Genomic DNA, 457,222 nt, shown 5'->3' with positions numbered 1-457,222 from the left:
ACGGTGTACAGCGTGGACCCGAGCGAGAAGACGTCGCTGGCCTCGGTGGGGTCCTGGCCGCGGGCGACCTCGGGGGAGAAGTACGCGGGCGTGCCGGTGATGACCCCGTTCGCGGTGTCCGCGGAGTCGCCCTTGGCCCGGGCGATACCGAAGTCGCTGATCTTGACGGTGCCGAGTTCCCGGCCGCGGTCGGCGACGAGGATGTTGCCCGGCTTGATGTCCCGGTGCACGATCCCGGCGGCGTGGGCGGCGGTGAGCGCGTCGGCCACCTGCGCGCCGATCTGGGCGACCTCGAGCGGGGGCAGGGTGTCGGCGATGTTCATCGCCTGGGCGAGGCTGCGGGACGGCAGGTATTCCATGACGAGCCAGGGCTCCCCGGCCTCGAGCGCCACGTCGTACATCGCGATGGAATGCCGGTGCGCGAGTTTGGCGGCGTTGCGGCCTTCCCGCATGGTGCGGTCGCGGACCCGGCGGGCCTCGTCGGGGTCGAGTCCGGCTGTCGTGGTGACCTGTTTGATGGCGACGTCGCGGTGCAGCAGGGTGTCCCGTGCGAGCCAGACCGCGCCCATTCCGCCGCCGCCCAGTTTGGACCGCAGGCGGTACCTTCCGGCCACCAGGTATTCGGGTCCGATGCCCCTTTCGCTCTGCTCCTGCTCCATCACGCGTTCAGGTTAGAGGATTGTGCGGACACGGGACGCGCGGCCGTCCTGACCTGGTCGTTCGGGGTCCACTTGACGGGCCTGCACGGACCCGCTTTACTGAGAACGGGTTCGAAAATACGTTCGAACAAAGCGTTTGTTCGAGCCGCGTCTTCCCCGTGGTTGCCGACCGCTGTTGGTGCCGAGTGTCAGGGGTGTCGAGTTGGTTGAAGTGGCCGGCGAGCCGGGGTTGCCGGTGCCGGGGGCTCCCGAGTTGTCCGGGCTGTCCCGGCAGGAGCGTCTGGACTACCTCCGGCGACGGATGGCCACCGTTCCCGCACGCGGGGAATCGGTGGCGAGCCGGGCCCCGGTGGAGGGCGGATTTCCTGCGACGGGCACGTCCGCGGCTCCCGATTCCCACGCCGCCGGGGTGCTTCCGGTTCCGGCCGCGCTGGCAGGCCTCCTTCCCCGGGGCGGGCTGGTGCGCGGTTCGGTGGTGTCGGTGTCGGGTGCCACCTCGCTCCTGCTGGGGTTGGTTGCGTCCGTGACCGCGGGCGGCGGTCACGTCGCGGTGATCGGGCATCCCCGGCTCGGGGTGCTGGCCGCGGTCGAGATGGGCGCGCAACTGGAACGGCTGGCCCTGATCCCGGACCCGGGCGCCGATCCGGTGGAGATCGCCGCGGTGCTGCTGGACGGAATGGACCTGGTGGTGCTCGGGCTGGGAGGGGCGTCGGTGGCGCCGTCCCGGGCGCGTGCGGTGGTGGCCCGCGCCCGGAGCAAGGGGGCGACCCTGGTCGTCACGGACGGGCACTGGGACGGCGCGGAGATGCGTCTGGAGGCGCGGGTGCACGGTTATGCCGGGCTGGGCAACGGATCTCAGGACCGGGGCTGCGGGCGATTGCGGTCCCTCAGCCTGGCAGTGTGCGCCCGGGGGCGGTCGTTCCAGCCGCGCACCACCCGGCTGGACGTGCGGTCGGCGCAGGGCCGGGTGGAATGGGTGAGTGCTCCGGAACCGATGGTGTCCTTCGGGAACGTCCCCTTCCCGGATCCGGTGGAGGTGGTGGGCCTGTGAGCCGGGTGCTGGCGTTGTGGTGCCCCGACTGGCCCGCGGTCGCGGCGGCCGCCGCCGCGGATCTCCCGCCCACCCATCCGGTGGCGGTGACGTCGGGCAACCGGGTGATCGCCTGCTCGGCACCGGCCCGCGCGGACGGGGTGCGGCGAGGTCTGCGCCGCCGCGAGTCCCAGGCCCGGTGCCCCCGGTTGCATGTGGTGGCAGCCGATCCCGACCGCGACGCGCGACTGTTCGAGCCGGTCGCCTCGGCCGTCGACGCGGTGGCACCCGGCGTCGAGGTGTTGCGGCCCGGTCTCGTGGTGCTGTCCGCTCGCGGCGTCGCCCGGTATTTCGGTTCGGAGGAGGCCGCCGCGGAACGGCTGGTGGACCAGGTGTCGGCGGTGGGGGTGGAATGTCAGGTCGGTATAGCTGATCAGCTGTCCACGGCCGTGATCGCCGCGCGCAGAGCAACTTTCGTGCCACCCGGCGAGGGGGCGGCCTTCCTGGCGCCGCTCCCGATGCGGGAACTTGCCGCGGAGCCGAGCCTCGCGGCGCCGCATCGCGGGGAGCTGGTCGATCTGCTGCACCGGCTCGGGTTGCGCACAATCGGTAGTTTCGCCGCGCTGTCGGCGGGCGACGTGGCGTCGCGGTTCGGAACCGATGCGGTGCTGGCGCATCGGGCCGCGCGCGGTGAGCCGGAGCGTCCCCCGTCGGGGCGGTCGCTGCCTCCGGACCTGGATGTCGAGGAACGGTGCGATCCCGTCATCGAACGGGTCGACGCCGCCGCCTTCGCGGGACGGGCGTTGGCGGAGAAGCTTCATCGCACGCTGTCGGACGCCGCGGTGGCCTGCACCCGGCTGTCGATCTCGGCGAGCACCGGCAACGGTGAACAACTGTCCCGGATCTGGAGGTGCGCGGAACCGCTGACCCCCGAGGCGACGGCGGACCGGGTGCGGTGGCAGCTGGACGGGTGGCTGACCGGGCGCAGCGAGAAGCGGCCCACCGCCGGTATCGCCGTCCTGCGGCTCGAACCGGTGGAGGTGGTGGCGGCAGGCGCCCTGCAGTTGGGGCTGTGGGGTGGGGTCGGCGACCAGGACGAACGGGCCCGGCGGGCCCTGGTGCGGGTGCAGGGCCTGCTCGGCGGGGAAGCCGTGCAGGTGGGGGTCCTCAGCGGTGGGCGGGGACCGGCGGAGCGCATCACGTTGCTGCCGTTGGGCGACGAGTTGATTCCTCGCAACGATCCGTCGGAGCCGTGGCCGGGCACGTTGCCGGAACCGGCGCCCGCCGCGGTGCTGACCGCGTATCCGGAGGTGTGGATGTCGGACGAGCGGGGTATCGCTGTGACGGTCACGGAACGTGGTGTGTTCAGCGCGCCTCCCGCGCGGCTGCGGTGGGGGAGCAGAGAGTGGGCGGTGTGCGGATGGGCCGGACCGTGGCCGGTGGACGAGCGGTGGTGGGACCCTCCGGCGGCGCGGACGGCGGCCAGGGCGCAGGTGCTGCTGGAGGAGTCGCGGGCGCTGCTGGTGATCTGCACGGCAGGCCGCTGGTCGGTGGAGGGAATCTACGAGTGACACCTCCATGAGTGACACAGGACGCGCGCAGGCATTGCTTGCGGACCGGCCGTCCGAAATGCTTTGCTGTGCAGAGGGTCGCGTGCCGGTGGCGGACAGCGTCAGGCATGGAGGCCGGCCACAGTCGCGTCGTCGGCTCGTGGCATATCCCGAAAGGGTCGAATGTGACCATTTCCTTTAACCACACCATCGTCGCCGCCAAGGACAAGCAGGAGTCGGCGACCTTCTTCACCACGCTGTTCGGGCTGCCGGACGCCGTGCCCGCCGGACATTTCCTGGCGGTCGCCCTCGACAACGGGGTGTCTCTCGACTTCGCGGAACCACCGATCGAATTCCAGCCGCAGCACTACGCGTTCCTCGTCGGGGAGGACGACTTCGACCGGATCTACGGCCTGATCGTCGAGTGGGGTCTCGACCACTGGGCGGATCCGCGGCAGACGCTGCCGGGCACCATCAACACCAACGACGGCGGCCGGGGCGTCTACTTCCTCGACCCGTCCGGACACTACCTGGAGATCATCACCCGCCCGTACGGGTCGGGCCGGTAGTCCGCGGCCGGGTTGCCGGTGCTCGCTAGTCTGGACTCTCGTGGAGACGAGCAGGACTACCCCGACGCGCACCGGCATCGAGATCGCCTACCGGGACAGCGGTGAGCCGTCGGTGGCGGGGTCGGCGGACGTCCCTCCCGTGCCGGTGGTGCTGGTGCACGGGATGGGCGGTGACGGCGGCACCTGGCACAGATTCGCCCGCGCACTCGTCGCCCGCGGGCGACGCGTTCTCGTCCCGGATCTGCGGGGGCACGGTCGCAGTGCCCGCGCCGCGTCGTACCAGTTCGAGGAGTTCGGCGCCGACGTGGTGGAGGTGTGCGACAACCTGGGGCTGACGAGGGTGGATCTCGTGGGGCACTCGCTCGGCGGTCATGCCGCGTCGCTCGCGGCGCAGGCCCGACCCGGACTGGTCCGCCGGCTGGTGATCGAGGAGGCCCCGCTCCCGTTGCGTCCCGGTGACCCGGAACAGGTGTTCGCGAACCGGCTGCCGTCGCTGCCGGAACTCTGGCACGCGACGACGAGCGTCATCCGGCATCCGCGGGCCGTGTTCGCCTTCGACCGGTCGATGACGGGCTCCGCGATCGAACAGTTCCGCCGCCCGGATCCGTTGTGGTGGGACCGATTGCCGGGCATCGAGGCCGACACGCTCATCCTGCGCGGTGGACCGGGCGGGATGGTCGACCCGCACAAGCTCGAGTCCGCGGTCGCGGCGATACCGAAGTGCCGGGTGGTGGTGTTTCCCGGCGGGCACAGCATTCACCGCGACCGGTACGGCGAGTTCGCGGCGCAGGTCCTGCCGTTTCTGATGCAGCCCCAGGCGAGCTGACAAAAAGTCCGAAAATGTAAACCGCAGCGGCCTCGACAGGACTAGCGTGGAAACGGAAAGAGGGGGCTCGGAACGAGGAAGAAGGACCCACGATGTCGACACTCACGCCCGGACGTCCCTACGCGCCCGGCAGGCAAGGGTTCAGCTCGCTCCGCGACGGGGGACTCAACTGGGACGCGTTCCCGTTGCGGCTGTTTACGAAGGGCAACGCCAAGTTCTGGAACCCCACGGACCTCGACTTCAGCCGGGACGCGGAGGACTGGGAGGGGCTGAACTCGGAGCAGCAGCGCAACTCCACGTATCTGGTCGCGCAGTTCATCGCCGGTGAGGAAGCGGTCACCGAGGACATCCAGCCGTTCATGAAGGCGATGGCCGCCGAGGGGCGTTTCGGCGACGAGATGTATCTGACGCAGTTCTGTTTCGAGGAGGCCAAGCACACCCAGGTGTTCCGGTTGTGGATGGATGCGGTGGGCCTGACCCGGGACCTGCACCCCTTCGTCGCCGAGAACCCGTTTTACCGGCAGTTGTTCTACGAGGAGTTGCCGGGATCGCTGAAGGTCCTCGAGACCGATCCCAGCCCGGCCAATCAGGTGCGGGCCAGCGTCACCTACAACCACGTCATCGAGGGCAGTCTCGCGCTCACCGGGTACTACGCGTGGCAGAAGGTGTGCACGACGCGCGGAATCCTGCCGGGAATGCAGGAACTCGTCCGCAGGATCGGCGACGACGAACGACGCCACATGGCGTGGGGGACGTTCACCTGCCGCAGGCACGTCGCCGCCGACGACGGCAACTGGGGCGTGGTCCAGGAGCGGATGGCGGAGTTGATGCCGTTGGCGCTGGGCATGATCGACTGGGTCAACAAGCAATTCGAGGTCCAGCCGTACGGGCTCGACGAACAGGAGTTCATCGCGTATGCCGCGGACCGGGCGCAGCGCAGGCTGGGGGCGATCGAATCCGCGCGCGGACGCCCGGTCGAGGAGATCGACCTGGACTACTCGCCCGAGGCGCTCGAGGAGAAGTTCGGCGAGGAGGACGCCAAGGCGATGTCCGAGGCCGCCGGCTGAGACACACTGCGCGGTGGCAATGGCAGGATCTGCTCATGGCGCTCACCGCACTCGACCGCAGACTCCTCGGCTGGTCCGCAGCATTCGTGATCTCGCAGGCGAACATCATCCGCCTGCTCGGTCCCGTGGCACCCCGGCTCGCCGAGATCCAGACGGCCCGCTCCGCCCGGGACTACACGGCGATCCTCGACGGAATGACCGACTCCGACACGGCGCGCTACCGCAGCCACTACTACCCGGACTTCGTCCACCCGCTGATCTACGCCGTCGCGCTGCGCACGGGCGCCCGGCGGTTGGCGGAACTGACCCCGCTGTCGCCGAGAACGCGGAGGGTGCTGGCGGCGGTGCCGGTGATCTCGGCGGCGGGCGACTACGCCGAGAACGTCGTCGGGCTATACCTGCTGTCCCACCGTGAGCACATCACCGACGCGACCGTGCGGGCCACCACCGCGGTCAGCGTCACCAAATGGGTGCTGGCGCTCGGTGCGCTCGGGTACCTGTCCCAGGGATTCGTGAGGGTCTGGGCGGGAAAGCTGTTCTCCCGCTAGATTCAGGCGCATGGGTGCTGCCGAGTTGAGCGTCGAGTACTTCACCGGCCAGGCCGAGTTCCGGGAGTGGCTCGCCGCCCATCACGCCTCCTCGCCCGGTATCTGGCTGAAGATGGCCAAGAAGGGATCGGCGCAGTCGTCGATCGACTACGACCGGGCTCTGGAGGTCGCGCTGTGCTACGGCTGGATCGACAGCCAGGTGCGCCGTGTCGACGACGACTTCTTCGTGCAGCGGTTCACCCCGCGGTCGTCGCGGAGTCCGTGGTCCAAGCGGAACCGCGAGTTCGCGGAGAAACTCGCCGAGGCCGGTCTCCTCGAGCCCGCGGGCGTGGCCGAAGTCGAGCGGGCCAGGGCGGACGGCCGCTGGGACCGCGCGTACGCAGGACAGAAGGCGGCGGAGATGCCGCAGGACTTCCCGGACGCCCTCGCGCGGAATCCCGAGGCCGAGGCCTTCTACGCGACACTCGACAGCCACAACCGGTACGCCGTCTACTACCGCCTGCAGGACGCCAAACGCCCGGAGACGCGTGCCCGCCGCATCGAGAAGTTCGTCCAGCAGCTGGCGGAGCGCAGGAAGTTCCACGACTGACCGATTTCCGCTACTGACACAATGGCAGCGTGCCTGACACGATCACCGCCACCTGCTCCGCGCTGTCCGCGACCGACGAACCCCTCGCGGGCACCGCTGCGCACGTCAGGGGCTGGGTGTGCCTGGAATTCCCCGGAGCGTGGGGCCGGGACGTGCTCGACGGCGCGGCGCTCGGCACGGACCTGGCCCGCGAACTCGACGCCCGCGCCGACGCCGCCGGGGTGCGGATCATGTTCATCCGGAGGCCTGGCCGCGGCACCGCGTCACCGGATCGGCGAACGGTGCTGCTGGCACAGTCGCACCCCACGCGGTCGTGGTGCGAGCGGCTCGAGATCGGCTACCCGGAGGACCTGTTCGACCTGGACCTCGGTCTGGTCGCGGGGCCCGCACCCGGTCTGGGCACGCCGGTGACGGACCCCGTCGCCCTGGTGTGCGCGCACGGGAAGAGAGATCAGTGCTGCGCCGTGCTCGGGCGGCCGGTCGCGGCCGGTCTGACCGCGGAGTTCGGCGACGCGGTGTGGGAGTGCTCGCACACGGGCGGGCATCGTTTCGCGCCGTCGCTGATCCTGCTGCCGACGGGCTACACGTACGGCCGGCTGTCGGTGCAGCAGAGCATCGACGCGGTCCGCGCCGCCGCCCGGGGCGAGGTGTACCGGACCGGGCTGCGCGGCCGCAGTTGCTGGGACACCCAGGGGCAGGTGGCGGAACTCGCCGTCCGCGATCTGGTGGACGCCACCGCCGACGAGCTGACGGTGGACGCGAATTCGGTTGTCACCCATCGCGACGGGCGTCGCTGGGTCGTCGACCTCGAGGAGTGGGAACTGCCGCCGCGGCCGGCGAGTTGCGGGGCGGCGCCGAAGCCGGTGCGGCCCGTCATTGCCACCGGAGTTCGCGCCCTCACCCCCTGAGGCGGTCACCAGTGGGTGCCGGGCACCAGCCTTCCGACCTTCCGGGCGGCGCGGCCGAGCACCGACGACGTGTGGTGCCGGGGTTCCGGCGTGCGCCGAGGGGCCGGCGTCGCGTCGTCCGTGCTCGTTCCCTTCGCGGCCGGTGAATCGGGGAACATGCGATACATCTGGTGCATCACGCGGTCCTTGACCGCCGGTGCGAAGACGTGGCCGAGTTCACCGAGCGTGCCGGTCGGGACGTCGATGCGTTTGGGGCGTTCGATCAGCGCACGAACGACCATGGCGGCCGCCTTCTCCGGGGACGTGATCGGCCCGATGTTGTACCGGCCGGTGGGCGCGATCATCGGCGTCTCGACCAGCGGCATGTGGATGGTGGTGAACGTGATTCCGTCCGAGAGGGTTTCGGATGCCGCGACGTCGGTGAATCCGTCGAGGGCCGATTTGCTGGCGACGTAGGCGGCGAACCGCGGGGTCGCGCCCTGGACCCCGGCGCTGCTGATGTTGACGATGTGGCCGAACCGCCGCTCGCGCATCTGGGGGAGGAAGGCGAGAACGAGTCGGACCGCGCCGAAGTAGTTGACGGCCATGGTCCGTTCGAAATCGTGGAACCGGTCCGTGGAGTGGTACAGCCCCCGGCGAATCGAACGACCCGCGTTGTTGACGAGCATGTCGACGTGATCGTGTTCGGCGAGAACGGCTTTGACGGTGTGTTCGACCGACTCGTCGTCGGTGATGTCGCAGGGGTAGCCGTAGGCCTCGCCGCCCGCCGCGCGGATCTCCGCGACGACGGCGTCGAGTTCCGCGGTGCGCCGGGCGAGCAGGATGACCTTCGCGCCCTTGCGGGCCGTCGCGATCGCGGAACTCCGGCCGATCCCGGACGACGCCCCGGTGATCACGACGTGCCTGCCCACGAGCGGTCCGGCGGGGTGGGGCCTGCGCGCCCGGTCGGGGTCGAGGTTCTCGCGCCAGTACGACCACAGCCTGCCGGCGTACGAGGCGAAAGGCGGCACCTCGATGCCGGTGCCGCGCAGCGCCTCCCGGGTGTCGCGGTCGTCGAACACCGTGGGCAGGGTCAGGTTCTCGACGAGCACCGGCGGGATGCCGAGTGCGCCGAGCACGGCCTTGCGGCCCGCGTCGAGGGCGGAGTCGGGGGTGGGGGTGAGGAACGGGCGGACGAGTTCGCCGGGCAGTCCGATCGCGGGGTGCGGTGCGCCTGCCGCCTCGGCGAGCGCGGCGTAGATCTCCCGGACCGGCTGGGGGCGCGGATTGACGAGGTGGAACGTCTGGCCGTCCCGTCCCGGCGCCGTCATCAGTTCCACGACGGCCGCAGCGATGTAGTCGACGGGCACGACGTTGGTCGCGCCGATCCGCGGGACGGCCACGGGCAGCGCGGCGGGGAGTTTCGCGAGCGCCGCGATGGCGGGGAAGAGATAGTACGGGCCGTCGATCTTGTCCATCTCGCCGGTGACCGAACTGCCGACCACCGCGGCGGGGCGGTAGATGCGTGTGCGCAGGCCCTCGGCGTCGCGGACCAGTTTCTCGGCCTCGAACTTGGTGCGGTGATACGGGGTGGGGAAGCTCTGGCCGAGATCGAAATCGGTTTCCCTGAACGGCCCCTCGTGATCTCCCGCGACGGCGATGGAGGAGACGTGGTGGAGAGTCGCATCCAGTTCCCGGGCAAGCGCGATGACAGAACGGGTGCCGTCGACGTTCGTGGCGGCCTGCTCGTCGCCGGCCGTGAGGTCGTAGATCGCGCCGAGGTGCAGGACGTGGTCGGCCGCGGGCGCGGACCCGAGTCCGAGGCCGGGCTCGGTCAGATCACCGATCAGCGGATGCACGCGTTCGCCGCCGGGCATGCTGTCGACGAGTGCCTCCAGTCGCGCGACGGACGCGCGCCGGACGAGGACGTGGATCTCGGCTGATGCATCGCGGTCGAGGATCAGGGGCAGCACGTGCCGACCCAGGAATCCGGTACCGCCGGCGACGAGGTAGGTGGCCATGCCCCGAACTTACTCCAAAGTAAGATGATGTACTAGTAGACCGTCGCCACTAAGTGTTGGGATATAGGTGGCGGAGTTTGATGCGGGCGTCGTCGGTGGTGAAGTGCCACTGGACCTGGCGTTGATCGGCGTTGGTCTGTCGTTGCCAGGCGGCGAGTTCGGCGCCCAGGGTCTCGAGGTCCTCGATGCGACGGTCCAGGCACTGGCGGGTCAGCACCGAGAGTTCGATCTCGGCAATGTTTAGCCACGAGCCGTGTTTGGGGGTGTGGTGGATCTCGAGTCGCTGCGCGAGCGCGAACGCCTCGGCCGGCTCGAAGGCCTCGTAGAGCGATCCGATGCCATGGGTATTGAGGTTGTCCATCACCAGCACCACTGTCTCCGCGTCCGGGTAGTCCACGCACAGAAGCTCTTTGACCTGCCGGGCCCAGTCGATCTTGGTGCGCCGGGGCTGGGCATCGACACGCCTCCAGCCGGCCAGGGGCTCGACCCAGCAGAAGATCGAGCAGGTCCCGTGCCGCACGTACTCCGAATCCTCTCGCCGGTCGCGGCCCGGGGCTGCAGGGATCGGGTCGCGAGCATGGGCCAGCAACTGGTAGGGCTTCTCGTCCATACACACCACCGGGCGTGAGGGATCGTGGGGGCGGGCGTAGACCGACAGAACATCTTCCATCCGGGCTGCGAACTCCGCGTTCGCTTTTGGTGGGATGGTCCAGCACTTCTTCAGGTGAGGACGAAGTTTCGTTTTTTTAAAATCCGGCCGATGGTCGAGTGGTCCAGGTCTGGGATGTCCTCGACCAGGGCGACGTGCTTCTCCAGCAATCGCAGCGACCACCGGGCATGACCCTCCGGCGGCGTCGAGCAAGCCAACGCAATCAACCTGGCCTCGACCTCCCCGGTGATCTGCGACGGCACCGGTGGCAGGTCACGCTGCTTGCGCCCGATCGTGGCCTCCACGTCCTGACCGGTTTCAGCGAACCGCTTGGCCACCAGCCGCACCGTCTCACCCGAGACCCCCAACCGTGCTGCGATCACCTTCTTCTCATCGACCGCCCCGACCGAGGTGTCCAGTGCCAGCAACACCCGGGCCCGCCGGATCATCGAGGCCGGATGCACCCCGGTGGTGGTCAACCGTTCCAAGAACTCACGATCAGCCGAGCTCAACGTCACCGGACGCTTCTTCTGCGAAGGCATTGACAACAGTCCTGACCGGCAGAGGGGAAGGGGAAGTCTGCCGCCACAACCTTGCAACGAAAACAGGCCGGAACTAAGCAGCGACACGCTACTAGTGGCCGAGACCCACCTTGGCGTGCACCTTCTTCATCCAGGCCGGAGCCCACCAGTTGGCCTCGCCCATCAGCTTCACCAGGGATGGAACGAGGAGCATCCGGACCACCGTCGCGTCGACGAGCAGCGCGACGATCATGCCCACGCCGAGGAACCGCATGATCGACAGACCGGAGATCGTGAACGCCCCGGTCACCACCACGAGCAGCAGCGCGGCGGCCGTCACGATCCGGCCGGTGCGCTCGGTGCCGAAACGCACCGCTTCCTCCGTCGTCGCGCCCGCCTCGTGCGCCTCGACCATGCGCGACAACAGGAACACCTCGTAGTCGGTGGACAGGCCGAAGACGACGGCGAGAATGAGGACCACGAACGTCGCCTCGAGCGGTGCCGGACTGACCCCGAGCAGGCCCGCGCCGTGTCCCAGCTCGAAGATCCAGGTGAGCACCCCGAACGTGGCGGCGAGACTCAGCCCCGCCATCGCGACCGCTTTGATCGGCAGCACCACCGAGCCGAACGCCAGGAACAGCAGGACCAGCGTCGAACCCACCATGATCGCGATCATGACCGGCATCCAGTGCACGATCGCCGCGTTGCCGTCGTCGACGGTCGCCTGGCCGCCGCCGACGAGCAGTTCGGTTCCCTCGGGGACGGAGATGGCGCGGAGACCGTCCACCGCCGCGCTCTGGTCGTCGGTGGTCACTCCCTCGGAGTAGACGGCCTGCACCGCCACCAGTTCGCCGTTGGACGCGACGACGGTGGCGGCGCCGATGCCCGGCACCTGGCCGGCGGCCTGGGCCACCGCGGCCCCGTCGGCGGCGGTCGGTGCGGTGCCGTCGGTGCCGCGGAGGATCAGGGTGGCGCCGTTCCCGGTGGTGGGAAATTCGGTGGTGAGGGTGTCGGTGGCGATACGGGCGGGATCGTTCTCGGGCAGCGCCGTATACGTGACCTCGCCGAGTGACGCAGTGAGCAGCGGCGCGGCCAGGACCATCAGACCCGCGACGATTCCGACCGCGATGGCGACCGGCCGACGCATCACCCAGGTGACGACGGAGCCCCAGAACTTGCGGGCGCGCACCTCACCGCGCTGCGCCGCGTCCTTGCGCCAGCTCAGCGCGTTGATGCGGTGACCGAGGATCGCGAGCAGCGCGGGCACCGCGGTGAGGGACAGCAGCGCCGCACTCGCGACCGCGGCCATCGCACCGAACCCGAGCGACTTGATCACGTCCTGCGGAAACACCAGCATCCCCGAGAACGCGCACACCAGAAGCAGACCGGAGAACAGCACGGTGCGACCCGCGGTCAGGACGGTGCGCCGGGTCGCCTCGGCCACGTCGGCGCCGGACTCCAGTTCCTCGCGGAAACGGCCGACGATGAACAGGCCGTAGTCGATCGCGAGCCCCAGGCCGAGCAGGGACGCCACATTGATCGCGAACGAACTGACATCGGTGAACAGGGTCAGCAGGCGCAGCGTCGCGAGGGCGCTGAAGATCGAGAGCAGCCCGACGAACACCGGAACGGCGGCGGCGACCAGTCCGCCGAAGATGAAGACCAGCAACACGAGAGTGATCGGCAGCGCGATCGCCTCGGCCAGCACCAGGTCCTGCTGCAGCCGGTTGTTGAACGCCACACCCACCACCGAGTTGCCCGCGAACTCGGTGTCGACGCCCTCCACCTCGAGCTTCGGCAGCAGATCGTTGAACGTGGCGGCGGTGATCCCGGCATCCGGGTCGACGGTGATCGCGGCCGACGCCTTGGTGCCGTCCTCCGACACCATCAGGTGCTTCCTCGTCGCGTCCGCCGTCCAGTACGACGTCACCGAATACGTCGGCACCTCGGCGGCGAACCGGTCGAGACTCGCGGTGATCTGGGGGCCGATGTCGTCGAGGGTCTTCCCGTCGGGTGCGGTGTAGATGGCGATGATGTCCGGCGTTTGCGGACCCAGATTGTCCTCGACGATTCGCGCCACCTCGGCGGATTCGCTACCGGGGTCGATGAATCCGCCGGAGCTGAGCTTCGCGAACACACCGGTGCCCCACACGCCGCTCACCACAACGGCGAACACGGCGAGGGTCAGGACCCACCATTTGCGTGAAACAACGGTCGAGGCCCAACGTGTCATGCGTCAACTCCGGGTGATCGGGGGCGGTCGGCTGCGACTGCCGACTGTAGTGCGGATCGAGGGATTGCCGGTGGGGGTGTGACGCTGGTCCCGGCAAATCGTGCATACTCGGCAGTGCACTTGCAGTCACACGCACGGGGGAAGCCGGTCCGAATCCGGCGCTGACCCGCAACGGTAGGCCACCAGAGCATTTCGGTGGCGAGCCCGATTACCCGGCGTGTGGTGTGCGACATCCTTTTCGTCGTGGTCTACGAAGCGGAGTCCCGCAGGCGCGCCTGCACGTGGGCGTCTGCCGGCTTCTCATTCGTGGCTCTGAGCCGCAATGAGGTTTACATGCACTGTCAGTTGTTCCGAAGTTCCGCTCTGGTCACGCTCGCCGTGGCCGCGCTGGTGGTCGCCGGATGTTCGCGCGGGGAGTCCGTGGGGCAGACCGCTTCCGCCGAATCCTTCGCCGAGCCGGTGTCCGTCACCAACTGCGCGCGAACGGAGACGTTCGACGCGCCGCCGCAGCGCATCGTCAGCATGAACGATCACGTCACCGAGGTGCTGATCGAGATGGGGGCCGGTGATCGCATCGTCGGCACGGGGTACGGCGACGCGACCCCGCTGCCGGAGTTCGCGGATGCCTTCGCGAAGATCCCGAAACTCGCGAAGGAATACCCGACCCGGGAACAGATCCTCGACCTCGACCCCGACCTGGTGGTCGGCGGCATGCGCAGCGCGTTCGACGAGAAGGAGGGACGATCGCGCGAATCCCTCGGCGAACAGGGCATCCCCACCTTCCTGTTCTCCGAGTACTGCGGGCAGGGCTTCCCCGACATCGGACTGCTGCGCAGCGACTACACGCAGCTCGGTGAGATCCTCGGCGTCCCGGACGAGGCAGTCGCCGTCAGCGACCGGGTGACGTCCGGGTTGCAGGCCGTGCGGGACGAGATCGCAGGCACCGCCCCGGTTCCGACGTTCTTCTACGATTCCGGCGAGGACGTTCCGCTGACGATCGGCGGTGTGGGTGTCGGCCATCTCATCGCGGACCACGCGGGTGCGGCCAACCTCTTCGCGGAGGGGGAGAAGCCGTATTCGAAGTCCACGTGGGAGATCATCGGTGAACGCGCCCCGGAGGCGATCGTCGTCCTCGACTACGGCACGACGAGCGCGCAGGCGAAGATCGACTTCCTGAAGTCGCACCCGATCATGTCGACGACGCCCGCCGTGAAAGCCGGCCGTTTCGTGGTGGTGCCGCTCGACGACTTCTTCGAGAGCCCGCGCCTGGTGCGGTCGGTGGAGACGATCGCGCGGGCGCTGCATCCGGACGCCGTCGGCGCGCGATGACCACGACCGCCGAACGTGCGGCGCCCCCGGCGCCTGTGTCGCACCCGGTCCGCGCCCGCCTCGGTTACGCGGGCCTGATGATGCTGCTCGCCCTGACGACCCTGTTCGTCCTCGGCCTCGCGGTGTCGTTCGGTTCGGTGCGCATCCCGGTCGGCGACGTCTGGGCGATCGTCGCGCACCGGGTGGCCCCGGGTGCGTTCGAGCCCTGGTGGTCGCAGGCCCGGGAATCGATCGTGCTGGACTCCCGGTTGCCGCGGGCGCTGACCGCCGCGGTCGTCGGGGCGGCGCTCGCCCTGGCAGGAGCCGTGGCGCAGGCGGTGACACGTAATCCGCTGGCCGATCCGTATCTGCTCGGCGTGTCCTCGGGTGCGGGTTTCGGCGTGGTGGTGGTGACGGTGCTCGGGCTCGGAGTGGGAGCGCTCGGCGTGTTCACGATTCCCGCCGCGGCGTTCCTGGGCGCCATGGTGCCGCTGTTCCTGTCACTGGCGATCGGCGGCCGGTATCCGCAGCCGACCGCGGTCATCCTCGTCGGTGTCGCGTCGGCGCAGGTGTTCTCCGCCCTCATCACCTTCTCGATCCTGGTCGTCGCCGACGAGCACCAACTGAGTTCGGTGATGCACTGGCTGGCGGGCGGTTTCGGCGACTCACGCTGGTCGACGGTGATTTTCCCGGCTCTCGCACTCGCGACGGTGGGGGCGGCGATGATGCTGAGCGCGAGCCGTGTCGACCTGCTGCAGGCGGGAGACGACGGCGCCGCCGCCCTGGGGATGAACGTGCGGCGCTTCCGCGTCGTGCAGTTGCTCGGGGTGTCGATGCTGGCAGGGGCGGCCGTGTCCGTCGCCGGCGGCATCGGCTTCATCGGCCTGCTCGTGCCGCACCTGGCCGGGTACGTCGTGGGTGCCCGCGCGGTCAGGCTGCTGCCCGTCGCCGCGTTCCTCGGCGCGATCGCGATGGTCGCGGCGGACACGGCCGCGAGGTCGGTCGCGCGGAGCATCGAGGTCCCGGTGGGCGTCGTCACCGCCCTGGTGGGAGCACCGATCTTCGTGTGGATGCTGTACCGGCAGTACGGGAGGGCCGAGTGACCGCGCTGAGCCTGCACCGGGTCCGCGCCGAACTCGGATCGCGGGAAGTGCTGCACGGCGTCGACCTCGCCGTCCGTCCCGGTGAGGTGCTGGCGCTGGTCGGGCCCAACGGTTCCGGGAAGACCACGGCGCTGCGCTGCTGCTACCGCGCGCTCACCCCGACCGCGGGCGCCGTCGTCGTCGACGGAACGGACAGCGCCGATCTGGGCAGACGAGAACTCGCCCGCACGATCGGCGCGAGCACCCAGGAACCGCGGGTGTCCGCGGGACTGACCGTGCGCGAATCCGTGTCGCTCGGACGCGTCCCGCACCGGGGCTGGTTCGAACGGGCGAACGGGGTCGACGGCGAAATCGTGGAGACGTGTATATGGCAGGTGGGGCTGGCCGAACTCGCCGGCCGCGACGTGCAGGCGCTGTCCGGTGGGGAACGCCAGCGGGTGTCGATCGCCCGGGCTCTCGCGCAGCAGCCGCGGGTCCTGCTGCTCGACGAACCCACCAACCACCTCGACCTGCGACATCAGCTGACGGTGATGAACCTGCTGCGCGACCGCGCGCGCGACGGTCTCGCGATCGTCGTGACCATGCACGACCTCCGGCTGGCCGTGGAGTACTGCGACACCCTGGCCGTGCTGCACGATGGACGGGTGATCAGCACCGGTCCGCCCGCCGACGTCCTGGACGACACCGTGCTCGGCGGGGTGTTCGGCATCCGCGCCGTCGTGCGGTCGAGTCCGCGGCTGACGATGGAGATCCTGGGGCTGGCCGATGGATGAGCAACTGCGGCGCGCGTACGAGCTGACCGCACGCCGCGTCCCGATGATCGCCGACCAGATCGCACACCCCGGCGCAGCCTCGTTCCCGGCCGTGCGCCTGACCGATCCCGGCTGGCTCGCGGACCGGGTCGCGGACACGGAGGCGCGGTGGGGCAGCGACGGTCCCCGGGTCAACGGCACCCTGTGGTGGTACTCGGCCAGCTCGACGCTGACCGGGATCCCGATCGCGACCGCGCTCGTCACGGGTGTCGCCGCCCACCCGGGGCTCGGCGACGCCGTGGCATTCCTCCGCGACGACGGGTACCTCGGGGGCATCACCGCGTCGTCGGGGCTGCCGGTCACCGAGGGGCTGTCCGAACTCGCGGCCGAGATGGCCGCGGCACTGACGCCGATCGTCGATGCGCTCGCCGCGGTGTCGGGGGTGCGGCACGCCGCGATGTGGGCGATCACCACGGATTCGATCGCCAACCGGGCCCTCGACGCGGGAACGGCGTGCGGCGACCGCGCCCGCGGCAGCATCTTCGCCCGGGGTCTGGTGGACGCACTTCGCCGCGCCGGTGTCGTGCTGCCGGACCCGCGGTTCGTCGACGTCCGGGCCGGGACGCTGTCGCGCCGGTTCACGCAACGGGCGTCGTGCTGCCTGATCTACGAGACCCCCGGCTCGGGCAAGTGCGTGAGCTGCCCGCGAAGGCCTGCCGAGGACCGTCTGAGAGGTCTGGCCGCGCTCGTGACGTGACCTGCGTTGACCGTCCCGTGAGGGTGATGGCACACTGACAGTGTTCGAACTCCCGTTCGAATGATGCGCCTTCCCCAGCGGCATCTTCTGTGATCTCGGCACGCACGTGCGCGGGTAGAAGAGGTGTAATCAGATGGGTTGGGGAAACGGTCCGCCGACGTGGTCCGAGATGGAACGCGTCCTGTCGGGCAGGCCGGGGCGGGTCGACCCGGAGTCGATGTATCCGGGCGACGGCGGCGACAGTCCCGCATGGTCGCGTAAACGGGGGGAGTACCGGGCGGGCCGTCAGGAGCGTTCCGGTTCCACCGTGCCGTACGCCGAACTGCACGCGCACTCGGCGTTCAGCTTCCTCGACGGCGCCTCCCCGCCGGAAGAGCTGGTGGAGGAGGCCGTCCGGCTCGGTCTCGAGGCCATCGCGCTCACCGACCACGACGGGTTCTACGGTGTGGTCCGGTTCGCCGAGGCGGCGAAGGAACTGAACATGCGCACCGTGTTCGGGTCCGAACTGACGTTGGACGACGCGCACCTGCTGGTGCTGGCGCGAGGCCAGGAGGGGTACCGGCGGCTCTCCCGGGAGATCGCGGCGGCGCATCTCGCGGGAGGGGAGAAGGGCAGGCTGCGCTACGACCTCGGCGGCCTCGCCGATGCCGCCGGCGGGCACTGGCAGATCCTGACCGGCTGCCGGAAGGGGCATGTGCGTCAGGCGCTGGCCGGTGGCGGCCCGGACGCCGCGGCCGTCCGGCTCCGGGACCTGATCGACCGATTCGGGGCCGACCGGGTCACGGTGGAGCTCACCCATCACGGCGTCGCGGAGGACGCTGAGCGCAACGCCTGCCTCGCCGAACTCGCACAGCAGCACGGACTTCGGGTGATCGCGTCCACGGCGGCACACTTCGCGGGACCGCCGCGAAGGAGACTGGCCATGGCGATGGCCGCCGTCCGGGCCCGGCAGAGTCTCGACGACGCGGCCGGGCACCTGGCGCCCGCCGGGGGAGCGCACCTGCGGTCCGGTGAGGAGATGGCGCACCTCTTCGCCGCGTACCCGGACGCCGTCCGCGGTGCGGCGGAGCTCGGCCTGGAGTGTGCGTTCGACCTGCGGCTCATCGCGCCGCAACTGCCCCCGTTCGACGTTCCCGACGGACACACCGAGGCCGGCTGGCTGCGCAGGCTCACGATGGACGGGGCCCGTCGCCGCTACGGCGCGCCTGCGGACCGGCCGGAGGCCTACCGGCAGATCGAGCACGAACTGGACATCATCACCGGGCTGAACTTCCCGGGTTACTTCCTGGTGGTCCACGACATCGTGTCGTTCTGCAAGAACAACGACATCCTCTGCCAGGGAAGGGGTTCGGCGGCCAACTCCGCCGTCTGCTACGCCATCGGCATCACCAACGTGGATCCCGTCCGCAACAAGCTGCTGTTCGAACGTTTCCTCTCACCCGAACGCGACGGCCCCCCGGACATCGACGTCGACATCGAATCCGACCGCCGGGAGGAGGCCATCCAGCACGTCTACACCAAGTATGGACGCCAGTACGCGGCGCAGGTGGCGAACGTCATCACATACCGCGGAAAGTCCTCGGTCCGGGACATGGCCCGGGCGCTGGGTTTCTCGCAGGGGCAGCAGGACGCGTGGAGCAAGCAGGTCAGCCGCTGGGGTGGGATCGGGAAGGAGGCCGGCACCGACATCCCGCCCGCCGTCCTCGAACTGGCCGCTCAGATCGAGGGGTTTCCGCGGCACCTCGGCATCCACTCGGGTGGCATGGTGATCTGCGACCGGCCGATCGCCGACGTGTGCCCGGTGGAGTGGGCGCGCATGGCGAACCGCAGTGTTCTGCAGTGGGACAAGGACGATTGCGCTGCGGTGGGTCTGGTGAAATTCGACATGCTGGGCCTCGGCATGCTCTCCGCGCTGCACTACATGATCGACCTCGTGGCCGAGCACAAGGGGATCGAGGTCGATCTGGCGCAGCTGGACCTCTCCGAGGAGGCCGTCTACGAGATGCTGCAGCGGGCAGACTCGGTGGGGGTGTTCCAGGTGGAGTCGCGGGCCCAGATGGCCACCCTGCCGAGGCTGAAACCGCGGAACTTCTACGACCTGGTGGTGGAGGTGGCGCTCATCCGCCCCGGCCCGATCCAGGGCGGATCGGTGCACCCGTACATCCGCCGCCGCAACAAGCTCGAACCGGTGACCTACGACCACCCGTCTCTGGAGAAGGCGCTGAAGCGGACGCTGGGTGTGCCGCTGTTCCAGGAACAGCTGATGCAGATGGCGGTCGACGTGGCGGGTTTCAGCCCGGCCGAGGCCGACCAGCTCCGCCGGGCCATGGGGTCCAAGCGGTCGCCCGAGAAGATGGAACGGCTGAGGGGGCGGCTCTACCAGGGCATGCGGGACCTGCACGGAATCGGCGAGGACGTCGCCGACCGGATCTACGAGAAGCTGTACGCTTTCGCGAATTTCGGTTTCCCCGAAAGTCATTCGCAGAGTTTCGCGGCCCTGGTGTTCTATTCGTCGTGGTTCAAGCTGCATCACCCGGCGGCGTTCTGCGCCGGTCTGCTGCGGGCGCAGCCGATGGGGTTCTACTCGCCGCAGTCGCTGGTGGCCGACGCCCGCAGGCACGGGGTGCGGGTGCACGGCGCGGACGTCAATGCGAGCCTCGCGCACGCCACCGTCGAGGCGGGCGGGACGGAGGTGCGGCTCGGGCTCGGGGAGGTGCGGCACATCGGGACCGCGCTGGCCGAGCGGATCGTCGAGTCCCGCGGCGACGGCGGGCCGTACACGTCCTTCCTCGACCTCACCGGCCGGGTGGAACTGAGCACGGCACAGGCCGAATCACTGGCCACCGCAGGTGCTCTCGACAGTTTCGGGTTGTCCCGGCGGGAGGCGCTGTGGGCGGCGGGCGCCGCGGCGGGAGAGCGTCGCGACCGGCTGCCGGGGATCGGGGCGTCCACCCGCGCGCCGACCCTGCCGGGGATGAGCGATCTCGAACTGGCCGCGGCGGACGTGTGGGCCACCGGGGTGTCACCGGACACGTATCCCACCGAGTTCCTGCGCCCGCAACTCGATGCGCTCGGGGTGATCCCGGCGGCGCACCTGCTCGACGTTCCCGACGGCGACCGGGTTCTGGTGGGTGGGGCGGTGACGCACCGGCAGCGCCCGGCGACGGCGGCGGGGGTCACGTTCATCAACCTCGAGGACGAGACCGGCATGGTCAACGTCGTCTGTTCGGTGGGGTTGTGGGCGAAGTACCGCAAACTCGCCAACACGGCACCCGCACTGCTGGTCCGCGGCAAGGTGCAGAACGCCGAAGGCGCGGTGACGGTGGTGGCGGATCGGTTGCAGCTGATGGATTTGCGGGTGTCCGCCAAATCCAGGGACTTCCGATGAGCCCCGCACCGCTAGCATCTGGTCATGAGGAGATACGTGTTGTCGGCGATCGTCGTGGCTACGCTGACGCTCGCGGGGTGTGGTGAGATCGACAGCGACTCCTCCCAGCAGACACCCGCCCCGTCGCCCGGGGACTCGAGCCAGATGGAAATCGGCGGGGCAGTGCAGGCGCCCGCGAAAGACCAGGCCCCCACCGACCGCCAGGAGATCATCACCGGTCAGGTCGCGCTCACCGCGGACGACCCGGTGGCCGTCGGCAGGCAGATCGTGGACAAGGTCGACGATCTGGGCGGGCGCGTCGACCAGCTCACCGAACAGCCGGGCTCCGACGACCAGGACGCCAGCAGTTCCCTGACCATCCGGGTGCCCGCCGACTCGCTCACCCGGACGTTGGACGATCTGCGGGAACTGGGCAAGGTCACCAGCGTCAGCGTCACGAAGAGCGACGTGACGATGCAGTCGCAGGATCTCGACGCCCGGATCAACGCATTGACGGCGTCCGTCACCCGTCTGCAGGGGCTCATCACGTCGGCCGCGAACACCGCGGATCTGATCGAGGCCGAGAAAGCGTTGTCGGAGCGGCAGGGCGAACTGGACAGCCTCACCGCCCAGAAGCGGACGCTGAGCGACCAGGTGGCACTGGCCACACTCATGGTCGACGTCACCTCCACCGATGTCGAGCCGCCCAGTCCCGGTCCGGACAACTTCTGGGAAGGCGTCGTCGCGGGCTGGAACGCCCTGCTGTCGGCGATCGCGGCCGGCGCCGTGGTCGTCGGGGCGCTGATTCCCTGGTTCGGTTTCGTGGCCGTCATCGCACTGGTCGTGTACGGCGCGTACCGTCTGCGCCGGATGTACAACAGGCCGCCCGGACCCCCGTCGGGACCGGCGCCGGAACGAGAAGAGGCGAAGACGCAATGATCGAAGTCGACCTGAATGCCCTGGACGGCGCGTTGGCGTCGGGTGCCCCCGTCATCGACGTGCGCGAGGCCGACGAATACGCCCAGGCCCGGGTTCCGGGAGTGACACTGATTCCGCTCAGCGAGTTCGTCGCGCGCGTGGACGAGATCCCGGAGGCCGACGTCGTCTACGTGATCTGCGCGGTCGGCGGCCGGAGCCTGCAGGCGGCGGAGTACCTGAATGCGCGGGGGATCAACGCCGTGTCGGTGGCGGGCGGGACGTCCGCGTGGATGCAGTCCGGACGCCCCGTCGAGTCGGGCGCCTGACACCCGAGTCACGGTTCGTGGTCAGCGCGCCGAGCTGAAGGCGTGGGCTGCGGAATCGTCCCGGGCGCCGCGCTCACCCAGTCGCCCGGCGGCGTGCCGCAGTGTGTGGACCGCGACGGTGCCCCAGATGACGACCAGCGCGCACCACAGGGTCACGCCTGCGCCGACGATCACGACGGAGTCCGTCGCCAGGCCGAGGGAGTTCGCTCCCAGCGCGCAGGTTCCGACGGGGAACGTGAAACTCCACCAGCTGGGGGTGAACGTCAACCCGCGGCGAAAGGCCCTGGCGGTCACGGTGACCACGGTCGCGAGGGCGAGGACGCCGAGCGCGCCGACGGTGGTCCCGTAGACGACGCCCACCGCGTGGAGCCAGGCGTGGCCGGACGCCGCGCCGAGCAGATTGATCGCCGCCACCGACTGCCCGATCACGCCGAGCGGAATCCAGAGCGTCGGCACGAGCGGGTTGGCGGGGAGCCCGTTGCTCAGCAGATGGCGGCCGACGACGACGGCGACGGTCACCGCGGCGCTCAGCGCCAGCGCGAACAGCGAGTAGCAGACCACCAGCATCGCGATCTGAGGTGCGCCCTCGGGAAGGTGTTTGACCAGTGCGGATCCGGAGGCGGCCGACACCATGGGCGGTACTACGGGCATGAGCCAGGACGGCACCGGTGTCACCTGGTGGGGCCGGGTCAGCCTGCGGGCCATGACGGCGTAGGTGACGAGCCCGATGCCGGTCCCGATCGTCCAGAGTGTGGCCGAGGCGGGGACGGCGACGTCGCCGAGAAGTGCGTGACCCGCGGATCCGGTGCCGGCGCCGACGGTCAGCACTGCCATCGACACGGCGCCGTAGAACGGGAACATCGTGTGGCTGCGCGCGTCGGCGAGTGCGTCGTCGCGGCGGCGGATCCAGTGCCGAACCAGTGCGGTCGTGAGCAGCACGAGCAGCGTCACGGCGATCAGCCAGAAGACCTCGGAGGCCGTCCGGACCACCGGAACGCCGGCCGGAAATGCGGCGGCGACGACTGCGAGGATGCCGGTGCCCATCACTGCTGCGAACCAATTCGGGGTCATACCCAGAGCTTGCCGTCGCATCGTCGTGGCCGGTAGAAGGCTTGTCGTTGAATGCCCACAAATCACGTTTGTGGGACTAGCCTTGGGTTGTGCCGCTGTCTCCCCGAGTACCCGAACTCAGTGCCCTCGACGTCCTGTTGTCCGTCGAGCGGCTCGGAAGCATGGGTGCGGCGGGGCGCGAGCACGGGCTCAGCCAGCAGGCCGTCAGCGCCCGGGTGCGGTCGGCCGAGCGCCAGTTCGGCATCAAGGTGTTCAGCCGCGGCGCCAGCGGGGTGCGGCCCACGTCGGAGGGTGCGCTCATCCTCGAATGGGCGAGTCACATCCTCGCCACGGCGGAGGAGCTGGCGTCGGGAGTCGCGGCGCTGCGAGGGGAACGGCAGGCCGGCCTGACGGTCGCGGCCAGCATGACGATCGCCGAGTATCTGGTTCCCGGGTGGACCGTCGCGATGCGGCGCAAGTACCCGAATGTGGTCACGAACGTCCGGCTGCTGAACTCGTCGGAGGTGACCGCCCGGGTGCTGTCGGGCGAGGCCGATCTCGGGTTCGTCGAGGGCCCGGACATTCCGGCGGGACTGCAGGTGCGGGAGATCGGCCGCGACCACCTGGTGGTCGTGGTGCCGCCGGGGCACGAATGGGTGCGCCGGTCGCCGATTCCGGTGTCCGAACTCGCCGCGACGCCGATGATCCAGCGGGAATCCGGGTCCGGAACACGCACAACCCTCGAGAATGCGGTCCCGCAGTGCGTCCCGCCGCTGCTGGAGCTGACGTCGTGCACGGCGGTGAAGGCGGCCGTCGTGGCGGGCAACGCTCCGGCGGTGCTGTCCTCGCTGGCGGTCGCCGCCGACCTGACGGACGGCAGGCTCGCCTCCGTCCAGGTGGAGGGGCTGACGCTGCCGCGGCGGTTGTCGGCCGTCTGGGACCCGGTGCGCGGGGTGCAGGGCGCGGCCCGCGACTTCCTCGACATCGCCCTCGGCGCGGGCGCCGCCGCGGGCGTCGGGGCCATGGCTGCCGGAGCTACAGCGCAGCCCCGCTGAATCCGTGCTGGCGCCACGCCTCGTACGTCACGAGGGCCGCGGCGTTGGACAGGTTCAGCGACCGCCGGCCGGGCAGCATCGGGATGCGGAGCCGCTCCGTCACGTGCGGATCGGCCAGCACCTCCGCCGACAGTCCGGTGGGCTCCGGACCGAACAGCAGGACGTCGCCTGGCCGGTAGGCGATGTCGGCGTACGACACGGTGGCGTGCGCGGTGAACGCGAACACCCGCGCCGGTTCCACCGCGGCCCAGGCCGCCTCCAGGTTCTCGTGCACGGTCACCGACGCCAGGTCGTGGTAGTCGAGCCCGGCCCGTTTGAGTTTCGGCTCGGACAGGTCGAACCCGAGTGGTCCCACGAGGTGCAGTTCGCAACCGGTGCCCGCCACCATGCGGATGGCGTTGCCGGTGTTGGGTGGGATTCGGGGTTGGTGGAACATCACTCGGAACACCCGCACAGCTTAGGGCCACACCGTGAGGCGGCATGATGGACGCATGGATCCGGTCGAAGAGGTGGTGGGTGAGGACTACGGCGACGCACGGCTCCCCGCGCAGAACTGGCAGCGGCGGCACTACACGAAATGCAACTTCCGTGACGCCGACCTGAGCGAACTCCGCACCGAGTCGGTGATCTTCACCGAATGCGATTTCACGGGCGCCGACCTCGCCGAGTCGCACCACGTGGGGACGGCGTTCCGCTCGTGCGCGTTCACCAGAACGACGCTGTGGCACAGCGAGTTCCGCAATTGCAGCTTCCTCGGTTCGGAGTTCGACAACTGCCGGCTGCGCCCGATGGTCTTCGACGAGTGCGACTTCACGCTCGTGTCGTTGGGCGGCGCGGACCTGCGCGGACTCGATTTCACGGACTGCCGGTTCCGGGAAGCCAACCTCGTCCGCACGGACCTCCGCCGGGCCGTGCTGCGCTCGGCGGACCTGTTCGGGGCCCGCACCGGCGGCGCGAAATTCGACGGCGCGGACCTGCGCGGGGCGCACGTCGACGCGAACCTGTGGACGGCGGCCTCACTGGACAAGGCGCAGATCGAACTCACCCAGGCCATCGCGTACGCGACGGCCAACGGGCTCGTGGTGGAACCTGCCTGACACTGGTTCGGCGAACCTGAGAGAATGGGGCACGTGACTGCAACGATCCTCGATGGCAAGGCGACCCGCGACGAGATTTTCGAAGACCTGAAGGTGCGGGTGAGCGCCCTGAAGGACAAGGGCATCACGCCCGGTCTCGGCACCGTTCTGGTGGGGGACGACCCGGGGTCGGCCGCTTACGTGCGCGGCAAGCACAACGACTGCGCGAAGGTCGGGATCACCTCGATCCGCCGCGACCTGCCCGCGGACATCACGCAGGAGAAGCTCGACGCCACCATCGACGAGCTCAACGCCAACCCCGACTGCACCGGGTACATCGTGCAGCTCCCGGTGCCGAAGCAGCTCGACGAGAACGCCGCGCTCGAGCGCATCGACCCCGACAAGGACGCCGACGGCCTGCACCCGGTCAACCTCGGCCGCCTGGTGCTGGGCAAGGAAGCGCCGCTGCCGTGCACGCCGCGCGGAATCCTGCACCTGCTGCGCCGCTACGAGGTCCCGATCGAGGGGGCGCACGTCGTCGTCGTCGGTCGCGGTGTCACCGTGGGCCGCCCGATCGGCCTGCTGTTCACCCGGCGCAGCGAGAACGCCACCGTCACCCTCTGCCACACCCGCACGCGGGACCTCGGAGCGGAGGTCCGGCGCGCCGACATCGTCATCGCGGCGGCGGGTGTTCCCGGGCTGGTGACGGCCGACATGGTCAAGCCCGGCGCCGCGGTACTCGACGTGGGCGTGAGCCGCACCGAGGACGGGCTGCGCGGCGACGTGGCGGCGGACGTCGCCGAGGTCGCCGGTTTCCTGTCCCCGAACCCCGGCGGGGTCGGACCGCTGACCCGCGCGTTCCTGCTGACCAACGTCGTGGAGCGGGCTGAGCGTGTCGCAGCGTCTCTCGGCTGAGATGGCCGACTGGGGGCAGTTCGCGAAGAAGAACCTGCCGATGCTGGCAGTCCTCGTCGTCATCGTCGTGGCCGTGGTGTTCGTGCTCGCGGACCGGTGGCGGCGGGGAGCGTTCGTGTTCGGTATCGCCACCCTGCTCGCGGCAGCGTTCCGGTTGACGATGCCGTCGGAGCGCGTCGGACTGCTCGCGGTGCGCAGCAAGGCCTTCGACGTGGGCGCACTCGTGGCCGTCGGCGGCGCGATTGTCTGGCTGGCCGTGTCGATCGACCCGCTCGGAACCGACTGACGGTCCGAGCGGGCGTCGCCCGGCGCGGGATCAGCGCCCGGCGCGTGCCAGTTGCATCGTTTCGGACAGCAGTTTCGCGACGGCGGCAGCCTCGGTGAGGAACCCGTCGTGGCCGTCCCGCGAGTTGAGTACCCGCAGGCCGTCGCAGGTGGGGATGTCCTCGGCCAGATCCTCCTGCAGGCGGATCGGGTACAGGCGGTCGGAGTCGACGCCGCCCACGATGACGGGTGCGGTGATCGCCCCCAGCGCCGCCGAGATACCCCCGCGGCCGCGGCCCACGTCGTGCCGGTTCATGGCCTCGGACAGCAGCACGTACGTGCCCGGGTCGAACCTGCCGACCAGCTTGTCGGCCTGGTGCTGGAGGTAGCTCTCGACGGAGTACCGCCCGCCGCGCCAGGGGTCCTCGCCGTCCTGCGGCGAGTTCGCGAACCGAGAGTCGAGTTCGCTCTCGGTGCGGTACGTGAGGTGCGCGATCCTGCGGGCGATGCGCAGTCCGGTCCGGGGGGTCCGGCCGGTGCCGTGGTAGTCGCCGCCCAGCCAGTCGGGGTCGCTGGTGATGGCCTCGATCTGCGTGGTCTGCGTGCCGATCTGATCCGCGGTCGCACGGGCGCCGACCGCGAGAACGAGCGCCGACGCAACCTGGTCCGGGTACGTCACGGCCCACTCGAGCGCGCGCATGCCGCCCATCGAACCACCGACCACGGACGCCAGCTTGTCGATCCCCAGAAGGTCGGTGAACTTCTTCTCGGCCGCGATCTGGTCGCGGATGGTGATCTCCGGGAAGCGGCTGCCCCACGGGCGCCCGTCCTCCGCGACCGAACCGGGACCGGTGGTGCCGCGGCAGCCACCGAGGACGTTGGTCGCGACGACGCACCACTCGTCGGTGTCGATCGGCGCACCCGGACCGACCATTCCGCTCCACCATCCGGGGGAGGGGTGCTCGTCGGTGACGGGGCCGGTGACGTGGGAGTCGCCGGTGAGGGCGTGCTCGACGAGCACCACGTTGTCACGGTTCGGGGACAGTTCGCCCCACCGCTGCACGGCGAGAGTCACGGACGGGATCACCGCGCCGTTCTCGAGTTCGAGCGATCCGATGTCGACGGTGCCGAGACGTCCGTCGGCCACGGGGAGGTTCTGCACTGCGCTCACGGTCAAGATGCCGCCGCCGTAATTCCGGACTCGATATCGGCGATGATGTCGTCGATCCCTTCGATGCCGACCGCCAGGCGGACCAGTCCGGGGGTGACGCCGCTGGCGGCCTGCTCCTCCGGGGTCAGCTGGGAGTGTGTGGTGGACGCCGGGTGGATCACCAGCGAGCGGACGTCACCGATGTTCGCGACGTGGCTGTGGAGGGTGAGTGCGTTGACGAACTTCTTGCCCGCGTCGATGCCGCCGGCGAGTTCGAACGTCACGATGGCACCCGCACCCCTCGGCGCGATCTGCTTCGCCCGGTCGTACCACGGTGACGACGGGAGCCCGGCGTATCCGACGGACACGATCTCCGGCCGTGCCTCCAGGTACTGGGCGACGGCGGTCGCATTGGACACGTGCCGTTCCATCCGCAGGCTCAGCGTCTCGAGGCCCTGCGCGATGAGGAACGCGTTGAACGGGGAGATCGCGGAACCGAGGTCGCGGAGCAACTGCACGCGGGCTTTGAGGGCGAACGCGGGCGGTCCGAGTTCGGAGTAGACGACGCCGTGGTAACTCGGGTCCGGGGTGGTGAAGCTGCTGTGCCGGCCCTGGGTCCAGTCGAACGTGCCGCCGTCGACGATGACGCCCGCGATGGCCGTGCCGTGACCGCCGAGGTACTTGGTGGCCGAGTGCACCACGATGTCCGCGCCGTGCTCGAGCGGGCGGATCAGGTAGGGGGTGGCCACGGTGTTGTCGACGATCAGCGGGAGTCCGTGCTGGTGTGCGACGCCGGAGATGCCGGGCAGGTCGAGCACGTCGTTGCGGGGATTGGAGATGGTCTCGCCGTAGAACGCCCTCGTGTTGTCCCGGATCGCGTTCTTCCACTGCTCGAGGTCGTCGGGGTCTTCGACGAACGAGACCTCGATGCCGAGCTTGGGCAGCGTGTAGTGGAAGAGGTTGTAGGTGCCGCCGTACAGGCGCGGGCTGGAGACGATGTGGTCGCCCGCCTCGGCGAGGTTCAGGATCGCGAACGTCTCGGCGGCCTGCCCGGACGACAGCATGAGGGCGGCGACGCCGCCTTCGAGGGCGGCGATGCGCTGCTCGACGGCGTCCTGGGTGGGGTTCATGATGCGGGTGTAGATGTTGCCGGGCTCGGCCAGACCGAACAGCGCGGCAGCGTGATCGGTGCTGTCGAACGTGTACGAGGTGGTCTGGTAGATCGGCAGCGCCCGCGCCTTGGTGGTCGCGTCGGACGTCTGCCCGGCGTGGATCTGCTTGGTCTCGAACGACCAGTTCTCGGTCATGTGCTGTCTACTCCAGTGGTCTGACGAGGCGCGGACGAGGAACTGGTTCGTTCGCGCACAGGGCTGTCTGGGGTCTATCTACGACAACAACAACGCATCATGAACCTCCGATGTCGGACCCGCGCTTGTCACCCGACTGTTGTATGAATCAGGGAACCAGGTCATCACCCGGGGCACCCCACCGCGGCGGAGGGTTGCCGGCCAGCTAGCCGGGGCTCGTTGCTGGCACTCATGACCTCTGTTGAATCTTAGCGGCTGCGGCGAAGCGACCGGAAACGGCACCGATCAGGCCCGCTGGCAGCGAAAAGTTACCAGCTGGTAGGGAGGGGGATTTCGCACCCACATCTTGCGCGCCCCGGGCATAGCAGTACGCTTGTCTTGTTTAAGTGCGGTCTCTCCAGCGGCCGCATCGACCGTCTACGTTTGACAAGCGAACCGTTCGCGGACCCACTCACGAAGTGCGCCCGCAACCGTGTAACCAGGGAATCTTCCTAGGAGGACGCGAAGCACCCATGTCCAAAATCAAGGTTGAGGGCACCGTCGTCGAACTCGACGGCGACGAGATGACACGCATCATCTGGCAGTTCATCAAAGACAAGCTGATCCATCCCTACCTGGATGTGAACCTGGAGTACTACGACCTCGGTATCGAGTACCGGGACGAGACCGACGACCAGGTCACCGTCGACGCGGCCAACGCCATCAAGAAGCACGGCGTCGGCGTCAAGTGCGCGACGATCACCCCGGACGAGGCACGCGTCGAGGAGTTCGGCCTCAAGAAGATGTGGCGGTCGCCCAACGGCACCATCCGCAACATCCTCGGTGGCACGATCTTCCGCGCGCCGATCATCATCTCCAACGTCCCGCGACTGGTTCCGGGCTGGACGAAGCCGATCATCATCGGCCGTCACGCCTTCGGCGACCAGTACCGCGCCACCGACTTCAAGGTCCCCGGCCCCGGCAAGGTGATGATCACCTACACGCCCGAGGACGGCAGCGAGCCGATCGAGCACGAACTGGTGAACTTCCCCGACGGCGGCGGCGTCGTCCAGGGTCAGTACAACTTCACCAAGTCCATCGAGGACTTCGCGCGCGCCTCGCTCAACTACGGCCTGCAGCAGAATTACCCGGTGTACCTGTCGACCAAGAACACCATCCTCAAGGCGTACGACGGCGCGTTCAAGGACATCTTCCAGCACGTCTACGAGACCGAGTTCAAGCCGGAATTCGACGCGGCAGGACTCACCTACGAGCACCGCCTCATCGACGACATGGTCGCGTCGGCGCTCAAGTGGGAGGGCGGCTACGTCTGGGCCTGCAAGAACTACGACGGCGACGTCCAGTCCGACACCGTCGCGCAGGGCTTCGGATCGCTCGGCCTCATGACCTCCGTGCTGCTGACCCCGGACGGAAAGACGTGTGAGGCCGAGGCCGCACACGGCACCGTGACGCGTCACTTCCGTCAGCACCAGCAGGGCAAGCCGACGTCCACCAACCCCATCGCGTCGATCTTCGCGTGGACCCGTGGACTCGAGCACCGCGGCAAGCTGGACAGCACCCCCGACGTCATCGGCTTCGCGCAGAAGCTCGAAGACGTGGTCATCAAGACCGTCGAGGGTGGCCAGATGACCAAGGACCTCGCGATGCTGGTCGGCGGCGACCAGGGCTACCTGACCACCGAGGAATTCCTCGGTGCACTGGACATCAACCTCCAGAAGGCCATCGCCGAGCAGTAGGCACCGACGCCGCAGCAGTACGAAACGGGACGCCCCTCGCCGGGGTCGTCCCGTTTCGCGTCTCCGGGGCCGGGTGAGTCATCTCACGGCCGCTCGCGGCGCGAAACGCGGAATCCGGGGAAGAGAATTCCGGTGTGGGTCGTTGCGCTACGAGGCGCCGTGCGCCGCGTAGTCGTATTGCTGCCTAGTCGAAAGTCCTGCTGTGAGCACTTCCACCCCGGTCCGCCCCGAGCACCTCGGTGTCATCGCGCAACATCCGTCCGTCCGCAAGCTCGCCATGATCGCGCTCGCGCTCGGCGGCTTCGGGATCGGCACCACCGAGTTCGTGGCGATGGGACTGCTTCCCGAGATGGCGTCGAGCCTCGGGATCACCGAGCCGACGGCCGGGCACGTCATCTCGGCGTACGCCCTGGGCGTGGTCGTGGGCGCGCCGCTCATCGCCGCGCTCACCGCGCGGGTGCCCCGCAAGACGCTGCTGATCGCGTTGATGGCGGCGTTCACGATCGGCAACGCCGCCACCGTGTTCGCACCGAACTACGGGGTGCTGATGGCCGCGCGGTTCGTCGCGGGCCTCCCGCACGGCGCCTACTTCGGCGTCGCGGCCCTGGTGGCGGCGCACCTCGCCGAGCGCGGCCAGCGCGCCAGGGCGGTCGCGCTCGTCATGATGGGACTGTCGGTGGCCAACGTCGTCGGTGTTCCCGCCGCCTCGTGGCTGGGCCAGGCCTTCGGCTGGCGTAGCGCCTTCGCCCTCGTCGCACTGATCGGTGTCGTGACGCTGGGCGCGATCTGGTCCTGGGTTCCCGCGCTCGCCGCGATGCGGATGACGAATCCGCTCACCGAACTCGGTGCCCTGCGCCGTGCGCAGGTGTGGATGACGCTGATCATCGGCATGGTCGGGTTCGGTGGCATGTTCGCCGTCTACACCTACATCAGCACGACCCTCACCGACGTCGCCGGGCTGTCGCGGTCGCTGGTGCCGCTGGCCCTGATGATCTACGGGCTGGGCATGGTCGCGGGCAATCTGATCGGCGGGGCGCTCGCCGACAGGGCGCTGATTCCCGGTCTGTTCGCCGCGATGACGGCGCTCGGGGTGGTGCTCGGCATCTTCGTGATGGCCTCGCACAACCCGTACACGGCGCTGCTGCTGGTGTTCTTTGTCGGCGCCGCGGGCGCGTCGATGGTTCCCGGCCTGCAGACCCGGCTGATGGACGTCGCCGCCGACGCCCAGACCCTCGCCGCGTCGCTCAACCACGCGGCCCTCAACATCGCGAACGCGTTCGGGGCGTGGATCGGTGGCGTCGTCATCGCCGCCGGCTACGGCTACACGGCACCCGCCGCGGTGGGTGCGCTGCTCGCCGTCGCGGGCCTCGTGGTCCTCACCGTGGCCGTCGCGATGGAACGCCGCAGCGCCCGTTCGTCTCGGTAGCCGCGCTGTCGTACGCGTCCGCTACGGTGCTTGCCGTGCCACACATCATCACCACCGTCAATGTCAACGGAGTCCGCGCGGCCGCCCGCAAGGGGCTCACCGAGTGGATGGAGCGCACGGAGGCCGACGTCGTCTGCCTGCAGGAGACGCGGGCGTCGGACGAGCAGCTCGCGGAGACCCTCGCGCCCGCCCTGGAGGGCGGATGGAACCTGGCGTCCGCGGAACCGTCGTCGAAGGGGCGCAACGGCGTCGCGATCCTGTCCCGGAAGCCGGCCGACGCCGTCCGCGTCGGCCACGGTGACGAGGAGTTCGCGGCCGCGGGCCGCTACATCGAGGCGGACTTCGACGACCTCACGGTGGCGAGTCTGTACCTGCCTTCGGGGGAGGCCCAGACAGCCCGGCAGGAGGAGAAGGAGCGGTTCATGGACTCCTTCGCCCGGTACCTCACCGCCACCGCCGAGGCCGCCGTCGCGGCAGGCAGGCACGTCGTGGTCTGCGGCGACTGGAACATCGCCCACACCGAACTCGACCTGAAGAACTGGAAGACGAACAAGAAGAGCTCCGGGTTCCTGCCCCACGAGCGGGAATGGATGTCCGCGCTGTTCGCCGAGGACGCGCACTGGTCCGACGTCGTGCGCCTGCTCGAACCGGACGTCGCCGGACCGTACTCGTGGTGGTCGTACCGCGGGAAGGCGTTCGACAACGACTCCGGCTGGCGCATCGACTACCAGATCGCCACCCGCGAACTGGCGGAGCGCGCCAAGCAGGCCGTCGTCGAGCGCGCCGAAACCTACGACCAGCGGTGGTCCGATCACGCGCCGGTCACCGTCCAGTACCGCTGACGGGCGGTATCTGATTCGTGTCGTCACGGCACACGTGAAAAGATCAATACTCATGTCGACCCCTGCAGCTCAGAAACCCACCGCGAAACCGCGGGTGCTCTCCGGCATCCAGCCCACCGCCGACTCGTTCCACCTCGGCAATTTCCTGGGTGCTCTGCAGCAGTGGGTGCCTCTGCAGGACGACTTCGACGCGTTCTACTTCATCCCCGACCTGCACGCGATCACGGTGGCGCAGGACCCGAAGGAACTCCGCCGCCGCACGAAGATCGCGGCGGCACAGTTGCTGGCGCTGGGCATCGACCCCGACCGCGCCACGCTGTTCGTCCAGAGCCAGGTCCCCGAGCACGCGCAGCTGGCGTGGGTTCTCAACTGCATCACCGGTTTCGGTGAGGCCAGTCGCATGACGCAGTTCAAGGACAAGTCGTCGAAGCAGGGCAGTGAGAACGCCAGCGTCGGGCTGTTCACGTATCCGGTGCTGATGGCCGCCGACATCCTGCTGTACCGCCCACAGCGGGTCCCCGTCGGCGAGGACCAGCGTCAGCACCTCGAACTGGCCCGCGACCTCGCTCAGCGGTTCAACACCCGGTTCGGGAAGGCGTTCGTCATTCCCGAGGCCCAGATCATCAAGGGCACCGCCAAGATCTTCGACCTGCAGGATCCGATGTCGAAGATGAGCAAGTCCGGTCCGAGCCCGGCCGGCCTGATCAACCTGCTCGACGACCCCAAGGTGTCGGCGAAGAAGATCAAGTCCGCCGTCACCGACAACGAGCGGGAGATCCGGTACGACCCGCAGGCCAAGCCCGGTGTGAGCAACCTGCTCACCATCCAGTCGGCGTTGTCCGGCACCCCCGTGGAGACGTTGGTCGCCGGGTACGAGGGCAAGGGCTACGGCGACCTGAAAACCGATACGGCCGACGTTCTCGCCGAATTCGTGACACCGTTGAAAGCGAAAGTGGAGGGGTACCTCTCGGACGAGGCGGAACTCGATCGTGTCATCGCGGCCGGTGCCCACCGGGCCCGTGAAGTGTCGTCGCAGACGTTGGCGGCCGTGTACGAGAAGGTAGGGTTCCTGACACCGAAGGGATAGCACTGTGGCTGACGAACCGAGTTTTCTCGACAAGCAGCGGGCAGCGCGCCCCTGGTTCGACCATCTGATGCGGGCCGCCCAGCGGTACCAGAATCAGAAGGGTGACTACTACGCGGCGGGTATCACGTATTTCAGTGTGCTCGCACTGATTCCGATCCTGATGGTCGCGTTCGCCATCGCCGGTTTCGTGCTCGCCGGGCAGCCGGAGTTGCTGCAGGAACTGCAGGACGGCATCACGAAGAACGTGCCCGGAAGTCTCGGTGACACGCTCAACACCATCATCGATTCGGCCATCGCGTCCCGCGCCAGCGTGGGTGTCCTCGGTCTGCTCGGCGCCGCCTACGCCGGTCTGGGATGGATGGCGAACCTGCGCGACGCGCTCACGGCGATGTGGGAGAGCCAGCGCGAAACGAAGGGATTCGTGCGCACCAAGCTCGGCGACGTGGGCGCTCTGCTCGGGCTGGGCCTGGCGATGATCGTCTCGATCGGATCGTCCGCGCTGAGCAGTGGTCCGGTGGCCCGCACGGTCGTCGAGGTGCTCAACCTCGACGAGGTGACCGGCGTCGACGCCGGACTGCGCGCACTGTCGACCGTGCTCTCGCTGGTCGCGACGTGGGCGGTGTTCGCCTGGGTGATCGCCCGACTGCCCCGGGAGCCCGTGACGTTCCGCAGTGCGATCAAGGCGGCCCTGCTCGCGGCCGTGGTGTTCGAGATCTTCAAGCAGGTCGGCGCCATCTATCTCACGGCGGTCACCGCGGGTCCGGCAGGCGTGGCGTTCGGCCCGATCATCGGTCTGCTCGTGTTCATCTACCTGACCTGCCGGATGCTGCTCTTCTCGACGGCGTGGGCCGCGACCACCAGGGCCAGCATGGCGCTCGCGTTCGTGCCGCCGCCGGATCCGGCCGTCATCACGCCGCGGATCGAGGTCCACGAGGGTCCGGGTGTGCGTGGGGGACTCGCCCTGGTCGGTGTGGGGGCCCTCGCCGCGCTCGGGTTGTCCGGACTGTTCACCCGCAACAAGCGCTGATCCGGGAGCGTCAGCGCCTGCGGGACAGCCGGCGTGCGCAGAGCACCAGCACGAGGACGACGGCCGCCCCGACGATCCCCACACCCGCCCGCAGGGCCAGCGTGTTGTCGGGATGGTCGGAACCCGAGGCGACGACGGAACTCGTGGCAGCGGCCGAATCCTGTTGCGGCGGTGCGGCGAGCACCGCGGACGAGCCGTCCTCGGCCGGGTACAGGTCCTCCAGCGAACCCACCCGGGCGTCGCGGTCGAGGGCGAAACCGTAGTCCAGCAGTCGCGCTGCCTGTTCCCACGGGCGGATCGGCTGCGCCTCGGCTCCCATCAGCGTCACCATCAGGCGGCGGCCGTCGTGGTCGGCGCCGCCGACGTACGTGTGGCGCGCATCGTCGGTGAATCCGGTCTTGCCGCCCAGCGCGCCCGGGTAGTTGTAGAGCAGTTGATTGTCGTTGGCGAGCGCGAACGGCGGCCGGTCCTGGTCTTCCGGGATCGCGGGATCCTTCGGGAAGCCCGGGAACTGAACGGTTTCCGTGGAGATCAGCTCCGCGAACGTCGGGTTCTTCATCGCGTTGTGGAAGATCAGCGCGAGGTCGTACGGCGAACTGCTCATGCCGGGACCGTCGAGTCCGGACGGGGTCGCGGTCCTCGTGTCGTGAGCGCCGAGGGTGTCGGCGAGACGGTTCATCTTCTCGACCGTCGCGGCGTCGCCGCCGAGTTGCCGGGCGAGGAGGTGGGCGGCGTCGTTCCCCGACGCCATGACGAGGCCCTGCATCAGCTGCCGGTTCGTGTACTGACCGTTCTTGCCGATCCCGACCGCGCTGCCCTCCACCGCGGCGTCCTCGGCGGTGGCGGTCACGGTCTTGTCGAGGTCCAGTTCGCCCAGCGCCACGAGCGCGAGCAGCATCTTGATGGTGCTGGCCGGGCGGTACCGGCCGTGCGGGTCCTTCGCCGCGAGCACGTCGCCGCTGTCGATGTCGGCCAGCACCCAGCCGGACGCCACGATGTCGGCGGGCAGCGCGGGGGCGCCGTCGGGGAGCGTCACCCCGCATTCGGCGAGCTTCGGCCCGCCCACCGGCTGGTCGGGCACGGACACGGCGGTCGGTGCCGGATCGCCGGGCTGCGGCACCTCGGACAGGTCGATCGCGGGGGCCGGGGCCGACCGGTGCGGGCAGTCGTCGGTGTTCGGGATGGTGAACGGCGCCGAGATGGGGGAGGAGGGGACCGGGGGCGGGATCGCCCCGGCAGCGCTCACCGAGAGTCCGGCCAGCAGGGTTCCGGACACGACCGCGGTACACACTCGACGCCACATCATCGAAGAGGCAGCGTATGCGACGACCGGTCGACTTCCGAAAACGGACACGTGTCGACACGCTTTCGTGACGTCGTTGCGACCGTTCCGGAAGAGTGACGCCGGATCAGAGGAAACCCATGCCCCGGACGGCGTCGCGTTCGGATTCGAGTTCGGCCACCGACGCGTCGATCCGTTTCCGCGAGAAGTCGTCGATCTCCAGCCCCTCCACGACCTGCCAGGCCCCGTCGACCGACCGGACCGGGAACGAGCTGACGAGCCCGTCCGGCACCCCGTAGGCGCCGGTGGAGGGCAGCGCCACGGACGTCCAGTCGCCGTCCGGGGTGCCGAGCACCCAGTCGTGCACGTGGTCGATCGCGGCGTTGGCGGCGGAGGCCGCGGACGATGCGCCGCGGGCCTCGATGATCGCGCTGCCCCGGTTCGCGACGGTGGGAATGAAGTCGCCGGTGAGCCATTCGCGGTCCGCGGCGAACTCGGCGCCGGACCGGTCCCCGACCCGCGCGTGGAAGATGTCGGGGTACTGGGTGCCGGAGTGGTTGCCCCAGATCGTGACGCGGCTGATGTCCTTCACCGCGGCGCCGGAGTGCCGTGCGAGCTGGGCGATCGCGCGGTTGTGGTCGAGCCGGGTCAGCGCCGTGAACCGCTCCGCGGGTACGTCGGGGGCGTTGTTCGCGGCGACGAGCGCGTTGGTGTTGGCCGGGTTGCCCACGACCAGCACCCGGACGCCTTCCGCGGCAACCTGATTGATCGCGCGACCCTGCACGGTGAAGATCTGCCCGTTCGCGGCCAGCAGGTCGCCGCGCTCCATCCCCTTGGACCGGGGACGCGATCCGATGAGCAGGGCCACGTCGGTGCCGTCGAAACCCCGCTTCGGGTCGTCGTGCACCTCGACGTCGCGAAGGAGAGGGAAGGCGCTGTCGTCGAGCTCCATCGCGGTGCCTTCGGCCGCGGACACGGCGGACGGAATTTCCAAGAGCCGCAGTCGAATCGGAGTGTCGGGGCCGAGCATCGCGCCCGCGGCGATCCGGAACAGCGCCGCGTAACCGATACTTCCTGCCGCTCCGGTGACCGTGACCACTGCGGGAGTGGGCGACTGCGTCATGTGTGAACCTCGCTGTTCGTCGGGAGCATCCGTTCTCGACACTAGCGCGGGGATCTCACCGTGGGACGGCTCGGACAGTGAGCTTGGACACGACGCAGGGCGCCCCCGGCCGAAGTGGCCGGGGGCGCCCTGGAACGTGCTGAGAAGACCTCGGGTCAGCGTGCGAAGAGCAGCGCGCGCTTGACTTCCTGGATCGCCTTCGTCACCTGGATGCCGCGGGGGCACGCGTCGGTGCAGTTGAACGTGGTCCGGCACCGCCAGACGCCGTCCTTGTCGTTGAGGATGTCGAGACGCTCCGACGCACCCTCGTCACGGCTGTCGAAGATGAAGCGGTGCGCGTTGACGATGGCGGCGGGACCGAAGTAGCTGCCGTCGCTCCAGTACACCGGGCACGACGTGGTGCAGCAGGCACACAGGATGCACTTGGTGGTGTCGTCGAAACGGGCCCGGTCGTGCTGCGACTGGATGCGCTCACGGGTGGGCTCGTTGCCGGTGGTGATGAGGAACGGCTTCACGGCGCGGAACGCGTCGAAGAACGGCTCCATGTCGACGACGAGGTCCTTCTCCACCGGCAGGCCCTTGATGGGCTCGACGGTGATCGTCACCGGCTTGCCGTCCTTGGGCAGCATGTCCTTCATGAGGAGCTTGCAGGCCAGACGGTTGACGCCGTTGATCCGCATCGCGTCCGAACCGCACACGCCGTGGGCGCAGCTGCGGCGGAACGTCAGCGTGCCGTCGAGGTAGCCCTTCACGTACAGAAGCAGGTTCAGCATGCGGTCCGTCGGCAGCGCCGGAACCTGGAAGCTGTCCCAGTGCTGACCCTCGCCGGATTCCGGGTTCATCCGCGCGATCTTGAGGGTGACCATGACGGCGCCCTCGGGAACGGGAGGGAGATCCGACTTGTTCTCGCTCTTGTCGACTGCAGGTGCGCTCATCAGTACTTACGCTCCATCGGCTCGTAGCGGGTCTGGACTACCGGCTTGTAGTCGAGACGGATGTCGGAGAGCAGGCCGTCGCCCTCCTTGTATGCCATCGTGTGCTTCATGTACTCGGCGTCGTTGCGGTCCGGGAAGTCCTCGCGGGCGTGGCCGCCGCGCGATTCCTTGCGGTTCAGCGCGCCGACGACGGTGACCTCCGCCATTTCGAGGAGGAAGCCGAGCTCGATGGCCTCGAGCAGGTCGCTGTTGTAGCGCTTGCCCTTGTCCTGCACCGTGATGTGGTTGTAGCGCTCCTTCAGTGCACGCACGTCCTTGAGTGCCTGGGTGAGGCGCTCTTCCGTGCGGAACACGGAGGCGTTGTTGTCCATCGACTGCTGCAGCTCGGTGCGGATGTCCGCGACCCGCTCGTGACCGTGGTCCGACAGGATGGTGGCCATCCACTCGTCGACCATCTTCTCGGGCGTCTCCGGCAGGGCGACGAACTCGCTGTTGTTGGCGTGCTCGGCGGCGGCGATGCCGGCGCGGCGTCCGAAGACGTTGATGTCGAGCAGCGAGTTGGTGCCGAGACGGTTCGCGCCGTGGACGGACACGCAGGCGCACTCGCCCGCGGCGTACAGGCCCTGGACGATCTCGTCGTTGTTGCGGAGGACCTCACCGTTGATCCTGGTGGGGATGCCGCCCATGACGTAGTGGCAGGTGGGGTACACCGGCACGGGTTCCTTGACCGGATCCACACCGAGATACGTGCGGGAGAACTCCATGATGTCGGGGAGCTTCTCGTCGAGGACTTCCTCGGGGATGTGGGTCACGTCGATGTAGACGTAATCCTTGTTCGGTCCCGCGCCGCGTCCCTCGAGGACCTCGAGAACCATCGACCGCGCGACGATGTCACGGGGTGCGAGGTCCTTGATGGTGGGGGCGTAGCGCTCCATGAACCGCTCGCCGTCGGCGTTGCGGAGGATGCCGCCCTCACCGCGCACGGCCTCGGAGATGAGGATGCCGAGCCCGGCCAGGCCTGTCGGATGGAACTGGTGGAACTCCATGTCCTCCAGCGGGAGGCCCTTGCGGAAGATGATGCCCATGCCGTCACCGGTGAGGGTGTGCGCGTTGGACGTCGTCTTGTACATGCGTCCCGAGCCGCCGGTGGCGAACACGATGGACTTCGCGTGGAAGACGTGGATCTCGCCGGTGGCCAGCTCGTAGGCGATGACGCCGGTGGCGACCGGGCCGTTCTCCGTCTCGGTGATCGCGATGTCGAGGGCGTAGAACTCGTTGAAGAACTCGACGTCGTGCTTGACGCAGTTCTGGTAGAGCGTCTGCAGGATCATGTGACCGGTGCGGTCCGCGGCATAACATGCGCGGCGCACGGGGGCCTTACCGTGATCGCGGGTGTGACCACCGAAACGACGCTGGTCGATCTTGCCCTCGGGCGTGCGGTTGAACGGCAGACCCATCTTCTCGAGGTCGAGCACCGCGTCGATGGCCTCCTTGGCCATGATCTCGACGGCGTCCTGGTCGGCGAGGTAGTCGCCGCCCTTGACCGTGTCGAAGGTGTGCCACTCCCAGTTGTCTTCCTCCACGTTCGCCAGCGCGGCGCACATGCCGCCCTGGGCCGCGCCGGTGTGGCTGCGGGTGGGGTAGAGCTTGGTCAGTACCGCGGTGCGGGCGCGGGGACCGGCCTCGATCGCTGCGCGCATGCCGGCGCCGCCGGCACCGACGATGACCACGTCATAACGGTGTTCCTGCATGAAGTCTGTGCTCCCCTAGCTCGCCGAGATATTGGGGTCGAAGGTGAAGATGACGTACGTGCCGAGGCCCATGATCAGGATCATCGAGAGAACGAGGATCGTGGTCAGCCAGAAGCGCGTGGAGTCCTTGCGGGAGTAGTCCGCGATGACCGTGCGGAGTCCGTTTCCGCCGTGCAGCTGGGCAAGCCACAGCATGGTGAGGTCCCAGAACTGCCAGAACGGGCTGGACCAGCGGCCTGCGACGAACGCGAAGTTGATGCGGTGCACACCGTCGTCGAGCATCAGCATGATGAAGAGGTGGCCGAGCACGAGGAAGATCAGTGCGAGACCGGAGAACCGCATGAACAGCCAGGCGTACAGCTCGAAGTTGTTCTTCGAGGTCCGGCGCGGAGAGCGCGGGTTGTCCAGGCTGGCGGGACGGTCGTAGGTCTTGCCGAGACTCTTGGCTTCTGTCGTCATGTCAGTGCCCCGCAAACATGTTGTAGAAGATGCGGCCTGCGCCCGGGATCATCACCAGGAACCAGATCGCGAGGATTACCCAGAGCATCAGGCGCTGGTACTGCGGTCCCTTGGACCAGAAGTCCACCAGCATCACCCGGACACCGTTCAGTGCGTGGTACAGCACCGCGGCGACGAGAGCGAGCTCCATGAGCCCGACGATCGGGTTCTTGTAGGTCTCGATGACACTGTCGTACGTGTCGGGATTCACCCGCACGAGCGCGGTGTCCAGCACGTGCACGAATAGGAAGAAGAACGTCATTACGCCTGTGATCCGGTGCAAAACCCAGGACCACATTCCGGGGTCGCCCCGGTAAAGCGACCGTGTGCGCTCCTTGGCCGGAGCGGCTTCAGTCGTAGTACTCATCGAGTGCTGTGCCTCCAACGTCATTGGTGGACGTGTCGAGTCTGCGCAGCGTTGCGGACATACCACAACTGGGGACCCGACGTGATCCTGAACCGACTTCTCTGAACTCTAAACCCAACAGAAACGCGGGAACTAATTCGAGTCGGGGTTCGTACCGCCCCTGCAAATGAACTTAGGTTTGCCTCTCCAATACGGATCGGGCCGTCCTGGGCGATTCTCTGCATCCATTCAGCCCACGTGATTGGATGGGTAACCATGGTCGAGATCGATTGGAAACTGTTGCGCGCCAACGCGCATGAGGTGATGGAGAGGGCCTACGCGCCCTACTCCGGGTTCGCGGTGGGATCGGCGGCGCTGGTGGACGATGGACGAATCGTCGTCGGATGCAATGTGGAAAATGTCTCATACGGTTTGGGGCTCTGCGCCGAATGCGTACTGGTCGGTAACTTGTTTGCGGGCGGCGGCGGGCGATTAATCGCCTTCACCTGCTGTGACGCGAGTGGCGACATACTCATGCCGTGCGGACGCTGCCGGCAGATTCTCTTCGAGCACGGCGGCCCCGGACTGCTCGTCGACCACCGGGCCGGCGTGCGCCCATTGGAACAGCTGCTGCCGGACGCTTTCGGTCCGGAGGAGAAGGGGAGAATCACCCATGCATGACGCGTCGTCGATCATCGCCGCCAAACGCGACGGCCGAGAACTGTCCGGTGCAGAGATCGACTGGGTGGTGGAGGCATTCACCCGAGGTGTCGTGGCCGACGAGCAGATGTCGGCTCTGGCGATGGCGATCTTCTTCCGCGGGATGACGCGCGAGGAGGTGAGTCGCTGGACCACGGCGATGATCTCGTCCGGTCACCGCCTCGACTTCACTCACCTCGGCCGCCCCACCGTGGACAAGCACTCGACGGGTGGTGTGGGCGACAAGATCACGCTCCCGCTCGCACCACTGGTCGCCGCGTGCGGCGCCGCGGTGCCGCAGCTGTCGGGGCGGGGGCTGGGCCACACCGGCGGAACCCTCGACAAGCTCGAGTCGATCCCGGGCTGGCGGGCCGACCTCGACACGTCGGAGATGGCCGAGATCCTGTCCGACCCCGAGGTCGGCGCCGTCGTGTGCGCGGCAAGCTCGGACCTGGCGCCGGCGGACCGGCGGTTGTACGCACTGCGGGACGTCACCGGGACGGTCGAGTCGATTCCCCTGATCGCCAGCTCGATCATGAGCAAGAAGATCGCCGAGGGCACCGGCGCACTGGTCCTCGACGTGAAGGTCGGTTCGGGCGCGTTCATGAAGAAGCTCGACGACGCACGCGAGCTGGCCCAGACGATGGTCGACCTCGGGAACGACGCCGGGGTGCGGACGATGGCATTGCTCACGGCGATGGACGCGCCCCTCGGTCACACCGCGGGCAATGCGCTGGAGGTGCGGGAATCGCTGGAGGTGCTCGCCGGGGGCGGCCCGTCCGACGTCGTGGAGCTGACCCTCGAGCTCGCCCGAGAAATGTTGAAGGCAGCCGGAATCGACGGCGTCGACCCGGCCGACAAGCTGCGGGACGGCTCCGCCATGGACCGCTGGCGGAGAATGATCGCCGCCCAGGGCGGCGACCCCTACGCCCCGCTGCCGACGGCCCGGCACACTGAGGTGCTGCTCTCCGAGTCCGACGGTGTGGTGTGCGGTCTCGACGCCATGGCCGTCGGGCTCGCCGCGTGGCGGCTCGGTGCGGGCCGCGCACGGCAGGGCGAGCCGGTGCAGGCCGGGGCCGGCATCGAACTGCACGCGAAGCCGGGGGAGACGGTGTCGGTGGGCACCCCGCTCGTCACGCTGCACACCGACACGCCCGAACGGTTCGCCGCCGCGAAAGCCGCACTTTCCGAAGCCTGGACCGTCGTGGCCGACGCGCCGCCGGTGACGACACCGCTCGTCATCGAGCGGATAGAGGATCCCTCACGCTAACGTCGTCCCATGACCGCACTGGATCTGTCGGCCCTGCGCCGAGCGCCGAAGGTGTTGCTGCACGACCATCTCGACGGAGGTCTCCGGCCCGAGACGGTTCTCGAACTCGCCCGCGACTGCGGCTACGACGCGCTGCCCGCCGACACCGCGCCCGCGCTCGCGAAGTGGTTCCGGGAGGCCGCGGACAGCGGGTCCCTCGAGCGGTACCTCGAGACGTTCGCCCACACCGTCGCCGTCATGCAGACACCTGCAGGGCTCGAACGCGTCGCCCGTGAATGCGCCGAGGACCTCGCCGCCGACGGCGTGGTCTACGCCGAGGTCCGGTTCGCCCCGGAGCAGCACCTCGAAGAGGGGCTGACCCTCGACGAGGTGGTGGAACAGGTCCTGCTCGGATTCGAGGCGGGGGAGTCCGCGGCGGAGGTGCGCGGCCAGAACATCCGGATCGGCGTCCTGCTCACCGCGATGCGGCACGCGGCGCGGTCCCGGGAGATCGCGGAACTGGCGATCCGGTTCCGGGACCGAGGCGTCGTCGGATTCGACATCGCAGGCGCCGAGGCTGGGAATCCGCCCAGCCGCCATCTCGACGCCTTCGAGTACATGCGGGGCAGCAATGCGCACTTCACCATTCACGCGGGTGAGGCGTTCGGCCTGCCGTCCATTCACGAGGCCATTGCGTTCTGCGGCACGGACCGCCTCGGCCACGGGGTCCGGATCACCGACGACATCACGATCGGCGACGACGGTGTCCCGGTGCTCGGCAAGCTCGCGAACTATGTGCGGGACAAGAGGATTCCCCTGGAGTTGTGTCCCAGCTCCAACGTTCAGACCGGGGCCGTGGACGCGCTCGAGAACCATCCGTTCGACCTGCTCGCCCGGCTGCGGTTCCGCGTCACGGTCAACACCGACAACCGGCTGATGAGCGACACCAGCATGAGTCAGGAGATGCTCCGCCTGGTCGAGACGTTCGGCTACGGCTGGACGGATCTCGAGCGCTACACCATCAACGCGATGAAGTCGGCGTTCATCCCGTTCGATCAGCGGCTGCAGCTGATCGACGAGGTGATCAAGCCGGGATTCGCCGTGCTGGTGGGCTGAGCGTCCCGTCGGCGGGCGCTCAGACCTTCCGCAGGCGGGCCTCGAATTCCCGCTCGAGCGTCCGCCACGCCTCGGCCTCGGCGTCGAAGGGCGCGCTCGGCGCCATCCGCGTCGGGTCCGGGTTGAGGACGAACGAGACGTACCAGCCCAGCGGGTCGGACGACGCGAGCGCGGTTTCCACCGAGTCGTCGTCGGCGAAATCGGCTGCATCGGTGAACAATTCGACGGCGAGGTCCAGCTGGTCCGCGTCGACGGACTCCGGGCCTGCGGCCAGGTCGTCGGCGAGTCCGGGCAGGACGTACACGTTCTCGTCGGTGACCTCGACCTCAAGCGACCCGTCGACCGCCGCCACCTGGATCTCCTCGTACGTGCTGACCTGAGCGAGGGCGTGCTCGTGGTTGTCGGCGAGGTACCGGGCCAGTGCCCGCTCGGACGTGAATACGAAGATCGCGCCGTCACGCCCGAGGAAGATCGCGTCGTCGTCGAGGTAGCACCGGAGCGTGAAGTACGTCTCCCCGGACGTGATGATCTTGACGGGGTCGACACCCACCGCACCCCAGAACGAGTCGTCTTCCTCCTCGTCGTCCTCGGTGTTCAGGTCGAGTGCGACGAACTCCTCGTCTTCCTCGGCCTCCTCGGCGACGTCGTCCACGTCGACGGTGTTCTCGTCGGCGGCCACCAGTTCGGCCTCGGCCACGGCTACAGCCTCGGCGTCCACCTCGGGGGTGGCGACGATGTTGTCGACGGCGTCGAGGACGTCATCCCAGCCCTTCGCGATCGCAGTCCCGATCTGCGCCCACAGTTCCTCGCCCTCGCGTCCCTCGAAAGCGCTGGCGCCTGCCGGGAGCGCACCGAGAATGGGATTCGCGCTGAAGAACTTGGTGACCGCGTCCAGTTCGCAGACCTCACCGATGTTGCGCACCATGTTGAGGGTGTCTTCGAGTTCGCTCACGACGACGGCGTCGGGGTCACTCGCCGCCAGCTCGGGCACACCGATCAGATCGAAGCAGAAGTTCTCGTCGGGCTCGAGTTCGGCGGCGGAGAGCCCGGACACCACGCCCCACGCGGGGTGCTCGACGAGGTCGTTGTCGGTATTGGTGCGGATGAAGGCAGCGAGTTCTGCCACTGATTCGAACCCGTAGAGGTCTTCCTCGTGACCAAGGAATGCTTCCCACTCGTCGTCGCCTTCACGCCACCGTGGTGCCCACAGTGTCACGAGGTCGCCGTCGGTGAGACCGAGTTCGATCGGGACGATGTCTCCAGCCATGGCGCGAAGCCTATCGACCCCGCGGCCAAAGTTATACCCGGGCTGTGTGCGGACCGTTTCCGACGCCCGTCGCCGCCGTGCCGCGGCGGCCGCGACCCGGAACGTTCGACCCGGTACGCCACGGTCCGCGACTTCGCCGGACAGTGAGGTCACACCCTCCCGAACCCGTCCTGCAGCGCCGCCAGGACCCGGGTCCGCTGTTCGGTGGCGAGCCGGGCCGCCTCCTGGGTGGTGCTCGTGATCATCGCCGCGAGAGTGCGGGCGTCAAGGCTCGCGATGGAATCGTCCATCCACAGACCGGTCAACGTGCCGTTCCCGTCGACCTCGGCCGTCACCTGATCGGACTCGCTCGACGCCCGCGCCGTGATCGACTGCAGCCCGGCGAGGGCCTCCTCGAGCAGGTTCACCTGTTCGGTGGCCCGGCCGACGATCGCATCCATGTCGTGTTCGCTCACAGTGGCCGCATCCAGCTCGTCGGGGTGGGTTCTTCCTCGTCCTCGATCGCCTGCGCGGCGGCGACGTCGGCGCGCGTGGGCAGCCCGAGCTTGTCGAGGATCTCGGCGGGCATGCCGTCACGGGCGAGTTCGTCGCGGCGGCGCGCGCCGGCCTCCATCGCCGAGCGCCGGCACAGGGTCAGGATCTCGTCCGCGAGCCGCTGGCCGCCGTAGCGGAGTTCGCGCGGATCGATGCGGAGTTCGAGCGGCAGACCCTGCTCGGTGGTCCGGACCGAGACGGTGCCGGAGCGATTGCTGACTGCGGCCGTGGTGCCGGCCGGGGGCGGGGTGGGGGGAAACATGATTCCTGTCATTCCGTGGGTCGGTAGAAGCCGTAGAAGCCCATGCCGCTGTTGCTGGTTCGGATCGGACCGACCTGCACGGGATCACCGGCCTAGACGAGCTGGCCGTTGCCGATCACCATCGCCACGTGGCCGTCCCACACGGCGAGGTCGCCGGGCATCAGGTCGCCCGGGTCGACGGCAGTGCCGACGTTCTGTTCCTGCGCCAGGCGCGGAAGACCCACGCCCGCTTCGCCGTAGGCCCACTGGGGCAGCCCGCTGCAGTCGAGGCCCTCGCCGGGCGACGTCCCGCCCCAGACGTACGGGACACCCTGCTGCGACAGCGCGTTGCGGACGGCGTCGGCCGCCTCCTTGCCTTGTTGGGGGCGACGGCGGTGCTGCCGTCGGGCAGGACCACCTCGACGCCCTCGCCGCCGTGGGCGGGATCCGAGGTGGACGGCGCCTGACCGGCTCCTCCCGATCTGCCCGTGAGGGAATCCGCCCGCGACCCGCCCGCCGCGCATCCGCCCGACGAGTGCGTGGCCGGGGCGGAGATGCTCGTCAGGCCCGACATCGGCGACGAACCCGAGGAACTCACGAACCCGGACGCCGCACGGCTGACCACGTCGGAGCCGCGGGTGCGACGGGGGCCGCGGAGGCGGGCGCCGTGCTCGCTGCGGTCGTGCTCGCGGGTGCGGTGGCGGCGGGCGCGGACGGGATGTCTTCGGCCGGTGTGAGGGTGACCATCTTCCCGGTCTGCTCGGCGAGTTCGGCCCGCACCTTCGCGACGACCGCGGTGGCCGGCCGAGGTGGTCGAGTGCCGCCGCGACGATCATCGCCTGACCGGGCGGGGTGACGAGGGCGGGTCCGGCCGCGACCGCGAGGGAGATGAACGACTGCAGGATCTCCTGCAACTGCAGCATTCCTGGCCGGACGATCTCGGAGGCCTCGGCGACGACGGCAGCCATGTCGTTGCCGCGATCGGAGACCGCGACCGTCGCACGCTGCGCCTCCTCGGTCTTCACGATCGCACCGGTGCCGCCCTTGCCCTGCCAGTCGCCGTAGATCGAGCTGATGCCTGTGCGCCCGGTGTCGTTCACCGCGTCGATGGCGATCGAGGACGCGCGCAGGGCGTCGGCGGGTCCGCCTGCGGGAAGGACTCCGCTGCCGAACGCGCCGAGCAGATCGAGGATCGGGCGGGTGAGGAGGTCGATGGGGATCACTGTCAGGCCTCCAGCCCGACCGCGTCCGCGGCGAGCGCGGCCGTGGTGGCCGCCTCGGTGCCCTCGTACGCGGCGGCATTCGCGAGCGCGGTCGCGCTGATTCCGCCGAGCACGCCGGACAGCTTCTCGATGGAGGCCAGGTGCGCGGCGTGCGCTGTCGCGAAGGCGGCGACGAAATCGCCGGCCGATCACCCCGAAGACCGGACCGAGCAGCAGCGGTCCCGCGGCGGCGGCCCCGAGACCCGCGGCCTGCATCTCCACGGACATGGTCGCGGCTATGGCCGCGAACTCGGCAATACTCGCGGTATCCGCCCTCAAGTCGTTCATCGTCATCCCCCCAGTCGGATTTGATCCGTGAGTCTTTCGGCGCAAACCCGGTCCTTCAGGTCCGGGATAGCCGATCTGGTTTGTCGGACTGTGTGGCTAGTGTCTGGGTTATGGCGGGGAGGGTGGTGAAGCGGGCGTTCAAGTTTCGTTTCTATCCGACTGCGGTGCAGGCGGAACAGCTTGCTCGGACGTTCGGGTGTACCCGGTATGTCTACAACCGGGCGTTGGCGGAGAGGTCGCGGGCGTGGTCGCAGGAGCAGCGACGGGTCACCTACAGCGACACCTCGAAGATGCTCACCGGGTGGAAGCGGGACGCGGAGACGGAGTGGTTGGCGGAGCCGTCGAAGGGGCCGTTGCAGGAGTCGCTGCGGCAGTTGCAGGGTGCGTTCGAGAGGTTCTGGCGCACGCAGGCCGGCTACCCGCAGTTCAAGAGGAAGGGGCAGTCGAAGGATTCGGCGACCTACTTCTCGAACTGCTTCAGCTACCGCGGCGGGCAGCTCCGGTTGGCCAAGCAGTCCGAACCCCTGGAGATCCGGTGGTCGAGGCCGCTACCGGAGGGGGTGACACCGTCGCAGGTGACGGTGTCGCGCAATGCTCGCGGTCAGTACCACATCTCGATCCTCGTCGAGGACACCATCAGCGAACTCGAGCCGACCGATCGGGTGGTCGGGCTCGATGCCGGGATCACCAGCCTCTACACACTCTCGACGGGGGAGAAGATCACCAACCCGCGCCACGAGCGCAGGGACCGTGAGCGGCTGGCGAAAGCGCAGCGGGTGCTGGCCAAGAAGGAGAAGGGGTCCCGGAACCGGGTCAAGGCTCGACTGAAGGTCGCGAAGATTCATGGTCGGATCGCCGATCGTCGCCGCGATTATCTGCACAAACTTTCCACTCGGCTGGTGCGCGAAAATCAAGTGATCGCCATCGAGGATCTGAGTGTGCGGAATATGGTGAAGAATCGGTCGTTGTCTCGGGCGATCTCGGATGCGGGGTGGTCCGAGTTCCGGTCGATGCTCGAGTACAAGGCCGCCTGGTACGGGCGCCGGGTGGTGGCGATCGACCGGTTCTGTCCGTCGTCGAAGACCTGCTCGGTGTGTGGGGAGATCGCGTCGACGATGCCGCTGGACGTGCGGGAGTGGACGTGCCGATGCGGCGCCGTCCACGACCGGGACGTGAACGCCGCTAAGAATATTTTGGCCGTCGGACTGACGGTGGCAGCCTGCGGAGACGGTGTGAGACCACCTCGCACATAACGTGTGGGGCGGCGACTGTCGGTGAAACAGGAACCTCGAGACGTGAGTCCCGAGGGGAATCTCGGTCGTTCACGGCCGAGAGGACGTCAAACCGGTCACCATATTGGACGCGGGGGGACACCGATCCGGTTCCACCCCCCGATTCGCCGAGAATTGCGCTCCTGCGAAATCTCGACGCGCGCCCCCTTATTCTTCGAGCATGAACACGCACGTCGTCGACCACCCGCTCGCAGCAGTCCTCCTGACCACGATGCGCGATGCGCGCAGCGACAATGCCACATTTCGTGCCGCCTTGCGAAGGCTGACGCACATGCTGGTGTACGAGGCGATGCGCGAGGCTCCGGTCGACACGTTCGACGTGGTCACCCCCATCGCGACCACCGACGGGGTGCGGCTCAGCCATCCGCCGCTACTCGTTCCTGTCCTGCGCGCCGGGCTGGGCATGGTCGAGCAGGCCAGCAGCCTGATCCCGCAGGCGCGAGTCGGTTTCGTCGGCATGGCCCGCGACGAAGATACGCATCTGCCGGTGCCGTATCTCGAGTCGCTCCCCGCGGACCTGTCCGGCATCCCGGTGTACGTCCTCGACCCCATGCTGGCCACCGGCGGTTCGATGGTGCACACGATCGACCTGCTCGTCGCCCGCGGCGCCACGGACGTCACCGCCGTGTGCGTCGTCGCGGCGCCCGAAGGGGTTGCCGCCCTCACGGCGTCCGGCCATCCCGTGCGACTCGTCACCGCGGCAGTCGACGAGGGACTGAACGGGGACGCGTTCATCGTGCCCGGCCTCGGCGACGCCGGTGACCGCCAGTTCGGGCCGCGCTGACGCCTCGGCTACAGGGCTTCGGCGAACTCGCGCAACAGGTTCAACCGCGTCGCGGCCGTCTCGCGCGCCGTGGGTAGCGCCGACCGATCCGGCACCGGGACGACCACCTCCAGGTAGCCCTTGAGCTTGGGTTCGGTCCCGGAGGGGCGCACGACCACCCGGACCGTCGACCCGGCGAGGACGACGGCGTCGGTCCGGGACTGCCCGCGCAGTTCCGCCAGATCGGTGGCCTCGACGGGCTCACCGGCCAGTTCGGCCGGCAGGTCCGCCCGCAGCCGGCGCATCATCGCGGTGATGTCGGCGAGGTCGGTGACGCGGCGCGACACCTGGTCTCCGGCGTGCAACCCGAATTCGAGCGCGTACTCGTCCAGCCGGTCGAGGAGTGTCGCCCCGTCCGCCCGCAGGGTGGCCGCGAGGTCGGCGGCCACCACCGCCGCGGAGATACCGTCCTTGTCGCGCACCGACTCCGGGTCGACGCAGTGACCGATCGCCTCCTCGTATGCGTACACGAGACCCTCGCCCGCCCGGACGAGCCACTTGAAGCCGGTGAGAGTCCGGGCGAAGCGGGCGCCGCGGGCCGCGGCGAGCTTCCCGAGGAGTGCCGACGAGACGATCGTCGTCGCGACGAGTGAATCCGCCGGGGCGGATGCGAGGACGTGGTCGCCGAGCAGGACCCCCGTCTCGTCTCCGCGGAGCATCCGCCAGCCGTCCGGCCCGCGTACACCGACCGCGCATCGGTCCGCGTCGGGGTCGAGGGCCAGCGCGAGGTCGGCGTCGACGTCTGCGGCGAGCGCGAGTACGGCGTCCGAGGCGCCCGGCTCCTCGGGATTGGGGAACTCGACGGTCGGGAAGTCCGGGTCGGGGTCGAACTGCGCGGCGACGGTGTGGACGTCGGTGAACCCGGCGGATTTCAGTGCGGCGAGCGCGGTCTCGCCGCCGACGCCGTGCATGGCGGTGAGCGCGATCCGCACGGATCGCGACCCGCCCCTCGGCAGGGACGCGACCCGGTCGACGTAACGGTCGAGGAGTTCCTCGGACGCCGGGGTCACCGGGATCCGGGGAACGAGATCCGCCCGCCCGATCCTTGTGATCGCCGCCTCGATCTCCCGGTCGGACGGCGAGATCAACTGGGCGCCGCCGTCGAGGTAGACCTTGTACCCGTTGTCGGCGGCGGGATTGTGGGAGGCGGTGATCTGCACGCCGGCGGCGGCCCGGAGGCGGCGGACCGCAAACGCGACGATCGGGGTGGGCAGGGGCCGGGGGAGGAGGACGACCGAGAATCCCGCGCCCGCCAGCACTTCCGCGGCGGCGACGGCGAACTTCTCCGATCCGTGCCGCGCGTCGCGCCCGACGACGACGGTGGAGCCGCCCAGGCAGCGATCTTTCAGCCATGCGCCCAGCCCGGCGGTCGTGCGAATCACGACGGCGAGGTTCATGCCGTTCGGGCCCGCCCGCACCGGCCCGCGCAGTCCTGCGGTCCCGAAACTCAGCGGCGCGGCGAAGCGGTCGGCGAGCTCGTCGGCGGACAGGTTCGCGAGTTCCGCCCGCGTGCCGGGGTCGGGGTCGGCGTCGATCCAGTCCGCGATCGGATCGTTCACAAGCGCTCCACCAGTTCTCGCAGGAGCCCGCCCATGCGATCGGCGGACGCCCGGCCGGCGGCGAGGACCTCCTCGTGGTTCAGGTGCTCGCCGGTGATGCCCGCCGCGAGGTTCGTCACCATCGAGATCCCGAGGACCCGGGCGCCGAGCGCCCGCGCTGCGATCGTCTCGTGGACCGTGGACATGCCGACGAGGTCGGCGCCGATCGTCCGCAGCATGCGGATCTCGGCCGGGGTCTCGTAGTGCGGGCCCGGCAGACCGGCGTAGACGCCTTCGCTGAGCGAACCGTCGATGTCGCGGGCGAGGGCCCGCAGTTCGGGGTCGTACGCGTCGACGAGGTCCACGAACTCGGCGCCCACGAGTGGTGACCGGGCCGTGAGGTTGAGGTGATCGCTGATCAGCACCGGCTGTCCGACGGTGAAGTCCTCGCGGATCCCGCCTGCGGCGTTCGTCAGGATGACGGTCGACGCCCCGGCGGCGATGGCCGTGCGCACCGGGTGGACGACGGACGACAGCGGATGGCCCTCGTAGGCGTGGGTGCGGCCGAGCAGGACGAGGATCCGTTTGCCGCCCACCTCCACGGAGCGGATCGTTCCGGCGTGTCCCGCGGCGGACGGCGGGGTGAACCCCGGGAGGTCGGCCATCGGGACGGTGCAGAGTGATTCGCCGAACCGGTCGGCGGCGGCATTCCACCCCGATCCGAGGACGACGGCGATCGAGTGTTCGGCGCAGTTCGTGTGCGCGGCGAGCGCGGCGGCCGCGGCGTCTGGCGTTCCCATGAGGCGATAGTCTTCCACTCATGCCCTATCTCGATCGCGACGGCGACGTATTCATCCTGTACCTCGGTACCGAGGGCGAGACGGACAACGAGAACCGCTTCCACCCGGATTGGATCGACGCCACCCACGCCGCGCTCGACGAGGTCGAAGCCCACGAGGGTCCCGCAGCGCTGGTGACGACCGCGACGGGCAAATTCTTCACGAACGGTCTGGACACCACGTGGATCTTTACCAACACGGACAAGCTCCCGGACTACCTCGACCGCGTGCACACGATCTACAGCCGCCTGCTCGCGTTCCCGATGGCCACCGTCGCCGCCGTCCGGGGGCACGCTTTCGGTGCCGGCGCAATGCTCGCCACGTCGCACGACTTCCGGGCGATGCGCGCCGACCGCGGCTTCTACTGCCTTCCCGAGGTGTCGCTGAACATGCCGTTCACCGTCGGGATGTCTGCGCTCCTGAACACGCGCCTGCCCAAGCAGACCGCGGTCGAGGCGATGACGACCGGTCGCCGCTACGGCGGTTCCGACGCGCTCGCCGCGGGCATCGTCGACCAGATCGAGGAGGGGGACGCCGTCCTCTCCGCCGCTGTGACACGGGCCGCCGCGCTCACCGCGACCCGCGGCGCCAACCTGGCCGGGATCAAGCGCGGAATCCATCACGACGCCCTCGCCGCGCTCGCCACGGCGACGGACAAGAGCAACTTCAGCTTCGGGTGAGAGAATGAGCACGTGAATGCGGATGTCGAGGCGGCGGTCAGGTCAATCGAGACCGATCTGATCGCGCTGTCCCATTCGATCCACAGCGAACCGGAACTCGCGTTCGAGGAGTTCCGGAGCGTCGCGAAGATCACCGAACTGCTCAAACGCAGCGGGTTCGACGTGCGCACGGGCATCGCGGACCTGCCGACGGCGTTCGACGCCACATTCGGCAGCGGCGACCTCGTCATCGGCATCTGCGCCGAATACGACGCGCTGCCGGAGATCGGGCACGCGTGCGGGCACAACATCATCGCGGCGTCCGCGGTCGGCGCCGGAGTCGCGCTCGCCACGGTGGCCGAACGGCTCGGGATCACGGTGCGGGTCATCGGGACGCCCGCGGAGGAGAGCGGCGGCGGGAAGATCGCCATGCTCGAGAAGGGTGTCTTCGACGGGGTCGCGGCCGCACTGATGGTGCATCCGGGTCCGATCGACATCACAGGAGCGACGTCGCTCGCGCTGGCCGACATCGCGGTCACGTTCAACGGCCGCGAAGCGCACGCCTCGGCGGCGCCGGAGTTCGGGCGCAACGCCGCCGACGCCGCGACCGTCGCCCAGGTCGGTATCGGCCTGCTGCGCCAACATCTCTCGCCGGGACAGCAGATCCACGGCATCGTCTCCGACGGCGGCACCGCGCCCAACATCGTTCCCGCCCGCTCCGAAATGCTGTACTACCTGCGCGCCGAGACGGCGTGGGCGCTGTCCGAGCTGACGGCCCGCGCGGAAGCGTGCTTCGCGGCCGGGGCACTCGCCACCGGGTGTACCCACGAGATCCGCACGGTGTCGCCCACGTACACGGAACTGACACCGGACCCCTGGCTGGTGGCGACGTACCGGGAGCAGATCCTCGACATGGGACGGACGCCGTTGCCGCTCGAATGGGAAGGTGTCCGCCCGCTGGGCAGCACCGACATGGGCAACGTCACCAACGTCCTGCCCGGAATTCACCCGATCATCGGCCTCGACTCGGGAGGTGCGGTGACGCATCAGCCGCAGTTCGCGGCGGCGTGCATCACCGAATCCGCCGACCTGGCCGTGATCGACGGAGCGATTGCCCTGGCTCGCACGGCGGTTCGCGCTGCGACGGACGACGAACAGCGGGTGCGGCTGTTGGAAGGAGTTGATCGCCGGTGAACGCGGCAGTCGACAAATGGATTCTCGCTCACACCGACGAACTGTCCCAGTGGCGGCGGCACATCCACGCCAATCCCGAACTCGCGCGACACGAGTACGCGACGACGGAATTCGTGGCGACCCGCCTGGCCGCGGCGGGACTGTCACCCGAACTGCTGCCCGGGGGAACGGGGCTCACGTGCGATCTCGGGCCGTCGGACGGTCCCCGCATCGCGTTGCGCGCCGACATGGACGCGCTCCCGCTCCAGGAACTCACCGGTGCCACGTACTCGTCGACGGTGCCGGGCGTGTCGCACGCGTGCGGGCACGACGCGCACACCACCATCCTGCTGGGAACCGGTCTCGCCCTCAGCGAGATCCCCGACCTGCCGGTGGGTGTCCGGCTCATCTTCCAGCCGGCCGAGGAGGTCATGCCGGGCGGTGCGCTGGAGGTCGTCGCGGCCGGACGGCTCGAGGGTGTGTCGCGGATCTTCGCCCTCCACTGCGATCCGCGGCTCGCGGCCGGGCGGGTCGGGGTGCGACTGGGCGCGATCACGTCCGCGGCCGACACGATCGAGGTCGTGCTCGACTCGCCGGGCGGCCACACGTCGCGTCCGCACCTGACCACCGACCTCGTGTTCGCACTGGGAACCGTCGTCACCGGACTGCCGGGCATGCTCAGCAGGCGGATCGACCCGCGGACCGGCACCGTCATGGTGTGGGGCGCCGTGAGCGCCGGCCGGGCCCCGAACGCCATCCCGCAGACCGGCATGATGACCGGCACCGTGCGGACCGGCGATCACGAGACGTGGGAGATGCTCGAGCCGCTGGTCCGGGAGATCGTCCACGGACTCCTGGCGCCCACCGGGGTGCGGTATCAGCTGAACTACCGCCGCGGCGTCCCGCCCGTCGTCAACGACGAGGTGTCGACGCGCATGTTCGAGGACGCGATCCGCACCGTCGGCCCGGACGCCCTCGCCGACACGCCGCAGTCGGGCGGCGGCGAGGACTTCTCCTGGTATCTCGAAGAGGTGCCCGGCGCGATGGCCCGGCTCGGCGTCTGGTCGGGCGTCGGCGAGCAACTCGACATCCACCAGCCCACGTTCGATCTGGACGAGCGGGCGCTCGGCGTCGGGGTGCGGGTGCTGTCGAGCCTGGTGCTGGGCTGAGGCGCAGCACCAGGCGGTTCTGCCGGGCGGTGCTATTCGGTGCCCGGTCCGACGTTGCGGCTGTTGCGGGTACGCAGGTCGCGCACGTAGTCGGCGGGGGCCCCGGCGATCTCCGCGGCGTCGGCCATCACCCCGAGGTAGCGGGCCGACGGCAGGCCGCCCTCGTACGCGTCGAGCACGTACAACCAGGCGAGTTCCGGTTCGCCGACGGTGTCCACGCGGACGCGGATCTTGCGGTGGATGCCGAGTTCGGAGCCCTCCCATCGGTCGAGGCTGACCTCGTCCTCCTCGGGGACGTCGTACAGCACGACGAACACCTTGGAATCGGGGTCCTCGACCACGGTGGCGAGTGCGCCCTCCCAGCCGATGTCCCCGCCACTGAACGTCAGTCGCCAGCCGTGCAGCCAGCCCGTCCCCGCCATCGGCGAATGAGGGCAGCGCTGCAACATCTGCTCGGGATGCATGTTGGACCCGTAGGCGGCATAGATCGACACGGCGGCAAGCCTAAACGGTGGCTAGTAATCTGTTGCATGCAGTGCACGACACGACGCGCTGCGATCGTAGGAAAAGCTGGCCGGAGACCCCGGTCGACAGGTGAATTGGAGGACAGATGACCCGAATCGTGATCATTGGTGGCGGGCCTGCCGGATACGAGGCAGCGTTGGTGGCCGCACAGCACGGCGCCTCCGTCTCCTTGATCGATTCGGACGGGGTGGGCGGCGCCTGCGTTCTGTTCGACTGCGTGCCGTCCAAGACCTTCATCGCCTCCACCGGAGTGCGCACCGACATGCGGCGCGCCACCGACCTGGGGATTGCGCTCGATCCCGAGCAGGCCACGGTCGCCCTGCCGAAGATCCACGCCCGTGTGAAGAGCCTCGCCCAGGCGCAGTCCTCCGACATCCGCACGCGGCTGCAGACCGTGGGTGTCGAACTGCTGTCGGGCACCGCCGAGCTCACCGACCAGCGGCTCGGCATGGCGTCGCATCAGGTGTGTGCGACCCTTGAGAACGGCGAGAAGAAGACGCTCGACGCCGACGTCGTCCTCATTGCCACAGGCGCGAGCCCCCGGGTGATCCCCGGGGCGGAGCCGGACGGCGAGCGGATCCTGACGTGGCGCGACCTCTACGACCTCGACGAGCTGCCCACGCACCTCGTCGTCGTCGGTTCCGGTGTGACCGGTGCCGAGTTCGTGTCCGCCTACACCGAGATGGGTGTCAAGGTCACCCTGGTGTCCAGCCGCGACCGCGTCCTGCCCGGTGAGGACGCCGACGCCGCCCTCGTTCTCGAGGACGTCCTCGCCGAACGCGGCGTCACCCTCGTCAAGCACGCCAGGGCCGACGCCGTCAAGCGCACCGAGGACGGCATCGTCGTCGTCCTCGCGGACGGCCGCACCGTCGAGGGCAGCCACGCCCTGATGACCGTCGGTTCGGTGCCCAACACGCAGGGCCTCGGGCTGGAGAAGGTCGGCATCGAGCTCGACAAGGGCGGATACCTGCGCGTGGACCGGGTGTCGCGGACGCCGGTGTCCGGGATCTACGCCGCGGGTGACTGCACCGGCCTGCTGCCGCTGGCGTCGGTCGCCGCCATGCAGGGCCGCATCGCGATGTACCACGCGCTCGGTGAGGGCGTCAGCCCCATCAAGCTGAAGACGGTGGCGTCGGCCGTGTTCACCCGCCCCGAGATCGCCACCGTCGGCGTCAGCCAGGCCGCGATCGACGACGGCGAGGTCCCGGCCCGCACCGTCATGCTCCCGCTCAACACCAACCCGCGCGCGAAGATGTCCGGGCTGCGCCGCGGTTTCGTGAAGATCTTCTGCCGTCCGGCCACCGGTGTGGTGATCGGCGGCGTGGTGGTGGCCCCCAACGGGTCGGAGCTGATCCTGCCCATCGCGATCGCCGTCCAGAACAACCTCACCGTCAATGATCTCGCCGCGACGTTCTCGGTGTACCCGTCGCTGACGGGGTCGATCACCGAGGCGGCTCGCCAGCTGATGCGGCACGACGACCTGGACTGATCCCGAAATGTGAGAATCGCATTTCACATAGTGGCTCCCGCGGTGAGATAGTCGAGGCACGGTCCGAAATCATCGGCCGTGCCTCGGCGCTCTCCCGCCCCGCAGACCCAGGACGGACAGGGTGTTCCTCACCTGATCTCCGCTTTGACGTGCCTCCTGGGAGTCGACATGCCGCAATCACTTGCCCGCCGCATGGAGGGGCTGCACAGCTCCGCCATCCGTGACCTTCTCACCCTCACCGCCCGGCCCGACGTGGTCAGTCTCGCGGGCGGGCTGCCGGATCCCGAATTCATTCCGCGGGAACGGATCCGGAAGGAAGCCGAACTCGCGCTCGCGGATCCGGCGTCCGTCCAGTACGGCGAGACCACCGGGCTGCGCAAGCTCCGCGACGTGCTCGCCGCCCGCGAGGGCGCGAAGATCGGCCGGCCGCTCGACGCCGCAGACGTCGTCGTCACGCACGGCTCGCAGCAGGCGCTGAGCCTGCTCGCACAGGTGCTGCTCGACCCCGGCGACGTCGTGATCGTCGAGGAACCCGCATACACCGGAGCGCTGCAGGTGTTCCGTGCCGCGGAGGCCGACGTCCGGTCCGTCCCACTCGACGCCGACGGCATCGACACCGCCGCCCTGCAGGGCATGCTCGAGACCGGACTGCGGCCCACGGTCGTCCACACGGTGAGCAATTTCCACAACCCGCGCGGCGTCGTCCTGGCGGCCGGTCGCCGGGAACACCTCGCCGCACTGGCCGATCGCTTCGGCTTCTGGGTGATCGAGGACGACCCGTACGGCGAACTCTTCTTCGACGGGCCGCCGCCCGCGCCCGTCGCGGCGCTGTCGGACCGGGTGATCCGGTTGTCGAGCGCCTCGAAGATCCTGGCACCCGCGCTGCGGGTCGGATGGCTGCACGGCGACCGGCGGGTGTGCGAGGCCGTCGAACTGCTCAAGCAGGGTGCGGACCTCTGCGGTTCGTCACTGACCCACCAGATCGCCGCCGGACTGCTGTCGGACGAGTCGTGGCTGGACCTGCACCTGGAGATGCTGCGCGCCCGCTACGGATCCCGGGCCCGGGCACTCGCCGACGGTGTCGCCTCGACGTTCGGCGACCGCGCCGGCGTATCCTCGGCCGTGGGCGGAATGTTCTGCTGGACCGAGTTCACAAGCGCCGACGTCGACACGGCGGCGCTGCTGCAGACCGCCGTCGAGCACGGCGTGGCCTTCGTCCCCGGATCGGCGTTCGGCGTCGCCGCGGAGCACCGGAGCGCTCTGCGGCTGTGCTTCGCGACCTGTTCGGAAGACGTGCTGACGGGTGCGGCGGCGAGGCTCGGCGACGCGTACGCCGATCACGCCCAGTCGTAGGTCCGCTCGACCGCCTTGTTCCACTCGGCGTACAGCCGGGTGCACTCGGCCTCGTCCATCCCGGGCTCCCAGGTCTTGTCGACGGCCCAGTTCGCGCGGATGTCGTCCTCGCTCTCCCAGAAGCCGACGGCCAGGCCCGCGGCGTACGCGGCGCCCAGCGCCGTCGTCTCGTTGACGACGGGCCGGATGACGGGCACCGCGAGGATGTCGGACTGGAACTGCATGAGCGTCTCGTTGACGACCATGCCGCCATCCACCTTGAGCGAGGCGAGTTCGACGCCCGAATCGGCGCGCATTGCCTCGATCACCTCACGGGTCTGATACGCGGTGGCCTCGAGGGCGGCCCTGGCGAGGTGGCCCTTGTTCACGAACCGGGTGAGCCCGACGATCGCCCCGCGGGCGTCGGGCCGCCAGCGGGGGGCGAACAACCCGGAGAACGCGGGCACGAAGTAGGCGCCGCCGTTGTCGTCGACGGACTTCGCCAGATCCTCGATGTCCTTGGCCGAACTGATGATTCCCAGGTTGTCGCGCAGCCACTGCACCAGCGAACCGGTGACGGCCACGGACCCCTCGAGCGCGTAGACGGCAGGTGCGTCGCCGATCTTGTAGCAGACGGTGGTGAGAAGGCCGTGCTTGCTGTGCACGGGTGTGGTTCCCGTGTTGAGCAGCAGGAAGTTCCCGGTCCCGTACGTGTTCTTCGCTTCGCCTTCGGACAGGCAGGCCTGCCCGAACGTCGCGGCCTGCTGATCGCCGAGGATCCCCGCGACGGGCACTCCCGGCAGCGTTCCCCGTTCGCGTCCGACGCCGTAGATCTCTGACGAGCTGCGGATCTCCGGCAGCATCGACATCGGGATGCCGAAATCGGCGCAGATCTCCGGATCCCAGTCGAGGGTCTCGAGATTCATCAACAGAGTGCGGGACGCGTTGGTGACATCCGTCACGTGGGTGCCCTCGGTGATGTGCCACAGAATCCAGCTGTCGATCGTGCCGAAGCAGAGCTCACCCGCCTCCGCCCTCTCGCGGGCGCCGTCGACGTTGTCGAGAATCCAGCGGACCTTCGGCCCCGAGAAATACGTGGACAGCGGTAGACCGGTGCGCTTCTGGTAGCGGCCCGGGCCCTCGTCGCCGCCGAGCTGCGTGCACAGCTCGTCGGTGCGCGTGTCCTGCCAGACGATGGCGTTGTACACGGGTTCTCCGGTGTTCCGGTCCCACACGACCGCCGTCTCGCGCTGATTGGTGATGCCGATCGCGGCGATGTCGCGTTTGGTGAGGTCGGCCTTCGCGAGCGCGGACGCCACCACCTCGCGGGTGTTGATCCACAGCTGCTGCGGGTCGTGCTCCACCCAGCCTGCGCGCGGAAAGAACTGCTCGTGTTCCTTCTGGGCGACGCTCACCACGGCGCCGTCGTGATCGAAGATCATGCAGCGGCTGGAGGTGGTGCCCTGGTCTATCGCGGCGATGTACTGAATCACACGCATGAAGCTACTAGCCTGGGCATGAATCCGTCGTCATCTCACAGGAGCCCGAGTTGAGTAGTCAGCCTGGTGTGCAGTTCCTCGGTCCCCGGCAGCGCGATGCCGCCTGGGACGAGCTGCAGACCGAACAGTTCGACGTCGTCGTGATCGGCGGTGGTGTGGTCGGTGCCGGTGCGGCCCTGGACGCGGCCACCCGCGGGCTGAAGGTGGCGTTGGTGGAGGCGCGCGACTACGCGTCCGGAACGTCGAGTCGCTCGTCGAAGATGTTCCACGGCGGGCTGCGCTATCTCGAGCAGCTCGAGTTCGGACTGGTCCGGGAGGCGCTCCGGGAGCGTGAGCTGTCGCTGACCACCCTCGCGCCGCACCTGGTGAAGCCGCTCAAGTTCCTGTTCCCGATCACCCACAGGCTGTGGGAGCGGCCCTACATGGCGGCAGGCATCTTCCTCTACGACCGGATGGGCGGCGCCAAATCGGTTCCACCGCAGAAGCATCTGACCCGCGCGGGTGCGCTGCGGATGGCGCCCGGGCTCAAGCGCAACTCGCTGTCCGGCGGCATCCAGTACTACGACACCGTCGTCGACGACGCCCGGCACACCATGACCGTCGCCCGCACCGCCGCCCACTACGGTGCGGTCGTGCGGACGTCGACGCAGGTGGTCGGTTTCCTGCGGGAGGCGGACCGGGTGTCCGGGGTGCGCATCCGGGACTGCGAGGACGGGCGCACCGCCGACGTGAAGGCGCACGTCGTCATCAACGCGACCGGGGTGTGGACCGACGAGATCCAGGCGCTGTCGCGGCAACGCGGCCGGTTCCGCGTCCGCGCGTCCAAGGGCGTCCACATCGTGGTGCCCCGCGACCGGATCGTCAGCGACGCCGCGATCATCCTCCGCACCGAGAAGTCGGTGCTGTTCGTCATCCCGTGGGGCAGTCACTGGATCATCGGCACCACCGACACGGACTGGAACCTCGACCTCGCGCATCCGGCGGCCACCAAGGCCGACATCGACTACATCCTCGGTCACGTCAACAAGGTGCTGGTGACGTCGCTGACCCACGACGACATCGACGGTGTCTATGCCGGTCTGCGTCCGCTGCTCGCCGGGGAGAGCGACGAGACGTCGAAGCTGTCGCGCGAGCACGCCGTCGCGCGCGTGGCACCGGGCCTCGTCGCCATCGCGGGCGGCAAGTACACCACCTACCGTGTGATGGCCGAGGACGCCGTGGATCTCGCGGCCGAGGACATTCCGGCGCGGATGGCGCCGTCCATCACCGAGAAGGTGCCGCTCGTGGGTGCGGACGGGTACTTCGCGCTGGTCAACCAGACCGTGCACCTCGGCCAGCTGTACGGGCTGCACCCGTATCGGGTGAAGCACCTGCTGGACCGTTACGGCTCGCTGATCGGCGAGGTGCTCGACCTGGCGTCCGAGAAGCCGGAACTTCTCCAGCCCCTCACCGACGCGCCCGCCTACCTGCAGGTCGAGGTCGTGTACGCGGCGGCGGCGGAGGGTGCGCTGCATCTCGACGACATCCTCGCCCGGCGCACCCGCATCGCGATCGAGTACTCGCATCGGGGTGTGAACTGCGCCGAGCAGGTGGCGCAACTGGTGGCTCCGGTCCTCGGCTGGGACGCCGACGACATCGACCGCGAGGTGAAGACGTACCAGGCGCGGGTGGAGGCGGAGGTGCAGTCGCAGGCGCAGCCGGACGACCTGTCCGCCGACGCGTTGCGGGCGGCAGCACCGGAATCGCGGGTCGAACTGCTCGAACCGCCGGTCAGTGTGTCAGAAATACCTTGATCACCACGACGGCCGCTGCGACGGCGGCGAGGCCGATCGCCGCCCAGTGGGTGCCGGACGTGACCTTCTCGCGGCGGAGATGGCTGATCACGTAACTGATCGACGCGATCCGGGTGATCATCACCAGCTCGGCGATCAACTGCGCCGTCCTCGGCTCGAGCCAGCCGATCAGCGCGGTGCACAGGATGATGCTGGGGACGATGGCCGACGTGAGGATGGGCAGGCTGTCGCGGAGTTCGCCGCTGCGTTCGGCTCGGGTGAGGGTGCGGTCGAGACGCAGTGTCTGGCCGACGGACTCGGCGAATATGTGCGCGAGGAAGGTGGACAGAGCGGCTCCGACGACGATCGCGATGCCGACGGTTTCCTGCGCCTTGGTGACGGGGATCAGCGCCGCGAGGACGAGGATGTTGCCGTAGATGTAGGCGCTGATGCGCCGGGCGACACGCTCGGTGTCGATCGGGGCGTCGGTTAGCTGCGCGGGGCGGTTGAAGAGCTTCGGAAGGTCCCACTCCATGGCCCCGAGCATTCCACGCGCACGCGGTCAGCGAGTGTGGACGAGCGATTTCGGTGCGTGTGCGGCGACGACCCCGGAGAGCGCCATGACGACGAGGGCTGAAACAGCGATGAATTCCATGTGATTCAGCGTCGTCCCGGAACCCGTGAGCAGTGTGGGCGTTGTCTGTGAGCTCGCTGGGAACTCAGTCTTTCGGGCTGTAGTGCTGGGGGTCGTCGCGCCGGTCGACCGGGGGAAGATTGCGCCGCGGGGTGTGGACGAGCGGCGCGTGCGTGGGGGCGCGTCCGGTCTCGCGGTCCCAGCCGGCGCGGGCACGCGGGTGGTACCGGTACCGCCAGGGGACGAGGCGGAAGACGGCGCTCACGGCGCGGCCGACGAGAGTGTGCAGGCGCTCGTCGCGTGTGGTCCAGCGGTAGCCGAGGAGGTCGCGGACCGATGGGTCGTACATGCCGACCGTCAGCCACACGAAGCCTTTCGCCACCGGGATGCGGAGGATCGCCCACACCGGGCCGGGCAGCCACGACAGGAACGGGGGAGCGCCGAGCCCGGACAGGTCGAGGACGTCGCGGGTGGCCTTGTTGTCCTCGAGCACGTTGCGGCACATGTGATCCCAGTACTCACAAAACGCCTCCCACGTCTCCGGGACGGGGCGCATGCTCATCCCGTACAGGCGGTACCACTGAATGTGCTCGGTGAAGAGGCGTCGCTTCTGGTCTTCGGTGAGGCCACCCATGAAATTGTCGCCGGTGAGGATGGTGCCCATGAAGAACGTGGCGTGCGCCCAGTAGAACGTGTCGGGGTCGAGGGCGTGGTACCTGCGGCCGTGTTTGTCGATTCCCTTGATGTTGTCGTGGTATCCCCGGACCTGCTCCGCGGTCTGCTGGGCGCGGTCGCCGTCGAAGACGACGCCGCCGATCGGGTACAGCGACCGGTAGAGCCGCTCCCACCGCTCGTCGAAGAAGCGGGAGTGTTCCTCGACGCCGGCGCCGAGACCGGGGTGCATGTTCTGCATCGACCCGGCCCACACGCCCTGCAGCATTCCGCGCCAGTCGCCGAAATACTTCCAGGTCAGCGAATCGGGGCCGAGGGGAACGGGAGCGGAGGCCGGGACGGGCGTACCGTCCGCGTTCAAGTGACTACGCACGTTGTCAGACTAGGATCTGACAACACGTGTAGTCAAGGATTGGGGCGAGAAGAGTGACGCTGGAGGACCGGCGGGAAGCACGTCGGAATTCGCTGCTGCGGGCGGGCGTCGCCCTGCTCGGTGCGGCGGACGGGCCCGCCGTGAACGTGCGCGCCGTCTGCCGTGCGGCATCGCTGACCGAACGGTACTTCTACGAGTCGTTCCGGGACCGGGACGAATTCGTGCGCGCGGTCTACACCGCGGTGGGAGACGAGGCGCAGGCCGCGCTCGTGGCGGCGGTGGCGTCCACCGAGACCGCACGCGAGCGCGCCGAGGCGGCCGTGGACGCGTTCGTGAAGCTGATGGTCGACGATCCCGCCATGGGCCGCGTCCTGCTGCTGGCGCCCTTGTCCGAACCCGCGCTGAGCAGGCGGGGCATCGACCTGATGCCCGGCTTCGTCGGACTCGTGCACGACCAGCTCTCCGCCGTCGACGACGAGGTGACGAAGCAACTCGTCGCCGTCGGAGTGGTGGGCGCCCTCACGACCCTGTTCATCGGATATCTCGACGGAACTGTTGCCGCGTCGCGCGAGCAATTCGTCGCGCATTGCGTCACTCTGGTGGTGGAGGCAAACAAGGCCGGCCACGAGTGAGGTGCGCATGCCGTTCCAGGTGTCCGTGGACGATCCGACTCGCCCGCAACCCGAACTCCGGGTACTCGACCGCAAGTTCTTCCAACTCGTCGGCGAATTCGTCTACGTCCACGGCGACACGGTGGTGACGGTGCCCGGCTGCGCCCCGATGCCGTGCCTGCTCCGCACGGATCTCGCGTCGATCCCCGCGCCGCTGCAGGGTCTGCTCACGCCGTACGGCCGGCAACTGCTTCCCGCGATCATGCACGACGACCTCTGCAAACGTGCGAGCGCGCTGGGGCAGGAGGGAAACACGCTGCGACGCCACGCGGACGAACTGTTCCGGCTCGCCCTGCTCGACGAAGGCGTCGGACCGTTCCGCAGCCGCATCTTCTGGGTCGGCGTCGAGGTCGGCCGGTTCTGGACGTTCACCGACGTCGTCCGGTTCCTGCTGATCACCCACCAGGTGCTCGGGATGCTGTGCTGGGTGGTGGGCGTGCCGTGGGCCGTGGCGACCTCGCATTTAGGCCTGGCCGCCCTCCTGCTCGCGGTGCCGGTGCTGCTATCGCTGTTGTGGCGCAGAGACTTTCCCGTCGCCCTGCTGGGCTGCATCCTGCTGCCCCTGATCGCGCCCACGTATCTGCTGACGATCGGCACAGCCGCGGTGCTGTGGGTGCCGGACGGTGCCGCCTGGCTGCTCGGCCGCAGGCGCACGCGCCGACCCCCGCCGCTCGGGCCGCCGACGACGGTCCTCCGCTAAACCACTTTTGGCGGTTGGCAGTACGTGCAGAAGAAGATCTCCTGGCGGCCGAGGTCGTGGCCTTCGATCACCGTCCCGCAGCGGCGGCACCGTTGTCCGGCCCGCCCGTACACCCACGGCCGGTGACGGATCGAGTTGTTCTTGTCGGCGTGAATCATGCGATGCGCGAGCGTGACCATTGCGGGCAGGTCGGTCACCTCGGCCGCCGGAGTGTACGGGTGGACGCCGCGGAGGAAGCAGACTTCGTTGCGGTACACGTTGCCGAGACCGGCCAGATTGCGTTGATCGGTGAGGGCGAGACCGATGGGCTGCTCGCCGGCCGCCCGCAGATTGCGGACCGCCGTGCCTGCATCCCAGTCCGGCCCCAGCAGGTCGGGGCCGAGGTGGCCGACCGCGGACTCCTCGTCGTCACGCTGGAGGATCTCGGTGATGCCCAGCGAGAACCCGACCGCCACCCGGTCCTCGGTGGCCAGCACGATGCGCGCCTGGTGCGCCGGACGCCGCCACCTCGAGTCCGGCGCGTAGATGTGCCACGCACCCTCCATCTTCAGGTGCGTGTGGATGGAGTGGTCGCCGACCCGGATGAGGAGGTGCTTTCCCCGGCTGACCACCTCGTCGACGAGCTGGCCGGACAGGTCGACGGTGGCGTACCGCGGGACCCGCACGTCGCACCGGGTCAGCACCTTGCCTTCGAGGGCGTCGCGCAGCGAGTTGGCGGTGCGCCAGACGGTGTCGCCTTCGGGCATGTCAGGCTCGCAACCGGAAACCGCGTGGAGTGGGCGAGAACCCGGCCTCGGTCAGGATCGGTGCGAAGTCGCTGCCGTGGATGGTGTCGCCGTCCACCTTCTCGACCACGATCCTGTCGATCCCACCGCGCTTGACGACCCCGGCGAGCGTGACGGCCGCGGTGCGGAGCACACCCGGGTCGTCGGTGAACGTGAGGACGGTGCGTCCGCCGCGTTCGACGAACAGGGTCAGCTCGCCCTCCACCAGCACCACCAGTCCGCCGGCCTTGCGTCCGGGCCGGTGCGCGGGCGCGTCGTCGCCGCGCCGCGGCCACGGCAGGGCCGCACCGTACGGGTTGGCGGGATCGCTGGCGGCGAGCGTCACGGCAGGCAGTGTGGTGTGCCTGCCCTCGAGCGAATCGCCGTAGCTCCGGAGCCGGTCCACCACGGGGGGAGTGGAGAACTGGGCACCGCCGAGCGACTCGACGAAGTGTCCCCGTCGGCAGCGGCCGTTGTCCTCGAACGTGCCCAGCACCTTGTACATCAGCGCGAAGCCGCCCGGAACGTTCTCGGTCATCACGGACCCGCGGGTCACCACCCCGTACCGCTCCAGCAGCAGTTCGGCGGTGGCGCTGGCCCGCAGCGTGGCATCGGATTCGGCGGCGGGCAGAATCGACCACCGTCCCCCGGCCGTGGGCGGTGCGGTGCGCACCGGGACCGTCAGACTGCGATACGCCCGGGCGCGCGGGGGACGTCGTGGCGACCGGTGGCTCGTGGTGGTCCTGGACGTGTCCGACAGCAGGGCGCGCACCGGAGCGAGGGTGTCGTTGCCGATGTGGCCCAGCCACACCAGATCCCACAAAGCGGTGGCCAGCGTGCTGTCGTCGGACATCTCGAGGGTGTCCGCAAGTTGCCGGAAGAAGAACGCGCCGCCGCCGGACAGCGTGTCGAGCACCCGGCGCTGCACGTCGGACAGGTCCGATTCCGCGGGCGTGGTCAGCGTGAGCGGTGCGGTGTCGGCGGGGTGGAGGCACACCCACCCGTCCTTCCCGGAGATGCTGCCCGCCCCCGACCACAACACCTCACCGGTGGACGTGAGTTCGTCGAGCATGGCGGGGGAGTAGTCGGCCACCCGCGACGGCAGGATCAGTGATTCGAGTGCCGACGCGGGAACCGGAACGCCGGCAAGCTGTTCCACGACGGTCGCGACGCCGTCGATACCGCGCAGTGTGCCCCCGACGTGCTGCCAGGCCGGGAGGAAGCGGCCGAGCGTCGCCGTGCTGACCGGCTCGACCTCCTGACGCGCCGCAGCCAGCGAGCGCCTGCGCAGACGTCGCAGGACCTCGGCATCGCACCATTCGCTGCCCGTCGCGCCGGGGCGGAACTCGCCCTCGACCACCCGCTTGCCCTGTGCGAGCCGCTGCAGGACGTCGCGGGCCACCGCCGAACCGAGACCGAAACGGGCCGCGGCGTCGGTGATCGTGAACGGGCCGTGGGTGCGGGCGTACCGGCTGATCAGATCGGCGAGCGGATCGTCGACGGGTTCGATGAACGCGGCGGGAACCCCGATGGGCAGCGGCACCCCGAGCCCGTCGCGCAGACGTGCCGCATCCTCGATGGCCGTCCACCATTCGCGACCGGCGAAGGACACGCTGAGCGCCCGCTTCGCACGCACGAGTTCGTCGAGCCAGGGGGCCGGATCGGCGGTCGACCGTGCGGCGACCTCGTCGGAGGTCAGCGGCCCCAGGAGACGCAGCAGGTCGGCGACGCCCTCGAGGTCCTTCGCCTTGCGGTCGGGGAGCAGTCGCTGGAGTTCGAGTTCGGCGCGGGCGATGACGTCGGCGTCGAGCAGTTCGCGCAGTTCCACCCGGCCGAGCAGTTCCGCCAGCAGCGTCGAGTCCAGGGACAGCGCAGCGGCCCGGCGTTCGGCGAGCGGGCTGTCGCCCTCGTACATGAACTCGCCGACGTAGTTGAACAGCAGGGCGCCGGCGAACGGTGACGGCGACTGCGTCTCCACCTCGACGATCCGGATCTGGCGACGCGCCAGCCGGCGGAGCAGGTCCTTCAGGGCCGGTAGGTCGTACACGTCCTGCAGGCACTCGCGGACGGTCTCGAGCAGGATCGGGAACGTCGGATACCGGCGGGCCACATCGAGCAACTGGGCGGACCGCTGCCGCTGCTGCCACAGCGGTGCGCGCTTTCCCGGGGTTCGTCGGGGCAGCAGCAGCGCCCGGGCCGCGCACTCACGGAACCGGGACGCGAACAGCGCCGACCCGCCGACCTGTTCGGTGACGATGTCCTCGATCTCGTCGGTGTCGAAGACGAAGAGGTCGGCGCCGGGCGGGGTGTCCTCGGTGTCGGGAAGGCGCACGATGATGCCGTCGTCGGACGCCGTCGCGTTCGAGTCGAGGCCGTAACGCTCGCTCAGCCGGGCACTCACGGCCAGCGCCCACGGAGCGTGAACGCGCTGGCCGTACGGCGAATGCAGGATCAGCCGCCAGTCGCCGAGTTCGTCGCGGAACCGTTCGACCACCAGGGTGCGGTCGGTGGGGACCTGCCCGGTGGCTGTCTTCTGCTCGGTGACGAGTTGCACGAGATTGTTCGTGGCGTTCTCGTCGAGCCCACCGGTCCGGCAGCGCTCCTGCACCTCGGTCTCGTGCCCGAGCGAGATCTCCCGCAGGAACTGTCCCAGCGCCTCGCCCAGCTCCGCAGGCCTGCCCAGACCGTCGCCGTGCCAGAACGGCAGCCGACCCGGCTGGCCGTAGGCGGGACTGACCAGCACCCGGTCGAACGTGATCTCCTCGATCCGCCAACTGGTGGCACCGAGCGCGAAGACGTCACCGACCCGCGACTCGTACACCATCTCCTCGTCGAGTTCGCCGACCCGGGACGCCTTCTCACCGACCATGTAGACGGTGAACAGACCGCGGTCGGGGATGGCGCCGCCCGACGTGACCGCCAGCCGCTGCGCGCCGGGGCGTCCGGTGAGCGTGTTGGCCTCGCGGTCCCAGACGAGGCGGGGCCGGAGTTCGGCGAACTCGTCGGACGGGTAGAGGCCCGCGAGAAGGTCGAGGGTGGACTCGTACGCCGAGCGCGGCAGCGTCGCGAAGGAACCGCTGCGCCGTACCGTCTCGAACCAGTCGTCCACGTCGAGCGGTTCGAGCGCGGTGGCCGCCACTGTGTGCTGGGCGAGGATGTCGAGCGGGTTGGCGGGAACGGCGAGCGCCTCGATCTTGCCGGTGACCATCCGCTCGACGGTGACGGCGCAGTGCACGAGATCGGTGCGGTGCTTCGGGAACACCACACCCCGGGAGATCTCCCCGACCTGGTGTCCGGCGCGGCCGACGCGCTGCAGACCGTTCGCCACGGACGGGGGCGCCTCCACCTGGATCACCAGATCGACGGCGCCCATGTCGATTCCGAGTTCGAGGCTGCTCGTCGCGACCACGCACCGCAGCCGCCCCGACTTCAGGTCGTCCTCGATCAGGGCCCGCTGGTCCTTGCTGACCGACCCGTGGTGGGCGCGGGCGAGCAGCGGGTCCGCACCGAAGTTGACCTCGGACGGGGTGCCGATCTGCGAGGCCGGTTTCGGGTTCTTGTCGACCGCTGTCCCGGCGCGTTCGGCGTAGATCTCGTTGAGTCGTGCGGTCAGGCGCTCGGCGAGCCGCCGCGAGTTCGCGAACACGATGGACGACCGGTGCGCCAGGACGAGATCGACGATCTGTTCCTCCACGTGCGGCCAGATCGACCCCGCCTGCGGGGTCGCCGAGGCCGAACCTTCGGCGGGCTCGGCGAGACCGAGTTCGGTCATGTCTTCCACCGGAACCTGCACGGTGAGGTCGAACGTCTTCGGCGACGGCGGTGCCACGATACGGATGGGCGCCGAGCCGGACAGGAACCGGCCCACCTCCTCGTGTGGCCGCACCGTCGCCGACAGCCCGATGCGCTGCGCCGGGGTGTCGAGAAGCCGGTCGAGGCGTTCGAGCGACAACGCCAGGTGCGCGCCGCGCTTCGTGCCGGCCACCGCGTGCACCTCGTCGACGATGACCGTGTCGACCTGCGTCAGCGTCTCGCGCGCGGCGGACGTCAGCATGAGGAACAGCGACTCGGGGGTGGTGATGAGGATGTCGGGCGGATTCTTGATCAGCGCGCGCCGGTCGCCGGCCGGTGTGTCGCCGGAGCGGACACCCACCGAGATCTCCGGCGGCGTGAGACCGAGCCGCTTGGCCGTCTGCGTTATCCCGACGAGCGGGGCCCGCAGGTTGCGCTCGACGTCGACACCGAGCGCCTTGAGCGGGGAGATGTAGAGGACCTTGGTCTTGCGGTCCTTCCCGTCCGTTGCGGCGAGTTGGTCGAGGGACCACAGGAACGCGGACAGCGTCTTGCCCGAACCGGTCGGGGCGACGACCAGCGTGTGCGCTCGGCTGGCGATCGACTCCCACGCACCGAGCTGCGCGGCCGTCGGCGCGGGAAACGCGCCGCCGAACCACTCGCGGGTGGCAGCGGTGAACCTGCCCAGGACGTCGGTCACCGTTCCATACTGCACCGGGGGTCCGACAGGCGGCGGGCACATGCTGTGCGGTCTCCCTGCGGTCCGCTGAATGTGTCGGTGGGGCACAGTATGATTCGAACATGAGTTCGACCGGGGGGCGGCAGATCAGGTGACGGAACACCTGACTGCGCTGGCTGCTGCCGTCACGGGATTGCTCGACGTGGACCTCACGGGTGTGTCGGATTCCGACGTGATGCTGACGATGCAGCAACTCGAGACTTCCCTCCGCCGCGCAGGCGCGGTCTCGCAGCGGCTGATCGTCGAGAGTGTCGAACACTCGCTGCCCGCGACGCTCGGCTACAACTCACCGAACAAGCTGCTGGTCGACGTGCTGCGCGTGTCGGCGTCGGACGCGTCGGCCCGGGTGTCGGCTGCCCGCAACCTCGGCGCCTGGCACACGCTGTCGGGCGACGACCTGCCGGCGGCACTTCCGGAAACGGCGGTCGCGCAACGCGACGGTGCCATCGGCTCCGATCACGCCCGGGCAGTCTCGAAGATCATGCGCAAGATCCCGCACGCCGTGTCGAACGCGGACGTCGCCGCAGCCGAAGCGATCCTGGCCGGGTGCGCGCGTGGCGGCACCCCGGAAGACGTCGAGAGTGCCGGTCACCGACTGCTCGCCTACCTCGATCCCGACGGTCGTCTCACGGACGATCGCGATCGGGCGGGCCGACGCGGCATCTCCCTCGGTCGTCAGGACACCGAACTGATGTCGAAGATCTCCGGCGAACTCGACCCCACCGCGCGCGCCCTCCTCGACCCGATCCTCGCGAAGTGGGCCCGCCCCGGCATGAACAATCCGGACGACCCGGAGTCACCACGCGGCGACGCCGAGGATCCGTCGATCGATCGTGAAGCGCTGGTCGCGGCGGCGGCGCGGGACACGCGCACCGCGGCGCAGCGGAACCATGACGCCCTGAGTGCGATGTTCAGGGTCGTGCTCGAATCTCGGATCCTGGGTCCGCACCGGGGTCTGCCCGTCACGGCGATCATCACCATGACGCTCGATCAACTCGAGAAGGCTGCGGGCGGAATGGCGACCACGGCGACGGGAGGTCTCCTTCCCCTCGACGACGCGCTGAAACTTGCTGAAAACGCCCACCCGGTGCTCGTCCTGTTCGACCATGACGGCAGGCCCCTGTATCTCGGACGGCTCCGACGGGTGGCCAGCGCGGACCAACGCCTCGCTCTCATTGCCGCCGAAGGTGGATGCACACGAGCGGGCTACGCGGGACGCACCGAATGGATACCGCCACCGCACATCGACCCGGAGGGGAAACCGCGAATCAATCACCGGCACCACACCGGTGAGCAGATCGATCGTGCTCGCCGGAGGCTCCGTGACCGGGTGCGCGCCGAGGACCGAGGGCCCTAGCCCAGGCCTGTGTTCACACCGTCGCGAGATCCGCGGCGGGTACTGCTGCCGGCGCGAACGACGGCAATGGCACCTCGACCGTCGACGGCTCGTGCTCGGACAGCGCCACATACGCGCCGACGGCGAGTAGCGCCACCGCAACGACGCGGATCATCCTGAACACGTTGTCTCGCTTCGGTCGAAGGGCGGTGCGCCACGGGTGGAGCCGTCAGACAGTAGACGACGGCACCGACAGGCACGCACGCGAAGCTCCGGCGACCGCGAACACGATGCCCGTGCACGGGATCCCGCCCGGCCAGGACCGTCAGAGGGGAGCGAGGCGGGCCCGGAGCAGGCAGAATTCGTTGCCTTCGGGATCGGCGAGGACGTGCCAGGGCTCTTCCCCGGTCTGGCCGATGTCGGCGGGGCGGGCGCCGAGTTTCAGGAGGCGTTCGAGTTCGGCGTCCTGATCGCGGTCGGTGGCGTTGACGTCGATGTGCAGCCGGGGTTTCCCGGGCTCCGGTACGTCGCGGCGGCTGAGGATGATCGTCGGCTGCGGGCCGCCGAACCCTTCGCGTGGCCCGATCTCGATGCTTCCGTCGCCCTCGCGGTCGAGCACCACGAAGTCCAGGACCTCGCACCAGAACCGGGCCAGCACCTCGGGGTCGCGGCAACCGAGCACGAGTTCACTGATGCGGCATGCCATGGACGAAACCCACTTTCAGCTTGGATCTGTCGGGATACGCGGAGCCACGCGCTAGTCGCGGCCGAGGCGCTGCAGCAACGCGGACTTGATCGCCGGACGTCCCGCTGCGACGAGTGTGAAGGTGGCTTCACGCATCAGTCGTTCCGCCGTATTTCCCACGAGCAGTGCGGAACTGCCCTTCGCGGTGACGAGGGCGGTGGCGGTACGGATGGCGAGTTCCGAAGCACGGGCGCGCGCTTCGGCGATCTCCGCCCGGCCTTCGAGTGCCGCGTTCAGGTCGAGACGTGCCCGGGCAGCCTGCTCCTCGAACGGGTCCGCGTCGACGCCGAGGGCTTCCAGTTCGCTGATCGCCCGCCGGGTGATTCCCATCGCCATGCATCCGTTGATCCACGACCCGAACAGTTGGCTCTTCGCGAAGTCCTCGGGGGAGACGACGGCGCTCACCAGATCCCGCGGTACGGCGAGCCCGTCGAATTTCAGCCGGACCGTGTTCGACCCCCGCGCCGCGATCAGCGGGAGTTCCTCGGCGGTGAGTCCGCGCAAAGGTTGTGCGGGAATGATGACGTGCACGATGGAGTCGTCGAATTCGTCGCGCGCCGATACCTGGAGCAGATCGACGATGCCCCAGCCGGTGACGAACGGCGACACCCCGTCGAGCACGTAGCCGTCGTCGACGCTGCGCGCCCACAGGGTGGGCGGGACGGGAATCGCTCCGGCCAGAGCGACGCCGGCCCGCACCGTGCCGTCGACGAGTCCGTCGAGGTACCGATCCTGCAGGGTCGTGTTCGGTGAACCGGCGAGACCGGCGACGACGCCGTGATGCTGCATCCACGTGAACGCCGTCGCGAGGCAACCGCCGCACAACGTCTCCATCACGTCGACCAGCACCGACGGCGTCACTCCCTCTTCGCCGGGTGCCGCGAGTCCGTAGAAGCCGTCGGCGGCGAGAGTCTCGAAGTGACTGTCGGGAATCTCGCCGTCGGCATCGACGCTGTCGGCCACCGGGAACAGCACGTTCTCGGCGATCTCACGCGCCATCTCGGTCCAGTTGCTCACGCCCCGAGAGTAGCCGGTCGACGCTGCCGATCAGGTGAACTCCACCCCCTGCGCGAGCGGGAGTCGATCGGAGTAGTTGACGGTGTTCGTCGCGCGGCGCATGTAGGCCTTCCACGCGTCGGATCCGGACTCGCGTCCGCCGCCCGTCTCCTTCTCGCCGCCGAACGCCCCGCCGATCTCCGCCCCCGACGTGCCGATGTTGACGTTCGCGATGCCGCAGTCGGAACCGTCTGCCGCCAGGAACCTCTCGGCCTCGCGCTGATCGGTGGTGAAGATCGACGACGAGAGTCCCTGGGGCACTTCGTTGTGCAACGCGATCGCCTGGTCGAAGTCTTCGTAGGTGAGCACGTAGAGGATCGGTGCGAACGTCTCCTCCTGCACCACCGACGTCTGCGCGGGCATCCGGACGAGGGCGGGCGAGACGTAGTAGGCGGAGTCGCTGCCACCGCTGCGTTCGCCACCGCAGACGACGGTCCCGCCGTCGGCGCGGGCCTTGTCCAACGCGGTCTGCATGGCGTCGAACGCGGAGCGGTTCACCAGCGGACCGACGAGGACGCCGTCGTCGAACGGGTTCCCGACCTTCAGCTGGCCGTACGCCGAAGAGATGCGCTCCACCAGTTCGTCGGCGACGGACGAGTGCACGATCAGCCGTCGCAGCGACGTGCAGCGTTGTCCCGCGGTGCCCGCGGCGGAGAACACGACGCCCCGCACGGTCAGATCGAGATCGGCGGACGGTGCCACCACCGCCGCATTGTTGCCGCCCAGTTCGAGCAGGCATTTACCGAAGCGCGCGGCGACGCGCGGTCCCACGGCGCGACCCATCCGCACCGAACCGGTGGCGCTGACCAACGCGACGCGTGCGTCGTCGACGAGCCGTTCGCCGACGTCCCCCGCACCCTGGATCAGGGCGTGGATCCCGGCGGGTGCACCGACGTCCCGGGCGGCGCGCGCCAGCAGGGCGTCGCACGCGATCGCCGTCAGCGGCGTCCGGTCCGACGGCTTCCACACCACCGTGTCACCGCAGACCAGCGCGACCGCGGTGTTCCACGACCACACGGCCACCGGGAAGTTGAACGCCGAGATCACCCCGACGACTCCCAGCGGATGCCACGTCTCCATCAGCCGATGTCCCGGACGTTCCGACGCCATCGTCTTGCCGTACAACTGGCGGGACAGTCCGACCGCGAATTCGCAGATGTCGATCATCTCCTGCACTTCGCCCTGCGCCTCGGACGGAATCTTGCCTGCCTCGAGGGTGACCAGTTCCGCCAGATCGGTCTTGTGTTCCGTCAGGAGCTGACCCAGACGGCGCACCACGGCGCCGCGCTGGGGGGCAGGGACGGAACGCCATTCGAGGAAGGCCTCGTGGGCCGCGGTGATCGCCCGGTCCACGTCCTCCGCGCTGCTCGCCGTCACCGTGCGCAGTTCGGTCCCGGTGATCGGTGTGCGCGCGACGAGCGGTCCCCCGCCGTCGGTGATCTCGGCACCGCACCTGATCAGTGCTTGCTCGGCGCGTCGGCACAACTCCTCGGGGGCGGGAAGGTTCACGATGCTGTCCTCTCTCGGGAATGGTCCTGCTGCTGTCGGTAGAGCATGAACGGGTCGTGCGCGGCCCGGCCGAGTGTCTCGGAGAGCCACGGTAGGTGGTCGGGGCCGGAGCCGACCGGCATCGGCGGGAAGTCCTCATAGAGGATCGGCTCCGCGCCGGTGCGGCGGTGCGTGAAGTACGCCAGCCCGCCGGCCTCCAGTTCCGCTTCCGTCTGCGGAATTTCGTCGTCGCCGTGGGCGGCGTACAGTTCCTGTCCTTCGGGTGTCAGTGCCATGCCACGTGATTCCGCCACGAGGACGCCGCCCGGTGTGCCGGCGGCGCCGAACGACACCCGCCGCACCAGGACGTCCGGGCCGCCCCGTGCGGGCCGAGGGCCGGTGCCGTCGATCCTTCTCAGGCCGTGCCGCGCCGACCGACGGCACAGGTCGTCGATGTCGAAGACTCGCGGTGCGAGGTGCACGACCCGCACGCCCGTGCGCCCACCGAGGCCGGCGGCGACGGGTGCGACGCGTTCGAGCGCGGAGAGCCAGGATCGGTCGGCCGCGGTGTCCGACGGTGCGAACGCCGTGACCGCGAGCGCGACGAACCGTTCCGCCGTCGGCGCGGTCAGCCCGCCCTCCTCGGTCGCGAGTGCGGCCAGGTGCAACAGCTCCGTGGGAAACACGCTGCGGGCGGCGAGGACATTCTCGAGGCGGTGCTGCAGATCACCGTCGAAGAACCGGCGATCGGCCGTGGTGAGCATCGACGTGAACATCCCGAACGGGTTGCGGGCCAGTTCGATCGGGTCGACGGGACGGAACCCCGTCGAGACGACGGGCGCCGGCTCGGGTGCGTCGCGCCGGTCGTAGCAGCCGACGGGGTGCATCCCGAAGCCCGAGAACAGGATGGCGGCCTGACGAAGCTCCGTGGGTCCGCCCAAGCGGATCGCGCCGTGGCGCTCCACGGTGATCCGGGCGAGGCCACCCCGGCGTTCGGCGCCGGCCGGGTTTCTCGCTGCGAAGTCCGCGTTGACCTCGTCGGCCACCTCGACCAGCGTGTCGTAGGCGGGCACCGTCCGGCCGTACGCCGCGCCCAGTGCGCGGGCGAAGCGGGCGCGGAGCTCCCACGTTTCAACCATGATGCACCTCCGCTGGGCTAGCCTGCGCTGGTGGTGGAATCTTTCCGTAGCGACGCACCCCATACTCCTCTCGACGACATCGATCGGGTACTGATGCAGGAGCTGGTGGCCGACGGCCGGGCGACCCTGGCGACACTCGCCGAGAAGGCCGGGCTGTCGATCTCCGCGGTGCAGTCGAGGGTACGCAGGCTCGAGGCCCGCAAAGTGATCCGCGGGTACACCGCGAAGATCGATCCGGATGCGCTCGGGCACGGTCTGTCCGCATTCGTCGCGATCACCCCTCTCGATCCGTCGCAGCCCGACGACGCGCCCGCCCGATTGCGGAACCTCCCCGCGATCGAGGCGTGCCACTCGGTCGCGGGGGAGGAGAGCTACGTGCTGCTGGTGCGCGTCGCCTCGCCGCGGGAGCTGGAACACCTGCTGCAGGAGATCCGCGCCACCGCCAACGTGCATACGCGCAGCACCATCATCTTGCAAACATTTTACGACAAGTGAGCCCCGTACCGGATATGTTGCCGAATCGTCGCCGGCAGACAGGAATTTTGACGTAATCTCTCGGTATGAGCACAGCGATTCGTTTTACCGGAGATGGGGGCGAGCTGCCGGCGAGCCAGGTGCACGACGTGCTGCGCGAGCGCATTCTGGTCGACGGGTTCGACCTGGTGCTCGACCTGGACCGCTCACGCGGCACGCATCTCGTCGACCTGCGGGACGGCACCAGCTATCTGGACATGTTCGGATTCTTCGCGTCATCGGCCCTCGGGATGAACCACCCCGCACTGGCGGACGACGACGCGTTTCGCCGGGAACTGGCGGCGGCGGCGATCAACAAACCGAGCAACTCCGACATCTACACCGTCCCGATGGCACGGTTCGTCGAGACGTTCGCCCGGGTGCTGGGCGATCCCGCACTACCGCACCTCTTCTTCATCGACGGTGGCGCGCTCGCCGTCGAGAACGCGCTGAAGGCGGCGTTCGACTGGAAGAGCAGGCTCAACGAGAGCCGGGGCCTCGACCCGGCACTCGGCACGAAGGTGCTCCATCTGACCGAGGCCTTCCACGGGCGCAGCGGATACACCATGTCGCTCACCAACACCGAGCCCGGCAAGGTGGCGCGGTACCCGAAGTTCGACTGGCCGCGTATCGACTCCCCGTACCTCGCGGACGGGCGGGACGTCGAGGAAGCCGAACGGCACGCACTGGATCAGGCGCGTCGCGCGTTCGCCGAGAACCCCTCGGACGTGGCCTGTTTCATCGCCGAGCCGATCCAGGGTGAGGGTGGAGACCACCACTTCCGCCCGGAATTCTTCCAGGCGATGGAGGCACTCTGCCGCGAGAACGACGCCCTCTTCGTCTTCGACGAGGTGCAGACCGGCTGCGGTCTCACCGGAACCGCCTGGGCGTACCAGCAACTGGGGGTGCACCCCGACGTCGTCGCGTTCGGCAAGAAGACCCAGGTCTGCGGAATCATGGCCGGCGGCAGGGTGGACGAGATCCCCGACAACGTGTTCGCCGTCAGCTCGCGGATCAACTCGACCTGGGGCGGCAACCTTACCGACATGGTGCGGTCCCGCCGGATCCTCGAGATCGTCGAGGAGGACAGGCTCGTCGACCGGGCCCGGATGACGGGGGCGCACCTTCTCGGACGGCTCCGGGAACTCGCGCGGGCGAACGCCGACGTGACCGAGCCGCGGGGGCGGGGCCTGATGTGCGCGATCACGCTTCCCACCCCGCAGCGGCGGGACCGGGTCGTCGCGGACCTGAGGGACCGGGAGCGGGTGCTGATCCTGCCCACCGGCAAGTGCGGGATCAGGTTCCGTCCACCGCTGACGGTGACGACCGCGGAACTCGACGCCGCCGTGGATGCACTGGCACGGGTGCTGGGCGGTACCGTCGACGCATGACGCCGATTCCGCTCACGTCCGTGCCCAATCTGCGAGACGTCGGCGGATACCGAACCGGGGACGGCGCGAAGGTGCGCACCGGTGTGTTCTACCGTTCGACCGATCTCAGCCGGGTCGCGGACGCGGACATGCCGCTGCTCGACGGCCTCGGGATCCGGACGGTGTACGACCTGCGGACCGCCGACGAGCGTGACGCGGCCCCCGACATACTCCCGAACGGGGCCCGCGCAGTCGCGTTGGACGTGCTCGCCGACAAGGGGATCCGCTCGATCCCCGCGCAGATGCTGCAGGTGATCGCCGACCCGATGATCGCCGAACGCGAACTCGGCGGTGGACGCGCCATCGAGTATTTCGAGGGCAGCTACCGCGATTTCGTCGCGATGCCCAGTGCGGTGTCCTCGTACCGGGAACTGTTCGGCGGTCTGGCGTCGAACGGCAACACGCCGGCCCTCGTACACTGCACCACGGGGAAGGACCGGACGGGGTGGGCCACGGCGGCGCTGCTGCTGCTCCTCGGGGTCGCCGAGGACGACGTGTTCCACGACTACCTGCTGACCAACGAACTCCTGCTGCCGGCGTTCGCGGGCGTGTTCGAGAAATTCGTCGACGCGGGTGGAGATCCGGCGCTGCTCGAGCCCGTGCTCGGGGTCCGCGAGCAGTATCTGCAGGTGTCGCTGGCCGTCATGCGCGAGCGTTACGGGACGGTCGAGCGGTACTTCTCCGACGGACTCGGCCTCGACGCGGGAGTTCAGACTCTGCTGCGGGAGCGCATGATCGCGGACTGAGCGGACAACCCGATCGCCACACCCACCATGTCCGCGCAGAGATCCCAGACCGAACCGTGCCTGCCGATCGGCAGCACGCCCTGCAGTATCTCGGTGATCACCGCGAACGCCGCGAGCCAGAGCACCGTGATCCGTGGCGTCAGAAGGGCATACCGGGAGGCGGCCGCCAGCGCCGCGAACAGCAGCGTGTGCACCACCTTGTCGGCATGTTCGGGACCCGACGGTGTCGCGGACGCGGGAGACAACAACATCACCAGCGCCAGCACGGTGAGGGCCGCCACCGGAACGGAACGCATGATCACCGCTGGACCGTGAACCCCAGTGCGCCCTCCGCAAACCGTTGCACCGCATCCGATCCGCTCGCGAGTGCGTCCTCGTGACCGGCCCGCGCCCACCCGGTGAGGGTCGCGGATTCACCGGACGGAGTGAGCCCCACCTCGGCGAGCAGTTCGCCGGTGTTCGGCTGGCAGATCGCCCACGAATAGTGCTCATCGCTCAGCCACTGCGCCGTGCGGCGGGCGATGTAGCCGGGTTCGGTAATTCCACCGTCCGCGAGCGCCGGACGGTCGTTGACGCGCTCGTCCTCGCGCAGTGCGCGCAGATACCAGCCGCCTGCATTGACCTCCACCGGTTCCATGTCAGCGGTCCCGGTCGCGGCGGCCGCGGCGACGATCTCGATCGTGCCGGTCGTCGCGGGTGCCGAACAGGATGGCGCCGGCGGCAGGGATCATCAGGAAGAACAGCCAGCTGTTGTCGACGGGGACGACGAAGAACAGCACGAGGGCGATGAGCGGGATCACCGACATCACGATGCGACGCCAGTTCTGGTCGTGGCCGGTGTCCGCTCCGTCCGCCTTGGCGGGCGCGGCGGCCGTGGTCGCGGGGAGGTCGGTGAACACTCGATCGAGTTCGCCGCGGGTGGTGGCATTCGTGACCGCGAGACTGCGCTCGTCGAACTCGGGGACCGTCAGACGGCCCGCGGCGAAGTGTTCGCTCAACGAGTTCAGGGCCTGCTCACGTTCGGCTGTGCCGATACGGATCTCGGGAACGTCAGACATGCGTACAGACTACTGTGAGTCCTTCTCGACCCCGGGGCCGAGAAGGACTCACGAGTGGTGCAGGCGCCTACTTGAGCTCGGCGAGGACGGTGCCCTGGGTGATGGCGGAGCCGGGTTCGACGGCGAGGCCGGTGACGGTGCCGGCCTTGTGGGCGTTGACGGGGTTTTCCATTTTCATGGCCTCGAGGACGGCGATGAGGTCGCCCTCTTCGACTTGCTGGCCTTCTTCGACGGCGACCTTGACGACGGTGCCCTGCATGGGGGCGGTGACGGCGTCACCGGAGGCGGCGCCGCCGTGGGCGCCGCCGCGGGTGCGGGCCTTGGGCTTCTTACGGGCCGCCCCGGCCGGGGCGCCGCCGGTGCCGAGGGTGAACTGGCCGGGCAGCGACACCTCGACGCGGCGGCCGCCGACCTCGACGACGACGTTCTGCCGGGGCAGGGTGTCCTCGTCGTCGAGCGGGGCTGCGCCGGTGAAGGGTTCGATCTGGTTGTCCCATTCGGTTTCGATCCACTTGGTGTAGACGTCGAATGAGGTGCCGTCGCCGATGAAGGCGGGGTCGGAGACGATGGCCCGGTGGAACGGGATGACGGTGGCGAGGCCTTCGACCTGGAATTCGGCGAGGGCGCGGCGGGCCCGGGCGAGGGCTTCGTCGCGGGTGGCGCCGGTGACGATCAGTTTGGCGAGCATGGAGTCGAACTGGCCGCCGATCACGGATCCGGTTTCGACGCCGGAGTCCATCCGGACGCCGGGGCCGGTGGGGGGCACGAACTTGGTGACCGGTCCGGGGGCGGGCAGGAAGCCGCGGCCGGCGTCCTCACCGTTGATGCGGAACTCGAAGGAGTGGCCGCGGGGGGTGGGGTCCTCGAGGATGTCGAGGGGGTCGCCGTTGGCGATCTTGAACTGTTGCAGCACCAGGTCGATACCGGCGGTTTCCTCGGTGACGGGGTGTTCGACCTGCAGGCGGGTGTTGACCTCGAGGAAGGAGACGGTGTCGCCCTGGACGAGGTATTCGACGGTGCCGGCGCCGTAGTAGCCGGCCTCCTTGCAGATGGCCTTGGCGGAGCTGTGGATGCGGTTGCGTTGGTCGTCGGTGAGGAACGGGGCGGGGGCCTCCTCGACGAGTTTCTGGAAGCGGCGCTGCAGGGAGCAGTCGCGGGTGCCGGCGACGATGACGTTGCCGTGCTGGTCGGCGATGACCTGCGCTTCGACGTGCCGGGCCTTGTCCAGATACTGTTCGACGAAGCATTCGCCGCGGCCGAACGCGGCGACGGCCTCGCGGGTGGCGGAGTCGAACAGTTCGGGGATTTCCTCGATGGTGTGCGCGACCTTCATGCCGCGGCCGCCGCCGCCGAAGGCGGCCTTGATGGCGACGGGGACGCCGTATTCCTTGGCGAAGGCGACGACCTCGTCGGCGTTTTTGACGGGGTCCTTGGTGCCGGCGGCCATCGGGGCCTTCGCCTTTTCGGCGATGTGGCGGGCGGTGACCTTGTCGCCGAGGTCGCGGATCGATTGCGGGGAGGGGCCGATCCAGATCAGGCCGGCGTCGATCACGGCCTGGGCGAAGTCGGCGTTTTCGGAGAGGAAGCCGTAGCCGGGGTGGATGGCGTCGGCGCCGGACTTGGCGGCGGCGTCCAAAATTTTGTCGAACACCAGGTAGGACTCGGCGGAGGTCTGTCCGCCGAGGGCGAAGGCTTCGTCGGCCAGGCGCACGAACGGGGCGTCGGCGTCGGGTTCGGCGTAGACGGCGACGCTGGCCAGGCCGGCATCGGCGGCGGCCCGGATCACCCGCACTGCGATCTCACCGCGGTTCGCGACGAGCACCTTCGTGATGTGCGCGCTGGCATGACTGGGCACTGAGCCTCCTGTGGTTCGCATGGTCTGTCTCCGCGGTGGTCCCCGGGGGTGTTCACCGGCGGTGGGTTACGGCATCACTTCGGAGTCTAGGCACCGAACCGATCGGTGTTGCCACCGGACCGAATATTGCCGTCAGGCCTGTCCGACGCTCCGCAACCCTACCGAAGGGTAGCTGGTTGAAACCTGTTCCAGTTGCCGGCGGAGGCTCCCGACCCACGTGTGGACGCTCGCGGCGGCGATGTCGTTGCCCGGATATCGGACCGCCAGATTGACGCCTCGGGGGGTGCGATTGATCCAGGCGTACACGTCGTGGGTGTACTGCCGGCTCCGCAGCGCCCGGGCGTTGCGCTCGTGCCAGCGGCCCGCTTCGGGCACGAACCGGACGTCCATGTAGGAGACGACGAAGCGCGGCCGGATGGGGATGTCGAGTTCCTTCTCGATCTGGTCGAACGGGACCACCGAGATCGGTTTCGTCCGGGCCACGCTGTCGGCGGCCTCGCGGGCGACGGCGGCGAAGTCGTCCGAGGTCACCTCGAAGTCGATCGGGCTCAGACCCACGAACCAGCCCAGTGCGGACGCCCACTGCGGGGAGTGCCGGGTATGGACCGGGGTGACCGTCCGAAAGCGGTCATCGCCCGCCACTTCCGCGCCGGCCAGGCCGAGGCACGCGAGCAGGCCGGGGAAGAACCCCACATCCGCCTCGCGGCACGCCGAGTTGAACGCCGCCGCCTGGTCGGCGTCGAGTATCCAGGCGGACAGGTTCTGCTGCGCATACGACGTGCGCGGGCCGACTTTCAGGGGGAACTCGGGGAGCCCCGGCCCCTCGAGTGCGGACCGCCACACGTCGAGCGCCTCACGCTTCACCTCGGCGTCGGTGGAGATCTCACGCTCCTCGCGGCCGAAGTCGATGTAGCTGCCGACGGGGAACAGGTTGGCTGTGCGACCGGACAGCGCCTGCTCGTACAGGGCGGTCAACTCGTGGGCGACGAGGACGATGGAGAACCCGTCGATGATCGAGTGATCCGCCGCGAAGAACACCGTGAACCGGTCGCGTTGCACGGTTTCCAGCGTCGCGAAGACGTACGACGGCCAACTGTGCGGCGAGGCGTACTCGTCGAACAGTTGCTGCAGGTGCGCGAAGTTGTCGCCCCCGGCGGCGTCGTAACCGTGGCTGACGACCCCCACGTGCAGCCCGCCCTGCGGCACGGTCCGCCGGCACACCCGCTCGGTCTCCGTGTCGAACATCGTGTGCGAGCGCAGCACCTCGTGACGATCGGTCCACTTCTCCAGTGCGGTCCGGAACGCGGTGACGTTCAGTGCGCCGTGGATCTCGAATGCGGTGCCCAGCCAGGATTCGCGACCCTCGGCATCGGCGCACCGGCGCAGATGCGCCTCGTGGATGTACGAAGCCGGACGGGGATCGTCCACCCACTCCGAGCGGGCGCACGGCAGCCATTCGGTGAGCGCACCCACCGGAACGGGGTAGTCGGCAAGTTCGGTGAATTCCATCGGTATGTGTTCAGACCCTGCCTAGCCGCGAAGATGCCGCTTGATTCGCGCGAGCATCGCCGACATGCCGCGCAGCCGCAGCGGACTGACGGCGTCGGCGAGCCCGAGCGCGGAGTAGAAATCGTCCGGAACGCCGAGGATGGTGACAGCACTGTGCCCATCCAGGCCCTGGTGGAGGATCGACGCGAAACCCCGCGTCGTCGGTGCCTCCGCGGGCGCGCTGAAGTGCAGTCGCACGTGCTCCGGATCGGAGTCGTCGACCGAAAGGAACAGCGGAGACTGGCACTCCGGCACCGGTTCCATCGCGTCCTGCTCGAGTTCGGCAGGCAGGGGCGCCAGTTCGCGGCTGAATTCCAGCAGCAACTGCAGCTTGTCCGAGCCGTCGACGGCGGCGAAGTCGTCGACGATCTCGGCAAGCGAATCGGGTAGTTCGGTCATGACGTTGCGCCGGGAACGTCTCCCGGCTCTTCACCCCTGACGATCGGAACGCGAACCATGTTGCCCCATTCCGTCCACGAACCGTCGTAGTTGCGGACATTGGGGTAACCGAGCAGGTGGGTGAGGACGAACCAGGTGTGACTGGAACGCTCACCGATCCGGCAGTACGCCACGATGTCGTCGTCGGCGGACACCCCGCCGTAGATCTCGTTCAGTTCACCGCGCGAACGGAAACGGCTGTCGGGTGCCGCGGCCTTGGCCCACGGAATGCTCTGCGCGCTCGGGATGTGGCCGCCGCGGAGGGCGCCCTCTTCCGGGTAGTCGGGCATGTGGGTGCGCTCGCCGGTGTACTCCTGCGGCGAACGGACGTCGATCAGCGGTCCCTTGCCGAGGTGATCGAGGACGTCGTCCTTGAACGCGCGGATCGGGGCGTCGTTGCGCTCGACCACCGGGTAGTCGGTGGGGGAGGTCTCGGGGACGTCGAACGCGGTGTCCCGGTTCTCGGCGATCCACGCGTCGCGGCCGCCGTCGAGGAGACGGACGTCCTCGTGTCCGAACAGCGTGAACACCCACAGGGCGTACGCCGCCCACCAGTTGCTCTTGTCGCCGTAGATCACGACGGTGTCGTCGCGGCTGATGCCCTTGCGGCTCATCAGCTCGGCGAACTGCTCCCCGTTGATGTAGTCACGCGTCACCGGATCGTTGAGGTCGAGGTGCCAGTCGACCTTGACGGCGCCGGGGATGTGACCGACGTCGTAGAGGAGCACATCCTCGTCCGATTCCACGACCTTGAGGCCGGGTGTGCCCAGATTCGCGGACAGCCACTCCGTCGACACGAGCCGACCGGGATTGGCGTACTCGGCGAAGGACTGGGTGGGATCTGGCGCTACGGGCACGGGTGGGCTCCTGGGGCAGATGCGACGGGGACGGATCAATTCTAGGCGGACGCCGGAAGTTCTTCCGACCGGCGTTCACACTTACCTTCCGCACAGGGTGAGGACGTGAGGGCGGGCGCGTAGATTCGCACCCGAACGGAGGCCCCATGCCCGACATCGCGACGCGCGCCGACCTGGAACTGCTGCTCCGGCACTTCTACGGCCGGGCATTCGCCGACCCGGTCCTCGAACCGGTATTCGAGACGCTCATGGTGATCGGCCTGGACGACCACCTGCCCGTCATGTGCGACTTCTGGGAGACGATCCTGCTGCGCACCGGCGTCTACCGCGGCAGCGTCGGTGCCGTGCACCGGGCGCTGCACGGCAGGCACGGATTCACCGACCGGCACTTCGACCGCTGGGTCGAGCTGTGGACGTCCAGCGTCGACGAGTTGTTCCTCGGCGACGTCGCGCAGCAGGCCAAGGTCGAGGCGGCCAGGATCGCAGTCGGGATGCGGCGACGGCTGTTCGAGCCCTCCGGTGGTCAGACGACCGGAGTGCCCTCCAGGTTCAGCTGACTGGTGAGCTCGGCGATGGGAGTGACACCGTTCTCGCAGACGTCGTGCATGATCTCCCGCAGCCGTACCAGGAACTCCGTGACCGCGCGCCGGGCCGTCGGCGTCTCGGGGAACCGCGACCGCAGCGCGAGACCCCGCTGGGTGCGTGAGATCCAGAACTGGGCATCGTCCGCGACCGTCACGTTGCTGATGTGATGGGCGTTCAGTTCGTCGTGGTCGTCGGTGCCCGGCAGCTTGCGGTAGTCGATGTAGGAGACCATGAACACATCGGTGCGGGTCCGGCGATATCCGTCACCGAGTGCCTCCCGCACCTGGGCCATCGTGACGCCCTTGAGCGTGAGCGCCGTGCGGAACGAGGCGTGGGTGTGCGCCAGCGAGGCTTGGAAGTCGCAGTCGGGGGTCAGTTCGACCGTCAGCGGCGCGCTCGTCGTGAGCCACCCGATCGCGTTGGCCCACTGCGGGTCCTGGCGGATGTGCAGCGGAAACTGCAACGGCATCCGGTCGGTGCCATCGATCGACTGCACGGCCAGGCCCATCGCGGTGAGCGTCCCCGTGAACAGGCTTCCCCCGGAGTCCAGGCAGATCTCCTCGAACCGGTCGGTGTCCGCGGCATCGAGGAGGGGACGCACGTCGGCGCCCTGCGGGGCGGGCCTACCGGCCTCGACACCCAGATCGAGCGGGAAACTGGGCGCGGTGCCGCCGCAGCGCTCGTAGAAGCGGGCCCATTCCCGCACCCGGGGGTCGCCGATCTCGGTGACCGGCGCCTCGGCCTCGAGTTCGCAGTACCGCAGGAAGCTCCCCGGATCACCGAGTTCCTCCGTCAGCTCCGCTTCGGTGAGTACACCCGAGCGGCCCAGCCCGATGATTCGCTGATAGATCTGCCGGAGTTCGCCCAGCGCGATGACGAGCGAATACCCGTCGACGAGCGTGTGATCGAACGCACTGACCACGGTGTAGTGCGAGTCGCGCTCGATGGTCGCGAACAGGTAGGCGGGGAACGTCAGCGGATCGCACGCCTCGGTGAACCGGTACCGCAGATGGTCGCGGAGCTCGTGCGGTGACGTCGTCACCGAGGACTCGGACGCGACGACGGTGATGTCGTCGGGGTCGAGATCCACCCGTGCCATCGCGTCCGGGCTCACGTCGAAGCCGGTCTGCAGCGTGTCGTGACGCCGGATGAAATGCACCAGCGCCTCCGCGAGCGCGTCCCGGTCGAGTCGGCCGGGGAGGTCGAAAGCCGCTGCCATCCAGACGCTTCGGCCGACACCGTGCGTGCGCGCGGTATCGAGATGGAACTGCTGGTTGTACGACGGCGGCACCGCCGAGGCCGACACTTCGCCCGGCGCGACGGACCATTCCGTCACCAAGCCGGGTTCGAGCATGTACCGGTCGATGGACGTGACGTGCACTACTCCGCCCCTGTGGCAGTCGCGGATTCCGCGGCCGCCGGCGCGAAGGGCGTCACCGTGTAATCGCCGTCGCGTGCCACGGTTTTCATGATGGTCGACAATCGTTCGGCATACGCCGTCACCGATCGGTGCGCCTCCTCGGTGTCCGGATGCGAGACGGCCATCCACGTGCCCTCGAAGACGCGATTGATCCAGATCGACGCGATCTGGGTGGCCTTGCCACCTACGATGCCGGTCGCGCGGGTCGACGTGAAATTCTCGGTCTGCGGCAACCGCCGGCCGTCGATGTACGACACGATCGGCGGCGGTGCGAGCGTGGTGTGCTGCGACGTCGCCTCGGGGCCGGCCTGAGCGAGCACGGTGTCGATCACCTGCTGCACGGACACCTCACCGAGAGCCTTGCCCGAACGGTAGGCGTCCTGCGCGCGCTGAGCGAGTCCCGTGAACGTCGTGGCATCCTCCAGGGCGAACCCGACCGGAATGAGGTTGATGAACCACCCCTGGGACCAGTAGAACTGCGGATCGTTGCGGGTGGTGAGGGGGGACAGCGCCATGTAGCGGTCGCGCCCGACCAACTCGTGTTCGGTGATGGCAAGGGCCGCGAACACGCCGCCGATGAAGTTGGAACCGTGGGCCTTGCACACGGCACCGAACCGCTCGCACTCGTCGGCGTCGGCGAGGTCGAACCGGCTGCCGATGGCCGGTTTGGGTTCGTCGGAGGCGCCGAGGTCGAGGGGAAAGCTCGGGAAGGTTCCGCCGTTGCGGGTGAGGTGGCCGATCCAGCCGTGGACCTCGGGGGAGGCGAGGGTCAGCGTCGCCGCCTTCTCCCGTTCCCGCCGGCTGTACTCCACGTAGCTTCCCGGGTCCGGCAGTTCGGGCTCCGCGCCGTCGAGTTCGGCCCGATAGAGGATCCGGGTCTCGGCAAACGTGAGGATCATCGACTGCATGTCGGTGTGCGCGTGATCGACGGCGTGGAACAGGGTGAAGCTGTCCTCGCTCCCGGGAACCCCGGTGTCGTAGTGCTCCACCACCCCGAACACGAATGCAGGCCAGGCCAACGCGCTCGTGTCGTTCGCGAAGCGCGCGGCGATGTGGTCGCGGACCTGTTCAGGGGTGGTGAGGGTCTCGCCCTCGTGTGCCGTGAGCGCGATGGAGTCGGCAGGCACGACGTGCCGTCGGACGGCGTTGGCGGTGTCCGTGGGGTCGGCGTCCGCGTTCTCGAACGAGAACCAGCTGTGCAGCGTGTCGTGCCGCAGGACGTAACGCTCCAGGGTGCGGGTCATCGCGGCGGTGTCGAGGCGGCCCGGAAAGTCGAAGGCGATGCCGATCCACGGGGACTGGGTCTCGCCGTTGTTCGCCGCCAGCCGGGCCCGCCGCAGATGCCGTTCCTGCATGGTGGTCGGCAGTGCCGGATCGACCGGCGCCCCGGCAGCCGCACGTGCACTCGCGTCCGTGACTTTCCACTCGACGACCCGCCCAGGCTCTGGCTTCCAGTGGGTGATCAAGTTCAAGTCCATCGAGCGGCTCCTGGTGTCGAATTCGAGTTGCGAGGTCGGTCGGGTGTGGCACGGACTTCTCGCAACAGGATGCGGCACCCAGTGCCTTACCGCGAGAGGTAACGAAGTATGAGACTGATTACAGGTCGGTCCCGGTCCAGTCAAGTGTCGGGCAAAAGGGTTCCACGCTGCAAGTTCTTCGCGTAGCATCCAGCAATCTTTGAACAACCTCACAGCTTTCTGTGAGGTTCGAGCCGCTAACCTGTCCGGATGCCTGTGACTCAGCGTGACGCACTTTACCGAGGCGAACTCGGTCGGTGGGTCCCGTGGCTGGGTCTGGCCACCAGTCTCGCCGCCGTCTTCATGCAACTCCTGGACGCGACCATCGTCAACGTCGCGCTTCCGAGCATCGCAGTCGATCTGGGCGCCTCGGTGTCGGCGCAGCTGCTGATGGTGAGCGTCTACACGCTGTCTTTCGCATGTTCCCTGATCACGGCGGCGCGACTGGGGGATCTGCTCGGCAGGCGACGGGTCTTCCTCACCGCGCTGGCCGTCTTCATCGTGGCCTCACTGCTCTGTGGACTGGCCCAGTCGCCGACCGCTCTCGTCGTGTCGCGGGCGTTGCAGGGCCTCGCGGCGGGGTCGATGTCGGCTCAGACGTTCGCCATCATCTCGGGGCTCTTCCCGAAACGCGCCCATCCGCGGGTGTTCGGGATCTACGGCGCGACCATCGGGCTCGCCACGATCTGCGGCCCGCTCGTCGGCGGACTTCTCATCCAGTGGGACCTCTTCGGCTGGGGCTGGCGGCTCATCTTCTTCGTCAACCTCCCGCTCGGTCTCGCCGCCCTGGTCCTCGGCTACTTCTACCTCGTCGACGCGAAGCCGGACGGTGTTCGCCAACTCGACCTGGGCGGCGCCGTGCTGTCGGCAGTCGGGCTGTTCCTCCTGATCTTTCCGCTCGCGGAAGGACGTGAACGCGGCTGGCCGACGTCGATCGTGGTGATGCTGCTGTGCTCGGTGCCGGTGCTGATCGCCTTCGTCGTCTACGAATGGCGGCTCGGGCGCCGCGGCGGCGACCCGGTCCTGCGCCTGGAGTTGTTCACCGACCGCGCGTTCTCGCTGGGCGCCGCCATCGCGTTCGTATTCTTCGGCACGCTCACGTCGCTGATCTTCACCATCTCTCTCACCCTGCAGTTCGGGTTCGGGTTCTCCCCGCTGCGGGCCGGGATGATGACGCTGCCGTGGGCGCTCGGCACCGGTCTCGCCGCGCTGGCCTCCGCCGCCGTCTACCGGCGCATCGGCAACCTCGTCCTGCCGTCGGGGATGGCGCTGTTCGCAGGCTCCCTCGTCGTGCTGGCAGCGCAACTGCAGCACGAGGGCACCGATCCGAGGTGGTCGGCGCTGGCCGGGCCCCTGTTCATCGGGGGAGCCGGGCTCGGATTGTTCGTAGCGCCGCTCCAGACGGCGATCCTCGCGACCGTGCGACCGCAGAACGCGGGCTCGGTGTCCGGGCTGCTGCCGACGGTTCAGCAGGTGGGCAGTTCGATCGGGCTCGCGGTGATCGGCGTGGTGTTCTTCAACCTCGTCGCGACGCAGTCGGCGGACGCGGTGCAGGCCGAGCGGCCGGCGCTGACCGCTCAGCTCGCCGAGGTCGGGGTGCCGCCGGGGCTGATCCCGCGCGCGGAGGAGACGTTCGTGCGGTGCGCGTCGGAACAGCTCGGGTCCACGTCCCCGATGAAGGTGCCCGACGAGTGCCGCTCACCGGTATCGGGAGGAACCCCGCTCGGTGCTGCCCAGCAGCAGATCGCCGACTCCGCGGTGGTCGCGGCGCGGGAATCGACCCGCAATGCGGCGGGTGAGGCGTTTCTGCAGGCGGAACGCCGCATCCTCTGGATCATCGCGGCGGTCGCCGCTGCCATCGGGGTGGCGTCGCTGACCCTGCCGCGCCGGAACCAGCCGGTCGACGACGGGTCAGTCGCCGCGGCCTGACGTCGCCCACAACTCGGCGACGCCGACCCCGACGTCCGCGAGCAACCTCCGGACGAGTGGCAGACCGATCCCGATCACGCTGGACGGGTCGCCCTCGATGCGGTCCACGAACCATCCGCCGAGGCTGTCGAGGGTGAACGCACCCGCGACCTGGAGTGGTTCCCCGGTCGCGAGGTAGGCCTCCAGATCGGCGTCCGGTGGGCTCGCGAAATGGACCACGGTGGCGCTGTGGTCGTGTGCGTCACCCACCACGGTGCCCTCGGTGATCCGCAGGACGCTGTGCCCGGTGAGCAGGGTCGCGCTACGGCCGGCCATCGACGACCAGCGCTCGCGCGCGACGTCGACGGTCCCGGGCTTGCCCTGCAGGGCGCCGTCGATCAGCAGCATGGAGTCGCATCCGACGATCACGGCATCCGAGATCCCGTCCCGTGCGAGAACGGGGAGGACGTCCTTTGCCTTGGCGCGGGCCAATTCGGTGACGACGTGCTCGGGGGCGGCGTCGGCACCGAGTGCCGCGATGAGGGCGTCCTCGTCGACCCCGGAGACTCGCACCACCGGTTCCACCCCGGCGCTGCGCAGCACGGCCAGCCGCGCCGGGGACGCCGAGGCGAGAACGAACGACGTCACGAGGCCCGGATCAACGCCGGTACGCCGACACGTTCGGGAACGCGTACGGCGAGAACGGGGCGACGCTCCGGTGCATCCGGGTGGGAGCACCCCAGGACTCGGGCGGGATACCCGAATCCGGATCACCGCTGCCTGCGGCGGCGGCCGCGGACAGCACCGCGACGAGCGCCGCGATCTCCTCGTCGGAGGGAGAACCGTTGACCACCTTCAGGAACGGCTCACGGGCCGCGTCGGCCGCTGCACTGTCGGCGGGGAGGTCGGTGACCGCGCCCTCCTCGAGCGTGGTGCCCGCTGCGGAACCGTTGACTGGCGACGTCGCGTCCGGGCTGGTCTCGGTGCGCACGTCGTCCTCGGTGATAGCAGTCACTCTGTCCAATGATTCGCCGACGCTCATAGCGGGATGTTCCCATGCTTCTTGGGCGGGAGGGTGACCATTTTGCGTTCGAGCAGGCGCAGGGCGGCCACGATCTGTCCGCGGGTGTGGGACGGGGGGATGACGGCGTCGACGTAGCCGCGTTCGGCGGCGACGTACGGGTTGACGAGGGTGTCCTCGTATTCCTGTTGCAGTTGCAGGCGCAGCGCGTCGACGTCGTCACCGTTCTTGGCGGCCTCGAGCAGGCGTTTGCGGTAGACGAACCCGACGGCGCCGGAGGCGCCCATCACGGCGATCTGGGCGGTGGGCCAGGCCAGGTTGACGTCGGCGCCCATGTGCTTGGAGCCCATCACGTCGTAGGCGCCGCCGTAGGCCTTGCGGGTGATGACGGTGATCTTGCCGACGGTGGCCTCGCCGTAGGCGTAGAGCAGTTTGGCGCCGCGGCGGATGATGCCGTTGTATTCCTGGTCGGTGCCGGGCAGGAAGCCGGGGACGTCGACGAGGGTGATGATCGGGACGTTGAACGCGTCGCAGGTGCGCACGAAGCGGGCGGCTTTTTCGGAGGCGTCGATGTCGAGGCAGCCGGCGAAGACGGTGGGCTGGTTGGCGACGATGCCGACGGAGCGGCCGTCGACGCGGCCGAAGCCGACGACGATGTTGCCGGCGCGTTCGGCCTGGACCTCGAGGAATTCGTCGTCGTCGAGGATGCGGCGGATGACCTCGTGCATGTCGTAGGGCTGGTTCGCCGAGTCCGGGATCAGGGTGTCGAGTTCGAGGTCCTCGGCGGTGAGGGAGTCCTCGATGGCGCCGGTGATCGGGTCGGTGGGCAGCATCCGGGGGGCGGCGGCCTGATTGTTCGACGGCAGGTAGGAGAGGAGGTCCTTGACGTAGTCGAGGGCGTCCTGTTCGCCGGAGGCGACGTAGTGGGCGACGCCGGACTTGACCATGTGGGTGTGCGCGCCGCCGAGGTCTTCCATGGTGACGTCTTCGCCGGTGACGGTCTTGATGACGTCGGGGCCGGTGACGAACATCTGGGAGGTTTGGTCGACCATGACGACGAAGTCGGTGAGGGCGGGGGAGTAGACGTGGCCGCCGGCGGCGGGGCCCATGATCAGGGAGATCTGGGGGATGACGCCGGAGGCCTGGACGTTGCGGTGGAAGATTTCGCCGTAGAGGCCGAGGGAGACGACGCCTTCCTGGATGCGGGCGCCGGCGCCTTCGTTGATGCCGATCAGGGGGCGCCCGGTTTTGAGGGCGAGGTCCATGACCTTGACGATTTTTTCGCCGTAGATTTCGCCGAGGGAGCCGCCGAACACGGTGGCGTCCTGGGAGAACACGCAGACGTCGCGGCCGTCGACGGTGCCGTAGCCGGTGACGACGCCGTCGCCGACGGGGCGGTTGTCGGCGAGGCCGAAGTTCACCGAGCGGTGGCGGGCGAGGGCGTCGAGTTCGACGAAGGAGCCCTCGTCGAGCAGGGCGGTGATGCGTTCGCGGGCGGTGAGCTTGCCCTTGGCGTGGACCTTGTCGACCGCGGCTTCACCGCTCGGGTGCTGCGCCTCGGCCTGACGATTACGCAGGTCGGCGAGCTTTCCCGCCGTCGTGTGAATATCGGGCGTACTCGCCGACTCCGCCGCGCTCGGCTCCTGAACAGTGGTCATGACAGGTCAGCTTAACGAGCGCCGGCGACCTTCTGCCAAGGGAGGTGGTCAGGCGGCGGGTTGCCCGGACCCGGCTACTGACCAGTACCTTTTCCTGCTGGTCCTAGGCTGTGGTGATGTGGACCGACCTGAACCGACCCCCTCTCAACGCCGACAATCTGCGGGCGGCACTCGTCCGCGGTGACGACGACAGCGACACCCGCACGTTCTGGTCTCGGCTCGACGTGGTGCAGGAGACCGGGTCCACCAATGCGGACCTTCTCGCGCGCGCCGCGTCGTCGGACTGCGACCGGCACGTGCTGCTCGCCGAATTCCAGGGCAGCGGCCGGGGCCGCCACTCCCGCGCCTGGGTGAGCCCGCCGCAGGCGCAGATCGCCGTCTCGGCGTTGCTGACGATGCCGGGGATGAGCCTCCAGGACATGGGGTGGCTGCCGCTGCTGACCGGCGTCGCCGTCGTGGACGCGCTGCGCGCCACCGCCAAGGTGCCCGCGGAACTGAAGTGGCCCAACGATGTGCTGATCGACGGACGCAAGGTCGCCGGGATCCTCGCCGAGGTGTCCGCCACGGCACCGGATCCCGCGGTCGTCGTGGGGATCGGACTCAACGTGAGCCTCACGAGAGACGAACTGCCCGTCGAGCACGCGACGTCGCTCGTCCTCGAGGGCGCCGAGGTCAGTGACCGCGACACCCTGGTGCGGGCGGTGCTGCGCGCCATCGCCGATCGCTGGCGGCAGTGGCACGACTCGAACTGGGACGTCACGGAACTCGCCGCGGCCTACCGTGAGCGCTGCGGCACGCTCGGCCAACGGGTGCGCGCCGAACTGCCCGGCGGGCGTGAACTGATCGGCATCGCAACGGACGTCGACGCGGAGGGCCGGGTCGTGATCGCCCCGGACGGACAGCCCGGCACGGTCGCCGTCGCCGCAGGTGACATCACACATTTACGCCCGGTGCGCACCGAGTAGTGCCACACTGTGGTACATGAGTACCTCAATTCCGGAGTCCTCCGTCACCGCAGCCCGGCGCACGTTGACCGGCCTCACGGTGGTGCTCGGTCTGCTCACCCTGGGCCTGGGCATCGCCGTGCTCGTGTGGCCGCACGTGACACTCACGGTGCTGGCCGTCCTGATCGCCATCCAGTTCTTCGGATTCGGGATCGTCCAGATCATCCGGGCGTTCGCCGACGTCGAGGCCAGTGGAGGCGCGCGCACCCTCGTGGGCGTATCCGGCGCCCTGGCAATACTTCTCGCGTTCCTCGTGCTGAGGAGCCCGCTCCAGACCGTCGTCATCATCGCGCTCGTCGTCGGTGCGTGGTGGGTGTTCCGGGGTGTCCTCGAAATCGTCGAGGGTGCCTCCGGGTCGGTCGCGAATCGCGGTCTGACCATCGTGCTCGGAGTGATCAGCGTGGTCGCCGGGGCCTTCGTGCTCCTGCAGCCCGAACTGTCGCTCGAGGTGTTCGTGATCGTGGTCGGAGTGTGGATGGTGCTGTACGGCATCATCATCGTGATCACCCCGATCGTGCTCAGCCGCATGAGGTAGAGGCACACTCGTCGCATGGGATATCCGGAGGACGCGCTCGCCGAGGACGAGGAACTACTGCTTCACCGCCATCCGCACTGGAAGATGTTGCTGCTCCCCGCCGTCACCTTTCTGCTGGCGACGGCGGTCGCGGGTTTCGCGTCGGGCTTCGCCGAGAACAAGCTGGACGGCTCCGCGCTGACCGTCGTGCTCGTCGTCGTCCTCGTGCTGTGGCTGGGACTCGTCGGATGGCGCTGCGTCGCGCCGTTTCTCAGCTGGAAGTTCACCCACTTCATCGTCACCGACCGACGCGTCCTCATCCGCCAGGGTGTGATGACGCACACGGGGATCGACATTCCGATGGGGCGCATCAGCAACGTGCAGTTCCGGCACGGCCTCCTCGACCGGATGCTCCGCACCGGAACGCTGGTCATCGTGTCGTCCTCCGACGACCCGCTGGAATTCGACGACATCCCCGACGTTCAGCGCGTCCACTCGCTGCTCTACCACCAGGTGTTCGACGCGATGGATCTCCACCGCGAACAGGAGCGGGAAGACCCGCGCGGTGACGCCGACACCGGCAAAGGCTGGTAACCGGTCACGGCCGTCTCCGCACCTCCGTACGCTGTGGAGGTGACTGCTGTATTGCTTGCCGAAGATGACGAAGCCATCGCCGCCCCGCTGTCGCGGGCACTGGGCCGGGAAGGGTACGACGTCACCATCGAGCAGACCGGCCCGGCAGCGCTGGAACAGGCGCTCGACGGGGCCTACGACCTGCTGATCCTGGACCTCGGACTCCCGGGGATGGACGGGCTCGAGGTGTGCAGGCAAGTGCGTGCCCACAGTTCGGAACTGGCGGTGCTCATGCTCACCGCGCGCACCGACGAGGTCGACTTCGTCGTCGGACTCGACGCCGGAGCCGACGACTACGTAGGGAAGCCGTTCCGGTTGGCGGAGTTGATGGCCCGGGTGCGTGCGCTGCTGCGCCGTCGCGGCGGCGGCGAGGATTCGGTCGTCGAGGTCGGGGGCATCCGGCTCGAGCCGGCGGCCCGCCGGGTGCTCGTGAACGGAACCGAGATCGCCCTCGCCAACAAGGAGTACGAGCTTCTGCGGGTGCTGCTCGAACACGCGGGACAGGTCGTGTCGCGCGACACGATCCTCGCGGAAGTGTGGGGCGACGTGGAACTGCGCGGCTCGAAGACCCTCGACATGCACATGTCGTGGCTTCGCCGGAAGATCGGTGACGAGGGCCCCGCCGCCGAACGTCGCATCGCGACGGTCCGCGGCGTCGGTTTCCGCATCAACACCGACTAGGCGGGCCAGTGCGCCGCAGAATTCTCCAGTCGATCCTCGCAGTCGTGATCCTGACGGCGCTGCTGCTCGGTGTGCCGCTGATCTACACGGCCTGGTTGTGGGTCGAGGACTTCAATCGGAGCGACCTGCAGGTCCGGCTGGATCGGATGGCGACGGAGATCATCACCCAGGAGGGCATCAACGGCGTCGTCGAGGGCGACCTCGACACGAACTCTCTGCGACTGCTGACGCCCGCCGGGGGCCGACTCGTCGTGGTGTACCCGACCACCGACGACGGCGCCGCGCGCGTCGACATCGGCGAATCGTCCGTGCCGTCGCCCCTGGTGGAGTCTCTCGCGATGGGCACGTCCGGTTCGCTCCGCCTCGAGGTGCCGTCCGACGAGATGCGCACCCAGCAACGCCAGGCCGTCGGTGCCGTCGCGCTGCTGGTACTCGTGTCCATCGCCGCAGGCACCGTCGTGGCCTACGTCACGGCGAAGCGGCTCGCCGATCCGCTACGGGACGTCGCGAACCGGGCGGCCCGGCTCGCGGAGGGCGACTTCCGGCCGGACGTGCGACGACACGGCATCCCCGAACTCGACCGCGTCTCCGACGTTCTCGACTCGGCGACCGTCGAGATCGCGGGACGGTTGCAGCGCGAACACGCACTCGTCGCCGACGTCTCCCACCAGCTCCGCAGCCGACTCACGGCCGTCCGCCTCCGGCTCGACGAGCTGTCCGTGCACCCGGATCCGGCCGTCGTCGTCGAGGCCGACGAGGCCATGGCGCAGGTGGACCGGCTGACCGTCGCGATCGACGAACTGGTCCGTTCCTCCCGCAGCAGCGGCACGGAGACCCAGGTGTCGGTCATCCGGGAACTCAGTGTGGTCATCGCGGACTGGAAACGGCCGTTCGAGGACGCCGACCGCGAGTTGCTGCTGCGCGGAGACACGAACGTGATGGCGTCGACCACCGGTTCCCGGCTCCGTGAGGCCGTGGCGGTCCTCGTCGACAACGCGCTCATGCACGGGTCGGGGACGTGCACCGTCTCGGTGCGGCTGATCCAGGGACAGAATCAGAGGGCGCCGGGCAAGGAACTGTCGCCGCGCGAGGCGATGGTGTGTGTGGAGGTGTCGGACGAGGGTGTCGGCGTCAGCAACGACCTCGCGCCGCACATCTTCGACCGCGGTTTCTCGGGGGCCGGTTCGACCGGTGTGGGCCTGGCGCTGGCCCGTGCGCTCATCGAAGCGGACGGCGGCCGGCTGGAACTTCAGCGGCGCCGGCCGGCCCTGTTCGCGATCTTCGTTCCCATCGCCCGGGAACACGTGCCGACGCGGGTCACCGGGACCCGGGAACCGCGCTGATACTCAGGGTTGGCCGATTTCTTCCTCGGCGGTCTCGTCGAGGAGGTCCGGATCGATGAGATGCACGTTCTCGTCGGGGAAGGCGAACCGGCGGAGGGCCCAGAAGCGGAACACCATCTGCAGCAGGTTTCCGATGATGTAGTTGAGCACGAAGTCGACGATCACCAGCGTGGTCAGGTTGTCCTGCGTCTCGCGGATGTCGAACACGTTGTTGGCGATCCACAGGGGCGCGGCGGCGAGGAGGACGCCGATTCCGCTGATCGTGAAGAACAGCAGGGCCTCGTGGTGGCGTTCCCGTCCGCCGCGGTTCTTGAACGACCATTCGCGGTTGAGAATGTAACTGAGGACCGTCGCGAGAATTCCGGACAGAACCTTGGCGACTACCGGCTTCTCTTCGAGGATCGTGAGGCTCAGCGAATAGAAGATCGCGAGGTCGAAGATCATGGTGGTGCCGCCCACAATCGCGAACTTGATCAGTTCGTGATGGCGCAACGCGAGAGCCCGGAAAGGCTGGGGAACGCGTGCAAGGACGCCGTCGACAAATGACACAACGGATGAGTTTACGAAAGCCGGACCGGATACCACCAATTGGCGGTGAGATCATCAGGAGAATCACAGAAACTGCCGACCGGCCACCTCGGCGGCGGAACCCGGCACAGGACGTGACAAACTAGTGACCCGTGACCGGCAACTCTGACTCCACACCGCGTCCCACGACACCCCGCGATCTGACCGCCGGGCAACCCGTCGTGACGATGATCGGTGGCGGCCAACTCGCGCGGATGACCCACCAGGCTGCAATCGCGCTCGGCCAGACACTGCGGGTGCTCTCCGGCACCGCCGACGAACCCGCAGCGCAGGTGAGCCCCGACGTCGTCCTCGGGAGCCACACCGACCTCGACGCGCTCCGCAGGGCCGCGGTCGGGTCGCACGCGCTGACCTTCGACCACGAGCACGTGCCCACCGAGCACCTCGACGTCCTGGTCGCCGAGGGTGTCAACGTGCAGCCGCCGCCGACGGCGCTGATCTACGCGCAGGACAAGCTCGCGATGCGCCGCAAGCTCGGCGAACTCGGCGCCCCGGTCCCGGCGTTCGCCGAGGTGACCTGGGCCGAGGACGTCGTGAAGTTCGGCGCCGAACACGGCTGGCCCGTCGTCATCAAAGCCGTCCGCGGCGGATACGACGGTCGCGGCGTGTGGATCACCGGCGATTCCGACGAGGCCGAGCGCATCGTCACCCAGCAACTCGACAAGGGTGTCTCCCTCCTGGTCGAGGAGAAGGTCGAGATGCGGCGTGAACTGTCCGCGATGGTGGCGCGGTCACCGTTCGGCCAGGGCGCCACGTGGCCGGTCGTGGAGACCGTGCAACGCCACGGACAGTGCGCCGTGGTCCTCGCCCCCGCCCCCGCGCTGCCCGACGCGGTCGCCGAGGCCGCCGAGGAACTGGCGCTCCGTATCGCGTCCGAACTCGGTGTCGTCGGCGCCATGGCCGTCGAACTGTTCGAGACCACCGACGGCACGCTCGTCGTCAACGAACTCGCGATGCGCCCGCACAACTCCGGCCACTGGACCATGGACGGCGCCCGCACCTCACAGTTCGAGCAGCATCTGCGCGCCGTCCTCGACTACCCGCTCGGCGACACCGCACCCCTCGCACCGATCACGGTGATGGCGAACGTGCTCGGCGCGCCGACCGCGCCCGAGATGAGCATGGACGAACGCGTCCACCACCTCTTCGCCCGGATGCCCGACGCGAAGATCCACCTGTACGGCAAGGGTGAACGTGAGGACCGGAAGATCGGGCACGTGAACATCGTCGGCGGACCCGGCTCGATCGACGACCCCGAGTACGTGGCACGGGTCCGTGAGCGCGCCGAACGCGCCGCGCACTGGCTCTCGCACGCTGAATGGACCGACGGATGGGATGAACACGGTGAGTGACACGGCAGCACGGCAGGGCGCACAGGTCGGGCTCATCATGGGCAGCGACTCCGACTGGCCCACCATGGAGGCCGCCGCCGAGGCGCTCGCCGAATTCGGGGTGCGCTTCGAGGTCGGTGTCGTCTCCGCACACCGCACACCGCAGCGCATGCTCGACTACGCGAAGGACGCCGCCGGCCGCGGCATCCAGGTGATCATCGCCGGCGCCGGTGGCGCCGCCCACCTGCCGGGCATGGTCGCGTCGGCCACCCCGCTGCCCGTCATCGGTGTGCCCGTCCCGCTGAAGTACCTCGACGGCATGGACTCGCTGCTCTCGATCGTGCAGATGCCGGCAGGCGTCCCCGTCGCGACGGTGTCCATCGGCGGCGCACGCAACGCCGGCCTGCTCGCCGTCCGCATCCTCGGTGCCGCCGACCCCGCCCTGCAGCAGCAGATGGTCGCATTCCAGGACGGGCTCGAGAAGATGGTCCTGGGCAAGGATCAGGCCCTCCGCGACAAGCTGCTGGGCTGACGTCGTACTCAGCCGCCACTGTTCGCTCTTTCAGGGCCGAAACAGCCCTCGGCGGGCAACGAGTGGCGGCTGAGTTCACTTCCGGCGCCGACTGCGACGCCGTCTACGCACGGCGGCGATGATCTCGTCGGCGATCGCATCGGGATGGGCCAGCACGTCGTAGGCCGCGAAGCGGAGCACCATCCACCCCTCCCGGACGAGCCAATTCTGACGCCGACGGTCGCCTCTGAACACGTCGGGCTCACTGTGGAATTCGCGGCCGTCGACCTCGACGACGATCCGCGCACGTTCGTCCACGAAATCACCCACGTACGGACCGATCGGCAGGTTGGGTGCGAGTGCGAATCCGCGAAGGCTGAGCTCGCGGCCGAGTACGCGCTCGGGTTCCGACGCCGCGCGGAGGGAAGCGTGTCGCAGGAGTCGCTGCGCCGCGGGCGTCCCATGCCGACCGCGGTGGGTGAGGTGAGGTCACGGAACTCGTCGGGATCGACGCTTCGACGACGGTCGGTTCGGGCAGCCACCCGTAGAGCCAGGCCGCTGTGCGGTGACTCAGCACCGCAGCCGACCGCCACGCGGACACCGCGGCACACCGGTCGTACATGTCGGGTTCGGCGAGGGAGTACACCGTGGGCAGCAGACGCTGGTAGCGGCCGCTCCGGCACCGGGAGGCGATGGTGCTACGCGGGATTCCCGCGTCGGTCAGTTCTTTCAGGGTTCGTATGTGTGCACTCATGATCGACAGCATGGGGTGGCGCATGTCACCTCTCCGGCGCGCGAACTGGGACTTCGGGTTCGCCTGTGGATGGGCACGAGGTTGTGGATGAACGCTGCCGCGAGCGCTTATCCTGCGCACATGAAACGTAGCCGCGGGGTGCCGATGATCCGGGCTTCGCGGGGGAATCCTCAGTCGGCGGCGATCACTCGGCTGGCGTTGGCGTATGCCCGGCTGTGGGGTGCGCGCATCACGTTCGACGCCGAGTTCGGCCTCTTCGTGTGCAGCGGCATGCGCGGTGGGTACGCGCGGGGCGGGACGACGATAGGCGGTGCGTTTCTCACCGGCCGGGAACCGGCGAGATCGCTCCTGCGACACGAAGCGGTCCACGCCGACCAGTGGGCGACGTACGGGTGGGCCTTCGCGCTGCGGTACCTGTTCGAGGAGTCGAGGCGCCGCGGCGCCCGGAACAGGTTCGAGATCGCCGCGGGCCTCGCGGACGGCGGCTACCGGGACAGCTGACGGGTGATCTTCTCGGTGTCCACGCGCCGCGCCTGAGCCGCGGTGTCGGCGTTGGCGACCTGCACCAGTGACGCGCCGGCCGCGAACACCGCCACCAGACCGTCGATCAGGGCGTCGGGGGAGTCCCACGCCTCGACGGACAGCACCCGGTCGGTGCCGGTGATCCCGTGCGACTCGGCGGACGCCAGGGCTGCGGCGAGAACGTCGTCGACGCTCTTGCCCGCCAGTGCGGGTCCGGCGACCGTCGGCCGGAACTGGTCGCCGTGAACGCGCACCGAGGTGGCGTAGTCGGTGATGCCGACGGGAAGGTCGGGAACGGGGCGGCCGAACGCGTCCAGCGACAGCGCCGCGACCTCCGGAACGTCCTCGACGTCGCCCAGGCGTGCAGCGGAGACGAGGGCGATCTCGGCGTCCGCATCGGGTTCGAGGACGACGTCGGCGCCGGCCCACCAGGCGCCGAGGAGGACCGCGGCGGTCTGCCAGTGTGCGGGCAGGAGCACCGCGACGCGGGCGCCGGGTTCGACGGCGAATTCGTCGCGCAGCAGGTTGGCGGTCTTGGCCGCCCAGTTGGCGAGGGTGAGGGCCGAGAGTTCGACCCGTTCGCCCGTCGCGTCGTCGTAGAACGTGACGCGCGGTCCGGCCGGGTCGTTCTTCAGGATGGGGTCGAGCAGGGCGTCGGTCAGCGTGCGGGACGCATGGTTCATGGACACAGTCCGTCTCTCGTTTTCTAGTTCACACAACGCGGGCCCGACGAGCCGGCATCGATGGGCGGGCCGGGCGGTGCCGGGGTGGGTGTCGTTCCTGCCGTGGAGACGGGTTCGAGGCCCGTCTCCGAGGACTCGGACGACGAGGTGGTGCTGATGGTCTCCGCGGACGTCGGCCCCTGGTAGTCACCGGCCAGCACCACCCGGACCGAGCCTTTCGGCAGGGTCGAATCGGTATCGGTGGGGAGCCCGCCGAGCGCGGCCGCGACCGCCTTGGCGCTGTCGTCGTCCGCGGAATGCGCGAAGACGGTGGTCTTGCTCACCGCTTTGCCCGTGTAGTTGCCGATCTCACCCTGTCCGTAGCCGAGTGATGTCAGGGCGTCGGCCACACCGTTCGCGAGGCCACCGACGTCGCTCGCGTTCGCGACGTCGACGGTGACGGTCGACGCGTCGATGTCGGGTGTCTCGGACTTGGTGGTGGTGTCCTCCGAGTCGGTGGGCTCCTCGCCGACGAGACCGGCCACGTACTTCTTCACGTCCTTCGGCTTGACCTCGACGATGGACTCGCCGTAGTCGGTCATGCCGTTGAGATCTGCGACCGGAATGGTCTCGAACTGCACCTTGCCGCCGGCGAGGTCCTGCAGCTGGGTGGCGAATTCGATGATGTCCCAGTCGTCGTCGAGCACGACCGAGCGCTGCACCGCGCCGCTGAGTTCGTTCAGCTTGCCCGGGTCGCTGAGAGTCTTCGCGGACAGCACCTTGCCGACGAGCGAGGCCATGAACACCTGCTGGCGCACGATGCGGTCGAGGTCGCCGCGGGGGAGGTCGTGGCGCTGGCGGACGAAGCTCAGTGCGTCCGCGCCCTTCAGCGTCTGCTCCCCGGCGGGGAAGTGGGCGCCGGACATGTCCTCGTCCACCGGTTCGTTGAGGCAGACGTCGACACCGCCGACCGCGTTGGTGAGGAGGACGAATCCGAGCAGCCCGACCTCGGCGTAGTGGTCGACGGTGATGCCGGTGAGGTCTGCCACCGAGTGGATGAGCGCCTCGCGGCCTGCCTTCGTCGACTCCTCCTCGGCCTCCTTGTCGGTGGCTCCGTCCTCGACGAGTTTCAGCCGCTCGGTTTCCTTGGTGGCGCCGTAGGCGGCGTTGATCTTCGACATGCCGATCCCCGGCACGTCGACGTACGAGTCGCGGGGGATCGAGATGGCGGTGGCGGAACTGCCGTCGTTCGGCACGCGGATGAGGACGATGGTGTCGGTGTTGGACGCCACCTCCTCGCCGGCCCGCAGCGAGTCGAGTTCCTCCTGGGACAGCGGGTTGCCGTGGGCGTCGGTGCGGCTGTCGGTGCCGACCATGAGGATGTCGACGGCGCCGTCGGCGCTTCCGCCGAGTCCGAGACCGCCCGCGGTTGCCAGATTGTTGCGCAGCGAGTCGATGCTCCGCCACGCGAATCCCGTGACGACGAGTGCGAGCACCGACAGCACCGCGACAGCGATGTGAATCGGCCGCCGAGCGGTGCTCGGGGGTGCGTCTGGTGCGGGTTGCTCGTGTGACACGGAAACCAGGCTACTGGTCGACGCGGCTGGAGCAGGGAGGCGTGGATCGGCGTGCCAGACTGGGCGCCGTGACGAACATCCTTGTGACCGGCGCCCGGGGACAGCTGGGTGGGCACCTTCTCCGACGAGCCGAGGCCTCCGGGATTCCGGCCCGGGGACTGGGCTCGGACGAGCTCGACATCACCGACCGCGACGCGGTGCTTGCGCAGATCGAAGCCGGTTCGGTGGTGATCAACTGCGCCGCGTACACCGCGGTGGACGCCGCGGAGTCGGACGAGGACACTGCGCGGGCGGTGAACGAGGACGGTCCTGCGAACCTGGCGGCGGCGTGCGCCCGGGTGGGTGCCCGGCTGATCCACGTCTCCACCGACTACGTGTTCGCCGGGGACGGCGACACGCCGTACGAGGTGGACGCCCCGACCGGTCCCGCGACGGTGTACGGACGCACCAAACTCGCCGGCGAGCGTGCCGTCCACGCTGCCCTTCCGTCCGCGCACGTCGTGCGCACCGCCTGGGTGTACAGCGGGGTGGGTTCCGACTTCGTCTCCACCATGCGCCGCCTCGAGCGTGAACGTGACACGGTCGACGTCGTGGACGATCAGGTGGGCTCGCCCACATTCGCCGGCGACCTGGCCGATGCGCTGCTCGAACTGGCCGGTCGCAGCGACATCGGAGCGCCGGTACTGCACGCCACCAACTCGGGCCGGGCAAGTTGGTTCGACCTCGCGCGGGCCGTGTTCGAGGAAGCAGGTGCGGACCCACAGCGCGTGCACCCGTGCACGAGTGCCCAGTTCGTGCGCCCCGCCCCGCGACCGGCGTTCTCGGTGCTGTCCGGCCGCGCGTGGGCCGACGCCGGGCTGACCCCGTTGCGGCCGTGGCGGGACGGGTTGCGCGCCGCTCTGCATGCCGCGGTGTGAGGGGGACCCTCTTTCAACGGCTACGCTTGCCCGCGTGAGTTCGAAGCTGGCCGTGGTGACGGTGACCTATTCGCCAGGTGAGCATCTGGAGCAATTCCTGGGCACTCTCGCCGAGGCGACGAAAGAAGATCCGCAGGTCGTGATGGCCGACAACGGATCGACGGACGGCGCCCCCGAGGCCGCGGACGCGGCGCACGAGCACGTGCGCCTGCTGCGCACCGGCGGGAACATCGGCTACGGCGGTGCCATCAACAGGGCTGTGGCGGAGATCGACGAGGACATCGAGTTCGTCGTCATCGCCAATCCGGATGTTCGCTGGGCGCCCGGATCGATCGACGTTCTCCTCGCGGCCGCCGAGCGCTGGCCGCGTGCGGGGGCGCTCGGACCTCTCGTTCTGGAACCCGACGGAAGCATCTACCCATCGGCGCGCCAGGTCCCCGACCTCGTGTCGGGAGCCGGGCATGCGGTGCTGGGCACGGTATGGCCGTCCAATCCGTGGACTGCCGGCTACCGCCAGGAGAACGAGACGGTCAGCGAGCGGTCCGTCGGCTGGTTGTCCGGTTCGTGCCTGCTGATGCGTCGCGTCGCCTTCGACTCGATCAACGGCTTCGATTCCCGCTACTTCATGTACATGGAGGACGTCGACCTCGGCGACCGCCTGGGCAAGGCCGGGTGGCTCAACGTGTACGTGCCCTCCGCCGAGGTCACCCACGCGAAGGGGCACGCCGCGGGCAAGCATCCGGAACTGATGCTGCCCGCTCACCATCAGAGCGCGTACCGGTTCCAGGCCGATCGTCATCCCCACTGGTGGCAGGCGCCACTGCGGTGGGCACTTCGGGGAGGATTGGCAGTGCGGTCGAAGATCGCCGTGGCTGCCGCAGTCCGGGAACGACGCAGAAACCAGAACGAGGGGGGAACGACTCATGGCAATTGAGAAGACGACCGATGCAGTTGTGCTGGTCGGCGGTCAGGGAACGAGGCTTCGCCCGCTGACCCTGTCGGCGCCCAAACCGATGCTGCCGACGGCGGGTCTGCCGTTCCTCCAGCATCTGCTGGCGCGGATCGGGGCGGCCGGGATCACGCACGTCGTGCTCGGCACGTCCTTCAAGGCGGAGGTCTTCGAGGAGTACTTCGGGGACGGTTCCAAGCTGGGGCTCGAGATCGACTACGTCACAGAGACCGAACCGCTCGGCACCGGTGGCGGCATCCGCAACGTTCTGCCGAAGCTGCGCGGCGACCACGCCATGGTCTTCAACGGCGACGTCCTCGGCGGCACCGATCTGGGGGCGATCCTCGACACCCACCGCAACCGGGACGCGGACGTCACCCTGCACCTCGTGCGGGTGGGGGATCCGCGGGCGTTCGGCTGCGTGCCAACCGACGCCGACGGCCGGGTCACCGCGTTCCTCGAGAAGACGCAGGACCCGCCGACCGACCAGATCAACGCCGGCTGCTACGTCTTCAAGCGCGAGATCATCGAACGGATCCCCGAGGGCCGTCCGGTGTCGGTGGAGCGTGAGGTGTTCCCGTCGCTGCTGGCCGAGGACGCCCGCGTCTACGGGCACGTCGACTCGTCGTACTGGCGCGACATGGGCACTCCCGAGGACTTCGTGCGCGGGTCCGCGGACCTGGTGCGCGGCATCGCTCCGTCGCCTGCGCTCGACGGGCCGCGCGGCGAATCGCTCGTCCACCCCGGGGCGGGTGTCGCGCCGGGCGCGCTGCTGATCGGCGGAACCGTTGTCGGCCGCGGCGCCGAGGTGGGTGCGGGCGCACGACTCGACGGCGCAGTGCTGTTCGACGGCGCCGTCGTCGAGGCCGGTGCGACCGTCGAACGGTCCATCATCGGTTTCGGCGCGCGCATCGGTCCGCGGGCCCTCGTGCGGGACGCGGTGATCGGTGACGGCGCAGACATCGGCGCCCGGTGCGAACTGCTGCGCGGGGCCCGGGTGTGGCCGGGCGTGACGCTGCCCGACGGCGGGGTGCGGTTCAGCACGGACGTGTGAGAGATGAAGCGCCCCTAGCGCAATCCGGCGAGGTGCACGAGGTGGTCGATCGTGGACTTCTCCGCGTTCGGCGGCAGTGCGTCCACCGGCCACCAGCGCAGATCCGTCGATTCGGAGCTTCGCACGATGTGGGCGCCTGCACGCGAGCGGACGAGGAACCGGAGATCCAGGTGCCGGGTGGGTTGTCCGAGTGAGCACGTGATCGGGTGGGTGTGCGCCGACAGCAGTTCGGGGTCGATCCGCAGGTCGGGAATCCCCGATTCCTCGCACGCCTCCCGCAGTGCGGCGTCGACGACGGTGTCGTCGGAAGGCTCACAGTGCCCACCCAATTGGATCCACCGGCCGACCCGGGGATGCAGGGTGAGCAGCACATGACACCCTCCCTCGTCCAGGACGAGGGAGGAGGCCGTGATGTGTCCGGGCGCGTACTCACGCAGGCACCCGAGCGGCGCGGAGGCGAGGAACGCAAGCATGGTGTGCCGCAACGATTCGTCGTTCTCGTCGAGCGTCTTCCAGCCCTCGAGCGCGGCGGTCGCGGTGCGGTGCAGTGATTCGGCGCTCATGGTGTGTGGGTCATTTCTCGATGAGGGCGTCGCCGGGGTCGGTGGGCCGGCGGGGTGTGAGTGGTTCGAGGGGGTAGCCGACGGCGATCGCGCCGAGCGGCTGCCAGTCGTCGGGCAGGTCGAGGACACCGCGCACGGTGTCCGGGGCGAAGATCGTCGAACCGATCCAGCAGCTGCCGATCCCCTTGGTCGCCAGCGACACCAGCAGCCCCTGCACGGCCGCACCGACCGCGACGGTGAACATCGTCGCCTCCGCCGCCCGCCGACGCGGATCCGGGTAGGGGTGCGCACCGTCGGGCACGCAGAACGGGACGATCACCTCCGGCGCGTCGAACAGGATGTTCCCCCGCGCCACCCGCGCCGCCACCGCCGCCCCGTCCATGCCGTCGGCGGTCAGGTCGGCCTGCCACCGCTCCCGCATCGCGGTCAGCAACTCCTCGCGCACCGTGCGGGTGCGGACCCACACGAACCGCACCGGCCGGGTGTGATGCGGCGCCGGGGCGGTCAACGCCTCTCCGATCGCCGCCCGCACCGCACCCGGGTCGACCGGATCGTCGGCGAACTCCCGGACCGAGCGGCGCAGCAGCACCGCCTCCGCCCGCCCCCGCTCCACCGACTCGGCGGTCCCGAGCCAGAACAGGTCCTCCTCACCGGCCCGGATCAGATCCCGCGCCCGCGACCCGTCGTCGGCCAGACCCAGACCGCGGACCACCGCGACCGGCACCCCACCGAGCTTGCCCTTCACCAGATCCCCGGCCGCGGCGATCTCGTCGGCCACCGCGACCTCCGTCACCATGAGTTCGTTGCCCTGCGAGTCCCGGGCCCCGGCGTACCCGTGCAGCACCGGTACCCCGGCCGCACCGATCGCGGCGTCGATCTGGCCGTTGCGCCATGCCCGGCCCATGGTGTCGGTGACCACCACCGCCACCGTGACACCGAGCGCCCCGGCGATCGCCTCCCGCAGCCCGCGGGCGCTGCCGTCCGGATCCTCCGGCAGCAATGCCAGTTCCGTACCCTCCACATTCGAGCCGTCGATACCGGACGCGGCCTGCACGATCCCCAACCGGTTCTCGGTGATCAACGTCCGGCCCCTGCGGGCGACCACCCGGACCGCTTCCTGCTCCACCAGCCGCCGGCGGGCTGCGTCCCGCTCCTCCGGATCGGCCGGGGACGGCACGATCCGGCCCTCCACCTTCGAGAACACCTTGCTCGTCACCACCAGCACGTCACCACCGCGCAGCCACGGCGCCGCCGCGACGATCGCGGCGGCCAGGTCGTCGCCGGGCCGGAACTCCGGCAACCCGGTCACCGGCAGGATCTCGATCGCACCGCCCGGCGCGTGATCCACCCGGGATGCACCGGTCGGTGCGGTCACAGGGTCACCCCGGCCACGTCCAGCGCCGCCCGCACCATCGCGGCGGTGGCGTCCGGGTCGGACATCAGCAACGGCACACTGGCCACGGCCACCCCGGGGACGTCGGCGGTGTCGGTGTCGTGGACCAGCCACCCGTCGAGGATCCCCGTGCCACTCCGCGCCCCGTACCAGCGCCCGATCGCCTCCGCGGAGGTTTCCACCCCGATCACGTCCAAACATTCGTCGGCCATGCCGCGCAACGGTTTCCCGCCGACGATCGGCGACACCCCGACCACCCGCGCGGTGGTGGTGCGCAGCGCCCCCCGGATCCCCGGCACCGCCAGGATCGCCCCGACGCTGACCACCGGATTCGACGGCGCCAGCAACACGATGTCGGCGCCCTCGATCGCCTCCAGCACCCCCGGCGCCGGGGACGCCTGCTCGGCGCCGATGTGCGCGAAGCTGTGCGTCGGGACCTGCGCGCGGTGCCGAACCCACCACTCCTGGAAGTGGATCGCCCGCTGCTCCCCGTCCTCCGGGTCGGTGATCACCACGTGAGTCTCACTCCGATCGTCGGTGACCGGCAGCAACGTCACCCCCGGCCGCCACCGGTTGCACAACGCCTCGGTGACCGCCGACAACGGATACCCCGTCCGCAGCATCTGGGAGCGGATCAGATGCGTCGCGATGTCCCGGTCGCCGAGCCCGAACCACTCCGGCTTCGCCCCGTACGCGGCGAGTTCCTCCTTCGCGTTCCAGGTTTCACCCGCATGCCCCCACCCCCGCACCGGGTCGATACCCCCGCCGAGGGTGTACATGCAGGTGTCCAGATCCGGGCAGATCCGCAACCCGTGCATCCACACATCGTCACCGACATTGACCACCGCCGTGATCCGATGCGACGAACCCCCACCATCCGGCGCATCAACACCGAGAAGCCGCCGCACCCCTTGCAGGAACCGGGCCCCACCGACCCCGCCAACCAATACAGTCACGTTCACGGTGCAAGCCTAGGCGGTGGCCGTCGGCGTCCGGTGGGCTGCTTCCCCAGGGCGATTGGAGAGCGCGAAATAGTAATCGACTTTTTGCCGTTAGCTTGACCGCGACACGCTGGGCGTGTCTAATCACAAATATGTCATTCCAACGTTGCGGACGTGGAATCACTTGCAGCGGGGATCAATTCGAACGGTTGTTCGAACGGGGTGGCAGGGGTGTTCGGTTCGGGGTACATGATCGATCAAAATTTTCTGCGCTATCACAGGTGAGGAGGCGGAACGATGCCCAATGAGCAGCTCGAGTCGGAGACTCGCTGGAGCACAGTAAGCGACGAACCGCAGACCAATTCCGAAGCAGGCGCAGCGGACGGCGTCTGTGTTCAAGAAGTCTGTGTGCAAGAAGACGGTGTGCAACAAATAAGTGTGCAAGAAAGCAGTGTGAAAGAAATTCCTGTGCCGGAACTCGTCGCGCAGGAAGTCGAGACGGCGGGCCCCCGCCCGGTATTGAGTCTGGTGACCGGTTTCGACGAATTGTTCGACACCATCGAGGATCAGTGGCAGGAACGTGCACTTTGCGCGCAGACCGACCCTGAGGCCTTCTTCCCCGAAAAGGGGGGCTCCACCCGAGAAGCGAAGCGCATCTGCCTCGGCTGCGAGGTGCGGGACGAATGCCTCGACTACGCACTGGCCAATGACGAGCGGTTCGGTATCTGGGGTGGTCTGTCGGAGCGTGAGCGCCGGCGGCTGAAGCGGGGGATCGTTTAGTCAGTCATCATCGCCCGGCAGATCCGGGTCGATGACCTCGGGTTCGACTCCGAGGTAGGTGCTCACCTGCTGTACGAGCACGTCGTGCACCAGGTCGGTGAGATCGTCCGGATCCTTGGCGCGCTGTTCCAGCGGTCGCCGGAACAGGACGACTCGCGCCCGCGTCGTGGATCCGTGCCGGTCGATGCCTGCCGGGATCAACCGGGACAGCGGCACGGGCCCGTCCGCCACGACCTCGGCGGGCCAGTTGACCGAATCCGGGTCGAGCGCATGAATCTTCGGGACTTCGTCGACAGCGATGTCCAACTTCGTGAGGCGTTCACGCCAGCGTGAGTCGATCGGCGCGAACGCCTCCAGAACCACCAGATCGAATTTCTCCGCGCGGCTGCGTCGCGCCGGCGCGTCCGGGGGGAACACGGACCCGCGGATCCCACGTCCCCGTCGGTCGACGGATCGGGTGGTGACGGGACGCCTGCGTCGTGCTCTGGACATGGAGTGGACATTACGACAGCCGGACACTGTCGGTGTGTCCGAGTAGGTGTCGGGCCTTCGTGGGGCTAGGCTTCTTAGCTGTGAGATCTCTGCGTCGATGCTGCCGCCCCGGGTGCAAGAACCCCGCTGTCGCGACGCTCACGTACGTCTACTCGGACTCCACCGCCGTCGTCGGCCCGCTCGCAACTGTCGACGAGCCGCACTCGTGGGATCTGTGCGAAACGCACGCGTCGAGGATCACCGCACCCAAGGGCTGGGAACTGGTTCGGTACGAGGGCGGATTTTCGTCGAGCACCCCGGACGAGGACGATCTGACCGCGCTGGCGGAGGCCGTGCGGGAGGCGGGCCTCGGCGATCGTGGGCGGTCCGAGCGGACCGTGTCCACCGAGGAGCGCGCCGAAACCGGCACCCAGCCCGGCCCGGCTCGTACCGGCCGGCGTGGCCACCTGCGGGTTCTTCCCGACCCTGCCAACTGACGTCCCAGCTCGTCCCGGGCCTGCGGTCCGCGGCGTGCCGTGCCCGCGACGGGCAGGCATTAGGCTTGCGCCAGCACTGGTGCTCGTAAAGGAGAAAACAGAAGTGGCGCGATCAGCCGAGTCCGTACATGCCGTGATCAAGGCTTACGACGTGCGGGGTGTCGTCGGTGAACAAATCGATGCCGCGTTCGTGCAGGACGTGGGTGGCGCGTTCGCACGACTCGTCCGTGCGGAGAGTGCCACGAAGGTCGTGATCGGTTACGACATGCGTGCGTCGTCCCCGGAACTCGCCCGCGCGTTCGCCGACGGTGTCACCGCCCAGGGTCTGGACGTCGTGCTCATCGGACTCGCGTCCACCGATCAGCTGTATTTCGCTTCGGGACTGTTCGACTGCCCGGGTGCGATGTTCACCGCGAGCCACAACCCGGCGAAGTACAACGGCATCAAGCTGTGCCGCGCGGGCGCGAAGCCGGTGGGGCAGGAGACGGGCCTCGCCGCGATCGCCGCGGAGGTCGTCGACGGGGTGCCCGCGTACGTCGGCGCCGCGGGTGAGGTGTCCGAGGAGGACGTGCTCGAGCAGTACGCGAGTTTCGTCCGCGGGCTGGTGAACCTGTCCGGCCTCCGGCCGCTGACGGTGGCCGTGGACGCGGGCAACGGCATGGGCGGGCACACCGTCCCCGCAGTGTTCGAGCCGATGCCGGTGAAGCTGCAGCCGCTGTACTTCGAACTCGACGGCACGTTCCCGAACCACGAGGCGAATCCGCTCGACCCGGCCAACCTGGTGGATCTGCAGCGGTACGTCCGGGAGACCGGTGCCGACATCGGTCTGGCTTTCGACGGTGACGCCGACCGCTGCTTCGTGGTCGACGAGCTCGGCAACCCGGTGTCGCCGTCCGCAGTGACGGCCCTGGTGGCCGAGCGTGAGCTGGCCAAGGAGCCGGGCGCAACCGTCATCCACAACCTCATCACCTCCCGCGCCGTGCCGGAACTGGTCACCGAACTGGGTGGACACCCGGTGCGCACCCGGGTCGGGCATTCGTTCATCAAGCAGCAGATGGCCGAGACGGGGGCGATCTTCGGTGGCGAGCACTCCGCTCACTACTACTTCCGCGATTTCTGGGGCGCCGACTCCGGCATGCTCGCCGGGTTGCACGTCCTCGCGGCACTGGGGGAGCAGGACCGTCCGCTGTCCGAACTGATGGCCAAGTACGAGCGGTACGCGGCGTCCGGAGAGATCAATTCGACGGTGTCGGACGCCGTCGAGCGGACCGACGCGGTGGTGGCGGCGTTCGCCGATCGCACCGCGGGTGTCGACCGGCTCGACGGTGTCACGGTCGAATTGCAGGGCGACGCGTGGTTCAACCTGCGCGCCTCCAACACCGAACCGCTGCTGCGACTCAACGTCGAAGCGCCCACGACGGCAGACGTAGATGCACTCGTTACCGAGATATTGGGCATCGTCCGAGCCTGACTGCCATAGTTGGAATAACAAGGTTCTGCTCGTGCTGCGAATGTGGCTTGCACTGATGAGGCTTGCACTGACGAAGAAAGGGGGTGCGGTGTCATGACAGCGCCGACGCCCCTGCTCGATCTGGACGACGGGGACGCACTGGTTTCCGCGGACACCGAGGGCGTACTCCGTTCCGCCGCAATGGGGGGTGCCCAGATCCGGGCCACCCGGTCCGCGGTCGAGGAAGGGGCTCTCGAACGACTGCAGGGGCTGCGTCCGCGCAGCGTGGTGGTGGTCACCGGCGCGGGGCGGGCCAGCCGCGGTGCCGGGATCCTGACGGCGGTCCTCGCCGAACGGATCGGATTCCCGCTGGTGCGCGCCACCCGGACCCCCGTCTGGGTGGGTCCGCTCGATGTGGTCGTGGTGGCCGGCGACGACGCAGGCGACCCCCGTCTCGTGCAGGCCGTCGACGCGGCGGTCCGGCGCGGCGCCGAAGTGGTGGTCGCAGCACCGGACGAGGGACCCTTGCAAGCGGCAGCGGCCGGACGCGTCGTCATGTTCGCGCCGCGGGTCCGGGCACTGACCCGGCACGGTCTGCTCCGGTACTTCGCGGTTCTGCTGGCCGTCCTGCGGGTGGTCGGTTCGGAACGCTGGGGCGACGAGGTCCCCGACCTCGAGCAACTCGCCGACGCGGTCGACGGTGAGGCGCTGCGCGACCGGCCGAACAGCGAGGTGTTCCACAACCCGGCGAAGTCTCTGGCCTCCCGCATGCAGGGACGCCGCATCGTGCTGACCGGTGATACGGAGAGCACGGTGGAGTTGGCCCGGCACGGCGCCGAGGCGCTGCTGCACGCCGGCCGCGTGGCGACGGCGTCGGAGCTTCCGGACGTGCTGAGCGCGGCGGGCACGTTCCGCGTCGACCAGGCGCTCTCCGCGCACGACTCGATCTTCCACGATCCCGAACTGGACGGTCCGCCGCCGGCGAGCCCGGTGCGCACGTTCGTGCTGTCGGCCGATGCCGACCGGATGCTCGTCGAACGCAGGATCGCGGTCCTGGGCGACGTCGACCTCGTCGTCGCGTCGTCCGACGAGGGGCAGGTCCCCTCGCAGCGCCCCGAATTGGAACAGGCGGCGGTTCTGGTCGGCAGGCTCGACATGACTGCCGCGTATCTACAGTTGATCGGCGGTATCTAGTGCACCGACTCGAAGGTGCGCTCCGGTCCTACGCGTGGGGATCGCGCACCGCCATCGCACAGCTGCGCGGACTTCCGGTTCCCACGGCCCATCCGGAGGCGGAACTGTGGCTGGGCGCGCACCCCGGTGATCCCGCCCGCGTCATCACCGACGAGGGGCCCCGGTCTCTTCTGGACCTGGTGCACGCGGAGCCCGAACGTCAGCTCGGGAAGCGCAGTGTCGAGACGTTCGGCGAGCGCCTCCCGTTCCTCCTGAAGTTGCTCGCGTCGGAGGAGCCGCTGTCGTTGCAGGCGCACCCGAGCGCCGAGCAGGCGTGGGAGGGCTTCGCCCGGGAGAACGAGGTGGGAATCCCCCTCGAGTCCTCCGTGCGCAACTACAAGGACGCCAGCCACAAACCCGAACTCGTCGTGGCCCTCAGCAGGTTCCACGCGCTCGCCGGTTTCCGGGACCCTCAGCGCACAGTCAAGCTGCTCGAGGCGATCGCCGTTCCGGAACTGCAGCCTTACGTGGGCCTGATTGCCGGCCAACCCGACTCGGACGGTCTCCGCGCGCTGTTCACCACGTGGATCACGTTGCCGCAGCCCGTGCTCGGTGCGCTGATGCCGAGGGTGCTCGACGGATGCGTCGACTATCTGTCGAACACCAAGGACGGTGAATTCGCGGCGGAGGTCCGCACTGCCCTCGAACTGAGCGAGGTGTACCCGGGGGATGCGGGTGTGCTCGCCGCGCTCCTGCTGAACCGGGTCACCCTCGAACCGGGGCAGGGTCTGTACCTCGACGCCGGCAACCTCCACGCCTACCTGCACGGGATGGCGGTCGAGATCATGGCCAACTCCGACAACGTGCTGCGCGGGGGACTGACGCCGAAGCACGTGGACGTACCGGAGTTGCTGCGTGTCCTCGATTTCGACACCGTCGACATTCCGATCCTGGAGGCTCGGGAGCGGCCAGGCGGGGGCGAATTCGTGTATTCGACGCCGGCGCCGGAATTCGTCCTCGCGCGGATCGATCTGTCACCGGCCGGCCCGGCGGAGCACCGGCTCGACTCGGATGGGCCGCACATTCTGTTGTGCACCTCGGGTTCGGTGGAGCTGCGGTGTGGATCCGACGGCCTCGAACTCTCCCAGGGAAACGCCGTCTGGATCGCGGCCGAGGACCCCGAAGTGGTGGTGACGGCGGGCACCGAGTGTGCCCAGTTGTTCAGTGCGAGGGTCGGCTCCCCGATCGCGCGTAGCCTGTGAGCCGCCCTGCGATCCGGGAAGGCCTCCGCGGCCCGTCGTCGTGAGGGTCGTGTGCGACCGAGAGGAGGAGTCAGTTGTCGGCTCATGGGGGAAAGAAGGCGATTCTCGCCGCGCTCGGTGCCAATGCCGGCATCGCGGTTGCCAAGTTCGCCGGCTTCCTGATCACCGGCTCGTCGTCCATGCTGGCGGAATCCGTGCACTCGGTGGCCGATACCTCCAATCAGGGCCTGCTCCTGCTCGGCCAGAGGAAGGCCGAACGCGCCGCCGACGATCTGCACCAGTTCGGCTACGGGCGCAGCCGCTACTTCTATTCGTTCGTCGTCGCGCTCGTGTTGTTCAGCCTCGGTTCGCTGTTCGCGATCTACGAGGGCATCCACAAGATCCAGCATCCCGAGGAACTGTCGTCGCCACTCGTGGCGGTGGTCATCCTGGTGATCGCCATCGCGCTCGAGGGGTTCAGCTTCCTCACCGCCATGCGGGAGTCGCGTCCGCTCAAGGGGCAGGCGAGCTGGTGGGGATTCATCCGCACGTCGCGCAGCCCGGAGCTACCCGTCGTGCTTCTCGAGGACACCGGCGCACTGGTCGGTCTCGTGCTCGCGCTCGGCGGTGTCGGTCTGACGATGCTCACCGGCGATCCGGTGTGGGACGGGGTCGGCACCCTCTGCATCGGCGCCTTGCTCGGCGTCATCGCGATCATCCTCATCGTCGAGATGCAGAGTCTGCTGATCGGTGAGGGCGCCACCGCCGACGAGGAGGCGAAGATTCTCGCCGCCCTCGCCGACGGCGAGCAGATCGAGCGCGTCATCCACTGCAAGACGCAGTACCTCGGGCCCGAGGAAATCCTCGTGGCGGCGAAAGTGGCGATGGCCCCCGGTTCGGACATCGGCACGATCGCCGAGGCCATCGACGAGGCCGAGGCGCGGGTGCGGCGCGCCGTCCCGGCGGCTCGCCGCATCTACATCGAACCCGACCTGTTCCGGGCAACCGAAGGCATAGGCTGAACGGCAACTTTCGATTGAGGAGGCTGATGTGGCCATCCAGGACAAAGGCAGCGGAGGACCGGATATCGGCGGCAGGCCGACCGGATTGTTCCGCACCAAGTCGATCGAGCAGTCGATCCGCGACACCGACGAACCGGAGACCAAACTCCGCAAGGATCTGACGGCGTGGGACCTGACTGTCTTCGGTGTCGCAGTCGTCATCGGTGCCGGCATCTTCACGCTCACCGCGCGCACCGCAGGCAACGTCGCGGGTCCCTCGGTGTCGGCGGCGTTCGTCATCGCCGCCATCGCGTGCGGCCTCGCCGCGCTCTGCTACGCGGAGTTCGCCTCGACCGTTCCGGTCGCGGGCAGCGCGTACACGTTCTCCTATGCGACGTTCGGTGAACTGGTCGCGTGGATCATCGGCTGGGACCTCATCCTCGAATTCGCGCTCGCCGCGTCGGTCGTGGCGAAGGGCTGGTCGCTCTATCTCGGTGAGGTGATCGGCAACCATTCGCCGATCGCGCAGATCGGTTCGGTCAAATTCGACTGGGGCGCGGTACTCATCGTCGCGATCATCACCGTCGTGCTGGCGACGGGCACCAAGCTGTCGTCGCGCGTCTCACTCGTGATCACCTCGATCAAGGTGGCCGTCGTCCTGGTCGTCGTGGTCGTCGGCGCGTTCTACATCGACCCCGACAACTACTCGCCGTACATTCCGCCGTCCGAGGCGGGCAGCACGGGCGAGGGTATCCATCAGTCCCTGTTCTCGTACGCCACGGGCGCGGGCGGCAGCACGTTCGGCTGGTACGGGCTGCTCGCGGCGGCCAGCCTCGTATTCTTCGCGTTCATCGGGTTCGACATCGTCGCCACCACCGCCGAGGAGACGAAGAATCCGCAGAAGGCGCTGCCCCGCGGAATCCTGGGCTCCCTGCTGATCGTGACGATCCTGTACGTGGCGGTGACGCTGGTGCTCACCGGCATGGTCGACTACCACGAATTGGCCGGGGACAGTTCCAATCTGGCCACCGCCTTCGGCATTCACGGGATCACGTGGGCGAAGAACCTGATCTCGTTCGGTGCACTGGCCGGCCTGACCACCGTGGTGATGGTCCTCATGCTCGGGCAGACCCGCGTGCTGTTCGCCATGTCCCGGGACGGGCTGATGCCGAGGCGGCTGGCGCCGACCGGCAAGCACGGCACCCCCGTTCGGATCACCGTGCTCGTCGGTGTCGTGGTGGCCGTGCTGGCGGGCGTCTTCCCGATCGGCACCCTCGAGGAGATGGTGAACATCGGAACGCTGTTCGCGTTCGTCCTCGTGTCGATCGGCGTGATCGTGCTGCGCCGCACCCGCCCGGACCTGCCCCGCGGATTCCGGGTCCCGTTCGTGCCGGTGGTGCCCATCCTCGCGGTTCTCGCCTGCGTGTGGCTGATGGTCAACCTGTCCGTCGAGACGTGGATCCGGTTCATCGTGTGGATGGTGCTCGGTGTGATCATCTATTTCGCCTACAGTCGCCGTCACTCGATGATGGAGCGGCGGAGCCGCGGCGAGGTCTGACACGCCGGAGGGTGTCCTGCTGGGGCGCAGGGGGTTTCGGTGCCTCGCGGTGGTGTGCCGCCGTAATTCGTTGGGACGACTCCCCGGACGAGCGGAGCCGACCGGATTACGGTGCGGCGAAAGCGGGGCACTAAGGTCGTCGCCATGACTTCGTCGCGTGTCCGGGTGCCCTATCAGGAGGCTGCGCGGCTGCTGCTGCGTCAGTCGGTGCTGGACGCGATGCGGGATCTCCTGTTCGAGAAGGACTGGTCCGACATCACGATGTCGGATGTCGCGGCCGGTGCCGGGGTGAGCAGGCAGACGCTCTACAACGAGTTCAAGTCCCGGCAGGGGCTGGCGGAGGCGTACGCCCTCCGGCTCGCCGACGAACTGGTCGACGCGGTCGACGAGGCGCTGGTGACGAACGTCGGGCAGGGCCGCGCCGCGCTGCTCGCCGGTTTCACCGCGTTCTTCGCGGCCAGCCTGTCCGACCCTCTGGTGCAGTCACTTCTGCGCGGCGAGACCAAGCCCGACCTGCTGCGGCTGATCACGACCGAGAGCGCCCCGATCATCGAGCGGGCGTCGACGCGGCTCGCCGAGGTGTTCCAGCGGGGCTGGGTGCGGGCGAACCCGTCGGACGCGGGGATCCTCAGCCGCGCCATCGTGCGTCTCGCTATGAGTTACATCTCGATGCCACCCGAATCCGAGGCCAACGTCGCCGAGGATCTGGGTGCTCTTCTGGGTCCTTTCGTGGACGAGGCGGTCGGCGGAGCCGATCGGGAGTGATCGCCCGGCCGCGCAGCGTCACGTGAGTGTGACCCCCGGGCCGCAGTACCGATAGCCTTGACCGAAACAGCAGTCAACCAGGAGAGGCAGATGACGACCTCAGTTTCAACCACGCCCGTGGCCGAGAGCCGTAACGGGATCGATTTCAAGGTGGCGGACCTTTCGCTCGCCGAGTTCGGCCGCAAGGAGATCCGGCTCGCCGAGCACGAGATGCCGGGACTGATGGCCCTCCGTCGCGAGTACGCAGAGGTGCTGCCGCTCAAGGGTGCTCGCATCTCCGGTTCGCTGCACATGACCATCCAGACGGCCGTGCTCATCGAGACGCTCACCGCGCTGGGCGCCGAGGTCCGCTGGGCCTCGTGCAACATCTTCTCGACGCAGGATCACGCCGCCGCCGCGATCGTCGTCGGCCCCCACGGCACACCGGAGGAGCCGCAGGGCACCCCGGTCTTCGCGTGGAAGGGCGAGACGCTCGAGGAGTACTGGTGGGCCGCCGAGCGGATGCTCACCTGGCCGGACGCCGACAAGCCGGCGAACATGATCCTCGACGACGGCGGCGACGCCACGATGCTCGTCCTCAAGGGCGCGCAGTTCGAGAAGGCGGGCGTCGTACCGCCCACCGACGACGACCAGGATTCCGACGAGTACAAGGTGTTCCTCGCCCTGCTGCGTCAGTCCCTCGAAGCAGACAAGACCAAGTGGACGAAGGTTGCGGAGTCGGTCCAGGGCGTCACCGAGGAGACCACGACCGGTGTCCTGCGTCTGTACCAGGTCGCTGCTGCCGGTGAACTCGTCTTCCCGGCCATCAACGTCAACGACTCGGTCACCAAGAGCAAGTTCGACAACAAGTACGGCACCCGCCACTCGCTGCTCGACGGCATCAACCGCGGCACCGACGTGCTGATCGGCGGCAAGGCCGCGCTCGTCTGCGGTTACGGCGACGTCGGCAAGGGTTGCGCAGAGGCGCTGCGCGGGCAGGGTGCCCGCGTCGCGGTCACCGAGGTCGACCCCATCAACGCCCTCCAGGCACTGATGGACGGCTTCGAGGTGAAGACGGTCGAGCAGGCCATCGGCTGGGCCGACATCATCATCACGTCCACGGGCAACAAGGACATCATCACGTTCGATCACATGAAGCAGATGAAGCACCAGGCCATCCTGGGCAACATCGGTCACTTCGACAACGAGATCGACATGGCCGGCCTCGAACGTTCCGGTGAGATCACCCGCATCAACATCAAGCCGCAGGTGGACGAGTTCCGGTTCAAGAACGGCCACTCGATCATCGTGCTGTCCGAGGGGCGCCTGCTGAACCTCGGCAACGCGACCGGCCACCCCTCGTTCGTGATGAGCAACAGCTTCTCCAACCAGGTGATCGCCCAGATCGAGCTGTGGACGAAGCCGGAAGAGTACGACAACGAGGTGTACCGCCTTCCGAAGCACCTCGACGAGAAGGTCGCGAAGATCCACGTCGAGGCCCTCGGTGGCACCCTCACCAAGCTCACCAAGGAGCAGGCGGAGTACATCGGCGTCGACGTCGAGGGCCCGTTCAAGCCCGAGCACTACCGGTACTAGAGGCCGCGGCGTCCCCCGGTCCGTCGCGTGCGGGCCGGGGGATAGCCTTTCTCCCCGTGGGAACACTGATTGCGCTGGAAGGCCTGGACGGCGCGGGCAAGCGAACACTCGTCGGAGCGGTCGTGGCCCGCCTCGCCGAACGGGGTCTGACGGTCGGCACCCTCGACTTTCCGCGGTACGGCCGGTCCGTGCACGCCGATCTGGCATCCGAGGCGCTCAAGGGCGCGCACGGGGACCTCGCCGACTCCGTGCACGCGATGGCCGTCATGTTCGCGCTGGACCGGTCCGGTGCCGTCGGCGAGCTGTCCGCGCTGCTCGCCGGCCACGACCTGGTAATCCTCGACCGCTATGTGGCGTCCAACGCCGCGTACGGCGCGGCCCGGTTGCACCAGGCGGCGGACGGGGAGTTCGTCGGCTGGGTGGCGAACCTCGAATTCGAGCGGCTGGGGCTGCCCCGACCCGACCTGCAGCTGTACCTGGATGTTCCCGTGGCGCTCGCCGCGCAACGCGCCCGTGGCCGCGAATCGGCGGATGCCAGCCGGTCGCTCGACGCCTACGAACGCGACCGTGGGCTGCAGGAACGCACCGGTGAGGTGTACCGCGAGCTGGCCGTGAAGGACTGGATTTCGCCGTGGTGGGTGCTCACCCCGGACACCGATCCGGTCACGCTCGCCGAAAACCTGGCACTCTTGAGTGACGACACGGCACGCCGTGACGAGAAAGAACACGGCACGCCGTAACGGCGAACGGGCTGTTACGGCCTCCGAAGATGCAACGATAGGGACATGAAGCCAAGGATTCTGGTTGTCGACGACGACACTGCGCTCGCGGAGATGCTCACGATCGTGCTCCGCGGCGAAGGATTCGATCCGTATGTGGTGGGGGACGGGACCCAGGCGCTCACCGCGGTCCGGGAGACACGCCCCGACCTGGTGCTGCTCGACCTGATGCTGCCCGGCATGAACGGCATCGACGTGTGCCGTGTCCTGCGGGCCGATTCCGGTGTTCCCATCGTGATGCTGACCGCGAAGACGGACACCGTCGACGTGGTCCTCGGATTGGAATCCGGCGCGGACGACTACATCATGAAGCCGTTCAAGCCCAAGGAGCTGGTGGCTCGGGTCCGCGCTCGGCTTCGCCGGACCGAGGACGAGCCGGCCGAGCTGCTCAGCATCGCCGACATCGTCATCGACGTCCCCGCCCACAAGGTGAGCCGGGGCGAAGAACTGATCTCCCTCACCCCCCTCGAGTTCGACCTGCTGGTGGCTCTGGCGCGCAAGCCGCGACAGGTGTTCACCCGTGAGGTGCTGCTCGAGCAGGTGTGGGGTTACCGACATGCGGCCGACACCCGACTGGTCAACGTGCACGTGCAGCGCCTGCGCGCCAAGGTCGAGACTGATCCCGAGAATCCCGAAGTGGTTTTGACGGTCAGGGGGGTCGGCTACAAGGCCGGACCGCCGTGACAGGTGTTTCCCGATGGCGGCGTCGTGTCAACCGACGCGTTTCGCCGATCCTTCGGTGGGGTCACTCACTGAGCAATACCCTCGCGCACACGTGGCGTCGTTCGCTGCAGCTGAGGGTCGTCGTCTCGACGTTGACGTTGTCGCTCATCGTCATCGTCGTGCTCGGCGTCGTGCTGACGAGTCAGATCACCGACCGTCTGCTCGAGACGAAGATCAACGCGGCCACCGAGGAGATGGACCGTGCCCGGAGCACGGTGGAGGGGCAGCTGGCAGGCGCGGACGACAGTAGTTCGCCCACCACGCAGCTCGACGGCGCCAGGGCCGCCCTGACGAACCGTGAACCCGACGCCGGGCAGGCGTCGGGTTCGGCGGGGACGTTCGACCCGGTGCTGATCGTGCCCGGTGACGGCCCCCGTGCGCCGACGTCGAGTGGTCCGGCGGACCAGATCCCGGAGTCGCTGCGGGCGTTCGTCCAGGCCGGTCAGGTGGCGTACCAGTTCGCCACCGTGAACGATCCGGAAGGCTATTCGGGGCCGGCGCTGATCGTCGGGAGCCCGACCGCGTCGGCGATCTCCACACTCGAGCTGTACCTCGTGTTCCCGCTGGCCAGTGAGGACCGCAGCCTGTCGCTGGTCCGCGGCACGCTGCTGGTGGGTGGCGCCGTGCTCGCCGTGCTGCTCGCGGCCATCGCGCTCCTCGTCGCCCGGCAGGTGGTCCTGCCCATCCGGTCGGCGTCACGGATCGCGGTGCGTTTCGCGGACGGCCGGTTGAAGGAACGGATGCCCGTGCGCGGCGAGGACGACATGGCCCGGCTGGCGATGTCGTTCAACGAGATGGCGGAGAGTCTGTCCAAGCAGATCACCCAGCTCGAGGAGTTCGGAAATCTCCAGAAGCGATTCACCTCCGACGTGAGTCACGAACTACGGACGCCGCTGACGACCGTGCGCATGGCGGCCGACCTCATTCACGACGGCAGCGACGATCTCGACCCCGTGCTGCGGCGGTCCTCGGAGTTGCTGGTCGCGGAACTGGACCGATTCGAGGGGCTGCTGGCCGACCTCCTCGAGATCAGCAGGCACGACGCCGGCGTCGCGGAACTGGCCGCCGAGCAACTCGACGTCCGGATGTGTGCGCGTGCGGCGATCTCGACCGTCCGCCACCTCGCGCGCGAGAGCGGGACCGAACTGATCGTGGACCTGCCCGATCAGGCGGTGATGGCCGAGGTGGATCCGCGTCGGGTGGAGCGCATCCTGCGGAACCTGCTGGCGAACGCGATCGATCACGGAGAAGGCAAGCCGGTGCTGCTGCGCGTGCGCGCCGACGACAGCGCTGCGGCGTTCATCGTGCGCGACCAGGGCGTGGGCCTGCGGCCGGGCGAGGAGAAGCTGGTGTTCAACAGGTTCTGGCGGTCCGATCCGTCGCGCGTGCGGCGGTCGGGCGGTACCGGCCTCGGACTCGCGATCAGCGTGGAGGACGCGAATCTCCACGACGGCAGGCTCGAGGCGTGGGGTGAACCCGGCCAGGGCGCCTGCTTCCGGTTGACGCTGCCCCGGGTGCGGGGACGCAAGGTCGTGTCGAGCCCGCTGCCGCTGAAACCGGGAACCGTGAAATACGTTCAAGGACAGCCGGTTCCGGGCGACGACACGTTGCCGGTGCGCAACGAGGCCCCGGAGGCGGCGGCCGACGAGTCCCGCACGATTCCCCAGCAACGTGAGCGTGCGCACGTCGGTGACCGGGACGGTGCGCACGTGCCGGAGTCGGACCTGTGACGCCCGGCCGGCGATCCGCCCTGCAGTCGCGGTCGGTGTGCGGTGCGATCGCCCTCGCGGTGCTCGTGACCGTCAGCGGGTGCGCGAGCCTCCCGGATTCGTCCACCCCGCAGGCGATCGGCACGATCAACCGTGACTCGCCGGGCTCGAGTGTCGCGGCCCCGGCGCCGGGACGCGAACCAGACCTGCTGCTGCGCGACTTCTTCAAGGCCAGCACCGATCCGACCGACCGGCACCTCGCGGCCCGCCAGTTCCTCACCCCCGGTGTGTCCGGCAGGTGGGACGACGCGGCCAGCGCCACGATCGTCGACAAGGTCGACGTGCTCCCGGAGACCCGGTCGGCCGACCAAGCGACGTACACGATCCGCGCCAACAAGGTGGGTCAGCTCGAGCCCGGTGGGCTGTACGTTGCGGAGGAGGGCAGTTTCGAGACGAAGATCAGTCTCGAGCTGCAGGGCGGCGAATGGCGGATCTCCGAACTCCCCGCAGGCGTGATCCTCGATCGGGCGCAGTTCCTGAACACGTACCAGCGCAAGTCGCTGTACTTCCTCGACCCGGCCGGGACGACGGTCGTGCCGGACCCGCGCTGGGTGTCGGGCGCCCAGGACCAGATGGCGTCGCAGCTGATCGGCCTGCTGATCGACGGGCCCAAGGCCGCGCTCGCCCCAGCCGTCCGCAACGAGCTCGGTGACGGGGTCTCGGTGCGCGGCCCGATCACGAAGGCCGACGGCCGCACCGCGCAGGTCGGGGTGGGGCTCGGCGGGATCCGGATCGACTTCGCCGGCGTGCCGCCGATGGACGCGCAGCAGAAGCAGCTGTTCGCGGCGCAGGTGATCTGGACGCTGGCCAACGCGGAGATCTCGGGCCCCTACGTGCTGCTCGCCGACGGCGAGCCGTTCGACGAGCGGTTCCCGAACGGGTGGACCACCGCCGACGTCGCGTCCATGAACCCGTTCGCGACGTCCAGCGCCACCGTCGGCCTGCACGCGCTGCGCGAGGGGTCGATGGTGAGCGTCACCGAGACCGGCGTCACCCCGGTGCCCGGGTACTTCGGTTCGGCCCGCAACATGCGGTCGCTCGCGCTGTCGCAGGACGGGAAACTGGTCGCCGCGGTCGCGGACACCGGGCGTCCCGCGCCGGAACCCGCGAGTTCGCTGATGGTCGGGGCGTACGAGGACGGTGCCGCATCGGTGCTCGAGGGTGGCGCGATCACCCGCCCCACGTGGGCGCCCGACAACTCGGCGATCTGGGCAGCGGTCAACGGCAACACGGTCATTCGGGTGTTGCGCGAGCCCGGCACCGGCCGGACGTCGGTGGTCAACGTCGACGCAGGCGCCGTCACCGCACTGGGCGCCACGATCACCGAGTTGCGCCTGTCCCGCGACGGGGTGCGTGCGGCACTGATCGTCGACGGCAAGGTCTATCTCGCCATCGTCACCCAGACGCCGGGTGGTCAGTACGCGTTGACGAATCCCCGTGCGGTCGCGATCGGGCTGGGCAGCCCGGCGCTGTCCCTGGACTGGAGCACGAGTGACACGATCGTCGTCGCGCGTGCGGCGTCGGACATCCCGGTGGTGCAGGTGGCCGTCGACGGTTCGCGGATGGACGCGCTGCCGAGTCGCAACCTGACCGCGCCGGTGGTGGCCGTGGACGCGTCGACGACCACGGAGTTCGTCGCCGACTCCCGGGCGGTGTTCCAGTTGAACAACAACGATCCGGCCGGCGACCGGTACTGGCGGGAGGTTCCCGGGTTGACGGGTGTGAAGGCGATCCCGGTCCTGCCGGGCTGAGGCCGCCGCTGCGGGCCGGCTGTCGGTGCGAACGCGGATACTGCCCGCATGCGCGCCCTGCCCGGTCTCCGCACCCTGCTCGACCTGATCCTGCCCGCCGAGTGCGGCGGGTGCGGGGTGCCGGGCACCCAGTGGTGTGCCCGCTGCGCCACGGAGTTGGCCGACGATCCCGTGCTGCTCCGGCCGCGGGTGGACCCCGGCGTCGGGGTGTGGGCGCTCGGGGCGTACTCGGGTGCCCGCCGCCGGGCCGTCATCGCCGCGAAGGAGCGTGGGCGGCGCGATCTCGCTGCGCCGCTCGGATCCGCCGTAGCGGGCGCTCTGAGCCGTCTGCAACAGTGGGGTGAACTCGACCCGCCGGACGTCGCCCCGGTGGTCCTCGTGCCGGCTCCGACGCGTCCGCGGGCGGCCCGTGCACGCGGCGGTGACCCCGTCACGCGGATCGCCGTCGCCGCGGTAGGGGACAGGCGCGTGTGTCCCGCGCTCGTGATGCGGCGCGCCGTGCGTGATTCGGTCGGACTGAACGCAGATCAACGTCGAGTAAACCTAGAGGGTGGCGTTCGGTTGACGCGCAGCGGCGCAGCATTCGCGCGACATCTCGAGTCGGAATCGCCGTCATTGCACAGGGTTTCGGTGGTTCTTCTGGACGACGTGTCGACCACCGGCGCGACCGCGACCGAGTCGGTTCGGGTGTTGTCGAGAGTGGGTATCCGGATCAGCGCGGTGGTCGTGGTGGCGGGTGTTGGATGAAATTCTGCCGAACAGTGGCACTCGCGCGCGTTACGTACTAGCGTCGCGGACACACCCGAAAACACAGGTAGGAGGTGGAACTTCGAACCTGGTGCCGGGCGGACCCCCTTCCGGCATTGCTCAAACTCGCCGCCGCCCATCAAGGGGCGGGGCCGTAATCGGGAGGTACGAGTGACGACCCCTTCGCAAGCCTCGGTTTTCGTCGACGACCGCACCACGGAAGCACAAGAGAAGACGGATACCCCCACCGCCGAGATCGTCGTCAAGGGACGCAACGTCGAGGTACCCGACCACTTCCGCGTGTACGTCTCCGAGAAGCTGTCGCGCCTCGAGCGCTTCGATCCCTCCATATTCCTGTTCGATGTCGAACTTCACCACGAACCCAATCGGCGCCAGAGGAAGAACTGCCAGCGCGTCGAGATCACTGCCCGAGGCAAGGGGCCGGTAGCCCGAGCCGAGGCATGCGCCGACAGTTTCTATGCAGCATTCGAGTCGGTGACCGCCAAGCTCGAGAGCAGGCTCCGCCGCACGAAGGATCGCAAGAAGGTCCATTACGGGGAAAAGACCCCGGTGTCGGTGGCGGAGGCCACCGCCGCACTCGCCGAGGACGACAGTCTCGGCATCAGTCCCGACATCTCCCTGGACGGTCAGGTGTCGGACGAGCACACACCGGGTCATGTCGTGCGTACCAAGGAACACAAGGCCACGCCGATGACCGTCGACGACGCTTTGTACGAGATGGAGCTGGTAGGACACGATTTCTTCCTGTTCCACGACAAGGAGTCGGACAAGGCGACCGTCGTCTACCGGCGGCACGCGTTCGACTACGGATTGATCCGTCTGGCGTGATGTACTCCCGTTCCGCCTGACGATCCGAGCGGTCGGTCTACTCGTCCGATCGCGGAAGCGCCTACCATGGAATCCGGCCGGGGTTCTCGGACCTCCGGCCGGATTTTGTGTGTCACCCATCCACTGCCGAAGATTGAGGACGAACAAGACTGTGCCGTCGCTGTCGCTATCGAAGCTGCTCCGTGTTGGTGAAGGTCGCATGGTCAAGCGGCTCAAGCACATCGCCGACCACGTTTCCTCGCTGTCGCCCGAGGTCGAAGACCTGACCGACGAGCAACTCCGCGCGAAGACCGAGGAGTTCCGCGCCCGCTACCGTGACGGCGAGACGCTCGACGAGCTGCTGCCCGAGGCGTTCGCGGTCGCCCGCGAGGCGTCCTGGCGGGTCATCGACCAGCGGCACTTCCACGTGCAGATCATGGGCGGCGCCGCCCTCCACTTCGGCAACATCGCCGAGATGAAGACGGGTGAGGGCAAGACCCTGACCTGCGTGTTGCCCGCATACCTCAACGCGATCGCCGGGGACGGCGTGCACGTGGTCACGGTCAACGACTACCTCGCCAAGCGCGACTCCGAATGGATGGGCCGCGTCCACCGCTTCCTCGGACTCGACACCAGCGTGATCCTGTCCGGCATGTCGCCCGCCGAGCGTCGCGCGGCCTATGCGGCGGACATCACGTACGGCACCAACAACGAGTTCGGGTTCGACTACCTGCGCGACAACATGACGCACTCCCTGGACGATCTCGTCCAGCGCGGTCACAGCTTCGCCGTGGTCGACGAGGTCGACTCCATCCTCATCGACGAGGCCCGGACCCCGCTCATCATCTCCGGCCCCGCCGACGCGTCGAGCAAGTGGTACGCGGAGTTCGCCCGCATCGCGCCGCTGCTCAAGCGTGACGTGCATTACGAGGTCGACATCCGCAAGCGCACCATCGGCGTCCACGAGGCCGGCGTCGAGCTCGTCGAGGACCAGCTCGGCATCGACAACCTGTACGAGGCCGCCAACTCGCCGCTCGTGAGCTACCTGAACAACGCCATCAAGGCCAAGGAACTGTACACGAAGGACAAGGACTACATCGTCCGCGACGGCGAAGTGATCATCGTCGACGAGTTCACCGGCCGCGTCCTCGTCGGCCGCCGGTACAACGAGGGCATGCACCAGGCGATCGAGGCCAAGGAGAAGGTCGAGATCAAGGCCGAGAACCAGACCCTCGCCACGATCACGCTGCAGAACTACTTCCGCCTGTACGACAAGCTGTCGGGCATGACGGGTACGGCCGAGACCGAGGCCGCAGAGCTGCACCAGATCTACAACCTCGGCGTCATCCCGATCCCCACCAACCGGCCGATGGTCCGCGTCGACAACGGCGACCTGATCTACAAGACGGAGGAAGCCAAGTTCGACGCCGTCGTCGACGACGTGGTGGAGCGGCACGAGAAGGGCCAGCCGGTCCTCATCGGCACCACCAGCGTCGAGCGGTCCGAGTACCTGTCGAAGCAGTTCACCAAGCGCGGGGTGGCACACAACGTCCTGAACGCGAAGTTCCACGAGCAGGAAGCCCAGATCATCGCCGAGGCCGGCCGGTCGGGCGCGGTCACGGTGGCCACCAACATGGCCGGTCGTGGTACCGACGTCGTGCTCGGCGGCAACCCCGACATCATCGCGGACATCGCGCTGCGCAAGCAGGGCCTCGACCCCGTCCACACCCCCGACGACTACGAGGCGGCGTGGGACGACGTCCTCGACCAGGTCAAGGCCGAGGTGAAGGCCGACGCCGACAAGGTCCGCGAGGCCGGCGGGCTGTACGTCCTCGGCACCGAGCGGCACGAGTCCCGGCGCATCGACAACCAGTTGCGCGGCCGGTCGGGTCGTCAGGGCGATCCGGGTGAGTCGCGGTTCTACCTGTCACTCGGCGACGAGTTGATGCGACGGTTCAACGGTGCGGCGCTCGAGTCGATCATGACCCGGCTCAATCTGCCCGACGACGTCCCGATCGAGGCGAAGATGGTCTCGAAGGCCATCAAGAGCGCTCAGACGCAGGTCGAGCAGCAGAACTTCGAGATCCGCAAGAACGTCCTCAAGTACGACGAGGTGATGAATCAGCAGCGCACGGTCATCTACAACGAGCGCCGTCAGATCCTCGAAGGCAAGGACATGGAGGGCCAGGTCGAGAAGATGATCACCGACGTGGTCACCGCCTACGTCGACGGCGCCACCGCGGAGGGCTATGTCGAGGACTGGGATCTCGAACAACTGTGGACGGCGCTCAAGACGCTGTACCCGATCGGTGTCGACTACAAGGAACTGGTCGGCGACGGCGACGACGAGACGAAGGACATCACCGCCGACGAGCTGCGCGAGACCCTGCTGAAGGACGCGCACGAGGCCTACGCACGGCGTGAGGCCGAGATCGACGGCGTCGCCGGTGAGGGATCGATGCGCGAACTCGAGCGCCGGGTCCTGCTGAGCGTCCTCGACCGGAAGTGGCGTGAGCACCTCTACGAGATGGACTACCTGAAGGAGGGCATCGGCCTGCGGGCGATGGCCCAGCGTGATCCGCTCGTCGAGTACCAGCGCGAAGGTTTCGACATGTTCGGTGGGATGCTCGAGGGCCTGAAGGAGGAGTCGGTCGGATTCCTGTTCAACCTCCAGGTCGAGGCGGCCGCCCCGCAGGCGGCGCAGGCCCCGGGTGTCAGCGTCACCGCGGCTTCCGCCGCGGCGACGGCGTCGGCTGCACCCGCTCCGGCGGCACCGCGACCGCTGCCCACCCAGGAGGCAGCGCAGCAGGCGCAGGGCACGGCGGCACCGTCGGCCCTCCGCGCGAAGGGACTGGACGACGGTGAGCCCCGCGGGCTCACGTATTCCGGGCCCGCCGAAGACGGCAACGCCCAGCTCAGCCGCCGCGGAGCGGCCGAATCGGACGATTCCGCCGACGCCGGAACCCGTCGCCAGCGGCGCGAGGCCGCGCGGTCGCAGTCGAAGGGCAAGAAGGCCCCGCGTACCAAGCGCAAGCGCTGACCGCAGCGGGGACGATCAGCCGATCACCAGCGAGGTGACGGTCCAGCCCGTGTCGGACTGTTGTTCGACACGGGCAGCGATCACGAAGATCCGTGGCCCCCGGCCGTACGTGCCGAAGGCCTCGAAGACGCAGGGCTCCACCGCGCGCAGATGCACGCGGACGAGCGCCGCCACACCGAGTCGCCGGGCAGGCGACTCCGCGAGCGCGAACGTGCGCACCACGTCGACGAGCGACGGCGCCACCAGCGGCCGCAGTTGCCGGACGTTGCGCCGCCGATCCAGCACTTCGAGAACGAGCCGGAACGCCTGCTCCGTGAACCGCTGAACGTCCGGCGACGGAATCGGCAGTGTTCCCGGGTGCCTCGCGGCGGTGCGCGGCGACGCCCCCGAGTGCGGCGACGACCGGTGTCTGCCGTGCCCGAGCGGGTGCCGCGCACCCGACTGCGCCGCCGAACCTCCCGGCAGGATCGGCGCGGCGTCGTCGCCGGCCGCCGGCTCGAAGCGCGGCACCCGTGACAGGAACGTGTAGGACTCACTCATTTCTTACCCCCCGGTTTCGGCATGAGACAGCCGTCGTAGCGGTCATAATCGCACGGATCCCGGCGTCGTGTCGCCGTACCGCGGAGCGGACTCGTGTCGCCGAACCGTGGAGCGGACCCTAGGGTGGGGACGTGCGGGGATTGATATTGGACTTCGGCGGAGTTCTCGCGGGTCCCGGTTCGGACACGGACGGCCTGTCGTCCGTCCTCGCCGGTGCCCGGACCCGTGGTGTGCGGACCGCGATCCTCAGCAACGATCCCGGCGGTCCCGGCGCGCAGTGGTTGCGGGAACTCGGCGATGGCCGGCTGGTCGATCAGGTCGTGCTGTCCGGGGATGTCGGTGTCGCCAAACCTGATCCGCGGATCTACCGGCTGACGGCCGGCGCGCTCGGTCTGGAGCCGGGCGACTGTATCTTCGTCGACGACCTGCCGGCCAACGTCCGGGGCGCAGTGGCTGTCGGGATGGTGGGCATCCACCACGTCGACGGCGCGGCCACGGCGGACGAGATAGCGATACTTCTCGAGGTGGATCGAGACGGGATGCAAGGGGGACAGGCGCCGACATGGTGACGAGACTGACTACGCAGGATGCATCGTTCTACTTCCTCGAGGCGAGCAGTACGCCGATGCACGTGGGATCGCTGGCGATCTTCCGGAAGCCGCGAAACGGGTTGTCCTACGAGGAATTACTGAGCCTGGTCGAGGAGCGGTTGAGCCTGGTGCCGCGCTACCGGCAAAAGGTGCGGGAGGTGGCGCTGGGACTGTCGCGGCCGGTGTGGGTGGACGACCAGGACTTCGACATCGAGTACCACGTCCGGCGGTCGGCGCTGCCGAAGCCCGGATCGGACGCCCAGTTGCACGACCTGGTCGCACGGCTCACGTCCCGGCCCCTCGACAACACGCGTCCCCTGTGGGAGATGTATCTGGTGGAGGGGTTGTCGAACAACCGCTTCGCGATCTTCACGAAGTCTCATTCCTCGCTGGTCGACGGCGAGACGGCGCTCGAGATCGGTCAGGTGATCCTGGACCCGGCGAAGACCCGGCGGCCGATGGCCGAGGAACTGTGGATGCCGAGCCCCGCCCCCAGTGAGTCCACCCTCATCGCGGGGGCGCTGGCGGAGATGGTGTCGAGGCCGGGCGAGGGTCTGGCCGCGCTGCGGATGACGTTGGGTGACATGGCGTCTGCGCTCGGCGAGACCGTGCGCACCGTCGGTAAGCTCGCCGCCGTGGTCCGCACCGCGACGCAGGTGGCGCCGTCGAGTCCGCTCAATGCGACGATCTCCCGCAATCGGCGGTTCGCGGTGGTCAAGACCGAACTGGGCGACTACCGGAAGATCCGCGCGCAGTACGGGTGCGAGGTCAACGACGTCATCCTCGCCGTCGTGTCGGGTGCGATGCGGTACTGGCTGCTGTCCCGCGGTGAACCGGTGGCCGAGTCGACCACGGTCCGGGCCATGGTCCCGATGTCCGTGTACGCGACGGATCCCGAGGCCGACGACGAGGCGTCCCGCCGCGGCGAGTGGGCGGACCCGCGGAGCATGGTGTCGTCCTTCCTCATCGACCTGCCGGTCGGGGAACCGAACGCGGTGGTGCGGCTGTCGCACGTGGCGCACGCCATGGAGGCGCACGCGAAGCAGAGTCAGCGGGTCACCGCGGAGACCCTGGTGCGGTTGTCGGGGTTCGCGCCCGCCACGCTGCACGCGATGAGTGCCCGTGTCGCGAGCAGCTTCTCGCAGCGCATGTTCAATCTGATGATCACCAATGCTCCGGGTCCGCAGATGTCGTTGTACGTCGGGGGAGCGCGGATGCTCGAGATGTACCCGGTGTCGCCCCTGCTGAAAAACCAGACTTTGAGCATCGGCCTCACGTCCTACGACGGCAACGTCTACTACGGTTTGAATGCAGACCGTGACGCCATGGCCGACGTGGACGTGGTGGCGGCGCTGCTGTACGAATCTCTCGAGGAGTTGTTGGATGCCAGCCGGTGAGAAGTCCGCGGTGCGAATGACGGGTGACGCATGACGAGGGTGTACGTTCCCGCGACGATCGAGATCCTGCAGCGGCTCGTCGCCGACCAGGAGTTCGATCCGATGAGCCGTACCGCCTTCGCCGTCACCGCCACGCTCCGCGAGGCGTACTCGTCGGGCGACGACGACGAACTGGCCGAGGTCGCGATGGCCGAGGCCGCCCGGGCGTCGCTGCGTCTGATCGCGGGCCGGGTGGGGGAGAGCGGGAGCGACGGGGTCCGCTTCCGCCGCGCCGTGGTCGCCGCGGACATCGACGACGTGACACCCCGTCCGGACCTCGACGACGCCGTCGTCCGGTTGCCCGGTCCGGTGACTATCGGCCGGGTCGCGTCGGTGCACGTGGACCTCGCGGAGGCCGAGCGCGACATCGAACGGGCCGTGTCGGCGATCGACGAGGCGGATCTCGGGGATCCGGACGCCGAGTTCGTTCTCGGTGACGCCGAGGATCACGTTCTGGCGTGGTACGCCACCCAGGAGCTTCCGTTCCTGCTCGAACTGCTCTGACCGGTGCGTCCTCTTACCTTGGGGTAACCTACGGTACCGTAACTTGAAAACCTACGGTAGCGTAGGTCGTGACGGAAAAGGTGGAGGTCGGATGGGTCTGAAGGATTGGATCGAGGCGCCCGCAGCAGCGGTCGTGCCCGCCAAGCGGTCCAAGCTCAATTGGTTGCGCGGTGCGGCGGCACGTCTGACGACGCCGTTGCTACCCGACGACTACCTGCACCTGGCCAACCCGCTGTGGTCCGCCCGCGAGCTGCGTGGACAGATCGTGGACGTGCGCGCGGAGACGGCGGACTCCGCCACGATCGTCATCAAGCCGGGCTGGGGATTCGACTTCGACTACGAGCCCGGCCAGTACATCGGCATCGGCCTGCACATCGACGGACGCTGGCACTGGCGTTCGTACTCCCTCACCTCGCCGCCGAACTGGGACGACAAGCGCATCTCCATCGCAGTCAAGGCGATGCCTGAGGGATTCCTGTCGAGTCACCTCGTCAACGGTGTGCCGTCCGGGACGATCGTCCGGCTCGCGACGCCCACGGGCAACTTCGCGTTGCCCGACCCGCCGCCGCAGCGCATCCTGTTCCTCACCGCGGGCAGTGGCATCACTCCCGTCATGGCGATGCTGCGCACGATGAACCGGCGCGGCCAGCTCCCCGACGTCTTCCACGTCCACTCGGCGCCCACCGACGCCGACGTGATGTTCGCCGACGAACTCACCCAGCTCCACGAGGAGCACGACGACTTCCGGTGCAAGATCCAGCTCACCCGCAGCCAGGGCAAGTTCGCGTTGTCCTCGCTCGACGAGGTGTGCCCGGACTGGCGCGAACGGCAGACGTGGGCCTGCGGGCCGCTGCCGATGCTCGACGAGATCGAGACGCTGTGGCGCGACGAGAACATCGAGGGCAAGCTGCACCTCGAGCGTTTCGCCGTCTCCCGCGCGGACACGTCCGGCGAGGGCGGAACGGTGACGTTCGCCAAGGCCGACAAGACCGTCACGATCGACGGTGCCACCACTCTCCTCGAGGCCGGTGAGCAGGTCGGGGCGCTCATGCCGTTCGGCTGCCGGATGGGGATCTGCCAGACCTGTGTCGTGCCGATCCTCGCCGGGCACGCTATCGACCTGAGGTCCGGCAAGCAGCATGCCGAAGGTGACCGAGTCCAGACTTGTATCTCGGCGGCGGCAGGGGACTGCACGCTCGACGCGTGAGCGTGAGCGTGTTGTTCACCTGACTCCGCTATTCTCGGACTCTCACCAGACGGAGGAGCACGGTGGCGATCACCGACATCAAAGAGTTCGCGCATCTGACCGAAGCGGACATCGAATCGCTCGGGCGTGAGTTGGATGCGATCCGGCTCGACGTGGAGGATTCGCGCGGCGTCCGCGACGCCCGATACATCCGCCGGGCCATCAGGGCGCAACGACTGCTGGAGCTCGGTGGCCGGCTCGCACTGTTCGGGAGCCGGTACCGGCCGGCCTGGCTGGCGGGCACCGCGATGCTCTCCCTCTCGAAGATCATCGAGAACATGGAACTCGGCCACAACGTGATGCACGGCCAGTGGGACTGGATGAACGATCCGGAGATCCACTCGATGTCGTGGGAGTGGGACCAGACCGGCCCGTCCGAGCACTGGAAGCGGGCCCACAACTACTCCCATCACACGTTCACCAACATCGTGGGAATGGATTCCGACGTCGGTTTCGGCATCCTCCGGATGACCCGCGACGAGGAGTGGCGGCCGATCAACCTGCTGCAGCCGTTCGCCAACATCGTCCTGGCCGCCACGTTCGAGTGGGGGATCGCGCTCCACGACCTCACGTTCGCGGCCGAGTTGGAGGGCGCGGAGAAGGGGCAGCTCAACTCGCAGGCCAACAAGGATTTCGCCCGCAAGATCTTCCGTCAGGTCGGCAAGGACTTCCTCCTGTTCCCGGTGCTCGCGGGACCGGCGTGGAAGTCGACGCTGACGGCGAACACCACCGCCAATCTCGTGCGGAACCTGTGGGCGTATGTGGTGATCTTCTGTGGGCACTTCCCGGACGGTGCCGAGAAGTTCACCGTGGACGAATACGAGAACGAGACCCGGCACGAGTGGTACCTCCGGCAGATGCTCGGCAGCGCCAACTTCGACTCCGGCAAGATCATGGGTTTCATGAGCGGGAATCTCAGCTACCAGATCGAGCATCATCTGTTCCCTGATCTGCCGAGCAACCGGTACCCGGAGATCGCCGTGAAAGTGCGGGCGCTGTGCGAGAAGTACGACCTCCCCTACACCACGGGGTCGCTCGCCAAGCAGTACCTGCTGGCCCTGCGCACGATCCACAAACTCGCCCTGCCCGACCGCTTCCTGCGCGCGACGGCGGACGACGCCCCCGAGACGTCCTCGGAACGGAAGTTCCGCGATGCTCGCGACGCGGGTGCCGCGATGGTCGAGACGCTGCGCACGGATCCCGTGACCGGACAGCGCCGGGGTCTGCTGTCGGCGCTGCGCGCCCACGCGGAGGCCAAGATCTCGCGCCGTCGTCGGTGATTTCACTCACACCTACACTCAAGTAACCTACGGTACCGTAACTTACGGTACGGTAGGTCATGTCAGCGCCTATCCGGTGTGAACTGTCGACCCAGCCAGGAGGAGGTCCCCCATGGCGATTGCAGATGTCAAGGAATACGCACATCTCACCGAAGCCGATGTCGAGGCGCTCGGGCGCGAGTTGGATGCGATCCGCCGCGATATCGAAGAATCTCGCGGGGAGCGCGACGCGCGCTACGTGCGGAACACCATCAGGTTGCAGCGTGGACTCGAGATCGGCGGCCGCGCAGTGCTGTTCGCGAGCAAGCGGCGCCCTGCCTGGCTGGCGGGCACGGCCTTGCTCTCCCTCTCGAAGATCATCGAGAACATGGAACTCGGCCACAACGTCATGCACGGCCAGTGGGACTGGATGAACGATCCGGAGATCCACTCCACCTCGTGGGAGTGGGACGTGACGGGACCGTCCGCTCACTGGAAGCAGACGCACAACTACATCCACCACAAGTACACCAACGTCCTCGGCATGGACGACGACGTCGGATACGGACTGCTGCGCGTCACACGTGACCAGCGGTGGAAGCCGTTCAATACCGGCAATCTCCTCTACAACACCCTGCTGGCGCTGTTCTTCGAGTACGGCATCGCGGCGCAGCACCTCGAACTCGGCAAGGTCGCCAAGGGGCGCGTACCGAGCGAGGAAACCCAGCGCAAGCTTCGCGAGGTCGGCGAGAAGATCGGCAAGCAGATCCTCAAGGACTACGTGATCCACCCCGCGGTCACCGGTCCCGCGTGGAAGAGCACGCTCACTGCCAATATCGCCGCGAACATGATCCGCAACGTGTGGACCAACGCGATCATCTTCTGCGGGCACTTCCCGGACGGCGCCGAGAAGTTCACGAAGGCCGACATCGACAACGAGACGCAGCCCGAGTGGTACCTGCGCCAGATGCTCGGTAGCGCGAACATCGACGGCGGCAGGCTGATGGACTTCATGTCCGGCAACCTGAGCTACCAGATCGAGCACCACCTGTTCCCCGACCTGCCGAGCAACCGCTACGCGGAGATCGCCGTCCGGGTGCGGGAGTTGTGCGAGAAGTACGACTTGCCGTACACCTCCGGCCCGTTCCTGGTGCAGTACGCGAAGTCGTGGCGCACCATCGCCAAGCTGTCGTTGCCGAACAAGTACCTCAAGGCGACCACGGACGACGCGCCGGAGACGGCGTCGGAGCGCAAGTTCGGTGGAAACACCACGGCGACAATCGATCCCGTGACCGGCCGCCGTCAGGGGTTGAGTTCCGCGATCAAGCGCACCCGCAAGCGTCGCGGTCTGCGCGCGCTGCTTTCCCGCTAGACAGTTCCGCCACGGCGCGGTTCGTCCCTCACCAGGCCTCGTTGGACGCGATGGCCGTGAGGAGGTGACGGACCGCGTCGACGCGTTTGGCGGCCTTGCCCTCGAGGTGGTCGAGCGCGCATTCGGGGTCCGCGGGCGGGCCGAGGTGGGTACACCCTCGCGGGCAGTCCTCGATGGCCGCGGCCAGATCGGAGAACGCGGCCACCACGTTCTCCGGGGAGATGTGGGCCAGTCCGAACGACCGGATGCCCGGGGTGTCGATCACCCAGCCGCCCGACGGGAGCGGCAGCGCGACCGATTGCGTGGACGTGTGCCGGCCCTTGCCCACGCCGGACACCACGCCGACGGCCCGGTCGGCGTCGGGCACGAGACGGTTGACGAGAGTCGACTTCCCGACCCCCGAATGCCCGATCAGCGCGGTGAGCCTGCCGGACAGCATGGACAGGACCTCGTCGACCGGATCGTCGCGGCCTGCCACGACCACGGGGACGTCGAGGTCGGCGAACGCGCTCGCGAACTCCTCGGGCGGCTCGAGGTCGCTCTTCGTCAGGCACACGATGGGGCTCAGCCCGCCCGCGTACGCGGCGACGAGCGCGCGTTCGACGAATCCCGTCCGCGGCGGCGGGTCGGCGAGCGCCACGACGATCAGCAACTGCTGCGCGTTGGCCACCACGATCCGCTCGTACGGGTCGGTGTCGTCGGCGGTGCGCCGCAGCACCGTGGCGCGCTCGGCCACCCGCACGATCCGCGCCAGGGTGTCGGGTTTGCCGGACAGATCGCCGACGACGCTCACCTCGTCGCCCACCACGATGGGGGTGCGGCCCAGTTCGCGGGCACGCATGGTGACAAGGGGACGCTCGGGGTCGCCGCCCAGAACGCAACCCCACCGGCCGCGGTCGACGGCGACGACCATCGCCGACTCGGCGGCGAGGTGCTCCGGCCGGGTTTTCGTGCGCGGGCGCGTTCCTCGGCCCGGGCGCACCCGGACGTCGGACTCGTCGTACTGCCTGCGACTCAGAAGCTCGCCTTCCGACCGGTGCCCGCAGCCGCGGACAGCATTGTGGCCCACAGGTTCTCGAAACCGGGCAGCGTCTTCGCCGTGGTGCCGATGTCCTCGATCTCGATGCCGTCGACCCGCAGCCCGACGATGGCTCCGGCCGTCGCCATCCGGTGGTCGGCGTAGGAACGCCACCTCCCGCCGTGCAGGTCGGCGGGCACGATCGTGAGGCCGTCCTCGGTCTCGGTGACGTTTCCGCCGAGCGAGTTGATCTCGTGCGCGAGCGCGGCCAGCCGGTCGGTCTCGTGTCCGCGCAGATGCGCGATGCCGCGCAGGCGGGACGGGCCGTCCGCGAGTGCCGCGAGCGCCGCGACGGTCGGGGTGAGTTCGCCGACGTCGTGCAGGTCGATGTCGATGCCGGTCAGCTGCTGGGGGCCGCGGACGGTGAGGTTCGCCCCGTCCCGCCGGACGTCGGCGCCCATCGCCAGCAGGATCTCGCGAATCGCGTCGCCGGGCTGCGTCGTCTCGGCAGGCCACAGCGGAACGGTCACCTCACCGCCGGTGACGGCGGCGGCGGCGAGGAAGGCGGTGGCATTCGACAGGTCGGGCTCGATCACCCGGTCGACGGCCCGCACCGGACCGGGGCTCACCCGCCACGTGTCGGCCTCCCCGCCCGTCGCCGGGGTGGAGACCTCGACACCCGACTCGCGCAGCATCTCGACCGTCATGTCGATGTGCGGCATCGACGGGACCGTCTTGCCGTCGTGATGAACCGTGACGCCCTCGTCGAACGCGGCGGCAGACAGCAGCAGCCCGGACACGAACTGCGAAGAACCGGACGCGTCGATCGTGACCCGGCCACCGCGCAGGGAGCCCGCGCCGCGGACGGTGAACGGCAGGGAGTCGCCGTCGATGTCCGCGCCGAGACCGCGCAGCGCGTTCAGGATCGTGTCGAGCGGGCGGGTACGCGCCTGCTCGTCGCCGTCGAAGTCGACCGTTCCCTCGGCGAGCGCGGCGACCGGCGGAAGGAACCGCATGACGGTGCCCGCCAGGCCGCAGTCGACCGCACCGCCCCGGAGGCGTCCGGGAGTGACCCGCAGCGTCGTGTCGGCGCCGGCCGTCTCGATGCCGATCCCCAGCGTCCGGAGTGCGTCGATCATGAGGTCGGTGTCCCGGCTGCGCAGTGCCCCGGTGAGGGTGGACGGAGCGTCCGCGAGTGCGGCGAGGATCAGCGCGCGATTGGTGATCGACTTCGATCCGGGGAGGGCGACCGTCGCGACGACGGGCGCTTCGGCACGGGGGGCGTTCCACAGGCTCAGGCTCACGGTCTCCATCTTCGCCTATCGGGCGGGTCGCCGGGCGGGGTGGGCGGCGTGTCGCGGGTGTCGGTGGTTCGTGCCACTCTGGTGGGCATGTGCGGCAGGTATGCGACCACTGCGAATCCGGCGACACTCGCGGCCGACCTCGACGCGATCAACGAGGCCGGCGAGGACGAGAGTCCGCCCGACTTCAACGTGGCGCCCACCACGCAGGTCCTCACGGTGGTCGACCGGCACGACGCCCGTCGGATCCGGCGGATGCGGTGGGGTCTCGTGCCGTCGTGGACGAAGGAGCTCGGCAAGGGCCCGGTGCTGTTCAACGCCCGGGCGGATTCGGTCGACAACAAGCCCGCCTTCCGGACCTCGTTCAAGTACAAGCGCTGCCTCGTGCCGATGGACGGCTGGTACGAGTGGCAGACCGAGACCGAGCCGGCGGCCGCCGGGAAGAAGGCGGGCAAGGCGAAGAAGATTCCGTACTACATGTCGCCGGAGGACGGCTCGCGCCTGTACATGGCCGGGCTGTGGTCGGTCTGGCACGATCCCGCGGTCGAGGAGTCGCCGCCCGTCCTGAGCTGCAGCATCATCACGGTCGACTCCGCCGCCCAGCTCGAGAACGTGCACGACCGGATGCCGCTCGTGATGCCCCGCGACCGCTGGGCCGCGTGGCTCGATCCCGAGCACCCCGCGTCCACGGACCTGCTCGAGGTGTCACCCGACGCCATCGCCGACATCACGGTCCGGCGGGTGTCCACGCTGGTGAACAGCGTGAAGAACAACGGTCCGGAACTCCTCGACCCCGACGCGGCCGGTCGCGACGACGCGCAGGTGGGGGAGCAGATCAGCCTGCTGTGACCGCCGCGGTGACAGCTCCGCTGAGCCGCACCAGATCGGCGGGTGCGAGTTCGATCTCGAGTCCGCGCCTGCCCGCGCTGCACAGCACCCGGTCCCAGTCGAGCGCCGACGCGTCGACGACCGTCGGAAGTGTTTTCCGCTGTCCGAGCGGGGAGATGCCGCCGAACACGTAACCGGTGGAGCGCTCGGCCTCGGTGCGGTCCGCCATCACGGCCTTGCCTGCGCCCAGCGCCGCGGCCGCCGCCTTCAGGGACAGTTTCTCCGGCACCGGCAGGACCGCCACCGCCAGCTTGCCCGTGTCGAGTTTGATCACGAGCGTCTTGAACACCTGGTGGGCGGTGACGCCGACCGTCTCGCCCAGCGCGTCGACGGCCTCCGAACCGTACGACTCCGCCCGCTCGTCGTGCGCGTAGCTGTGCACGGTGTGGTCGATGCGCTGTGTGACGAGCAACTTCGTCGCGGGAGTGGCAGTTCCGGCCATGGACGAACACTCTGCCACGCGGTGCGGGAACACCGCGGGCGGGAGTCGTGTTGGTACCTGCAGAAGACCCGTGCATCGAAGGGAGTGGTCCGTATCGTGATGTCCTCGGTAATCGAGCCCACGTCGCGTCTGCAGTTGGCGGTAACGTTGACGCCCACGGCGACCGAAGGGATCAGCGTGCAGGAACATGACCGTCCGACGGCAGAGAAGGCCGAGCCACAGGACGAGTTGATCGCGCGTTTCGAAAGGGATGCGCTCCCACTTCTGGATCAGCTGTACGGCGCTGCTCTGAGGATGACCCGGAACCCGGCGGACGCCGAGGACCTCGTGCAGGAAACGTACGTGAAGGCCTACACGGCGTTCCGGTCGTTCCGCGAGGGCACCAACCTCAAGGCGTGGCTGTACCGGATTCTCACGAACACGTACATCAACTCGTACCGCAAGAAGCAGCGGCAGCCCGCGCAGTACCCGACCGACGAGATCACCGACTGGCAGCTGGCGGCGACGGCGGAGCATTCGTCGACCGGGCTGCGGTCCGCCGAGGTCGAGGCACTGGACGCGCTCCCCGACGACGACATCAAGGAAGCCCTTCAGGCCCTGCCCGAGGAGTTCCGGATGGCCGTCTACTACGCCGATGTCGAGGGCTTTCCCTACAAGGAGATCGCCGAGATCATGGGCACCCCGATCGGGACCGTGATGTCGCGACTGCACCGCGGGCGCAAGCAGCTCCGGGGTCTGCTCGCCGACGTCGCACGCGAACGAGGATTCAACCGTGGCGGCACCGACGAGGTGGCCGGCGACAGTGTAGTGAGTGCGGAGCAGGAGGTTTCTCGGTGAGCGAGCAGGACGAATTCGAGCAGCTCGACTGCTCCGCCGTCATCGCGGACGTCTGGCTGATGCTGGACAGCGAATGCGACGAGGCCTCGCGGGCGCGGCTGCAGCGCCACCTCGACGAGTGCGGGTCGTGCCTCGAGGCGTACGGCATCGAGGAGAAGGTCAAGAGCCTCGTGAACCGCAAGTGCGGCGGTGAGCACGCACCGGAGAGCCTGCGTCAGAGGCTCTCCATCGAGTTGCGGCGGACGATCCTCATCACGAATACCGAACCCGAGTCGTAACCCGTCAGAACAGCGATCAGGGGCCGGAAAGCGTCGCTGCTTTCCGGCCCCTGGTGCGTTCTACGGCGCGTCAGGCGTTGGGACGCTTGCCGTGGTTTGCGGCGTTGCCCTTGCGACTGCGCTTCTTGCGACCACGCTTACCCATGAGTAGATCTCCCTTCTTTTCACCACAGTCTTCCACGTGTGGTTGGGTGTCCTTGCAACAGGGCTTTCTCGACACCCGGGAGTGAAGGATCACAATGGCAGAAGACGTGCGCGCCGAAATGGTTTCGACGGTGTATCAGGTTGTGGTGAGCGCGGGTGACGAGGTGAAGGAAGGCGACACCCTCGTCATCCTCGAGTCGATGAAGATGGAGATCCCTGTCATCGCCGAAGAGCCCGGCACGGTCACCTCCGTGGACGTCAAGGTCGGCGACGTGATCCAGCAGGGCGACCTGATCGCGGTCATCTCCTGAGCTGACTGACACACCCCACGATGTCGACCCTGAGCGATCTGCTCGCCGAACACACCGACCTGCCCGGCGAGGCCGTCGACCACCTCCAGCGCGTCGTCGGCGAATGGCAGTTGCTCGCCGACCTCTCCTTCGCGGACGTTCTGCTGTGGGTCGGAGCGGACTCCGCGGCCACCAATCCGACCGGCACCGTGATCTGCGTCGCGCACTGCAGGCCCACCACCGCGTCGACCGCATTCCCGGAGGACGTCGTCGGGACCGTCGTGTCGGAGTCGGAACACCCGCAGGTGCTGCAGGCGCTGCTGGAGGGCAACGTCGTGCGCCCCGAGGACGGCGGCGGGCACGCGGGTCTGCCGCCGCGCGGCGACGCGGTCCCGGTGCGGTGGAACGGCGAGGTGATCGCCGTCCTGAGCCGCGACACCAACCTGTCGCACCAGCGGGCGCAGAGCCCGCTCGAGGTCGCGTATCTCGACTGCGCCGAGGACCTGTGCCAGATGATCAGCGACGGCACGTTCCCGATCCGTGAGGCCCGCTCGGACACCAACTCGAGCCCCCGCGCCGGCGACGGCTTCATCCGCCTGGACACCGACGGCAGCGTGGTCTACGCGAGTCCGAACGCGCTGTCGGCGTACCACCGGATGGGTCTGAGCTCGGACCTGATCGGCCAGAACCTCGCCGCCACCACACGATCACTCGTGACGGATCCGTTCGAGTCGCAGGAGGTCGCCGGATACATCCGCGACACGATCGCCGACAAGCCGGGCCGCCGGATGGAGATCGAGGCCCGGGGAGCGACCGTCCTGCTGCGGGCCCTGGTACTCAAACCCGGCGGCAAGCGGGTCGGCGCCGCCGTCGTCGTGCGGGACGTCACGGAGGTGAAGAGGCGGGATCGTGCCCTGCTCAGCAAGGATGCGACGATCCGCGAGATCCATCACCGGGTGAAGAACAATCTGCAGACCGTGGCGGCGTTGCTGCGGTTGCAGGCCCGCCGCACCAACAACGAGGAGGCACGTCAGGCGCTCAGCGAATCGGTGCGCCGCGTCACGTCGATCGCCCTCGTGCACGACACGCTGTCGATGTCGGTGGACGAGGAGGTGAACCTCGACGAGGTCGTCGACCGGCTCGTGCCGATCCTGTCCGACGTGGCGACGGTGAGCACGCCGATCAAGGTCCGCCGGGAGGGCAGCTTCGGGGTGTTCTCCGCGGAGCGGGCCACACCGCTGGTGATGGTGCTGACCGAACTCGTGCAGAACGCGATCGAGCACGCCTTCGAACCGGGCGCCGCGGGCACCGTCACCATGAGGGCGGAACGGTCGGCGCGCTGGCTGGACGTCGTGATTCACGACAACGGCAGGGGACTGCCGCCCGGTTTCAGCCTCGAGCGGTCCGACCGGCTCGGTCTGCAGATCGTCCGGACCCTGGTGGCCGCCGAACTGAACGGTTCGCTGGGTCTGCACCCGGGGGCGGAGGGTGGAACGGATGCCGTGTTACGCGTACCGCTGGGCCGTCGTGGACCGCGGTACTGACCGGCGGGCAAGCAAAAGGCCCGGCACCATGTGGTGCCGGGCCCGTCTCCTTCTGAAGAATCAGACGGTGGTGCGTGCACGCGTCCGAGCGTTCCGGCGCTTGAGTGCGCGACGCTCGTCTTCGCTCATGCCGCCCCACACACCGGCGTCCTGGCCCGACTCGAGTGCCCACGAGAGGCATTCGGCGGTCACCGGGCAGCGGTTGCAGACAACCTTGGCATCAGCAATCTGCGCGAGAGCCGGACCGCTGTTGCCCACAGGGAAGAACAACTCGGGGTCTTCGTCGCGACAGATTGCCTTGTGGCGCCAGTCCATCCTTCTGCTCCTTAACTGGGTGCGTCGTGCACCGTTTCGTCTTCATGAGTTCATGTGTGCGTAGAGAATGTTTCCGCACTGTTGCTTGTGAATGCTTTCACGAACTGGCGGGATGTCAATAGAAAACCGCCGCACCGTGGGGGAGCTCACGTAGTTAGGCTGCCCTTTTGAGGCGCGCCGTCCTTTTTACCTCGCGCCGGCGCTTCCCGCTAGGTGAAAACGGGGATTCTCGAGAATTGCTCAGGGTCGCGGCGGCGCGACGACATCCAGCGCGTCGGGCACCGACACGAACTCCACCACGTTGCGAAGTCCGATGTAGTCGCCGTCCATCTGCAGTCCGATCGGCTCCGACGCGGAGATCCGCACGCACGGCACGTCGTCGACCCGGACGAGTTTCTTCGCCTTCGGGCGGGTGCCGGGGGTCAGCAGCTGGCGGGCCACCCGCAGAGTGGTGAGGATCGCGGTGGATCGCATCGCGAACACACCGAGGCCGGTGTCGTAGGTGGTGTCGGGATTGGTGTGGACTTCCCGCTTGTTCAGATACGTCCAGGGACTCGCGTTCGACACGAAGGCGTAATGAACGCCCTCGACCGGATCGCGATCGGGAACCTCGACGGTGAGGGTCGGCTCCGCGTACTTCGACCGGAAGAACACGCGCACCGCCGCGCGGACGTATTGCGCCGGTGTGGCGGGGCGCCCGTTCTTGCGGTGCATGTCGACCGCCTCACAGACCTGGGCGTCCCAGCCGACGCCCGCGTTGAACGTGAACCAGCGGTGGTCACAGTGGGCGAGCCCGATCCTGCGCCGCTGCCGGTGGGAGAGGAGATCGATGAGCTGGTTGGTGGCGTCCACCGGGTCGGGAGCGATGCCGAGCGAGCGGGCGAACACGTTCGCCGACCCGCCGGGGACGACGGCGATCGGGGGTATCGGCCCCACCGTCACCGCGCTCATCGACTTCGGGTCCGGGGTGCCGAGCAGCCCGTTGACCACCTCGTTCACGGTGCCGTCGCCGCCGTGAACGATGATCAGGCCCATCCCGTCGACGCAGGCCTGCTGCGCCAGTTCGGCGGCGTGGCCACGGTGCGTCGTGTGCGCGACCGTCAACCGCACCCGGCTCGACAGCGCGTGCGCGAGCAGGTCCCGCCCGGCCGGGGTCGTCGATGTGGCATTGGGGTTGACGATCAGCAGCGCGCGCACGGGGCCCAAGCCTAGCCGGGGCGGCACGTGTCACCGTCCGAGGCCGCCGGCGGCGGGGTGTTCTAGGCTGGCCGACGTGCCGAAGCCGTCTCTCAGCAAGTCCACGCCCACCACGGTCCGCGCGGCGGGCGCCCTGGTGTCGCTCGAGGGCGCGGTGGCGGTCGGTGTCGCCGTGGTGCTGGTGGTCCGGGGGCTGCTCGGGCACGACCAGAGCGTCAGCAGCGGATACGGCACCGCCGCCTGGTTCGCCATTCTCGGTGGCGCCGTGCTCGCGGCCGGGCTCGCCCTGATCTTCGGCAGGCGCTGGGGGCGGGCGATCGCGATCGTCGCCCAACTGCTGCTGCTTCCGGTGGCGTGGTCGCTGCTCACCGATTCCCACCAGCCGTTCTTCGGCGTGCTGCTCGGCGTCGTCGTGGTGGGAGCCCTCGGGTGCCTGTTCAGCAGCCCGACGTCGAAATGGATGGCCGCCGAGTACGGCCAGGAAGCCGGCGCCGACAACCCGTCCGAGCGCTAACTCACCTCGGACGCGAGGCGGCCGAGCGGATCCCCGGTGAGCCGGTACGTCGTCCACTCGTCCTGCGGTCGCGCGTCGAGGGACTCGTAGAACGCGATCGACGGCTTGTTCCAGTTGACCACCGACCACGACAGCCGCGTGTAGCCGTTGTCGACGCACTCCTTCGCGAGCGTGGCGAGCAGGGCTTTGCCGTGACCGGAACCGCGTTCGGACGGGCTGACGAACAGGTCTTCGAGATAGATGCCGTGCGTTCCGTCCCATGTGGAGAAGTTCCGGAACCACACCGCGATCCCGACGACCCGGTCGTCGTCGTTCGTCGCGACGTGGGCGAACGTGGACGGCTGCGGACCGAACAGGGCGTCGTCTATCTGGTCGGCGGTGACGGTGCACTCGTCCCGGGCCTTCTGGTATTCGGCCAGTTCGTAGATCATCGCGGTGATCGCGGAGACGTCCTCGGGTACTGCGCGTCTGATCATCGGGCACCTTCCGTCGTCACGTTGTGGCTGATCACCTGTTGCGCCCCGTGCTCGAAGCCGAGGACGGAGTACGCGCCCGGCGACATCGCGAACCGGCGCCCCTCGCTGACGGGAAGCTCCGCCCAGCGCGCGATGAGCGCGCGGGAGAAGTGGCCGTGCCCGACGAGGATCACGTCACGGTCGACCAGTTGGGAATGCGCGACGGACAGGACGAGGTCGCAGCGGGTGTGCACCTGCTCGGCCTGTTCGCCGCGCGGGCACGGGTGCGTCCACACTGTCCAGTCCGGCACCTGCTGCCGGATCTCGGGCGTCGTCATGCCCTCGTAGATCCCGTAGTCCCATTCGGCGAGCGCGTCCCAGGTGCGCTGGATCTTCAAACCCGCCAGTTCCGCCGTCTCCTGGGCGCGTTGCCGCGGGCTGACGATGACGAGGGGGTCGCGTAGCGCGAGGGCGTCCATCGCCGGGCCCACCTGCCGTGCCTGGGATTCACCCAGTTCGGTGAGGTGGACGTCGGTCCGGCCGGTGTGTTTACCCCAACGGGCCCATTCCGTTTCGCCGTGCCGGAGGAGGACGATCCGACGGCCGCGCGGCGAATCACTGGGTGGCATCCATCCATCATGTCAGTCAATCTGCGTGTATGGCTCGCCTCCGGCGACGAAGTAGGTAAGGATCGAGCCGTGACAACGGTTCTTGCAGTGGCAAATCAGAAGGGTGGGGTCGCGAAGACCACCACGGTCGCCTCACTCGGCGCAGCTCTCGTCGGGCTGGGCCAGAAGGTTCTGGTGGTGGATCTCGACCCGCAGGGGTGCCTGACCTTCTCCCTGGGGCACAACCCGGACCGCCTGGACGCCTCCGTCCACGAGGTGCTGACGGGTGACCTGGGGGCGCGCGAAGCGGTGATCGACACCGAGGACGGTGTCGCGCTCCTGCCCGCGACGATCGACCTCGCGGGCGCGGAAGCGTTGCTGCTCATGCGTCCCGGTCGTGAGTTCGCCCTCAAGCGCGCTCTGGCGCCGCTGCTGGACGACTACGACACGGTCATCATCGACTGTCCGCCGTCGCTCGGTGTGCTCACGCTCAACGGGCTCACGGCGGCGCAGTCGGTACTGGTTCCGCTGCAGTGCGAGACGCTCGCGCACCGCGGTGTGGGGCAGTTGCTGCGGACGGTCACCGAGGTGCAGCAGATCACCAACCCCGACCTGGTGCTGCTCGGTGCGCTGCCGACGCTGTACGACGCGCGCACCACCCACAGCCGGGACGTGCTGTCCGACGTGTCCGACCGCTACAACCTGCCGGTCCTCGCGCCGCCGATCCCGCGGACGGTGCGGTTCGCGGAGGCGACGGCGTCGGGTGCGACGGTCCTGGCGGGGCGCAAGAACAAGGGCGCCCAGGCGTACCGGGACCTGGCCGAGAACCTCGCCAAGCACTGGGCGGGATCCGAGCTCGCTACGTTCTCGCCTGGAAGTGGCGAGTAAGTTCCTCCGGCGTGGGATTCCACGCGGCGGGCCAATCCTGTTGGCGTAGCTGGGCATCCGTGCCCCCGTCGGCGAAGACGACGCTTCCGCAGAACAGTGTCGACCCCGGTCCGAGCAGGAATTCGACGAGCGCCGCGATCTCGTCCGGGCGTCCGCGCCTGCCGAGCGGCACCGGATAGAAGTCCAGGGCCTTGGCCAGTTCGGGGTCGAGGTCGTCCCCGCTGGTCATCGGCGTGTCGATCATGCCCGGGGCGATCGCGTTGAGCCGAATTCCGCTGCCGATCCATTCGGGCCGCACCGCTTCTCGCCGAACCCACCAGGCCAGCGCGAGCTTGGACGCCGGATACGCGGGAATGGCGGTCACCTCGTCGCCGATGCGCACCGCCTCCGCCTCGTCGCCTCGCAGGCACGCCGTCACCAGATTTTCGGGAACTCCGGGCTGGGTGGTGGTGCTGCTCGACGAGATCACCACCACCGAAGCGCCGTCCGCGCGCTCGAGGGCGGGCTTCAGGGCCGTCACGAGTTCCACGGCCCCGAAATAGTTGACGGCGATCAGCTTGCCGCCCGGGACGTGGGACAGCGATCCGAGTCCGGCGCAGCAGACGAGGCCGTCCACGACGCCGCCGCTCCTTTCGGTCACTGCGGCCGCCGCCGCGGCCCGGCCGCCGGGGGTCGACAGGTCGGCTGTCACGTCGGTGTGGCCGAGGTCGACGCCGATGACGGTGTGGCCGCCGGCCTCGAGGGTGTGGCGGCTCGCCGCCCCGATGCCCGAGGCCGCGCCGGTGATCACGTAGGTTGCCATGCCGTGAATTAGAACACGTTACACCGCGCAGCGGGTGGGGACTTCGGCCTCCGGTCCGTGCGCCGCGGAATCCGCGTCGGCGTAGTGGGCGCGCAGTCCCGTGACGCCGGGTGCCCGGTCCTCGCGCAGCACGAACCGTTCGTCGTAGTCGCCGCCGTTCTGTGAGCGGAAGGGCAACGGCGCGTCGGTGAACAGGCCGGACACGCGATCGATCACGCGGGCCGCGACGCCGGGGTAGTGCTCGGCGCGCAACCGGTCCGCGCTGTCGATCAGGACCGGGGGCAGCACGGACATCCCCGTGTACCAGAAGATTCCGTGGTGGATGGGGAACAGGACCTCGTCCATCTGGCCGTTGATTCCGCGCGGGCCTGCGCTGTCGGCGCTGCCGCCGAAACTGACGACGGTCATCGCCCGCTTGCCGGCGAGGGTCCCCTCGCCGTACCGCCGGGTGGAGCCGTCCTCGCGGCGCACCCCGTATCCGTAACCCTCGACGAACACCCGGTCGAACCAGCCCTTGAGGATCGCGGGCATGCCGTACCACCACAGCGGGAACTGCACGATCACCGCGTCGGCCCACCCGAGTTTGCGCTGTTCGGCGAGGATGTCGGGGGCCAGGGTGCCCTCGGTCAGTGCCTGCCCGGACCGCGCTCCCACCAGGAGGCGGCCGCTCGGATCGTGCGCGAAGTCGTCCGCGGTCACCACCGGATTCCATCGCATCTCGTACAGGTCGGAGGCCCGGATCTCGTGGCCGGCGCCGCGCAGTGCCGCGAGGGCATCACTGCGCAGTGCCGCATTCAGGGACTTCGGCTCGGGATGTGCCGACACCCAGAGGATCTTCATGGTCCACCTCTCGCTCGGTCGCCGTCGACCCTTCCGATCATGGATCGGCGTACGTCGCCGCACCAGTGGCCGGTGAGACACTATGTGAAATAATCGGGCCATGTCCGAATCGAGCGGCGAACGGCCCGCGCGCCGCCACCGCGTCGTCGTGTTCGTGCGCGACGGCCTGCTTCCCATTGAATTCGGAATCGTCCACCGACTGTTCGGCGAAGCGCGATCGCGGGACGGCGAACCGCTGTACGAGGTCCTCACGTGCGCCCTCGAGCCCGGCATCGTCCGGACCGACACCGACGTGACGCTGTCGGTCGAGCACGGCCCGGCGCTGCTCGGCACCGCCGACACGGTCGTGGTACCGGCGTCCGATCAGGATTACGAGCCGCCGGAGGACGGCGGACTGCCCCGCCACCTGGCGGACGCCTTCGCGCACATCCGGCCGGGCACCCGGGTGGCCTCGATCTGCACGGGATCGTTCGTTCTCGCCGCCGCCGGCCTGCTGGAGAACCGGCGAGCCACGACGCACTGGAAGTCGGCGGACGCGTTCCGGAGGCTCTACCCGGACGTGCACCTCGACCCCGGCGTGCTCTACACCCACGACGGCACCGTGCTCACCGCCGCCGGTGTCGCATCCGGAATCGATTTGTGCCTGTACATGATTCGTGTCGACCACGGTGCGTCGGTGGCCAACGAGGTGGCGCGGGGAACGGTCGTGCCGCCTCATCGCAGCGGCGGTCAGGCGCAGTTCGTCACCGCGCCCGTCCCGGAGGCCGACGGTGCGTCGACGTCGGGCGCGCGGGCACGGGCGCTGGCCCGCCTCGATCAGCCGCTGTCGCTGCGGGAACTGGCTGCGGGGGAGTCGATGAGCGTGCGCACGTTCACCCGTCGATTCCGCGCCGAGACGGGGATGTCGCCGACGCAGTGGATTCTCGAGCAGCGGATCACCCGCGCCCGTGAACTGCTGGAGAACACCGACCTGCCGGTCGACGACGTGGCCGGGGCCGCGGGATTCGGCACCGCGACCTCCTTGCGGCAACACCTCGCGCGCACCGTCGGCGTCTCACCCTCCGCGTACCGCGCCACCTTCCGCTGACGGGCGCACGGTGTGCCCATTCGTCCAAGAGCGGGGGAGCGTCCGGCGCTAACGTTCGGCGCATGACGGTCTCGGACACACCTCGCAACAACACGCTGACGATGCGGGCTCAGCCGCTCCTCGCCGTCGACGACGTCGAACGGGCAGGCGAGTGGTACCGGAAGGTCCTGAACGCACGCAGCGGTCACGGTGGGCAGGACTACGAGCAACTCCTCGTCGACGGGCACATGATCCTGCAACTGCACCGACTCGACGAAGGCCACCACCACGGCCCCCTCGGCGATCCGTCACTCGCGCGCGGAAACGGGGTGGCGATCTGGTTCGAGACGACCGACTTCGACGGCACCGTCGCGCGGGCGCGGGAGGCGGGAGTCGACGTGGTCACGGACGTGCACGTCAATCCTAATGCGGGACATCGCGAGATCTGGCTCCGCGATCTCGACGGCTACCTCGTGGTGTTCGCCGAACCCGCCTGAGCGGCGACCTCAGCGCAGCGCCACCACACCGTCACCGCGCTGTTCGAGCACGACGTCGCCGGCCACCGTCGTGGTGATCGGCCCGGTCGTGGTGTCCCGCGCGACCGGGATCGTGCGCAGCAACGCGCCGTTCGACAGATCGAGCACGGCGATCCCGGATTCCACCGGAACCAGCAGGTTTCCGGCCATCACGGCGCCGGGGCCGAGAGCGCCCGGGAAGGTCCAGCGGGGAACGAGATCGGACGCGCCGAACGAGACGACATCCGAACCGGTCCACCAGGTGACCACCGAACTGCTCGCGGACGTGACCGGATCAGGTCCGATCTTCAGGGCGAGCGCGTATTCGGACACGGCGTTGCCGGTGCCGTCGAACAGGCCGATCCGCGGTCCGGTCGTCCTGCCCGCGGGCAGGTAGACGGCCGTGGTCTCGCCCGACACCCCGAGGATGCGCGCACCCTCGACGCCGGCGTCGACACCCGCCAGGACGCTCGACCCGTACTCCTCGGGTTCCTGATTGTCCTTGGGCGAGGGGTTCATGACCGTCAGACGATCGGCCACCTCGCCGGGGCAGCGCTCGAGCACGGACAGCCTGCTGCTGCTCGAACCGGCGTCGATCAGCGTGCATCCGCTGCGGGGTTGCTTCTTGGGGTTCACCGGCGCGTCCACCCGCCCGTACTCGACGGTGCGCACGAGGTCGGAGCGCCACAGTTCGAGACGGCGGTCGCCGCGGGACGCGACATAGGTTCCGTCGGCCGTCAGCGTCACCGCGGGATCGGCGTCGCTGTTCCGCTGCGCCAGACGCTCACCGGTGCCGCCGTCGAGTTCGGTGACCTGAGAGCATCCGCGGTCGTCGCGGTACACGGCCACCACCTTCTCCCACGACGCCGTCACACCGCACAGGTCGAGATCACGCTCGTACCGCCACAGCTCGGCGCCCGACATCCGGTCCCGGCCCACGACGTCGCCGCCCTCGGCGGTGACGACAGCACCACCGACGACGAGGGGCGCTGTGGCGGAACTGACGGAGTCCCAGATCGGGCTCAGTGTTTCCGGGACCGTCAGGGCCGTGACGAGCGCAGGCGGCGGCTCGGCGGCGGTGACCGAGGTGGTGCCCCGGGCATCGCTGCGGAACCACACGACGGTGAGGGCGACCACGACCGCGACGGCGATTCCGGCGGCGACGACGAGATCGGCGCGTGAGCGCCGCTCAGGTGCGAGCACGGTGGTTGGTTACTCCGCGTTCGTCGCGGCGGCGCCGACCTTCGTGGTCCGGCGGCGACGGCGGCGGCGGGGCTTGGAATTCTCGCCGTCGGCGTCCGTGCTCGGAGCTGCCGATTCGGGTGCGGTCGGCTCCGGCGACTTGGGGCCCACCGAGTCCGCGGGACGGCCACCACGGGTGCGGCGACGGGTGCGGGTGCGTGCCGGACGCTCCGTGCGCTCGGCCTTCTCACCGTTGTCGGTGTCGGTGTTCTCGCGCCGCTCGGTGTCGGTGTTCTCGCTCTGTGCGGGCGCAGCCTTCTCGACCCGGGGGCGCTTGATCGTGCCGGTCGCCTCGGCCGGGATCGACAGTTCCTCGTACAGGTGCGGGGAGCTCGAGTACGTCTCGACCGGATCCGGGATACCGAGGCCGAGAGCCTTGTCGATGAGCTGCCAGCGGGGGATGTCGTCCCAGTCCACGAGCGTAACGGCGATGCCGGTACGCCCCGCGCGGCCGGTGCGGCCGATCCGGTGGACGTACGTCTTCTCGTCCTCCGGGCACTGGTAGTTGATGACGTGCGTGACGTCGTCGATGTCGATACCGCGGGCCGCGACGTCCGTCGCGACGAGCACGTCGATCTTGCCCGAGCGGAACGCCTTGAGTGCCTTCTCGCGGGCAATCTGGTTGAGGTCGCCGTGCACGGAACCGACGGCGAAACCGCGCTCGGCGAGTTCGTCGGACACCTTCTGCGCGGTCCGCTTGGTGCGGGTGAAGATCATCGTCGCGCCGCGGCCGTCGGCCTGCAGCACGCGGGCCACCATCTCCGCCTTGTCGAGCGCGTGAGCCCGGTAGATGTGCTGGCTCGTGCGGTCGTGGACCGCCGAGTCGTCGGCCTGCTCGGCGCGGATGTGCGTCGGCTGGGTGAGGAACGTGCGGGCGAGCGTGATGATCGGGCCCGGCATGGTCGCCGAGAACAGCATCGTCTGGCGCTTGTCCGGCACCATGTTCAGGATGCGCTCGATGTCGGGCAGGAAGCCGAGGTCGAGCATTTCGTCGGCCTCGTCGAGAACGAGCACCTCCACCTTGCCGAGGATCAGATGGCCCTGGTTGGCGAGGTCGAGCAGACGGCCGGGGGTGCCCACGACGACGTCGGCGCCCTTCTGGAGCGTCGCGATCTGGGTCTCGTACGGGCGGCCGCCGTAGATGGCGAGGACCTCGAGGGGCTTGTTCTTCTCGCCCTTCAGGTACTTCGCGGCGCCCTCGAGGTCCTTGGTGACCTGGATGCACAGCTCGCGGGTGGGGACGATGACCAGCGCGCGGGGAGTGCCGTCGAGCGCGGCCGTCCCGGTGGTGCCGGAGGAGATGCGGTGAAGCAGCGGGACGCCGAAACCGAATGTCTTGCCCATGCCCGTGCGGGCCTGACCGATCAGGTCGTCGCCGGCGAGGGCGAGGGGGAGCGTCAGCTCCTGGATGGCGAACGTGCGCTCGATGCCGATCTCGTCGAGAGAGCGGACGATCTCGTCACGCACTCCGAGTTCGGCGAAAGTGGGGGCGACGTGTGTGGAGTCGAGTTGCGCCGACAGCGTGGTCTCGGTGGCGTCGTCTTCATGGTCGACAGTGATCTTGCTCAGGGGTCTGGCCTTCCTCGTAGCTGCACGCACGCACGAGGTAAGGGCCAGGCCGCTGGTCGGCCCGATTTCCCAGTCGACGCTCGTCGATGTCCTCTTCCGAGTCGATCCTGCCTCTGCCTCAGCGCAGAAATCGAAGATTTCGGCGAGGCGCGGCTGGGACCGTCGATCAGGTGCGCGCACATTATCGGTGGGAACCGCCGATCGGATCGTGATCGATCATCACTCGAACAGCGTTCTCTGCGGAGACGAACGTGGTGACGAGCGGTTGCCCACGATCATTGTAGCCGGAGAACGCTCCACAACTGGTTACGCATGGCAAACATCACTGCTCGACGCATTAGGCTGTGGCGCCATGGAGCCCAACACCCCTGCATCCACTGATTCCACGATTCCCGCTGATCACCCCGGCGTCGGTGAACTCTTCGCGGTCCTCGCATACGGCGAGATCTCCGCGTTCTACCGGCTGTCCGAGGACGCGCAGATGGCGCGGACCCTGCAGGGCAAGGTGGCGCTCGCGAGCATGGCGGCCGCCGAGATGGGCCACTTCGAGATGCTCGAGAAGGCGCTGACCGCGCGCGGCTTCGACATCTTCGAGGCAATGGATCCGTTCGTCCGCGCCCTCGACAACTACCACGCGTCCACCACCCCCTCGACGTGGCTCGAGGCGCTGGTGAAGGCGTACGTCGGTGACGGGATCGCCGCGGACTTCTACCGCGAGATCGGGCACTCGCTGCCCGCCGAGGTGTCGCGCACCGTCGAGGAGGTGCTCTCGCAGACCGGCCACTCCGAGTTCGTCGTCCACGAGGTGCAGCAGGCGATCAAGGCCAGCAACCGCGACAAGGACCGCCTCATGCTGTGGGGCAGGCGACTGCTCGGCGAGGCCATTACCCAGGCGCAGTTCGTCCTGGCGCAGCGGGAGGCGCTGACCGAACTCGTCATCTCCGCGTCCGGCGACCTCAACGGCGTCGTCGCACTGTTCGACCGCATGCAGGAGATGCACGCCGAACGCATGGCCGTGCTGGGCCTGGTCTAGGCGGCGCCGGTTTGCCGGTGTTCGCTCAGGGCACAGCCCACAGACGCGCACCGGCGGCGGCCACTGCATTAGCCTGGCCAGGACAGCTGATGTTTCTCGGAGAGTTCGGAGGTTGACCGTGGAGGTCAAGATCGGTGTAATCGACAGCCCGCGTGAGCTCATCGTCAGCAGCGAGCAGACCCCGGACGAGGTCGAGACATTGGTCTCGGGCGCCCTCACCGGTGGCGACGGGATCTTGTCCCTGGAGGACGACAAGGGGCGTAAGTACCTCATTCAGTCCAGCAAGATCGCCTACGTGGAGATCGGCCCGTCCGATATCCGCAAGGTCGGATTCGCACCGACGAAGTGAACGCAGTCGGATTCGTTCCGACCACGTGAACACACGAGAAAGGGCCCGCAGTCGAATCGACTGTCGGGCCCTTTCTCGTCGGTGTCAGCGCTGTTCGGGATGCAGCGGTACGCGGGACAGACCGCCCCACGCGAGCGTGACCGTCGTGTCGACCGCTTCTTCCTTCGGGATCGGGCGCGCCGCCTCGAGCCAGTACCGCGCGGTGAACTGGCTGGCGCCGACGAGGCCGACGGCGAGGATGCGGGCCCGGTAGGGGTCGAGACCGGAGTCGTGGCTGACGAGGTCGAACACGGCGTCGACGCACGCCTCGGTGGCCTGCTCGACGCGGCTCTGCACCTGCGGCTCACCCATGAGGTCGGACTCGAACACGAGCCGGAAGCCCTGCGAGTCGTTGTCGACGAAGTCGAAGAACGCCTGCACCGCGGCGCGGACACGCTGCTTGTTGTCGGTGGTCGAGCGCAGCGCCTGCCGGACACCCGAGATCAGGCTGTCGACATAGCTCTGCAGCACGGCCACGTACAGCTCGAGCTTGCCGGGGAAGTGCTGGTAGAGGACGGGCTTGCTCACACCGGCGCACTCGGCGATCTCGTCCATACCGGCAGCGTGGTATCCGCGTGTGACGAAGACCTCGCTGGCTGCGGCGAGTAGCTGCAGTCGCCGGGCGTCGCGGGGGAGTCGCGTGCTGCGACGGGCCCCGGTGCCCTTTCCGGTGTTGGCATCGCGATCGGAGTTCGTCCGATCCGCGAGTTCAGTCATAGCGCTTCCAATCTGCACAAGTATTCCGCGTCACATTCTGTGTAACTGTGTGAACGATACCCGCGCGTAGTGAACCGTTCATGGTGGACTCGCAGGACTCGCCCGGTCAAGGATATTGCCTGTCCGGTAACTGGGATACCGCAGGGGTTCGGGGCACCTGGTGACCCGGGTAGCCGCGACGTTGCGGGCCGCATCCACGTGACACGCCGAATGACCTGCGGACGATGCACTGGGACGAGGCGGTGCCGGACTGTGAGATTCTGGGCTGCGTGACTGACCGAGGAGGACCGCGTGTTCGCGGCCGGGCTCCCCAGAGCTCCGAGGACGGGGAGCGACGATCGCGAAGCATCGACCAGCGTGACGTCGGTCCCCGCGCTTCGCAGTCGGCACCGCAGTCGCAGTCGCATCAACCGCTCCGCGCGCAATGGGACCCGACGAGCCGCGAGGTGGGCCGTCCCCGCAACCCGCGCCCCGAGCGGCAGGCCCGGAAGCAGAGCCGCATCGGCCGGTTCGTCTCCACCTACGGTTGGCGGGCGTACGCGATCCCGATCCTCCTGGTGGTCACCGTGCTCGTCGTGGTCGACGCGGTCCGGGACACCGGCGGCGGCGAGACGACGGCGGAGACCGATTCCCCCGGATTCGGCACTCTGTCCCGCGACACCGACGGTTCCAGCGTCATCGGGGTCCCGCCGGAGGCCGACGGAAACTTCGCCGCCGAACTTCCCTCGGGCGCGTTGCCCGAGGGTGGTCCGTTCACGGCGGTGGGCGCCGGCACCTGGCACGTGGTTCCCGGCAACGGGGCCAAGGTCGGGCAGGGCACCGAACGTGAATTCACGTACAGCGTCGAGATCGAGGACGGCGTCGACACGTCCGGATTCGGCGGCGACGAGTCGTTCGGCCGGATGGTCGACCAGACGCTGTCGAATCCGAAGAGCTGGACGAAGGACCCGCGGTTCGCCTTTCGCCGCGTCGACCAGGGGGATCCCGACTTCCGGGTGTCGCTGACGTCGCAGATGACCATTCGCGAGGCGTGTGGCTACGACATCCAGTTGGAAGTGTCCTGTTACAACCCGGGCATCGACCGCGTCGTCCTCAACGAGCCGCGCTGGGTGCGCGGCGCCATCGCGTTCCAGGGCGACATCGGGTCGTACCGGCAGTACCAGATCAACCACGAGGTCGGGCACGCCATCGGCTACCAGGACCACCAGCCGTGCGAGACCGAAGGCGGCCTCGCGCCGGTGATGATGCAGCAGACGTTCGGGACGGCCAACAACGACATCGCCCAGCTCGACCCCGAGGGCATCGTGCCGATGAACGGGCTGACCTGCCATTTCAATCCCTGGCCCTTCCCGCGGGCATGAGTCTGGACCGGTCCCGCGCGACTGCGGGCAGGAGGGGAAGAATGGACCCTGTCGGGGCGTTGAAGTCAATGCTGTCCGACACATCGGAAGCCGTCGCGCAATCGTCAGGAGTGGGCCGTGTCGCTTGACCGTTCTGTGAAGACCACCGAGGCGCTGCCGCCGCTGGTGGAACCGGACGCCGAACTTTCCCGCGACGAGGTGGCGCGGTACAGCAGGCACCTGATCATCCCCGACGTCGGCATGGCCGGCCAGAAGCGCCTGAAGAACGCGAAGGTCCTCGTCATCGGGGCGGGTGGCCTCGGCTCACCGGCCCTGCTGTACCTCGCGGCCGCGGGGGTCGGGACCCTCGGCATCGTCGAGTTCGACGAGGTCGACATGTCGAACCTGCAACGCCAGGTGATCCACGGACGCTCCGACGTGGGCCGTCCGAAGGGCGAGAGCGCGCGCGACTCGATCCGCGAGATCAACGACAACGTCGACGTCCGGTTGCACGAGTTCCGGCTCGAGCCCGACAACGCCGTCGAACTGTTCGAGCAGTACGACCTGATCCTCGACGGCACCGACAACTTCGCCACCCGGTATCTCGTCAACGACGCCGCCGTCCTCGCGCACAAGCCGTACGTGTGGGGCTCGATCTACCGCTTCGAAGGCCAGGCGTCCGTATTCTGGGAGGACGCGCCGAACGGCCGCGGACTCAACTACCGCGACCTGTACCCGGAGGCGCCGCCGCCGGGCATGGTGCCGTCCTGCGCCGAGGGCGGCGTGCTCGGTGTGCTCTGCGCGTCGATCGGCTCGATCATGGCCACCGAGGCGGTCAAGCTGATCACCGGCATCGGCGAATCGCTGCTCGGACGGCTGATGGTCTACGACGCGCTCGACATGACATACCGCACCATCGCGTTGCGCCGGGATCCGGCGCGGACTCCGGTCACCGAACTGATCGATTACGACGCGTTCTGCGGGGTGGTGTCCGACGAGGGGCAGGCCGCGGCGGCCGGTTCGACGATCACGGCCACGGAGCTGCGCGACCTCCTCGACTCCGGCAAGGAGATCGAACTCGTCGACGTGCGCGAGCCCGTCGAATGGGACATCGTCCACCTGCCCGGTGCGGTGCTGATCCCCAAGGACCGCATCCTGTCGGGGGAGGCGCTGTCGGAGCTTCCGCAGAACAAGCCGATCGTGCTGCACTGCAAGACCGGCGTCCGGTCGGCGGAGGCGCTGGCAGCGCTGAAGAAGGCCGGCTTCTCCGACGCCACCCATCTGCAGGGCGGCGTGATCGCGTGGGCGAAGCAGGTGGACACGAGCCTGCCCGTCTACTGACCACTGCCTGTCTGCCGGCCCGGTCGCGGCGTGATTGACGTCTTCGGGCCAGCGCGCCTTGCGCTGTCACCGGCCCACCCGGCGGTAGCGTTGAGTACGTGAGCACCGGCCAACCCCCTCAGCACGTGTGCTCCACGTTCGGCCTCCGGGAAGTCGAGCCCATCCCACTCGGTGCGGACTGGGACGGCGGGTGGCTCTGTGGAGACGTAGTCCTGTCAGCCGTCGCCGACCACGCGCGCGCCGCGTGGTCCGCCAAGGTCCGCGAGACGCTCGAGGTGGAAGGCGTGCGGCTCGCCCGTCCCGTGCGATCCACCGACGGCAGGTACGTGGTGTCCGGGTGGCGCGCCGACACGTTCATCGAGGGCACACCCGAACCGCGTCACGACGAGGTCGTGTCGATGTCGGGGCGACTGCACGCCGCCACCTCGCAACTCGACCGTCCCCGGTTCCTGGTGCAGCCCCCGGTCGCGCCGTGGGCGGAGGTCGACGTGTTCGTCGCGGCGGACCGGGCGGCCTGGGAGAAGATCCCGTTGCGCAGCGCGAAGGGCGCCGAACAGCTCGAGACCCCGTCGCCGGACGGTCGCAAGAGTCTCGAGCTGATCACCGGGCTGGCGACATTGCGCAAGCCCGTCACGTGTCCGGATCAGCTCGTCCACGGCGACCTGTTCGGCACCGTCCTGTTCGCCGGTGCGCTCGCGCCGGGGATCACCGACATCACGCCGTACTGGCGCCCCGCGTCCTGGGCGGCGGCCGTGGCGGTGGTGGACGCCATCTCCTGGGGCGGGGCCGACGAGGCCCTCATCGGACGGTGGGAAGACCTGCCCGAGTGGCCGCAGATGCTGCTGCGGGCGGTGCTGTTCCGGCTCGCCGTCCACGTGCTGCACCCGCGGTCGACCGCGGAGGCGTTCCCCGGACTCGCCCGTACCGCCGACGTGGTGCGCCTCCTGCTCTAGGTGGTGAGCAGCTCGGCGAACAGGTCGCGGGCGGCGGTGGTCGCCGCGGTCTCGTCGCCGTCGACGATCGCCTGGATCAGGTGCCGGTGCTCGTCGTGGAATCCCGCCCCCGTCGCGTGCACGTGCCGGTCGACGGTCTGGGCGATCGACGGCAGCAGCGAGTCGTAGAACTCGAGGTACACGGCGTTGTGGCTCGCCTCGACGATCGCGCGGTGCAGGGTGACGTCGGCCGCGACGGCGGCCTCGGTGTCGGACTCGGCCCAGCATCGGAACCGCTCGTCGAGCAGGCTCTGCAGTCGTGTGATGTCGTCCGGGGTGCGTCGCCGGGCGGCGAGCGCGGCGGCGGTGACGTCGAGCGCCTGCCGCAGTTCCGTGACGTCGCGCTCGTGCGCGCCTGCGAAGTATTTGCCGAGTGTGCCGCCGACATCCGAGGTGGCGACGACGTACGTGCCCGATCCCTGCCGCCGTTCCAGCAGCCCGGTGTGGACGAGGGCCTGCACTGCCTCACGGACGGTGTTGCGTCCCGTTCCGGTGAGTTCGGACAGCGCGGTCTCGGTGGGGATCTTCGCGCCCACCGCCCACCGGCCACTGCAGATCTCGTCGCGTAGCTGCTCGGTCACCTGTGAGATGAGACTCGAGCGACGTACGGGTTTTCCAAAGGTCATCCTGTCATCCTATGATTTCTCTCGTGACTCTTCTACGCGGCCGCCTCCTCGTCTTCTGCGCGATCGCCATGTCGGCTCTCGTCCTGAGGCTCGCGGTCACCTCGTTCACCCCGCTGGCCTCGCAGATCCGGGAGGACATCGGATTCTCGCCCACGGTGGTCGGAGTGTTCGGGATGGTACCCACGGCGATGTTCGCGCTGTTCGGCCTGGGAACGCCGCTCATCGCCAAGCGGTGGGGCCTGGAACGGACCGCGCTCGTGGCGATGGTGATGGCCGGAGTCGGCATGCTCACGAGAGCGCTGATGAGCGACACCTGGTCGTTGCTGGCGCTGTCGGCCCTCGCGCTGGCCGGCATGGGAATCGGCAACGTGGTGATTCCGCCGCTGGTCAAGCGCTACTTCTCCGACCGGTTGGCCGTGATGAGTTCGGTGTACATCGTCGGGGTGCAGATCGGCACCATCGTGCCCGCCTTCGTGGCCGTCCCGCTCGCCGAGGCGTTCGGCTGGCGGTTCTCGATCGGGGTCTGGGCGCTCCTCGGCTTCGCCGCGGCGCTCCCGTGGATCCTCCTGCTCACCCGCGAACGACGTCGCACCGTGGTCGTCGCGGCGGAACCGCCCGCGGGTGTGCAGGCCGAACGCCCGCACGGGAAGGCCTGGCGTTCGCCCGTCGGCTGGGGGATGGCCGGCATGTTCGGAATGACGTCGATGATCACGTACTCGATGTTCACCTGGATTCCCGACATCCTGTCCGACGCCGGGGCGAGCGAAGCGTTCGGCGGTGCCATGGTGGGACTGTTCTCGTTCATGGGTCTCGTCGCCGCGTTCGGCGCCCCCACGCTGTGCGCCCGCATGCGCAATCCGTTCCCGATCGTGATCGGATGCGCGGTCTGCTACCTGGTGGCCTTCAGTGGACTGCTGTTCGCTCCGATGAGCGCACCGATCCTGTGGATCGTGCTGCTGGGGCTCGGGCCGAGCACGTTCCCCATGTCGCTGACGCTCATCAATCTGCGCACGCGCAGCCACCTCGGCTCGGCGACGCTGTCCGGTTTCACCCAGGGTGTGGGCTACGCCGTCGCGTGCCTCGGACCGCTGCTGTTCGGGGTGTTCCACGACGCCTCCGGCGGATGGACCGTGTCGTTCGGATTCCTGACGTTCGGCGTGGTGATCCTCCTCATAGCGGCGTTCCAGGCGTGCAAGCCGCGCATGCTCGAGGACAGCTGGCACGTCGAAAAGGAGCCTGAGAACGCTCTTCGACACGTCTAGGAAACATGCAGGAAACCTCACATCGCCCCAGTTGAAAAGTGAGGATCAGTTGACGTTGCGGTCACCGACCGCAGCACCGCCGCAACACCGGTTTTCTACCTTTGGGTCTCCCACACAACGAGGAGGCCCGGGTGAAGAAGCACTACATCGAGCACTGGGACGCGGAAGACGTCGACGCCTGGGAGGCGGGCGGCAAGGACATCGCCAAGCGGAACCTGATCTGGTCGGTAGTCGCTGAGCACGTCGGCTTCTCCGTCTGGTCGATCTGGTCCGTCATGGTGCTGTTCATGCCGACCGACATCTACGGGATCGACGCGGCGGGCAAGTTCTTCCTCGTCGCCGTCCCCACTCTCGTCGGCTCGATCCTGCGGATCCCGTACACGGTCGCGACGGCCCGCTTCGGTGGCCGCAACTGGACCGTCTTCAGCGCCCTCGTCCTGTTCGTCCCGACACTGTTCACCCTCTACCTGATGATGAACCCGGGGGCGTCGTACACGACGTTCATCCTCGTCGCGGCACTCGCCGGCGTCGGCGGTGGAAACTTCGCGTCGTCGATGACCAACATCAACGCGTTCTACCCACAGCGGCTCAAGGGCTGGGCACTCGGTCTCAACGCGGGCGGCGGCAACATCGGTGTCCCGGTGATCCAGGTCGTCGGTCTGCTCGTGATCGCCACCGTGGGCAACACGGACCCCTGGATCGTGTGCGCCGTCTACCTGGTCTTCATCGCCGTCGCCGCGGTCGGCGCGGCCCTGTTCATGGACAACCTCGGCAACCAGAAGTCCGATCTCCGGGCGATGGCCAAGGCGCTGAAGTTCTCCGACTCGTGGGTCATCAGCTTCCTCTACATCGGCACGTTCGGATCGTTCATCGGATTCAGCTTCGCGTTCGGCCAGGTGCTGCAGATCAACTTCCTCGCCGGTGGCGCCACCCCCGCGGCGGCCGCCCTGCACGCCGCGCAGATCGCCTTCATCGGACCGCTGCTCGGCTCCATCGCCCGGCCGATGGGCGGCAAGCTCGCCGACCGCATCGGCGGCGGCAAGATCACGCTGTACACCTTCGTCGCCATGGCGCTCGCCGCCGCGGTGCTGGTGACCGCGGGCACCGTCGACGACGGCACGCCCGGCGCGGCCACGGCCGGAGTGCTGGTGGCGTTCGTGGTCGGCTTCATCACCCTGATCCTGCTGGCAGGCATCGGCAACGGCTCGGTCTACAAGATGATCCCGTCGATCTTCGAGGCCAAGGCGCAGGGGCTCGAAGGACTGAGCCGCGACGCCAAGGCGGCGTGGTCGCGGGCGATGTCCGGGGCCCTCATCGGCTTCGCCGGCGCCATCGGCGGCCTCGGCGGCGTCGGAATCAACCTGGTGCTCCGCGCGTCCTACGGCGGCACCGCGAAGTCGGCGACCATGGCGTTCTGGGTGTTCCTCGCCTTCTACCTTGCCTGCATCCTCGTCACCTGGTTCGTCTTCCTGCGCCGCCCGTCCGTCACTCGTGCGCTCACCGTCACCGACGGCGACGACGAAAAGGTGTCGGTCTCGGCGTGACCTCCCGCAGTACCGCATGAACTCGAGTAATTCAGCTAGAAGGAGCGACGGCATGAGCCGCAAGTCAGCAGTGGTCATCGGACACGGAATGGTCGGACATCGATTCGTCGAGGCGTTGCGTGCACGCGACGAGTCGGACGACTGGTCGGTGACGGTGCTCTGCGAGGAGCCCCTCCCCGCGTACGACCGGGTGGGACTGTCCTCCTACGTGGGGGCGTGGGACCCCAAGGAGCTTGCGCTCGCGGGTAACGACTACCCGGACGACGCGCTCGTCGACCTCCGGATCGGCCGCCGGGCCGCGACCATCGATCGGGAGGCCCGCAAGGTCACCACCGATTCGGGTGAGGTCGTCGGGTACGACGCTCTCGTGATGGCCACCGGTTCGTATCCGTTCGTGCCGCCGATCCCCGGCCACGACCGGCCGGAGTGCTTCGTCTACCGCACGCTCGCCGACCTGGACGGCATCCGGAAGCGTGCCGACGCGGCCGGGCCCGGCGCCGTCGGTGTCGTGGTCGGCGGTGGTCTGCTCGGACTCGAGGCCGCGAACGCCCTCAAATTGATGGGCATGACCCCGCACGTGGTCGAGTTCGCTCCCCGGCTGATGCCGCTGCAGGTCGACGAGGGCGGCGGCGCGCTGCTCGCCAACCTCGTCACCGACCTGGGTCTCACCGTCCACGCGGGTGTCGGCACCGCAGGCATCACCGAGGGCCCGGACGGGATCAGCGTCGAACTGTCCGACGGCTCGGTGATCGAGGCCGCGCTGCTGGTGTTCTCCGCGGGTGTGCGGCCGCAGGACCAGCTGGCCCGCGACGCGGGACTCGAGGTCGGTGAGCGCGGTGGGATCATCACCGACCTCGGGTGCCGCACGTCGGACGAGAACATCTACGCGGTCGGCGAGTGCGCCGCGGTGGAGGGCAGGTGCTACGGCCTCGTCGCTCCCGGGTACACCACCGCGGAGATCGTCGCGGACCGGTTGCTCGGCGGGGCGGCGGAGTTCCCCGGCGCCGACCTGTCCACCAAGCTCAAGCTGATGGGTGTGGACGTCGCCAGCTTCGGCGACGCCCACGCTCAGACCCCCGGCGCGCTGGAGGTGGTTCTCAGCGACGCCGCCAAGGGCACCTACGCCAAGCTCGTCGTGTCCGACGACGCGAAGACGCTGCTCGGCGGCATCCTCGTCGGTGACGCCTCCGCGTACGCGTCGCTGCGTCCCCTCGTCGGCCGCGAACTGCCCGGCGATCCGGCCTCGCTCATCTCGCCCGCGGGGGAGAAGCCCGGCGCCGGATCCCTGCCCGACGACGCCGAGGTGTGCTCCTGCAACGGTGTCACCAAGGGCGCGATCTGCGGGGCCATCGCCGACGGCGCCTGCGACATCGCGCAGGTCAAGAGCTGCACCAACGCCGGCACCACGTGCGGTGGCTGCCTGCCGACCATCAAGCAGCTGCTCGCGTCGTCCGGAGTGGTGATGTCGAAGGCGCTGTGCGAGCACTTCGAGCAGTCCCGTGCCGAGCTGTTCGAGATCGTGCAGGCCACCGACACGCGCACGTTCTCCGCGCTGATCTCGAAGTACGGAACGGGCTCGGGCTGCGACATCTGCAAGCCCGTCGTCGCGTCGATCCTGGCGTCCACCGACTCGGACCACATTCTGCACCGCAACCAGGCGGGACTGCAGGACACGAACGACCACTTCCTGGCCAACATCCAGAAGAACGGCACCTACTCGGTGGTGCCGCGGATGCCCGGCGGCGAATGCACGCCCGAACAGCTCATCGTCATCGGCGAGGTGGCCCGCGACTTCGGCCTCTACACGAAGGTCACCGGCGGTCAGCGCATCGACCTGTTCGGCGCCCGCGTCGAGCAGCTGCCCGCGATCTGGAAGCGCCTCGTCGACGCCGGCATGGAGTCGGGCCAGGCGTACGGCAAGTCGCTGCGCACCGTGAAGAGCTGCGTCGGATCCACCTGGTGCCGGTACGGCGTGCAGGACTCCGTGGGTATGGCGGTCGACCTGGAGAACCGGTATCGCGGCCTGCGGTCCCCGCACAAGATCAAGTTCGGTGTGTCGGGCTGTGCCCGTGAATGCGCCGAGGCGCGCGGCAAGGACGTCGGCGTCATCGCCACCGAGAACGGCTGGAACCTGTACGTCGGCGGCAACGGTGGCCAGTCCCCGAAGCACGCCCAGCTGCTCGCAGGCGGGCTCGACGACGAGACCCTGATCCGGTACATCGACCGGTACCTGATGTTCTACATCCGCACCGCGGACCGGCTCCAGCGCACCGCGCCGTGGGTCGAGTCCCTCGAAGGCGGGCTCGACCACCTCAAGGCCGTGGTGTGCGAGGACAGCCTGGGCATCGCCGCCGATCTCGAGGCGGCCATGGCCAAGCACGTTCTGGGATACAAGGACGAGTGGGCGGGTGTGCTCGAGGACCCGGAGAAGCTGTCGCGGTTCGTCTCGTTCGTCAACGCGCCCGACGAGGCCGATCCGACCGTCGCGTTCGACGACACGGGTGTCCGGAAGGTCCCGGTGTTGATGGGAATGCCGAAATTCGCAGCTTCTACATCGGAGTAATCCCCGCTTAACGCTGCGGAAACACCCACCACGAACTATGTATCCAAGCACGGATACACACCAGCCCGAAGGAGGACTGTGATGACCGTCGTCGACATGAACGTCCACAGTGCCAGTGGAACCAGGTTCGAAAGCGTCAAGTCAGGCCGTCTCGAATGGACGTCCGCGTGTCCGCTCAGCCAGCTGATCCCCGGTCTCGGGGTGGCGGTGCTGCTGCGGGGCGGAGAGCAGGTGGCACTGTTCCTTCTCGAGGACGGGTCCCTGCACGCCGTCGGCAACATCGACCCGTTCGGGCGCGCGGCCGTGATGTCCCGCGGCCTCGTGGGTGACCGGGCAGGAGAGCCCACCGTGGCGTCGCCCCTGCTCAAGCAGGTGTTCTCGCTGGTCGACGGTCGCTGCCTCGACGACGAGTCGGTGCGGCTGCCCGTGTACGACGTGCGGGTGTGGGCCGGCGTCGTCCAGGTCCACAGCACGCACGCGTGAACGACGCGGCGCCGCTGTGCGGGTTCACGATCGGGATCACGGCGTCCCGGCGTGCGGAAGAGTTCGCCACGCTGCTGACGCGGCGCGGTGCCACCGTGGTGCACGCTCCGGCCATCCGCATCATCCCGTTGGCCGACGACACGGAACTCGAGCGGGTCACGCGCCAGATCATCGACAACCCGCCGGAGATCGTCGTCGCGACCACCGGGATCGGTTTCCGCGGCTGGATGGAGGCGGCGGACGGCTGGGGTGAAGCGGAGGAGCTGGGCCGGGCCCTGGCCGCGAGCCGCCTGCTGGCCCGCGGACCCAAGGCGAAGGGCGCGATCCGGGCGGCGGACCTGCGGGAGGAGTGGTCGCCCGCGTCGGAGTCGTCGGCCGAAGTGCTCGATCACCTGCTCGGCGAGGGCGTCGAAGGCAAGCGCATCGCGGTCCAGTTGCACGGCGCCACCACGGAATGGGAGCCGGTCGCGGACTTCTGCGAGGTGCTGCGCTGCGCGGGCGCCGACGTGATCGCAGTCCCCGTCTACCGGTGGACGCCGCTCGAGGACCAGGCCCCGATGGACCGGATGATCGAACTGATCGCCTCCGGCGGTCTCGACGCGGTCAGCTTCACCAGCGCACCGGCGGTGGCCTCGCTGCTGACCCGCGCCAAGGAGACCGGAATGATCGAGATGGTGCTGCACTCGTTCCGGCACCGGGTTCTCGCGGCCTGCGTCGGACCGGTCACCGCCGGACCGCTCCGCGAACTCGAGGTCCCCACGACGATGCCGGCACGCTCGCGACTGGGTGCGCTCGCCCGGCACATCGCCGACGAGCTGCCGCGGCGGGCGAACAAGATCCACACCGCCGGACACGAGTTGAGCATCCGCGGCGGATGCGTCGTCGTCGACGGCGAGGTGCGCCAGCTGCCGCCCGCCGCGATGTCGCTGATGCGCACGCTCGGCGCCCGGCCCGGCCGGGTCGTCCCCCGGGACGAACTGCTCGCGGCACTGCCCGGCGGCGGCGGCGACACCCACGCCGTGGAGACGGCGGTGGCCAGACTGCGCGCGTCCCTGGGCGCACCGAAGGCAGTCCAGACGGTGGTCAAGCGCGGATACCGCCTCGCGCTCGATCCCGTCGACTGCGCCGATTCACGTGAGGAGGGACAGCAATGAACGAGACAGCACTGGTACTGGTGGCACACGGAACGCGGAGTCCCCGAGGCGTGGAAATGATCGCCGCGCTCGCCGACGCCGTCGCCGAGCAGGTCGGACCGACCCGGGTGTCCTTCGTGGATGTACTCGGGCCGTCACCCGCCGAGGTGCTCCGCGACATCACCGGGCCCGCCGTCGTGGTGCCGGCGTTCCTCGCGTCGGGCTACCACGTCCACACCGACGTTCCGCGGGAGGTCGCCGACAGCGGCCATCCCTCCGTGGCCGTGACCCGGGCGCTGGGACCGGACCCCGTTCTCGCGGACGTCCTGCTGCGGCGTCTCGTCGACGCGGGCTGGCGGCCCGGCGACGCGGTCGTGCTCGCCGCGGCAGGCTCGTCCGACCCGCGGGCGCTGCGCGACGTCCGGCGCGCCGCGGCGATGCTGTCGGAACTCGTCGCGTCGCGGGTCCGGATCGGCTACGTCGCGACCGCGCAGCCGCGCGTCCCGGACGTGGTCGAAGGATTGCGGGCCGGCGGCGAGAAGCGGGTGTTCGTCGCGTCGTACCTCCTGGCCCACGGACTGTTCCACGCCCGCCTCGCCGATGCCGGTGCGGACGGGGTGGCCGAGCCGCTCGGCGTCGATCCGGCGATCGTCGATCTCGTCGCGGACCGCTACCGCAGCGGAATCCCGGCCGCGGTCCGCGCGCTGTCGTACCAGCGCTGAACCGTCCGGTCAGCGCGGTAGGGGCACCAGCTCGGCGAGATCACCGTCGGCGGCCCCCGCCGGGACCAGCGCCAGCGCCTCGCGGTCGATCAGGCCCGCGAGATGCGCCGTCCGGATTCCGGGGTCCACGCGCCACGTGCCGTCCGGTTGCGGGACGGCGGGCAGGATGCGGGTGGCGTCGCCGCTGACCTCGGACGCATTCGCGATGCGCCCCAGCTGAATCGGTGCCGGGGTGCGACCGGTGAGCGCGGCTGCGATGAACGGAACCGTGGTCAGCAGTGTCACGACCGCGGCGTACGGGTTGCCGGGCAGCCCGAGGACCACCCGGCCGTCGGGCAGCAGGGCGGTCACCTGCGAACCGCCCGGGCGGCACCGCACCCTCCCCACCACGATCCGGGCGTCCGCACGGTCGAGCGCCGCACGCAGCTGGTCGGCCGCGCCGCCGCCGGTGGCCCCCACGATCACGATCAGGTCGGGCCGGCGGACTTCCCGGAACAGCTCATCGAAGCTGTCGGACGTGTCCCGCAGGTGCGTGTCGGCGACCGTGTGGATGCCGCACCACGAGAGGAACTGGGGGAGAACGGGTCCCAGTGCATCCCGGGTCTGCCCGTGGCGCAGCGGGCCGTCGCGCCGGATCTCGTCGCCCGTGACCACGACGTGCGCGCGGACCGGTCCGCGGACCCCGGCGGTGGTCACCTCCGCGCTCGCGGCCGCGGAGACGAGCGCGGGCGTGACGGCCGTTCCCTCCGCCGCGAGCCGGTACCCCTCGTGCCAGTCCTCACCGCGACGCCGCGCGTCGTCGCGCACGGGAACGCCGTGTCTGCGGGACAGTCGCGGCCCCTCGGAAGTGTCTGTCGTCACGGCGAATTCGTCCCGCACGACGGTGGAGGCGCCGCTGGGCAGATGTGCACCGGTCGCGATCCGCGCCGCCTCGCCCTCTGCCAGTTCGAGTTCCTCGTCGCTGCCGGCGTACCGGATGGCGTCGCGCAGCACCCACGGACCGTCGCCCGCGACGGCGTACCCGTCCATGGCGGACACCGCGATGCGCGGCAGGGCGTCGGCGGCGAGCAGCGGCTCGGCGAGCGTGGCGCCGAGCGACGTGCCGAGCGCCGCGGCGCGCGGTGGCAGTGGGGGGACCGCGGCCAGGATCGCGGTGCGGGCCTCGGCGATGGTGACCGGCGCCGCCGCGGACGTGCTCCGGGCCCGCTCGACGTCCTCCGGTGTGTCGCAGTCGGTGACGCCGCGGAAGAGCACCGTTCCGAACGATTCCGGAACGAGGGCCTTCATGGGCTGGTTCACGGCGGAGCCGAGCGCGCGGAGCCGGTCGGTGAGCGCGCCGACGCGCCACGCGGACAACAGGAACTGCAGGCGGCCCGACTCGTCGACCGCGAACACGGTGTCGGCGTCCTGCACGGCGGCGGCGAGGGCCTCGGCCATCGCCGGTTCCGCGAACGGCAGGTCCGACGCGAGCAGGATCACCCGGTCGGCCGGGTCGGCGTCGAGCACGGCCAGCCCGGCGGCCACCCCCGCGACCGGGCCTGCGCCCGGCGGCGTCTCCTGCGTCTGGAGCACCGTCGAATCGAGGTCGGCGCGGCGAGGTCCCACGACGACGATGCGCTCACAGTCGTCGACGGCGTCGAGGGCGGTGTCTAGCATCCGGCGTCCGCCGACCACTACGGCCGGTTTGTCGACGCCGCCCATCCGAGTGGCTCGTCCACCGGCGAGGACTATCGCGTGAACGGGCGCGGCAGAGTTCATTCCCTCATGCTGCCGCACTCCCTCAGTCGCTGTGCAGGTGGCTGCGCGGAGGGCCTGCCGGCCCGGACCGTCCGCCCTGCGCCGTGCTGACGCAGAGCCAGGCCACCGACGCCAGACTGAGGGCCGAGAGGATTCCAATTACCAACATGAATCGATTGTCGGCCGGAAGTGGACCGCGATTTCCAGTCCTCTGTGGAAAAGTGGCCTGTATGAGTAGCGAACCGGTCCGAACCGTCTCCGCGGCCGAGTTGGCGGTGCTGCTCGGTGCGGCGCCCGCCGGCGGGCAGCCCCTGTACCGCGGGCTCGCCGACGCCCTGCGCGAGAGGGTCGCCGACGGGTCCATGGCCGTCGGAGTCCGGCTGCCCGCCGAACGGGCCCTCGCGGAGGAACTCCGGCTCAGCCGGGTGACCGTCAGCGCCGCCTATCGCGAACTGCGAGAGGCCGGTTGGGCGTCGGCGCGGCACGGATCGGGGACATTCGTGGCGATGCCGTCGGGTCCGCCCGCCTGGGGAACCATGGTCGGGGCGCCGGTCGACGGCGTGATCGACCTCGTCAACGCCGCACCGGCGGCCGCTCCTGAACTCAAGGAGGCGTACCTCGACGCCGTCGACGAGTTGCCCCGCTTCATGCCCCAGCACGGCTACCACCCCGGCGGACTGACCACACTCCGGGCGGCGATAGCAGACCGCTACACGCGCCGCGGTCGCCCGACCATCGCGGACCAGATCCTCGTCACCGGGGGCGCGGGTGACGCCACCGAGGTGGTGTTCGAGGCACTGGTCGAGGCGGGCGACCGTGTCCTGATCGAGCACCCGACCTACCCCGGCGCGGTCGAATCCGTGCAGGCGGCCGGCGGCAGACCCGTTCCGGTGCCGATCGACGCGACCGACCCGGACGCGTTCGTCGCCGACGCGGACCGGGCCGCCCGGCAGAGTGCCCCCACGGTGGCGTACGTGATGCCGGACTTCTCCAATCCCTCGGGAGCCAGGGCAACTCCGGAGGGCAGACGGCGGCTGGCCGCGACCCTCGCCCGCCACGGAGTGGTGACTGTCGTGGACGAAGTGGCGGCGGACATCGTGCTGGACGGTCCGGACGACCTGGAGCCGTTCGGTGTCCCGGTCCCGGAATCGGCGACGGTGGCGATCGGCAGCCTCAGCAAGACCGTGTGGGGAGGTATCCGCATCGGCTGGGTGCGTGCGGAGGCTGCCCGCACCGCGCAGCTGGCCAAGATCATGGCCCGCAGGCAGCTGTCGGTCTCCGTGCTGGATCAGCTTGCGGCCGTGCGCCTGTTCGCCTGGCACGATCGACTGGTCGCGCAGCGCCGCCGCGACCTCCGGGTGCAGCGGGACGCGCTCGCGGCGGCGGTCGACGAGCGGTTGCCCGGGTGGAGTTACGTGCTGCCCGCCGGGGGACTGTCCCTGTGGTGCAGGCTGCCTGCCGATACGAGTTCGACGGACCTCGTCGCGGCCGCGCGGTCGCGGGGGCTGCTGCTGGCGCCGGGGCCGCGGTTCGGCACCGGCCATCTGTTCGACGACCATCAGCGGATGCCGTTCACACGGCCGGTGTCCGAACTGACCGCCGCCGTGAATGTCCTTGCCACGCTGGTCGTGTCCGCCGACGCCTCGATGTCCGTGACGCCGACGCTCGTCGTGTGACGCGCGGGTGTGTCACGGAAAAGTATCTGTAAATCGAAGTATCGGTCAGAGACCTGTTCGGTACCGGGAAAGGGGCGGATCTTTATCGACGCTCTGGCATAGTGATGCCGTCGACCCGTCGCTGAAATGTGGGGTATGTCATGGGCTCGTTGTTCCGCAGATCCTTCGGCACCGCCGTAGTCGACCCGGTCCTCGCCCTGACTGCCGCCCTCGTCGGCGCAGGAATTTCCGCGGCACAACCGCTGGTGCCGTTGCCGCCCTTGCCGACCCCGCCCGCTGCCGACGTGATCTTCCCGGTCGCCGACCCGGACCCCTTCTACATCCAGCCCACGGACATCGCCGACCACGCCCCGGGTGACGTGCTGAAGATCCGCCAGCTGCCGCCGTCGTACTACTTCCCCGGTAGTGCGATGTGGGAGTTGCTGTTCCGGACCACCGACTCCGAGGGCAGACCGATCGCGGCGAACACCACGTATGTGCTGCCCCCGAACCACGTCCCGGACGGCCCGCTGGTGTCGTACCAGCACATCATCAATTCACTGGGCAACAAGTGCAAGATCGTCACCGAGCTGTACACCACCGACCCCCTGCACCAGATCCGGGAGGCGGCAGGCCTCAACATCGCTCTCGCGCGCGGGTGGGCGGTGGCGCTGCCCGACCATCTGGGACCGCGGATGGCGTACGGCGCAGCCAAACTCGGCGGCCAGATCACGCTCGACGGCATCCGTGCCGTCCAGCGGGTCCCCGAACTGCAGGTACAGAACAGCAAGGTCGGACTGGGCGGGTACTCCGGTGGCGGCATGGCGACGGCATGGGCGGCGGCGCTGGCGCCGAGCTACGCCCCCGAACTGAACCTCGTCGGCGCCGCCGAGGGTGGAACCCCGATGAACCTGGTGAAGATGGCGGAGGCGCTGGGCACCAATCCGCACCCCGCGTTCGGTCTCGCGATGGCCGCCGCACTGGGTCTCGAACGCGAATACCCGGATCGCGTCGACGTCAGCGGCCAACTCAACGACGAGGGCCGCCGGATGAAGCAGATGATCGGCAACGGATGCACGAACGAGATCATGCTGTTCGGAATCGGGCACAGCGCTTCGGAAATGACCGACAACCAGAACTTCATGGACGACCCGGAAGCGTGGAAGGTGATGGAGGAGAACAGCCTGGAGCTGTACCCGGGCGTGCCCACCGTACCGATCTTCGAATGGCACAGTCCGACGGACGCGCTGATCCCTGTCGATTCGATCGACACCACCCTGCGGCGGTACTGCGACGCGGGCACCCCGGTGCAGACGCTGCTCACGCCGACACCCGACCATCTGTCGGCGGCGGCGCTGGGACTGCCCCAGGGGCTGGACTGGATGGACGCCCGGTTCCGCGGCGACCCCGCGCCGAGCACCTGCTGAGGCGGGTGGAACCGTCAGCCGGGCGGATCGAACCGGTACCGCGCCGCCGCGAGATCCACGCGGCCGTCCCGGATGGGCACGCCCTCGAGTTCGAGCTTCGCGATCTGCTTGTGCGCGAGGTGCGGCGCCGGCCGCCCCGAGGCGCCCAGCACGCGGTGCCAGGGGAGGTCGGCGGAGTCGGTGCGCATGATCCAGCCCACCGTCCGCGCACTGGACAGCCCGGCCGCCGCGGCGATGTCGCCGTAGGTGGCCACCCGGCCGGGCGGAATCGACGCGACCAGCGCGCGCACCGCCTCGACCTGTTCCTCCGTCGTCGCGACCATCAGAGAAGTGTGCGGATGAGCTCGGCCACCTCGTCGGGCCGGGCCTGCGGCACCATGTGATCGCAGTCGAGGTCGACGGCGGTGAGGTTGCCGCCCAGGTGGTCGACGAGGGCCTTGCGGAACGCGGGTGTGACGTACGGCGGCTGCACCTTCGACGCCTGCACGAGCACGGTCGGCAGATGCGCGGGCGGCAGGACCGCCTCGCGGGCCAGTTCGCCCCACGCCGTGACGACGGCGGGGGTGGACAGTCGCCAGTTGACCCGGCCGTTCTCGAGGGGCACCAGGTGTTCGGCGATCTCGTCCTCGAGGACGTCGCGGGCCACCTCGCCCCACGAGCCGTGCAGCTTGTCGGACCGGGCCTCCTCGACGTCGGTGTAGTCGGGGGAGGAGATGGTGAGATCGGCCACCGACTGCATCTGCGCGGGGTCGAGCCCGATCGCCGGGTCGAGCAGCACGAGGCCGCGGATCCGGTCGGGGACCGCGCGTGCCAGGTGCAGCGCCAGGGCGCAACCGAACGAGTGGCCCACCACCAGGACCGGTCCCCGGGCGTGCGCGTCGAGGGTGTCGACGAGGCTCGCGACGTGGGCCTCGAGGTTCCACGGCGGCGACCACGTCGAGCGGCCGTGCCCGAGCAGGTCGGGGGAGATCCACCGGGCGTCGGGCAGCTGGTCGGTGGCCAGCGCCTCCCACCGTCTGCCGTGGCCGGTGAGTCCGTGCAGGGCGAGGATCTCCGTGCCGTCCTCGGCGCCGAACAGGTACGTATTCAGTGCTGACACGTGACCCATGATGCCGGATCGGGCCGCCGCAGGAGATGTCGGACCGTTCTGGTGGAATGCTGCCCATGACGGAATCGGCGGTGCGCACCAGGACGTCGGCTCCCCGGGCCCGGCTCGTGCACCGCCCGAGCCCCGACCGCCCGGCCCGGGTGTGGGACGACTCCACGCAGCGGGTCCTCACCGCACCGCCCCTCGGCATGGGCTGGAATCCCTGGCAGGTGCTCGGCGGCCCGGGAACCGGCAAGACGTCGCTACTCGTCGACGTCGCGGTGGACCGGATCGCCGGCGGCGAGGACCCGGAGTCGGTGCTCGTCCTGACGCAGTCGAAGCGAGCGGCGGGCCGGGTGCGCGAAGAGGTGACCGCCGCCCTCATCGGCCACGACGAGCACCACGGGCCCCGGGCCACGCGCGAACCGCTCGTCCGCACCGTCCACTCCTACGCGTTCGCGGTGCTGCGGTTGCAGGCCGCCGCCCACGGCAATCCGCCGCCGCGCCTCATCACCGGCGCCGAGCAGGACGCCGTGCTCCGCGAGATGCTGCAGGGCGACATCGCGGACGGCGGCGAGATGTGGCCCGAACGGCTGCGTCCCGCACTGGCGCTGGGCGGCTTCGCCGTCGAACTGCGCGACCTCATGTTGCGCGCGAGCGAGCGGGGCCTCGGCCCGGAAGATCTGATCACGCTGGGCCGGCGGCACGACCGCTCCGAGTGGGTGGCGGCGGGCATGTTCGCCGCCCGGTACGAGCACGGCATGCTGCTGCGCGGAGCGGTGGGTGTCGAGGCCCCCGAGGCCACGGCGCCGGCGCTGGACGCGGCCGAACTCATCGGTGCGGCCCTCACCGCGTTCGCCACCGACCCGGACCTGCTGCGCGCGGAACGGGACCGGGTGCGGCACCTGCTCGTCGACGACGCCCAGCACCTCGATCCGCAGGCCGCGGAACTGGTCCGGCTCGTCGGCACCGGTACCCGCACCACGGTCGTGGCCGGCGACCCCGACCAGTCGATCTACGGGTTCCGCGGGGCCGACCCCACGTTCCTCGCCGACCTGGCCGACAAGGGCGATCCCCGGCAGGTGCTGTTACCGGTCAACTTCCGCAGTTCGGCGGAGGTCGCGACCACTGCGGCCCGGATCACGTCCCGCCTGCCGGGGCATCTGCCCCACCGGATCTGGACCCCGTCTCAGGACGGCGGCAGGACGTCGGTCCGGGTCCTGGGCACCGCGGCGAAGGAGGCGGCGCTGATCGCCGACACCCTGCGCCGCGCCCACCTCCTCGACGGGGTGCCGTGGTCGGAGATGGCGGTGATCGTGCGCTCGGTTCCGCGGGCGCTGGCTCCGCTCCGGCGGGCGCTGCTCGGTGCGGGTGTGCCGGTCACCACCGCGGCGTCCGAGTTGCCGCTGGCTCGTCAGCACGGGGTGTCGGGGCTGATGCTGGTGCTGCGGGCACTGTCGGGGCAGGAATTCACGGGCGAGGACGCGCTCGCCCTGCTCGCAGGCCCGGTCGGCGGCGCGGAACCCGTGGCGCTCCGGCGTCTTCGCCGGGGTCTGCGGCGCGCCGAGCTGGCCTCCGGCGGCGACCGTGACTCCGCGGAACTGCTCCGTCTCCTGCTGGTCGGCGAGACGGGCAGCACCCGCAGGGTCACGGCGAAGCTGACCGACGTCGAAGCGGCGTCCCTGAACCGGGTGCTGTCCGTGCTGCGCAAGGCGAGGGTTCCGCTCGAGCGGGGGCGCGGCATCGAGGACGTGCTGTGGGCGGCGTGGCAGGCCACCGGACTCGAACGTCGCTGGTCGGCGGCCTCCGCCCGCGGCGGTCCGATCGGGGCGCAGGCCGACCGCGACCTCGACGCCGTGGTCGCCCTGTTCGACGCCGCGGCGAGTTACGTCGACCGTCTCCCTCGCGCGCAGCTCGCCGGGTTCGTCGACTACCTGACCGGGCAGGCGATTCCCACCGCGCGCACCGTCTCCGTCGTTCCGGGCGACGCCGTGTCGGTGCTCAGCGCCCACTCGGCGGCCGGCCGGGAGTGGGACGTCGTCGCGGTCGCGGGTGTGCAGGAAGGGCTGTGGCCGAGCCTGCGGGCGCGCGGAAGCCTGCTCGGCACCGAGGCGCTGATCGACCTCACGGGCGGCGTGTCCGACGGCAGCGAGACCGCCGCCGACCGGATGTCGCGCACCGCACCGCTGCTGGCCGAGGAACGCAGGCTGTTCCTGGTGGCGTGCAGCCGGGCGAGGCGGAGTCTGCTGGTCACCGCGGTCGACTCGGCCAGCGGCGACGCCGATCTCGTCCACTCCCGTTTCGTCGACGAACTGCTCGCCGGAGAACAGGATTCGGACGCCGAAGAGGTGGTGGTTCCTGCGGAGGATCCGGCGACCCGGGTCCTGGCCCTGCCCGCCCTCGTCGCCGAATTGCGCAGCGTGGTCTGCGATCCGGACGTCGCCGAATCCGACCCCGCCCGCCAGGAACGCGCCGCTCGCCAACTCGCCCGGCTCGCCGAAGCCGGGGTGCGCGGCGCCCACCCGGACCAGTGGTACGGCACGGCCGAACCGAGCACCGGCGTGGCGTTGTGGAACGCGGAGGACGGACCGGTGTCGCTGTCGCCGTCCACCGTCGACCTGCTCAACACCTGCCCGTTGCGGTGGCTGCTCGAACGCCACGGCGGCCGGGACGGCGACAACACCCACGCCATCGCCGGAACGCTCGTGCACACGCTGGTGCAGGCGCTCGCAGGCCGCATCCCACCCGATCAGGTGGAACGTGCGCTCGAGAACGCCTGGGAGTCGATCGATCTCGGCTCCCAGTGGTACTCGCGGCGCGAACTCGACCGCACCCGGGACATGCTCGCCACGTTCACCGCCTGGCTCGGGAACACCCGGTCCGAACTCACCGAGGTCGGAGTCGAGGTGGCCGTCGACGGCGTCCTCGAGCCGCGGGAGGAGGGTTCCCCGCAAATCCGGCTGCGGGGGCGGATCGACCGGCTCGAACGCGACGCCGAGGGCAGGCCCGTGATCGTCGACGTGAAGACCGCCCGCTCACCCGTCACCAAGGACGACGCCCAGCAGCACGCCCAGCTGGCGGCGTACCAGGTGGCGGCGGCCACCGGTGCGATCGACGGGGAGCCGGCGTCGAAACCCGGTGGGGCGCGGCTGGTCTTCGTCGCCAAACCACACAAGAAGGAAGGCGCGACGCAGCGGGTGCAGGCACCGCTGTCGGAGGAGGACCTCGAGACGTGGCTCGCGGTCATCCATGCGGCGGCGGCCGCCACCAAGGGGCCGGAGTTCCTCGCCCGCGTCAACGACGGATGCAGGCACTGCCCGGTGCGGACGAGTTGTCCCGCGCACGACGAGGGACGGCAGGTGACGTCGGAATGACCATCCGAATCGACCCGGTGGAACTCGCGATCGGACTGGGGCAGCATCCGCCGACCCCGGAACAGGCCGCCGTCATCGCGGCCCCCCTCGGCCCGACCCTCGTCGTCGCGGGGGCAGGCGCGGGCAAGACCGAGACGATGGCCGCCCGCGTCGTGTGGCTGGTGGCCAACGGGGTCGTCGACCCCGAGGCGGTGCTGGGTCTGACGTTCACCCGCAAGGCGGCGCAGCAGCTGACCGCCCGGATCAGGAAACGCCTTGCCCGTCTGGCGGGTTCGGACCTGCTCCGCCGGGTCGACCCGAGCGGTGACCTCCGGTCGCGCATCCTCGCCGGCGAACCGGAGGTCAGCACGTATCACTCCTACGCCGGGCGACTGCTGTCCGAGCACGGGCTCCTGTTGCCCATCGAACCGTCGGCGACGCTGCTGTCGGAGACGGAACTGTGGCAGCTGGCGCACCGGGTGGTCAGCTCGTGGGACGGCGACCTCGACACCGATAGAAATCCGGCGTCCGTCACCGAGGCGGTCCTCGCGCTGGCCGGGCAGCTCGCCGAGCACCTCGTCGAACCGGACGACCTGCGGGAGGCGCACACCGAACTCGACAAGCTCGTCCACACCCTGCCCGCCGGACCGCGGCAGCGCGGTGGTCCCGGTAAGGAACTGCTCGACATCCTCGACACCCAGCACCGCCGGGTGGAACTCTTGCCGCTGGTGCAGCGGCTCGCGGACACCCTGCGACGGGAAGGCGCGCTCGACTTCGGCAGTCAGATGTCGCTGGCGGCACGCGTCGCCGCGGACCACCCCGAGGTCGGCCTCACCGAGCGCACCCGTTTCCGGGTGGTGCTGCTCGACGAGTACCAGGACACGGGACACGCGCAGCGGGTGCTGCTGTCGTCGCTGTTCGGCGGCGGACTCGACGGCGAACTTGCGCTGACCGCGGTGGGCGATCCCATGCAGTCGATCTACGGCTGGCGCGGTGCGTCGGCGGCCAACCTGCCCCGCTTCGCCACGGATTTCCCGCTGACGAACGGGGATCCGGCGCCGACGCTGGAACTGCTCACCAGCTGGCGCAACCCGCCGGAGGCCCTGGCGCTGGCCAACATGGCGTCGGCGTCCCTGCGGGAGCGGGGCGTGGCGGTCAGCATGCTGCGGGCGCGACCGCAGGCCGTACCCGGGGACGTGCGGCTGGCCCTCACCGGTGACGTCGTGCAGGAACGGGAATGGGTGGCCGACCGCATCGCCGAACAGTACGCGGACGCCGCGAACCGGGGCGAGGATCCGCCGACCGCCGCGGTGCTGATCCGCCGCAACGCCGACGCGGCACCGGTCGCGGAGGTGCTGCGGTCGCGGGGTCTGCCGGTCGAGGTGGTCGGTCTCGGCGGTCTGCTCCACACGCCCGAGGTGGCCGACGTCATCGCGATGCTCCGGGTCGTCGCCGACCCGATGGCGGGCAGTGCCGCCGTCCGGATGCTGACCGGCGCGAGATGGCAGATCGGGGCCGCCGACCTGACGGCGCTGTCGCGGCGAGCGTCCGAACTGGCCATCGGAACGGGCTACGGAACCACCGGCGCCGTCACGGATTCGGCCGCCCTCGCCGACGCCGTCGGCGAGGCGCTGCCCGGTGAACACGCGGAGCAGGCGGGGCTGGCGGACGCGCTGGCGGATCCCGGCCCCGCAGAACGCTATTCGCAGGTCGGCTACGCACGGATCACCGCGGTGGCGGCGGAGTTGGCGTCCCTGCGCGAGCGGATCGGGCAGCCGCTCACCGAACTGGTGGCGGAGGTCGAACGGGTGCTGGGGATCGGCATCGAAGCGCAGGCCCGGACGCGGCAGTCGGCGCGGGGGAGTGCGGGCCGGGAACATCTCGACGCCTTCGCCGACGTCGTCGCCGGTTACGCGAACCGCACGTCGGCCACCGTCACCGGACTGCTCGCCTTCCTGTCCGCCGCGGAATCGGTCGAAAAAGGCCTGGCGCCCGGCGAAGTCGAAGTGGACCCGCACCGCGTCCAGGTGCTGACCGTGCACTCCGCGAAGGGGCTGGAGTGGGAAGTGGTGGCGGTGCCGCACCTCACGGCCGGTGTCTTTCCGTCGCGGACCGCGTCCGGGTCCTGGCTCGGTGCGCTCGGCGAACTGCCGCCGTCGCTGCGCGGAGACCGGGAGCGGCCGGGTGAGTCGGCAGACGGTGTACCCGTCCTCGAACTCGAGAACCTGTACGACCGGAAAGACCTCGAGGAGGCCGTGAAGGCGCACAAGTCGGCGCTGGCGGCCCGCAGACTGGACGAGGACCGCCGGCTGTTCTACGTCGCCCTCACCCGCACCGAACGGGTGCTGTTCGCTTCGGGTCACCACTGGGCAGAATCGGGAACCGAGCCGAAGGGGCCGTCGGAGTTCCTCACCGAACTGCGCGACACGGTGACGGACGAGGAGTACGAGGGTATCGGGATCGTCGATCTCTGGGCGCCCACGCCCGAACCTGAGGAGCAGAACCCGCTGACCAGCACCCCCAAGTCGGCTGTGTGGCCGCGGGATCCGCTCGGTCTCCGCCGGGAGGCGGTCGAGCGTGGTGCGGCGCTGGTCGTCGCGGCACTGAAGAACGTCGGCAAGCAGGCGCCGGCGGACGAGGAGGACGACCACGAGAACTGGGCAGCCGACGTCGACGCCCTCCTCGCGGAGCGGGAAGCGCGTGCGAACGCTCGGACCGAGGTGGTGTTACCCGGCCAGCTGTCGGTGAGCCAGCTCGTCGAACTCGAGGCCGACCCGGACGCCCTGGCCGCCCGGCTGCGGCGGCCGCTGCCGTTCCCGCCGAATCCGCTCGCGCGGCGCGGCACCGCGTTCCACGCATGGGTGGAGCGCCGTTTCGGAGCCACCCGGCTGCTCGATCTCGACGAGCTGCCCGGTGCCGCCGACACGGGTGCGGGCCCGGACGCCGATCTCGCGACGTTGCAGGACGCGTTCCTGCGCTCGCCGTGGGCCGACCGCAACCCGACGGAGGTCGAGGTGCCGTTCGAGACCTCGGTGGCGGGGACCGTGCTGAGGGGCCGGATCGACGCGGTGTTCACCGACCCCGACGGCGGGTGGACGGTGATCGACTGGAAGACCGGCGCCGAACCGAGCGCGGCCAACGAGAAGGCCGTCGTGATGCAGCTCGCCGCGTACCGGCTGGCGTGGGCCGAACTGATGGACGTTCCGATCGAGCGGGTGCGCGCCGCATTCCATTACGTGCGGACCGGACGGACGATCGCGCCGGACCGCCTCCCCGGCGCCGACGCGCTCGCCCGACTCCTCAGTACCGTCGGCGCCGGCGAATCGGATCCCGCCGACGGAGGTCCCGAAGACGAGCTCAGGCGTGACGCCGAGCTTTGAGGGCCTCGGTGATCAACGGGATCTGCAGCGGAAGACGCAGCAGCGCACCGGTTTTCTGCACGGTCGTCGTCTTCGGGCTCTTCAGCCAGTCCACTGCCATGTTGATGTTGGCAGGGAAGACGGCGACGAACAGCAGTGCGGCGAGACCGCCACCGAGCCTGCGCGTGCGCGGCACGGCCAGCGCGGTGCCGATCGCGAGCTCGGCGACCCCGGACACGTAGGTGTAGGTGCGGGCGTCGCCCGGCAACTGTGTGGGCACCGTGGAATCGAAGAACTTCGGGGCGGCGAAGTGCATCGTGCCCGCGCCCAGCAGCAGCGCGGCGAGACGGAGTGCGGGCTTCTGGCTCGGTCGTGGTGTGACGCTCTCTCGTTGCATGACGCCAGCTTGCCCGAACCACCCGGTTCGCGACAACGAGGCTCCGACGTGTGTCCGGTGGGACAATCGGGGTTAGGCTGCCAGCCGATGTCGGAGTTCAGTGCAACGTGGAGACGAACATATGGCCGGTAGGCTGCGTGAGAGATTGAGCAGGTCGGACACCCTCACCGACCGGCCGGACTTCGCGTTGGTGGGTGTGCTGCGGATTCCGGAGTTGCAGACGAGTCCGGCGCGGGCGATTTACCGCCGGGTGGGGATCGCCCTGGCGGCGTTGGCGTTGGCGGTGCTCATCGTCTACATCGACCGGGCGGGCTATCGCGACGTGCAGGACAACGAACTGTCGTTGCTCGACTGCATCTACTACGCGACGGTGTCGTTGTCGACGACGGGATACGGCGACATCACGCCGTTCACACCGTCGGCGAGGCTCGTCAACGTCCTCCTGATCACGCCCCTTCGAATCTTCTTCCTCATCGTCCTGGTCGGTACTACTCTCTCCGCGCTCACGGCGAGCTCCCGGCAGGCGTTCAAAATTCAGCGTTGGAGGCAGCACGTGCGCAATCACACCGTGGTGATCGGCTACGGAACCAAGGGACGCACCGCGATCGACGCGATGCTCGGCGACGACGTTCCGCCGTCGGAGATCGTGGTGGTCGATACCGACCACGCCGTGCTCGACTCGGCGGCCAGCAAGGGCCTCGTCACGGTCCACGGGTCCGCCACCAAATCGGACGTGCTGAGGTTGGCGGGCGCGCAGAACGCGTCGGCGATCATCGTCGCCGCCAACCGCGACGACACCGCGGTGCTGGTGACGCTGACGGCGCGCGAGATCGCACCGAAGGCGAAGATCGTCGCCGCGATCCGCGAATCCGAGAACACGCATCTGCTCCGCCAGTCCGGCGCCGACTCGGTGGTCGTGTCCTCCGAGACCGCGGGCCGGCTCCTCGGCATCGCCACGAAGACGCCGAGCGTCGTCGAGATGATGGAGGACCTCCTGACTCCGGAGGCGGGTTTCGCGATCGCGGAACGTCCCGTGGAGCGGGACGAGATCGGCGGCTCTCCACGCCACCTCGCGGACATCGTGCTCGGTGTGGTGCGGGACGGCCGCTTGATCCGGGTCGGCTCGCCGGAGGTCGATTCGATCGAGGAGAACGACCGACTGCTGTACATCCGTCGGGTCGCCAACTGATCGGCAGTAGTGTCGACGGCGTGACTGTATTCCGGCTCAACGACACCCCGCTCCTGTCCCGCTCCGCCGTCGGGCGGGCCGAGGAATTGCGTTCGGACACGGACGCGCTGCGTGCGGGCTGGCGGGATGCGCTGCTGCTGCGCGTCAATCACCGCGGACAGGTGCGGGTGGGGGACGACGGTCTGGTGTTCGCGGAGGCCACCGAACTCGGCCCCGAACCGAAACCGGGGGCGGTGTTCCTCGGCATTCGCAAGGACCGGCACGTGTGGGCGGTGCGGGTGCAGGCGCTGACCGGCGAGCTGGCCGATCTCCGGATTCTGGGCGGCACGCTGGACGACGCCGACGCCGGTGTGCTCACCGGCGCCCTCGCGATGCTCAACTGGCACGACAGTGCCGGCTTCAGCGCGCTCGACGGCGCGGCGTCGGAACCGACGATGTCGGGATGGTCGCGGATCTCGACGAGCACCGGTCACGAGGAATTTCCCCGCACCGATCCGGCGGTCATCTGCCTCGTGCACGACGGCGGAGACCGTGTGCTCCTGGCCCGGCAGCCCACGTGGCCGCCGCGGCGGTTCTCGATCCTGGCCGGATTCGTCGAGGCCGGAGAATCCCTCGAGACGTGCGTCGTCCGCGAGATCAAGGAAGAGGTGGGCGTCGACGTCCGTGACGTGCGCTACCTCGGCAGCCAGCCGTGGCCGTTCCCCCGTTCGGTGATGATCGGGTTCGCGGCCGTCGGCGATCCCGACGCCCCGCTGACGTTCGCGGACGGCGAGATCGCCGAGGCCCGGTGGTTCACCCGGGACGAGGTGCGCACGGCACTCGAACTCGGCGACTGGGCGTCGGACACCGACGCCACGCTGCTGCTGCCGGGCTCGATATCCATCGCGCGTGGAATCATCGAGTCCTGGGCTGCGGCAGCGACGGAGTCCTAGACGCCGAGAAGCTGCTTGACCTGCGCCAACGACGGGTTGGTGGCGGTGCTGCCGTCGGCGAACTTGACGGTGGGCACGACGTGGTTGCCACCGTTGACGCTGCCGACGAACTCCGCCGACGCCGGATCGTCCTCGATGTCGATCTCCACGTAGCCGATGCCGGATTCGTCCAGCTGCGTCTTCAGGCGCCGGCAGTAGCCGCACCAGGTGGTGGAGTAGATGGTCAGGGCCGGGGTGTCGGTAGCAGTCACGGCGGATATAACACCACGAGCCCGCCGTGTGTTCCCACTGCGGTGTTCGTCCGCTTCGCGCCGTGTCGGTCGCCCCTGTCATGATGGACGCCATGTCAGCAGCCGGCGCAGCAGAGGTGACGACTACCGGTCTCGATCCCGAACAGTCCGCAGCGGTCCTCGCTCCCCGGGGGCCGGTGTGTGTGCTGGCCGGTGCCGGAACAGGCAAGACCCGGACCATCACCCGGCGGATCGCGCACCTCGTCGCCAGTGGGCACGTCGCCGCGGGGCAGGTGCTGGCGGTGACGTTCACGGCGCGCGCGGCAGGCGAGATGCGCGGGCGGCTGCGCAGCCTGGGCATCGGCGACGGGGGAGCGCAGGTCCAGGCACGTACGTTCCACGCGGCCGCGCTGCGGCAGCTGCGGTACTTCTGGCCGCAGGTGGTCGGCGACACGGAATGGCGGCTGCTGGACCGCAAGTTCGCGGTCGTGTCGTCCGCCGCCGGACGGGTCGGCCTGTCCACCAGCACGGAGAGCATCCGCGACCTGGCGAGTGAGATCGAGTGGGCCAAGGCCTCGCTGATCGCGCCGGAGGACTACCCGCGGGCGGTGGCGAAGTTGCGCCGGGAGGCGCCGGTCGACGCCGCCAAGGTCGCCGAGGTGTATCACGGCTACGAACAGCTCAAGGCGCGCGGCCAGGACGGGATGCTCCTCGATTTCGACGACCTCCTGCTCCACACGGCGGCGGCACTCGAAGAGCATTCGGCCGTCGCGGAGGAGTTCCGCGACCGCTACCGCTGCTTCGTCGTCGACGAATACCAGGACGTCACCCCGCTGCAGCAGCGTGTCCTCGACGCCTGGCTCGGCGAGCGGGACGACCTCACCGTCGTCGGCGACGCCAACCAGACCATCTACTCGTTCACCGGCGCCACCCCGAACTACCTGCTCGACTTCTCGCGCCGGTTCCCCGAGGCCACCGTCGTGCGCCTCGAGCGCGACTATCGCTCGACCCCCGAGGTCGTGTCGATGGCGAACCGGGTGATCGGAGCGGCGCGCGGCCGGATCGCGGGCACCCGTCTGCAACTGATCGGGCAGCGCGACTCCGGGCCGGAACCGAGTTTCGTCGAGTTCGACGACGAACCGGCCGAGGCCGCCGGGGTGGCCCGCACGATCAAGCGGCTCATCGCGTCCGGCACCCCGGCGGCGGAGATCGCGGTCCTGTACCGGATCAACGCCCAGTCCGAGGTGCACGAGCAGGCGCTGACGAAACTCGACATCCCGTACCAGGTGCGTGGCGGTGAGGGTTTCTTCACCCGCACCGAGGTGCGTCAGGCCGTTGCGGCGCTGCGCCAGGCCGCGGGCCGCGACGACCTGCCCGACGCGGTCGGCGCCGACCTCGTCACGCTCGTCCGCGCCGTCCTCGTTCCGCTGGGGCTGACGGACGCCGAACCGGCGGGTGCGCAGGCCCGCGAGCGCTGGGCCTCCCTGTCGGCGCTCGTCGCGCTCACCGAGGAACAGCTGACCCAGGATCCGGAGTTGACCCTCGACGCACTGTTGCGCGAGCTGAGTCTGCGGGCGGAGGCGCGGCACCCACCCGTCGTGCAGGGTGTGACCCTCGCGTCCCTGCACGCCGCGAAGGGTCTCGAATGGGACGCCGTGTTCCTCGTCGGCCTCACCGACGGAACACTGCCCATCCAGCACGTGCTCGGCGACTCCAACTCGGCACCCGACGACGCGGCCGTCGAGGAGGAACGCCGGTTGCTGTACGTCGGCGTCACCCGCGCCCGTGAGCACCTGCAGATGTCGTGGGCGCTGTCCCGGAACGAGGGCGGCCGCAAGTCGCGGCGCCGTTCGCGGTTCCTGCACGGGCTCATCCCCGAAGACTCACCGGCCTCGCGGATCGCGGCGCCCGTCAAGAGCAACAAGAAGCGTCCCCGGTGCCGGCTGTGCGGAAAACAGCTGATCGGGACGACCGCGACCATGCTCGGTCGCTGCGAGGGGTGCCCGTCGAACGTCGACGTGGAACTGCTCGAATCGCTGCGGTCGTGGCGGCTCGAGAAGTCGAGGGAGCTGAAGGTCCCGGCGTACGTGGTGTTCAGCGACAACACGTTGACGGCTCTCGCCGAGCAGCGCCCGCAGGACGATCGCGGACTCGTCGCGATCCCCGGGATCGGTGCGAAGAAGCTCGAGCAGTTCGGCGAAGACGTCCTCGGTGTGATCAAGGGAAGCGGTACTCGCTGAACGACTCCCGCACGAGGGTGAAGTAGCACGCATCACTGCAGGTCAAAAATAGGTTGTGCGGTTCTGGAGAATTGCCTACTGTGGTTTCAGTGCGCGGGGAGACCCGTGTGGTTCACATCGGATCGAGAAGAAATGGAGGTGGCAGTGAAATGACGAAGTTCCAAGCACATGAGACGGCAGTCGCTGCTGCCTCCGCGTTGTTCGGCATGAACGCGGCGGAACAGGCACCGGCGATCGTCTGGTCGGCAGCCCGTCGTCGTCCCGCAACAGCAGTCGAGTCCGTGTATCGGAGTTGTCGAGGAATTCCTCGATAGATCAACTCCCACCGTCTTTTCAAGGCCACGGACCCGCATCGCGGACCGTGGCCTTCGTAGTTCGAGCACCTTTCCCGCTCGCAGCCTCGGCTCTGGTTCGCATCCATTTCAACGAACCGAAGAGAATAACCGTCGCAATGAGAGCAGAGGAGAACGACGTGTCTACCGTGACATGCCGAGGGGTATCCGAAACCTCAACCGCCACAAGCGGATTTGTTCAGATCGCTACCGCACGTGGTGACCTGCCGTGCCGGGTCGACGACCCCGACCTGTGGTTTGCGGACTCTCCCACCGAGCTGGAGCAGGCGAAGGCGCTGTGCGCGTCCTGCCCGATCCGCTCCCGCTGCCTCGACGCCGCTCTCGATCGAGGTGAGCCGTGGGGCGTGTGGGGTGGGGAGATCTTCGACCAGGGTGTCGTGATCGCCCGCAAGCGTCCCCGTGGACGTCCCCGCAAGACGCCGGCTCTGGTGTGTGCGTAGCACCTGTGAGTACTTGTTAACCGCCCGCGGTTAACAAGTACTCACAGGTCGGGGGCCACGAACCCGGGGAGCCACCGGGTGAGGATCGCCATGTACGGCGCGTACGCGTCCAGTTGGGCGCAGATCCCCACCGAGCCGACGAGAACCCGGAAGATCATCAGATACTCGGCGGGCAGATTCAGTGCCCGGGCGGTCCGGAACTGCGCACTGTTGAAGTCGGTCGCGGAACCCGCCGCCTTCTGCAGCCAGGCGCGGGTGAAGTGGAACGATTCGGTGCGGATCGGATCGGTGACGGGACGCAGGTAGTCGGCGATCTCCTTGTCGGTCACCGTCCTGCCCGGCAGGACGAATCCGTTGGCGTGCAGCAACTCCGTCAGTTCGTCGAACTGCTCGTGGACTGCCAGCCGGACCATCGCCCCGAGCACCGGTGGGAGACCGTGCGGAAACGGTGCCGCGGCACCGAAATCGATGACCCCCAGGCGGCCGTCGCTGTGCAGCATGAAGTTACCCGGATGCGGGTCGCAGTGAAGCAGGCCGACGCGGGTGGGGGAGGCGAAGTGGAACTCCGCGAGCAGTGCGCCGGCAGTGTTGCGTTCCTCGGGGGTGCCGTCGGCGATGATGGCCGACAGCGGTTTCGCCGACATCCATTCGGTGACCACCACCTTGGGGGCGCTGGCGACGACGTGCGGAATCGCGAACTGCGGGTCCCCGTCGAACACCTTCGCGAAGCGGCGCTGATTGTTCGCCTCGATCCGGTAGTCGAGTTCTTCTTCGGTGCGGGCGGTGAATTCGTCGATGACCGGCCGCACGTCGACCCCGGGCATGACCGAAGCGAACAGACCCGCGAACCGTCCCAGTGTCTTCAGGTCGGCGCGCAGCGCTTCGTCGGCGCCGGGGTACTGAACCTTGACGGCCACGTCGCGGCCGTCGGCCCACACGGCGCGATGCACCTGGCCGATGCTGGCCGACGCGGTCGGGGTGTCGTCGAACGACTGGAACCGCTCCCGCCACTTGGTGCCCAGTTGCTGGTCGAGCATCCGGTGGACCGCCTTCGCGGGCAGCGGAGGTGCCTGCGCCTGCAGCTTGTTCAGCGATTCACGGTAGGGTTCCGCGAACTCCTCGGGGATTGCCGCCTCCATGACGCTGAGCGCCTGGCCCAGTTTCATGGCGCCGCCCTTGAGTTCGCCGAGGACGGCGAATAATTGCTCGGCGGCCTTCGCGCTCAGCTGGGCGTCGATCTCGTCCCTGTCGCCGCCGGTCAGCTTCCGGCCGAACCCCATCGCGGCACGCCCCGCGATCCCCAACGGGATGCTCGCGAGTTTCGCGGTGCGGGCAGAACTCCTGCGGGGGATGTCGGGCACCCCACCATCATGCATCATCACCGATGCCGGTTCGATTCGCCCACGGCGGGCGCCAGATACGTGCAGCTGCAACTCGCCTGCCTCGGCCAGCGCCGCGTCACCAGGCGGTGCGCCCCCAGATCGATCTCGAGCGTGGCGTCGAGACTGCTGGGCGGCGCGCCGCGCGGGGCGGACAGCACGGCCTCGAGTTGGCCGAGGGCGACTGCGGCCGTGGCCATGATCACGGCGGGACTCGCATGCCCGACCGTCCCCAGGAGCTGAGCGGACAGGTGCGGCCAGTCCTCGTCGTACGCGGCACGGAGGAGATCGGCGCACCGCAGGCAACTCGTGTGGCCCGGCAGCACGAGCGGACCGACCACACCGCGACCGTCCCGCAGCCGGACCTGCAGGTGCGGTATCCCGTTCTGGACCAGATCCGCAGCGAGGCGAGGGTCCGCCACCAGGTCGTCCGCGAGCACGACGCACAGGGCGTTCCACCGCCGGACATCGCCGTCGGCGGAGTAGCGGAACGAGCGGGAGACCCGGATGCCGCCGTCGGTGAGCCCGGTGGACACCGCATCCGACAGCGGTCCGCGCCCGTGTACGCGGATGGTGATCGTGTCCGCGACGGGGGAGGTGCCCGCGACGTCGATCAGACCGGCGCGGTCCAGATCGCCGAGCAGCTTCGACACGTCCGTGGGCGCCAGGCCGTATCCGACGGCCGTCCACAGGATGTGCGGCCGCGTGTTCTTGCCGTCGAGCAGTCGGACGACGGCGAGGAGTTGCTCGGTCCGGACTCCGGGCGGTGGGGAGAGGACGAGTGCGCGCTCGGGATCCCAGCCGAACTGCACCCGCCCGTCGGGGCGGACGAGCACGGCGATCCGAGGATCGAGGGTGACACCGACGGGGTGCGGGTGCGAGATGGTCACGCACCGAGGATTCCAGGCCACGACTGGTCGCCGGCCCGGAAAAGGCGAGTTGTCCACAGGTCGAAACGTGCTCCGACCTGCGGACTTCCCGCTACCGACACATTGGTGCGATCAGGGGGTCAGGACTCCGGCTCGTCGTCCTTACCGGACTTGCCGCGTTCGGCCTCCTCGGCCCGCTCGCGGGCCTCCGTCGCCTCCAGCTGCGCCATCGGATTGTCGAAGTCGCCGCCGTCGCCGCCCCCGAGTACCCGTTCGACGAACGCGTCCGGGCTGTCGAGGTCGGACGAGTCGGGCAGCAGGTCGGGGTGGGCCCACACGCCGTCACGGGCGTCGACGGTCGACTCGGACGTCAGGCGCGTCCACAGCTGCGCCGCCTCCCGGACCTTGCGGGGACGCAGTTCGAGTCCGACGAGTGTCGCGAACGTCTGCTCGGCGGGTCCGCCGGTCGCGCGCCTGCGGCGGAGCGTCTCGCTGAGTGCCGCGACGCCGGGGAGGCGGTCGTTCAACGCCGACGCGACGACGACCTCGACCCAGCCCTCGATGAGGGCGAGCAGTGTCTCGAGTCGCTCGAGGGCCTGCTTCTGCTCGGGTGTGGTCTGCGGTTCGAAGGCACCCTGCTGCAGGATGTTCTCGAGCTGCGACGGATCGGTCAGCGCGGACGGATCGAGCCCCTTCGCCATGTCCTCGATGGCGGAGAAGTCCATGGTGATGCCGCGGGCGTACTCCTCGACGGTGGCGAGGAGACGCTGACGCAGCCACGGGACGTGGCTGTACAGGCGCTGGTAGGCGGCCTCACGTGCGGCGAGGAAGACGAGGATCTCCCGGTCGGGCTGTTCGAGCCCCTTGCTGAACCGTTCCACCGCTGCGGGAAGCAATGCGCCCGTGCCCGCCGGACCGAGGGGGAGACCGATGTCGGTGGAGGTGAGGACCTCCTTCGACAGCTGGCCCAGCGCCTGGCCGAGCTGGGAGCCGAACGCGAGGCCACCCATCTGGCTCATCATGCCGAGCATCGGTCCTGCCATCTGCTGCGCCTCTTCGGGCAGCCCCTGCACCCACATGCCCGACACCTTCTCCGCCACCGGGTCGCACAACCGCTTCCAGGTGTCGAGGGTGTTGTCGAGCCAGTCGTTGGGCGTCCACGCGACGGTCTTCGACGCGCCCGCAGGCAGCGTCGTCGCGGCGTCCAGCCACAGTTCGGCGAGCCGCGAGGCGTCGGCGATCGCCTCGGAATTGCCCTGCGTGATCGGAGCGACGGACCCCATCTGCTGGCGGGCGAGCTTCTTCGCGACCTCGTAGTTGACCGGGCCGGTCTGCTCCCCGGACCCCATCGACGTGCCCATCCCGCTCAGCATCTGGCCGAACTGGGTGAGCATCTGGCCGAGGGCGGCCGGGTCGAAGCCCCCGGCGGGGAAACCACCCGCCCCGAAACCGAAGTCGCCGGAACCGCCCGCGTTCTTGTCGCGGTCGGGCCCGTTCTGATCCCCCGTGTTCTTGTCACGATCGGGATCGTCGTCGGGTTTGGAGAAGCCGAAGGGCGGATTGCTCATGACTCAACGGTACAAGGCGCATGGTTCGGTGGCTGCCGACCGCGTCACGCTGACGGCGAACACGCGGACGGCCGACAGCGGTGCCGGTGGTTCGCGCTCTACGCTGGTCCAGGTGAATCGACGGATCGTGACGCTTCTGGCTGCGCTGGCCCCGATCGTGGTACTCGGCATTCTCGGCACCGTGATCACGGTGCCGTTCGTGGCTCTCGGGCCGGGACCCACGTTCAACACCCTCGGCGAAGTGGGTGGTGAGCAGGTCGTCGCCATCGCGGGGACGGACGTGGACGACACCACCGGCCACCTCAACATGACGACGGTCGCCGTCCGCGACGACCTCAACGTGTTCGAAGCGTTCGGACTGTGGGCGAGTGGACGCCAGGGCATCGTGCCCCGCGAGGAGGTGTACCCGCCGGACAAGTCGAAGGACGAGGTCAAGCAGGAGAACGACGCCGACTTCCAGCAGTCGGAGGACAGCGCCGAACTCGCGGCGCTCCACTTCCTGGGCAAGCCGGTGGACCTGCGGATCGCCAAGGTCGGTGAGGACGGCCCCTCCCAGGGGCTGCTGCGCGAAGGCGACGTGCTGGTCAGTGTCGACGGAAAGCCGGTGTCGACTGTCGGCGGCGTGCAGGAGGCGGTGGCCGACGTGGCCCCGAACACCGAGGTGCCGATCGTGATCCGGCGTGACGGCGCCGAGACCACGGTGCGGGTGGTGCTCGGTGCCCGCCCGGACGACGAGGCCAAGGGCTACCTGGGGATCACGCCGGAGGAGGTCCCGGACGTCCCGTTCACGATCGACTTCAACCTCGCCGACGTGGGCGGCCCCTCGGCGGGACTCATGTTCACGCTCGCCGTGATCGACAAACTCAGCCCGGGCGAACTCAACGGCGGCAAGTTCGTCGCCGGCACCGGCACGATCGACTCCGACGGCGACGTCGGCCCCATCGGCGGCATCAAGTACAAGTTGATCGCCGCGTCCGAAGCGGGCGCCGAGACATTCCTCGTGCCGGCGAAGAACTGCGACGAGGCACGCCAGGGGGCACCCGACGGGCTCCGGCTGGTGAAGGTCGAGAACCTCGACGGGGCCGTTGACGCGCTCGAGGCCGTCAACGCCGGAGCCGACGCGCCGCACTGCTGACTGCGGCGCGGTCGGTCCTTCTCGACTGCGGAGCGGTCAGTCCTCTTCGGTCGCGTCGAGGGTGGCGTACAGCGCGCTGACGAGATTCGGCGCCAGGTCCTCGTAGGTGAGCAGTTCGATTCCGGCGTACGGGTCGGCGTCCTCGTCGGGGCGCAACTGCATCAGGCACAGCGACGGTCCGTCGCGCAGCACGGCGGCGATGAGCCGGGCGGCCCGGCGGTCGGGATGCGACTCGGCCGCGGCCCGTGCGGCGTCGTCGGCGGCGTCGCGGTCGGACAGGAGGGGGACGAGCGCGTCGTCGAGATCGGATTCCGCCTCGGGAGGCAGGACCACGATCTCCTGGACGAGGGCGCACCCGACCACGGACTCGGGCCAGCTGGTGGTGGCGAGGAATTCGTCGAGTGCGCGTGACCCGCCGTCGATGTCGCCGGGGAACGGATCCTGTTCCACCGGGGTCAATTCCGCACCGTCGGCGAGTTGGTCGAGCAGGCTCGGTTCGGCGGCCGCGAGGAGTTCGGTCGGGACGAGTGCGAACATCTGGGGCGGCTGATCCCACCCTCCGGCATCGACGAATTCGACCACCTCACGCACGCAGCGGGCGAGGGCGTCCGTCTCTCGGTTCACATTCTCTTCACTCACAGGACCCATCTTCGCACCCCCGGAACAGGACCGACGGCGGCAACTCTCGGTTGTTACGTAGAGTGGGACGAAACGGTCACGCCCTCGCTGTTCGGGGTGTGGACGACCGAACGGTGCAGTTGACCGCGGCGTGAGAACGTCGCCGAGTTCTTGGAGTGTGGCACGTGGGCATGCGGCCCCCCGCAGGTTTACCGTCGTTGTCCAAACGCAGTCGAGTGCTGCTGGTGCTGGCGCTTGTCGTCGCGGCCCTGCTGCTGGTGGGTCCTCGGCTGATCAGCACGTACACGGACTGGTTGTGGTTCGGTGAGGTCGGATTCCGTGGTGTCTTCACCACGGTCCTCGTCACCCGTCTGCTGCTCTTCCTCGTGGTGGGGGTGGTGGTCGGCGGAATCGTCTGGCTGGCACTGCTGCTCGCGTACCGTTCGCGGCCGGTGTTCGTCCCGGTGTCGGGTCCCAACGATCCGGTGGCGCGGTACCGCACCACGGTGATGACCCGGCTGCGTCTGTTCGGCCTCGCGATTCCGATCGCGGTGGGACTGCTCGCCGGCCTGATCGCCCAGTCCAGTTGGGTGACGGTGCAGTTGTTCGTCAACGGCGGCGCGTTCGGCGTCGCCGATCCCGAATTCGGCCTCGACGTCGGCTTCTACACGTTCGATCTGCCGTTCTACCGTTTCGTCCTCAATTGGCTGTTCGTGGCGGTGCTGCTGGCGTTCTTCGCGAGCCTGGTGACGCACTACATCTTCGGTGGGCTCAAGCTCGCGGGCCGGGGCGGCGCGCTGACCAATGCGGCGCGAGTCCAGTTGGCAGTGCTGGCGGGAACGTTCATTCTCCTCAAGGCCGTCGCGTACTGGTTCGACCGGTATTCCCTGCTGTCGAGCAGCCGCAAGGAGCCCACGTTCACCGGTGGTAGCTACACCGACATGAACGCGGTGCTGCAGGCGAAGCTGATCCTGCTGGCCATCGCGGTCATCTGCGCGGGCGCGTTCTTCGCGGCGATCTTCCTGCGCGATCTGCGGATTCCCGCAATGGCCACAGCCCTTCTCGTGCTCTCGTCGATCCTGGTCGGCGCGGTGTGGCCGCTCGTGGTGGAGCAGTTCTCGGTGCGCCCCAACGCCGCCGACAAGGAGAGCGCGTACATCGAGCGGAACATCGCCGCCACCCGGCAGGCGTACGGCATCACCGACGACAAGGTCGAGTACCAGGACTACCAGGGGTACGGGACGACGCCGCCGCGCGACGTGCCCGCCGACGTGACGACGATCGCGAACACGCGACTGCTCGACCCGAACATCCTGTCGCGGACGTTCACCCAGCAGCAGCAGCTGAAGAACTTCTACGGTTTCCCGCCGACGCTCGACATCGACCGGTACGACATCGACGGGGAGATGCGTGACTACATCGTCGCGGCCCGCGAGTTGTCGTCGAAGAGCCTGACGGGCAACCAGACGGACTGGATCAACAAGCACACCGTCTACACGCACGGCAACGGACTGGTCGCGGCCCCCGCGAACCGGGTGAACGCCGCCGCAGGCGAGTCCGCGGAGGAAGCCGCCAACAGCAACAGCGGTTACCCCGTCTACATGGTGAGCGACATCGCCTCACAGGCCGCGGGCAATCAGGTCATCCCGGTCGAGCAGCCGCGCATCTACTACGGCGAGGTCATCGCCGACACCGATGCCGACTACGCGATCGTCGGTGGTTCCCAGGGTTCGGATCCGCGGGAGTACGACACCGACACCTCGCGCTACACGTACACCGGTTCGGGTGGTGTGCCGATCGGCAACTGGTTCAACCGGCTGGCGTTCGCGGCGAAGTACACCGAACGCAACATATTGTTCTCCGGTGCCATCGGTTCTGATTCGAAGATCATCTACAACCGGGACCCCCGGGACCGGGTCACGCACGTCGCACCGTGGCTGACCGCGGACGGCGACTCCTACCCGGCCGTCGTCGACGGCAAGGTCGTGTGGATCGTGGACGCCTACACCACGCTGCAGGACTACCCGTACGCTCAGCGCAGTTCGCTCGACGGACTGGTGGAGGACAGCATCGACCAGAACACCGGCCGCCTGCTGCCCCGCAAGGAGGTGTCCTACATCCGCAACTCGGTGAAGGCCACCGTCGACGCGTACGACGGCACCGTGAAGCTCTACCAGGTGGACCAGAACGATCCCGTGCTCGACGCGTGGATGGGTGTGTTCCCCGACGCGGTTCAGCCTGCGGACTCGATTCCGGACGAACTGCGCGCGCACTTCCGTTATCCCGAGGACCTGTTCAAGGTGCAGCGCGAGATGCTCGCCAAGTACCACGTGGACGATCCGAAGGAGTTCTTCACCAACAACGCGTTCTGGTCGGTGCCGAGCGATCCCACGATCGACACGAGCGCGAACCAGCCGCCGTACTACGTGCTGGTCGGTGATCCCGAGACCGGGAAACCGTCGTTCAACCTGACCAGTGCGATGGTGGGTTACAGCCGCGAGTTCCTGTCCGCCTATCTGTCGGTGAAATCGGACCCGGAGAACTACGGCAAGTTCACGGTGCTCCAATTGCCGACGGACACCCAGACCCAGGGTCCGCAGCAGACGCAGAACTCGATGATCTCCGATCCGCGGGTGGCGTCGGAGAGAACGCTGCTCGAGAGATCGAACAAGATTCAGTACGGCAACCTGCTGACACTGCCGATCGCGAACGGCGGCATCTTGTACGTCGAACCGATGTACACGGAGCGAAGTTCGACGGGCCCGAACACGTCGACGTTCCCGCAGCTGTCCCGAGTGCTGGTGAGCTACCGCGAGCCGCCGCCGAGTAACAGTGTGCGCGTCGGGTACGCCCCGACTCTGGCACAGGCGCTCGACCAGGTGTTCGGTGCGGGAACGGGCTCGGTGGCCACGGCGCCCAGCGCCGAGGAGGGGACACCTCCGGAGACCGGCACGACGCCGCCCGTCGCCCAGGGTGCGGCCCCGGCAGCGCCCACCGCACCGGCGACTCCGCCGTCCGGCACGGACGTCTCGGCGGCTGTGGCGGAGCTGGATGCGTCGCTCGACGCGTTGACGTCGGCGCAGCGCAGCGGTGACTTCGCGGCGTACGGTGCGGCCCTCGCCCGGGTGCAGAAGGCGGTCGCCGCGTACGAGGCGATCCCGAAGTAGAGGCGTTTCACCGGGAGAGCGAACGAGGCCCTGTCATCCGAACCGGATGACAGGGCCTCGTCGTATACGAGCGGAAGATCAGCGCAGTGCGTCGACCAGCTGCGGGTTGGCGTTCACCAGCTGCTGGAACTGCTGTCCGTAGCCGTTCTGCTCGGCGACCTGACGCGCGGCGTCCAGTGCCTGCTGCGCGGCGGGCTGGACCGGAGCGGGCGCCTGGACCTGTGCCGGTGCCGCGGGGGCGGGCGCAGGGGTGGGCGCCGGAGCGGGCGCGGGGGCCTCGGCGACGGCGCCGCCACCGGTGGTCAGGTACTGACCGCACACCGGCCAGGCACCCTGGCCCTGCGTCGCGAGAACATTCTCGGCGACACGGACCTGCTCGGCCTTGCTGGCGTTCGACGCCGAGCCGCTGCCGCCGTTGGCCTCCCAGGTGCTCTGCGAGAACTGCAGGCCGCCGTAGTAGCCGTTTCCGGTGTTGATTCCCCAGTTGCCGCCGCTCTCGCACGCTGCGACGCCGTCCCAGTTGTGGGAGGCGGCGGAGGCGGTGCCGGTGCTCAGGCCGAGCGGAACGGCGACGACGGCTCCGGTGACGGCGATCCATCCGAGGGCACGCTTGCTGATGCTGTGATTGGTCATGCGGGGTCAATCCTCTCCGCGCTTGCTGGCGTGGCCGGCCTGCGGGCGACGACGTTCGCGTCGTCGCGCCGGGCTGCGATTCTGTGCCGCGTCCCTGCCCCTCGAAGGTTTCGGGGATTCCGAACCCGCGGGGCAGAGCTAGCAGCGGCGGGCCGGCTTTCGCCCGGTTGTTTCGGGCCGAGAGCGACCGTACGGGAGCTTCGCCCGCAGTTCACCTGGCGAAAATGGTGAACAGGTGTCCGGCGTCGAGGGCGAATTTTCCCTGTTTCCGCAGTTCAGAAGCGCTTGATATCGTTTCGGAGTCGATTCGTTATACCGTTGTTATGTGGCGGGGATCACTACTAATTTGTGCAGCGGCTCACGCGTAAATGGCGGGGAAACGGATCTCGGTGGTGTAGGCACGATGCCGTGCAATGCCCGAGCGCCCTGCGCGCAGTCGTGCTGCGCGCAGGGCGCTCGGGCAAGTGTGGGGTGCGGATCAGAGGTACTGTCCGCAGACCGGCCAGGCGCCGGGTCCCTGGGTCGCCAGGACGTTCTCGGCAACGCGAATCTGCTCCTCGCGCGAGGCGTTCGAAGGCGAGCCGGAGCCGCCGTTCGCGGCCCAGGTGCTGTCGGTGAACTGCAGGCCGCCCGAGAAGCCGTTTCCGGTGTCGGCGCCCCAGTTGCCGCTGCTCTCGCATGCTGCGACAGCGTCCCAGTCTCCGGAAGCGGCCGAAGCGGTGCCGGTGCTCAGGCCGAGCGGCACTCCGATGACTGCTCCGGTGAGTGCGACTGCGCCCATGGTCCGCTTGACGATGCTGGAATTGAACATGTGGTTGATTCCTCTCCGCGCCTGCCGACGAGGTGGTCGTGTGGATGACGGCTGGTGTGCCGACCCGCTGGTCGATCTGTCCTCGTCCTGCCCCTCGAGGTGTCGGGATTCCGGATCCCGCTGGGGCAGGTCGAGCTGCGGCGGGTCGGCGTTGCCCGTTGGTTTCGGGCTGGCAACGAACGTACGCGGCGATCACGGAATGGTCACGGGCCGATTTTCTGTGACGGGCGTCCAAATACTGGGATGAATGCACGGTGTTTTCGCAGGTCGACCCACTAGTTGCGGATTCCGAAAACGTTACAGATTTTCCCAAAAGTGTGACGCAGGTCATAACTTTTAGGTAACGGATGTGACTCGGGTGGTGCTGAAAGGTTGCTAGTCGGCCTCTTTCCGGGCGATTTGCAATCCGTTCGTTCGCTCGTGTAACTTTGTTCATGCAGCGCGGGGTGGAGCAGCTCGGTAGCTCGCTGGGCTCATAACCCAGAGGTCGCAGGTTCAAATCCTGTCCCCGCTACCACCGAAGAACCGGTGTCCTGGAATCCAGGGCACCGGTTCTTTTTTGTTTCCGTATTCAGTTCCGTGGCCGGCGACGGAGCGCCGGGTGGGGCGCAGGCCGGTGGATCATGTCGTCCGTGACGTCCATCTCGATCAGGACGCGGCGCAGCAACTTGCCCGTCGCGTTGCGGGGTAGTTCCTCGATGAAGATGATCTCGCGGGGCACCTTGTACCGCGCCAGGTTCGACTTGACGTGAGTCTTCATTTCCTCGGCGTCCTTCGCGGACCCGGGGGCGGGCACGACGAAAGCCCTGAGTCGATGGCCGAACTCGGAGTCCTCGACACCGATCACGGCGGCCTCGAGCACGTCCTCGCGGTCCGCGAGCAGGTTCTCGACCTCGAGCGGGTAGACGTTCTCGCCGCCGGAGACGATCATGTCGTCGTCGCGGCCGTCCACGAAGAGCAGGCCGTTGCGGTCGAAGTGCCCGACGTCGCCGGTCGACAGCAGGCCGTTGATGCGCTCCTTGTCGCGACCGTCGGTGTATCCGGAGAAGCTGAGACCGCTGGCGACGAAGATGCGTCCGACGGTCTCGGGTTCGGTGATCCGTCGACCCGACTCGTCGTACAGCTCCACGTGGCACGTGACGGGTGCCCGTCCCGCGGTACCCGGCGCCAGTTCGAGGTCGGCGGGTGTCGCGACGGTGGCGACGGCGACCTCGGTGGAGCCGTACAGGTTGTGGAGCACCGTGCCGAACGCGGCGGTGGTGCGCTTGCAGAGGTCGGGGGAGAGCGCGGACCCGGCCGCGAAGATGATCTTCAGGCTCGACGTGTCGTACTTCGCCAAGGTCTCCGGTCCGAGATCGATGATGCGCTGCAGCATGGTGGGAACGACGACCAGCGTGTCGCACCGGTGCTTCTCGACCAGGCGAATCGTGTTCTCCGGATCGAACTTCCGATGCATCACCACGGTCTGGCCCAGCGCCAGCGCGAGTGCGAACTGGGAGACTCCCGTCCCGTGGAAGGCGGGGGCCGCCATCATCATCGTCTGGCCGCGCCGCAGCGGAACCCGGTCGAGGAACTGTGCCGACGCGAGCGGCGACGTGTGTCCGCGGGGAGCGCCCTTCGGTGTGCCGGTGGTGCCACTGGTGAGGAGGACGAATCCACCGAGCGCGGACGGTGCGGGCAGCGAAGCGCGGTCTCGGCCCTCCATCGCGTCGTCGAGCGTGCGGACCCGGGACGTCGAATTTTCCTCCGCCCACGAACGATAGACGATCACCTCGTCCGGGAGGGCCTCGGCGACCTGGTGGAATTCGTCGTCGTACACGAACGCCTGCACCTGCTCGCGGGCGGCGACGTCGACGAGTTGCGGCCGGGCGAAACCGGTGTTCATCAGCACCAGCTTGGTGCCGTTCTTGGCGGCGGCGAGCATCGTGAGCACCAGGCCACGATGATTGCGGCACATGCATCCCATGACGGAGCCCGCAGTGATGCCGTCGGTCTGCCACGCACGCACCAGGGCGTTGGACTGTTCCTCGATGTCGGCGTAGGTGAGGGCGCCGCGCTCGTCGATGATGGCCACCGCATCCAGGCCCGCCTCGGCGTTCGCGTGGACGGGTCCTGCGAACGGGCCGTACTTCCGCACCGCCAGAATCGATCGGACACCCTGGTCGACGCGGGGAAACGGAACGAGGCCTGCGCGGTTCATCACCCGCACAGCTCCCACGGCGTCCGTCAGCTTGGTGAGAACGTGCTGCACTGACATGTCGAACCCTTCGGATAGGCGGGACCGTGTCACCAGTCAGGGTAGAGGACAGCGGCACCGGTGCCGGTCGTAACCGAAACTCACCGGAATGCCTCGCCCGGGTCCAGTTCGACTGCCCTCAGGCCGTCCGCGTCCGCGCGACGGACGAACTCGCGACCGGGGCCGTGGAACCGGCGAGGCCGGACCGCGTCCATTCCGATCGGCCACAGCGTGCCGAAGTGGATCGGGATCGACACCACGGCGGCCACGGACCTCGCCGCGGCGGCGGCCGATTCCGGATCCATGTGTCCCGGTCCGAGATTCGGCCCCCACCCTCCGACCGGCAGCAGCGCGACGTCGCAGCGCGGAACCCACTCCGCCATCGCGGGATCGAGGGCGGTGTCACCGGCGAAATACGTGGACGCCGCGCCGTCGACGACGTACCCCAGCGCCTGCGCCCGCTGTGGGCCACGGCGCCACCGTCTGCCGTCGTGCACGGCCGGCACCGCGCGCACCGTCACCGAACCGAGTCGCACGTCCTGCCCGGGCGACATCTCGATCAGCCGGTCGCCGAACACCCGCAGTCCCGCAAACGCGTCCACCGCGCCGCGGGGAACGACGATCGGAATGTCGTTCCCGATCAGGGCGAGCGAGGGCAGGTGGGTGTGGTCGGCGTGCAGATGGGACAGCAACACGGCGTCCGGCCGCACCGGGTCGGCCATCGGGTCTGGGCCGCGGCGACGCCGCAGGTGCGCCACCCGTGCCGTCAGCACCGGGTCCGTCAGGATCGTCGTCCCGCTGTCCGTGATCTCGACCGTCGCATGCCCCCGCCACCGGATGAGCACCCTTGCGTTCTCGGTCATGGCGGTCCCGTTCGCTCGTCGCGGTGACGCTGCTGCGATGAGTTCCGCCGCGCCACTCCCTGTCAGACCTTACGATCCCCCAAAAGGGAGGTCTGCGATGCGCTCTCTGGGCTCGGCGGCCAGGACGGTCACCGAATTTCTCGTGCTGTGGCTCGTCTCCGCCGTCGCACTGGTCCTGACCGACCTGATCCTGCCGGGGGTCCGGCTGCGTCCGACACCTGCGGGCGGCCCCTTCGACACCATCCCGGCAGCATTGTTCCTCGCCCTCGTGTACGGACTGCTGTCGGTCACCCTGTGGCCGTTGCTCGTGCGCGCGATGCTGTGGGTCGGTCCGGCGCTGCTGTTCCTGGGCGTGTTCGCCGGGAACTGGCTGATCATGGTGCTCGCCGTGCGGGTCGTACCGGTCGCCACCACGGAACGGGTCGCCGACGTGCTGGTGCTGGCCCTGGTGATGTCCGTCGTCGGTTCCGGTGTCGCCGGAGCCATCGCGGCCAGGCGCGACGACACGTACCGTTTGATGCTGGTGCGCCGCAACCGGTCCCGGCTACGACGTCGCGGCGGTGCGGACGCGGCGGCGGGGGAACCCGGACTGCTCTGCATCCAGATCGACGGCCTCGGCCACGCGGTGCTGCAACGCGCGATCCGCGACGGCGTCACGCCGCACCTCGCCGGGCTCGTGCACCGGGGCTCCCACGTCCTGACGTCCTGGCACACGGACTGGAGCAGTCAGACCGGTGCGAGCCAGCTCGGGATCCTGCACGGTGACAACCACAACGTGCCCGCGTTCCGGTGGTACGACAAGCCCCGCGGCACCGTCGCCGTCTTCAGCAATCCCGCCGACAACGCCGCCCGCGAACTCGAGCGCGCGCACCGGCCCGGTCTCCTCACCGGGGGCGCCAGCCGCGGCAACCTGGTCACCGGCGGCGCCGACGACAACGTCCTCGTGGTCAGCCGTATGCGAGGCGCCCGGATGGGGGGCAGGGCAACCGGATACGCCGACTACTTCGTCGACCCGGCGAGCGCCGTGCGCACCGCGGTTCGGCTCGTCGCCGAGGTGCTGCGGGAGAACGTGCAGGCGTACCGGCAACGCCGCGCCGACGTCACCCCGCGCGTCCGGCGGGGTGGGCTGTATCCGCTGGTCCGTGCGTTCACGACGGTCGTCGAGACGGACGTCGTCGTCGCCGCGGTCGTCGGTGATCTCATCGCGGGCCGCAGCCCCGTGTACGTCGACCTGGTCGGGTACGACGAGGTCGCCCACCATTCCGGTGTCGAACGCCCCGAGACGCGTAAGGTCCTGCGCACACTCGACGACGAGATCGGGATGATCGCCGCCGTCGCCGCCCAGGCGGGCAGGCCCTACCGCATCGTCGTGCTGTCGGATCACGGGCAGAGTCAGGGTTCCACGTTCCGCGACCGCTACGGCAAGGGCCTCGAGGACGTCGTGCTCGACGCCTGCCACGCCCCGGGTCGCCGTGAGGGCGACTCCGTCACGCTCGGCAGCCGAGGGCGCGGCGCCGAGGGCCTCGGCTATGCCGAGGCCAGCCTCCGGTCGGAAGCGACTCCCGACGTCGTCACCCCGGGCGAGAATCCGGTGGTACTCGCGTCGGGCAATCTCGGGCTGGTCAGCTTCCCGCAGGTGCCGGGCCGCGCCACCCGCGAATGGATCGACGCCCGTTACCCGGACCTGATTCCGGCGCTCGTCACACATCCCGGTATCGGGTTCGTGCTCGTGGCCCGCGACGACGACGGCTCGGTCGTGCTCGGATCTGCCGGCAGCGCCGACGTCGCCACCGGTGAGGTCGACGGCGTCGATCCGCTCGCCGATTTCGGGCCCGGCGCCCTCGACCGGGTCCGCCGCACGGACACGTTCGACAACGTCGCCGACCTGATGGTGGGCGGGCGGTACTGGCCGGACACCCTGGAGGTCGCCGCGTTCGAAGACCAGGTCGGATCGCACGGCGGGCTCGGTGGACCCCAGAACACGCCGTTCCTGCTGTATCCCGCGGACCTGCCCGCGCCACCGAACCCTCTGCAGGGCGCCGAAGCGGTGCACGAGGTTCTCGTCCGGTGGCGCGATCTCGCGTGAATCCCGTTCCCGGACGGCATGAGCCGTGCGCGGGTGCTACTTCAGCTCTGCCGACGACTTCCCGAGTAGACGGCGGGCCACGATCAGCTGCTGGATCTGCTGCGTGCCCTCGAAGATGTCGAGGATCTTCGAGTCGCGTGCCCATTTCTCGAGCAGCGGTCGCTCCGAGTATCCCCATGTGCCTGCGAGTTCGACGGCCTTGAGGGAGATGGCGGTTCCGGTGCGGCCGGCCTTCGCCTTCGACATCGACGCCTCGAGTGAGTTCGGCTTCTTGTTGTCCGCCATCCACGTTGCCCGCAGGGCGAGCAGGTAGGCGGCTTCCCAGTCGGCCTCGAGTTGCAGGAACTCGGCGGCGGCCGCGTGCTGGTTGTATGCGGGGGTGTCGTACGAGATCTCCACACCGGCGTCGGAGAGGATGCTGCGCAGTTCCTCGAGCGCGGCGCGGCCCAGGCCGACGGCCATGCCGGCGACGATCGGGCGGGTGTTGTCGAACGTCTGCATGACGCCGGCAAAGCCCTTCTCGACGTTGACCTCCGGCGTGCCGAGCAGGTTGTCCTTCGGGATCCGGCAGTCCTGCAGCAGCAGCACTGCGGTGTCCGACGCCTTGACGCCCAGCTTGTGCTCGAGGCGGGCGACGCTCAGGCCCGGGGCGTCGCGCGGGACGACGAACGACTTGATCGCGGCGCGGCCCTTGGTCTTGTCGACGGTGGCCCACACGACGATGTGGGTGGACCGCTCGCCGGCGGTGACGAAGATCTTCTCACCGTTGAGGACGTATTCGTCGCCGTCGAGGACCGCGGTGGTGGTGACGGCGGCGGAGTCGGAACCGAAACCGGGTTCGGTGATCGCCATCGACGCCCACACCTTGCCGAAACGCTCGAGCTGCTCGTCGGTGGCGACCGCCGCGATCGCCGAGTTGCCGAGACCCTGGTACGGGATCGCCAGTGTGAGGCCCACGTCGCCCCAGCAGGTTTCGATGACATTCATCAGCGAGGACATGTTGCCGCCGTTGACGTTCCCGATGACCTTCGGTTCGTCGCCGCGTCCGAGGGCGGCTCCCGCCGCCCCCTTACCGGAGTCGTTGAGGCCCTCCACCATGGCGGCCATGGTGTCGAGTTCCTTGGGGTAGGCGTGCTCCACGAGATCGTACTTGCGGGAGATCGGCCGGAAGATTTCTGCCGCAACCTGGTGCGCCTGGTTCGCGGAGGCTTTGAGCTTCTTGGGAAGTTCGAGGTTGATCATGACTGTTTCCTTAGTTCGAATCCGGCCGCTCAGATCAGGACGATGCCCTCGGCGACGCCGATGGCGCGCAGATCGCGGTACCAGCGCTCCACGGGATGTTCCTTGGTGTAACCGTGGCCACCGAGCAGCTGGACGCCGTCGAGACCGATCTGCATGCCCTTCTCGGACGCCAGCTTTCGGGCGAGGGCCGATTCGCGGGCGAACGAGAGCCCCTGCTCGGCGCGGGAGGCGCCGCGCAACGTGACCAGGCGCAGGCCGTCGAGTTCGATGCCGATGTTCGCAACCATGAACGCGACCGCCTGACGGTTGCTGATCGGCTCACCGAACGCGACCCGCTCGTTGACGTAGGGGATCACGTAGTCGAGAACGGCCTGTCCGGTGCCGACCGCGAGCGACGCCCAGCCGAGGCGGGCCAGCCGGATGGCGTCGGCGTATTCGGCCTTCCGCGCGTCGGCGTCGGCGGCGCCGAGCAGACCCGACTCGGGCACGGCGACATCGGTGAGGTTGAGCCGGCCGAGCCCCGCGGCGCGCAGGCCCATGCTCGGGTCCGACTCCACGACGAGTCCCTTGGTGTCGGCCTCGACGATGAAGAAGGAGGGCTTGCCGTCGAGTTCGGCCGCCACGATGAACAGTTCCGACGAGGCCGCGGCGGGAACGAGGCTCTTGACGCCGTTGAGCCTGTAGCCGCTGGGGGAGCGGACTGCCTTGGTCTGCAACGCGAATGGATCGAACAGTGCGCGGGGCTCGTTGACGACCACGGCCGCGTTCGGAACCTGCTCGCCCGTGAACGAGGGTAGGTAGGTCTTCTGCTGGGAGTCGGTGCCCCACTGGGTGAGGGCGACCGCGACGCCACTCGGCGCGAGAATCGGCAGCGCGAGCCCCATGTCGCCGTGGGCGAGAGCCTCGGCGACGAGGGAGTTGGTGACGGCCCCGCGCTCGCTGGCGGCCCCGTCGAGTTCCTCGGGAACGTTGATCAGGGTGATGCCGAGTTCGGCGGCGCGCTTCACGAGATCCGCCGGTGCGGCGGCGGCAGCGTCGGCATCGTGGCCTGCGGGCCGCAGGATCTCGGCGGCGAACTCGCGCACGGTCTCGACGATCATCTGCTGCTCGTCGCTCGGGGTCAGGTCGAAGTAGCCGGCCTTGGCGGTCGGGTTGTCGGGCAGGCGTTTCGGTGCGCCGCCGCCGGACACCTTCTGGAACCCGCGGGTCGCGGCGCCGAGCGTCTTGAAACCGGTCTTCGTGCCTTCGTAGGTCACCCGGTCGATCGTCTGGCGCAGGTTGTACTTCTCGGCCAGATCGGATCCGGTGATCTTGGTCAGCACGCGCATCGCGGCACCCATGGCGTCGCGCTTGACGGGATTCAGTCCGACGGCGGACGTGTCACGGGGGTTCCGCTTCGCTCTGCCGTTGGGGGCAACAGTGTCTTGCTTGCTCATGATCACCAGCTGTTTCTCGGTGTTCGGGCGTGGACACCAACTATCTTACTTAGCAGTAAGGTGGGTGTCTACTATCGAGTAAGTTCCGGTGCCCACGAGCTCCCCACCGCGTCGGGTTCGAGCCCGATTCTCGGGGGCGGGGGGTGCAGACAGCGGACATACGAAATCCGCCCTCCTCGGGAGCCGAGGAGGGCGGAGGCCTTGTCAGGACTGCTGCCTGTATTACTGCATCAGCGCAGTCGGGACAGCGCCTCGTCGTGCAGCAGAGTGTTGGTGGCCAGCGCACTGCCGCCGTGCGGGCCGTCGGCGCCGGCGAGATTGGTGAACCGGCCGCCGGCCTCGCGCACCAGGACGTCGAGGGGCGCGAGGTCCCACAACGACACCTCGGGCTCGGCGGCGATGTCGACGGCGCCCTCGGCGAGCAGACAGTAGGAGAAGAAGTCACCGAATCCGCGGACCCGCCACACGTCGTCGGTGAGGGAGAGGAACTGCGCGCGGATGCCGAGTTCCTTCCATCCGGACAGGCTCGAGAACGTGAGGCTGGCCGAACCGAGACGGTCGACGGCCGAGACGGCGATCCGAGTGGGCTCGGAGCCGTCGAACGTCGACCAGGCGCCGCGACCCGATGCCGCCCACCAGCGGCGCGCGAGTGCCGGGGCGCTCACGACGCCGACGGTGGGAACGCCGTCCTCGAGCAGCGCGATCAGCGTGGCCCAGATGGGGACGCCCCGCACGAAGTTCTTGGTGCCGTCGATCGGGTCGACCACCCACTGTCGACCCGAGAACTGCGCGTCGCCGCCGAACTCCTCACCGAGGACGGCGTCGGCGGGCCGCTCGGATTCCAGCGTCGCCCGGACCGCCCGTTCCACCGCCAGGTCCGCGTCCGTGACCGGGGTGAGGTCGGGTTTGTCGTCCACCGACAGGTCGAGTGCCCCGAAGCGGGCCCTCGTGATCGCATCCGCCTCGTCGGCGATTCGGAGGGCGAGCTGCAGGTCGGCGTCGAGGTCGGTCACGGTCGCACAGATTACTCGTACCGCGCGGTCGTACCGCGCCCGCGCGGACCTCAGTCGATCTTCACTTCGGCGAGCTTGCCGGTGGCGACGTCGAAGACGAACCCGCGGAGAGAGGTGGTCGCCGTGACGAAGGGACTGGCCTGGATGCGGCGCAGCGACTGCCGGACGTCCTCGTCGAGGTCGGAGAACGCCTCGGCTGACCAGGCCGGTTTGATCCCGACCTCGTCCTGAATGGACTTCTTGAAGTCGTCGTCGGTGAACGTGAGCATCCCGCAGTCCGTGTGGTGGATGAGGATGATCTCGGTGGTGCCGAGCAGTCGCTGGCTGATCGCGAGCGAGCGGATCTCGTCGTCCGTCACCACCCCGCCTGCGTTGCGGACGACGTGCGCCTCACCCTCCTGGAGACCGAGGATCCGGTAGACGTCCAGACGTGCGTCCATGCACGCGAGGACCGCGACGTGCTTGCTCGGGGGCAGGGGCAGCGGCCCGGTGAATCCGGCGGCGTACTCCTCGTTGTTCTTCAGGTACTGGTCGGTCACGGTCATCGTCGACTCCGTCCGGGATGGCGGCACAAACAAGTGCGTACCCGTGCATGCAACAAGGCACTTCCGGGGTCCGCAAGGCTTTCGCGCCACGTGATCGGAAGGGGTGACTTCGGCCGGAACGAAGGGGTGACAGGGCACCTGTCCGCACCCGGTAACCTTGGGAACCGTGCATCCCGACGTATCCGCAGACCTGAGCGAGCTCGACACCACCCTCCGCACCGTCGAATCGGTGCTGGACGTGGAGGAGTTGCGCCGCCGTATCGACGAGCTCGAACACCAGGCTGCCGATCCGGAGCTGTGGAACGACCAGGAGCACGCCCAGCAGGTCACCAGCCAGCTGTCGCACTCCCAGGCCGAACTGCGCCGCGTCGAGGAACTGCGCTCGCGGCTCGACGACATGCCGGTGCTCTACGAACTCGCCGAGGACGAGGGCGCGGAGGCCATCGCGGACGCCGACGCCGAGCGGCACAGCCTGCGCGAGGACATCGCGGCGATGGAAGTCAAGACGATGCTCTCGGGCGAATACGACGAGCGTGACGCGCTGGTCAACATCCGCTCCGGCGCCGGTGGCGTCGACGCCGCCGACTGGGCCGAGATGCTGATGCGCATGTACATCCGCTGGGCCGAGAAACACGGTTACGGCGTCGAGGTCTACGACACGTCCTACGCGGAAGAGGCCGGCATCAAGAGCGCGACGTTCGCGGTCAAGGCGCCGTACAGCTACGGAACCCTCTCCGTCGAGATGGGCACGCACCGGCTGGTCCGGATCAGCCCGTTCGACAACCAGGGCCGCCGCCAGACGTCGTTCGCCGAGGTTGAGGTCCTGCCCGTGGTCGAGACCACCGACCACATCGACGTCAACGAGAACGACGTCCGCGTCGACGTGTACCGCTCCTCGGGCCCCGGCGGGCAGTCGGTCAACACCACCGACTCCGCGGTCCGGTTGACGCACATCCCGACCGGCATCGTCGTGACGTGTCAGAACGAGAAGTCGCAGCTGCAGAACAAGGTGTCGGCGATGCGCGTCCTCCAGGCCAAGCTGCTCGAGGTCAAGCGCAAGGAGGAGCGCGCCGAAATGGACGCGCTCAAGGGCGACGGCGGCAGTTCCTGGGGCAACCAGATGCGGTCGTACGTGCTGCACCCGTACCAGATGGTCAAGGATCTGCGCACCGAGTACGAGGTCAACAACCCGTCGGCGGTGCTCGACGGTGACATCGACGGCTTCCTCGAATCCGGCATCCGGTGGCGGATGCGCGAGAGTCAGGCGTCCTGATCTCCATAGAACCGGCGGCGGCAGTGTTCGCTCCCACCCAGAACCTCCTCGACTGGCTCTCGTCGACGGGGCTGGCGGTGTCCCTCACCGTCCTCGGAGCGATCCTGATGGCGCGGTTCGTCAGTTGGGGCGGCGGCAAGGTGACCGACCGGATCGACAGCAACTACATGCAGGGCGACGCCCTCGTGCGGTCCGAGGCGACCAAGCACCGCCACTCGGTGGCGCAGGTGATCACCTGGGTGATCATCACCATCATCTACGTGATCGCGACGATGAAGGTCCTCGACCAGCTGAGCCTGCCGATCGGCAGCCTGGTGGCCCCGGCCACCGTGCTCGGTGCGGCGCTCGGTTTCGGCGCGCAGCGCGTCGTGCAGGACATCCTCGCCGGCTTCTTCATCATCACCGAACGCCAGTACGGATTCGGTGACACCGTGCAGCTCGCGGTGACGGGGTCGTCGGAGGACGCCGAGGGCGTGATCGAGGACGTCACCCTCCGGGTCACCCGGATGCGGAACTCGGACGGTGAGGTCATCACCGTGCCCAACGGCCAGATCGTGAAGGCGATCAACCTGTCCAAGGACTGGGCGCGCGCCGTGATCGACGTTCCCGTTCCGGCCACGTCGGACATCAACCGCGTCAACGAGGTGCTCCACCAGGTCGGCGTCGAGGCCTTCGCGGATCGCGGACTGAAGAAACTACTGCTCGACGAGCCGACGGTGATGGGAGTGGAGAGTCTGACGGTCGACGAGGTCAGCGTCCGCGTCGTGGCGCGGACCCTCCCGGGTAAGCAGTTCCAGGTCGGTCGCGCACTGCGCGTGCGCATCGCCACCGCGATGCGACGGCAGGGGATCACCGTCGAACCGGACCTTCAGACGGTCCGGGCAGCGGAGGGCGAGGGATGACCGACGAACCCCGGCGCGGACTGGACCGGATTCTGCACTCCTCGTTCCTTCCCGCCAAGATCCTCGGCGGCCGGGTGCGGACGTCGACGCTGGTGCTGTGCATCCTGTGGGTGGTGCTGTACACGCTGTACACGTACCTCAATCCCGCCGAAGAGGTGGTTCAGGGACCGGTCGCTCCGGCTGTCGTCCCCACCCGGGAGGCGCCGATCCAGGAGACCACGCCGCCGACGTCGGAGTTCGAGACGACGATCGAGTCGACGACGGAGACCGCCACGACCACCGAGTCGACACCCGAGCCGACGCCGGAGCAGACGGCGCCCACCGGGACCAGTCAGGTGACGTCGACGCCGACGCTGCCGTTCGGGATTCCCAATCCGTTCCCGCCTCTGCAGACCACCACGCCGCCGACCACGTCTTCCGTCCCGACGACGTCGGCGACACCGCAGACGGGGCGATGACGCGCGCGTCGCTCCATTTGGTCACTGTTCGATAACGTCTAGACTGGCTCCTCGTGATCAGCGTCGAGAATGTGTCGAAGTCGTACAAGACCTCCACGAGGCCCGCCCTGGACAAGGTGAGCGTCGAGGTGGACAAGGGCGAGTTCGTCTTCCTGATCGGCCCGTCGGGCTCGGGAAAGTCGACGTTCATGCGCCTGCTCCTCAAGGAGGAGTCGCCGACGTCGGGTGACATTCACATCGCGGATTTCCACGTCAACAAGCTGTCCGCCCGGCGTGTGCCGAAGCTGCGGCAGAGCATGGGCGTCGTCTTCCAGGACTTCCGGCTCCTGCAGAAGAAGACCGTGTCCGAGAACGTCGCGTTCGCGCTCGAGGTGATCGGGAAGCCGCGCGCGATGATCTCCCGGACCGTCCCCGAGGTGCTCGAGATGGTGGGGCTGTCCGGGAAGGCCGACCGGCTCCCCACCGAACTGTCCGGTGGTGAGCAGCAGCGCGTCGCCATCGCGCGGGCGTTCGTGAACCGGCCGCTGGTGCTGCTGTGCGACGAGCCCACCGGCAACCTCGACCCGGAGACCAGCCAGGACATCATGCTGCTGCTCGAACGGATCAACCGCACCGGAACGACGGTGGTGATGGCGACCCACGACCACCACATCGTCGACTCGATGCGTCGTCGCGTGGTGGAACTGGACCTCGGCAGAGTGGTGCGCGACGAGGCTCGGGGTGTGTACGGCGTGGGGCGTTAGCCGCCCTCCCTGCACTCCAAGCTTCAGTACTGTCCCCAAGTCTCCTACGAAGGACTCTGATTCCCCGATGCGTGCCAGTTTCATTTTCAGTGAGGTCCTGACCGGACTCCGCCGCAACGTCACCATGACCATCGCGATGATCCTCACCACCGCGATCTCCCTCGGCCTGTTCGGGAGCGGGTTGCTGGTGGTGCAGATGGCCGGCAAGACCCAGCAGATCTTCCTGGACCGCGTCGAGGTACAGATCTTCCTCACCGACGACATCTCCACGTCGGACCCGGGCTGCGAGGGGGAGATCTGCAAGTCGCTGCGCACGGAACTGGAGGACACGCCGTCGGTGGTGTCGGTGGAGTACCTCAACCGGGACGACGCGGTGAAGGACGCGACCGAGCGGGTGTTCAAGGATCAGCCCGAACTCGCCGCGCTCGTCAGCCCCGACAGCTTCCCCGCCTCGTTCAAGGTCAAGCTCAGCGACCCGGAGCGGTTCGGTGTCATCAACGAGAACTTCGGTACCCGCCCGGGCGTCGAGAGCGTCCTCAACCAGCGCGAACTGGTCGAGCGGCTCTTCAGCGTCCTCAACGGGGTGCGCAACGCCGCGTTCGCGATCGCGATCGTGCAGGCCGTGGCGGCAATTCTCCTGATCGCGAACATGGTTCAGATCGCGGCCTTCACCCGTCGCACCGAGGTCGGCATCATGCGGTTGGTCGGTGCCACCCGCTGGTACACACAGTTGCCGTTCCTACTCGAGGCGGTGGTCGCCGCGCTGGTCGGCGCCGTCCTGGCCATCGTCGGCCTGTTCACCGCGAAGAACATGTTCATCGACGACGTGCTCGCGGACGTGTACGAGGCCAACATCGTGGCCCGGATCTCCAACAGCGACGTGCTGTTCGTGTCGCCGGTGCTGGTGCTGGTGGGCGTCGGAATGGCGGCGGTCACCGCATACGTGACCCTGCGCTTGTACGTCCGCGAATAATCGGTTTGCCCCTTCTCCTATGCTGGAGGGTACGAACTGTTCACCTCGGACATCGCGGACTGAAAGGCCCGGAACGTGAAGGAAAAGGGCCGCAAGGTCATTGCGACCAACCGCAAGGCGCGTCACAACTACACCATTCTCGACGTCTACGAGGCGGGGATCGCCCTCGTCGGTACCGAGGTGAAGAGTCTGCGCGAGGGCAAGGCGTCGCTGGTCGACGCGTTCGCCACAGTCGACGACGGGGAGGTGTGGCTGCGCTCCCTGCACATCCCCGAGTACACGCAGGGCACGTGGACCAACCACTCGCCGCGCCGCACCCGGAAGCTGCTGCTGCACAAGCGGGAGATCGAGCACCTCGTCGGCAAGACCCGCGAGGGCAACCAGACTCTGGTTCCCCTGTCGATGTACTTCTCCGACGGCAAGGTCAAGGTGGAGCTCGCGCTCGCCAAGGGCAAGCAGGACTACGACAAGCGCCAGGACCTGGCCAGGCGGACCGCCGAGCGTGAGGTGACCCGCGAACTCGGACGCCGAGTCAAGGGCATGCGCTGACGTCCATCCTGCTCGCGCTCGTGGCCGCGATCGGCTACGGCGTGAGCGATTTCGTCGGCGGAGTCGCGTCCCGCAGGGTGGCGGCGCTGCGCGTCGTCATCGTGTCGTACCCGCTGTCCCTGCTGATCGTGCTCCTGATCGCCCCGTTCGCCGGCGGCACCCTCACCTCGTCCTCCCTCGTGTGGGGCGCGGTGGCGGGAGTGGCAGGCGGCGTGGCGGTCTGGTGGTTCTATCTCGCGTTGGCATCGGGACCGATGTCGGTGGTGTCGCCGCTGACGGCCGTGCTGGTCGCCGGTATTCCGGTGTTGATCGGGCTCGCGTTCGGCGAGCGGCCCGGGCCCGTCGCGTACATCGGGATCGCGGTGGCCCTCGTCGCCGTCGTCCTCGTCAGCCGGGAATCGCCCGACGAGACCGCGGGCGAGGTGGCAGGCGGCAGGGTGCTGCGCTTCACCCGCACAGTGGCGCTGCTCACCGTCGGATCCGGCATCGCGTTCGCGCTGTCCTTCGTCTCGCTGCACCAGATCGGCGAGGAGGGCGGAATGTGGGCGCTCGCCGTGTCCCGCGCCGCGGCGACCGCGGTGGTGTGGCTCGTCGCCCTGGCCGCCGGCCACTTCGTGCCACCCCACGGCGAACCCCTCAAACTCGCCGTGTACGTGAGTTTCCTCGACGTCCTGGCCAACGCGGCGATGATGTACGCGTTCCAGGGTGGCCTGCTGTCGCTCGTCAGCGTGATCGGGTCGCTGTACCCCGCGGCCACCGTGCTGCTGGCGATGGTGATGCTCGGTGAACGGGTGAGCAGAATGCAGCAGGCGGGGATGCTCCTCGCCCTCGCGGCCGTCGGAATGATCGCCGTGGCCAGCTGAAACACGCCCGTCGACACTCCCAGAGGAAACCGGGATGAAACCGGGCGGGGTTCGCGTTACACTAGGTGGCCCCGCGAGACTCGTGGGGCACGTACGGGGCTGAACGGTTTCGACTGCGTACGTTGAGGTAGGGGAAGCGTGTCGGTGCAGGCAAGAGACCACCGTAAGCGTCGCTGCAAACATATAAGCGCCGATTCCAATCAGCGCGACTACGCACTCGCTGCCTAAGTAGCGACTGCGTGTCTGTCAGTCCGGGTTCGCCCTCGGTCCGGGTACTGGCATCAGCTAGAGGGCTTTACCGTTCGACTCGGTCGCGGAGTCGAATGGGACAACCAACAGCGACTGGGATCGTCATCCTGGCTTGTTTGCGAGACTGGGAGATCCAAGTAGAGACATAGCAAACTGCACACGGAGAAGCCCTAGCTTTGCTGCGGAGGACCCGGGTTCAATTCCCGGCAGCTCCACCAAGGTCCGGGCCGGACACCACCAGGTGTCCGGCCCGGACCTTTTTGTGCGCACCGGAGTTCGACCATCCTGGCGGGCCGCCGTGACACGATGTGTGCCGTGTCCCTGACGAAACCGGTGGCCGTGGTCGCCCTGGGCGGTGCGCTCGGTGCGTCCGCGAGATTCCTCCTGTCCGAACTGTGGCCGGGCATCTGGACCGTCCTGCTGATCAACGTGATCGGGTCGCTGCTGCTCGGCTACCTCGCCGAGACGGTGGGACCGGACCGGTTGTGGCGGCTGTTCCTGGGAGTCGGCGTCCTCGGCGGTTTCACCACGTTCTCGACCTTCGCCGTCGACGCGGTGCGGGAGGACGTGGTGACCGCGAGCCTCTACGTCGTGGCCACCCTGATCCCCGCCCTGCTCGCGGCGCGGCTGGGGATGCTCGTCGGTCACCGCCACCGGCTGGGGCGGAAGGCGGCGACATGATCGTCCTCCTCGTCGCGGTCGGCGGCGCGCTCGGTGCGACGACGCGGTACCTCGCCGGCCGGTACGTCGACTCGTACCGCAGTTTCCCGGTCGCCACCTTCCTCGTGAACGTCGCCGGGTGCCTGATCCTCGGACTGCTGTCGGGGGCGTCGATGTCCGCGCAGGCGTTCGCGTTGCTGGGCACGGGCTTCTGCGGGGGACTGACCACGTACTCGACGTTCGCGGTGGAATCGGTGGGACTGCTGCGGATCCGGCTGGCGCTCACGTCCGTCGTCTACACGATCGCGAGTGTGACGGCCGGTCTGGCCGTCGCCTGGCTGGGATTCCGATTGACGTCTTGAGGGCAGACTCCGGCGCGAGGGTGCAGGATGGGTTGGAGCCGAGTTCGATCCCGAAACGTTTCCAGGAGGTCTCGTGGCGCACGACAGGGCGGGTCAGGTGGCACTGCCGGAGGATCTCGTAGACATCGCGCACCTGGTGACCGCGTACTACAGCGGCGTGCCCGACCCCGAGAACCCTGTGCAGCAGGTGCTGTTCGGGACGTCCGGCCACCGGGGGTCGAGCCTGGACACCGCGTTCAACGAGGCGCACATCCTCGCCACCACTCAGGCCATCGTCGAGTACCGGGCGTCCCAGGGCATCGACGGACCTCTGTTTCTCGGGCGCGACACCCACGCCCTGTCCGAGCCGGCGTGGACGTCGGCGCTCGAGGTGCTGGCCGCGAACGACGTGACGGTGCTGATCGATTCGCGGGACCGCTACACGCCGACTCCCGCGGTCAGCCACGCGATTCTCCGCTACAACCGCAGCGGCCCGGAGTCGAAGGCCGACGGCATCGTCGTGACGCCGTCGCACAACCCGCCCCGCGACGGCGGCTTCAAATACAACCCGCCGCACGGTGGCCCCGCCGGCTCCGAGGCGACGACGATCATCGCCGACCGGGCGAACGAGCTACTTCGGCGGGACCTCTCGGGCGTGCGGCGGATCCCGGCGGCCCGGGCGATCGCGCGGGCCGAGCGGTACGACTTCCTCCGCTTCTACATCGACGACCTACCGAGCGTTCTCGACCTCGACGCCATCCGCAGCGCCGGGGTGCGGATCGGCGCCGACCCGCTGGGCGGCGCGAGCGTCGACTACTGGGGTGCGATCGCCGACATCCACCGCCTCGACCTCGAGGTCGTCAACCCGCTCGTCGACGCCACGTGGCGGTTCATGACCCTCGACACCGACGGCAAGATCCGCATGGACTGCTCGTCGCCGAACGCCATGGCCTCGCTGATCGGAGCCCGGGACCGGTTCGACATCTCCACCGGCAACGACGCCGATGCGGACCGGCACGGAATCGTCACTCCCGATGCGGGACTGATGAATCCCAACCACTACCTCGCGGTCGCCATCGACTACCTGTTCTCGCACCGACAAGGGTGGAGCTCGGGTGTGAAGGTGGGCAAGACGCTGGTCAGTTCGTCGATGATCGACCGGGTGGTCGGAAGCCTCGGCCGTGAACTCCTCGAGGTCCCGGTGGGTTTCAAGTGGTTCGTCCCCGGGCTGCTCGAGGGTTCGCTCGGTTTCGGCGGCGAGGAGAGTGCGGGTGCGTCGTTCCTGCGCCACGACGGCGGGGTGTGGACCACGGACAAGGACGGGATCATCCTGGCCCTGCTGGCCTCGGAGATGACGGCGGTGACGGGAAAGACACCGTCGGTCCGGTACCGGGAACTGACCGAGCAGTTCGGCAGCCCCGCCTACGCCCGCATCGACGCCCCCGCCACCCGGGAGCAGAAGGCGGTGCTGGCGAAACTGTCGCCCGAACAGGTGTCGGCCACCGAACTGGCGGGGGAGCCGATCACCGCGACGCTGACGAGCGCCCCGGGCAACGGGGCGGCCCTCGGCGGGCTGAAGGTCACCACCGCATCGGCGTGGTTCGCGGCGCGGCCGTCGGGCACCGAGGACGTCTACAAGATCTATGCCGAATCGTTCCAGGGCCCGGATCATCTCGCGCAGGTGCAGGCGGCGGCCAAGGAACTGGTGGCCGACGTCCTGAAGTAGGTGTTCGGCGGGGTAGGTGCCGTCGCGGAAGCGGGGGCACCTACCATCGGATTCAACTATGAACACTCGCGCAGCCGGGCTGCCCGCCGGGCGCAGCCCGCGGCTCCCTTCGGAAATCTGGGTGCTGGTCTCGGCCAGCTTCGTCATCGCACTCGGATTCGGGATCGTCGCACCCGCTCTCCCGCAGTTCGCCCGCAGCTTCGACGTGAGCGTGACGGCGGCCACCGTCGTGATCTCGTCGTTCGCGTTCATGCGTCTGATCTTCGCCCCGGTGAGCGGCCGGCTCGTGCAGAAGCTGGGGGAGCGGCCCGTCTACATCACCGGGCTCCTGATCGTCGCGGCCTCGACCGCCGCCTGCGCGGTCGCGGGGGACTACTGGCAGTTGCTCGTCTTCCGCGCACTCGGGGGCATCGGCTCGACGATGTTCACGGTGTCGGCGATGGGCCTGGTGATCCGCATCGCACCGGTGGACAGCCGCGGCCGCGTGTCCGGGCTCTACGCGACCAGCTTCCTGATGGGATCGATCTCCGGACCCCTGGTCGGCGGGTTGCTCGTCGGATTCGGGCTCCGGGTTCCGTTCGTGATTTACGCGATCGCCCTCGTCGTCGCGGCCGCTGTCGTGTTCGTGAGCCTGCGGGGTTCGCACCTGACGGCACCCGACGCCACTGCCGCCGGTGCCACCATGACGCTGCGGGAAGCACTCGGGCAGCCCGTCTACCGGGCGGCGCTCGGCTCCAACTTCGCGTTCGGTGGTGTGATCTTCGGAGTGCGGGTGGCGATGGTGCCGCTGTTCGTCGTCGAGGCGCTGCACCGCGAAGCCGCCCTCGCCGGTATCGCCCTCACCGTGTTCGCCGTCGGCAATGCGCTCGTCCTCATCGTGTCCGGGCGGTTGTCGGACGTCTACGGCCGGAAGGTGTTCGTCCTGCTCGGACTGCTGGTGTGCGGCGCCAGCACCGTCGGAATGGGACTCAGCGAGAACCTGCTGGTGTTCCTGGTGCTGTCCGGCATCGCGGGCATCGGATCCGGAGTGATGAGCCCCGCGCAGCAGGCCGCGGTCGCCGACGTCGTGGGCGCGAAATCCCGCGGCGGCCCCGTGCTGGCCGCGTTCCAGATGGTCGCCGACGTCGGCGGGGTCCTCGGCCCGGTCGGCGCGGGTCTGCTCGCTCAGCACCTGTCGTACGCGGTCGCATTCGGGGTCACCGGAGGGGTCATGCTCCTCGCCGCCATCGGCTGGCTGCTGGTCCCGAACAAGCCGGCGCCCAAGGTGTCGGTCGAGGCGGTCTGACCGGCGTCTTCGGTACGCTCGTCCGGGTGTGGATCAAGGTCGTCTCCCTGCTCGCCCGGCTGTCACTCGCTGCCGTCTGGCTGGTCTCCGGCGCACTCAAGGTCGCCGACCCCGCCCAGACGATCATCGCGGTCCGGGCGTACCAGCTACTGCCCGAAGACCTCGTCCGGCCGGTCGCCAACACGCTGCCGTTCTTCGAGATCGCCCTCGGTCTGCTCCTGCTGATCGGGCTCGCCGTCCGCGCCACGGCCTCGGTGTCCGCGGTGCTCCTGCTCGTCCTCATCGGCGTGATCGTCTCGGTGTGGGCGCGCGGGCTGTCCATCGACTGCGGATGCTTCGGCGGCGGCGGTGCGGCCGACGTGAACGGCTGGGACTACACCAAGGAAATCCTCCGGGATGTGGGCTTCCTCGCACTGGCGGTGTGGCTGATCGTGTTCCCCCGTTCCCCGTCCGCGCTGGGGCTCCGCTCCCGCACCACTTTCTCAGTGACCCCTCAGCAGACGGTGGCAGAGTAAGCATTCGGTAAATCGATCCGACGTCGAAGGACTGCATCCACGTGAGCTCGAAGAACAAGTACAACCCGCAGCCGGAATCCAGCCGGTCCACCTACATTCTCGGTGGGCTCGCCGTACTGGTCATCGCCGTACTCGTCATCGGTGGTGTGATCTGGCAGAGCAACCGCAGCAAGCCGCGCAACGACGGTTACGGCGGGGTCCAGAACTCCGAGGTCCAGGTGGCGTTGCAGGGTGACGGCGTCGTGCTCCTCGGCCGGCCGGATGCGGCCACCACGGTCGACCTGTTCGAAGATCCCATGTGCCCGTACTGCGCCGAGCTCGAGAACAAGAACGGTCAGGAACTCGCGCAGTCCATCGACGACGGCAAGGTGGCCGTGCGCTACCACGTCCTGAACTTCCTCGACCGGCTCTCGGCCACCGGCGACTACTCCACCCGCGCCGTCGCCGCGTCCGAGTGCGTCGCCGAAACCGGTGACGCCGTGGCGTATTCGGCATTCCATGCGGCGTTGTTCTCGCCGGCGAACCAGCCGAAGGAGAACGGCAGCTCCGATCACACCAACGAGGAACTCGCGCAGATCGCCCGCGACGCCGGAGCATCCGACGCGGCCGCCGAGTGCATCACCACCGGGGCGAAGGTCGAGCAGGCCCGGGCGCACGCCGAGGCGGGCCGTCAGGCCCTCGCCGCGAGCGGTGCCACCGGCACGCCCGCCGTCGTCGAGGACGGCACCGTGATCGACGCGCTGTCCAACGAGAACTGGGTGTCGCAGCTGTAGGCGGCTCCGCCGCCCGTGCGTGGTTGACGAGTGTCTGGACTCGTTAACCACGCACGGGCACGAAGCGCCCCTGACCAGGCGATTTGTTGGCCCGGTCGGCAATGGTGTAACTTTCTTCGAGCACGGAGGAAGTCATTCCGAGTGCGGAGAACAACCGAATACGGGGCTATGGCGCAGCTGGTAGCGCACCACACTGGCAGTGTGGGGGTCAGGGGTTCGAGTCCCCTTAGCTCCACTTTCGAGAGAAGCCTCTCATCCGCAGACGATGCGGGTGGGGGGCTTTCCTCATTCATCCCTCTTGTCCCGGTGGGACACTGGCGTCATGACATTCACTGTGACGCATCGCTCATTCGACCAATTGGCGGAGTTCGCCGTCACCGACTTCGGCGACGACGACAGCTACAGCATCCACGAGTCCGGGGCGCTCGTCATCGTCCGCGCCGCGCGGGAGCTGATCTACGCCCCCGGGAGTTGGTTCCTGGTGGAGCGGGAGGACGGCCAGGAGGACGGTTCGCCCGGCAATTACATGTGACGCTTCGGGCAGCGATTCGCACATCTGTTCGACTGCCGGGTAGATTCGACGTGTGGCCGCCCGAACCGAGACCGCGCCGGGGTGCTGCCCGAACGGGCACCCGCTGGCCGCGAATACGTGCCTGGTGGGGTGGGAGGTGTGCGGGTGTGCGACGTCCAGCAACGGTGGGCACCGCACCCATTTCTGCCGGCGATGCGGCGCCACCGTTCGGACTCCGCCGTGCTGCGGCGGTTCCGACGACGGCCGGTGAGCGGACGGTTATCGGATCGGCTGCCTCGCGGCCGTGGGGTTGCCCCAGATCGTGTCGGACTCGTCCTGGAGCACGAGGGCGACCAGTCTCTCGGTGCCTGCGGTGAACGTGGACGCCGCGACGAGCACCCAGATCCAGTGGCCCTCCCGGTGCCGGATGCGCAGATGTGCTGTCGCGCTGGGGCTTTCCTGGCTCAGTACCCGGGCGAGCATGGTGCCCCACAGTGCGGCGTCGTCGGGGTGGAACAGTTGCTCGTGATCGAGGTCCGCGAATTCGTCGGCGTCGTAGCCGATCAGGGCCGCGCAGGCGGGGTTGCTGAACACGACGTTTCGTTCGCGGTCGTGAACGCTGATCGCGTGGGGAATGGATTCCATCAGCGCAGCGAATCCGTCGCTATCCAGTTGTCTCACGGTTCCCCCCTCGTGCTTTTCGATGGCGCCCACATGGTACGCCGCACCGTGCAGTTTCGTGCGGTGAAATAGTTAATTAATAGCAAACCTCGATCGCGAACGTGCTCCGCGGGGCTAGGGTGACGGGATGCGGTTCGTCACCATCGTCCAGGCCTCCGCGTTCGTCCCCGTGTGGTTGCGGGTCCTGCTGCTGATGGCCGCGGGAGCGAAAGTGTGGGGAGCCGGCATCTATTCGGGCTGCTATTTCGGCAGCAAGGACGTCACGATGGGGCTGGGGACCTTCGTCAACCGCGGCGTCCTGTTCGACGGCACCGCGCCCATCACGCTCGGCAGGCAGGTCGCCGTCGGGCACCGCGTCCAGTTCGTCACGAGCACCCACGAGATCGGTCCGAGCTCCGGCCGGGGCGGGCGCGTGGTCGACCGTCCGATCGTGATCGGCGACGGGTGCTGGATCGGCGCGGGCGCGATCATCCTTCCCGGAGTGACGGTGGGCGAAGGGTGCGTCGTGGGGGCGGGCGCCGTGGTCACCCGCGACTGCGAGCCGAACGGGCTCTACGCGGGGTCGCCCGCGCGCCGGGTTCGCGACCTCGACTCCGCCCCGTCCGTGCGCTGAGGGCCGGCCTGGCGTTCGACGGCGACCGCGCGGTTCACGCCGTCGAGAAACCGTGAAATGGTGGCTTTTTCGACCGCGTCGAAGTCGTCGAGGACGGCGGCCGTCCGGTGGATGAGCGGCCCGAAGAACGTCTGACCGAGATCGACGGCGCGGGGTGTGACCGCGAGCAACCACCTGCGGCGGTCGTCGGCGTCCCGGTCGCGGCGGATCAGGCCTGCCTTCTCCATGCGGTCGAGCAGGGCGGTGACCGAGGCGGAGTTGATGCCGAGCTGGCCTCCGAGCCATCCGGGTGTGGCGGCGAGGCCCGCCCGGTCGGCGTCGAGGATGCAGATCAGGGCGCGGAGATCGGTGGTGTGCAGTCCGTGCAGTTGCGCGAATTCGGCACCGAGCAGGTTCAGCTCCACTGCGAGTGCACGCAGCCGGTGCACTGTCTGTGCGCCTTCGTCCGGGTCCACGCTCCGCAATCTACTGCGACCTTTCCTTCGATTGTCTAGTATCTCGATTATCGAGATATTTCGAGGAGGATGCGATGACGGCAGTCGGCGACTTCGTCCGCGCCTACGACTCGCTGCTGGCCGACTGGCCGGTGGACGTCACACCCGTCGACGTTCCCACACCGTTCGGGTCCACCCGGGTGAACGTGTGCGGACCGGAGTCGGGGGCGCCGCTGCTGCTGCTTCCCGGCGGAGGGGCCACGTCGACCGTGTGGGTCGCCAACGTCGCGGCGCTCGCCCGCAGTCACCGGGTGCTCGCGGTGGACGTCATGGGCGATGTGGGGCGCAGTGCGAACGACGGTGCACCGCTGCGCACCGCCCCGGACCTGTTCGAGTGGCTGGACGCGGTGCTCGACCACCTCGGGGTGACGGCGCCGGCGGTGGTCGGCCATTCGTACGGTGCGATGATCGCGCTCGCCTACGCACTGCACGATTCCCGTCGCGTCGACCGTCTGGCGCTGCTCGACCCGACGTCCTGCTTTGCGGGCCTGAGCGCGCGGTACCTGCTCCACGCGGCGCCGGTGCTCATCCGGCCGACGGAGAGACGGCAGCGGAGGCTGATCCGCTGGGAGACGGCGGGTGCCGGAGTCGACCCGCGGTGGCTCGGCGTCACCGCGCTCGGGGCGGCCGTGTTCGGCCGCACCACGCTCGTCGTGCCGTCGCGTCCGACAGCCGACGCGCTGGCGGGCCTGACCGTCCCCACGACGGTGGTGCTGGCGGGTGGCAGCCGGGCGCACGACGCGGGCAGGGTCGCGGAGAACGTCGGGCGGCTGCTCCCGTCGGCCACGGTCACGACGATCCCCGGAGTCACCCACCACACGCTGCCGATGGCGCCCGCCGCCGACGTGGACGCGGCGATCCTCGCCGCGGTCGGCTGACGCGCGCCCGGGTGCCGGGCGTTAGGATGGGCGCCCGGTAGCTCGTCGAGGTCCCACGGAGGTCGCAGCGTTGGCGAAGAAGCGGATTCCCGTCGTCATCGTCGCCGGATTCCTCGGTTCGGGAAAAACCACCCTGCTCAACCATGTGCTGCGCAACAACCGCGGCGTCCGGGTCGGCGTCATCGTCAACGACTTCGGCGCCGTGAACATCGATTCGATGATGGTGGCCGGCCAGGTCGATTCCATGGTGTCGCTGAGCAACGGCTGCATGTGCTGCGCCGTGGACGTCAGTGACATGGACGAGATGCTGGACCGCCTCGCGCATCCCGCGTCGCAGATCGACGTGATCATCGTCGAGGCGAGCGGGCTTGCCGAGCCGCGCAACATGATTCGTCTCGTCCTCGGAAGCACCAACCCGCACGTGATGTACGGCGGTCTCGTCGTGATGGTCGACGGCGAGCAGTTCGAGGACATGTCCGAGCAGCACCCGGACCTCGGCAAGCACGTCACGCTCGCCGACCTCGTGATCCTCAACAAGACGGACCGCATCGACGACGACCGGCGCGCCGCCGTGCAGGCGATGGTCCGCGGCTACAACGACCGCGCGCCCGTCCTCACCACCGCGCACGGCCGGATCGAGCCCACCCTGCTGTTCGACCGGGAACCCGGGCGTGAACCGGCGCCGGGGGAGCAGCTCACCCTCGACCAGCTCCTGCTGGATCAGCACGACCACTGCGAAGGCCACGACCACCTGCATTCGTCGTACGAGGCAGTCGATTTCGCTTCGGACGAGCCGATCGATCCGCGGCGGCTCGTCGAGTTCCTCGAGAAGCGACCGGTCGGGATCTACCGGATCAAGGGATTCGTGCATTTCGCGGTGCCGGGGCAGTCCCGAAAGTTCGAGGTGCAGACCGTCGGGCCGCACATCAGATTCACGTCGACGCGCTGGGAGCCCGGCGAGGAGCGGGCGACCCAGCTGGTGCTCATCGGTGCCGACATCGAGGGCGAGCACGTGCGGACCCGGCTCGCGGGCTGCGTCGTGGCGGTGGGCGAAGATGCGGACCCCGGCGCGATGCTGGGTGTGCACCGCTATACCGTGACCGCGTGACCGAGTCTGCGTGTAGTCCCGATACGAATCCCGAGCCGGCGCTGTCGGTGTACGACGCGATCCGCCGCCGCCGCGACGTGCGGGCCGAGTTCACCGGGGAGCCGATCGCGGAGGAGGTTCTCGACCGCATCCTGGGCGCCGCGCACTGCGCGCCCAGCGTGGGCAACACCCAGCCGTGGGATTTCGTCGTCGTACGCGACACCGGCACGCTGACCACGTTCGCCGACCACGTGGCCGGCGCCCGCAGGCGGTTCGCGGAGTCGCTGCCCGAAGATCGCAAGAAGACGTTCGACCCCATCAAGATCGAAGGGATCTGCGAGAGCGGAATGGGGGTAGTCGTGACGTACGACCGGAGCCGCGGCGGCGAACACATCCTCGGCAGGCACACGGTCGACGACACGGGCCTGTTCTCCGCGGTGCTCGCGATCCAGAATCTGTGGCTCGCCGCGGCCGCCGAGAACGTGGGCGTCGGCTGGGTGTCGTTCTACGACGAGCCCTATCTCACCGAACTGCTGGGCATCCCCGAGCCGGTGCGTCCCATCGCGTGGCTGTGCGTGGGGAGGGTCGCCGAGTTCCAGCAGGTGCCGGACCTCGAGCGCTTCGGGTGGCGGGGGCGCCGGCCATTGGCCGACGCCGTCCACCTCGAGAAGTTCTAGCCCTGACGGCGGCGTGAACCGCCGGCGGACGCCGTGCGGGTTCCGCCGCCCGTGGAGGAGGCTGCGCGGGGGCGTCCGGCTCCACCCGAGCGGGAGCGACGTGCGCCGCCGCCCTGACCGTGTGCGCGGCCGCCCTGACCGGCTTGACCGCCGCGTCCGCCCTGGGCGCCGCCCGGCCGCTGATTGCGTCCGCCGCCGCCGTTCGACGCCGGTGCCGCCTTGGGGGCCGGCGCGACGTGCGGTGCGATGTCGCCGACCAGGTCGAGCACGTGTGCGGAGTCCGCGGTGCTGCGGACCGGGGTCACCTTGATCGCGGCCTTGCGCATGAGGACGGCCAGGTCCTTGCGCTGCTCGGGCAGCACGACCGTGACGACGTCGCCTGCGCTGCCCGCGCGTGCGGTGCGGCCGGAACGGTGCAGGTAGGCCTTGTGCTCGGCGGGCGGATCGACGTGGACGACCAACTGGACGTCGTCGACGTGCACGCCGCGCGCCGCGACGTCGGTGGCCACCAGCACGCGGGCCTCACCGGCGGAGAACGAGGCGAGGTTGCGGTCGCGGGCCGCCTGCGACAGGTTGCCGTGCAGGTCGACCGAGGGGATTCCCGCCTCGGTGAGCTGACGGGCCAGCTTGCGGGCCTGGTGCTTGGTGCGCATGAACAGGATGCGGCGTCCGGTGCCCGATGCAAGCCGCTCGACCAGCTTGCGCTTGGCCTCGACGCCGTCCACGTCGAACACGTGGTGCGTCATGGCCGCGACGGGCGAGTTCGCCTCGTCCACCGAGTGCAGCACCTCGTTCTTCAGGAACCGCTTCACGAGCTTGTCGACGCCGTTGTCCAGGGTGGCGGAGAACAGCAGTCGCTGCCCCTGCTGGGGGGTCGCAGTGAGGATGCGGGTGACGACGGGCAGGAAGCCGAGGTCGGCCATGTGATCGGCCTCGTCGAGCACGGTGATCTCGACGGCGTCGAGGCTCACGAACTTCTGCTTCATCAGGTCTTCGAGCCGTCCGGGGCACGCGACGACAATGTCGACGCCCGCCTTGAGGGCGCTCACCTGACGGTTTTGGGAGACACCACCGAAGATCGTGGTGACTCGCAGGTCGTACGCGGCGGCGAGGGGCTCGAGGGTTGCGGTGATCTGCGTGGCGAGCTCGCGGGTGGGGGCGAGGATCAGGCCCACCGGGCGGCCCGGCCGGCGCTTTCCGCCGGACAGTTCACCCGCGAGGCGGGACACCATCGGAATGGAGAATGCCAGCGTCTTGCCGCTGCCCGTCTTGCCGCGGCCGAGCACGTCCCGTCCCGACAGTGTGTCGGGGAGGGTGTCGACCTGGATGGGGAACGGGGAGGTGATCCCCTTGTCGGCGAGTGCTTTCACCAGCGGTTCGCGGACACCGAGCGCGGCGAACGTCGTGTCGGGGGTATTCGTGTCAGACAAGTGGTCAGGCCTTTCGAGCACAGGGTTGTGCCCGGAGGGCCGATACGGAAGGTCTCCGTCGGAGCTCGAGCACAGGTTGGCGGCGTTGCCGGTCGGCAAGCTTCTTCGCCGTAAGAAGAGCGGATGCGGTGGTGCACATCCAACAGGATTCGGGTGACCGAACTGAATGCGTTCTACGACGCTGGATGACCGTCGTGGTCATCTAGTGATGGCGAGTCTACCTGGTGACGGCCGGCCGGTCCGACCGAGGAGTCACAGACCGACCCATTCGGACGCCCCGTCGGCGAATTTCTGCCGCTTCCAGATGGGTACCTCGTGCTTGATGCGCTCCACCAGTTCGGCGCACGTGGTGAACGCCTCGGCGCGGTGGGGAGCGGCGACCGCGGCGACCACCGCGAGGTCGCCGACGGTGAGGGATCCGACCCGGTGGATGGCCGCCACGGGGAGTCCGGACGAGGCCGCGACCTCCTCGCAGACGGTGCGGAGGAAGCGTTCGGCGTCCGGGTGCGACTGGTATTCGAGTGCTGAGACCGATTGTCCGCCATCGTGATTGCGGACGACGCCGGTGAACACGACGATGGCGCCGTGTTCGGGCCCGGCCACGGCGGCGTCGACGACGGCGGGATCGAGCGGCTGATCCGAGATCTGGGCGAGAATGTCAGGCATCGTGCGCACCTCCACCTGCGACCTGAGCGAGAAGATGATCGACGATGGGGTCGAGGACGGACAATCCGTCCTTGACCCCGCCCGGCGAGCCGGGGAGATTCACCACGACTGTGCCGTTCGCCACACCGGCGAGTCCGCGGCTCAGCGAGGCGTGCGGGGTCACCTCCGTGCCGCGGTTCCGGATGGCGTCGGCCACGCCGGGCAGTTCGCGGTCGAGCACCGCGCGGGTGGCCTCCGGGGTCGCGTCCGTGGGGGAGACCCCGGTGCCGCCGGTGCTGATGATCAGTGCCGGGCTCCCGGACAGGGCGTCGGCGAGTCCGGCCGCGATGTCCGCGTCCGCGTAGACGAGCGGACCCCGGGTGGTGAAGCCACGTTCCTCGAGCCACGCGGCGATCACCGGGCCGGTCGTGTCTTCCCGCGTGCCCTTGGCCCCGCCGGTCGAGGCGACCAGTACGGCCGCGGATCGTGCTGTCACCGTGGGCGTTCCGGTGCTTGGCTGCTCGCGCGTCCAGTGCCCGCGTTTGCCGCCGTCCTTGGTGAGCAGCCGGACACCGTCCAGTGTCGCGGCGGGGTCGACGGCTTTCACCATGTCGTGCAACGTCAATCCGGCCACCGCCACGGCTGTGAGGGCCTCCATCTCGACGCCGGTCGGGCCCTTCGTCTTCGCGGTGGCCTCGATGGTGATCGCAGTGTCGGTGAACCCGAACTCCAGCTTCACCGACGACAGCGCGAGTTGATGGCAGAGCGGAATCAGCTCGGACGTCTTCTTTGCCCCGGAGATCCCGGCGATCCGGGCCGTCGCGAGAACATCGGCCTTGGGGAGGTCGTCGGCCCGGACCAGTTCGATCACCGCGGGGGTGGTGACCAATTGCCCGGCGGCCACCGCGGTTCGGGTCGTGTCCGCTTTCGCGCTCACGTCGACCATGCGCGCGCGGCCCTCGCTGTCGAGGTGCGTCAGGTCGCTCATAGGGGGATCACCTTCACGAGTTGGCCGGCGTCGAGCGCGGTGACGTCGGCGGGAACGTCGAGGAGGACGTCCGCCCACGCCATCGCGGCGACGAGATGGGAGCCGGGGCCGGAGACGAGTTCGACTCCGGCGTCGGTGCGGCGCGCCCGGAGGAACTGCCGCTTGCCGGGAATGGAGGTGACGGCCGCGGCGAGCGGCAGTTCCTCGGGTTCCGTCGGCGGGAGCCCGGCGGCGCGCCGGATCTCGGGACGTGCGAACACCTCGAAGGAGACGAGGGTGCTGACCGGGTTCCCCGGAAAGTTGAGGACGGGCGTGCCGTCGACGACGGCGGTGCCCTGCGGGCCGCCCGGTTGCATCGCGACGTGCCCGAAGTGCGCGCCGAGCGGTGAGAGCGTCTCCTTGACCACCTCGAAGTCGCCCATCGACACCCCGCCGGACGTGAGGACGAGGTCGGCGGTGGTGGTCGCCTCCGCGAGCAGGGTCCGGAATTCGGCCGGGTCGTCGCCGCTGCGCGCGATCGACACGACCTCGGCACCGTTGGCCCTGGCGCTGGACGCGAGGGCGATTCCGTTGGAGTCGTAGATCTCTCCGGGGTGCAGCGTCGTTCCGGCGTCCACCAGTTCGGCTCCCGTGGTGATCACGGCGATGCGCGGGCGCGGGCGCACGGGGACGCGCTGCAAGCCGACGGCGGCGAGGACGGCGATGTGCCGGGCGGCGAGCACACTGCCCGCGGGCAGCAGGAGCATGCCCTCCCGGACGTCGCTGCCGCGCTCGCGCACGAACTCACCGGCGGTGCGCGAGCGTTCGATGCGGACCTGTCCGTCCGCGGCCTCGGTGTCCTCGACCGGGACGATCGCGTCGGCGCCTTCGGGGATCGGCGCACCGGTCATGATCCGGTAGGCGGTCCCGGGAGTGTGGACGGTGGTGCCTGCCGGTCCCGCGGCGATCACGCCCCGGACCGGCAGCACCGCCGGGATGGACGTGACGGAGGCGGCGTCGACCGCGTATCCGTCCATCTGCGAATTCCGGAACAACGGCAGGTCGACGGGGGAGCGGACGTCGGCGGCCAGGGCGCGCCCGAGTGCCTCGCCCAGCGGGATCTCCTCGGGCGGGCGCCCGTGCAACGGCGCGAGGAGTTCGGCGACGTGCTGGGCGTGCTGCTCCACAGAGCGTGCGGTCACGATATTCCTCCGGCCATGATCACCAATCCTAGGCACCTCCCGGCGGAGTGACGCGCACCGCATCGGACAACGCTCACCCCCGCGCGGCATACTGGACAGATGCAGCGAAAGGCGACTCGATGACGACGGTGGAGATGGGGATCCCGACCGTCCGGTCGTCGGTCTCGCTCGACGGCAGACCGGACGTCGACCAGCTGGTCGACCGGTTCGGCCGCGTCGCGCGGGATCTGCGGGTGTCGATCACCGAGAAGTGTTCGCTGCGCTGCACGTACTGCATGCCCGAGGAGGGCCTGCCCGCCATTCCGGCGCAGAATCTCCTCACCGCAGACGAGATCGTCAGGCTCGTCGACATCGCCGTCCACCGGCTCGGTGTCCGCGAGGTCCGGTTCACCGGCGGCGAACCGCTGATGCGGGTGGATCTCGAGCGGATGATCGCCGGATGCGCCGAGCGGGTGCCGGGGATTCCGCTCGCGATGACCACCAACGCCGTCGGTCTCGAGCACCGCGCGGCCGGGCTCGCCCGCGCCGGGCTGACACGGGTCAACGTCTCCCTCGATTCGGTCGATCGTGAGCACTTCGCGAGACTGACCAGGCGCGACCGTCTGCCGTCGGTGATGGCCGGTATCCGCGCCGCCGCCCGAGCCGGACTGGCACCGATGAAGATCAATGCGGTGCTGATGCCCGAAACGCTCAGCGGAGCGGCCGATCTCCTGGAATGGTGCCTGCACGAGGGCGTCACGCTGCGGTTCATCGAGGAGATGCCGCTCGACGCCGATCACGAGTGGGCACGCGACAACATGGTCACCGCCGACCGGTTACTGGCCGTCCTCGGCGAACGGTTCACGCTCACCGAACACGGGAGGGAAGACCCGTCGGCGCCCGCCGAGGAGTGGCTCGTCGACGGCGGACCGGGCACGGTCGGAATCATCGCGTCCGTCACCCGGTCGTTCTGCTCCGACTGCGACCGCACCCGCCTCACCGCCGAGGGAACGGTACGTTCGTGCCTGTTCAGCGACCAGGAGGTCGATCTGCGGTCGGTGCTGCGGTCGGGTGCGGGCGACGAAGACCTGGCGCAGTTGTGGCGCGGCGCGATGTGGAACAAGTGGGCAGGCCACGGGATCAACGCGGCGGGCTTCGCCCCGCCGCAACGCAGCATGGGAGCAATCGGTGGTTGATGTGACAGGCATTTCGGTTCGGTACTTCGCGGCCGCCGCCGACGCAGCGGGCTGCACGAAGGAGACCCTCGACCTCCCGGCCACCGCGGATCTCGGCCAGGTGAAGGACCTTCTCCTCGCCAAGTACGGTCCCGACATGCAGCAGGTGCTCTCGGTCTCCGCCTTCCTGGTGGACTCCGAGTTGACCCGCGATCTGACGCGCACCGCCGGCGCCCAGGTGGACGTGTTGCCACCGTTCGCCGGCGGCTAGTCCGCTGTCCGCCGGGCCGTTCAGTGGATGGACTCGGCCAGCCACCGGTCGAAGGTGATCGTTCCGAACCGGTTGTCGGGCACCAGGTTCGATCCGTTCCGCAGGAACTGCCCCAGCGCGCCGGGAAGCGGCACGTTCACGACGAACCCGTGCGTCCCGGTGGCCTTCTTCCACGCCGTCGTCAGATCGCGGGCGGTGCGCACCTCCGGGCCGCCGATGGTGATCGTCCCCTTCGGCGCGTCGGTGGCCAGGGCGGCGTCGACCAGGGCGGTCGCCACGTCCCTCGTGTCGATGGTCTGAAAGCTCGTCTTCGAGAACGCCGGGATCAGCCCCGCCCGGCTCGCCGGCTTCGCGATCATGGGAATGAAGTCGTGGAACTGGGTTGCCCGCACGATCGCCGTCTCCATCGCGGCACTCTCGTAGACCCGCTCCTGGGTGCGCTTCGCCTGGTAATAGGCGAGTTCGGCCTGGTCGACGTTGACGATGGAGAGGAGGACGGCGCGTCCGACGCCCGCGCCGTCCGCGGTGGCGAGCAGGTTCTCGGCGCCCTTCTCCAGCACCGCCCGGGTGCCCTTGGTCTTGCCGTCGGTGGTGTCCACCACGACGTCGACACCGTCGAGCGCCTCGTCGAGGCCGTCGCCGGTGACGAGATCGCCGTGGAAATGCGCGATCTCGCTACCGGGCGCCCCGCCGTGCCGGGTCAGGACCCGGACGGAATGACCGCGGGCGAGGAACTCCTTGACCACCTGCCGGCCTGCAGTACCGGTACCGCCCGCGACCAGCGCCTGGACCACCGGGTCACCGCCACCACGTGTCGAGCGGGGTCACCGGGACCGTGCGCTTGTGCCGGGTGCTGCGGAACATCGCCTCGAGCTTCTCGGCCACGGCGTCCGGGACGTCCTTGCCCTCGAGGTAGTCGTCGATCTGCGCGTACGTCAGGCCCAGCGCCTCCTCGTCGGGAAGCGCGGGACGGTCGTCCTCGAGGTCGGCGGTGGGAACCTTCTTCCACGTGCTCTCGGGTGCGCCGAGTTCGCGGAGCAGCGCGGCACCCTGACGCTTGGACAACCCCGTCAGGGGAGTGACGTCCACGCCGCCGTCGCCGAACTTGGTGAAGAAACCGGTGATCGCCTCGGCGGCATGGTCGGTGCCGACGACGAGATACCCGAGCTGACCGGCGATCGAATACTGGATCACCATGCGCTCGCGGGCCTTGATGTTGCCGCGGACGAAGTCCCGGAGTTCGCCGCCGTCGCCGATGATGTCGCGCAGGGCATCGGAGGACTCCTTCGCGGTCGCGTCCGCGCCGGGCTTGACGTTGACGACCACCGACCGGTCGGGCTTGATGAAGTCGAGGGAGATCTGCGCGTCGGATTCGTCGGCCTGCGTGCCGTAGGGCAGCCGCACGGCCACGAACTCGGCGTCGTGGCCCTCCTCGCGCAGTTCGCTCGCCGCGAGCTGGGCGAGGCGCCCGGTGAGGGTGCTGTCCTGACCGCCGCTGATACCCAGGACGAAACCCTTGGCCGGGGTCGACAGCAGGTAGTCCTTCAGGAACTGAACACGTTTGCGGATCTCGCCGGCCGCGTCGATGGTGGGCCGGGCACCGAGTTCCTCGAGGATCTGCGCACGTAGATTCGCCATGACAGAACTCTAGCGAGTGCCCCTGACGGGCGCAGGGTACGGTTCCGCGCATGAGTAGATCGGACGTTCTGGTGGTCAGCGCGACCAAGGCGGAGGCGGTGCACGTCCCGTCCGAGTTCGAGGTCCTGATCACCGGGATCGGCAAGGTGAGCGCCGCCGTGGCCGTGGCGTCCGCGCTCGCCGACTACCCGCGAACCGGCAAACCGCTCGTCGTCAACATCGGCACCGCGGGGGCGCTCCACGAGCATCACAGCGGGCTGTTCACGCCGTCGACCGTCCTGAATCACGACATCAGCGGCGACGCCATCCGGGCGCTCGGGCACGACGTGGGCGATCTTCTGGCCCTGCCCGACGGCGACGGGTCCGTGCTCGCGACCGGAGATCTGTTCGTGTCCGACGCCGGCGTGCGCGACGAACTCGCCCGCAGAGCCGACCTCGTCGACATGGAGGGTTTCGCCGTCGCGTATGCCAGCGCCCGCGCCGGCGCCCGGTGCCGGCTCGTCAAGCACGTCAGCGACACGGCGGACGACTCGGCACTGGACTGGCCCGCCCGGATCGATGCGAGCGCCCGCGAACTCGGGCGCTGGCTCACCGCTCTCTAGCTCGCGCGTAGTTCCAGCCCGGTGCCGTCCGCGTTGACCACGCGCATCGAATCCGAATGGACGCTGTATCCCGTCTCCCCGGTCAGTGCCGCGAGGACGGCGCGCTCCACCTCCGTCTCGTCCGGCGGACACGCCATCCGGGTGGTGGCCCACGACCCGAACGTGATCGAACTCTGCTGCACGTCCGCGGTCCCGGTCATTCGGTTGCAGCCGGTGAAACCGGACGCCGAACCGTCGGCTGCGATCAGCAACTGCGGTGCGGTCCGCTCCAGCGCCGCTGTCGTGGTGACGGCGTCCGGGCTGATCAGCGCGGTCACCGTCCACGTGGTCCCGACGACGGGCCGGTCCGGCCGGGCGACCTTCTCGTCCGTGAGCGTCACCGAAGCGGTGGGCGTGGTGAGGGTGAGCGTGTCGCCGCCGAGGGTCCAGTTCGGTTGCGCGTCCAGCAGGGCCGCCACCCAGGCGTCGGCGCCTGCCGCCTCGCCGGGGCACGCCATCAGCGTCATGGCGAGCGGTCCCGTCACGATCTTCCCGTCGGACAGGTCGACGTCGGCGCTGCCCTGATTGCATCCGGCGTCGACGGACAGCCGCCCGGGGTCGGTGAACCCGAGCACGAGCGGCCCACCGCCGGGAATGGGGTCGCCCTCGACGGAGGTGGAGACGAACGTGCGGCCGGTCGGGTCGGGGGCCTCGGGCTGCGCATCCCCGCCGCAGGCGGTGAGCGAGGCGAACGTCAGGAGGCCGAGAACGGCGGCGGTGGTGCGCATTCCCCGAGGTTAGACAAAATGTCCGGATCCGGGATCAACATCGGGTAACGCGCCGGATCAGGTCCTCCCAGGCGTCGCCGAGCCGTTCGACGGACATCCCGAGGTCGCGCAGTTCGTGCAGTACGAGTGTGGCCTCCAGGGGGGCGAGCAGCGAACAGGCGAGCAGTTCGTGATCGCCTTGCACGCCGGCCGCGCGGAGGAGGGAGACGACATGGCGCACGGACACCGCCCGCGCGGGAGCGGCGAAACGGAACTCGAGAGAGTTCTCGGCCGCGCGCTGGACCTCGCCCTGCACTTCGACGATCGCGATGCGGGCGTGCCCGAAGGCGATCAGCCGGTCGATCGGGTCGGCGCCAGGCCCGAGGGGCGGCGGACCGAACATGAAGGACTGCTGGAGTTCTCGTTCGGTGTGGTCGAGGAGTGCGTGCATGAGTCCCGACCGGCTGCCGAACCGGCGGAACACTGTGCCCTTGCCCACACCGGCCTTGCAGGCGACGGCGTCCATCGTGACGGCGTCGACACCACGCTGGGCGACCAGCAGCGCGGCCGCATCGAGCAGAAGACGCCGGTTACGTGCGGCGTCTCCGCGTTCCGGGGGATCGACCCCGATCTGGGGCAGGAGGGGGGTCACACTCCGCATCCTACCGCGACGGGAACATAAGTGGACCGCGGTCCGTTTAGTTGCTATACATGTTCACGAGTCGCCCTACGCACCATCGAAGGATTATTGACATGTCACAGACCAACGTTCTCGTTCTCGTCGGCAGCCTCCGCGCCGCCTCGGTCAACCGTCAGCTCGCCGAGACCGCGGTCGCCGTGGCACCCGAGGGTGCCGAGGTGATCGTGTTCGACGGACTCGGTGAGGTCCCCTTCTACAACGAGGACATCGACGTCGCCGGTTCCATCCCCGCCGTCGAGGCGCTGCGCGACGCCGCAGGCCGCGCCGACGCCCTCCTGCTGCTCACGCCCGAGTACAACGGCACCATCCCGGCCGTCCTCAAGAACGCCATCGACTGGATCTCCCGGCCGTACGGCACCGGCGCCGTCAAGGACAAGCCCGTCGCCGTCATCAGCGCCTCGCCCAGCGGCAACGGCGCGCAGTGGGCGCACGAGGACACCCGCAAGGCCGTCCGCATCGCAGGCGGCAAGGTCCTCGAAGACGTCACCCTCGCCATCGGCGGCACCATCGACAAGTTCGGTGACCGGCACCCGCGCGAGAACGCCGAGGTCGCGCAGCAGGTCGCGGGCGTCGTCGCCAGCCTGGTCGACGCCACGAAGGAACTCGTCGACGCCTGACGATCCGTACGCGGAACGCCGTCGTCGTTACAGCCCGGTCCGATCCAGGGCTGCGTCGACGGCGTCCCGCACCGCGTCGAAGTCTTCACCGGCCGCCAGGGCATAGTCCCTGGCGGCTTCTATCTGTTCGCGCACCGTCTCGTACCGCGCGACCCACTCCTCTTTGTTGTCGCGCCAATAGCCGATGACGTCGTAGCGGTCCGCGGGCCAGCCCAGGTCGTGGCGCAACCAGCGTCGCACCATCCGCGACACCTTCGCCTCGCCCGCGAACCACACGTATCCCGGCGAATCCGGAAGCGGCCGGTCGCGGGCCGCTTCGGCCAGCAGGCTGTCCGCGGCTCCGTTGCCGCTTCCGTCCAGCCATGTCACGGTCAGCGCGGCGTCTGTCGTGAACTGCTGCCGGTCCGCCGGGGTGGTGACCTCCGCGATCACGTGCACCCGCGCCGAACCGGGTAGTTCCTCCAGGATCCGTCCGACGGCGGGCAGTGCCGTCATGTCGGCGACGAGAAGCTGCCATTCGGCGTCGGCGGGCGGCGCGTACCACCCCGAGGCGGTGGAGAACCCGAGCATCTCGCCGGGGCGCGCGCTCGCGGCCCAGTGCGCCGCGGTCCCGCCCGCATGGACGGCGAAGTCGATGTCCATCTCCAAGGCGTCCCGGTCCCAGCGGCGCACGGTGTAACTGCGCTTCTCCGCGCCGTCCGGCGGGAACGCGAGGAGCAGGCGCTCGTCGGGCGTCCCGCTGGATTCGAATCGACTCAGATCGCCGCCCGCGAGGGTGATCCGCTGCATGTTCGGCGTCACGCGCCTCGTGCGCGCTACGGGCGCCGACCAGACGAGGTCGTCCAGGGGGTCGTCGGACATTCGCTCACGGTACCGGGAGGGGGAGTCGGGGCCTGCAGTTACCGGCCGGCAAGCGTGGGAGCGGTCGCCGGGTACGACGCCCGGTGCGCCCGGCCGCGGCAGGAGGGAGAGGGGGTGGGGTGCGGCGGGGCCGGGTCCCGGAAGGACCGGCATCGTGCGGCGGAAGTGGTGTCCGGCCGGTCCGGACGGCGCTGTGCGGGAGCCCGCGCCGCCGATGCGGGCGTGTCCTCGGAGGTGACGTAAGCTCCCGGAGCCTCCAGTGCACGAGCGCGATGCGAGGGGTGTTCCGCGTCACGCCGAAAATGTGATGTGCGACACGCCGGAGCGAGCACCGAAATTTATGGTCCGCGGGATGACGACCAGGGAATTTCATCAATGTGACTCACAACATCTCGGGTTAAGTGTTTCTGTCGGCCACTAGGTGTAGTGTCTTGAGCACTGAGAGACCACAACGAGAACCGACTCGGTGAGCATCTCCATCGGGGGTCACCGCCATCTCGATCCGGGGAAGTCTCAGTGCGCTGAACACACACTTCGTCAGCTCCATTCGGCAGTGGAAAGAGGGACTTCATGAGCATCACCGTCTACACCAAGCCCGCTTGCGTTCAGTGCAATGCCACCTACCGGGCCCTCGACAAGGCGGGTATCGAATACTCCGTCGTCGACATCACCGAAGACCCCGAAGCCCGGGACTACGTCATGGCACTGGGATACCTGCAGGCGCCTGTGATCGTGGCCGGTGACGAGCACTGGTCGGGCTTCCGCCCCGACCGCATCAAGACCCTCTCGGCAAACGCTGCTTGAAGCGAAGCGATCGCACCGCCCGAGGCGGAGAACGAACCGATTCCCGGGCGGCAGTAAACGGTAGTACTAGTCCAGATGGTGGAAACCGATGACATCGCTGGTGTACTTCTCCAGCGCCTCGGAGAACACGCACCGATTCGTCCAGCGGCTCGGGCTGCCTGCGACGCGCATACCCATTCATGACCGCGAGGGCACCTTCGAGGTGCACGAACCCTACGTGCTGATCCTCCCGACCTACGGCGGGGGGACGACGGCCATGGGCCGCGACACCAGCTACGTCCCGAAGCCGGTCATCCGATTTCTCAACAACACACACAACAGGTCGCTGATCCGAGCAGTGATCGCGGCGGGAAACACCAATTTCGGTGAATCCTATTGCTTTGCAGGAAACATCATTTCTCAGAAATGCCACGTTCCCTACCTCTACCGCTTCGAACTCATGGGCACAGCCGAGGACGTCGAGCGGGTCAGGGCCGGTCTGGGTGAATTCTGGGATCACTTAGACGACGAGGAGCACGAGAAGTGGCGCCGACCATCACAGACACCATCGACGCGGGGAGCGTAGAGCGCGACGCGCGCGGTGGAGACTCGACGAACGGTCTCGATTACCACGCACTCAACGCGATGCTCAACCTGTACGGGCCCAACGGCGAGATCCAGTTCGACAAGGACGTCGCGGCGGCCCGGCAGTACTTCCTGCAGCACGTCAACCAGAACACCGTCTTCTTCCACAACCTCGACGAGAAGCTCGACTACCTCGTGGAGGAGAACTACTACGAGCCCGAGGTCCTCGACCAGTACTCGCGCGCGTTCGTGAAGTCGCTGATCGAGCACGCCTACTCGAAGAAGTTCCGCTTCCCGACGTTCCTGGGCGCGTTCAAGTACTACACCTCGTACACGCTGAAGACGTTCGACGGCAAGCGTTACCTGGAGCGGTTCGAGGACCGCGTCTGCATGGTCGCGCTCACGCTCGCCGCAGGCGACGAGGACCTGGCGATCAAGCTCGTCGACGAGATCATCGCCGGCCGGTTCCAGCCCGCCACCCCCACGTTCCTCAACTCCGGCAAGAAGCAGCGCGGCGAGCCCGTGTCCTGCTTCCTGCTGCGCATCGAGGACAACATGGAGTCGATCGGCCGCTCCATCAACTCGGCCCTGCAGCTGTCCAAGCGCGGCGGCGGAGTTGCGTTGCTGCTCAGCAACGTTCGTGAGCACGGTGCCCCGATCAAGAAGATCGAGAACCAGAGCTCCGGCGTGATCCCGATCATGAAGCTGCTCGAGGACTCCTTCTCGTACGCCAACCAGCTCGGTGCGCGTCAGGGCGCGGGCGCGGTGTACCTGCACGCGCACCACCCGGACATCTACCGCTTCCTCGACACCAAGCGCGAGAACGCGGACGAGAAGATCCGCATCAAGACGCTGTCGCTGGGCGTCGTGATCCCCGACATCACGTTCGAGCTGGCGAAGAAGAACGAGGACATGTACCTCTTCTCGCCGTACGACGTCGAGCGCATCTACGGTGTGCCGTTCGCGGACGTCAACGTCACCGAGAAGTACTACGAGATGGTCGACGACAAGCGGATCCGCAAGTCGAAGATCAAGGCACGCGAGTTCTTCCAGACCATCGCCGAGCTGCAGTTCGAGTCGGGCTACCCGTACATCATGTTCGAGGACACGGTGAACCGGGCCAACCCCATCGAGGGCAAGATCACCCACTCCAACCTGTGCTCGGAGATCCTGCAGGTCTCGACGCCGTCGCTGTTCAACGACGACCTCTCGTACAGCGAGGTCGGCAAGGACATCTCCTGCAACCTCGGGTCGCTGAACATCGCGAAGGCCATGGACTCGCCGGACTTCGCACGCACCATCGAGGTGTCGATCCGCGCTCTCACTGCGGTGTCCGACCAGACGCACATCTACTCGGTGCCGTCGATCGAGCAGGGCAACAACGACTCTCACGCCATCGGCCTCGGCCAGATGAACCTGCACGGGTACCTGGCGCGGGAGCGGATCTTCTACGGCTCCGAAGAGGGTGTCGATTTCACGAACATCTACTTCTACACCGTCGTGTTCCACGCGGTGCAGGCGTCCAACCGGATCGCAATCGAGCGGGGCACCCATTTCAAGGGCTTCCCGCAGTCCACGTACGCGTCGGGTGAGTACTTCGACAAGTACACCGACCAGGTGTGGGAACCGAAGACGGAGCGGGTGCGGCAGCTGTTCGCCGAGTCCGGTGTGCACATCCCGACGCAGGACGACTGGCGGGAGCTGAAGGCGTCCGTGCAGAAGCACGGCATCTACAACCAGAACCTGCAGGCCGTCCCGCCGACCGGGTCGATCTCGTACATCAACTACTCCACCAGTTCCATCCACCCGGTGGCGTCGAAGATCGAGATCCGCAAGGAAGGCAAGATCGGCCGCGTCTACTACCCGGCGCCGTACCTGACCAACGACAACCTGGAGTACTACCAGGATGCCTACGAGATCGGGTACGAGAAGATCGTCGACACCTACGCCGCCGCGACGCAGCACGTCGACCAGGGGCTGTCGCTGACGCTGTTCTTCAAGGACACCGCCACCACCCGCGACATCAACAAGGCGCAGATCTACGCGTGGCGCAAGGGCATCAAGACGCTGTACTACATCCGGCTGCGTCAGATGGCTCTGGAGGGTACCGAGGTGGAAAACTGCGTCTCCTGCATGCTGTAGGCGGCTCCGCCGCCCGTGAGTACTTGTTAACCGCCGGCGGTTAACAAGTACTCACAGCCGAACGAAGTGAGGAATCAATGGTCAAGCTGGTGAGTCGCGTATCCGCGATCAACTGGAACCGCGTCCAGGACGAGAAGGACGCCGAGGTGTGGGACCGTCTCGTCGGCAACTTCTGGCTGCCCGAAAAGGTGCCGGTGTCCAACGACATCCCGTCGTGGGGCACGCTCACGGCGCAGGAGAAGCAGCTCACGATGCGGGTGTTCACGGGGCTGACGCTCCTCGACACCATTCAGGGCACCGTGGGAGCCGTCAGCCTCATCCCCGACGCCATCACGCCGCACGAAGAGGCGGTGTACACCAACATCGCGTTCATGGAGTCGGTGCACGCGAAGAGCTACAGCTCGATCTTCTCGACGCTGTGCTCCACCCGCGACATCGACGACGCCTTCCGCTGGTCCGAGGAGAACCCGAACCTGCAGCGCAAGGCCGAGATCGTCATGGACTACTACCAGGGCGACGAACCGCTCAAGCGCAAGGTGGCGTCCACCCTGCTCGAGAGCTTCCTGTTCTACTCCGGCTTCTACCTGCCGATGTACTGGTCGTCGCGGGCGAAGCTCACCAACACCGCCGACCTCATCCGCCTCATCATCCGTGACGAGGCCGTGCACGGGTACTACATCGGCTACAAGTACCAGAAGGGTCTCGAGCAGCTCACCGAGGCCGAGCGCGACGACCTCAAGAACTACACGTTCGAGTTGCTCTTCGAGCTCTACGACAACGAGGTCGACTACACCCAGGACCTCTACGACGAGGTTGGCCTCACCGAGGACGTCAAGAAGTTCCTGCGGTACAACGCCAACAAGGCGCTGATGAACCTCGGCTACGAGGGTCTGTTCCCGAAGGACGAGACGGACGTCAACCCGGCGATCCTGTCGGCACTCTCGCCCAACGCCGACGAGAACCACGACTTCTTCTCCGGCTCGGGTAGCTCCTACGTCATCGGCAAGGCCGTCAACACCGAAGACGAAGACTGGGATTTCTAGAACGAACTTTTCGCGTCGCCCGATGTCACACCGGTTCGGTTCTGCTGCACCGGTGCGGCATCGGGCGAATTGCGTTCAGCGGCGGAACCACGCCTCCGGGACGTCCTGCACTGCCTTGTCGAGGCGCAGCCGCGACGACGAGGTGAGGTCGTCCGGCAGCGAGTCGGGGGAGAACCAGGCCACGTCGTGGTTCTCGTCGTCCGACACGGCGGCCTCGCCGCCGACGTACCGGGCGAGGAAACACACGTCGAGATACTGCGCGACGTCCCCGTTGGGGTAGGTGACCGGGTCGGTGACGTCGACGCTCGTGATCCGGACCAGTTCGGCGTCGACACCGGTTTCCTCGCGGATCTCCCGGAGCGCCGCCGGTCCCGGTTCCTCCCCGGGTTCGAGGATGCCGGACACGACCGCCCACTTGCCGTTGTCGACGCGCCGGGTCAGCAGCACCCGCCCGTCGTCGTCACGCACCACGACGCTCACCCCGGACAGCCACAGCGGTGCGGTGCCGACGTGGCCGCGCAGGGCGGTGACGAACTCGGGCACGGGCATCGAGCCTCCTAGCCGACGTAGCCGTTCAGCGTGTTCCGCAGGTCGGTGAGCATTGCGCGCGCGGCGACGACGCCGTTTCCGCCCCACACGTCACCCTCGACGGCGAAGACCCGTTTGTCGCGGGCGGCCTCGAGGTCTTCCCAGGCCTCCCCGGACATGACGTCCTCCGCGTGCGCGGTGCCGTCCTTGCCGTCCAGAACGGCGTAGATGAGGTCGCCCTCGGCCTGGTCGATGTCGGCTTCGGAGATCGGTTCGGTGACGACGCCGTCGAGGTTCTGATAGGCGGGCCGCCGCACCCCGGCGTCGGTGAGGACCTGGCCCGCGAACGTGGCCGGACCCTCGACCTCCATGCTGTCGGCGTCGAAACGCACGACGGACGCCTGTGTCTGCGCGGCATCGATGTCGATGCCGAGTTGCTTCGCGTCCTGCTGGTACTGCTCGAGTGCCGCGGTCGCTGCGTCGGCCCGGCCCATCGCGTTGCCGGCGAGGAGGAACTGCGCTTTCCAGTACACGGGGTCGGAGCCGACGAACACGGTGGGCGCGATGGGGGAGAGCGCGCCGTACAGCTGGTCGGACGCCGGACTCGATCCGAGGATCAGGTCCGGGTCCGCCTGCGCGATCCTGTTCACGTCCGGGGCGTCCACGGATCCGACGCTCGGAATCTCGGAGACGCCGGTGCCGAGGTAGCCGGGCTGCGGCGACTCGCCGTCGAGGGTTGCCGCGCCGACCACGTTCTCCCACAGGCCGAGGGCGCACACCGCGTCCAGCGCGGCGCTGTCGAGGACCACGATCCGCTGCGGATCGGACGGGACGTCGCTCTCGCCCTTCGTGTGGACCACCCGGTGCGTCGAGCCGGCCGCGAGTGCGGCGTCGACCGGGGCCCGCTCGGCGCAGGCCGTCGTGGTGTCCCGCTCGATGCCGACCACGCCGGCTCCGGCGATCTGCGTGGTGGTCCGGACGATGGACGCTGCGGGATCGTCGTCGGACGGTTGAGAGCAGCCGGCCAGCGCGAGCGCGGCGACGGCAGCGACCAGACCGGTGGACGCGCGGCGGGCGGAAAACCTACGAGGGGACAATTCGGCGACTTCCTGTGTGTGCGGGCGCGTTCAGGTTAGCCGCTGTGCTTGTCCACCCCGAACGTGTCCGACAGGTCGTCGAGGATCAGGTGCGCGCCCTGGACGCTGACCGGCGTCATCCAGCGGGCGTCGTCGACGTCGACCTTGCGTCCCTTCAGCGTCTGCCACAGCGGGCTCTCCAGGAACGGCTTCGCCGCTTCGGCGCTCTTGCCTGCCGGGTCCTGCCAGGTGCTGACGATGATGACGTCGGCCTCCGCCTCACTGATCAGTTCGGGGCTGACGGCCTGCATGATGTTGTCCGGGTCGGCCGGATCGGGGCCCTGGCTCTGCGGACGTGCCAGCCCGGCGTCCGCGAGGACGATCCCACTGAACGAGGTGGTGCGGTAGAGGCGTGCCGTCGGCTCGCCGGCGAACCGGACGACCGAGATCACCGGATTCGACGCCGTGCCGTTGATCTCCGCGCCGACCGAGGCGGCCCGCTCCTCGTAGGCACCGATCTTCTGCTCCGCGAGTTCTTCCTTGCCGAGCGCCTTTCCGACGAGCCGGATGTTGTCCTTCCACGTGGGCCCGGTCGTCTCGGTGAAGATGGTCGGCGCGATCGCCGACAGTTGCTCGTAGTTCTTTCCGTCGCGCACCTCTGCGGAGATGATCAGGTCGGGTTGCAGCGCGGCGATCTGCTCGAGGCTCGCGCTGCTGACCTTGCCCACCGACTTCGCGTCCGCCGCGTACTCGTCGCGGGTGGTGCCGAGGTAGTCGGGGAGGCCGGGCTCGCGGTAGTCGACGTACCCGACCAGGGGCGCCTCGAGGAGGAGGACGGCGTCGGTGAAGCTGTTGTCGAGTGCCACGATGCGCTGCGGTGCGGCCGGGATCTCGGTGCTGCCGCGGAAGTGGTCGACGGTGCGGGGGAACTGCCCGGTCGACGACGTGGTGCCGGCGGCGGCGGAGTCGTCGATGCTGGAGCAGGACGTGATCGAGAGGGTGGCTGCCGCGGCCAGCGCGACCGCGCCGGCGACTACCCGGCGGCGGGAGAGAACGTTCACATGGAGCTCCTGATAGAAGTTAGGTGAGCGAAACCTTAACAGCCCGGTTCCGGCGTGCCGGAGCCTCCGCGGGACCGCCTCGACCGTCCCCACGCGACACGCCGGACTGCGTGACAGTGAGCACTCCCCGGTGCTCCCCGATGGAACAAACCGCAGGTCGCCCGCGCCCCGGTTTGCTCTGAGTCCGGGTAAGTACGACAGTGGGTAGGACCCAGTCGGAGGCCGCAGAGGGCACGGTCTACGATTCGATGAGCGCAAGCCAGAGACCGTTCGCCTCGCAGCCCGGGGTCGGACGCGCATTCAGGAGGATCAGTGACTGCCGTAGCGCCCCAGCCAGTCCCCGCGATAGCTGCAGCCAGGCCTTACCCGCCGCGGCAGGGACCCAAGGGCTCGTTCATCTTCAAAATGATTACGACCACCGACCCCAAGGTGCTCGGAATCATGTACTTGACGACCTCGATCGCGTTCTTCCTCATCGGTGGTCTCATGGCCCTGATGATGCGCGCCGAGCTCGCTGTGCCCGGTATGCAGTTCTTGTCGAACGAGCAGTTCAACCAGCTGTTCACCATGCACGGCACGATCATGCTGCTGCTGTACGCGACGCCGATCGTGTTCGGGTTCGCCAACTACATCCTGCCGCTGCAGATCGGCGCCCCCGACGTGGCGTTCCCGCGACTCAACGCGTTCAGCTACTGGCTGTACGTGTTCGGCGCGATCATCACGACCGCGGGCTTCATCACCCCCGGTGGTGCCGCCGACTTCGGCTGGACCGCCTACACGCCCCTGACGAGTGCGCTGCACTCCCCGGGCGTCGGCGCCGACCTCTGGGTCATGGGCCTCGCGGTCGCCGGCCTCGGCACCATCCTCGGTGGTGTCAACATGATCACCACCGTCATCTGCCTGCGTGCCCCCGGCATGACGATGTTCCGGATGCCGATCTTCACGTGGAACATCTTCATCACCAGCATTCTGATTCTGCTGGCGTTCCCGCTGCTGACCGCCGCGTTCATGGGTCTGTTCGTCGACCGTCACCTCGGTGGCCACATCTTCGACCCGGCCACGGGTGGTGTGCTGCTGTGGCAGCACCTGTTCTGGTTCTTCGGTCACCCCGAGGTGTACATCATCGCGCTGCCGTTCTTCGGAATCGTCTCGGAGATCTTCCCCGTCTTCAGCCGTAAGCCCGTGTTCGGTTACAGCGGCCTGGTCTACGCGACGCTGGCGATCGCCGCGCTCTCCATCGCGGTGTGGGCTCACCACATGTACGCCACCGGCGCCGTGCTGCTCCCGTACTTCTCGTTCATGACGTTCCTGATCGCCGTCCCGACGGGTGTGAAGATCTTCAACTGGATCGGCACCATGTGGAAGGGCCAGTTGACGTTCGAGTCGCCGATGCTGTTCTCGATCGGCTTCCTCATCACGTTCCTCTTCGGTGGTCTGTCGGGCGTCATCCTCGCGAGCCCGCCGCTGGACTTCCACGTCACGGACACCTACTTCGTGGTCGCCCACTTCCACTACGTGGTCTTCGGCACCGTCGTGTTCGCCACCTACGCGGGCATCTACTTCTGGTTCCCGAAGATGACCGGTCGCATGATGGACGAGCGTCTCGGCAAGTGGCACTTCTGGACCACGTTCATCGGCTTCCACGGCACGTTCCTCGTCCAGCACTGGCTGGGTAACGAAGGCATGCCCCGTCGCTACGCCGACTACCTGCCCTCGGACGGCTTCACGTTCCTCAACTCGTTCTCGACGATCTTCGCGTTCGTCCTCGGTGCCTCGACGCTGCCGTTCATCTGGAACGTCTTCAAGAGCTACCGATACGGCGAGGTCGTCACTGTCGACGACCCGTGGGGTTACGGCAACTCCCTCGAGTGGGCCACCAGCTGCCCGCCGCCGCGGCACAACTTCACCGAGCTGCCGCGCATCCGCTCCGAGCGCCCCGCGTTCGAGCTGCACTACCCGCACATGGTCGAGCGGATGAAGGCCGAGGCGCACGTCGGACCGGGCCACGGTGGCAAGCACGCCAGCACCGTGCTCGAGAAGGAACGCCACGAGCCGCTGACTATCGGCGACGAAGGCGACCCCGGCACCGACACCGGCCGCTGACACATCAGTTTGAGAAAGGCCCCGCCCCAGCAACGGGCGGGGCCTTTGACTTGGCACAATGGGTGCCGGACAAGCCGCGCGAGCAACATGATCGGAGTACATCGGTGGGTGCAGCTGACACCACTGTCCTGGTGACCGTGACGGGCCCCGACCGACCCGGCGTCACCTCGGTGCTCTTCGGGTCGCTCTCCCGCCACGACGTGAGCCTTCTCGACGTGGAGCAGGTGGTGATTCGTGGGCGACTGACCCTCGGCGTCCTCGTGGCGTGCCCCGAGAACGGCGAGGCGCTGCAGGAGGAACTCGAGGAGGCGATGGCCACCGTCGGGATGTCGGTCGACGTCGAGATCGGCGCGGATCCCGGCAGGCAGTCGCTGTCCACGCACGCCGTGGTCGTCCTCGGCAGCCCCGTGTCGGCTCGCGCGCTGCGTTCGGTGGCCCGGGAGATGGCGACCCTCGGGGTCAACATCGACTCGATCCGCGGAGTCGCCGACTACCCGGTGACGGGCCTCGAACTCCTCGTGAGCGCTCCCGGCACGGCGGAGGCGGACAAGAGCCTGCGCACCGTGCTGGCTGAGGTGGCCGTGCGGGAGAACGTCGACATCGCGGTCGAACGCGGGGGCCTGGCCCGTCGCGCCAAGCGGCTCATCGTGTTCGACGTCGACTCGACGCTCGTCCAGGGTGAGGTCATCGAGATGCTCGCCGCCCGCGCCGGTGTCGAGGACGAGGTGCGCGCCGTCACCGAGTCGGCGATGCGCGGGGAGATCGACTTCACCGAATCCCTGCACCAGCGGGTCGCGACCCTCGCCGGCCTCGACGCGTCGGTGATCGACGACGTCGCGGACGGTCTCGAGCTGACACCGGGCGCCCGCACCACCATCCGGACGCTCCGCAGGCTCGGCTTCCACTGCGGTGTGGTGTCCGGCGGTTTCCGGCAGGTCATCGAGGGCCTGGCCCACGAACTGGAACTCGACTTCGTGCAGGCCAACACGCTCGAGATCGTAGACGGCAAGCTCACCGGCCGGGTGATCGGCGACATCGTCGACCGGGCGGCGAAGGCGACCGCGCTGCGCAAGTTCGCCGGTCAGGTCGGCGTCCCGATGGAGCAGACGGTGGCGGTCGGCGACGGCGCCAACGATATCGACATGCTCAACGCGGCCGGCCTGGGAATCGCGTTCAACGCCAAGCCCGCGCTGCGGGAGGTCGCGGACACCGCCCTGTCGCACCCCTTCCTCGACGCCGTGCTGTTCATCCTCGGGGTCACCCGCGACGAGGTCGAGGCCGCCGACGCGGTGGACGGCGTGGTGCGACGCGTCCCGCTGCCGTGACGGAATCGTGCCGCGACGCGGTCACCCGGGAGGCCGGTGCCGATTCCGGGTGGGCGGCGCGTCACGCCGTCCTCGCGGCCGGATACGGCGGCCGGCCGGATCCGGACGACCCGGCGCAGGTCCTCGCCATGCCGATCGTGCTGCACATCCCGAAGGCCGACCCTCCGCCGCGCAGTGCGCTGCTGGAGGCAGCCGCGACTGCGACGGTGGCGTTGTGCCTCGACCCGCGAGTCGGCGCCGACGAGACGGGCGCGCCCGGACCGTGGCAGGCGGACTACCTCGCTTGGGTGGGGTCCCGGATCCGCAAGGTGTCGCGGAGGGCCCGGGGAGCCGGCTGGCGGGCGGCACAGGAGGTCGACGGGATCACCGTCGATGTCGACGGTGCACAGGCCCGCGCCCTCGTGCCCGTTGCCGTGGGCGCGCTCGATCCGCGCATCAGAAAGCTGCAGATCGGCGGCACCGACCTCGACCACGACGACCCCGGGGAGATTCCCGACGGCGTTCCGGTGCTGTGGATCAACTCCGTCCTGGACATGACGGTCGGAAAGGCCGCCGCGCAGGTCGGTCACGCCTCGATGCTGCTCGCCGGCGCGATGACCACCGAACAGGCCCGCGCCTGGGCGGCCACCGGCTACCGCTGCGCCGTGCGTGACGCCGACGTCGGATTGTGGGAGACGCTGACCATCGAGGTGGTGCGGGGCAGGGCGATCGCGGTGCGCGACGCCGGCTTCACCGAGGTGGCACCCGGATCCATGACCGTGATCGCCTGCCCCTGAGAGCAGCGGCCGACGCGTCGACAGTCCAGTAACGCCGTCCTGGCTATGGGGTACCGCCCTGGTTCACGACAGACTGGTGGTCATGCTCGCTCGACGCCTGATCGCACTGTTCGCCGGACTGTGGCTGTACGGCTTCTCGATGGCCATGATGATCACCGCCGGCCTCGGCCTCGATCCGTGGGACGTGTTCCATCAGGGCGTTGCCGGTCGCACACCCCTCAGCTTCGGTGCCGTGACCGCGTTGACCGGCGTTCTGGTGCTCGCACTCTGGGTCCCGATCCGCCAGAAACCGGGATTCGGCACGGTCGCCAACGTGGTGGTCATCGCGGTGTCGGTGGACACGTCGCTGGCATGGCTCGAACCCGCCGACTCCCTCGCCGTGCGGATCGCGGTGATGCTCGGTGGTGTCGTCCTCAACGCGCTCGCCACCGTGCTGTACATCGGTGCGGGAATGGGCCCGGGCCCGCGGGACGGCCTCATGACCGGCCTGGTTGCGCGGACCGGGCTGTCGGTGCGGGTGATCCGCACGTCGATCGAGGTGACCGTGCTGGCCACCGGCTGGGTGCTCGGCGGCACCGTCGGGGTGGGCACCGTCGTCTACGCGCTGGGCATCGGCCCGCTCATCCAGTTGATGATGCGTTTCGGCGGCATCTACCCGACCGCGCGGAAGACGAGCAGTGCGGGACCGGACACCGCGACCGTGGAGTCGCCGGAGATCGGGCCGCCCGGTGCCGGTGCTCCGTCCGGTGAGGCCGAGTCGAACTCGGCGAGCACCGTCCCGTAGAACCATTCGGGACACCCCAGGGTGATCGCGGCAGGCCCGCCCGAGTGGAAGACGAGAAGCCAGCTGTCGTCGGTGAGCTGGTGCCCGTCCTCGGTGTGGGAGCGGATGTCGGAACCGTCGATCCACGCCTGCAGGGTGCGCCGGGAGTCGTCGTGCCACGCCGAATCGTCCATCTCGGCGCCGTCCGCGCCGAACCACACGAGGTCGGGATGGCCGGTGGGTGTGCGCCTGCCCTCGAAGAATTCCGGCTGACGCAAGGCGGGGGAGGCGCGCCGGAGGTCGAGGGCCCGGGTGACGAACGCGACGAGGGCCGGGTCCCCGGCGCTCCAGTCGAGCGGCCAGGAATCTTCAGGCGAGGTGCCTTCGGGGACGCAGTACGCGTTGTTGTTGCCGCCCAGGGTGTGACCGAATTCGTCGCCCGCGGTGAACATCGGTGTGCCGGTGGACAGGGCGAGGGTGGCCAGCAGCGCGCGGACGTGCCGGGACCGCGCCCCGGTGACCGCCGGGTCGTCGGTGGGGCCTTCGACGCCGTGGTCGACGGAGTCGTTGTGATCGGCGCCGTCCCGGTTGTCCTCGCCGTTGGCTTCGTTGCGTTTGCGGGTGTACGACACGAGGTCGGCGGCGGTGAACCCGTCGTGGGCAGTGACGAAATTGACGGTGGCCCAGGGGCGCCGGGTGCCGAAGACGTCCTCCGAGCCCGCCACCCGGGAGGCGAGTTCGCGCACCCCGGTGCCGCCGTTCCAGAACCGTCGAACGGTATTGCGGTACTTGTCGTTCCACTCGGACCACTGAGAGCCGAATTGCCCGACCCGGTATCCATCGGGCGTGGCGTCCCACGGTTCGGCGATCAGTTTGCAGCGCGTGAGAACGGGATCCGCGGTGATCGCGGAGAAGATCGAAGCGCGCGAATCGAATCGGCCGCCGCCGGGCCGGCCGAGCGCGGACGCGAGGTCGAACCGGAAGCCGTCGACCCCCATCTCGTGCGCCCAGTAACGCAGGCTGTCGCCGATCATCCGGACGACGACGGGCGACTGCGCGTCGACCGTGTTCCCGCAACCGGTGAGATCGATGTCGCGCCCCTCGGTATCGAGAAGGTAGTAGCCGGGGGCGTCGAGGCCGCGCCAGCTGAGGCTGATGCCGTCGACGCTCTGCTCGCAGGTGTGGTTGTAGACCACGTCCAGGACGACCTCGATCCCCGCGGCGTGCAGCGCGTCGACCATCGTGTGGAACTCGGTGATCTCCTCGCCGGGCACGACCGCGTACCCCGGGTGGGGGGCGAAGAACGCTGCGGTGGAGTATCCCCAGTGGTTGCGCATGCCCCGCGAGCGCACGGTGGCCTCGGAGACGTACGCCTGCACCGGGAGCAGTTCGACCGCGGTCACCCCGAGGCGCACGAGATGACCGACGACGGCCGGTTCGGCGAGACCCAGATACGTTCCGCGGTACCGCGGCGGCACGTCGGGGTGCCGCGCCGTGAACGACCCCACGTGGAGTTCGTAGACAACGGTTTCCTCCCACGGCCTTTCGATCCGCGGTCCGCTCGTGCGGGCGTGATCGGCCGTCACCACCGACAGTGGTGTGTGGCCGAGGCTGTCGATGAGCGACGGGCCGCCGAACGGGTCGCCGTCGTGGGAGAGCAGCGCCTCGTGGTCGCCGAGTTCGCCGGTGATGCGTGTGGCCCACGGATCCAGAAGTAGTTTGGCGGGGTTGAGGCGCACGCCGCACGCGGGATCCCAGCGACCGTGCGCGCGGTAGCCGTAGCGCTGCCCCGCGCCGACACCCTCGACGACGCCGTGCCAGATGCCGTACGTCCGCTGGACCAGGTCGATCCGGGTCTCGTCGCCCTCCTCCGAAATCAGGCACACCTGTACCAGTTCGGCGTCGGGGGCGTGAACCGCGAACTGCGTTCCGGTGCCACGCACTTTCGCTCCCAGGGGAAACGGCGACCCGGGCAGCCGCAGACTCGGCGGGAGAGACGACATCTCGCCGGGGTACGGATCGATGTGAGGCGACACGCAACTGATCCTGCCGTGAATGCCCGGAAGATGTGCGGGAAGATGGGTCCGTGCATGAACCTGATCCTGATCTCCTCATCGAATTCGACGACGTTCTCCTCCGCCGCGGGGGCAACACTCTGGTGGGCCCGGTCACCTGGAAGGTGGAACTCGACGAACGATGGGTCGTCCTCGGGCCGAACGGGGCAGGGAAGACGTCGTTGCTCCGCATCGCGGCCGCCGAACTGCATCCCACGAGCGGAAGCGCCTACCTCCTCGGTGAGCGGCTCGGCCGCGTCGACATCAACGAACTCCGGCCGCGGATCGGACTGTCCTCCTCGGCGCTCGCCAACCGGGTGCCGTCCGAGGAGGTCGTGAGCGATCTCGTCGTCTCCGCCGGCTACGCGGTGCTCGGGCGGTGGCGTGAGCGTTATGACGACATGGATACCGATCGTGCCGTAGAGATGCTCGAGAGCCTCGGCGCCGAACACCTCGCCAAGCGCACCTACGGCACGCTGTCCGAGGGCGAGCGCAAGCGCGTCCTCATCGCTCGTGCGCTGATGACCGACCCGGAACTGCTGCTGCTCGACGAGCCCGCCGCCGGTCTCGACCTCGGTGGGCGCGAGGAACTGGTCGCGCGCCTCACCGACCTCGCCGCCGACCCCGACGCCCCCGCGACGGTCCTCATCACCCACCACGTCGAGGAGATCCCGCCGGGATTCACCCACGCCATGCTCCTCAAGGAGGGGGCGGTGGTCTCGCAGGGGCTCTTGGACCAGGTCATCACGGCCGAGAACCTCAGCGAGGCGTTCAGCCAGTCCATCAGCCTGGACAAGGTGGACGGCCGGTTCTTCGCGCGGCGGACCCGCGTCCCCGGCGCGCACCGGAGAGGCTGAGGACCGGGGACCGACTGCGACGCGCGTCACCCGTCGGCGTAGGTTCCGAGGCATGGTCTCGAAGCAAGAGCAGACGCCCCGCGACAGTACCGACGTGGCGCCCAAGGACGCGTCCACCGTCATTCTCATCCGTGACGCCGCGGCAGGTGCCGCGGCGTCCGGCATCGAGGTGTTCCTCCTCCGCCGGGTGAAGGGGATGGCGTTCGCCGGCGGAATGACCGTGTTCCCCGGCGGCGGCGTCGACCCGTCCGACGCCGAGGCCGAGGTCGACTGGGCGGGACCGTCCGTCGACTGGTGGGCCGGGCGGTTCTCCACCGACGCGGCGCGCGCGAAGGCGCTCGTGTGCGCGGCGGTGCGCGAGACGTTCGAGGAATGTGGCGTGCTCCTCGCGGGACCGAGCGCGGACACGGTCGTGGCGGACACGTCGCGGTACGCCCAGGCCCGTACGCAGCTCGAGACACGCGAACTGTCGTTCAGCGACTTCCTCAAACGCGAGAACCTCGTCCTGCGGGCCGATCTGCTGCGGCCCTGGGCCAACTGGATCACCCCGGTCGGCGAGGGTCGCCGCTACGACACGCGCTTCTTCGTCGCCGCATCGCCGCACGGCCAGATCGCGGACGGCGCGACGTCCGAGGCCGAGGAGGTGCAGTGGCAGAGTCCGGCCGCGGCGCTCGCGCACTGGCAGGGCGGCGGAAGCATCCTGCTGCCGCCGACGTGGAGTCAGCTCACGGCGCTCAGCGCGTTCGGGTCGGTCGCGGACGTGCTGGCCGCGGAGCCCGAGATCCCGGTGATCCTGCCGACGCTGATCACCGGCGAGGAGCAGCTCCGCGTCGAGTTCCCGGGACAGGACGGCTACTACGAAGCCGGTCCGCATCCGTGGGCGTCACGCGGCTGATCGCGATGGGGCGGGCCGCGAAACCGGGTCGGAGGCAGACAAGTAGCCTTTTGCCTCATGGCTGAGTTTGTCACCCTCGAGGTATCCGAAGGCATCGGCACGATCCGGCTCGCGCGCCCCCCGATGAACGCTCTGAACCGTCAGGTTCAGCAGGAGTTGCGGGCGGCTGCGCGAGAGGCGACCGTCAATTCCGACGTGAAGGCCGTCATCGTCTACGGCGGCGAGAAGGTCTTCGCCGCGGGCGCGGACGTCAAGGAAATGTCCGAGATGACGTTCGGGCAGATGGCCGACGTGATCGGCGACCTGCAGTCCGACCTCGCGGCGGTCTCCGAGATCCCGAAGCCCACCGTTGCCGCCATCACGGGGTACGCGCTCGGCGGCGGCCTGGAGGTTGCGCTGTCGGCCGATCGGCGCATCGTGGGCGACAACGCGAAGCTCGGCGTGCCGGAGATCCTGCTCGGCATCATTCCCGGAGGCGGTGGCACCCAGCGTCTCGCCCGGCTGATCGGACCGTCGAAGGCCAAGGATCTGCTGTTCACGGGCCGGTTCGTCGACGCCGAGGAGGCCCTGGCGATCGGTCTGGTCGACGAGGTCGTGGCGCCGGACGACGTGTACGAGGCGGCACGCACCTGGGCGTCGCAGTTCACGAAGGGGGCGGGCCGCGCACTGGCCGCGGCCAAGGCGGCCGTCGACCGCGGGCTGGACGTCGACCTGGGCACCGGGCTGGCGGTGGAGCGTCAGCTGTTCACCGCGCTGTTCGCCACCCGGGACCGCAAGATCGGGATGGAATCGTTCATCGAGAACGGCCCGGGTAAGGCTCAGTTCACGGGCGAGTAGTCTGAAGCCCGAAACTAGAACCTGTTCACTCTTACCAGCGAGTAGGATTTGCCGCATGACTGCAAGCGCCCATGACGACCCAGCTCCTCATCCGCATGCCACCGCCGAAGAGGTCCAGGCTGCGCTGAAGGACACCAAACTGGCCCAGGTGCTGTACCACGACTGGGAAGCCGAGACGTACGACGAGAAGTGGTCGATCTCGTACGACGAGCGGTGCATCGACTACGCGCGCGGACGTTTCGACGCCGTCGCGGGCGATCAACCGCTGCCCTACGAGCGGGCGCTCGAACTGGGCTGCGGCACCGGATTCTTCCTCCTCAACCTGATGCAGGGCGGAGTCGCGAAGACCGGTTCGGTCACCGACCTGTCGCCCGGCATGGTGAAGGTCGCGCTCCGCAACGCCGAGGGTCTCGGACTGTCCGTCGACGGCCGCGTCGCCGACGCCGAGACCATCCCGTACGAGGACGACACGTTCGACCTCGTCGTGGGACACGCGGTCCTGCACCACATCCCGGACGTCGAGCAGTCGCTGCGCGAGGTTCTGCGCGTCCTCAAGCCGGGCGGGCGTTTCGTGTTCGCCGGTGAGCCGACCACGATCGGCAACTTCTACGCCCGCTGGCTGGGTCGCGCGACGTGGGAGGTCACCACCCGGGTCACCAAGTTGCCGTTCCTCGCCGACTGGCGTCGCCCGCAGGCGGAACTGGACGAGTCCTCGCGCGCGGCTGCGCTCGAGGCCGTCGTCGACCTCCACACATTCGATCCGAGCGACCTCGAGAAGATCGCGAAGTCGGCAGGCGCCGAGCAGGTTCACGCGGCCACCGAGGAATTCGCCGCCGCTCTGCTCGGGTGGCCCGTCCGCACGTTCGAGGCCGCGGTGCCCCCGGAGAAGCTGGGCTGGGGCTGGGGACGTTTCGCGTTCACCGGATGGAAGACGCTCAGTTGGGTCGACGAGAAGCTTCTCCGGCACGTGGTGCCGCGTGGATTCTTCTACAACGTCATGATCACCGGCGTGAAGCCCGGCAACTGAATTGGGTTATGCGTTCACTCCCGGGGACGTGGAGTTCCTGCAGAGTGCGGACGGGGCAGACGCTCTCGCGGAAGTGGACGCCCTCGCCCTGACCGCGTCGACGCGCCTGGCCGACATCGGCCGGGCGCGTACACGTTTCGGCTCACACGTGGCGTTGCTGGTGGAGACCGTGCTGCTGCGACGGAAGGCGGCCGCCAAACTACCCGGCACCGAAAACTGGTTCTTCACCGACGACGCTCTGCAACAGGCGACGCCGCGTGCGGTCGCCGCACATCGTGCGTCGCGGCTGTCGGACCGGAACGTCCACGACGTCACCTGCTCGATCGGTGCCGAACTCGACGCGGTGGTCGGGACGGCGGCGACGGTGATCGGCAGCGACCTCGACCCCGTCCGCCTCCTGATGGCGCGGCACAACGTTCCTGGGGCGACGGTTGTGCGCGCCGACGCGCTCGTCCCGTGCACCCGCGGCACCGTCGTGCTCGCGGATCCGGCGCGACGGTCCGGTGGCAGGCGCACGCACGATCCCGCCGCGCTGGAACCGCCGCTCCCCGATCTGATCGACGCGTACCGCGGACGCGATCTGGCCGTGAAGTGCGCCCCCGGACTCGATTTCGACCGGCTCGGCTGGGACGGCGAGGTGGAGGTGGTGTCCCTCGACGGCGGTGTGCGCGAGGCCTGCCTGTGGTCGCCGGGGCTGTCCGGCGCCGGTGTCACGCGGCGGGCGAGCGTCCTCGGCTCCGACGGAACCGCGTGGACGGTGACGGACGCCGAGGACGACGACATCCCCGAACGCGCGCCGGGGGAATGGATCGTCGACCCGGACGGCGCCGTCGTGCGCGCGGGCCTGGTGCGGCATTACGCGGCCCGGCACGGACTGTGGCAGCTGGATCCCCGGATCGCCTATCTCACCGGCGATTCCGTTCCTGACGGCGTGCGGGGCTTCCGCATCCTCGACCAGGTGAAGTATTCGGAGAAGTCGCTGCGGCAGGAACTGGCCCGTCACGATTGCGGTGTGGCGGAAATCCTGGTGCGCGGCGTCGACGTCGACCCCGCGGTCCTGCGGCCCAAGCTGAAGCTGCGTGGAAGCCGTTCGCTCAGTGTGGTGATCACGCGGATCGGCCGGGCCGGCGTCGCCTTCATTTGCGCTTCGCGCCCGTGAGTACTTCTCAACCGCCCGCGGTTAAGAAGTACTCACGGGTCAGCGGAGGACGAACAGCTCCCCGAGCAGGGTGGGCGTGAGCACTTCGCCCTTCGGCCCGACGGACGTGCCGACCGTGAACCCCTTCGCCCCGGGCAGGGTCTCCTGGTCGAGGGTTTCGCCGGTTCCGGTGTCGAACGTGAGCATCGCCAGTCCGTCCGTGCCCTCGCGGACCACCGCGTACCCGGTGGACCCGGCCGTCTGCGCCGGGACACCCAGCTGCAGCAGATCCTTCCGCTCCCAGACGAGTTCGGCGTGATCGCCCTTGTCCTGCAGTGCCAGCAGGTGGCCGTCGGGACCACCGGCGGGGATGATCAGACCGTCCGCGGACGTCGACGGGCTGCCTGCCGCGGCGTACCCGATGTCGTAGCTCCACTTCGGATCACCGGTCGCCGAGTCGATCGCCCACATCGTTCCCCAGTTGTCGTTGGCGTAGACGACGGAGCCGTCGGCCGACAGGTCGGGGCTGGACGCGCTGCCGCCCGGCAGAGTGTCGCTGGACCATTCCTGGGTGATCGCCGGGTTGTCGCCGCCGGAGTACTTCATCGCGACGAGTTCGGCCTGGGGTGCGCCGGGCGCGAAGAGCGTGAAGTAGAACTTGCCGGACTCGAGGTCGATGGCGGGCATGTTCGCCACCGGGCAGTCGGGGGCGCCGAAGAAGCAGCCGCGGAGGCCCTTGTCGTCGGGGAGGATGTCGATGTTGGCACCGTCGACGGGGGAGGGCGGCGGCACGAGATCGTAGGGCGCCACGACCTTCTGGCCGTTCTGCGTGTTCACGACGTTGATCTGGCCGAGCTGGGTGATGAAGAGGAGGTTGCCGTCGCCGGTGAACTGCGCGGACAGCGGGGTCCCGACCACCGGTGTGCGCCAACGCAGCTGGCCGTACTCGTTGAACGAGTTGATGGCGCCGTCCTCGCCGACGTACACGTTGGCGGCGCCGTCGACGACCGGTGTGGACGCCACGGCGCCGGGGGCGAGTTGCCGGCACCAGCGTTTGCGGCCGCTGTCCATCTGGTAGGAGAAGAGGTTGCAGCCCTTCTCGGTGCGCGCGGTGACGAAGATCTGGCCGCTCGCCGCCACGGACGCGTAGTTCGCGACAGGGCCGCCGAGCGGGCGCGACCATGCGAAGGAGAGGTCGCGGGAACCGGTGACGGGGCTGGTGTCGCTGTTGCGGGCGTCGGCGTGCATGCCGGGCCACCCGCCTGCCGAGAAGATGTCGTCGACCTGCGGTCCGCTGCTGCAGCCGCTGAGGACGACAGTCGAGATCGTCGCCAGCGCCAGTACTGACGAACGTAGGACCCGCCGCATTACATCTCCTCGTCTTCGATAACGCTCGGCCCAGAGACTATCCCGCCGAGGCGGGGCCGAGCACACGCCCCGAGGCGGGGCCGAGCACACGCCCCGAGGCGGGGCCGAGCACACGCCCCGAGGCGGGGCCGAGCACACGCCCCGAGGCGGGGCCGAGCACACGCCCCGAGGCGGGGCCGAGCACACGCCCCGAGGCGGGGCCGAGCACACGCCCCGAGGCGGGGCCAGCGTCACACCCCGATGGCGGTGTCGGAGTCCGGACGCACCCGAACGGGGGTACGGGCGGTGAACGTAGGCTGACAGGCTATGACGAGCATGTGGGGCGCACCGTTGCGTACGAGGTGGCGAGGATCCCGGCGGAGCGACAGCGAGCAGGCCCGCTTCCTGACACGCGCCTCGCTGCGATGGGTGCTGGCGAACAAGGCGTACACGCCGTGGTACCTGGTGCGGTACTACCGGCTCGCGAAATTCAAGCTCGCCAACCCGCACGTGATCCTGCGCGGCATGGTGTTCCTCGGCAAGCGGGTGGAGATCCATTCGACCCCCGACCTGTCCCGGCTCGAGATCGGCCGGTGGGTGCACATCGGCGACGGCAACGCCATCCGCTGCCACGAGGGTTCGCTGCGCATCGGCGACAAGGTGGTGTTCGGCAAGGACAACGTCGTCAACACGTACCTGGACATCGAGATCGGTGCGTCGACGCTCGTGGCGGACTGGTGTTACATCACCGACTTCGACCACCGCATGGACGACGTGAATGTCCCGATCAAAGATCAGGGCATCGTGAAGGGCCCGGTCCGCATCGGTCCCGACACGTGGGTGGCGGCCAAGGTGACGGTCCTGCGCAACACGCGCGTGGGGCGCGGCTGCGTTCTCGGTGCGCACGCCGTCGTGAAGGGCGATATCCCCGATTTCAGCATTGCCGTCGGGTCGCCGGCCAAGGCCGTGAAGAACCGCAAGGCGGAGTGGGAGGCGGGCGCGGCGGACCGCGCGAAGTACATCGCGGCCCTCGAAGACATCGCTCGCAAGAAGGCGGCGCAGGAGAACTGAGCGGCGCGGTGGCATAGTCGGCAGCATGACCTCGGCGGACGGCGAACTCGAGGACCGCATCCGGGCGCTCCTCGACGCCCGGGCCGACACCGCGAGCATTTGCCCGTCGGACGTCGCGCGAGCCGTCGCCCCCGGCGACTGGCGGCCCCTCATGGAGTCGGTGCGGGAGGCCGCGCGGCGTCTGGCCGCCGCCGGCGAAGTCGAGATCACCCAGAAGGGTGATGTGGTGGATCCGGACTCGGCTCGGGGTCCGATCCGGATCAGGCGGGCCCGCACGAACTGAGCGGCGAATGTATCGCTCGCGCACCGAACGCGCCGAACGGTACATTCGCCCGGTCAGCGCCAGGCTCAGCGTCCGGGCAGGGGGCGCTCGGGAATCTCCGGCCGCGCCAGCGGATGCCGCACGCGACGTTTGGCGCCCGCGTAGACGTGGACGGTCTCCTCGGCCACCTTGTGCCAGTCGAAATCGGCGGTGAGGCGGTCGCGGGCGGCGACTGCACGCTGTTGCGCCCCGGCCGGGTCGTCGAGGACCTCCCGGACCGCGGACGTGAGTCCGGTGACGTCGCCCGGCTGGAACGACATGCCGGTTTCGCCGTCGACGACCGCTTCACCGAGACCGCCAGCGGTGGACGCGACGAGGGGGGTTCCGGAGGCGGCGGCCTCGAGCGCGATGATGCCGAACGGCTCGTACCGGCTGGGCAGGACGATGGCGTCGGCGCCGTGCAGCCACCCGAGCAGTTCGACGTGGTCGAGGTTGCCGAGGAAGTTCACGGCACGGGCGACGCGATGCGTGCGGGCCTGCTGATAGAGCCAGGTGAACTGGGTGCCCTCCCCGGCGATCGACAGCGTCGTGCCGGGGTGGCTGCGGCGGATGCGGGGGAGCGCGGCGATGGCGTCCTGCACGCCCTTCTCGTATTCGAGGCGGCCGACGAACAGCAGTTTCGGCGGTCCGGACCGTGGCGCACGCTCGCGGAAGCTCCACGTGGTGAGGTCGATTCCGTTGCGGATCACCGTGATCGGCGGGAGCTGCGGACCGTAGAGTGCGGTCACCTCGTCCTGCATCGACGCGGAACACGTGATGAGCGCGTCGGATTCGTTGGCCAGCCACCATTCCACCGAATGCACCTGCCGGTTGATCCGACCGGACACCCAGCCGCTGTGCCGTCCGGCTTCAGTGGCGTGGAGCGTGGAAACCAAAGGGACGTCGTAGAATTCGGCCAACGCGATGGCCGGATGCGCCACCAGCCAGTCGTGCGCGTGCACCACGTCCGGATGCCAGCCTTCCCCGACACCCGGCTTGTGCAGTGCGACGCCGGCCCGCACCATCGCGTGCCCCATCGCGAGCGTCCACGCGAGCATGTCCTCGCCGAACACGAAGTGCGCGGGGTCCTCGGCGACGGCGACCACCAGGACGCCGTCCTCGATGTGGGTGACGGTGGGATGGGTCGACGCGTCGGTGCCCGACGGCCGCCGCGACAGCACCACCACTTCGTGTCCGGCGGCAGCGAGTTCGGTGGCCAGGTGGTGCACGTGGCGGCCGAGGCCGCCGACCACGACGGGGGGGTACTCCCACGACACGATCAGGATCTTCACGACGCCCCTCCCTCGGTGCCCGTCAGCCGGTGGTCCCCGGCGGGCAGACGTCGCGCGTCGAGCCCGGGAAACAGGCCGTCGGCGCGGTTCCATCCCTCTGCGAGTCTGCTCGCGGCCGCTTCCTTGCCCGCCGACACGGCGGCGGCGATCTCACGGGTGGCGTGCGCGTGCTTGTGTGCCCGGTCGCGGGCGTACCCGGCCGCCGAATCCTTGCTGACCATGAACGCCCAGTCGCTCGACACCGTCATCAGTGCCTCGCGCAGCATCTGGTCGTTCACGCGGTTTCGCAGCGCGGGACGTCCGGGGGCGGCGTCGTGGTCGTGGGTCTTGTCGACGGTATCGAGTGCGGTCCCGACCACCTCGGAGTTGAGTTGCACCAGGTCCGCGACCTGATCGCCGGCCCACACCCGCCAGTCCTTGCCGGATCCCCACGACGAGTTCTCGAGCTGGACGGGTTCGCCGACGTAGCCCTGGCTGCGGGCGTCGTCGAGGGTGCCGACCCGGATCCCGGCCTCGGGCAGCGCGCGCAGCACCTTCTCGAGCCATTCGGGGCCCTCGTGCCACCAGTGCCCGAACAGTTCCGTGTCGAACGCGGCGACGACGAGTGCGGGCCGGTCGATGCGGCCGGATTCGTCGCGCAGCCGCTTGCGGACGGTGGCGACGAAGTCGGCCACGTGCCGGTCGACCGCCGCCGACGCGAGGGCGGGGTCGTACGGCGCCTTGTCGGCCGAGTCGACCGTGCGGCCGGTGACCCGGGCCGGTTTGAGTCCCGTGGCGTGGTCGTACGTGTGGAAGTCGCGATAGGCGCCGTGGCCGGGGTAACCCGACTTCGGCGACCACACCCGGTAGCTGACCTGCAGATCGCGTCCGAACGCGACCACGTCCGACTCCCGGACCGGCCGGCCGAGGGAGGTGTCGCCGCGCAGCGCGGGACCGTCGACCATGAAATGCGTGACGCCGGCCTCGGCGTATCCGGTCTCCATGCCGGGGGTGTACCCGCATTCGGGCCCCCAGATACCTGTCGGCGTGCAGTTCCACCGGGCGGCGGCGTCGGCGAGCCCCTCGCGGAGGGAGAACGACCGCAACCGCGGATCGAGCAGCGGCTGGAACGGGTGGGCGAGCGGACCGCCGAGCAGTTCGAACGACTCTCGGTCGAGGAGGTCCCGCAGCACTGGCGAGCCGCCGTGGCGCCAGCGCACCTCGAAGTCGGCGAGGGCGGCGGCGGACGCACGGTGTTCGCGCGCACCGAGTTCGCGGTGCGCGTCGTCGGGCATGCCTGCCGCCTCGTGCGCGCGGATCTGCCAGTTCCCGAGCCAGTGGTGCATCCCGGCGAGGCAGTGCGGGTCATCGAGCTGAGCTGCGAGAACGGGGGTGATGCCGAGGGTCAGCAGATGCGAGCGACCCTCGTCGGACAGCCGCCGCAACATCGCGGTGAGGGGGAGGTACGACGCCGCCCACGACTGGTAGAGCCATTCCTCGCCGACGGGCCAGCGGCCGTGGTTGGCAAGCCAGGGCAGGTGGGAGTGCAGGACCAGGCAGAACATGCCCGGTTCCGTCGCTTCGCCCGCTCCGGTGCGGTTGTCGGATTCGGTCACCGAACAGGATCCTTCACCGCGATGGCCACCAGGTCGAGGCTGTCGTCGATGTCGCCTTCGTGCAGTGCGAAATCGTCGACGGTGATGCCCTCGACGTCGCGGGTCAGTTCCTCGGGCCACGGTTCGCCGGCGAGTGCACGGTCGATCTGCGCGCCGATGAACGAGCCGCCGTGCTTCGTGTCGAGGGCCTTCAGCCGCGTGCCGTGGTGCACGCCGGTCATGAGGGCGACGGTGAATCCGGCCTCCTCGAGCAGTTCGGTCAGCTCGGCCGCGTCGAGTTCGCGGGTGTGGAACGGATTCAGCGGCGTGTCGCGGCCCGGCGAGAACGTGATGCGGTTGGGTGTGCTGACGAGCAGTTCCCCTCCGGGGGTCAGCACCCGGAAGCACTCGCGCAGGAATTGGGCCTGGTCCCACAGGTGTTCGATCACCTGAAAATTGACGACGGTGTCGACGGATTCGTCGCCGAGGGGAAGCTCCGCGAGATTGCCGTGCAGCATTTCGACCCGGGGGTACCGCGCGCGGACGTGTTCGACGGCGGAGATGTCGTAGTCGAGTCCGGTAACGCCCTGTGCCACATCGGCAATCATGTTGGCGCCGTAGCCTTCTCCGGATCCGGCCTCGAGTACCCGGCGTCCCGCGCAGCGGGGGAGGAGGTCGCGGTAGACGACCTCGTGCCGCCGGAACCAGTAGTTCTCCTCGGGGATACCGGGCACGGTCCGCTCGCCCGTGAGGGGCAGTGGTGCGTCCTCGCGGTCGCCGACAAATGATTCGCTCACCGGTGCGAGGTTAGTGCCCCCGGCAAGGTCGCTCGTCCAGGTGGTCTACATCACAGCGGTGAAATGCGGTTTCGGCCGTTATGGTGAACGAGACTTTCACGCAAGTTACCGATGGGTAACTTAGCGTGGGGTAATCTGTCGCAGAGCAATCGTGCGACGAAATATCGAAGGCGAGAGCTCGGCCCACGCGGAGCGACTCACGATAACCACGCAAGAACACACAGGAGGTCGACGAAGACCCATGACGAACATCGTTGTTTTGATCAAGCAGGTCCCCGACACGTGGTCCGAGCGCAAGCTGACCGACGGCGACTACACGCTTGACCGCGAGGCCGCCGATGCAGTGCTCGACGAGATCAACGAGCGCGCCGTCGAAGAAGCGCTCCTGATCAAGGAGGCTCAGGGCGGCGAGGTGACCGTCCTCTCCGCAGGTCCGGACCGCGCCACCGACGCCATCCGCAAGGCCCTGTCCATGGGTGCCGACAAGGCAGTGCACATCAACGACCCGGCCCTCCACGGCTCCGACGCGGTGCAGACCGCGTGGACGCTGGCCGCGGCGCTCGGACAGATCACGTTCGAGAACGAAGAACCTGCCGACCTGATCATCGCCGGTAACGAGGCCACCGATGGCCGCGTCGGCGCCGTTCCGGCCATCATCGCCGAGTACCTGGGCATCCCGCAGCTCACGCAGCTGCGCAAGCTCACGGTCACCGACGGCACCGTCACCGGCGAGCGCGAGACCGACGAGGGTCTCTTCGGCCTCGAGGCGAGCCTGCCGGCCATCGTCAGCGTCACCGAGAAGATCAACGAGCCCCGCTTCCCCTCCTTCAAGGGCATCATGGCCGCGAAGAAGAAGGAAGTTCTCGTCTACACGCTGGCCGACCTCGGTGTCGACCCGGAGACCGTCGGTGTCGCCAACGCGGGCACCACCGTCACCGCCTCCACCCCCAAGCCCCCGCGTACCGCTGGTGAGCGCATCGTCGACGAGGGCGACGGCGGCAGCAAGATCGCTGCCTACCTCGTGGGCCAGAAGATCATCTGATCGCGCCCCTCTACAGACCAGCAGACACACACAGGGAGAGTTAGACATGGCAGAAGTACTGGTGCTCGTCGAGCACGCAGAGGGTGCGCTCAAGAAGGTCAGCACCGAACTCATCACCGCCGCTCGCGCGCTCGGTGAGCCGGCCGCAGTGGTCACCGGTCCCGCCGGTACCGCCGACAAGCTCGCCGAGGGCCTCGCCGCCGCAGGCGCGGCCAAGATTTACGTCGCCGAGTCGGATGACATCGACGGCTACCTGATCACCCCGAAGGTCGACGTACTCGCGTCGCTCGTCGAGTCGGCAGCTCCGGCCGCGGTGATCACCGCCGCCAGCGTCGAGGGCAAGGAGGTCTCCGGACGTCTTGCTGCCCGCATCGGCTCCGGCCTGCTCGTCGACGTCGTCGACGTGAAGTCCGACGGCAGTGCCGTGCACTCCATCTTCGGTGGCGCGTTCACCGTCGAGGCGAAGGCCAACGGCGACGTCCCGGTCATCTCGGTCCGCCCGGGCGCCATCGAGGCGAAGCCCGAAGCCGGTGCAGGCGAGAAGGTTTCCGTCGAGGTTCCGGCCCAGGACGAGGGCGCCGTCAAGATCACCTCGCGTGATCCGATCGTCGGTGGCGACCGCCCGGAGCTCACCGAGGCGACGGTCGTCGTCTCCGGTGGTCGCGGTGTCGGCAGCGCCGACAAGTTCACCGTCGTCGAGGAACTCGCAGATTCGCTGGGTGCCGCTGTCGGTGCTTCGCGTGCCGCGGTCGACTCGGGCTACTACCCGGGCCAGTTCCAGGTCGGTCAGACCGGTAAGACGGTCTCCCCGCAGCTGTACATCGCGCTCGGCATCTCCGGTGCCATCCAGCACCGCGCCGGTATGCAGACGTCGAAGACCATCGTCGCCGTGAACAAGGACGAGGAAGCCCCGATCTTCGAGATCGCGGACTACGGCATCGTCGGCGACCTGTTCAAGGTTGCGCCGCAGCTCACCGAGGCAGTCAAGGCCCACAAGGGCTGATTGTCGACCGACGGCGGCCCCGTTCCCTTCGAGGGAGCGGGGCCGCCGTCGTATCTTCCGTCGTTCATCCGGGCTGCATCGACACGACACCCGGGCGATGCCCCCACGCCGCCCCTGCTCGGTAAACCTGCGCCATGACAACTTCGTCAGTTCTCCGCGCACCGAGTGAGACCGCCGATTCTGTTGTAACCGCGCCCCGATACTCCCTGGTCGTCTCGTCCGACCGCGAACACCGCGTGGCAGCCCAGCGGCTGCGCTACCGCGTGTTCGCCTCCGAACCCGGATTCTCCGTCCCCGCACACGCGGATGCCCTCGACGCCGACCGGTTCGACGACTTCTGCGACCACCTCCTCGTTCGGCACGAGGAGACCGGCGAATTCGTCGGGTGCTATCGCATGCTCCCGCCCGACGCCGCCTCCCAGGCCGGCGGCTATTACACCGCCACCGAATTCGACATCTCGGCACTCGATCCCGTCGGCAACCGCATCGTCGAGATGGGCCGGGCGTGCGTCGACCCCGATCACCGTTCCGGTTCGGTCCTGAGCCTGATGTGGGCCGGGATCCTCCACTACCTGCAATTGACCGGATACGAGTGGGTGATGGGCTGCGTCTCCGTGCCGATGCGGGAGCACCCGGACGAGGTGGCCGGTTCCAACGTCCGCGGCGTGCGTGATCTGCTGCTCCGCAAGTACGGCAGCGACCCGGCCTCCCGGGCCGTGCCCAGGAACCCGGTGCGCGTCGACGGGCGATCACTCGACGAGATCGACCCGCCCGCCCGCCCGGTCCTGCCGCCGCTGCTCCGGGGATATCTGCGCCTCGGCGCCAAGGTGTGCGGCGAGCCCGCGCACGACCCGGAATTCGGTGTCGCCGACTTCGTCGCCCTGCAGGGACTGCACGGCGCGAACGAGCGGTACCTCGACCGCCTGCGTTCGGCTTCGGCCACTTTCGAGGCGGGGGCGCAGGCATGAGCGCCGCGGTGCCGGAGACGGCCGCAGTGCCCGTGCATTCGTGGATGCCGTCGAGTCCGTGCGGCGCGGGATGCCTGCCCGCGGAGGCGAACGCCGTGTCGATCCCGACCGTGGTCGTGCGGTGGTGCCTCGTGGTGTCGGCGCTGGCGACGGCGCCGCTCCTGACCGCAGGATGGTTGCTGCCGCGGTCGTGGCGGACCGGTCTGCAGCGTCGGTACGCGGCGATGCTGTTGCGCTGCGTGGGAATTCGCCTCGTCGTGGTCGATCACCGAGGAAAGCGTCGGCACGACGGCGGGCTTCTGGTGGTGGCCGGCCACGTGTCCTGGACCGACGTGCTGGTGCTCAGCGCGCTCGCACCGGCGAACTTCGTCGCCCGCGGCGATCTGCTGGACTGGCCGGTGCTGGGTTCGCTCGCCCGGCGGATGCGGGTCGTCCCGATCGAACGGCAGAGCCTGCGGGCGCTCCCGGGCACGGTGGCGACGACGGCGGGCAGGCTGCGCGACGGCGAACGAGTCGTGGCGTTCCCCGAGGGCACCACATGGTGTGGACGGGCGTACGGCGGATTCCGGCCCGCGCTGTTCCAGGCGGCGATCGACGCGGAGTGCCCGGTTCAGCCGATCTCGCTGCGATACACCGGACGGGGCGGGGAACTGACGACCGGGCCGTGCTTCGTGGGCGAGGAGACGATCGGCCGGTCGATCCGGCGCATCATCCGTCAGAAGGGCGTCAACGCCGAGGTCCGGCTGGCGCCGATCGAGTATCCGGGGGAGTGCCGCCGCGATCTGGCGGCCCGATGCGAACGCGCCGCCCGAGGCGACGAACGCATCGATCTCGCAGCGCACGACATCGTCGATCCGCTGCAGAGTGCGGTCGGGGCGGCGGCTGCGGACATCGAGGCGGCGGAGCGTCTCGTCGCCTGAGCTATCCTGGTCACGTCATGACCTCTGCCCGCAGTGCCGATCACCCCGTCTACCTGGACCACGCAGCCACCACTCCCATGGTGCCGGCGGCCGTCCGGGCGATGACCGACATCTTCAGTACCGTGGGCAATGCGTCCTCGCTGCACGGTTCCGGGCGCGCCGCCCGCCGTCGCATCGAGGAGGCCCGCGAGTCCATCGCCGCCGACCTCGGCGCCAGGCCGTCCGAGGTCATCTTCACCTCCGGTGGCACCGAGAGCGACAACCTCGCGGTCAAGGGCATCTTCTGGGCGCGGCGTGACGCCGACCCCGGACGGGTGCGGATTTTGGCCAGTGCCGTCGAGCATCATGCGGTGCTCGACGCGGTGGAGTGGCTCGAGAAGCACGAGGGCGCACAGGTCACGTGGCTGCCCGTCGACGAACTGGGCCGGGTGTCGCCGCAGGCGCTGCGCGACGAACTCGCCGTCCATGCGGACGAAACCGCCCTGGTGACGATCATGTGGGCCAACAACGAGATCGGCACGATCATGCCGATCACCGAACTCGCCGCGGTGGCGGCCGAGTTCGGTGTGCCCATGCACAGCGACGCCGTCCAGGCCGTCACGCACATCCCCGTGGACTTTGCTGCCAGCGGGCTGTCCGCGCTGAGCATCGCCGCGCACAAGGTCGGCGGACCGCAGGGTGTCGGTGCACTCCTGCTGGGACGGCAGGTGCCGTGTGTGCCGTTGCTGCACGGCGGGGGACACGAACGCGACCTGCGTTCGGGCACCCCGGACACCGCCGGTGTCGTCGGCATGGCGGCGGCGCTGCGCGACGCGACCACGAACCTCGACTCCCGCGCCGCGGACCTGTCCGTCCTGCGCGACCGCCTCATCGAGCGCGTCGGGGAGATCGTCCCGGACGCCGTGCTGAACGGTCCGGTGGGCAGCGCGCGACTGCCGGGCAACGCCCACTTCACGTTCCCCGGTTGCGAGGGCGATTCGCTGCTGATGCTGCTCGACGCCGCCGGGATCGAGTGTTCGACCGGTTCGGCGTGTACCGCCGGTGTCGCCCGCCCCAGCCACGTCCTGACCGCGATGGGCGTGGAGGCCGCGACCGCGCGCGGATCGTTGCGCTTCTCCTTCGGGCACACGTCGACGGTCGCGGACGTGGATGCAGTCATCGCGGCACTGCCGCAAGTTGTGGAGCGGGCCCGCGCCGCCGGGCTCGCCGGTGTCGGAGCGCGTGGAGGGAATCGTTGATGCGAGTACTGGCGGCCATGAGCGGCGGCGTCGATTCCGCCGTGGCGGCGGCACGGGCAGTCGCTGCCGGACACGACGTGGTGGGTGTGCATCTCGCACTCTCCGCCGAGCCGGGCACGCTGCGCACCGGTTCCCGGGGCTGCTGCTCCAAGGAAGATGCCGGTGACGCCCGGCGTGCCGCGGACGTGCTCGGAATCCCGTTCTACGTCTGGGATTTCGCCGACCGCTTCAAGGAAGACGTGATCGACGACTTCGTGGCGTCCTACGCGGCGGGGGAGACCCCCAACCCGTGCCTGCGGTGCAACGAGAAGATCAAGTTCGCTGCGCTCGCGGACCGCGCGATCGCCCTAGGGTTCGACGCGGTGGCCACCGGTCACTACGCGCAGCTCGACAACGGTGTGCTGCGCCGGGCCGTCGACGCGGACAAGGACCAGTCGTACGTGCTCGGTGTTCTGACGGCCGAGCAGCTGTCGCGGGCGATGTTCCCCGTCGGCGACACCCCGAAGGACCGGATCCGGGAAGAGGCCGCCGAACGCGGTCTCGCCGTGGCGAACAAGCCCGACAGCCACGACATCTGCTTCATCCCGTCCGGTGACACCCGGGCATTCCTCGGCGCCCACATCGGTGTCCGTCCGGGCAGTGTGGTCGACGCCGATTCGGGTGAGGTGCTCGCGGAACACGAAGGCGTGCACGGGTTCACGATCGGACAGCGGAAGGGCCTCGGCGTCCAGGGCCCCGCGGCCGACGGGCAGCCGCGGTACGTGACGTCGATCGAACCCGAAACCGGCACCGTCCGTGTCGGTTCGGCACGCAACCTCGAAGTGCACGCGATCAGCGCGGACCGCGCCGTGTGGACGTCCGGGAGCGCGCCGGCCGGACCGGTCGAATGCACCGTCCAGGTGCGCGCGCACGGCGGACTCGCCGAGGCGGTGGCGGAAGCCGTCGACGGAGGTATTCGCATCTCGCTGCGCGAACCGCTCACCGGTGTGGCGAAGGGGCAGGCCGTCGTTCTGTATCGGACCGACCCGGCGGGCGACATCGTGCTGGGCAGCGGAACCATCTCGGGCACCGACGCGCATCCGAACACGCAGTGACGCAGGATATTTCATTGGCCGGTGGCGTCACCGGCGTCGGCTCGTGGCCCGGAGCGGACCCGCGTGAAGCCGCCACCGTCGTCCTCGGCGAGCTCGGCAGGCTCCCGCACCTGGTGGAGCTGCCCGCCCGCGGGCTCGGCGCCGACATGATCGGCCGCGCCAGCGCCCTGCTCGTGGATCTGCAACTGGACGTGTCCACGTCCGCCTACCGCGTGGTGCAGCGTCGCGGCTCGGTGGCCAAGCGGGCGACCGACTTCCTGAACCAGGACCTCGACGCGCTCGAGGAAGCGTGGGAGAGTGCGGGCCTCGTCGGGGCCGATCACGTGGTGAAGGTGCAGTCGGTCGGTCCTCTCACGCTGGCGGCCGAGGTGGAACTCGGCACCGGAAGGCGCGTGCTCACCGACCCCGGTGCGGTGCGCGATTTCGCCGAATCGCTGGGGGAAGGACTCGCGCGGCATGCCGCGGAGGTCACTCGGCGTCTCGGTGCGCAGGTGCTGATCCAGTTCGACGAGCCACGACTGCCAGCTGTGCTGGCGGGCACGCTGTCCGGTCGGTCGAGGCTCGAGACCGTGCGGGCGATGCCGGAGCCGGAGGCTCTCGCCGTGCTCGAGGCCGCCCTCGCCGGGTCCGGCGGAGTGACCATGGTGCACTGCTGCTCCGCGGACCTGCCCACGGACCTGCTGCGGCGCAGCAGTGCGCGCGCGGTCGGTCTGGACGTGTCGCAGCTGGCGCCTTCGGACCTGGACGGCATCGGCGAGTTGCTCGACGCGGGCAAGGAGCTGGCGCTGGGGCTGATCCCGACCACCGCTCCCGCCGTGCCCGCCACCTGGCGCGACCTCGCCCGACCTGCGGTGACGCTGATCGACCGGCTCGGATTTCCGCGCACGACGCTGCGGACCCAGGTCGCCGTGACACCGGCCTGCGGACTCGCGGGCGCCGACGGCTCCTGGAGCCGCGACGCGCTGAAGTTCTGCGCCGAGGTGAGCAGCGCGTTCACCGACGACCCCGAATCACTCTGAGTACGGCGTTCGGTGTCGGCCGGACCGGTTAATCTTCGATGGTGAGTGAATCGACCGAAGCCCCGACACCGGCCCCCGGACACGTCCGGGAGCACTGGAACGAGCTGGCCGAGGAAGTGCGGCAGCACCAGTTCCGCTACTACGTCCGCGACGCGCCCATCATCTCCGACGGAGAGTTCGACGTGCTGTTGGGCGAGCTGAACGACCTCGAGAACCAGTACCCCGACCTGCGGACGCCGGATTCGCCGACTCAGCTCGTCGGCGGCGGATTCGCCACCGACTTCGCCTCCGCCGACCACCTCGAGCGGATGCTGAGCCTCGACAACGTCTTCGCGACCGACGAACTGCGCACCTGGATCAGCCGGGTGGAGCAGGAGACCGGCCCCGACCTGCACTACCTGTGCGAGGTGAAGATCGACGGCGTCGCGCTGAACCTGGTGTACGAGAACGGCAGACTCGTCCGCGCCGCCACCCGCGGCGACGGCCGGACCGGTGAGGAAGTGACGCTCAACGCCCGGACCATCGACGATATCCCGGAAAAACTCACCGGCACAGACGAATACCCGGTTCCGGCGCTCCTCGAGGTGCGCGGCGAGGTGTTCTTCCGGCTCGAGGACTTCGCGGCACTCAACGCGGCGCTCGTCGAGGAGGGCAAGGCGCCGTTCGCGAATCCCCGGAACTCCGCGGCCGGGTCACTGCGGCAGAAGAATCCGGCCGTCACGGCCCGCAGGCGCCTCGGGATGATCTGCCACGGCCTCGGCCGGAGCGAAGGATTCGAGCCGGCCTCCCAGTACGACGCGTACACGGCGCTGGCGGCGTGGGGCCTGCCCGTGTCGACCCACACCGTCCGCGTCACGGGCGCGGACGCCGTCGTGGACAGGGTGCAGTACTGGGGCGAGCACCGGCACGACGTGGAGCACGAGATCGACGGTCTGGTGGTCAAGGTCGACGAGACGTCGCTGCAACGCCGGCTGGGGTCCACGTCGCGGGCGCCGCGCTGGGCGATCGCGTACAAGTACCCGCCGGAGGAGGCCACCACCAAGCTCCTCGACATCCGGGTCAACGTCGGCCGCACCGGCCGGGTCACTCCGTTCGCCTACATGGAGCCGGTCACCGTCGCCGGATCCACCGTCTCCCTCGCCACCCTGCACAACGGCTCCGAGGTCAAACGCAAGGGCGTGCTGATCGGCGACACGGTGGTGCTGCGCAAGGCCGGCGACGTGATTCCCGAGGTCCTCGGGCCCGTGGTCGACGCCAGGACCGGCGACGAATACGAGTTCGTGATGCCGGCGAACTGCCCGGAGTGCGACACGCCGCTCGCTCCCGCCAAGGAGGGCGACGCGGATATTCGCTGCCCCAATCAGCAGTACTGCCCCGCGCAACTCCGGGAACGTGTGTTCCACGTCGCGGGCCGCGGTGCGTTCGACATCGAGGTGCTCGGCTACGAGGCCGCGACGAGCCTGCTCGAAGCGAAGGCGATCGGCGACGAAGGCGACCTGTTCTCGCTCACCGAGGACGATCTGCTGAAGACGACGCTCTTCCGGACCAAGGCCGGCGGGTTGTCGGCCAACGGCCGCAGGCTGCTCGACAATCTCGATACCGCCAAGGACAAGCCGCTGTGGCGGGTGCTGGTCGCCCTGTCGATCCGCCACGTCGGTCCGACGGCGGCGCGGGCGCTCGCGGGCGAGTTCGGGTCGCTCGACCGGATCCGGGAGAGCTCCGTCGAGGAACTCGCGGCGGTCGACGGGGTCGGCGGCACCATCGCCGCGGCCGTCGTCGAATGGTTCGGCGTCGACTGGCACCGGCAGATCGTCGACAAGTGGTCGGCGGCCGGTGTGCGCATGGAAGACGAACGCGACGAATCGATTCCGCGCAACCTCGAGGGCCTGTCGATCGTCGTCACGGGTTCGCTCGAGACGTTCTCCCGCGACCAGGCGAAGGAGGCGATCCTCGTCCGGGGCGGCAAGGCCGCGGGTTCGGTGTCGAAGAAGACGGCGTTCGTGGTGGCCGGCGAATCCCCGGGGTCGAAGCACGACAAGGCCGTCGAACTCGGTGTGCCGGTCCTCGACGAGGACGGGTTCCGTCGACTGCTGGAGGGGGGACCGGACGCGGTCGCGGATTCCGGAGTGTGACGGGAACCTCACACTCGAGTTTTGGGCGGCGTGAGCTGTCCTGTCATAGTTCTGGACATGATCGAGATTCGGAATGCGACACCGGACGAGTACGAGGCCGTCAGCGACCTCACGGTGATCGCCTACGTGGGCGGCGGACACGTCGAGGCACACGATCCGTACACGAACCGGTTGCGCGACACCGCTGAACGAGCGGACAAGGCGGAGGTCCGGGTGGCGGTGTTGGAGGGCCGGGTCGTGGGTTCCGTCACGATCGCGGAACCGGCGTCCCCGTACGCCGACGTCGCGCAGCCGGGGGAACTCGAATTCCGGATGCTCGCCGTGTCACCCGACGCCCGCGGTTCCGGCGTCGGGTCGGCGCTCGTGCGGCACGTGCTCGACACGGCCTACGACCGCGGCGACCGCGCGGTCGTGATGTCGACCCAGTCCGACATGGAAGACGCCCGCCGCATCTACGACCGCAACGGGTTCGTGCCTGTGCCCGACCGCAATTGGGCGCCCGTCCCCGGTGTCGAGCTCACCGTCCTGGTCCGCGAACTCGTCTGAGGCGACCACGGCCCCGGACCTTCCGGCCCGGGGCGGAGGTCAGCTCAGCACGGTCGCGATGATGCCGGCGAGGTAGCCCAGCCGGGCGATCTCGGACGGACGGAACTCCGGGCCGCCGGGGCGGCCGAGCATCAGCACCCGGCCGGTGGTCCCGAGGGGAGCCGCGGCGAGTGTGGTGTTCATGTCGCGCCACACCTGCGGCACCCAGTCGCCCTCGCCGTCGAGCGCGGTGGGCTTCTCCAGCGGCATCCACGGGATCTCGGTGGCGTGCGTCTCGGGCGCTCCCGAGCTGCCGACCACCCGGTATGCGCCGTGCGGGCCGAGGTCTGCGACCACGGACCAGCCGACCCGGAGCACCCGCGGGGCGCCGTCGACGAGGACCTGCAGTCGATCGTCCGCGGCGGTGGCGACCTGGTCGATGAGCTCGAGCTCGCGGTGGGTGTCGAGTATTCCGGCGTACGGCCGGATGGAGTCGACGGTGACGCCGGGCAGGTTCTCGGCGGCCGTGATGAGGGTGTCGGGGAGCGATCCCGGCTCGACATCGACGACGAGGTCGTCGATGGCGAATCCGGCACCCCGTTCCACCACGTCGAGCGACAGAATGTCAGCACCCACCGAGCCCAGGGCGACGGCGAGAGAGCCGAGGCTACCGGGACGGTCGGGGAGCTGGACGCGAAGCAGATACGACACGTGCGTCCCTTTCACCACGAGATAGACGCGGGAGTACCTGCGACCCCCGTCGCTCACCATCCTTGCACTTTCGTTCCCGAGTATGCGGTCCCCCCTGCGGCTTCGCCCGGGGCGGGACGGGGATTCGCAGGTCGCGTTCGATTCGTGACATCGCCGATACGGATTCGCCTCGTGCGCGAAACACGACGGCCCAAACATGGGTGCATGAACACCACGGCAACGGGAGTGACGACGTCCGTCTCGAGGCGGGTGGCGGCGGGCCGGGAGCAGGAATTCCTGCGCTGGACGGACGCCGGGATGGCGATGGCGGGCACGTTCCCGGGGTTCCTCGGCGGGGGCTGGCTGCGCGCGGCGTCCGACCCCGAGCAGTACCACGTGGTGTACCGGTTCGCGGACGAGCACACGCTCGCCGCGTGGACCACCTCGCCCGCGCGGAAGGTGTGGGTGGGGCGGGGGACGGGTCTGGCGCAGGACACGGTGACGCACCGGCTGACCGGGGTGGAGGGCTGGTTCGAACCGCAGTCGACGCTCACCCACGCCGTGCGGGTCAGCGTCCCACCGCCGCGGTGGAAGCAGGCGGTCACCATCTGGCTCGGCTTCTTCCCGATCTCGCTGCTCGTCGCGGTGTTCGTCACTCCCCGGCTGGCGCCCCTGGACGTGGTGACCCGCACCGTGGTGGCGACGGTGCTCACGACTCCGGTGATGGTGTTCGTGGTTCTGCCGTTCCTGACGGCCAGGTTGCGGCGCTGGCTGCACGGCTGATCCGGGCACTGCTCTAGGCTGGGACCCACTTGTGTACGTCCGAATGTGTACGTCCGAACCGAAAGGGGCCCCGCGGTGCCTGTCATCTCCCGTGACGAGGTCGCGCACCTCGCGCGGCTGTCTCGACTCGCCCTGACCGATGCCGAGCTCGACGAGTTCGCCGGTCAGCTGGACTCGATTCTCAGCCACGTGAAGGTGGTCACCGAGGTGCCCGCCGAGGATGTTCCGCCGATGGCGAACCCGAACGCCGTCACCAACGTGACCCGTCCCGACGTGATCGTTCCCGGCCTGACGCCCGAGCAGGCGCTGTCCGGCGCGCCGTCCGTCGAGCAGGATCGTTTCGCCGTCCCGCAGATTCTTGGAGAGGGCGAATGAGCGCCGAACTGACCACTCTCGACGCCGCAGACCTCGCGTCGAAGATCCACAGCCGTGAGGTGTCCTCCGTCGAGGTCACCCAGGCGCATCTGGACCGCATCGCCGCGGTCGACGGAGAGCTGAACGCCTTCCTGCACGTGGCGGGCGAGCAGGCCCTCGTGTCGGCGAAGGAGGTGGACAGCAGCCTCGCCGCAGGTGATGCTCCCGCCTCCCCGTTGGCGGGAGTTCCGTTGGCGCTCAAGGACATCTTCACCACCACCGACATGCCCACCACGTGTGCGTCGAAGATCCTCGAAGGCTGGATCGCGCCGTACGACGCGACGCTGACGAAGAAGCTGCGCGACGCAGGCATCCCGATCCTGGGAAAGACCAACCTCGACGAGTTCGCGATGGGCTCGTCCACCGAGAACTCCGCGTACGGCCCCACCCGCAACCCGTGGGACACGACCCGCATCCCGGGCGGCTCCGGCGGCGGCAGCGCCGCGGCCCTCGCGTCCCGGCAGGCCCCGCTCGCGATCGGCACCGACACCGGTGGCTCGATCCGCCAGCCCGCCGCCGTCACGGCGACGGTCGGTACCAAGCCGACGTACGGCACGGTGTCCCGGTTCGGTCTCGTCGCCTGCGCGTCCTCGCTCGACCAGGGTGGTCCGTGCGGTCGCACGGTGCTCGACACCGCACTGCTGCACGAGGTCATCGCCGGGCACGACCCGCGCGACTCCACGTCGATCGACGCGCCCGTGCGTCCCGTGGTGGCGGCTGCGCGCGAGGGCGCAGGCGGCAACCTGAAGGGCGTGAAGGTCGGTGTGGTCAAGGAACTGCACTCCGACAGCTACCAGCCCGGGGTCATCTCCTCGTTCGATGCCGCCGTCGCGCAACTCACCGAACTCGGTGCCGAGGTCGTCGAGGTGTCGTGCCCCAACTTCGAGTACGCGCTCGCGTCGTACTACCTCATCCTGCCGAGCGAGGTGTCGTCGAACCTCGCTCGCTTCGACGCCATGCGGTACGGGCTGCGCATCGACCAGGGCGACATGAGCGCCGACCAGGTGATGGCCGCGACGCGTGCCGCCGGCTTCGGCCCGGAGGTCAAGCGTCGCATCATGATCGGCACCTACGCGCTGTCGTCCGGCTACTACGACGCCTACTACGGTCAGGCGCTCAAGGTGCGGACGCTCATCGCCCGGGACTTCGACAAGGCCTACGAGAAGGTGGACGTCCTGGTGTCGCCCACCAGTCCGTTCACGCCGTGGAAGCTGGGCGAGAAGGTCGGCGACCCGCTCGCGATGTACCTGTCGGACCTGTGCACGCTGCCCACCAACCTGGCCGGGCACTGCGCGATGTCTGTTCCGTCGGGGCTGTCCGCGGACGACGGTCTGCCGGTGGGACTGCAGATCATGGCCCCCGCGCTCGCCGACGAGCGGCTGTACCGGGTCGGGGCCGCCTACGAGGCCGCGCGCGGTCCGATCGGCTCGCCGAGCTAGGAGCAGTCGGGCAGGGCGGTGCCCTGCTCGTTGCCGTACCGGTGTCCGTGCCCGGACGCGAAGTTCAGCGCGGACACCAGGTCGACACTCGTCTGCAGGAACGTGATGCCCGGAATCCATCGGGGGACCGGCGCATCGCGTACCGCGAGCGAGAGGTCGGGCCGGCGCAGGATCAGGTCGGGCGACCACCACACCACCGGGTCGGACGTGTTCGCCAGCACCGTCGCGCCGTCCGTCAGCACGGAACCGGCGGGCGGGCCCGACCACAATGCGCCGCAGGCGCGTTCCCGGAGTTGATCGGCGCCGGTGAAAATCGCACTGCCGCCGACGGATCCGAGACTCTGGCCGTAGACGTAGAGTGCCGGGCGAAGGACGTCGGGTAGGTCGGCGATCCGCTCGGCGACGGCATCGAACAATGCTGCCGCCGAGTCGTCTGCAGCGGAACGTCCGAACACGAACGTGATCCAGCTCGGCAGATACGAGTACTGCATGCCGACGATCGCGACGTCGTCGGCGAAGCGCTCCTCGAATCCTTCGGCCGCGTTCTCGTCGATCCATCCCGAGCCGGTGGGTACCGTGACGACGATGGCGGACCGGGTGAACCCGCCCGCCCGCTCCAGCTCCGAGACCGCCAGTGCCGCACGTGATTCGACGTCGGGAGCCGAATCCATTCCCACGTAGGTGCGGATGGCGGCCGACTGCTCGCCCGCAGCCACGAACCGCCGTCCCTGGCGCCCGAGCGACTCCCAGCTGATCGCGGACTCCGGACTGCCGGACGATTCGGCCGACACCGGCCGGTGCAGGGACACGTCGACGAGCGCGTTGGAGTCGCTGTAGGAACGGGACATCATCCCCCACAACGCGGGTCCGGCGACCAGCTGCAGCCCGGTCGCGAGTACGACGGCGGTGGTGGCGCTGCCGATCCAGCCGAGACGGCGGGCGACCGCGGCGACGACGCTGCCGATACCGGCGAACAGCAGGAACGTCAGCGCCGCCCCGATGATCGCCTGCATCCAGTGGTCCGGCCCGATGCCCGGCATGCCCATGGCGGCGCGCAGCGAATCCTGCCAGTGGTCGGCGAGGACGATCGCCCACGTCACCACGATCATGGCGCCGATCAGGACCAGCAGACGCACCGAGTCCCGCGGAGGGTGATGCGGGTGCGTACGCGTGACGAATCGCCGCAGCAGGCGGACGAGGACGACGATCCCGAAGCCGACCGCGGCGAGGAACCCGGTGAACAGCGCCTGCGTCAGGGCGCTCCGGGGGAGCAGGGAGGGGGCGAGCGACGCGAGTGTCGCGGTGGTGACGGCGATCGTGGAGGAGGTGCGGGGGAGCGCCGAGATCGGAATCGTCGTGGTCAGTGTGCGGCGCAGGGCATTCGGCTCGGTACGCGAGCGAGAGTGCGCCGGGCTCCGTCCCGGACCGGACAGAGCCGCGGTGGTCATGCGATCGCCCCGACCGGACGCGGGCGGCGGCGGATCGACCAGGCCGCGCCTGCGAGCAGTGCGGCGCCGGCGGTGCCGGCCAGCGCGTACGGGAGCCCGGATTCGGTGATCGGCGTCGAATAGCCTTGACGCCAGCTGTTTCCGGTGACGAAGGTGGCCGCGACGTTCGCCATCACGAAGCACTGCGCCCGTGCCTGCTCGTCGAGACGGCTGTCGCACGCGGTGTGCATCCGCTGATCCAGCTGCGCGTCGAGGGACTGCCGCGCCCAGGGTCCGAGATCCTCGCCGGACCGCGATGCGTACCGCAGGAGGTCGTAGCCGAGGTCGTGGGCCTTGCATGCGGTGTCGAACTCGAGCGGCAGCGGCACCGGGGAGGAGCAGTCTCCGCCGGGGTTGGCGAGCATGCCGTCGATCCGCACCGGTGTGTACCCCATCACCGATGCGAAGTCCTCGGGAATGGAGTCCTCGGTGAGCGCTTCCGGTGCGGTGAGCGTGTGCACCGCGGCGGAGGCGGCGACGTTCTCGTGGCGGGGCGTGCTCGCCGCGCCGGTACCGGCGAATCCTGTGGTGGTCAGCAGTGCGGTGGCGGCGCACGCCACCGCGGCCCAAGTCGTTCTCCGTGTCCCCGTCGTTCGCATGACGAGAACGTTATGAATTCGTGTTGCGCAGCCACATCACTCCCGGGTCCGGTTCGGTCACTGGCCTCGTGGGGGGGAGGGGACTCCGATCTCATACTCCGGTACTACGTCGACGTGAGTCCGGGGTATGAGGACAGGCCGTGACCTGTGTTTCTAGTGTCGAGGGTGTGAAGACGAAGACGCGCATCCGGAGAGCCGCCGAAGGTCAGTGGCTGAACGTGGCAATCGTCGTGGTCACGGCGATCCTGTTCGCCGTGGCGTGGCCGACCCTGCAGCTGACCCACCAGGTCAGTCCCCCGATTCAACCGTTCGTGGCGGCGCTCGCGACGTTCCCGTTCCTGCTCATCCGGTCGAACCCGGCGCTGGCCTGGGCCGTCTCCGCGATCTCGGCGCTGGTGATTCCGCGCGTCTTCGCCCTGCAGGACGGCTACGACTACCCCTGGCAGGTGGTCCACATCCTCGTGATGCTCGCCCTGCTGGCCGCGGTCAGCATGCGGGCCGCGATCCCGGTCGTGGGTGTGGCATGGATCTCCACCGTCCTGCTGTTCCTCGCCGACACCCCGGGCACCAACGGTCGCGGGTGGGCCGTGGGACTGACCGCCATCGTCGTGTTCGGTCTGCTGATCCGGTGGCTGGTGCTGTCCCGGCGGCAACTCGCGCAGCAGGAGGAGCTGAGCGAACTCGAACGCACGCGCCGGACGATCCTTGAGGAGAAGGCCCGCATCGCCCGGGACCTGCACGACGTCGTCGCGCACCACATGTCGATGGTCGTGGTTCAGGCACAGAGTGCGCCGTACCGCATCGCGGGCATGTCGGACGAGACGCGGGCCGAGTTCGAATCGATCGGAGCCGCAGGCCGCGCCGCGCTGAACGAGGTGCGCGGACTCCTCGGTGTGCTGCGCAGCGACGGCCAGGTCGCCGAGCATGCGCCGCAGCCCGGGGTCCAGCAGATCAGCGAGCTGCTCGAGGGCAGCCGCAGGGCCGGCATTCCCGTCTCCTGGCACACCGACGGCGACCCGCGGCACGTGTCGGAGTCGGTCGGGCTGGTGATGTACCGCATCCTGCAGGAATCCCTCGCCAACACGGCCCGGCACGCAGCGGGCGCCGCGGTCGAGGTGACGATCGCGTACGAGACGCCGATCGCGTCCGTGTCGATCGTCAACGGCCCGCCGCGACGGAGCCTCGTCTCGGCCCTGACCAGGCACGAGTCGACAGGCGGCAACGGCATCATCGGGATGCGCGAGCGTGCGCAGGCGGTCGGCGGCGTACTCACCACGCACCTGCACGACAACGGCGGATTCGAGGTCCACGCCGAGTTCCCGGTCGCCTCCGCCTAGGCTGGCGGCGTGGCCATCACCGTATTCATCGCCGACGACCAGGCTATGGTCCGGCAGGGTTTCGGAGCCCTGCTCGCCTCCCAGCCCGACATCAGCGTCATCGGTGACGCCCCGGACGGCGCGGTGGCGGTGAGCGAGGTGAAGCGCCTGCGACCCGACGTGGTGCTGATGGACGTCCGCATGCCGGAGATGAACGGACTCGACGCCGCCCGCGTCATCCTGTCTGCGGGGTTCGATCCGCCGGTGCGGGTGCTCATGCTCACGACGTTCGACGTGGACGACTACGTGTACGAGGCGCTGAGCATCGGGGCCAGCGGCTTCATGCTCAAGGACGCGCCCGCGGAGGAACTCATCCGTGCGGTGCGGGTGGTCGCGGACGGCGAGGCGCTGCTCGCGCCGACCGTCACCCGGCGTCTCATCGCCGACGTGACCAGCCGCCGCAGCACGGCGCGCCGTAAACCGGCCGCGCTGTCGGCGCTGACGCCCCGCGAGCGCGAGGTGCTCGAACTCATCGCCCGGGGTATGTCCAACACCGAGATCGCGGAGCGCCTGTTCGTCGCCGAGCAGACCGTCAAGACGCACGTCGGAAAGGTGCTGTCCAAACTGGATCTGCGCGACCGCGCACAGGCAGTGGTCCTGGCGTACGAGAGCGGTCTCGTCACACCCGGCTGAGTGAACACACCGATCCGAGGTGCTCGAACACGGTTCGAGCGGCAAGATGTGTATGAGAACCACCATCACCACACGAGACGACGAGGGGTGCTTGGATGCGGATCGGAATGCTCACCGGAGGCGGCGACTGCCCCGGACTGAATGCGGTGATCAGGGCGGTGGTTCGGACCGCCGCCGGCCGATACGGCAGCTCGGTGGTGGGATTCCGTGACGGCTGGCGCGGACTGCTCGAGGATCGCAAGGTCGTGCTGTCCAACGACGACCGGATCGATCGCATCCTCACCCGCGGCGGCACCATCCTCGGCACCGCGCGGGTCAACCCCGACAAGTTGAAGGCCGGCCTCGACCAGATCCGGCAGACTCTCGACGACAACGGGATCGACGCGCTGATCCCGATCGGCGGGGAGGGCACGCTCACGGCCGCGAGCTGGCTCGCCGAGAGTGGGGTGCCCGTGATCGGGGTTCCGAAGACGATCGACAACGACATCGACTGCACCGACGTCACGTTCGGTTTCGACACCGCGCTGTCCATCGCGACCGATGCGATCGACCGCCTGCACACCACCGCCGAATCCCACCAGCGGGTGATGCTCGTCGAGGTGATGGGACGGCATGCGGGCTGGATCGCGTTGCACTCCGGGCTCGCGACCGGTGCGCATCTCACCCTCGTTCCCGAGGTCCCGTTCGACGTCGGCGAAGTCTGTTCTCTCGTGAAGAAGCGATTCCAGCGCGGCGATTCGCATTTCATCTGCGTCGTCGCCGAGGGCGCCACTCCCACCCCGGAGTCGATGAGTCTGCGCGAAGGCGGTATCGACGAGTTCGGTCACAAACGGTTCACCGGCGTCGCACAGCAGCTCGGCGACGAGATCGTCCGCCGCATCGGCAAGGAGGTGCGGACAACGGTGCTCGGGCACGTGCAGCGGGGCGGAACCCCGACGCCGTACGACCGGGTGCTCGCCACCCGCTTCGGGGTGCACGCCACCGACGCCGTCCACCGCGGCGACTTCGGCAACATGGTGGCGCTGCACGGCACGTCGATCGACCTCGTGCCCCTCCAGGAGGCGACCCGGCGTCTCAAGACGGTGCCGAGGGAGCGGTACGACGAGGCGGCCGCATTTTTCGGCTGACCGCGTTTTCCGGCGAACCGCAGGACGCATAAACTCTGTGGCATGACTGCTGTCGACACTCCGGACCTCCTCGACTACGACGACGTGCTCGCCAAGTACGAGCCTGTTCTCGGCATGGAGGTGCACGTAGAGCTCGGCACCGACACGAAGATGTTCTGCCCGTGCCCCACCGAGTTCGGCGCCGAGCCGAACACGCAGGTCTGCCCGGTGTGCCTCGGTCTGCCCGGCTCGTTGCCCGTCGTGAACGAGGCGGCGGTCGAGTCCGCGATCCGGATCGGACTCGCACTGAACTGTTCCATCACGCCGTGGGGCCGGTTCGCGCGGAAGAACTACTTCTACCCGGACCAGCCGAAGAACTACCAGATCTCGCAGTACGACGAGCCGATCGCGACCGACGGCTACCTCGACGTCGTCCTCGACGACGGCACCACGTGGCGCGTCGAGATCGAACGCGCGCACATGGAGGAGGACACCGGAAAGTCGCTGCACGTCGGCGGCGCGACCGGTCGCATCCACGGTGCCAGCCACTCGCTGCTCGACTACAACCGCGCCGGGGTCCCGCTGGTCGAGATCGTCACCAAGACGATCAGCGGCGCCGGTGCCCGCGCCCCCGAGGTGGCCCGCGCGTACGTCACCGCGCTGCGCGACCTGCTGAAGTCGCTGAACGTGTCGGACGTCCGCATGGACCAGGGTTCGATGCGGTGCGACGCCAACGCGTCGCTGATGCCGATCGGGGCGACCGAACTCGGTACCCGCACCGAGACGAAGAACGTCAACTCCCTCAAGAGCGTCGAGGTTGCGGTCCGGTACGAGATGCGCCGCCAGGCAGCGGTGCTCGAGGCCGGCGGCGAGGTGATCCAGGAGACCCGGCACTTCCAGGAAGCGGACGGCACCACGTCGCCGGGCCGCCGCAAGGAGACCGCCGAGGACTACCGCTACTTCCCGGAGCCCGACCTCGAGCCGGTCGCGCCCAGCGCCGAGTGGGTCGAGGAACTGCGGGGCACCCTGCCCGAGCTGCCGTGGGTCCGCCGCGCCCGGATCCAGGCCGACTGGGGTGTCTCCGACGAGGTCATGCGTGACCTGGTCAACGCGAACGCCCTCGACCTCGTCATCGCGACCGTCGAGGCCGGCGCCTCGCCGGAGGCCGCACGGTCCTGGTGGGTGTCGTACCTGGCGCAGCAGGCGAACACCCGCGGGGTGGAACTCGGTGAATTGCCGATCACGCCGGCCCAGGTCGCGCAGGTGGTCGCGCTGATCGACAGCGGGAAGCTGAACAACAAGGTGGCCCGCCAGGTGGTCGACCACGTTCTCGCCGGTGAGGGCGACCCCGATCAGGTCGTCGCGGATCATCCCGAGCTCGTCGTCGAACGCGACGACACGAAGCTGAAGGCGGCCGTCGACGAGGCGCTCGCCGCGAACCCCGACATCGCCGAGAAGATTCGCGGCGGCAAGGTCGCGGCCGCGGGCAAGATCGTCGGCGACGTGATGAAGGCCACGCGCGGTCAGGCCGATCCGGCCCGCGTCAAGGAGCTGGTCATCGAGGCCTGCGGCGGCTGACCCCCTCTCTGCACCAACGGGACGCTCGCTCGGATCAACCGAACGAGCGTCCCGTTCGTTGCGAGGGGGACGCGAAGCAGGGGAGGGCCCGTCAGTCGAATCCGCCGCCACCGGAGGGCAGGGGCATCTTGATGACGCGGTCGTCGTTGGGTCCGGGCTGACCGGCGGTCTTGTTGACGGTGCTCACCCAGATGAGCCCGTCGGGACCGAGTGCAGCGCCGCCGAGTTGGCCGTACCGGTCCTGGACGATGACACCCGGTGCGGTAGTGACGGCGCCCGTGCCGGGGTCGGCGGCGAGCGCCGACATGGCCTTCGCGGTGCTCAGTGACACCGCCACGACGTCACCGGCGGCGACGCAGCCGCCGACGCCCGGCCGCTCCGGCCACGTCCACACCGGAGACGACACCGCTCCGTCCGCGCTGACCCGCACCAGCCGATCCTCCAGCGGTGTGCGGTCGGTGACCCACACGGCCACACCCGGGTCGACGCAGACCCCGCCCGCGGTCCCGATGCCCGACAGCACCACCTGCGGCCGGGGCTGTGCCGGCGTCGGTGCGGGCGACAGCGCGGTGACCTTCAGCAGTTTCCCGGCCAGGGACGCCGGATCGGCGGCCGCCGCCACGTTGTTCGCGTTCCCGGTCAGGACCATCAGTTCGTCGCCCGAGAATTCGAGCGACCCCGCATTGCCCGTGTCGCCGCGCGGGATCCCGCCGAGAACCTCCTTGGCGGAGTCGCCCGGTGCGATCCGTACCACCCGGTTGTCGGTCGGGGTGGTGACGTAGGCGTAGATGAGGTTGTCCTCGACGAAACTCGGGGACAACGCGATGTCGAGGAGGCCGCCGTCCGTGCTGCCGTCGACGTCGACGTGCGCGATCTCCTTGGGGGTCTGCCCCTGGGCGACCTGCAGGATGCGGCCGGTCCGGCGCTCCGCGACCAGAGCGGTCGCCCCGTCGGGGAGGACGACGAGTCCGCCGGTGGTGTCGAGGCAGGTCGCGATGACACTGGGATCCGGATCCTGGCACGGTCCCAGCGGGCCGCTCGGCGGTGGTGTGGTCGTGGTGGACGGCGGCGGGTTCTCGGGTTCCACTTCCGCGCCCGACGCACCCGTCGGCTCGGGTGTGAAGGGGGAGGACGCGGAGTCGTCGAATTTCGCGCACCCGGCGGCGAGGACCGCCGTCACGCAGAGTGCGGACATCGCCATCTTGCGGGACACCGTGCGGCGCCGCCCACCCACCATCATGATGGAGACGTTACGGAAGAGTGCGAGGTCGCCGCCACGCCGGTTCCGCCTACCAGCGATGTCCGGCGGATCGACCTAGGCTTGACGGTGTGACTGACATGCGGAAAGACCCCAGCGAGTCGTCGGACGACGGTGCCGCGCAGCAAGGCGCCTCACCCGGCTACGGCAGGGTCTCGAGCCCTTACGACCTTCCCACCGAGAGGTTTCCGTCGGCCACGCCGACATCCGGTTCCGCGGGACAGGGTCTCCCGCACACCGACGACGAACTCGATCACGGCGATGCGCGCGGCGCCGGTCTGCCCACCGAACAGATCCCCGCGTACCGGCAGTCGGCGTCCGACATGCCGGACCAGCCGACGCAGGTGATCGGCGCGACCTCCGGTGCGTCCCTCGGATCCACGGCGGGTGATCCGTCGACCGACCGGCTCGGCGAGGGGGACGTGAAGATCGGCCGCGGCACCCTGGACCTCGGCCTGCTGGCACTGCGACTCGCGGTCGGCGGCACGGCGCTGGTGCACGGTCTGCAGAAGCTGACCGGACTGTGGAACGGTCCGGGCCTCGACGGTTTCGAGGAGGTGCTCGTGAACGCGGGCTTCCAGCAGGCGAAACTGCTCGCGATGCTCGGTGCCATCGGTGAGGTCGCGGGCGGTGCGCTGCTGATCCTCGGCCTCGTCACGCCGCTTGCCGCCGCCTCGGTGCTGGCCGTGATGATCAACGCGTGGGCGTTCCGGCAGATCGCGGAACCGGGACTGGAGTACTTCGCGCCCTCCGGCACCGAGTACGAGACACTCCTGGGTGTGTGCGCGGGGGTGATCATTCTCACCGGGCCGGGCCGGATCTCACTCGACGGCCGCCGCGGCTGGGCCACGCGGCCGTTCATCGGGTCGTTCGCGGCACTGATCCTGGGCGTCGCCGCCGGTGTGTGCATCTGGATCTTCCTCAACGGCGCCAACCCGCTCATCTGATCGTCTCCCTGAACCACGACTGCGCCGCACCCCCGATCGGGAGTGCGGCGCAGTCGTTTCTGCCGGATCAGTGCCGGCCGAGAGTCAGCGCTGGACGAGTTCCGGGATGTTCTCCTCCTCGGGCGGGGTGGCCTGGGCCTGTGCGGCGAGCTTCTGTCCGAGGACGGACTTGCGGCGGCCGTAGGCGAGGTAGACGACGACGCCGAGGGCCATCCAGACGAGGAATCGGATCCAGGTCTCGACGGACAGGTTCAGCATGAGCCATCCGCAGGCCAGGACGGCGAGGATGGGGACGAGCGGGACCAGCGGAACGCGGAATCCGCGCGGCAGGTCGGGGCGGGTGCGGCGCAGGATGACGACGCCGATGCAGACGAGGACGAACGCGAAGAGGGTGCCGATGTTCACCATCTCCTCGAGTGTGCCCATCGGGAAGAAGGCGGCGAGGAGTGCCACCACGGCGCCGACGAACAGGGTGATGCGGACCGGGGTGCCCTTCTTGCCGGTCTTGGCGAGACCGCGGGGGACGAGTCCGTCGCGGGACATGGCGAACAGGACGCGGGTCTGGCCGAGCATCATCACCATCACCACGGTGGTCAGGCCTGCGAGTCCGCCGAAGTTGATGGCGGTCTGCGCCCAGGTGATGCCGTGTGCCTCGAAGGCGGTCGCCAGGGTGGCGCTGCTGTCGCCGACGAGCGGGCTGCCGGTCTTGAGGTCGGTGTACTTCACCATGCCGGTGAGCACGAGGGTGACCGCGACGTAGAGCACGGTGACGATGGCGAGCGAGCCGAGAATGCCGCGGGGGAGCGCCTTCTGCGGGTCCTTGGTCTCCTCGGCGGTGGTGGCGACGACGTCGAATCCGATGAAGGCGAAGAACACGAGGCTCGCGGCGGCGAGGAGGCCGTACCAGCCGTAGCTGCTGCCGTCCGCTCCGGAGAGGAAGGAGAACAGGGTCTGGTGGATACCGTGTGCGGCGCTCTCGTTGCCCTCGGCCGGCGGGATGTACGGGGCGTAGTTCTCCTTCTTGATGTAGAAGACGCCGACGGTGATGACGAGGAGGACGACGGCGATCTTGATGGCCGTGATCACGGCGGACACGCGTGAGGACACCTTGGTCCCGATCGCGAGCACGAGGGTGATGCCGCCGACGATGATCAGCGAGCCCCAGTCGAAGTCGATGGGCCCGAGGTGGGCGGTGGTGGATCCGCTGAATCCGAGGACGTTGCCCAGGTACAGCGACCATCCCTTGGAGACGACGGCCGCCGCGAGGGCGAATTCGAGGATGAGGTCCCAGCCGATGATCCAGGCGACGAACTCGCCGAAGGTGGCGTAGGAGAACGTGTACGCGCTGCCCGCGACGGGCACGGTGGAGGCGAACTCGGCGTAGCAGAGGGCGGCCAGGCCGCACGCGATGGCGGCGAGGACGAAGGCGAGCGAAATGGACGGCCCGGCAACGTTGCCTGCGGTCCGGGCGGTGAGCGTGAAGATACCGGCGCCGATCACGACGGCGACACCGAAGACGGTGAGGTCCTTCGCGGTGAGTTCCCTCCGCAGCCGGGTGTCGGGTTCGTCGGTGTCCGCTATCGATTGCTCAACGGATTTCGTTCGCCATATGCCGACTCCTGGCATGTGTCGCTCCTAGGTTGTGTTCCCGATGGCCTCGTGGGCCGGAGATGTTCCGGTAGTGCTGCCGATTGTGATGTAGGTCTCAACGGCCAACTGAGGGAACCACTACTGAGCGCCGTGTGCAAGAAGCGTGGGCTCAACTGATCAAATCGATCAGTAGAACCTGTTCACGGGTGTCGCCGCTTGAGCGAGTTGATCACCCGTGAGCGCCGTCACACCCGAGGCGGATTTCGCGGTCGCACCGACGACGGAAGCCGGGTGCCGCGGCAGGAAACCTGCTGCGGCACCCGGCTTCGTGAGTGCCCGGTGCTGTCGGTGCGTGCGGTCAGGGAACCTGGCGGACCGCGCCCTTGTCGGCGGACGTCGCCAGTGCGGCGTACGCGCGCAGGGCCGTGGTGACGGTCCGTTCGCGGTTCACCGGCTGCCACGGACGCTCGGACGACTCCATCTTCGCGCGACGCTCGGCGAGCACCGCGTCGTCGACGAGGAGTTTCAGGGTGCGGGTCGCGATGTCGATGAGGATCTGGTCGCCGTCCTCCACGAGGCCGATGGCGCCGCCGCTGGCGGCTTCCGGGGAGATGTGGCCGATGGACAGCCCCGAGGACCCGCCGGAGAAGCGGCCGTCGGTGATCAGCGCGCACTTCTTGCCGAGGCCGGAGCCCTTGAGAAATGCGGTGGGGTGCAGCATCTCCTGCATGCCCGGGCCGCCCGCGGGACCCTCGTAGCGCACGACGAGGACCTCACCGGGCTGGATCTTCTTGCCGAGGATCACCGACACCGCCTCCTCCTGGGATTCCACGACACGCGCGGGTCCCTGGAAGTGGAACAGGTCTTCGTCGATGCCTGCCGTCTTGATGACCGCGCCGTCGACGGCGATGTTGCCGCGCAGCACGGCCAGGCCGCCCTCGACCGTGTGCTTGTGCTCGAAATCGCGGATGCAGCCGTTCGCGGCGTCCGTGTCGAGCGACGACCAGCGGTTGTTCGTCGAGAACGGCTCGGTGGTGCGGACGCCGCCGGGAGCGGCGTGGAACAGTTCGACGGCCTCGTCGGATGCCTTGCCGGACCGGATGTCCCACGTGTCGAGCCACTCGTCGAAGCTCTTCGTGTGCACGGTCGACACGTCGCTCTCGAGCAGTCCCGCCCGGCGGAGTTCGCCGAGGATCGCGGGGATTCCGCCCGCCCGGTGCACGTCCTCCATGTGGTAGTCCGAGTTGGGCGAGACCTTCGACAGGCACGGAACCTTGCGGCTGATCTCGTCGATCTTGTCGAGGTCGAAGTCGTAGACCTCACCCTCCTGCGCGGCCGCGAGGGTGTGCAGCACCGTGTTGGTGGAACCTCCCATCGCGACGTCCAGCGCCATCGCGTTGCGGAACGCGGCAGGCGTCGCGATGTTGCGGGGGAGGACGGAGTCGTCCTCGTCCCGGTAGTACCGCAGGGCGGACTCGACGACGGTGGTGCCCGCGCGGGTGAACAGTGCGCGCCGGGCTTCGTGGGTGGCGAGCGTCGAACCGTTGCCCGGCAACGCCAGACCGAGCGCCTCGGTGAGGCAGTTCATCGAGTTGGCGGTGAACATGCCCGAGCACGAGCCGCACGTCGGGCAGGCGCTGCGCTCGACCTCGGACAGCCCCTCCTCGTCGACCTCGTCGTTGGCGCTCGCCGAGATCGCCGTGATGAGGTCGGTCGGTGCCTGGGCGACACCGTTCACCACGACCGCCTTGCCCGCCTCCATCGGCCCGCCCGAGACGAACACGGTGGGAACGTTCAAACGCAGTGCGGCATTGAGCATTCCGGGGGTGATCTTGTCGCAGTTGGAGATGCACACGAGTGCGTCGGCGGTGTGCGCGTTGACCATGTATTCGACGGAGTCGGCGATGATCTCCCGGCTGGGAAGGGAATACAGCATGCCGCCGTGTCCCATCGCGATGCCGTCGTCGACGGCGATCGTGTGGAATTCGCGAGGTACACCACCGGCGGCGCGGACGGCGTCGGCGACGATGTCGCCGACGTTCTTGAGGTGGACGTGCCCGGGAACGAACTGCGTGTACGAGTTGGCGATCGCGACGATCGGCTTCCCGAAGTCGGAGTCGGTCATTCCGGTGGCGCGCCACAGTGCGCGGGCGCCTGCGGCATTTCGTCCTGCGGTGGTGGTTCGGGACCTCAGCGGGGGCATGAGCGTATTCCTTAGTCAGCGTACGGAAGTACTGACAAACGCTACTCGCGCACTATTCCCCGTCTGTGTCCGGCCGGTTCTTCGCCGGCTGCTCGCCGTTCGATTCGGCGTCGGCATACTGGGCCGCTTCCTCCGCCGCGGCCGCTGCCGCGTAGGGGTCGGTGATGCGGCCGCCGCTTGCCTCGGCGATGTCGGGGAGCCGGTCGAACGTGACGACGGGAAGGGTGACCTCGCCGCCGTCGGCCAGTGTCGCCCGGGCCCAGCCGCGCTTGGGGAAGCGGAATCCGGCGATCTCGGACCATGAGAGGGACCGTCCGCCGAACAGCCGGCGCACCTCGAGTCCGTCGGGCGTGACCGTGGTGCGCACCCGCGCGACCCAGGCCACCGCGACGATCGGGGCGATCACGAGCCAGCCGAAGGCGGCGGGCCAGCCGAAGACGGGGAACGAGACGGCGAACAGGAGGAAGGCGCATCCCAGATAGGCGAGGGGAGAAATCCGGATGACCTGCTTGGGCGGGTTCGTCGTGTGGGATGATGATTCTGGTGGCACGGGCTGCTGCGGAGTTGACACCTCTACATCTTCGCACCGCAGCCGACGTATCTCATATTCTGGGACGGCCGACTCACCAAGTTGACTGTTCACCATTAGCGCGCCTACCGTCGAGCGCGTGAAACAGAATGAGTTGCTCGTAATCGGCCGGCGCGTCGTCGCCTGAGTCGATTTCTTCAACTCGCCAGATAACGACGCGCCACCCTCGTACAGCATCAGCTGACGGGGGTTTTTTGTTGCCCGGAGCCAGAATCAGAGGATTTCCCAGTGAGCGCACCAACCGCACGGCCTCAACCCACGCCGCGCAAGTCGGGGGCAGCAAGCCCGACGACCGCGGCCGCCGCGACGCAGACCGGTAGCCGCCGCCAACTCGCCCCCGAGCGGGTCAGCGGTGCCCAGTCCGTGGTCCGAGCCCTCGAGGAGCTCGAGGTCGACACGGTATTCGGCATTCCGGGTGGTGCCGTTCTGCCTGTCTACGACCCGCTCTTCGACTCGAAGAAGGTCCGGCACGTGCTCGTCCGTCACGAGCAGGGTGCAGGTCACGCCGCCACCGGGTACGCCCAGGCGACCGGCAAGGTCGGCGTCTGCATGGCGACGTCCGGTCCCGGTGCGACGAACCTGGTGACGCCGCTCGCCGACGCGCAGATGGACTCCGTTCCGGTCGTGGCCATCACCGGTCAGGTCGGCCGCGGGCTCATCGGCACGGATGCGTTCCAGGAAGCCGACATCTCCGGCATCACGATGCCCATCACGAAGCACAACTTCCTCATCACCGACGGCGTCGACATCCCCCGGATCATCGCGGAGGCCTTCTACCTCGCCTCCAGCGGTCGTCCCGGCGCGGTGCTCGTCGACATCCCGAAGGACGTCCTCCAGGCGCAGACCACGTTCTCGTGGCCGCCGGAGATGCGGCTGCCCGGATACCGTCCCGTCACGAAGCCGCACGGCAAGCAGGTCCGCGAGGCCGCTCGCCTGATCGCCGACGCGAAGCACCCGGTGCTGTACGTCGGTGGCGGCGTGGTCAAGGCCGAGGCGTCTCCGGAACTGCTCGAACTGGCCGAGCTCACCGGCATTCCGGTGGTCACCACCCTCATGGCGCGCGGCGCGTTCCCGGACAGCCACACGCTGAACTGCGGCATGCCCGGTATGCACGGCACGGTCGCGGCGGTGGCGGCACTGCAGCGCAGCGACCTGATGATCACGCTCGGCGCGCGCTTCGACGACCGCGTCACCGGTCAGCTCGATTCGTTCGCCCCCGACGCCAAGGTCATCCACGCCGACATCGATCCGGCGGAGATCGGCAAGAACCGGTACGCGGACGTCCCGATCGTGGGCGACTGCAAAGAGGTCATCGTCGAGCTGATCGAGGCGATCAAGGCCGACCTGGCCACCGGAACCACGCTGGACCTCACCGAGTGGTGGGCGTACCTCGACGGGATCCGCCGCACGTACCCGCTCAGCTACGACCGTCCCTCCGACGGCGCGCTGTCCCCGGAATACGTGATCCAGTCGGTCGGCAAGCTCGCCGGTCCCGACGCGATCTACTGCGCCGGTGTCGGCCAGCACCAGATGTGGGCCGCGCAGTTCGTCAACTACGAGAAGCCGCGCACCTGGCTGAACTCCGGCGGTCTCGGCACGATGGGTTACGCCGTGCCCGCCGCGATGGGCGCCAAGATGGGCATGCCCGACACCGAGGTGTGGGCCATCGACGGTGACGGCTGCTTCCAGATGACCAATCAGGAACTCGCCACCTGTGCGCTCGAGGGCATCCCGATCAAGGTTGCGCTCATCAACAACGGCAACCTCGGCATGGTGCGCCAGTGGCAGACGCTGTTCTACGACGAGCGTTACTCCAACACGAACCTCGGCACGCACGGCGCAGTCCGCATCCCCGACTTCGTGAAGCTCGCGGAGGCGTTGGGCTGCCACGGCATTCGCGTCGAGCGCGAAGAGGACGTCGAGGCGGCGATCCGTGAGGCGCAGGCCATCAACGACAAGCCGGTGGTGATCGACTTCATCGTCGGCGCCGACGCCCAGGTGTGGCCGATGGTCGCGGCGGGCACGAGCAACGACGAGATCATGGCGGCGCGGGGCATCCGTCCGCTGTTCGACGACGACGAGGCGGCCGCCGAGCCGGCCGTCATTCACGAGGCCATGGAGCGCGAGCAGCGTTCGGGCACGGCCGCAACGGCCGGGGAGGAAGATCAGTGAGCACCAGCCACACCCTCAGTGTTCTCGTCGAGGACAAGCCGGGCGTGCTGGCCAGGGTGGCCGCGCTGTTCTCCCGTCGTGGGTTCAACATCGAGTCGCTCGCCGTCGGTGGCACCGAGCTTCCCGAGATCTCCCGCATGACCATCGTCGTGACCGTCGACGAGTTCCCGCTCGAGCAGGTGACCAAGCAGCTCAACAAGCTCATCAACGTCATCAAGATCGTCGAGCAGGACGGTGAGGCCTCCGTCGCCCGCGAGCTGGTTCTCATCAAGGTGCGAGCCGACGCCAGCGTGCGCACGCAGGTGATCGAGACGGTGAATCTGTTCCGCGCCAAGGTGATCGACGTCTCCCCGGAGTCGGTCACGATCGAGGCGACTGGAACGCGATCCAAGCTGGATGCGCTGCTGCGGATGCTCGATCCGTACGGCATCCGGGAGATCGTGCAGTCCGGGGTCGTGGCCGTGGGACGGGGGCCTAAGTCCATCACGGCCACTCGCTAGTACTTTAGATACGCAAATCCAAGAAAGAGGTTGAACTGTGGCAGTCGAGATGTTCTACGACGACGATGCCGATCTGTCGATCATCCAGGGCCGTAAGGTCGCTGTGATCGGTTACGGAAGCCAGGGCCACGCGCACTCGCTGAGCCTGCGCGACTCGGGCGTCGATGTGCGTATCGGCCTCAAGGAAGGCTCGAAGTCCCGCGCGAAGGCCGAGGAGCAGGGCCTGACCGTCGGTACCCCCGCCGAGGTCTCCGAGTGGGCCGACGTGATCATGGTGCTCGCACCCGACACCGCGCAGGCGTCGATCTTCAAGGCGGACATCGAGCCGAACCTGAAGGACGGCGACGCGCTGTTCTTCGGACACGGCCTCAACATCCACTTCAAGCTGATCGAGGCTCCGGCCAACGTCACGGTCGGCATGGTCGCCCCCAAGGGCCCGGGCCACCTGGTGCGTCGTCAGTTCGTCGACGGCAAGGGTGTCCCCGCGCTCATCGCGATCGACCAGGACCCGAAGGGTGAGGGCCAGGCTCTCGCGCTGTCCTACGCCAAGGCCATCGGTGGCGCCCGCGCCGGCGTCATCAAGACCACGTTCAAGGAAGAGACCGAGACGGACCTCTTCGGCGAGCAGGCCGTGCTGTGCGGTGGCACCGAGGAACTGGTCAAGACCGGTTTCGAGGTCATGGTCGAGGCCGGCTACGCCCCCGAGATGGCGTACTTCGAGGTCCTGCACGAGCTCAAGCTCATCGTCGACCTCATGTACGAGGGTGGCATCGCCCGCATGAACTACTCGGTGTCCGACACCGCGGAGTTTGGTGGCTACCTGTCCGGCCCGCGCGTCATCGACGCCGGCACCAAGGAGCGCATGAAGGCGATCCTCGCCGACATCCAGTCGGGTGAGTTCACCCGCCGTCTCGTCGCCAACGTCGAGAACGGCAACACCGAGCTCGAGGGTCTGCGCAAGGCCAACGCCGAGCACCCCATCGAGGTCACCGGCAAGAAGCTGCGCGACCTGATGAGCTGGGTCGACCGGCCGATCACCGAAACCGCCTAGGTTTCACCGCTTTACAGCTCCACCGCAACACCGGCCCGATGTCGCGTCGGCCTCGTCGGAGGTCTCCGCAGCGACATCGGGCCGGTGTTGTTTCGTGCCCGTTTCCGTTGTTGCAGGCGTCCACTATGTGGTATCGCAGACCAGGATGCGGTTTCCCTGTGAGGGCGGACTAAGCTGTGTGTGGTTAAAACACCCCCACGCCCACCTATTCAGGGAGTTTGCACGTGAGCCAGCCAGGCCGTCCTGTAGTTCTGATCGCCGACAAGCTCGCGCCGTCCACCGTCGAGGCATTGGGCGACGGTGTGGAGGTGCGATGGGTCGACGGACCTGATCGCCCGGCCCTGCTCGCGGCGGTGCCCGAGGCCGACGCGATCCTCGTCCGTTCCGCCACCACCGTCGACGCCGAGGTCCTGGCGGCCGGTACCAAGCTCAAGATCGTCGCCCGCGCCGGCGTCGGCCTCGACAACGTCGACGTTCCTGCCGCCACCGAGCGCGGTGTCATGGTCGTCAACGCCCCGACGTCCAACATTCACACGGCCGCCGAGCACGCCGTCGCGCTGATGCTCGCCACCGCCCGCCAGATCCCCGCCGCGGACGCCACCCTGCGCGACCGCGAGTGGAAGCGCAGCAAGTTCAACGGCGTCGAGATCTTCGGCAAGACCGTCGGCGTCGTCGGCCTCGGCCGGATCGGGCAGCTGTTCGCGCAGCGCCTCGCCGCGTTCGAGACCCACGTCATCGCGTACGACCCCTACGTGTCGGCCGCGCGCGCCGCGCAGCTCGGCATCGAACTCGTCACGCTCGACGAACTGCTGAAGCGCGCCGACCTCATCTCCGTGCACCTCCCCAAGACCCCCGAGACCAAGGGGCTGCTCGGCACGGAGAACCTGGCGAAGACCAAGAAGGGCGTCGTCATCGTCAACGCCGCCCGCGGCGGCCTGATCGACGAGGCCGCGCTGGCCGAGGCCATCAAGTCGGGTCACGTGCGCGCCGCGGGCCTCGACGTGTTCGAGACCGAGCCGTGCACCGACAGCCCGTTGTTCGACCTGCCCGAGGTCGTCGTGACGCCGCACCTCGGCGCGTCGACGAGCGAGGCCCAGGACCGCGCGGGCACGGACGTCGCGAAGTCCGTACTGCTGGCTCTCGCAGGCGATTTCGTCCCGGATGCCGTCAACGTGTCCGGTGGCGCCGTGGGCGAGGAAGTTGCCCCGTGGCTCGAAATCGTACGCAAGCAGGGTGTGCTTCTCGGCGCACTGTCGGGCGAACTGCCCGTCAGCCTGTCCGTCGACGTGCGCGGCGAGCTCGCATCCGAGGACGTCGAGGTGCTCGCGCTCTCGGCTCTGCGCGGCGTGTTCTCCGCCGTCATCGAGGACGCGGTCACGTTCGTCAACGCCCCCGCCCTCGCGGAGGAGCGCGGTGTCACGGCAGAGGTCACCAAGGCGGCCGAAAGCCCCAATCACCGCAGCGTCGTGGACCTGCGCGCCGTGTTCGGCGACGGCAGCGTCCTCAACGTCTCGGGCACGCTGACCGGCCCGCAGCAGGTCGAGAAGATCGTCAACATCAACGGCCGCAACTTCGAACTGCGCGCCGAGGGTCTCAACTTGCTGGTCAACTACACCGATCAGCCCGGCGCACTGGGCAAGATCGGCACGCAGCTCGGCAATGCCGGCATCGACATCCAGGCCGCGCAGCTCAGCCAGGACGCCGAGGGTGAGGGTGCGACCATCCTTCTCCGCGTCGACCAGGAGGTGCCGAGCGAGGTGCGGGACGCGATCTCCACCGCCGTCGGCGCCACCAAGATCGAGCTCGTCAACCTGGCCTAATCCCCACTGTGCGCGTGCCACGACCCTGTCGTGGCACGCGCACGGCTCTATGTGAAGTGAGGCGTTCATGAAGCTTGCGGTCATTCCGGGTGACGGCATCGGTGTCGAGGTCACGGCCGAGGCGCTGAAGGTGCTGCGGAAACTTGTCCCCGATCTCGAGACCACCGAGTACGACCTCGGTGCCCGTCGATACAACGCCACGGGGGAGTTGCTCCCGGACGCCGATCTCGCGGCGATCCGCGAGCACGACGCGATCCTGCTGGGCGCCATCGGCGACCCGTCGGTCACGCCGGGCGTGCTCGAGCGTGGTCTGCTGCTGAACATGCGGTTCGCGTTGGATCATCACGTGAATCTGCGTCCGTCGCAGCTGTATCCGGGATCGAAGTCGCCACTCGCGGCGCAGCCGGACATCGATTTCGTGGTGGTGCGCGAGGGCACCGAGGGCCCGTACACCGGTAACGGTGGCGCGATCCGTGTCGGCACTCCGCACGAGATCGCGACCGAGGTGTCGATCAACACGTGGTTCGGCGCCGAGCGGGTGGTGCGGTACGCGTTCGCCCTCGCACAGACCCGGCGCAAGCACGTCACCCTGATCCACAAGACGAATGTCCTCTCCAACGCCGGTGCGATCTGGACGCGTGCGGTGGAGACGGTGTCGGCCGAGTATCCGGACGTGGAGACGGCGTACTGCCACATCGACGCGGCCACCATCTACATGGTTACCGACCCGTCGCGCTTCGACGTGATCGTCACGGACAACCTGTTCGGCGACATCATCACGGACCTCGCGGGTGCGGTCACGGGCGGTATCGGCCTGGCGGCGTCGGGGAACATCGACGCCTCGGGGACGAACCCGTCGATGTTCGAACCGGTGCACGGCAGCGCCCCGGACATCGCGGGCCAGGGGATCGCGGATCCCACGGCGGCCATCCTGTCCGCGGCACTGCTGCTGCGTCACCTCGGCCGGGAGGGCGACGCCGCGCGCATCGAAGCCGCGGTCGAGGCCGATCTGGCGTCCCGGGGTGACTCGAAGGTCGTCACGTCGGAGGTCGGCGACCGGATCACCGCGGCCCTCTAGGTCCGGGCTTCGGCCCTGTCTCCCTCGATCCCCGTGGCCCGGTCTTCGGACCGGGCCACGGGGATCAGTGGTATCGAGGCGGCCGGGAATCCCGCGGCTATCGCGAAAGTCACCGGGAATCCGACGATTCCGATCAGTGCGCCGAACACCGGGGGAACGATCGAGGCCGCGACGAACTGTCCGGTGTTCTGGACTCCGAGGGCGCGCCCACCCCAGAACGGGCCCGCGATCTCGGCGACGGCGGTGAAGGCGAGCCCGTTCGGTGCCACCGTCGCCACGGACGCCGCGAGCAGCGCCACGATCGCGAGAGGCGAATCCATCGCGTCCGTCACGGCGAGCGCCGCCATCGACAGTCCGCCGCCGGCCGCGACCCAGCGAAGCGGACGCATGCGGCTGCCCACCACGTCGGACCAGAAACCGACGCCCATCCGGCCGAACGCGCCGAGGATCTGGGCGAGGGTCACGATCAGGCCCGCCGCCGTTGCTTCCCAGTGCCTTTCGGAGATCAGCCACACGAGTGCGTACGTCCACACCGTGTACTGCGGCACGACGAGCAGCACGGAGACGGCGTGGATGCGCCACAGTGTGCCGCTGCTGCGGTACGGATTCGTGAGCATGCCGAGATCCGCCGCGTCGCTGCGACTCGGCCGGGGCGGATCGACCACCCAGAGTGCGCAGGCCAGCGCGGCGGCGGCGCACAGGGCGGCGGGCAGCGCGAGCGCCCATCCGATGCCGTGGTCGTGGGCGACCGAGGGGAGCGTCAGCGCAGCGCAGGCGATGCCGAGCGGCAGTGACATCTGCCGGATGCCCATGGCCAGGCCGCGGCGCTCGGGAGGGAACCATCCGACGACGACGCGTCCGCTCGCGGCATTCGCCGAGGCCGCCGCCGTGCCGCCGAGCAGCAGGAAGACCGCGGTGGCCGTGAGCGATCCGGCGAGGGCCGCGCCCACGCCCGCAGCCGCGGTGGTCGCCATGCCTGCGGCCAGCACCCTGCGTTCGCCGTAGCGGTCGGCCAGTGCGCCCCACGCGATCAGCGTCACCATGACCCCGAGGGTGGGTGCGGCGACGACGAGTCCGGTGCGGGCGAGGCTGAGCCCGTGGTTCGCCTGGAGTTCGGGGATGAGGAAGGCGACGCCGTTGACGAAGACCGCCTGTGCGGCCTGGGCGAACATCCCGAGGGCGAGCATCCACCATCTGCGAGCAGTTCCGACGGCGGACGCGGTGTCGATCGATGCAGTCATGTCATCTCAATATCTAGGATTTGATTCTCATATATTGGCGCTGGTTCGGAGTCTATACCCCGCGTCGTCCGGCGTCCCGGCACGGCGGTGAACCCGGGCCGATAGACTCGGCGCCATGCGTCTTGGTCGAGTGGCAAGTCCCGATGGTGTTGCGTTCGTCAGTATCGAAGGAGACGGGGAGTCCCGGATCGCGAAGGAGATCGCCGAGCATCCGTTCGGCAACCCGACTTTCACCGGCCGGAGCTGGCCGCTCGCCGATGTGCGACTGCTGGCCCCGATCCTCGCCAGCAAGGTCGTCGCCATCGGAAAGAACTACGCCGCCCACGCCGCCGAGATGGGGGGAGAGGCACCGGCCGATCCTGTGATCTTCCTCAAGCCCAACACCTCGATCGTGGGCCCCGACGCTGCGATCGTCCTGCCGAAGTCCTCCAACGAAGTTCACTACGAAGGGGAACTCGCGGTCGTCATCGGGCGCCCCTGCAAGGACGTGCCCGCGGCCAAGGCCCTCGACGTGGTGCTCGGCTACACGGCGGCCAACGACGTGTCGGCCCGTGACCATCAGCGCCACGACGGTCAGTGGACGAGGGCGAAGGGCCATGACACGTTCTGCCCGCTGGGGCCGTGGATCGAGACCCAGCTCGACGCGTCCGACGTCGACATCACCACCGAGGTCGACGGGGTGGTGAAGCAGCGGAGCAACACTTCGCTTCTGCTGCACGACATTCCGAAGATCATCGAATGGGTGTCGGCCGTGATGACGCTGCTCCCGGGCGACGTCATCCTCACGGGTACCCCGGAAGGAGTCGGTCCGATCGTCGACGGCCAGAGCGTCAGCGTGACCATCGGCGGCATTGGCACCCTCACCAACCCGGTGACCGCCAAGCGCTGACGGCTCTCGTGTCGATATCGGGAGCGGACTAGCCTGTAGGAGTCCGTTTTCCCAGCGTCGACCCAAGTGAGCCATGACCACAAGCGAAGTTCGCGTCCGTTTCTGCCCGTCGCCCACCGGAACCCCGCACGTGGGGCTCGTCCGAACCGCCCTGTTCAACTGGGCGTTCGCCCGACACAACGGCGGGTCGTTCGTGTTCCGCATCGAGGACACCGATGCTGCCCGTGACAGTGAGGAGTCGTACCAGGCGATCCTGGACGCGCTGCGCTGGCTCGGACTGAACTGGGACGAGGGCCCGGAGGTCGGGGGACCGTACGAGCCGTACCGCCAGTCCCAGCGACGTGACCTGCACCTGGACGTCGTCGCGAAACTGCTCGCAGCGGGCGAGGCGTACGAGTCGTTCTCGACGCCCGAGGAGGTCGAGGAGCGGCACAAGGCCGCCGGCCGCGACCCCAAGCTCGGCTACGACAACTTCGATCGTGACCTGACGCCGGAGCAGCGGCAGGCGTTCCTCGACGAGGGCCGCAAGCCCGTGGTCCGGCTCCGGATGCCCGACCACGACCTGACGTGGGACGACCTCGTGCGCGGTGAGACGACGTTCAAGGCCGGCACCGTGCCCGACTTCGCGCTGACCCGCGGCAACGGGATTCCGCTGTACACGTTGGTCAACCCCGTCGACGACGCGTTGATGAAGATCACACACGTCCTGCGCGGCGAGGACCTGCTGTCGTCGACGCCGCGGCAGCTCGCCCTCTACGAGGCGATGCAGCGGATCGGCGTGGCCGATTTCACACCGAAGTTCGGGCACCTGCCGTTCGTCATGGGGCAGGGCAACAAGAAGCTGTCCAAGCGCGATCCCGAGTCGAACCTCTTCATCCATCGCGACCGCGGTTTCGTCCCCGAGGGATTGCTGAATTACCTGGCGCTGCTGGGCTGGGGTATTTCGGACGACCACGACGTGTTCTCGCTGGACGAGATGGTCGCGGCCTTCGATATCTCCAAGGTCAATTCCAATCCGGCCCGGTTCGATCAGAAAAAGGCCGACGCGATCAACGCCGAGCACATCCGGCTGCTCGAGCCCGCCGATTTCGCCGCGCGCCTGCGTGCGTTCCTCACGCTCCACGGCCACCTCGGGGAGACGGTGGACGAGGCCATCTTCGCGACCGCCGCCGATCTGGTCCAGACGCGCATCGTGGTCCTGTCCGACGCGTGGGATCTGCTGAAGTTCCTGTTCGTCGAGGAGGCCGACTTCGCGATCGATCCGGCCGCCGCGGCGAAGAACCTGGGGGCCGACTCCGCGCCGGTTCTCGACGCCGCCCTCGCATCGCTGGACGCAGTCGGTGCGTGGGACGCAGCGTCGCTGGAGGAGGCCCTCAAGACCGCTCTCGTGGACGAACTGGGCCTCAAGCCACGTAAGGCGTTCGCTCCGGTGCGGGTGGCCGTCACGGGCTCGCACATCAGCCCGCCGCTGTACGAATCGATGGAACTGCTCGGTCGCGACGTGTCGCTGTCCCGGCTGCGTTCCGCGCGGGCCGGCATCGCCGGCTGACACCGCCGCCCTCGGGCCGAAAAGGGTGCAAAAACAGCCTCTGACCATACGATTTGGTAAATCCCGGCAGTAGGCTGGTAATCTCTTCTTCGGCCCGAGGCGGGCCGCAGAGCCCAGAAGCTCAGCGGTTCGAGAACGGCCATTGGGGTATGGTGTAATTGGCAACACAGCGGTTTCTGGTACCGCCATTCTAGGTTCGAGTCCTGGTACCCCAGCGGAAGTTCGGCCGATTTTGACTCCGAACTTCTGGAAGCTATGCTTGCTGAGCTTCCAAAGCAAGACAAAGTTCCTGGCCCCGTCGTCTAGCGGCCTAGGACGCCGCCCTCTCAAGGCGGTAGCGCGGGTTCGAATCCCGTCGGGGCTACAAAGAGAAACACCCTCCGAGTAATCGGAGGGTGTTTCTTCATATAAACGGACGGTCCGTCGTTTATCCGGTCTTGCGGCGGAATTCGCGTTTGTGATCGGCAGGCCCGTGGGCCTCGTGCACCTTGGAATGCGCGTCCTTGTGATCGGCGGACAGACCGGCCTGATGATTCTTCCGCTCGAGTGCTTCGCGGAATTTCTTTTTCGTGTCCTCGTTATCGGCGTCAGTCACGGTGAACTCCCTCGGGTAGTCGGTTCACTCTGTGAAGCTACGCCGAGGGCACCGAGAATTCTCCTGTTTTTCCGCCCTGCCCGGTGTCAGGAGCGACGGTCGGCCGTCTCCAGGTACGCCGCGGTGGTTCCGCCCACCGGCATCGCGGGAAGGCCGAGCTTGGCGTGGTCCCAGCTCCTGATGCGTTCGGGAACGATCCGCACGACCACCCGCTTGTGCAGCAGCTGATCGATGGCGGGACGCAGATCGTCGGTGTAGGGCCCGGTGTAGCGCTCCCACACGCTGACGCCGACGGCGAACATCGCATCGGGGTCCTCCACGATCTCCGCCCGGCCCTCGACCGAAATTCCACGCAAGGTGTCATACGTCTGGCCGTCCTCGATCAGGACAGTGACCCGGTCGTCGCGGCGCAGGTTGACCGCCTTCTGCGATTTCGTCTTCGTCTCGAACCAGATCTCGCCGTCGATCACGGCGTACCACATGGCGACCAGATGGGCCCTGCCGTCCGCTGCCACCGTTGCCAGGGTGGCGATCCGGCTCCGGTCCACGAATTCGGCGATCTCCGAATCCGTCATCGTGATCTGCGATCGTTGGTTCTTCCCCATCGGCTTCTCCTGTCGCGGTGAGTGTCGGTCGTGAGAGGTCAGAGTCTCTTGTGCAGCGCCTCCGCGGCGGCGAGGAGGTCGGCCGCCCACCGGGCGCCGGGGCGCCTGCCCATCCTGTCGATGGGGCCGGACACCGAAATCGCCGCGATGACAGCGCCCGCGGAGTCCCGCACGGGTGCGGCGACACTGGCGACGCCGGGTTCCCGCTCGGCGGCGCTCTGTGCCCAGCCGCGGCGGCGGACCTCGAGCAGGACGCGCTCGCCGAACGCCGCGTCGGGAAGAACCGTGCGCTGGGTCTGCGGGTCGGCCCAGGCGAGGAGGACCTTGGCGCCCGAGCCGGCGCTCATCGGGAGGCGTGCCCCGACGAGAACGGTGTCTCGGAGGCCGGTGGGTGGCTCCATCGCCGCCACGCAGATGCGTTGCGTGCCTTCCCGGCGGTATAGCTGCACGCTCTCGCCGGTGATCTCGCGCAGACGCGGAAGGACGAGAGCCGCCGCCGAGACGAGCGGATCGTTAGCCGTTGCAGCGAGTTCGGCGAGGCCGGGACCGGGGCACCACAGCCCGTCGGAGTCACGCGTCAGGAGGCGGTGGACCTCGAGTCCGACGGCCAGCCGGTGGGCGGTGGCGCGGGGGAGTCCGGTGCGCGAGCACAGTTCGGTGAGGCTGCAGGGCTTCTCGGCCACGGCGTGGAGTACGCCCACCGCTTTGTCAAGGACCCCGATGCCGCTATGCTGTCTCATAGGTCGATACCACTTTCTCGCATACTGGGATCATAGCGCACCTTCGTCTCACGTCGAGTGCGTGTCCGGGAAGAGGGTAACGACAACAAGCGCACGGCGGACCAGTCCGAAGCCCGCGGTGCGAGATGACACACAGAGGTGGAGAAGATGGCCGAGAAAGCACGCACCCTGGCAGAGAAGGTGTGGGACGACCACGTCGTGGTCCGGGGTGAGGGAGACAACCCCGACCTCATCTACATCGATCTGCATCTCGTTCACGAAGTGACGAGTCCGCAGGCATTCGACGGACTTCGACTGGCGGGGCGCCCGCTCCGCAGGCCCGACCTGACGATCGCCACCGAGGACCACAACGTCCCCACCGTCGACATCGACAAGCCGATCGCGGACCCCGTCTCCAAGACTCAGGTCGACACGCTCCGGCGCAACTGTGAGGAATTCGGCGTCCGGCTGCACCCGATGGGAAACATCGACCAGGGCATCGTCCACGTCGTCGGCCCGCAACTCGGTCTCACCCAGCCCGGTATGACCGTGGTGTGCGGCGACAGTCACACGTCCACCCACGGCGCCTTCGGTGCGATCGCGATGGGTATCGGCACCAGTGAGGTCGAACACGTCATGGCGACGCAGACGTTGTCGCTGCGTCCGTTCCGGACGATGGCGATCACCGTCGACGGCGAATTGCCCGAAGGCGTGACGAGTAAAGATCTCATTCTGGCCGTCATCGCGAAGATCGGAACCGGCGGAGGCCAGGGCTACGTCCTGGAGTACCGCGGCGAAGCGATCCGGAAGATGTCGATGGAAGCGCGGATGACCATCTGCAACATGTCCATCGAGGCGGGCGCGCGGGCGGGCATGATCGCCCCCGACGAGATCACCTACGAATTCATCAAGGGACGCCCCCACGCGCCGAAGGGCGCCGACTGGGACGCCGCGGTGGAGGCCTGGGAGCAGTTGAAGACCGACGAGGGTGCGGTTTTCGACAATGAGGTCCACATCGACGCGAGTTCGCTGACGCCGTTCGTGACCTGGGGCACAAACCCGGGGCAGGGTCTGCCGCTCGGCGAGACCGTGCCGGATCCTGCGCAGATCGTGGACGAGAGCGAGCGTCACGCCGCGGAGAAGGCGTTGACCTACATGGGTCTCGAAGCCGGAACTCCGTTGCGTGACGTGGCGATCGACACAGTCTTCGTGGGTTCGTGCACCAACGGCCGGATCGAGGATCTGCGGGCCGTGGCCGACGTGTTGCGCGGAAGGCACGTCGCCGACGGGGTCCGGATGCTGATCGTGCCGGGTTCGATGCGCGTCCGCGCCCAGGCCGAAAAGGAGGGTCTCGGCGAGATCTTCACCGCCGCCGGCGCCGAATGGCGGCAGGCGGGCTGCTCCATGTGCCTCGGCATGAACCCGGATCAGCTCGCGCCCGGCGAGCGTTCAGCCTCCACGTCCAACCGCAATTTCGAAGGCCGTCAAGGCAAGGGCGGGCGGACTCACCTGGTTTCGCCGCTGGTCGCCGCCGCGACCGCAGTCCGGGGAACCCTGTCCGCGCCGACAGATCTGGCCTAGGACCCAAGGAATTTAGGAGATTTTTCGATGGAATCCTTTAGCACACACAAAGGTATCGGCGTTCCGCTGCGGCGATCCAACGTGGACACGGACCAGATCATCCCGGCGGTCTACCTGAAACGAGTGACCCGCACCGGTTTCGAGGACGGTCTGTTCGCCGCGTGGCGGAACGATCCGAACTTCGTCCTCAACGTCGCCCCGTACGACAAGGGCAGCGTTCTGGTCGCGGGACCGGACTTCGGCACGGGCTCCTCCCGGGAGCACGCCGTGTGGGCGCTATCCGACTTCGGATTTCGGGTCGTCATCGCGTCTCGGTTCGCGGACATCTTCCGGGGCAACGCCGGCAAGGCCGGTCTGCTGGCCGCCCAGGTGTCCCAGTCGGACGTCGAACTGCTCTGGAAGTTGCTCGACGAACAGCCCGGTCTCGAATTGATCGTCGACCTCGAGAACAAGACCGTGACCGCCGGAACCACCGTGGTGCCCTTTGCGATTGATGACTACACACGGTGGCGTCTGCTCGAAGGTCTGGACGACATCGGATTGACATTACGGCAGGTAGAAGCCATTTCCGAGTTCGAAAAGGCAAGGCCTTCTTGGAAACCTGTGACTCTTCCGGAGCCCACTTCCGCCGACTGAAAGTTGGAATCGGAGCCCTGTCTCCCAGATAATAAGTTCCTGAGAATGGTGCCGCGTTGTTTGAGAATTGGCGTGGCACATAGACTCCTGCGGTATTCAGGTTTACCGTAGTTCGTAGTCGGTCCGATGATGGACCATTAGTTCGCGGAGGAATTTCAATGAATAAGGCAGAGCTCATCGATGTTCTGACCGAGAAACTGGGCACGGACAGGCGCACGGCAACGGAAGCTGTCGAGCATGTCGTGGACACGATCGTCCGGGCAGTGCACCGCGGCGACAGCGTGACCATCACCGGTTTCGGCGTCTTCGAGCAGCGGCGTCGCGCGGCACGTGTCGCACGTAACCCGCGCACGGGTGAGACCGTCAAGGTCAAGCCGACGTCGGTGCCGGCGTTCCGTCCGGGCGCTCAGTTCAAGGCGGTTATCGCTGGCGGCCAGAAGCTTCCGGCCACCGGTCCGGCAGTCAAGCGCGGCGCAGCGGCGCCCGCCACCAAGGCCGCCGCCAAGAAGGCTGCTGCCAAGAAGACGGCCGCGAAGAAGACCGCCGCCAAGAAGGCTGCACCGGCCAAGACGGTTGCAGCGAAGAAGACTGTCGCGAAGAAGGTCGCTCCCGCCAAGACTGCGGCAGCGAAGAAGACTGTCGCGAAGAAGGTCGCTCCGGCCAAGACGGTTGCCGCGAAGAAGACTGCAGCCAAGAAGGCTCCGGCCAAGACTGCGGCAGCGAAGAAGACCGTTGCGAAGAAGGTCGCTCCGGCCAAGACGGTTGCCGCGAAGAAGACTGCAGCCAAGAAGGCTCCGGCCAAGACGGCTGCAAAGAAGACCGCAGCAAAGAAGGCTCCCGCGAAGCGCGCCAAGTAAGACAGCGCACACGGGTCTTCCCGAACACAGACAGGCGCCGACCCTGGGGGTTGGCGCCTGTCTGTGTCGTTGTCGTTCCCGGACGAAATCCGGCCGGCGGCTCTCAGTCCTTGCGCGTGGGAGGCAGGGGACTGTCGAGGTGGTCGGCGGCGATGAGTTTGCCCCCGGACAGTGAGAGCACCCAGGTGCTCGCCTTTCTGTTCCGTGCCGGGGGGAGTGCGACGCCGTCGATGTCCGCCCACCAGTCGAGCAGATCGGGAATGACGCCACCCTGGCTGCAGATCACCTGAACCCCGCCGAGTGCGGCGATCTTGCGGACCCGGGTACGGGTGGCCGCCGGGTCGGCGGTGTAACTCTCCTCGGACAGCAGCGGATCCAACCGGACGGTCGTGTCCAGCGCGCGGGCCAGCGGCTCGACCGTCTGTGTGCACCGCGTTCTGTCGGCCGACGTGATGTCGGTGGCCCCGAACGCCTCGAGCTGGGCTACGAGGGCGTCGGCCTGGAGTATGCCGTTCGCATCCAGGGGCCGTGTGGCGTCGTCGCCCCTGTACCGTTTCCGACTTCCCGCCTTGGCATGCCGGACCAGGAGCACGGTCGCGGTGTCGGGCGGTTGAGCCGTGAAACGGCGGAGCATCTTGCGATCCATGGGATAGGACAGCTGATCGGCCACGTCCGATACGGGAAGCCACCGCATCAGGTCCACCTCGCTGTTGGGGACGAATTCGCCCGCGCGGGCCTCGGCCGCCCAGTATTCGACTCGTTTCAATCGGCGGTGCCCGGGAATCGGATAGGTCAACGCGCCGAGATGCCTCCCGAGGCGCCCGCGAATACCCGTCTCTTCTTCCACCTCGCGCAGTGCTGCCACCACCGCGGTTTCGCCGGGGTCGAGTTTTCCCTTGGGAAACGACCAGTCCTCATACTTGGGCCGGTGAATGACCGCGATCTCGATCTCGTCGGGATTCTCGGGAGACTTTCGCCACAGCACTGCTCCCGCCGCGAAGATATTGGCTTTGACCGGTTTGCCGGGTGTGCTGCTCACCGAGTTCCTTCCCTACTGCCGCGGGTACGCCGCGATCAGGATCCGGTGCCCATTCGTTTGCGCATCATGGCCTCCTGGTGGTCCCGGACCTCCTCGCCGTGCGCGGGGGACGGAACCCACCGGCCGTCGGGTCCGAGCACCCAGCACCGCGTGACGGGATCGAGCGCCGAATCGACGATCTCGCCGATCTGAGCGGTGAGGCGAGGATCCTTCACCTGCGCCATGACCTCGACGCGTCGGTCGAGGTTGCGGTGCATCATGTCTGCGCTGCCGATCCAGAATTCGTCGGCGCCGCGGAAGTGGAAGACTCGCGAATGCTCGAGGAAACGGCCGAGGATCGACCGGACGTGGATGTTCTCGCTCAGTCCGGGAACTCCGGGCTTGAGGGCGCAGATGCCGCGGACGACGATCTCGACGGGCACGCCGGCCTTGGACGCGCGATAGAGCGCGTCGATCACCTGTTCGTCGACCAAGGCGTTGGCCTTCAGGAGGATTCCGGCGTCTTCGCCCCGCAATTTGTGCGCAATCTCACCGTCGATCCGCTCGATGATGCCCCGGCGCACACCGTACGGCGCGACGAGGAGGTTGCGATACTGCGTTTTCCGCGAGTAGCCGGTGAGCGAGTTGAACAGGTCGGTGAGGTCGGCGCCGATCTCCGGTGCCGCGGTGAGCAGACCGATGTCTTCGTACAGCCGGGCCGTCTTCGGGTTGTAGTTTCCGGTGCCGATGTGGCAGTAACGCCGGATGGTGGACCCCTCGCGGCGGACGACGAGGCACGTCTTGCAGTGAGTCTTGAGCCCGACCAGTCCGTACACCACGTGCACACCCGCGTGTTCGAGCTTGCGGGCCCATTTGATGTTCGCCTGCTCGTCGAATCGCGCCTTGATCTCGACCAGTGCGACAACCTGTTTGCCGGCCTCGGCGGCGGTGATCAGGGCGTCGACGATGGGGGAGTCGCCGGACGTGCGGTAGAGCGTCTGCTTGATCGCCAAAACCTGGGGGTCGGCGGCGGCCTGCTCGATGAAGCGTTGCACGCTGGTGGAGAACGAGTCGTACGGGTGGTGGACCAGGACGTCGCCGTCGCGAAGGGTGGAGAAGACGCTCTTGGGTGTTTCCCGCTCGCCGAACGCCGGATGCGTTGCGGGCACGAACGGTGCGTCCTTGAGGGCGGGCCGGTCGACGGCGTACACCTGCCAGAGGCACGACAGATCGAGCAGTCCGGGCACCTGGATGACGTCGCCGGGGTCGACGTCGAGTTCGCGCAGCAGGAGGTCGAGCATGTGTTCGGTCATGTCGTCCGCGACCTCGAGTCGCACCGGGGATCCGAAGCGGCGGCGGGCCAATTCCCGCTCGAGGGCCTGCAGGAGGTCCTCGTCGCGGTCTTCCTCGACCTCGAAGTCGGCGTTGCGGGTGATGCGGAAGGCGTGGTGTTCGACGATCTCCATGCCCGGGAACAGCATGTCGAGGTGGGCGGAGATCAGATCTTCCAGGGGCAGGAACGCGTCGATGGAGGACGGTGTCTCGTCGCGGCGGACGCGGACGAACCTGCCCACGTTGTCCGGAACCTTGACCCTCGCAAAGTGTTCGCCACCGGTGAGTGCGTCTTTCACTGTCACGGCGAGGTTGAGACTCAGGCCGCTGATGTAGGGGAACGGGTGGGCATGGTCGACGGCGAGCGGGGTGAGGACGGGGAAGATCTGGTCCTGGAAGTGCACCGACAAGCGGTCGCGGTCGTCGTCGGTGAGGTCGTCCCATCCGATGATGGAGATCCCTTCGGCGGCAAGCGCAGGACGCACCGAGTCGAGGAACACCCGCGCGGCCTTCTCCGAGATCTCCTGGGTACGGGTCGCGATCAGCGAGAGTTGCTCGCGAGGGGAGAGGCCGTCGGCTGACCGCACGGACAGGCCGGTCTCGTCGCGGCGCTTGAGTCCCGCGACCCGGACCATGAAGAACTCGTCCAGGTTGGAGGCGAAGATGGCGAGGAATTTGGCGCGCTCGAGCAGCGGCAGCGACGTGTCCTCGGCGAGTGCAAGTACTCGTGAATTGAAATCGAGCCAACTGAGTTCACGGTTGAGGTAACGATCTTCGGGGAGCCCGTCCGTCAGCGCGCTCGTGAGGGCACTCGTCGCAGCGGGGGGAGCCATCGGAACGTTCGTGGGGCTGGCCGTCACGATGCCGTCGCGGGTTCCGTTCTTTCCGTCGACGTCGGTCGGGTGATCGAGTGCTTCTCGGTTGCTCACTCCACGATCATCCCTCGAGAATTCGGCGGCGGACAATTGATGGGGCAAATTCACTCGGCGTGCGCGGGCTACTCGTTTCCGCAGCGCGAGGGCGCGGTGTGTTCGAGGGCGTCGAGTGCGGCTCGCGTCGCAGGTCCGACGCCGAGCGCCTGCGCGGCATCGAGATCGTCGGCGGTGTCGACGTCGGTCCGCAGCCCCGGCCAGTGGCCGTCGAGGGGACGTGCCCCGGAGTCGAGATGCCGCTTCGCCGATCCCGGTCCGAACCGGGGATCGAGGGGAATCGCCGGGTCGCAGGAGAACAGTGCGGCCGTTCCGGTGCCGTGATGATCGACGACCACCGACCTGCCGCCGGTTCTCGCCGCGGCGAGTGCTTCGCCGAATTCGCCTCCGCGCAGTGACGGAAGGTCTGCCTGCAGTGCGACGACGTCGACTCCGCTCTCGTTGCGGCGGACGTGCTCGGCCGCGGCGGCCAGGGCCGCGTTGAGTCCGTGCTCGGTGCCGCCCTCGTCCGGCAGATTTTCGGCGTCGACGGGGGTGGGGTCGGCGTAGACGTTCGCGCCGACGCTGCGGGCGAGCCGGGCCACCGCGGGATCCGGCGTGACCACGGTGACGCCGACGACCGTCGCGACGTCGCTGACGACGGCCAGGGTGTCGCGCAGCATCGACAGCACCAGTCCGGTGCGGTCGTCCGTGTCGAAGACACCCGACAGTCGCGTCTTGGCCGCGTGGAGTTCCTTCACCGCGACGAGTACGTGCGCGCGCGGCGCCACGGATCGGGTCGCTGTGCTCATGCGGATATCTTGCCAGCCCGCGCGGGGTGGTGCGCCGGACGCCCGGTCGCGGCTGAGCAGCGGACGAGTTCGGTAGCGGAGCGGCGCCCGACCTCGGCATCGGCAATACTGTGGGCGACGCATCGGGTAACGAACGACGAGGGGGCTGTGTGAGCAAGGCTGCGGTACTGGGAGCGGGTTCATGGGGGACTGCATTTGCGAAGGTCTTGGCCGACGCCGGGACCGATGTCACCATGTGGGCGCGACGCGCTGAGGTCGCCGAATCGATCGTGTCGCGGCACGAGAACGAGGATTACCTGCCGGGCATCGCCCTGCCTCCGTCGTTGACCGCCACCGACGACGCGCGGGCCGCGCTCGACGGCGCCGACATCGTCGTCCTCGCGGTGCCGTCGCAGTCCCTGCGCGACAACTTGCAGGTCTGGAGTCCGATGATCCCCGCGAACGCGACCATGCTGAGTCTCGCCAAGGGCATCGAGACCGGCACCCTCATGCGGATGAGTCAGGTGATCATTCAGGTCACCGGCGCGGATCCGGGGCGCGTCGCCGTGCTGTCCGGGCCCAATCTGGCCCGGGAGATCGCGATCGGCCAGCCGGCGGCCACGGTCGTCGCGTGCACGGATTCGACGCGGGCGCTCGAATTGCAGAAGGCCTCGGCCACCGGATACTTCCGGCCGTACACGAATTCGGACGTCATCGGCTGCGAGATCGGCGGCGCCTGCAAGAACGTCATCGCCCTCGCCTGCGGTATGGCATCGGGAATCGGTTTGGGAGAGAACACGATTGCGAGCATCATCACTCGCGGTCTCGCCGAGATCATCCGGCTCGGAGTTGCGCTCGGCGCGAAACCCGCCACCCTCGCGGGTCTCGCCGGGGTGGGCGATCTGGTCGCCACGTGCACGTCGCCCCTGTCCCGGAATCGGTCGTTCGGGGAGCGTCTCGGTCAGGGCGGATCGATCGAGAGCGCTCAGGCGGCCACCCACGGTCAGGTCGCCGAGGGCGTCAAATCGTGCTCGTCGGTGCGTGCTCTGGCCGCCAGTTACGACGTCGAGATGCCGCTGACCGATGCCGTGCACCGAGTGTGCCACGAGGGTCTCGTGGTGCAGGACGCGATCGGACAGTTGCTCGGCCGCCGTACGAAGCCGGAGTGAACACGTGAGTGGTGATTCGACCCGCTGCGTCAAAGCTGTTGCAGCAGAAAAGATTCCTGGTTCGCCGATGCAGAGGGGTCCGGTCTTCGCGGCGCCCTACCAGCTGAGCGCGGACGAGGGGAGTGAATCCGACACCTACGCGCGGGCCTCCAACCCGGGCTGGCGCGACCTCGAGTCGGCACTGGCGGCGCTCGAGGGCGCCGCGGGCGCGCTCGTCGTCGGCTCCGGGATGTCGGCGATCACCGTCGTGCTGCGGAGTCTGCTCACCGCCGGCGACACCGTCGTCGTGCCGTCCGACGGCTACTACCAGGTGCGCGCGTACGCGCGGGAGCGTCTGGAGCCGATGGGCATCACCGTGCACGAACTGCGGACCGCCGACATGGCCGGCGAGGCGGCCGCAGCACTGCTGGCCTCCGCCGAGGGGACGACGGTCGTGGTGGCCGAGACCCCGGCCAACCCGTCCCTGGACGTGGTGGATCTGCGGGCCGTGTCCGAGCAGTGCGCGAACGCGGGCGCCGTTCTCGTGGTGGACAACACGACCGCCACCCCGCTCGGCCAGCAACCACTCGAGCTGGGTGCAGACGTGGTAGTCGCCAGCGGCACAAAGACTTTGAGCGGTCACAGCGATCTGCTCATGGGGTACATCGCCGCGTCCGACGCCGACTTCCTGGCCGGCATGGAACGGGAGAGGGCGCTGTCGGGCACGGTGCTGGGCCCCTTCGAGACGTGGCTCGCCCACCGGAGCCTCGGAACGGCGGGGCTGCGATTCGAGCGGCAATGCGCCAACGCCCTGGCGCTCGCGACCCTGCTGGAGACGCACCCGGCGGCCCGCCACGTCCGGTACCCGGGGCTGCCCGGTGACCCCGCGCATGCCGTCGCCGCCGGGCAGATGCGCCGGTTCGGCGGGCTGGTGACGTTCGAGGTGGACTCCGCCGAACAGTTCCACCGGCTGGTGGCCGGCAGCGACCTCCTCGTACCGGCGACGAGTTTCGGCGGTATCCACACCAGCGCCGACCGCCGGGCCCGATGGGGCGACCCCGTGCCCGACGGGTTCGTGCGGCTCTCGTGCGGAATCGAGGACACCGACGACCTCGTCGCCGATCTCGAGAGTGCGCTGTCCGCATTGTGACGTGCGTGCCGCCCGTCGTGTCCTGAGGTCGGCGAAGAAAACGTGAGGAGAGGTGGGTGCGGTGAGTCGGTCACGGCGACGGTACGGTTTGTGTCGTGAGTAAACCGCGTACCCGGGTAGCCGTCATCTTCGGTGGCCGCAGCAACGAGCATTCCGTGTCCTGTGTGTCGGCCGGAAGCGTCCTGAAGAATCTCGACCCGGAACGGTACGAGGTGGTGCCGATCGGCATCACCACCGAGGGTTCATGGGTTCTCGGCTCCACCGACCCCGAGACGCTGTCCATCCGCGGCCGGGCGCTGCCCAGCGTCGATGCCGACGGGTCCGCACTGGCGCTCACCGCCGACCCGACGCGATCCGGCGACCTCGTCGCCCTCGACGACGGCGAAGCGGGCAAGATCCTGGCGTCCGTCGACGTCGTCTTCCCGGTCCTGCACGGCGCCTACGGTGAGGACGGCACCATCCAGGGCCTGCTCGAACTCGCCGGAGTCCCGTACGTCGGTCCCGGCGTGCTCGCGAGCGCGGCAGGCATGGACAAGGAATTCACGAAGAAGCTGCTCGCCGCGGAAGGCCTGCCGATCGGGTTCCAGGTCGTCCTGCGTCCCGGCACAGCGACGCTGACCGACGAACAGAAATCGCGTCTCCACCTCCCGGTGTTTGTGAAACCGGCCCGCGGCGGGTCGTCCATCGGCATCACCCGGGTGGCCGAGTGGGCCGCACTCGACGACGCCATCGCCCATGCCCGCCGGCACGATCCCAAGGTGATCGTCGAATCGGGGATCGCCGGCCGCGAGGTCGAGTGCGGAGTCCTCGAGTTCCCGGACGGCGAGGTGCGGGCCAGCGTCATCGCCGAGATCCGGATGCCGGAAGGCGCCGACGACGACGAGGCGTTCTACGACTTCGACAGCAAATACCTCGACGACGTGTGCGAGTTCGACGTGCCCGCGAAACTCGAGGACTCGGTCAGCGACGAGATCCGCGAACTCGCGGTGCGCGCATTCTCCGCGCTCGACTGCCAGGGACTCGCACGCGTCGACTTCTTCGTCACCGAGGACGGCCCGGTGATCAACGAGATCAACACGATGCCGGGATTCACGTCTATCTCGATGTACCCGCGCATGTGGGACGCGGTGGGCGTCGACTACGGCACCCTCGTCTCGACGCTGGTCGACACCGCCCTCGCGCGCGGCACCGGCCTTCGATAGCGAAACGGCGGTCCGGCGGTCAGGGATTCGCGACCGGCGCCGGATCGAGGGGCTTCTGCGGCAGTGCCTGCGACACCGCGCCGGAGATGTCCTGGAGCGGAGTCGGGCCCACACCGATGGGAACGGTGAGTCCGACGTACACGCCGCGGTCGACGGCGAAATAGCTGCTCGCGTCGATTCCGGCGCTCGCACCGGAGATCTCGAACCACTGCACCCCGTCGATCACCTGAAGCGCGGACGCCTGATCGAACTCCGCGGGACGGTCCAGGCCGCACCGCAGCACGAGGGGTTCGCCCTCGGCCGGCTGCCACGCGGCGGTCGCCTCGGGTGCGGGTTCGGTAAGTTCCGCCCGGGTGTAGTCGCCGAGCGCGTCGGGGAGGCCCGCCATCAGGGCGGCGCACTCCGCGGACCCGGACGCCGGCGCCGGCACCGGCCCCAGCGACACGGGTTCCTTGGCAGGGTTGCGGCCGGCGAAGACCGCGGCCACGACGATGCCGATGATCAGGGCAACGGGCAGTGCCACGGCCGTCGCGATGAGCGCCGGATTCCGTCGCTCCGCGAGGGCCGGGCCGGGAGTGCCGTCGGATGCATTCTGTTCGGGTTCGAGATCGGACATGCTCAGTTCTTGTTCGCAGACTTTTCGGGGACGTCGCAGGTGAGGGTGCGGGTGATGCCGGCGACCTGACGGATCTCCTTGACGACGGGAGCGACGTCGTCGGCGGACACCCGCACGATGACGTCGTACGGTCCGACCACGTCCTCGGCGGTCCGCACTCCGGTGATCTTCGCGATCTCGGTCGCGATCGCCGCAGCCTTGCCGACTTCGGTCTGGATCAGGATGAACGCTTGCACTCTCGCTCCGGCCCTTCCCTGCTCCGCCCCGCAGGTATCTCGGTAGAGTCGCGGGTGCTTCGGCGCGCTGATCGGTCACGTGCCGAGTAGTCCCGGCAACAGCTTGAAGGTACCGCAGTCGCACATTCCGTCGACCGGACCCACGGCCGTCGCGCGGGTCACCCGACACTACGGCGCGCCTGGAGGCACACCATCACACCGACGGATTCCCCGGACCCGACTCCGCCCCGCACCGTCGCCGACGTCGGCGAATTCGCCGTCATCGGCCGCGCGGTGCAGGGCCGGGTGCAGCCCCCGACCACCCTGATCGGCCCCGGAGACGACGCCGCTCTCGTTCGGGCGGCCGACGGTCGGGTGGCGGTGTCCGCCGACATGCTGGTGCAGGACAGGCATTTTCGACTCGACTGGTCTTCGCCGCGAGACATCGGTCGCAAGGCGGTGGCCCAGAACGCCGCCGACGTCGCGGCGATGGGTGCGCGACCGACAGCTTTCCTGGTGTCCCTCGGCCTGCCGCCGGACACGCCGATCGACGTGGCGGACGGCATCTCCGCGGCGATCGGGGAGAGCGCCGAGGAACTCGGAGCCGGTGTCGTGGGCGGGGATCTCGTGCAGGCCGCCCAGGTCGTGATTTCCGTCACCGTCCTCGGTGATCTCGGCGGCAGAAGCCCGATCCGGCGGTCGGGCGCGCGGCCGGGTGACGTGGTCGCGGTGGCCGGGGAACTCGGCCGATCGGCGGCCGGTCTCGCGTTGCTGCTCGGCGGATCCACGGATTTCCCGGACCTTCTCGCCGCGCACCGGGTCCCCACCCCGCCGTATGCCGCGGCGTGGGCCGCCGCGGCCGGCGGTGTTCACGCGATGACCGACATCTCCGACGGGCTCCTCGCCGATCTCGGCCACATCTGCGAACAGTCCGGAGTCGGGATGTCGCTCAGCCGATCCGACGTGACCGTGTCGCCGGAACTGGTGTCGGCGGCGAAGGGTCTCGGCGCCGACCACTGGGAATGGGTGCTCACCGGGGGAGAGGACCACGGCTTCGCCGCCACCTTCCCCGGCGACGTCCCGCTCCCGGCGGGGTGGACCCGGATCGGTGTCGTCCACGACGGGTCCGGCATCTCGGTCGACGGCGAGACCTGGCCGGGGGCCGGCGGCTGGCAGAGTTTCGCGGTATAGGTTGCACGCATGGCTATCTACGCGCTCGGGGACCGCGAACCCGACATCCATCCGGACGCCTACGTCCACCCCGACGCCGTGGTGATCGGAAACGTGACCCTGGCGGCGGGAACCTCGGTGTGGCCGCAGGCCGTGCTTCGCGCCGACTACGGCACCATCACCGTCGGCGCCGACACCAACATCCAGGACGGCACCGTGATCCACTGCACGGTGTTCGATCCCACCGTCATCGGCTCGGGCTGCGTCGTCGGCCACGCGGCGCACATCGAGGGGTCGACGATCGGCGACCACTGCCTGATCGCGTCCGGTTCGATCGTGCTCAACGGTTCGGTCATCGGCGCAGGGTCGATCGTCGGAGCAGGTGCCGTCGTCCCGTTCAAGTTCGAGGTTCCGCCGCGGAGCATGGCGCTCGGTGTCCCCGCGAAGATCCGGCAGGGCTACGAGGTCCCCGAGGGGCACCTCGACAGGAACGTGAAGATGTACGCCGCGAACGCGGCCTACTACCGCGAGTCGCTGCGCAGGCTCGACTGATGGCGGCGCCGCTGTCGGACCTCGTCGAGGCAGGATGGGCCGAGGCGCTCGAACCGGTGGCCGGGCGGATCACGGAGATGGGCGCGTTTCTGCGCGCGGAGATCGCCGACGGTCGTGAGTACCTGCCCGCCGGGGAGAACGTCCTGAGGGCGTTCACCCACCCGTTCTCCGAGGTCAAGGTCCTGATCGTGGGCCAGGATCCGTACCCCACACCCGGTCACGCCGTCGGTCTCAGCTTCTCGGTGGCTCCGGAGGTGAAACCGGTGCCGCGCAGTCTCGGCAACATCTTCACCGAGTACAGCAAGGACCTCGGTTACCAGACGCCGACCACCGGCGACCTCACCCCGTGGTCCCGTCAGGGCGTGCTCCTGCTGAACAGGGTTCTCACCGTGCAGCCCGGACTCCCGGCCGCGCACCGGAAGAAGGGCTGGGAGGCGGTCACCGAACAGGCCATTCGCGCCCTCGTGGCGCGCCCCGAACCCCTCGTCGCGATTCTGTGGGGCCGGGACGCGTCCACCCTGAAACCGATGCTCGGCGACGTGCCGACGATCGAGTCGGCGCACCCCTCACCGTTGTCGGCGTCACGCGGATTCTTCGGTTCGCGGCCGTTCAGCCGCGCGAACGAACTCCTCGACGGCCTGGGCGCGGAACCGGTGAACTGGCAGCTGCCGTAAGCCGCCCGCCCGCGGGACGGCGAGGGCGGCGCGGACGGGACCGTCAGTCCTGCGTGTCCTTCACCGACGCGAAATCCGCACGACGCTTCACTTCACTGATGCGAAATCGGCACGCCTCTTCTCCACGAACGCGTCGACGCCCTCGCGTCCCACCGGGCTGTCGGCCGCGGCGGCGATCGACTCGGCCTCCGCGTCGAGTTGCTCGGCGAGCGTGCGTGACCGCGAATCGCGCACGAGTGTCTTGATCCCCGAGTACGACGACGTCGGGCCGGCGGCGAGGGTGCGGGCGAGCCGGAGCGCCTCGTCCTGGACGACGTCGTCGCCGACGAGGCGGCTGAGGATGCCGAGGCGAACGGCCTCGTCACCGCTGAGAACGGCGTCGGTGATCAGGATCTCACGCGCACGGGCGTCGCCGACGATGCGCGGCAGCGTCCAGGACATGCCGCCGTCCGGCGTGTAGCCGATCGACGGGTAGGCGGGGCGCAGCTTGGTGCCGGGGCCACCGATCGCGACGTCCGTGAGGCAGACGAGGCTCATGCCGGCGCCCGCCGCCCAGCCGTGGACACCGGCGATCACCGGAACGGTCACGGCGTCGAGCGCCCGAACGAAGTCGTGGAAGACGCCCGCCACCTCGGCGACGCACTCGCTGCGCACCGGTGCGGACGCGAAGGCGCGGACGTTGCCGCCCGCGCAGAAGTTCGGGCCCTCCCCGACGAGGAGGACGCTGCCGATCCGGTCACCGACCGCTTCGAGCGCGCGGGCACCCTGCACCAAACCCTCGCCGTCCAGCGAGGTGCCGTTCTCCGCCGTCGCGATCGTGACGCGCAGGACGCCGTCTTCGAGCTGTACTTTGCTGAATCCATCGAGAGAAGTCACCGTTGCACCCTACGTGGGCCCCTGCCGGTGCCCGTCGTGCCCCGATGCGCTGCGACGATGCCGAATCGGGCTGCAGTCGCGACAGAAAAGAACTGCGCCCCCGACACCGAAGTGTCGGGGGCGCAGTGACATCGCACGCAGCGTCGGGTCAGCCCCGAGCAACCTTTCCAGCCTTCAGGCAGGACGTGCAGACGTTGACCTTCCGGGTGTTTCCGGGGGCAACCTCGGCACGAACAGTCTGGATGTTCGGGTTCCAGCGACGGTTGGTACGCCGGTGCGAGTGCGAGACCGACTTACCGAAGCCGGGCCCCTTGGCGCATACGTCGCAGACGGCAGCCATAGTCGCGAACTCCTTCAAGATAGTGAACTGTGAAATTTGCTGGCCTCGTGGAAACAGGGCACAGCAAGTGCGCCCGTAACGAGGCAACCGTGCAAGAGTAGCCGCTCGAGTGGGGAATGGCCAAACCCGGTCCCGAACGGCTCGGACCGCGGGCCCGATCACCGTCCCCCGACTAGTCTGGCGGCACCTTCACCATTCCCCGGCCGGAGAGGACGACTGTGGCCCCTGAGCTCCCGATGGACGGTCGAGTCCTCGAGTTGTGGGCGCGGACCGCCGTCGCGGGACTGGAACGGCGGTGCGAGGAGATCAACAGCCTCAACGTCTTTCCGATCCCGGACTCGGACACCGGCACCAACCTGCTGTTCACGATGCGCGCGGCGCTGGGTGCGATCGACGAGTACGCGGGCGCCGACGGCGGCACCAAGGACGTCCGCCAGGTGGCGATCGCCCTGGCGCGGGGTGCGGTCGCCGGCGCCCGCGGGAACTCCGGGGTGATCCTGTCGCAGGTGCTGCGGGGGGTCGCGGAAGCGGCCGTCGCGTCCGCCGTCGACACCCGGACGGTCCGGACCGGACTGCTGATGGCCACCAACCTGGTGACGGACGCGGTGAGCTACCTGGTGGAAGGCACCATCGTCACCGTGCTGCGCTGTGCCGCCGACGCGGCGGCGGAGTTCCCGGACGAGGCTCCGGTCGCGGACACCGCCCGCGCGGCCGCCGACGCGGCGGCGGCCGCGCTCACCAGGACGCCGTCGCAACTCGAGGTGCTGGGCACCGCAGGCGTCGTCGATGCGGGCGGACTCGGACTCGTGGTCATCCTCGACGCGCTCGTCACCGCCGTCACGGGCGCGCCGCCGGACCGCCCTCCGATCGCACTCCACGTCCCGCGACGCACCCCGTCCGCGCGCCGCGCCGAACCCGTCGCCGTCGGCGAGGTGCAGGCAGCGCACGCGCATCCGGGACCCGGACCCGACTGCGGCGAGGGCTCGGACCAGGACTTCGAGGTGATGTACCTGGTCGCGGAGTCCGACGAGGCCCGGATGGCCGGGCTGCGCGGCGCGCTGAACGACCTCGGGGACTCGATCGTGATCGTCGGCGACGGCGACGGCGGCTGGTCGGTGCACGTGCACTGCACGGACGCGGGCGCCGCCGTGGAAGCCGGACTCGCGGCGGGACGCATCCACGGAATCCGGGTCAGCAGCTTCCTCGTGGACGCCCGGGACCAGGGGCTGCTCGTTCCGCCGGTCCGGACACGGCCGGATCAGGGCGAGCGGGGAATCGTCGCCGTCGTGGCCGGAGACGGCGCCGCCGAACTGTTCGCGAGCGAGGGCGCGACGATCCTGCGCTGCGACGACGCCCCCGTCACCCGCGCCCAGCTCCTCGGCGTCATCCGGCAGATGGGACGCACAGAGGTGCTCGTCCTCCCCAACGGCGCGTTGACGGCGCAGGAACTCGTCGCGGTCAGCGCCGCGGCGCGCGACGCCCGGCACGAGGTCCTGTTGCTCGCGACGTCCGCGATGGTGCAGGGACTCGCCTCCCTGGCGGTGCACGATCCCGAGCGCGAGGCGGTGGACGACGCGTTCGCGATGTCCGAGGCCGCCGCCGCCACCCGCTGGGGGTCGCTGCGGATCGCCCGCGAACGTGCCCTCACCTACGTGGGCACGTGCGAGCCGGGAGACGGCATCGGACTGATGGGTCACGAGGTGATCGTCATCGAACCGGACGCGGTCGCCGCCGGACGCCGGCTCGTCGACCTCGTCCTCGGCGCTGGTGGAGAACTGGTGACACTCCTGATGGGCTCGGAAGCGCCGGAGGGGCTCGACACCGAACTGGCCGATCACATCTCGCAGCGGCACCCCGGCGTCGAGGTGATGATCTACCACGGAGGACAACCTGGAGATCTGTTGCAACTCGGGGTGGAATGAGGAATTCGATGGCCACATTGTCCGACCGGCTCGATCATCTGCTGGGGAAGAAGACCGCCGACGCGCTCGAGGAGGCGTTCGACATCAGCACGGTCGAGGACCTGCTGCGGCACTACCCGCACCGGTACGCCTCGCAGGGCCGGGAGCTCGCCGAGAAGGACCCGCCGGAGGGCGAGCACATCACGATCATCGCCCGGGTCACGTCCGCGGCCGTCGTGAAGATGAAGAACCGGCCGGGCAGCATGCTCAAGGTGGTCCTGTCGACCGACACCCAGAACGTGGACGTCACCTTCTTCAGTCCGCAGAAGGTCAAGCACGTGATCAAGCCCGGCGTGCGCGCGATGTTCTCGGGAACGGTGAAGTACTTCCGCAGCAAGTGGAGCCTCACCCACCCGAGCTACCTCGTCCTTCCCGAACCCCGCGCGGGCAGCGAGGACCCCGTCGTCAACGTCGGCCGGATACGCGGCGCCGGCGACCTCGCGGGCATCGCCCGGGCGTCGCAGGAAGCCGGAGCCGGGGTCGACATGTCGGTGTTCGACCGCGCGCTGATCCCGCTCTACCCCGCCACCCGGGACGTCGAGAGCTGGACGATCATGAAATGCGTCCGCCAGATCCTGGACCAGCTCGACCACGTCGACGACCCGCTGCCGGAGAACGTCCGGGCCGAACGGGACCTGATCGGACTCGACGAAGCCCTGCGGTCGGTCCACCTGCCCGACACCCGCGAGGACGTCGAGAACGCCCACGACCGGTTGCGGTTCGACGAGGCGACCGCGCTGCAACTGGTGCTCGCCCGTCGCCGCCACGACAACGCCGAGCGGGTCGCACCGGCGTGCTCGCCCGTGCCCGGCGGGATCGCGGACGTGTTCGAGAGCATGCTCCCGTTCCAGCTCACCGACGGTCAGCATTCGGTCGCCGACGAGATCTCCGCCGATCTGGCGCAACCACACCCGATGAGCAGGCTGCTGCAGGGTGAGGTCGGTTCGGGCAAGACGATCGTGGCCCTGCGCGCCATGCTCCAGGTGGTCGACGCCGGCTACCAGTGCGCGCTGCTCGCGCCCACCGAGGTGCTCGCCACGCAGCACGCCCGGTCGCTGCGGGCGATGCTCGGCGCCCTCGCGACCGCCGGGGAACTCGGCGCGCACGAGAAGGCGACACGGGTGGCGCTGCTGACGGGGTCGATGGGCGTCGCCGCCAAACGAACGGCCATGAACGAGGCGATCACCGGCGACGCCGGAATCGTCATCGGCACGCACGCCCTGATCCAGGACAACGTCGAATTCTTCAACCTCGGGATGGTGGTCGTCGACGAGCAGCACCGGTTCGGTGTCGAGCAGCGCGACCGGCTGCGGTCGAGGGCGCGGGAGGGCCTGAGCCCGCACCTGCTGGTGATGACGGCGACGCCGATTCCCCGCACCATCGCGATGACCGTGCTCGGCGATCTGGAGGTGTCGACGCTGCGCCAGCTGCCGAAGGGGCGTTCCCCGATCAAGAGCAGTGTGGTACCCGCGTCCCAGAAGCCGCAGTGGGTCGCGCGGGCGTGGGAACGGATCCGCGAGGACGTGGCCGACGGGCGGCAGGCGTACGTCGTGTGCTCACGGATCGGCGACGGCGAGAAGGGCGACGGCGAGGACGCGTTCGACGAGAAGGCGCCCGAGACGAAGTCCGCCGTCGACGTGTTCGAGGAACTGAGCGGCGACATCATGCCCGACCTGCGGGTGGGACTGCTGCACGGCAGGCTGCCCGCGGACGAGAAGGACGCGGTGATGCGCGACTTCACGGCCGGCGACATCGACGTCCTCGTGTGCACCACGGTGGTCGAGGTCGGAGTCGACGTCCCGAACGCGACGATCATGGTGATCGTCGACGCGGACCGTTTCGGCGTCAGCCAGCTGCACCAGCTGCGCGGACGCGTCGGCCGTGGCAAACACCAGGGGCTGTGCATTCTCGTCACGGAAATGAACCCGGGCGGCCCCGCCTACGAGCGACTGTCGAACGTGGCGTCGACCAACGACGGCTTCGAACTCGCGCAGCTCGACCTCGCCACCCGTCGCGAGGGCGACATCCTCGGTGCGGCGCAGTCGGGCACGACGTCGACGCTGCGGCTGTTGTCGCTGCTCGGCCACGAGGACGTCATCGCGGCGGCGTCCGAGTTCGCGCGGTCGGTGATCGCGGACGATCCGCGGCTCGAGAATCACCCGGGGCTGTCGGCGATGGTGACGTCGGCGCTCGACGCCGACCGCATCGAATATTTGGAGAAAACGTGAGAACTTCGCACGTCTGTTTCGGGTCTGTTGCAGAATTCGCACACGTCAGGGGGGTCTTTGTGAAGTTTGTGGAGAATCTTGCAATGTGGGATGCCTGTTCTCCACGGCCGTCTTCGACGGGGTAGTTTGCTCCAATGTTCTCCAAAGTCCTGGTCGCCAACCGTGGCGAAATTGCGATCCGCGCTTTCCGTGCCGCCTACGAACTAGGTGCTGGAACGGTTGCGGTGTTCCCGTACGAGGATCGGAACTCGATCCACCGTCTGAAGGCCGACGAGAGTTATCAGATCGGCGAGGAGGGACACCCGGTTCGGGCGTACCTCTCCGTCGACGAGATCGTCTCCGCGGCCAAGCAGGCAGGCGCCGATGCCATCTACCCCGGCTACGGCTTCCTTTCCGAGAACCCGGATCTCGCCGCCGCGTGCGCCGAGGCGGGCATCACGTTCGTCGGTCCCTCCGCCGAGGTGCTCGAGCTCACCGGAAACAAGGCGCGCGCGATCGCCGCGGCGAAGGCGGCCGGTCTGCCGGTGCTGGCGTCGTCGGAGCCGTCCGCCGATGTGAACGAGTTGCTGGCCGCGGCCGAGACCATGCAGTTCCCGCTGTTCGTGAAGGCCGTCGCAGGCGGCGGTGGCCGCGGCATGCGCCGGGTCGCCGAGCGGGCACAGCTCAAGGAGTCCATCGAGGCGGCCGCCCGCGAGGCCGAGTCGGCGTTCGGTGACCCGACGGTGTTCCTCGAGCAGGCGGTCGTCGACCCGCGGCACATCGAGGTCCAGATCCTGGCCGACGGTCAGGGCAACGTCATCCACCTGTTCGAGCGGGACTGCTCGCTGCAGCGCAGGCACCAGAAGGTCATCGAACTCGCGCCGGCCCCGAACCTTCCGGAAGAGCTGCGGGCGAAGATCTGCGCCGACGCCGTCGCGTTCGCGAAGGAGATCAACTACTCCTGTGCGGGCACCGTCGAATTCCTCCTCGACACCCGCGGCAACCACGTGTTCATCGAAATGAACCCGCGCATCCAGGTCGAGCACACCGTCACCGAAGAGGTCACCGACGTCGACCTCGTGCAGTCCCAGCTGCGGATCGCGTCGGGGGAGACCCTCGCCGATCTGGGCCTGAGTCAGGACAAGATCACGCTGCGCGGTGCGGCGTTGCAGTGCCGCATCACCACCGAGGACCCGGCCAACGGGTTCCGTCCGGACACCGGCCGGATCACCGCGTACCGCACACCGGGCGGCGCCGGCATCCGTCTCGACGGCGGTGCCACCCTCGGCGCCGAGGTGGGCGCGTACTTCGACTCGATGCTCGTCAAGCTCACCTGCCGCGGCCGCGACCTCGAAACCGCGGTCGCCCGGGCCCGCCGCGCGGTCACCGAGTTCCGCATCCGCGGCGTGTCGACGAACATCCCGTTCCTGCAGGCCGTGCTCGACGACCCCGATTTCAAGGCGGGCCGGGTCACCACCTCGTTCATCGAGGAACGCCCCGAGCTGCTCACGCTGCGCAGCTCCGCCGACCGTGGCACCAAGATCCTGTCCTACCTCGCCGACGTGACGGTCAACAAGCCGCACGGCGAGCGGCCGTCGGCGGTGTACCCGCGCGACAAGCTGCCCCAGATCGACCTGTCCGCCCCGCCGCAGGACGGCAGCCGCCAGAAGCTCCTCGCCCTCGGGCCGGAGGGATTCGCCAAGGCACTGCGGGAGCAGAAGGCACTCGCGGTCACCGAGACCACGTTCCGCGACGCCCACCAGTCGCTGCTCGCGACCCGTGTGCGCACCAGCGGTCTGCTCGACGTCGCCGGGCACGTCGCCCGGATGACCCCGGAACTGCTCTCGATCGAGGCGTGGGGCGGTGCCACCTACGATGTGGCGCTGCGGTTCCTGCACGAGGACCCCTGGTACCGGCTGTCGGCGCTGCGTGAGGCCGTGCCCAACATCTGCCTGCAGATGCTGCTGCGCGGCCGGAACACCGTCGGGTACACCCCGTACCCGGAGAAGGTGACGCGGGCGTTCGTCGAGGAGGCCACGAACAGCGGCATCGACATCTTCCGCATCTTCGACGCCCTCAACAACGTCGACCAGATGCGGCCGGCCATCGACGCCGTCCGCGAGACCGGCACCTCGGTCGCCGAGGTCGCCCTGTCCTACACCGGCGACCTGTCGAACCCGAACGAGAAGCTGTACACCCTCGACTACTACCTGCGCCTGGCGGAGGAGATCGTCGAGGCCGGTGCGCACATCATCGCGATCAAGGACATGGCCGGACTGCTCCGCGCCCCGGCCGCCACCACGCTGGTGACCGCGCTGCGGAAGAACTTCGACCTGCCCGTGCACGTGCACACCCACGACACCCCGGGCGGACAGCTCGCGACGTACCTGGCCGCGTGGCAGGCGGGCGCGGACGCCGTCGACGGCGCGTCGGCCGCACTGGCGGGCACCACCAGCCAGCCGGCGTTGTCGGCCATCGTGGCCGCGGCGGCGCACTCGGAGCACGACACCGGCCTGGACCTGCAGGCCGTGTGCGACCTCGAGCCGTACTGGGAGGCGCTCCGCAAGGTCTACAAGCCGTTCGAGTCCGGGCTGCCCGCCCCCACCGGGCGTGTCTACACGCACGAGATCCCGGGCGGTCAGCTGTCGAACCTGCGCACACAGGCAGTGGCCCTCGGGCTCGGCGACAAGTTCGAGGAGGTCGAGGCCAAGTACGCGGCCGCCGACCGGATGCTCGGCCGCCTCGTGAAGGTCACCCCGTCGTCGAAGGTGGTCGGCGACCTCGCCCTGCACCTCGTCGGCTCCGGTGCCTCCACCGAGGAGTTCAAGGAGAACCCCGCGAAGTTCGACATCCCCGACTCGGTGGTCGGGTTCCTGCGCGGCGAACTGGGCACCCCGCCCGGTGGCTGGCCGGAACCGTTCCGCACCCGGGCACTCGAAGGCCGTGGCGACGCCAAGCCCGAGGTGCCGCTGTCCGCGGAGGACGAGAAGGCCCTCGCCGGCACGTCCGCGGAGCGCCGCGCGACGCTGAACCGGCTGCTGTTCCCCGGCCCGACGAAGGAATTCCTCGAGCACCGGGACAAGTACGGCGACACCTCGCAGCTGTCGGCGAACCAGTTCTTCTACGGACTGCGCCGCGGCGACGAGCACCGGGTCCGCCTCGCGCAGGGTGTCGAGCTGCTCATCGGGCTCGAGGCCATTTCCGAACCCGACGAGCGTGGATACCGCACCGTCATGGCCATCCTCAACGGGCAGTTGCGTCCGGTGTCGGTGCGTGACCGGTCGATCTCCAGTGAGATCCCGGCCGCGGAGAAGGCCGACAAGAACAACCCCGGCCACGTGCCGGCGCCGTTCGCCGGTGTGGTGACCCTCGCCGTCACCGAGGGCCAGCATGTCGCCGCCGGCGACACGATCGCCACCATCGAGGCCATGAAGATGGAAGCGGCCATCACCGCACCCCGCGGTGGCACCGTCTCCCGGCTGGCCATCGGTTCGGTTCAGCAGGTGGAGGGCGGCGACCTCCTCGCCGTCGTGGCGACGGGGGAGTCCGCGAGCGAGTGACTCGGATCATCGCGGGACTCGCGGGCGGTCGACGCCTGCGGGTCCCGCCGAGCGGGACCCGGCCCACCTCGGACCGGGTCCGCGAGGCATTGTTCAGCGCCCTGCACAGCAGGATGGACCTCGAGGGCGCGTCCGTCCTCGATCTCTACGCGGGATCGGGGGCGCTCGGCCTCGAGGCGCTGTCCCGGGGTGCGGATCGCGTCGTCCTCGTCGAGTCCGACTCGAAGGCGACAGGCATCATCAAACACAACGTGACGACGGTCGGCCTGCCCGGCGCGGAAGTCCGCGGCGCCCCGGTGGCCGCGGTGCTCGCGGGCACCGCCGACCGGCCGTACGACCTGGTGATGGCGGATCCGCCATACGCCGTCGACGATGCGGCGGTGCAGACGGTCCTCGGTCACCTGCGGGTGAACGGCTGGGTCGGCGACGGCTCGATCGTGGTGCTCGAGCGGTCGTCGAGGTCACCCGAGACGGCCTGGCCCGACGGCTTCGCGCCCGTCAAGGCGAAGAAGTACGGTGAGGCGAGAATCGAATTGGCGACCTGCTACGGTCTGGACTCATGACTGGCGCTGTCTGCCCCGGATCCTTCGACCCCGTGACCAATGGCCACCTTGACGTGATCGGCAGAGCTGCCGCGCAGTTCGACGAGGTCATCGTGACGGTCATGGTCAACAAGAACAAGCGTGGCCTTTTCACCGTCGAGGAACGCATCGAGATGCTCGAAGACTCGACCGCCGATCTGCCCAACGTGCGGGTCTCCTCCTGGCACGGCCTGCTGGTGGATTACGCCAAGCAGCAAGGGATCACGGCGATCGTCAAGGGCCTGCGCGGTGCCAACGACTTCGACTACGAGCTGCAGATGGCGCAAATGAACCAGAAGCTCAGTGGTGTCGACACCCTCTTCATCCCGACCAACCCCACTTACAGCTACCTGTCGAGTTCGCTCGTGAAGGAAGTGGCCACCTTCGGTGGCGACGTCTCCGACATGCTCCCGGAGAAGGTGCACGCCCGCCTTCTCACGAGGATCGCCGAGCGCGCCGCCGAGAGCAGCTGATACCCGACACACCGGCTGCCAGGACCCGCCCGCGGCGTCCGGTCGTGCAGACTTGCACGAGGAAGGCTGCGCCGACCTGCTGAGGGTCACGGACGATTGGGGTTGCTTGTGTACCGGGTTTTCGAGGCGCTCGACGAACTTGTCGCGATTGTCGAAGAGGCACGCGGCGTACCGATGACCGCCGGCTGCGTGGTTCCCCGCGGCGACGTCCTCGAACTGCTGGACGACGTGCGCGATGCGATTCCCGGTGAACTCGACGACGCCCAGGACGTCCTGGACCACAAGGACAAACTGGTGGGGGACGCCCGCGCCAACGCGGAGAAGACCGTCTCCAGCGCCAACGCCGAAGCGAACTCCACCATCGAGAACGCCCGCGACGACGCCGACCGCATCCTGGCGGATGCGAAGGCGCAGGCCGACCGGATGGTCGCCGAGGCCCGCGCGCACGCCGAGCAGTTGGTCGCCGACGCGCGTGCCGAGGCCGAGTCCTCCGTCGCCGAAGGCCAGCGCGAGTACGACACGCTCACGGGTCGGGCGCGGTCCGAGGCCGATCGCATGATCGAGTCGGGCAAGGCGTCCTACGAGAGGTCCGTCGCGGAGGGCACGGCCGAGCAGGCGAGGCTCGTCTCGCAGACGGAGGTCGTCCAGGCCGCCCACGCCGAGTCGGCCCGGGTGATCGACTCCGCGCACGCCGAATCGGATCGTCTCCGCTCGGACTGCGACCTGTACGTCGACACGAAGCTCGCGGAGTTCGAGGACTTCCTCAACGGCACGGTCCGGTCCGTGGGGCGGGGGCGTCAGCAGTTGCGGACGGGTTCGGGTGTTCCCGACTACGCATCCGACTACGACGTCGACGACCGCCGCGCCGAGCGTCGACGCTGAGCGGCGGAACCCTCGATCGAATTTGGCTCCACCGCGCTCATTGCGTATCGTGGAGTGGTTGCCCTTTGTCGTTTTCCTTTTCTCGAAAGTGAAGCCTGTTGTCATCCCATCGCCACAGCTCATCGCGTTCCCGTCGGGACGCGGACTTCGTGCTGGACACGGTCAAACTCGGCCGTCGTCCCGGTTCGATGCGCACCGTGGACCGGGTGGTGACGGCGCCACAGCGCATCGGTCTCGACCTGATCGCCATCGAGGAAGGATCGGAGATCGATCTGGATCTCCGGTTGGAGGCCGTATCCGAGGGGGTCCTGGTCACCGGTTCCTTGCGAGCCGACACCGTCGGGGAGTGCTCGAGATGTCTCGAGCCGTTCTCCGGCACGGTGGACCTGACCCTCACGGAACTGTTCGCGTACCCGGACAGCACCACGGAGGAGACCACGGAGGAGGGGGAGGTCTATCACGTCGTCGACGACGAGATCGACCTCGAACCCGTCGTGATCGACGCCGTCGGCCTTGCACTGCCATTGCAGCCGCTCTGCAGTGACGACTGCCAAGGATTGTGCCCAGAATGTGGCGTTCGCCTGGCGATTGCCGAATCTGGCCACGGGCATGACATACTTGATCCTCGCTGGGCTGGTCTTGCAGCCAAATTTGGCGTGGATTCGGAACCCAGCAAGAATCTTGTGAACAACGAAGCCGAGGAGAAGTAGAAGTGGCTGTCCCCAAGCGCAGAATGTCGCGATCCAACACGAGGTCGCGTCGCAGCCAGTGGAAGACCACTGTGCCTACCCTCGTCACCTGCCCCAACCGTGGCTGCGGCGAGAAGACGCTGCCCCACGTCGCGTGCCCGTCGTGTGGCACATACAAGGGCCGCCAGGTCACTGCCGCCGTCTAATTCTCCACGGAGAGGCGTTGTGACGAGCGACATCAGTAATACACCCGCCGGCGGCGAGGAGGATCACGCATCCCTCCTCGCCGCCCTCGGCGTAGAAATCGAGCCTTCACTGCTCACCCTGGCGCTGACGCACCGCTCGTATGCGTACGAGAACGGTGGTCTGCCCACCAACGAGCGTCTCGAGTTTCTCGGTGACTCCGTACTCGGAGTCACCGTCACGGAGAAGCTCTACCTCGCGCACCCCGATAAATCCGAGGGCGACCTCGCGAAGATCCGGGCGAGCATCGTGAACATGCACGCGCTCGCGGAAGTGGCGCGCAGCCTCGGTGAGGGCGGTCTCGGTGCCCATCTCCTACTCGGGAAGGGCGAGGAGATGACCGGCGGCCGCGACAAGCCGAGCATCCTGGCCGACGGCATGGAGTCGATTCTCGGCGCCATCCACCTCGAGCACGGAATCGAGACGGCGCGACGCGTCGTACTCGATCTCTTCAGCGACCTCCTCCAGCGAGCCCCCCGCCTCGGCGCGGGCCTGGACTGGAAGACGAGCCTGCAGGAGCTGACCGCGGAGCGTGGCGTCGGAGTTCCGGCGTACGAGATCACCGCGACGGGTCCGGATCACGACAAGGAGTTCACCGCCACCGTGATCGTCGGCGGCAAGCCCCTCGGCGTCGGTATCGGCCGCTCCAAGAAAGAGGCCGAGCAGAAGGCCGCGAGCACGGCGTGGAACGCGTTGTCCGACGCGGGCCCCGACGTAGCGACCGACGACGTCAGTGCCTGAACTACCCGAAGTCGAGGTGGTCCGGCGCGGACTCGAACGCCACATCGTGGGGGCGTCGATCGATTCCGTGGACATCCTGCACCCGCGGGCGATCCGGCGTCACCTGCCCGGCGCGGCCGACCTCGCCGGACAGCTCACCGGCGAACGTATTGCGGGCGCCGACCGCCGCGGAAAGTATCTGTGGCTGGTCCTCGAACCCAGCACGGTCGCACTCGTGGTCCATCTGGGTATGAGTGGTCAAATGCTCGTGCAGCCACCGGAATTGCCGACCGAGAAGCATCTGCGCATCCGGGCCCGGCTCGATTCCGGTCTCGACCTCCGGTTCGTGGACCAACGGACGTTCGGAGGCTGGGCGCTCGCGCCCCTCGTTGAGGTCGACGGCTCACTCGTGCCGGACTCGGTGGCGCACATCGCCCGCGACCCACTGGATCCGCGTTTCGACCTCGCGGCCACCGTGAAGGTGGTGCGCGGCAAGCACACCGAGATCAAACGTGTGCTGCTGGACCAGACCGTCGTCTCCGGCATCGGCAACATCTACGCGGACGAGGCGTTGTGGCGCGCGCAGATCCACGGAAATCGGCTCACCGACAGGCTGACCGGTCCCCGGATTCGTGCTGTGCTCACCGCCGCCCAGCAGGTCATGCGCGAGGCACTCACCCAGGGCGGCACGTCCTTCGACGCGTTATACGTGAACGTCAACGGCGAGTCGGGCTACTTCGACCGCTCCCTGTCCGCCTACGGTCAGGAGGATCGCCCGTGCCCTCGCTGCGGCACCGCGATCCGGCGGGAGAAGTTCATGAACCGCTCGTCGTTCAGTTGCCCGAAGTGCCAGCCGGCGCCACGGAGAAGCCCGGCGCGATGACCTGGGTGAGTTCGGCGGGCGCGGGTTCCTCGACGACCTGTCCGTCGGAGTCGTGGCGCGGCGTCGCCTTGGCGTCGAAGTAGTCGCCGCCCTTGCGTTTCACGTCGTCGGTTCCCCATTCGCGGTGGCGGGGAACCGGTGCCATCCTCGGAATGTGCTTGCGGCAGTGGATGTATGCCTCCTCCACGTCCACCACCACCCAGCGTTCGGGGATCCGCCCGCCGGAGTGGTCCACCGGCAGGTCCGCGATCTCGGAGCGAAGGACCTCGTCGTCGACGATCCGGGCCGAACCGTTCACGTGCAGTCCGATGAGGTCCTGCACGAAGTCCACGAGAATGATTCCGACGTGCGGGTTTTCCAGGATGTTGCCGAGGCTCGCCATGACGCCGTTGCCACGGTACTCCGGGTACGCGAGGGTTTTCGAGTCGATGACGTGCATGAATCCCGGTGTCCCGGCACGCAGGCTGTTGTCGCACTCGCCGGACGCGTCGGCGGTGGCGATGAACGCGATCTCCTGGCGTCCGACGAACTCGATCATCGTCGGATTGAGATGGTCCAGCATCTGATCCGAGTAGAACTTGGCGGCCCGATCCCCGGTGCCGTACTCGGATTGGAGTCGGCGTTCTCCCGCACTACCGATCTGGCCCATCTGCATTCCCCGCTACGTCTCGGCGTCATTGGTCGGTTCACCCTACGGCCCACCGGTTCCCACTGCCGAGAATCGGCGTTCACAAATCAGTGGAAACCGCTGCCGCCCACCCGCCTACCTGGCGTTGTGCCCGTCGGTGGCAGGATTGAGCGCATGGCAGAACAGACTTCCGACACGACGGCGCCCACCTCACTGTGGGTCGAGCGAACGGGCACCCGGCTGTACACCGGCCGCAGCTCCCGCGGCGCCGAGGTCCTGATCGGCTCCGAGGGCGTGGAGGGCGTGTTCACTCCCGGGGAACTCCTGAAGATCGCGCTCGCCGCGTGCAGCGGAATGAGCTCGGACTTCCCGCTGTCGCGGCGCCTGGGCGACAACTACGAGGCCACCATCCGGGTGTCCGGCGCCGCCGACCGGGAGAACGAGGTGTACCCGCAGCTCGACGAGGTGCTCGAGCTCGATCTCAGCGAACTCGACGCCGACGCGCAGGAGCGTCTGGTCACGCTCGTGGAACGGTCGGTCGACAAGGTGTGCACGGTCGGGCGGACACTGAAGGCCGGGACGAAAGTGACGTTGACCGTCGAGAAGGAACAATGATGCGGCGTGAGCTCGCCGCACTCGCGGGCGGGTCTGCCCTCTGCGCCGGTCTGCTCGTGGTCGCGCCTGCTGCGGCCGGGCCCGCGTTCTCGCCCCCCGGCGGCGCCTGCACCCCGTGGTCGGTGTCGGAGGTGACGTCCGGCGCGGGCGTGCTCGAGAACCTGGCCTTCGACGGCGCGGGCACCATGCTGGTGTCGCGGACGGGCCTGGTGGGCGGCGGAGCCCTGGACGGCGTCAGCCCCGACGGCACCGTCACCCCGATCGTGCCCGAGGTCGAGTCGCCGGGCGGGATCGCCGTGGACGGCGCCGACGCGTACTTCGCCACGGGGAATTCCTTCGCCTCCGGGGTCACGGGTTCGACGACCGGCACCGTCGACGTCGTGAACATCGACACCGGTGACACCAGCACCGTGGCCGAGGGGCTCGTCATGCCGAACGGGCTCGTCCGGCTGAGCAACGGCGACATCCTCACCGCGCGGAATCTCGGCTCCGGCGCCGGACTGACCCGCGTCCCGGCCGAGGATCCCCACACACCGGAGGTCGTGCGCACCGATCTGGGAACGGTCGACGGACTCGCCGTGCACGACGGCAACGTGTACACGGTCACGACGTTCGACACCACGACCACGCTGCGCATCCTCCGCGAGGACGACCTGCGCGGTCCCGTCGTGTCCGTCGAGTTGCCCGGCTCCGGGCCACTCAACGCGGCCGACGACCTCACCGTCGGACCGGACGGGATCGTGTACGTCGCGTACAACGGCGGCGGCAAGGTGGTCCGCGTCGATCCGGCGACGGGGGAGAGCTGCGCGCTGGCGTCCGGACTGCCCCTCGTGTCCTCGGTGCGCTTCGGCGCCGGACCGGGCTGGGACCCGGACGCGCTCTACGCCACCAGCTTCACGGGGAAGATCTACAAGCTCGAACGGTCGTGACGGACATGGAGAGAATGACCGCATGGGTGCACGGGTACGTGCAGGGCGTCGGATTCCGGTGGTGGACCCGCGCCCGCGCACTCGAGCTCGGCCTCGTCGGATACGCGGCCAACCAGAAGGACGGCCGGGTACTCGTCATCGCCGAGGGACCCCGGGACAAGCTGGACACCCTGCTGACGCTGTTGCGGTCGGGAGACACGCCGGGCGCGGTGGATCTCGTCGTGGAGCAATGGGATTCCCCCCGCGGCGACCTCACCGGGTTCGTCGAACGGTGAACCGAAGGTAAAGTTCTCCGTCATGCATCTGAAGAGTCTGACGCTGAAGGGATTCAAATCCTTTGCGTCCGCAACGACTCTGCGATTCGAGCCGGGAATCACCTGTGTCGTAGGGCCGAACGGGTCGGGTAAGTCCAACGTCGTCGACGCCCTCACCTGGGTCATGGGTGAGCAGGGGGCGAAGGCGCTGCGCGGTGGCAAGATGGAAGACGTCATCTTCGCCGGCACCGCCGGGCGGGCGCCCCTCGGGCGCGCCGAGGTGACGCTGACCATCGACAACTCCGATGGCGCCCTGCCGATCGACTACTCCGAGGTATCGATCACCCGGCGCATGTTCCGTGACGGCGCCGGCGAATACGAGATCAACGGCAGCTCGTGCCGGCTGATGGACGTGCAGGAACTGCTCAGCGACTCCGGTATCGGCCGGGAGATGCACGTGATCGTCGGGCAGGGGCGCCTCGCCGCCATCCTCGAATCGCGCCCGGAAGACCGGCGCGCGTTCATCGAGGAGGCCGCCGGGGTGCTCAAGCACCGCAAACGCAAGGAAAAAGCGGTCCGCAAACTCGACGCGATGCAGGCCAACCTGGCGCGCCTGAACGACCTCACGGCGGAACTGCGGCGCCAGCTCAAACCACTCGGGCGGCAGGCCGAGGTGGCGCGCCGCGCGCAGACCGTGCAGGCCGACCTGCGCGATGCGAAGCTGCGGCTCGCGGCCGACGACCTGGTGACGCGGCGTGAGGAGCTGGCCGACCAGGCGCAGGACGAGAAGGTCGCCCGCGAACAGCACGACCAGGTCACCGAGGCGCTCGACGAGGCCAATCTCGAGTTGGGACGGCACGAGCAGGAACTGTCGAGGCTCACACCGGGTGCCGAAGCGGCCGCGCAGACGTGGTTCCAGCTGTCGGCGCTCGCGGAGCGCGTCAACGCGACCATCCGCATCGCCCGCGAGCGGGCGCGCCACCTCGACTCCGAGCCGTCCGCGAACCGCGGTCAGGATCCGGACGAGATGGAGACCCGCGCCGACCGGATCGCCGCGGAGGAAATGGAACTCGTCGAAGCCGTCGAAATGGCCCGCGCGGCGCTGGACGCGGCCAAGGAGCAACTGGCGCTGGGGGAGGAGACCGCTGCCGACGCGGAACGGGCCCACATGGCGGCGGTGCGGGCGATCGCCGACCGCCGGGAAGGCCTGGCCCGGCTGTCCGGGCAGGTCGACACGCTGCGCACCCGCGCCGACTCCGTCGACGCCGAAGTGTCCCGGCTGACCGTCGCGATCGACGAGGCCCGGCAGCGCGGCGACGCCGCGCAGTCCGAGTTCGAGGTCGTCCAGGACGAGATCGGCGACCTCGACGCCGGTGAACTCGGGCTCGACTCCCACCACGAGCGTGCCGTCGAGGCGCTGCGTCTGATCACCGAACGCGTCACCGAACTCCAGGCCGAAGAACGCGCCGCCGGGCAGGAAGTGGCGTCGCTGCGCGCCCGGATCGACGCGCTGTCGATGGGCCTCGAACGCAAGGACGGCGCCGGCTGGCTCGTCGAGAACCGGGGCGCGCACGGCATCCGGGGACCGATCGGTGGCCTCATCACCGTCGAGAAGGGGTACGAGGGTGCCGTCGCGGCAGCGATGGGCCCCGCCGCGGACGCCGTCGTCGCCGAATCCCTCGATGCCGCCCGCGGCGCGGTCGGTGCGCTGAAGGAGACGGACAGCGGTCGGGCGTCCCTGGTCATCGGCACCGATCAGGCCGTGTCGGACGGCGGGCACCTGGATTCCGGTGCCCGGTGGGCCGTCGACGTCATCGACTGCCCCGCCGAACTGCGGACCGGGCTCGCGGCTCTTCTGGGCGGAGTGGTCGTGGTCGACTCCCTCGACGACGCCGTCGCACACGTCCGGCGCAGACCCGACGTGCGTGCCGTCACCCGCGACGGTGATCTCCTCGGGGCGGGCTGGATGAGCGGCGGCTCGGACCGCCAGCCGAGCACCCTCGAGGTCCAGGCCGCCATCGACAACTCGGTGCAGGACCTCGCCCGCGCCGAACGTCGCGCCGAGGAATTGTCCGCGGCACTGTCCGGTGCCGTCGCGGAACAGGCCGACCGCCAGGAGAACGCCGAGCAGGCACTGGCCGCGCTGAACGAGTCCGACGCCGCGATGTCGGCCATCTACGAACGCCTCGGCCGCCTCGGCCAGGCCGCCCGCGCCGCGCACGCCGAATCCGATCGACTCATGGCGCAGCGGGACAAGGCCGAGAGCGGTCGCGAGGACACGCTCACCGCGCTGGCCGAACTCGAGGAACGGTTGCGGATGGCGGAACAGGACGCCTCGCCCGCCGGCGCCGACACGGGTGGTTCCGATTCGACGAGCATCGATCGCGAGATGGCGGCCGCGGCCCTGGCGGAAGTGCGGGCCGTGGAGGTCGAGGCGCGGCTGTCCGTGCGCACGGCCGAGGAACGGGCCGAGTCCGTGCGCGGCAAGGCCGATTCGCTGCGCCGCGCCGCCCAGGTGGAACGCGACGCGCGTGCCCGCGCGGAACGCGCGATGAAGGCCCGGCAGAACGCCGCCGCCGTCGCAGCGGCGGTCGCCGAGTCCGGACAGCGGGTCGCCGAGCACCTCGGAGAGGTCGTCGACTCGGCGATGGCACACCGGGACGAACTCGCCCGGGCCCGCACCGAGCGGACGACCCAACTCGAACAGGTGAAGGAGAGGGTGCGTCAGCTGGCCGGACAGCTGGCGTCGCTCACCGACGCCGTGCACCGCGACGAGGTGGCCCGCGCCCAGGCCGCACTGCGCATCGAACAACTCGAGGAGGCGATCCTCGACCAGCACGGGATCGGCCTGGACGATCTGATCGCCGAATACGGTCCCGATGTCGCGCTGCCGCCGTCCGCACTCGAGATGGAGGAGTACGAGCAGGCGAAGGAGCGCGGCGAACAGGTCACGATGCCCGCACCGGTTCCGTACGACCGAACCACGCAGGAACGTCGCGCCAAACGTGCCGAGAAGGACCTGGCGACGCTCGGGAAGGTCAACCCGCTGGCGCTCGAGGAGTTCGCCGCGCTCGAGGAGCGCTACAACTTCCTCTCGACACAGCTCGAGGACGTGAAGACCGCCCGCAAGGACCTCCTCGGTGTCGTCGCCGACGTCGATGCCCGCATTCTGCAGGTGTTCACCGAGGCCTATGCGGACGTCGAACGCGAATTCGTCCAGGTCTTCGCGAAACTGTTCCCCGGCGGCGAGGGCAGGCTGGTGCTCACCGACCCGTCCGACATGCTGACGACCGGCATCGAGGTGGAGGCCCGGCCGCCCGGCAAGAAGGTCAAGCGGCTGTCGTTGCTCTCCGGCGGTGAGAAATCGCTCACGGCCGTGGCGATGCTCGTGGCGATCTTCCGCGCCAGGCCGTCTCCCTTCTATGTGATGGACGAGGTGGAAGCCGCGCTGGACGACACCAACCTGCGTCGCCTCATCGGATTGTTCGAGCAGCTGCGGGAGAAGTCCCAGCTGATCGTCATCACCCACCAGAAGCCGACGATGGAGGTGGCCGACGCGCTGTACGGCGTCAGTATGCGCGGCGACGGCATCACCACCGTCATCTCCCAGCGGCTCCGTGGCCAGGACATGGTGGCCGCAGACGCCTGATTCCGGCACCGACGGGGACCCTGCGCCCGGCGAGGCAGTGCGCGACGGAATCCGGAGCCTGAAACAATGGGCGGCGTGACTACCGGAGCTTGGATTGCCATCGCGGCCGCACTGGCCGTACTTCTCGTCGTTCTCGTCGTCGGGTCCCTGCTGTATCGGCGTCGCCGGATCTCCCTCAAGGCGCCGGACACCCCGCAGGTCACCACGGCGGAGAAGGACCGTTCGGGCAGTTACCGCGCCGACGGCGGCTTCAACTTCAGCCAAGGGTCGACGGCGACGGCGCCGCCCCGCGAGGTGGTGCCGGAGCCGGTGCTGCCCGAACCGGTGCCGGAACCCACGATCACCCCCGAACCGGAGGTCGTGGCGCCTCCGGAGCCGGAGAAGGCCCCCGCACCGGAGAAGGCACCCGAAAAGGAACCCCAGAAGCCGACTGCCCCGCCGGAGCCGGTCACGTACGAACCGGTGGTCTCCCCGGAGGTCGAACCGGAACCCGAGGTCGCGCCCACGCCCGAGCCCGAACCGGCTCCCGCGGCACCCGCGCTCGACGTCATCGCTCCCACCGAAGGCCGCCTCGACCGTCTGCGTGGGCGTCTGTCCCGTTCGCAGTCCGCGGTGGGCAAGAGCCTCCTGGGACTGCTCGGCGGCGGTGACCTCGACGAGGACTCCTGGGAAGAGGTGGAGGACACGCTCCTCATCGCCGACCTCGGCTCGGCGACCACCACGAAGATCGTCACTTCGCTGCGTGAGCAGATGGCGTCGCGCAGCGTTCGCACCGAGGCCGACGCTCGCGCACTGCTTCGCGAGGTCCTGGTCTCCGAACTCCGTCCGGAACTCGACCGCTCCATCCGCGCCCTTCCACACGACGACCACCCGGCGGTCCTGCTCGTCGTCGGCGTGAACGGCACCGGCAAGACCACCACCACGGGCAAGCTCGCACGTGTTCTCGTGGCCGACGGCAGGCGCGTCCTGCTGGGCGCCGCCGACACGTTCCGTGCGGCCGCCGCGGACCAGTTGCAGACGTGGGCCGAACGGGTCGGCGCCGAAGTGGTGCGCGGGAAGGAAGCCGCGGATCCGGCGGCCGTCGCGTTCGACGCGGTGGCCAAGGGGATCGACAACGGCGTCGATGTCGTGTTGATCGACACCGCGGGCAGGCTGCACACCAAGACGGGCCTGATGGACGAGCTCGGCAAGGTCAAGCGGGTCATCGAGAAGAAGGCGTCGGTCGACGACGTCCTCCTGGTCCTCGACGCGACCATCGGCCAGAACGGCCTGGCGCAGGCGCGGGTGTTCGCCGAGGTCGTCGACATCACCGGTGTCGTGCTCACCAAGCTCGACGGCACCGCCAAGGGCGGCATCGTGTTCCAGGTTCAGCACGAACTCGGGGTCCCGGTGAAGCTCGTCGGACTCGGTGAGGGTGCCGACGATCTGGCGCCGTTCGAGCCGGGAGCCTTCGTCGACGCGTTGCTCGGTTAGCGGGGATCCCGCGGTCTTCTCGGGGTCCCGGACGGCTCCGGGGACCTGAAACCGACTGCAAATCGCCTGGCGAAACGTGTACGCAACAAAATAGGCCAATGCGTTCACGCGCGCGAAACAGTGCAGTGGCACAGCCGAAACACCAACTGAGCACCCTTCTTCTCAGGTCGTCAGCCGCAACCGGCTGGGCAGAGAAGGAGGAGGCTCAAGGTGGATTTCCCCACTATCGGTGCACCGGACACCGGGGACACAGCGTGGATGCTGACCAGCGCCGCGCTCGTGTTGCTCATGACTCCGGGTCTTGCGTTCTTCTACGGCGGCATGGTGCGGGCCAAGAGCGTGCTGAACATGCTCATGATGAGCATCAGCGCGATGGGTGTCGTCGGCATCCTGTGGGTTCTCTACGGCTACTCCATGGCGTTCGGAGAGGACAAGGGGAACCTTGTCGGTGATCCGTTCCAGTACTTCGGCCTCAAAGGATTGATCGGCGGGTCCTACCTCGCCGAGACCGACGACGCCGGTTCGGTCATCGCCGATTCCGCGATCCCGCTCGTCGGCACCATCCCCGCGACGGTGTTCGTCGCGTTCCAGGCCATGTTCGCGATCATCACAGTCGCCCTCATCTCGGGTGCCGTCGCAGATCGCCTGCGGTTCGGTTCCTGGCTGCTGTTCGCAGGGCTCTGGGCGACGGTCGTGTACTTCCCCGTGGCGCACTGGGTCTTCGCCTTCGACGGCGTCACCGCCGAGAACGGCGGGTGGATCGCCAACAAACTCGCCGCGGTCGACTTCGCGGGTGGTACCGCTGTCCACATCAACGCCGGCGCCGCAGGCCTCGTTCTCGCGATCATCCTCGGCAAGCGCAAGGGATGGCCGGGAACCCCGTTCCGTCCGCACAACCTGCCCTTCGTGATGCTCGGCGCAGGCCTGCTGTGGTTCGGCTGGTTCGGCTTCAACGCCGGTTCAGCCGTCGGTTCCAACGGAATCGCGGGCGCAACCTTCATCACGACGGTGATCGCAACGTGCGCGGCGATGCTCGCCTGGCTCCTGGTCGAGCGGATTCGCGACGGCCACGCCACCACGCTCGGCGCGGCTTCCGGAATCGTGGCCGGCCTGGTTGCCATCACGCCTTCCTGCTCCTCGGTGAACGTCCTCGGTGCACTCGCGATCGGCGTCGTGGCCGGCGCACTCTGCGCTCTCGCCGTCGGACTCAAGTTCCGCTTCGGGTTCGACGACTCGCTCGATGTCGTCGGTGTTCACCTGGTCGGTGGCATCGTCGGAACGCTGATGGTCGGCCTGGTCGCGACGGCCGAGGCGCCCGCGGGTGTTGTCGGACTGTTCTATGGTGGAGGCCTCGACCAACTCTGGCGTCAGGCAGTGGGCGCCGGAGCAGTACTGCTTTACTCGCTCGTCGGTACGGCCGTCGTCGCATTGATCGTGAAGTTCACGATCGGGCTGCGGCTCAGCGACGAGGGTGAATCACTTGGAGTGGACGAGTCGGAACACGCAGAAACCGCCTACGATTTCGCCGCTCTCGGCGGAAACTCGGCAGCCGCTCGTGTATCCGGCAAGGAGGGATGAGGAAATGAAGCTGATCACAGCAATTGTCAAGCCGTTCACTCTGGAGGACGTCAAGACGGGACTCGAGCAGGCGGGCGTCCTCGGCATGACTGTCAGTGAGGTTCAGGGGTACGGCCGGCAGAAGGGCCACACCGAGGTCTACCGAGGCGCCGAGTACTCGGTCGATTTCGTACCGAAGGTCCGGGTCGAGGTCGTCGTGGACGACGCTGCTGTGGACAAGGTCGTCGAGGTGATCGTCGAGGCGGCACGCACCGGCAAGATCGGTGACGGCAAGGTGTGGGTCTCACCGGTCGAGTCGGTCATCCGGGTACGCACCGGGGAACGCGGCGCGGATGCGCTCTGACCCCAACGGGTCCGGTAAGACCGGCCCTGGTCCCGTCGCCAAGGCGACGGAACCAGGGCCGGTTGCGTCAGGCGGATCGGACGAAGCGGCGGACCTGGCCCGCGCACGCAGGCAACTGCTCACCGGCGGCCCCGAGACCGGCCCCGGCACAAGGAATCCGGCAGGTCACGGACGTCGGCTCGACGCGGCTGCGCTGCGTCATGCGCTCGTCGACCTGCACGAGTTCTGGTTGACCACAAAGGGTGCCGAACTCGGCATCAAACCGGACAGCGGGTTCGCGCTCGTCGCGGTCGGAGGGCTCGGCAGGCGGGAGATGCTGCCGTACTCGGACCTCGACCTCCTCCTGCTCCACGACGACATGGATCCGGCGGTGGTCTCGCAGGTGGCCGACCAGCTCTGGTATCCGTTGTGGGACGCGCACATCAAGCTCGACCACAGCGTCCGCACCATCCCTCAGGCACTGCAGGTGGCGGACACGGACATCACCGCGGCCCTGGGAATGCTCGAGGCGCGCCACATCGTCGGCGACGTCGAGCTGACCAATCTGCTCATCAGCGGCGTGCGCAGGCAGTGGCGCACCGACATCCGCAACCGCTTCGACGGCCTCATCGAACAGACGCAGGCCCGCTGGGAACGCAGCGGCCAGATCGCCCACCGCGCCGAGCCCGACCTCAAGAGCGGTCGCGGTGGACTGCGGGACGTGCAGTTGCTCAACGCGCTGTCCATCGCGCAGCTCACCGACGGCATGCCCGGACTCGGTCCGGAGTCGCCCGGCGGGGGACTGGCGCTCGCGCATCGGCGGCTCCTCGACGTCCGCACCGAACTGCACCGGGTGGCGGGACGCTCGCGCGATCAGTTGCGGGCGCAGGACGCCGACGAGATCGGCGCCGCACTCCGGATCGGCGATCGGTTCGACCTCGCGCGCATGCTCAGCGACGCCGCGCGCACCATCAGCTACTCCGTCGACGTCGGGGTGCGGACGGCAGGCCATGCACTGCCGCGGCGCGGACTGGCGCGGTTGCGCCGACCACCGGTGCGGCGGCCCCTCGACGAGGGAGTCGTCGAGCACGCCGGTGAAGTGGTGCTGGCCCGCGACGCCCGGCCCGCGAAGGACCCCGGCCTCGTGCTGCGGGTCGCGTCCGCGTCGGCGACGACGGGGATGCCGATGTCGGCGTCCACTCTGAATCGCCTGGCCGACAACGCCCCCGAGCTGCGTGAGCCGTGGCCGAAGGAGGCCCTGAACGACCTGCTGGTGATGCTCGGTTCCGGTAGCCGTGCCGTCGCCGCGATCGAGGCCCTCGATCGCACCGGACTGTGGGGCAGGCTGCTTCCCGAGTGGGGTGCCGTCCGGGACCTGCCGCCGCGGGACGCGGTGCACACGTGGACGGTGGATCGACACCTCGTCGAGACCGCGGCCTACGCCAGTGGGTTCACCACCCGCGTCGCCCGCCCGGATCTGCTGATGCTCGGCGCGCTGCTGCACGACATCGGCAAGGGCCGCGGCGGCGACCACAGTGTGGTCGGCGCGGAACTGGCCACCCAGATCGGCAAGCGGCTCGGTTTGTGGCCGTCCGACGTCGCGCTGCTGACGGCGATCGTGCGCCACCATCTTCTGCTGCCGCACACCGCGACGCGGCGGGACCTCGACGATCCCGAGACTGTCGAGAGGGTGGTGGAGGCGCTCGGCGGTGACGGCGTTCTGCTGGAACTGCTGCACGCGCTGGCGGAGGCGGATTCGCTGGCGACCGGTCCCGGGGTGTGGGGCGACTGGAAGTCCTCGCTCATCGGGGAACTCGTGCGCCGCTGCCGTCTGGTCATGGCGGGGGAGGTGCTTCCCGCACCCGATCCGCTCGATCCGGAGCACGTCGCTCTGGCGGCGACGGGGGGCGTGCACGTCGCACTGGTCCCCGCCGACAGTCCGCACACGTTTGTGGTCACGGTCATCGCGCCCGACCAGCGCGGTCTGCTGTCGAAGGCGGCGGGCGTGCTCGCGCTGCATTCCCTGCGGGTCTATTCCGCCTCGCTGGGCGGTGCCGAGGGTTCGGCGGTCAACTCGTTCGTCGTGTCTCCGCGGTTCGGGGCGCCGCCGCAGGCGGGACTGCTGCGGCAGGAGCTGATCCGCGCACTGGCGGGGGAGCTGAACCTCTTGGAGATGCTGACCGCCAAGGAGGAGGAGGCCCGCGAGAGCCAGCGCGTGGCCGCCGTCGAGGAACGGGGCGAGGCCGCAGTTCCGGTTCAGTACGCGCAGGCGCCGCCGCGGGTCATCTGGTTCGACACGGCGTCGCCCGGCGAGGTGATCCTCGAGCTCAGGGCCGAGGACCGGCTGGGGCTGCTGTGCAGGCTGGCCGACGCGTTCGACACGTGCGGCGCGGACGTCCGGTGGGCGCGGGTGACCACTCTGGGTTCGTCGGTGATCGACTCGTTCTGCCTCGATGTCGGCGGCGGGGACACCCGGGCGAGCCGGGAACAGGTCGAGAGCGCGATCCTCGGCGTCGTCCCGCTCACCAAGCCGAAGAAACAGGAGGGCAGCGGGGGAGAATGAACGACCGGACGTGAGCGGCTAGGCTGGTGCCCGAGAATATCCACCGCACACTCGTATGACTTCAGGAGCGCACTCGGTGTTCGAATCCCTTTCCGACAGGTTGACCGGAGCCCTCAAGGATCTGCGTGGCAAGGGTCGCCTTTCCGGAGCCGACATCGATGCCACCTGCCGTGAGATCCGGTTGGCCCTGCTCGAGGCAGACGTCGCGCTGCCCGTCGTCCGCTCGTTCATCGCCAAGATCAAGGAACGCGCCAAGGGCGTCGAGGTCTCGGCGGCGCTGAACCCGGCGCAGCAGGTCGTCAAGATCGTCAACGAGGAACTCGTCGGGATCCTCGGTGGCGAGACCCGCCGGCTGGTGTTCGCCAAGACACCGCCGACGGTCATCATGCTCGCCGGTCTGCAGGGTTCCGGTAAGACCACCCTCGCGGGCAAGCTCGCGAAGTGGCTGCGCGACCAGGGGCACACCCCGCTGCTCGTCGCCTGCGACCTGCAGCGTCCCGGCGCCGTCACCCAGCTCCAGATCGTCGGTGAGCGCGCGGGCGCCACGGTGTTCGCGCCGCACCCCGGCACGTCCATCGGCGGCGGCGACAACGAGCTGGGCATCACTGCGGCCGACCCGGTCGAGGTGGCCCGGGCCGGTGTCGAGGAAGCCCGCACCAAGCAGTTCGACGTGGTCATCGTCGACACCGCGGGTCGCCTGGGTATCGACGCCGACCTGATGGCGCAGGCCGCGGGGATCCGCGACGCCGTGAACCCCGACGAGACGATCTTCGTTCTCGACGCAATGATCGGTCAGGACGCGGTCAGCACCGCCGAGGCGTTCCGCGAAGGTGTCGGATTCACCGGTGTCGTGCTCACGAAGCTCGACGGCGACGCCCGCGGTGGCGCCGCGCTCAGCGTCCGCGAGGTCACCGGGCAGCCCATCCTGTTCGCGTCCACGGGTGAGAAGCTCGAAGACTTCGACGTCTTCCACCCCGACCGCATGGCCAGCCGCATCCTCGGCATGGGTGACGTGCTCAGCCTCATCGAGCAGGCGGAGCAGGTCTTCGACCAGAAGCAGGCCGAGGCCACCGCGCAGAAGATCGGCTCCGGCCAGCTGACCCTCGAAGACTTCCTCGAGCAGATGATGGCCGTCCGCAAGATGGGTCCCATCGGCAACCTCCTGGGCATGCTCCCGGGTGCGGGGCAGATGAAGGACGCTCTGGCAAACGTCGACGAGAAGCAGCTCGACCGGGTGCAGGCGATCATCCGCGGTATGACTCCCGCCGAGCGCGACGACCCGAAGATCATCAACGCGTCCCGCCGCCTGCGGATCGCCAACGGTTCCGGCGTGAAGGTCTCCGACGTCAATCAGCTCGTGGACCGCTTCTTCGAGGCCCGCAAGATGATGGCCGCGATGGCCGGGCGCATGGGCATGCCGGGTGCCCGCAAGCCGCAGCGCAGCAAGAAGGGCAAGAAGGGCAAGAAGGGCGGCAAGGGGCCGACGCCGCCGAAGGTGCGCGGAGGATTCCCCGGTGGCCTGCCCGGCGGGTTCCCGGGTATGCCGCCCGGAGGTCTCCCCGCGGGGATGCCCGACCTGTCGAACATGCCTAAGGGCCTCGACGAGTTGCCGCCCGGACTGGAGGGCATCGACCTGTCCCAGCTGAAGCTGCCGAAGAAGTAGCCGATGGCTGCACTGCATTTCCGGGGCACCGGTCTGCCCGACGAACAGCCGGTCGAGTTCTGGGTCGACAGCGGTGTGATCTCGACGGAGCCGATTCCCGGCGCCGATACTGTCTGCGAGTCTGGGTGGATCGTTCCCGGTCTCGTCGACGCCCACTGCCACGTCGGCATCCGGTTCGGCGGCGGTGGTGGTGAGAGCGTCGAGGGGTTGATCACGCAGGCGGAGACCGAGCGCGACTGCGGTGTCCTGCTGATTCGCGACGCCGGTTCGCCGGTCGACACCCGCTTCGTCGACGACCGCCCCGACCTGCCGAGGATCGTCCGCGCCGGGCAGCACATCGCCGCCCCCAAGCGATACATCCGCGGACTGCCGGTCGATCTCGAGGACGAGTCGCAGCTGCCGGACGAGGTGGTGCGCCAGGCCCGGGCCGGCGACGGGTGGGTCAAGCTCGTCGGCGACTGGATCGACCGCTCCGCGGGCGACCTGGCGCCGTTGTGGAGCGACGACATCCTGGTCGAGGCGATTGCGGCGGCGCACCGCGAAGGGGCTCGCGTCACCGCGCACGTCTTCGCGGAGGATGCGCTCCCGGGCCTGATCAACGCCGGGATCGACTGCATCGAGCACGGCACCGGGCTGACCGACGAGACGATCGAGCTGATGGTCTCGCACGGGACCGCGCTCGTCCCGACGCTGATCAACATCGCGACGTTCCCGGATATCGCCGAGTCCGCCTCGCGGTTCCCGGTCTACGCCGCGCACATGCGCGACCTGCACTCACGGGTGAAGGACACGATCGGCGCCGCGCACGATGCGGGGATCCCGATCTACGCAGGCACCGACGCGGGCGGATCCATCGTCCACGGACGCATCGCCGACGAAGTCGAGGAACTGAAGGCGGTCGGGCTGACCCCGTCCGAAGCACTCGGCGCCGCGTGCTGGGATGCGCGCGCGTGGTTGGGGCATCCGGGTGTCGAAGCGGGTGCGCCCGCGGATCTGCTGGTCTTCCGGAACGACCCGCGCGCGAGCAGCGACACCCTCGCCGCGCCCGACGTCGTGGTGTTGCGGGGCGTCGTCGTCAAGACCCGGTGACCTGGTTTCCCCCGGACGGGGTTCGTCTGGCAGAATGAACCGCTGTTCGTCGCATCCGGTTACGCACCGCGCGGCGGTCACAGATTAGAGGCAAAACCGGGCGCGCTATTCCTGCGCGTCGCCGAATTGCACGTGACACGTGGGCACATTCGTGTGCGCACTGAAGGAGAAGTACAGCAGTGGCTGTCAAGATCAAGCTCACCCGGCTCGGCAAGATCCGGAACCCGCAGTACCGCATCGTCGTCGCCGACTCCCGCACCCGCCGCAACGGCCGTGCAATCGAGACCATCGGCAAGTACCACCCCAAGGAAGAGCCCTCGCTGATCGAGGTCGATTCCGAGCGCGCGCAGTACTGGCTCGGCGTCGGCGCCCAGCCCACCGAGCCCGTCGAGGCCATCCTCAAGATCACCGGTGACTGGCAGAAGTTCAAGGGCCTGCCGGGCGCCGAGGGCACCCTCCGCGTCAAGGAAGCCAAGCCGTCCAAGCTGGAGCTGTTCCAGGCTGCGCTCGCGCAGGCCGAGAACGAGCCCGTCGGCGAGGCCATCACGCCCAAGAAGAAGAAGGCGAAGGCCGAGGACGCCGACGCTCCCGCCGAGGCAGCTGCAGAGTCCGAGGCTGCTGACAAGTGAGTGCCGTCGTCGCCGATGCCGTGGAGCACCTCGTTCGTGGCATCGTCGCCAACCCCGACGACGTTCGTGTCGAGCTGATCACCGGGCGTCGGGGGCGCACTGTCGAGGTGCACGTCAACCCTGACGATCTCGGCAAGGTCATCGGCCGCGGTGGTCGCACCGCGACCGCTCTGCGCACGCTGGTCTCCGGTATCGGTGGCCGCGGGATCCGTGTCGACGTCGTCGACACCGACCAGTAGAGGCCTTACAACAGTGGAGCTCGTGATCGGCCGTGTCGCCAAGTCGCACGGCATCAAGGGTGAGATCGTGGTCGAGGTTCGCACCGACGAACCCGAGGATCGATTCGCCGTGGGTGCCGTGCTGCGGGGACACAAGCCGCGCGAGCAGACTGTGAACACGTACACGGTGGAAGCCGCCCGGGAGCATTCCGGGCGGCTTCTGCTGCGCCTCGAGGGCGTCCCGGATCGCACCGCCGCGGATGCCCTGCGGGGCACGTTGTTCGTCATCGACAGCGCCGAACTCGTGCCCTCCGACGACCCCGACGAGTTCTACGATCACGAACTCGAGGGACTGTCGGTGCGCCTCGCGGACGGCACCGAGGTGGGTACCGTCATCGAGGTATTGCATTCCGCAGCAGGCGAATTGCTCTCGATCCGTCGATCCGGTGAACAGTCCGGCGAACTTCTGGTCCCGTTCGTGGCCGCGATCGTCACGTCGGTGTCCGTGGCCGACGGCGTCGTCCTGATCGATCCGCCGGAAGGGCTGCTCGATCCCGACTTCGGTGAATCCGCCGACGGGAAGTGAGTCGGTAGGCATGCGCCTCGACGTGGTCACCATCTTTCCCGAATACCTCGAACCGCTTCGCGCGGCGTTGCTCGGCAAGGCCATCGACAAGGGCCTCATCTCGGTCGAGGTGCACGATCTGCGGGATTGGACGCACGACGTCCACAAGGCGGTCGACGATTCGCCGTACGGCGGCGGGCCGGGGATGGTCATGAAACCCACCGTGTGGGGGCCCGCGCTGGACGATGTCCTCACCGCCGGCGGCGAGAACACCGACACGCTGCTCGTCGTCCCCACACCCGCCGGTGTCCCCTTCACGCAGGCCACCGCCGAGCGCTGGGCGGGGGAGAAGCACATCGTCTTCGCCTGCGGGCGTTACGAAGGCATCGATCAGCGGGTGTTCGACGACGCCGCCCGCCGGGTGCGCGTCGAAGAAGTGAGCATCGGCGACTACGTCCTCATCGGCGGGGAGGCGGCCGTGCTGGTGATGACGGAGGCGTTCGTGCGCCTGATTCCCGGAGTCCTCGGCAATCAGCAATCGCACCAAGAGGATTCGTTTTCCGACGGCCTCCTCGAAGGTCCCAGCTACACCCGGCCCGCCACGTGGCGCGGACTCGACGTCCCGCCCGTCCTCCTGTCGGGCGATCATGCGAAGGTGGCGGCGTGGCGACGCGAGCAGTCGCTGCACCGCACCGCCGAGCGTCGTCCGGACCTGTTGCCCTGAAACGTTTTCCGGGCCCGGGGGCTAACCCTGGGGCTGCGTCCAGTCGTCGACGACTCCGGTGGGGAACAGGGACTTCACGATCCCGGTCATCGTGTCCCGTGCGTGCTGCGCACTCGAATCCTCGGTGACATCGGTGATCGCGGTGTCCGGATACGACTCCTCGTCGTCCTCGTACCGGATGTCCTCCCGCGACGCGACCGTCACGATGTAGCGGTTGTCCTCCCCGATCACCCCGGTCGACGCGTGGATCCACCGGTCACCCACACAGCACATCCAGCCCTGCTTCACCCCGACGACGTTCTCGCCCGGCAACCCGTCGGGGATGCCGAACCGCTGGTCGTAGCCGTCGATGCCCTCGGGTGTCGACGCGCGCAGGTAGCCCACGAACTCGGCGATGCGCCCGGGGCCGAGGCCGTCACGGTCGTCGAGGAGCCCGGTGTAGAACGTAACGAGGTCAGCGGCCGTCGTCTCGGTGTTCCACCACAACCCGTCCCCGGGCGGTGCGGTGGCGGCGAGTCCGTATCGCCGCGCGATGTCGACGACCAGGTCCGAGCCGCCGAGATCGTCCCAGAGGGTGTTGGCAGCGTCGTCGTCGGAGGATTCGAGCATCCGCTTCAGGAGGAGACGGTCGAAGTCGGACAACGGCCGCTCACCGAGCGCGTCGAGGTGATACATCTGGGCGGCGACGAAGAGCTTGGCCAGCGACGCCGTTTCGACCGGTTCGGTGGCGGCGTCCTCCAGATAGCTGCCGGTGGCACGGTCCAGGACGGCAATCGACACGTCGGCGCCGCGCTCGGCGGCCGCCGTCGCGACTGCCGCCGAGATGCGTTCGGCGAGGGGTGCGGAGACGGGAACCCGCGCGGAGGGGAACGGCTCGGGGCTCACGGTCACGCCGTCACCGGCGGGTTCCTCGGCGGGGAGAACGTCGGGGGTGGCGACCGCCGGTGAGGTCACCGGGATGTCGACCACGGAGTTCGTCTCGGTCGGGATGGTGCAGGCCTGCGTCGCACCCAGCAGGAGGACCATGACCGTCAGGCAGCGGATCAGCCTGGACATGAAATTCTCCCGAGATTTCCGTGACGGCCTCACCGCCGACGATATTGTCCCAGAGTAGCGGTAGGGTCCATTTCCGTGACTCTCAAGACCGTGAACCAGCGCATTGCCGAGGAGCTCGACGTCCGGGAGGGACAGGTCGCGGCCGCCGTGGACCTCCTCGACGGCGGAGCGACCGTGCCCTTCATCGCCCGGTACCGCAAGGAAGTCACCGGAACGCTCGACGACGCTCAGCTCCGCCAGCTCGAGGAACGACTGCGGTACCTGCGGGAACTGGACGAGCGCCGGGACGCCGTGCTCGAGTCGATCGACTCGCAGGGCAAGCTCGACGATCAGCTCCGCGGGCAGATCATGACCGCCGACACGAAGGCGCGCCTCGAGGACATCTACCTGCCGTTCAAGCCGAAGCGGCGCACCAAGGCGCAGATCGCACGCGAAGCCGGTCACGAGCCCGTCGCCGACGCGCTGATCACCGATCCCAGGGCCGATCCGGCGTCCTACACGGCGGAACAGCTCGAGGGTGCGCGCGCGATCCTCGTCGAACGCTTCGCCGAGGACGCCGACCTGGTGGGCGAGCTCCGTGAGCTGATGTGGACCCGCGGGCAACTGGTGTCCGCAGTCCGTAAGGGCAAGGAAACCGAGGGCGCGAAGTTCGCCGACTACTTCGAGTTCTCCGAACCGTTCGGCAAGCTCCCCTCACACCGGATCCTCGCGGTTCTGCGCGGCGAGAAGGAAGAGGTGCTCTCGCTCACCCTGGCACCCGACACGGAAGAAGCCGTCCCGGGCGAGCCCACCGTCTACGAGGGCCGGATCGCCGGACGGTTCGGCATCGCCGACCGCGGCCGACCGGCCGACCGGTGGCTCCTCGACACCGTGCGGTGGGCGTGGCGCACCAAGATGATCGTCACCCTGGGCATCGACACCCGGATGCGGCTGCGGCAGTCGGCGGAGAAGGACGCCGTCGACGTGTTCGCCACCAACCTGCGCGACCTGCTTCTGGCGGCGCCGGCAGGCACCCGCGCCACGATGGGCCTGGACCCCGGTTTCCGGACCGGCACCAAGGTCGCGGTCGTGGACGCCACCGGCAAGGTGGTGGCCCACGAGACGATCTACCCGCATCAGCCGCAGAACAAGTGGGACGCCTCCCTGGCCACACTCGCCGGCCTCGTCGCCAAGCACGGCGTGGAGCTGATCGCCATCGGGAACGGCACCGCCTCCCGGGAGACGGACGCGCTCGCGAGCGAGCTGATCGCCAAGTCCGGCGCCACCAACCTGACGAAGATCGTCGTGTCCGAGGCCGGCGCATCCGTGTATTCGGCGTCCGCGTACGCCTCGGCGGAACTGCCGAACCTCGACGTGTCGATCCGCGGCGCCGTCTCCATCGCCCGGCGTCTGCAGGATCCCCTCGCCGAACTCGTGAAGATCGACCCGAAGTCGATCGGCGTCGGCCAGTACCAGCACGACGTGTCGGAGACACTGCTCGCACGTTCGCTCGGCGCCGTCGTCGAGGACGCGGTGAATGCGGTCGGCGTCGACGTCAACACCGCGTCCGTGCCGCTGCTGTCCCGCGTGTCCGGCATCGCCGGGTCCCTGGCCGAGAGCATCGTCGCGCACCGCGACCAGAACGGCCCGTTCCGCAGCCGCAAGGGTCTCAAGGACGTCGCGCGACTCGGGCCGAAGGCGTTCGAGCAGTGCGCCGGCTTCCTGCGCATCCCCAACGGCGACGACCCACTCGACGCGTCCAGCGTCCACCCCGAGGCCTACCCGGTGGTGCGCAAGATCGTCGAATCCAGCGGCACCGGCGTGCGCGAGATCATCGGCAACACGTCCGCGCTGCGCAGTCTGAACCCTGCCGACTACGTCGACGACCGGTTCGGACTCCCGACCGTCACCGACATCATCGGTGAACTCGAGAAGCCCGGCCGTGACCCCCGCCCGGAATTCAAGACGGCCACATTCGCGGCAGGCATCGAGAAGGTGTCGCACCTGAAGCCCGGAATGACCCTCGAGGGCGTCGTCACCAACGTGGCGGCGTTCGGCGCGTTCGTCGACATCGGTGTCCACCAGGACGGCCTCGTCCACGTGTCGGCGATGTCCCACAACTTCGTCAAAGACCCGCGGGACGTCGTGAAGTCCGGTGACGTGGTGACGGTGAAGGTCCTCGAGGTCGACGAGGCGCGTCAGCGCATCGGGTTGACGCTGCGACTCGACGACGAGGTCGGGGCGGGCGGCCGCAAGAACGACGGGCCCCGCGGTGGCGGGCAGCGGCAGGACCGGCGGGGAGGCGGGCAGCCGCAGGACCGGCGCGGCGGAGGCAAGCCGCAGCAGCAGGGTGGACGCGACCGCGGGCGGGACAATCGCCCGGCGCCCGGCGGGTCGATGGCCGACGCGCTGCGAAAGGCGGGGTTCGGCAAGTAGGAGGTCACCATCCCGACACGAGCGACCACTTTCCCGTGGAGTGACCAGTTCTTTACTGGGATAGTGGATGCCGATGTACGAATGGCTGGATAGGGAAATCGTCGGGCACGGGCGCCTGCCTCTGCTCTTTTTCCTGCTCGGGTTTCTCGCGGCATTCCTGTTCATCCGGCTGAGCGTGCGGATGATCCGCGCCGAGGTCTCGTGGTGGCCGGGCAACGTGAAACCCGGCGGGCACCACGTCCACCACGTGGTGTTCGGCGTCGTGACGATGCTCATGTCCGGTGTCGCCCTCATCGCCGTGTACGAGGACGGCACCCAGACCACCGGCGCCGTCCTCGCCACGTTCTTCGGGATCGGCGCCGCGCTGGTGCTGGACGAGTTCGCGCTGATCTTCTACCTGCAGGACGTGTACTGGGCGGACGAGGGCCGGACGTCCGTCGATGCCGTGTTCGTCGCGATCGCCGTCACCGGTCTGCTGCTCCTCGGGCTCCGTCCGCTCGAACTGATCAACGTCACCGACTTCCGGGACTCCCCGGATCCCTGGGTACGGGTAGCGATCGCGCTGTCTTCGGTGATCAACCTGCTCATCGCGGCGGTGGTGCTGCTGAAGGGGAAGATCTGGACCGGACTGCTCGGATTGTTCGTCTTCCCGATCCTGCTGATCGGGGCGCTCCGGCTGAGCAGGCCGAGCGCGCCGTGGGCACGGTGGCGCTACACGTCCAAGCCGAAGCGGATGCTGCGGGCGCTCGAACGGGAGCGCAAGTGGCGGCGTCCGGTCATCAGGGCCAAGATCTTCGTGCAGGACTTCATCGCCGGCACTCCCAGCGCGGTGCACGTGAAGGAAGCCGCGGAGCATGCCAAGGTGGCGGCCGAGGTGGAACTCGACCACGTGGTGCATGCGGCGCCACCGCCGATTTCGCTTCACCCCGTGGCGTCTGGCACAATGGACGGGTTGCCTGGACCAGGCAGCAGTACTTGATCTGGGCACGAACCAGACGAGCACCGGTGTTCTCCGAACGTCCGGGTGCCGCTCGGTTCCTCTGCTCCTGCGAAAACGCAAGGATGGAACACCGATGAACACTCTCGATTTCCTGGACAAGAAGTCCCTCCGCGACGACATTCCCGAGTTCCGTCCCGGCGACACCCTCAACGTGCACGTCAAGGTCATCGAAGGCTCCAAGGAGCGCGTGCAGGTCTTCAAGGGCGTCGTGATCCGCCGTCAGGGCGGCGGCGTCCGCGAGACCTTCACCGTCCGCAAGGTCTCCTTCGGTGTCGGCGTCGAGCGCACCTTCCCGGTTCACAGCCCCAACCTGGCGCAGATCGAGGTCGTCACCCGCGGTGACGTCCGTCGCGCCAAGCTGTACTACCTCCGCGATCTGCGTGGCAAGGCCGCCAAGATCAAGGAAAAGCGCTGACCTTTCCGATGAGCCCGGCACTGCGTACGCGCAGTGCCGGGCTAATCTGATTTCGTGACAGATTCTTCGAAGGAGCGGGCATTGTCGTCGGAATCCGAGACCACCGGCGATTCGGCCGCCACCTCCGCAGCGAACGGCGGTGCGGCGGAGCCCGAGAAGAAGCCCCGCTCCTTCCTCCGCGAGTTGCCGATCCTGATTCTGGTCGCGCTCGTCCTGAGTTTTCTGCTGCAGACGTTCGTCGCGCGGGTCTATCTCATTCCGTCGGAATCGATGGAACCGACGCTGCACGGCTGCGCAGGCTGCACCGGCGACCGCATCGTGGTCGAGAAGATCGGTTACCGCTTCGGTGATCCGAAACCGGGTGACGTGATCGTGTTCCGCGGCCCCGATTCGTGGTCACAGGATTTCGTCTCCACCCGCTCCTCCAACGTGGTGATCCGCGGTGCGCAGGAAGTCGGTTCCCTCGTCGGACTCGTCCCGCCGGACGAGAACGACCTCGTCAAGCGTGTGATCGCCACCGGCGGTCAGACCGTCGAATGCTGCGACGACCAGGGTCGCATCCTGGTGGACGGTCAGCCACTCGACGAGCCCTACGTCGTCATGGACTTCCCGTTCGTCCCCGGCTCCCAGACCTGCGACACCGCGCTGAAGTCGGCGCGCTGCTTCGGTCCCGTCACCGTCCCCGAGGGGCACCTGTGGATGATGGGCGACAACCGCAGCAACTCCGCGGACTCGCGGTACCACGTGGGCGACGACATGCAAGGCACCATCCCGCTCGACAACGTGATCGGAAAAGCGGTCTTCATCGCGTTGCCGCCGTCGCGGATGGGCACGATCAGTTCACCCGATATCCAGGGCAAGTGACTTCCTGGCCTCCACGCATCGTCATTCGCAGGTCGTCCGGTCTGCGGACGATGGAGTCGGCCCTGGTCCGCAGCGGACTCGGGCCGGTGGCCGGTGTCGACGAGGCCGGGCGGGGTGCGTGCGCGGGCCCGCTCGTCGTGGCGGCGTGTGTGCTCGCACCGAAGCCGTATCCGGCGCTGGCGCGGCTCGACGATTCGAAGAAGCTCACCGAACGCACGCGCGAGGAGCTGTTCCCGGCCATCACCCGGCTGGCAGTGGCGTGGAGCGTCGTGTCCTTCCCGGCGGAGGAAGTCGACCGCATGGGCGTCCACGTCGCCAACATCGAGGGCATGCGGCGTGCGGTCGCCGGGCTCTCGATGACCCCCGGTTACGTTCTCACCGACGGTTTCCGTGTCCCGGGGCTCCCGGCCCCGTCGCTGCCGGTGATCGGCGGCGACGCCGCGGCGGCATGCATCGCGGCGGCGAGCGTCCTGGCCAAGGTGTCGCGGGACCGGGTGATGGTCGCGATGGACGAGACGCACCCGGGTTACGGTTTCGCGATCCACAAGGGGTACAACACGCCCGCCCACCTGGCGGCGCTCGAGGAGCTGGGCCCGTGCCCGGAGCACCGCCGCTCGTGGTCGAATGTCGCGGCGCTGCTACACCGAGTGGATAACAGTTCCGGAAGTGCGAGATGATGACAATTCACACCAGAGCAGGAGGACTCCGAGACCGATGAGTGCCGAGGATCTCGAGAAGTACGAAACCGAGATGGAGCTGTCGCTCTACCGCGAGTATCGGGACATCGTCGGTCAGTTCTCCTATGTCGTGGAGACCGAGCGCCGGTTCTATCTGGCCAACTCGGTGGAGTTGCTGCCGCACAACGCAGACGGCGAGATCTACTTCGAGCTGCGCATGTCCGATGCCTGGGTGTGGGACATGTACCGTCCCGCGCGGTTCGTGAAGTATGTCCGCGTCATCACGTTCAAGGACGTGAACATCGAGGAACTCGACAAGCCGGACCTGCGGCTCCCGGACAACGGTCTGTCCTGACGATCCGAAGTTCCCGGCCGCGTACGATCATCCGATGACCGGACCGAGGCGCGTCGCGCTGGCTCTGGGGAGTGGCGGCGCCAGGGGATACGCCCACATCGGCGCGATTCAGGTACTCGAGGAGCGCGGATTCGAGATCGTCGGAGTCGCAGGATCGTCGATGGGCGCCCTCGTGGGTGGCCTCCACGCCGCGGGGAAGCTCGACGACTTCACCCGGTGGGCGATCGGTCTGACCCAGCTGGACGTCGTGCGGCTTCTCGACCTGTCGGTGTCGGCACCTGGCGCCATCCACGCCGAGAAGATCCTGCACCGGGTTCGGGAGATCCTCGGCGAGATCCGTATCGAAGACCTTCCCATTCCGTATACCGCCGTGGCCACCGATCTCGCTGCGGGCCGGTCGGTGTGGTTCCAGCGCGGCCCCGTCGACGCGGCGATCCGCGCGTCGATCGCCATCCCCGGCGTCATCACGCCGTATGTGCTCAACGGCAGGGTCCTCGCGGACGGTGGGGTGCTCGACCCGCTGCCGATGGCGCCGCTGGTCTCGGTGAGCGCCGACCTGACCGTCGGGATCAGCCTGGGCGCGGAGGATCGGGACGGTCGTTCGCTGGCCCCGGAGAACGTCAGCGCGGACTCGCGGCCGGTGGACGAGTGGATGGCCCGCTTCCGTCGCAGCGCCGCGCAGCTGCGTGACCTGGACATCGTGCGGTCGGTGGTCGGACGGTTCGGCGCCGCGCACACCGACCCGGATCCGTCGGAGGAGCCGGACGGCCCCCTGATCGGTGATCAGCCCGTGGTCGAGGGCGACGCGGTGGCCGTCCCGAAGTTCAGCCGGTTCGCGGTGATGAACCGCTCGCTCGACGTGATGCAGGCGACGTTGGCCCGGTACCAGCTCGCCGCGTACCCACCGGACGTGCAGGTCCGGGTTCCCCGGAACGCGTGCCGCAGCCTCGACTTCCATCGGGCCGCCGAGATGATCGAACTGGGCCGGGTGCTCACCGGGCGCGCGCTCGACGACGCCGGACTCACCTCGACGACGGTCGCCGCGTCTCCGGCCGATTCGGACGGCGAGCCCGGCTGACGGCGGAAGGGCCGGTGCTTCGCAGCACCGACCCTTCCCGTCACGGGGGTGTCAGCTGGTGGCCCGCGCCCGCGCGGCGCCGAGGTCACCCACGGATTCGTCGTCGGCGTGATCGACGTGCTGCGGAGCCACGAGCAGGCAGAGGATGCTGACGGCGCACATGCCGATCAGGAGTCCGATCACCGGCCACACGCTGCCGGTGGCCTGGTACATGAGTGTCGAGACCAACGGCGACAGTCCACCGAAGAGCGCGCCGGCACCATTTGCATCGGTGTGAACCCCGGATCGCGGGACCGGGAAGCGTGCGCGCAGATCGAGGCCCTGCCGGGTATCGAATTCCTGATGCGATCGCTCGGCAGATTCGACCTGATCGGCACCGTCGCCGCCGATTCGTCGGGCGATCTCTACTCCCTCGCCGAGCAAATCCGGACGATCGACGGGTGGTGGCGCTGGAGACCTGGACGCACCTCGAGGTGTTCAAGGAGCACTACGCCAGGAGCCTCGACGTGCGCGGATAGGTGCGTCCCGGAACCGGGCACGTCGGCCGGGCAACTGTGAGACGATCGGCCGATGCGCCTCGGGTTGCACGCCCTCGGAATCGGCACCGGCGCTCGCCGCGCCGTGATCGACGCGGTCGCGGTAGCCGCCGAGAACAGCGGATTCGCCACGCTGTGGGCCGGCGAACACGTCGTGATGGTGGACCGATCGGCGTCGCGGTACCCGTACGCGGACGACGGAAAGATCGCCGTCCCCGCTGTCGCGGACTGGCTCGACCCGATGATCGGGCTGAGCTTCGCCGCGGCAGCCACCCGGACGATCGGCGTCGCCACCGGGATAGTGCTGCTGCCCGAACACAATCCCGTGCTCATGGCCAAGCAGGCGGCGACGCTGGATCTGATGAGCGGTGGCAGGCTGACGCTCGGCGTCGGCATCGGCTGGTCCAGGGAAGAATTCGCTGCGCTCGGCATTCCGTTCGAGCGCCGCGGCGAGCGCGCCGCCGAATACGTCGCGGCGATGCGCACCCTGTGGAGTGACGACGTTGCGACGTTCGACGGCGAGTTCGTCCACTTCGACTCGATTCGGGTCAACCCGAAACCCGTCCGCGAGCGCCGGATTCCGGTCGTGCTCGGCGGCAACACCGATGCCGCTCTTCGTCGGGTCGCGGCGTGGGGCGACGGCTGGTACGGCTTCAACCTGGACGGCGTCGACGCCGTCGCCGAACGGATCCGCACGATCCACGCACTGTGCCGCGACGCGGGGCGCGATCCCGCCGGCTTGCGCCTGGCCGTTGCCCTGCGCGAAGTGGACCCGTCCGACGTCGGCGCCCTGGCCGGTGCGGGAGTCGACGAACTCGTCCTGGTCGAATCACCACCCGAGGATCCGGGTGAGGCCGCCGAGTGGGTGGCCGGTCTCGCACGCCGCTGGATGCCGGCCGTCGGCTGACCGTCTTGACAGCCCTGGCCTGGCGTTTCCTCGCGCACGGCCGTCGCGGAATGCCGAGTTGTCCACAACGTGTGATCCATCCACAGCCCAAAGTGTTCGCCCAGTTCGAGCACTTCTTCCGGAATCCGGGTCGGCCACGGTGGTGCGAGAGGCGCGGTTCGCATCGGTGGGCCGCCGCGGGACGGGGTGGAGGCTGCTGTGGCGCACAATCTCGCGCTTGGTGCACATGGGGAGGATCTGGCCGCCCGGTACCTCACCGAGGCGGGCATGGAGATCGTCGAGCGCAACTGGCGATCCCGGTACGGTGAGGTCGATCTCATTGCGACGGAGGGGGACTGGCTCGTCTTCGTCGAAGTGAAGACACGGCGCGGTCTGGGATACGGCACTCCGGCCGAGGCGGTGACGTTCTCCAAGCAGCGACGCATCCGTTTGCTGGCGGTGGAATGGTTGCGGGAGTCGAGCCGGCACTGGTCGCGGGTGCGGTTCGACGTCGTCGCGATCATGATCGGGCACGGTCCGCAACCCCAGATCGAGCACGTCCGGGACGCGTTCTGATGGCATTGGGGCGCGCGCATTCGGTGGCGGTGACCGGGGTGGACGGTCAGCTCGTCGAGATCGAGGCCGACATCGGCCGTGGGCTTCCCGCAGTGCATCTGGTCGGGCTGCCGGACACCGCGCTGTCGGAGGCGCGTGACCGGATCAGGGCCGCGGTCGCGAATTCGGGTGAGGAGTGGCCGGATTCGAAGGTGATTCTCGCGTTGTCGCCGGCGACCCTGCCGAAGGTCGGGTCGGTCTACGATCTCGCGCTCGTCGCCGCCGTGCTCGATGCGGCCAAGCAGGTGAAGCGGCAGCGGCTGCGCGAGACCGTTCTGCTCGGCGAACTGGCGCTGGACGGGCGGCTCCGGTCGGTGCGCGGGATCCTGCCCGCGGTGCTGGCAGCGAAGAACGCGGGATGGGCGACGGTGGTGGTCCCGGTGCAGTCCCTGCCCGAGGCGGGGCTGGTCGGTGGTGTCGAGGTGCTCGGCGCGCACGATCTGAGGGCGGCGATCGCGTGGCTGCGAGAGGAGCGTGAACTCGAGTACCCAGAGCCGGCGCAGTGGGTCGCGCAACCGGTGCGTGCCGATCTGAGCGAGGTGGTGGGTCAGACGGAGGCGCGCTGGGCCATCGAGGTCGCGGCGGCCGGAGCGCACCACCTCATGCTCACCGGCCCACCCGGCGTCGGGAAGACGATGCTCGCGCAACGTCTTCCGGGAGTTCTGCCGCCGCTCACCGAGAGTGAATCGCTCGAGGTGACGGCAATCCACTCGGTGGCGGGGCTTCTGCCGCCCGAGCGCCCCCTCATCGACGTGCCGCCGTTCATCGCACCACACCACACCGCGTCGGTGAGTGCACTCGTCGGCGGCGGCAGCGGTGTCGCGAAACCCGGTGCGGTCAGTCGCGCCCACCGCGGGGTGCTGTTCCTCGACGAGTGCGCCGAGATCGGAACCAAGGTGCTCGAGGCTCTGCGGACCCCACTCGAGGACGGGGAGGTGCGGATCGCGCGACGGGATGGGGTCGCCCGCTACCCGGCGCGTTTCCAGCTGATCCTCGCGGCCAATCCGTGCCCGTGCGCGCCGCCGCGGGAGGCGGACTGCGTGTGCGCGCCGACCGCCCGGCGACGCTATCTCGGAAAGTTGTCGGGACCACTGATGGACCGCGTTGACCTGCGTGTGCGAATGCAGGCCGTCGCGACCGGAGCGTTCATCGACGACGTCGGCGAGAGCACCGAGGACGTCCGGCAGCGGGTGACCGAGGCGCGCGCCGCCGCCGGCGAGCGGTGGAGCGACTACGGGTGGCGCACCAACGCGGAGGTGCCGGGCCCGGCCCTGCGGCAGAAGTTCCGGTTGGCGCGCCCGGCGCTGGCGCCGGTGGAGCGAGCGCTGCGCAAGGGGCTGATCACGGCCCGGGGGGCCGATCGCGCATTACGAGTGGCGTGGACGGTGAGCGATCTGGCCGGGCTGGGCATGCCGGGCCCGGAGCAGGTGGTCACCGCGTTGGGTTTTCGTGATCGGAGCTTTCAATGACGGTGGAAATTCGAAGTGACGCAACGGATCCGAGTGGAGTTCACGATCCGCGCCGGTTGGCGTGGGCGTATCTGTCGAAGGTGGTGCAGGGGCCGTGTCCGGCGCTGTCCCGTCTCGTGGAGGAGGTGGGGCCGGAGGAGGCTGCGCGGGCCGTGCGGGAAAGGGATCTGTCGGACATGCTGGGGGAGCGGACGGTGGCCCGTGCCCATGTGGACACGGCCGCGGACGATCTCGAACTGGTGGCGGGAATGGGTGGCCGGATCGTGACGCCGGACGACGACGAGTGGCCTCAGTGGCGGCTCCTCGGTTTCGGGAATCTGTCGCGGTCGCGGGACGAGGGTCCGCCGCTCGCTCTGTGGGTGCTCGGTTCGCGCCCGGTGGCCGAACTCACCGATCGGGCAATCTCGATTGTGGGGACACGGGCGGCGAGCGGGTACGGCGAGCACGTGACAGCGGAGATTGCGGGTGATCTCGCCGTCGACGGGTGGACGATCGTGTCGGGCGCAGCATTCGGGGTCGACGGCGCCGCGCATCGTGCGGCGCTGAGTGTCGGGGGCCTGACGGTGGCGGTGCTGGCGTGTGGTGTGGATCGCGCGTACCCGGCGGGGCATGCGCGCTTGCTGCGGCAGATCGCGCAGAACGGTGCGGTGATCAGCGAGTACGCGCCGGGCACGACTCCGGCGAAACATCGGTTCCTGGCGCGGAACCGGTTGGTGGCGAGCCTGTCCGACGGGGTGGTCGTGGTGGAGGCCGGCTGGCGCAGCGGCGCCCGGAACACCGTGAGCTGGGCGCGCAAACTGGGGCGTCCGGTGATGGCGGTGCCCGGTCCGGTGACGTCGGCGTCGTCGACCGGGTGCAATCGGATGATTCGGGAGGGTGAGGCGAGGTTGGTCGCGAACGCCGGTGACGTGGTGGAGGAGGCCGGGCCGATCGGGCTGCGGGACGGCCCCGAGGTGGTCCGCGATCTCGACGCGCTGTCGGGCGACGCCCTGCTGGTGTACGAGGCGTTGCCGGCCGCCGGACCGCGCGGGGTCCGGGAACTGTCCGAACTGTCCGGAGTCGCGGTGGAGCAGGTCCGCGCCGTGCTCCCGCTGCTGGAGATGGAGGGCTTCGTCGGCTCCGACGACACCGGATGGTCGCGGCAGCGGTGAGACGGGGCCGGCTCGGGGGCAGGCGACCTGAATGCATTCTCAGGCGTGGCCGGTGTTCCGCGCGTGCTGTGCCTCGACTTTCGCCCATTCCGTGCCGCGGTAATTGGCGAGGCGCAGTTCCTCGGCTTCGTCGAAGGTGTACCACTCGGTGCTGGGGCGGTCCGGCAGGACGCCGCGCAGGTACTCGCCGAGATAGTGCAGGGGACCTTCCCAGCCCGTTCCGACGCCGTAGCAGCCCGTGTCCGGGTCGTTGCGGAAGACGTCGGCGACGGAGGCGTGTTCCAACTCCAACCACGTCGCGTCCGGACCGTCGGCGGTCAGCCGGACCTCGACCTGGTCGCTGTAACCAGGGTCGCCGGGCGGAGTCCACTGCAGCCGCAGCAGATGTGGGGCGTCGCAGGCCAGGATCTCTCCACTGGCCTGGCCCTGCAGGGCGAAGGAACCGCCCGCGCGCAGATCGCCGCTGAGCGGGAGGAAGAAGCGGTCGACGCGGTCCGGGGTCGTGATGGCATTCCAGACGTCGTCGATCGGCGCGTCGTAGCGTCGCCTGAGCACCGCCGTTCGCGCTGCACCCTCGGCGATGTCCCGGTTGCCCATCCTCCGCTGCACTGTCGTCAGGCTGGTGTCCTGACCGGCGATCTCGTTCACTGTCGGTCTCCTTCTGTCGATGATTCGGGGTGTGCGGCTCGGCTCGGCCGGGGATCCTGACGACTCCCGCGGGCGAGTTCGGTGGCCAGGGCGTCGAGCGGCTGGCTCCAGAACCGGCGGAACCCGTCGAGCCATCGATCCACTTCCTGCAGCGGTGCAGGCTCGACCGCGTAGAGACGTCTGGTGCCTTCGCGCCGGACCGTAGCGAACCCGTTCTCCCGAAGCACCCGCAGGTGTCCGGACACCGTCGGCTGTGAGATCCCGAACTCGGCGGCTGCGACTTCGGTCACCTGACCGGCCGAGAGTTCGCCCTCGGACAGGAGTTCCATGATCCGCCGCCGAACGGGGTCGCCGAGTACGTCGAACGCATGCACACACCCTTTATATCGGTTGTCGCCAATATAGGCAAGGACCGAAGTGTGGCGCGGTTCGACTCTTCGTCACGCTCCGGCCTGCGCAAAGGGTGAGTCGAACCGACCGATCGGCGACGAGGTGGAGTAGAAACGTCTCTGGAACGCACCTCGCAAACCGCATGCGATACCCACAGGTGGATCAGCGTCACGTCAGGAGTGAGATATGGGGTCAGCCGAGGATTTGTGGCGGAACTTCGTCGCGCACGTGTTGAGCTTGTTGTTCGCTTCCGGCTCGTAAACGACTCCGGCCGTTGCCGGCAGTCTCTCCTGTACCGTAGTTAGGTAACACTAACCAACTTGAGTTCATTGGAGAGATGCCTGTGGCAAAGCCGACCGCAACACTGACCGTGCTCCGGACCGAATGGCTGACCCCGCACATGGTGCGGGTCATCCTCGGCGACCCGGGATTCGACAGCTTCGTTCCCAACGCCTGCACCGACGCGTACGCGAAACTCGAATTCGGAAGCCCCGAAGCGCCGGTCCTGCGCACCTACACGATCCGGTCGGTGGACCCGTCGGCGCGGGAGATCGCGATCGACTTCGTGGTCCACGGCGACGCCGGCGTCGCCGGACCGTGGGCTGCGGCCGCGGCGGCCGGTGACATCCTGACGCTGCGCGGCCCCGGAGGGGCGTTCGCACCGGACCCGGCGGCCGACTGGTACCTGTTCGCGGGCGACGAGACCGCGATTCCCGCCATCTCGGCATCCGTCGAGAAACTCGACGCGTCGGCGGTGGGGAGGGTGATCATCGAGGTCGCAGGCTCGGACGACGAGATCGCCTTCGACGCGCCCGCGGGTGTCGACGTCACGTGGATCCACCGCGGCGACACGGCGGACCGGATCGGGGACAAGGCGTCGGGAGACAACGCCCCCCTCGTCGCCGCGGTCCGCGACACCGAATGGCTGCCCGGAGACGCGCAGGTGTTCATTCACGGTGAGGCGCAGGCCGTGATGCACAACCTCCGCTCCTACGTGCGCAACGAGCGGGGCGTCCCCGCTCGTTCCGCGTCGATCTCCGGATACTGGCGCCGCGGTCGCACCGAGGAAGGCTTCCGGGTGTGGAAGTCCGAGCTCGCCGCGAGCGAGGGTGCCTCCCGCTGACACGCTGACCCGGCGGACGCGCTACGACGTGCGCGTCCGCCGCGTCAGCACCAGCAGCGACAGCATGGCCACGGCGCCCGCCGACGGGATCGCGACAGCCATCGGGACGGCACTGTCGGGTCCGGCGATCCCGACCAGCGGCGAGACCACCGCGGCGAGACCGAACTGACCTGCCCCGAGGAGCGCGGACCCGGTGCCGGACGCCTTGGTCACCTCGCCCTGAGCCAGCGCCGTCGCGTTGCCCATCACGAAACCGATGCTCGACACCGAGACGAACAGCGGGATCAGGATCGCCCACCAGGGCGGCGAATCGATCGTTGTCGCGGCGAGCAGCAGTACGGCGCCCGCCGCCAGGAGCAGCGTGACCCCGAAACCGAGCAACTGCCGGGCATGGAACGTGCCGACGAGCCGTGTGTTCACGATCGCGGCGCTCACCATGCCCGCCGCGTTCACGGCGAACACCATCGAGAACTGCCCCGGACTGAGGCCGAGGACGTTCTGCACGACGAACGGGGACGCGGAGATGTACGAGAAGAGCGCGACGAACCCGAACATGAACGTGAACGCGTAACCCAGGTACACGCGGTTGCCGACGACGTAGTGCAGGTTCCGGACGAGTGCCGTGAGCCCGCCGCCGTGCCGGTTCTCCTCGGGAAGCGTCTCCGGGACGAGGATCAGCACGCCCGCGAACATCGCCACCCCGGCGGCGGTGAGGACCCAGAAGATCCCTCGCCAGCCGACCGGCCCGAGCAGGGCCCCGCCCAGCAGCGGCGCGACCACCGGTGCGACGCCGCCGATGATCATCATGATGCTGAAGAGCCGGGCGGCGCTGTCGCCGCGGGCCCGGTCGGCGATGCAGGCGCGGGCGAGCACGATCGCCGCGCCGCCGCTCAGTCCCTGGAAAAGTCGTGCGGCGATGAGGGTTTCGACGGTCGGGGCGAGAGCGCAGGCCATCGCGGCGAGCGTCGTCACGACGGTGGCGCCGATCAGCAGGCGACGGCGACCGAGGCCGTCCGACAACGGTCCGACCACGAGCTGGCCGATCCCGAGCCCGGCCATGAATGTGGTCAACGTCAGCTGCACGCTCGGCGCCGACGTGTTCAGGCTCTCCGTCATCAGGGGGAGACCGGGGAGATACATGTCGGTGGCGAGTGGAGCGATCGCGGACACTAACGCCAGAACACACAACATCGGGATGGAGATCGTTCGCTGCACAAAAGAACTCTAGCGGCGCGGCTGCTTGATTCATGTCCCGCCCGAGTCGACTGCTGCCTCTGTGAGCAGCGACCTGCCGGCACCGTTGGAGCTGGTACTCGAGGCGTACACCCGGCATCTCGGGCTCGAACGGGGTCGATCGCCGCACACCGTGAAGGCATACGCCCCGGACGCGAAGTCGCTGCTGCAGCAATGGTTGTCGACGGCACCGGACGAATACCTCGGAGAGCTCGACATCCAGGTGCTGCGGTCGTGGCCGGCGAGCCGGTCCGCGGCCGGCATCGCCGGACCACACTCGCCCGGCGGACGTCGTCGGTGCGCAACTTCACAGTCTGGCTGCTGCGGACCCGGCGCATCGCCACCGATCCCGGCGCCCGGCTGGGCGCCGCGAAGGCCCATCGGGCACTGCCCCCGGTGCTGCGGCAGTCGCAGGCGGCCGACGTGATGGACGCCGCCGAATCGGGCGCGCAGCAGAACGATCCGATCACGCTGCGGGACCGCCTCATAGTGTCCCCGGTGCGCCGAACCTTGAGCCCGCACGGGCCGCGTCACACGGCGGCGACGCACCGACTCGAGGGGCAGCGCCGACCTGCGCGTGGTGCAGGAACTGCTCGGGCACGCCGGCCTCGCCACCACCCAGCTCTACTCGCACGTGTCCGTGGCGAGGCTGCGGTGCGGTGCACGATCAGGCGCATCCCCCGGCCTGATCCGGTTTGGTAGCGTCGCCCCACGAATCTGCAGTTGTTTCTGCACTATCCCGGGGGAACAGTGGACCGCGAAGACTTGACTCGATCGCAACCGTCCTGGCTGAACGACGGTGGCGGCACCCCGGTGGGCGATGCCACCGCTCCTGCGCCGAGTCAGCATCAGGTGACCAATCAGGATCTGGTTGCGGATGCGCTCCTCGAGCGAGCGCGCAAGGCGCCGAGCCGGGGATGGCGGCGCGGGCTGCACCGGCTCACCGGGGGAACGGTGAACCTGGGTGAGTCGGCCGGGGAGGCTCGTGACGCCGCACTCCTCGACCGGATCCGGCAGCCGATCCAGGGGGACTATCGAATTGCGTTCCTGTCCTTGAAGGGCGGCGTCGGGAAGACGACGACCACGATCGGGCTCGGATCGACGTTCGCGTCGCTGCGCGGCGACTGCGTGATCGCTGTCGACGCCAACCCCGACTTCGGGACGCTCGCGCAACGGGTTCCAGTGCAGACACATTCGACCGTCCGCGACCTCATCGCGGCCGAGGCGGACATCCGGCGCTATTCGGACGTGCGGGCTCACACGTCGCAGGCGCCGAGCCGCCTCGAGGTGCTCGCGAGCGAGCAGGACCCGGCGATCTCCGAGGCGTTCAGCGAGGACGACTACCGGCGGGCCATCGACATCCTGCAGGTGTACTACAACATCATCCTCACCGACTGCGGCACCGGGATCATGCATTCGGCGATGAACGGCGTTCTGCAACTCGCCAATTCCCTGGTGCTGGTGAGTTCGCCCGCGATCGACGGCGCCCGCAGTGCCGCCGCCACGCTGGACTGGCTGCAGCACCACGGTTACGGGCACCTCGTGTCCCGCACCGTCGTCGTGATCAGTGCCGCCCGGCCCGGCTCGAGCATGATCGACATGACGGAACTGACCAACCATTTCCTGCTCCGGTGCCGTGCGGTGAAGGTGGTGCCGTTCGACGAGCACCTCGCCGAGGGCTCGATCGTGGATCTGGATCTGCTGCGTCCCGATACGCGCAAGGCGTTCGTCGAACTCGCCGCGATGGTCGCGGACGACTTCCCGGAGTCGGCGGGCAGACACGCCGTCGCTGAGTGGCGCTAGCCGCGACGATCTGCGCTGAGTGGCGCTAGCCGCGACGATTTGCGCTGAGTGGCGCTAGCCGCCGCGATCACGGGGCACGACGGGGAGGAGCCGGACCGGCGCCACCCGGACGAGTCCGAGTGGGCCGAGGTATTCGCGGTCGCGGCGCAGACCCCAGTGCAGGCACGCGGCGACGGGGGCGATGCAGCCCGGGTGCCCGGGTTCGAGTGTGCCGAGGACGGTGCCGCGGCCGACGCGCAGCCCGGCGGTGACCCGGGCGGTCACCGGTTCGTACGTGGTGCGCAGACCTCCCGGGTGGTCGACGGAGACGACGGGTTTACCCGCGACCGTGCCTGCGAACACCACCACGCCCGCGCCCGCGGACAGCACCGCCTCGTCGGGCACGCCACCCAGATCCACGCCGCGATGGCCGGGAAGCCAGTCGTGCTCGGGATTGTCGAAGGCCCGCACCACCCGAGGCCGCGGGTGCAGCGGCCAGTCGAAGTCGCCGGTCGGCGCGGCTTCGGCGGCCGGGGAGAGGAGTACCGCGGCGCTCAGGAGGGTCGTCGCCGTGACCGTCGCGGTCAGGACCCGCAGGATCGCCCCGAACTTCGTCATGGCTCGACGATCCCGCACGTCCGGGGCAAATATCGGGCGGCGGGTGACATTGTGGATGGATCCCGATCCGTCCACAGATTCCGCAGAACCCTTGCACGCGTGGACCGGGTGTGGCAGGGGCGGTTAGGGCGTGGAACGTGGAGGCCGTACACTGATCGAGCGGTCTGTGTTCGCACAGTCCGACTTCGCGCGTCCGCGCAGTATACGGATCGTCGGCTGGTCTCGCATTTCGATGTGAGTCCGACGGTTCACGGGCGCCAGGGCGGAACGTCACCGACGTTCGGCATCAACCGGCAATGAAAGAGAGATACACAGCCATGGCTGTCGTAACAATGAAGCAGCTGCTGGACAGCGGCACGCACTTCGGTCACCAGACCCGTCGCTGGAACCCGAAGATGAAGCGATTCATCTTCACCGACCGCAACGGCATCTACATCATCGACTTGCAGCAGACGCTGACGTACATCGACAAGGCGTACGAATTCGTCAAGGAGACCGTTGCCCACGGCGGCACCGTCCTCTTCGTCGGCACCAAGAAGCAGGCCCAGGAGTCCATCGCGGCCGAGGCCACTCGCGTCGGGATGCCCTACGTCAACCAGCGTTGGCTCGGCGGCATGCTCACCAACTTCACCACCGTCCACAAGCGTCTTCTCCGCCTCAAGGAGCTCGAGGCCATGGAGCAGACCGGTGGCTTCGAGGGTCGCACCAAGAAGGAAATCCTCATGCTCACGCGTGAGATGACCAAGCTGGACCGCACTCTCGGTGGTATCCGCGACATGGCCAAGGTCCCCTCCGCGGTGTGGGTCGTCGACACCAACAAGGAGCACCTGGCCGTTGCCGAGGCGCGCAAGCTGAACATCCCGGTCATCGCGATCCTGGACACCAACTGCGACCCCGACCTCGTCGACTACCCGATCCCGGGCAACGACGACGCCATCCGCAGCGCCGCCCTGCTCACCAAGGTCGTCGCTTCCGCAGTGGCCGAGGGCGTGCAGGCCCGTGCCGGACTGAGCGCCGACAAGGACGCGAAGCCCGAGGCCGGCGCCGGCGAACCCCTCGCCGAGTGGGAGCAGGAACTGCTCTCGCAGGCAGCGCCCGCAGCAGAGGCCGCTCCCGCAGCGGAGGCCGCTCCCGCAGCTGAGGCACAGGCGGCTCCGGCTGCCGAGGCCCCCGCAGCAGAGGCTCCCTCCACCGAGGCCTGATCCGATGCACACGGCCCTGACCAAGAGATCTTTGGTCAGGGCCGTTTCACGGTCTGCCCCGAGTACTACCCTGACTTACGTCCCAACAGACATATGAGGAGGCTCGCTCACCATGGCGAACTACACCGCCGCTGACGTCAAGCGGCTCCGCGAGCTCACCGGCTCCGGAATGATGGCCTGCAAGAACGCTCTCGCTGAGGCCGAGGGCGACTTCGACAAGGCTGTCGAGCAGCTGCGCATCAAGGGCGCCAAGGACGTGGGCAAGCGTGCCGAGCGCACCACGGCCGAGGGCCTGGTCGTTTCCAAGGACGGCGTCCTGCTCGAGCTCGACTGCGAGACGGACTTCGTCGCGAAGAACGAGGACTTCCTGAAGCTCGCGGAGTCGATCGTCACGGTCGCCGCAGCAGCGAAGCCCGCCGACGTCGACGCCCTCAAGGCACTCGAACTCGACGGCAAGACGGTCGACACCGTCATCCAGGAGCAGTCCGCGAAGATCGGCGAGAAGCTCGTCCTGAGCAAGATCGCCTCCTTCGACGGACCGGTCGCGGTCTACCTGCACAAGCGCAGTGCCGACCTGCCGCCCGCCGTCGGCGTCCTCGTCGAGTACACCGGTGAGGGCGACGCTGCTGCGGAGGCCGCTCGCGGCGCCGCGATGCAGGTCGCGGCGCTCAAGGCCAAGTACGTCACGCGCGACGAGGTCCCCGAGGACATCGTCGCCAACGAGCGTCACATCGCCGAGGAGACCGCGCGCGCCGAGGGCAAGCCGGAGCAGGCTCTGCCGAAGATCATCGAAGGCCGCGTCAACGGCTACTTCAAGGACGTCGTGCTGACCGAGCAGTCCTCGGTCCAGGACTCCAAGAAGTCCGTCAAGGCGATCCTCGACGAGGCCGGTGTGACCATCAAGCGCTTCGTCCGCTTCGAGGTCGGTGCTTCGTAACTGCTCGTGTGAGTCGTATGGCCCCGTCGGACGAGTGCGCTCGCCCGGCGGGGCCTACGTATACCGCCACCGTCCTGATGAGGCAGGATGAGGATGGCCGTCTGAATGGGCCGGGTAGCCGCGTGGGTGCGCTCGGCCGCTGTCGAAATCGACGAGTGCTGTGGAACTGAGGAGAGCAATGTCCGAACCAGCCAACGAACGTACGGGATTCCATCGAGTCCTTCTCAAACTCGGCGGAGAAATGTTCGGTGGTGGCAAGGTCGGTCTCGACCCCGACGTGGTGACCAAGGTCGCGGAGCAGATCGCCGAGGTCGTGCGATCCGGGGTGCAGGTGGCGGTGGTCATCGGCGGCGGCAACTTCTTCCGTGGTGCGGAACTGCAGCAGCGAGGTTTGGACCGCGCGCGTTCCGACTACATGGGCATGCTCGGCACCGTCATGAATTGCCTTGCTCTGCAAGACTTCCTGGAGAAAGAGGGCATCGACAGCCGCGTGCAGACGGCGATCACCATGGGTCAGGTGGCGGAACCGTACATTCCGCTGCGCGCCCAGCGTCACCTCGAGAAGGGACGCGTCGTGATCTTCGGTGCCGGCATGGGCATGCCGTACTTCTCGACCGACACGACCGCGGCGCAGCGGGCCCTCGAGATCGGCGCCGAGGTGGTGCTGATGGCCAAGGCCGTCGACGGTGTGTTCACCGCGGACCCGAACCTCGACCCGAACGCCACGATGTACACGCAGATCACGCACCGTGAGGTCATCGAACAGGAGCTGAAGGTGGCCGACGCGACGGCCTTCAGCCTGTGTATGGACAACCAGATGCCGATCATGGTGTTCAATCTGCTGACCGAGGGGAATATCGCTCGGGCGGTGTCCGGTGAGAAGATCGGAACGCTCGTCAAGTCATGACGCGCGTGCCACGCTCGACACAGGGTTTTCTCGAAACAGAGGCAGTGACGAATCGATGCAGAACGACATGGAGGAACAGCCGTGATTGATGAAGCTCTCTTCGAAGCCGAGGAGAAGATGGAGAAGGCTGTCACGGTGGCCAAGGACGATCTCGGATCGATCCGTACGGGCCGCGCGAATCCTGGCATGTTCAACCGCATCGGAATCGACTACTACGGCGCGTTCACCCCGATCACGCAGCTCGCCAGCATCAACGTGCCGGAAGCGCGTCTCGTCGTCGTCAAGCCGTACGAGGCCTCGCAGCTGAATGCCATCGAGACGGCGATCCGGAACTCCGACCTGGGCGTGAACCCGTCCAACGACGGAAACCTGATCCGCATCTCCGTTCCCCAGCTCACCGAGGAACGCCGCCGCGAACTGGTGAAGCAGGCCAAGTCCAAGGGCGAGGACGCGAAGGTGTCCGTGCGCAACGTGCGCCGCAAGGCGATGGACGAGCTGTCCCGGATCCAGAAGGACGGCGAGGCCGGCGAGGACGAGGTGGGGCGGGCCGAGAAGGAACTCGACAAGACGACCGCCCGGTACGTCGCGCAGGTGGACGAACTGGTGAAGCACAAGGAAGCCGAGTTACTGGAAGTTTAGTCACGAGACGAGGAGTGGATCGGGGACAGTGACCGTGCCAGCAGAACACGGGACCCCAGGGGGACCCATCTCCGAGGGCGACCCCTCGGGACCGGTCTCCGAGGGGAAGCCCGCGCCGGAACCGGCCACGGCCGCGAAGTCCAAGGCCGGGCGTAACCTCCCCGCGGCGATCGGCGTCGGCGTCGGGCTCGGCGTCGCGCTCATCCTGATCCTCGTCTACGTGCCCCTCGTGTGGATCGGGGTGGTCGCGGTCGCGATGGCCGTCGCCACGTGGGAGGTCACGAAGCGGCTCCGCGAGGCCGGCATCAGCGCCCCCCGGATCCCGCTGATCGCCGGAGGGCAGGCGATCCTGTGGCTCGGGTGGCCGTTCGGCCCGGTCGGAGTGCTCAGCGCCTTCGCGGGCACGGTGCTGGTCTGCATGGTCTGGCGCCTGTTCGACCACGGGTTGAAGGCGACACCGCAGAACTTCCTCCGGGACACCGCGATCACCGTGTTCGTGGCGTCCTGGATTCCGTTGCTGGCGTCGTTCGCCGTGCTGATGGTGCTGCAGGACGACGGCGCCGGGCGAGTGTTGTGCCTGATGATCGGCGTGGTCTGCTCCGACGTCGGTGGTTATGCGGCGGGTGTGCTGTTCGGCAAGCATCCGATGGTGCCGGCGATCAGCCCCAAGAAGTCGTGGGAAGGGTTCTTCGGCTCGCTGCTGTTCTGCGTGATCGGAAGCCTGCTGACGGTCACGCTGATCCTCGACGAGAACTCGATGATCGGTGTGCTCCTCGGTGTCGTGCTGGTGGTCACCGCCACGCTCGGCGATCTCATCGAATCCCAGGTCAAGCGCGAGCTGCAGATCAAGGACATGGGCACTCTGCTTCCCGGGCACGGTGGGATCATGGACCGTCTCGATTCCCTGCTGCCGTCGGCGTTCGTGACGTGGCTGGTGCTCACGGTCCTCGTGTGACCGCGCTGTCGTGACCATTCCCAGCCCGAACATCTGGCACTGGCCGGAGTGGTACGAGGTGGAGAACCGTGCCCAGGACGTGGACGGTGCGATCTTCCGGCACCTGCGCGGGGCCGTGGACTGGACGGGCGGCGTCGTCGCCGACGTGGGCTGCGGCTCCGGTTTCCATCTCCCGGTCTTCGCGGAGTCCGCGGCCACGGTCTACGGCATCGAACCCCATCCGCCGCTGCTGGAACGGGCCCGCGCCCGCGTGGGGCACCTGCCGAACGTCCGCGTGCTCGACGGCTCCGCGGAGGGCATACCCCTGTGCGATGCGTCCGTCGACGTCGTGCACGCGCGGACCGCGTATTTCTTCGGACCGGGCTGCGGCCGTGGAATTCGTGAGGCGATGCGGGTGCTGCGCCCGGGCGGCGCACTGGTCGTCGTCGATCTCGACGCGACGGCCCATCCCTACGGGGAATGGATGCGAGCCGACCTGCCGCACTACCACCCGGCGGCCGTGGAGGCCTTCTTCGCAGCGCAGGGGTTCGACCTGGCCCGAGTGGAGACACGATGGCGCTTCCCGAACCGGGAAGCGCTGCGCGCAGTCCTCGGCATCGAGTTCACCAAGAAGACGGCGTCCACGGCATTCGCGCAGACCCCCGGCGTGGCTCTCGACGTGCGCTACCGCGTGCACGTCCGCCGAAAGCCCGCCGGGCTGGAATTGCTCTGACCGGTGTCGTTACCGCGGTGCGATGTGGAAGAGCTTGGCGAGCGCGTTGATCTTCTTGGCCTTCGCCAGCCTGGGGAGGTCGCTGCCGTCCCGCACCCGGGAACCGTCCTCGCCGAGGTCCGCGATCACGTCGCGTGCCCATTCGGCCTCGGCCGGGGACGGACTCAGTGCGTCGTTGACCGGAGCCGTCTGCGCGATGGTCATGCACAGCTTCCCGGTCATCCCCATCGACAGGGTGAGCGCCGACGCGCGGATCAGCGCGTCGATGTCGGTGCCGAGGGTGGGGCCGTCGATCGGCGGTGCGATCCGGGCGGCCCGGCTGGCGACCGTCAGCCGGGAGCGGGGATACGCCATCGCCAGCGGTGAGTCGTCCATGCCGGTGTCGCGACGGAAGTCGCCGCTGCCGAACGCCAGGCGGAAGGTGGCCTCCGTCCGGGCGATCTCGGGTGCGGCCTCGAGCCCCATCGCGGATTCGACGAGAGCGAGCACCTTCGTGCCCTCGGGGAGTCGCTCGGCGGTCGCGTCGACCTGCATCCCGCTCTCGGTCTTGGCGAGCATGACGCCCTCGAGTCCGGGCACACCGTGCAAGGCTGCCAGGTCGTCCGCCCAGTAGGGCGTGGTGGCGTCGTTGATCCGCACCCACGCGCGGCGGTTCTCGCCGAGCCAGGCGACCACGTCGGCCCGGGCCCGGGGTTTGCGGTCGGGAGTGACGGCGTCCTCGAGGTCGAGGATCACCGCGTCGGCGGCGCTGGTGTGTGCCGCCTCGAAACCCTCGGGTTTGCCGGCGGGAACCAGCAGCCAGGATCGTGCTTGTTCAGCCGCGATGCGCGGTGCCACAGTCGTCTCCATGTCGGCCTTCACAGTCGTGCCGTTCCGGTGATATCCACGACAGTAATTCTGCTCGCAAGGCGGCGGCGCAATCCACTTGCGTAACTATTGTTCAGTTAGAAATTACTGTTCAGGCGCCGCTGCCGGTTCGCCGCCCGCCGGATCTGGATGATGCGGACACCGCCCGCGAGGGCCATGATCACCGCGCCCGCAATCGCCGCGAACAGCAGAGTGACGCCCAGCGGGAGCGTGAAATCCCAGCCGAACAGTTCGAGGGTCACGCTGTCGAGGTTCTGCAGAATGAACACGAGAAGCAGTACCAGAACGACGATTCCGATCACCAGGCCGGTCCAGGTGGCACCCACCCGCGTGTGCTTGATGCCCTTGCGGCGGGCGACGTCGGGATGCTCGGTGCCTGCCGGTGACGTGTCGGGCTGTGTCGGGTCCGTGGGCGCCGCTCCGGTACCGGGACCACGACCGGCCGGGACGTCCGGTGGGAAGTTCGAAGGGTCGTCCGGTGTTGTCGACATGAGTTGATCTTCACCCACCTGGGCGGGTTCCGCATGCGCATCGGGCGGCGAAACAACGTCGATCAGGCATCCGCACGACAACGACCCCCGAATCAATGGGACAATGGAGAAACTATGGCTGTCTCGCTTCCCCTCGTTTTCACCGCGCCCCGGCGTGGGATGCCCCCCAAGCATCTCGCGGACCTCGACTCCACCGAGCGGCGGGAGGCCGTCAAGGAGCTGGGACTGCCCGGGTTCCGGGCCGACCAGCTGGCCCGGCAGTACTACGCGCGGCTCGAGGCGGATCCGGAGAAGATGACCGACCTCCCGGCCGCCGTGCGCGAACAGGTGGGCGCGGCGCTGTTCCCGACGCTGCTCACCCCCGTCAAGCACCTGGCCTGCGACGGGGGCGACACCCGCAAGACGCTCTGGAAGGCGAACGACGGGACGCTGCTGGAAAGCGTCCTCATGCGCTACCCCGACCGCGCGACGCTGTGCATCTCCAGTCAGGCCGGGTGCGGAATGGCGTGCCCGTTCTGCGCGACCGGTCAGGGCGGGCTGCAACGCAACCTGTCGACCGCCGAGATCGTCGACCAGGTGCGTGCCGCCGCGGCCGCCCTGCGCGACGGTGACGTCCACGGCGGTCCGGGCCGGTTGTCGAACGTCGTGTTCATGGGCATGGGGGAGCCGCTCGCCAACTACAAGCGCGTGGTCGCCGCCGTCCGCCGCATCACCTCGCCCGCCCCCGACGGCCTCGGGTTGTCGCAACGCTCGGTGACGGTGTCGACGGTGGGGTTGGCGCCCGCGATCCGCAAGCTCGCGGACGAGGACCTCAGCGTGACGCTCGCCGTGTCCCTGCACACCCCGGACGACGAACTGCGCGACACCCTGGTCCCCGTGAACAACCGCTGGTCGGTGGCGGAGGTCCTCGACGCCGCCCGCTACTACGCGGACAAGTCCGGTCGCCGGGTCTCCATCGAGTACGCGCTGATCCGGGACGTGAACGATCAGCCGTGGCGCGCCGACCTGCTGGGCAAGAAACTGCGCAAGGCGCTCGGACCGCTGGTGCACGTGAATCTGATCCCGCTGAACCCCACACCGGGCAGTGAGTGGGACGCGAGCCCGAAGCCGGTGGAGAAGGAATTCGTCCGGCGCGTGCTGGCACAGGGTGTGTCCTGCACGGTGCGGGACACCCGCGGCCAGGAGATCGCCGCCGCCTGCGGCCAGCTCGCCGCCGAGAACTGAGTATTTCGTCACGCAGGCCCATACGACGAAACCCCTCGTCCCCGAGTGATCGGGGCGAGGGGTTTCGTTCGTGGTTCGGTATTACCGGGGTTTGCGCCGCAGGACGATGTCACGAATGAGGATGAAGAACATCACGGCCGCGCAGCCGATCAGCCACAGGTCCTCGACGAAACCCCTGTGGTTTCCGATGATCATGAGCAGCAGGAACACGGCGAAGAACCATCCGAAGAACCGGAACGTCTTCGGCGCCTCACCGCTCCAGCCCCATGCCGCCGACGGGACCTCCGCGGTGTCGATGTGTGCGGCCACGATGGGGTCGCTGGACGAGGGCTCCAACTGGGTACCGGCCACGATCGATCCTCCTGCAGATTCGGTTGCGCTACTCGACATATCGTGACATACGACTGCCCGTCGTATGTAGTGGGGCCATCCATGGCGGGCGGTCCGCATTCGATCAGGAACAATGGGCAGGTGGATGAAAACAGGCCCACTCGCGTCCTGCTGCTCGGCAGCACAGGTTCGATCGGCACCCAGGCGTTGGAGGTGGTGGCCGCCAACCCGGACAAGTTCACGGTGGTGGGGCTCGCAGCCGGTGGCGGAAACGTCGAACTGCTGGCCCGGCAGATTCGCGAGACGGGTGTGTCGTCCGTCGCAGTCGCGGATCCGGGCGCGGCCGCAGCGCTGGATCTGCCCGGGGTGCTGAGCGGATCCGGCGCCGTCACCGAACTCGTGCGCACCACGGAAGCGGACGTCGTGCTCAACGCACTGGTCGGTTCGCTGGGCCTGGAGCCGACACTGGCCGCGCTCGAGTCCGGTGCGCGGCTCGCCCTGGCCAACAAGGAGTCGCTCGTCGCAGGCGGGCCACTCGTGACGGCGGCCGCGGCGCCGGGACAGATCGTGCCGGTCGACTCCGAGCATTCGGCGCTGGCCCAGTGCCTGCGCGGCGGCAGCGCGGACGAGGTGGACCGCCTGGTCCTCACCGCCTCCGGCGGACCGTTCCGCGGCTGGACGGCCGACCGGCTGGAATCGGTGACACCCGAGCAGGCCGGCGCCCACCCCACGTGGTCGATGGGGCCGATGAACACGCTGAACTCGGCGACCCTCGTCAACAAGGGGCTCGAACTGATCGAGACCCACCTGCTGTTCGGCGTCGACTACGACCGGATCGACGTCACCGTGCACCCGCAGTCCATCGTGCACTCGATGGTCACGTTCACCGACGGCTCGACGCTCGCGCAGGCCAGCCCACCGGACATGAAGCTCCCGATCGCGCTGGCCCTCGGCTGGCCGCACCGGGTGGCGGGCGCCGCCGCGGCCTGCGACTTCAGCACCGCGTCCACCTGGGAGTTCGAGCCACTCGACTCGCAGGTTTTCCCCGCCGTCGACCTCGCCCGCGAGGCGGGCAAGGGTGGGGGATGCCTCACCGCCGTCTACAACGCTGCGAACGAGGTCGCCGCTCAGGCATTCTTGGACGGGATCATCCGGTTCCCGCGCATCGTCCGCACCGTCGCCTCCGTGCTGTCCGAGGCGGACGAGTGGTCGGCGCCACCGGCTACCGTGGAAGACGTACTGGCCGCCGACGGCTGGGCACGTGAGCGAGCACGTCAGCTCGTGAAGCAGGAAGGCTAGAACTGCATGGTGTTCGCAGTGGGCGTTGTTCTCTTCGCCCTCGGGATCGCGTTGTCGATCGCACTTCACGAAGCGGGGCACATGTGGGTGGCGCAGGCCACCGGCATGAAGGTCCGCCGGTACTTCATCGGCTTCGGACCCAAGGTCTTCTCCTTCCGCCGCGGTGAGACCGAGTACGGGCTCAAGGCGCTCCCGCTCGGCGGGTTCTGCGACATCGCCGGGATGACGGCGCTGGACGAACTCGAACCGGACGAAGAAGACCGGGCCATGTACAAGAAGCCCACCTGGAAGCGCCTCGCGGTGATGTCCGGCGGCATCGGCATGAACTTCGTCCTCGGCCTCGTGCTGGTGTACGTCCTCGCCGTCGGCTGGGGCCTGCCCGATCTGAACCGGTCCACCGACGCGGTCGTCGGGTCGGTCGGGTGTGCGGCGCCGACCCAGGGGCCCGGCCCCGACTTCGCCCTGTCCGAGTGCACCGGCCCGGGCCCCGCCGAGCAGGCGGGCATCAGGACCGGCGACGTCATCACCGCGGTCGACGGCAAGGACACGCCGACGTTCGCCGACGTGGCCGCCGCGACCCGTTCGCTGTCCGGTCCGGTCGACTTCACGGTCGAGCGGGACGGCGAGGAACAGACGATCGTCGTCCCGGTCCAGCAGGTGCAGCGCTGGGTCCAGGAGAAGGGCGAGACCGAACCGCACGAGGCGACGGTCGGTGCGATCGGCATCGGCGCGACCCCGAGCGTCGTCGAGCACTCGGCCCTCTCCGCGGTTCCTGCCTCGTTCGAGTTCACCGGCGACATGTTCGTGATGACCGCCGAGCGGATGGTGCAGATGCCGAGCAAGGCCGTCGACCTGTGGCACGCGGTCACCGGCGGCGAACGCGACCCGGAGACCCCGATCTCGGTGTACGGCGCGAGCGTCATCGGCGGTCAGATCGCCGAACAGGGCATCTGGGAAGCATTCGTGCTGCTGCTGGCGAGCCTGAACTTCTTCCTCGGAATGTTCAACCTGCTTCCGCTGCTGCCGCTCGACGGCGGGCACATGGCGGTCACCGTCTACGAACGGGTCCGGGACTGGTTCCGCATCAGGCGCGGGCTTCCGCGCGGCGGACCCGTCGACTACATGAAGCTCCTGCCCGTCACCTATGTGGTGATCGTCATAGGCGGCGCATACATGCTCCTCACGCTGACCGCCGACATCGTCAACCCGATCAAGCTCTTCCAGTGATCGCTGGGCCTTTCGGCGCTATCCCGGTCCTTGTGGTCCGGGATGGCCGATCTGGTTTTGTCGGACCGTGGGGCTAGTGTCTGGGGCATGGCGGGGAGGGTGGTGAAGCGGGCGTTCAAGTACCGTTTCTATCCGACTGCGGTGCAGGCGGAACAACTCGCCCGGACGTTCGGGTGCACCCGGTATGTCTACAACCGGGCGTTGGCCGAGCGGTCGCGGGCGTGGTCGCAGGAGCAGCGTCGGGTGACCTATGCGGATACCTCGAAGATGCTCACGGGATGGAAGCGGGACCCCGAGACGGAGTGGTTGGCGGAGCCGTCGAAGGGGCCGTTGCAGGAATCGCTGCGGCAGTTGCAGGGCGCGTTCGAGAGGTTCTGGCGCACGCAGACCGGCTACCCGCAGTTCAAGAGGAAGGGGCGGTCGAAGGATTCGGCGACCTACTACTCGAACTGCTTCACCTGCCGCGGCGGGCAGATCCGGTTGGCCAAGCAGACCGAACCCCTGGACATTCGGTGGTCGAGGCCGCTACCGGAGGGGGCCGTGCCGTCGCAGGTGACGGTGTCGCGCAACGCTCGCGGTCAGTACCACATTTCGATCCTCGTCGAGGACACGATCGCCGAACTCGAGCCGGCCGATCGGGTGGTCGGGCTCGACGCCGGGATCACCAGCCTCTACACGCTCTCGACGGGGGAGAAGATCACCAACCCGCGCCACGAGCGCACGGACCGTGCGCGGTTGGCGAAGGCGCAACGGGTGCTGGCCAAGAAGCAGAAAGGGTCCCGGAACCGGGCCAAGGCCCGACTGAAGGTCGCGAAGATTCATGGTCGGATCGCCGATCGGCGGCGCGATTATCTGCACACACTCTCCACTCGGCTGGTGCGCGAAAACCAAGTGATCGCCATCGAGGATCTGAGTGTGCGGAACATGGTCAAGAATCGGTCGTTGTCTCGGGCGATCTCGGATGCGGGGTGGTCGGAGTTCCGGTCGATGCTCGAGTACAAGGCCGACTGGTACGGGCGGCGGGTGGTGGCGATCGACCGGTTCTGTCCGTCGTCGAAGACCTGCTCGGTGTGCGGGGAGATCGCCGGGGCGATGCCGCTGAACGTGCGGGAGTGGACATGCCGATGCGGCGCCGTCCACGATCGGGATGTGAACGCGGCAAGGAACATTTTGGCCGTCGGACTGGCGGTGGCAGCCTGCGGAGACGGTGTGAGACCACCCCGCACCTAAGGTGTGGGGAGGCGACTGTCGGTGAAACAGGAACCTCGGGACGCGAGTCCCGAGGAGAATCTCGGTCGTTCACGGCCGAGAGGACGTCAACGCTAAACTCGGACTTGAAGCTACGAAAGAAGGCACCCACGTGACCAGCCCTGTCGGATTGGGTATGCCCGAAGGCCCGGCCGCCGTTCTCGCACCTCGCCGCAAGACTCGCCAGCTCCAGGTCGGATCTGTCGGTGTCGGCAGCGACTTCCCGGTATCCGTGCAGTCGATGTGCACCACCAAGACGCACGACGTCAACGCCACGCTGCAGCAGATCGCCGAACTCACGGCATCCGGTTGCGACATCGTGCGCGTCGCCTGCCCGCGGCAGGAGGACGCCGACGCGCTCGCGACCATCGCGAAGAAGAGCCAGATCCCGGTCATCGCCGACATCCACTTCCAGCCGCGGTACATCTTCGCCGCGATCGAGGCCGGCTGTGCGGCCGTCCGCGTGAACCCCGGCAACATCAAGGAGTTCGACGGACGAGTCAAGGAGGTCGCGAAGGCGGCAGGCGACGCCGGCATCCCGATCCGGATCGGCGTCAACGCCGGATCCCTCGACCCGCGGCTGATGCAGAAGTACGGCAAGGCCACGCCGGAGGCGCTCGTCGAGTCCGCGCTGTGGGAGGCGGGACTGTTCGAGGAACACGGGTTCGGCGACATCAAGATCTCGGTGAAGCACAACGACCCGGTGATCATGGTCGAGGCCTACCGGCAGCTGGCGGCGCAGTGCGACTACCCGCTGCACCTGGGTGTGACCGAGGCCGGTCCCGCGTTCCAGGGCACGATCAAGTCGGCGGTGGCGTTCGGCGCGCTGCTGGCCGACGGCATCGGCGACACCATCCGGGTGTCGCTGTCCGCCCCGCCCGCCGAGGAGATCAAGGTCGGCACGCAGATCCTGCAGTCGCTGAACCTGCGGCCCAGGAAGCTCGAGATCGTGTCCTGCCCGTCGTGCGGGCGCGCCCAGGTCGACGTGTACACGTTGGCCGACGAGGTGACCGCCGGACTGGAGGGCATGGAGATCCCGCTGCGCGTGGCCGTCATGGGGTGCGTCGTCAACGGTCCCGGTGAGGCCCGCGAGGCCGATCTGGGCGTCGCCTCCGGCAACGGCAAGGGCCAGATCTTCGTCAAGGGCAAGGTCATCAAGACGGTGCCGGAGGCGCAGATCGTCGAAACGTTGATCGAGGAAGCGATGCGGATCGCCGAGGAGATGGAGGGCGACGCGACGTCCGGATCTCCCGTCGTGACGGTCAGCTGACCCGGCGCCCGCAGCGGGCGACGAAACGTCTCCCGTTTCCGGCGAGTTCGTGGCAATCTGGTGGGCAGGTCCACTAGCTGACAAGGTTGGGTAGATGCTCAAGCTCCTCGGTGCCAAACAGTTGAGCAGTCGGGACGCAGCACACGTGCTCCGCGTTCTCGACGCCGATCCTGTCGCCGCCTGCATGGTTGCCGCTCGCGTGGAAGAGGGCGGTATCGATCCCCGGATGATCCACGGAGAGTTGTGGAGTCGGGGCGGGCCGCTCGAATCGTTGTGCTTCTCCGGCGCGAATTTCGTGCCGTTGCGGGGCAGCATCGACGACATGCGGGCGTTCGCCGACCGCGCCTGTCGCACGCCGCGCATGTGCTCGTCGCTGGTCGGGCGGGCCGAGTTGACGTTGCCGTTGTGGGAGATGCTCGAGCTGGATTGGGGGCCCGCCCGCGAGGTCCGGCCCGATCAGCCGCTGCTGGCGCTGGCGAGTACGCCGCAATGCCGCCCGGATCCGTTGGTCCGGCAGGTGCGGATGCACGAACTCGAGCAGTACCTGCCTGCCGCGGTCGCGATGTTCATCGAGGAGGTCGGCATCGACCCCCGCGCCAACGACGGCGGTCGAGGGTACCGGCGCCGCGTCGCCAATCTCATCGCCGCAGGCCGGGCGTGGGCGAGATTCGAGGACGATCAGGTGGTGTTCAAGGCCGAGGTCGGTTCGGTGTCCGCGCGGGTCGGGCAGATCCAGGGCGTCTGGGTGCACCCGATGTACCGCGGGCACGGGTTCGGCGCGGCGGGCACCGCGACGGTCGCGGAGGCCGTCATCGCGGAGGGCCGCATCGCCAGTCTCTATGTCAACAGTTTCAACACGGTGGCCCGCAGCGCGTACGCACGCATCGGCTTCAGGCAGGTCGCGACGTTCGCCACAATTCTCCTGGACTGACGCGCTGGCCCGCCTACCGTGTCGGCGGTGTCCGCCGACATAGCATGGGCGGCGATGAATCTGCGGCCACACTCTCGCTCCCGCGTCGTCCAGTCGATCGCCCTCTGCGGCGCCGCTGTGCTGACGGCGGGTCTCGCCGCGTGCACGCCGAGACCGGACGGTCCGGAACCGGCGGCGCAGGCCTTTCTGACGGCGTTCGCCGAGCAGGATTCGGAGCAGGCCGCCGACCTGTCGGATCGCCCGGACGTGGCCCGCCAGGCCCTCGAGTCCGCGTGGACGTCGCTGCAGGCCGAGTCGCTCGACGCCCGGACGACGGACGTCGACGTCAGCGGTGACACGGCCACCGTCGGGTACACGTACGAATGGCATCTGCCGAAGAACCGGGTCTGGACGTATTCGGGTGAACTGCAGATGGGGCGGCGCGGCGGCGACTGGGCCGTGCGGTGGAGTTCCACGAACGTCCATCCCCGGCTGGGGGACCGGCAGACGATGTCGCTGCGGTCCACCGCAGCCCCCCGGGCGCGGGTCAACGAGCATTCCGGTTCGGATGTCCTCGTCCCGGGCGTGGTGTACCGCGTGAAGTTCGATGCGGCGCAGTCGGGCAACGTAATCGGCAGCGCCCAGTCCCTCGCGTCGACGCTCGTCACGTTCGACAACACGCTCACCGCGCAGTCGATCGCCGAATCGGCGACGGCGGTCAAGGGCGACTACCTCGTCACCCGGTTGCGGTCGGACGATTACGAACAGGTCGCCGGTGTGCTCGGCGCCATTCCCGGGGTGAGCGTGTCCGACGAGGCGGACCTCGTCGCCACCGACCGGAACTTCGCACCGGATCTGGTCGGCCAGGTCAAGAAGACCGTGATCGACGAAGTCGACGGCAAGGCCGGCTGGAGCGTGGTCACCGTCAACCAGAACGGGGTGGACACGGACGTGCTCACCGAGACGGCGCCGCAGACCTCCCCGTCGTTCTCGATCAGCCTGGACCGTCCCATCCAGATCGCCGCGCAGAACGCCGTCAATGCCCGCACCGACCAGACCATGATGGTCGTCATCCAGCCGTCGACCGGCGACGTGCTGGCCGTCGCGCAGAACAAGGCGGCGGACAAGGACGGACCGGTTGCGCTCACCGGCCTCTATCCGCCCGGTTCGACGTTCAAGATCATCACCGCCGGCGCCGCGATCTCCTCGGGCATCGCGACACCCGACACGATGGTGCCGTGTCCCGGACGCATCGAGATCGGTGAACGCAGCGTCCCGAACTACAACGAATTCGCGCTCGGCACCGTGCCCATGGCAACGGCGTTCGCCCGTTCGTGCAACACGTCGTTCGCGAAACTTGCCAGCGAGATGCGGCCCGACGCACTGACGGTCGCGGCATCGCAGTACGGAATCGGGCCCGACTACGACGTGGTCGGCCTGCCCACCGACTCGGGTTCGGTGCCGCCCGCCGACGACCTGGTGCAGCGGACCGAAGACGGGTTCGGTCAGGGCAAGGTGGTGGTCAGTCCGTTCGGGATGGCGTTGGCCGCGGCGACCATCGCGCACGGTACGACGCCGGTGCCGCGGTTGATCGCGGGTCGGGAAACCAAGATCGACGGGGAGCATCCGCCGATCAGCCCGGAGATGGTCGACGGGCTGCGCGGAATGATGCGCCTCGTGGTGACGAGCGGTACCGCCGAGCGGATCGAAGATCAGGGCGAGGTGTACGGCAAGACCGGTGAGGCCGAGGTCGAGGGCGGCTCGCACGCCTGGTTCGTCGGATACCGCGGCGACCTGGCGTTCGCGACACTGGTGGTGCGCGGCGGCAGTTCCGACAACGCCGTCGCCGTCACCCGCGACATGTTCGCCGCCCTGCCCGAGGGGTACTGACCCGGCAGCTGTCCACCGATCGGGGGACGCGGATTTCATCCTGTTCGGGGGCTGATCGGTGGACAGACGTCACCGTCGGCGCCGTCCATAGTTGGTTGCAGAATGAAGAACCCGCACAGCCGGGATCGAAAAGCCAACGTGGACAGGAAGTCGGACCATGACCATCAGTGCAGAAGTGAATTGCGTGGAGACAGCGAACCGCACCCGGCGGGTGTTGTTCGTCGGGCGCCCGGGCGCCGGCACCGAGCTGACGCGGTGGGTTGCGTTGCGGCAGTGGGCTTCCGACCGTGGAGTCGAATCGATCACCGAATGTGAGGGTGACGTCGTCTGCGCGATCGCGACCGAGGACGTTCTGGACGGACTCTGTTCGCCATCCGATGCGATGGCGATGCAGCTGGCGCGGGCTCGAGGGGTGCCCTGCGTCGGCGTTCGCGACGCACACGTGCTCGAGGACGCGATCTGACATGTCATTCGAGATCATCGAGCGCGGCGAAACCCTCGTGGCCGGGCTCCCCGTGCGCAGCCCCCGGCGGGCGTTGGGACAGCTGAGCGACCCTCGTCTCGACCGCGCCTGGACGAGGGTGCTCCACCACGAGGTCGGCGGGCCGCTCGCGTCCACCTACATCGACTTCGCGCCCGACGTCGAGTCGTATTACACCCAGATCGTCGGGTACGAGTGCGCGACGGTCGACGACGCCACGCGGGGCCACGTCATTTCGCGGATCCCGCCCGGCACGTACGCGAAGTTCTCCTCGCGGGGCATGTTCCCGGACGTCATGTTGCGGCTGTGGGCGCAGGTCAGCGAGGCGGAGGCGCACGGCGACATCGAGCGGACGTACACCGGCGACCTCGAGGCGTATCCGCACGCCTACGCCGTCGACCTGTACATCCCTATCCGCGTGGACGAGTCCGCCGGACCGTCGAATGCAACAGGTGAGAAGTGATGATCGAGATCGTCAAGAGGCAGGCCGAATCGTTCGTGGGCCTGACCATCCCCGAAGGAAAACCCGGACGTCCCGGGCAGGGCCGGGAACTCGTCGACTTCACCGTGGAGCGGATCAGGGATCGGGGGATCTCCGAGATCTTCGTCGTCTACGCGGCATCCCCGCCGCCGCGCACGTTCACGGTCGTCGTCGGGTACCCGTGCGATTCGACCGACAAGATGGAGCCCGGCGACGTCCTGGTCGGCGTTCGTTCCGGCTATTTCGCCCGATTCCGGTGCGAGGACGAATCGGAACCGGACGCGCTCGCCGAGACGTGGAGCGTCGCGGACTACGCGGCGGCGCGCGGCCGGATCGAACGCGCGTTCACCGAGGATCTGGAGGTGCATCATCCGGACGGGTCGGTCGAACTGTTCCTCTCGCTGTGCTGAGCGGCGAACGGCCGGTCGCGGAAGCGAAACCAGTACTGCCGTGTCACTCGTGCTCGGCGAGTTTCTCGGGGTCGATCTCGGGCCCGCCCTTGCCGAGCCTCTTGTTCACGACGACGGTCCCGGCCCACAGCACGACACCGATTCCGAGGAGGATGCCCGCGATCTGGTACTGCACCGCGGGGCGGTCGGCGAAAGGTGTGACGAGGAAGCCGCACGTGAGGGCGCCGATGATCGGCAGGATGGTCGGTACCCGGAAATGCTTGTGCTCCACCGGTTGCCTGCGCAGGACGAGCACGGTGATATTGACGATGGTGAACACGCCCAGCAGCAGCAGCGCCGTCGTGCCGCCCAGTTCGGGGACCTCACCGACGAACGTGATGAGGCCGAACGCGAGGAGCGTCGTGAAGACGATCGCCACGTACGGGGTGCGCCTCGTGGAGTGCACGCGGCCGAGCGGGGGTGGCAGGACGCCCTCCCGGCTCATGCCGTACAGCAGCCGGCTCGCCATCAGCATGTTGATCAGCGCCGTGTTGGCGACGGCGAACATGGTGATGAACGCGAAGATCCCGATCGGGAAGGCGGGCGCCCCGGCCTGAACGACCTTCAGCAGCGGAGTGTCGCCCTCGCCGAGTTCGCTCACCGGCACCAGCGCGATCGCGGTGACCGACACGAACACGTAGATGCAGCCGGTGATGATGAGACCGGTCAGCAGGACCTTCGGGAAGATGCGGCTCGGTTCCTTGCATTCCTCGGCCATGTTGACCGAGTCCTCGAACCCGACCATCGCGAAGAACGCGAGGGCGGTCCCTGCGACGACCGCGCCGAGCGCGGATCGGTCGCCCGTGTCGAACGTGGTGACCCGCGAGAAGTCGCCGTCGCCGACGCCGAGGGCCCACAACCCGATCATGATGATGATCAGGAGTCCGGACAGTTCGACGCAGGTGAGCACGACGTTGGTCTTGACGCTCTCGCTGACCCCGCGGAAGTTGACGAGACCCACCAGCGTCATGAATCCGAGACCGAGCAGGGTGATGCCGATCCCGGTGGAGAAGTCGAGGTGGAACGCCTCGACGAAATTGGCTGCGAACGCCCGCGACGCCGTCGACGCGGACGTGATTCCCGAGCACATCACGGCGAACGCGACCATGTACGTGAGGAAGTGCACCCCGAACGCCTTGTGCGTGTACAGCGCGGCGCCGGCGGCCTTCGGGTACTTCGTGACCAACTCCAGGTAACTGAACGCGGTGATGATCGCGACGACGAACGCCACCAGGAACGGCAGCCACACCGCGCCCCCGACCTGATTGGCCACCTTGCCGGTGAGCGCGTAGATGCCGGTGCCGAGGATGTCGCCGACGATGAACAACAGGAGCAGACCCGGGCCCATGACCCGCTTGAGGCTCGGTTGTTCGGGCGAGTTCGAACCCGGGGTGTTCGAATTCGTGGCGTCCGTTGTCGATCCCATCACCCACCGCCTTTCGCTACCGCCTGCGTCCCTCGTTCGAGGAGACGCGTTCGCTAGGGGAGCAGCCCGAGCCTGCGCGCGGTCACCACCGCCTCGTGCCGCGACCGTGCGTCGAGCTTGCTCATGGCGCTGCGCAGATAACTCTTCACCGTCTCGGGCCCGACCGAGAGTCGCTGGGCCGCTTCACTGTTGGTGCACCCCAGGGCGACGTGGGACAGGACGTCGATCTCACGTGGAGTGAGGTGGACGCCGGGGTCCTCGTCGGCGCCACCGGCGTCCGGCCGCAGGATCCCGGCCAGCCTCTGCGACAGCCCGCGGAGTCGGGCCTGCAGCGAGGTGTCGGTGACGGTCTGCGCGACACTCCGCAGTTCCGCGTGGATGTCCCGGAGTTCCTCGGTGGTGGCGCCACCTGCGCCGTTGCCCTCGAGCGTCTTCATCATCTCGAGGCGGCGATCGACCTCGTCCCGGATGGCGATCTCGGTACCGAGGCGTCGCGACGCCGCGACGACGATGTCCGCGGTGCGGTCGCCGATCGGCGCGCAATCACGGATGGCGGCGTACAGCACCGCGCGCGAACTGCCGTGCACCATGACGGGCACTGCCAGGATGGACCGGAGTCCCTCACTGAGGACGGGCCGGTCGTAGTGGTGCGTGATGGTCGAGGCTCTGCCGTAGTCGTTGACCGACGCGGGTGTGCGCTGGGCGACCACGCGCCCGCCCAGTCCGGACCGCGCCGGGATGGCGAGCCCCTTGAGGTTGTTGGTGCGGGTGCCGACGAACTCGCTGAGGTGGAGTGTGTCGTCCTGGACCTCGCCGGCGAACAGGACCGGCGCAACGCCGTGAGCTGCGATGGCGCGCAGCTCACCACGTAGTGCGTCCCCGTCCCGAGGGCGCAGCAGCGACGGTGCACGAGCAACCAAGTCGTCACCCCTTTCCGGGGGTAGTCACAGCGGTCTGTGAGCTAGATCATAACCGTAGTGGGTTCGGGCGACGGCCCGACCTCTTTACCTGGCCATGAGAACACGAGGAGTACCGCATGACCACCGATCCCGCCGCACGCGTGCGTGAACTGCTGGACCAGTACGACACGCCGACGGCGTCCGCCGCGGAACTGCTGTGTGATCGACACCCCGCCGACGACGTGGCGTTCACCGTCGTCGAAGCCGACCTGTCGTCGACGGACCTCACCTACGGCTACCTGCGCGAGCAGTCGTCACGCTTCGCCGCCGCACTGGCGGACCTCGGGGTGGAGCCGGGTGACCACGTCGCGACGCTGATGGGCAAGTCGGCGGAACTGGTGGTCGCACTGCTCGGGATCTGGCGCCGGGGCGCCGTCCACGTCCCCCTGTTCACCGCGTTCGCGCCGCCGGCGATCGCGTTCCGGCTCGGTGCCAGCGGCGCGAAGGTCGTCGTCTCCGACGCCAATCAGGTCGAGAAGCTGGCGCCCGGGGAAGACATTCCCGCGGATGCGCCGTGGCAGGTCGTCGTCGTGGGCGGCGGCTCCGGCGCTCTCGATTTCGCGACGCTCGTGGAGTCGCGCGACGCGGCGGATGTGAAGGGCGCGGCTGTCACGGTCGGCGGCGCGGGACCCCTCGTCCAGTTGTTCACCAGTGGCACGACCGGGACCCCGAAGGGCGTTCCGGTGCCCCTGCGCGCACTCGCGTCGTTCCACGCCTACCAGGAGTTCGGCCTCGACGTCCGCAAGGACGATGTGTTCTGGAACGCCGCCGACCCCGGCTGGGCGTACGGCCTGTACTACGCGCTGCTCGGGCCCCTTGCCGCGGGCACACGCAGCATCCTGCTGCACGCCGGGTTCTCCGCACCCCTCACCTGGCAGGTGATGGAGCGGTTCGGCGTCACCAACTTCGCTGCCGCGCCCACGGTCTACCGCAGCTTGCGGGCCGATCCCACTCCGATCCCCGAGACGGTGAAACTGCGGCGCGCGTCGTCGGCGGGTGAACCCCTCACCCCCGACGTGATCTCGTGGGCCGAGGCCAACCTGAACGTGTTCGTCCGCGACCACTACGGCCAGACCGAACACGGCATGTTCATCGCCAACGCCTGGGCCGACGGGCTGCGGGACGAGGTGCGCGAGGGCTCCATGGGCAAACCCTTGCCGGGGTGGGCGTGTGCCGTCCTCGAGGACGATTCCGACGCCGTCGCCCCGCCGCGCACCCCGGGGCGGGTCGCCATCGACACCCTGGGCAGCCCGCTGATGTGGTTCACCGGCTACGTAGACGCACCGGAGAAGACCGCGCAGCGGTTCACCGCCGACGGGCGCTGGTACCTCACCGGCGACGCCGGCCAGACCGACGAGGACGGCTTCTACTTCTTCTCCGCCCGCGACGACGACGTGATCATCATGGCCGGCTACCGGATCGGGCCGTTCGACGTCGAGAGCGTGCTCGTCATGCACGACCACGTCGTCGAGGCCGCGGTCGTCGGGATGCCCGACGAACTGCGCGGTGAGGTGCTCGAGGCGTTCGTCGTCCTGCGCGACGGCATCGACGGGACCGGCGAACTGGAGGTCGAACTGCAGACGCTGGTGAAGAAGAAGTTCGCCGCGCACGCCTACCCGCGCACCGTGCACTTCGTCCCGAGCCTGCCGAAGACCCCCAGCGGCAAGGTGCAGCGGTACCTGCTCCGCCAGAAGTAGGCGGCTCCGCCGCCCGTGCGCGGTTGAGGAGTGTCAGGACTCGTTAACCACGCACGGGTGCGTCAGCGCCTGCGGAGGCGGCCGACGACCAGCAGGGCGAGCAGGGTGACCGTCAGGAGCAGGGTGGTGTCGGCCGCGGCGAGGAACACCCGGCCGCGGTCGGTGAGACCGAAGATGCTCACCGGCAACGTCTTCCAGGTCGCCGGGTACACCATCACGGTCGCGCCCAGTTCGCCCATCGACAGTGCGATCGACAGGCCGGCCGCGGCACCGAGGGCCGGGAGCAGCAGCGGCAGAGTGATCCGCAGCAGGACGCGGGCGGGGCCGGCGCCGAGGGATTCGGCGGCCTGCCGGTACGCGGGATCGAGCCGGTCCAGTGCCGCCGAGACGGCGCTGAACGTGAACGCCAGCACGAGGATGGTGTGCGCCAGGATCACGATCCACTTGGTTCCGCCGAGCAGCAGCGGCCGCGAGTTGAACGCGATCAGCAGACCGAGACCGATCGCGACGGACGGGATCGCGATCGGCAGGTGGAAGACGGCGTCGGTGACGCGGCGCAACCACGCCGGCGCCTCCCGCGCCGCCAGTGCCGCCCACGTCCCGACCGCGAGTGCCAGTGCACCCGCGATGAACGCCGTCTGCAGGCTGACGGTGAGGCCGGCGAGATTCTCGTCGGACAGTGCCACCGCCAAGTTCCGGCCACCGAGGTCCGAGGGCAGTGGACCCGTCCAGGATCCGGCGAGGCCCGCGGCGACCACGGTGGCGATCGGTGCTGCGAAGACGACGGTCACCACGAGGCCGAACAGGCTCAGGGCCAGCGCCCTAGCTCTTGTCGTCCACAGCAGCACGGCTGCCTCCCGTCAGTGTCGCGAACAGAATTCGGTACGTGCAGTACAGGGCCAGCGACAACGCCACCTGGACCGTGGCGATCACGGCCGCGCCGGGCAGGTCGAATGTGACGATGCCGCGTGTGTAGATCAGGACGGGCAGTGTCACCACGTCCTTGGCGCCCGTGAACAGGACGATGCCGAACTCGTTGAGGGTGAGCAGCAGCACCAGCGAGCCACCGGCCAGCAGCGCGGGCCAGGCCTCCGGCATCACGACGGTCCGCAGCACCCGCAGCGGCGACGCCCCGAGACTGGCGGCGACGTCGAGTTGTTCGCGGGGGATCTGGGTGAACGCGGCGAGCAGGGGGCGGACGACGAACGGGGTGAAGAACGTGATCTCGGCGGCGATCACCCCGAGTGGGGTGCCGACGAAGTTCAGCGGCCCGTCGGCGTCGCCGGTGATCCGCGTGATCAGTGCGTTGACCGCCCCGGCGGTGCCGTAGAGGAAGGTGAACGCGAGGGTGATCAGGAACGACGGCAGCGACAGCACCGCGTCGATCAGCCGGCCCACGACGGTCGATCCCGCGAACGGGACGAACGCCAGGACCAGCGCGAGGAATGTACCCAGGACCAGGCAGCCGAGCGTCGAGAGGGCGGCGATCTGCACCGTCCGCCACAGCGCCGTGCGGAACAGTTCCGAGCCGAGGACGCCGGACCAGGTGTCCAGACCGGAACCGGTGCCGGAGTCGAGGGATTCGGTGAGCACCCGCGCCATCGGGTAGACGGCGAATCCGAGGACGAGCAGCAGGGGTGGGAGTGTCCAGGCGATGGCGCGCCACCGGACCGGTTCGGGACGGGGCGGGGCCGCCTCGGTGGGCGGACGTTCGAGTGTCGCGGTCATGCCGCCGGCACCAGGACGCTGCCGTCGGAGGGGAACTGGACGCCGACGACGGCGCCCGGTGTGCGCTGGTCGTGACCGGCGACGTCCGCGTCCACCTGCACGCCCTCGAGTTCGTCGACGGTGAGGGTGATCCGTGTGGTCGACCCGCGCCACACCGTCGAGACGATCCGCGCCGCGAACGATCCCTTCGCGCCGGGCGCCGTCAGCGTGACCGCGTGCGGGCGGACGCACAAGAATGCGGGCAGGTCCGACTCCCACGCGACGTGCCCGATGTCGGGTTGCGGGGCCGTCGCGGTGACGGGGACGCCGCCGATGGACACGCGCGCCGACGTTCCGATCACCCGGGTGACGGTGCACGGCAACAGGTTGGCGCCGCCGAGGAATTCCGCGGTGAAACTGCTGGGCGGCCGCTTCCACAGGTTCTCGGCGGTGTCGACGTCCGCGAGCCGGGAGTTGCGCATGACGGCGATCCGGTCGGCCAGCGCCAGCGCCTCGCCCTGGTCGTGGGTGACGTAGAGCATCGCCGTGTCGGGCAGGGCCGCCCGCAACCGGGTGAGCTCGCCGAGCATGGTCTCGCGCAACTGCGCGTCGAGGGCGGCGAGTGGTTCGTCGAGCAGCAGGACCGCGGGCCGGATCGCCAGAGCCCGGGCGATCGCGATCCGCTGCTGCTGTCCGCCGGACAGTTCGCGGGGCAGGCGCTTGCCGTAGGCGGCCATGCCGACCATCTCGAGGGCCTCGGTCACTCGCGCGCCGATCTCCGCGCGCGGTACCCGCCGGGCGCGGAGCCCGAACGCGACGTTGTCGGCGACCTTCATGTGCGGGAACAGCGCGTAGGACTGCACGACGACACCGATTCCCCGTTTCGCAGGCGGAAGCCCGGTGACGTCGCGTGATCCGAGCCGCACCGAACCCGAAGTGGGACGGACGAATCCGGCGAGGGCCTTCAGCGCGGTCGACTTTCCGGAACCGCTCGGTCCGAGGAGGGCCACGGTTTCACCGCGGGCGACGCGGAGGGTGAAGTCGACGAGGGCGTGGGTGACACCCCTGCCGCGTCCGTAGGCGACGGTGACCCGGTCGAACGTAATGACGGGTGCGGAGTACTCGGTGGCCCCGCGGACCGCGGGGGTGTGGGACGGGTGCGTCCGCCCGGTGGGAATTCCCGACACGATCAGCTCCCGGTGGCCTTCTGGTACGCGGCGACGTCCGAATCGAGTTCGGTGAGTACGTCGTTCCAGTTCGGCGACCACACCTGGACGCCCTGCAGGGCGCGCGCCGGGGCGCTGTCGCTCGCGGCGGCGCGCACGTCCTCGCGGACCGACACGCCGCGCGCCTCGTCGGCGACCGTCTTCTGTGACTCCTCGGACAGCAGGAACTCCATCAACTGCCTGCCCTGCTCGCTGCGCGGCGCGCCCTTCGCCAGGCCCATCACGTACGGCAGGGCGACGGTGGTGCGGGTGCCGTCGGCGGCGGCGGGGAAGAAGAGGTCGAATGTCGAGCCGTCGTCGGCGATGGAGGTGAGGTTCATCTGGACGTCGCCGTTGGCCACGAGCAGTTCGCCGTTGCTGACCTTCGACTGCAGCTTGCCCGTCGAGGACGACGGTCCCACGTTGTTGGCCTGGAGCTTCGCGAGGTAGTCGAGCGCGCCGTCCTTGCCTATCAGGTGCTGCAGGAGCAGCAGCACCGCGGTGCCGTCGCCGGCCTGACCGGGGGTGGAGTACTGGATCCTGCCCTCGAGCCGGTCGGACAGCAGGTCGTCCCAGGTGCGGGGAGCGGGCGACGCCGCAGGGTTGGCGATGAAGGACAGGTAGTTCCCGACGACGGGAACGAAGCGGCCGGCCGGGTCGGTCTCGGCAGCGGGGACGGCGGAGGTGTCGACGCCGCTGGGGACGAGCAGTCCCTGGGCGTCCGCCTTCTGGATGAACGGCGGGAGCGTGACGACGACGTCGGCCTGCGGGTTCGACTGTTCCTTGTCGAGGCGGGAGACGACTTCGCCGGATCCGGCTTCGACGAGGTTCACCGCGATCCCGGTCCGTTCGGTGAAGGCGTCGAAACGCGACTGGTACCACCCGGAGAGTCCGTCGGCGCTGTACACGGTGACGGTGTCGGTGCCCGAGTTCGCGGCGGTACCGGTTCCGCCGCAAGCGGTTCCGAGGGTGAGGACGGTCGCGGCCAGGGCGGCGGCGGCGATCCGTGGGCGAAGACGCATGGCGAATTCCTAACGATGAGGGGGTCGGTGCCGAGGAGCCTGCCGTTTGGTCTAGACCATTGGGCCACCGTTGGGGGAACGCCAGGTGAACAATTGGTATAGACCATTTTTCGGGTACGCTCGGCCGCATGAACGACGACGGCGACGCGTCCGGTGAGTCCGTGCCGATCGGCACCGTCACGCGATGACCCGGACGCCGAACGTCCCCAAGTACTACCGCGTCCGCACCGAACTCGAGTCCATCCTCGCCGAACTCGAGGTGGGGGACGCGGTGCCCGCGGAGCGGGAACTGGCCCTGCGGTTCACGGTGTCCCGCGAGACGGTGCGGCAGGCCATCCACGAGTTGCTGGTCGAGGGACGCGTCGAGCGTCGAGGCCGCGGCACCGTCGTCGCCAGCCCCAAGCTCGTGCAGCCGCTGTCGCTGCGGTCCTACACCGAGGGTGCCGTCAGCCAGGGGCGGGTGCCCGGGCGTGAACTGGTCACGTTCGAGGAACTCGGCGCCGACGCCGACCTCGCCGAGGCGCTCGGTCTCGCGATCGGCGCGCCGGTGATCCACCTCGAACGGGTCCTGCTCGCGGACAACGAGAAGATCGGGCTCGAGAGCACCCATCTGCCCGCAGGCCGCTTCGGGGAGATGGCGCGCGCATTCGACCCGGGCACCTCGCTGTACGCGGCGATCCGCGAGACGGGAGTGGTGTTCGCGTCCGCCACCGAGCGGATCGAGACCGTGCTGGCCTCCCCGCGGGAGGCCGCGCTGCTCGACTCGACCACCGCCATGCCGATGCTGCTGCTCCACCGGCTCTCGCTCGACACTGCGGGTGTTCCGATCGAACGGGTGCGTTCTCTCTACCGCGGCGACCGGATCGCATTCCTCACGACCCTGCGGGACTGAGAACCCGCGCGGCGGGTCCCGAGGCGCCCCGGCCAGGTGCGGGTCTAACCTGGTACCCATGTCTGTCCGCACAGCACTGAGCCCCGGAACCGTGTCTCCCGTCCTCGCCGTACCGGCGGGAATCGAGCGTCCCGAGTACGCGTGGAAGCCCACGGCCAAGGAAGGCAACGAGCCGTGGGTCCAGACCCCGGAGACCATCGAGGCCATGCGGGTGGCGAGCAAGATCGCCGCGCAGGCCCTGCAGGAGGCCGGTAAGGCGGTGGCGCCGGGCGTCACCACCGACGAACTCGACCGCATTGCGCACGAGTACATGATCGATCACGGCGCCTATCCGTCGACGCTCGGCTACAAGGGATTCCCCAAGTCGTGCTGCACCTCGCTGAACGAGGTGATCTGCCACGGCATCCCCGACTCGACGGTGATCCAGGACGGTGACATCGTCAACATCGACGTCACCGCCTACATCGGCGGCGTGCACGGAGACACCAACGCCACGTTCCTCGCGGGCGACGTCGCCGAGGAGAACCGGTTGCTGGTGGAGCGGACCCACGAGGCGACGATGCGCGCCATCAAGGCCGTCAAGCCGGGCCGGGCGCTCAACGTGGTCGGCCGTGTCATCGAGTCGTACGCGCACCGCTTCGGATACGGCGTGGTCCGCGACTTCACCGGACACGGCATCGGCACCACGTTCCACAACGGCCTCGTCATCCTCCACTACGACGAGCCTTCCGTGGACACGGTCATCGAACCCGGCATGGTGTTCACGATCGAACCGATGATCAACCTCGGTGACATCGGCTGGGACATGTGGGACGACGACTGGACCGTGGTCACCAAGGATCGCAAGTGGACGGCCCAGTTCGAGCACACCATCGTGGTCACCGAGACCGGCAACGAGATCCTCACCCTGCCTTGATCGAGAGCCGGTGGAGGGGCGCCCTGCTCGTTGCCGGCACCACGTCCGACGCGGGCAAGAGTGTGCTCGTGGCCGGACTGTGCCGGATGCTGGCGCGGCGGGGTGTCCGGGTGGCGCCGTTCAAGGCGCAGAACATGTCGAACAACTCCGTCGTCACGCTGGACGGCGGCGAGATCGGCCGGGCGCAGGCCCTGCAGGCCGCGGCCTGCGGACTCGAGCCGAGCGTCCGCTTCAACCCGGTGCTGCTGAAACCGGGCAGCGACCGCACGTCACAACTGGTGGTACGGGGGCGCGCCGTCACGTCCGTCGGGGCCCGCGACTACATCGAGCACCGGCAGCACCTGCGCGCGGTCGTGGCCGAGGAACTGGAATCGCTGCGCGCCGAATACGACGTCGTGCTGTGTGAGGGCGCGGGGTCTCCCGCCGAGATCAACCTGCGGGCCACGGACCTCGCGAACATGGGGCTCGCCCGCGCGGCGGACCTCCCGGTGCTCGTCGTCGGCGACATCGACCGCGGGGGGGTGCTGGCTCACCTGTTCGGCACGGTGGCGGTCCTCGCGCCGGAGGACCAGGCGTTGATCGCGGGTTTCGTGATCAACAAGTTCCGCGGCGACGTGTCGTTGCTGGCGCCGGGTCTGGAGCAGTTGACGGCGATGACGGGTCGCCCGACGCTCGGGGTGATTCCCTTCGCCGAGGACCTGTGGCTCGACGCGGAGGATTCGCTGGGTGTGGTGGGGGACGCCCCGGTCGGACGTCCGGCACCACCGGTCGGCGACGACTGGCTACGCGTGGCCGCGATCCGCCTGCCCCGCATCTCCAATTCGACGGACGTCGAGGCGCTCGCGTGCGAACCGGGCGTGTCGGTGCGCTGGGTCGGCGATCCGTCGCGGCTCGAGGACGCCGACCTGATCGTGCTGCCCGGCAGCAAGTCGACCGTGTCGGATCTGGAGTGGTTGCGCCGCACCGGCATCGCGGACGCGATCGCCGTGCATGCGAAACGCGGCGGCCCGGTTCTCGGCGTGTGCGGCGGCTACCAGATGCTCGGGTCCGTCATCGTCGACGACGTCGAATCCGGCCGGGGTGCGGTACCCGGGCTGGGACTGCTCGACCTCGAGGTGGAGTTCGCCCCGGACAAGGTGCTCGCGCAGGTCCGCGGCGACGCCCACGGAGTTCCGGTGTCCGGGTACGAGATCCATCATGGGCGGGTGAGCCGCAACGGCGATCCGCCGCTGCTCCACGCGAGCAGCGGCGCCGCGGAGGGCAGTATCCGCGGCGCCGTGTACGGCACGCACTGGCACGGTCTGCTCGAGACCGACCGGTTCCGCCGGCTTCTGCTGGACGACGTGGCCGAGCACGCGGGGAGAACCGGCTTCGTCACCGCCCCGGACACGGACGTCGCTTCGATCCGGACCGCTCAACTCGATCTGCTGGCGGACCTGGTGGAGCAGAATCTCGATCTGCACGCCCTCGAGGCGCTGCTCGGGGCGGGCGCCCCTACCGGGCTGCCTGCCATCGCGTCGACCCTGCTGCGCTAGGCCGTCGCGCGGCGGACGACCGTCCACCCGCGGCGAGGATGCCCCGCCGCGGCGGCCAGCGCGGGCAGCCACACCATCGGCACCGATCGGGGCGCATCGGCGAACCAGTGGCCGATGTCCGGCCACCACTTCTGCCACGTGATCACGAATGCGGCGCCGCCTGCGGCGAGGAGAGTGCCGACGCCGAGCGTGAACAGGCCCACCACCCGCCACCGGTGATGCAGTGCGCCCAGGAACAGTCCCGACGCCGCGGTCAGCGACAGGCCGTAGAGCAGTATCCCGAACACGAGAACCTGGACGGCGGCGACCAGCAGGGTGGCCGCGAAGTAGTCGCGCCGGGTGACGCTCGTCCCCAGTGCGAACGGGAACGTCTGCGTCATGGCCTGCAGGTAGAACGCGAGGGCGAACCCGAACAGGGAGAAGACGCCGCCGCTGAAATTGATGTCGCTGCCGGTGTCGCCGACCATCGCGAAGATGGCCGCACCGATCGTGAACGATCCGACGAGCACAGGCCCTCGTCCACCGCCCGGTCCCGTTCGGCGTCCGACAGCGTGGTCTGCACCGTCGCCCGTTCGTGACTGCCGAGCGATTCCCGGTGCAGCACGGTCTTGTTCGAGGTGAAGGCGGCCACCAGTGGCGCCAGACCGGAGACGACGACGGCGCCCTCGCGGAGTGCGCCGGCGTCCTCGTCGAGGACGATCCGCCCCTTGTCGATCAGGATCACGTGTTCGATCAGGTCGCTGACCTCGTCGATGAGATGCGTGGACAGCACCACCGTGCGCGGGTGTTGGGCGTAGTCGGCGAGCAACCTGTCGTAGAAGAGGTGCCGTGCGCTCGCGAGGGCGTGCCGGACTTTGAAGTCGTCCGGGTACTTCTGGCTCTCCTTGACGTAGCAGACGTCGGTGAGCACCCGAGCATTCTCGTGCGGCGCCTGTCCGAAGACCTCGACCGCGCCCGAGGTCGGGAACTCCTGGCCGGTGAGGATCTGCATGAGCGTGGTCTTGCCTGCGCCGCTGCGGCCGAGGAGGCCGTAGATCTTGTTCTCCTGCAACGAGAAATCGATATCGTCGAGTGCGGTGACGTCGCCGAATCGCTTGCCGAGGCCCCGCGCCGAGGCGATGGTCGTCGTGTCGGATACCGTGCCGATCATCGTGCTCCCTCCCGTTGGTCGAGCATGGTCTCGAGTTCGGCGATGCTGACGCCGAGTTTGTCCGCCTCGGTGACGAGCGGATCGATGAACTGTTGCGCGAACCGCTCGCGTCGCCTGAAGCGCAGCGCGTTCCGGGCGCCGGAGGTGACGAACATCCCGATTCCCCGCTTTTTGTAGAGGATCCCGTCGGCGGCGAGCTGATTCAGGCCCTGGCTGCGGTCGCCGGTTGATCCGGTGGAATGCGGCGAGTTCGTTGATGGACGGCACCTGGCCTTCCTCGGGAAGGGTTCCGTCGATGATCGAGTTCTCGATGAGTTCCGCGATTTGCCGGAACAGCGGTCTGCCGAGTCGATCATCGACGCCCGCCTCGTCGGTTGATCGGTTCATTACTCATGTAAGGAACCAGAGAACTAGGGCGGTTCGAGCGCAAGAGGTCCCCGATCGCGTAGTTTTTAGCCCATGGAACTGACGCACGTGGCGGTGGGAAATGGAAATTGCACGGTCCGGATCGACGGACCGGAGAGCAAACACACCGTTCTGCTGCTACCGGGGGCCGGCGACGGGCCGGATGTCTACGACGGCGTCTGCGAGCGCCTGCACAATTCGGACCTGCGCACGATCGTGCCCGAGGACATCGCCGGTCTCGACGAAGCGGCGGTCATGGGCCTGCTCGACGAGCTGAAGGTCGGATGGGTCAACCTCGTCGGCAGCCGGGAAGGGGCCGAACTGGCCTGGTCGCTGGCGGCGCGCCAGTTTGGGCGCTTCGCGAGCCTCGTCGTCGCCGACCGGGGGCATCCGGCGGCGCCCGACGCTGCGGGTGCGGTGCGCGGATCCGACTGTCCGGCGGTCGAACTCCCCACGACCGTGATGGTCGGGGACCCCGACCGGCGCCCCGAGGCGGATGCCAGCGGACGCTTCGTCTACTCCGACTTCCGCGTCGTCCAACTCGACGGCGTCAGCAACGTCCCCGCGGCCGCGGCCGCGGAGCTGGCCACCGAGATCGTGCTCCGCACCAGCCCCTGGTAGACCTGCGGCCCCACGCCGAGCCCGGCCGGGCTCAGCGTGGGGCGTACATGATGACGGCCATGCCCAGCAGGCAGATGAGGGCGCCCGAGACATCCCAGCGGTCCGGGCGGAAACCGTCGGCCACCATGCCCCAGATCAGCGAGCCCGCGACGAATACCCCGCCGTAGGCGGCGAGGATGCGGCCGAAGTTGGCGTCCGGCTGCATCGTCGCGACGAACCCGTACGCTCCGAGCGCCGCGACACCGGCGCCGATCCAGATCCAGCCCCGGTGTTCGCGGACGCCCTGCCACACCAGCCACGCGCCGCCGATCTCGAACAGCGCCGCGACGGCGAACAGCGCGACGGATTTGGCGATCGTCACTCGAACGGCAGGTCGAGGCCGAGGAGAGCGTTCTCGACCACCTCGGGCATCGCCGGGTGGATCCAGTACTGTCCCCGCGCCATCTGCTGCGCCGTCAACCCGAAGCTCATCGCCTGGATCAGCGGCTGGATCACCGTCGGCGCCTGGGCGCCGATCACGTGTGCCCCCAGCAGACGCCCGGTGCCCCGTTCCGTGACGACCTTGCAGAGACCCTCGTCGTCCTCCATCGCCCACCCGTACGCGACGTCGCCGTACGCCTGTACCTTCACCGTGACGTCCCAGCCGGCCTCCCGGGCCTCGGCCTCGGTCAGCCCGACGTGCGCGATCTGCGGGTCGGTGAACACGGCGGCGGGAACGAACCGGTGGTCCGAGGCGCGCAGCCCCGACGTGTCCTTCCACGCGTCCTGCAGCAGATTGTGCTGAACGACCCGGGCCTCGTGGTTGGCGACGTGCTTGAGCTGGTACGGCGAGGAGACGTCGCCGAGCGCGTAAACGCCTTCGGCACTGGTCCGTTGGAAGTCGTCGACCACGACGCGTCCCTCGTCGTCGAGATCGATGCCGCCGGCGGCGGCCCCGACGGCGTCGCCGTTCGACTGCCGTCCGGTGGCCACCAGGAGAACGTCGCCCGAGACGACGGTGCCGTCCGCGAGTTCGACGGCGACGCCGTCACCGTCCCGGCGCACGGCCGTCACGGCGTGCCCGCGGTGCACGTCCCACTTCTGCTCGGCGAGATCCGTGAATCGGCGGGATATGTCCTCGTCGAGGTGGCGCAGCAAGCGTGTGCTGCGCGCGATCAGCGACACCCGGGTGCCCAGCGCGGAGAACACGTGCGCGAACTCGGCGGCGATGAATCCCGCGCCGATGATCACCATCCGCTGGGGCAGTTCCGGCAGCCGCATGATGTCGTTGTTCGTGTAGAACGGCACGCCCGACTCCCGGACGACGTCGGGAATGATCGGCCGCGATCCCGCGGCGACGACCACCTGGTCGGCCGTGATCACCTCCCCGGTCCCGGTGTCGAGGGTTCGCGGGCCTGTGAACGTCGCGTGCCCGCGGAACAGCGTCGTGTTCGGGCTGTCCTCGGCGCGGTAGCGTTCCCCGCCGGCCGAGATCGGGTCGATGCGGCCGAAGACCCGTTTGACGATGTCGGGCCAGCGCACACCCTCGAGTTGGGCGTCGACGCCGTACTTGGCGGAACCGGTGACCGTGCGGGCCACCTCCGCGGCGTACACGAACATCTTCGTCGGGATGCAGCCCACGTTCAGGCACGTCCCGCCGTATGTGCCCTCCTCCAGGATCGCGATCTTCCTGTCCGCGAACCGTTCGTCGGGCAGCGAGTTGCCGGACCCCGAACCGATGATCGCCAGATCGAAATGTGTCACCGGTTCGCCTCCGCCGCGTTGTGGCCGTGCAGCCACTCGAGCCACAGGTCCACCTCGGCGAACGCCTCGGCGCGGGGCTGGTCGGCGGACAGGAACACGTCGTGCCGGGCGCCCGCGATCGGCACGATCGTGGTGCGGTCGCCGAGACACCCCGCCCAGCGTGCGATCTGCCGGACGTCGAGGACGGCGTCCGCGGTGTCGACCCGGGGGTCGTACCGCGGCGCGAAGTACGACGCCTTGGAACGCAAGACCAGGGCGGGAACCCCGATGTCGAGTCCCCGGTGCAACTGCGCGTGCCCGCGGCGCACCGCGCGCAGCCACCCGAATGTCACGGGGAAACCGCTCAGCGGCTTCCAGTCGAGGTTGTAGTTCCAGATGCCGTTGCCCTCGACATGCAGGCTCACGCCGTACGTGTCGAGCCCGGTCTTCGGGATGATCGACTTGCGCTTGACCCGCCCGACCGCGTCGACAGCCACCGTCCCGACGTTCCGCAGGTACGACGGACCCTGCAGGTCGAACCACGGGCTGTTGAGGATGACTCCGCTGATGCCGAGGGCTGCGGTGCCGCCCGTCTTGCGCTGCAGGCGGTGCAGCCACAGCGGCAGCACCAGGCCGCCCGTCGAATGCGCGACGAGCAGGACCTCGCCGTCGGCGGTCTGTTCCCGGACCTGGCGCAACGCCTCGTCCAGTTCGGCGTCGTACAGGCTCAGGTCGGAGACGAAGTGCGGCGTCTGCCCCGGTTCGAGCGAGCGCCCGCACTTGCGCAGATCGAGTGCGAAGAACGCGTAACCCTGTTCGGCGAAGTGCTCGGCCAGGTGTTTCTGGAAGAAGTAATCGGTGAATCCGTGGACGTAGAGCACGGCGCGGCCGGTCTTCTTCGTCTCCTGCGGGGGCTGGTAGCGGATCAGCGTCGCCTTCACCTCGCCCTCGCCGTCGGGGTCGGTGCCGAGAGGGATGGTCAGCTGTTGATAACCGTCGCCGAGAACGTCGGGAACCCAAGTAGTCACAGATCACAATCTAATGTGCGTTTCGGGGGTGCGGGGAGGCGCACAATTGGGGCAGGTGATTTTCGCTCATACGCGCGGGTAACCTATCCGGCGAACACGGCAGGCGTATGCGCGTACGGCTATGGACAAGGAAGTCGATACTCCAGTGTCAGATCAGAATGCGGTAGAGACGAAAACGGATGTAGTGCTGGTTGGCGCGGGCATCATGAGCGCGACGCTGGGAGCGATCCTGCGTCAGGTGCAGCCCGATTGGTCGATCACCACATTCGAGCGGCTCGACGCAGTAGCCGCCGAGAGCAGCGACCCGTGGAACAACGCGGGCACCGGCCACTCCGCACTGTGTGAGCTCAATTACACCCCGCAGAACGCCGACGGCACCGTGGACATCACGAAGGCCGTCAACGTGAACGAACAGTTCCAGGTGTCGCGGCAGTTCTGGGCGCACGGCGTCGAGAGCGGTGTGCTGACGCAGCCCAAGGAGTTCATCAACCCCATCCCGCACGTGAGCTTCGTGCACGGCGAGGCCAACGCGAAGTACCTGCGGGCCCGCTACGACGCCCTCGCCGGTCACCCCCTGTTCGCGGGCATGGAGTACATCGACGCCCCCGACGAGTTCACCCGCCGGCTGCCGTTGATGGCGAAGGGCCGCGACTTCAGCGATCCGATCGCCCTCAACTGGACCCAGGACGGCACCGACGTCGACTTCGGCGCCCTCACCAAGCAGCTCCTCGGCTACGTCGGCGCGTCCGGCGGCGTCGTCCACTTCGGGCACGAGGTCACCGACCTCACCAAGCAGTCCGACGGCAGCTGGGTGGTCAAGGTCACCAACCGCCGCAACGGTGCCAAGAAGGTCGTGCGCGCCAAGTTCGTGTTCGTCGGCGCCGGCGGCGGTGCACTGCACCTGCTGCAGAAGTCCGGGATCGCGGAGGCCAAGGGATTCGGCGGGTTCCCCGTCAGCGGCGCGTTCCTGCGCTGCACGAACCCGGAGCTCATCGACCAGCACCGCGCCAAGGTCTACGGCAAGGCCGCTGTCGGCGCGCCCCCCATGTCGGTGCCGCACCTCGACACCCGCGTGATCGGCAGCAAGCCCGGACTGCTGTTCGGTCCGTACGCCGGCTGGTCGCCCAAGTTCCTCAAGCAGGGCCGGGTCACCGACCTGCCCAGCTCGGTCAAGCCGAACAACCTGCTGTCGATGCTCGGCGTCGGCGTCAGCGAACTGGGTCTCGTCAAGTACCTGATCAGTGAGCTCGCGATGTCCGAGGCCGGCCGCATCGACACCCTCCGGGAGTTCGTCCCGAAGGCGCTCGGCAAGGACTGGGAGCTGATCACCGCGGGCCAGCGCGTCCAGGTCATCCGCCGCGCCAAGGGCAAGGGCGGCGTCCTCGAATTCGGCACCGCCGTCGTCAACGCCGGCGACGGCAGCATCGCAGGCCTCCTCGGCGCGTCGCCGGGTGCGTCCACCGCGGTGCCCGCCATGCTCGACGTGCTGCAGCGCTGCTTCCCGACGCAGTACGAGTCGTGGAAGCCGAAGCTCCAGGAAATGGTGCCCTCGCTCGGCGTCAAGCTCTCCGACGACACCGGCCTGTTCTCGCAGGTGTGGGACTGGACGTCGAAGGTGCTCCAGCTCGACACCAGCAAGGTCGAGGACGCGTCGGTCGCGGTCTGACGGACCGCTCGGCCCGGGTCCACGGGCGCGCGCACTCACGGGTGCTGTGCGATAGTTGCCTGTCATGACGGCAACTGCAGCACTCAAGCGTTCGTGGGCACTCGATCTCGACAACAAGACGCTCTACGAGTTGCTCCAGCTCCGCGTAGAGGTCTTCGTCGTCGAGCAGGCGTGCCCGTACCCGGAACTCGACGGCCGGGACCTGCTGGCCGAGACGCGCCACTTCTGGTTGGAGCAGGACGGGCAGGTGGTCTGCACGCTCCGCCTCCTCGAGGAGCACGCCGACGGCAACAAGTCGTTCCGCATCGGCCGGCTGTGCACGGCGCGGCCGGCGCGCGGTCAGGGGCACACGACGCGTCTGCTGCGCGCCGCGCTCGCCGAGGTCGGTGACGCGCCGTGCCGGATCAACGCGCAGACGTACCTGGTGGACATGTACGCCAAGCACGGTTTCCGGCCGGACGGCGAAGAGTTCGTCGAGGACGGCATCCCGCACGTCCCGATGCGGCGCGGCGGCGGTGCCGCCCATGATGCCGGCGGCGGTGCCGCCCATGATGCCGGCGGCGGTGCCGCCCATGATGCCGGCGGCGGTGCCGCGGCGTCGGAGGTGGCGGAGGCGGCCCCGTCGAGCGCCGGGCAGTGAGCGCCGACTAGGGTCGTCAGGTGAATGTCCGCGGGGAAGTCCTGTTCGAATCAGGCGCGGTCCCGCCACTGTGACGGATCTCTGACCGGCTGCCACCACCCTGGTTGCCGATCCGGTCTCCCAGCCAGATTGCCGCGGCGTTCGTACCGGCCAAAGCTCTCGGCGAGGAAACCGGGACGTGAAGGGATGCAGCGTGCGTACGGATCGTGAAGTGGATCAGGTTCGACCCGACTTTTCGTGGGGATTTCCGTTCAGTGCGGTGGTCGGTCAGGACCGGTTGCGGCTGGCCCTCGTCCTCTGCGCGGTCCATCCCGGTATCGGCGGCGTCCTCGTCCGCGGTGAGAAGGGTACGGCCAAGTCGACGGTCGTTCGCGCTCTCACCGCCCTGCTGCCTGCGGTACAGGACGAGAACGGCACCCGCCCGGCGCGGCTGATCGAACTGCCGGTCGGAGCCACGGAAGACCGCGTCGTCGGTTCCCTCGATCTCGAGAAGGTGCTGCGCGACGGTGAGCGCGCGTTCCAACCCGGACTGCTGTCGGCTGCTCATCAGGGTGTGCTCTACGTCGACGAGGTCAACCTCCTGCACGACCATCTGGTCGACGTGCTCCTCGACGCCGCGGCGATGGGCCGCGTCCACGTCGAACGGGACGGCATCTCGCATTCGCACGCCGCCCGGTTCGTCATGGTCGGCACGATGAATCCGGAGGAGGGCGAGCTCCGGCCGCAGCTTCTCGACCGGTTCGGGCTGGCCGTCGACGTCGCGGCGTCGCGGGAGGTGGACGTGCGCATGGAGGTGGTCCGGCGGCGGCTGGACTTCGAGCGTGATCCCGCAGGGTTCGTCGAGCGCTACGCCGCGCAGGACGCCGCCCTCGCCGCCGCCATCCTCGAGGCCCGCGACCGGCTCGACTCCGTCGTGCTCGACGACGTCGAGTTGCGCCGAATCGCTTCTCTCTGTGCGTCGTTCGACGTGGACGGCATGCGCGCCGATCTCGTCCTCGCCCGCACCGCGACCGCGCACGCCGCATGGCGGGGCGCCGGGGCCGTCGAGGCGGAGGACGTGCGGGTGGCCGCTGAACTGACCCTGCCGCACCGTCGCCGCCGGGATCCGTTCGACGAACCCGGTCTCGACGAACAGCAACTCGACGACGCGCTCCGGCAGGCCGACGAGGATGCGCGGTCCGGTGCCGGGGAACCGCCGGAGCAGGAACCCGGATCTTCGCCCGGCGCACCGCCCGCGGCGGACGGCACGGATACCGACCCGGAGGGACCCGACGATCCCGACGGGCCCGGAGGCGGCGCACCGGCGCCGCCGGAGCGCCCGGCCGGACCGACCGGCACCCAGTTCACCACCAACCTTCTCGAGGTACCCGGGGTCGGCGAGGGCGCGCCGGGGCGGCGTTCCCGTTCCCGTTCGTCGCGCGGTCGCGCGGTGCGCTCCACCGCCGAGTCGGGGCACGGACTCCACCTGGTCGGCACGCTCTTCGCCGCAGCCGGGCAGCAGGTTGCCCGCGGCCGGACCGCCGGACGGATGATCCTCGATTCCGTCGATCTGCGCGGAGCGATCCGCGAAGGCCGCGAGGGCAATCTCGTGGTGTTCGTCGTCGACGCATCCGGGTCGATGGCGGCCCGTGACCGGTTGTCGGCCGTGACCGGCGCCGTCGTCTCGCTGCTCCGCGACGCCTACCAGCGCCGCGACAAGGTGGCGGTGATCACGGTCCGCGGTCGGGCCGCGGAACTCGTCCTGCCGCCCACCTCGTCGGTCGACATCGCCGTCCGTCGTCTGCAGGGAATGAAGACGGGTGGCAAATCGCCACTGGCAGAAGGATTTCTGCGTGCGCGCGAGGTCGTGCTGCGGGAACGGCTCCGCGACCCGCAGCGCCGCGCTCTCGTCGTCGCGCTGACCGACGGACGGGCGACCGGCGGCAAGGACGCACTGCACCGGGCGAAGGTGGCCGCGGGCCTGCTCGCGGACAGCGCGGTCGCGTCGGTGGTCGTCGACTGCGAGACCGGGATGGTCCGGCTCGGGCTTGCCGCGGAGCTGTCCCGCCGGCTGCGGGGTGGTTACGTCCGGCTCGGCGAATTGTCCGCGCAGCAGGTTGCGGGCGTCGTCCGCGCCGCGGCGTGACCCGGACGCGGATTCGGTAGGGAGAGAGAAGGCACATGCCCAAGGGTGTTCCCGAGAACGTTCCGAACGACGGCCTCACCACGCGTCAACGGCGCAACGCTCCCGTGCTCGCGGTCCACACCGGACCGGGCAAGGGGAAGTCGACGGCCGCGTTCGGCATGGCGCTGCGCGCCTGGAATCAGGGATTCGACGTCGGAGTGTTCCAGTTCGTCAAGAGCGCCAAGTGGAAGGTGGGGGAGGAAGCCGCCTTCCGTGCCCTCGGCCAACTGCACGACGACACCGGTGTCGGCGGGGCGGTGCAGTGGCACAAGATGGGCGAGGGCTGGTCGTGGACGCGTAAGCACGGCAGCGAGGAGGACCACGCCGCCGCGGCCGCTGAGGGGTGGGCTGAGATCGCGCGCCGGCTGGGCGCCGAGGAGCACCGCTTCTACGTGCTCGACGAATTCACATACCCCCTGAAGTGGGGATGGGTCGACGTCGACGAGGTGGTCGAGGTCCTGCGGAACCGGCCGGGCAACCAGCACGTGGTGATCACGGGCCGCGACGCCCCGCAGGCGCTGATCGACGCCGCGGATCTGGTGACGGAGATGACCAAGATCAAGCATCCGATGGACGCGGGCCGGAAGGGCCAGCGGGGAATCGAGTGGTGACCACCCTCGCCGCTGTGCCCGCGGTGGTCATCGCCGCCCCCGCATCGGGTAGTGGAAAGACCACCGTCGCAACCGGTTTGGTGGGGGCGCTGCGTGAGTCCGGCTACGCGGTGGCACCGTTCAAAGTCGGCCCCGACTACATCGACCCCGGGTACCACGGGCTCGCGGCCGGACGTCCGGGACGCAATCTCGACCCGGTCATGGTCGGCGCGGAGCGGATCGCCCCGCTGTACCGGCACGGGAGTTCGGGGTGCGACGTCGCGGTCGTCGAGGGTGTCATGGGCCTGTTCGACGGCAAGATCGACGCCGCGTCCCACGAGCCGTCGGCGGAGGGATCGACGGCCCAGGTGGCAGCGCTGCTCGGCGCCCCCGTGGTGCTCGTGGTGGACGCTCGCGGCCACAGTCAGAGCCTGGCCGCCGTCCTGCACGGCTTCTCGACGTACGACTCCGGGGTTCGCATCGGCGGGGTGATCCTCAACCGGGTGGGCAGCCCGCGGCACGAACAGGTGCTGCGGCAGGCGTGCGAGCGCGTCGGGCTCCCCGTGCTCGGCGCCGTGCCGCGGATGGCCGAACTGGAGGTCCCGTCCCGCCATCTCGGGCTGATCCCGGCCGCGGAGCACGGAGCCGACGCGGTGGACGCCGTCGACGCCATGACCCGATTGGCAGCCCGCCACCTCGACCTCCCCGCCATCCGCGCACTCGCGTCCTCGGCGGTCGACGGGCCGGCGTGGGACCCCGCCGACGAGGTCGGACCGATTCCGCCCGGCCCGCGCCCGACCGTGGCGATCGCCGGGGGCCGCGCGTTCACGTTCGGGTACGCCGAGCACCGCGAACTCCTGGACGCCGCCGGTGCGGACGTGATCACGTTCGACCCCCTGCACGACGCGTTGCCGACCGGCACGAGCGGCGTGGTGCTGCCCGGTGGTTTCCCCGAGGAGCACGCCGTCGCGCTCGCGGAAAACTCTGCGCTCCTGTCTCAGATACGCGCACTCGCCACATCGGGGGCACCGATCCATGCGGAGTGCGCCGGTCTGCTCTACCTCGCCCGCAGCCTCGACGGGCACGCGATGGCCTCCGTGGTCGGGGTCGACGCCTCGTTCGGGTCTCGTCTCACGCTCGGGTACCGCGAGGCGGTGGCGGTCACGGACTCCACGCTCTTCGCGGCCGGTGAGCGGGTGGTCGGCCACGAGTTCCATCGCACGTCGCTCACCGCGGCGGAGGCGGACGGCTTCGCGCCGGCCTGGGGCTGGCGGCCCTGGGACGGTGACCCTGCGCGCGAGGGTTTCGTGCGCGACGGCGTGCACGCCTCGTACCTGCACACCCACCCCGCGGGCCACCCGGCGGCGATCACCCGTTTCGTGGCCGCGGCCCGCACCTTCGCCGCGCATGGGTGATCTCTGCGTCGGCGTCGGGTTCCGCGCGGCCGCGGGCAGCGCGGACATCCTCGCCGCCGTCCGGCACGTGCTGACGTCCGCGGGCCCGGATTCGGACGGGACTCTGGACTGCCTGTGCACCCTCGACCGTAAGTCCGTGGACCCGGCTGTCCGGGATGCGGCGGCGGCGTTGGGTGTCCCCGTCCGCGGATTCGCGGCGGCGGAACTCGCCGCCGTCGAGGTGGCGAACCCGTCGGACCGGGTTCACTCGGCGACGGGATCGCCGAGCGTCGCGGAAGCGGCGGCCGTGCTCGGCGCGGGCGGCGGGCCCCTGATCGTGACCAAGTGGTCCGCGAATGGCGTCGTCGTCGCGGCAGCCCGTAAAGTTTCGTAGGTTCGAGACAAGACGTGCAGGATTTTCTGGAGAAACGGGGAGAGCGCGTGACTGCTGCCACCGGAGACGAGACCAACTACCTGGTCGGACTCAATTTGGCCGATCGTCGTGTGGTCGTGGTCGGTGGCGGAACAGTCGCACAGCGCAGGCTCGGGCTCCTGATCGCATCGGGTGCACGGGTCCACCTGATCAGCCGCGCGGTCACGCCGGCCGTCGAGGGAATGGCCACTGCGGGACAGATCACAGTGGAACTTCGCGAGTACCGGGACGGCGACCTCGCCGACGCCTGGTACGCCATCGCGTGCACGGACGAACCGGACACCAACGCGGCGATCGTCGCGGAGGCCGAGCGGAACCGTGTCTTCTGCGTCCGCGCCGACAACGCCCGCTACGGCACCGCCGTCACTCCGGCGAGCGCGAGCTACGACGGGATGAGCATCGGCGTGCTGGCCGGCGGCGACCACCGTCGGTCCGCCGCCGTGCGCACTGCCCTCGTCGAGGGCCTGCAATCGGGTGCGGTCGCCGACACCGCCGACCATCCGGCAGCCGGTGTCGCGCTGGTGGGCGGCGGTCCGGGCGACCCCGACCTCATCACCGTGCGCGGCCGTCGACTGCTGGCCCGGGCCGACGTGGTGGTCGCCGACCGCCTCGCCCCGCCCGAACTGCTCGCCGAACTGGGCTCGGACGTCGAGGTCATCGACGCCGCGAAGATTCCGTACGGCCGCGCGATGGCGCAGGAGGCGATCAACGCCGCCCTCATCGACGGCGCGAAGGCCGGCAAGTTCGTGGTGCGGCTCAAGGGCGGCGACCCGTACGTGTTCGGGCGCGGCTACGAGGAACTGGAGGCGTGCGCCGCGGCGGGTGTGCCCGTCACGGTCGTCCCCGGGATCACCAGCGCCATCTCGGTGCCGTCGGCCGCCGGCATCCCGGTCACCCACCGGGGCGTCACCCACGAGTTCGTCGTCGTCAGCGGTCACGTCGCCCCCGACCACCCGGATTCCCTCGTCGACTGGTCGGCGCTGGCCCGGTTGAAGGGCACGATCGTGTTGCTGATGGCCGTCGAACGCATCGAGGCGTTCGCGACCGTCCTGATGGACGGCGGGCGTCCCGTGGACACCCCGGTCACGGTGATCCAGGAGGGCACGCTGCGGACGCAGCGCACCCTGCGGGCCGATCTCCAGACCGTGGCCGCGCGGGTCAAGGAAGAGCAGATCCGTCCCCCCGCCATCGTGGTCATCGGGCCCGTGGCCGGGTTTTCTGTGGACGCTGGGTAACGTGAACCCCCGTGTCTGAATCCCGAGTACCCGAAGGCGCGCCGGCGTCGAACCAGTCTGCGGCGAGAGCCACGGTGAATCCGCCCGCCGCCACCCGCGTGATGGGGCTGGCGATCGTCGTGCTGAGCGGGCTGCAGATGATGGTGGTCCTCGACGGCACCGTCGCGAATCTGGCGCTCGCGCCGCTGCAGGCCGACCTGGGTCTGAGCGACAGCGGCCGCAACTGGGTGCTGACGTCGTACGCGCTTGCGTTCGGTGGCCTCATGCTGCTGGGCGGACGGCTCGGTGACGCGTTCGGCCGGAAGAAGATGTTCGTCGGCGGTGTCGCCCTGTTCACGATCGCCTCGCTGCTGTGCGGTCTGGCGGTGGGCGAGTTCATGCTGATCGCGGCCCGGTTCCTGCAGGGCGTCGGCGCCGCGGTGGCCTCGCCGACGGCACTGGCCCTGGTCGCGACGACGTTCGCGGCCGGACCCGCGCGCAACCAGGCCATCGCGATCTTCGCGGCCATGACGGGCATCGGGTCGATCGCGGGCCTGATCATCGGCGGCGCGCTCACCGAGGTGTCGTGGCGCCTGATCTTCCTCATCAACGTGCCCATCGGCGTCGTCATCGTGGGGTGCGCGTTCGTGGCGCTGAAGGAGACGGCGGGCGAGCGCCTGGCCCTCGACGTTCCCGGCGCGGTCCTCGCGACGGTCGCGGCGACGGGCGTGGTGTTCGCGCTCACCGAGGGCCCGGAACTCGGCTGGGGGAGTCCGTACGTGATCGGTGCGCTCGTCGCCGGGCTGCTGCTGTTCGGCGCGTTCCTGTACGTCGAACGGACCGCCGACAACCCGCTGCTGCCGTTCTCGCTGTTCCACGACAAGAACCGGGTGGCGACGCTCGTCGCGATCTTCTTCGCCGGTGCCGTCATGTTCACGGTCGCCGCGTTCGTGGCGTTGTTCGTCCAGGACATCCTCGGCTACAGCCCGCTGGAGGCGGGCCTCGCGTTCATCCCGTTCGCGTTCGGCCTCGGCAGCGCGGCCGCGGTGGCGTCCAAGCTCGCCGTGCGGATCCAGCCGCGGTGGCTCGTGGTCGCCGGCGCCACGATCATGGTGGTCGGGCTGCTCTACGGGTCGACCCTCGACAGTTCCGCCACCTATCTGGCCAACCTGTTCGTACCGGTCATCGGCATCGGGTTCGGCGTCGGACTCGCCGTGGTCCCGCTCCCGCTGTGCGCCATCGCCGGGGTGTCGGAAACCGAGATCGGGCCGCTCGCCGCCATCGCGCAGGTGGCGCAGACCCTGGGCGGCCCCCTCGCCCTCGCCGTCATCGGGGCGATGGCCACGTCGCGCACCCTCTCGCTCGGCGGCATCTCCGGCAAGGTCGCGGACATGAATCCGGCGCAACTCGAGGCACTGGGCAACGGCTACACCTTCGCCCTCGTCGGCAGCGCCGGCTGCGCCCTCATCGCGGGATTCGCCGCGCTGTTCATCCGCTTCACCCCGCAACAGGTCGCGCAGGCGCAGGCCGCCGAGAAGGCCGCGCAGCAGGCGTGAGCGTTTCGGCCCGGTAGCCGGAGACCGTCGCTAGCATCCGGTCATGGACTACAAAATCGAGCTGATCATTCTGCCGGTGTCCGATGTGGACCGGGCCAAGGCGTTCTACGCCGACCAGGTCGGCTTCGTCGTCGACCACGATCACCGCGTGGATGAGAATGTGCGGTTCGTCCAGCTCACTCCGCCCGGGTCGGCCTGCTCGATCGCCGTCGGCGAGGGCCTGGTCGACACCCCGCCCGGCTCGGTGCACGGGTTGCAGATCGTCATCGACGACGCCGATGCCGCCCACGCGGAACTGTCCGCCCGCGGTGTGCCCGTCAGCGAGGTGCAGGATCTGGCATGGGGGCGCTTCGTGTATTTCGCCGATCCCGACGGCAACCAGTGGGCGCTGCAGCAGCTTCCGCAACGCGGCTGACTCCGGCGGCAGGTAGCAGAAATCCGCCCGCCCGCGCACGCCGGGCGGAGCATGATGGTCCTGTGCTCACGCCCACCCGCACGTCCGTCATGGGGGCAGTCGCAGTAGGCATGCTGCTGGCTGCCTGGGTGGCCGGGGTTCCGGCCACCGCCGCGCCCGCCGCACCGGACCCACGCGTCGGTCCGCTGTTCCTGGCCGGGACGCCGATCCACGTCTGCACCGGATCGGTCCTGGACAGCACGGACGGCGACCTCGTGCTCACCGCCGCGCACTGCATCGCAGGGTCCGGCGGTGCCCTGTCGTTCGCGCCCGGATACGACCGCGGCGTGGCCCCGTTCGGACTGTGGACGGTGTCCCAGATCTACGTCGACCCCGCCTGGCTGGAGTCGCAGGACCCCCAGCACGACTATGCCGTCCTCCGGGTGGCGCCGAGTGGAACCACCGTGCCCGCCTCCGTCGAATCGGTGGTCGGTGGCGGCTTCGAACTGGCGCCCGCCCCGGCAGCCGAGACCACCGTGGCGGTTACCGGCTACCCGACGCTGGGTGACAGTCCGGTGTCGTGCACAGCCGCGACCACGTCGACGGACAGCTATCCGACGGTGGTCTGCGACGGTCTCGGCGACGGAACGAGTGGTGGCCCGTGGGTGGCGGGTCCGCGGGTCGTCGCCCTCGTCGGTGGCCTCGACCACGGCGGGTGCACCGACTCGGTGTCCTACTCGCCGGCCTTCGGCGCCGCCACACTCGACCTGTTGCAGCGCGCGGAGAGCCGCGGCGCGGGCGACTCGACACCGTTCGCACTGCCCGGTACCTGCACCCGATCCTGACGGAGCCTGTGGTCAGCGGGGTGCCGGCCGGTACCGGCGCACGGGCCTGCCCGCACCCCCGTACTCCAGCCGGACCTCCAGCAGTCCCTCGGACAGGTAGTGCTCGAGGTAGCGGCGGACACTGACCCGGGACAGTCCGGCGAGTTCGGCGCACTCGGTCGACGACAGTTCGCCCTTCGACCGCAGGATGTCGAGCACCAGGCGGCCGGTTTCGGCGCTGAGCCCCTTCGGTAGCCGGCTCGGGTCCGGATTCTTGCCCTTGCCCCCGAACAGGGAGTCGATCAGGGATTGGTCTGCGCCGGACTGTGATTCGAGCGCGCGGGCGCGGCGCCGGAAGTTCTCGAGTTTCTCCTGCAGCTGCGTGTAGTCGAAGGGCTTGACCAGATAGTCGGAGGCGCCGCCGTGCAGTGCGCGGCTGACGGTGTCGATTTCCCGGGCGGCGGTGATCATGATGACCCCCACGGCGTTGCCCTCGGCGCGCAGTCGCTGCAGGACGTCGAGGCCGGACATGTCCGGCAGGTACACGTCCAGGAGCACGAGGTCGGGGTTGCCGGTGCGCACCGATTCGAGGGCGTCCGCCGCGGTCCGCGCCACCCCGACGGTGGTGAACCCCGGTGTCTTGTCGACGAATCGGCGGTGGATCTCCGCGACCATGAAGTCGTCGTCGACGACCAGGACCTCATACATCGCCGCGCCGTCCCGTCATGATCGGAGAGTCTAGCTACGCGGCACGTGGACGGTGAACAAGGCACCACCGGTGCCGGGTGCGTCCGAGACGGCCGCGGACCCGCCGTGCTGGGAGCTGACGAGACGGACCAGGGCGAGCCCGATTCCGCGGCCGCCGGGCGTGCCGGGCTTCGAGGTGACCCCGCGGGAGAAGATCTCCTCCCGCATCGTCTCGGGAACTCCGGGGCCGGAATCGGCGACCTCGATGAGAATGCCGTCGTCGTCGGTGATCCGGATCGAGATCCGCGCGTCCCGGCCGCCCTCGGAGACGTCGACGGCGTTGTCGATGAGGTTGCCGAGCACGGTGATCACGTCGGTGGCGAGTTCGGGGTCGAGGGCGTGCAGGTGCGAGTCCGGTTCCAGCGTCAGCGACACCCCGGTCTCGGCGGCGAGCGACGTCTTCGCGATCAGCAGCGCGGCCACGGCGGGATCCGAGATGCGTTGCGTGACAGCATCACTGATCTCCGCCCGACGGCGGGTGAGGGTGCCGACGAACTCGGTGACCGCGTCGTAGTCGCCGAGCTGTGTCAGCCCCGAGATCGTGTGCAGCTGGTTGGCGAACTCGTGAGTCTGCGCCCGCAGGGTGTCGGTGACACTCTTGTGCGAAGACAGCTGGCTCTGCATCGACGCCAGTTCGGTGCTGTCGCGCATCGTGGTGACGGTGCCGATCTCGTGGCCCTGGCTGGTCGCGGCGCGGCGGCTCAAGGCGAGCATCCGCGACGACGTCGACAGCACCACGTCGCGGCCGTCCTCCCCGGTGAGGAGGTACTGCCGGACGGCCGGGTCGAGCGCGACGTCGTCGACGTGCCTGCCGACGGCGTCGCCGGTGAGGTCGAGCAGTTCCTGGGCGCTGTCGTTGAGCACGGTGATCACCCCGTCGGGGTTCACCGCGACCACCCCCTCGCGGATGCTGTGCAGCAGGGCCTCGCGATGGTCGGCGAGACTTGCGATCTCGGCGATTTCGAGTCCGCGGGTGTGGGTCTTGATCCGGCGGGACAGCAGCCACGAGCCGAGAAGCCCCAGACCGGCGCCGATTCCGAGATACAGGAGCAGGCGCGCCCCCGCGCTGCTGAGCAGGTCCCATATGGACGGGTAGTCGTCGCTGACGGAGACGACCGCAAGGACGTCCCCGGTCGCGGACAGGATCGGGACGTGCCCGACGATGGCGCGGCGCCCGTCGACGTCCACGTCGCCCGACCAGGCGCGTCCGGTCATCACGTCGCTGGCCCCGAGTTCCGCGGGAACCCCGAGCCGGGTCGGATCCGACGACACGGTGACCGCCCCGTTCGGCGCGACGATCTCGGCGAGCGTGGCGCCCGACAGGTTGACGGCGCGATCGACCTCCGGTGCCAGCACCCGCTCGACCGAGCGGTCCGACAGCTGGTCGCGCACCACCGGCGTCGACGCCACGTTCTCGGCCACCGCGATCATGCGCTGTCCCTGGAGGTCGCGGAACTCCACGGTCGACTGGTGGACCGACACCGCGGCCACCGCGAGCAGCACGACGGCGACGACGACGAGCTGGAGGAGCAGGACCTGGCCCGCGAGGCTACGAACGCGGGGATGAAGTGGTGACCACAATGAACTTAAGTTCCGTTTCGTTCGCATAGGTGACGTGCATCACGCCGGAGGTTCAGTATTGCGGAAGATCACATTCATGGCGAAATGGGGAACGATGTCGAGAACAGGTAGCGGGAGCAGGGTACGCGCGCTGCTCCTGCTCGCGCTCGTGGGCCTCCTCGTGGCCGGCTGCGGGGTCACCCGCGGCGAGGACGAGGGCCTGCACAGGGTGCGGATGATGGTTCCGAACAGTCCGGGCGGCGGCTACGACCTCACGGCGCGGACCGCGGTGAAGATCATGGAAGACGAGGACATCACCGGCCGCGTCGAGGTCTTCAACGTGATCGGCGCAGGTGGAACGGTGGCGATGGCCCGGCTGATGAACGAGGCCGGCAACGACGACCTCATGATGATGATGGGCCTCGGCGTCGTCGGCGCCGGATACACCAACGGCTCCACCGCACGCGTCTCCGACGCCACCGCCCTGGCCAAGATGGTCGAGGAGCAGGAGGGCATTCTCGTGCCCGCGGATTCGCCACTGCAGACCATCGACGACTTCGTGGCGGCCTGGCGTGCGGACCCGGCGTCGATCACCATCGGCGGCGGTTCCTCGCCCGGCGGCCCCGACCACCTGTTCCCGATGGAGACGGCACGCGCGGTGGGAGTGGACCCGAACGCGGTGAACTACGTGTCCTACGACGGCGGAGGCGACCTGCTGACTGCCCTTCTCGGTAAGAAGATCACCGCGGGCACGTCGGGCCTCGGCGAGTACGTGGACCAGATCGAGGCCGGCCAGGTCCGGGTCCTCGCGGTGTCGGGAAACGAGCGGGTCGAAGGTGTCGACGCGCCGACGCTCACCGAGGCCGGAGTGGACCTGACCTTCACCAACTGGCGGGGCGTCCTGGCGCCGCCCGGGCTGTCCGACGGCGCCAAGGCCGACATGGTCGAGGCGCTTCAGAAGTTGCACGACACACCGGAATGGAAGGAGGCCCTGGTGAAGAACGGTTGGAGTGACGCCTTCATGACGGGACCGGAGTTCGAGCAGTTCCTCCGGGACCAGGACGAGCGGGTCTCGTCCACGCTGGCCGAATTGGGGCTGGCATGACCGCGCCCGCAGAACCGTCCGCCGTCTCCGCGGACACGGCGCCGAAGCGGAGGGACTACGCGCAGTTCGTCGTGTGCGCGGTGCTGGCCGTGATCGGGGTGTTCCTCGTCGTCGACGCGCTGTCGCTCAGCGAGGGCTTCGCGAAGGTGGACCCGGTGGGCCCGCGACTGTTCCCGCTCGTCATCGGTGGGGGACTGCTGGTGTTGTCGGTGGTATTCGCCGTCGCGATCCTGCGTGGCTCCACCGGGGATGCGGACAGCGGAGAGGACGTCGATCCGGACTCTCCGGGCGACTGGAAGACAGTCGGTCTGCTCGTCGGGTTGTTCGTGGTGACCATCGCGCTCGTCGACTTCCTGGGCTGGGCGATCATCGGCACCGTCCTGTTCGCCGGGGCCGCAACAATTCTGGGCAGCAGGCACTGGGTGCGCAACATCGCGATCGGGGCCGTACTCGGATTCGGCAGCTTCTACGCGTTCTACGTCGGGCTCGGAATACCGCTGCCCGCAGGCATTCTGGACGGAATTCTCTGACATGGACAATCTGAACTGGCTGCTGCAGGGGTTCGAGCAGGCGGCCACCCCCATGAACCTGCTCTACGCCTGCATCGGCGTCCTGCTCGGCACGGCGGTCGGTGTGCTCCCGGGCATCGGACCGGCCATGACCGTCGCCCTCCTGCTTCCCGTCACCTACAACGTCAGCCCGAGCGCCGCGTTCATCATGTTCGCCGGCATCTACTACGGCGGCATGTACGGCGGGTCGACGACGTCGATCCTGCTGAACACGCCGGGCGAGTCCTCCTCGGTGATCACGGCGATCGAGGGCAACAAGATGGCGAGAGCAGGCAGGGCCGCGCAGGCCCTGGCGACCGCCGCGATCGGGTCGTTCGTCGCCGGGTCCATCGGCACGATGCTCCTGGTGCTCTTCGCCCCTGCCGTCTCGAGTTTCGCGGTCACCCTCGGTGCGCCGTCCTACCTCGCGATCATGCTGCTCGCTCTCGTCGCCGTCACCGCGGTCCTCGGAACCTCCAAGCTCCGCGGCTGCATCTCCCTGCTCCTGGGTCTCGCGATCGGGTTGGTCGGCATCGACTTCCTCACCGGCCAGCCGCGTGCCACGTTCGGCATCCCGCAGCTGTCGGACGGGATCGACATCGTCGTCGTCGCGGTCGCCGTGTTCGCGCTCGGCGAGGCCCTCTGGGTCGCCGCGCACCTCCGTCGCAAACCGGCCGAGGTCATCCCCGTCGGCAGGCCCTGGATGGGCAAGAGCGACTGGAAGCGTTCCTGGAAGCCGTGGCTGCGGGGCACCGCCTACGGGTTCCCGTTCGGTGCGCTGCCCGCGGGCGGCGCCGAACTGCCCACGTTCCTCTCCTACATCACCGAGAAGAAGCTGTCGAAGCACAAGGACGAATTCGGCAAGGGCGCCATCGAGGGTGTCGCAGGCCCCGAGGCCGCCAACAACGCGTCGGCGGCAGGCACGCTCGTGCCGATGCTCTCCCTGGGTCTGCCGACCAACGCCACGGCCGCGGTCATGCTGACGGCCTTCGTGTCGTACGGAATCCAGCCGGGCCCGACCCTGTTCGAGAAGGAACCGCTGCTGATCTGGACACTGATCGCCAGTCTGTTCATCGGCAATTTCCTGCTGCTGGTGCTCAACCTTCCGCTCGCGCCGCTGTGGGCGAAGCTGCTTCGCACCCCGCGCCCCTACCTGTACGCGGGCATCCTGTTCTTCGCCGCCCTGGGCGCGTTCGCCGTCAACCTCCAATGGCTCGACCTGGCGCTGCTGCTGACGTTCGGGTTGCTGGGTCTGATGATGCGGAGGTTCGGGCTGCCGGTGCTGCCGTTGATCATCGGCGTCATCCTCGGGCCGCGCATCGAACGGCAACTGCGGCAGAGCCTGCAACTCGGCGGCGGCGACTGGGGCAGCCTGTTCACCGAGCCCGTCGCGATCATCGTCTACATCGTGATCGCCGTGCTCCTCATCGCACCCCTCGTCGCCAAGGTCGTCCGCGCGCACTACCCCGTCGCGGCCCCCGATTTCCCCGACGGACCGGCCGGCGGCGACTCCACCGACACAAGAGAGAAGGCACACGCATGATCGTCGTCGGATACACCCCCGACCAGTTCGGAGGGGCGGCCCTCGAACACGGCGTCGCGGAGGCGCAGCTGCGCGGAACGTCGCTGCTCGTGATCAACTCGTCGAAGGGCGACTCCCTCGCCGATCAGTCGTTCGCCGACAACGCACACCTGCAGGAACTCGAAGGCAAACTGGCCGCGAGCGGAATCGACCACGAGGTCCGGCAGATCGTCGGGGACGAAACCGTCGACGTGATCCTCGAGGCGATGACGGCGCCGAACGCGGAACTGCTCGTGATCGGCATCCGCGACCGCACCCCCGTCGGGAAGCTGCTGATGGGAAGCACCGCCCAGCGGCTGCTGCTGTCCTGCCGCAAACCGGTCCTCGCAGTCAAGCCCGCCGAGCGCTGACGCACCCGTGAGTACTTGTTAACCGCCCGCGGTTAACAAGTACTCACGGGTGGGGTCAGTCGGTGAGGATGATCAGCTCGCGGTCTGACGCCACCTCGACGCGCAGTCCGGCCTTCGACGCCACCCGCGCCACCCCGCGAACGTCCTGGGGTTCGGCACGGGACACGGTGAGCGCACGGGCCAGCAGACCCTTGTGGTGCTTGTTGAAATGGCTGACGACGGTGCGGGTGCCGTCCGGCTTCTCGGTGAGAACCGTGGCGATCACCGCCTCGGGGATCGGTCCGAGCTGCTGGTACGTCCCCGACCGCAGGTCGACGACGAGACCGTCCGCCTCGGCCGTGATCGCCCGGGACAGTTCCGGCTTCCACAACGCCCGGAGGGTGCTCAGCCCGGGAAGCTTCGACCCGCCCGACAGCCGGTAGGCGGGGATCAGGTCACCGGCGCGCACCGCACCGAACAGTGCGGACCCCATCGCGAGCCGCGACAGCGCCTTGGACTTCTGCGTCCTGGTGAACGACTTCGCGTCGAGCGCGTCGAACAGCACACCCGTGTAGCGCTCGAGTGCGGGCCGGGTGGGGGAGACCCACAGTTTGGCGTTGCGCTCGATCTCGTCGGCCTGCGTGGGGCCGAGGCCGAGCGCGAGCTGCGACGCCTCCCCGTCCGCGGCGAGCGTGACCAGCGCCTGGACCAGCATTTCACGGGTTTCGGTGAGCTGCGGCATGGACAGCTCGGCCAGGTCGAGGGGCGCGTCGGCGCCGCCGTCGGACTTGGTTTCGGAGGGAGGAAGTAGCACCAGCACGCACGAAACCCTACCGACGCGCCCGGCCTCGTCCCAGCCGACTATTCTGGTATCCCGTGATTACCCGCCTGTCCCACCTGTTCCTCCGCACGCTGCGCGACGACCCCGCCGACGCCGAGGTCCCCAGCCACAAGCTGCTGGTCCGCGCCGGTTACGTGCGTCGAATCGCGCCCGGTGTCTACTCGTGGCTGCCGCTGGGTCTGCGCGTGCTGCGCGAGGTCGAGCGGGTGGTGCGGGAAGAGATGAACGGCATCGGTGCGCAGGAGATCTCCCTGCCCGCGCTGCTGCCGCGGGAACCGTACGAGGCGTCCAACCGCTGGACCGAGTACGGCGACGGACTGTTCCGCCTGAAGGACCGCAAGGGCGGCGACTACCTGCTCGGACCCACCCACGAGGAACTGTTCGCGCTCACCGTCAAGGGCGAGTACAACTCGTACAAGGATTTCCCGGTCACCCTGTACCAGGTGCAGACCAAGTACCGCGACGAGGAGCGCCCGCGGGCCGGCATTCTGCGCGGCCGCGAGTTCGTCATGAAGGATTCGTACTCCTTCGACCTCACCGACGAGGGGCTCACCGAGTCGTATCAGGCGCACCGCGACGCGTACGAGCGGATCTTCGCCCGGCTCGGCGTCAAGTACGTGATCGTGTCGGCGACGTCCGGGGCGATGGGCGGCAGCGCGTCGGAGGAGTTCCTCGCCGAGAGCGAGATCGGTGAGGACACGTACGTCCGCTGCCTGGAGTCCGGCTACGCCGCCAACGTGGAGGCTGTGAAGACGCTCGCTCCCGAGCCGATTCCGTTCGACGGACTGCCCGCCGCGAAGGTGTACGACACGCCGGACACCCCCACGATCGCGACGCTCGTCGCGTGGGCGAACGACGCCGACCTGGGCCGGACCGTCACTGCCGCGGACACGCTGAAGAACCTCCTCGTCAAGACCCGGCAGCCCGGCGGGAAGTGGGAACTGCTCGCCATCGGTGTCCCCGGCGACCGCGAGGTCGACGACAAGCGTCTCGGCGCCTCGCTCGAGCCCGCCGAGTTCGCACTGCTCACCGAGGCGGACTTCGAGGCCAATCCGTTCCTGGTGAAGGGGTACGTCGGACCGAAGGCGCTGCAGGCCAACGGTGTCCGGTACCTCGTCGATCCCCGCATCGTCGACGGCACCAGCTGGATCACTGGTGCCGACGAGAAGGGCAAGCACGTGGTCGGGCTCGTCGCGGGCCGCGATTTCGTCCCGGACGGCACCATCGAGGCCGCCGAGGTCCGCGGAGGCGACCCGTCACCCGACGGCGCCGGTGAACTCGTCGCGGCGCGGGGCATCGAGATCGGTCACGTCTTCCAGCTGGGTCGCAAGTACACCGACGTGTTCTCCGTGGACGTGCTCGGCGAGAACGGCAAGCCTGTCCGGCCCACCATGGGGTCCTACGGCGTCGGCGTCTCCCGTCTCGTCGCCGTGATCGCGGAACAGCACCACGACGAGAAGGGCCTGCGCTGGCCGGCCGAGGTGTCGCCCGCCGACGTGCACGTGGTGATCGCCAACAAGGACGACACCGCCCGGGAAGGCGCCGAGGGACTCGCCGCCGACCTCGACAAGGCCGGTCTCGAGGTCATCCTCGACGATCGCAAGGCGTCGCCGGGCGTGAAGTTCAAGGACTCCGAACTGCTCGGTGTCCCGCTGGTCGTGGTCGTCGGCCGCGGCTGGGGCGAGGGCAAGGTGGAGGTGCGGGACCGCTTCACCGGCGAGAGCCGCGAGGTGGCGGCCGAGTCCGCGCTGAGCGAGATCGTCAAGACCGTCAGGGGCTGATCAAACCGCCCCACGCCTTTCGTCCGGACTGTTAGCTTGGCCTGACACGTCCGGACGAAAGGCCTGCTGTGACGAACTCCCTGCTGTTCGATCCGAACTCCTACGATCCCGAGCATTTCGATCCGGAGACGCGCAGACTGCTGCGGGCGCTGATCGAGTGGTTCGAGTCGCGGGGCAAGAAGCGGCTCCTCGAGGATGATCTCGAGGCGGTCTGGCCCGAGGACTTCCTGGAGTTCGTGAAACGGGAGAAGCTGTTCGCCACGTTCCTCACGCCTGCCGAGTCGGCGGGCGGCGATCCGGGTAAACGCTGGGATGCCGCACGCAACGCCGCGCTCAGTGAGATCTTCGGGTTCTACGGGCTGGCGTACTGGTACGCGTGGCAGGTGACGGTTCTGGGTCTCGGCCCCATCTGGATGAGCGGGAACCGGGCGGCGAAGGATCGCGCTGCGAGGCTCCTCGACGATGGCGGGGTGCTGGCGTTCGGTCTGTCGGAGCGGGAACACGGTGCGGACGTCTACTCGACGGATATGCTGCTGACTCCCGCCGAGGGTGACCCGGATCTCGCGTTCACCGCGAGCGGAGACAAGTACTACATCGGCAACGGCAACGTCGCGGGCATGGTGTCGGTGTTCGGCAGGCGCACCGATGTCGAGGGCAGCGACGGCTACGTCTTCTTCGTCGCGGACAGCCGCCACCCGGCGTACCACCTGCAGGGCAACGTGGTGCACGGCCAGATGTATGTCAGCACGTTCCGGCTCGAGGACTACCCGGTGCGGGAAGAGGACATCCTGCACACCGGGGTCGCCGCGTTCGAGGCCGCGCTGAACACGGTCAACGTCGGCAAGTTCAACCTGTGCACGGGTTCCATCGGTATCTCCGAGCACGCGTTCTACGAGTCGATCACCCACGCGCACAACAGGATTCTGTACGGAAACCCCGTCACCGATTTCCCGCACGTGCGCGGCAACTTCGTCGACGCGTACAGCAGGCTGGTCGCGATGAAGTTGTTCAGCGCCCGCTCCGTCGACTACTTCCGCAGCGCCAGTCTCGACGACCGCCGGTACCTGCTGTTCAACCCGATGACGAAGGCGAAGGTCACCTCCGAGGGGGAGAAGGTGATCGCGCTCCTGCACGACGTGATCGCGGCGAAGGGCTACGAGAAGAACACCTACTTCCGGGAGGCCGCCCAGCTGATCGGCACCCTGCCGAAGCTCGAGGGCACGGTGCACGTCAACGTCGGTCTGATCCTGAAGTTCATGCCGAACTACCTGCTCAATCCCGCGGAGTACCCGGAGATCGGCACCAGGATCGACGCCGCCGACGACGCCTTCTTCTGGGCCCAGGGCCCGACCCGAGGTGCGGGCAAGATCCAGTTCCACGACTGGACGACGGTGTACGAGGCGCATTCGGACGTCCCCAACGTGGCCCGGTTCCACGAGCAGGCGACGGCGCTGCGGGAACTGCTCACCACCGCCCCGCCCGACGCCGACCAGCAGAAGGACCTCGACTTCCTGCTCGACCTCGGGCACCTGTTCTCGCTCGTGGTCTACGGGCACCTGATTCTCGAGCAGGCCGGCATCGCCGGCGTCGACCGCGACTTGATCGACCAGATCTTCGACTTCCAGATTCGCGACTTCTCCGGTTATGCCGTTGCGCTGCACGGTAAATCGTCCGCCACCGAGGCTCAGCAGGAGTGGGCGCTCGGCGCGATCCGCCGGCCCGTCGTGGACGCGGAACGATTCTCGCGGGTGTGGGCGCAGGTGGAAGGGTACGACGGGGCGTACGAAATGCGGCCGTAGGCACGGCTCCACGGGGTGGGGCGGCGTCATCCCTCGGGGTGCCGCTTGCGCCCCCTGGGGTATCTGTCCGGGTGGGCGCTCTCAGCGCATTCTTATGTGGCAAGCAAAACCCCACCCCCACAGAAAGATCCACACATGGCACACACCTTCAAGCGCACCCTTTCCGCTCTCGCGATCGCGGGCTTCGCCCTCACGGCCGGAGCGGGAATCGCCTCCGCCGATCCGGGTGGTAACGGCGGCACGGCACCGGGCGGCACCTCGCAGGGTGGCAACGGCGGCACTTCTCAGGGCGGTGCCGGCGGCAACGGCGGCAACGGCTCCGGTGGAAACGTCGTGCTGGGCGGTCCGGTCATCGGCAGCCCGGGTACCACGACCGGTCCCCAGAACGCCGGCAACGGTGGCAACGGAGGAAACGGCGGGAACGCCGGGGACGCCAATGGAGGCAATGCCGGGGATGCGAACGGTGGCTCCGCGAACGGAGGCGCGGGCGCCGGTGACACGACCACGACGGATAACACCCAGAACTGCGGGTTCGTCTTCTGCTTCTGACCGAGTCGTGATCGCTCGATCTCGCTGAACACCCGAGGGGTCGACACCGCCAGGTGCCGGCCCCTCGGCGCCATGCCATACCGACTACTCCCGCCCCCTGCCACGCACTGCGAAAGGTTCTTTCCCATGTCGACTTCCTTCGGCTTCTCCACTGTCCTCACACGCACGGGTGCCGCCGTCGCGGCCGCGTTCTTCGTCCTCGCGGCGGGCGCGGGCATCGCGTCGGCGGCACCGGACGCCCCCTCCGACGATCCCTCCGTGAGCACCCTTGCTCCCGGACCGAACGCGCAGGGCGGCAACGTCGACATCGGCGGCCCCCATGTCGGGCCGATCGCGGTGGACGGGATCAAGGCCGGGCCCGGCGGAACGAGCGTCGGCGGCCACGACTTCGGCGGACAAGGCGGCGCGGGCCTTCCCTGGGGGTGACGGGTTCCCCACCCCGGGGTGCCTGGTGGTGCCCGTCCGGACACCGCATCCTGAATCGGCAGCAGAGAACACCCTCCAGTCGCGAGCGACCCGGACCGGTTGCTTGGTCGCGGTGAGGACCCCGGAATCGGAACTCACGAGGGGAAGAGCCCGGGGTTCTTCCGCGCCGGCACTCATTGCCGGATGCCTCCTCGCCGAGGGGGATTTCCGGCATGCCCGTGTCCACCCACCCCAGGGGTGGAATGCGCGACACCTCCGGGTGCGGTGGCCACCACTGGGGGTCCTGGTTGGTGCCGACGGTGCGCGGCAGAGTAGGGGACAAGCAAGAACGTAACGCTTCACCAGCCGCGAGCGAAGAAACCGAGGAGGCCATCATGACGAACACCCCGGTTGCACATGAGCACGAAGGTCGTCGCCTCACGGTCAGGACCGACGACGGGGTCCCGCTCGCGGTTCGCGAGTTCGGTTCGCCCGACGCGGCCACCACGGTGGTGTTCGTCCACGGTCACTGCCTGCGCACCGAATCCTGGTGGGCACTGCGCGAACAGCTGGTCCGCTTCTGGCGCAACGATGTTCGCATGGTCTTCTACGATCACCGGGGGCACGGTGAGTCGGGGGAGGCGCCGGCAGCCACCTACACGATCGATCAGCTCGGCCGCGACCTCGGTTCCGTGCTCGACGCCGTCGCACCGCACGGCCCGGTCGTCCTCGTCGGGCACTCGATGGGCGGGATGACCGCACTGTCCTACACCCGGCAGAACCCGCACACGATCGGTTCGCGGATCGTCGGCATGGCCCTGATCTCCACCGCGGCGTGCGATCTCGCCGAGGCAGGTCTCGGTCGGCACCTGCGCAGCCCCGCGGTGTCGCTGTTCCGCTCCGCGGTGCGTCGCGCGCCGCGGGTCGTGCACGGATCGAAGCGGGTGGGTCGCACCGTCTGCACGGCGATCGCCCGCGCGGCAGGCGCCCGTAACCGGGTCGTCGACCCTCGCCTGGCCGCACTGGTCGCGGCGATGGCCAACACCACGTCCGTCGTCACCATGTCGAGCTTCCTCGAATCCCTGCTCGGGTTCGACGAGCGGCACTCCCTCGCCGCGCTAGCTCACATCCCGTCGTTGATCCTGTGCGGTTCGGTGGACATGCTCACCCCGCTCCAGCATTCGGTCGCGATGGCCTCGAAGCTCCCCGCTTCGGAGCTCGTGAGCGTCGACGGGGCCGGTCACTCGGTGATCCTCGAACGTGCGGCCGACGTCGCGCTCGCCATCATCGGCCTCGTCGAGCGGATCGCCCACGGTGAGACGGCCGCGCACCGCGAGCTGATGGCCGCGTGCTGATCAGAGATCGCGCTCGTTGATGATGCCGCTGCGCATGGCCCGCTCGGCCAGGCTGACCCGCTTTTGATTCTGCGGGAGATCGCCGACGCCGAACTTCGCGAACAATGCGCGCAGATGTGTCTTGATCGCGTCGACGCTGAGGAACAACTCCTGCGCGATCTGCTGGTTCGACGCGGGATTCGCGAACGCGGCGCCGTGCTTGTACGGCCGGCACAGCGCCGTGAGGACCGCCCGCTGGGTGTCGGTCAGGGACCGGACGTCGGGCATGTCGGTCCCCATCCGGGTGGCCTCGTCGAGAGCGCCGCCGAATTCCAGGTACCGGATCTTGGTTCCGCCGATGCGGATGCTGTCGCCCTGCCGGAGCCGTCGACGGCCCGCGAGCCGCTCGCCGTTGACGAACGTGCCGTTACGGGAGAGTCCGTCGTCGAGGATGGTCCAGTGCGAGCCGACGCATTCGAGCACGGCGTGGAGTCGCGAGACCTCGTCGTCCTCCGTGAGGAGTAGATCGGAGCCGGGCGACCGTCCGATCGTGACGCGCGCGGAAGTGGGGGAGAGGTCCACGGTGTGGTGGTGACCCTCCCTGTCGGAATAGCTCAGTCGAGACTCAACGGCTCGGTCCACGGCTACACCCCTTCCGCACGCTTCCATCGTGCCCCGCCGTGTGTCCGATGAGCAAGATCAAGAGCGGAAATCGCCGATCACGGATCAGTTCTCGGAGCTTGCGGCGTCCAGGGTGTTGCCGAATGCGCACACGGCGAGTTCCTCGAGCGCCGGATCCTGCCCGGCATGTTCGGGTACCTGCATGGCGAGCAGGGTGTTGAGCAGCATTCCGTTGGCGATGAAGGTGCGGGCCCGTTCGGGGCTGCAGCCGGTGCGCGTGCGGATCTGTGTGTAGAGCCGGGACATCCAGTCGCGCGCCAGTGCGCCGATCTCCGGGTTCGCGCCGGACGTGAAGCCGTGCATCATCACGAGCAGGAGGTCGCGGTCCTCGAGCAGTTCGGTGTACGCGACGCCCATCGGGAGCCACGATTCGTCGTTCTCGGGGTCGGCGGCGACACCGTCGAACCAGGGTTCGAAGGTCTCGAGAATCCGGGACATCGCGCGGTCGAAGACATCGGCGAACAGCCGCGATTTCGAACCGAACATGCGCACCACGTACGGCTGCGACACCCCGGCCTCGCGTGCGACGGCGTCGGTGCTGGTGCCGTGATAGCCGTCCCTGGCGAACGCGCGGGAGGCGGCGGCCAGTACGAGTTCACGCCGTTCCGTCGCGCTCATGCGGGTCTGTTTCACGGGCGAGGCCATGTTGACATGTTATCAGTTGATTACTAGTCTCCGAAATAAGTAATCATCTGATGCTTACAACTTCTGGTTTCCTCTACCCACGACTCGGATGTGAGGTCCCGTCATGACGACACTCTCCGAACGCCTCGACCACGAATCGGCGGCGCCGCCCCCGGGGCATCTCCGCGGCCGGACGGTGCCGGTGTGGCTGGCGATCGCCGCCGCCTCGATCCCGATGTTCATGGCCACCCTCGACAACCTCGTGATGACCAGCGCCCTGCCGGTGATCCAACGCGACCTGAATGCGTCGGTGGGGCAGTTGCAGTGGTTCCTGAACGCCTACACGCTGGCCTTCGCGACCTTGATGCTGACGCTGTCGGCGCTGGGCGACCGGCTCGGGCGCCGGCGTGTATTCCTCTGGGGCATAGTGCTCTTCGCGCTGGCATCGATCGCCTCGGCGCTGTCGACCACCTCCGAGATGCTGATCGCGGCGCGGGCCGTCCAGGGTGTCGGCGCGGCCGCGATCATGCCGCTCTCGCTCACCCTGCTCGCCGGGGCCGTGCCGCTCGCCAAGCGAGCCCTCGCCATCGGGATCTGGGGCGGCGTCTCGGGGCTCGGAATCGCTCTCGGCCCGGTGATCGGCGGCGCCGTCGTCGACGGGGTGTCGTGGCAGGCCGTGTTCTGGATCAACGTTCCCGTCGCCGCGGTCGCGATCCCGTTGGCGCTCTACGCGCTCGGCGAGTCGAAGGGGAAGCGGCAATCGCTGGATCCGCTCGGCGTCGTACTGGCCGGGGCCGCGGTGTTCCTCGGAGTCTGGGGCATCGTGCACGGCAACGACGACGGCTGGACCAGTGCCACGGTTCTCGGTGCCCTCGTCGCAGCGGTGGTGCTGCTCGCGGCGTTCGTGGTGCGCGAGTTGCGCACACCGTTTCCCGTGATGCCGCTGCGGTTGTTCCGGTCCCGTCAGTTCTCCCTGGCCAACGTGATCGGGCTGACGTTCACGCTGGGAATGATGGGTGCCGTCTTCCTCCTGTCGCAGTACCTCCAGATCGTCATGGGGTATTCCCCGTTCGAGGCCGGCCTGAGGACGCTGCCGTGGACGGCGGCACCCATGGTGGTGGCGCCGATCGCGGGGTTGCTCGCGCCTCGGCTGGGCGTCCGGACGCTCCTCGTCACCGGACTGGTGCTGCAGGGACTGTCACTGCTCTGGATGGCGTCGCTCATCGTTCCCGGCGCCACCTACGGCAGCATGGTTCCGGCGTTCGTGATGGCCGGCGCGGGAATGGGTCTGACGTTCGCCCCCAACGCGACCGCCGTCCTCGCCGACATGCCCGAGGCCGACCACGGCACGGCCAGTTCGACCAACGCGACGCTCCGGGAGATCGGAGTCGCGCTGGGGATCGCGCTGCTGACCGCGGTGTTCCTCGGTGCGGGCGGCAGCCTCACGCCGACCGGGTACATCGACGCCCTCGCGCCGGCGCTGTACGTGGGAGCCGGGTCCGTGGCGGTCGCGGTCGTCGCCGCCGCCCTCATGCCGGGACGGTCGAAGGCGGTCCTGGCGTCGATGTGATGGGGCCGGACCGGGCGTCAGTCCTGCCAGCCCGGCCGGACCAGGCCCCACTCGTACGCCATGACCACCAGTTGTGTGCGGTCCCTGGCGCCGAGTTTCAGCAGAATCCGGCTGACGTGCGTGCGGGCGGTGGCCGGGCTCAGGAACAGTCGCGAGCCGATCTCGGCGTTGGTGAGGCCCTCGGCGATCAGGAGCATCACCTCGCGTTCACGATCGGTGAGGTCGTCGAGGCGGCCGGAGTGCGGCGGCCGTTTGGCGTGGGTCGCGAACTCCGCGACCAGTTTCCGCGTCACAGACGGCGACAGCAGGGCATCCCCGTCGGCCACCACGCGGACCGCCCGCACCAGTTCGGCGGGTTCGGTGTGCTTGACCAGGAAACCCGTCGCCCCCGCGCGCATCGCCTCGAAGACGTACTCGTCCAGTTCGAACGTGGTGAGCACCACCACCCGCACGCCGGACAGCCCGGGATCGGCGGCGATACGCCGGGTCGCCTCCAGTCCGTCGAGCACCGGCATCCGGATGTCCATGAGGACGACGTCGGGAACCAGCGTCCGGGTCAGGCTCACCGCTTGCTCGCCGTTCTCGGCTTGACCGGCCACGGTGATGTCCGGCTGGGCGTCGAGCAGGGCGGCGAAACCCGCCCGCACGAGGGCCTGGTCGTCGGCGACGAGTACGCGAATCGTCATGCCCGGTCAACCATGTCGTGCCCGAGGGGGAGCGTCGCCTGCACCCGGAAGCCGCCACCCGGCCCGCTCCCGGCGGTCAGTTCACCGCCGAGGGCGCGGGCGCGTTCCCGCATGCCGGGGATGCCGTTGCCGCCGCCACCGGCCGACGCGCCGTCCGGGCCCCGTCCGTCGTCGTCGATCCGGACGCGGACGGACGTGGGCGAGTACGTCACCGTGACATCGGCCGACGAGCCGCCGGAGTGGCGGGCCACATTGGTCAGCGACTCCTGCACGATGCGCGCGGCAGCGACGTCGACCACGGCGGGCAACGGCCGCGGTGCGCCCTCGACGATCGTCGTCACCGCAAGACCCGCGGCGCGGGCACGCTCGACCACACCGTCCAGGTCCCCGATCCCGGCGGTGGGCGCGGTGGGCGGGCTGTCTTCGCCGCGCAGCGATGCCAGCAGCGCGTGGACGTCGCCGATCGCGTCACGGCTCGCGACCTTGATCGCGGACAGTGCCTCCTGTGACTGTTCGGGTCTGCTGTCCCACAGCTCGAGTGCGACCGACGCCTGCACGTTGATGAGCGAAAGACTGTGTGCCAGAATATCGTGCAGCTCGCGGGCGATCGCGAGCCGCTCCTCGCTGGCCCGGCGGCGCTGCTCGTCCAGGGTGCTGCGTTGCGCCGCCTCGGCGCGTTGCCTGTGGGCGTCGAGCGTCCCGCGGCGCTGACGGATGATCTCGGCGGCGGCAAGGAGCACCAGCAGCCAGGCCGCGATGCCGGTGAGGGCGAGGAGCGACGGAGCCTCGGCGGCCGAGACGGCGGGCACGGCGAAGACGATCATCACGTAACCGACCGCGAGGATCGGATACGTGCGCCAGCGCGACCCGGCCGTCGCCGCGCCGAGGAACGCGACCACGAGCGACAGGAACACCGGGCCGTACCCGTAACCCCGGACGACGTACAGGACCGTGACGGCGAGGACGACGAGCAGGACCGTGACCGGCGACCGTCGCCGGAAGAGCAGTGCGAGCGGACCGCACACCAGCAACACGAAGCCCGCCGCGTCCAGCGGCGTCGCCCACGACTGGTTGTGGTTGGCGCCGACACTGCCGACGACCTGCACGATTGCGACGCCCAGGGCGATCAGGACGTCCCGCGGGGCGATCGACGTGTCCCTCCGGTCGGTGTGCACCACCCGAACGTAGACCCGATCCGGCGACGCTGTCATCGTCCGCGGCACGTACGCGAGAAGACGCGCGCAGGCGGATGTGCGCGCCGTCCGCGGGGCCGAGGCTGGAGCCATGACTTCCGACATCGTGGTCACCGACAGGTTGACCAAACGCTACGGCGAACACGCGGCGGTCGACGCCGTCAGCCTGACCGTGCGGGCGGGCGAGGTGTACGGGTTCCTCGGACCGAACGGCGCAGGCAAGACCACCACACTGCGCATGCTCACGGGCCTCGTCCGGCCGACCTCCGGGACCGCGACGCTCTTCGGGTGCGCACCCGGTGACGGCGCGGTGGCGGCGCGCACCGGTGTGCTGATCGAAGGCCCCGGCTTCTTCCCCTACCTGTCCGGTCGCGACAACCTGCGGGTGCTGAGCAGATGCCGCCGGCTGCAGGACGACGCGGTGGAATCCGCGCTGCACCGGGTGGGCCTGCGCCATCGCGGGCACGACCGGTTCCGCACCTACTCGCTCGGGATGAAGCAGCGCCTCGGTGTCGCGGCCGCACTCCTCGGCGAACCCGACCTGCTGATCCTCGACGAACCCACCAACGGTCTCGACCCGGCGGGGATGGCCGAGATGCGGGAACTGATAGTCGAACTCGCCGATTCCGGGCATTCCGTGATGCTGTCCAGCCACATGCTCAGCGAGGTGCAGGAGATCTGCGATCGCGTCGGCGTGATCTCACGCGGCGAGCTGATCGCGCAGTCCACCGTCGCCGAACTTCGCGGCGGCACCAGCCTGCTGGTACGCGCCGATCCGCGGGAACGGGCCGCGGCGGTGCTCGCGGAACTGCTGGGGCGCGACGTCGTCGACACAGTGGGTGACGCGCTCGCCGTCGCCGTGTCGCCCGAACTGGCCCCGAAGGTGGCCCGTGTTCTCGTCGACGCGGGAATCGACCTGTACGAGTTGTCCCGGCGGGAGCGATCGCTCGAGGACGTCTTCTTCGCGATGACGTCCGACAGCAATCCCGGCGACCGCACGGCGAGCAACGAACCGAGGAGAATGTCATGAATGCAGTGATCGCCGGCACGCGAGCAGAGCTTCTCCGACTGCGGAAGTGGCCGTCGATGTGGGTGCTGCTCGCCGCGTGGATCGTGCTGAACCTGGTCTTCGTCTATCTGTTCAACTACATCACGTTCAAGACCGGCGGCACCACCGACATGGCGTCGTCGGCGCCCCCGGACGTGCTGCTCGCGCAGATGCTGCCCTCGGCGGTGCCGCAGGTGTTCACCCAGGGCATGGCCATGTTCGGGGGTGCGCTGATGCTCATCCTCGGCGCGCTCACCATCGGCAGCGGCTATGGGTGGGGGACGTGGAAGACCGTGTTCACCCAGGGCCCTTCGCGATCGGCCGCGCTCGCCGGAACACTCCTCGCGCTGCTGACCGTCGTGATCGGACTGGTCGTCACCGTGGCGGCCGTCGACGTCGGCGTGGCCACCGTCATCGCCGCGGTCGAATCGGAGCCGGCGAATCTGCCTGCCGCCTCGGCGATGCTGAAGGCGCTCGCCTCCGGGATGCTCATCCTCGCCATGTGGACCGCGGCCGGTGTCCTCGTCGGCGCCCTCGCGCGGGGGCCCGCGTTGTCCGTCGGTCTCGGGCTCGTGTGGGTGCTGGTGGTCGAAAACCTGCTCCGCGGAGTCGCCGCCGTCCTCGACCCCGTGTCGGTGGTGACGGACTTCCTCCCCGGCACCGCCGCGGGCTCGCTGGCCGGCTCACTCCGCGACTTCGGCGGCGACACCACCCCCGGAGTCCTGAACATCCTCGACGGCAGCACGTCGGTGCTCGTCCTGGCCGGCTACGTCGCCGCGTTCGCGGCAGGCACGATCTGGCTCGTCCGCCGCCGCGACGTGAACTGACGGCCACGGCTCAGAACAGGGGGCCGCCGCCGAACGGTTCCCGGTGCGACGGCGGGGTGCGGCCCTGCGTGTCGGTGATGCGGTATTCGACGGCCAGCTCCGCCGTCACGAAGGTGTGGCCGCTGCGGTCCGGCAGGGTGGGGTCCGCGGTGAGGGCGCAGATCACCTCGCCGACGAACTCGGGAGACTCGGCGTCCGCCACGGGAAAGCCGGCAATGGTCTCCATCCCGCTGGCGACGATCATCTCCGTGCGCACGATGCCCGGCCACAGCGAGACCGCACGGACGTCGTGCGGAGCCAGCTCCGCCGCCATGTCGCTGGCCATCTTGTCCAACCCGGCCTTGGACATGCCGTAGAGCACCGAGTGGAGATGTCCCCGGGTCCCGAACGACGAGATGTTCGCGATCAACCCGGACCGCCGGGGCACCATCAACCGCGCTGCCTCCACGGACGCGACGTAATGGGCGCGCAGTCCGACGCCGATCAGCGAGTCCCAGTCGCCGAGGGGCCGTTCCCAGAACGGTGTGCTGAACCCGCCGAATCCCGCGGGGGCGGCCCACACGTTGTTGACCAGCAGGTCGAGTCGGCCTGACTGCTCGTCCGAGATCCGGGCGAACAGGGCGTGCACCTCCTCGTCGATGCGGTGATCGCACGTCACCGCGATGCCGGTGCCCCCGGCGTCGGTGACCGCCCGCGCGGACGCCGACAGCGGGCTGTCCGCGGTCACCGGGCCGCGTCCGGTGACGTAGACAGTCCACCCGGCGGCCCCCAGCGCGGTCGCGACGCCCTTGCCGACGCCGCGGCTTCCCCCGGTGACCAGTGCTACCCCGGCGCTCACTGGACGACCACCGTGTCCTCGGTGAGCGGGCGGGTGATCGACCATCGAGTGGTGAAGTGGCATCGCGACATTCGCCATTCGCAGTCCTCGAAGCGGTAGGCGTCGTCGTACTCGCCGGCGGACACGGTTTCCGTCCGCTTCAGCAGATCGACCTGGCGGAACTGCAGCGTCCACGTACCGGTCGCCTCGGTGTCGCCGCGCAGCACGATATCCGGATGGAAGCCGTGGTGCATGTCCAGGATCACGTGCTTGCCGTCCACCTCGTGGAGCGCGATCCTGCGGAAGACGTCCGTGAGCCGGTCGGCGTCGTCGAACCGGCCGAGGGGGCCGAAGTCGACGGACGCCCCGGACGCGACGAAGCAGGCACGGAACGCGTCCGGATCCTTGCCGTCGCACGCTCGCCAGTAGCGGTACTTGAGGGCCTTGATCGCGGTCACCCGCTCCAGGTCCGCCACACGCTGCTCCACCGAGCGTTCGTCCACGCCGCCGTCCTCCCGTTGCCGTTCAGTGTGTCGGGAGAGACGCTAAGCCGGGAGCGCGCCGGGTGGGGGCACAATCCCGGTGGGCGGGAACCTCCGTGTCAGGGTTGGCCGGGAAACGGGTCGGCCACCGGATCGGTTCCGAGTGCCACCCGCCAGGTGGCCTCCCGGACGGCGGCGTCGGTCAGCGCGGTCACGCCGAGCGTCCGGGTGTCCGCCGTCTCGCCGTGTTCGACGACCGCCCGCCACGCGACCGCGGTGTCCGCCTCGACCTGGGCCGCGAGTTGCGCGGCGGTGATCGGGTCGGTGACCGGGAACGGCAGCGTGTAGCCCGCTTCGGCGGCCGGGGCCGTCAGGCCCGCCGCGGTCAGCGTGTCCAGGAGTTCGTCCCGGCGGGCCCGGTGGGCCGCGGCGGCGGTGGCCACCTGCGCCGCCCGCGTGGGATTCGAGAAGGCGGCGACCACCCCGTAGGCGAACACCGCGGAATGTTCGGCGGCCAGCGCGTCGCCGAGGCTCCTGCTCTCGGCTTCGGTGGGTGTCGTCACGGCAGCACCACCGCCAGGTACGTTCCGCACGCGGCGCTGATCGACGCACACAGTCCCGCGCGGTACGCGGTCAGCGCGCGTGCCGAGTCGGCTGCACTGCGCTGCGACTCGGCCAGGTCGGCCCGCAATTGCTCGAGACCGGGCGGAGGCGCGGGTGCGGTCGGTGTCGCCGACGGGGGAGCGGATGTGGTCGGCGCGGTGCCGTCCGGGTAAGTTCCCGCGGCCCTGGCGATTTCGGCGTCCAACGCGTCGGCGTGCGCGGTGCGCTGGGCGCGGACGAGTTCGAGTGCCGCGCCGCGGTCGGGCAGTAGTGCGATGGTCGCCGCCGCGCCCGCGGCGTCGCGACGCGCCAGACGCGACTGCGCGACCAGTGAATCGACCTCGGTGTCGGCGTCCTCGCCGTCTGCGCATCCCGCCAGCACGGGGACGCTCGCGACGCCGAACGCGGAGGCTGCTGCGAACCGGAGAGCGGTGCGCCGGGACACGGCCGGACCGGATGTCGGGGGCCGGGAGACGGTGGGCATGAGCACCGGTCCATGGTGCCAGGTCGGGCCGCGATCCCGGGAATCGAGCACCGGGGCTGGTCACGGGCGCCTCGAATCGGCGTTACTCTTAGATGCTCGAACCCGTCCCGACGGGTTCGAGGTGCTGCCCTGTGCGGCACGGTGACCTGCAGACCACGACACACGACGAGCGACAACTGAAACGAGGAGCTTCCCCGATGCCGGTTCCATCCAAGGAGAGGGTGACGGAGCTCATCTCCGATCTGGTCCAACGCCAGGGCTACGACTTGGAGGACGTTGCGGTCACCCTCGCGGGCAGGCACAGCGCAGTCCGGATCATGGTGGACAGCGACGCCGGGCTCGAACTCGACGCGGTCGCGAACCTCAGCCACGAGATCTCCGAGGTGTTCGACTCGGTGTCCGATTTCGGGGAGTCCCCGTACACGCTCGAGGTCACGTCTCCCGGCATCGACCGGCCGCTCACGCACGAGCGGCACTGGCAGCGGGCCCGCGGCCGCAAGGCCCGGATCGACCTCGCGCACGAGACCGTCGTGGGCCGGATCGGGGCCCTCGACGGCGACTCGGTCGCGGTGGTGATCGGCTCGCGCACCGGTCCGGACGTTCGGCGCATCGCGCTCCCGGACATTCAGAAAGCTGTTGTGCAGGTGGAATTCTCGAAACCCGACCCGAGGGAGCTGGAACTCGCCGGCGGAATACCCGAGGGTCGCGTGGCACCTGCGGACGCAGACGCGTCGGAAGATGAAGAAGTAGTAGAGGGGCTGGACAAGTGAATATCGACATTGCGGCGCTACGCGCCATCGAAGCCGACAAGGGCATCTCGATCGAGACCGTCATCTCGACCATCCAGACGGCGCTGCTCACCGCCTACCGGCACACCGAGGGGCATCAGCAGCACGCCCGGATCGACGTCGACACCAAGAGCGGCATCGTGCGGGTGATGGCGCACGACGTCGACTCCGACGGCAACATGGTCGGCGAGGAGTGGGACGACACCCCGGAAGGTTTCGGCCGGATCGCGGCGACCACCGCGCGCCAGGTCATTCTCCAGCGGCTGCGCGACGCCGAGCACGAGCGGAGCTTCGGCGAGTACTCCACCCATGAGGGTGAGATCGTCGGCGGCGTGATCCAGCGCGACACCCGGGCGAACTCGCGCGGCATGGTCGTGGTGCGGATCGGGAGCGAGGCCAGCGGCGCCGAGGGCCTGATCCCGCCCGCCGAGCAGGTGCCCGGGGAGAACTACGAACACGGCGAGCGGCTCAAGTGTTACGTCGTCGGTGTCGCCCGCGGACAGCGCGGGCCGCAGATCACGTTGTCGCGCACCCACCCGAACCTCGTGCGCAAACTGTTCGCGCTCGAGGTTCCGGAAATCGCGGACGGCTCGGTCGAGATCATCGCCGTCGCCCGGGAGGCAGGCCACCGGTCGAAGATCGCCGTCCAGTCGCGGGTGCAGGGGCTGAATGCGAAGGGCGCATGCATCGGGCCGATGGGTCAGCGGGTGCGCAACGTGATGAGTGAGCTCGCCGGTGAGAAGATCGACATCATCGACTTCGACGACGACCCGGCCCGGTTCGTCGGCAACGCGCTGTCACCGTCGAAAGTGGTCTCCGTCACTGTCGTGGATCCGGAGGCCCGGGCCGCGCGTGTCGTCGTCCCCGACTTCCAGCTGTCCCTCGCCATCGGCAAGGAAGGGCAAAATGCCCGTCTTGCTGCGCGCTTGACCGGGTGGCGAATCGATATCCGCAGTGACGCCGCACCCGCTCCCGAGTCGGCAGGCGGACCCGCCGCGACCAGTCGTTGAGCCGGGAATGCGGAGATCGGGGCAAGTCGGCGGTAGAGTGGTCAATGGTTCAGCATGAGCATCCCGATTCCGCGCGCGTTCCTACCGGTTCACCGGTCCGAACATGCATAGGATGTAGGGAGCGCGCGCTGGCTGTCGATCTGCTCAGGGTTGTGGTTAGTGAGAGCGGGCCGCAAGGTCATGTTCTCGCCCCGGACCCGAGGCGCAGGCTTCCCGGTCGAGGTGCGTGGCTGCACCCCGTCGAGGTTTGCCTGAGTCTCGCGGAACGACGCCGAGCATTCGGCAGAGCGCTGCGAGTGTCCGGAAGTGTCGACACGTCAGAAGTCGACCACTGGGTACGCGCAGGGCACCCACCCAGAGCAGTACCTCTCGAACAGAACAGGCACAAGCACTCATGAGCACACCGTGAAGCACCAGCGATGATCGTCCATCGGAGATAACCCGAGGTCGTGCGGGCCCCTCTCAGGGGAGCCTCCTGCTCGACCTCATCAGTGAGGAGAGCAGTGGCAGGCAAGGCCCGCGTGCACGAGTTGGCTAAAGAACTCGGTGTCACAAGTAAAGAACTACTCGCAACGCTCAAGGAGCAGGGCGAGTTCGTGAAGTCGGCGTCCTCCACAGTGGAGGCGCCCGTCGCCAGGCGTCTGCGGGAGTCCTTCCCGTCGGCGAAGTCGGCCGATTCCGCAGCCCGTCCGGCTGCCAAGCCCGGCGCGCCCGCGCCGAGCGCCCCCGTGACCTCGGCCAAGCCGGGCGGACCCCGTCCCGGCCCCAAGCCGGCAGCCCCGGCTCCGGCCGCACCCGCTGCAGCAGCACCCGCGCCCACTCCCGAGGCTCAGGCCCCGGCACCGGCCGCACCCGCAGCGAGCGCAGTCACCCCGGCCGCACCGGCGAGCAATGCTCCCAAGCCCGGTCGCCCCACCCCGGCTGCCCCGGCTCCGGCCGCACCCGCAGCCCCGGCCGCCCCGGCGGCGGCCAGTGCTCCCGCGGCTCCGTCCACGGGCGCCAAGCCCGGCGGACCCCGTCCCGGCCCGAAGCCCCCGCGCGTCGGTAACAACCCGTACTCCTCGGCTCCGGCCGAGCGTCCGGCACCCCGTCCCGCTCCCGGCGCGCCGCGTCCGGGTGCACCCCGTCCGGCTCCCGGCCAGGGTGGACCTCGTCCGGCACCGGGTCAGGGCGGACCTCGTCCGGCTCCCGGTCAGGGTGGACCCCGTCCGGCTCCCGGCCAGGGCGGTCCCCGTCCGGCACCGGGTCAGGGTGGACCTCGTCCCAGCCCCGGCTCGATGCCTCCTCGCCCCAACCCGGGCGCGATGCCCGCTCGTTCGGCACGTCCCGCTCCCGGCGGTCGTCCCGGCCGTCCCGGCGGAGCCCCCGGCGGTCGTCCCGGTGGCGGCGGCGGTGGATACCGCGGCGGCGGAGCCCCCGGTGCCGGCGCAGGCGCGCCCGGTGGCGGAGCACCCGCAGGTGGTTTCCGCGGTCGTCCCGGTGGCGGTGGACGCCCCGGTCAGCGCGGTGCGGCAGCAGGTGCCTTCGGTCGTCCCGGTGGCGCCCCGCGTCGTGGTCGCAAGTCGAAGCGTCAGAAGCGCCAGGAATACGATTCCATGCAGGCGCCCGCCGTCGGCGGCGTGCGGTTGCCCCGTGGCAACGGCGAGACCATTCGCCTCGCCCGCGGTGCTTCCCTGTCGGACTTCGCGGAGAAGATCGACGCGAACCCCGCAGCGTTGGTGCAGGCACTGTTCAACCTCGGCGAGATGGTGACGGCGACCCAGTCGGTCAACGACGAGACGCTGGAACTGCTCGGCGGCGAGATGAACTACGTCGTCCAGGTCGTCAGCCCGGAGGACGAGGACCGCGAGCTGCTCGACAGCTTCGACCTCACCTACGGCGAGGACGAGGGCGGCGAAGAGGACCTCGAGTCCCGGCCGCCGGTGGTCACCGTCATGGGCCACGTCGACCACGGTAAGACCCGACTGCTCGACACGATCCGCAAGGCCAACGTCCGTGAGGGCGAGGCCGGCGGCATCACGCAGCACATCGGTGCCTACCAGGTGCTGACCGAGCTCGACGGCAACGAGCGTCTCGTGACGTTCATCGACACCCCCGGTCACGAGGCCTTCACGGCCATGCGTGCCCGTGGTGCCAAGGCCACCGACCTCGCGATCCTGGTCGTCGCCGCCGACGACGGCGTCATGCCGCAGACGGTGGAAGCGATCAACCACGCCCAGGCGGCCGACGTGCCGATCGTGGTCGCGGTGAACAAGATCGACAAGGAAGGCGCGAACCCGGACAAGATCCGGCAGCAGCTCACCGAGTACGGACTGGTCACCGAGGAATACGGCGGAGACACCATGTTCGTCGACATCTCGGCGAAGCAGGGCACCAACATCGACGCGCTGCTCGAAGCAGTGCTGTTGACGGCGGACGCCGCCCTGGACCTGCGGGCCAACCCGGACATGGACGCTCAGGGTGTCGCCATCGAGGCGCACCTCGACCGTGGACGCGGCCCCGTCGCGACCGTGCTCATCCAGCGCGGAACGCTGCGGGTCGGCGACTCGATCGTGGCCGGCGACGCATACGGACGTGTGCGCCGCATGGTCGACGAGCACGGCGACGACGTGCTCGAGGCCCTGCCCTCGCGTCCCGTCCAGGTGGTCGGCTTCACGTCGGTCCCCGGTGCAGGCGACAACCTGCTCGTGGTCGACGAGGACCGCATCGCCCGTCAGATCGCCGACCGGCGCAATGCGCGGAAGCGCAACGCTCTGGCCGCGAAGAGTCGCAAGCGCATCAGCCTCGAGGACCTGGATTCGGCTCTCAAGGAGACGTCGCAGCTCAACCTCATCCTCAAGGGCGACAACTCGGGAACCGTGGAGGCCTTGGAAGAGGCGCTGCACGGCATCGAGATCGACGACGAGGTGCAGTTGCGGGTCATCGACCGCGGTGTCGGTGGCGTCACCGAGACCAACGTCAACCTGGCCGCTGCGTCGAACGCGATCATCATCGGGTTCAACGTGCGCGCCGAGGGCAAGGCGACCGAGTTGGCGAACCGCGAGGGCGTCGACATCCGGTACTACTCGGTGATCTACCAGGCCATCGACGAGGTCGAGAAGGCTCTCAAGGGCATGCTCAAGCCGATCTACGAAGAGGTCGAGCTGGGCAAGGCGGAGATCCGCGCGATGTTCCGTTCGTCCAAGGTCGGCAACATTGCCGGTTGCCTCGTCACCTCGGGTACCATCCGTCGCAATGCGAAGGCCCGGCTGCTGCGTGACAACACGGTTGTCGCCGAGACCGTCACCATCTCCTCGCTGAAGCGGGAGAAGGAGGACGCTGTCGAGGTACGCGAGGGTTACGAGTGCGGTTTGACGCTCACCTACTCCGACATCAAGGTCGGTGACGTCATCGAGGCCTACGAGCTTCGGGAAAAGCCGCGCGACTAGTCGCCATCCGTTTGGGGTGACGCAGCAGCGTCATCCGGCGTGCGCTTCTCCGGCCGAGTCGATCGGCCGGGGGAGCGCACGTCTCCCCGAAGGAGGAAAGTTTGTACGTCGGTGCGCTCGAGCTCGACATCTTGCTCGGTGACGTGCGATCTCTGAAAGAGAAGCGTGCAATGGTCAAACCGGTTCTGGCGGAGCTGCGACGTTACGGCGTCTCGGCGGCGGAGACCGGGGAACAGGATCGGTACCGCCGGTCGATGCTCGGCGTCACGATGGCGAGTTCGGCGGTCGATCACGTACACGAGGTGCTCGACACGTGCGAACGGCACGTCGCCGGGCTGCCGGAACTGCAGCTCCTTGCGGTCCGGCGGAGGATTTTCGGCCCCGAGGACTGATTCGGAGCGCCTTGCCCGCCCCGCCGCATGCGCGGCCCGGCGTGCAGAATGAACTACAGCTACACCGCAACTTCACAACTTATCCAGCGGCCAGGGAGAGGAGTCTGATTGTCATGGTGGATCCCGCCCGGGCACGCAAACTCGCCAAGCGCATCGGCACGATCGTCGCGACGGCGATCGACCACGAAATCAAGGACCCTCGCCTGGCGTTCGTCACGATCACCGATACCAAGGTGACGGCCGACCTTCACGACGCCACTGTCTACTACACCGTGATGGGCGCCGACCTCGAGTCCGAACCGGACCTCGTGTCCGCGGCTGCGGGACTGGAGAAGGCGAAGGGTGTTCTGCGCTCGAAGGTGGGCGCAGGCACCGGAGTCCGGTTCACGCCGACGCTGACGTTCGTCGCGGACACGGTCCCCGACACGGCGCGGCACATGGAGGAACTCCTCGCCCGCGCCCGCGCCGCCGACGACGAGGTCGCGCGGGTCGCGGCCGGTGCGTCCCCGGCCGGCGATCCCGACCCGTACAAGGAACCCCGAGTCGAGGACGCGGACGACGCCGAAGTCGACGAGCCGTCCCGTTCCCGCCAGGCGGACTGACACGAACCGACATGACCCACACTCAGGAGACGTCCCTGTCTGATCTCGATCGTCACGAGGTGTTTCTGCCGCAAGCGGTCGCCGTTCTCGAGAACGCGACGTCGGTGACGATTCTGTGTCACGTCCAACCCGATGCCGACACGATCGGCAGTGGACTCGCCCTGGCATTGGTGCTCGAGCGCAAAGGGATTCCGGTGCAGGTCGCGTTCGGCGCGCCCGATGAACTGCCGGAGTCGATGCGGGAACTGCCGGGCACCCACCTGCTGGTGCCCGCGGACCAGGTGCGCCGCAACGTCGATCTGCTCGTGACCGTCGACTGCGGGAGCGCCGGACGTCTCGGGAAGCTCGCCGGCCGGCTCGCGAACGCGGGGGAGACCCTCGTCATCGATCACCACCGGTCCAACACCCGGTTCGGTCGCATGAACCTGATCGACGAGTCGGCGGAGTCGACGACCGCTGTCGTGGCGCAGATGTTCGACGTGTGGGGTGTGGACATCGACGCAGACCTCGCGCACTGCCTGTACGCGGGTCTCGTGACCGACACCGGTTCGTTCCGCTGGGTGCAGCCCGGCACCCACACTCTTGCGGAGCGGCTCCTCGCCACCGGCATCGACGGGGCCCGCATCGCCCGTCGCCTGCTCGACACCCACCCGTTCGGCTGGCTGCCGATGCTGTCGTCGGTGCTCGGATCGGCGACGCTCGTCCCCGAGGCGGCGGGCGGGCGGGGACTCGTCTACGCCGTCATCCGGCAGGCCTACGTCGGGGATCTGCGCTCGGAAGAGATCGAGAGCGTCATCGACATCGTCCGGACGACGTCCGAGGCGGAGGTCGCGGCCGTCCTCAAGGAGGCGGTGGACGGCACGTGGTCGGTGTCGCTGCGGTCGAAATCCGACGTGGACGTCTCGGTCGTCGCCGGGTACCTCGGCGGCGGCGGTCACCGGTTCGCCGCCGGCTACACGGCCGTGAACTCTGCGGACGAGATCGTGAACTCGCTCGTCGAATCGCTCGGCTGAGGTCCGAAATCGTTGGCTGAGGTTTCGGAAGTCACGGGCGACGCGACCGCCCGGACGGTGTTCGGGCTGGCGTTGCCGGCGCTCGGTGTGCTCGCGGCCGAACCGATCTATCTGCTCTTCGACATCGCTGTCGTCGGCCGTCTGGGTGCGCTGGCGCTCGCGGGTCTTGCCGTCGGTGGCCTCATTCTCGCCCAGGTCAGCACCCAGCTGACGTTCCTGTCCTATGGCACGACGGCGCGCGCGTCCCGCATGCACGGGGCCGGCGACGAGCGCGGCGCGGTCCGGGAGGGTGTCCAGGCCACCTGGCTGGCACTGGGCATCGGCGCGCTGGTGATCGCGCTGGTCCAGCTGTTCGGACGCCCGGTCACGTCGGCGATAGCGGGTGGCTCCGACATCGCGGCGGCCGCCGGGAGCTGGTTGCGGATCGCGGTGTTCGGCGCCCCGCTGATCCTCATCGCGATGGCGGGCAACGGCTGGATGCGGGGTGTGCAGAACACGGTGCGGCCCCTGCGTTTCGTGATCGCCGGTCTGGTCGTGTCGGCTGTGGCCTGCCCGGTGCTGGTGTACGGATTGTGGGGCGCGCCGCGGCTGGAACTCGAGGGTTCGGCGGTCGCGAACGTGACCGGGCAGGCCGTGTCCGCGAGTCTGTTCGTCGGGGCGCTGGTGGTGGAGCGGGTGCCGTTGCGCCCGCGGTGGCACGTCATGCGCGCCCAGATGGTTCTCGGCCGCGACCTGATCCTGCGGAGTCTGGCGTTCCAGGCGTGCTTCCTCTCGGCCGCCGCCGTCGCGTCCCGGTTCGGCGCCGCCGCGGTCGCCGCCCACCAGGTGGTACTGCAGCTGTGGAACCTCGTGGCCCTCACCCTCGACTCCCTGGCGATCGCCGCGCAGGCGCTCGTCGGTGCCGCACTCGGTGCCGGGCACGCTGCAGGCGCCACGCGACTGTCGTGGCGCATCACCCGGTGGTCCACGATCTTCGCGGCCGGACTCGCCCTGATCTTCGCCCTCGGTCACGGCGTGATCCCCGAACTGTTCACCTCCGACCGGGCCGTGCTCGACGAGATGGCGGTGGCGTGGTGGTTCTTCGTCGCGATCATGCCGGTGGCCGGCGTCGTGTTCGCGCTCGACGGAGTGCTGCTCGGGGCCGGGGACGTCGCCTTCCTCCGGAACGCCACGCTGGCCTGCGCGCTGGCCGGGTTCCTGCCACTGATCTGGCTGTCGATGCTGAACGACTGGGGCCTGGCGGGAATCTGGACGGGACTCACGGTGTTCTTAATTCTTCGGATGCTTGCGGTCGTGTGGCGGGTCGGATCGGGCCGCTGGGCAGTGGTCGGGGCCGACCTGCAGGCACGGCACGGATCGGACAGCGATCCGGCGGCGGAGCACGATCGGAAAGGTGGTTGACGTGGCACCCAAACTGATGGCGGTGAGCGACACCCATGTGGGGCACCGGGGAAACCGCCCGATCACCGAGGACATCTACCCGGACTCGCCCGAGGACTGGCTGATCGTCGCCGGGGACGTGTCGGAGAAAACCGACGACATCCGGTGGGCGCTGAAACTTCTGCGGAGTCGTTTCGCGCAGGTCATCTGGGTTCCCGGCAACCACGAACTGTGGACGACGGCGAAGGACCCGGTGCAGATCCACGGCGCCGCCCGCTACGACTACCTCGTCACCATGTGCCGCGAGATCGGGGTCATCACCCCCGAGGACCCGTTCCCGGTGTGGGAGGGGGAGGACGGCCCGGTCACGCTGGTCCCGATGTTCCTGCTGTACGACTACACGTTCCTGCCCGACGGCGCCACCACCAAGGAGGAAGGCCTCGCGATCGCGCGGGAGAAGAACGTGGTGGCCACGGACGAGTTCCTGCTGTCGAGCGAACCGTACGGAACCCGGGACGCCTGGTGCCGCAACCGCGTCGAGACGACGAAGGCCCGGCTGGACGCCCTCCCCGCCGGCACCCGCACCGTTCTGATCAACCACTTCCCGCTGGTGCGTCAGCCCACGCAGGTGCTGTGGTACCCGGAGTTCTCGCTGTGGTGCGGCACCGAACTGACCGCGGACTGGCACACCCGGTACAACGCCGTCTGCGCCGTGTACGGGCATCTGCACATTCCGCGCACCACCTACTACGACGGGGTGCGGTTCGAGGAGGTATCGCTGGGCTACCCGCGGGAGTGGCAGCGGCGGGGACTCCCGGACAACCTGCTGCGGCAGATCCTCCCGGTGCCGGAGTATCCGCCGGGCACGCTGAACAAGTGGGGCGGCCACTTCAAGGTCACTCCCGAACAGGAAGCCGAAGTGGAGAAGATGCGGGCGAGGGGGGCCCTGTGATCGAGAGAATTCTGCCGGCCGGCGTGGTGTCCTCCGAACTGTTCGAGGACCCGGCGGGGCTGCGTCCGCACCCGCAGGAGGAGGCGCTGATCGGGCGGGCGGTGGAGAAGCGGCGACGCGAATTCACCACCGCACGCCACTGCGCCCGCCTCGCGATGACGAAGCTGGGTGTGGACCAGGCCCCTGTTCTGCGGGGCGACAAGGGTTCCCCGGTGTGGCCGCGCGGCGTGGTCGGAAGCCTCACCCACTGCGACGGTTACCGCGGCGCGGCGCTCGGCTACGCGATGCAGGTGCGGTCCGTCGGCATCGACGCCGAACCGCACGCCGCGCTGCCCGACGGGGTGCTGGACGCGGTGAGCCTGCCCGCCGAACGCGACTGGCTGTCGGGTGCGGCGGACTCCGGGCAGTGGCGCTCGGCGACCGGCGGTCCGGTGCACCGGGACAGGCTGCTGTTCTGCGCCAAGGAAGCCACGTACAAGGCGTGGTTCCCGCTCACCGCCCGGTGGCTCGGGTTCGAGGACGCGCACATCACGTTCGAGGCGTCCGGCGACGGCACCGGCACGTTCCATTCGGATCTCCTCATCTCCGGGGAGACCATCGACGGACCACCGCTGGCGTCGTTCGACGGACGGTGGATGGTGTCCGACGGACTCATCATCACCGCCATTGCGGTGCACTGATTTTGGGACTGTGCGGTGCACTGATTTCGATGCCGTGACGGCGGCTGGCAGAATCGGGCCTCGTGTCTGCACGTGAAAAGCCCTCTTCCGGTCTCGTCGGCGCCGGACTGCTCATCGTCGACAAGGACGCGGGCGTCACCAGCCACGACGTGGTGGCCCGGTGTCGCAAGCTACTCGGCACCCGGAAGGTCGGCCACGCGGGCACTCTGGACCCGATGGCCACCGGGGTGCTGGTGCTCGGTGTGGAGCGGGCGACGAAGCTGCTGGGGCTCCTCGCGCTGACGACCAAGGCGTACACGGCCACGATTCGGTTGGGGCAGGCCACCACCACCGACGACGCCGAGGGTGACGTCGTCGCGTCGGCCGATGCGTCCGGCGTGAGGGACGAGGAGATCGCGGCGCAGGTGCGCACCCTCACCGGGGACATCCAGCAGGTCCCGTCGAGCGTCAGCGCCATCAAGGTGGACGGCCGGCGGGCGCACGCGCTGATCCGCGCGGGTGAGGAGTTCGAACTCGCGCCCCGGTCGGTCACGGTGTCCCGGTTCGAGGTGATCGCGAGGCGCACCGAGGGCACGTTCGTCGACCTCGACGTCGAGGTGGAATGTTCGTCCGGAACCTATGTGCGGGCGCTCGCCCGTGATCTGGGGATCGCGTTGATCGGTGTCGGCGGGCATCTCACGTCGCTGCGACGGACCCGGGTGGGACCGTTCACTCTCGAGCACGCGCGCACTCTGGAACAGCTGGCCGAGGAGCCGGGCGTCAGTTTCGACATCGACGCCGCCGCGCAGACCGCGTTCCCGCACCGGCAGATCGACGCGGACGAGGCCGAAGCGATCAGTCAGGGCCGCTGGCTCGAGCCGATCGGAATCAAGGGCGTCTACGCCGCGATCGATCCGAGTGGGCACACGATCGCGCTGCTCCAGGAGCGGGGAAAGCGGGCGAGTTCGGTGATGGTGGTCCGTCCCGCGACCCTGAGGTAGCGGCTCACACCAGCCAGATGGCCTGGGCTGCGGGGTTTCCGAGCTCGACGGTGTCCTCCTGGACGCCGATCCGGACCGACACGGTGCCGGCGTAGTCGCGTCGCTCCAGCACCGTCACCGTCACGTCCAGTGCCACACCCACCGAATCGAAGTACCGCAGCATGGCCGGGTCGGAGTCCGAGATGCGGGCGATGCGGCCGCTCTCGCCGTTGACGAAGTCGCTGAGCTGACGCGCCGGGGGAGTGGGCACCGACCCGTCGACCGCGGGAATCGGATCGCCGTGCGGATCGCGTTCGGGATGGCCGAGCTTGGCGTCCATCCGGGAGATCATCAGATCCGAGACGGCGTGCTCGAGCACCTCCGCCTCGTCGTGCACCTCGTCCCAGCCGTAGCCGAGTTCGTGCACCAGGTACGTCTCGATGAGGCGGTGCCTGCGGACCATTCCGACGGCCGCCACGCGCCCCGCCTCGGTCAGGGCGATCGACCCGTAGCGGGCGTGGTCGACGAGGCCCTGATCGGACAGTTTCCGGATGGCCTCCGACACGGTGGACGCGGACACCCCGATCTTCTCGGAGAGCAGTTTCGTGGAGACCCGCTCCTGCGACCACTCCTGAACGGTCCAGATGACCTTCAGGTAGTCCTGCGCCACTGCCGAGAGCGCCCCGGTCTCGGAGGTCGAGTCCTCGGTCACGCTCTGGTCATTCTTGTTCACGGCCACGCCAACGAGCTTAGGCAAGTCTTACCGGCGAGACACATCGACACACCTGATCCGTCCCCGGGGGACGTCACCGTCGACCGCGAACCGCGAGGTCGTGACGTTTCCCGGCCACGCCGGACCGCCGGACAGTCGGTCCGAAGATGAACATCGGCGCGCGGCACCGTAGGCTGCCACTCGTGCTGAGATGGCGTGGTCTCGACGAGGTTCCTGCCGATTGGGGTCGTTGTGTTCTCACGATCGGCGTATTCGATGGCGTGCACCGAGGTCACGCCCAATTGATCAGTCGAGCGGTGGCGGCTGCCCGCACGCGTGGAATACCCAGCGTGCTCATGACTTTCGATCCTCATCCGATGGAAGTGGTTCGTCCGGGCAGTCATCCCGCCCAGCTCACGACGCTGGCCCGCAGGGCGGAGCTCGCGGAGGAGCTGGGCATCGACGTGTTCTGCGTCATGCCGTTCACCGCCGAATTCATGAAGCTGACGCCGGAGCGGTACGCCCACGAGATCCTCGTGGAGCGCCTGCACGTGGCGGACGTCGTCGTCGGTGAGAACTTCACGTTCGGCAAGAAGGCCGCGGGCAACGTCGACCTGCTGCGGCAGATCGGCGACCGGTTCGGTTTCGCGGTCGACGGTGTGACGTTGCTCGCAGAGCATGCGGTCACGTTCTCGTCCACCTACATCCGCTCCTGCGTGGACGCCGGCGACATGGCCGCCGCGACGGAGGCGCTCGGCCGCCCGCACCGTGTCGAGGGCGTCGTCGTCCACGGCGACGGTCGCGGACGCCAGCTCGGGTACCCGACCGCGAACGTCGCGCCGCCGATGTACGCCGCGATTCCCGCGGACGGTGTGTACGCCGCCTGGTTCACCGTGCTCGGGCACGGAGTCGACCTGGGCACCGTCACCTCCGGTGAGCGGTACATGGCTGCGGTGTCGGTGGGTACCAACCCGACGTTCTCCGGGCGGACGCGCACCGTGGAAGCCTTCGTCCTCGACCGGGAAGCCGACCTGTACGGCCAGCACGTGGCCGTCGACCTCGTCGAGCGCCTCCGCGGGATGGAGAAGTTCGATTCCGTCGACGACCTGATCGTCGCGATGGGCAAGGACGCCGAGCGTGCGCGCGCGATCCTCGCCGCATCGGAGGACGTGCGGTAAAGCACCCGCATTTCAGCTGGTAAAGTAGACCGCTGGCGTGCGCTGCGGTTCGCGGCGGCCGCGCCGAGTTTCGATCCTTGCACGCGAACGTCATCACCAGGAGTGAACCAGTGGCATTGACCACCGAAGAGAAGAAGCAGGTTCTGAGCGAGTACGGCCTGCACGAGACCGACACCGGTTCGCCGGAGGCGCAGGTGGCCATGCTCACCAAGCGCATCGTCGATCTCACCGAACACCTCAAGATGCACAAGCACGACCACCACTCCCGCCGCGGCCTCCTGCTGCTGGTCGGACGCCGTCGTCGTCTGCTCAAGTACGTCCAGAAGGTCGACATCGAGCGTTACCGCTCGCTGATCGAGCGTCTCGGCCTGCGTCGCTGAGTTTCGCAACATCGCGATCATTTCGATCGCAAATCACTCCGGTAGCCGGCGGGGCCTTGCTTAGACTGGGCCTCGCTGGCTATCGGTGTTAGCTGCCGAGGGCAGCACTACCGTATGCACCCGAGAATGTGGTGTCGGTCTTCGGTAGTGGTCTTCCGGACACGGTCCGGCGGACTTCGATCGACGGCCGCCTCCGCACAGTGACATCCCGAGAACTCGAGAGGGGGATGTCCCTCAGGTGCGCAGTTCTCGCCAGGAGGGTGAGAACGCCCCCGCGGGTACGGCGAAGACGAGAGGGAAGTGAAAAGAAGAGATGACAGAGAATTCCGCAGTAGAAGTCGATGAGGGCGTGTTCGAATCCACCGCCGTGATCGACAACGGGTCCTTCGGAACCCGCACCATTCGTTTCGAGACCGGTCGCCTCGCGCAGCAGGCCGCCGGCGCCGTCGTCGCCTACCTGGACGACGAGACGATGCTGCTGTCCGCGACGAGCGCCAGCAAGCACCCCAAGGAGCACTTCGACTTCTTCCCCCTCACGGTGGACGTCGAGGAGCGCATGTACGCCGCGGGCCGCATCCCCGGCTCGTTCTTCCGTCGTGAGGGCCGCCCCTCCACGGACGCGATCCTGACCTGCCGCCTGATCGACCGGCCGCTGCGTCCGTCGTTCGTCGACGGCCTGCGCAACGAGATCCAGGTCGTGGTCACGGTGATGAGCCTGAACCCGCAGGACCTGTACGACGTGGTCGCGATCAACGCCGCGTCGGCCTCCACCCAGATCGCCGGACTGCCGTTCTCCGGCCCCGTCGGTGGCGTGCGTGTCGCACTCATCACGTCGGACGAGAACAAGGCCGGCCAGTGGGTCGCATTCCCCACCGTCGAGCAGCTCGAGAACGCCGTCTTCGACATGGTCGTCGCCGGTCGCATCGTCTCCGGCAGCGGTGACGACGCCGACGTCGCGATCATGATGGTCGAGGCCGAGGCCACCGACAACGTGATCTCCCTGATCGACGGTGGCGCACAGGCTCCCACCGAGACGATCGTGGCCGAGGGCCTCGAAGCCGCCAAGCCGTTCATCGCTCGCCTGTGCACCGCACAGCAGCAGCTCGCGGTCAAGGCGGCCAAGCCCACCGGTGACTTCCCCGTCTTCCCGGCGTACCAGGACGACGTGTTCGCCGCCGTCGAGGCCGCCGCAGCGGAGAAGCTCAGCGCGGCGCTGACCATCGCCGGCAAGCAGGAGCGCGACGACAAGACCGACGAGGTCAAGGTCGAGGTCCTCGAGCAGGTCGCCCCGAACTTCGAGGGACGCGAGAAGGAACTCGGCGCGGCATTCCGCTCGCTGACGAAGAAGCTGGTCCGTCAGCGCATCCTGCGCGACCAGTTCCGCATCGACGGCCGCGGCATCACGGACATCCGTTCGCTGTCGGCCGAGGTCGCCATCGTTCCGCGTGCCCACGGCTCCGCTCTGTTCGAGCGCGGCGAGACCCAGATCCTGGGTGTCACCACCCTCGACATGGTGAAGATGGCGCAGCAGGTCGATTCGCTCGGACCCGAGACGACCAAGCGGTACATGCACCACTACAACTTCCCGCCGTACTCCACCGGTGAGACGGGACGCGTCGGTTCGCCGAAGCGCCGCGAGATCGGTCACGGCGCGCTGGCGGAGCGGGCTCTCATGCCCGTGCTCCCCAGCGTCGAGGAATTCCCGTACGCCATCCGTCAGGTCTCGGAGGCCCTCAGCTCCAACGGCTCCACCTCGATGGGCTCCGTGTGTGCGTCGACGCTCGCACTGCTCAACGCCGGTGTGCCGTTGAAGGCTCCGGTCGCCGGTATCGCCATGGGCCTCGTCTCCGACCAGGTCGACGGTGAGACCCGTTACGTCGCGCTCACCGACATCCTCGGTGCCGAGGACGCGTTCGGCGACATGGACTTCAAGGTCGCGGGCACGAAGGACTTCGTCACGGCTCTGCAGCTCGACACGAAGCTCGACGGCATCCCGTCGAAGGTCCTCGCCGGCGCGCTGTCGCAGGCAAAGGACGCGCGGGCCACGATCCTCGAGGTCATGGCCGAGGCCATCGACACCCCGGACGAGATGAGCCCGTTCGCCCCGCGCGTCACGGCCATCAAGGTCCCCGTCGACAAGATCGGTGAGGTCATCGGCCCCAAGGGCAAGATGATCAACTCCATCACCGAGCAGACCGGCGCCAACATCTCCATCGAAGATGACGGCACCGTGTTCGTCGGTGCGACGGACGGCCCGTCCGCGCAGGCCGCGATCGACATGATCAACGCCATCGCCAACCCGCAGCTGCCGAAGGTCGGCGAGCGCTTCCTGGGTACGGTCGTCAAGACCACCGCCTTCGGTGCGTTCGTGTCGCTCCTCCCCGGCCGCGACGGGCTGGTGCACATCTCGAAGCTGGGCAGCGGCAAGCGCATCGCCAAGGTCGAGGACGTCGTGAGCGTCGGCTCGAAGTTGCGTGTCGAGATCGCCGACATCGACAACCGCGGCAAGATCTCGCTGATCCCCGTCGAGGAAGACGGCGCTGCGGCTCCGGCCGAGCAGAGCGAAGAGGCGGCTGCCGAGAAGTAGTCTTCTCCCGGTCACCACGCCGGCGGCCCCGCACGAATCTGTGCGGGGCCGTCGGCGTTCTCGGTCGTGCCGGTGGGTCGTGTCAGGATGCGGTGGTGAACCGTCCGACATACCGCCGCTGCCACGGCGTCTCGACCGCGTGACGGTGATAGTGCTGCCGGACGAACGCGACGGCATCCTTCGCAGGCACCCCGTCGAGCACGGCGATGCAGGCGAGGGCGGTGCCCGTCCTGCCGCGGCCGCCCCCGCATGCCACCTCCACTCGCTCGGACGCGGCGCGGCGCCACACCTCGCCCAGCGCATCCACAGTGTCGCGGCGGTCCCGGGGCAGTGCGAAGTCGGGCCACCGGACCCACCGTGAGTCCCACTGCACCGGCGGCGGTGTGCGCCCCAGCAGGTACACGGCGAAATCGGGCAGGGGGCCGTCGGGGAGTGGTCGTCGCAACCCCCGGCCGCGGACGAGGCGCCCGGACGGCAGGCGGAGGATTCCGGGAGCGTCGGCATCCCAGGTGTCGATCATGGTCGTCACTCTATGCGGGGAATCTGTCCTCATGACGCGCCCGGCCTCGTTCATGCATGCATCACGTTTGCGGCTCTCACCGTGTTTTCGCAGTTCACCCGCGGTTACGCCTCCTCGCTAGCCTTGCAGCACGAGCTACCGGACATCGAGGCGGCGCATGGCGTCGAGGAGTGACCAATGGAGTTCAGACATCTAGTCTCATTCATCACCATCGCCGAGGAACTACATTTCGGACGGGCGGCGTCACGGCTGCATCTCACCCAGCCGTCCCTCAGTGCGCAACTGCAGAAGCTCGAGAAGTCTCTGGGTGTGCGACTCGTCGCGCGGAGTTCGCACGAGGTCAAGTTGACCTCTGCAGGCCAGGAATTCGAGGCTCAGGCCCGGTTGATCGTCTTCCAGATGGAGAAGGCCGCGCAGATTGCAAAGGCCACCGCGGAAGGGCGCTCGGGAACCCTGAACATCGGATACAACATGCCGGCGAGCCGGCACGTGCTGCCGTCCGCGCTCGCCAAGATGAGTGCCGTGCATCCGGATGTCGTGGTCTCGTTGTGGGAGAAGCGAACCGGACCGCAGCTTGCGGGCCTCGCGGACGGCACGCTCGACGTGGCTCTCGTGTACGGGCATCCGAGGACGGCGGACTTCCGGTACCGGCTGGTCCTGCGGAAGATTCCGCTCGTCGCGGTCGTGGGCAAGGGGCATATCTGGGCTGGACGCGCCGCGGTCCCGTTCGCCGAGTTGGCGAATCAGGCGTGTGTGATCTTCTCGCGCGATCAGTGTCCGGCCATGTACGACTCGATCTTCGGTGCGGCGTCGGACAGCCGGATCTCGCTCGACGTCGCTCAGACCGCCGATGATCCGGGCGCGACCGCGCACATGGTGTCGGTCAAGCCGTTGGTCGGATTCGCGTCGCTGCCGCGCGCCAGTTCGGGAGGACTCGGTGCGATGGGCGCGAATTCGGTGGCGGTGAAATTGTTCGATCCGATCCCGACGATCGACCTGTGTGCGGTATGGCGAACGGCCGAGGCGAACTCTGCCGTGTTCTCATTCCTCGACTGCATCGACGATTTCGACGAATTGAAACGCAGCGATCGTGGCCTGGTCGCTATGTGATTTCGGCTGTGTCTCCGGCTGGGTATCCGCAGTCTTTCGAGTCCTATTTCAGCCCGGATCGAACGAAGGCGTTGACGATGTGCCGCTGCAGGACGACATAGAGCGCGAACACCGGCAGGCACGCCAGCCCGGCGACGGCCATCATCGGCCCCCAGTCGTTGCCCTCGGTTCCCATGAAACTCCGCAGCCCCAGCTGAACGACGGAATTGCTGCGCTGCAGGACCACCGCGGGCCAGAAGTACTCGTTCCAGGCATTGATGAACAGCAGGATCGCCAAGGCCGCCAGCGCGGGACGCAGATTCGGTACCACGACGGTCCAGAGAATGGACCACGAGGATCGGCCGTCCAGCTTTGCCGCCGCGACCAGTTCCTTCGGGAAGCCGGCCATGTGCTGGCGGAGCATCAGGACCCCCAGCGCGGAACACAGGGTCGGCACGATCACTCCCGCGAGGTTGTTGACGAGTCCCAGCTGGTACAGCAGCACGTAGTTGGGAAGCATCGTGACCTGGAACGGCACCAGCCAGGTTCCGACGAATGCGAGGTAGAGCAGGCGTTGGAAGCGGAACGAATACATCGCGAACGCGTACGAGGCGAGCAGCGCGACGAGGAGCTGACCCGCCGCCGAGACCGCCGCGACTGCGAACGTGTTGGCGAGCAGGCGGATCACGTCGACCTTCTCGGTCGCGTCCACATAGTTGCCCAGTGACAACGGCCACGGTACGGGGGAGAGGGAGCCGACGTCGTCGGGGCGCCGCAGTGACGTTGCGAGCAACCAGTAGATGGGAAATGCGCACACGAAGGTGATGGCGAAGAGGACGGCATGTCCCCGCGCCCGCCGCCACAACGGTTCGGGTACGACTGCCTCGCTAGTCGTCATGGAACGAGATCCTTTCCGAGATCCACACGAGCACACCGGCAACGAGACCGAATCCGACGAACAGCATGATGCCCGCGGCGGCACTCAGGCCCGCGTCGAAGCTGTGGAACCCGTAGTCCCACAACAGGTAGTAGATGTTCGTCGTCGCCTGTGACGGTCCGCCCTGAGTGAGGGTGTCGATGAGTGGGAACGTCCACTGGGCGCTCAGCAGCACGGTCATGAGTCCGAGGAACACCAGCGTGGGCGACAGCAGCGGCAGCGTGATCCACCAGTCGATCTGGCGCCGCGTCGCACCGTCGACCTGCGCGGCCTCGGCGTAGTCCCCGCTGACGCCGGCCATTCCGGCGGACACCACGAGCACGGCGAAACCCATGAAATGCCATCCGGTGACGGCGACGATCACCCACGGCGCCGAGGCAGGTTCGTGGATCCAGTTGGTGTCCGAGCCCAGCACCCGGTTCACGATCCCGGCGCCCGGGTCGAGGAGCCACTGCCACACGGCCGCGCTCGCGACGGGGGCGACGAGAAAGGGCGCGAAGATCAGGCTTTGGTAGACCGCCCGGGCCCGTCCGTGCACACCGCGTGTGGCGAATCCGACGACCACCGGTAGCACGAGCGTGAACGGCAGCAGACCGACGATGAGGACGACCGTCCGCCACACGGAGTCACCGACCGCGGGCAGCTCGAGCAACCGGCGGTAGTTGTCGGCGCCGACGGGAACCATGGGCGTGGTCGGAAGCAGGTTCCAGGAGTAGGTCGAGAGTTGGGCCGCCTGAGCGAGCGGGCGGTACGTCCACACGATCAGCAGCGCGACAGCCGGTGCCAGGAACAGGTACGGCTCTGCCACCCGCACCACCCTCCGCAGAGGGTGGGTACGGGTGGCAGGCACCGTCACCGGTTCCCGGACGGGCGTTGTCGCGTCGGCAAGATCCGGTACGGCGACGAACACGATGTTTCCCTCACCCCTCCTGCAGCGCGAGTGCGTGCAACCGGGCGAGCATGTCCTGCTCGGGTATGTCGTAGACCGTCTCGGCGGGAGTCGCCTCGATCGCGGTGGCGACCACCGTCGTATCGAGGACATCGATCCTGCTGAAACCGTGGCCGGCGACACCTCGGTGGCTGCCCGCCGCCGCGATCGGATCCACCCGGTAGGACAGCGCCGGACCGACCCACACCGGGATCCCCGCCACCGCCCCTGAACTCGTCAGGTGGGAATGCCCGCAGAGGATCATCCGCACATCGGATCCGGCCAGAACCGCCTCGAGCCGGTCCGGACCCTGGAGGCGAAGGTAGTCGACCGTAGCGACCGGCGACGGAATCGGTGGGTGGTGGAGTACGAGGAGCGTTCCGCGCTCACTGGGCCGGGACAGTTCCTCGTCCAGCCAGGTCAGCTGCTCGTTCGTCAGCCAGCCCGCGTGTCGACCGGGGGTGGTGCTGTCGAGGACGATCACCCGGAGACCGTGGATGTCGTGGACCGCGTCGTGTGGCGCGAGATCACGACCGCCGGAGTCGAGCCCGAGCAGTTCGGTGTGGAAGGCAGTGCGGTCGTCGTGATTGCCCATCGCGTAGATGATGTGCGCACCGAGTTCGGCGGCCGCGGGCTCGACAACCGTGCGCAATCGCCGGTAGGCCTCCGGTGCCCCGTTGTCGCTGAGATCGCCCGACAGCACGATCGCGTCGACCCGCTGCCGGGATCCGACTATCCGGTCGAGTGCGCGGGTGAGGTTGTCGAGGGTGTCGATCGTGTCGTGGACGAGGTCGCCGGCGGCGCGGATGTGGGTGTCCGTCAGGTGAATGACCGTGACGTGTGCGGGAGTCATTCGGTGGGCAGAAGCGCGGTGGCCTGCTTCTGGGCGGCTTCGAGGGTGGATTTCGGGTCGGCGTCCTGGTACACGACCGCCTCGACGGCGTCCATCATGCCGTCCCGGATCTGCAGGTAGTTGTTGCCGGGCATCGAGATCCACGGCTCCATCGAGCCGAGTTGGGCGATGTTCGGTGCGAGCAGCGGGTTCTTCTGCGACCACTCTTTCAGCCCGGCGGGATCGTCGACGAGTCCGGTGCGCAGGGGGAGGTATCCGATTCCCTGCGCGATCTTGGTGTAGGCCTCCTCGCTGGTGAGGAACTTGATCAGTTCCCAGGACGCGCGCTGCTTGGCAGGGTCGGATGCAAATGTGAAGAGGGAGGCGCCGGAGTTGGTGGGAACAGGGGTCGTGCCGGCGAAGGTGGGCATCGTGGTGGCGCGCAGGTCCCACTTGTCCTTGGCGCCCTTGACGAAGGTGCCCTGGATCGCGCTGGTCTCGAGGATCATGCCGACATCCCCGCGGGCGAAGGCCTCGTAGCCCTGCTGCTGGCTGAGCTTGGGTGTCGATCCCGACTGCACCAGGTTCTGAGCCATGTCCGCGACCTGAACGGCCGGGTCGTCCGCGAAGGTGAGCGACGACCGGTCCTCCGCGATGACACGTCCGCCGTTGGACCGGACGAGACTCTGGAAGCACCAGTCCTTCGCCGTCTTGGTCAGGCAGTCGAGGTAGACGCCGCCCTTACCGGTCTTCGTCGTGATCGTGGACGCTGCGGCCGCGACCTCGTCCCACGTCTTCGGTGGTGCCGCCGGGTCGAGACCGGCCTGCTCGAACAGTGTTGCGTTGTAATAGAACACGGGCGTCGAGAAGACGAAGGGCACGCCGTAGGTGGAGCCCTCCCAGTCACCCAGGGTGCGCGCGGTGGGGGCATACGGGTATTTCGCACCGTCGAAGTTCTTCTGCACGGAGTCTTTGCCGACGAGGTCGTCGAGCGAGTGGGCGCCCAGCTGGTGGATCGTGAAGTCCAGGTCACTGAACCCGAGCTGCGCGACGTCCGGGGGCGTTCCGGCCACGGTCTGGCTCTGGATGCTCGAGATCGTGTCGGTGGCCGGGTTCGGACTGTTGCCCTGCGGCTTCTGCGCCGTGACGGTGATGTTCGGATTCTGCTCGGTGAACTCGTCGATGAGGGCATTGAAGGTGTCGGTCCACGCGCCCGCCATACCGTAGTTGTAGCTTTCGAACACGATCGACACATTCTGGTCCGGAGCGAGTTCCGGCACCGGATCGGTGCTGCTCGCCGCGGAATCGGTGGTGGTGGTGCCGAGTCCGCCGCAGGCGGTCAGGACCAACGCGCTGGTCACCAGCACGCCCAGCCCGGGCAGGGTCTTCTTCACTGTGGTTCTCCTGTTTGTTCGTTGTGGGAGGGTCTCGTGAACGCGCCGGTGCTCATGCCACGACAGCGAGGCTGTTCATGCCACCGACAGCGAGGCACTGTGAGGCGATGCCTCGTGCTCGTGGGGACCGTGCCAGACCAGTCGGCGGCCGGTCACGGAATCGAAGAGTTGAATGTCGGCCGGGTCGACACTGAGTGCGGCGGTGTCGCCGATCCGGGCGGGAACGGGGCGCGGAGAGCGGACGCGGATGACGGTGCCGCCCACTGTGACGTGCAGGATCTCTTCGCTGCCCAGGTTTTCCGATGCGGTGACGACACCGCGGAGTTGGGCATCGGTGCCGTTCAGCCGAATGCGTTCCGGCCGGATGCCCGCGGTCACCTTCTGCGGTCCGGTCGCCGTGCCGGCGGACAGCCCCAGGGGTGCGTCGACGCCGTCGGTGACGAGGTGGAGTTCCCCTGCCCGATAGATCATTGTCGCGTCGAACAGGTTCATCGGCGGCGCGCCGAGGAAGGCGGCGACGAACGTCGATCGGGGAGTGTCGTACAGCTCGGTCGGTGTACCGACCTGCTCGACCCTGCCGTTGTTCAGCAGCGCGATGCGCGTCGCCATCGTCATCGCCTCGACCTGGTCGTGGGTGACGTAGAGGAACGTCGACCCCAGGCGGTGGTGCAAGTCGATGAGCTCGGTGCGGGTCGCGCTGCGCAACGCGGCATCGAGATTCGACAGCGGCTCGTCCATGAGGAAGGCCCCTGGGTCGCGGACCATAGCCCGGGCCAGCGCCACCCGTTGACGTTGTCCGCCGGAAAGCTGGGCGGGACGCCGATCCAGGTGATCGTGCAGACCGAGCGCCGACGCCACGGTGCTGATTCGTTCGCGGATCTCGTCCTTCGACCGCCGGCGGGCACGGAGAGGGAAGCCGATGTTCTTCGCGACGGTCAGGTGCGGGTACAGGGCGTAGCTCTGAAAGACCATCGCAACGTCCCGTCGGCGGGGCGGTGTTCCGGTGATGTCGTTCTCGCCCAGAAGGATGCGTCCCGCGGACGGACTCTCGAGGCCGGCGATCAGACGTAGCAGCGTCGACTTCCCGCACCCGCTCGGTCCCAGGAGAACCATGAACTCTCCGTCGGCGATGTCGAGGTCGATATCTCGCACGACCTCCGCAGCGCCGAACTGTTTCGACACGCCTTCGAGTCTTATCCGCGCCACCCGCACTCCTCGGTTGTTCCGTGTTCTCCGGAAGACACCACAGCAGCCGGGGGTGACGGTGCGGTGAACACCGCACCTCGAATTCCCCTCCCGGTACCGCGCCGGGCGGGGTCACGCAGCGACGATAGGGGGAGTGGGCCCGCGCGATAGAAAACGTCTCATACCTGCGCCACCCGGGCGATAGCCCGGTTCTACCGGGCTCAGTGAAAACCAGTGCAGAGTAGTGACTTTCGCTCAGCAATCCCTCCGGCCCTCCTCGTCGGAATCTGCGTGACGTTCGTCGTCTGTCTCGACACCAGCATCACCCCTGTCGCGCTGCACACACATCTCCGACGCCGCCGCGAGAGCGAGGGAAATCGGATCGCCTCGGCTGAACGGATCGTGACGTGGGTGCGCCCGTGTACCGGTCTCATTCTGATTACCCGGAGTTGAACACACCATGAACACCCAGGTGGAGTCTGGTGTGCCGGGTACGCCCCGACGAGACTGGAACAGTGAACGCAGAATTTCTCGTTCTTCTCATCGTCGTCGTCACCGCCCTCGGTTTCGATTTCACCAACGGCTTCCACGACACCGCCAACGCCATGGCCACCTCGATCGCTACCGGGGCGCTCAAACCCCGTGTCGCGGTGACACTGTCCGCGATTCTCAACCTGGTCGGCGCGTTCCTGTCGGTCGAGGTGGCGGCGACCGTTGCCAAGGGAATCGTCAACCTCACCGACACCGGCGGGCAGGCGTTGCTGATCATCGTCTTCGCGGGCCTCGTCGGTGGCATCTTGTGGAATCTCGTGACCTGGCTGCTCGGCATTCCGTCGAGTTCGTCGCACGCCCTCTTCGGCGGGCTGATCGGCGCGACCATCGCGGCCCTGGGGATGAGCGGTGTCGAGTGGTCGGGCGTGATGAGCAAGATCGTCATCCCCGCCGTCCTCGCACCCGTCGTCGCAGCTCTGGTCGCTGCCATCGGCACCTGGCTGATCTATCGCATCACCGCCGGCGTCGAGGAAAATGCCAAGGAGGAAGGATTCCGCTGGGGGCAGATCGGGTCGGCGTCCCTGGTCTCACTCGCGCACGGCACCAACGATGCTCAGAAGACGATGGGCATCATCTTTCTGGCGCTGGTGGCGCACGGCACCATCACGGCCGACACGGCGATGCCGTTCTGGGTGAAATTCTCCTGCGCCCTCGCGATCGCTCTGGGGACCTACCTCGGCGGTTGGCGGATCATCCGGACGCTCGGCAAAGGCCTCGTCGAGATCACGTCGCCCCAGGGGATGGCCGCCGAAGCCTCCTCGGCCGCGATCATCCTCACCTCCAGTCACTTCGGCTTGCCGCTGTCGACCACGCAGACGGCGACCGGATCCATCCTCGGAACGGGAATCGGCAAGTCCGGGGCGGAGGTCCGGTGGGGCGTCGCCGGACGCATGGCGATCGCGTGGCTGTTCACCCTTCCCTCCGCCGCTGTGGTCGGGGCGGTGTGCTGGGTGATCGCCGACGCCATCGGTGGACTGCCAGGTGTTCTCGTGGTGTTCGCGCTGCTCCTGGCGGCCGCAGGCGCCCTGTATCTGCGCTCGCGGCGGAACCCGATCGACACCTCGAACGTCAACGAAGAGTGGGACGGCGGTCTGACCCCGCCGTCCGAGAAGGCGCCCAGCTCGCATTCGGCTCAGGTCTGAGAGGCAGGCAACGTGGATCTGTTCATGGACACCGTGGACTCGCTCTGGCAGGTCGTTCTCATCGGCCTGCTCTTCGGCGCCGGACTGCCCGCCATCTTCGCGCTCGGAATCCGGTTCCTGTTACTGGGGGTCACGACATCCGCGGACGGAAACGGTGCCACACGGACACCGGCCGCTCTGATCGCCGGTCTGGCGTGCTTTGCGGTGGTCCTCGTCGCGATCGTCGCCGGAATACTTTTCATCATGAAGGACTTCCTCGCCCACGATTTCGGGATCACCATTTTCTGAACCCGGAAAGGACGCGTGCAGTGCCACGACAACCGATCACTTCAGTTCCGGCGAAGGTCCTGCGCTGGGTGCGCGAGGGCTATCCACACGGGGTGCCCCGCGAGGACTACGTCGCGCTGTTCGCCGTCCTGCACCGCAGGCTCACCGAAACCGAGGTGAGTGAGATCGTCGACGAGCTCTCGGCGCCGGACGGGCATGCCCTCGAGGACGGCAAGATCGACCGCGCGGAGATCGAAGAGGCCATCGCCCGCCTGGCCCATGAGCATCCCGGCGACGACGACGTCAAGCGGGTGGCATCTCGCCTCGCCGCGGGAGGCTGGCCGCTGGCTGCGCCGATCCCGGAGAAACCTCCACTCGTGAAGGCACTGCCGCCCCTGTTGACCAACATCATCGAATGGCTGCGCGCCGGCTACCCACTGGGTGTGCCCGAGACGGACTACATCCCCCTCATAGCCCTGCTGCGCCGGCGGCTGTCCGACGAGGAGGTCCGCGAGATCACCGCAACACTGGTCGAGCAGGGCGATCTCCCGATCGGCAAGCCGGACATCCAGGTGATGATTGCCGAGGTCACCGACGAGAAGCCCCTCGACGCCGATGTCGACCGGGTTCACGCCCACCTCGTGGCCGGTGGCTGGGCCATCCCGGACGAGGCGGCGATCGACGAGTCGCACTGACCGGGCGCTGATCAGCGAGGAGGACTGGTGTTCCTGCGTGGAGACACCGTAGCCGACGACCCGCACGCGCTGGACGAGTCGCTGCTCATCGAGCCCGAATGGCGCCGGCCCTCCTGGCGGGGCTTCGTCGCATCGACCCCCGGGCGCCTGTCGGTGATCGCCCTCGTCCTCGTCGCTGCCGCCCTCGCTGCAGGAACGGTCACCTCGGCGATCAACGGGGCGCGTCAACAGGAAATCAACGCCTTGCGGACCCACTCGGAGCCTCTCGCCGACGCGGCACAGAGCCTCTACAGCTCGCTGTCGATCGCAGACGCCGCCGCGACAACGTCCTTCATCTTCGGCGGGGTCGAACCGGTGGCGGTACCTGAGGATTACAACCAGGCTGTCGGTGATGCCTCCAACGCGTTGGTGACCGCCTCGAACGGCGTCGATCCGGCAGACACGGAAGCTTTGGGCCTGCTGTCGGAAGTGTCGCGGCGTTTCGCCGAATACACCAGTCTGGTCTCCACCGCCCGCGCCAACGATCGCTCGGGAAACCCGATCGGAATCACGTATCTGCGCAACGCGTCGTCGATGATGCAGAGCACCATCCTGCCGCTGGCGCACCGCCTCTGCACCGAGCAGTGGAAGTCGGTGGCCGCCACACAGATGCGGACAACCCGACTGCCGGTGGCCGCGTTCGCTGTGACGACCTCCGCTCTCGGCGCGCTCGTGCTCGCGCATGTGTACCTGACCCGCAAGAGCCGGCGGCTGTTCAACCCCGGCCTGATCGTGGCCACACTCCTCATGGCGAGCCTCCTGACGTGGTCGGTGGCAGCGTTCGGGATATCGACGTCGGCGGGTGAGCGTGCGAGGACTGATGGGGCGCAACCACTCAGCGCTATCGCTACGGCCCGGATTCTGGCGCAACAGGCCCGGGCGGACGAGATGCTCGGGGTGTTGCAACGCGGTTCGGACCCCCAATCCGAGGTCGACTTCTCGCGGCATTCGACGGTGCTGTCCGAGATACTCGAACAACACCGGAACTCATCCGGCGAGGCCGCCGACGCCGCGATCGCCGATGCCGCCGCGGCGCTCGAGGGCTGGCGGAGCACCCACGAATCGCTGCAGCAGAAACTCGTGATCGGGGATTACCCGGCGGCCGCAGCCATGGCGGTCGATCCGGGGGCACTCGCGCCGGCTGCCCGGTTTCTCGCGCTCGACGAGGCGTTGCAGTCCGCGATCAACCAATTGAGGAACGAGGACCGTGAAGCCACGACCGAGGCGTATCGCTCGACATCGCTGTTGGGCGTGGGTGCGGTCGTGCTCGGCGTGCTCGCCGGGTTCTCGGTCGGCGGAGGCATCTGGCCCAGACTGAACGAGTACCACTGATGTCCCGGCGAGGTGAGTGGATGCTGACGAATCCCCGCGTCGAGCATGCACATGGGCGCCGAGAATCTCGTGTTCGTGGCCTCATCGGCGTGCTCGTCACCACCGTCGCGGTACTCGCCGGTTGTGGGACACCCGCGCCCGACACTCCCGCCGTCGCAGGCGACTATTCGGAACAGTCTCTGCCGAACGGAACGCAGATCATCCCGCCGTCGGGTCTCGTCCCTCCGGCGCCTGTTCCGCCGTCGGCGTGCGGGGCGTCGGCGAGCCTGCGTCCGGGACCCCCTGTTCCGGCGGGTGCGGTGCCACCGGGGAGGCTGGTCGCCGACATCGTGGCGCGGGACCGGCTGATCGTCGGCGTCGATCAGGACACCAACTTGCTCAGTTTTCGTGACCCGACCACCGATACCCTCGAGGGATTCGATGTGGACGTGGCGCGGGAGGTCGCCCGCGATCTCCTCGGCGACCCGGCGAAGGTCGAGTTCCGACTCCTCACCCCGGGCGGCCGCCTCGACGCGCTCGAGAAGAACCAGGTCGACATCGTCGCGCAAACCATGACGATCACGTGTCAGCGCGCCGAGCGGGTGGCGTTCTCCACCGTCTATCTCGAGGCGTACCAGCGTGTGCTGGTGACGGAGGGGTCGGGGATCGCGGGGTCTGCGGACCTGGCAGGCAGACGGGTGTGCGCCGCCACGGACACCACCTCGCTCGCGACGATCCGGCGGGTCCAGCCGCAGGCCACGATCGTCGCGGTTCCCGATTGGGCCGATTGTCTGATGGTTCTCCAGCAGCGGCAGGCGGATGCCGTCAGCACGGACGACGCCATCCTCGCGGGTCTGGCCGCTCAGGATCCGACCCTCGAGATCGTCGGACCATCGCTGGAAACGCAGCCGTACGGCATCGGCATCAACAAGACCAACACCGATCTGGTGCGCTTGGTGAACGGCACCCTCGACCGGCTGCGCGTGGACGGAACGTGGATGAGGCTCTACGACCGGTGGTTGACCGTCCTCGGTCCGGTCGCCGGCCCGCCTACGCCGACCTATCGGGATTGAGGATCCGCCGGTCGATCCGACCAGCGGAGCAGGCTCGCAATTAGTGGGGATTATCCATCATCTCAAATCCCCATTACTGCTACGGTGGGGTTCATGCCTTCATCCACGACGCCCCCGGAGCGCCTGTTGCGAAACCCCACGTTCGTGGTGGCGCAGCTGCATCGGGTGGGACGCGAGGACCTCGAGGGTGTGCTGGCGGCCGAGGGGCTGAATCTGCGTACGCACTGGATTCTCTGCTGTCTCGAGGAGCCCGGTGAGCTGTCCCAGAAGCAGCTCGCCGACGTACTGGGCGTCGATCGCAGCGACATGGTGCGACTGCTCGACGACCTCGAGAAGCGCGGGTTCGTGGCCCGCACCAAGAACGCCAAGGACAGGCGCAAGCACGTGCTGTCGTTGACGTCGGCAGGCCGGCAGGTCCGGGAGCGCAGCGACGAGTTGGTGGAGAAGGCATCCGATCAGCTCTACGGCAACCTGTCGGCGAAGGAACGCCGAAGCTTGCAACGCCTCGTCCTGAAGGCACTGGGCCTGCCGAAGAAATACGCCACCCCACCCACGTAGCCGGCGCAGCCCCGGTTCCACGGTGTCCGTTGCACCGTTTTTTACCGGCCCGGTTGCTTCTGCGGAAGATCGCACCGGGACCCTACCTACGTGGCGGTTCCCTACACCTCCGTATCTGGGTGGCCGAGCGGCTGATCGAGGCGAGTGGGGCGGCGAACCTGTCCGGCGCCACCTGGATGTGTATTTCGCGCGCGCACTCGGTGCGAAGATCGGGCGGCGGGTCGACCTGCACACCCTGCCGCCCGTCGCCGGAATGATCGAACTCGGCGTGGGCTGCTCGATCGAACCCGAGACGGATCTGTCCGGGTACTGGGTCGACGGCGACGTCTCTCGTGATGCGCGGGGATCGAGTGCCCGACTCGACCCGCTGGCAGGGCAACCCCATTGCACCGGAGCCCGAACACCGCCGATGACCGTGCGTGGGGGACCATTCGCGTGATGCGCCGTCCGCGTCACGGGGAGGCCGCACCGACCGCGGTGTCGAGGTCGGTCAATGCGGCGTCGAGGTGGCCGATGATCCGATGCAGGTGGGGGACCGCGGTGCGGTCGCCGACCACCGCGACGTGCAACTGCCCGGATCGACTGGTCAGTGTGATGCTCAGCGCCTGGCCACGCGCGAGGGTCGGGATCGGGTAGACGGCGTCGAGATGGGCGCCGTTCCAATACCGCGGTCGGGTCGGTCCCGGGGTGTAGGAGATCATCACGTTGAACGGCGGCGGGATGTCGTCGAGGACCCGGCGGACCGGGTCGAGCATGATCGGACTCAATGTCAGGGCACTGATCAGTTGAAATTGGGTACGGCTCAGGGCGGCGACAACTCCACTGGTGTGCGCGACGGAGTCGGCGATCCGGTTCAGGCGGGCAAGTGGGTCGCCTTCGTCGGTGGCCAGGGACACCACCATTGCCCCGATCCCACGGTCGCCGCCCGGCCTGATGGTGGGGCCCTCGCCGAGGTTGAGCGGGACGGGGAGCATCGCGGTCAAAGGCGCGTCGGGAAGGGCGTATTGGTCGAGGAGATACGTGCGCAGCGCTCCCGCGCACATCGTCAACACCACTACGTCCAACGGTGCGCCGGTGCGGGCGGCGAGCCGGCGCAACCGTTTCAGGGGCCAGGATCGGGCGGAGACTTTACGGGCGCGGCCGGTTGGGGCGTTGAAGATCGTCGGCGGGGACTGCAGAGGCAGCGTGAGGGTTTCCTCGGTCAGGCCGTGGTAGCCGGCGCGGACCAGAGTGGGGACGGCGGCGGCAATCTCCCGCGTGATGATCAGGCCGGACCACAGCACTTCGCGTGGGTCCAGTGACTGATGTGGAGCAGGGGCCGCGACGGACGGGCTCCAAGGCGCTGGGCAGTCCCGGCTGTCCGGATCGACCGAGAGCGTACGGTGCAGCAGCCGCATCCCGGAGGCGCCGTCGGTCAAGGACAGGTGAAATTTCGTGTACACGGCGGTGCGCCCGTCGGTCAGGCCCTCGATGACGTGCATCTCCCACATGGGGTGCTGCGGATCGAGCGGGATCGAGTGCATCTGCGAGACCAGCCGCAGCAGCTCGGCCATGGTGCCGTCGCCGGGAACGGCGCTGTGCCGCACGTGGTAGCCGAGATCGACGATTCTTTCCGACCGCCACCACGGATACCCGTGCAGGGGGCGGATGGGCCATTTGCGGAATAGCTCGGAGGCCTCGGTGTTCGCGTGCAGGCGCTCGACCATGTCGGCGGCGTGGGCACCGGATGCGGTGTCTTTCGGGGGATCGAACAGGGTCAGTGTGGCCACGTGCATCGGGTGCGACGGGGATTCGAACAGCAAGAACATCGCCTCGGTCGGGCTCATCGGCGCCAGCCCGCCGATCCCAGCTCGCACGTCCCACCTCCCGGCCTTGTGCGGTCCCAACAGAGCACACCGCGTCTACGAGGATTGTGGTTTCCGTCGAGACCACAGACACCGGACGGCACTGATTCCACGCAGGCACGCAGGCACGCAGGTCCGCGGAATGTGGGATGCGCGCGGGTTCTCGCCGTCGGGGCAACGTGACGACTAGGGCGACTCGTGCACTCTCGGGTACGCGCTGGACGGCGCGATCGTCACGGATTTGTCGAGTGCCTTCACCGCGGCGCGTTCGACGAGCAGGGGCACGAAGTCCCGGATCGGGCAGCTGTCGAATCGATGATGGGCGGTCTCGACCGCATTCTCGACCCGGCCGGGGTCGAGGTATTGATATCGCTGGATCAGGTGTGCGCGCACCACGTCGATGTGCTGCCGCTCGGTGACGTCCATAACAGAAATTGTCGTCCCGTCGACCGCTGTGAGGAAGGGGTTTCCCCAGGTTCACCTGCAGAGCACAGACGTTGCCGGCCGTGTCCGGGACGGGGGGCGGGGTTGACGCCGGTCGGCGGGCTCGACAACGATGTGCCGGTGGATTGCAGCGGCGCAGTCTTGTGACGCACCGCGGCACCGCCGGTGTGGATCCGGCCTCAGCGAGCAGGGGAACCGGATGACACCGACCGAGCACGTCGACCCTGATGCCGCGCAGGCGTTCAACTGTTGCCGATATGTCTAACACTAGTAATCGGTTCTGGCATTGTCTGCCTGTGTGAATTGGTGACGCCGCGGAATGCTTGGGATGTCGGTGGTTGTGGTGTGCAATACGGCGGCATGGGGCTGGTGGTCTTCTGGGCGTGTCGGTTCGGGTCACCGAATCATTGACCGCGCGGACCTCGCTCCTTTCTGGGCAGGCCCGGAGGGGACTGTGCGGGAGCGACGCCGGAAAGGGGGTGGAGGCAGTGTCTTGCCGGGTGTGGGGCTCGACAGGACAACGGGACGTCGATGGCCAATCGGGAAAAGATGGTGCGGGACAGCGCCACTGGTGAGGTGTAGTGGGGTAGGCGTGGATCGCGGCCCCGAGTCCGCGGGGCGGCGGGCGGGGTTGGGCCGGATGCTCGGCGGCGCGGCCGAGCGTCGGTTCACGGTGGTGCGGGTGGTGTGGCGCGGGATCGATTGGGCCGGTTCGCCCGTGGGCTGGTTCGGGCGGTGCTTGTCGGAGGTCGGCGTTACAGTCGAGATCGTACGAGAGGGGGAGGTCACCTGTGCTGATGGGAGGGTCGATGAATGACGTCACGGCGGTGCCGGCATCGTTGTCCGGCCCGTTCTCCGGGCGCTGTGGTCGACACAGCATCAACGACGGGGTCTGCACGATGCCGCGGCAGTTCGCGTTCACCACCCGCGCCCATGTGGCGGTCGACGACGCGACCGGTGAGCCGATCGGGCTCGACGACGTCGACACCCGGGTGGGGTGGCTCCTCGACCTGATCACCACGGCCGGCGGCCAGTTGGCGTCGCGGCTGTGGCAGCCGGCGACATTCGACGTGCTCGCCGCCGGACGGGACCACCAGGACCGCAGGCTGCCCGCACAGGGTCACGTCGCCGCGGCCCGCCTCGGCTGGAACCCGCACTACCCGGACGGAATCTACGTGCCCTCGCGGGTCACGCGGGTGGTGGCCGCGCAGGTGATGGCCACCCTGCGGACCCTCGCCTATCGGGACACCGCGATCACCGCGCTGTCTGAGGGATTCGACCCGGCCACCGGCCGGATAGCCCCGACCACCGCCGCCGCGGACTGTGTGCCAATGGGTTTCGCCCGGGGCGTGCGGCGCCAGCTTGTTGCACACGCCGGCCACACCGACGACGGGGCACCGGCCGACCGGTTGCGGATCACCGACGTCCAGGGCCCGCCGCAGACGAGCGCGATGGCCCGACTCTCGGCAGCCGATCGGCAGCTCGCGCAGATCACCGCGGCAGGGCGTGAGTTGGTGTTGACGGTGAAGCTGCCCACCTGCCCCGCCCCGGCGGGGCGGGCGCAGTGGCGGCGGGTCCGGCTGACCGCCGCCATCCCCGGGCACCTGCACGGCCGGGCGATCACCGACTGGCATCTGCCGACCCTCGTCCTCGACCGGAAGGGTCTGCTGTGGCGGTGCGCGGCGACCGAACTCGTCCCCGACTGTGACCTGGGATCGGCGACCGTCGCGGTGGGGGTCGATTGGTCCCCGTCCACACTCGGTGCCGCCGCCATCACCACCGAGAACTCGGACGGGTTGTCCTCGGATTACCGGGGCTTCGCCTACGACGACCGCGGCCTCGGGACCAAACTCGCACGCCTGCAGACCGAGGGGCAGATGCTGCACCGTAAGGCGGCGCGGTTGGAGAAACTGGCTGCCACCGCCCCACCCGAGGTCCGTACCCGGCTGGAGGCGAAGATCGCCGTCCTCGACGCCCACCGCGAGGCGGTGGGCGTCAAGCGGGGAAAGATCAACCGGGAACTCGCGTTTCATTTCGGCCGCCAGGTCACCGAGTACGCCGAGGCGGCGGGCGCGGAGATGATCGCGGTGGAGGATCTGACGACCCTCGAGACCCGCGGGCACGGTCGGGTCAACAACAATCGGGCCGCGCAGTCGGCCCGCCGTAAAGCGGTCGCCGCCCTCGCGCACACCGCCGCCGGTGTCGGTGTCGCGGTGGTCTCGGTGCCGGCCCGGGGATCGTCCGCATTGTGTCCGGGCTGCGACGCACCGCTTGTACGCCCCGGCGGCTATCACACCGCATGGTGTCCCCGCTGCCGGGTCGGCGGCAACCGCGACCACGTTGCCGGCGTGAACCTGGCCAAACGTGCGCTCCTCGGCAGAAA

Annotated in this window: 438 protein-coding genes, 4 tRNA genes, 1 other RNA gene, 9 pseudogenes and 2 riboswitches (2 of these 454 running past the window's edge); of the genes and pseudogenes, 288 read left to right on the top strand and 164 right to left on the bottom strand. The window is 68.6% G+C overall.

Going from position 1 to position 457,222, the window contains the following annotated elements; all coding sequences use genetic code 11:
- Positions 1 to 659: the 5' portion of a serine/threonine-protein kinase gene (locus BLV94_RS13295; RefSeq protein WP_072945797.1), read on the bottom strand. It extends 553 nt beyond the left edge of the window; only the first 659 of its 1,212 coding nucleotides appear in the window; it begins with the start codon at positions 657 to 659; its stop codon lies beyond the left edge, outside the window.
- Between the two features lie 211 nt (positions 660 to 870).
- Here BLV94_RS13295 and BLV94_RS13290 point away from each other — a divergent pair, with 211 nt between their 5' ends.
- From BLV94_RS13290 to BLV94_RS13255, 8 genes are all read left to right on the top strand, one after another.
- Positions 871 to 1,710, top strand: coding sequence for a hypothetical protein (locus tag BLV94_RS13290; RefSeq protein WP_143051490.1), 840 nt, complete (start codon positions 871 to 873; stop codon positions 1,708 to 1,710).
- Positions 1,707 to 3,260, top strand: a complete 1,554-nt coding sequence (locus BLV94_RS13285) for a DNA polymerase Y family protein (RefSeq protein ID WP_072945802.1) — start codon at positions 1,707 to 1,709, stop codon at positions 3,258 to 3,260. The genes BLV94_RS13290 and BLV94_RS13285 overlap by 4 nt, the downstream gene beginning before the upstream one ends.
- A gap of 164 nt (positions 3,261 to 3,424) precedes the next feature.
- Positions 3,425 to 3,808, top strand: coding sequence for a VOC family protein (locus BLV94_RS13280; RefSeq protein ID WP_015889979.1), 384 nt, complete (start codon positions 3,425 to 3,427; stop codon positions 3,806 to 3,808).
- A 40-nt stretch (positions 3,809 to 3,848) separates the two neighbouring features.
- Positions 3,849 to 4,634 (top strand): alpha/beta fold hydrolase, encoded by a 786-nt coding sequence (locus tag BLV94_RS13275; RefSeq protein WP_072945805.1) that lies wholly within the window; start codon positions 3,849 to 3,851, stop codon positions 4,632 to 4,634.
- A 92-nt stretch (positions 4,635 to 4,726) separates the two neighbouring features.
- Positions 4,727 to 5,701: a R2-like ligand-binding oxidase gene (locus tag BLV94_RS13270; protein WP_072945806.1), complete on the top strand. Its 975-nt coding sequence runs from the start codon at positions 4,727 to 4,729 to the stop codon at positions 5,699 to 5,701.
- Between the two features lie 35 nt (positions 5,702 to 5,736).
- The gene (locus BLV94_RS13265) at positions 5,737 to 6,249 is read left to right on the top strand and encodes a hypothetical protein (RefSeq protein WP_072945807.1); all 513 of its coding nucleotides are present in this window, start codon (positions 5,737 to 5,739) and stop codon (positions 6,247 to 6,249) included.
- A 10-nt stretch (positions 6,250 to 6,259) separates the two neighbouring features.
- A complete protein-coding gene (locus BLV94_RS13260; protein ID WP_072945809.1) occupies positions 6,260 to 6,838 on the top strand; it encodes a YdeI/OmpD-associated family protein in 579 nt (192 codons plus the stop codon).
- A gap of 29 nt (positions 6,839 to 6,867) precedes the next feature.
- On the top strand, positions 6,868 to 7,746 hold the full coding sequence (locus tag BLV94_RS13255; RefSeq protein WP_072945812.1) for a sucrase ferredoxin: 879 nt from the start codon (positions 6,868 to 6,870) through the stop codon (positions 7,744 to 7,746).
- 5 nt (positions 7,747 to 7,751) lie between these two features.
- Here BLV94_RS13255 and BLV94_RS13250 read toward each other — a convergent pair whose 3' ends face one another.
- From BLV94_RS13250 to BLV94_RS13235, 4 genes are all read right to left on the bottom strand, one after another.
- A complete protein-coding gene (locus BLV94_RS13250; protein ID WP_072945815.1) occupies positions 7,752 to 9,746 on the bottom strand; it encodes an SDR family oxidoreductase in 1,995 nt (664 codons plus the stop codon).
- Positions 9,747 to 9,795: 49 nt separating this feature from the next.
- Entirely contained in the window at positions 9,796 to 10,578 is a 783-nt protein-coding gene (locus BLV94_RS48710; RefSeq protein ID WP_208613706.1) for an IS630 family transposase, read from the bottom strand.
- Positions 10,467 to 10,937: a helix-turn-helix domain-containing protein gene (locus BLV94_RS50000; RefSeq protein WP_072951821.1), complete on the bottom strand. Its 471-nt coding sequence runs from the start codon at positions 10,935 to 10,937 to the stop codon at positions 10,467 to 10,469. Before BLV94_RS50000 ends, BLV94_RS48710 begins: the two co-directional genes overlap by 112 nt.
- Positions 10,938 to 11,028: 91 nt before the next feature.
- Complete coding sequence (locus BLV94_RS13235; protein ID WP_072948960.1) at positions 11,029 to 13,149, bottom strand: MMPL family transporter; 2,121 nt, start codon at positions 13,147 to 13,149, stop codon at positions 11,029 to 11,031.
- A gap of 93 nt (positions 13,150 to 13,242) precedes the next feature.
- A riboswitch (cobalamin riboswitch) is annotated at positions 13,243 to 13,383 on the top strand.
- A gap of 99 nt (positions 13,384 to 13,482) precedes the next feature.
- Between BLV94_RS13235 and BLV94_RS13230 the strand changes: the two genes are divergently transcribed.
- The 7 genes from BLV94_RS13230 (at position 13,483) to BLV94_RS13200 (ending at position 21,680) form a co-directional block, all read left to right on the top strand.
- Entirely contained in the window at positions 13,483 to 14,478 is a 996-nt protein-coding gene (locus BLV94_RS13230) for an ABC transporter substrate-binding protein (RefSeq protein WP_072948987.1), read from the top strand.
- Positions 14,475 to 15,560 carry a FecCD family ABC transporter permease gene (locus BLV94_RS13225; protein WP_072948962.1) on the top strand — a complete coding sequence of 362 codons (1,086 nt, stop codon included), beginning with the start codon at positions 14,475 to 14,477 and terminating at the stop codon, positions 15,558 to 15,560. The genes BLV94_RS13230 and BLV94_RS13225 overlap by 4 nt, the downstream gene beginning before the upstream one ends.
- Positions 15,557 to 16,333 (top strand): ABC transporter ATP-binding protein, encoded by a 777-nt coding sequence (locus BLV94_RS13220; protein WP_072948963.1) that lies wholly within the window; start codon positions 15,557 to 15,559, stop codon positions 16,331 to 16,333. The genes BLV94_RS13225 and BLV94_RS13220 overlap by 4 nt, the downstream gene beginning before the upstream one ends.
- Complete coding sequence (locus BLV94_RS13215; RefSeq protein ID WP_072948965.1) at positions 16,326 to 17,069, top strand: (2Fe-2S)-binding protein; 744 nt, start codon at positions 16,326 to 16,328, stop codon at positions 17,067 to 17,069. Before BLV94_RS13220 ends, BLV94_RS13215 begins: the two co-directional genes overlap by 8 nt.
- Before the next feature lie 133 nt (positions 17,070 to 17,202).
- Entirely contained in the window at positions 17,203 to 20,457 is a 3,255-nt protein-coding gene (locus tag BLV94_RS13210; RefSeq protein WP_072948967.1) for an error-prone DNA polymerase, read from the top strand.
- 24 nt (positions 20,458 to 20,481) lie between these two features.
- On the top strand, positions 20,482 to 21,375 hold the full coding sequence (locus BLV94_RS13205; RefSeq protein ID WP_072948969.1) for a DUF4349 domain-containing protein: 894 nt from the start codon (positions 20,482 to 20,484) through the stop codon (positions 21,373 to 21,375).
- Complete coding sequence (locus BLV94_RS13200) at positions 21,372 to 21,680, top strand: rhodanese-like domain-containing protein (RefSeq protein ID WP_072948971.1); 309 nt, start codon at positions 21,372 to 21,374, stop codon at positions 21,678 to 21,680. The genes BLV94_RS13205 and BLV94_RS13200 overlap by 4 nt, the downstream gene beginning before the upstream one ends.
- A gap of 21 nt (positions 21,681 to 21,701) precedes the next feature.
- Here BLV94_RS13200 and BLV94_RS13195 read toward each other — a convergent pair whose 3' ends face one another.
- Complete coding sequence (locus tag BLV94_RS13195; protein ID WP_072948972.1) at positions 21,702 to 22,751, bottom strand: TDT family transporter; 1,050 nt, start codon at positions 22,749 to 22,751, stop codon at positions 21,702 to 21,704.
- A gap of 89 nt (positions 22,752 to 22,840) precedes the next feature.
- Between BLV94_RS13195 and BLV94_RS13190 the strand changes: the two genes are divergently transcribed.
- A complete protein-coding gene (locus tag BLV94_RS13190; RefSeq protein ID WP_072948974.1) occupies positions 22,841 to 23,785 on the top strand; it encodes a LysR family transcriptional regulator in 945 nt (314 codons plus the stop codon).
- Here BLV94_RS13190 and BLV94_RS13185 read toward each other — a convergent pair.
- Positions 23,766 to 24,233, bottom strand: a complete 468-nt coding sequence (locus BLV94_RS13185; protein ID WP_072948988.1) for a tRNA (cytidine(34)-2'-O)-methyltransferase — start codon at positions 24,231 to 24,233, stop codon at positions 23,766 to 23,768. The two genes, BLV94_RS13190 and BLV94_RS13185, sit on opposite strands and share 20 nt — an antisense overlap.
- 43 nt (positions 24,234 to 24,276) lie before the next feature.
- Here BLV94_RS13185 and BLV94_RS13180 point away from each other — a divergent pair, with 43 nt between their 5' ends.
- From BLV94_RS13180 to BLV94_RS13170, 3 genes are read left to right on the top strand one after another with little or no spacing between them, the layout of a single operon-like run.
- Positions 24,277 to 24,882, top strand: a complete 606-nt coding sequence (locus BLV94_RS13180; RefSeq protein WP_072948976.1) for a pentapeptide repeat-containing protein — start codon at positions 24,277 to 24,279, stop codon at positions 24,880 to 24,882.
- Positions 24,883 to 24,915: 33 nt separating this feature from the next.
- Entirely contained in the window at positions 24,916 to 25,776 is an 861-nt protein-coding gene (locus BLV94_RS13175; RefSeq protein WP_174705571.1) for a bifunctional methylenetetrahydrofolate dehydrogenase/methenyltetrahydrofolate cyclohydrolase, read from the top strand.
- Position 25,777: 1 nt separating this feature from the next.
- Positions 25,778 to 26,062, top strand: coding sequence for a DUF3017 domain-containing protein (locus BLV94_RS13170; protein ID WP_072948979.1), 285 nt, complete (start codon positions 25,778 to 25,780; stop codon positions 26,060 to 26,062).
- Between the two features lie 30 nt (positions 26,063 to 26,092).
- Here the strand turns inward: BLV94_RS13170 and metX are convergent, their stop codons facing one another.
- Both metX and BLV94_RS13160 read right to left on the bottom strand, forming a co-directional pair.
- Positions 26,093 to 27,211 (bottom strand): homoserine O-acetyltransferase MetX, encoded by a 1,119-nt coding sequence (gene metX, locus BLV94_RS13165; RefSeq protein WP_378675937.1) that lies wholly within the window; start codon positions 27,209 to 27,211, stop codon positions 26,093 to 26,095.
- 2 nt (positions 27,212 to 27,213) lie between these two features.
- Positions 27,214 to 28,497 (bottom strand): bifunctional o-acetylhomoserine/o-acetylserine sulfhydrylase, encoded by a 1,284-nt coding sequence (locus tag BLV94_RS13160; RefSeq protein WP_072948983.1) that lies wholly within the window; start codon positions 28,495 to 28,497, stop codon positions 27,214 to 27,216.
- 116 nt (positions 28,498 to 28,613) lie between these two features.
- Positions 28,614 to 28,734, bottom strand: a riboswitch (SAM riboswitch).
- 275 nt (positions 28,735 to 29,009) lie between these two features.
- Here BLV94_RS13160 and BLV94_RS13155 point away from each other — a divergent pair.
- The 5 genes from BLV94_RS13155 to yhjD all read left to right on the top strand — a co-directional run bounded on the left by BLV94_RS13155 (position 29,010) and on the right by yhjD (position 34,615).
- Positions 29,010 to 30,233, top strand: a complete 1,224-nt coding sequence (locus BLV94_RS13155) for an NADP-dependent isocitrate dehydrogenase (protein ID WP_072948985.1) — start codon at positions 29,010 to 29,012, stop codon at positions 30,231 to 30,233.
- A gap of 202 nt (positions 30,234 to 30,435) precedes the next feature.
- Positions 30,436 to 31,659 carry an MFS transporter gene (locus tag BLV94_RS13150; RefSeq protein ID WP_083395565.1) on the top strand — a complete coding sequence of 408 codons (1,224 nt, stop codon included), beginning with the start codon at positions 30,436 to 30,438 and terminating at the stop codon, positions 31,657 to 31,659.
- A gap of 35 nt (positions 31,660 to 31,694) precedes the next feature.
- Positions 31,695 to 32,501 carry an exodeoxyribonuclease III gene (locus tag BLV94_RS13145; protein WP_074933964.1) on the top strand — a complete coding sequence of 269 codons (807 nt, stop codon included), beginning with the start codon at positions 31,695 to 31,697 and terminating at the stop codon, positions 32,499 to 32,501.
- Between the two features lie 52 nt (positions 32,502 to 32,553).
- The gene (gene trpS, locus BLV94_RS13140) at positions 32,554 to 33,588 is read left to right on the top strand and encodes a tryptophan--tRNA ligase (protein ID WP_072948992.1); all 1,035 of its coding nucleotides are present in this window, start codon (positions 32,554 to 32,556) and stop codon (positions 33,586 to 33,588) included.
- 4 nt (positions 33,589 to 33,592) lie between these two features.
- Entirely contained in the window at positions 33,593 to 34,615 is a 1,023-nt protein-coding gene (yhjD, locus tag BLV94_RS13135) for an inner membrane protein YhjD (protein WP_072948994.1), read from the top strand.
- Between the two features lie 10 nt (positions 34,616 to 34,625).
- Here the strand turns inward: yhjD and BLV94_RS13130 are convergent, their stop codons facing one another.
- From BLV94_RS13130 to sdhC, 6 genes are all read right to left on the bottom strand, one after another.
- Positions 34,626 to 35,906, bottom strand: a complete 1,281-nt coding sequence (locus BLV94_RS13130; RefSeq protein ID WP_072948996.1) for a D-alanyl-D-alanine carboxypeptidase family protein — start codon at positions 35,904 to 35,906, stop codon at positions 34,626 to 34,628.
- A gap of 118 nt (positions 35,907 to 36,024) precedes the next feature.
- Positions 36,025 to 37,020 (bottom strand): malate dehydrogenase, encoded by a 996-nt coding sequence (locus BLV94_RS13125; RefSeq protein WP_072948998.1) that lies wholly within the window; start codon positions 37,018 to 37,020, stop codon positions 36,025 to 36,027.
- Between the two features lie 155 nt (positions 37,021 to 37,175).
- On the bottom strand, positions 37,176 to 37,955 hold the full coding sequence (locus BLV94_RS13120) for a succinate dehydrogenase iron-sulfur subunit (RefSeq protein WP_005256985.1): 780 nt from the start codon (positions 37,953 to 37,955) through the stop codon (positions 37,176 to 37,178).
- Positions 37,955 to 39,706: a succinate dehydrogenase flavoprotein subunit gene (gene sdhA / locus BLV94_RS13115; protein ID WP_072949000.1), complete on the bottom strand. Its 1,752-nt coding sequence runs from the start codon at positions 39,704 to 39,706 to the stop codon at positions 37,955 to 37,957. Before sdhA ends, BLV94_RS13120 begins: the two co-directional genes overlap by 1 nt.
- Positions 39,707 to 39,721: 15 nt before the next feature.
- A complete protein-coding gene (locus BLV94_RS13110; RefSeq protein WP_005239887.1) occupies positions 39,722 to 40,165 on the bottom strand; it encodes a succinate dehydrogenase hydrophobic membrane anchor subunit in 444 nt (147 codons plus the stop codon).
- Position 40,166: 1 nt separating this feature from the next.
- A complete protein-coding gene (gene sdhC / locus BLV94_RS13105) occupies positions 40,167 to 40,571 on the bottom strand; it encodes a succinate dehydrogenase, cytochrome b556 subunit (RefSeq protein ID WP_005239889.1) in 405 nt (134 codons plus the stop codon).
- A gap of 255 nt (positions 40,572 to 40,826) precedes the next feature.
- Between sdhC and BLV94_RS13100 the strand changes: the two genes are divergently transcribed.
- From BLV94_RS13100 to BLV94_RS13090, 3 genes are read left to right on the top strand one after another with little or no spacing between them, the layout of a single operon-like run.
- Positions 40,827 to 41,231 (top strand): cytidine deaminase, encoded by a 405-nt coding sequence (locus tag BLV94_RS13100; protein ID WP_072949002.1) that lies wholly within the window; start codon positions 40,827 to 40,829, stop codon positions 41,229 to 41,231.
- Positions 41,224 to 42,519: a thymidine phosphorylase gene (locus BLV94_RS13095; RefSeq protein WP_072949004.1), complete on the top strand. Its 1,296-nt coding sequence runs from the start codon at positions 41,224 to 41,226 to the stop codon at positions 42,517 to 42,519. Before BLV94_RS13100 ends, BLV94_RS13095 begins: the two co-directional genes overlap by 8 nt.
- A 9-nt stretch (positions 42,520 to 42,528) precedes the next feature.
- Positions 42,529 to 43,614 (top strand): adenosine deaminase, encoded by a 1,086-nt coding sequence (locus BLV94_RS13090; RefSeq protein WP_072949006.1) that lies wholly within the window; start codon positions 42,529 to 42,531, stop codon positions 43,612 to 43,614.
- Positions 43,615 to 43,633: 19 nt separating this feature from the next.
- Here the strand turns inward: BLV94_RS13090 and BLV94_RS13085 are convergent, their stop codons facing one another.
- The 4 genes and pseudogenes from BLV94_RS13085 to BLV94_RS51775 form a co-directional block, all read right to left on the bottom strand.
- Entirely contained in the window at positions 43,634 to 44,881 is a 1,248-nt protein-coding gene (locus tag BLV94_RS13085) for a primosomal protein (protein ID WP_072949008.1), read from the bottom strand.
- A gap of 149 nt (positions 44,882 to 45,030) precedes the next feature.
- Positions 45,031 to 45,336 carry a YbaB/EbfC family nucleoid-associated protein gene (locus BLV94_RS13080; RefSeq protein ID WP_072949010.1) on the bottom strand — a complete coding sequence of 102 codons (306 nt, stop codon included), beginning with the start codon at positions 45,334 to 45,336 and terminating at the stop codon, positions 45,031 to 45,033.
- Positions 45,333 to 45,677 (bottom strand): hypothetical protein, encoded by a 345-nt coding sequence (locus tag BLV94_RS13075; protein WP_054247568.1) that lies wholly within the window; start codon positions 45,675 to 45,677, stop codon positions 45,333 to 45,335. Before BLV94_RS13075 ends, BLV94_RS13080 begins: the two co-directional genes overlap by 4 nt.
- 8 nt (positions 45,678 to 45,685) lie before the next feature.
- Positions 45,686 to 46,879: pseudogene (locus tag BLV94_RS51775) on the bottom strand (C40 family peptidase).
- 437 nt (positions 46,880 to 47,316) lie between these two features.
- On the opposite strand from BLV94_RS51775, the gene BLV94_RS13060 reads away from it, so the two are divergent.
- Together BLV94_RS13060 and upp are read left to right on the top strand one after the other, a co-directional pair.
- A complete protein-coding gene (locus BLV94_RS13060; RefSeq protein WP_072949012.1) occupies positions 47,317 to 48,459 on the top strand; it encodes an RNA-guided endonuclease TnpB family protein in 1,143 nt (380 codons plus the stop codon).
- 199 nt (positions 48,460 to 48,658) lie between these two features.
- On the top strand, positions 48,659 to 49,282 hold the full coding sequence (gene upp, locus BLV94_RS13055; RefSeq protein ID WP_072949014.1) for a uracil phosphoribosyltransferase: 624 nt from the start codon (positions 48,659 to 48,661) through the stop codon (positions 49,280 to 49,282).
- 8 nt (positions 49,283 to 49,290) lie between these two features.
- Here the strand turns inward: upp and BLV94_RS13050 are convergent, their stop codons facing one another.
- Complete coding sequence (locus BLV94_RS13050; RefSeq protein WP_072949015.1) at positions 49,291 to 50,880, bottom strand: phospho-sugar mutase; 1,590 nt, start codon at positions 50,878 to 50,880, stop codon at positions 49,291 to 49,293.
- Positions 50,877 to 51,659 carry a purine-nucleoside phosphorylase gene (locus tag BLV94_RS13045; protein WP_072949057.1) on the bottom strand — a complete coding sequence of 261 codons (783 nt, stop codon included), beginning with the start codon at positions 51,657 to 51,659 and terminating at the stop codon, positions 50,877 to 50,879. The genes BLV94_RS13050 and BLV94_RS13045 overlap by 4 nt, the downstream gene beginning before the upstream one ends.
- A 20-nt stretch (positions 51,660 to 51,679) precedes the next feature.
- On the opposite strand from BLV94_RS13045, the gene BLV94_RS13040 reads away from it, so the two are divergent.
- From BLV94_RS13040 to BLV94_RS13030, 3 genes are read left to right on the top strand one after another with little or no spacing between them, the layout of a single operon-like run.
- The gene (locus tag BLV94_RS13040) at positions 51,680 to 52,378 is read left to right on the top strand and encodes an enoyl-CoA hydratase/isomerase family protein (protein WP_072949017.1); all 699 of its coding nucleotides are present in this window, start codon (positions 51,680 to 51,682) and stop codon (positions 52,376 to 52,378) included.
- A gap of 12 nt (positions 52,379 to 52,390) precedes the next feature.
- A complete protein-coding gene (locus tag BLV94_RS13035; protein ID WP_072949019.1) occupies positions 52,391 to 53,551 on the top strand; it encodes a M20 family metallopeptidase in 1,161 nt (386 codons plus the stop codon).
- Positions 53,548 to 54,699, top strand: a complete 1,152-nt coding sequence (locus BLV94_RS13030) for a M20 family metallopeptidase (protein ID WP_072949020.1) — start codon at positions 53,548 to 53,550, stop codon at positions 54,697 to 54,699. The genes BLV94_RS13035 and BLV94_RS13030 overlap by 4 nt, the downstream gene beginning before the upstream one ends.
- Before the next feature lie 32 nt (positions 54,700 to 54,731).
- Here BLV94_RS13030 and BLV94_RS13025 read toward each other — a convergent pair whose 3' ends face one another.
- Positions 54,732 to 55,193, bottom strand: a complete 462-nt coding sequence (locus BLV94_RS13025; RefSeq protein ID WP_015890025.1) for a gamma-glutamylcyclotransferase family protein — start codon at positions 55,191 to 55,193, stop codon at positions 54,732 to 54,734.
- Between the two features lie 116 nt (positions 55,194 to 55,309).
- Here BLV94_RS13025 and BLV94_RS13020 point away from each other — a divergent pair, with 116 nt between their 5' ends.
- Both BLV94_RS13020 and BLV94_RS13015 read left to right on the top strand, forming a co-directional pair.
- The gene (locus BLV94_RS13020) at positions 55,310 to 56,713 is read left to right on the top strand and encodes an NAD(P)H-quinone dehydrogenase (protein ID WP_072949022.1); all 1,404 of its coding nucleotides are present in this window, start codon (positions 55,310 to 55,312) and stop codon (positions 56,711 to 56,713) included.
- A gap of 168 nt (positions 56,714 to 56,881) precedes the next feature.
- A complete protein-coding gene (locus BLV94_RS13015; RefSeq protein ID WP_072949024.1) occupies positions 56,882 to 58,066 on the top strand; it encodes an aminotransferase-like domain-containing protein in 1,185 nt (394 codons plus the stop codon).
- Here the strand turns inward: BLV94_RS13015 and glpK are convergent.
- Positions 58,051 to 59,544, bottom strand: a complete 1,494-nt coding sequence (gene glpK / locus BLV94_RS13010) for a glycerol kinase GlpK (protein ID WP_072949026.1) — start codon at positions 59,542 to 59,544, stop codon at positions 58,051 to 58,053. The two genes, BLV94_RS13015 and glpK, sit on opposite strands and share 16 nt — an antisense overlap.
- A 50-nt stretch (positions 59,545 to 59,594) precedes the next feature.
- Here glpK and glpD point away from each other — a divergent pair, with 50 nt between their 5' ends.
- Positions 59,595 to 61,337: a glycerol-3-phosphate dehydrogenase gene (glpD, locus tag BLV94_RS13005; protein ID WP_072949028.1), complete on the top strand. Its 1,743-nt coding sequence runs from the start codon at positions 59,595 to 59,597 to the stop codon at positions 61,335 to 61,337.
- Here the strand turns inward: glpD and BLV94_RS13000 are convergent.
- Together BLV94_RS13000 and BLV94_RS12995 are read right to left on the bottom strand one after the other, a co-directional pair.
- Positions 61,315 to 61,851: a hypothetical protein gene (locus BLV94_RS13000; protein WP_072949030.1), complete on the bottom strand. Its 537-nt coding sequence runs from the start codon at positions 61,849 to 61,851 to the stop codon at positions 61,315 to 61,317. The genes glpD and BLV94_RS13000 overlap by 23 nt on opposite strands.
- Before the next feature lie 184 nt (positions 61,852 to 62,035).
- Positions 62,036 to 62,995 (bottom strand): oxygenase MpaB family protein, encoded by a 960-nt coding sequence (locus BLV94_RS12995; RefSeq protein ID WP_072949032.1) that lies wholly within the window; start codon positions 62,993 to 62,995, stop codon positions 62,036 to 62,038.
- A gap of 53 nt (positions 62,996 to 63,048) precedes the next feature.
- On the opposite strand from BLV94_RS12995, the gene BLV94_RS12990 reads away from it, so the two are divergent.
- Positions 63,049 to 63,627, top strand: coding sequence for a TetR/AcrR family transcriptional regulator (locus tag BLV94_RS12990; RefSeq protein ID WP_072949034.1), 579 nt, complete (start codon positions 63,049 to 63,051; stop codon positions 63,625 to 63,627).
- 7 nt (positions 63,628 to 63,634) lie between these two features.
- Positions 63,635 to 64,366: a DUF1353 domain-containing protein gene (locus BLV94_RS12985; RefSeq protein WP_072949036.1), complete on the top strand. Its 732-nt coding sequence runs from the start codon at positions 63,635 to 63,637 to the stop codon at positions 64,364 to 64,366.
- Here the strand turns inward: BLV94_RS12985 and BLV94_RS12980 are convergent.
- Positions 64,363 to 65,112, bottom strand: coding sequence for a DNA-formamidopyrimidine glycosylase family protein (locus BLV94_RS12980; RefSeq protein ID WP_072949037.1), 750 nt, complete (start codon positions 65,110 to 65,112; stop codon positions 64,363 to 64,365). The two genes, BLV94_RS12985 and BLV94_RS12980, sit on opposite strands and share 4 nt — an antisense overlap.
- 1 nt (position 65,113) lies before the next feature.
- A complete protein-coding gene (locus BLV94_RS12975; RefSeq protein WP_208613705.1) occupies positions 65,114 to 69,622 on the bottom strand; it encodes an ATP-dependent helicase in 4,509 nt (1,502 codons plus the stop codon).
- Between the two features lie 130 nt (positions 69,623 to 69,752).
- On the opposite strand from BLV94_RS12975, the gene BLV94_RS12970 reads away from it, so the two are divergent.
- Positions 69,753 to 71,018 (top strand): DUF222 domain-containing protein, encoded by a 1,266-nt coding sequence (locus BLV94_RS12970; protein ID WP_208613704.1) that lies wholly within the window; start codon positions 69,753 to 69,755, stop codon positions 71,016 to 71,018.
- A gap of 13 nt (positions 71,019 to 71,031) precedes the next feature.
- Here BLV94_RS12970 and BLV94_RS49550 read toward each other — a convergent pair whose 3' ends face one another.
- The 5 genes from BLV94_RS49550 to BLV94_RS12950 form a co-directional block, all read right to left on the bottom strand.
- A complete protein-coding gene (locus BLV94_RS49550; RefSeq protein ID WP_167372161.1) occupies positions 71,032 to 71,172 on the bottom strand; it encodes a hypothetical protein in 141 nt (46 codons plus the stop codon).
- Positions 71,173 to 71,322: 150 nt separating this feature from the next.
- Positions 71,323 to 71,703, bottom strand: a complete 381-nt coding sequence (locus BLV94_RS12965; RefSeq protein WP_072949041.1) for a VOC family protein — start codon at positions 71,701 to 71,703, stop codon at positions 71,323 to 71,325.
- A 51-nt stretch (positions 71,704 to 71,754) separates the two neighbouring features.
- Entirely contained in the window at positions 71,755 to 72,759 is a 1,005-nt protein-coding gene (locus tag BLV94_RS12960; RefSeq protein ID WP_083395564.1) for an acyl-CoA dehydrogenase family protein, read from the bottom strand.
- Positions 72,760 to 72,789: 30 nt separating this feature from the next.
- On the bottom strand, positions 72,790 to 74,307 hold the full coding sequence (amaB, locus tag BLV94_RS12955) for an L-piperidine-6-carboxylate dehydrogenase (RefSeq protein WP_072949043.1): 1,518 nt from the start codon (positions 74,305 to 74,307) through the stop codon (positions 72,790 to 72,792).
- Entirely contained in the window at positions 74,304 to 75,425 is a 1,122-nt protein-coding gene (locus BLV94_RS12950) for a 2-oxoadipate dioxygenase/decarboxylase family protein (protein ID WP_072949045.1), read from the bottom strand. Before BLV94_RS12950 ends, amaB begins: the two co-directional genes overlap by 4 nt.
- Positions 75,426 to 75,455: 30 nt before the next feature.
- On the opposite strand from BLV94_RS12950, the gene BLV94_RS12945 reads away from it, so the two are divergent.
- From BLV94_RS12945 to BLV94_RS12935, 3 genes are all read left to right on the top strand, one after another.
- On the top strand, positions 75,456 to 75,920 hold the full coding sequence (locus BLV94_RS12945) for an Lrp/AsnC family transcriptional regulator (protein ID WP_072949047.1): 465 nt from the start codon (positions 75,456 to 75,458) through the stop codon (positions 75,918 to 75,920).
- A gap of 65 nt (positions 75,921 to 75,985) precedes the next feature.
- Positions 75,986 to 77,329: an L-lysine 6-transaminase gene (lat, locus tag BLV94_RS12940; protein WP_072949049.1), complete on the top strand. Its 1,344-nt coding sequence runs from the start codon at positions 75,986 to 75,988 to the stop codon at positions 77,327 to 77,329.
- Complete coding sequence (locus tag BLV94_RS12935) at positions 77,326 to 78,114, top strand: tyrosine-protein phosphatase (RefSeq protein ID WP_072949051.1); 789 nt, start codon at positions 77,326 to 77,328, stop codon at positions 78,112 to 78,114. Before lat ends, BLV94_RS12935 begins: the two co-directional genes overlap by 4 nt.
- Here the strand turns inward: BLV94_RS12935 and BLV94_RS12930 are convergent.
- From BLV94_RS12930 to BLV94_RS12900, 7 genes are all read right to left on the bottom strand, one after another.
- A complete protein-coding gene (locus BLV94_RS12930) occupies positions 78,078 to 78,410 on the bottom strand; it encodes a VanZ family protein (RefSeq protein WP_072949060.1) in 333 nt (110 codons plus the stop codon). The genes BLV94_RS12935 and BLV94_RS12930 overlap by 37 nt on opposite strands.
- Before the next feature lie 2 nt (positions 78,411 to 78,412).
- On the bottom strand, positions 78,413 to 78,751 hold the full coding sequence (locus BLV94_RS12925; RefSeq protein WP_072949053.1) for a hypothetical protein: 339 nt from the start codon (positions 78,749 to 78,751) through the stop codon (positions 78,413 to 78,415).
- Between the two features lies 1 nt (position 78,752).
- A complete protein-coding gene (locus BLV94_RS12920; RefSeq protein WP_072949054.1) occupies positions 78,753 to 79,172 on the bottom strand; it encodes a DUF1707 SHOCT-like domain-containing protein in 420 nt (139 codons plus the stop codon).
- Between the two features lie 67 nt (positions 79,173 to 79,239).
- Positions 79,240 to 81,027 (bottom strand): acetyl/propionyl/methylcrotonyl-CoA carboxylase subunit alpha, encoded by a 1,788-nt coding sequence (locus tag BLV94_RS12915; RefSeq protein ID WP_074933741.1) that lies wholly within the window; start codon positions 81,025 to 81,027, stop codon positions 79,240 to 79,242.
- Positions 81,028 to 81,159: 132 nt separating this feature from the next.
- Positions 81,160 to 82,536, bottom strand: a complete 1,377-nt coding sequence (locus tag BLV94_RS12910) for a condensation domain-containing protein (RefSeq protein WP_072951491.1) — start codon at positions 82,534 to 82,536, stop codon at positions 81,160 to 81,162.
- 21 nt (positions 82,537 to 82,557) lie between these two features.
- Positions 82,558 to 82,974, bottom strand: coding sequence for a SufE family protein (locus BLV94_RS12905; protein ID WP_015890050.1), 417 nt, complete (start codon positions 82,972 to 82,974; stop codon positions 82,558 to 82,560).
- A complete protein-coding gene (locus BLV94_RS12900) occupies positions 82,971 to 83,870 on the bottom strand; it encodes a sulfurtransferase (RefSeq protein WP_072951493.1) in 900 nt (299 codons plus the stop codon). Before BLV94_RS12900 ends, BLV94_RS12905 begins: the two co-directional genes overlap by 4 nt.
- 146 nt (positions 83,871 to 84,016) lie before the next feature.
- Here BLV94_RS12900 and BLV94_RS12895 point away from each other — a divergent pair, with 146 nt between their 5' ends.
- Entirely contained in the window at positions 84,017 to 84,427 is a 411-nt protein-coding gene (locus tag BLV94_RS12895; RefSeq protein ID WP_072951496.1) for a group III truncated hemoglobin, read from the top strand.
- Here the strand turns inward: BLV94_RS12895 and BLV94_RS12890 are convergent.
- Entirely contained in the window at positions 84,394 to 85,836 is a 1,443-nt protein-coding gene (locus BLV94_RS12890) for a condensation domain-containing protein (RefSeq protein ID WP_074933738.1), read from the bottom strand. The genes BLV94_RS12895 and BLV94_RS12890 overlap by 34 nt on opposite strands.
- Positions 85,836 to 87,353, bottom strand: coding sequence for a condensation domain-containing protein (locus tag BLV94_RS12885; protein WP_072951501.1), 1,518 nt, complete (start codon positions 87,351 to 87,353; stop codon positions 85,836 to 85,838). Before BLV94_RS12885 ends, BLV94_RS12890 begins: the two co-directional genes overlap by 1 nt.
- 249 nt (positions 87,354 to 87,602) lie before the next feature.
- On the opposite strand from BLV94_RS12885, the gene BLV94_RS12880 reads away from it, so the two are divergent.
- Positions 87,603 to 89,321 (top strand): MFS transporter, encoded by a 1,719-nt coding sequence (locus BLV94_RS12880; protein ID WP_072951504.1) that lies wholly within the window; start codon positions 87,603 to 87,605, stop codon positions 89,319 to 89,321.
- Here BLV94_RS12880 and BLV94_RS12875 read toward each other — a convergent pair.
- The 3 genes from BLV94_RS12875 to BLV94_RS12865 are packed head-to-tail and all read right to left on the bottom strand — an operon-like array spanning position 89,304 to position 91,979.
- Positions 89,304 to 89,948 carry a Maf family protein gene (locus BLV94_RS12875; protein ID WP_072951507.1) on the bottom strand — a complete coding sequence of 215 codons (645 nt, stop codon included), beginning with the start codon at positions 89,946 to 89,948 and terminating at the stop codon, positions 89,304 to 89,306. The genes BLV94_RS12880 and BLV94_RS12875 overlap by 18 nt on opposite strands.
- Positions 89,949 to 89,958: 10 nt before the next feature.
- On the bottom strand, positions 89,959 to 90,315 hold the full coding sequence (locus BLV94_RS12870) for an acyl-CoA carboxylase subunit epsilon (RefSeq protein ID WP_072951510.1): 357 nt from the start codon (positions 90,313 to 90,315) through the stop codon (positions 89,959 to 89,961).
- Positions 90,316 to 90,338: 23 nt separating this feature from the next.
- The gene (locus BLV94_RS12865) at positions 90,339 to 91,979 is read right to left on the bottom strand and encodes an acyl-CoA carboxylase subunit beta (protein WP_074933736.1); all 1,641 of its coding nucleotides are present in this window, start codon (positions 91,977 to 91,979) and stop codon (positions 90,339 to 90,341) included.
- Between the two features lie 116 nt (positions 91,980 to 92,095).
- Here BLV94_RS12865 and BLV94_RS12860 point away from each other — a divergent pair, with 116 nt between their 5' ends.
- Genes BLV94_RS12860 through BLV94_RS12840 form a run of 5 tightly spaced genes read left to right on the top strand, consistent with a single transcriptional unit; the run spans position 92,096 to position 96,154 of the window.
- Positions 92,096 to 92,944: a biotin--[acetyl-CoA-carboxylase] ligase gene (locus BLV94_RS12860; protein WP_072951226.1), complete on the top strand. Its 849-nt coding sequence runs from the start codon at positions 92,096 to 92,098 to the stop codon at positions 92,942 to 92,944.
- A gap of 16 nt (positions 92,945 to 92,960) precedes the next feature.
- A complete protein-coding gene (locus BLV94_RS12855) occupies positions 92,961 to 93,518 on the top strand; it encodes an HdeD family acid-resistance protein (RefSeq protein WP_072951218.1) in 558 nt (185 codons plus the stop codon).
- Between the two features lie 15 nt (positions 93,519 to 93,533).
- Positions 93,534 to 94,091 (top strand): PH domain-containing protein, encoded by a 558-nt coding sequence (locus BLV94_RS12850; RefSeq protein ID WP_072951216.1) that lies wholly within the window; start codon positions 93,534 to 93,536, stop codon positions 94,089 to 94,091.
- Positions 94,092 to 94,130: 39 nt separating this feature from the next.
- Positions 94,131 to 94,811 carry a response regulator transcription factor gene (locus BLV94_RS12845; RefSeq protein ID WP_025432276.1) on the top strand — a complete coding sequence of 227 codons (681 nt, stop codon included), beginning with the start codon at positions 94,131 to 94,133 and terminating at the stop codon, positions 94,809 to 94,811.
- Between the two features lie 8 nt (positions 94,812 to 94,819).
- Complete coding sequence (locus BLV94_RS12840) at positions 94,820 to 96,154, top strand: HAMP domain-containing sensor histidine kinase (RefSeq protein WP_072951214.1); 1,335 nt, start codon at positions 94,820 to 94,822, stop codon at positions 96,152 to 96,154.
- Positions 96,155 to 96,157: 3 nt separating this feature from the next.
- Here BLV94_RS12840 and BLV94_RS12835 read toward each other — a convergent pair whose 3' ends face one another.
- The gene (locus BLV94_RS12835) at positions 96,158 to 96,703 is read right to left on the bottom strand and encodes a GtrA family protein (protein ID WP_072951212.1); all 546 of its coding nucleotides are present in this window, start codon (positions 96,701 to 96,703) and stop codon (positions 96,158 to 96,160) included.
- A 131-nt stretch (positions 96,704 to 96,834) separates the two neighbouring features.
- Between BLV94_RS12835 and BLV94_RS12830 the strand changes: the two genes are divergently transcribed.
- Together BLV94_RS12830 and purE are read left to right on the top strand one after the other, a co-directional pair.
- On the top strand, positions 96,835 to 98,094 hold the full coding sequence (locus BLV94_RS12830; RefSeq protein WP_072951210.1) for a 5-(carboxyamino)imidazole ribonucleotide synthase: 1,260 nt from the start codon (positions 96,835 to 96,837) through the stop codon (positions 98,092 to 98,094).
- Entirely contained in the window at positions 98,078 to 98,605 is a 528-nt protein-coding gene (gene purE / locus BLV94_RS12825) for a 5-(carboxyamino)imidazole ribonucleotide mutase (RefSeq protein WP_072951207.1), read from the top strand. Before BLV94_RS12830 ends, purE begins: the two co-directional genes overlap by 17 nt.
- A gap of 75 nt (positions 98,606 to 98,680) precedes the next feature.
- Here purE and BLV94_RS50850 read toward each other — a convergent pair whose 3' ends face one another.
- Complete coding sequence (locus tag BLV94_RS50850; RefSeq protein WP_244163842.1) at positions 98,681 to 98,932, bottom strand: endonuclease domain-containing protein; 252 nt, start codon at positions 98,930 to 98,932, stop codon at positions 98,681 to 98,683.
- A gap of 526 nt (positions 98,933 to 99,458) precedes the next feature.
- Between BLV94_RS50850 and BLV94_RS12815 the strand changes: the two genes are divergently transcribed.
- Complete coding sequence (locus BLV94_RS12815; RefSeq protein ID WP_072951205.1) at positions 99,459 to 99,839, top strand: hypothetical protein; 381 nt, start codon at positions 99,459 to 99,461, stop codon at positions 99,837 to 99,839.
- Here the strand turns inward: BLV94_RS12815 and BLV94_RS12810 are convergent.
- Both BLV94_RS12810 and BLV94_RS12805 read right to left on the bottom strand, forming a co-directional pair.
- Complete coding sequence (locus BLV94_RS12810; protein ID WP_072951202.1) at positions 99,824 to 100,543, bottom strand: TIGR03089 family protein; 720 nt, start codon at positions 100,541 to 100,543, stop codon at positions 99,824 to 99,826. The genes BLV94_RS12815 and BLV94_RS12810 overlap by 16 nt on opposite strands.
- Before the next feature lie 23 nt (positions 100,544 to 100,566).
- Entirely contained in the window at positions 100,567 to 102,099 is a 1,533-nt protein-coding gene (locus tag BLV94_RS12805) for an LCP family protein (protein ID WP_443096534.1), read from the bottom strand.
- 68 nt (positions 102,100 to 102,167) lie between these two features.
- Between BLV94_RS12805 and rfbD the strand changes: the two genes are divergently transcribed.
- From rfbD to manB, 3 genes are read left to right on the top strand one after another with little or no spacing between them, the layout of a single operon-like run.
- On the top strand, positions 102,168 to 103,016 hold the full coding sequence (gene rfbD, locus BLV94_RS12800; RefSeq protein ID WP_072951220.1) for a dTDP-4-dehydrorhamnose reductase: 849 nt from the start codon (positions 102,168 to 102,170) through the stop codon (positions 103,014 to 103,016).
- Positions 103,017 to 103,050: 34 nt separating this feature from the next.
- Complete coding sequence (locus BLV94_RS12795) at positions 103,051 to 103,950, top strand: glycosyltransferase family 2 protein (RefSeq protein WP_072951200.1); 900 nt, start codon at positions 103,051 to 103,053, stop codon at positions 103,948 to 103,950.
- Positions 103,940 to 105,019 (top strand): mannose-1-phosphate guanylyltransferase, encoded by a 1,080-nt coding sequence (gene manB / locus BLV94_RS12790; RefSeq protein WP_072951197.1) that lies wholly within the window; start codon positions 103,940 to 103,942, stop codon positions 105,017 to 105,019. The genes BLV94_RS12795 and manB overlap by 11 nt, the downstream gene beginning before the upstream one ends.
- Positions 105,020 to 105,033: 14 nt before the next feature.
- On the opposite strand, the gene BLV94_RS12785 is transcribed toward manB, so the two are convergent.
- The 3 genes from BLV94_RS12785 to cofD are packed head-to-tail and all read right to left on the bottom strand — an operon-like array spanning position 105,034 to position 107,937.
- On the bottom strand, positions 105,034 to 105,582 hold the full coding sequence (locus BLV94_RS12785) for an NUDIX hydrolase (protein WP_072951194.1): 549 nt from the start codon (positions 105,580 to 105,582) through the stop codon (positions 105,034 to 105,036).
- 10 nt (positions 105,583 to 105,592) lie between these two features.
- Positions 105,593 to 106,957 carry a coenzyme F420-0:L-glutamate ligase gene (locus tag BLV94_RS12780; RefSeq protein ID WP_072951192.1) on the bottom strand — a complete coding sequence of 455 codons (1,365 nt, stop codon included), beginning with the start codon at positions 106,955 to 106,957 and terminating at the stop codon, positions 105,593 to 105,595.
- Positions 106,954 to 107,937: a 2-phospho-L-lactate transferase gene (gene cofD / locus BLV94_RS12775; RefSeq protein ID WP_074933733.1), complete on the bottom strand. Its 984-nt coding sequence runs from the start codon at positions 107,935 to 107,937 to the stop codon at positions 106,954 to 106,956. Before cofD ends, BLV94_RS12780 begins: the two co-directional genes overlap by 4 nt.
- A gap of 498 nt (positions 107,938 to 108,435) precedes the next feature.
- On the opposite strand from cofD, the gene BLV94_RS12770 reads away from it, so the two are divergent.
- A complete protein-coding gene (locus BLV94_RS12770) occupies positions 108,436 to 108,696 on the top strand; it encodes a WhiB family transcriptional regulator (protein ID WP_167372239.1) in 261 nt (86 codons plus the stop codon).
- Here the strand turns inward: BLV94_RS12770 and BLV94_RS12765 are convergent, their stop codons facing one another.
- Positions 108,697 to 109,188 (bottom strand): metallopeptidase family protein, encoded by a 492-nt coding sequence (locus tag BLV94_RS12765; RefSeq protein WP_072937618.1) that lies wholly within the window; start codon positions 109,186 to 109,188, stop codon positions 108,697 to 108,699.
- 80 nt (positions 109,189 to 109,268) lie between these two features.
- Here BLV94_RS12765 and BLV94_RS12760 point away from each other — a divergent pair, with 80 nt between their 5' ends.
- The 15 genes from BLV94_RS12760 (at position 109,269) to secA (ending at position 128,064) form a co-directional block, all read left to right on the top strand.
- Complete coding sequence (locus BLV94_RS12760; protein ID WP_072937619.1) at positions 109,269 to 109,664, top strand: DUF3499 domain-containing protein; 396 nt, start codon at positions 109,269 to 109,271, stop codon at positions 109,662 to 109,664.
- Between the two features lie 103 nt (positions 109,665 to 109,767).
- Positions 109,768 to 111,135, top strand: coding sequence for a phosphomannomutase/phosphoglucomutase (locus BLV94_RS12755; RefSeq protein ID WP_072937620.1), 1,368 nt, complete (start codon positions 109,768 to 109,770; stop codon positions 111,133 to 111,135).
- A gap of 93 nt (positions 111,136 to 111,228) precedes the next feature.
- Entirely contained in the window at positions 111,229 to 112,308 is a 1,080-nt protein-coding gene (locus BLV94_RS12750; protein WP_072937621.1) for a tobH protein, read from the top strand.
- Positions 112,308 to 113,549, top strand: a complete 1,242-nt coding sequence (gene manA, locus BLV94_RS12745; RefSeq protein WP_072937622.1) for a mannose-6-phosphate isomerase, class I — start codon at positions 112,308 to 112,310, stop codon at positions 113,547 to 113,549. Before BLV94_RS12750 ends, manA begins: the two co-directional genes overlap by 1 nt.
- A 74-nt stretch (positions 113,550 to 113,623) precedes the next feature.
- A complete protein-coding gene (locus BLV94_RS12740; RefSeq protein ID WP_072937623.1) occupies positions 113,624 to 114,550 on the top strand; it encodes a cation diffusion facilitator family transporter in 927 nt (308 codons plus the stop codon).
- A gap of 28 nt (positions 114,551 to 114,578) precedes the next feature.
- A complete protein-coding gene (locus BLV94_RS12735) occupies positions 114,579 to 116,087 on the top strand; it encodes an amino acid permease (protein ID WP_072937624.1) in 1,509 nt (502 codons plus the stop codon).
- Positions 116,088 to 116,231: 144 nt separating this feature from the next.
- A complete protein-coding gene (locus BLV94_RS12730) occupies positions 116,232 to 116,852 on the top strand; it encodes a TetR/AcrR family transcriptional regulator (RefSeq protein ID WP_072937625.1) in 621 nt (206 codons plus the stop codon).
- Between the two features lie 90 nt (positions 116,853 to 116,942).
- Complete coding sequence (gene ahcY / locus BLV94_RS12725; RefSeq protein ID WP_072937626.1) at positions 116,943 to 118,427, top strand: adenosylhomocysteinase; 1,485 nt, start codon at positions 116,943 to 116,945, stop codon at positions 118,425 to 118,427.
- Between the two features lie 56 nt (positions 118,428 to 118,483).
- Complete coding sequence (locus BLV94_RS12720; protein ID WP_072937627.1) at positions 118,484 to 119,167, top strand: dTMP kinase; 684 nt, start codon at positions 118,484 to 118,486, stop codon at positions 119,165 to 119,167.
- A 45-nt stretch (positions 119,168 to 119,212) separates the two neighbouring features.
- Positions 119,213 to 119,890, top strand: coding sequence for an MtrAB system response regulator MtrA (gene mtrA / locus BLV94_RS12715; protein WP_005240059.1), 678 nt, complete (start codon positions 119,213 to 119,215; stop codon positions 119,888 to 119,890).
- Complete coding sequence (gene mtrB / locus BLV94_RS12710; RefSeq protein WP_072937628.1) at positions 119,887 to 121,659, top strand: MtrAB system histidine kinase MtrB; 1,773 nt, start codon at positions 119,887 to 119,889, stop codon at positions 121,657 to 121,659. Before mtrA ends, mtrB begins: the two co-directional genes overlap by 4 nt.
- Positions 121,656 to 123,449 (top strand): MtrAB system accessory lipoprotein LpqB, encoded by a 1,794-nt coding sequence (gene lpqB / locus BLV94_RS12705; protein ID WP_072937629.1) that lies wholly within the window; start codon positions 121,656 to 121,658, stop codon positions 123,447 to 123,449. Before mtrB ends, lpqB begins: the two co-directional genes overlap by 4 nt.
- A 48-nt stretch (positions 123,450 to 123,497) precedes the next feature.
- Positions 123,498 to 124,196 (top strand): ComF family protein, encoded by a 699-nt coding sequence (locus tag BLV94_RS12700; protein WP_072937630.1) that lies wholly within the window; start codon positions 123,498 to 123,500, stop codon positions 124,194 to 124,196.
- 171 nt (positions 124,197 to 124,367) lie between these two features.
- Positions 124,368 to 125,045 (top strand): ribosome hibernation-promoting factor, HPF/YfiA family, encoded by a 678-nt coding sequence (gene hpf / locus BLV94_RS12695; protein ID WP_072937631.1) that lies wholly within the window; start codon positions 124,368 to 124,370, stop codon positions 125,043 to 125,045.
- A gap of 151 nt (positions 125,046 to 125,196) precedes the next feature.
- Positions 125,197 to 128,064: a preprotein translocase subunit SecA gene (gene secA / locus BLV94_RS12690; RefSeq protein WP_072937632.1), complete on the top strand. Its 2,868-nt coding sequence runs from the start codon at positions 125,197 to 125,199 to the stop codon at positions 128,062 to 128,064.
- Between the two features lie 15 nt (positions 128,065 to 128,079).
- Here secA and BLV94_RS12685 read toward each other — a convergent pair whose 3' ends face one another.
- Complete coding sequence (locus BLV94_RS12685) at positions 128,080 to 128,604, bottom strand: Rv3235 family protein (protein ID WP_072937633.1); 525 nt, start codon at positions 128,602 to 128,604, stop codon at positions 128,080 to 128,082.
- Positions 128,605 to 128,735: 131 nt separating this feature from the next.
- On the opposite strand from BLV94_RS12685, the gene BLV94_RS12680 reads away from it, so the two are divergent.
- The 6 genes from BLV94_RS12680 (at position 128,736) to BLV94_RS12655 (ending at position 135,011) form a co-directional block, all read left to right on the top strand.
- On the top strand, positions 128,736 to 129,173 hold the full coding sequence (locus tag BLV94_RS12680; RefSeq protein ID WP_072937634.1) for an HAD-IA family hydrolase: 438 nt from the start codon (positions 128,736 to 128,738) through the stop codon (positions 129,171 to 129,173).
- Positions 129,167 to 130,591 (top strand): WS/DGAT/MGAT family O-acyltransferase, encoded by a 1,425-nt coding sequence (locus BLV94_RS12675; protein WP_072937635.1) that lies wholly within the window; start codon positions 129,167 to 129,169, stop codon positions 130,589 to 130,591. The genes BLV94_RS12680 and BLV94_RS12675 overlap by 7 nt, the downstream gene beginning before the upstream one ends.
- 30 nt (positions 130,592 to 130,621) lie before the next feature.
- Positions 130,622 to 131,134 carry a DUF6912 family protein gene (locus BLV94_RS12670; RefSeq protein ID WP_072937636.1) on the top strand — a complete coding sequence of 171 codons (513 nt, stop codon included), beginning with the start codon at positions 130,622 to 130,624 and terminating at the stop codon, positions 131,132 to 131,134.
- Positions 131,135 to 131,225: 91 nt separating this feature from the next.
- Positions 131,226 to 132,341: a ferredoxin reductase gene (locus tag BLV94_RS12665; protein WP_072937637.1), complete on the top strand. Its 1,116-nt coding sequence runs from the start codon at positions 131,226 to 131,228 to the stop codon at positions 132,339 to 132,341.
- Between the two features lie 62 nt (positions 132,342 to 132,403).
- Entirely contained in the window at positions 132,404 to 133,660 is a 1,257-nt protein-coding gene (locus tag BLV94_RS12660) for a fatty acid desaturase family protein (protein ID WP_072937638.1), read from the top strand.
- A 112-nt stretch (positions 133,661 to 133,772) separates the two neighbouring features.
- On the top strand, positions 133,773 to 135,011 hold the full coding sequence (locus BLV94_RS12655; protein ID WP_072937639.1) for a fatty acid desaturase family protein: 1,239 nt from the start codon (positions 133,773 to 133,775) through the stop codon (positions 135,009 to 135,011).
- Positions 135,012 to 135,039: 28 nt separating this feature from the next.
- Here BLV94_RS12655 and rsgA read toward each other — a convergent pair whose 3' ends face one another.
- Together rsgA and aroA are read right to left on the bottom strand one after the other, a co-directional pair.
- Complete coding sequence (rsgA, locus tag BLV94_RS12650) at positions 135,040 to 136,080, bottom strand: ribosome small subunit-dependent GTPase A (RefSeq protein WP_083395563.1); 1,041 nt, start codon at positions 136,078 to 136,080, stop codon at positions 135,040 to 135,042.
- Positions 136,026 to 137,342, bottom strand: coding sequence for a 3-phosphoshikimate 1-carboxyvinyltransferase (gene aroA, locus BLV94_RS12645; RefSeq protein ID WP_072937640.1), 1,317 nt, complete (start codon positions 137,340 to 137,342; stop codon positions 136,026 to 136,028). Before aroA ends, rsgA begins: the two co-directional genes overlap by 55 nt.
- A 78-nt stretch (positions 137,343 to 137,420) precedes the next feature.
- Here aroA and BLV94_RS12640 point away from each other — a divergent pair, with 78 nt between their 5' ends.
- Positions 137,421 to 138,179, top strand: coding sequence for an SOS response-associated peptidase (locus BLV94_RS12640; protein ID WP_072937641.1), 759 nt, complete (start codon positions 137,421 to 137,423; stop codon positions 138,177 to 138,179).
- Here BLV94_RS12640 and ybaK read toward each other — a convergent pair.
- Positions 138,166 to 138,660 (bottom strand): Cys-tRNA(Pro) deacylase, encoded by a 495-nt coding sequence (gene ybaK / locus BLV94_RS12635; RefSeq protein ID WP_072937787.1) that lies wholly within the window; start codon positions 138,658 to 138,660, stop codon positions 138,166 to 138,168. The genes BLV94_RS12640 and ybaK overlap by 14 nt on opposite strands.
- A gap of 99 nt (positions 138,661 to 138,759) precedes the next feature.
- Here ybaK and BLV94_RS12630 point away from each other — a divergent pair, with 99 nt between their 5' ends.
- Positions 138,760 to 139,497: a sigma-70 family RNA polymerase sigma factor gene (locus BLV94_RS12630; RefSeq protein ID WP_072937788.1), complete on the top strand. Its 738-nt coding sequence runs from the start codon at positions 138,760 to 138,762 to the stop codon at positions 139,495 to 139,497.
- A complete protein-coding gene (gene rsrA / locus BLV94_RS12625; protein WP_072937642.1) occupies positions 139,494 to 139,775 on the top strand; it encodes a mycothiol system anti-sigma-R factor in 282 nt (93 codons plus the stop codon). Before BLV94_RS12630 ends, rsrA begins: the two co-directional genes overlap by 4 nt.
- 70 nt (positions 139,776 to 139,845) lie before the next feature.
- Here rsrA and BLV94_RS52090 read toward each other — a convergent pair whose 3' ends face one another.
- Positions 139,846 to 139,920: a 50S ribosomal protein bL37 gene (locus BLV94_RS52090; protein ID WP_022597109.1), complete on the bottom strand. Its 75-nt coding sequence runs from the start codon at positions 139,918 to 139,920 to the stop codon at positions 139,846 to 139,848.
- Between the two features lie 94 nt (positions 139,921 to 140,014).
- On the opposite strand from BLV94_RS52090, the gene BLV94_RS12620 reads away from it, so the two are divergent.
- Both BLV94_RS12620 and BLV94_RS12615 read left to right on the top strand, forming a co-directional pair.
- Entirely contained in the window at positions 140,015 to 140,230 is a 216-nt protein-coding gene (locus BLV94_RS12620; protein ID WP_005240095.1) for a biotin/lipoyl-binding carrier protein, read from the top strand.
- A 20-nt stretch (positions 140,231 to 140,250) separates the two neighbouring features.
- Complete coding sequence (locus tag BLV94_RS12615) at positions 140,251 to 141,753, top strand: sensor histidine kinase (RefSeq protein WP_072937643.1); 1,503 nt, start codon at positions 140,251 to 140,253, stop codon at positions 141,751 to 141,753.
- Between the two features lie 60 nt (positions 141,754 to 141,813).
- On the opposite strand, the gene BLV94_RS12610 is transcribed toward BLV94_RS12615, so the two are convergent.
- Positions 141,814 to 142,068 (bottom strand): WhiB family transcriptional regulator, encoded by a 255-nt coding sequence (locus tag BLV94_RS12610; protein ID WP_005240099.1) that lies wholly within the window; start codon positions 142,066 to 142,068, stop codon positions 141,814 to 141,816.
- 240 nt (positions 142,069 to 142,308) lie between these two features.
- Positions 142,309 to 143,265 (bottom strand): diacylglycerol/lipid kinase family protein, encoded by a 957-nt coding sequence (locus BLV94_RS12605; RefSeq protein WP_072937644.1) that lies wholly within the window; start codon positions 143,263 to 143,265, stop codon positions 142,309 to 142,311.
- A gap of 76 nt (positions 143,266 to 143,341) precedes the next feature.
- Between BLV94_RS12605 and BLV94_RS12600 the strand changes: the two genes are divergently transcribed.
- Positions 143,342 to 143,779 (top strand): hypothetical protein, encoded by a 438-nt coding sequence (locus tag BLV94_RS12600; protein ID WP_072937645.1) that lies wholly within the window; start codon positions 143,342 to 143,344, stop codon positions 143,777 to 143,779.
- Here BLV94_RS12600 and BLV94_RS12595 read toward each other — a convergent pair.
- Positions 143,776 to 144,255 carry a GNAT family N-acetyltransferase gene (locus BLV94_RS12595; protein WP_072937646.1) on the bottom strand — a complete coding sequence of 160 codons (480 nt, stop codon included), beginning with the start codon at positions 144,253 to 144,255 and terminating at the stop codon, positions 143,776 to 143,778. The genes BLV94_RS12600 and BLV94_RS12595 overlap by 4 nt on opposite strands.
- Positions 144,252 to 144,863 carry an acid phosphatase gene (locus BLV94_RS12590; protein WP_072937647.1) on the bottom strand — a complete coding sequence of 204 codons (612 nt, stop codon included), beginning with the start codon at positions 144,861 to 144,863 and terminating at the stop codon, positions 144,252 to 144,254. The genes BLV94_RS12595 and BLV94_RS12590 overlap by 4 nt, the downstream gene beginning before the upstream one ends.
- A gap of 69 nt (positions 144,864 to 144,932) precedes the next feature.
- Between BLV94_RS12590 and BLV94_RS12585 the strand changes: the two genes are divergently transcribed.
- Positions 144,933 to 145,730, top strand: a complete 798-nt coding sequence (locus tag BLV94_RS12585) for a ParA family protein (RefSeq protein ID WP_072937648.1) — start codon at positions 144,933 to 144,935, stop codon at positions 145,728 to 145,730.
- Here BLV94_RS12585 and BLV94_RS12580 read toward each other — a convergent pair.
- Complete coding sequence (locus tag BLV94_RS12580) at positions 145,702 to 146,532, bottom strand: SDR family oxidoreductase (protein ID WP_072937649.1); 831 nt, start codon at positions 146,530 to 146,532, stop codon at positions 145,702 to 145,704. The genes BLV94_RS12585 and BLV94_RS12580 overlap by 29 nt on opposite strands.
- Before the next feature lie 18 nt (positions 146,533 to 146,550).
- Positions 146,551 to 147,372 (bottom strand): NAD(P)H-dependent oxidoreductase, encoded by an 822-nt coding sequence (locus BLV94_RS12575; RefSeq protein WP_072937650.1) that lies wholly within the window; start codon positions 147,370 to 147,372, stop codon positions 146,551 to 146,553.
- 100 nt (positions 147,373 to 147,472) lie between these two features.
- Here BLV94_RS12575 and BLV94_RS12570 point away from each other — a divergent pair, with 100 nt between their 5' ends.
- Both BLV94_RS12570 and BLV94_RS12565 read left to right on the top strand, forming a co-directional pair.
- Positions 147,473 to 148,459, top strand: coding sequence for a GlxA family transcriptional regulator (locus tag BLV94_RS12570; protein WP_072937651.1), 987 nt, complete (start codon positions 147,473 to 147,475; stop codon positions 148,457 to 148,459).
- A 62-nt stretch (positions 148,460 to 148,521) separates the two neighbouring features.
- Complete coding sequence (locus tag BLV94_RS12565; protein ID WP_072937652.1) at positions 148,522 to 148,935, top strand: VOC family protein; 414 nt, start codon at positions 148,522 to 148,524, stop codon at positions 148,933 to 148,935.
- Positions 148,936 to 148,944: 9 nt separating this feature from the next.
- Here the strand turns inward: BLV94_RS12565 and BLV94_RS12560 are convergent, their stop codons facing one another.
- Positions 148,945 to 150,156, bottom strand: coding sequence for an Rv3212 family protein (locus tag BLV94_RS12560; RefSeq protein WP_072937653.1), 1,212 nt, complete (start codon positions 150,154 to 150,156; stop codon positions 148,945 to 148,947).
- Between the two features lie 9 nt (positions 150,157 to 150,165).
- Entirely contained in the window at positions 150,166 to 151,794 is a 1,629-nt protein-coding gene (locus BLV94_RS12555; RefSeq protein ID WP_072937654.1) for a DEAD/DEAH box helicase, read from the bottom strand.
- 322 nt (positions 151,795 to 152,116) lie between these two features.
- Between BLV94_RS12555 and BLV94_RS12550 the strand changes: the two genes are divergently transcribed.
- Complete coding sequence (locus BLV94_RS12550; RefSeq protein ID WP_015890118.1) at positions 152,117 to 152,797, top strand: ferritin-like fold-containing protein; 681 nt, start codon at positions 152,117 to 152,119, stop codon at positions 152,795 to 152,797.
- Between the two features lie 118 nt (positions 152,798 to 152,915).
- Positions 152,916 to 153,146, top strand: coding sequence for a DUF3107 domain-containing protein (locus BLV94_RS12545; RefSeq protein WP_015890119.1), 231 nt, complete (start codon positions 152,916 to 152,918; stop codon positions 153,144 to 153,146).
- Between the two features lie 84 nt (positions 153,147 to 153,230).
- On the opposite strand, the gene fasR is transcribed toward BLV94_RS12545, so the two are convergent.
- Positions 153,231 to 153,902, bottom strand: a complete 672-nt coding sequence (gene fasR, locus BLV94_RS12540) for an HTH-type transcriptional activator FasR (RefSeq protein ID WP_015890120.1) — start codon at positions 153,900 to 153,902, stop codon at positions 153,231 to 153,233.
- Between the two features lie 224 nt (positions 153,903 to 154,126).
- Here fasR and BLV94_RS12535 point away from each other — a divergent pair, with 224 nt between their 5' ends.
- From BLV94_RS12535 to BLV94_RS12525, 3 genes are all read left to right on the top strand, one after another.
- Positions 154,127 to 155,263 (top strand): DUF3152 domain-containing protein, encoded by a 1,137-nt coding sequence (locus BLV94_RS12535; RefSeq protein WP_083395562.1) that lies wholly within the window; start codon positions 154,127 to 154,129, stop codon positions 155,261 to 155,263.
- A 135-nt stretch (positions 155,264 to 155,398) separates the two neighbouring features.
- Positions 155,399 to 156,583, top strand: coding sequence for an adenylyltransferase/sulfurtransferase MoeZ (moeZ, locus tag BLV94_RS12530; RefSeq protein ID WP_072937655.1), 1,185 nt, complete (start codon positions 155,399 to 155,401; stop codon positions 156,581 to 156,583).
- A gap of 98 nt (positions 156,584 to 156,681) precedes the next feature.
- Positions 156,682 to 157,536, top strand: coding sequence for a TIGR02569 family protein (locus BLV94_RS12525; RefSeq protein WP_072937656.1), 855 nt, complete (start codon positions 156,682 to 156,684; stop codon positions 157,534 to 157,536).
- On the opposite strand, the gene BLV94_RS12520 is transcribed toward BLV94_RS12525, so the two are convergent.
- Complete coding sequence (locus tag BLV94_RS12520; protein ID WP_072937657.1) at positions 157,533 to 158,201, bottom strand: FadR/GntR family transcriptional regulator; 669 nt, start codon at positions 158,199 to 158,201, stop codon at positions 157,533 to 157,535. The two genes, BLV94_RS12525 and BLV94_RS12520, sit on opposite strands and share 4 nt — an antisense overlap.
- 11 nt (positions 158,202 to 158,212) lie before the next feature.
- On the opposite strand from BLV94_RS12520, the gene BLV94_RS12515 reads away from it, so the two are divergent.
- From BLV94_RS12515 to BLV94_RS12490, 6 genes are all read left to right on the top strand, one after another.
- Complete coding sequence (locus BLV94_RS12515) at positions 158,213 to 159,463, top strand: CynX/NimT family MFS transporter (protein WP_072937658.1); 1,251 nt, start codon at positions 158,213 to 158,215, stop codon at positions 159,461 to 159,463.
- Positions 159,464 to 159,594: 131 nt separating this feature from the next.
- Positions 159,595 to 161,007: an MFS transporter gene (locus BLV94_RS12510; RefSeq protein WP_072937659.1), complete on the top strand. Its 1,413-nt coding sequence runs from the start codon at positions 159,595 to 159,597 to the stop codon at positions 161,005 to 161,007.
- Positions 161,008 to 161,059: 52 nt separating this feature from the next.
- Positions 161,060 to 163,570 (top strand): nitrite reductase large subunit NirB, encoded by a 2,511-nt coding sequence (nirB, locus tag BLV94_RS12505; RefSeq protein WP_072937660.1) that lies wholly within the window; start codon positions 161,060 to 161,062, stop codon positions 163,568 to 163,570.
- 81 nt (positions 163,571 to 163,651) lie between these two features.
- Positions 163,652 to 164,053 carry a nitrite reductase small subunit NirD gene (gene nirD, locus BLV94_RS12500; protein ID WP_043825757.1) on the top strand — a complete coding sequence of 134 codons (402 nt, stop codon included), beginning with the start codon at positions 163,652 to 163,654 and terminating at the stop codon, positions 164,051 to 164,053.
- On the top strand, positions 164,050 to 165,207 hold the full coding sequence (locus BLV94_RS12495; RefSeq protein WP_072937661.1) for a uroporphyrinogen-III synthase: 1,158 nt from the start codon (positions 164,050 to 164,052) through the stop codon (positions 165,205 to 165,207). Before nirD ends, BLV94_RS12495 begins: the two co-directional genes overlap by 4 nt.
- Entirely contained in the window at positions 165,204 to 165,908 is a 705-nt protein-coding gene (locus BLV94_RS12490) for a sirohydrochlorin chelatase (protein WP_072937662.1), read from the top strand. The genes BLV94_RS12495 and BLV94_RS12490 overlap by 4 nt, the downstream gene beginning before the upstream one ends.
- Positions 165,909 to 165,917: 9 nt before the next feature.
- Here BLV94_RS12490 and BLV94_RS12485 read toward each other — a convergent pair whose 3' ends face one another.
- Together BLV94_RS12485 and BLV94_RS51545 are read right to left on the bottom strand one after the other, a co-directional pair.
- Positions 165,918 to 167,666: an NTP transferase domain-containing protein gene (locus BLV94_RS12485; protein ID WP_072937663.1), complete on the bottom strand. Its 1,749-nt coding sequence runs from the start codon at positions 167,664 to 167,666 to the stop codon at positions 165,918 to 165,920.
- A 22-nt stretch (positions 167,667 to 167,688) separates the two neighbouring features.
- The gene (locus BLV94_RS51545) at positions 167,689 to 167,814 is read right to left on the bottom strand and encodes a hypothetical protein (protein ID WP_255314956.1); all 126 of its coding nucleotides are present in this window, start codon (positions 167,812 to 167,814) and stop codon (positions 167,689 to 167,691) included.
- Positions 167,815 to 167,875: 61 nt separating this feature from the next.
- Here BLV94_RS51545 and yczR point away from each other — a divergent pair, with 61 nt between their 5' ends.
- Both yczR and BLV94_RS12475 read left to right on the top strand, forming a co-directional pair.
- Entirely contained in the window at positions 167,876 to 169,321 is a 1,446-nt protein-coding gene (gene yczR, locus BLV94_RS12480) for a MocR-like transcription factor YczR (RefSeq protein ID WP_072937664.1), read from the top strand.
- Positions 169,322 to 169,461: 140 nt separating this feature from the next.
- Positions 169,462 to 170,727, top strand: coding sequence for a lipase family protein (locus tag BLV94_RS12475; RefSeq protein WP_072937665.1), 1,266 nt, complete (start codon positions 169,462 to 169,464; stop codon positions 170,725 to 170,727).
- A 14-nt stretch (positions 170,728 to 170,741) separates the two neighbouring features.
- Here the strand turns inward: BLV94_RS12475 and BLV94_RS12470 are convergent, their stop codons facing one another.
- Positions 170,742 to 171,050, bottom strand: a complete 309-nt coding sequence (locus BLV94_RS12470) for an MGMT family protein (RefSeq protein WP_072937666.1) — start codon at positions 171,048 to 171,050, stop codon at positions 170,742 to 170,744.
- Entirely contained in the window at positions 171,050 to 171,835 is a 786-nt protein-coding gene (locus BLV94_RS12465; protein ID WP_072937667.1) for an alpha/beta fold hydrolase, read from the bottom strand. The genes BLV94_RS12470 and BLV94_RS12465 overlap by 1 nt, the downstream gene beginning before the upstream one ends.
- A 56-nt stretch (positions 171,836 to 171,891) precedes the next feature.
- Here BLV94_RS12465 and BLV94_RS12460 point away from each other — a divergent pair, with 56 nt between their 5' ends.
- Complete coding sequence (locus tag BLV94_RS12460; RefSeq protein WP_072937790.1) at positions 171,892 to 175,188, top strand: ATP-dependent helicase; 3,297 nt, start codon at positions 171,892 to 171,894, stop codon at positions 175,186 to 175,188.
- Positions 175,185 to 178,547, top strand: a complete 3,363-nt coding sequence (locus BLV94_RS12455; protein WP_072937668.1) for an ATP-dependent helicase — start codon at positions 175,185 to 175,187, stop codon at positions 178,545 to 178,547. The genes BLV94_RS12460 and BLV94_RS12455 overlap by 4 nt, the downstream gene beginning before the upstream one ends.
- On the opposite strand, the gene BLV94_RS12450 is transcribed toward BLV94_RS12455, so the two are convergent.
- Positions 178,525 to 178,923, bottom strand: coding sequence for a DoxX family protein (locus BLV94_RS12450; RefSeq protein ID WP_072937669.1), 399 nt, complete (start codon positions 178,921 to 178,923; stop codon positions 178,525 to 178,527). The genes BLV94_RS12455 and BLV94_RS12450 overlap by 23 nt on opposite strands.
- 121 nt (positions 178,924 to 179,044) lie before the next feature.
- Here BLV94_RS12450 and BLV94_RS12445 point away from each other — a divergent pair, with 121 nt between their 5' ends.
- On the top strand, positions 179,045 to 180,112 hold the full coding sequence (locus tag BLV94_RS12445; protein ID WP_072937670.1) for a potassium channel family protein: 1,068 nt from the start codon (positions 179,045 to 179,047) through the stop codon (positions 180,110 to 180,112).
- A gap of 20 nt (positions 180,113 to 180,132) precedes the next feature.
- Entirely contained in the window at positions 180,133 to 181,044 is a 912-nt protein-coding gene (nudC, locus tag BLV94_RS12440; protein WP_072937671.1) for an NAD(+) diphosphatase, read from the top strand.
- Here nudC and BLV94_RS12435 read toward each other — a convergent pair.
- Entirely contained in the window at positions 181,041 to 181,295 is a 255-nt protein-coding gene (locus tag BLV94_RS12435) for a mycoredoxin (RefSeq protein ID WP_015890142.1), read from the bottom strand. The two genes, nudC and BLV94_RS12435, sit on opposite strands and share 4 nt — an antisense overlap.
- 80 nt (positions 181,296 to 181,375) lie before the next feature.
- Between BLV94_RS12435 and BLV94_RS12430 the strand changes: the two genes are divergently transcribed.
- Together BLV94_RS12430 and BLV94_RS12420 are read left to right on the top strand one after the other, a co-directional pair.
- Positions 181,376 to 183,514 carry an ATP-dependent DNA helicase UvrD2 gene (locus BLV94_RS12430; protein WP_083395561.1) on the top strand — a complete coding sequence of 713 codons (2,139 nt, stop codon included), beginning with the start codon at positions 181,376 to 181,378 and terminating at the stop codon, positions 183,512 to 183,514.
- A gap of 451 nt (positions 183,515 to 183,965) precedes the next feature.
- Complete coding sequence (locus BLV94_RS12420) at positions 183,966 to 184,307, top strand: WhiB family transcriptional regulator (RefSeq protein WP_072937673.1); 342 nt, start codon at positions 183,966 to 183,968, stop codon at positions 184,305 to 184,307.
- 41 nt (positions 184,308 to 184,348) lie between these two features.
- Here BLV94_RS12420 and BLV94_RS12415 read toward each other — a convergent pair whose 3' ends face one another.
- From BLV94_RS12415 to BLV94_RS12405, 3 genes are all read right to left on the bottom strand, one after another.
- A complete protein-coding gene (locus BLV94_RS12415; RefSeq protein ID WP_072937674.1) occupies positions 184,349 to 185,686 on the bottom strand; it encodes an ABC1 kinase family protein in 1,338 nt (445 codons plus the stop codon).
- Positions 185,686 to 186,576: a hypothetical protein gene (locus BLV94_RS12410; RefSeq protein WP_095860828.1), complete on the bottom strand. Its 891-nt coding sequence runs from the start codon at positions 186,574 to 186,576 to the stop codon at positions 185,686 to 185,688. Before BLV94_RS12410 ends, BLV94_RS12415 begins: the two co-directional genes overlap by 1 nt.
- 119 nt (positions 186,577 to 186,695) lie before the next feature.
- Positions 186,696 to 188,123, bottom strand: coding sequence for a zinc-dependent metalloprotease (locus BLV94_RS12405; RefSeq protein ID WP_072937676.1), 1,428 nt, complete (start codon positions 188,121 to 188,123; stop codon positions 186,696 to 186,698).
- 112 nt (positions 188,124 to 188,235) lie between these two features.
- On the opposite strand from BLV94_RS12405, the gene BLV94_RS12400 reads away from it, so the two are divergent.
- Positions 188,236 to 189,258, top strand: coding sequence for a YlbL family protein (locus BLV94_RS12400; protein ID WP_072937792.1), 1,023 nt, complete (start codon positions 188,236 to 188,238; stop codon positions 189,256 to 189,258).
- 36 nt (positions 189,259 to 189,294) lie between these two features.
- On the opposite strand, the gene BLV94_RS12395 is transcribed toward BLV94_RS12400, so the two are convergent.
- Positions 189,295 to 189,906 (bottom strand): PPA1309 family protein, encoded by a 612-nt coding sequence (locus BLV94_RS12395; RefSeq protein ID WP_072937677.1) that lies wholly within the window; start codon positions 189,904 to 189,906, stop codon positions 189,295 to 189,297.
- Positions 189,907 to 190,061: 155 nt separating this feature from the next.
- Here BLV94_RS12395 and BLV94_RS12390 point away from each other — a divergent pair, with 155 nt between their 5' ends.
- Positions 190,062 to 193,043, top strand: a complete 2,982-nt coding sequence (locus tag BLV94_RS12390; RefSeq protein WP_072937678.1) for a UPF0182 family protein — start codon at positions 190,062 to 190,064, stop codon at positions 193,041 to 193,043.
- A 78-nt stretch (positions 193,044 to 193,121) separates the two neighbouring features.
- Here the strand turns inward: BLV94_RS12390 and BLV94_RS12385 are convergent, their stop codons facing one another.
- Together BLV94_RS12385 and BLV94_RS12380 are read right to left on the bottom strand one after the other, a co-directional pair.
- A complete protein-coding gene (locus BLV94_RS12385) occupies positions 193,122 to 193,676 on the bottom strand; it encodes a transglycosylase family protein (RefSeq protein WP_072937679.1) in 555 nt (184 codons plus the stop codon).
- A 481-nt stretch (positions 193,677 to 194,157) separates the two neighbouring features.
- Positions 194,158 to 194,487: pseudogene (locus BLV94_RS12380) on the bottom strand (transglycosylase family protein); the annotation flags it as partial.
- A 440-nt stretch (positions 194,488 to 194,927) separates the two neighbouring features.
- Here BLV94_RS12380 and BLV94_RS12375 point away from each other — a divergent pair.
- Positions 194,928 to 195,004, top strand: a tRNA-Met gene (locus BLV94_RS12375).
- A gap of 54 nt (positions 195,005 to 195,058) precedes the next feature.
- On the opposite strand, the gene BLV94_RS12370 is transcribed toward BLV94_RS12375, so the two are convergent.
- Entirely contained in the window at positions 195,059 to 196,744 is a 1,686-nt protein-coding gene (locus BLV94_RS12370) for an acyl-CoA synthetase (RefSeq protein WP_072937681.1), read from the bottom strand.
- Between the two features lie 80 nt (positions 196,745 to 196,824).
- Positions 196,825 to 197,586, bottom strand: a complete 762-nt coding sequence (locus BLV94_RS12365; RefSeq protein WP_072937682.1) for an MBL fold metallo-hydrolase — start codon at positions 197,584 to 197,586, stop codon at positions 196,825 to 196,827.
- Between the two features lie 97 nt (positions 197,587 to 197,683).
- Between BLV94_RS12365 and BLV94_RS12360 the strand changes: the two genes are divergently transcribed.
- On the top strand, positions 197,684 to 199,672 hold the full coding sequence (locus tag BLV94_RS12360) for a phage holin family protein (protein WP_072937683.1): 1,989 nt from the start codon (positions 197,684 to 197,686) through the stop codon (positions 199,670 to 199,672).
- Between the two features lie 36 nt (positions 199,673 to 199,708).
- Here the strand turns inward: BLV94_RS12360 and BLV94_RS12355 are convergent, their stop codons facing one another.
- The 4 genes from BLV94_RS12355 to BLV94_RS12340 form a co-directional block, all read right to left on the bottom strand.
- Complete coding sequence (locus BLV94_RS12355; RefSeq protein WP_072937684.1) at positions 199,709 to 200,914, bottom strand: acyl-CoA dehydrogenase family protein; 1,206 nt, start codon at positions 200,912 to 200,914, stop codon at positions 199,709 to 199,711.
- A gap of 29 nt (positions 200,915 to 200,943) precedes the next feature.
- The gene (locus tag BLV94_RS12350) at positions 200,944 to 202,356 is read right to left on the bottom strand and encodes an acyl-CoA dehydrogenase family protein (RefSeq protein WP_072937685.1); all 1,413 of its coding nucleotides are present in this window, start codon (positions 202,354 to 202,356) and stop codon (positions 200,944 to 200,946) included.
- 224 nt (positions 202,357 to 202,580) lie between these two features.
- On the bottom strand, positions 202,581 to 203,363 hold the full coding sequence (hisN, locus tag BLV94_RS12345; RefSeq protein WP_072937686.1) for a histidinol-phosphatase: 783 nt from the start codon (positions 203,361 to 203,363) through the stop codon (positions 202,581 to 202,583).
- Positions 203,364 to 203,413: 50 nt separating this feature from the next.
- Positions 203,414 to 203,908, bottom strand: a complete 495-nt coding sequence (locus BLV94_RS12340) for a beta-class carbonic anhydrase (RefSeq protein ID WP_072937687.1) — start codon at positions 203,906 to 203,908, stop codon at positions 203,414 to 203,416.
- Between the two features lie 166 nt (positions 203,909 to 204,074).
- Here BLV94_RS12340 and prfB point away from each other — a divergent pair, with 166 nt between their 5' ends.
- The 16 genes from prfB (at position 204,075) to BLV94_RS12260 (ending at position 215,750) form a co-directional block, all read left to right on the top strand.
- Positions 204,075 to 205,181: a peptide chain release factor 2 gene (prfB, locus tag BLV94_RS12335; RefSeq protein ID WP_072937793.1), complete on the top strand. Its 1,107-nt coding sequence runs from the start codon at positions 204,075 to 204,077 to the stop codon at positions 205,179 to 205,181.
- 5 nt (positions 205,182 to 205,186) lie between these two features.
- Positions 205,187 to 206,083, top strand: a complete 897-nt coding sequence (locus BLV94_RS12330; RefSeq protein ID WP_072937794.1) for a mechanosensitive ion channel family protein — start codon at positions 205,187 to 205,189, stop codon at positions 206,081 to 206,083.
- Entirely contained in the window at positions 206,080 to 206,541 is a 462-nt protein-coding gene (locus BLV94_RS12325; RefSeq protein WP_072937688.1) for an Rv3103c transmembrane domain-containing protein, read from the top strand. The genes BLV94_RS12330 and BLV94_RS12325 overlap by 4 nt, the downstream gene beginning before the upstream one ends.
- A gap of 53 nt (positions 206,542 to 206,594) precedes the next feature.
- A complete protein-coding gene (gene ftsE, locus BLV94_RS12320) occupies positions 206,595 to 207,284 on the top strand; it encodes a cell division ATP-binding protein FtsE (protein ID WP_005240222.1) in 690 nt (229 codons plus the stop codon).
- Positions 207,285 to 207,351: 67 nt separating this feature from the next.
- A complete protein-coding gene (gene ftsX / locus BLV94_RS12315) occupies positions 207,352 to 208,257 on the top strand; it encodes a permease-like cell division protein FtsX (protein WP_072937689.1) in 906 nt (301 codons plus the stop codon).
- Positions 208,258 to 208,332: 75 nt separating this feature from the next.
- Positions 208,333 to 208,806, top strand: a complete 474-nt coding sequence (gene smpB / locus BLV94_RS12310) for an SsrA-binding protein SmpB (RefSeq protein ID WP_015890164.1) — start codon at positions 208,333 to 208,335, stop codon at positions 208,804 to 208,806.
- Entirely contained in the window at positions 208,803 to 209,669 is an 867-nt protein-coding gene (locus BLV94_RS12305; RefSeq protein ID WP_482822428.1) for an EamA family transporter, read from the top strand. The genes smpB and BLV94_RS12305 overlap by 4 nt, the downstream gene beginning before the upstream one ends.
- A 95-nt stretch (positions 209,670 to 209,764) precedes the next feature.
- Positions 209,765 to 210,136: a transfer-messenger RNA gene (gene ssrA / locus BLV94_RS12300) on the top strand.
- Positions 210,137 to 210,224: 88 nt separating this feature from the next.
- On the top strand, positions 210,225 to 210,599 hold the full coding sequence (locus BLV94_RS12295) for a fluoride efflux transporter FluC (protein WP_072937691.1): 375 nt from the start codon (positions 210,225 to 210,227) through the stop codon (positions 210,597 to 210,599).
- Positions 210,596 to 210,940: a fluoride efflux transporter CrcB gene (crcB, locus tag BLV94_RS12290; RefSeq protein ID WP_072937692.1), complete on the top strand. Its 345-nt coding sequence runs from the start codon at positions 210,596 to 210,598 to the stop codon at positions 210,938 to 210,940. The genes BLV94_RS12295 and crcB overlap by 4 nt, the downstream gene beginning before the upstream one ends.
- A gap of 73 nt (positions 210,941 to 211,013) precedes the next feature.
- Positions 211,014 to 212,645 (top strand): phosphoglucomutase (alpha-D-glucose-1,6-bisphosphate-dependent), encoded by a 1,632-nt coding sequence (pgm, locus tag BLV94_RS12285; protein WP_072937693.1) that lies wholly within the window; start codon positions 211,014 to 211,016, stop codon positions 212,643 to 212,645.
- A gap of 58 nt (positions 212,646 to 212,703) precedes the next feature.
- Positions 212,704 to 213,930, top strand: a complete 1,227-nt coding sequence (locus BLV94_RS12280) for an MFS transporter (protein WP_072937694.1) — start codon at positions 212,704 to 212,706, stop codon at positions 213,928 to 213,930.
- A gap of 26 nt (positions 213,931 to 213,956) precedes the next feature.
- Positions 213,957 to 214,445, top strand: a complete 489-nt coding sequence (locus BLV94_RS12275) for a MauE/DoxX family redox-associated membrane protein (RefSeq protein WP_072937695.1) — start codon at positions 213,957 to 213,959, stop codon at positions 214,443 to 214,445.
- 41 nt (positions 214,446 to 214,486) lie between these two features.
- Positions 214,487 to 215,218, top strand: a complete 732-nt coding sequence (locus tag BLV94_RS12270; protein ID WP_072937696.1) for a DsbA family protein — start codon at positions 214,487 to 214,489, stop codon at positions 215,216 to 215,218.
- 162 nt (positions 215,219 to 215,380) lie between these two features.
- Positions 215,381 to 215,453 (top strand) — tRNA-Ala (locus BLV94_RS12265).
- Positions 215,454 to 215,540: 87 nt separating this feature from the next.
- Positions 215,541 to 215,750 carry a hypothetical protein gene (locus BLV94_RS12260; protein ID WP_011598322.1) on the top strand — a complete coding sequence of 70 codons (210 nt, stop codon included), beginning with the start codon at positions 215,541 to 215,543 and terminating at the stop codon, positions 215,748 to 215,750.
- A 258-nt stretch (positions 215,751 to 216,008) separates the two neighbouring features.
- Here the strand turns inward: BLV94_RS12260 and BLV94_RS12255 are convergent, their stop codons facing one another.
- Positions 216,009 to 216,410: a PAS domain S-box protein gene (locus BLV94_RS12255; protein ID WP_241031547.1), complete on the bottom strand. Its 402-nt coding sequence runs from the start codon at positions 216,408 to 216,410 to the stop codon at positions 216,009 to 216,011.
- Between the two features lie 127 nt (positions 216,411 to 216,537).
- Between BLV94_RS12255 and BLV94_RS12250 the strand changes: the two genes are divergently transcribed.
- On the top strand, positions 216,538 to 217,023 hold the full coding sequence (locus tag BLV94_RS12250) for an acyltransferase (protein WP_072937697.1): 486 nt from the start codon (positions 216,538 to 216,540) through the stop codon (positions 217,021 to 217,023).
- Here BLV94_RS12250 and BLV94_RS12245 read toward each other — a convergent pair.
- Entirely contained in the window at positions 216,963 to 217,487 is a 525-nt protein-coding gene (locus tag BLV94_RS12245; protein ID WP_072937698.1) for a MarR family winged helix-turn-helix transcriptional regulator, read from the bottom strand. The two genes, BLV94_RS12250 and BLV94_RS12245, sit on opposite strands and share 61 nt — an antisense overlap.
- Positions 217,488 to 217,552: 65 nt before the next feature.
- Between BLV94_RS12245 and BLV94_RS12240 the strand changes: the two genes are divergently transcribed.
- The 3 genes from BLV94_RS12240 (at position 217,553) to bluB (ending at position 220,159) form a co-directional block, all read left to right on the top strand.
- Positions 217,553 to 218,395 carry an alpha/beta fold hydrolase gene (locus BLV94_RS12240; RefSeq protein WP_072937699.1) on the top strand — a complete coding sequence of 281 codons (843 nt, stop codon included), beginning with the start codon at positions 217,553 to 217,555 and terminating at the stop codon, positions 218,393 to 218,395.
- Between the two features lie 70 nt (positions 218,396 to 218,465).
- Positions 218,466 to 219,503, top strand: a complete 1,038-nt coding sequence (locus BLV94_RS12235; protein WP_072937700.1) for a CobW family GTP-binding protein — start codon at positions 218,466 to 218,468, stop codon at positions 219,501 to 219,503.
- Positions 219,500 to 220,159, top strand: a complete 660-nt coding sequence (bluB, locus tag BLV94_RS12230) for a 5,6-dimethylbenzimidazole synthase (protein WP_072937701.1) — start codon at positions 219,500 to 219,502, stop codon at positions 220,157 to 220,159. Before BLV94_RS12235 ends, bluB begins: the two co-directional genes overlap by 4 nt.
- Here the strand turns inward: bluB and BLV94_RS12225 are convergent.
- The 4 genes from BLV94_RS12225 to BLV94_RS12210 all read right to left on the bottom strand — a co-directional run bounded on the left by BLV94_RS12225 (position 220,156) and on the right by BLV94_RS12210 (position 224,403).
- Positions 220,156 to 221,589 carry a DEAD/DEAH box helicase gene (locus BLV94_RS12225; RefSeq protein ID WP_174705451.1) on the bottom strand — a complete coding sequence of 478 codons (1,434 nt, stop codon included), beginning with the start codon at positions 221,587 to 221,589 and terminating at the stop codon, positions 220,156 to 220,158. The genes bluB and BLV94_RS12225 overlap by 4 nt on opposite strands.
- Before the next feature lie 252 nt (positions 221,590 to 221,841).
- Positions 221,842 to 222,255: a molybdenum cofactor biosynthesis protein MoaE gene (locus BLV94_RS12220; protein WP_072937797.1), complete on the bottom strand. Its 414-nt coding sequence runs from the start codon at positions 222,253 to 222,255 to the stop codon at positions 221,842 to 221,844.
- Positions 222,248 to 223,222 (bottom strand): bifunctional molybdenum cofactor biosynthesis protein MoaC/MoaB, encoded by a 975-nt coding sequence (gene moaCB, locus BLV94_RS12215; protein ID WP_072937702.1) that lies wholly within the window; start codon positions 223,220 to 223,222, stop codon positions 222,248 to 222,250. Before moaCB ends, BLV94_RS12220 begins: the two co-directional genes overlap by 8 nt.
- On the bottom strand, positions 223,219 to 224,403 hold the full coding sequence (locus BLV94_RS12210; RefSeq protein WP_072937703.1) for a molybdopterin molybdotransferase MoeA: 1,185 nt from the start codon (positions 224,401 to 224,403) through the stop codon (positions 223,219 to 223,221). Before BLV94_RS12210 ends, moaCB begins: the two co-directional genes overlap by 4 nt.
- A gap of 119 nt (positions 224,404 to 224,522) precedes the next feature.
- Here BLV94_RS12210 and moaA point away from each other — a divergent pair, with 119 nt between their 5' ends.
- Together moaA and BLV94_RS12200 are read left to right on the top strand one after the other, a co-directional pair.
- Positions 224,523 to 225,578: a GTP 3',8-cyclase MoaA gene (gene moaA / locus BLV94_RS12205; RefSeq protein ID WP_072937704.1), complete on the top strand. Its 1,056-nt coding sequence runs from the start codon at positions 224,523 to 224,525 to the stop codon at positions 225,576 to 225,578.
- Positions 225,571 to 225,828: a MoaD/ThiS family protein gene (locus BLV94_RS12200; protein WP_015890181.1), complete on the top strand. Its 258-nt coding sequence runs from the start codon at positions 225,571 to 225,573 to the stop codon at positions 225,826 to 225,828. Before moaA ends, BLV94_RS12200 begins: the two co-directional genes overlap by 8 nt.
- Before the next feature lie 20 nt (positions 225,829 to 225,848).
- Here the strand turns inward: BLV94_RS12200 and BLV94_RS12195 are convergent, their stop codons facing one another.
- Entirely contained in the window at positions 225,849 to 226,622 is a 774-nt protein-coding gene (locus tag BLV94_RS12195; RefSeq protein WP_072937705.1) for an SDR family oxidoreductase, read from the bottom strand.
- A gap of 4 nt (positions 226,623 to 226,626) precedes the next feature.
- Positions 226,627 to 227,466 (bottom strand): ammonia-dependent NAD(+) synthetase, encoded by an 840-nt coding sequence (nadE, locus tag BLV94_RS12190; protein WP_072937706.1) that lies wholly within the window; start codon positions 227,464 to 227,466, stop codon positions 226,627 to 226,629.
- A 50-nt stretch (positions 227,467 to 227,516) separates the two neighbouring features.
- On the opposite strand from nadE, the gene BLV94_RS12185 reads away from it, so the two are divergent.
- The gene (locus BLV94_RS12185) at positions 227,517 to 228,068 is read left to right on the top strand and encodes a nucleosidase (RefSeq protein WP_072937707.1); all 552 of its coding nucleotides are present in this window, start codon (positions 227,517 to 227,519) and stop codon (positions 228,066 to 228,068) included.
- On the opposite strand, the gene BLV94_RS12180 is transcribed toward BLV94_RS12185, so the two are convergent.
- Entirely contained in the window at positions 228,065 to 228,835 is a 771-nt protein-coding gene (locus tag BLV94_RS12180; protein WP_072937708.1) for an META domain-containing protein, read from the bottom strand. The two genes, BLV94_RS12185 and BLV94_RS12180, sit on opposite strands and share 4 nt — an antisense overlap.
- Positions 228,836 to 228,869: 34 nt before the next feature.
- Positions 228,870 to 229,475 (bottom strand): TetR/AcrR family transcriptional regulator, encoded by a 606-nt coding sequence (locus BLV94_RS12175; protein ID WP_072937709.1) that lies wholly within the window; start codon positions 229,473 to 229,475, stop codon positions 228,870 to 228,872.
- 92 nt (positions 229,476 to 229,567) lie between these two features.
- Here BLV94_RS12175 and BLV94_RS12170 point away from each other — a divergent pair, with 92 nt between their 5' ends.
- Positions 229,568 to 230,131: an NAD(P)H-dependent oxidoreductase gene (locus BLV94_RS12170; protein WP_072937710.1), complete on the top strand. Its 564-nt coding sequence runs from the start codon at positions 229,568 to 229,570 to the stop codon at positions 230,129 to 230,131.
- Positions 230,132 to 230,158: 27 nt separating this feature from the next.
- Here the strand turns inward: BLV94_RS12170 and BLV94_RS12165 are convergent, their stop codons facing one another.
- On the bottom strand, positions 230,159 to 230,992 hold the full coding sequence (locus BLV94_RS12165) for a siderophore-interacting protein (RefSeq protein WP_072937711.1): 834 nt from the start codon (positions 230,990 to 230,992) through the stop codon (positions 230,159 to 230,161).
- Positions 230,993 to 231,562: 570 nt separating this feature from the next.
- On the opposite strand from BLV94_RS12165, the gene BLV94_RS12160 reads away from it, so the two are divergent.
- The 4 genes from BLV94_RS12160 (at position 231,563) to nrdF (ending at position 235,545) form a co-directional block, all read left to right on the top strand.
- Positions 231,563 to 231,796 carry a redoxin NrdH gene (locus BLV94_RS12160; protein ID WP_005240286.1) on the top strand — a complete coding sequence of 78 codons (234 nt, stop codon included), beginning with the start codon at positions 231,563 to 231,565 and terminating at the stop codon, positions 231,794 to 231,796.
- An 88-nt stretch (positions 231,797 to 231,884) separates the two neighbouring features.
- Positions 231,885 to 232,361, top strand: a complete 477-nt coding sequence (nrdI, locus tag BLV94_RS12155; protein ID WP_072937712.1) for a class Ib ribonucleoside-diphosphate reductase assembly flavoprotein NrdI — start codon at positions 231,885 to 231,887, stop codon at positions 232,359 to 232,361.
- Positions 232,319 to 234,502 carry a class 1b ribonucleoside-diphosphate reductase subunit alpha gene (gene nrdE, locus BLV94_RS12150; RefSeq protein ID WP_083395560.1) on the top strand — a complete coding sequence of 728 codons (2,184 nt, stop codon included), beginning with the start codon at positions 232,319 to 232,321 and terminating at the stop codon, positions 234,500 to 234,502. The genes nrdI and nrdE overlap by 43 nt, the downstream gene beginning before the upstream one ends.
- 77 nt (positions 234,503 to 234,579) lie before the next feature.
- Positions 234,580 to 235,545: a class 1b ribonucleoside-diphosphate reductase subunit beta gene (gene nrdF / locus BLV94_RS12145; RefSeq protein WP_015890191.1), complete on the top strand. Its 966-nt coding sequence runs from the start codon at positions 234,580 to 234,582 to the stop codon at positions 235,543 to 235,545.
- Between the two features lie 75 nt (positions 235,546 to 235,620).
- Here nrdF and BLV94_RS12140 read toward each other — a convergent pair whose 3' ends face one another.
- From BLV94_RS12140 to BLV94_RS12130, 3 genes are read right to left on the bottom strand one after another with little or no spacing between them, the layout of a single operon-like run.
- Complete coding sequence (locus BLV94_RS12140; RefSeq protein ID WP_072937713.1) at positions 235,621 to 236,094, bottom strand: NUDIX hydrolase; 474 nt, start codon at positions 236,092 to 236,094, stop codon at positions 235,621 to 235,623.
- An 8-nt stretch (positions 236,095 to 236,102) separates the two neighbouring features.
- On the bottom strand, positions 236,103 to 237,170 hold the full coding sequence (locus BLV94_RS12135) for an iron-siderophore ABC transporter substrate-binding protein (protein ID WP_072937714.1): 1,068 nt from the start codon (positions 237,168 to 237,170) through the stop codon (positions 236,103 to 236,105).
- Between the two features lie 35 nt (positions 237,171 to 237,205).
- Positions 237,206 to 238,210: an ABC transporter substrate-binding protein gene (locus tag BLV94_RS12130; protein WP_072937715.1), complete on the bottom strand. Its 1,005-nt coding sequence runs from the start codon at positions 238,208 to 238,210 to the stop codon at positions 237,206 to 237,208.
- Positions 238,211 to 238,522: 312 nt separating this feature from the next.
- On the opposite strand from BLV94_RS12130, the gene ctaD reads away from it, so the two are divergent.
- The 4 genes from ctaD to yczE all read left to right on the top strand — a co-directional run bounded on the left by ctaD (position 238,523) and on the right by yczE (position 243,198).
- Positions 238,523 to 240,313, top strand: a complete 1,791-nt coding sequence (gene ctaD, locus BLV94_RS12125; protein ID WP_083395559.1) for an aa3-type cytochrome oxidase subunit I — start codon at positions 238,523 to 238,525, stop codon at positions 240,311 to 240,313.
- A gap of 104 nt (positions 240,314 to 240,417) precedes the next feature.
- A complete protein-coding gene (gene serB, locus BLV94_RS12120) occupies positions 240,418 to 241,638 on the top strand; it encodes a phosphoserine phosphatase SerB (protein ID WP_015890195.1) in 1,221 nt (406 codons plus the stop codon).
- Positions 241,635 to 242,414, top strand: coding sequence for an aminoacyl-tRNA hydrolase (locus tag BLV94_RS12115; RefSeq protein ID WP_072937717.1), 780 nt, complete (start codon positions 241,635 to 241,637; stop codon positions 242,412 to 242,414). Before serB ends, BLV94_RS12115 begins: the two co-directional genes overlap by 4 nt.
- 82 nt (positions 242,415 to 242,496) lie before the next feature.
- Positions 242,497 to 243,198, top strand: coding sequence for a membrane protein YczE (gene yczE, locus BLV94_RS49545; protein ID WP_241031548.1), 702 nt, complete (start codon positions 242,497 to 242,499; stop codon positions 243,196 to 243,198).
- Between the two features lie 62 nt (positions 243,199 to 243,260).
- Here yczE and glgX read toward each other — a convergent pair.
- Positions 243,261 to 245,180: pseudogene (gene glgX / locus BLV94_RS12105) on the bottom strand (glycogen debranching protein GlgX); the annotation flags it as partial.
- 83 nt (positions 245,181 to 245,263) lie between these two features.
- Here glgX and BLV94_RS12100 point away from each other — a divergent pair.
- Genes BLV94_RS12100 through BLV94_RS12080 form a run of 5 tightly spaced genes read left to right on the top strand, consistent with a single transcriptional unit; the run spans position 245,264 to position 250,006 of the window.
- Complete coding sequence (locus tag BLV94_RS12100; RefSeq protein WP_072937719.1) at positions 245,264 to 246,088, top strand: ABC transporter ATP-binding protein; 825 nt, start codon at positions 245,264 to 245,266, stop codon at positions 246,086 to 246,088.
- Positions 246,089 to 246,140: 52 nt separating this feature from the next.
- A complete protein-coding gene (locus BLV94_RS12095; RefSeq protein WP_072937720.1) occupies positions 246,141 to 246,983 on the top strand; it encodes an NUDIX hydrolase in 843 nt (280 codons plus the stop codon).
- A 57-nt stretch (positions 246,984 to 247,040) separates the two neighbouring features.
- Complete coding sequence (locus BLV94_RS12090; RefSeq protein WP_072937721.1) at positions 247,041 to 247,820, top strand: enoyl-CoA hydratase/isomerase family protein; 780 nt, start codon at positions 247,041 to 247,043, stop codon at positions 247,818 to 247,820.
- A 55-nt stretch (positions 247,821 to 247,875) separates the two neighbouring features.
- Complete coding sequence (locus tag BLV94_RS12085; protein WP_072937722.1) at positions 247,876 to 248,847, top strand: class I SAM-dependent methyltransferase; 972 nt, start codon at positions 247,876 to 247,878, stop codon at positions 248,845 to 248,847.
- A gap of 1 nt (position 248,848) precedes the next feature.
- Positions 248,849 to 250,006 carry a THUMP-like domain-containing protein gene (locus BLV94_RS12080; protein WP_072937723.1) on the top strand — a complete coding sequence of 386 codons (1,158 nt, stop codon included), beginning with the start codon at positions 248,849 to 248,851 and terminating at the stop codon, positions 250,004 to 250,006.
- Between the two features lie 39 nt (positions 250,007 to 250,045).
- Here the strand turns inward: BLV94_RS12080 and BLV94_RS12075 are convergent, their stop codons facing one another.
- On the bottom strand, positions 250,046 to 251,353 hold the full coding sequence (locus BLV94_RS12075) for an outer membrane protein assembly factor BamB family protein (RefSeq protein ID WP_072937724.1): 1,308 nt from the start codon (positions 251,351 to 251,353) through the stop codon (positions 250,046 to 250,048).
- A gap of 306 nt (positions 251,354 to 251,659) precedes the next feature.
- On the opposite strand from BLV94_RS12075, the gene BLV94_RS12070 reads away from it, so the two are divergent.
- Both BLV94_RS12070 and BLV94_RS12065 read left to right on the top strand, forming a co-directional pair.
- Complete coding sequence (locus BLV94_RS12070) at positions 251,660 to 252,403, top strand: acyltransferase (protein WP_072937725.1); 744 nt, start codon at positions 251,660 to 251,662, stop codon at positions 252,401 to 252,403.
- 25 nt (positions 252,404 to 252,428) lie between these two features.
- Positions 252,429 to 252,686, top strand: coding sequence for a DUF3253 domain-containing protein (locus tag BLV94_RS12065; RefSeq protein ID WP_072937726.1), 258 nt, complete (start codon positions 252,429 to 252,431; stop codon positions 252,684 to 252,686).
- Positions 252,687 to 252,751: 65 nt separating this feature from the next.
- Here BLV94_RS12065 and BLV94_RS12060 read toward each other — a convergent pair whose 3' ends face one another.
- The 3 genes from BLV94_RS12060 to BLV94_RS12050 are packed head-to-tail and all read right to left on the bottom strand — an operon-like array spanning position 252,752 to position 256,367.
- On the bottom strand, positions 252,752 to 253,996 hold the full coding sequence (locus tag BLV94_RS12060; protein WP_072937727.1) for a glycosyltransferase family 4 protein: 1,245 nt from the start codon (positions 253,994 to 253,996) through the stop codon (positions 252,752 to 252,754).
- Complete coding sequence (locus BLV94_RS12055; RefSeq protein ID WP_174705452.1) at positions 253,993 to 255,591, bottom strand: 1,4-alpha-glucan branching protein domain-containing protein; 1,599 nt, start codon at positions 255,589 to 255,591, stop codon at positions 253,993 to 253,995. The genes BLV94_RS12060 and BLV94_RS12055 overlap by 4 nt, the downstream gene beginning before the upstream one ends.
- Complete coding sequence (locus BLV94_RS12050) at positions 255,588 to 256,367, bottom strand: class I SAM-dependent methyltransferase (RefSeq protein WP_072937728.1); 780 nt, start codon at positions 256,365 to 256,367, stop codon at positions 255,588 to 255,590. Before BLV94_RS12050 ends, BLV94_RS12055 begins: the two co-directional genes overlap by 4 nt.
- Before the next feature lie 241 nt (positions 256,368 to 256,608).
- On the opposite strand from BLV94_RS12050, the gene BLV94_RS12045 reads away from it, so the two are divergent.
- From BLV94_RS12045 to BLV94_RS12005, 9 genes are all read left to right on the top strand, one after another.
- Entirely contained in the window at positions 256,609 to 257,409 is an 801-nt protein-coding gene (locus BLV94_RS12045; protein WP_072937729.1) for an electron transfer flavoprotein subunit beta/FixA family protein, read from the top strand.
- Between the two features lie 46 nt (positions 257,410 to 257,455).
- Entirely contained in the window at positions 257,456 to 258,412 is a 957-nt protein-coding gene (locus BLV94_RS12040; RefSeq protein WP_072937730.1) for an electron transfer flavoprotein subunit alpha/FixB family protein, read from the top strand.
- A 134-nt stretch (positions 258,413 to 258,546) separates the two neighbouring features.
- Positions 258,547 to 259,380 carry a GNAT family N-acetyltransferase gene (locus BLV94_RS12035; protein WP_072937731.1) on the top strand — a complete coding sequence of 278 codons (834 nt, stop codon included), beginning with the start codon at positions 258,547 to 258,549 and terminating at the stop codon, positions 259,378 to 259,380.
- Positions 259,377 to 260,300 (top strand): lysophospholipid acyltransferase family protein, encoded by a 924-nt coding sequence (locus tag BLV94_RS12030; RefSeq protein WP_072937732.1) that lies wholly within the window; start codon positions 259,377 to 259,379, stop codon positions 260,298 to 260,300. Before BLV94_RS12035 ends, BLV94_RS12030 begins: the two co-directional genes overlap by 4 nt.
- Before the next feature lie 17 nt (positions 260,301 to 260,317).
- The gene (locus BLV94_RS12025) at positions 260,318 to 261,538 is read left to right on the top strand and encodes a cysteine desulfurase family protein (RefSeq protein ID WP_072937733.1); all 1,221 of its coding nucleotides are present in this window, start codon (positions 260,318 to 260,320) and stop codon (positions 261,536 to 261,538) included.
- Positions 261,538 to 262,632 (top strand): tRNA 2-thiouridine(34) synthase MnmA, encoded by a 1,095-nt coding sequence (mnmA, locus tag BLV94_RS12020; RefSeq protein WP_072937734.1) that lies wholly within the window; start codon positions 261,538 to 261,540, stop codon positions 262,630 to 262,632. Before BLV94_RS12025 ends, mnmA begins: the two co-directional genes overlap by 1 nt.
- Positions 262,629 to 263,651, top strand: a complete 1,023-nt coding sequence (locus BLV94_RS12015) for a methionine synthase (RefSeq protein WP_072937735.1) — start codon at positions 262,629 to 262,631, stop codon at positions 263,649 to 263,651. The genes mnmA and BLV94_RS12015 overlap by 4 nt, the downstream gene beginning before the upstream one ends.
- A gap of 41 nt (positions 263,652 to 263,692) precedes the next feature.
- A complete protein-coding gene (gene ligA / locus BLV94_RS12010) occupies positions 263,693 to 265,783 on the top strand; it encodes an NAD-dependent DNA ligase LigA (RefSeq protein WP_072937800.1) in 2,091 nt (696 codons plus the stop codon).
- Positions 265,784 to 265,840: 57 nt separating this feature from the next.
- On the top strand, positions 265,841 to 266,329 hold the full coding sequence (locus tag BLV94_RS12005) for a GNAT family N-acetyltransferase (protein WP_072937736.1): 489 nt from the start codon (positions 265,841 to 265,843) through the stop codon (positions 266,327 to 266,329).
- Positions 266,330 to 266,368: 39 nt separating this feature from the next.
- On the opposite strand, the gene BLV94_RS12000 is transcribed toward BLV94_RS12005, so the two are convergent.
- Complete coding sequence (locus tag BLV94_RS12000; RefSeq protein WP_025432327.1) at positions 266,369 to 267,019, bottom strand: ACT domain-containing protein; 651 nt, start codon at positions 267,017 to 267,019, stop codon at positions 266,369 to 266,371.
- Positions 267,020 to 267,223: 204 nt separating this feature from the next.
- Between BLV94_RS12000 and BLV94_RS11995 the strand changes: the two genes are divergently transcribed.
- The 3 genes from BLV94_RS11995 to gatA all read left to right on the top strand — a co-directional run bounded on the left by BLV94_RS11995 (position 267,224) and on the right by gatA (position 269,634).
- The gene (locus BLV94_RS11995) at positions 267,224 to 267,781 is read left to right on the top strand and encodes an antibiotic biosynthesis monooxygenase (protein WP_072937737.1); all 558 of its coding nucleotides are present in this window, start codon (positions 267,224 to 267,226) and stop codon (positions 267,779 to 267,781) included.
- A 75-nt stretch (positions 267,782 to 267,856) separates the two neighbouring features.
- Positions 267,857 to 268,156, top strand: coding sequence for an Asp-tRNA(Asn)/Glu-tRNA(Gln) amidotransferase subunit GatC (gene gatC / locus BLV94_RS11990; RefSeq protein WP_072937738.1), 300 nt, complete (start codon positions 267,857 to 267,859; stop codon positions 268,154 to 268,156).
- On the top strand, positions 268,153 to 269,634 hold the full coding sequence (gene gatA, locus BLV94_RS11985) for an Asp-tRNA(Asn)/Glu-tRNA(Gln) amidotransferase subunit GatA (protein ID WP_072937739.1): 1,482 nt from the start codon (positions 268,153 to 268,155) through the stop codon (positions 269,632 to 269,634). Before gatC ends, gatA begins: the two co-directional genes overlap by 4 nt.
- Here gatA and BLV94_RS11980 read toward each other — a convergent pair.
- On the bottom strand, positions 269,631 to 271,082 hold the full coding sequence (locus tag BLV94_RS11980) for an alpha/beta-hydrolase family protein (protein WP_072937740.1): 1,452 nt from the start codon (positions 271,080 to 271,082) through the stop codon (positions 269,631 to 269,633). The two genes, gatA and BLV94_RS11980, sit on opposite strands and share 4 nt — an antisense overlap.
- Entirely contained in the window at positions 271,079 to 271,720 is a 642-nt protein-coding gene (locus BLV94_RS11975) for a hypothetical protein (protein WP_072937741.1), read from the bottom strand. Before BLV94_RS11975 ends, BLV94_RS11980 begins: the two co-directional genes overlap by 4 nt.
- Before the next feature lie 140 nt (positions 271,721 to 271,860).
- On the opposite strand from BLV94_RS11975, the gene BLV94_RS11970 reads away from it, so the two are divergent.
- The 4 genes from BLV94_RS11970 to gatB all read left to right on the top strand — a co-directional run bounded on the left by BLV94_RS11970 (position 271,861) and on the right by gatB (position 276,413).
- Positions 271,861 to 273,057 (top strand): sensor histidine kinase, encoded by a 1,197-nt coding sequence (locus BLV94_RS11970; RefSeq protein WP_072937742.1) that lies wholly within the window; start codon positions 271,861 to 271,863, stop codon positions 273,055 to 273,057.
- A gap of 9 nt (positions 273,058 to 273,066) precedes the next feature.
- A complete protein-coding gene (locus BLV94_RS11965; protein WP_015890224.1) occupies positions 273,067 to 273,729 on the top strand; it encodes a response regulator in 663 nt (220 codons plus the stop codon).
- A gap of 95 nt (positions 273,730 to 273,824) precedes the next feature.
- A complete protein-coding gene (locus tag BLV94_RS11960; protein WP_072937743.1) occupies positions 273,825 to 274,856 on the top strand; it encodes an ATP-dependent 6-phosphofructokinase in 1,032 nt (343 codons plus the stop codon).
- A 42-nt stretch (positions 274,857 to 274,898) separates the two neighbouring features.
- Positions 274,899 to 276,413 (top strand): Asp-tRNA(Asn)/Glu-tRNA(Gln) amidotransferase subunit GatB, encoded by a 1,515-nt coding sequence (gatB, locus tag BLV94_RS11955; RefSeq protein WP_072937744.1) that lies wholly within the window; start codon positions 274,899 to 274,901, stop codon positions 276,411 to 276,413.
- A 91-nt stretch (positions 276,414 to 276,504) separates the two neighbouring features.
- Here the strand turns inward: gatB and BLV94_RS11950 are convergent, their stop codons facing one another.
- Positions 276,505 to 277,653: a PQQ-dependent sugar dehydrogenase gene (locus tag BLV94_RS11950; protein ID WP_072937745.1), complete on the bottom strand. Its 1,149-nt coding sequence runs from the start codon at positions 277,651 to 277,653 to the stop codon at positions 276,505 to 276,507.
- Positions 277,654 to 277,751: 98 nt separating this feature from the next.
- Between BLV94_RS11950 and BLV94_RS11945 the strand changes: the two genes are divergently transcribed.
- Positions 277,752 to 278,618, top strand: a complete 867-nt coding sequence (locus BLV94_RS11945; RefSeq protein WP_072937746.1) for a DoxX family protein — start codon at positions 277,752 to 277,754, stop codon at positions 278,616 to 278,618.
- Between the two features lie 84 nt (positions 278,619 to 278,702).
- Here the strand turns inward: BLV94_RS11945 and BLV94_RS11940 are convergent, their stop codons facing one another.
- The 3 genes from BLV94_RS11940 to BLV94_RS11930 all read right to left on the bottom strand — a co-directional run bounded on the left by BLV94_RS11940 (position 278,703) and on the right by BLV94_RS11930 (position 282,961).
- On the bottom strand, positions 278,703 to 280,244 hold the full coding sequence (locus tag BLV94_RS11940; RefSeq protein WP_072937747.1) for an amino acid permease: 1,542 nt from the start codon (positions 280,242 to 280,244) through the stop codon (positions 278,703 to 278,705).
- A 322-nt stretch (positions 280,245 to 280,566) separates the two neighbouring features.
- Positions 280,567 to 282,411, bottom strand: a complete 1,845-nt coding sequence (gene ilvD / locus BLV94_RS11935) for a dihydroxy-acid dehydratase (RefSeq protein WP_072937748.1) — start codon at positions 282,409 to 282,411, stop codon at positions 280,567 to 280,569.
- A gap of 52 nt (positions 282,412 to 282,463) precedes the next feature.
- Positions 282,464 to 282,961, bottom strand: a complete 498-nt coding sequence (locus tag BLV94_RS11930; protein WP_072937749.1) for a PH domain-containing protein — start codon at positions 282,959 to 282,961, stop codon at positions 282,464 to 282,466.
- 267 nt (positions 282,962 to 283,228) lie between these two features.
- On the opposite strand from BLV94_RS11930, the gene BLV94_RS11925 reads away from it, so the two are divergent.
- From BLV94_RS11925 to BLV94_RS11905, 5 genes are all read left to right on the top strand, one after another.
- A complete protein-coding gene (locus tag BLV94_RS11925) occupies positions 283,229 to 285,172 on the top strand; it encodes an acetolactate synthase large subunit (RefSeq protein WP_072937750.1) in 1,944 nt (647 codons plus the stop codon).
- Positions 285,169 to 285,672 carry an acetolactate synthase small subunit gene (gene ilvN / locus BLV94_RS11920; protein ID WP_005240383.1) on the top strand — a complete coding sequence of 168 codons (504 nt, stop codon included), beginning with the start codon at positions 285,169 to 285,171 and terminating at the stop codon, positions 285,670 to 285,672. The genes BLV94_RS11925 and ilvN overlap by 4 nt, the downstream gene beginning before the upstream one ends.
- 49 nt (positions 285,673 to 285,721) lie before the next feature.
- Positions 285,722 to 286,723: a ketol-acid reductoisomerase gene (ilvC, locus tag BLV94_RS11915; protein ID WP_174705454.1), complete on the top strand. Its 1,002-nt coding sequence runs from the start codon at positions 285,722 to 285,724 to the stop codon at positions 286,721 to 286,723.
- Between the two features lie 224 nt (positions 286,724 to 286,947).
- A complete protein-coding gene (gene serA, locus BLV94_RS11910) occupies positions 286,948 to 288,543 on the top strand; it encodes a phosphoglycerate dehydrogenase (RefSeq protein WP_072937752.1) in 1,596 nt (531 codons plus the stop codon).
- A gap of 67 nt (positions 288,544 to 288,610) precedes the next feature.
- Positions 288,611 to 289,621, top strand: a complete 1,011-nt coding sequence (locus BLV94_RS11905; RefSeq protein ID WP_072937753.1) for a 3-isopropylmalate dehydrogenase — start codon at positions 288,611 to 288,613, stop codon at positions 289,619 to 289,621.
- On the opposite strand, the gene BLV94_RS11900 is transcribed toward BLV94_RS11905, so the two are convergent.
- A complete protein-coding gene (locus BLV94_RS11900; protein WP_072937754.1) occupies positions 289,618 to 290,862 on the bottom strand; it encodes an MFS transporter in 1,245 nt (414 codons plus the stop codon). The genes BLV94_RS11905 and BLV94_RS11900 overlap by 4 nt on opposite strands.
- Before the next feature lie 115 nt (positions 290,863 to 290,977).
- On the opposite strand from BLV94_RS11900, the gene BLV94_RS11895 reads away from it, so the two are divergent.
- The 4 genes from BLV94_RS11895 to BLV94_RS11880 all read left to right on the top strand — a co-directional run bounded on the left by BLV94_RS11895 (position 290,978) and on the right by BLV94_RS11880 (position 293,664).
- Positions 290,978 to 291,751, top strand: coding sequence for a fumarylacetoacetate hydrolase family protein (locus BLV94_RS11895; protein WP_072937755.1), 774 nt, complete (start codon positions 290,978 to 290,980; stop codon positions 291,749 to 291,751).
- 73 nt (positions 291,752 to 291,824) lie between these two features.
- Complete coding sequence (gltX, locus tag BLV94_RS11890) at positions 291,825 to 293,300, top strand: glutamate--tRNA ligase (protein WP_072937756.1); 1,476 nt, start codon at positions 291,825 to 291,827, stop codon at positions 293,298 to 293,300.
- Positions 293,301 to 293,443: 143 nt separating this feature from the next.
- Positions 293,444 to 293,515, top strand: a tRNA-Gln gene (locus BLV94_RS11885).
- Between the two features lie 76 nt (positions 293,516 to 293,591).
- Positions 293,592 to 293,664: transfer RNA gene (locus tag BLV94_RS11880), tRNA-Glu, on the top strand.
- 63 nt (positions 293,665 to 293,727) lie between these two features.
- Here the strand turns inward: BLV94_RS11880 and BLV94_RS49540 are convergent.
- The 3 genes from BLV94_RS49540 to BLV94_RS11870 all read right to left on the bottom strand — a co-directional run bounded on the left by BLV94_RS49540 (position 293,728) and on the right by BLV94_RS11870 (position 295,240).
- On the bottom strand, positions 293,728 to 293,895 hold the full coding sequence (locus BLV94_RS49540) for a DUF5302 domain-containing protein (RefSeq protein WP_015890240.1): 168 nt from the start codon (positions 293,893 to 293,895) through the stop codon (positions 293,728 to 293,730).
- Positions 293,896 to 293,981: 86 nt separating this feature from the next.
- On the bottom strand, positions 293,982 to 294,500 hold the full coding sequence (locus tag BLV94_RS11875) for a pyridoxamine 5'-phosphate oxidase family protein (protein WP_072937757.1): 519 nt from the start codon (positions 294,498 to 294,500) through the stop codon (positions 293,982 to 293,984).
- A 38-nt stretch (positions 294,501 to 294,538) separates the two neighbouring features.
- Entirely contained in the window at positions 294,539 to 295,240 is a 702-nt protein-coding gene (locus BLV94_RS11870; protein ID WP_015890242.1) for an IclR family transcriptional regulator, read from the bottom strand.
- 138 nt (positions 295,241 to 295,378) lie between these two features.
- On the opposite strand from BLV94_RS11870, the gene leuC reads away from it, so the two are divergent.
- The 3 genes from leuC to BLV94_RS11855 all read left to right on the top strand — a co-directional run bounded on the left by leuC (position 295,379) and on the right by BLV94_RS11855 (position 298,293).
- Entirely contained in the window at positions 295,379 to 296,800 is a 1,422-nt protein-coding gene (leuC, locus tag BLV94_RS11865) for a 3-isopropylmalate dehydratase large subunit (protein ID WP_072937758.1), read from the top strand.
- A 27-nt stretch (positions 296,801 to 296,827) separates the two neighbouring features.
- Positions 296,828 to 297,436, top strand: a complete 609-nt coding sequence (gene leuD / locus BLV94_RS11860; protein ID WP_072937759.1) for a 3-isopropylmalate dehydratase small subunit — start codon at positions 296,828 to 296,830, stop codon at positions 297,434 to 297,436.
- Between the two features lie 158 nt (positions 297,437 to 297,594).
- Entirely contained in the window at positions 297,595 to 298,293 is a 699-nt protein-coding gene (locus BLV94_RS11855) for an HU family DNA-binding protein (protein WP_072937760.1), read from the top strand.
- Positions 298,294 to 298,396: 103 nt separating this feature from the next.
- Here BLV94_RS11855 and BLV94_RS11850 read toward each other — a convergent pair whose 3' ends face one another.
- The 3 genes from BLV94_RS11850 to cofC all read right to left on the bottom strand — a co-directional run bounded on the left by BLV94_RS11850 (position 298,397) and on the right by cofC (position 302,342).
- Positions 298,397 to 299,332 carry an NUDIX hydrolase gene (locus tag BLV94_RS11850; protein WP_072937761.1) on the bottom strand — a complete coding sequence of 312 codons (936 nt, stop codon included), beginning with the start codon at positions 299,330 to 299,332 and terminating at the stop codon, positions 298,397 to 298,399.
- Positions 299,333 to 299,367: 35 nt separating this feature from the next.
- Positions 299,368 to 301,572, bottom strand: a complete 2,205-nt coding sequence (locus tag BLV94_RS11845; RefSeq protein ID WP_072937762.1) for an RNA degradosome polyphosphate kinase — start codon at positions 301,570 to 301,572, stop codon at positions 299,368 to 299,370.
- A 68-nt stretch (positions 301,573 to 301,640) separates the two neighbouring features.
- Positions 301,641 to 302,342 carry a 2-phospho-L-lactate guanylyltransferase gene (gene cofC, locus BLV94_RS11840; protein ID WP_306454235.1) on the bottom strand — a complete coding sequence of 234 codons (702 nt, stop codon included), beginning with the start codon at positions 302,340 to 302,342 and terminating at the stop codon, positions 301,641 to 301,643.
- A gap of 170 nt (positions 302,343 to 302,512) precedes the next feature.
- Between cofC and BLV94_RS11835 the strand changes: the two genes are divergently transcribed.
- The 3 genes from BLV94_RS11835 to BLV94_RS11825 all read left to right on the top strand — a co-directional run bounded on the left by BLV94_RS11835 (position 302,513) and on the right by BLV94_RS11825 (position 305,842).
- Positions 302,513 to 303,511 (top strand): NAD(P)H-dependent glycerol-3-phosphate dehydrogenase, encoded by a 999-nt coding sequence (locus BLV94_RS11835; RefSeq protein WP_072937764.1) that lies wholly within the window; start codon positions 302,513 to 302,515, stop codon positions 303,509 to 303,511.
- 4 nt (positions 303,512 to 303,515) lie between these two features.
- Positions 303,516 to 304,640, top strand: a complete 1,125-nt coding sequence (locus tag BLV94_RS11830; protein WP_072937765.1) for a cystathionine gamma-lyase — start codon at positions 303,516 to 303,518, stop codon at positions 304,638 to 304,640.
- A gap of 95 nt (positions 304,641 to 304,735) precedes the next feature.
- Entirely contained in the window at positions 304,736 to 305,842 is a 1,107-nt protein-coding gene (locus BLV94_RS11825; RefSeq protein WP_072937766.1) for a D-alanine--D-alanine ligase family protein, read from the top strand.
- 19 nt (positions 305,843 to 305,861) lie between these two features.
- On the opposite strand, the gene BLV94_RS11820 is transcribed toward BLV94_RS11825, so the two are convergent.
- Both BLV94_RS11820 and BLV94_RS11815 read right to left on the bottom strand, forming a co-directional pair.
- The gene (locus BLV94_RS11820; RefSeq protein WP_072937767.1) at positions 305,862 to 306,458 is read right to left on the bottom strand and encodes a DUF3515 domain-containing protein; all 597 of its coding nucleotides are present in this window, start codon (positions 306,456 to 306,458) and stop codon (positions 305,862 to 305,864) included.
- A 2-nt stretch (positions 306,459 to 306,460) separates the two neighbouring features.
- Positions 306,461 to 306,694, bottom strand: a complete 234-nt coding sequence (locus BLV94_RS11815; protein WP_072937768.1) for an Lrp/AsnC ligand binding domain-containing protein — start codon at positions 306,692 to 306,694, stop codon at positions 306,461 to 306,463.
- A gap of 192 nt (positions 306,695 to 306,886) precedes the next feature.
- On the opposite strand from BLV94_RS11815, the gene BLV94_RS11810 reads away from it, so the two are divergent.
- The 3 genes from BLV94_RS11810 to BLV94_RS11800 are packed head-to-tail and all read left to right on the top strand — an operon-like array spanning position 306,887 to position 309,069.
- Entirely contained in the window at positions 306,887 to 307,864 is a 978-nt protein-coding gene (locus BLV94_RS11810) for a thiamine-phosphate kinase (RefSeq protein WP_072937769.1), read from the top strand.
- Between the two features lie 9 nt (positions 307,865 to 307,873).
- On the top strand, positions 307,874 to 308,395 hold the full coding sequence (locus BLV94_RS11805) for a gamma carbonic anhydrase family protein (protein ID WP_072937770.1): 522 nt from the start codon (positions 307,874 to 307,876) through the stop codon (positions 308,393 to 308,395).
- Positions 308,392 to 309,069 (top strand): uracil-DNA glycosylase, encoded by a 678-nt coding sequence (locus BLV94_RS11800; protein WP_072937801.1) that lies wholly within the window; start codon positions 308,392 to 308,394, stop codon positions 309,067 to 309,069. Before BLV94_RS11805 ends, BLV94_RS11800 begins: the two co-directional genes overlap by 4 nt.
- A gap of 87 nt (positions 309,070 to 309,156) precedes the next feature.
- Here the strand turns inward: BLV94_RS11800 and BLV94_RS11795 are convergent, their stop codons facing one another.
- Both BLV94_RS11795 and rpmB read right to left on the bottom strand, forming a co-directional pair.
- Complete coding sequence (locus BLV94_RS11795) at positions 309,157 to 309,945, bottom strand: enoyl-CoA hydratase/isomerase family protein (protein ID WP_072937771.1); 789 nt, start codon at positions 309,943 to 309,945, stop codon at positions 309,157 to 309,159.
- A 148-nt stretch (positions 309,946 to 310,093) separates the two neighbouring features.
- Positions 310,094 to 310,285: a 50S ribosomal protein L28 gene (gene rpmB / locus BLV94_RS11790; RefSeq protein WP_005240429.1), complete on the bottom strand. Its 192-nt coding sequence runs from the start codon at positions 310,283 to 310,285 to the stop codon at positions 310,094 to 310,096.
- A 236-nt stretch (positions 310,286 to 310,521) separates the two neighbouring features.
- Here rpmB and BLV94_RS11785 point away from each other — a divergent pair, with 236 nt between their 5' ends.
- The 10 genes from BLV94_RS11785 to mutM all read left to right on the top strand — a co-directional run bounded on the left by BLV94_RS11785 (position 310,522) and on the right by mutM (position 322,484).
- On the top strand, positions 310,522 to 312,207 hold the full coding sequence (locus tag BLV94_RS11785; RefSeq protein WP_072937772.1) for a DAK2 domain-containing protein: 1,686 nt from the start codon (positions 310,522 to 310,524) through the stop codon (positions 312,205 to 312,207).
- 8 nt (positions 312,208 to 312,215) lie between these two features.
- Positions 312,216 to 314,474: an ATP-dependent DNA helicase RecG gene (gene recG / locus BLV94_RS11780; protein ID WP_072937773.1), complete on the top strand. Its 2,259-nt coding sequence runs from the start codon at positions 312,216 to 312,218 to the stop codon at positions 314,472 to 314,474.
- Positions 314,475 to 314,608: 134 nt separating this feature from the next.
- Positions 314,609 to 318,013 carry a pyruvate carboxylase gene (locus BLV94_RS11775; RefSeq protein ID WP_072937774.1) on the top strand — a complete coding sequence of 1,135 codons (3,405 nt, stop codon included), beginning with the start codon at positions 314,609 to 314,611 and terminating at the stop codon, positions 318,011 to 318,013.
- The gene (gene rsmD / locus BLV94_RS11770) at positions 318,010 to 318,576 is read left to right on the top strand and encodes a 16S rRNA (guanine(966)-N(2))-methyltransferase RsmD (RefSeq protein ID WP_072937775.1); all 567 of its coding nucleotides are present in this window, start codon (positions 318,010 to 318,012) and stop codon (positions 318,574 to 318,576) included. Before BLV94_RS11775 ends, rsmD begins: the two co-directional genes overlap by 4 nt.
- Entirely contained in the window at positions 318,573 to 319,067 is a 495-nt protein-coding gene (gene coaD, locus BLV94_RS11765; RefSeq protein ID WP_015890262.1) for a pantetheine-phosphate adenylyltransferase, read from the top strand. The genes rsmD and coaD overlap by 4 nt, the downstream gene beginning before the upstream one ends.
- Positions 319,068 to 319,175: 108 nt before the next feature.
- A complete protein-coding gene (locus tag BLV94_RS11760; RefSeq protein WP_072937776.1) occupies positions 319,176 to 319,949 on the top strand; it encodes a DivIVA domain-containing protein in 774 nt (257 codons plus the stop codon).
- Positions 319,950 to 320,098: 149 nt separating this feature from the next.
- Positions 320,099 to 320,659 (top strand): YceD family protein, encoded by a 561-nt coding sequence (locus BLV94_RS11755; protein ID WP_072937777.1) that lies wholly within the window; start codon positions 320,099 to 320,101, stop codon positions 320,657 to 320,659.
- Between the two features lie 2 nt (positions 320,660 to 320,661).
- Entirely contained in the window at positions 320,662 to 320,844 is a 183-nt protein-coding gene (rpmF, locus tag BLV94_RS11750) for a 50S ribosomal protein L32 (RefSeq protein WP_005240446.1), read from the top strand.
- A gap of 19 nt (positions 320,845 to 320,863) precedes the next feature.
- Positions 320,864 to 321,622: a ribonuclease III gene (gene rnc, locus BLV94_RS11745; protein ID WP_072937778.1), complete on the top strand. Its 759-nt coding sequence runs from the start codon at positions 320,864 to 320,866 to the stop codon at positions 321,620 to 321,622.
- Positions 321,615 to 322,484 (top strand): bifunctional DNA-formamidopyrimidine glycosylase/DNA-(apurinic or apyrimidinic site) lyase, encoded by an 870-nt coding sequence (gene mutM / locus BLV94_RS11740; RefSeq protein WP_072937779.1) that lies wholly within the window; start codon positions 321,615 to 321,617, stop codon positions 322,482 to 322,484. The genes rnc and mutM overlap by 8 nt, the downstream gene beginning before the upstream one ends.
- Here mutM and BLV94_RS11735 read toward each other — a convergent pair.
- Positions 322,435 to 323,139, bottom strand: a complete 705-nt coding sequence (locus tag BLV94_RS11735; RefSeq protein WP_072937780.1) for a pyridoxamine 5'-phosphate oxidase family protein — start codon at positions 323,137 to 323,139, stop codon at positions 322,435 to 322,437. The two genes, mutM and BLV94_RS11735, sit on opposite strands and share 50 nt — an antisense overlap.
- 147 nt (positions 323,140 to 323,286) lie before the next feature.
- On the opposite strand from BLV94_RS11735, the gene BLV94_RS11730 reads away from it, so the two are divergent.
- From BLV94_RS11730 to trmD, 14 genes are all read left to right on the top strand, one after another.
- Complete coding sequence (locus BLV94_RS11730; RefSeq protein ID WP_072937781.1) at positions 323,287 to 323,727, top strand: OsmC family protein; 441 nt, start codon at positions 323,287 to 323,289, stop codon at positions 323,725 to 323,727.
- Positions 323,727 to 324,656, top strand: a complete 930-nt coding sequence (locus BLV94_RS11725) for an NHL repeat-containing protein (RefSeq protein ID WP_083395557.1) — start codon at positions 323,727 to 323,729, stop codon at positions 324,654 to 324,656. Before BLV94_RS11730 ends, BLV94_RS11725 begins: the two co-directional genes overlap by 1 nt.
- Before the next feature lie 5 nt (positions 324,657 to 324,661).
- On the top strand, positions 324,662 to 324,931 hold the full coding sequence (locus BLV94_RS11720) for an acylphosphatase (protein ID WP_255314957.1): 270 nt from the start codon (positions 324,662 to 324,664) through the stop codon (positions 324,929 to 324,931).
- A gap of 22 nt (positions 324,932 to 324,953) precedes the next feature.
- Entirely contained in the window at positions 324,954 to 328,559 is a 3,606-nt protein-coding gene (smc, locus tag BLV94_RS11715; RefSeq protein WP_072937784.1) for a chromosome segregation protein SMC, read from the top strand.
- Between the two features lie 66 nt (positions 328,560 to 328,625).
- A complete protein-coding gene (ftsY, locus tag BLV94_RS11710) occupies positions 328,626 to 330,032 on the top strand; it encodes a signal recognition particle-docking protein FtsY (protein ID WP_174705453.1) in 1,407 nt (468 codons plus the stop codon).
- Between the two features lie 258 nt (positions 330,033 to 330,290).
- Entirely contained in the window at positions 330,291 to 331,610 is a 1,320-nt protein-coding gene (locus tag BLV94_RS11705; protein ID WP_371851535.1) for an ammonium transporter, read from the top strand.
- A 4-nt stretch (positions 331,611 to 331,614) separates the two neighbouring features.
- A complete protein-coding gene (locus tag BLV94_RS11700) occupies positions 331,615 to 331,953 on the top strand; it encodes a P-II family nitrogen regulator (protein ID WP_005240467.1) in 339 nt (112 codons plus the stop codon).
- Entirely contained in the window at positions 331,943 to 334,495 is a 2,553-nt protein-coding gene (locus BLV94_RS11695; protein ID WP_074933730.1) for a [protein-PII] uridylyltransferase, read from the top strand. The genes BLV94_RS11700 and BLV94_RS11695 overlap by 11 nt, the downstream gene beginning before the upstream one ends.
- A gap of 76 nt (positions 334,496 to 334,571) precedes the next feature.
- Positions 334,572 to 336,158 (top strand): signal recognition particle protein, encoded by a 1,587-nt coding sequence (gene ffh, locus BLV94_RS11690; protein WP_072937804.1) that lies wholly within the window; start codon positions 334,572 to 334,574, stop codon positions 336,156 to 336,158.
- Between the two features lie 3 nt (positions 336,159 to 336,161).
- A complete protein-coding gene (locus BLV94_RS11685; RefSeq protein WP_072937805.1) occupies positions 336,162 to 337,247 on the top strand; it encodes an amidohydrolase family protein in 1,086 nt (361 codons plus the stop codon).
- Positions 337,248 to 337,426: 179 nt separating this feature from the next.
- Positions 337,427 to 337,876, top strand: coding sequence for a 30S ribosomal protein S16 (gene rpsP / locus BLV94_RS11680; RefSeq protein ID WP_072937806.1), 450 nt, complete (start codon positions 337,427 to 337,429; stop codon positions 337,874 to 337,876).
- Positions 337,873 to 338,115, top strand: coding sequence for an RNA-binding protein (locus BLV94_RS11675; protein WP_005240479.1), 243 nt, complete (start codon positions 337,873 to 337,875; stop codon positions 338,113 to 338,115). Before rpsP ends, BLV94_RS11675 begins: the two co-directional genes overlap by 4 nt.
- 13 nt (positions 338,116 to 338,128) lie before the next feature.
- Positions 338,129 to 338,680 (top strand): ribosome maturation factor RimM, encoded by a 552-nt coding sequence (gene rimM, locus BLV94_RS11670; RefSeq protein WP_072937807.1) that lies wholly within the window; start codon positions 338,129 to 338,131, stop codon positions 338,678 to 338,680.
- A gap of 10 nt (positions 338,681 to 338,690) precedes the next feature.
- Positions 338,691 to 339,383 (top strand): tRNA (guanosine(37)-N1)-methyltransferase TrmD, encoded by a 693-nt coding sequence (gene trmD, locus BLV94_RS11665; RefSeq protein WP_072937808.1) that lies wholly within the window; start codon positions 338,691 to 338,693, stop codon positions 339,381 to 339,383.
- Between the two features lie 21 nt (positions 339,384 to 339,404).
- On the opposite strand, the gene BLV94_RS11660 is transcribed toward trmD, so the two are convergent.
- A complete protein-coding gene (locus BLV94_RS11660) occupies positions 339,405 to 340,439 on the bottom strand; it encodes a serine hydrolase (RefSeq protein ID WP_244163583.1) in 1,035 nt (344 codons plus the stop codon).
- 75 nt (positions 340,440 to 340,514) lie between these two features.
- On the opposite strand from BLV94_RS11660, the gene BLV94_RS11655 reads away from it, so the two are divergent.
- The 7 genes from BLV94_RS11655 (at position 340,515) to BLV94_RS11625 (ending at position 347,243) form a co-directional block, all read left to right on the top strand.
- Positions 340,515 to 342,854, top strand: a complete 2,340-nt coding sequence (locus BLV94_RS11655; RefSeq protein WP_174705455.1) for a Tex family protein — start codon at positions 340,515 to 340,517, stop codon at positions 342,852 to 342,854.
- A 73-nt stretch (positions 342,855 to 342,927) separates the two neighbouring features.
- Positions 342,928 to 343,833 carry a hypothetical protein gene (locus BLV94_RS11650; protein WP_072937973.1) on the top strand — a complete coding sequence of 302 codons (906 nt, stop codon included), beginning with the start codon at positions 342,928 to 342,930 and terminating at the stop codon, positions 343,831 to 343,833.
- Between the two features lie 94 nt (positions 343,834 to 343,927).
- Positions 343,928 to 344,269 carry a 50S ribosomal protein L19 gene (rplS, locus tag BLV94_RS11645; protein WP_005240490.1) on the top strand — a complete coding sequence of 114 codons (342 nt, stop codon included), beginning with the start codon at positions 343,928 to 343,930 and terminating at the stop codon, positions 344,267 to 344,269.
- Between the two features lie 81 nt (positions 344,270 to 344,350).
- Entirely contained in the window at positions 344,351 to 345,133 is a 783-nt protein-coding gene (gene lepB / locus BLV94_RS11640) for a signal peptidase I (RefSeq protein WP_072937810.1), read from the top strand.
- A complete protein-coding gene (locus BLV94_RS11635; RefSeq protein ID WP_072937811.1) occupies positions 345,130 to 345,810 on the top strand; it encodes a ribonuclease HII in 681 nt (226 codons plus the stop codon). Before lepB ends, BLV94_RS11635 begins: the two co-directional genes overlap by 4 nt.
- 37 nt (positions 345,811 to 345,847) lie before the next feature.
- Positions 345,848 to 346,165, top strand: a complete 318-nt coding sequence (locus BLV94_RS11630) for a DUF2469 domain-containing protein (RefSeq protein ID WP_005240496.1) — start codon at positions 345,848 to 345,850, stop codon at positions 346,163 to 346,165.
- Positions 346,166 to 346,199: 34 nt separating this feature from the next.
- Entirely contained in the window at positions 346,200 to 347,243 is a 1,044-nt protein-coding gene (locus tag BLV94_RS11625; protein ID WP_072937812.1) for a patatin-like phospholipase family protein, read from the top strand.
- Positions 347,244 to 347,294: 51 nt separating this feature from the next.
- Here BLV94_RS11625 and BLV94_RS51770 read toward each other — a convergent pair.
- A pseudogene (locus BLV94_RS51770) lies at positions 347,295 to 347,504 on the bottom strand (MFS transporter); the annotation flags it as partial.
- Between the two features lie 6 nt (positions 347,505 to 347,510).
- Between BLV94_RS51770 and BLV94_RS51765 the strand changes: the two are divergent.
- The 5 genes and pseudogenes from BLV94_RS51765 to dprA form a co-directional block, all read left to right on the top strand.
- Positions 347,511 to 347,761: pseudogene (locus BLV94_RS51765) on the top strand (Lrp/AsnC family transcriptional regulator); the annotation flags it as partial.
- Positions 347,762 to 347,813: 52 nt separating this feature from the next.
- Positions 347,814 to 348,686, top strand: a complete 873-nt coding sequence (locus tag BLV94_RS11610) for an LLM class F420-dependent oxidoreductase (protein WP_072937813.1) — start codon at positions 347,814 to 347,816, stop codon at positions 348,684 to 348,686.
- Positions 348,687 to 348,884: 198 nt separating this feature from the next.
- Positions 348,885 to 349,241, top strand: coding sequence for a YraN family protein (locus BLV94_RS11605; protein ID WP_072937814.1), 357 nt, complete (start codon positions 348,885 to 348,887; stop codon positions 349,239 to 349,241).
- Positions 349,241 to 350,749 (top strand): YifB family Mg chelatase-like AAA ATPase, encoded by a 1,509-nt coding sequence (locus BLV94_RS11600; RefSeq protein ID WP_072937815.1) that lies wholly within the window; start codon positions 349,241 to 349,243, stop codon positions 350,747 to 350,749. Before BLV94_RS11605 ends, BLV94_RS11600 begins: the two co-directional genes overlap by 1 nt.
- Entirely contained in the window at positions 350,746 to 351,900 is a 1,155-nt protein-coding gene (gene dprA, locus BLV94_RS11595) for a DNA-processing protein DprA (RefSeq protein WP_072937816.1), read from the top strand. The genes BLV94_RS11600 and dprA overlap by 4 nt, the downstream gene beginning before the upstream one ends.
- Before the next feature lie 39 nt (positions 351,901 to 351,939).
- Here dprA and BLV94_RS11590 read toward each other — a convergent pair whose 3' ends face one another.
- Positions 351,940 to 352,548: an SRPBCC family protein gene (locus tag BLV94_RS11590; RefSeq protein ID WP_083395555.1), complete on the bottom strand. Its 609-nt coding sequence runs from the start codon at positions 352,546 to 352,548 to the stop codon at positions 351,940 to 351,942.
- Positions 352,545 to 352,922 (bottom strand): ArsR/SmtB family transcription factor, encoded by a 378-nt coding sequence (locus BLV94_RS11585; protein WP_072937817.1) that lies wholly within the window; start codon positions 352,920 to 352,922, stop codon positions 352,545 to 352,547. Before BLV94_RS11585 ends, BLV94_RS11590 begins: the two co-directional genes overlap by 4 nt.
- A 359-nt stretch (positions 352,923 to 353,281) precedes the next feature.
- Between BLV94_RS11585 and BLV94_RS11580 the strand changes: the two genes are divergently transcribed.
- Positions 353,282 to 354,061 carry a siderophore-interacting protein gene (locus BLV94_RS11580; protein WP_072937818.1) on the top strand — a complete coding sequence of 260 codons (780 nt, stop codon included), beginning with the start codon at positions 353,282 to 353,284 and terminating at the stop codon, positions 354,059 to 354,061.
- A 21-nt stretch (positions 354,062 to 354,082) separates the two neighbouring features.
- Here BLV94_RS11580 and BLV94_RS11575 read toward each other — a convergent pair whose 3' ends face one another.
- Positions 354,083 to 355,252, bottom strand: coding sequence for a multidrug effflux MFS transporter (locus tag BLV94_RS11575; protein WP_072937819.1), 1,170 nt, complete (start codon positions 355,250 to 355,252; stop codon positions 354,083 to 354,085).
- Positions 355,253 to 355,361: 109 nt separating this feature from the next.
- On the opposite strand from BLV94_RS11575, the pseudogene BLV94_RS11570 reads away from it, so the two are divergent.
- Positions 355,362 to 355,983: pseudogene (locus BLV94_RS11570) on the top strand (site-specific integrase).
- Positions 355,984 to 356,059: 76 nt separating this feature from the next.
- Positions 356,060 to 357,097: a MinD/ParA family ATP-binding protein gene (locus BLV94_RS11565; RefSeq protein ID WP_371851537.1), complete on the top strand. Its 1,038-nt coding sequence runs from the start codon at positions 356,060 to 356,062 to the stop codon at positions 357,095 to 357,097.
- Positions 357,098 to 357,151: 54 nt separating this feature from the next.
- Here the strand turns inward: BLV94_RS11565 and BLV94_RS11560 are convergent, their stop codons facing one another.
- The gene (locus BLV94_RS11560; RefSeq protein WP_083395554.1) at positions 357,152 to 357,769 is read right to left on the bottom strand and encodes a M23 family metallopeptidase; all 618 of its coding nucleotides are present in this window, start codon (positions 357,767 to 357,769) and stop codon (positions 357,152 to 357,154) included.
- Between the two features lie 242 nt (positions 357,770 to 358,011).
- Between BLV94_RS11560 and rpsB the strand changes: the two genes are divergently transcribed.
- The 6 genes from rpsB to BLV94_RS11530 all read left to right on the top strand — a co-directional run bounded on the left by rpsB (position 358,012) and on the right by BLV94_RS11530 (position 363,046).
- Entirely contained in the window at positions 358,012 to 358,896 is an 885-nt protein-coding gene (gene rpsB, locus BLV94_RS11555; RefSeq protein WP_005259344.1) for a 30S ribosomal protein S2, read from the top strand.
- A gap of 112 nt (positions 358,897 to 359,008) precedes the next feature.
- Entirely contained in the window at positions 359,009 to 359,833 is an 825-nt protein-coding gene (tsf, locus tag BLV94_RS11550) for a translation elongation factor Ts (protein WP_072937822.1), read from the top strand.
- 178 nt (positions 359,834 to 360,011) lie between these two features.
- A complete protein-coding gene (gene pyrH, locus BLV94_RS11545; protein ID WP_015890300.1) occupies positions 360,012 to 360,740 on the top strand; it encodes a UMP kinase in 729 nt (242 codons plus the stop codon).
- Between the two features lie 81 nt (positions 360,741 to 360,821).
- On the top strand, positions 360,822 to 361,379 hold the full coding sequence (gene frr / locus BLV94_RS11540) for a ribosome recycling factor (protein ID WP_015890301.1): 558 nt from the start codon (positions 360,822 to 360,824) through the stop codon (positions 361,377 to 361,379).
- Positions 361,380 to 361,407: 28 nt separating this feature from the next.
- Entirely contained in the window at positions 361,408 to 362,334 is a 927-nt protein-coding gene (locus BLV94_RS11535) for a phosphatidate cytidylyltransferase (RefSeq protein ID WP_095860764.1), read from the top strand.
- Positions 362,335 to 362,344: 10 nt separating this feature from the next.
- On the top strand, positions 362,345 to 363,046 hold the full coding sequence (locus tag BLV94_RS11530) for a class I SAM-dependent methyltransferase (RefSeq protein ID WP_072937823.1): 702 nt from the start codon (positions 362,345 to 362,347) through the stop codon (positions 363,044 to 363,046).
- 9 nt (positions 363,047 to 363,055) lie between these two features.
- On the opposite strand, the gene BLV94_RS11525 is transcribed toward BLV94_RS11530, so the two are convergent.
- A complete protein-coding gene (locus BLV94_RS11525; RefSeq protein WP_174705456.1) occupies positions 363,056 to 363,907 on the bottom strand; it encodes an HpcH/HpaI aldolase/citrate lyase family protein in 852 nt (283 codons plus the stop codon).
- Between the two features lie 83 nt (positions 363,908 to 363,990).
- Positions 363,991 to 364,404, bottom strand: a complete 414-nt coding sequence (locus tag BLV94_RS11520) for a LapA family protein (RefSeq protein ID WP_072937824.1) — start codon at positions 364,402 to 364,404, stop codon at positions 363,991 to 363,993.
- 114 nt (positions 364,405 to 364,518) lie between these two features.
- On the opposite strand from BLV94_RS11520, the gene rlmN reads away from it, so the two are divergent.
- The gene (rlmN, locus tag BLV94_RS11515) at positions 364,519 to 365,628 is read left to right on the top strand and encodes a dual-specificity RNA methyltransferase RlmN (RefSeq protein ID WP_095860763.1); all 1,110 of its coding nucleotides are present in this window, start codon (positions 364,519 to 364,521) and stop codon (positions 365,626 to 365,628) included.
- 81 nt (positions 365,629 to 365,709) lie between these two features.
- Here the strand turns inward: rlmN and BLV94_RS11510 are convergent, their stop codons facing one another.
- On the bottom strand, positions 365,710 to 365,979 hold the full coding sequence (locus BLV94_RS11510) for a DUF2631 domain-containing protein (RefSeq protein WP_072937825.1): 270 nt from the start codon (positions 365,977 to 365,979) through the stop codon (positions 365,710 to 365,712).
- An 81-nt stretch (positions 365,980 to 366,060) separates the two neighbouring features.
- On the opposite strand from BLV94_RS11510, the gene dxr reads away from it, so the two are divergent.
- The 9 genes from dxr (at position 366,061) to BLV94_RS11465 (ending at position 375,174) form a co-directional block, all read left to right on the top strand.
- Positions 366,061 to 367,257 carry a 1-deoxy-D-xylulose-5-phosphate reductoisomerase gene (gene dxr / locus BLV94_RS11505; protein WP_371851538.1) on the top strand — a complete coding sequence of 399 codons (1,197 nt, stop codon included), beginning with the start codon at positions 366,061 to 366,063 and terminating at the stop codon, positions 367,255 to 367,257.
- Positions 367,258 to 367,263: 6 nt separating this feature from the next.
- Positions 367,264 to 368,484 (top strand): M50 family metallopeptidase, encoded by a 1,221-nt coding sequence (locus BLV94_RS11500; RefSeq protein WP_072937827.1) that lies wholly within the window; start codon positions 367,264 to 367,266, stop codon positions 368,482 to 368,484.
- 87 nt (positions 368,485 to 368,571) lie between these two features.
- Complete coding sequence (locus tag BLV94_RS11495; RefSeq protein WP_072937828.1) at positions 368,572 to 369,714, top strand: RNA-guided endonuclease InsQ/TnpB family protein; 1,143 nt, start codon at positions 368,572 to 368,574, stop codon at positions 369,712 to 369,714.
- A gap of 130 nt (positions 369,715 to 369,844) precedes the next feature.
- Positions 369,845 to 371,002 carry a flavodoxin-dependent (E)-4-hydroxy-3-methylbut-2-enyl-diphosphate synthase gene (gene ispG, locus BLV94_RS11490; protein WP_072937829.1) on the top strand — a complete coding sequence of 386 codons (1,158 nt, stop codon included), beginning with the start codon at positions 369,845 to 369,847 and terminating at the stop codon, positions 371,000 to 371,002.
- Between the two features lie 94 nt (positions 371,003 to 371,096).
- Positions 371,097 to 371,933 (top strand): GNAT family N-acetyltransferase, encoded by an 837-nt coding sequence (locus tag BLV94_RS11485; protein ID WP_015890310.1) that lies wholly within the window; start codon positions 371,097 to 371,099, stop codon positions 371,931 to 371,933.
- A 54-nt stretch (positions 371,934 to 371,987) separates the two neighbouring features.
- Positions 371,988 to 373,802, top strand: a complete 1,815-nt coding sequence (locus BLV94_RS11480) for a penicillin-binding transpeptidase domain-containing protein (RefSeq protein ID WP_208613738.1) — start codon at positions 371,988 to 371,990, stop codon at positions 373,800 to 373,802.
- Between the two features lie 157 nt (positions 373,803 to 373,959).
- Complete coding sequence (locus BLV94_RS11475) at positions 373,960 to 374,265, top strand: hypothetical protein (RefSeq protein WP_072937830.1); 306 nt, start codon at positions 373,960 to 373,962, stop codon at positions 374,263 to 374,265.
- Position 374,266: 1 nt separating this feature from the next.
- Positions 374,267 to 374,746 (top strand): GyrI-like domain-containing protein, encoded by a 480-nt coding sequence (locus BLV94_RS11470; protein WP_072937831.1) that lies wholly within the window; start codon positions 374,267 to 374,269, stop codon positions 374,744 to 374,746.
- Positions 374,746 to 375,174: a hypothetical protein gene (locus BLV94_RS11465; RefSeq protein WP_072937832.1), complete on the top strand. Its 429-nt coding sequence runs from the start codon at positions 374,746 to 374,748 to the stop codon at positions 375,172 to 375,174. The genes BLV94_RS11470 and BLV94_RS11465 overlap by 1 nt, the downstream gene beginning before the upstream one ends.
- A 43-nt stretch (positions 375,175 to 375,217) precedes the next feature.
- Here the strand turns inward: BLV94_RS11465 and BLV94_RS11460 are convergent, their stop codons facing one another.
- Entirely contained in the window at positions 375,218 to 376,639 is a 1,422-nt protein-coding gene (locus tag BLV94_RS11460; RefSeq protein WP_072937833.1) for an APC family permease, read from the bottom strand.
- A 53-nt stretch (positions 376,640 to 376,692) separates the two neighbouring features.
- A complete protein-coding gene (locus BLV94_RS11455; RefSeq protein ID WP_072937834.1) occupies positions 376,693 to 377,559 on the bottom strand; it encodes a helix-turn-helix transcriptional regulator in 867 nt (288 codons plus the stop codon).
- A 116-nt stretch (positions 377,560 to 377,675) separates the two neighbouring features.
- Here BLV94_RS11455 and BLV94_RS11450 point away from each other — a divergent pair, with 116 nt between their 5' ends.
- Entirely contained in the window at positions 377,676 to 379,295 is a 1,620-nt protein-coding gene (locus BLV94_RS11450) for an AMP-binding protein (protein WP_072937835.1), read from the top strand.
- A gap of 62 nt (positions 379,296 to 379,357) precedes the next feature.
- Here BLV94_RS11450 and BLV94_RS11445 read toward each other — a convergent pair whose 3' ends face one another.
- Genes BLV94_RS11445 through BLV94_RS11430 form a run of 4 tightly spaced genes read right to left on the bottom strand, consistent with a single transcriptional unit; the run spans position 379,358 to position 383,229 of the window.
- Positions 379,358 to 380,143 carry an ABC transporter permease gene (locus BLV94_RS11445; RefSeq protein ID WP_072937836.1) on the bottom strand — a complete coding sequence of 262 codons (786 nt, stop codon included), beginning with the start codon at positions 380,141 to 380,143 and terminating at the stop codon, positions 379,358 to 379,360.
- Positions 380,118 to 381,023: a 2-aminoethylphosphonate ABC transporter permease subunit gene (locus BLV94_RS11440; RefSeq protein ID WP_072937837.1), complete on the bottom strand. Its 906-nt coding sequence runs from the start codon at positions 381,021 to 381,023 to the stop codon at positions 380,118 to 380,120. Before BLV94_RS11440 ends, BLV94_RS11445 begins: the two co-directional genes overlap by 26 nt.
- A complete protein-coding gene (locus BLV94_RS11435; protein WP_072937838.1) occupies positions 381,020 to 382,189 on the bottom strand; it encodes an ABC transporter ATP-binding protein in 1,170 nt (389 codons plus the stop codon). The genes BLV94_RS11440 and BLV94_RS11435 overlap by 4 nt, the downstream gene beginning before the upstream one ends.
- A gap of 2 nt (positions 382,190 to 382,191) precedes the next feature.
- A complete protein-coding gene (locus tag BLV94_RS11430; protein WP_072937839.1) occupies positions 382,192 to 383,229 on the bottom strand; it encodes a 2-aminoethylphosphonate ABC transporter substrate-binding protein in 1,038 nt (345 codons plus the stop codon).
- A 184-nt stretch (positions 383,230 to 383,413) separates the two neighbouring features.
- Between BLV94_RS11430 and BLV94_RS11425 the strand changes: the two genes are divergently transcribed.
- The 3 genes from BLV94_RS11425 to BLV94_RS11415 are packed head-to-tail and all read left to right on the top strand — an operon-like array spanning position 383,414 to position 386,572.
- A complete protein-coding gene (locus BLV94_RS11425) occupies positions 383,414 to 384,121 on the top strand; it encodes a GntR family transcriptional regulator (RefSeq protein WP_072937840.1) in 708 nt (235 codons plus the stop codon).
- 58 nt (positions 384,122 to 384,179) lie between these two features.
- Entirely contained in the window at positions 384,180 to 385,037 is an 858-nt protein-coding gene (gene map / locus BLV94_RS11420; protein ID WP_072937841.1) for a type I methionyl aminopeptidase, read from the top strand.
- Positions 385,034 to 386,572 carry a cobyric acid synthase gene (locus tag BLV94_RS11415; protein WP_072937842.1) on the top strand — a complete coding sequence of 513 codons (1,539 nt, stop codon included), beginning with the start codon at positions 385,034 to 385,036 and terminating at the stop codon, positions 386,570 to 386,572. Before map ends, BLV94_RS11415 begins: the two co-directional genes overlap by 4 nt.
- Here the strand turns inward: BLV94_RS11415 and BLV94_RS11410 are convergent.
- The 3 genes and pseudogenes from BLV94_RS11410 to BLV94_RS11400 all read right to left on the bottom strand — a co-directional run bounded on the left by BLV94_RS11410 (position 386,569) and on the right by BLV94_RS11400 (position 388,109).
- A complete protein-coding gene (locus BLV94_RS11410) occupies positions 386,569 to 387,039 on the bottom strand; it encodes a hypothetical protein (protein ID WP_244163582.1) in 471 nt (156 codons plus the stop codon). The two genes, BLV94_RS11415 and BLV94_RS11410, sit on opposite strands and share 4 nt — an antisense overlap.
- Positions 386,949 to 387,722: an ATP-binding cassette domain-containing protein gene (locus tag BLV94_RS11405; protein WP_244163581.1), complete on the bottom strand. Its 774-nt coding sequence runs from the start codon at positions 387,720 to 387,722 to the stop codon at positions 386,949 to 386,951. Before BLV94_RS11405 ends, BLV94_RS11410 begins: the two co-directional genes overlap by 91 nt.
- Positions 387,719 to 388,109 (bottom strand): annotated as a pseudogene (locus tag BLV94_RS11400) (GntR family transcriptional regulator). Before BLV94_RS11400 ends, BLV94_RS11405 begins: the two are co-directional and overlap by 4 nt.
- Before the next feature lie 72 nt (positions 388,110 to 388,181).
- On the opposite strand from BLV94_RS11400, the gene BLV94_RS11395 reads away from it, so the two are divergent.
- Positions 388,182 to 388,748 (top strand): alpha/beta fold hydrolase, encoded by a 567-nt coding sequence (locus BLV94_RS11395; protein ID WP_072937843.1) that lies wholly within the window; start codon positions 388,182 to 388,184, stop codon positions 388,746 to 388,748.
- A gap of 31 nt (positions 388,749 to 388,779) precedes the next feature.
- On the opposite strand, the gene BLV94_RS11390 is transcribed toward BLV94_RS11395, so the two are convergent.
- From BLV94_RS11390 to BLV94_RS11380, 3 genes are read right to left on the bottom strand one after another with little or no spacing between them, the layout of a single operon-like run.
- Positions 388,780 to 389,109 (bottom strand): YnfA family protein, encoded by a 330-nt coding sequence (locus BLV94_RS11390; RefSeq protein WP_072937844.1) that lies wholly within the window; start codon positions 389,107 to 389,109, stop codon positions 388,780 to 388,782.
- The gene (gene mtr, locus BLV94_RS11385) at positions 389,106 to 390,491 is read right to left on the bottom strand and encodes a mycothione reductase (RefSeq protein WP_072937845.1); all 1,386 of its coding nucleotides are present in this window, start codon (positions 390,489 to 390,491) and stop codon (positions 389,106 to 389,108) included. Before mtr ends, BLV94_RS11390 begins: the two co-directional genes overlap by 4 nt.
- Positions 390,488 to 391,498 (bottom strand): alpha/beta hydrolase, encoded by a 1,011-nt coding sequence (locus tag BLV94_RS11380; RefSeq protein ID WP_072937846.1) that lies wholly within the window; start codon positions 391,496 to 391,498, stop codon positions 390,488 to 390,490. Before BLV94_RS11380 ends, mtr begins: the two co-directional genes overlap by 4 nt.
- Before the next feature lie 121 nt (positions 391,499 to 391,619).
- Here BLV94_RS11380 and mqo point away from each other — a divergent pair, with 121 nt between their 5' ends.
- From mqo to BLV94_RS11330, 10 genes are all read left to right on the top strand, one after another.
- A complete protein-coding gene (gene mqo / locus BLV94_RS11375) occupies positions 391,620 to 393,164 on the top strand; it encodes a malate dehydrogenase (quinone) (RefSeq protein ID WP_072937847.1) in 1,545 nt (514 codons plus the stop codon).
- A 64-nt stretch (positions 393,165 to 393,228) separates the two neighbouring features.
- On the top strand, positions 393,229 to 393,804 hold the full coding sequence (locus tag BLV94_RS11370) for a GNAT family N-acetyltransferase (RefSeq protein WP_072937848.1): 576 nt from the start codon (positions 393,229 to 393,231) through the stop codon (positions 393,802 to 393,804).
- 211 nt (positions 393,805 to 394,015) lie between these two features.
- Complete coding sequence (locus BLV94_RS11365) at positions 394,016 to 395,929, top strand: magnesium chelatase subunit D family protein (RefSeq protein WP_072937849.1); 1,914 nt, start codon at positions 394,016 to 394,018, stop codon at positions 395,927 to 395,929.
- 35 nt (positions 395,930 to 395,964) lie between these two features.
- Positions 395,965 to 396,579, top strand: coding sequence for a cob(I)yrinic acid a,c-diamide adenosyltransferase (gene cobO / locus BLV94_RS11360; RefSeq protein ID WP_072937850.1), 615 nt, complete (start codon positions 395,965 to 395,967; stop codon positions 396,577 to 396,579).
- Positions 396,573 to 397,973: a cobyrinic acid a,c-diamide synthase CobB gene (locus tag BLV94_RS11355; RefSeq protein ID WP_072937851.1), complete on the top strand. Its 1,401-nt coding sequence runs from the start codon at positions 396,573 to 396,575 to the stop codon at positions 397,971 to 397,973. Before cobO ends, BLV94_RS11355 begins: the two co-directional genes overlap by 7 nt.
- Complete coding sequence (locus BLV94_RS11350; protein WP_072937852.1) at positions 397,966 to 398,346, top strand: cobalamin biosynthesis protein; 381 nt, start codon at positions 397,966 to 397,968, stop codon at positions 398,344 to 398,346. Before BLV94_RS11355 ends, BLV94_RS11350 begins: the two co-directional genes overlap by 8 nt.
- A 47-nt stretch (positions 398,347 to 398,393) precedes the next feature.
- Complete coding sequence (cobA, locus tag BLV94_RS11345) at positions 398,394 to 399,620, top strand: uroporphyrinogen-III C-methyltransferase (protein WP_072937984.1); 1,227 nt, start codon at positions 398,394 to 398,396, stop codon at positions 399,618 to 399,620.
- Between the two features lie 101 nt (positions 399,621 to 399,721).
- Complete coding sequence (locus BLV94_RS11340; protein WP_072937986.1) at positions 399,722 to 401,155, top strand: MFS transporter; 1,434 nt, start codon at positions 399,722 to 399,724, stop codon at positions 401,153 to 401,155.
- A 43-nt stretch (positions 401,156 to 401,198) separates the two neighbouring features.
- A complete protein-coding gene (locus BLV94_RS11335; protein WP_072937853.1) occupies positions 401,199 to 401,570 on the top strand; it encodes a glyoxalase superfamily protein in 372 nt (123 codons plus the stop codon).
- A 62-nt stretch (positions 401,571 to 401,632) separates the two neighbouring features.
- Positions 401,633 to 402,394 (top strand): trypsin-like serine peptidase, encoded by a 762-nt coding sequence (locus tag BLV94_RS11330; protein WP_072937854.1) that lies wholly within the window; start codon positions 401,633 to 401,635, stop codon positions 402,392 to 402,394.
- 12 nt (positions 402,395 to 402,406) lie between these two features.
- Here the strand turns inward: BLV94_RS11330 and BLV94_RS11325 are convergent, their stop codons facing one another.
- A complete protein-coding gene (locus tag BLV94_RS11325) occupies positions 402,407 to 403,081 on the bottom strand; it encodes a response regulator (RefSeq protein WP_072937855.1) in 675 nt (224 codons plus the stop codon).
- A 30-nt stretch (positions 403,082 to 403,111) separates the two neighbouring features.
- Positions 403,112 to 404,728, bottom strand: a complete 1,617-nt coding sequence (locus tag BLV94_RS11320; protein WP_072937856.1) for a sensor histidine kinase — start codon at positions 404,726 to 404,728, stop codon at positions 403,112 to 403,114.
- A 67-nt stretch (positions 404,729 to 404,795) separates the two neighbouring features.
- Here BLV94_RS11320 and BLV94_RS11315 point away from each other — a divergent pair, with 67 nt between their 5' ends.
- The 4 genes from BLV94_RS11315 to BLV94_RS11300 are packed head-to-tail and all read left to right on the top strand — an operon-like array spanning position 404,796 to position 408,265.
- Positions 404,796 to 405,785 (top strand): Bug family tripartite tricarboxylate transporter substrate binding protein, encoded by a 990-nt coding sequence (locus BLV94_RS11315; protein WP_072937987.1) that lies wholly within the window; start codon positions 404,796 to 404,798, stop codon positions 405,783 to 405,785.
- Positions 405,782 to 406,315, top strand: coding sequence for a tripartite tricarboxylate transporter TctB family protein (locus tag BLV94_RS11310; RefSeq protein ID WP_072937857.1), 534 nt, complete (start codon positions 405,782 to 405,784; stop codon positions 406,313 to 406,315). Before BLV94_RS11315 ends, BLV94_RS11310 begins: the two co-directional genes overlap by 4 nt.
- Before the next feature lies 1 nt (position 406,316).
- Positions 406,317 to 407,876, top strand: a complete 1,560-nt coding sequence (locus tag BLV94_RS11305) for a tripartite tricarboxylate transporter permease (RefSeq protein ID WP_072937858.1) — start codon at positions 406,317 to 406,319, stop codon at positions 407,874 to 407,876.
- Positions 407,873 to 408,265 (top strand): universal stress protein, encoded by a 393-nt coding sequence (locus BLV94_RS11300; protein ID WP_072937859.1) that lies wholly within the window; start codon positions 407,873 to 407,875, stop codon positions 408,263 to 408,265. The genes BLV94_RS11305 and BLV94_RS11300 overlap by 4 nt, the downstream gene beginning before the upstream one ends.
- Before the next feature lie 55 nt (positions 408,266 to 408,320).
- Here BLV94_RS11300 and yaaA read toward each other — a convergent pair whose 3' ends face one another.
- Complete coding sequence (gene yaaA / locus BLV94_RS11295) at positions 408,321 to 409,064, bottom strand: peroxide stress protein YaaA (protein WP_072937860.1); 744 nt, start codon at positions 409,062 to 409,064, stop codon at positions 408,321 to 408,323.
- A gap of 56 nt (positions 409,065 to 409,120) precedes the next feature.
- Between yaaA and BLV94_RS11290 the strand changes: the two genes are divergently transcribed.
- The 5 genes from BLV94_RS11290 (at position 409,121) to BLV94_RS11270 (ending at position 414,974) form a co-directional block, all read left to right on the top strand.
- A complete protein-coding gene (locus BLV94_RS11290) occupies positions 409,121 to 410,866 on the top strand; it encodes a proline--tRNA ligase (RefSeq protein ID WP_072937861.1) in 1,746 nt (581 codons plus the stop codon).
- Between the two features lie 68 nt (positions 410,867 to 410,934).
- A complete protein-coding gene (locus BLV94_RS11285; protein WP_072937862.1) occupies positions 410,935 to 412,665 on the top strand; it encodes an acyl-CoA dehydrogenase family protein in 1,731 nt (576 codons plus the stop codon).
- Between the two features lie 135 nt (positions 412,666 to 412,800).
- Positions 412,801 to 413,214: a hypothetical protein gene (locus BLV94_RS11280; protein WP_174705457.1), complete on the top strand. Its 414-nt coding sequence runs from the start codon at positions 412,801 to 412,803 to the stop codon at positions 413,212 to 413,214.
- 126 nt (positions 413,215 to 413,340) lie between these two features.
- Positions 413,341 to 413,640: a hypothetical protein gene (locus tag BLV94_RS11275; protein WP_072937864.1), complete on the top strand. Its 300-nt coding sequence runs from the start codon at positions 413,341 to 413,343 to the stop codon at positions 413,638 to 413,640.
- 374 nt (positions 413,641 to 414,014) lie between these two features.
- On the top strand, positions 414,015 to 414,974 hold the full coding sequence (locus tag BLV94_RS11270; protein WP_072937865.1) for an alpha/beta fold hydrolase: 960 nt from the start codon (positions 414,015 to 414,017) through the stop codon (positions 414,972 to 414,974).
- Here the strand turns inward: BLV94_RS11270 and BLV94_RS11265 are convergent, their stop codons facing one another.
- Positions 414,975 to 415,622: an FHA domain-containing protein gene (locus tag BLV94_RS11265; protein ID WP_072937866.1), complete on the bottom strand. Its 648-nt coding sequence runs from the start codon at positions 415,620 to 415,622 to the stop codon at positions 414,975 to 414,977.
- A 57-nt stretch (positions 415,623 to 415,679) separates the two neighbouring features.
- Complete coding sequence (locus BLV94_RS11260) at positions 415,680 to 416,279, bottom strand: TetR/AcrR family transcriptional regulator (RefSeq protein WP_072937867.1); 600 nt, start codon at positions 416,277 to 416,279, stop codon at positions 415,680 to 415,682.
- A gap of 103 nt (positions 416,280 to 416,382) precedes the next feature.
- Here BLV94_RS11260 and BLV94_RS11255 point away from each other — a divergent pair, with 103 nt between their 5' ends.
- Positions 416,383 to 417,828 (top strand): MFS transporter, encoded by a 1,446-nt coding sequence (locus BLV94_RS11255; RefSeq protein WP_072937868.1) that lies wholly within the window; start codon positions 416,383 to 416,385, stop codon positions 417,826 to 417,828.
- Positions 417,829 to 417,845: 17 nt separating this feature from the next.
- Here BLV94_RS11255 and BLV94_RS11250 read toward each other — a convergent pair whose 3' ends face one another.
- The gene (locus BLV94_RS11250; RefSeq protein ID WP_072937869.1) at positions 417,846 to 418,514 is read right to left on the bottom strand and encodes a response regulator transcription factor; all 669 of its coding nucleotides are present in this window, start codon (positions 418,512 to 418,514) and stop codon (positions 417,846 to 417,848) included.
- Positions 418,511 to 419,800 carry a sensor histidine kinase gene (locus BLV94_RS11245; protein WP_244163580.1) on the bottom strand — a complete coding sequence of 430 codons (1,290 nt, stop codon included), beginning with the start codon at positions 419,798 to 419,800 and terminating at the stop codon, positions 418,511 to 418,513. The genes BLV94_RS11250 and BLV94_RS11245 overlap by 4 nt, the downstream gene beginning before the upstream one ends.
- Between BLV94_RS11245 and BLV94_RS11240 the strand changes: the two genes are divergently transcribed.
- Positions 419,799 to 420,737 carry an ABC transporter ATP-binding protein gene (locus tag BLV94_RS11240; protein WP_072937870.1) on the top strand — a complete coding sequence of 313 codons (939 nt, stop codon included), beginning with the start codon at positions 419,799 to 419,801 and terminating at the stop codon, positions 420,735 to 420,737. The genes BLV94_RS11245 and BLV94_RS11240 overlap by 2 nt on opposite strands.
- Positions 420,734 to 421,582 (top strand): ABC-2 transporter permease, encoded by an 849-nt coding sequence (locus BLV94_RS11235; RefSeq protein WP_072937871.1) that lies wholly within the window; start codon positions 420,734 to 420,736, stop codon positions 421,580 to 421,582. Before BLV94_RS11240 ends, BLV94_RS11235 begins: the two co-directional genes overlap by 4 nt.
- 10 nt (positions 421,583 to 421,592) lie before the next feature.
- On the opposite strand, the gene BLV94_RS11230 is transcribed toward BLV94_RS11235, so the two are convergent.
- From BLV94_RS11230 to BLV94_RS11215, 4 genes are all read right to left on the bottom strand, one after another.
- Positions 421,593 to 422,420 carry an SDR family NAD(P)-dependent oxidoreductase gene (locus BLV94_RS11230; protein ID WP_083395552.1) on the bottom strand — a complete coding sequence of 276 codons (828 nt, stop codon included), beginning with the start codon at positions 422,418 to 422,420 and terminating at the stop codon, positions 421,593 to 421,595.
- Positions 422,417 to 422,902 carry a nuclear transport factor 2 family protein gene (locus BLV94_RS11225; protein ID WP_072937873.1) on the bottom strand — a complete coding sequence of 162 codons (486 nt, stop codon included), beginning with the start codon at positions 422,900 to 422,902 and terminating at the stop codon, positions 422,417 to 422,419. Before BLV94_RS11225 ends, BLV94_RS11230 begins: the two co-directional genes overlap by 4 nt.
- A 98-nt stretch (positions 422,903 to 423,000) precedes the next feature.
- Complete coding sequence (locus tag BLV94_RS11220) at positions 423,001 to 423,444, bottom strand: ferritin-like domain-containing protein (RefSeq protein WP_072937874.1); 444 nt, start codon at positions 423,442 to 423,444, stop codon at positions 423,001 to 423,003.
- Positions 423,441 to 423,968 (bottom strand): hypothetical protein, encoded by a 528-nt coding sequence (locus tag BLV94_RS11215; RefSeq protein WP_072937990.1) that lies wholly within the window; start codon positions 423,966 to 423,968, stop codon positions 423,441 to 423,443. The genes BLV94_RS11220 and BLV94_RS11215 overlap by 4 nt, the downstream gene beginning before the upstream one ends.
- A 197-nt stretch (positions 423,969 to 424,165) precedes the next feature.
- On the opposite strand from BLV94_RS11215, the gene rimP reads away from it, so the two are divergent.
- The 11 genes from rimP to truB all read left to right on the top strand — a co-directional run bounded on the left by rimP (position 424,166) and on the right by truB (position 435,193).
- Entirely contained in the window at positions 424,166 to 424,738 is a 573-nt protein-coding gene (gene rimP, locus BLV94_RS11210; protein WP_072937875.1) for a ribosome maturation factor RimP, read from the top strand.
- Entirely contained in the window at positions 424,735 to 425,766 is a 1,032-nt protein-coding gene (gene nusA, locus BLV94_RS11205) for a transcription termination factor NusA (RefSeq protein WP_072937876.1), read from the top strand. The genes rimP and nusA overlap by 4 nt, the downstream gene beginning before the upstream one ends.
- A 44-nt stretch (positions 425,767 to 425,810) precedes the next feature.
- A complete protein-coding gene (locus tag BLV94_RS11200) occupies positions 425,811 to 426,164 on the top strand; it encodes a YlxR family protein (protein WP_072937877.1) in 354 nt (117 codons plus the stop codon).
- A gap of 105 nt (positions 426,165 to 426,269) precedes the next feature.
- Complete coding sequence (infB, locus tag BLV94_RS11195; protein ID WP_072937878.1) at positions 426,270 to 429,194, top strand: translation initiation factor IF-2; 2,925 nt, start codon at positions 426,270 to 426,272, stop codon at positions 429,192 to 429,194.
- 101 nt (positions 429,195 to 429,295) lie between these two features.
- Positions 429,296 to 429,586, top strand: a complete 291-nt coding sequence (locus tag BLV94_RS11190) for a DUF503 domain-containing protein (protein ID WP_072937879.1) — start codon at positions 429,296 to 429,298, stop codon at positions 429,584 to 429,586.
- A 113-nt stretch (positions 429,587 to 429,699) separates the two neighbouring features.
- Positions 429,700 to 430,188, top strand: coding sequence for a 30S ribosome-binding factor RbfA (gene rbfA / locus BLV94_RS11185; protein WP_015890370.1), 489 nt, complete (start codon positions 429,700 to 429,702; stop codon positions 430,186 to 430,188).
- Positions 430,189 to 430,199: 11 nt separating this feature from the next.
- Positions 430,200 to 431,201, top strand: coding sequence for a DHH family phosphoesterase (locus tag BLV94_RS11180; protein WP_072937880.1), 1,002 nt, complete (start codon positions 430,200 to 430,202; stop codon positions 431,199 to 431,201).
- A 12-nt stretch (positions 431,202 to 431,213) separates the two neighbouring features.
- The gene (locus tag BLV94_RS11175; RefSeq protein ID WP_072937881.1) at positions 431,214 to 432,602 is read left to right on the top strand and encodes an MATE family efflux transporter; all 1,389 of its coding nucleotides are present in this window, start codon (positions 431,214 to 431,216) and stop codon (positions 432,600 to 432,602) included.
- Position 432,603: 1 nt separating this feature from the next.
- Positions 432,604 to 433,533, top strand: coding sequence for a metallophosphoesterase family protein (locus tag BLV94_RS11170; protein WP_072937882.1), 930 nt, complete (start codon positions 432,604 to 432,606; stop codon positions 433,531 to 433,533).
- The gene (gene npt, locus BLV94_RS11165) at positions 433,530 to 434,213 is read left to right on the top strand and encodes a 4'-phosphopantetheinyl transferase Npt (protein WP_072937883.1); all 684 of its coding nucleotides are present in this window, start codon (positions 433,530 to 433,532) and stop codon (positions 434,211 to 434,213) included. The genes BLV94_RS11170 and npt overlap by 4 nt, the downstream gene beginning before the upstream one ends.
- A 62-nt stretch (positions 434,214 to 434,275) precedes the next feature.
- Entirely contained in the window at positions 434,276 to 435,193 is a 918-nt protein-coding gene (truB, locus tag BLV94_RS11160; protein WP_072937884.1) for a tRNA pseudouridine(55) synthase TruB, read from the top strand.
- Positions 435,194 to 435,197: 4 nt separating this feature from the next.
- Here the strand turns inward: truB and BLV94_RS11155 are convergent, their stop codons facing one another.
- Positions 435,198 to 435,911 (bottom strand): metal-dependent transcriptional regulator, encoded by a 714-nt coding sequence (locus BLV94_RS11155; protein ID WP_143051390.1) that lies wholly within the window; start codon positions 435,909 to 435,911, stop codon positions 435,198 to 435,200.
- A gap of 176 nt (positions 435,912 to 436,087) precedes the next feature.
- Here BLV94_RS11155 and BLV94_RS11150 point away from each other — a divergent pair, with 176 nt between their 5' ends.
- The 3 genes from BLV94_RS11150 (at position 436,088) to BLV94_RS11140 (ending at position 440,029) form a co-directional block, all read left to right on the top strand.
- Positions 436,088 to 437,062 (top strand): bifunctional riboflavin kinase/FAD synthetase, encoded by a 975-nt coding sequence (locus tag BLV94_RS11150; protein WP_025432373.1) that lies wholly within the window; start codon positions 436,088 to 436,090, stop codon positions 437,060 to 437,062.
- Positions 437,063 to 437,172: 110 nt separating this feature from the next.
- A complete protein-coding gene (gene rpsO / locus BLV94_RS11145; RefSeq protein ID WP_005240682.1) occupies positions 437,173 to 437,442 on the top strand; it encodes a 30S ribosomal protein S15 in 270 nt (89 codons plus the stop codon).
- 313 nt (positions 437,443 to 437,755) lie between these two features.
- Positions 437,756 to 440,029 (top strand): polyribonucleotide nucleotidyltransferase, encoded by a 2,274-nt coding sequence (locus tag BLV94_RS11140; protein ID WP_015890378.1) that lies wholly within the window; start codon positions 437,756 to 437,758, stop codon positions 440,027 to 440,029.
- Positions 440,030 to 440,111: 82 nt separating this feature from the next.
- Here BLV94_RS11140 and BLV94_RS11135 read toward each other — a convergent pair whose 3' ends face one another.
- The gene (locus BLV94_RS11135; RefSeq protein WP_072937992.1) at positions 440,112 to 440,549 is read right to left on the bottom strand and encodes a protein-tyrosine phosphatase family protein; all 438 of its coding nucleotides are present in this window, start codon (positions 440,547 to 440,549) and stop codon (positions 440,112 to 440,114) included.
- Positions 440,550 to 440,726: 177 nt separating this feature from the next.
- Between BLV94_RS11135 and BLV94_RS11130 the strand changes: the two genes are divergently transcribed.
- Complete coding sequence (locus tag BLV94_RS11130; protein ID WP_072937886.1) at positions 440,727 to 441,659, top strand: LysR family transcriptional regulator; 933 nt, start codon at positions 440,727 to 440,729, stop codon at positions 441,657 to 441,659.
- Between the two features lie 43 nt (positions 441,660 to 441,702).
- Here the strand turns inward: BLV94_RS11130 and BLV94_RS11125 are convergent, their stop codons facing one another.
- The 5 genes from BLV94_RS11125 to BLV94_RS11105 all read right to left on the bottom strand — a co-directional run bounded on the left by BLV94_RS11125 (position 441,703) and on the right by BLV94_RS11105 (position 446,911).
- Positions 441,703 to 442,536 (bottom strand): carbohydrate ABC transporter permease, encoded by an 834-nt coding sequence (locus BLV94_RS11125; protein WP_072937887.1) that lies wholly within the window; start codon positions 442,534 to 442,536, stop codon positions 441,703 to 441,705.
- Positions 442,526 to 443,485, bottom strand: a complete 960-nt coding sequence (locus BLV94_RS11120; RefSeq protein ID WP_174705458.1) for a carbohydrate ABC transporter permease — start codon at positions 443,483 to 443,485, stop codon at positions 442,526 to 442,528. The genes BLV94_RS11125 and BLV94_RS11120 overlap by 11 nt, the downstream gene beginning before the upstream one ends.
- 10 nt (positions 443,486 to 443,495) lie before the next feature.
- Positions 443,496 to 444,356, bottom strand: a complete 861-nt coding sequence (locus BLV94_RS11115) for a metallophosphoesterase (RefSeq protein ID WP_072937888.1) — start codon at positions 444,354 to 444,356, stop codon at positions 443,496 to 443,498.
- The gene (locus BLV94_RS11110) at positions 444,353 to 445,729 is read right to left on the bottom strand and encodes an ABC transporter substrate-binding protein (RefSeq protein WP_072937889.1); all 1,377 of its coding nucleotides are present in this window, start codon (positions 445,727 to 445,729) and stop codon (positions 444,353 to 444,355) included. The genes BLV94_RS11115 and BLV94_RS11110 overlap by 4 nt, the downstream gene beginning before the upstream one ends.
- A 75-nt stretch (positions 445,730 to 445,804) precedes the next feature.
- The gene (locus BLV94_RS11105; RefSeq protein ID WP_083395551.1) at positions 445,805 to 446,911 is read right to left on the bottom strand and encodes an ABC transporter ATP-binding protein; all 1,107 of its coding nucleotides are present in this window, start codon (positions 446,909 to 446,911) and stop codon (positions 445,805 to 445,807) included.
- 518 nt (positions 446,912 to 447,429) lie between these two features.
- Between BLV94_RS11105 and BLV94_RS11100 the strand changes: the two genes are divergently transcribed.
- From BLV94_RS11100 to BLV94_RS11070, 8 genes and pseudogenes are all read left to right on the top strand, one after another.
- Complete coding sequence (locus BLV94_RS11100) at positions 447,430 to 448,608, top strand: inorganic phosphate transporter (RefSeq protein ID WP_072937890.1); 1,179 nt, start codon at positions 447,430 to 447,432, stop codon at positions 448,606 to 448,608.
- A 24-nt stretch (positions 448,609 to 448,632) separates the two neighbouring features.
- A complete protein-coding gene (locus BLV94_RS11095; RefSeq protein ID WP_072937891.1) occupies positions 448,633 to 448,896 on the top strand; it encodes a hypothetical protein in 264 nt (87 codons plus the stop codon).
- Positions 448,803 to 449,213: pseudogene (locus BLV94_RS50840) on the top strand (DUF3349 domain-containing protein); the annotation flags it as partial. The gene BLV94_RS11095 and the pseudogene BLV94_RS50840, both read left to right, overlap by 94 nt.
- Positions 449,214 to 449,252: 39 nt before the next feature.
- On the top strand, positions 449,253 to 449,570 hold the full coding sequence (locus BLV94_RS50835) for a DUF3349 domain-containing protein (protein WP_244163840.1): 318 nt from the start codon (positions 449,253 to 449,255) through the stop codon (positions 449,568 to 449,570).
- A gap of 27 nt (positions 449,571 to 449,597) precedes the next feature.
- Positions 449,598 to 450,941, top strand: a complete 1,344-nt coding sequence (locus BLV94_RS11085) for a hypothetical protein (protein ID WP_072937893.1) — start codon at positions 449,598 to 449,600, stop codon at positions 450,939 to 450,941.
- A gap of 20 nt (positions 450,942 to 450,961) precedes the next feature.
- Positions 450,962 to 451,993: a glutamate ABC transporter substrate-binding protein gene (locus BLV94_RS11080; protein WP_072937997.1), complete on the top strand. Its 1,032-nt coding sequence runs from the start codon at positions 450,962 to 450,964 to the stop codon at positions 451,991 to 451,993.
- 93 nt (positions 451,994 to 452,086) lie between these two features.
- Positions 452,087 to 452,551: a MarR family winged helix-turn-helix transcriptional regulator gene (locus BLV94_RS11075; protein WP_072937894.1), complete on the top strand. Its 465-nt coding sequence runs from the start codon at positions 452,087 to 452,089 to the stop codon at positions 452,549 to 452,551.
- Positions 452,552 to 452,598: 47 nt separating this feature from the next.
- Positions 452,599 to 452,879 (top strand): annotated as a pseudogene (locus BLV94_RS11070) (hypothetical protein); the annotation flags it as partial.
- A gap of 124 nt (positions 452,880 to 453,003) precedes the next feature.
- On the opposite strand, the gene BLV94_RS11065 reads toward BLV94_RS11070, so the two are convergent.
- Together BLV94_RS11065 and BLV94_RS11060 are read right to left on the bottom strand one after the other, a co-directional pair.
- Positions 453,004 to 454,377, bottom strand: a complete 1,374-nt coding sequence (locus BLV94_RS11065; RefSeq protein ID WP_072937895.1) for a wax ester/triacylglycerol synthase family O-acyltransferase — start codon at positions 454,375 to 454,377, stop codon at positions 453,004 to 453,006.
- Positions 454,378 to 454,581: 204 nt separating this feature from the next.
- Positions 454,582 to 454,821 carry a three-helix bundle dimerization domain-containing protein gene (locus BLV94_RS11060; protein WP_072937897.1) on the bottom strand — a complete coding sequence of 80 codons (240 nt, stop codon included), beginning with the start codon at positions 454,819 to 454,821 and terminating at the stop codon, positions 454,582 to 454,584.
- A gap of 917 nt (positions 454,822 to 455,738) precedes the next feature.
- Here BLV94_RS11060 and BLV94_RS11050 point away from each other — a divergent pair.
- Positions 455,739 to 457,222, top strand: the 5' portion of a protein-coding gene (locus tag BLV94_RS11050) for a zinc ribbon domain-containing protein (RefSeq protein ID WP_072937998.1). The gene runs 304 nt beyond the window's last position; the window shows 1,484 of its 1,788 coding nt (coding positions 1-1,484); it begins with the start codon at positions 455,739 to 455,741; the stop codon falls past the right edge of the window.

Source organism: Rhodococcus koreensis (assembly GCF_900105905.1).
In the GTDB taxonomy this organism is placed as follows: Bacteria; Actinomycetota; Actinomycetes; order Mycobacteriales; family Mycobacteriaceae; genus Rhodococcus_F; species Rhodococcus_F koreensis.
The sequence above is the reverse complement of the archived record's forward strand: the minus strand, read 5'-3'. Positions and strand labels throughout refer to the sequence as shown.

Excerpts from the sequence above, each read along its gene's own strand:
- BLV94_RS13270 (WP_072945806.1), top strand. The coding sequence starts at position 4,727 with ATGTCGACACTCACGCCCGGACGTCCCTACGCGCCCGGCAGGCAAGGG.
- BLV94_RS13265 (WP_072945807.1), top strand. The coding sequence starts at position 5,737 with ATGGCGCTCACCGCACTCGACCGCAGACTCCTCGGCTGGTCCGCAGCA.
- BLV94_RS13260 (WP_072945809.1), top strand. The coding sequence starts at position 6,260 with ATGGGTGCTGCCGAGTTGAGCGTCGAGTACTTCACCGGCCAGGCCGAG.
- BLV94_RS13250 (WP_072945815.1), bottom strand. The coding sequence starts at position 9,746 with ATGGCCACCTACCTCGTCGCCGGCGGTACCGGATTCCTGGGTCGGCAC.
- BLV94_RS50000 (WP_072951821.1), bottom strand. The coding sequence starts at position 10,937 with ATGCCTTCGCAGAAGAAGCGTCCGGTGACGTTGAGCTCGGCTGATCGT.
- BLV94_RS13235 (WP_072948960.1), bottom strand. The coding sequence starts at position 13,149 with ATGACACGTTGGGCCTCGACCGTTGTTTCACGCAAATGGTGGGTCCTG.
- BLV94_RS13230 (WP_072948987.1), top strand. The coding sequence starts at position 13,483 with ATGCACTGTCAGTTGTTCCGAAGTTCCGCTCTGGTCACGCTCGCCGTG.
- BLV94_RS13225 (WP_072948962.1), top strand. The coding sequence starts at position 14,475 with ATGACCACGACCGCCGAACGTGCGGCGCCCCCGGCGCCTGTGTCGCAC.
- BLV94_RS13215 (WP_072948965.1), top strand. The coding sequence starts at position 16,326 with ATGGATGAGCAACTGCGGCGCGCGTACGAGCTGACCGCACGCCGCGTC.
- BLV94_RS13210 (WP_072948967.1), top strand. The coding sequence starts at position 17,203 with ATGGGTTGGGGAAACGGTCCGCCGACGTGGTCCGAGATGGAACGCGTC.
- BLV94_RS13205 (WP_072948969.1), top strand. The coding sequence starts at position 20,482 with ATGAGGAGATACGTGTTGTCGGCGATCGTCGTGGCTACGCTGACGCTC.
- BLV94_RS13200 (WP_072948971.1), top strand. The coding sequence starts at position 21,372 with ATGATCGAAGTCGACCTGAATGCCCTGGACGGCGCGTTGGCGTCGGGT.
- BLV94_RS13195 (WP_072948972.1), bottom strand. The coding sequence starts at position 22,751 with ATGACCCCGAATTGGTTCGCAGCAGTGATGGGCACCGGCATCCTCGCA.
- BLV94_RS13180 (WP_072948976.1), top strand. The coding sequence starts at position 24,277 with ATGGATCCGGTCGAAGAGGTGGTGGGTGAGGACTACGGCGACGCACGG.
- BLV94_RS13170 (WP_072948979.1), top strand. The coding sequence starts at position 25,778 with ATGGCCGACTGGGGGCAGTTCGCGAAGAAGAACCTGCCGATGCTGGCA.
- BLV94_RS13160 (WP_072948983.1), bottom strand. The coding sequence starts at position 28,497 with ATGACCGAGAACTGGTCGTTCGAGACCAAGCAGATCCACGCCGGGCAG.
- BLV94_RS13155 (WP_072948985.1), top strand. The coding sequence starts at position 29,010 with ATGTCCAAAATCAAGGTTGAGGGCACCGTCGTCGAACTCGACGGCGAC.
- trpS (WP_072948992.1), top strand. The coding sequence starts at position 32,554 with ATGTCGACCCCTGCAGCTCAGAAACCCACCGCGAAACCGCGGGTGCTC.
- BLV94_RS13125 (WP_072948998.1), bottom strand. The coding sequence starts at position 37,020 with ATGACGCAGTCGCCCACTCCCGCAGTGGTCACGGTCACCGGAGCGGCA.
- BLV94_RS13120 (WP_005256985.1), bottom strand. The coding sequence starts at position 37,955 with ATGAGCGCACCTGCAGTCGACAAGAGCGAGAACAAGTCGGATCTCCCT.
- sdhA (WP_072949000.1), bottom strand. The coding sequence starts at position 39,706 with ATGCAGGAACACCGTTATGACGTGGTCATCGTCGGTGCCGGCGGCGCC.
- BLV94_RS13110 (WP_005239887.1), bottom strand. The coding sequence starts at position 40,165 with ATGACGACAGAAGCCAAGAGTCTCGGCAAGACCTACGACCGTCCCGCC.
- sdhC (WP_005239889.1), bottom strand. The coding sequence starts at position 40,571 with ATGAGTACTACGACTGAAGCCGCTCCGGCCAAGGAGCGCACACGGTCG.
- BLV94_RS13100 (WP_072949002.1), top strand. The coding sequence starts at position 40,827 with ATGGTCGAGATCGATTGGAAACTGTTGCGCGCCAACGCGCATGAGGTG.
- BLV94_RS13095 (WP_072949004.1), top strand. The coding sequence starts at position 41,224 with ATGCATGACGCGTCGTCGATCATCGCCGCCAAACGCGACGGCCGAGAA.
- BLV94_RS13090 (WP_072949006.1), top strand. The coding sequence starts at position 42,529 with ATGACCGCACTGGATCTGTCGGCCCTGCGCCGAGCGCCGAAGGTGTTG.
- BLV94_RS13085 (WP_072949008.1), bottom strand. The coding sequence starts at position 44,881 with ATGGCTGGAGACATCGTCCCGATCGAACTCGGTCTCACCGACGGCGAC.
- BLV94_RS13075 (WP_054247568.1), bottom strand. The coding sequence starts at position 45,677 with ATGTTTCCCCCCACCCCGCCCCCGGCCGGCACCACGGCCGCAGTCAGC.
- BLV94_RS13060 (WP_072949012.1), top strand. The coding sequence starts at position 47,317 with ATGGCGGGGAGGGTGGTGAAGCGGGCGTTCAAGTTTCGTTTCTATCCG.
- upp (WP_072949014.1), top strand. The coding sequence starts at position 48,659 with ATGAACACGCACGTCGTCGACCACCCGCTCGCAGCAGTCCTCCTGACC.
- BLV94_RS13045 (WP_072949057.1), bottom strand. The coding sequence starts at position 51,659 with ATGGGAACGCCAGACGCCGCGGCCGCCGCGCTCGCCGCGCACACGAAC.
- BLV94_RS13040 (WP_072949017.1), top strand. The coding sequence starts at position 51,680 with ATGCCCTATCTCGATCGCGACGGCGACGTATTCATCCTGTACCTCGGT.
- BLV94_RS13020 (WP_072949022.1), top strand. The coding sequence starts at position 55,310 with ATGACCCGAATCGTGATCATTGGTGGCGGGCCTGCCGGATACGAGGCA.
- BLV94_RS13015 (WP_072949024.1), top strand. The coding sequence starts at position 56,882 with ATGCCGCAATCACTTGCCCGCCGCATGGAGGGGCTGCACAGCTCCGCC.
- glpK (WP_072949026.1), bottom strand. The coding sequence starts at position 59,544 with ATGCGTGTGATTCAGTACATCGCCGCGATAGACCAGGGCACCACCTCC.
- BLV94_RS13000 (WP_072949030.1), bottom strand. The coding sequence starts at position 61,851 with ATGGAGTGGGACCTTCCGAAGCTCTTCAACCGCCCCGCGCAGCTAACC.
- BLV94_RS12985 (WP_072949036.1), top strand. The coding sequence starts at position 63,635 with ATGCCGTTCCAGGTGTCCGTGGACGATCCGACTCGCCCGCAACCCGAA.
- BLV94_RS12980 (WP_072949037.1), bottom strand. The coding sequence starts at position 65,112 with ATGCCCGAAGGCGACACCGTCTGGCGCACCGCCAACTCGCTGCGCGAC.
- BLV94_RS49550 (WP_167372161.1), bottom strand. The coding sequence starts at position 71,172 with ATGATCCGCGTCGTTGCGGTGGCGCTACTCGCCGTCGGCGCGTATGTG.
- BLV94_RS12965 (WP_072949041.1), bottom strand. The coding sequence starts at position 71,703 with ATGGCATGCCGCATCAGTGAACTCGTGCTCGGTTGCCGCGACCCCGAG.
- BLV94_RS12950 (WP_072949045.1), bottom strand. The coding sequence starts at position 75,425 with ATGGTTGAAACGTGGGAGCTCCGCGCCCGCTTCGCCCGCGCACTGGGC.
- lat (WP_072949049.1), top strand. The coding sequence starts at position 75,986 with ATGAGCACAGCGATTCGTTTTACCGGAGATGGGGGCGAGCTGCCGGCG.
- BLV94_RS12935 (WP_072949051.1), top strand. The coding sequence starts at position 77,326 with ATGACGCCGATTCCGCTCACGTCCGTGCCCAATCTGCGAGACGTCGGC.
- BLV94_RS12930 (WP_072949060.1), bottom strand. The coding sequence starts at position 78,410 with ATGCGTTCCGTTCCGGTGGCGGCCCTCACCGTGCTGGCGCTGGTGATG.
- BLV94_RS12925 (WP_072949053.1), bottom strand. The coding sequence starts at position 78,751 with ATGGAACCGGTGGAGGTCAATGCAGGCGGCTGGTATCTGCGCGCACTG.
- BLV94_RS12920 (WP_072949054.1), bottom strand. The coding sequence starts at position 79,172 with ATGTCTGACGTTCCCGAGATCCGTATCGGCACAGCCGAACGTGAGCAG.
- BLV94_RS12910 (WP_072951491.1), bottom strand. The coding sequence starts at position 82,536 with ATGGAATTCACCGAACTTGCCGACTACCCCGTTCCGGTGGGTGCGCTC.
- BLV94_RS12905 (WP_015890050.1), bottom strand. The coding sequence starts at position 82,974 with ATGACCGAACTACCCGATTCGCTTGCCGAGATCGTCGACGACTTCGCC.
- BLV94_RS12895 (WP_072951496.1), top strand. The coding sequence starts at position 84,017 with ATGCCCGACATCGCGACGCGCGCCGACCTGGAACTGCTGCTCCGGCAC.
- BLV94_RS12885 (WP_072951501.1), bottom strand. The coding sequence starts at position 87,353 with ATGGACTTGAACTTGATCACCCACTGGAAGCCAGAGCCTGGGCGGGTC.
- BLV94_RS12880 (WP_072951504.1), top strand. The coding sequence starts at position 87,603 with ATGCCTGTGACTCAGCGTGACGCACTTTACCGAGGCGAACTCGGTCGG.
- BLV94_RS12865 (WP_074933736.1), bottom strand. The coding sequence starts at position 91,979 with ATGACCACTGTTCAGGAGCCGAGCGCGGCGGAGTCGGCGAGTACGCCC.
- BLV94_RS12860 (WP_072951226.1), top strand. The coding sequence starts at position 92,096 with ATGTGGACCGACCTGAACCGACCCCCTCTCAACGCCGACAATCTGCGG.
- BLV94_RS12855 (WP_072951218.1), top strand. The coding sequence starts at position 92,961 with ATGAGTACCTCAATTCCGGAGTCCTCCGTCACCGCAGCCCGGCGCACG.
- BLV94_RS12850 (WP_072951216.1), top strand. The coding sequence starts at position 93,534 with ATGGGATATCCGGAGGACGCGCTCGCCGAGGACGAGGAACTACTGCTT.
- purE (WP_072951207.1), top strand. The coding sequence starts at position 98,078 with ATGAACACGGTGAGTGACACGGCAGCACGGCAGGGCGCACAGGTCGGG.
- BLV94_RS12815 (WP_072951205.1), top strand. The coding sequence starts at position 99,459 with ATGAAACGTAGCCGCGGGGTGCCGATGATCCGGGCTTCGCGGGGGAAT.
- BLV94_RS12810 (WP_072951202.1), bottom strand. The coding sequence starts at position 100,543 with ATGAACCATGCGTCCCGCACGCTGACCGACGCCCTGCTCGACCCCATC.
- manB (WP_072951197.1), top strand. The coding sequence starts at position 103,940 with ATGGCAATTGAGAAGACGACCGATGCAGTTGTGCTGGTCGGCGGTCAG.
- BLV94_RS12785 (WP_072951194.1), bottom strand. The coding sequence starts at position 105,582 with ATGAGCGCCGAATCACTGCACCGCACCGCGACCGCCGCGCTCGAGGGC.
- BLV94_RS12765 (WP_072937618.1), bottom strand. The coding sequence starts at position 109,188 with ATGTCCAGAGCACGACGCAGGCGTCCCGTCACCACCCGATCCGTCGAC.
- BLV94_RS12750 (WP_072937621.1), top strand. The coding sequence starts at position 111,229 with ATGACAGCGCCGACGCCCCTGCTCGATCTGGACGACGGGGACGCACTG.
- BLV94_RS12730 (WP_072937625.1), top strand. The coding sequence starts at position 116,232 with ATGACTTCGTCGCGTGTCCGGGTGCCCTATCAGGAGGCTGCGCGGCTG.
- ahcY (WP_072937626.1), top strand. The coding sequence starts at position 116,943 with ATGACGACCTCAGTTTCAACCACGCCCGTGGCCGAGAGCCGTAACGGG.
- mtrA (WP_005240059.1), top strand. The coding sequence starts at position 119,213 with ATGAAGCCAAGGATTCTGGTTGTCGACGACGACACTGCGCTCGCGGAG.
- BLV94_RS12700 (WP_072937630.1), top strand. The coding sequence starts at position 123,498 with ATGCGCGCCCTGCCCGGTCTCCGCACCCTGCTCGACCTGATCCTGCCC.
- BLV94_RS12685 (WP_072937633.1), bottom strand. The coding sequence starts at position 128,604 with ATGAGTGAGTCCTACACGTTCCTGTCACGGGTGCCGCGCTTCGAGCCG.
- BLV94_RS12675 (WP_072937635.1), top strand. The coding sequence starts at position 129,167 with ATGGTGACGAGACTGACTACGCAGGATGCATCGTTCTACTTCCTCGAG.
- BLV94_RS12670 (WP_072937636.1), top strand. The coding sequence starts at position 130,622 with ATGACGAGGGTGTACGTTCCCGCGACGATCGAGATCCTGCAGCGGCTC.
- BLV94_RS12665 (WP_072937637.1), top strand. The coding sequence starts at position 131,226 with ATGGGTCTGAAGGATTGGATCGAGGCGCCCGCAGCAGCGGTCGTGCCC.
- BLV94_RS12655 (WP_072937639.1), top strand. The coding sequence starts at position 133,773 with ATGGCGATTGCAGATGTCAAGGAATACGCACATCTCACCGAAGCCGAT.
- aroA (WP_072937640.1), bottom strand. The coding sequence starts at position 137,342 with ATGGAGACCGTGAGCCTGAGCCTGTGGAACGCCCCCCGTGCCGAAGCG.
- BLV94_RS12640 (WP_072937641.1), top strand. The coding sequence starts at position 137,421 with ATGTGCGGCAGGTATGCGACCACTGCGAATCCGGCGACACTCGCGGCC.
- ybaK (WP_072937787.1), bottom strand. The coding sequence starts at position 138,660 with ATGGCCGGAACTGCCACTCCCGCGACGAAGTTGCTCGTCACACAGCGC.
- BLV94_RS12630 (WP_072937788.1), top strand. The coding sequence starts at position 138,760 with ATGTCCTCGGTAATCGAGCCCACGTCGCGTCTGCAGTTGGCGGTAACG.
- BLV94_RS12620 (WP_005240095.1), top strand. The coding sequence starts at position 140,015 with ATGGCAGAAGACGTGCGCGCCGAAATGGTTTCGACGGTGTATCAGGTT.
- BLV94_RS12615 (WP_072937643.1), top strand. The coding sequence starts at position 140,251 with ATGTCGACCCTGAGCGATCTGCTCGCCGAACACACCGACCTGCCCGGC.
- BLV94_RS12610 (WP_005240099.1), bottom strand. The coding sequence starts at position 142,068 with ATGGACTGGCGCCACAAGGCAATCTGTCGCGACGAAGACCCCGAGTTG.
- BLV94_RS12595 (WP_072937646.1), bottom strand. The coding sequence starts at position 144,255 with ATGATCAGACGCGCAGTACCCGAGGACGTCTCCGCGATCACCGCGATG.
- BLV94_RS12590 (WP_072937647.1), bottom strand. The coding sequence starts at position 144,863 with ATGCCACCCAGTGATTCGCCGCGCGGCCGTCGGATCGTCCTCCTCCGG.
- BLV94_RS12580 (WP_072937649.1), bottom strand. The coding sequence starts at position 146,532 with ATGGCAACCTACGTGATCACCGGCGCGGCCTCGGGCATCGGGGCGGCG.
- BLV94_RS12575 (WP_072937650.1), bottom strand. The coding sequence starts at position 147,372 with ATGAAGATCCTCTGGGTGTCGGCACATCCCGAGCCGAAGTCCCTGAAT.
- BLV94_RS12570 (WP_072937651.1), top strand. The coding sequence starts at position 147,473 with ATGTCCGAATCGAGCGGCGAACGGCCCGCGCGCCGCCACCGCGTCGTC.
- BLV94_RS12565 (WP_072937652.1), top strand. The coding sequence starts at position 148,522 with ATGACGGTCTCGGACACACCTCGCAACAACACGCTGACGATGCGGGCT.
- BLV94_RS12550 (WP_015890118.1), top strand. The coding sequence starts at position 152,117 with ATGGAGCCCAACACCCCTGCATCCACTGATTCCACGATTCCCGCTGAT.
- fasR (WP_015890120.1), bottom strand. The coding sequence starts at position 153,902 with ATGACTGAACTCGCGGATCGGACGAACTCCGATCGCGATGCCAACACC.
- BLV94_RS12535 (WP_083395562.1), top strand. The coding sequence starts at position 154,127 with ATGCACTGGGACGAGGCGGTGCCGGACTGTGAGATTCTGGGCTGCGTG.
- BLV94_RS12520 (WP_072937657.1), bottom strand. The coding sequence starts at position 158,201 with ATGACCTTTGGAAAACCCGTACGTCGCTCGAGTCTCATCTCACAGGTG.
- BLV94_RS12515 (WP_072937658.1), top strand. The coding sequence starts at position 158,213 with ATGATTTCTCTCGTGACTCTTCTACGCGGCCGCCTCCTCGTCTTCTGC.
- nirB (WP_072937660.1), top strand. The coding sequence starts at position 161,060 with ATGAGCCGCAAGTCAGCAGTGGTCATCGGACACGGAATGGTCGGACAT.
- nirD (WP_043825757.1), top strand. The coding sequence starts at position 163,652 with ATGACCGTCGTCGACATGAACGTCCACAGTGCCAGTGGAACCAGGTTC.
- BLV94_RS12490 (WP_072937662.1), top strand. The coding sequence starts at position 165,204 with ATGAACGAGACAGCACTGGTACTGGTGGCACACGGAACGCGGAGTCCC.
- BLV94_RS12485 (WP_072937663.1), bottom strand. The coding sequence starts at position 167,666 with ATGAACTCTGCCGCGCCCGTTCACGCGATAGTCCTCGCCGGTGGACGA.
- BLV94_RS51545 (WP_255314956.1), bottom strand. The coding sequence starts at position 167,814 with ATGTTGGTAATTGGAATCCTCTCGGCCCTCAGTCTGGCGTCGGTGGCC.
- yczR (WP_072937664.1), top strand. The coding sequence starts at position 167,876 with ATGAGTAGCGAACCGGTCCGAACCGTCTCCGCGGCCGAGTTGGCGGTG.
- BLV94_RS12475 (WP_072937665.1), top strand. The coding sequence starts at position 169,462 with ATGGGCTCGTTGTTCCGCAGATCCTTCGGCACCGCCGTAGTCGACCCG.
- BLV94_RS12470 (WP_072937666.1), bottom strand. The coding sequence starts at position 171,050 with ATGGTCGCGACGACGGAGGAACAGGTCGAGGCGGTGCGCGCGCTGGTC.
- BLV94_RS12465 (WP_072937667.1), bottom strand. The coding sequence starts at position 171,835 with ATGGGTCACGTGTCAGCACTGAATACGTACCTGTTCGGCGCCGAGGAC.
- BLV94_RS12460 (WP_072937790.1), top strand. The coding sequence starts at position 171,892 with ATGACGGAATCGGCGGTGCGCACCAGGACGTCGGCTCCCCGGGCCCGG.
- BLV94_RS12455 (WP_072937668.1), top strand. The coding sequence starts at position 175,185 with ATGACCATCCGAATCGACCCGGTGGAACTCGCGATCGGACTGGGGCAG.
- BLV94_RS12450 (WP_072937669.1), bottom strand. The coding sequence starts at position 178,923 with ATGCAACGAGAGAGCGTCACACCACGACCGAGCCAGAAGCCCGCACTC.
- BLV94_RS12445 (WP_072937670.1), top strand. The coding sequence starts at position 179,045 with ATGGCCGGTAGGCTGCGTGAGAGATTGAGCAGGTCGGACACCCTCACC.
- BLV94_RS12430 (WP_083395561.1), top strand. The coding sequence starts at position 181,376 with ATGATGGACGCCATGTCAGCAGCCGGCGCAGCAGAGGTGACGACTACC.
- BLV94_RS12420 (WP_072937673.1), top strand. The coding sequence starts at position 183,966 with ATGAGAGCAGAGGAGAACGACGTGTCTACCGTGACATGCCGAGGGGTA.
- BLV94_RS12415 (WP_072937674.1), bottom strand. The coding sequence starts at position 185,686 with ATGATGCATGATGGTGGGGTGCCCGACATCCCCCGCAGGAGTTCTGCC.
- BLV94_RS12405 (WP_072937676.1), bottom strand. The coding sequence starts at position 188,123 with ATGAGCAATCCGCCCTTCGGCTTCTCCAAACCCGACGACGATCCCGAT.
- BLV94_RS12395 (WP_072937677.1), bottom strand. The coding sequence starts at position 189,906 with ATGGGTCCTGTGAGTGAAGAGAATGTGAACCGAGAGACGGACGCCCTC.
- BLV94_RS12385 (WP_072937679.1), bottom strand. The coding sequence starts at position 193,676 with ATGACCAATCACAGCATCAGCAAGCGTGCCCTCGGATGGATCGCCGTC.
- BLV94_RS12370 (WP_072937681.1), bottom strand. The coding sequence starts at position 196,744 with ATGTCAGTGCAGCACGTTCTCACCAAGCTGACGGACGCCGTGGGAGCT.
- BLV94_RS12365 (WP_072937682.1), bottom strand. The coding sequence starts at position 197,586 with ATGACCGAGAACGCAAGGGTGCTCATCCGGTGGCGGGGGCATGCGACG.
- BLV94_RS12360 (WP_072937683.1), top strand. The coding sequence starts at position 197,684 with ATGCGCTCTCTGGGCTCGGCGGCCAGGACGGTCACCGAATTTCTCGTG.
- BLV94_RS12355 (WP_072937684.1), bottom strand. The coding sequence starts at position 200,914 with ATGATCAACCTCGAACTTCCCAAGAAGCTCAAAGCCTCCGCGAACCAG.
- BLV94_RS12340 (WP_072937687.1), bottom strand. The coding sequence starts at position 203,908 with ATGACCGTGACCGACCAGTACCTGAAGAACAACGAGGAGTACGCCGCC.
- BLV94_RS12325 (WP_072937688.1), top strand. The coding sequence starts at position 206,080 with ATGACCGACGAACCCCGGCGCGGACTGGACCGGATTCTGCACTCCTCG.
- ftsX (WP_072937689.1), top strand. The coding sequence starts at position 207,352 with ATGCGTGCCAGTTTCATTTTCAGTGAGGTCCTGACCGGACTCCGCCGC.
- BLV94_RS12295 (WP_072937691.1), top strand. The coding sequence starts at position 210,225 with ATGTGTGCCGTGTCCCTGACGAAACCGGTGGCCGTGGTCGCCCTGGGC.
- crcB (WP_072937692.1), top strand. The coding sequence starts at position 210,596 with ATGATCGTCCTCCTCGTCGCGGTCGGCGGCGCGCTCGGTGCGACGACG.
- BLV94_RS12280 (WP_072937694.1), top strand. The coding sequence starts at position 212,704 with ATGAACACTCGCGCAGCCGGGCTGCCCGCCGGGCGCAGCCCGCGGCTC.
- BLV94_RS12260 (WP_011598322.1), top strand. The coding sequence starts at position 215,541 with ATGACATTCACTGTGACGCATCGCTCATTCGACCAATTGGCGGAGTTC.
- BLV94_RS12250 (WP_072937697.1), top strand. The coding sequence starts at position 216,538 with ATGCGGTTCGTCACCATCGTCCAGGCCTCCGCGTTCGTCCCCGTGTGG.
- BLV94_RS12240 (WP_072937699.1), top strand. The coding sequence starts at position 217,553 with ATGACGGCAGTCGGCGACTTCGTCCGCGCCTACGACTCGCTGCTGGCC.
- BLV94_RS12220 (WP_072937797.1), bottom strand. The coding sequence starts at position 222,255 with ATGCCTGACATTCTCGCCCAGATCTCGGATCAGCCGCTCGATCCCGCC.
- moaCB (WP_072937702.1), bottom strand. The coding sequence starts at position 223,222 with ATGAGCGACCTGACGCACCTCGACAGCGAGGGCCGCGCGCGCATGGTC.
- moaA (WP_072937704.1), top strand. The coding sequence starts at position 224,523 with ATGACGACGGTGGAGATGGGGATCCCGACCGTCCGGTCGTCGGTCTCG.
- nadE (WP_072937706.1), bottom strand. The coding sequence starts at position 227,466 with ATGGCGAATCTACGTGCGCAGATCCTCGAGGAACTCGGTGCCCGGCCC.
- BLV94_RS12185 (WP_072937707.1), top strand. The coding sequence starts at position 227,517 with ATGAGTAGATCGGACGTTCTGGTGGTCAGCGCGACCAAGGCGGAGGCG.
- BLV94_RS12180 (WP_072937708.1), bottom strand. The coding sequence starts at position 228,835 with ATGCGCACCACCGCCGCCGTTCTCGGCCTCCTGACGTTCGCCTCGCTC.
- BLV94_RS12175 (WP_072937709.1), bottom strand. The coding sequence starts at position 229,475 with ATGCGGAGTGTGACCCCCCTCCTGCCCCAGATCGGGGTCGATCCCCCG.
- BLV94_RS12170 (WP_072937710.1), top strand. The coding sequence starts at position 229,568 with ATGTCACAGACCAACGTTCTCGTTCTCGTCGGCAGCCTCCGCGCCGCC.
- BLV94_RS12165 (WP_072937711.1), bottom strand. The coding sequence starts at position 230,992 with ATGTCCGACGACCCCCTGGACGACCTCGTCTGGTCGGCGCCCGTAGCG.
- BLV94_RS12160 (WP_005240286.1), top strand. The coding sequence starts at position 231,563 with ATGAGCATCACCGTCTACACCAAGCCCGCTTGCGTTCAGTGCAATGCC.
- nrdI (WP_072937712.1), top strand. The coding sequence starts at position 231,885 with ATGACATCGCTGGTGTACTTCTCCAGCGCCTCGGAGAACACGCACCGA.
- nrdF (WP_015890191.1), top strand. The coding sequence starts at position 234,580 with ATGGTCAAGCTGGTGAGTCGCGTATCCGCGATCAACTGGAACCGCGTC.
- BLV94_RS12140 (WP_072937713.1), bottom strand. The coding sequence starts at position 236,094 with ATGCCCGTGCCCGAGTTCGTCACCGCCCTGCGCGGCCACGTCGGCACC.
- yczE (WP_241031548.1), top strand. The coding sequence starts at position 242,497 with ATGCTCGCTCGACGCCTGATCGCACTGTTCGCCGGACTGTGGCTGTAC.
- BLV94_RS12095 (WP_072937720.1), top strand. The coding sequence starts at position 246,141 with ATGGTCTCGAAGCAAGAGCAGACGCCCCGCGACAGTACCGACGTGGCG.
- BLV94_RS12090 (WP_072937721.1), top strand. The coding sequence starts at position 247,041 with ATGGCTGAGTTTGTCACCCTCGAGGTATCCGAAGGCATCGGCACGATC.
- BLV94_RS12085 (WP_072937722.1), top strand. The coding sequence starts at position 247,876 with ATGACTGCAAGCGCCCATGACGACCCAGCTCCTCATCCGCATGCCACC.
- BLV94_RS12075 (WP_072937724.1), bottom strand. The coding sequence starts at position 251,353 with ATGCGGCGGGTCCTACGTTCGTCAGTACTGGCGCTGGCGACGATCTCG.
- BLV94_RS12070 (WP_072937725.1), top strand. The coding sequence starts at position 251,660 with ATGACGAGCATGTGGGGCGCACCGTTGCGTACGAGGTGGCGAGGATCC.
- BLV94_RS12065 (WP_072937726.1), top strand. The coding sequence starts at position 252,429 with ATGACCTCGGCGGACGGCGAACTCGAGGACCGCATCCGGGCGCTCCTC.
- BLV94_RS12045 (WP_072937729.1), top strand. The coding sequence starts at position 256,609 with ATGACGAACATCGTTGTTTTGATCAAGCAGGTCCCCGACACGTGGTCC.
- BLV94_RS12040 (WP_072937730.1), top strand. The coding sequence starts at position 257,456 with ATGGCAGAAGTACTGGTGCTCGTCGAGCACGCAGAGGGTGCGCTCAAG.
- BLV94_RS12035 (WP_072937731.1), top strand. The coding sequence starts at position 258,547 with ATGACAACTTCGTCAGTTCTCCGCGCACCGAGTGAGACCGCCGATTCT.
- BLV94_RS12030 (WP_072937732.1), top strand. The coding sequence starts at position 259,377 with ATGAGCGCCGCGGTGCCGGAGACGGCCGCAGTGCCCGTGCATTCGTGG.
- BLV94_RS12025 (WP_072937733.1), top strand. The coding sequence starts at position 260,318 with ATGACCTCTGCCCGCAGTGCCGATCACCCCGTCTACCTGGACCACGCA.
- mnmA (WP_072937734.1), top strand. The coding sequence starts at position 261,538 with ATGCGAGTACTGGCGGCCATGAGCGGCGGCGTCGATTCCGCCGTGGCG.
- BLV94_RS12005 (WP_072937736.1), top strand. The coding sequence starts at position 265,841 with ATGATCGAGATTCGGAATGCGACACCGGACGAGTACGAGGCCGTCAGC.
- BLV94_RS11995 (WP_072937737.1), top strand. The coding sequence starts at position 267,224 with ATGAACACCACGGCAACGGGAGTGACGACGTCCGTCTCGAGGCGGGTG.
- gatA (WP_072937739.1), top strand. The coding sequence starts at position 268,153 with ATGAGCGCCGAACTGACCACTCTCGACGCCGCAGACCTCGCGTCGAAG.
- BLV94_RS11980 (WP_072937740.1), bottom strand. The coding sequence starts at position 271,082 with ATGACCACCGCGGCTCTGTCCGGTCCGGGACGGAGCCCGGCGCACTCT.
- BLV94_RS11975 (WP_072937741.1), bottom strand. The coding sequence starts at position 271,720 with ATGCGAACGACGGGGACACGGAGAACGACTTGGGCCGCGGTGGCGTGC.
- BLV94_RS11960 (WP_072937743.1), top strand. The coding sequence starts at position 273,825 with ATGCGGATCGGAATGCTCACCGGAGGCGGCGACTGCCCCGGACTGAAT.
- gatB (WP_072937744.1), top strand. The coding sequence starts at position 274,899 with ATGACTGCTGTCGACACTCCGGACCTCCTCGACTACGACGACGTGCTC.
- BLV94_RS11950 (WP_072937745.1), bottom strand. The coding sequence starts at position 277,653 with ATGATGGTGGGTGGGCGGCGCCGCACGGTGTCCCGCAAGATGGCGATG.
- BLV94_RS11945 (WP_072937746.1), top strand. The coding sequence starts at position 277,752 with ATGCGGAAAGACCCCAGCGAGTCGTCGGACGACGGTGCCGCGCAGCAA.
- BLV94_RS11940 (WP_072937747.1), bottom strand. The coding sequence starts at position 280,244 with ATGCCAGGAGTCGGCATATGGCGAACGAAATCCGTTGAGCAATCGATA.
- ilvD (WP_072937748.1), bottom strand. The coding sequence starts at position 282,411 with ATGCCCCCGCTGAGGTCCCGAACCACCACCGCAGGACGAAATGCCGCA.
- ilvC (WP_174705454.1), top strand. The coding sequence starts at position 285,722 with ATGTTCTACGACGACGATGCCGATCTGTCGATCATCCAGGGCCGTAAG.
- BLV94_RS11905 (WP_072937753.1), top strand. The coding sequence starts at position 288,611 with ATGAAGCTTGCGGTCATTCCGGGTGACGGCATCGGTGTCGAGGTCACG.
- BLV94_RS11900 (WP_072937754.1), bottom strand. The coding sequence starts at position 290,862 with ATGACTGCATCGATCGACACCGCGTCCGCCGTCGGAACTGCTCGCAGA.
- BLV94_RS11895 (WP_072937755.1), top strand. The coding sequence starts at position 290,978 with ATGCGTCTTGGTCGAGTGGCAAGTCCCGATGGTGTTGCGTTCGTCAGT.
- gltX (WP_072937756.1), top strand. The coding sequence starts at position 291,825 with ATGACCACAAGCGAAGTTCGCGTCCGTTTCTGCCCGTCGCCCACCGGA.
- BLV94_RS11875 (WP_072937757.1), bottom strand. The coding sequence starts at position 294,500 with ATGGGGAAGAACCAACGATCGCAGATCACGATGACGGATTCGGAGATC.
- BLV94_RS11870 (WP_015890242.1), bottom strand. The coding sequence starts at position 295,240 with ATGAGACAGCATAGCGGCATCGGGGTCCTTGACAAAGCGGTGGGCGTA.
- leuD (WP_072937759.1), top strand. The coding sequence starts at position 296,828 with ATGGAATCCTTTAGCACACACAAAGGTATCGGCGTTCCGCTGCGGCGA.
- BLV94_RS11855 (WP_072937760.1), top strand. The coding sequence starts at position 297,595 with ATGAATAAGGCAGAGCTCATCGATGTTCTGACCGAGAAACTGGGCACG.
- BLV94_RS11820 (WP_072937767.1), bottom strand. The coding sequence starts at position 306,458 with ATGTCCGATCTCGAACCCGAACAGAATGCATCCGACGGCACTCCCGGC.
- BLV94_RS11805 (WP_072937770.1), top strand. The coding sequence starts at position 307,874 with ATGGCTATCTACGCGCTCGGGGACCGCGAACCCGACATCCATCCGGAC.
- rpmB (WP_005240429.1), bottom strand. The coding sequence starts at position 310,285 with ATGGCTGCCGTCTGCGACGTATGCGCCAAGGGGCCCGGCTTCGGTAAG.
- BLV94_RS11785 (WP_072937772.1), top strand. The coding sequence starts at position 310,522 with ATGGACGGTCGAGTCCTCGAGTTGTGGGCGCGGACCGCCGTCGCGGGA.
- recG (WP_072937773.1), top strand. The coding sequence starts at position 312,216 with ATGGCCACATTGTCCGACCGGCTCGATCATCTGCTGGGGAAGAAGACC.
- BLV94_RS11775 (WP_072937774.1), top strand. The coding sequence starts at position 314,609 with ATGTTCTCCAAAGTCCTGGTCGCCAACCGTGGCGAAATTGCGATCCGC.
- coaD (WP_015890262.1), top strand. The coding sequence starts at position 318,573 with ATGACTGGCGCTGTCTGCCCCGGATCCTTCGACCCCGTGACCAATGGC.
- BLV94_RS11735 (WP_072937780.1), bottom strand. The coding sequence starts at position 323,139 with ATGCAGATGGGCCAGATCGGTAGTGCGGGAGAACGCCGACTCCAATCC.
- BLV94_RS11730 (WP_072937781.1), top strand. The coding sequence starts at position 323,287 with ATGGCAGAACAGACTTCCGACACGACGGCGCCCACCTCACTGTGGGTC.
- BLV94_RS11725 (WP_083395557.1), top strand. The coding sequence starts at position 323,727 with ATGCGGCGTGAGCTCGCCGCACTCGCGGGCGGGTCTGCCCTCTGCGCC.
- BLV94_RS11720 (WP_255314957.1), top strand. The coding sequence starts at position 324,662 with ATGGAGAGAATGACCGCATGGGTGCACGGGTACGTGCAGGGCGTCGGA.
- smc (WP_072937784.1), top strand. The coding sequence starts at position 324,954 with ATGCATCTGAAGAGTCTGACGCTGAAGGGATTCAAATCCTTTGCGTCC.
- ftsY (WP_174705453.1), top strand. The coding sequence starts at position 328,626 with ATGGGCGGCGTGACTACCGGAGCTTGGATTGCCATCGCGGCCGCACTG.
- BLV94_RS11705 (WP_371851535.1), top strand. The coding sequence starts at position 330,291 with ATGCTGACCAGCGCCGCGCTCGTGTTGCTCATGACTCCGGGTCTTGCG.
- BLV94_RS11700 (WP_005240467.1), top strand. The coding sequence starts at position 331,615 with ATGAAGCTGATCACAGCAATTGTCAAGCCGTTCACTCTGGAGGACGTC.
- BLV94_RS11695 (WP_074933730.1), top strand. The coding sequence starts at position 331,943 with ATGCGCTCTGACCCCAACGGGTCCGGTAAGACCGGCCCTGGTCCCGTC.
- BLV94_RS11685 (WP_072937805.1), top strand. The coding sequence starts at position 336,162 with ATGGCTGCACTGCATTTCCGGGGCACCGGTCTGCCCGACGAACAGCCG.
- trmD (WP_072937808.1), top strand. The coding sequence starts at position 338,691 with ATGCGCCTCGACGTGGTCACCATCTTTCCCGAATACCTCGAACCGCTT.
- BLV94_RS11660 (WP_244163583.1), bottom strand. The coding sequence starts at position 340,439 with ATGTCCAGGCTGATCCGCTGCCTGACGGTCATGGTCCTCCTGCTGGGT.
- BLV94_RS11650 (WP_072937973.1), top strand. The coding sequence starts at position 342,928 with ATGTACGAATGGCTGGATAGGGAAATCGTCGGGCACGGGCGCCTGCCT.
- rplS (WP_005240490.1), top strand. The coding sequence starts at position 343,928 with ATGAACACTCTCGATTTCCTGGACAAGAAGTCCCTCCGCGACGACATT.
- BLV94_RS11630 (WP_005240496.1), top strand. The coding sequence starts at position 345,848 with ATGAGTGCCGAGGATCTCGAGAAGTACGAAACCGAGATGGAGCTGTCG.
- BLV94_RS11625 (WP_072937812.1), top strand. The coding sequence starts at position 346,200 with ATGACCGGACCGAGGCGCGTCGCGCTGGCTCTGGGGAGTGGCGGCGCC.
- BLV94_RS11610 (WP_072937813.1), top strand. The coding sequence starts at position 347,814 with ATGCGCCTCGGGTTGCACGCCCTCGGAATCGGCACCGGCGCTCGCCGC.
- BLV94_RS11600 (WP_072937815.1), top strand. The coding sequence starts at position 349,241 with ATGGCATTGGGGCGCGCGCATTCGGTGGCGGTGACCGGGGTGGACGGT.
- dprA (WP_072937816.1), top strand. The coding sequence starts at position 350,746 with ATGACGGTGGAAATTCGAAGTGACGCAACGGATCCGAGTGGAGTTCAC.
- BLV94_RS11575 (WP_072937819.1), bottom strand. The coding sequence starts at position 355,252 with ATGTTGTGTGTTCTGGCGTTAGTGTCCGCGATCGCTCCACTCGCCACC.
- rpsB (WP_005259344.1), top strand. The coding sequence starts at position 358,012 with ATGGCTGTCGTAACAATGAAGCAGCTGCTGGACAGCGGCACGCACTTC.
- tsf (WP_072937822.1), top strand. The coding sequence starts at position 359,009 with ATGGCGAACTACACCGCCGCTGACGTCAAGCGGCTCCGCGAGCTCACC.
- pyrH (WP_015890300.1), top strand. The coding sequence starts at position 360,012 with ATGTCCGAACCAGCCAACGAACGTACGGGATTCCATCGAGTCCTTCTC.
- BLV94_RS11520 (WP_072937824.1), bottom strand. The coding sequence starts at position 364,404 with ATGTCGACAACACCGGACGACCCTTCGAACTTCCCACCGGACGTCCCG.
- rlmN (WP_095860763.1), top strand. The coding sequence starts at position 364,519 with ATGGCTGTCTCGCTTCCCCTCGTTTTCACCGCGCCCCGGCGTGGGATG.
- dxr (WP_371851538.1), top strand. The coding sequence starts at position 366,061 with ATGGCGGGCGGTCCGCATTCGATCAGGAACAATGGGCAGGTGGATGAA.
- BLV94_RS11500 (WP_072937827.1), top strand. The coding sequence starts at position 367,264 with ATGGTGTTCGCAGTGGGCGTTGTTCTCTTCGCCCTCGGGATCGCGTTG.
- BLV94_RS11495 (WP_072937828.1), top strand. The coding sequence starts at position 368,572 with ATGGCGGGGAGGGTGGTGAAGCGGGCGTTCAAGTACCGTTTCTATCCG.
- BLV94_RS11485 (WP_015890310.1), top strand. The coding sequence starts at position 371,097 with ATGCTCAAGCTCCTCGGTGCCAAACAGTTGAGCAGTCGGGACGCAGCA.
- BLV94_RS11480 (WP_208613738.1), top strand. The coding sequence starts at position 371,988 with ATGAATCTGCGGCCACACTCTCGCTCCCGCGTCGTCCAGTCGATCGCC.
- BLV94_RS11475 (WP_072937830.1), top strand. The coding sequence starts at position 373,960 with ATGACCATCAGTGCAGAAGTGAATTGCGTGGAGACAGCGAACCGCACC.
- BLV94_RS11470 (WP_072937831.1), top strand. The coding sequence starts at position 374,267 with ATGTCATTCGAGATCATCGAGCGCGGCGAAACCCTCGTGGCCGGGCTC.
- BLV94_RS11465 (WP_072937832.1), top strand. The coding sequence starts at position 374,746 with ATGATCGAGATCGTCAAGAGGCAGGCCGAATCGTTCGTGGGCCTGACC.
- BLV94_RS11460 (WP_072937833.1), bottom strand. The coding sequence starts at position 376,639 with ATGGGATCGACAACGGACGCCACGAATTCGAACACCCCGGGTTCGAAC.
- BLV94_RS11450 (WP_072937835.1), top strand. The coding sequence starts at position 377,676 with ATGACCACCGATCCCGCCGCACGCGTGCGTGAACTGCTGGACCAGTAC.
- BLV94_RS11440 (WP_072937837.1), bottom strand. The coding sequence starts at position 381,023 with ATGACCGCGACACTCGAACGTCCGCCCACCGAGGCGGCCCCGCCCCGT.
- BLV94_RS11430 (WP_072937839.1), bottom strand. The coding sequence starts at position 383,229 with ATGCGTCTTCGCCCACGGATCGCCGCCGCCGCCCTGGCCGCGACCGTC.
- BLV94_RS11425 (WP_072937840.1), top strand. The coding sequence starts at position 383,414 with ATGACCCGGACGCCGAACGTCCCCAAGTACTACCGCGTCCGCACCGAA.
- map (WP_072937841.1), top strand. The coding sequence starts at position 384,180 with ATGTCTGTCCGCACAGCACTGAGCCCCGGAACCGTGTCTCCCGTCCTC.
- BLV94_RS11410 (WP_244163582.1), bottom strand. The coding sequence starts at position 387,039 with ATGGTCGGCGACACCGGCAGCGACATCAATTTCAGCGGCGGCGTCTTC.
- BLV94_RS11405 (WP_244163581.1), bottom strand. The coding sequence starts at position 387,722 with ATGATCGGCACGGTATCCGACACGACGACCATCGCCTCGGCGCGGGGC.
- BLV94_RS11395 (WP_072937843.1), top strand. The coding sequence starts at position 388,182 with ATGGAACTGACGCACGTGGCGGTGGGAAATGGAAATTGCACGGTCCGG.
- mqo (WP_072937847.1), top strand. The coding sequence starts at position 391,620 with ATGGACAAGGAAGTCGATACTCCAGTGTCAGATCAGAATGCGGTAGAG.
- BLV94_RS11370 (WP_072937848.1), top strand. The coding sequence starts at position 393,229 with ATGACGGCAACTGCAGCACTCAAGCGTTCGTGGGCACTCGATCTCGAC.
- cobO (WP_072937850.1), top strand. The coding sequence starts at position 395,965 with ATGCCCAAGGGTGTTCCCGAGAACGTTCCGAACGACGGCCTCACCACG.
- BLV94_RS11350 (WP_072937852.1), top strand. The coding sequence starts at position 397,966 with ATGGGTGATCTCTGCGTCGGCGTCGGGTTCCGCGCGGCCGCGGGCAGC.
- BLV94_RS11340 (WP_072937986.1), top strand. The coding sequence starts at position 399,722 with ATGGGGCTGGCGATCGTCGTGCTGAGCGGGCTGCAGATGATGGTGGTC.
- BLV94_RS11335 (WP_072937853.1), top strand. The coding sequence starts at position 401,199 with ATGGACTACAAAATCGAGCTGATCATTCTGCCGGTGTCCGATGTGGAC.
- BLV94_RS11325 (WP_072937855.1), bottom strand. The coding sequence starts at position 403,081 with ATGTATGAGGTCCTGGTCGTCGACGACGACTTCATGGTCGCGGAGATC.
- BLV94_RS11320 (WP_072937856.1), bottom strand. The coding sequence starts at position 404,728 with ATGCGAACGAAACGGAACTTAAGTTCATTGTGGTCACCACTTCATCCC.
- BLV94_RS11315 (WP_072937987.1), top strand. The coding sequence starts at position 404,796 with ATGTCGAGAACAGGTAGCGGGAGCAGGGTACGCGCGCTGCTCCTGCTC.
- BLV94_RS11310 (WP_072937857.1), top strand. The coding sequence starts at position 405,782 with ATGACCGCGCCCGCAGAACCGTCCGCCGTCTCCGCGGACACGGCGCCG.
- BLV94_RS11305 (WP_072937858.1), top strand. The coding sequence starts at position 406,317 with ATGGACAATCTGAACTGGCTGCTGCAGGGGTTCGAGCAGGCGGCCACC.
- BLV94_RS11300 (WP_072937859.1), top strand. The coding sequence starts at position 407,873 with ATGATCGTCGTCGGATACACCCCCGACCAGTTCGGAGGGGCGGCCCTC.
- BLV94_RS11280 (WP_174705457.1), top strand. The coding sequence starts at position 412,801 with ATGGCACACACCTTCAAGCGCACCCTTTCCGCTCTCGCGATCGCGGGC.
- BLV94_RS11275 (WP_072937864.1), top strand. The coding sequence starts at position 413,341 with ATGTCGACTTCCTTCGGCTTCTCCACTGTCCTCACACGCACGGGTGCC.
- BLV94_RS11270 (WP_072937865.1), top strand. The coding sequence starts at position 414,015 with ATGACGAACACCCCGGTTGCACATGAGCACGAAGGTCGTCGCCTCACG.
- BLV94_RS11265 (WP_072937866.1), bottom strand. The coding sequence starts at position 415,622 with ATGGAAGCGTGCGGAAGGGGTGTAGCCGTGGACCGAGCCGTTGAGTCT.
- BLV94_RS11260 (WP_072937867.1), bottom strand. The coding sequence starts at position 416,279 with ATGGCCTCGCCCGTGAAACAGACCCGCATGAGCGCGACGGAACGGCGT.
- BLV94_RS11255 (WP_072937868.1), top strand. The coding sequence starts at position 416,383 with ATGACGACACTCTCCGAACGCCTCGACCACGAATCGGCGGCGCCGCCC.
- BLV94_RS11250 (WP_072937869.1), bottom strand. The coding sequence starts at position 418,514 with ATGACGATTCGCGTACTCGTCGCCGACGACCAGGCCCTCGTGCGGGCG.
- BLV94_RS11240 (WP_072937870.1), top strand. The coding sequence starts at position 419,799 with ATGACTTCCGACATCGTGGTCACCGACAGGTTGACCAAACGCTACGGC.
- BLV94_RS11245 (WP_244163580.1), bottom strand. The coding sequence starts at position 419,800 with ATGGCTCCAGCCTCGGCCCCGCGGACGGCGCGCACATCCGCCTGCGCG.
- BLV94_RS11235 (WP_072937871.1), top strand. The coding sequence starts at position 420,734 with ATGAATGCAGTGATCGCCGGCACGCGAGCAGAGCTTCTCCGACTGCGG.
- BLV94_RS11215 (WP_072937990.1), bottom strand. The coding sequence starts at position 423,968 with ATGCCCACCGTCTCCCGGCCCCCGACATCCGGTCCGGCCGTGTCCCGG.
- rimP (WP_072937875.1), top strand. The coding sequence starts at position 424,166 with ATGCCGGTTCCATCCAAGGAGAGGGTGACGGAGCTCATCTCCGATCTG.
- BLV94_RS11200 (WP_072937877.1), top strand. The coding sequence starts at position 425,811 with ATGGTTCAGCATGAGCATCCCGATTCCGCGCGCGTTCCTACCGGTTCA.
- rbfA (WP_015890370.1), top strand. The coding sequence starts at position 429,700 with ATGGTGGATCCCGCCCGGGCACGCAAACTCGCCAAGCGCATCGGCACG.
- BLV94_RS11180 (WP_072937880.1), top strand. The coding sequence starts at position 430,200 with ATGACCCACACTCAGGAGACGTCCCTGTCTGATCTCGATCGTCACGAG.
- BLV94_RS11140 (WP_015890378.1), top strand. The coding sequence starts at position 437,756 with ATGACAGAGAATTCCGCAGTAGAAGTCGATGAGGGCGTGTTCGAATCC.
- BLV94_RS11135 (WP_072937992.1), bottom strand. The coding sequence starts at position 440,549 with ATGATCGACACCTGGGATGCCGACGCTCCCGGAATCCTCCGCCTGCCG.
- BLV94_RS11130 (WP_072937886.1), top strand. The coding sequence starts at position 440,727 with ATGGAGTTCAGACATCTAGTCTCATTCATCACCATCGCCGAGGAACTA.
- BLV94_RS11125 (WP_072937887.1), bottom strand. The coding sequence starts at position 442,536 with ATGACGACTAGCGAGGCAGTCGTACCCGAACCGTTGTGGCGGCGGGCG.
- BLV94_RS11115 (WP_072937888.1), bottom strand. The coding sequence starts at position 444,356 with ATGACTCCCGCACACGTCACGGTCATTCACCTGACGGACACCCACATC.
- BLV94_RS11095 (WP_072937891.1), top strand. The coding sequence starts at position 448,633 with ATGGACACCGTGGACTCGCTCTGGCAGGTCGTTCTCATCGGCCTGCTC.
- BLV94_RS11080 (WP_072937997.1), top strand. The coding sequence starts at position 450,962 with ATGCTGACGAATCCCCGCGTCGAGCATGCACATGGGCGCCGAGAATCT.
- BLV94_RS11075 (WP_072937894.1), top strand. The coding sequence starts at position 452,087 with ATGCCTTCATCCACGACGCCCCCGGAGCGCCTGTTGCGAAACCCCACG.
- BLV94_RS11065 (WP_072937895.1), bottom strand. The coding sequence starts at position 454,377 with ATGAGCCCGACCGAGGCGATGTTCTTGCTGTTCGAATCCCCGTCGCAC.
- BLV94_RS11060 (WP_072937897.1), bottom strand. The coding sequence starts at position 454,821 with ATGGACGTCACCGAGCGGCAGCACATCGACGTGGTGCGCGCACACCTG.